Origin of the sequence: Clostridium sp. 16K-1-R1, assembly GCF_023921145.1 — a bacterium.
Taxonomy (GTDB): Bacteria; Bacillota; Clostridia; order Clostridiales; family Clostridiaceae; genus Sarcina; species Sarcina perfringens.
Genome location: NZ_CP046515.1, coordinates 1,268,769 through 1,730,141, shown reverse-complemented (window position 1 = coordinate 1,730,141; position 461,373 = coordinate 1,268,769). Strand labels below are relative to the sequence as shown.

The following is a 461,373-nucleotide window of genomic DNA, read 5'->3' as shown; positions in this document are numbered from 1 at the left end:
ATTAATTTCTAATCCAAGAAAAGAGGATGTACTTGAATTAGAAATGAGAGGAGATTCTATAAGTGAAGCTAAAAAGAGAAAGGTATGGAATTTCCAAGACTGGCAAATAACGGGACTATCTGCTAGAGCTGGAGATAAAATAACTGTATATGTGGATGTAGTAGAAGGTGATCCTACTCCAACATTATTATATAAACAATCTTTAACTCAACATGGTGGAGCAACAAGCTTCCAATTAAAGCCTGGTAAAAATGAAATAACTATACCAGAAATAAATTATGAATCTAATGGAATACCTAAGGATGTTATTCAAGGGGGAGATTTATTCTTCACTAATTACAAAAGTGATAGTCAAAAGAGAGCACCAAAGGTAAGAATAGAAGGTGCAAGCAAATATCCTGTATTTATTCTAGGAAAATCAGATGAAAATGAAGTAATGAAAGAGTTAGAAGCCTATGTTGAAAAAATTAAAGCAGAACCTAAGACTACTCCAAATATTTTTGCAGTAAGTTCTAACAAGTCATTAGAATTTGTACAAGCTACCTATGCTTTAGATTGGTATAAGAAAAACAACAAAACTCCAAAGTACACAGCGGAGCAATGGGATCAATATATAGCTGATGCTATGGGATTCTGGGGATTTGATAACTCAAAAGATGTTAATTCAGATTTTAATTTTAGAATAATGCCTATGGTTAAAAACCTTAGTGGTGGAGCATTCATGAATGCTGGAAATGGTGTTATAGGTATAAGACCTGGAAATCAGGATGCAATACTTGCAGCTAATAAAGGATGGGGTGTTGCTCATGAACTTGGACATAACTTTGATACAGGCGGAAGAACCATAGTAGAAGTAACAAATAATATGATGCCATTATTCTTTGAGTCTAAATATAAAACTAAAACAAGAATAACTGACCAAAACATATGGGAAAACAATACTTACCCTAAAGTTGGCTTAGATGATTATTCTAATAATGAGTTATATAATAAGGCTGATAGTACTCATTTAGCTCAGTTAGCGCCATTATGGCAATTATATTTATATGATAATACTTTCTATGGAAAGTTTGAAAGACAGTTTAGAGAAAGAGATTTTGGAAATAAAAATAGAGAAGATATATATAAATCTTGGGTTGTGGCAGCGTCAGATGCTATGGAGTTAGATTTAACTGAGTTCTTTGCAAGACATGGTATTCGTGTTGATGATAAGGTTAAGGAGGATTTAGCTAAGTATCCAAAGCCTGATAAAAAGATCTATTACTTAAATGATTTAGCAATGAATTATAAAGGTGATGGATTTACGGATAATGCAAAGGTATCTGTAAGTACAAGTGGTTCAAATGGTAATATAAAACTTTCATTCTCAGTAGATGATGAAAATAAAGATAATATACTTGGATATGAAATACGCAGAGATGGAAAGTATGTAGGATTTACTTCTAATGATAGCTTTGTTGATACTAAATCTAATTTAGATGAGGATGGTGTATATGTAGTAACACCATATGATAGAAAGTTAAATACCTTAAATCCAATAGAGGTAAATGCATTGCAACCAACTTTATCTGTAAACCCAGTGATTACACTAGCTTTAGGTGAGGAGTTTAATGAAGAAGAATATATTGTAGCTAAGGACATAAAAGGTAATTCTCTAAGTGAATCTGTAAAAGTTAAATCAAGTAATGTAAATACTTCTAAAGTTGGAGAATATGAAGTTTTATATAGTTTAGAAGATTCTAAAGGAAATGAATACACTAAAACTTCTAAGGTTAATGTTGTAAGTAGAAAAGAGTATATGAGTGATTTAACTCCTAAACAATCTTCAAATGGATGGGGAACTGTTAGAAAAGATAAGAGCATAAGTGGAGGAGTAATAGGTCTTACAAGAGATGGAGACTTTGTTGACTATAATAAGGGATTAGGTCTTCATTCAAATGCGGAGTATGTATATGATTTAGAAGGAAAAGATTATGACTACTTTGAATCTTATGTAGGTGTTGATAAAGCAATGTCATCTAGACCAGCCTCTTCAGTTATTTTTAAAGTTTTAGTTGACGGAGAAGAAAAGTTTAATAGTGGAGTAATGAGAAGTACAACACCTCAAAAATATGTTAAGGTGGATGTAAAAAACGCTAAGGAGCTAAAATTAATAGTAAATGATGCTGGAGATGGAGATAGTTCAGATCATGCAAGCTTTGGAGATGCTAAATTAGCTACTTTATCTTCAAAACCAATAATTAAAGGTGAAAATTTAGCTTATAATATGGATGAAAAAGTAGATTTAATGAAAGGAATAACTGCAACAGATATTGAAGATGGAAATATAACTTCTAAAATACAAATAAAATCTTCAGACTTTGTTGAAGGAAAGTCAGGAATATTTAAAGTTGTGTACTCAGTAACAGATAGTGATGGATTAACTTCTGAATGTTCAAGAACTATAGCAGTTACAGATAAAGAAACTCAATTATCTGATTTAAATTGGAAATCTGCAACTATAGGCTCAGGTTCTGTAAGAAAAGATAGAGCAGTAAGTGGAAATCAAATAAGATTATTAAATGAAGATAATTCTGTTCAAACCTTTGCTAAAGGAATAGGAACTCACTCATATTCAGAAATAGTTTATAATTCAGAAGGGTATGATATTTTTGACACTTGGGTAGGTATTGATAGACATGTTGCAGACAAAAAAGTTTCTAGTGTTAAGTTTAAAGTATATGTTGATGGAGAATTAAAGGCTGAAACAGATGTAATGAGAATTGATACTCCAAAGAAACGTTTAGTTGTAGATGTAAGAAACTCTAAAGAGATTAAATTAGTAGTAGATGTAGCTGATAATGGAAACACTTGGGATCATGCAGACTGGGCAGATGCTAAGTTTAGAAATTTAGCAGAGTATGATACAACAGAGTTAAATAAGGCACTAGAAGAGGCTAAAAAATTAGACTTAAATAATTACACAGAAGAAAGTTTTGAAGCTTTAAAAAATGCAATATCAAAGGGAGAAGAAGCCTTACTTTCTAAGGATAAAGAGACAATAAATTCTGCCCTTGAAGAGTTAAATAAGGCAATGGATTCTTTAGTAAAAGTAGATTTAAATGCTGTTATTAATATACCAGATAAATATTTGCTTAAGTCAATTCAAAATCAATTAAATAAAACTGGAGATATAACCTTAGGGGACATGTATAGTTTAACTACATTAACATTAAGCGGAGTTGAGGATTTATCAGGCTTAGAAAATGCTAAAAATTTAGAAACTTTAAATATGGATTATAATGAAGTTAAAGACTTAAGACCTTTATCAAAATTAAAGAAGCTTAATACATTAAATGCACAAGAGCAATTTATTGCAGCAGGAGAGTTAAAGCCTTCTAATGGTAAAGTTATAGGTGACTCAAAAGTATATAATAGAGAAGGAAAAAATGTAGCTAAAACTATTAGAGTTGTTGATAAAAATGGAAATACAATTCTAGAACAAGATGCTAAAGATGAATTTACAATAAACACCAAGGATTTATCATCAGGATTATATGGTGTTCATGTATTATTTGAAGATGAAGGTTTTAGTGGAGTAATGTTCTATTTATTTAACGTATAATAAATGGAAAAATATAAAGTTATTTTGCTTATGAATTAATTTTATAATATAAAAGAACTAACTTTTTAAAATAATTTTAATAAAATATATGTTTAGAGTAGAGTCTATAGAAATAGATTCTACTCTATATTTTTTGCTTATGATAAAATTTTAAGCTTAATATAAATTAAGAAGGAGTTTTTAATTTTATTTATAATTTTTAAATATTAAACTAAAAATAATAGAGTATCTAATAATAAATGTAATTTTTATAGGAGGTGATAAAAATGGGTAATAAAAATAGAAATAGTAAAAAGAAAATGGCATCTTTAGGTCTTAGAAAAGATGAAAATGGAGATTATAAGTATATTGACCCTAATGATACAACTTCAGAATTTGTTCCAGTAAGGAATCATGGAAGAAAGTCTTCTAATAACTAAATATATATTTATTAAAGAGTTTTTTATCATAAACCACACACCTTTACTTAAACTGGTGTGTGGTTATTTTATATTTAATGATTTTTAAAGGAAATATTATTATGTCTTCATTAAAATAATTTTTAATATGTTAAGTTATTTGTAATATATTGACATAAAAACATAAATATAGTAATATATTGTGGAAATAAATTATATTAAATATAAAAAGGGAAATAAGGGGGAAAAACAATGCGGAAAAAAGGTAACAAACTTATTGAATTTGTTAGTAAGATCATGGCTTTGGTTATGGCAGTGACTTTATTATCAAGCTTACCTGTACAAAATGTATTAGCTAATGACAGCAAAGAAACAAAGGGAGAAGAGTATGAAATCTATCCAATTCCTCAAAGTATAAAATATGATAATGGCACTGTAACTTTAGGGACTGATGCTAATGTTGTATTTGAAGAAGGAATTGATGAGGCAACAAAAAACAGACTATTAGAGGTTTTATCAATTAAGGGAATTAATTATGAAGAGAGCAATGAAATAAAAGAAGATAAGACAAACTTTCTAATAGGAATAAATAACTCAGAAGGAGTTGTAGACAAGTACTTTACAGATAATAATTTAGCAAATGATTCTCATTTTGAAAATCATGATGCCCATGTAGTATCAGTTAAGGGAAATGTAATAGCTGTATTAGGTAAAAATACTGATTCAGCATTTTATGGTATCACATCTTTAAAAGCAATATTTAATCAATTAGAAGGAAATGAATTAAAGGAATTATTAATTGAAGATTATTCAGATGGTCAATGGCGTGGTTTTATTGAAGGATATTATGGAATTCCTTGGAGCAATGAAAATCGTAAGGACTTAATGAAATTTGGTGGGGATTTTAAGATGAATTCATACATCTTTGCACCAAAGGATGATCAGTATCACAGTCTTAAGTGGAGAGAGCCATATCCTGCTGAGAAGTTAGCTGAAATAAAGGAAATGGTTGATGTTGGAATAGCAACAAAGAATAAATTCATATGGACAATACACCCATTCTTAAAAGATGGTATGAACTTTGGATCAGAAGAGAGTTATAAAGCTGATTTAGAAAAGATAATAGCTAAGTTTGAACAATTATATAGTGTGGGAGTACGTCAATTTGGTGTGCTTGCAGATGATGCTGAGGGAGAAGCTAATAATCAAGTAAAACTTATGGAAGACTTAGAAAAATGGCGTTTACAAAAAGGTGATGTATACGAATTTATATTTGTTCCTAAGGTTTATACAAAGGAATCAGCTGGTGGAGATGTTAATAATGAATACTTAAAAACTATTGGTACAATGCCAGAAACTATTGATATCATGTGGACTGGTGATGTAATACTTGGTTATGTAACTCAAGAGACATTTGAATTCTTTGAAGAAGCTGTAGGACGTCAAGCCTTTATGTGGTTAAACTGGCCAGTAAATGATATTAACAATAAACGTTTACTAATGGGTAAGGGTGAGATGTTAGATCCAACAGTTACAAACTTTAAGGGAATTGTAACAAATCCAATGCAAGAAGCTCAAGCTTCAAAGGTAGCTTTATTTGCTATAGCTGATTATGGATGGAATAGAGCAGATTTTGATATGGACAAGAGTTGGAAGGATTCTTTCAAATATATAGAGCCAGATGCAAGTGAAGAATTATATACCTTTGCAAAACACATGAGTGATCCAGCTCCAAACTGGCATGGATTATCTTTAGAAGAATCTGAAGAGTTAAGACCAGTAATTGAAGAGTTTACAAGAAAATTATGGGAAAAAGAATCTGTTTTAGATTACAGTAAGGTTATTTTAGATGAATACCAAGAGATTTTAGATGCAACTAATAATTTTGCAACTAAATCTAAGAATGAATTATTAAAGAGTGAAATTAAAGGATGGGTTGATTCTTTAAGAGATTTAGCAGAATCAACTATAGCATATATAAATTCAGCAGTAGCTTTTGAAAAAGGAAATTATGAGGAAGCTATGAAGTATTATGTTCTAGGAGAAGATGAGTACACTGCTTCAAGATCTCATAGAACACCTGTAATAAATGGACAATCTAGACCAGAACCAGGTACAAGACACTTAATACCATTTATTAAGGATTTATCTAAAATCATAGGAGATAATATTGACCAAGTTATAAATCCAGATACTACTAAGTTAACACTTCGTCCTTATACAAATATGTCACCTCTTTATTGGGGACATGTTCAAAATATAGCTGATGGAGATAATACTAGATATTCATGCATGTGGATTCGTAATTCAGCTAAAGAAGGAGACTATGTTGCTGTAGAATTAAATGAGGTAACTAAGGTTAATAGCATTACTTTTGAGCAAGGACAAGATGAAGGAGATGCATTTAACTATGGTAAATTCCAATATTCTATGGATGGTGAAAATTGGACTGATGTAGATGGGGTAGATTATGGACCAAAAATGCATAAGATTGTAGTTGAAGGTTTAGATATAACAGCAAAATATTTAAGATTTATTCCTACTAAAGAAATTTTAAATAACTGGATTGCTGTTAGAGAATTCTCTGTTAATAAAAAAGATGAAAATAATATGAAAGTTAATGCATATACAAATGTAGAAGCTTTAGCTAAGAATGAAGTAAGTATTTCAGAGGAAAAAGCTATACTTTTAGATTTAAATGATGTTACTTTATCAAAGGGAGAATATGTTGGAATTAAGTTAAATAAGCTTAGAGAAGTAACTAACATAGTTTCAGATTTCACAAATAATGATAATTTAACATTAGAAACATCAATTAATGGAGTTGAGTGGGTAGAAGCAAAAACTTTATCAGAAACTATAAATGCTCGCTATGTTCGTATTATAAATAATACAGATAAGGATGTAACTTTTAATTTAAATAAATTAGAAGCTGAATACTCTAATAATGATGTGAATTTTGATATTAGACCAACAGCAGAAGCAAAATTTGAGCCTAAGAATTTAATTGACGGAAAATTAAATACAGCCTTTAAACCACTAGAAAGTGCACCTAAATCTGGCCAATTAACTTATAGAATTTCTGACAAAACAGATATTAAGAAGTTTACAATAGTACAAAATCCAAATACAATTTCTAATGCAATTGTATCTGTAAGAAATGAAAATGGATGGAAAGAGATAGGAAGTTTAGGAAAGAGCTTTAATGAGTTTAATACAGAAGCTTTTGAAAATGTCTTTGAAATAAAGGTAGAGTGGGATGGATTTGCACCTACTATTTATGAAATAGGACTTTCAACAATTAAAGAAGAGGTTCAAGTAGATAAGTCTAAATTAGAAGAAGCTATTAAGGAAGTAGAAAAGCTTAAAGAGGAAGATTATACAAAGGACTCTTGGAGTAACTTAATAGAAAAGTTAAATTTAGCTAAAGAGGTATTATCTAAGGAAGATGCTACTCAAGATGAGGTAGATAATGCTATAAAAGCTTTAAATGAAGCAATTTCTGGATTAGTAAAAAAAGATGAGACTGAAGGACCAGTAGATCCAGACAAACCAGAAGGACCAGTTGATCCAGAAAAGCCAGTTGATCCTGAGAATCCAGATAATATAGAGAAACCTGAAAATCCTGAAGGTACAGATAAACCAGAAACTCCAGACAAACCAGAGGGTAATTTACCAAACACTGGAGGAGCTTCATCATCAATATTCTTACAATTAGGAGTAGTAATGATGGCTTCAGGAGCTTTTGTATTAAAAAGAAAGAAAAGATAATTTTCTTAAAAGTTAAAAGCCTTAGAAAATAGTTATATGAGAAGCTGCATAGATTTATAGGTCTATGCAGCTTTTTAGTTTAATTTTATTTATATAAATATTTTTATAGGTTTTTATATAAGTTTTATGATGAAATGTTAAATTTCAAAAAAATCAATATTATTTAATAATAAATGTAAAAAATTTGTATATGTGAAAGAATTATCATGGATTTTTTTAAGTTAAAATGGTATTATTATAAGCATGATAAAAATATTTTAATAGTAAAATACACCATGAAAATATAAAAAAAATCTAATTTTTATAGGTAGATTTAAGCAAAGTATTAATTCATTGAAACAATGAAATACTTAATTATAAGCATTTCTTCTTTATGTATTTAGAAAGTTCTAAAAACATTTTAAAAGTATAGTGATAATAAATTACTATATAAAGGTTAACTTAATTGACAGCTTTTTGTTTAGCCTGTCTTTTAAGATGAGTTTAAATATAATATGCGCAATAATTAGTTTAAATAGCATTATAACTTTTGTTTTATGTGGATATAGTATAATATTTGTGCATTTTATAGAAAATATAACAATAGAACATATCAATAGATATTTTTATCCCTTGATATGAATAAAGGAAAGGAGAGATTAGGTGTATGAAAAAGAAATTACCTAAGGAAGCTTATGGTGGTGTAAGCGGTAAAGATTATGTTCCTTATTTTACTGGTAAGTCAAAAAATGGAGTTAATCTTCCTGTACTAATAATAGGTATAGTATTAGCTATTGTTTTTGCTGCTTCTACTGCTTATTCAGGTATGAAGTCAGGATTAACTGTTGCTGCTGGTATACCTGGGGCTATTATAGGGTCAGTTTTTGTAGGAATATTTGCACGTAGTAAAGGTATTCTTGGAAAAAACATAACTCAAGGTATGGCAAGTGGAGGAGAATCTATAGCAAGTGGTATGATATTTGTATTACCAGCAATTATACTAATAGGAAGTGACTTTACTTTCTTAGAAGGTGTAGCTGCAGGTGTAGGAGGAGTTCTATTTGGTATAGGATGTCTATCATTAGTTTATAACTATCTAATAGTTGAGGAACATGGAAAACTTATGTATCCTGAGTCAATGGCAATATCTGAAACTCTTGTTGCTTCTGAAGGAAGTGAAGACTCAATTAAATTTATGGGGATTGGATTTGTTATAAGTGGTATCATAAATGTTTTAACAGGATCATTTTTAAACTTAATAAACAATACTGTTACATATTTAGGAAGCAAATTTTATAAGTGGAAGTTTTCTACTGAAGTAAACCCACTTTTACTTGGTATTGGATTTATAGTTGGATTAGAAGTATCCCTTACTATGTTTGCAGGATCTATACTTGCTAACTTTGGTATAGCTCCATTAATAGGATATTTCAGTGATATGGCAGAGAAGAGCATGCATTCATGGAATGACGCTTCAATGTTAATTCACCAAATGGACGTAAATGCAATATCAGGAAGTTACGTTAAGTACATAGGAGCAGGAATGATGCTTTGTGGAGGTATTATAGGTGCTATAAAACTTATACCAACTATAATAGTTTCAATAAAAGAAACCTTAAAAGCAAGTCCTGTTAACGAAGAAAATGCTGAGAAAAATAGCGGATCTATAATAATACTTTTAGTAGGAGCTGTATTAGCTTTTGTTATAGGATTCTTCATTTCTAATAGCATTGCAATGGCTATAACAGGAGCAGTTGTTTCAATAATCCTATCATTACTATTCGTAATAGTTGCAGGACGCTTAACTGGTACAATAGGAACATCAAACCTTCCTGTATCAGGTATGACAATAGCTTCATTAGTAATATTAACACTAGTATTCGTTATAATGGGATGGACTGGAAAAGCTGATAACAAAGCATTACTTTTATTTGCTACATTTATGGTTGTTTCAATCTCTGTAGCAGGTGGATATAGTCAATCTCAAAAGGTAACATATATAATTGGTGGAAGCAAAAAAGAAATGCAAAACTCTTTCATGATTGCAAGTATAGTTGGTGTTGTTGTTGTTACTGGAACAATATTAGTACTTTCTAGCCAATTATCAATCACTGGAGCAGATGCACCTTTTGCGTTACCACAAGCTAACTTAATGTCAACATTAACTTCAGGTATAATGGAAGGAAACTTACCTTGGCCTATGATAATTGTTGGAGTAGTTATGGCTTTATTCTTATACTTAGTAGACTTACCAATAATGACTGTTGCCATAGGATTCTATTTACCTATATCAACAACTTCTATAATTTTAGTAGGTGCATTAATACGTGTATTTATTGAAAAAATGAGCAAGAGTGATCATGAAAAAGAAGTTAAGGTTTCAAATGGAATAAGTTTATCTTCTGGTCTTGTTGCTGGAGGATCTATTGTGGGATTAATAGGAATAGTTCTACAAGTAACAGGAATAATAACACCTGGAACACCAACTGGTTTTGTAGCTAGCAATGGAATGGCAATAATAGTGCTTATTCTTTTAGTTTTAGCAACTACATTGCCTATTATGAAATCTAAGGTGAAACATTAAGGTGAAATATAATGGATAATGATGAACTTTTAAATATGCGATTTAAAATCTGTGATAATCTTCAGTATGAAGTTGATGAAAATAGAATAGTTACTATTTTAGAAAAACAAGACCATAAGATTCAAAGATTTTTTAGAAAATTGAAATTTAAGATTCCAATGTATAAAAGAACTTCTTTAGATGAATATGGTAGTGAAGTATTTTTACAAATCAATGGAACTAATACCGTTAAGGAATTTGGTGAAGCCTTAGAAGAGAGATTTGGTGAAAAAGTACATCCTCTTTATGAAAGATTATTAGTTTTTCTAAACCACATATATTTAAATTGCAAGTATATTGAAAAAGTAGAATAGATTTTATCTTGTAACCTACAAAAGTCTTTTTATAGATTTTTGTAGGTTATTTTAATTTTAGGATATATTTTAAGTGAATTGTAATTTTGAAAAGATTTAACTTAAGGGAGGTTTGAATTCTTAACTATAGTTATTATTTTTTTCTTAAATAAGGAAAGATATTTTAAGTTTATAACAAAGCATCCTTATAATCATATTTATTGTTTTTTAAGTTATGGAAGAAATATTTAATATTTTTAAAACTATGCACAGAAAATATTGACTAAGAATAAGTAGATGCTATAATAAACAAGATTTGATAATAATTATTAATAACAAATGAAATGATTATTCATCATAAGAAATATAGGACATTAGGAATAGGGACATTATTATGAAAAATCAATATGAACTAAAGAATGAAAAAATAGGGAGATTGCTTTTAAAATATTCACTACCAGCTATACTATCTATGATGGTAACTTCCTTATATAACACTGTAGATAGAGCTTTTATAGGATCTATTAAGGATATAGGAGCCCTTGCCATATCTGGCTTAGGAGTAACTATGCCCTTATTTACAATACTAGGTGCTTTCTGCGTAGCCATATCTGTAGGTGGAAGCACTAATATATCAATAAAGCTAGGGGAAGAAAAGAGGGAAGAAGCTGAAAGAATATTAGGAAATACTTTTATATTATCCATAGTTGTTGCTTTAATTATTATGATCTTTGGATTCTCCTTTTTAGAAAAAATACTATACTTTTTTGGAGCAAGTAAGGAAACTATTATATATGCAAAGGATTATATGAGGGTAATACTTATAGGGGCATGGTTTAACTTTCCTGGATTTGCTCTTAATAATGCAATAAGAGCTGAGGGAAATCCAAAGTTAGCTGGTAAAATCATGATAATAAGTTGTGTTTTAAACATAATTTTAGATCCAATATTTATATTCTTATTTCATATGGGAATTAAGGGAGCTGCCTTAGGAACTATAATTTGTCAATTCATAGTTTTTCTATGGACAATGTATTATTTTACCTTAGGAAAGTCAAACTTAAAGTTAAGGATTAAAGGAAAGATATTAAATAAGAATATTTTAAGGGCAATAATCTTAATTGCTTTAACTCCGTTTTTTATGGAGCTTGCAGCAGGATTTATACATTTAATAACAAATAGAGTGCTTAAGGATTATGGTGGAGATTTAGCTATAGGTGCAATGACTTCAATAACATCTATATATCTTTTGTTTTTGATGCCAGTCTTTGGACTGAGCCAAGGAATGCAAACCATAGTTGCATATAATTATGGAGCGAAGGAGTATAAACGTGCTAAAAAAACTCTATTAATGACTATAATAATTGCAACTTTAATTTTAACTCTAGGCCTTGTACTTATTAGAATTTATCCAAGGGAGTTTATTAATATATTTACAAAGGATAAGGAGTTAATAAATATAGCACTTAATGGGTTAAAAATATATACAATTGCCCTACCCACCTTAGGGGTTTCAATCTTAGGGGCAGTATATTTTCAGTCTATAGGAAATGTTAAAAAGTCAATTTTTTTAAGTTTATTAAGACAAGTTATACTATTTATACCTATTGTATTTATAATACCTAGAGTATATGGACTAAATGGAGTGTGGATTTCACAACCCTTAGCTGATATTTTAGCTACCCTGATAATACTTATATTTTTAATAAAAGAATTTTACATAAGAGATAAGAGTTATGCAATTTCCATAGAAGAAAGTGAATAGCTAATTAAAGAAATTTACATAAAAATACTTTAATTACTAAGTGGATAAGAAGAAAAAAGCCTGTTATAATATTTTCTAGAATCTTTAAAAAAAGGAGAAACAAATGAAGTATTATTTAGCACCAATGGAAGGGATTACTGGATTTATATATAGAAATTCTTATGAAAAGTTTTTTGGCGGAATTGATAAATACTTTGCCCCTTTTGTTGTTCCAAATAGTAGTAAAAGTCTTAAAACTAAGGAATTAAGAGATGTTTTGCCAGAGAATAATAAAGGAATAAACTTAGTTCCACAAATACTTACCAATGATTCAGAAGGGTTTATTTTAACAGCTAAAAAGCTTAAGGATTTAGGATATAATGAAATAAATTTAAACTTAGGATGTCCCTCTGGAACAGTTGTTGGTAAGAAAAGAGGGTCAGGTTTTTTAGCTCACAAGGAAGAACTTGATAAGTTTTTAGAAGAAATATTTAAAATAGATGACATAAAAATTTCAATAAAAACTAGATTAGGAATGGATAAGCCTGAGGAATTTTATGAACTTATAAAAATTTATAATAAGTATCCTATGGAGGAGCTTATTATTCATCCTAGAACAAGACAAGATTTTTATGGAAATAAACCTAATTTAGAGGTTTTTAAAGATGCAATTTCTTTAAGTAAGAATCCAGTTTGTTATAATGGAGATATTTTTACCTTAGAGGATCATAATAAATTGGTTGAAGAATTCAAAGAAGTGGATAAAATAATGTTAGGAAGAGGGGTCTTAGCTAACCCAGCCTTAATGAATGAAATTTTAAACAATGAGTTTATGGACAAAAAGGTATTAAAAGAGTTTCATGATGAAATATTTAGTAAGTACAGAGAAGTATTTAATGAAGATAGAAATGCAATGTTTAGAATGAAGGAGCTATGGGGATATATGATATATATGTTCTCAAATAATAAAAAATATGCTAAGAAAATAAAGAAAGCTCAGAAAGTAGTTGATTATAACCAAGCTGTTACAAGTCTATTTTTAGAACAGGATATACTTAAGGGAGCTGGATTATTTAGTAGTGAAGAGTAAATATAAGATATGTTTCTTTATATTTAATATATTTATTTTAAAATCTATCAGACTTTAGTTTTATTGTCTGGTAGATTTTTTATTATAGGAATAAGAATAGTATAGTAAAAAATAGTAAATTAGAAAGTGTGCTATAATTACATTTATTAGAGTAATTAGACTTTTAACTAATATAATGAAAATATGGAGAGAAATTATATGAATGAAGAAAAGATTATTAAGAAACTTTCAGGTTATGATGATTTTAAGTGTATAGCTGATAGCTGTAAATTCACTTGTTGTGAAGGATGGGATATTGATATAGATAAGGATACATATGAAAAATGGAAAAATAATAAAGAACATTCTAAATACCTTTTAAATAATGTAAAAGTGAGAGAAGTTAATGGGGAAAAATTATACTTTATAAACAAAGATACCTTTGAAGCGTGTTCTTTTTTAGATTGTAAGGGACTGTGTAATATAGTTAAGTGTAAAGGGGAAGAGTATTTATCTAAAACTTGTAGTACATTTCCAAGAATAAGTAATGAGTTTGAATATAGAAAAGAGCTTTCTTTATCATGTTCATGTCCAGAAGTTATGGAAATATTAGATAATATAGATAGTGAGATTATAATAAATCAATTGGAAAAAATAAATAAAGAAGATATACCATTAGAGCTTAAATTGAGGGATACTTTAATAAATATAATGTATGAAGAGGGATTTTCCTTAGAAGAAAAATTACTTTTAGGTTTTGAGATGTTGTTAAATATATTAGAAAATGAAAGTTATACTAGTGAAGATATTTTCTTAGATGAACTAGAAAAGTATAGTAACATAGAGTACATAAAAGAAGTGATTTATCTATATAATGAAATAAAAATAAATAAAGGTGAATCATTAGAGGAAGTAAACTCTCTGTTTTTAGATATTATAGAAAATTATAAGAGTATTTCTAATCTAAAGTGTGTACTAGAAAGAGTATCTGATTTTGCTGAAAATACTAATATAAATCTTTTAAGTGAAAAGTGGGAGAAATATAAAGAATCATTTAAAGAATTTGAAGATTTACTTAAAAAATGTATTATATCTAAGATATTTAGTAATTGTACAAGTGATGATATGGAAGATATGATAATTTCTTTCCAATTAATTATATTAGAATATTTATTAACAAGATATTCTGTATTTTTAAATTATTGTATTAATGATGAAAAAATACAAAGGGAAGAGATAAAGAATAATATTATTACTTTTTCAAGAGTTATTGAAAATAATAAAGATGCTGTTATAGAGTTCTTAAATGATGGCTTTGAGGAGATAATTTTAGAAATAGGTTATCTATGTTTTATAAGTTTGGTCTAAATTGTATTTTAAACTAAGAAGAGATTTAAAACTATGTATAAGTTTACATATATAAGTTAACAATAACTTAAAATTTTTTATTTAAATACCATATTTAAGACAATAATCATATTGAAAAATATATATGATTATTGTCTTTTTGTGTTTATATATGGATTTTATTTATTATTATAGGGATTTTCTATGGTTGTATAATATTCGTGATTTTTATTGGAATATGAATAAATTTTTAATTTGATTAATTTAAAGGTATTAAAATAATATAATTTACGAATATTATTTTATATTATATTGACAATATACGCAATAAAAAGTAGAATAAAATTAAATTATGTAGAAATTAAAAACAGTGAGTAAAGATACAGCACTTAGAGACGGAGGAAAAACATGAGGAAAATAAGCCAGTATTTATTATTTATACCCTGCATAGTATTAGTAGCATATTTTATGATAGTTCCATTAGTAGATGTAATAATTCCTACTTTCACTAATACAAATGGTGGTATGTTTAGTGCCTATAAAGAATTTTTCACAGATTCTTATATGATGTCAATATTTTGGAGAACCATTAAGATATCTTTAGTATCATCTATAATTTGCATGTTTATAGGTGTGCCAGTTTCTTATTACATATCAAGAGTTTCTAAAAAGGTGAGAGGTTTTCTTATAGCCTTAACAGTCTTTCCCATATTAACAAATTCAGTTGTTCGTTCATTTGCTTGGATGAGTATCTTAGGAAAAAATGGAATAATCAATAGTTTATTAATGAAGTTTAATTTAATACAAGAGCCATTATCACTACTATATACAGAAGGAGCTATTATAATAGGTACAATTTATATTTTCTTACCACTTATGATTATCTCCCTAGTAGGAGTTATGGAAAATATAGATAATGACTTATTAGAAGCAGCAGAAAGTTTAGGAGCTAATAGATTAAAAGCATTCTTTAAAGTTGTATTTCCACTTAGCTTACCAGGATTAATAGTTGGAACAGTTTTGGTATTTACAGGTTCCTTAACAGCTTACACAACACCTCAATTATTAGGAGGAAATAAAAATACGGTTTTAGCAACTTTAATATACCAAAAAACTATGACATTAGGTGATTGGCAAGGGGCCGCAGTTGTAGCAACAATAATGATTGTAGTCACTTTAATAGTAATAAAGGGGATTAACTTCCTAGCATCAAGATTAGATAAGAGAGGGGTTTCTTAAAGTGAAGAAGAGCAAAGTATTAACAACCTTCGTTGTTTTGGTTTATATATTTCTATTTGCACCGCTAGTAATTATTGCCATGACTAGTATAGGAACAGAAAATTATATAGCATTTCCTCCAAAAGGATTTAGTTTGCAATGGTTTATTACAGTATTTAAATCTGAGTCATTTATAAAAAGTATGGGGACAAGCTTCTTAATATCTACAGTATCTACATTATCAGCTTTGGTTATAGGAATGCCGGCGGCTTATGGATTAAGTAGATATAACTTCAAAGGAAAAGATATTCTTAAGAGTTTCTTCTTTTCGCCTTTAATAGTTCCTGGAATAGTAGTGGGATTCTCATTGTTTCAGTTTTTATTGGTAAAGATGAACTTATCAGTATATGCTAGTTTGTTTATTGGACATACTCTAATAATAATTCCTTACATCATAAGAGTTGTAGGATCAAGTTTAGAGGGGTTTGATTATTCCATAGAGGAAGCAGCTATGAGCTTAGGATGTAAAAAATCACAAACTTTCTTTAAAGTAGTTTTACCAAATATAACATCAGGGGTAATGGCAGCATTTATGTTGGCTTTTATAAATTCATTTAATAATGTTCCAGTATCTATATTTCTAACTGGACCAGGAGTAAGCACATTACCTACAACTATGATGAACTATGTTGAATATAATTATGATCCAACAGTATCAGCTTTATCAGTAATCTTAATGATATTAACTATTGGAATTATGTACATATTAGAAAAAACATTAGGATTAAATAATTTTGCAGGATAGAATTTAAGTTAAAAATTTATTTGGAGGATGAAAACATGGATTTAATAAACCTACAGAATATAAATGTTTCTTATGATAAGAAAAATAATATATTGGAAAATCTAAATTTAAAAGTTAAAAAAGGAGAATTAGTTTCTCTTTTAGGACCAAGTGGGTGTGGAAAGACAACAACATTAAGGGTTGTAGCTGGATTTATAGAACCAACAGCAGGAAAGTTTTTATTAGGAGATGAAGACTATACAAATATACCTGTTCATAATAGAAACTTTGGATTAGTCTTTCAAAGCTATGCATTGTTTCCTCACTTAACAGTAGAAGAAAATGTAGCCTTTGGATTAAAGATGAAAAAGATGAGCAAAGAAGAAATAAGAAAAAAGGTTGATGATATATTAAAAGTTGTTGATATGAGTCATTTAGCAAAGAGGTATCCAAAGGAATTATCTGGAGGACAAAGACAAAGGGTTGCCATAGCAAGAGCCTTAGTAATAGAGCCAAGTCTTTTATTACTAGATGAACCTTTAAGCAACTTAGATGCTAAATTAAGATTAAAAATGAGAGTTGAAATAAGAAAACTTCAACAAAAGCTTGGAATAACAACATTATTCGTAACTCATGACCAAGAAGAATGTTTTTCAATTTCAGATAAAGTAGCAGTTTTAAATAAAGGGGTAATAGAACAATTTGATACTCCAGAAAATATTTATTCAAATCCAGCAACAGAGTTTGTTGCAAGATTTGTAGGTTTTGAAAACTTTATAGATTTAATAAAGGTATCAGAAGATACATACAAAAATGAGAGTGGAATTAACTTAAAAGTTAACAAGGTTAAGGATAAGAATGAAGTAAAAGCAACTATAAGACCAGATGATATAAAGATTGTAAAAGAGGATTTAGAAAACACTGTAGATGGAGTTATAGAGGTTAGAACTTTCTTAGGAAAGGCATACCAATATGATATTAAAACAAAACTTGGGAATCTAATTGTAAATAGTGAAAATGACGGCATATATGAAAAGGGACAAAATATAAAACTTCAATTACCAGTGGATAAAATAGTAATTTTATAAAACTTAAATATAAAAAATATGTTTATAAAGGAGAATCTTATGAAAAAGAAAATTTTAGCAACCTTATTAACAGGATTAGTACTAGGGACATCTTTAGTTGGATGTGGAAAAACAGAAGGAGCAGAGGCAGGAAAAAAATTAGTAGTTTCAACTTGGGGATTAAATGAAGATGTATTAAAGGAGACAGTATTTGAACCATTTGCTAAAGAACATGGTGTGGAAATAGTTTTAGATATAGGTAATAACTCAGAAAGATTAACTAAGATAAAAAATAATCCTAACTCACAAATAGATATAACTTATTTAGCAGAATCTTTTGCAGAGCAAGGAGTAGAAGCAGGTATATTCGATAAATTAGATTATTCAAAGATTCCTAATGCAAGTGAGATGAATGAAAAGGCTAAATCTACAGTAGAGGCAGGATATGGACCAGCATATACATTAAATAGTATAGGAATAGTTGTAGATCCTTCAGCAGGAATTGAAATAAATTCTTGGGAAGATTTATGGAAACCAGAACTTAAAAATAAAATAGCTATACCAGATATTACAACAACTAATGGTCCAGCAATGGTAGAAATAGCAGCAGAAAAGGCAGGAGTAGATGTTAAAACTGATAATGGAGAAGCTGCATTTAAAGAATTAGAAGCTTTAAAACCAAATGTTGTTAAAACTTATAGTAAATCTTCAGATTTAGCTAATATGTTCTCAAATGGTGAAATAGTAGCTGCTGTAGCATCAGACTTTGCTTTTGGAACAATTTCAAAAGCTAAACCAGAGGTTATAAATGTAATACCTGAGTCAGGAACTTACTTAAACTTTAATACAATAAATATAAATAAAAATTCTAAAAATAAAGATTTAGCTTATGAATTTATTAACTATGCATTAAGCAAAGAAGTTCAGGAGAAAACTGCTAAAGCTTTAAATGAATCACCAGTTAATAAAGAAGTTAAATTAAATGGAGAAGAAACTAAAAACTTAACATATGGACCAGTGGTTGATAACGCTAAGGTAATTGACTTTAAGTTTGTTAATTCAGTAATGGATCAATGGGTTAATAACTGGAACAGAATAATGAACTAGTTTGCAGGTAGTGAAATGCAAGTAGAATTAATTATTAAAAATTTAAAGGTATATAATAGTTATTTTAAAAAATTCATAAAAGGTGATGTCTTAATAAATAAGGGGAAATTTCTTCATATAGGGAAAGGATATGAAGATAGATTATGGTCTGAAAATGTAATAGATGGGGAAGGAAAATATATAATTCCTGGATTAATAGATATACACATGCATATAGAGAGTTCTATGACTATTCCAAGGGAATTTTCTAAGGCTGCAATAAAACATGGGGTCACTACAGTAGTAGCTGATCCTCATGAAATTGCTAATGTTTTTGGAATAAGAGGTATAGAAGAATTTATTAAATTTAAGGGAAATCTAGATATATTTTATGGTATACCTAGCTCAGTACCTTCAACTTCAAGTTCACTAGAGACAACAGGGGAGAAAATAACTCACAATGAGGTAAAAAGATTATTAGAGTATGATAATATTATTTGTCTTGGAGAAGTAATGAACTTTAAAGACTTAATAGAAGATGATGATTCTAATATAAATAAAATAATAAATATAAGTAAAGAAAAAAATATACCTTTAGAAGGGCATTGTCCTAAAATACAAGGAGTAGATTTATCACTTTATATTTATAGAGGGGTTAATGGGGATCATACTCAGCAGTCAGTTGGATCCCTTCAAGAAAAAATTCAAAATGGTATGTTTATAGAGATGCAACATAAATCAATGACATTAGAGAATATAAAATTTTTGATTGAAAATAATTTATATGAGCATTTTGCATTAGTAACAGATGATGTAATGGCAGATAAATTAGTTAAGGGGCATCTTGATGAGATTTTAAAGGAAGCCGTAAAGCTTGGAATGTCTATAGAGAATGCAATATATGCATCTACATATACGCCAGCTAGAAGAATGAATCTTTTAGATAGAGGAACAATTGCACCTGGAAAGCTAGCAGATTTTATATTGTTAGATAGTATAGAAGATTTTAATATATATGAAGTTTATAAAAATGGGGAAATGGTTTTTAATAGAGATAAGGGGTTAAAAGAAGAGTTTTTTGAAGATAAAAGCAAATTAGATTATAGATTTTATAATAGTATAGAATTAAATAATATTACTAAAGAAAGTTTAGAGGTTAAAGTACCAAATAAGTATAAAAATAAAGTAAATTGTAGAACTATGAAAGTCTTAAAGAATACTACTTTTACAGAAGAGGGAGAAGTAACTTTAAATGTTTATAATAATATTTTACAATGGGAAAAGAGTAGCTGTGCATTAATTGCTGTTTTTGAGAGATATGGTAAAAATAATAATATATCTTTTGGATTAGTAGAAGGAGAAATTATAAAAGAGGGAGCAATAGCAACTACTTGGGCTCATGATCATCATAACCTTATGGTAATGGGAAGAAATATTAGTGATATGACTATAGCGGCTAATGAGGTTATAAATTCTAGGGGAGGATATGTAGTCTCAAAAAATAATGAAGTAATTGCTAAATTAGAGTTACCAATAGGTGGAATAATCAGTGATGAACCTATTGAAATCATAGGAGAAAAGCTAGGGGAAGTTAGGAGTGCCATGAGAGATTTAGGATATAATCATATGAATGAAATTATGTCATTTAGCACTTTATCTTTACCTGTTAGTCCTGCATTAAAGATAACAGATAAAGGGTTAATAGATGTTAAAAAAGGTAGTATTGTTTCTTTATTCAAATAAAGTCTATATTAAGTGATTATTGATTTTTATTTAGTTAGCTTTAACTTAATTACGCAAAGTAATATAAAAGGAAAGTAAGGGGATGTATCTTAGTAGATATAGCCTCTTATTTTTAGCTATATTTTAGGTGGATTTTGGAGGGGATAATATGAGTAAAATAGTAACTTTAATAAAAAATGTTACAGTTCTTACTATGAATGAACATAAAGAAATTATAGAAAATGGTTTAGTTGTTTTTGAAAAAAATAAAATAGTATATGTTGGAACTGATGTAAGGACAGAAGAAAAATTAAAAAGAAGTGGATATAAAGTTGAGGTAATAGATGGTGAAGAGGGAATATTAATGCCAGGTATGATAAACTGTCATACTCATGGGTCTATGGTTCCTTTTAGAAGTTTAGCTGACGATTGTAAGGATAGATTAAAGAGATATTTATTTCCCTTAGAACAAAGATTAGTTGATAAAGAATTGACTTATATAGGAGCAAAGTATGCTATAGCAGAAATGCTATTAGGTGGAGTAACTACCTTTTGTGATATGTATTATTTTGAAGATGAGGTAGCGAAAGCTGCTAAAGAATTAAATATGAGAGGAGTGCTTTGTGAGACAATAGTAGATTTTCCTTCGCCAGATTCAGAAAAGGCTTTTGGAGGGATAGATTATTCCATAAAATTTATAGAAAAATGGAAAAATGATGATTTGATAACTCCAGGAATAGCTCCTCATGCACCTTATACAAATACAGAGGAATCATTAAAGGAAGCATATAAAATTAGTAAAAAATATGATGTTCCTATAACTATGCATTTAGCAGAAATGGACTATGAGTTAGAGGAATATAAAAATAAATATAATCTTACTCCAGTTTCTTATTTAGATAAGCTTGGAGTTTTAGACTCTAATTTTATAGCGGCCCATGCAGTTTTAGTTAATGAAGAAGATATAGAAATTTTAAAGAAGAATAATGTTAATATATCTCATAATATAGGGGCAAATTCTAAAGGCGCTAAAGGAATAGCCCCAATATTAAAGATGAAAGAAAAAGGAATAAATATTGGACTTGGAACAGATGGTCCTATGAGTGGAAATACTTTAGATATATTAAGCCAGATGTCACAAGTGGGAAAAATTCATAAATTATTTAATAAAGATAGAACTTTACTACCATCAATAGATTTAATAGAAATGGGAACCATAGGTGGAGCTAAAGTTTTAGGAATTGATAAAGAAGTTGGATCTATAGAGGTTGGTAAAAAAGCTGATTTAACTTTAATAGAAACAAAATCAGTAAATATGCAACCTATATATGATTATTATGCAACAATAGTATATTCTGCTAATTCTAGTAATGTAGAATTAGTAGTTGTTGATGGTAAGATTGTTGTTAAGGATAAAAAATTAGTAAGTGCTAGCTTTTCTGAAGTAAGAAAAGATTTACTAGGTTTAACAGAGAAAATAAAGAAAATTTCTAAAGAACTTTAGGGTTTTATATAAGAATAAAGCTTAATTAAACTTAATAGAATAAAAACACATTGAGAAATTCAATGTGTTTTTTAGTTATAATTTTTATTATTTACTACTAAATAAATAATTTATAATGATAAATTATTTTGTAATAGTTAAAAAGTTTTTATGACTTTACCATGAATTTACTTGATGGTATTATTATACATATAAGTTAAAATAAGTAAAATAGCTTATATGTATATTTAATAAGGGGGGAAATTAATATGCAATCATTTAACAAAAGGGGGACAGCTTTAGGAGCAGCAATTGCATTTGCTTTAACCTTAGCACCTACCTTAGTAATGGCTGAAACAAGACAAATTCCTGAATCTGAAACAGTAAATGTTGGATTCATAAAAGATGGAGAGAGATCAACAATATTCAATCAAAACTGGAAGTTTTTTAAGGGAGATCCTTCTGGTGCTGAAGGGGTAGACTTTGATGATTCTTCATGGAGAGGACTAAACTTACCTCATGATTGGAGTATTGAAGGAGATTTTACTGTTGAAGGGGAAGCTGAAAGTGGATTCTTATTAGGAGGAACTGGATGGTATCGTAAAGCCTTTGTAGTTCCTGAAAAGTATAATGGTAAGGATTTTACATTAAACTTTGATGGAGTATATATGAATGCTGAAGTATATGTAAATGGTAAAAAGGTTGGTGACCATAATTATGGATACACTTCTTTTGCCTTTGATATTACTGAAGCTTTAATATGTGATGGACAAACTGAAAATATAATTGCTGTTAAGGTATCTAACCCAGTGCCAACTAGTAGATGGTATTCTGGAAGTGGAATTTATCGTGATGTAACTTTAAGTGTAACAGACTCTATTCATGTTGCCCATGCAGGAACAACAGTTACTACTCCAAAACTTGAAGAGCAAAAAGGTGGAGATGTAGATGTAACTATTGAGACTATAGTTGAAAACGAGTCCAAAGACAATTCTATGGTTACTGTAAAAAGTACAGTAGTAAATTCTAAGGGAGAAGAAGTTAGCGAGGCAGTAATAAATGAACAAAGTATAGGAGCTAATGAAAGTTATACTTTCAATCAAACTGCTATTGTAAATAATCCTGATTTATGGTCAGTTGATAATCCAAATATGTATAAGGTAAAAAGTGAAGTATTAGTAGATGGAAAGGTTATGGATACTTATTTTACTGATTTTGGATTTAGATATTATAATTTTGATAAAGATACTGGATTCTCTTTAAATGGAGAAAATATGAAATTAAAAGGTGTTTGTATGCACCATGACCAAGGAGCTTTAGGAGCAGCATCTTATTATCGTGCAGTAGAGCGTCAAATGGAGAAAATGAAGGAAATGGGAGTAAATGCAATCCGTGTTTCTCATAATCCTGCTAGTGAAATGTTATTAGAAATTTGTAATCGTTTAGGATTATTGGTTATTAATGAAGCCTTTGATACATGGACAAATCCAAAGAACGGAAATGTAAATGACTTTTCTAAGTATTTTAATGAAGTAATAGGAGAAGATAATGAAATTTTAAATGGTTCTCCAGAAATGACATGGGGAGAGTTTGAAGCTAGATCTATGGTTAAAAACTCTAAGAATAACCCATCTATAATAATGTGGTCAATAGGTAATGAGGTATTAGAAGGAATTAGTGGAAGTGCATCTAATTATACTAACGTAGCTCAAAATATAATTGATTGGATTAAGGATGAGGATGAAACAAGACATGTTACTATAGGAGATAATAGAACTAAAAATGGAGATAGAACAGCAGAGGCTATTTCAGAGGTGGTTGATGACAATGGTGGATTAGTTGGATTTAACTATGCAAATGAAGCACAGGTTGCACAGCAAAGAGCAAACCATCCAGATTGGACATTATATGCTTCTGAAACTAGTAGTGCAATACACACTAGAGGATATTATAAAACAAAGGGAATAGATTATAGTAATCATCGTATTTCAGAGTATGATAATAATCAAACAAGAGTTGGTTGGGGACATTCAGCTAGTGATGCTTGGAAGTTTGTAATCAAAAATGATTATAATGCTGGAGAATTTGTTTGGACAGGATTTGACTATATAGGAGAGCCTACTCCTTGGAATGGTACTGGTACAGGTACAGTTGGTGGAGGAAATGGAGCAGCTCCAAAATCAAGTTACTTTGGTATAGTTGATACTGCAGGATTTGAAAAAGATATTTATTATTTATATCAAAGTCAATGGAATGATGATGTAAATACATTACATGTACTTCCAACGTGGAACAGAGAAGATATAGTTATAGAAAATGGAAATGTTGAAGTAAACGTATTTACTGATGCTCACAAAGTTGAATTATATCTAAATGATGAAAAGATTGGGGAGCAAACTTCAACTGAGCATACAACTGATGCAGGATATAAATACTATACTTTTGGAAATGATTCATTGTATCCAGTATTTAATGTTCCTTATGAGGAGGGTACATTAACTGCTAAGGCATATGACAAAGAAGGAAATGAAATCACAAATACAGAGGGAAGAAATACAGTGAAAACAACTAGGGAGGCTTCAACTGTAAGATTAAGTGCAGATAGAGATACTATTGATTCAGATGGATATGATTTATCTTATATTACTGTAGATATTGTTGATGAAAATGGCAATATAGTTCAAAATGCAGATAATAGATTAAATTTTGAGTTAGAAGGAAATGGAAAAATTGTAGGTGTTGATAATGGAGATCAAACTGATACAGATTCTTATAAACCTACAAGTGATACAGAAGCTTCTAGAAAAGCATTAAGTGGTAAGGCCTTAGTAATAGTTCAATCAACTAAGGATGCTGGAAATATAAGATTAAATGTTTCAGGTGAGGGGTTACAATCTCAATCTATAGAAATTAATACTGTAAATAATGCTGGAGAAGATAAGTTCTTAGAATCTTATGAAATAGTTAAAGATTACTATGTTAATTTAAATGAAAAGCCAGAGTTACCAAGTACAGTAGAAGGAAGATATAGTGATGGAACAACTGAGACTTTTAATATTTCATGGAATGATTATGATGAATCACAATTAAATACTCCACAAGTATTTAAGATAAATGGTAAATTAGAGGGAACAGATGTGGCTGTAAATGTAAATGTCCATGTAATTGGTGATGTGGTTTCAATGGAAAATTACTCAACATTTACTTATGCTGGACAAACTCCTACACTTCCTAAAACTGTTAAAGGATATTTAGCAGATGGAAATGAAAGTGAAGAGTTTAAAGTGGATTGGAATTTAGAAGGCGTAGATTTCTCTGAGCCTAATACAACAGTTGAAGTTTTAGGAGAAGTAACCTTATTAGGTAAGACATATACTGTTACTTCAACAGTACGTGTAGTTGAGGCTTTAAAAGCTGCTGCCAACTTAGCTATAAATAATTCTTCTAACAAAGATATTCCTGCTTTAAGCCAAAGTTGCGTTTCTACAGCTGATAATTTAAATTCTATTAATAATGGAATAACTAATAATGGTACAGATACAAGAGAACGTTGGACAAACTGGAATGAAAGAGATTTAACTGTAAATGGTGAACCTAAAGGGGCATATGTTCAATTAGATTGGGAAAATAAATATAATATTGATAGATTAGATTTATGGGTATTTACTGATAATATTTATGGAAGAATTCCTAAGAAAGTAGAAATAAGTTATAAAAATGAGGCTGGTGAATATGAGGTAGTTACTCATTCAAATACAACAGAGGTATCATACCTTGCTGGAGAAACAACTTATTTCTTAGATAAAGTAATAAATACTGATAGTATTCGTGTTTATATGCAACAACCTGAAGTAGGTAAGTGTATTGGATTATCAGAGGTTGCAGTATATGAGTATGTACCACAAGTAAGTGCTAATGAAGGTAATAAATTATCTGAAATAAAATTAGATGGAGAAGTCTTAGAAGGATTTAATCCTGATACTAATGAATATACAGTTAATTTAAAAGAATTACCTAAAACTGTAGAAGCTTCAGGGGAAGAAAATATGGCTGTAACTATATTACCAGTTTATAATAATAAATCAATAATCATTGCTCGTTCAGAATCTGGTGCTAAAAACATCTATACTGTAAATTATGTATTAGAAGAATCTGAAGGGTCAGCAGATATTAATGAGGATGGTTCTATAAATGTAGGAGATTTATCAATAGTATCTAAATATCAAGGAGAGGTTATATCAGGAAATGCTTTAAGTGAAAAATCTGATATAAACAAAGATGGAGTAGTAGATAAAGCTGATATCCAAATAGTTATGGATAAGATCTTAGGAGAATAATCTTTTAAATAAAAAATAAGTTGTATAAAAGGGGCGTGTATCAAAATATAATAATAAAACTTACTTTGATACACGTCTATTTTTATTGATTTCTAAAGGGTGAAAACCTCTAAGTAGATTAACTACAAGGTTTTCATAGTTAATGAAATAAATTCTCTTGCAAAGTTATTTATGCCATTTTTCATTCTATTTGCTTCTGAGATAGTTAAATCTCTATCCTCCTTAGAAGCTGCTACTGCAGAGCCATAGGAATTTTCTCCTTTATTAGGTCTTTTTAGAGAGTAGATTAAATTTTCTATAGAATTTTTTAAGTTTGGAGCCTTTTCCATAAGATATTTGGCTTTGTTTATATCTCTTATACCTTCTTTTAATTTTTCTAATCTAGGAGTAGAGTAAAAGGTTTTATCTATACTATCCTTTTCTGCTGGATATATAAGAAAAGGGTCTCCAGGTTCCCAATATTTATAAGAAACATTTTCTAAAGGATTTTCAACCCAACCATCCCATGACCAACGTAAAAAGCCATTGGTGTTTTGGTATAAGGAGTACCACATAGTAAAAGCACCTTCAGAAGGATCACTTATGGTAAAACTACTTGGATAATCTCCAGTACAGGTGTATATTGTAGTTAATAATCCAAGTTCTTGTCTATGATTAGACATATTTTTCATATCATCAGAATTATGATTTATATGGGATAATCCAATTGATATATCATCTATTCTATCTAAGAAAGAGTAGTCATTTCCACTTTCATAGTCCATGGCAGAAGAAATTTTAAAATGCTCTTCATATTTATTTGTTATGCTTTCAATTAAATCAACAGAAGCTTTTAAATCATCCATACTTCTTTCATCCATTGAAATATAAGTTATGTTAAACCATCCTTTTTCTTCAAGATGAGACATAAATGAAGTTAAAAATTGTGTCCAAATGTTTATCCAAAGATCACTACCAGGGTTTGGATTTATGGCTTCTTCTTTATTAGTAGCTTCATTAAAGTACTGAATTCTATTATTCCAAGGGACAATACTATAACACTTTATTTGGCCAAAGCCCTTTTCAGGATCTAGAATTCCTAAGTCTATATTAAGTTGAATCCACTTATCAAAATGAGAGTAGTCAAATTCAAAGGTGCCATAGGAGTTTTTTCTCCACTTAATCATTGAAGGGTCACTATCATAAGATTGATGATTCCAAGCTTCATGAACTATAGTAGCTATAACACCACGTCCTCCCATATTTCTATACTCTTTAAGATTATCTCTTAAATATTTAAAATGCTTTTCTGTAAATAAATCTTCTTTGGATATTTTATAATACCTTGCTATGGTGTAAGGATGTTGCCAAAACTCAATTTGAGTATTTGTTTCCCTTGGAAGAGGTTGTACTAAGTTTAAAACTTCAAAGGAATAATCAAAAGTATAGGCTTTTTCTAATTCATCAGCAGTGACTTCAATAGAACCATTATAAATTCCAGGTTTTGCATTCCTAGGAATTTTTATATTAATCCAAGCAGAGGCTATTTTATTTTCTTCTATATTTAGTGAACCAGAATTATGAATAATATCTGGGAAAGGTTCAAGGGGAGCAGAAGGATTACTACGTCCTATGTTAGCTAAGGTTTCTTTAAGCCAAGAAATCTTAATATTATTTGAAGAGATTAAATCCCCATTTTCATTTATAAAGTCACTTGAAGAAAGGGTAACATTATCAATAGGAGAGGAGTTTGTCCACATAACAATTTTAGAATTAAGTTCATCTCCTATCCAAGCTACCTCAGTCAAAGTATTTAAGTTTAATTTTTTTATTTCATCATAATCCTTTTGAAGATAATGAAAGTCAGTAGAGCCAATAGAAGCACCAAGAATAGTATCTTTTTTCATAAAATAAACCTTCCTTCTTTTTCTAAAAATTAGTAATAAATACATTATAAGATAGAAGTTTTAAAAATAGAACATTTAAAAAAAGTCTATTGTTAAAAGGTTGAGTAAAGAAGAGATTTATATTACACAATTATATTATAATCTCATAATTTTCTGAATTTATCATATACATTATAAAGGTATAAATTAAAAGTAGTGTTTTAGAAAAATCTATTTTATGTAGAAACTTTAATTAGATTAATAGGGGGGAAAGAAGTGCAAGTTAATAAACTTTCAAAAAAATCATTATCTTTAACATTAGGGCTCAGTGTGGCTCTAACTAACACAGCACCATTATCAGTATTAGCAAATGGAGCCAAGGTAGAGGATGTTGTAGCTAGTAAGAGCCAAGATAAAATCACTATTGGAAACGAGTACATTTCTAGAGAGTTTTCTATTGAAAACGGGAAGGTATTAACAAGTGAAATAGAAAATAGCAGAGCAAACACTACTTTAGTTCCACAATTAGGTTCAGAAGATTTTATTATAAATACAATACAAGAAAATTCTGATTTACCAGAAGTAGAAGCTAATTCTCCAAAGGAAGTTTTAGATAGAGCTAACTGGAATGCAACCCTTACAGCTAATAGTGGAACAGCATATCCAGCTACAGATATTGAAAAATTATTCGATGGAGATAAAAATACTTATATAGATAGTTATAATATAACAGGTTATCCAATATCATTAAAAATTGATTTAGGAGAAGTTAAAACAGTATCTTCATTTTCTTACCAAAAAAGACCTGGATTTACTGATGCTAATTATGGCAAAAATGGAACTATGGGACAGTACAAGCTTTATGTAAGTGAAGATGGAGAAAATTGGACAGAAGCTGGAGAAGGTGAGTTTACTAGAGAAGACTTTAACTTGCATCAAGAAGGTAACCTTCACAATGTTGGAGATGTTGTTTATGGTAATTTTGATAAAACTTATGAAACTAGATATATAAGAATAGATCAATTATCAGATGCATTAGGTAATACACAGGAGTTTTCAGGAGCAGAAATAAATTTATATTCAGATAAATATGAAAAAACAGAGGAACCAATAGTACCTAAAACTGCGATTAAATCAAGTGATTTAACAATAGATACTTCCTCTACAAAGATAGAAGATATTGAAAATGGGAAAAAGCTTACTATTTCATATGAGCCATATGATTTTAATGGAACTGAGTATAATATAGATATGGTTACTGTTCTTGAAAATGATGACCACTATATGAGATCTTTCCTTGAAATTAAAACTAATAATGAAAATGCAAAGATAGATTATATTGATTTAGATCACTTTATATTAGAAGATGGCATAAAGGATACTTTATGGTCCCATCCAGATTTAGAAGATGTAACTTCCATATTAATAGGAAAAAATGAATTGATGCTAGGGTAGCCTATTTATGCCAATGGTATGTTCTTTGGATCAGAATTCCCAGCTACAGATACTGATGTAGTGGATGATGGAATGCAAATTAGATATTATAGTGGTAAAAGTTTTGAAGAGTTAGAAAGAGATAATCAATTAACTACAGATGGAAAGTTTGTATCATGGCAAAATGTTGTGGGAGCTGCTAAGGGAGTAGATACAGATGTTGTTCAAACTGATTTCTTTGAATATATATCAGAAATAGCTACACCAACTGATTTTAGAAAGCAATATAATTCATGGTATGATAATATGCTTACAATAACTGATGAAAGTATTTCTAAATCTTTCTATGGAACAGAAAAAGGATTAACAGAAAATGGAGTGGAACCAATCGATTCTTATGTAGTAGACGATGGATGGCATAACTATAGAGATCCAGAATTTAACCCTAATATTTCAAAAGAACAAGCTGGAAATAGTATGAATAGAACTGGATTTTGGGAGTTTAATGATAAGTTTCCTAATGAGTTATATACATCTACAGAGTTAACAAGTAAATTTCAATCAAAATTTGGATTATGGCTTGGACCTCAAGGAGGATATAATTTCTATGGTGGTTTTGCAAGATACTTAGAAAAAATGGGAACTGGATATGCTCAAACTAATAATGGGGTAAATGTTTGTGTTGGTTCAGATAGGTATATTAAGAATTTAACAAGTCTTTTCTTGGATTACCAAAAGAGATTTGATATAGACTATTGGAAACTAGATGGATTTGCTCTTAGACCTTGTACAAGTGAAAATCATGATCACATGACTGGTGGACACAACAATATGTATTATACAACAGACCTATGGGAAAAGTGGACAGATGCTTGGGAAATAATGAGAGCTAGTAGAGCAGAAGAAGGAAAGGACCTATTTATAAATGCAACTTGTTATGTAAACTTAAGTCCATGGATTCTTCAATGGGTAAATACTGTATGGATACAAAATTCACAAGATACAGGAGAAGCTGGTACAGGTTCAAGACATCAACAAAAAATAACTTATAGAGATGCTGTTTATCATGATATTTATAAATCAAACCAAATACAATTCCCTGCAAAGAATATATATAACCATGAGCCAATATATGGTGTATCTGATGGAAGTTTTGCAACTACAGAGGATTTTAGAGATTTCTTATTTGCTAATGCAGTTCGTGGAACAGCATTCTGGGAATTATATTACTCACCATCAATAATGGATGATGAAAAATGGAAAGTTAATGCAGATGTTTTAGACTTTGTGGAAAATAATTTTAATGTTTTAGAAAAGGCTAAATTATTTGGACACAGAGCTACAGAGGGTGTTTATGGATATTCTGCATGGGATGGCAATGAAGGTATAGTTTCATTTAGAAATCCAACGGGAGAAACTAAAGAGTATACTTTAGATTTAACTGATATAGTAGGAGTTCCAAAGTCAGTATCAAATCTTAAAGGAAATCAAGTATTACCATATAAAGTTGGAGATATAGGATCAGTATCTTATGGAGATAGCATAACTGTAACTTTAGAGCCTTATGAAACTAGAATACTTCAATATGGAAAGGTAGATAATAAAGCTTGTGAAATAGTTTCTGCTAAGGTGACTGGAGAAAATGAAATAACTATTAAGTACAATGAGCGTGTTGAAAATGGAGAAGGAGTTTATTCAGTTGAAGGAAATGAAATTACTGAATCTAAATTATTAGATGATTATAGAACAGTTGTTATAAGTACTTCTAATAAACTTCAAGGAGAGGCTAAATTAAATATTAATGGAGAAAGAGATGCTCTTCAAAATCCACTTACAACAAGTTTAACAATTCCTGTTTATAATAATGGAAAAATTGTTTCAGTACAAAGTGGAGAGGAATTAATAGGGGGAGAAAATATAAATAAGAAGTATAATGGAAATTCAGACACATACTTCTTAGAAATGAATAAAGCTTATGAAGTTGATACAAATGAAAGCTTTAAAGGAAAAACTGACTTTGCAGTATCTATGGCTATTAATACTACATCATCTAATGTAAACTTATTAAGCCAAGAAGAGGAAATAAAGCTATCAATTGATGAAGAAGGATATGTAAACTTTAAAGTTAAGGATTTAAATCTTACTTCAAAGTCAGAAGTAACTACTGTTACAGAAAAGGCTCATGGAACTTTTGGAACTGACGCATATGTACCAACTTCAACTGAATCAACTTTTGTTGGTAAAGTAAATGATGGAAAATTACATCATATATCTGCAGTTAGAGAGGTTAACGGAGTTCTTAAAGTTTATATTGATGGTGAATTAATGAATTCTGCATATGATAAGTCATTAATAAATCAAGAGATAAATGGTGGAACAATTATGGTTTCTGATAATAACTTTACAGGAGTTATGGGAGATATTGAATTAAGAAATAGTTCAATATACTATGATGAAGCAAAAGAACTTTATAATTCTTATGAAGGGTCTGACATAATTGAGTATAGCAGAGAAAATTGGGCTACAAGTGCTTGTTCAGAAATGAACCCACCAAGTGGCAATGATGGTCCTGATTCATATGCTATTGATGGAAATGAATCTACTTTATGGCATACAAATTATGTTGGTGGAGATAATCATAGCGGAAATCACTGGCTTTCTGTAGAGTTTGGTGAAGAATTAGACTTTGATACAGTTAATGTATTATCTCGTGGAAAAGAAATAAATGGTTCAATTAAAGGATATAAGTTAGAGGCTAATATAAATGGAGAATGGACAGTTGTTAAAGAGGGAGAATTCACAGATGGAGTTAAGGAAAAAATAGAGTTAGATGAAGCTATAAAAGCAAGTGGAATTAAATTAACAGCCCTTTCTACATTTAATGGACAAAACTTTGCAGCTGTAAGAGAAATAAGTGTTACTAAGAAGGATAGAGAATCAACGGAGGATGAAATAAATGAGTTAAAAGCTTTAGTTAAGGAAATAAATAAAGAGGATTATACTAAAGCAACAGCTAATAGATATATTAATATAGCACAAAAAGTAAATGCTTTAGATAAGATTAATTTATCACAATTAGATAGATTAAGAAGTGATTTAAATAAAGCTTATGAAGGATTAGTAGAAGCTAGAGAATTAAATAAAACTTTAGTGGAAGCTGGTAAATTAATTAAGGAAGATTATACAATTGAAAGTTGGATAGTATTTGAAGAGGCATTAAATCATGCAAAAGACTTAAACAATGATATAGAAACTACTAAGGAAGGGGTAGATGAAGCTACAGTAAGATTAAAAGAAGCTATGAATTCTCTTGAGAAGGTTAATAATGAAGGAGAAATAGTTACTGGACCTGTTAATAATTTTGAGGCTTCAGAAATAGCTAAGAAGAACGTAACTGTTACTTGGAGTGCTCCAGAATCTACAAAGGGCTTAGAAGGATATGTTCTTTATAAAGATGGAAAAAAGGTAGCTGAAATAGGTGCAGAAGAAACATCATATAACTTTAAAGGATTAAACAGACATACAATTTATAATTTCAAGATTGCTGCTAAATATTCTAATGGAGAACTTTCAAAGAAGGAAAGTATAACTTTAAGAACTGCTAGATAATAAAGAGCAAGTGGCTGTATCAAGATAAAAATATAAAACTTATAGATAGGTTTTAAGAAGTAAGCATATTCCTTCTTTTTATACTATCTATAAGTTTTCTTATTTATATAGTCATCTTTACTTATTTTAAATAAAGATTATTTTTAAGTAAGAAATATTTTAAATAGCTAATAATTAATTAGGATTAGAAAATTTAAATTTTTCTTTTGATATTAGAATAGAGCCTAATTTGTAAGTTTTAAATTTAAAGAAAAATTTCTACTGTACAATATAGTAGTAAATTATTTTTATAAGTTAAGCTAAGTCTATTATAATATTTCTAATACTTCTACAGTATAGTTTCCACCAGGAGCTTCAACTTCTACTACATCTCCAACCTTTTTACCCATTAGGGCCTTTCCTAAATCAGATTCTATGCTTATACACATGTTTTCTAAATCTAAATCCATAGTTGTAACTAAAGTAACAACATCCTCATCATCATCTTCAACAAATTTAATTCTAGCTTTGCTGTTAAGACCTAGTGTAGATTTATCATTACTTTCTTCATCAACTATTATTGCTGTTGAAATCATAGTTAAAAGGTATTGTATTCTATTATCATTTTCTCTATAGTTTCTACAAGCTTCCTTATACTCAGCGTTTTCTGATCTATCACCATGGGCTGCTGCCTCAAGTTTCTCTTTCGCAATCTTTGCTCTAACAACAGACATTCTATAGTCTAATTCTTCTCTTAACTTTCTAACGTTTTCCTCTGTCAAATAATTGTTCATAATAAAATCTCCCTTAACTCTTAATTCTTTATTTTATCATTATACAACATTTACATAAATTTTAAAGGTGTTAATTAGGAAATAGGGTAGTATTTATAGACTTTTATATTTATCTACAGGAAAAATATAGCTTTTTATGCTTTAGTGACGGAGTTGTGACGGACTTGTGACGGATTTTGAGCCAGAGTTTTCTTAGTGATACCAAGGGTTTTGACGGAATTGACGGACTTTTTTTATTCCTATATAATAGGGAAAATAAAAAAATAGTATAAAAAAAAGACATTTATTAAATACCCTATATATAGTGAGTGAAAAATAGCAAAAGTCTGACAAGATATGTCTAAAGATAGTCATACCAAGGCTTTAGAGTATGACGGACTTTTTGAAAGTCCGTCACAAACTTGTGAAAGTCATTTAAAAAAACATTGAAAGTTCAATTTAGAGGTGAATAAGAGAGTTTAATACTATTATTTAATGGCTATAATTAACAATTTTGTTATACATTAAGGGAGAAATAGATATAAAATATGAGTAAAAGGAAGAGAGGTAAGAGGTAGAAAAATTTAAAAGATAGTTTTAAATGAAATATGAAAATAAGAAATAAAAAAGAAAAGGAAGAATATCATATGAAAAAGGGAATTGGGGTAACTATTTCAATTTTAAGTTTAGGAGTTTTTTTAGCTTTATCATTTTTTATTATTGCTAAGAAGGAAATAAAGGATTATAAAAACATAGGGATTGATCTTACTTATGATGAAAGGATTAAAGAACCTATTGAAGAACTCTTAGTTAAGTTTGTTGATTTTGATTATTCTAAAGAAGAGGTTAATTGTGAGGAGATAATTTCTAATAAGGAAGTTGCAGAGACATATAATTTAACTTTTAATGCTACACTTAAGTATAATTTAGAAAGTGAATTGAAGATGTCAAAGGTTTCTATAAAAAGTATTGTAAAAGAGCCTGATAATGAATATAGGGTAAAATTTCATAGGGAATTTGAGATAAAGTTTGACAAAAATAGTGATACCATATCAGGTGGAATGGATGATTATACAGCCTATATAGTTGAAAAGAATGGAGAGTTTTATATAGATAGAATTCTTAATGATGTTGATTTTAACCAGTTTAAAAATAGTAAGAGTAAAATAGCTAAATTATTTAAATCAGAGGAAGAGCTTTTTAATGAAGCAATGAAATCTGAAATAGAAGCTAGAAAGAATTATGAGGAATACAAGAAAGAGATATAAAACTTAAAATGTCAGATGATTATATTTAATTTTTAAAATTATTTATATTTTCTTGAATTTAATTTAAACTTTATTGACTTAAAATTTTAAATATGTAAATATATATGAGAATTTATATTTTTAAGGGGGAAAAAATGAAAAGTTTATTAAAGGAGAAAATTTCTATTTTTAAAGTTCCTATTATTTTATTTATAGGATGTTTATTAATGATATCTCTTAATAAAAGTATTTATAAAGAGAATAAAGAAGACTTTAAAGAAAAATACATAAAGACTGAGAGCGATTGTAATGCTTTAGAGTTAGAAAATAACAAGGCAAAGGAAAGAAAAGAGTCTTATATGGAACTTAAAAATAAATATGATGAGTTAAGCAAGGAATACTCTGATTATGAAGAAAATACTTCAAAGGATTTAGATAAAAAGATAGAAGAGCTAAAAAGAGAGATAGGAGAATAACTTAGTATGAAAAATGATTTAAAGAAATTATTTAAGAAGCTACCAGGAGTAAATGGAAAATACAAGAAAGTTATGACTGTATACTATGGATCTCTTATTTTATTCAGTATAGTTACTTTTTTTATTAAAGAAGATGGGAGCAATTTTTTATTAAGGGAATTTTTTATATTTTTAGTTTTACCATCCATAGCAATTGGTTTTAAAAATATGAAAAGATTTAGTAGAAATGAAAAGTTAAATTATATAGTTTATCCAGGGATATTTATAATTCTTATAAATTTTATTATTAATAGTGGTTTAAATAATAATAAAAATTTTCAAAGTGATGCTTTAAAAGAATTAGGAATAAATGAAAGTGAATATAAAGAAACAATAGAGAGATATGAAAATTTAAAGGTTGAATTAAATAATAATACTATTAATGAAGATCAGTATAAGTTAGAAGAAAATAATTATAAAAAGCTTGAAAGCTCTTATGAAAACTTAAAAGCTGAAACAGCTAAAAAAGAGGAAGTTTATAATGAGCTTTTAAAGAAGAAAGCTGAAAAAGAGGAGCAAGAAAAAATAGTCAAAGCTGAAGCAGAGAGAAAAGCTAAAGAAGAGGCAGAAAAGGCAAGGTTAAAGAGAGAAGAAGCAAAAAGAGAGTCTTCAAATAGTAGTAATTCAAGTAGTAAAAATAATCAATCAAATAATAAAAATAATGGAACATTTAAACCAAATGGGGGTACGGCTAGTCATGATCATAGAACAGGATATGATAGCAAAGGTAGTGATCCTAATAAGCCACAAGCCACTTCAGACTATGGGTATGTAGCTAGTGGAAACAGCTATGTTCATAAAACTCCAGATTGTAAATTTATAGGGGGGAAGGCAACAAGTAGAGTAAGTGTAAGTGCTAGTGGAAAGCATATTTGTAATTGTTGGCGTTATTAAAATATAATTATTATAGTAAGAGATATAGAAATTTTCTATATCTCTTAATTTTTTAGATATTTAAAAGGAAAACTTATTTAAAATAGAATTTTATGTTAAAAATTTCATATGTTTTAATTACATAAAATAATAAATATTGTATAATTATAGAATGTGGAGTAAGAAATGGTAATATACACTTCTTAGTTTATTTAAGATAGTTTAAAAGAATAGATTTATAAAAACATATATTGTTTTAGTGAGTGGGGGAAGAGTTACTTTGGATAGAGTTAAATCATGGGAGTATGATGATATTTATAATAAAGTTGCCATAAAGGATTTAGATAAATCCTCATTTAAGAGGGGAAGCCATATTCCAATAAAGGTTAGAAAGGTTTTTGAATGCGAAGATATTAAATATGGAGATAAGAAGAAAATAACTCTTATATATAAAGGTGAAGCCTTTGAAGCTCAAATAGAGGGGGAAATTAAAGGTGGAATACGAATGAATTGGTCAAAGTTAATACCTAAAATGAAGGAAGTTTTTAAAAATGAAATAAATGACTTTGAAGATTCTAAAGAGCTTAGTGTAAGAGTACCTAGATTGAAATTTACAAAGGAAACAGCCATAAAATATGATGTGGAAATGAAAACTAAATATAGTTATGATGTTCTTTGTGAATTAGAAAGGCTAGAAATAGACATTGAAAACAAAACCATAGAAGAAATAAATGAAGTTGGAGAAGTCATAGAGAGGGTTGTTAAGGCTAGAAAAAATCAAAACAAGTTTAGAGAAGCGCTATTTAAAAGAGAGAGTAAGTGCAAAATTTGTGGACTAGCTCATAAGGAGCTTTTAATAGCAAGCCATATAAAACCTTGGAGCAAAAGTACACCAGAGGAAAAGCTAAATCCCTTTAATGGATTCTTACTATGCCCCAATCATGATTCCTTATTCGATAAGCATTTAATAAGCTTTCAGGATAATGGAGAAATCATAATATCTAAAAGACTCTCAGAAAAAGAGCAGGAGCTATTAAACATAAATAAAGATATTGTGATTAATATTGAAGAGGAAAATAAGAAGTTTTTAAAGGAGCATAGAGATGTCTTTTATGAAATAGAGAAGGCATATATTATATATCAAAAGTTATATGTAGAAAATAAAGGAATATTTGTATATGGTGTTGAATTAAATACATAGATAAGTATAAGAGAATTGTTTGATATGATTTTGAGATTTAAAGGAGAGAGAGATTTGAAAGTAGGATTTTTATTTGGAGCTGGAGCGGAAGTAGGATATGGGTTACCTTCAGGTGGAAAATTTGCTTTAGAGATATTTAGACAAGATACAAGTGAATGTAAAGCAAATTTTAAGAAGCAAAGAGATGAGATAGATGGTTCAACATACTATGCAGCGAATTGGCTTCCTGATGATTATAAAAATAAAAGTGTTAGTTCTTTTGGTAAAACAGTATTTGAAACTATAATAAAAGATACTATAGAGCATAATAGAGATTACATAATAAACGAACTAAATAGATTTGATGAAATAGCTAAATATGAAGAAAATTTGTTGAAATCAAGTTATGGAAAATCATATTCTCAAATTATAAATGAAAAAATAGACACCACATTAAAAAATTGTAATATGAAGCAAGAAATTTCATTTATAGAATATTTTAAGGAAGGAAATAAAATATTTGAAAGTAACTATTTTTCTTCTTTATTAAAGTTATATAAAAGTAAAACTATAGAGAGTGGTTGTATTAGACTAGAATTAAGAAAAATAATTTTAGCTATATTTCAATTACAAATTGGAGCTTTAAGTGAAAGTTTAACTAGACAAATAAATGATGGAATATTCAAAGAGAAAGATGATGAAATAGACTTATTAGATGATATAGGAGATATAATTCAATTAAATTCACAATCTACAGGTTTATCTGGATTAGAATATGTAATGGAAAATAAAAAAAATGAATTAAATAATGATGAAGATTTAATTCTTGCTTTTGCAAGAAATGTAATAGAATCAATATATGCATCAGTACTAGATTATAAATCATTAATAGATTCTAATTGGCATTATTTGTACTGTCCAAAAGATGAGTGGGCTAAATTTTGTAAAATAAATATATTTTTATGTTCAGTAAGAGAATACATATTGAAGAAATTTGAAGAATCAAAAGAAATTAAAGAGAATGGATATTATCATGATTTACGAAAATATCTTAATGAAGATAAAATAGAAGTATCTACAATAGCAACTACAAACTATAATAAATTTATTAGTGATGTATTAGAAGAAGAGATTTGCTATTTAAATGGTTCAACTACTTTGTGGTATGATCCATATATAAATAGAATTGGATCAAAAGAAGAATTAGAAAAGAAAGAAAAACATTTTTTAGTACCTTTGATTTTTACACAAAGTGGGACAAAACCTATGACTTCGATAGAAATGTCAAAGAAATATGTAAATATGTATGATGACTTTAAGAATTCTGAAAAAATATGTGTGGTTGGTTTTGGGTTTAACAAAGATGATGAACATATAAATGGAATAATAAGAACATTAGTAGATATTGATAATAAAAAACTTGTTGTTGTTGAATTAGATAATAATATACCAGAATATAAGGTTAAAGAAAATATAGCTAATAAATTAAAGGTATTTAATGAAGAAAATATAGACGTAATATTAGTTGATAAATATAGAAACTCAGATGATGAGATTTGGTTAGAAAAATTATTGGAATAGTTAAGTAAAAGAAGCATTAAACTTATGTTTAATGCTTCTTTAATTTGAAATCCTTATTTATTAATATGTTGATTGAAAAAAGTTAAAAATATTCCAATTATAAGTTTTATTAATAATGGTCTTTCAATTAAATATTTATAAAGTATTTTAACTACATAACTATTGTTATATAAAATTGCTAACACAAAAAATGATATTTTTTTATTCATAAAATCAACTTTTCTGATTTGAAAAATATTTTATTCAAATTTTAATGGAATGAATATGATATGTATTGATAGCAATTAAACAATATTAATCTTATTTACCAAAATTAATATTATATTCATGTTTATAGAAATAGACTTATTGACCAGTATAATTTACTATAATAGAATTATATTGAACTTTAAAATAAATTTAATGGACACTAATAATTTTATGATACTAAAATTTATAATTATTACTGAAATAGATATTGGAGGAATAATCATGGCAACAGCTAATATAGGATTTGAAGAAACTCTTTGGAAATCAGCGGATAAACTTAGAGGAAGTATGGATTCATCAGAGTATAAGTATGTAGTTTTAGGACTTATATTTGTTAAGTATATTTCTGATAAGTTTGAGAGTAAGTATAGAGAGCTTGTAGAAGAGGGAGAAGGTTTTGAGGAAGATAGAGATGAATATGAATCAGAGAATATCTTCTGGGTTCCTAAGGAAGCAAGATGGGAACATATAAAAAATAATGCAAAGGATGAAAAAATAGGTCAAATTATTGATGATGCTATGATTTTAATAGAACATGAAAACCCTACTTTAAGAGGTGTTTTAGAGAAGAGATATGCAAGACCAGAGATTGATAAGAGAAGACTTGGTGAGCTTATTGATTTAATATCTACTATAAAGCTTCATGAAAATGGAGAAAAGGACCTTTTAGGAAGAGTATATGAGTATTTCTTGGGACAATTTGCCAGTGCAGAGGGCAAAAATGGGGGGGAATTCTATACTCCAACTTGTATTGTTAAAACTTTAGTAGAGATGATAGAGCCTTATAAAGGAAGAATATATGATCCTGCCTGTGGATCAGGTGGAATGTTTATTCAAAGTGAAAAGTTCGTTGAGGAGCATAAGGGAAAAATAGAGAATCTTTCTATATATGGACAGGAACTTAACTCAACAACTTGGAAGTTATGTAAGATGAACATTGCTATAAGAAACCTTGAAGGAAATATAGGACCACACCATGCTGATACTTTCCATAATGATTTACACAAAACATTAAAGGCAGATTTTATACTTGCAAATCCACCATTTAATATAAGTGACTGGGGAGGAGATAAGCTTGTAGATGATGCAAGATGGAAGTTTGGAATACCACCAGAAGGAAATGCCAACTTTGCATGGGTTCAGCATATGGTATATCACTTAGCACCAAATGGAACAGCAGCCATAGTACTTGCCAATGGTTCTCTAAGTTCAAACACATCAAATGAGGGAGAAATAAGAAAGAACTTATTAAACTCACATTTAGTTGATGCCATAGTAGCATTACCAGATAAACTTTTTTACTCAACAGGAATACCAGTATGTGCTTGGATACTTAATAGAAACAAAAAAGATAATCCAAAGTTTAGAAGTAGAGAAAATGAAGTTTTATTCATAGATGCTAGAAATCTTGGAGAAATGATAGACAGAAGACATAGAGAGCTTTCAAAGGAAGATATAAAGAAAATTTCAGAAACTTATCATAAATATAGAAATCTTGGAGAAGATGAAGAAGTTAAAGATGGAAAAGTAAATGAATATGAAGATATAAAAGGATTCTGTAAAATAGCAACACTAGATGAAATAAAAGAACAAGATTTCGTTCTAACTCCAGGAAGATATGTTGGAATAGAAGATGAAGAGGATGATGGAATTCCTTTTGAAGAGAAAATGGAAACTCTAACAAGTGAATTAGGAGAATTATTCAAAAAGTCAAGAAGCCTAGAGGAGGAAATAAGAAAAAATCTAGGAGGACTTGGATATGAGATTAGATAAATTGGAATGGACAAGAAAAATGTTAGGAGAGATTTTGGTTGCTAATTATGGTAAAAGCTTACCTAAAACCAAAAGAATTGCTGGTAATATAAATGTTTATGGATCTGGAGGAATAGTAGGATCTCACAATGAATATTTAGTAAAGGGACCTGGAATAATAATTGGAAGAAAAGGTACAGTAGGAAGTATTAATTATGTTAAAGATAATTATTATCCAATAGATACTGTGTATTATATACAAGAAGGATTAGATTATGATCTGAAATTTTTATTTTATAAGTTAAAAACCATTGGTCTAGATAAAATGAATACACATAGTGCAGTTCCAGGACTAAATAGAGAACATATGTATAGTAAAGAGGTTCTTATGCCTAAAATTAATGAACAAAAAGCTATTGCTAAAATTCTTTCTGATTTAGATGAAAAGATAGAAGTTAATAATAAGATAAATAAAAACTTAGAAGAAATGGCACAGGCTATTTTTAAACAATGGTTTGTAGATTTTGAATTTCCAAATGAAGAAGGAAAACCATATAAATCAAGTGGTGGAGAAATGGTTGAAAGTGAACTTGGAATGATACCTAAAGGATGGAAAATTAGTTCACTAATTGATATTGCAGAATATTTAAATGGATTAGCGATGCAGAAATTTAAACCTAATAAAAATGAAAAGTGTCTAAAGGTATTAAAGATTAAAGAGTTAAGACAAGGATTTACAGATAAAAGTAGTGATTTATGCTCAGAAAACATAAAACAAGAATATATAATTAATAATGGAGATGTTATTTTTTCATGGTCAGGAACTTTATTGGTTGATTTATGGGGAGCAGATAAATGTGGATTAAACCAACATTTATTTAAAGTTACATCCAACAAATATTATAAGTGGTATTATTATTATTGGACTAAATTTCATTTGAATAAGTTTATAAGTATAGCAAAAGATAAAGCAACAACAATGGGACACATTAAAAGGAGCAATTTATCAGAATCACTGGTATTTGTACCAAATGATTCAACATTAAAGTTAATGAATAAAGTAATGAATCCTATAATAACCCAAGTTATAAACAATAAAGTTGAAAATAAAAGATTAGAAAAACTTAGAGATACTCTTCTTCCAAAACTTATGTCTGGAGAGATAAGAGTTCCTTTAGAAAATAATGAAGATTAATTTTTTTTAGAGTTAAGAGGGGATTCTTAACTCTTTATTTTAGATTATGTGGGGTGAGGTTAATTGAGTTTAATTAATTTTGTTGAAAGTGATCTTGAGGAGGCTTGTATTGAGGTTCTTCAAGAGTTGGGGTATGAGTATAAGTATGGGCCAGATATTAGTGTTGATGGGGAGTATCCAGAAAGAGCAAGTTATAGGGATGTTCTTTTAAAGGATAGAATTTTAGATGCTTTATTTAGAATTAATAAAGGTTTTTCAGAGGATTCTATTAAGAATGCATATAGACAAATTACTAGTTTTAGCAGTGCTATGCTTATTGAGAATAATTTAGAGTTTTTTAAGCTTTTAAAGGAAGGTATTGATGTTCCTGTAAAAAAAGGTGGAGAAATATCCTCTGAAAAGGTGTTTTTAATTGATTTTGAGAATCCTAAAAGAAATGAATTCTTAGTTGTTAATCAGTTTACCATAATTGAAAATGAGGATAGAAGACCAGATTTAGTTATCTTTGTTAATGGTATTCCTTTAGTAGTTGTGGAACTTAAATCAGCTAGTGATGAGAATGTTGGAATTGAGGAAGCTTACAATCAAATACAAACTTATAAAAATGATATTGAAAGTTTATTTAAATATAATGCCTTTTGTATTATATCTGATGGTGTTAACTCAAGATGTGGTACTATAACTTCTAACTATGAGAGGTTTATGAAGTGGAGAAGTGTTGATGGAGAGGAAATAGCTCCACTTTATGAACCACAATATGAGGTTATGTTTAAAGGAATGTTACATAAGGAAAGACTTATAGACATCTTAAAAAATTTTATCTTGTATGAAAAGTCTAAAAAAGAGGAATTTGACGAAAATGGAGTTAAAATTGGAGAGCATGAAAGTATTATAAAAATTCTTGCTGCATATCACCAATACTTTGCAGTTAATAAAGCCATAGAAAAAACTTTAATAGCAAGTAGTGAAAAGGGAGATAGAAAGGCCGGGGTTGTTTGGCATACTCAAGGATCAGGAAAGAGCTTTTCTATGCTTTTTTATACAGGAGCTATTACAAGAAAACTAAATAACCCAACTATAGTTGTTTTAACTGACAGAAATGATTTAGATGACCAACTTTTTGGAACTTTTGTTAACTCTAGATGTATTTTAAGAGAAACACCTAAGCATGCAGATGTTAGAAAACTAACAGAGGAACAGAAAAAAGCTAGTGCAAAAAAAGATTCTAAAGAAATTAATGGATTATTTGATTTACTTAATGAAAGAGAATCTGGTGGAATTATATTTACAACTATTCAAAAGTTTAAGCCAGAAGAGGGAGAAATGCCAGTTTTAACAGATAGAAAAAATGTTATTATCATGGCAGACGAAGCACATAGAAGTCAATATGGACTAGATGCTAAAACCAACAATAAAGGGGAAGTTAAGTATGGATATGCTAAATATTTAAGAGATGCACTTCCTAATGCTTCTTTCATAGGCTTTACTGGTACTCCTATAGAATTAGAAGATAAGTCAACCTTAGCTGTTTTTGGAGATTATATAGATATATATGATATGACAAGAGCAGTAGAGGACGAAGCTACTGTTAAGATTTATTATGAAAATAGAATAATAAAGTTAGATTCAAATGATGAAGAACTTTTAAATATTGATGATGAATTTGAAGAGATAACAGAAGGACAAGAGGACTATGACAAAGAAAAGTATAAAAGTAAGTGGTCTAGATTAGAAGCTGTTGTAGGTTCTCCAAATAGGGTTAAAAAGCTTGCAGAGGATATAGTTTCTCATTATGAAGAGAAGGCAAAAACAGTAGATGGTAAAGCTATGATAGTATGTATGAGTAGAGAGATATGTGTAAAACTTTATAATGAAATAATAGCTTTAAGACCAGAGTGGCATAGTGATGAACTTGAAAAGGGAAAAATAAAGGTTGTTATGACTGGATCTGCTTCTGATAAGGAATTTCTACAACCTCATATTGGAGGAAAGAAAAGAAGAGATACTTTAGCTACTAGAATAAAAGATAATAATGATGAATTAAAGCTTGTTATAGTAAGAGATATGTGGCTTACTGGTTTTGATGTTCCTTCTATGCATACTATGTATATAGATAAACCTATGAAAGGTCATAACCTTATGCAAGCTATAGCTAGGGTTAATAGAGTATTTAAGGATAAAGCAGGTGGAGTAGTAGTTGACTATATAGGTATATTAGAAAGTCTAAAAAGGGCTTTAAAACAGTACACAGAAAGTGATAAGAGAAATACTGGTATAGATACATCCCAAGCAGTTTCTATAATGCTAGAAAAGGTTGAAATCTTAAGAGATATTTTTTATGATTTTGATTACTCAAAATACTTAGAAGGTGGAAACAGAGATAGAATGGCTTCTATAACAGAGGGCATGAACTTTATTTTGGGACTTTCAGAAAAAGAACAAAAAGAATTTAAAAACTTTGTTGTGGAACTTGCAAAGGCTCATTCTCTTTGTGCAGCCACAAAGGAAGGAAGAGATTCAGCACTTGAAATAAGCTATTTTAAAGCTGTCAAATCAAGTCTTGTTAAGTTAGATTCATTAAGTAAACCTAAAAAGAAAAGTAAAAAAGAAATGGAAGCTAGGGTAAATCAAATTCTAGAGAAATCAATAATTTCAGAAGAGGTTATTGATGTCTTTGATGCTCTTGGAATGGAAAGACCAGAGGTTTCTATTCTTTCAGAAGAGTTCCTAGAAGAAGTTAGAATGATGAAACAAAAGAACTTAGCTGTAGAAATGCTTAAAAAACTTCTAGAAGGTAATTTAAAGGCTATGGAGAGAACTAACCTAGTTAAGTCTGAAAAATTTTCTGAGAAGCTTAAAAAGTCATTAAACAAATATAGAAATCAAGCCTTAACTAATGCTGAAGTTATAAGTGAGCTTATAAAACTTGCAAAAGAAATATCTAAAATGAAAAGTAGAGAAGAAGAGCTAGGACTTACAAAGGACGAAGTAGCTTTCTATGATGCTTTAACAGATGATGATGCAGTAAAAGACTTTATAGATGAAAAAGTCCTAAAACAAATGGCTCATGAACTAACGGAAACTATAAGAAGAAGTCTTACTATAGACTGGAGCATAAAAAAGAGTGCTCAAGCAGGAATGAGAAAAATAGTAAAAAGACTTTTAAGAAAATACAAATATCCACCAGAGCAAGCTAAAAAAGCTTTAGATACAGTTATTAGACAGGCTGAGCTTATGTGTGGAAATGTTAGTGTAGAAGATTTGCAAAATGATAAGTATGGATATTCTCTAGTAGCAGAAGAAAAAGAAGTAGGATATGATGCTTAAATTTATAAAAAATATAAAATGAAGAGGGTAAAAGAAAAGTATTTTTTATCCTCTTAGGAACATGAAATATAAAGAATTATAATACAAAGCAATAGTTCTATTAAACTATGTCAGAGTGTAATTTTATTTAAAAAAGTTTTTTTGTTTTTAGAGAGAAAAAGGCATATACTTAAAAAAATTTAAGTATGTGCCTTTTTAAAAAGCATATTTTATAGATTTTATTTAGGGTATTAGAAGTAAGAAAAGATCTAAATTACCCTATGATTAATTTTATAAGTTCAAATTTTTTTAAGCTATAAATTCTTTAGCACACCAACCTATGTTTCCATTATATCTAACCTTGTACCAAGAACCACTTTCTTCTAAGATTTCAACCTTATGACCATTACCCATTACAGTTAATCTAGATGAAGTAGAGGAGTCTTTAGATGAGTGTAGCCACAATCCTCCATTAGCTTTTACACGGGCTGATCTTAATGAAGCTTCATTAGTATTTGATTGAACTAGATGAACTGTTTTACTTTCTTCCACAGTATTACTTTGTGATGTTATTGGATTAGTTAGGAATTCACTTGAACACCAACCTATATTTCCATTGTGGTCAACTTTAGACCAAGAACCACTTTCTTCTAAAACTCTTACCTTTGATCCTTTGTTCATTATGCTTATTCTAGAAGAAGCATAGGAATCTTTAGAGGAGTGTAACCATAAACCTCCATTTGCTTTTATGTAAGCTGTTTTTACTTTACTAGTAACTGGCTTACTTACTTCAACAGTTTTGTTTTCATAAACTGTTTTATTTTCCTCTACAGCCTTACTTTGTGAGCTTTGAGAGATAACAGTTGGGTTACTTAAAAATTGGCTTGAGCACCAACCCATAGTTCCATTATAGTTAACCTTGTACCAAGATCCACTTTCATCTAAAATATCAACCTTTTCTCCATTACTCATTATGGTAATTCTAGAAGATGCATAGGAATCCTTAGTAGAGTGTAGCCATAAACCACCATTTGCCTTTACAGAGGCTCTTTTAATATTTGTTAAAGTAGGTTTACTTGTTTCAGCTTCCTTTTTAGGTTTATTTTCTTCCATAGTTTTAATAGGTGCAGTAGGTTTACTTTCTTCTACAGCCTTGCTAGGAGAGGTATTTTTAACTTCCTCTATTTTATTAGATTCAGATTGTTTTTCATAAGTAGTAGGTTCACTTAAGTACTTACTTGCACAGAAGCCAGTTTTACCACTATAGTTAACCTTAAACCAATCTCCACTTTCCTCTAAGATTGTAACCTTTTCACCATTATCCATAATTGCTAATCTAGAAGAGATATATGAATCCTTAGAAGAGTGTAACCATAGTCCACCATTAGCTTTTATAGAAGCAGTTTTAACAATTGTCAAAGCAGGTTTGCTTGTTTCAGATTCTTTCTTAGGTTTATTTTCTTCCATAGTTTTATTAGGTTCTGTAGCTTTATTTTCTTCTACTTTTTTATTAGTTGAGCTTTCAGAAGAAACTGGGTTAGTTACATATTTACTTGAACACCAACCTGTATTTCCATTATAGTTAACCTTAAACCAAGAGTTATCTTCCTCTAAAACATTAACCTTAGCTCCATTACTCATTAGATTTACTCTAGAAGAGTATGAAGTATCCTTGCTAGAATGTAGCCATAAACCACCATTCGCCTTTATAAAGGCAGTTTTTGTAACTGTTTCAGAAGGCTTACTTGATTCTTCTTTTTTAGTTTCTTCAACTGGCTTACTAGATTCAGAAGGCTTAGCTTGTTCAGTTTTATTTGATTCAACTTTATTAGTAGCTTTATCCTTAGATTCATCTACCTTTTTATCTTCAGTAGATTTATCTCCCTTGTTCACCTTTTCATCCTTATCTTTAAGAGAACTTTCTACTTTTTTATTATCTTCTTTAGAATCAGATTTTTTATCTGAAGTATTAGTTTTAACTACGCCAAGAGGAGTAACAGAATCAGATGACTTAGATGGAGCTTCCTTTTCTTCTAAGAAGTCAGTATATCTATGACTTATGTAAGCTTTTTGGCCATTATAAAGAACTTCATACCATCCATTTGAGGCTCTACCAGTTACAGTTAATTTATCTCCTCCATTAGCTAGTCCTACAGGCTTAATTCCTTCAGTAGTAGGGAAGGGTTTTTCATTAATATAAACATCTTGCCTAGCTGTTACAGTACCCTTTAAGGCTTCAACTGTATATTTATGATCCTTTGAGCTAACAGGTTTTGATGTTACAATATTTGTTTTTACAATGTCAGAATTACTTTTTGAAGAATTTCCTTTATATTTATAGTATCTTGTAGCTCTATACTGTCTATTCCATCCATTTTCTTTAGTAGGAGCTTGTCCATTTAAATTACGATGAGCATAGGCATCTCCATAGGTATAGGCTTCATTTCCCATTACATAGGCAATACCATTTGCTTTATCCTTCCATCCCATAAAACACATTGTGTGATATTCACCTGCAAAGATAATATCTCCCTTTTGGATGTTTGAAAAATCTCTATGCATTTCCCAGTTATTATTTTCTAGCCAATTCCAAAGGTTAGAAGTGTATCCAATATGACTTGGAACAGGTACTCCTATTGCTCTTAAACAAGCACCTTGGAAGAAAACACAAGTGTTGCTAGGGTCTCCATTATGAAGACGAATAGCTTCATTCATTGCATTAGATTGATTACTTCTAACACTTTCATATTCATATAATCTTCTATTAACATCTGAAGCAAAGTCACTTGAGTTATTAGATAAATTTTCAGAAGAATTCTTTGAATCTTTTTCAACAGGTAATTTTACTTCTTTTATAACAGGTTTTTGATTTTTTACCTCTTCTTTAATTTCATCAGAACTTTTCTTTGTGTCTTTATCCTCTTTAACTTTAGGTTCAGTTTTTACCTGAGCTTTATTTTCTTCCTTTGAGTTACCTTTATCTTGCTTTTTTTCTTCAACGTTAGGCTCGGTTTTTTTATCAGATTTTAAATTATCTTTATCCTTTGATTGTTTTTCATCTTTTATAGGGGGATTAGTTTCTTTTTTACTTTTTACCACAGCAACATTAGAATTAGACAAGTCAATATTAATCTTATCATTTGGTTGTTGTTGCTGCTGAACTATTGCTACAGCCATAAAATCATCTCCTATTTTCTTAAGTTTAAAATAGTGTATATAATACTTAAATTTTCCATGTAATTATACCATAATTAGAAATGTTAATAAATAATGGAATAATTGTAAAAGTAATTTTAATTTAAATTTATGAGTAGGATTTTATTTATGGTTTTTATGCTTTATTTTAAATGAAATACTCGTAAATGATAATTAAAATAAAAAGAAAAGCAATAAAATTCTTAAGATAATACGTAAAATTAGAAAAATAATAAGTGGATTTAAGAAATATTAGAAATAAGAAAGAAAAAAATTTATTTAAAATAGAGGAGCATGTATCAAAATAATTTTTAATACATGCCCCTACGTGCAATATTTAAGGGTATAAGGAGTTAAAACTATTATATAAATAATAATATTAATTTAATTTTTAGAGGTTACGTAATTATTTCTTAAATGAAAAGAAATGGTTACAAAAATAAAAAGTAAGTTAGTCATTTTATAAATTTTTGATTAAATTTCTTTGTAAACGTTTTGTTAAATGTTGAAAAAAGAAGAATGGGGAAGTAATTTATACAATATATATATAATGAGGACTTATTAGTTACTTTAAGGGGGAAAATAAAAATGCTTAAAAACAAAAAACTAATGGCTTTAATATTAGGAGGAATAATTGGAACATCTTCTATCTTAGCTGGATGTGGTTCAGGGGGAAATGCTTCGTCTAGTGGTGGTGAAGGAGAAGAACCAGTAAATTTAGTTTGGTATGTAATAGGTAAACCACAAACTGATGGAGAAGTAGTTGAGGAAGAAGTAAATAAATATATAAAGGATAAAATAAATGCTACTGTAGACATAAAACATATTGACTTTGGTGATTATAGTCAAAAAATGAACGTAATAGCTAATTCAGGGGAAGAATACGATTTAGCATTTACATGTTCATGGGCATTCCCATACTTAGACAATGCAAGAAAGGGAGCTTTCTTAGAGTTAAATGATCTTATAGATAGTCATGGAAAAGACTTAAAGAATGTTATTGATGAAAGACTATGGAAGGGTGCAGAGGTTGATGGAAATGTATATGCAGTTCCAAACCAAAAGGAAATAGCAGGAGCACCTATGTGGGTATTTGATAAGGAACTTGTTGAAAAATATGATATTCCATATGAAGATATTCATACAGTTGATGATTTAGAACCATGGCTTGCAGTTATAAAGGAGAAGGAACCAGATTTTGTGCCATTCTATACTCAAGGAGATGGAATTCCACTAGAAGGATTAGAGGATATAACATCAGGACTAGGTATTTTCTATGATGATGAAAGCTTAACAGTTAAAAATATGTATGAAACAGAGGAGCTAAAACATCTTTTCACTAAATTAAGAGAATTCTATGAAAAAGGATATATAAATCAAGATGCAGCAGTTAGTAATATGAAAAATGAAGTTAAGAGATTTGTATGGAAGGCTGATGGACAACCATATGCAGAAAATGGATGGGGGCAAGCTTTAGGTAGAGAGGTTGTAACTTCATCAATAGTTTCTCCATATGTTACAAATGCTTCAACTACAGGAGCTATGACTGCTATATCATCAACTTCTAAGCACCCAGAAAAGGCTATGGAGCTTATAAACTTAGTAAATACTGATTCTACATTAAGAAACCTATTAATGTTTGGAATAGAGGGAACTCACTATGAAAAGGTTAGTGATAACCAAATAAAGAGAGATCCAAATGGTCCATACAGTGTTACAAGTTGGGCTTATGGAAACTTATTTGACACTTATGTTTTAGATAGTGATCCAGTAGACAAGTGGGATGCTTTTGAAGAATTTAACCAAAAGGCTAAAACTTCAACTATATTAGGATTCAAATTTGATACAGAAAAAGTTGTAACTCAAATGTCAGCTGTAAGTAATACATTTAAAGAGTTTATAAAACCTTTATACACTGGTTCTGTAGAGACTGAAGAGACTTTAGAAAAGTTAAATAAGAAGTTATATGATTCAGGATTAGAAGATATAAAAGTTGAGTTACAAAGACAATTAGATGAATGGAAAAAAGAAAATAAATAGAATTTAGGAATAAAATTAAATAATAATAAATAAAATGTAAAGGGATTGTAGTCAAATATAATAATAAAACTTACAAACATATTCCGAGAATTACTAGATTTCGCTAAGAATTTATAATCATTACTACGAAGATATTACTAAAGCTTCGAAACTTGCTTCGCTTCGAACAGTCTCAGCTTTTTAACGTAATATCTTCTCCGTAATAATTTAAATTCTAAAGCTCATCTAGATATTCTCTTCATAATGTTTGTAAGTTTTATAAAAGATTATTTGATACATACCCTTTGTTTTTTTGTTAAGAATATATTATTTTGGGAGGAATTATTAGTATGGCAAGATTTACTTTACCAAGGGACATATATCATGGAAAAGATTCTTTAGAGGTGTTAAAGAGCTTAGAAGGTAAAAAGGCTTTTATAGTTATTGGTGGCGGATCAATGAAAAGATTTGGCTTTTTAGATAAGGTTTTAAGTTATTTAAAGGAAGCTAATATGGAAACAAAGGTTTTTGAAGGAGTAGAACCAGATCCATCAGTAGAAACTGTTATGAAGGGTGCAAAGGAAATGGAAGAATTTAATCCAGACTGGATAGTTTCCATAGGAGGAGGTTCACCTATTGATGCAGCAAAGGCTATGTGGATTTTCTACGAGTATCCTGATTTTACTTTTGAAAAGGCTATTATTCCTTTTGGATTACCTAAGCTTAGAAGAAAAGCAAAGTTTGTAGCTATTCCATCAACTTCTGGAACTGCTACAGAGGTAACAGCTTTTTCAGTAATAACTGATTATAAGGCTAAGATAAAATATCCTTTAGCAGACTTTGAAATAACTCCAGATATAGCCATTGTTGATCCTAGCTTAGCAGAAACTATGCCAGAGAAGTTAGTAGCGCATACAGGAATGGATGCCTTAACTCATGCTATTGAGGCTTATACTGCAAGTTTAAGATCAAACTTTACAGATCCTTTAGCTTTAAAGGCAATTGAAATGGTTAAGATGCACTTAGTAAATTCATATAAGGGAGATATGGAAGCTAGGGGAGAAATGCATGAGGCTCAATGTTTAGCAGGAATGGCCTTCTCTAATGCTCTTTTAGGAATAGTACATTCTATGGCTCATAAGGTAGGTGCCGTATTCCATATACCACATGGATGTGCTAATGCTATCTTCTTGCCATATGTAATTAAATATAATAGAAAAGCTTGTGAAGATAGATATGCTCAAATTGCAAGACATATTGGATTAAAGGGAGAAAGTGAAAGAGAGTTAACAGATGCCCTAATAGATTTAATAAATAAGTTTAATAAGGAATTAAATATACCTTCATCAATGAAAGAGTATGGAATAGATGAGAATGAATTTAAAGCTAACCTTAAATTTATAGCTCATAATGCTGTTTTAGATCCATGCACAGGATCAAATCCAAGGGAGATTGATGATGAGACTATGGAAAAATTATATACTTGTGCATATTACGGCAGTGATGTGGATTTTTAAAGAATAAATTTTTTCTAGTTAAAATAAGGTAAAGATAAGAGGATTGTGTTAAAACTCAAAGATAAAAGTTATAAATTTTATGAGTTCTTTGATACAATCCTATTTTTTAGGTGGGAGAATAAAATATTTTTTGGGAGAGGTTTAGTTAGATGTTTAAAATTTTAGAAAAAAGATATTTAAATGACTCTGTTTATTTAATGAAGATAGAAGCACCTAGAGTAGCTAATAAGGCTAAGCCAGGGCAATTTATAATACTTAGAGCAGATGAAGAAGGAGAAAGAATTCCTTTAACCATAGCTGATTATAATAAGGAAGATAAAAGTGTAACCATTGTTGTTCAAGGCCTTGGGGCTAGCACCTTAGAACTTGGAAAATACAATGAAGGTGACTATATACATGATTTTCTTGGCCCTTTAGGAAGAGAAAGTGACTTTATATATGAAGATTTAGAAGAGTTAAAAAAAGAAAGAATATTATTTGTAGCTGGTGGAGTTGGAGCTGCACCTGTATATCCTCAAGTAAAGTGGCTATATAACCATGGAATTTTAGCAGATGTTATAGTTGGAGCTAGAAATAAGGAATTATTAATATTTGAAAAGGAACTTAGGGAGGTTTCTAAAAATCTATATATAGCTACTGATGATGGAAGTTATGGATTTAAGGGGAGAGTAACTGAACTTTTAGAAGATTTAGTTAAGAATAAGGGCATAAATTATAATAGAGCAATTGTAATTGGACCCATGATAATGATGAAGTTTATGTGTGAACTTACAAAGAAATTAAATATTCCTACCACTGTAAGTTTAAATCCCATAATGGTTGATGGAACTGGAATGTGTGGTGCTTGTAGGGTTACAGTAGGAGGAGAAGTTAAGTTCGCTTGTGTTGATGGGCCAGAATTTAATGGTCATTTAGTAGATTTTGATGAATCTATTAGAAGACAAGCTATCTACAAAACAGAAGAGGGAAGAGCTTTCTTAAAACTTAAAGAGGGAAATACCCATAGTCATGGTGGATGTGGATGTAGAGGTGATTTGAAAAATGAGTAATTTAAAAAAGAAAAGAGTTAAATCTAGGGAGCAAGATCCAATAGAAAGAGGTAAAAACTTTAAGGAGGTTTCCCTAGGATATAAAGAAGAAGAGGCTATTGAAGAGGCAAATAGATGTTTAGGATGTAAAAACCCTAAGTGTGTAGAAGGCTGTCCTGTTTCTGTAAATATACCAAGTTTTATATCTTTCATAAAAAAAGGAGATTTTTCAGCTTCTTTTGAAGAATTATCAAAATATAATGCTTTACCTGCTGTATGTGGAAGAGTTTGCCCACAAGAATCTCAATGTGAAGGGAAGTGTGTTTTAGGAATAAAGGGAGAACCATTAGCCATTGGTCAATTAGAAAGATTCATAGCAGACTTTGCAAGAAATAATAAATTAAGCTCTTTAAAAAAGAGTGAAAAGATTTTAGAGAAGGTAGCTGTTATTGGAAGTGGCCCTGCTGGATTAACCTGTGCAGGAGAACTAGCTAAACTAGGATATAGAGTAACTATTTTTGAAGCCTTACATGAGTCTGGAGGGGTTTTAGTTTATGGAATTCCAGAGTTTAGATTACCAAAGAAGGATGTAGTTAAATATGAAATAGAGGAAATAAAAAAACTAGGAGTTAAAATAGAAAACAATGTTGTTGTAGGAAAAACTGTGGACATTGATGAATTAATAGAAAATGAAGGATTTAAGGCTGTCTTTATAGGTTCTGGAGCAGGTCTTCCAAAATTCATGGGAATTAAAGGGGAAAATGCCAATGGAGTTTTTTCAGCTAATGAAGTTTTAACTAGGGTAAATCTTATGAAGGCTTTTAAAAATGAAAGCCACACTCCTTTAAATTTAGGAAAAAAGGTTGCTGTAGTTGGTGGAGGAAATGTTGCCATGGATGCAGCTAGAACTTCCTTAAGATTAGGAGCAGAAACTCACATAATTTATAGAAGAAGTGAAAAGGAGCTGCCAGCTAGATTAGAAGAAATTCATCATGCTAAGGAAGAAGGAGTTATTTTAGATGTTTTAACTAATCCTACTGAAATTTTAACTGATGAAAAGGGTTGGGTAAAGGGTATAAAGTGCATAAGGATGAAACTTGGAGAGGAAGATTCTTCAGGAAGAAGAAGACCAATTGAAATTGAAAATTCAGAGTTTATTATGGAAGTAGATAGTGTAATAATGTCCTTAGGAACTTCTCCTAATCCACTAATATCTAATGCCACAAAGGGATTAAAGGCAAATAAGAGAGGATGTCTCCTTGTAGATGAAGAAAGCTTAAAAACCTCCTTAAAGGGAATTTATGCAGGAGGGGATGCTGTTACAGGAGCAGCTACAGTTATTCTTGCCATGGGAGCAGGAAAAAAAGCTGCAAAGTCCATTGATTCTTATTTAAGAAAAAAAGAGTAGAGAATATCTAAGCAATTCTTAAGGAAGAGTTTCATATGAAATTTAAAAAAAATAAATTAACTTTATTAATTTTTAGCCTTATAGTAATTTCAACAGCCATAATTGCCTATACATTAATACCTATGAATTTATTTAGTTTTATTTTATTTTTAATTTATGTATTTTTAGAAATATTTTTATTTAGACTTTGGATATTAAGCACCTATGGTTTTATTTGTATTAATTGTGGGAATACTTTTAACATAGGAATGTTAAAAAGAATTTTATTTTTTAAGGAAAATAAAGAATGTCCAAAATGTAAAAGTAGAAATATAGTAAAGGAGCATCTTTGGAGTCATTGTTTACACAGTTGGAATGATTTAGATGAGGATTAATATTAAATAAAGAAAGGTGATTATAATAATCTTAAAGAATTAGATACTATAAAAATTAAATTTAATCATTAAATTAATATTAATTTGCATTTTAGCCATAAATGAAACAGATTTGACATACTTTGACTTTATAATTTAAACTATAATAAATTACTTACATTTGTATAGGAGGTAGAAACATGAGAAGAGAATCAAATCCTGCATTAGCAGCCGGGTTTGAAAAGGCTGTTAGTGATGGAACAACCATGACAGTTGGAGGAACTATAGTAAAAATATTAATAATGACAGCTATTTTAGGTGTCGCTTTTGTTTATAGTTGGATAGCTTTTCAAAATCCAGATGTGAATTATAAAAGTGCTTTAGTGGTTTCACTAGGAGGATCATTAATTTTAGGACTATTAACATCATTCATACCAAAGATTGCACAGTTTACAGCAGTTTTCTATGCAGCTTTTGAAGGTGTTCTTTTAGGTTCTATATCAAGATGCTTTGAAAGTATGTTTCCTGGAATAGTATTTCCAGCTATGCTTTTAACAATCATATGCTTAGTTGCTACAGTACTTATATATAGAAGAACTCCAGATATAGCTGGAAGAATTAGCAGAGGAGTTTTCATAGCCATAATATCAATTGGAGCTATTTACTTATTAGGAATAGTACTTAGTTTCTTTGGAATAACTTTACCTATATATGGTTCAGGAATAATTGGTATAGGATTTAGCCTATTTGTTGTTGCAATTGCTACAGCAAGCTTAATAATGGACTATGATTTCATACTAAAAGCTTCACAATATGGATATCCAAAGTACATGGAATGGTATGGAGCTTTTGGATTAATGGTAACTTTAATATGGTTATACACTGAAATACTAAATCTTTTAGCTAAATTTTCAGATAACTAAGGTATAAAAACTAATAAATATAAATAAGAGGTTTAAATCAAATTTAATAGTAAAACTTACAAACAGTATGAAAAGAATATAGTAATTCTCGGAATATGTTGTAAGTTTTATTAAAAGTTGTTTTCATAAGCCTCTTATTTTTTTGCCCTATTTTAGATTAAGCACTAAAATAGGGCTATTTCTTTAATTAAATTTTATAAAGTTAGGAATACATAAATAAAAAGTAAATTATTTAAAATAGGCACATTTAAGTATTTACATATATGGTAAATAAAGTATAATTATTATAAAGAGAGCTTGAATTTTATGACTTTTAATGAAGAGATTTAGTAATAAATGAAGATTTATAGTATATAAACTCATATTAGGTAGTGGGGTAGGAGGAAGTTATGGAGAATAGGAATGAAGATAACTTAATAGATGAATTTAATGAATTAGTTTCAGAAATAAGTAAATCAGTCTTTGATAAATCTATTTATAGGGATTTAAAACTTACGGAAGAAAATTTAATAAAGACCCTTACAAGTACTTCAGAAAAAACTGCTACAATAAATAGAAATAACTTAATAAGTTTACAAAATAATTTAAAGGTAATATTAGATGAAGCTATAGCAGACTTTAATTTAGGGGTTCAGCAAGGGGAAGAAGCCTTTGAGAAAAAAGCTAATGAGTTTTTAAATAATATAGAAGATGTATCTACTAAGTCAAAAGAAAACATTTACCATTTGAAAGATAAGGCAAGGGAAACCTATGATGAAATAGAAAGGTTAAAGGAGCAAGTAGAGGGAATAAATAAAAATATAGGGGAACTATCAGAAGAAGAAGGAATTGAAAATATAGCTACTTTACAAAGAATAGGCAGGGAATTAAGTGAAAAGATAAGGACAAGCAATCGCATAGCTAAGGAGCATATAGAAAAAATTGAAGAGATGGATAAAATGCTAAAAGGTGAATGCTTAAGAGTTATGAACTGTGTCAATAAACTAGAAAATAGGTTAAAGGTTGATAAGAGTGAAATTAGAGATAATTTTTTAGGCTTTAAGGAATATATGGGGGAAGGCCTTGAAGAGATAAATTATAATGTTAAGTTAGAGTTTAATGAAATAAAGGACCTTTTAGAAGAGGGAAATACAAATATGAATAACTCTATGGAATTATTAAATAGTGCCATAGATAAGTATAATGTTGATGTAATAGATGCCACAAGAAGGCTTGGGGAGAGAGTTAATAATTTAGATAGAAAAATATCTAATATGAATAAGGGACCTGAGGAACCATTTTTCCATGAAGAGTTAAAAAGTGAATTAGATAAAAAATATTACTTTTTAGTAATTAGCATAGTAATTGTAGGCATTTTAGCAGTTTTATTTTAGGAGAAAACAATGTTAGTTAAAGAATATGAAGTAAAAGTTTCTAAAGATAAAGAGGAAAATAAGGAACTTTATAATTCACAGAGTTTAAATGAGAAGTTTTTAAAGCTATATAATCATATAAAAGAATATGAAAAGGAAAATAAACTATTAATAATGATTTTAAAGTTAAGAGAATATATAAAGGAGTTAAAAATAGAATTAGAATCCTTAGAAAAATGTGCAAGTAGCAATGGGGAGAATAATAAAATAAAATCTTTTTTAAGGAAATCAAAAAGAGAATTTAAGGAGATAGATATAAAACTTAACTCTATAAATAAAGATAATTTTAAATCTTTAGAAGAGGAATTAATAGATGAAGTTCTATTAAATTTAAAGTATAAATTATTAGAATCTATTAAAGAGTATAATGAAGAGTTAAACAGGGATTATTTATATCACAATGAGTTAAGAGTTGATTTTGGAATTCAATGTAAGGATTTAAAAGAAAAGTTCTTAGAAGAATTAAAAACTTATCTAGAAAGTTCTTCTAAAAGAATTAAAGAAAATATTAATTTAAAAAGCAAAGTAGTATTAAAGGAAATAAAATTATCTTCAAAGGAAGATATTAATTTAGACCTAGTAGATATAATAAAAAATGATATTTTAGAATTAAATTCTTTAAATGAGGAAATATTTAATATTTATAAAAAATATGAAAAAGCAATCCATGAGAGTTTTTTTGAAAGTTTAAATAAATTAGGAATAAAGAAATCAGATAACCTTGTTTCATATAAATGTGAAAAGGTTGATTATACTTCCTTAAATAAGAGATTTTTTAAGCTTATAGAATCTTTCAACAAGGGATTTTTAAAAAATAAAATTTTAATTGATATAGAGAATTTCATAGGACATGAAAATATAGAAAATAAAATGGAAATAGAACTTTTATACGCCTTAGATTTATTTAAGGAAGAGTATATTAAAAGCATAGAGGTATTAATTTTAAACTTGAAAGAAAGATTAGAGGAAAATATCTATTCTAATTTTGAAGGTGATTATGGAAAGTTATTTTCAGTAGAAGATCAAAGTGAAATCTTAAATAATATGTATTTAAATTTAAAAAATGTAGAATCAAATAATTTTAATAAAATAACCTTAGTTGATTATTTAAACAATAGCAAAAAAGAGGTATCAAAATATAGCAATAAAACTCACAAACATATTTCTAGAATTAATAGACTTTCCTAAGAATTTATAATCATTACTTAAAAGATATTACTAAAGCTTCAAAAGTTAAGTTAAAGTCAAAAGTTTTAATTTGGATTTTTAAACTTATACAATGGAGTTTTGTGAGATTATATTCTTAAGAAAAGAAAATACACCCATTTATGCATGTTAACTTTAAAATTGTAAAAAAATGTTGTATTATATAAGTAGATGTGAACATAAATAGATAGGGGGTAATTTTGTGGGGAAAAAGGTAATATTCCCTATAGTGATTATAATGATTATTCTTGGAGTTCTTGTTTCTATTTTTATTAAAGAAGATAATTCCTTTAAGATGAAGGAAAGTGAAGTAGTGGCAATGAAATACTATATGAATAAAGAAAGAAATGAAAATTACCATAATGTACCTAAGGATTTAGAGAAGAAGAGTATTGAAGAGGTAGTAAGTGTTTTAAATGAAAGTGATGTTACGGAAAAAAAGAACTTTGCACCAATAACTGATAGTGATAGGAAATTATATATATTTTTAAAAAACAATGATGTAATTGTTATAAATAATAATAGTATAGATGAGGAAAAATACATAGTTGAATATCCTAATGACTCAATTTTAGGTAGCAGTAATAAATCAAAATATATGGTAATAAACTCAGAAAGGTTAAAAAATGTCTTTTTAAATATAGAAAATTCTTTTAGTTATGTAAACGATTATAAGCAGAGAATGAGAGTATAGAGAGTTTTCATATTACAATTTTATATTAATAAAAGCGATTTAAAAATTTTTTTAAATCGCTTTTAATTTTGAATTTTATTTAAATTAATGTAAAATAATATTAATGATGTGTTAATAAATGCAAAGGAGAGAAATGAATTGAAAATTAAAGTAAATAATAAAGTTAAGCTTTTTTTAAAGATAACTTTTATAGCAGTAGTATTAGTTTTAGTGGCCTTTGGATTTAAAAATATGTTTAAAGAATTTAATATGACCTATTTTAATATGTATAGAGATAAATTGCATTTTTTTAAGCTAACTCTAATTGCCATAGCTGGTATTATTGCATATATGCCTTTATCTATTTATGATTTTATTTTGAAAAAGAATGTTGGAATAGATATTAAGAATATAAAATTATATAAATATTCTTGGATAGCAAGTTCCATTGCAAGTTTACTTGGATTTGGAGGGGCTACATCCTTAGCTTTTAAGCAATATTTTTATGGAAGTCATGTTAAGGATAAAAAGAAGCTATTAAGAGAAATTGGAAAGATCATATTTTTAAACTTAACTGGATTGTCTGTATTATGTATAATTTATATTCTCTTAGAATTTAAAGATATACAAAATTTAGGGCTTATAAAATATGTGGTATATGGAGTTTCTGCCTATGCTCCTTTGGTTATTATAAATTCACTATATAATTATAAGAAGAAAAAGGACGAAGAGGGATTCACCTTAAAGGTTGTAGGCATATCCTTTATGGAATGGACCTTAAATATGCTACTTATATATTTAATATTAGCTATTACAGGGGCTCACATAAAGCTTACAGAATATTTTTATGTTTATGTAAGAGCTACAGCAGTTGGAATAGTTAGCATGGTTCCTGGAGGTCTTGGTACCTTTGACTTAACCTTTATAGATGGCTTTAAAGCCTTAGGAGTACCTATAGAGCAAACCTTTTTAGTAATAATACTTTATAGGATAAGTTATTTCATATTGCCAGCAGCAATAGGGGTAATTCTATATATTCATGAGTTTGGAATGAATTTCAAAGCCTTAATAAAAAGTAGAAAAAATAATGAGGATTAAGTTTAAATACAAAAATAGGTTATATAAATTTTAGTCAACTTTTTTTATTTACAATAATGTTATATAATGTTAAAAGAGTTCGGATAAAAGGAGAATATTATGGATAAAAAAATTAAGAGTCTATTTATTATTTTAATAATAATAGCTTTTGCTTCAACAATTATTCCATTAGGTGGTGTAGTTGCTGGAATAATAGCTATAGTATTATTTAATTACTTAAAGAAAAATAATATTTTGAATTTAAGTAATTTAGATTTAGAAAAAGTATTGAAGAAAAATGAGGAAGAATTAAAATCTATTAAAGATACTAAAGCTTCTGAATTACAGAAAATAGAAGAATTCAAAAAACAGTATGAAATATTAAATGATATTATGAATTTAGAAGATGTCAAAGGAAAACTTCAAATAAAGATAGCTGTTTTGAATGATGAGCTTAAGGAAGTTACAAATAAAATTAATATATCTGAAGAAATATTAAATTATGAAAATTTAGAAAAAGAGCTATATACATTTCAAGTTGGAGTATTTGAGAAAAAATATGAATATGATTTATCAGAAGAGTATAATGAGCAGTTAAAATTAAATAGATTAAATCAAAAAGAATTTATAAAGTCAGGAAAATCACTTAACAATTCTGAATTATATAAAATATTTAATAGCGATTTGAAGAATTCAGAAAGAAATAAACTTGAAAATAATCTTTGCAAGTTAATATTAAGAGCATTTAATAATGAATGTGATATTATAATAAATAAATTAACAATTTCTAATATAGATAATAGTAGAAAAAGATTAGAGGCAGCCAAAGAACAAATTAATAAATTAGTTTCATCATATAATATATCTATAAATATGGATTATTTTAAATTAAAAGTTGAAGAGTTGCAATTACAATATGAGTATTTAGTTAAGATACAAGAGGAACGTGAAGAACAAAGAGAAATAAAAGAAAGAATGAGAGAAGAGGCTAAGGTACAAGCTGAAATTAACAAGCTTGAAAAAGAAGCTGAGAAAGAAGAAAAAATGTATCAAAAGGCTTTAGAAAAAGTTAGAGCAGAATTAGAAAAAGCTAATGATGAAGAAAAGGCTAAATTAGAAATACAAGTTAAAAATTTAGAAGAAAATTTAAGACAAGCTGAAGAAAAAATGAAAAGAGCAGAATCAATGGCTCAGAAAACAAAAGCTGGATATGTTTATGTAATATCAAATATAGGTTCATTTGGTGAAGATATATATAAAATAGGATTAACAAGAAGACTTGATCCTATGGAAAGAGTTAAAGAATTAAGTGATGCATCAGTGCCATTTAAATTTGATGTACATGCTATGATTTATAGTGAAGATGCTCCTGCTTTAGAAAGGGAGTTACATAATCATTTTGCAAGCAAGAGATTAAATAAGGTTAATTTAAGAAAAGAATTTTTCAATGTTAAATTGTCAGATATAGAAGAAATAGTAAATAGAAAAATGAATACGACTATAAAATTTACTAAATTAGCTGAAGCACTAGAATATAGACAAAGTAAACTTATGTAGAAAAAATACTAGGTTTTTACCTAGTATTTTTTGTTTTCTTTTCTTAAATTTATATTAAATTTTACATTAAGTTATGTTAAATGTGGTAATTGTAACCTTTTCTATATTGATTTCATTTTTATTCTAAGATAGAATTCTTACAGATTTGTAATGCAAATGAAATATTAATCAATGGATTATTAAGAAAGGTAAAGTGTATAATAAATTTGGATTTTAAACATGGGGAGGACAAAAGGTGAAGTTAAATATAAAGATAAGTGACAAATTAAAATTATTTTTTAAGATAGCATTCGTTTCCGTAGTAATACTATTTATAGTTAGGGAATTTACTTCAGTATTTAAAAATTTCAACTCAGAATATTTCTTTATGTATAGAAATAAACTAGACTTTTTAAACCTATTAATAATTGCAGCATTAGGTATAATTTCTTACATTCCTTTATCTTTCTACGATTTTATTTTAAAGAGAAAAGTTGGAATAAGATTAAAAAATAGAAAGCTATATAAGTATTCTTGGATAGCAAGTTCCATTGCAAGTTTACTTGGATTTGGTGGAGCTACATCCTTAGCTTTTAAACAGTATTTTTATGGTGACTATGTAGATGATAAAAAGAAATTATTAAAAGAAATTGGTAAAATAGTAGCCTTAAACTTAACAGGCTTATCAATAGTTTGTTGTACATATATGGGGATTAGAATATCCTCTTGGAATAACCTAGGTATAATAAAATATGCCATAGGAATAATAGCTTTATATGCACCAGGATTTATAATTTACTCAGCTTATAAATATAGTAAAACAAAGGACAAGTTAGAGTTTTTCAGTACCTTAGGTATTATATTCATATCATTTTTAGAGTGGCTTACAACAATAATTCTAATTTATGCTACTTTAAGAATAACAGGAGCATCAATAAGTGTTTTAACTTTCTTACCAATATATATTGAAGCAGCAGTTGTTGGAATGATCAGTATGATTCCAGGGGGAATTGGTACCTTTGACTTAACATTTATGACTGGATTAGAGGTCTTAGGTATTCCTATAGAACAAACCCTATTAGTTATAATACTTTATAGAATAAGTTATTACATAGTTCCAGCTCTTATAGGTGTATTACTTTTTGTACATGATTTCGGTGGGAAAATAAATAAAAAGTTTAATGGATTGCCTTATGAGATAGTATCTAAGGTGGCTTATAAGATAGTGGTTTCTTTAGTATTTATATCAGGAGCTATTATTGTTTTATCAAATATAGCACCTCAATATTTATTAAAGATAAAATTATTAAAAGAAATTTTAGGTAAACAAGTATTAGGCTTATCAATTGGAATGAGCGTAGTATTAGGATTTTTAATAATGCTTGCAGCTCTTATGCTAAAATATAGGGCTAAAAGTATTTACAAAGCAAGTATGGTTTTATTTATATTAGGAATAATATTATCCTTAACAAAGGGAATTAATCCTTATGAATTAGTATTTTTAATTATTGTAGCTTACCTTTTATATTTAAGTAAGAGAATGTTCTACAGGGATAGTTTTGTTGTAAGTTGTAAAAATACCTTAATAGATTCAGGTATATTAATTGCATCTTTTTCAATTTATTTCTTTATTTTAATTACCTTTGGAACACATCTTAAATATGTAGGAATTGTTCGTAAAATGCCTTATAAGATGGCGTATAAATTTGGATTTATAGCCTTTGCTTTAGTAACTGTAATATATGTAGCTATTTACTTTTTAAATATAAGAAGAAAAATTCCTGTTAAGACCTTTGATGAATGTAGCGAATATGTAGAAAAGATAATAGAAGAATACAAGGGTGATTCCCTAACACATTTAGTATTTTTAAAGGACAAGTATATTTATTTAAATGAAGATAAGGACCTTTTCATTCAATATGAAGTCTATGGAGATAAACTTTTTGTTTTAGGAAATCCTGTGGGAAATAATGAAAATCTATTTAGGGAAATAGAAAAGTTTTGTGAGTATGCTGATAATTATGGTTACACACCAGTTTTTTATCAGGTTAATGATGAAATGATAAGTTACCTTCATTCTAATGGATATGATTTTATGAAAATTGGAGAAGAAGCTAAGGTTGATGTAAAAGAATTTAAAGTTGTAGGAAATAAAATGAAGAGCTTAAAAACTTCAAGAAGTAAGGTGACTAAGGAAGGTTATACTTTCCACATGGTTGAACCACCTTTTTCAAGGGGATTTTTAGATTCCTTAAGAGAAATATCAGATGAATGGTTAGATGGAAGAAAAGAAAAAGGATTTTCAGTGGGATTCTTTGATGAAGATTATTTAAATAAAGCTCCTATAGCTATTTTAAAGAATCGAGAGGGAGAAATAAAAGCCTTTGCTAATATAATGTATATGTATGATGATGAAAGCTTCTCAGTGGATCTAATGAGATTTAGTAAAAATACTCCAAGGGGAGTTATGGATTTTATGTTCATAAATTTAATTGAGTATGGAAAAGAAAAGGGCTATGAAATATTCAACATGGGAATGGCTCCTTTAGCAAATGTTGGTTTATCTAAGTATGCTTTCTGGAATGAAAAATTAGCCCTTCAATTCTATGAGAATGGACAAGCACTTTACTCCTTTAAAGGGTTAAGACGCTTTAAAGAGAAGTTTAGTCATAATTGGGAGTATAAATATATTGCTTACAGAAGAAATACATCTATACTAATAACAGTAATACAAGCAGCTATAGTTTGTTCAAGAAACAGAAATGTAGATGAAAGTATAGTTGTAAGAAACTTAAAAAGCTTAATTAAATAAAAAGTTGTATTTTAATAGGGTGTATCGTGAGATTTTTATTTATACAAAATTTAATTAAGAATAAAATATATGATTTCAAAAGGACCAATTTTAGGTCCTTTTAATTTTTAAATAACTTTTGCTTTAAGTGGATTATTAGTTTAAAATAAGCTTAAATAATATACTTTATATTAAAGAGGAGCTGAGAATATGAAAAAACTTAAATGGGGAATATTGGGACCAGGAAATATAGCTAGAGATTTTGCACAGGCTTTAAATAGGGTTAATGGAGAGGTTTATGCAGTAGCTTCTAGAAATAAGGAGAGAGCAGAGAAATTTGCAAGAGAAAACAATGTTAAAAAAGCTTATGGAAGCTATGATGAGATTATAAAAGATGAAAATATAGATGTAGTGTATATAGCAACACCACACAGCAATCATTATGAGTACATTATAAAAAGTTTAAATAATAATAAACATGTTCTATGCGAAAAAGCTATAACTGTAAATGAAAAAGAGTTAGAAGAAGCCTTAAAAATAGCAAGAGAGAAAAATTTAGTTTTAGAAGAAGCAATGACCTTATTTCATATGCCTCTATATGAAAAGGTTATAAAGAAGATAAATAATGAGGATTTAGGAAAAGTGAATATGGTTCAAGTTTCCTTTGGAAGCTTCAAGGAATATGATGAAAATAACAGATTCTTTAATCTTGATTTAGCTGGAGGAGCACTTTTAGATATTGGAACTTATGCCTTATCCTTTGCAAGATATTTCTTATCTAGTATGCCAGAGGAAATCTTAAGTACAGTTAAGAAGGCTAAAACTGGTGTAGATGAAGAGTCTGGAATAATATTAAAGACAAAGGAAGATGAAATTGCAACTATATCCCTAGCCTTTAGATCTAAAATGCCTAAGAGAGGAATTGTTTCCTGTGACAATGGATTTATAACAATTGATAATTTCCCAAGAGCTAATAAGGCAACCATAAACTACTTAGATGGTGCAGTAGAAGTTATAGAGTGTGGAGAAGAGGAAAAGGCCTTAGATTATGAAGTTATCTTTATGGAGGAGAGAATAAAGGAAAATAAAGAATCTAATAGTATAGATTTAACATATGATGTTACAAAAATTATGAATAAGGTTAGAAAAGACTGGGGAATTGTTTATCCCTTTGAAAAATAATTAAAGTTTTATAAAAGATTAAGCTTTATAATAGCTTTAATATTAAAAAATAATATATGAAATTAAAAGTCACCTAAAGAGTATAATGTATTATTAATATTTCTTAGGTGATTTAATTTGGATAGTAATGCTTTAAAAAAATATAAATCTTTAAATTATACAAATTTTAATAGTGATATGGATTCCTTTGTTAATTCAAATAATCTAGAAAGTAGTACTGATTATCTTTTAGTAACTAATTTAAAAACTAAATATACCTATGTTTATAAGAAGTCTAATAATAAGTGGATAAGGATGTATAAATGGATTAGCACAGTAGGTAAACCGTCTACACCTACTAGAAAAGGAATTTTTTTTATTAATGGAAGAAAGGCAGGATTTTCTGGAGCAGATTATTCAGTAAAGTATGCTACAAGGATAGTGGATGGCTATTATTATCACTCAATATTATATGATAAGACTGGAAAGAATATAAAAGATGGTAGACTTGGTGAGGCACTTAGTCATGGCTGTATTAGGCTTAATCCAGATAATGCTAAATGGATATATGATAATATACCAGATAATACTACGGTTTTAATAGCTTAGATTACACATACTATTTTTGAACATTACTTTGAAAGGAGAAATTAGTATGGAGAAAATTCATTGTTTAGTAGATGGCTTAGGAAGTTCTACAAATAAGACTCAAGTTAAAAATGCCCTAGAAAATTTAGAAGGTGTTCAAAAGGTATGTGTAGATGTAGCTAGAGGAAGTATAGAAGTTATGTTTAATGAGCATACAAGTGAAGGTGAAATTAAAAACTGCATAGAAAACACAGGATTTTCTATAAGAAGTTAGTAAGAGTTTTTAAAAAGACTTTATTAAAATTATAATAAACCCTATAAAAATATTCCGAGTAATCACCATAAATTATAGTGTGAATTTACTCGGAATATTTATTAAAACCTTTAAAGCTCTTCTTAACTTAACAGGGTTTAAGCCTTAGTTTTTATAACTTTTGAACATTAGTAGCTATTGGGCCTTTTTCCCCTTCGCTTATATCAAAAGAAACACTTTCACCTTCATGTAAATCTTTTTCAGGTCCTTTTTCCTTTACTTGTGAGATATGTACAAATACATCATCACCTTCATCACAAGAAATAAAGCCATAGCCTTTCTCTTGATTAAACCATTTTACTATTCCAGTTCTACTACTCATAAATATATCTCCTTAAATTAAAAAAGTCTAAACACTAATAGTATTTCATATAATAGTAAATTTAAACATATTTCTTTTAGAAATTTTACTCTTATTTTAAATTGAAGTTCATATAAATTATTTCCTAAAAGGTAATTTATTATGAAAAATAGAAGGGGGCTTAGTAATTTTTTATATTTACTTTTGTAATATTATTGTATATAGTTTCTTTTAAAGTTTTGATAAAATTTTTATATTAAGAACTGGAGAAAGGAGATATATGTGAAGAGTTTAGTTATTAAGTTTATTTCAATTTTTATAGGAATAATATGTATAGTATATTACATCTTAGTTAATGCTTTAAGTGGAAAAACAACCTTTAGCTCTTTTTATTTAATATTAGGAGTAGTCATTATATTATACACCCTTTTTATAAATAAGCTTTTAAAATTACAGTGGTTTAAAAAGGTGTACAAGCCTATAAAAATTTTAGCTCTTATATGTATAAGTATATTTATAATAGTAGAGGGAGCAATAATTTTCTATCCTAAAAAATCCTTAAAACCTTGTGATTACATAGTTGTTTTAGGGGCTGGAATAAGGGGAGAAAATTTAACTGCTACATTAAGAGACAGATTAGATAAGACCATAGAATATTTAGAGAAAACTGGATTTAATGGAGAGATTGTAGTATCTGGTGGACAAGGTCCTGGAGAAAGCATAACTGAGGCTTATGCAATGGAAAAATATCTAGTGGAAAATGGAGTGCCAAAGGATAAAATTGTACTTGAAAATAAAGCAACTAGTACATATGAAAATCTAAATTATTCTAAGAAAATCATAGAGAACTTAAGTGGAAAGCCTATAAAAGACTTAGATATTTTAGTTGTTACCACAGATTTTCATGCTATGAGAAGCAATCTTTTAGCCAAAAGAAATGGATATAATAATATTGATTTATATACAAGCAAAACTCAGTGGTATTTAGTGCCTTCTATGTATGCAAGAGAATTTTTTGCTTTTTGTAAATCATATTTCCTCGATAAGAGAATTTAGCTTTTATAAATATTAAAATTTTAATTGCTTAATTTAAATTAGACATGAGTTAGGATTAAAATTTAGAATATAGAATTAAAATGAAAAGCAGATTAGAAAAAACTAATCTGCTTTTTATTTTGCATGTAGTTATATGAATAAAATGTAAAAGGAGAATCACAACACAAAGAAACAAATTACAGGTTATATAGTTTAAGAATATTCATAGAAGACACTACATGCTTGTGTAAAATAAGAAAAAGTGAGGTTAAAAATTACTAAATTATAATTTTTATTACTATATATTTATGAGCTATTTTTATGAAATATTACAAAATATAAAAAAAGAATGAAAATTTTTATTTACAAATTGTTTAAATATACTTAATATAATATATAGAAATAATATTTTGAAACTTTTATTGCATTTTGGAGGTGGTATGAATGGAAAGCGTTCCCCCTAGTAGGAACTTAAGATTAAAATTAAAAATAAGAGGAATGGTACATTTATATACCTTTAAGGAGCAAATTATCCTATAGATAGTTATTATTCCTCTTATTTAAGGAAAAGAGGAAATGATATGAATAAAAGAATAACAAAAGAAAAGCTAAAGGATATTTTAGCTAAATATCCAAGTAATAAATTTGATTCTCTAGATGATATACATCCAGCTGATATAGTTGATCTTTTAGAGGAGAATGAGGAAAATATTAAGCTTATAAAAAAACTTCCAGAAAATATGATTGCAGATATTATAGATTTTGCGAAGGATGATGACAAGGTAAATATATTAAAAAGTTTACCTGAAGAAAAGAAGAAGAAGGTTTTAAATTTAATAGCTTCAGATGAACTTACAGACCTTATGGCAAGCTTAAATCGTGAAGAAACTAGTAAATTACTTTCAAGTATGCCAGTTCAAGATGCTAAGGATTTAAGAAAATTATTAACATATGCACCAGATACAGCTGGTGGTGTTATGGCCACAGAGTTTATTTCTATAAAGGATACTATGAGTGTAAAAGAAACCTTAGAGTACCTTCAATTAGAAGCTCCAAAGGCTGAATCAGCTTATTACATATATGTTGTAGATGACTTAGGAATATTACAAGGGGTAGTTTCTTTAAGAGAACTTGTAATAAGTAAGTTTGACGAAAAAATTTCAGAGATTGTGAATAAAAACGTCATAAGTGTTCCCTTTGATATGGACCAAGAAGAGGTTGCAAATATATTTGATAAATATGGACTTTTAACAATACCAGTTGTTGATTACAAAGATATGCTTTTAGGTATAATAACAATTGATGATGTTATTGAAATTATAAAAGAAGAAACAACAGAAGATATACACCGTCTAGGTGGTGTAGATGGAGAAGAAAAAGTTGATAGTACAGTAAAAGAATCTGTAAAAAGTAGATTGCCATGGTTATTTGTTAACCTAATAACTGCGTTCTTAGCTTCTGCCACTGTTGGACTTTTTGAAGGAACTATTAGTAAGGTTGTAATTTTAGCAACATTCATGCCTATTGTTGCAGGTATGGGTGGAAATGGAGGAACTCAAACCTTAACAATTATAGTAAGAGGTATAGCCTTAGGAGAATTAACTTTTAAAAATGCAAAGAGAATTTTCTTTAAGGAAATTGGAGTTGGTATTTTAACAGGGGCTGCAACTGGATTAGTAACTGCAATAGTTGCTGTTTTATGGTCAGGAAAACCTGCAATTGGAATAGTAATAGGATTAGCTATGATATTAAATATGACTGCTGCTACCTTTGCAGGATATTTAGTACCAGTTGTTTTAAAGAAATTAAAAATAGACCCAGCCTTAGCTTCTGCCGTATTTGTTACAACAGTAACTGATGTATGTGGATTTTTCTTCTTCTTAGGTTTAGGAACTTTATTCTTACCATATTTAACTTAGATTATTATTTTTATTAAGAGGGTGGAATTAATGAAGAAGAGTTTTAGAAGTAAAAACATTTTATTAGTGGTAATTTTAGCACTTTTAGTATTTGTAGGAGGCAATATTTATTTTAGTAATCCTGACAATTTAGCAAGATTAGAGGTTGGTAACAATGCTCAAGGAATAATGAGCATACAAGAAACTAATAATTAAAAAGGTGCTGTATCAAAGTAGATTTTAATAAAATCTTTGATACAGCACTTTTTATTTTTTTATTTTTTATTTTTTTTAGATTGAATATATTCAATTACAGAAATTATAAGGCATATAAAACATGAAATAGCAACTAAAATATATACAAATCTCATTCCAGAAATAAATATATCAGGTCTATTAGGAACAGATCCTAAAACTCTAAAACCAGCTAACTTACTCATTTTTGCATATAAAATAGAAGTTGAAGCTGATACTCCAAAGGCAAGACCTAAATTTCTTATTAAGGCATTAGTACCACCTGCTATTCCAAGCTTATCCTTAGGAACAGAGGACATTATAAGGTTTGTATTTGGAGATTGGAATAGTCCATTTGAAAAACCTAATAAAGATAACATAAGGAATATGGATGTTTCACTTGAGTTACCATTTAATGATGATAATAAAATCATTGAAACTCCTGTTAAGAATAATCCTACTAAAGTAAGTATTTTACTTCCTATTTTATCAGATAATGTTCCACTAAGGGGTGCAATAACAAATAATACAATTGGATAAGCTGTCATTATAACTGAAATTTTTCCAGGACTATAGCCTAAAATGTCATTTAAGTAAAAGGGTTGAATAACATTAATTGTATTTATTGCAGTAAAGGAAATAAATGCACATATTAAGCTTACTGAGAATATTGGCTTTTTAAATAAGCTTAAATGAAGCATAGGATTTTTTATCTTGTTTTCATAGATTAAGAAGAAAGCAAGAATAATAAGTCCAATTATTAATCCTAGGATTACATATATGCTAGTAAATCCTAAATGTTGGCTAATTAATATTGATGTAAATATAAGAATTGTAGCAATGAAAAACATTGTTGCTCCAGGCTTATCCATTGACTCAGATTCCTTAGGAATTCTTATTGGTAGATATTTTTTAGCGAATATGTAGCATATTATACCTATAGGTACATTTATTAAGAAAATATAGTGCCAAGTGAAATATGTAACTATGAATCCACCTAATGCTGGACCTAATATAGAACCTAAGGCAACAAAGGAACCAGAGATACCTAAAGCTTTTCCTCTTTCCTTAGGAGGGAAAACATCTGTTATAATACCTTGGTTAGTTGACATTAACATAGCGGCACCAATAGCTTGCACAACCCTAGATAATACTAAAATAGGAAGTGATGGGGATATTCCGCAAAGGAAAGATCCAAGAACAAATATTAAAATCCCTTTTATAAATACTGAACTTTTTGAATGCATATCTCCTAATCTACCAAAGATTAAAATTGATGCAGAAATTATTATTAAATATGAACTTACAATCCATTCAGTTCCAGCCATAGTTGCACCAAGTTCTTTTTGAAGAATTGGAAGGGCTACATTAACTATGCTACTATCTAAACATGCCATGAATGGTTGCATTACTAATACTGCTAATATAAACCATCTGTTTTTATAAACTAAATCTTCCGTGTTTTTAGAGTTTTCATTAGCATTATTCACCTAATCATCTCCTTTATTAAATTTTAATGAAATTTTTGTTAAACATTAACTATACAATTATAAAACGACAAAATTTTATTGTCAAAATTGAAAAAACGCTTATTTTCCATGTATAAAGGCCTTTTATTAATTAAAAAATATTAAATTTCTAATAATTACTTCCTTTATTAAAAGTTGACTTTAATTAAAATAAGCTTACCTAAAAATATTGTTTTAATGTGGAAGAGGAAAATATTATATGTTATTATTCATATAAAAGTGTTAGAATAGATACAAAGGAAATAAGTTACATCAAGGGAGGACTTAATATGCTTAAGGTATTTTTTTCTTTTAAAAAACATTTTATAGAACATAAGCTATTGATTCTTTCAATGGTTCTTTCACTATTTATGTCTAGCATATTAAAATGGAGTTTCTTCAAATATATAGTTGGTATATTATCTTTTTGTATGATTATGCTAGACTATAAAGAGAGTTTAGATAATTTTGTTGAAAGCAAAAAATTAATATATAAAAAGTATATAAATAATATATTCTTTTTAGTTGATAGTTTAATTGTAGGATTTATAATAAATGAAGTATTTTGGATACTTACTAAAAATGAAATATTTCAATTTAAAGAAGGGGTTTTAAAGAGTACATTAATAACAACAATAAGTATAATAGCCATAGTTAATATTGTTTATGCACTTTTTCTAGAAAAATTAGATTTTGAAGACATAAAGTGGATAAGTATTGTCTTAACTTTATTTATAATGAATAGCAATGTTATTAATGGAACAATAAACAGTTTATACATAATTCAAAGTAAGGATGGATTAAATTTAATTATTACCTTAATAATTGTTTTAGGTATATTTTTTATTAGCTATTATATATTTAAAACTTTGATTTTACAAAGTATTAAATTAAAAAAATAAATATAAAAATAGGTATTGGGAAGAATAATAATAAATTATTTCAAATATGAGGAGGTAAAAAAATGAAAAATAATTTTTTAAAACACAAAAAAAGCCCATTAATGTATCCAGCTTATTGTGGATCATCTTCAACTAAAGGGGAAGGTTTTAAATTAAAACCTTTAGACTATCCTTATGATGCCTTAGAGCCATCAATAGATGAAGAAACAGTGAAAATTCACCATGACAAGCACCAACAAGCTTACGTAGATAAGTTAAATAAAGCTTTAGAAAAACATCCTGAGCTTTATGGAAAAAGCTTATATGATATCTTAAGCAATTTAGATGATATGCCAGAGGATATTATGGCTGACTTAGTAAATCAAGGTGGTGGAGTTTACAACCATGAATTCTACTGGAGTATTTTAGGAAAAGGATGTAATAGACCAGTTGCTGAAATAGCAGATGCTATAGACAGAGATTTTGGTTCTTTTGAAGAATTCAAAGAAAAGTTTAAACAATGTGGAATCTCTACCTTTGGTTCAGGTTGGGCATGGTTAGTTAGTGATAAAGATGGAAAGTTAGAAATAATGTCAACTAAGGATCAATCATCTCCTATTTCTTTAGGATTAATTCCTATATTAACAATGGATGTTTGGGAACATGCGTATTACTTAAAATATCAAAATAGACGTCCAGAGTATATAGACTATTTCTTCGATATAATAAACTGGAAAAAGTGTGAAGAATATTATAACAATAGATAATAGAAAAATATCATATAATATGTAATAAATCATAGAAAGAGCGTGTATTAAAGTGGTTTTTAAATAAAATTTACTTTAATACACGCTTTTTTAAATATTATATGGTGATATTTGTAAAAATATTGTAGTATACATATTATGTGAAGGGTAAATAAAAATTATACTTAGGGAGAAAAGCTATTAAGTTTTTTATAAAAAAAGAACTTAAGGACTGAAAGATAGGGGGAAATTATGGCGCAATATAAATTTATGAGAAAAAATCTTTCAAAATATACATCTTATTTATTAACTTCAATTTATGGATTAACTTTAGAATCATCAAAGGGAGTAAAGGATTATAGTAGTAAAGGATTAACTAAGAAAAATATTGATGGAGAAGTTATAGACATAAAGGAAAAACTAAAAAGGGGATTAGGGGTTAACAATAAGGATATTACAAATCCTAAGTTTATTCTAGAAGAAAATATAGAATTTAGAGAAATATTAAGCACTGAAATATTAAAAAGTAATGGGTTAGAAATAGTTGTTGATAGAGAATTTCCTAATATAGTTCAATATAAAATAGGAGAGAAGATCCTTAAGGGAGCAAGAAAATCAAGGGATGAATTTTTAATAAATGGAAGTAGATTTAAACCTAAAGTAACCTCAGAAAAAATTTATGACCATATTGAAGGAGAGTATTATTTATATAGATTGAATTTTAGAAAGATAAATGTAGAGATGGCAATATCTTTTAAAATAATTGATAATACAGTTAAACTTCAGTTTGAAGAAATAAATGAAAATGGGGAGTTTAAGATTTATAAAATACAAATTCCCAATCATAATCTTATAAGCATAAATGAAGAGGAAGAAAATCTAGATATTACTGCAGCAAGAGTTTATGGAATATTAAGTTCTAATGATTACTTTTATGATTTAAGAGAAAAAGAAGTTGATCAGAATCCAGTTCATCAGACTATGGCATTTTTAGATAATGGAGGATTAGTTGCATCTTTAGAGAATAATGTCCTTGATTATGAGAAACAAGTATATTATCAAACAACTTTAAATGAAGGGGTTAAAGAAGCAGGCCTTTGGAATGGCTCATGGACATATAGGGAGCAATTAAGTGACTCAGAGGGTGGAACTTTTAGTGGAGTAACTGAATTACCTTGGTCAAGAATTGTAATTTCAGGAGATAAAAATAATGATGATTTAGTTGACTAATTATTTAGATGGTTTTGGACAAATGATGCTTATTAAAGGGTATGAATCAGAGGGGCATCATAGTTCTCACCAAGACTATAGTAATAACTTTAATAAAAGAGCTATTGGAGTAGAAGAATTTAATGAAATGTCTAAGGTTGTTTAAGAAAAATATAATACCTTAGTTGGGGTTCATATAAATATGAGGGAAATATATCTAATAATGTTAACTATTTATAATAAGAAAGTTTAATAAACTATGGGAAAAACTAATTGGAGTGAAACAAGTATAGTTAGAGATATGGGATTTGATAGTTATAAATTTAAAGAAACCTTAACTTTAAGAACAAAAAGGTAATAATAAAAATTGGGAGGAAAAAATTATCCTTCCAATTTTTTTAACTATTTACAATACTTGTAAACGATATTATAATTGTAATGTAAATATTTTGAAATAGGAGGGGACTATGAAAAGAAAAATGCTTAAGAGACTTTTAACTTCAGCTTTTGCTTGTATGTTTATTGCAAATGGCTTAATAACTACTACTGTAAGAGCTGTAGGACCTAAAACTGGGGAAGAAAACCAGGTTTTAGTTCCAAATTTAAATCCAACACCAGAAAATTTAGAGGTTGTAGGAGATGGATTTAAGATAACTTCTTCTATAAATTTAGTTGGTGAGGAAGAGGCAGATGAGAATGCAGTAAATGCTTTAAGGGAATTTTTAACTGCAAACAACATAGAAATAAATAGTGAAAATGATCCAAATTCAACTACCCTTATAATAGGTGAGGTTGATGATGATATTCCTGAGTTAGATGAAGCTTTAAATGGAACTACAGCAGAAAATTTAAAAGAAGAGGGATATGCTTTAGTTTCAAATGATGGGAAAATAGCTATTGAGGGTAAAGATGGAGATGGAACTTTCTATGGAGTTCAAACATTTAAGCAATTAGTTAAGGAATCTAATATACCAGAAGTAAATATAACTGATTATCCAACAGTTAGTGCTAGAGGTATTGTAGAAGGCTTTTATGGAACTCCTTGGACACATCAAGATAGATTAGATCAAATTAAATTTTATGGTGAAAATAAATTAAACACATATATTTATGCTCCTAAAGATGATCCATATCACAGAGAAAAATGGAGAGAGCCATATCCAGAAAGTGAAATGCAAAGAATGCAAGAACTTATAAATGCTTCTGCTGAAAATAAGGTTGATTTTGTTTTCGGTATTTCTCCAGGAATAGATATAAGATTTGATGGAGATGCAGGAGAAGAAGATTTTAATCATTTAATAACAAAGGCAGAATCTTTATATGACATGGGTGTAAGAAGTTTTGCAATCTATTGGGATGATATTCAAGATAAGAGTGCAGCTAAACATGCTCAAGTTTTAAATAGATTTAATGAAGAATTTGTAAAGGCTAAGGGAGATGTAAAACCATTAATAACAGTTCCAACAGAGTATGATACTGGAGCTATGGTAAGTAATGGACAACCTAGAGCTTATACTAGAATTTTTGCAGAAACTGTTGATCCTAGTATAGAAGTTATGTGGACTGGCCCTGGAGTTGTTACAAATGAAATTCCTTTAAGTGATGCACAACTTATAAGTGGAATATACAATAGAAATATGGCAGTATGGTGGAATTATCCAGTAACAGATTATTTTAAAGGTAAACTTGCCTTAGGACCAATGCATGGATTAGATAAAGGATTAAATCAATATGTAGATTTCTTTACTGTAAACCCAATGGAGCATGCTGAGCTTTCAAAAATATCAATACACACAGCTGCTGACTATAGCTGGAATATGGATAACTATGATTATGATAAGGCTTGGAATAGAGCAATTGATATGCTTTATGGTGATTTAGCAGAAGATATGAAGGTATTTGCAAACCATTCAACAAGAATGGACAATAAAACTTGGGCTAAATCAGGAAGAGAAGACGCTCCAGAGCTTAGAGCAAAAATGGATGAGTTATGGAATAAGTTATCTTCTAAAGAAGATGCAAGTGCTCTTATAGAAGAGTTATATGGCGAGTTTGCAAGAATGGAAGAAGCTTGTAATAATCTAAAGGCAAATTTACCTGAAGTTGCTTTAGAAGAATGCTCAAGACAACTTGATGAACTTATTACTTTAGCTCAAGGGGATAAGGCTTCATTAGATATGATTGTAGCTCAATTAAATGAAGATACAGAGGCTTATGAAAGTGCTAAAGAAATTGCACAAAATAAATTAAATACAGCCTTAAGTAGCTTTGCAGTTATATCTGAAAAGGTTGCTCAATCATTTATACAAGAAGCTTTAAGTTTTGATTTAACATTAATAAATCCAAGAACAGTAAAGATAACAGCTTCATCAGAAGAGACTTCAGGGGAAAATGCACCAGCTTCCTTTGCTTCAGATGGTGATATGAATACTTTCTGGCATAGTAAATGGTCATCACCTGCTCATGAAGGTCCTCATCATTTAACTTTAGAATTAGATAATGTATATGAAATAAATAAAGTTAAATATGCTCCAAGACAAGATAGTAAAAATGGAAGAATAACAGGGTATAAAGTATCTGTTAGTTTAGATGGAGAAAACTTTACAGAAGTTAAAACTGGAACTTTAGAAGATAATGCAGCTATTAAATTTATAGAATTTGATAGTGTTGATGCTAAATATGTAAGATTAGATGTTACAGATAGCGTTTCAGATCAAGCAAATGGTAGAGGAAAATTTGCTACTGCTGCAGAGGTTAATGTTCATGGAAAGTTAAAAGAAAATGCTGAGGTAACAGGAAGTGTATCTCTTGAAGCTTTAGAGGAAGTTCAAGTTGGAGAAAACTTAGAAGTTGGAGTGGGTATAGACGAATTAGTAAATGCAGAAGCTTTTGCTTATGATTTTACACTAAATTATGATGAAAATGCCTTTGAATATGTAGAAGCAATTTCTGATGATGGAGTATTTGTAAATGCTAAGAAAATAGAAGATGGAAAGGTTAGAGTGCTTGTAAGTTCTTTAACTGGAGAACCATTGCCAGCTAAAGAAGTTTTAGCTAAGGTTGTCCTAAGAGCAGAAGCTAAAGCAGAAGGAAGTAATTTAAGTGTAACCAATTCATCAGTTGGAGATGGAGAAGGATTAGTTCATGAGATTGCAGGAACTGAAAAAACAGTTAATATAATAGAAGGAACTAGTCCAGAAATTGTTGTAAATCCAGTAAGAGATTTTAAAGCATCAGAAATAAATAAAAAGAATGTAACTGTAACTTGGACAGAACCAGAAACAACAGAAGGCTTAGAAGGATATATTCTTTATAAGGATGGTAAAAAGGTAGCTGAAATAGGCAAGGATGAAACTTCTTATACATTTAAAAAGTTAAATAGACATACAATCTATAACTTTAAGATTGCAGCTAAATATTCAAATGGGGAAGTTTCAAGTAAAGAAAGCCTAACTTTAAGAACTGCAAGATAGTAATACAAATAATAATATAAGGTGCACCTCATTTTGAGATGCACCTTATTAAATTACATAGAATATAACATGAGATTTATCTTATTAAATAGAAATAGTATAAAAGACTGAAGAAAATATATTTAGTGGGATGTTTTTTGTAGAAAGAAATATTTTTTATAAAGAGATAAATTTTAAATTAGTAAAATGTGATATAAAGCACATTTTATGAATTTAAAAAATATTAGATTTTAAAATGTTTATTGAAAAGGATTAATAGGTAAAAATATAATTTGTTTTCAATAATTTGGGGAAAAATATGAGAATTATTCTCAAATGTTGTAATAAAATAAAAAAATATTGAGTTTTTTTAGAAAAATTTTTAGAAATATATTGTTACATCGCCATTGTTTTGTTAAAATAGACGTGAGGGTAATTAAATATCCCATAGGGACGAAAAAAGTCCCAAGTTGTTAAGAGGAATAGATATAGTAAATTTTTACTATAAGTTATTTTTTAGGGAGGAGAAATGAATATGATGTATTCAAGCGAAGTTCAAGAAATGTGTGTAATTGCTAAAGGTCCAAACCACGGTCCAGCACCAATCCCTGTAGAAGGTAGATGGGTTCAATCAAGAGAAATAAAAGATGTTTCAGGTTTAACTCATGGAGTTGGCTGGTGTGCACCACAACAAGGAGCATGTAAATTAACTTTAAACGTTAAAGATGGTATCATAGAAGAAGCTTTAATAGAAACTATAGGATGTTCAGGTATGACTCACTCAGCTGCTATGGCTTCAGAAATATTACCAGGAAAAACTATATTAGAGGCTTTAAACACAGACTTAGTTTGTGATGCTATAAATACTGCAATGAGAGAATTATTCCTTCAAATAGTTTATGGTAGAAGCCAAACTGCTTTCTCAGAAGGTGGACTACCAATAGGAGCAGGTCTTGAGGACTTAGGAAAAGGATTAAGATCACAAGTAGGTACTATGTACGGAACTTTAGCTAAAGGACCAAGATACCTTGAAATGGCTGAAGGATATGTAACAAAAGTAGCTTTAGATGCAGATGATCAAATCATAGGATACAGATTCGTTCACTTAGGTAGAATGATGGAAATGGTAGCTAAAGGAATGAGCGCTAACGAAGCTATGGAAAAAGCTACTGGTCAATACGGAAGATTTGACGAAGCTGTTAGAACTATAGATCCAAGACACGAATAATCTATATATTCATTATTGAAGGAGGATAATAAAATGGCATTATTTGAAAGTTATGAAAGAAGAATTAACCAAATACAACCTGTATTAGAAAAGTACGGAATGGAAACAATAGAAGATGCTAAAGTAGTTTGCGAAAATTTAGGAATCGATCCTTATACAATCGTTAAAGAAACTCAACCAATAGCATTCGAAAATGCTGGATGGGCTTACACTTTAGGTGCTGCTATAGCAATCAAGAAAGGATGTAAAACTGCTGCTGATGCTGCTGAAGCTATCGGAGAAGGATTACAAGCTTTCTGTATTCCAGGATCTGTTGCTGATGACAGAAAAGTTGGATTAGGACACGGAAACTTAGGAGCTATGCTTTTAAGAGATGAAACTAAATGTTTCGCATTCTTAGCAGGACACGAATCATTCGCTGCTGCTGAAGGTGCTATCAAAATAGCTGAAAAAGCTAACAAAGTTAGAAAAGAGCCTTTAAGAGTTATATTAAACGGTCTTGGAAAAGATGCTGCATTCATAATTTCAAGAATCAACGGATTTACATATGTTGAAACTAAATTTGACTATGTAACTGGTAAATTAAACATCGTTAAAGAAACTCCATACTCAAACGGTCCAAGAGCTAAAGTTAAATGCTACGGTTCAGACGACGTTAGAGAAGGTGTTGCTATAATGCATCATGAGGGAGTTGACGTATCAATCACTGGTAACTCAACTAACCCAACAAGATTCCAACACCCAGTTGCTGGAACATACAAAAAAGAATGTGTTGAACAAGGTAAGAAATACTTCTCAGTAGCATCAGGTGGTGGTACAGGAAGAACTCTTCACCCAGATAACATGGCTGCAGGTCCAGCTTCATACGGTATGACTGATACTATGGGAAGAATGCACTCAGATGCACAATTCGCAGGATCATCATCAGTTCCAGCTCATGTTGAAATGATGGGTCTTATCGGTATGGGTAACAACCCAATGGTAGGAGCTACTGTTGCAGTTGCTGTTGCTGTAGAAGAAGGAATGAACAAATAATAGATATATCAACGCTTAGGAAAGATATAAGTCTATTATAAAGTTTTAATAAATGAGTACACGTTATGTAAATATTAAATTTGCATGACGTGTATTTTTTTATTACAAATATTACTTTTGTTGAAAATGTTTTAGTATAATAAAATATAGAAAAAAATAGAAAAATTATAATTTAGTAAACAAAAAAGGTGGAATTTTAAAAAGATTTGTTTTATAATTATTGGCTAATTTTGATTTAGGAAGTATAATATTATTGGAAAGATTATGAGCAATAAGTAATAATTATAAGAAATTCATTATTTTCCTTAGAATTAACATTGATTTATAATGAATTTTTTATGATTTTATATAAAATATTAATTTTTTATAAAAGGAGGGTAACATGAATAGAAATAGATTAAGCTGTCTTATAGTAGGTGCTGTAATTGGAGCTGGAGCAATAGTTTGTACAACTAATACTAAAGTACATGCGAAACCAGTGAATGAGGTTAAAAACATTAATACTTCTAAAGGAAATTCATTTGGAGAAATTATTTCATCAGAAGACCTAGGATTAAGAAAAGGTGCAGATTCTTCTCATGAAATAATAACTTCAATACCTAGGGGCGCTAGAGTTAACATAATAGACAAGGTATCTGATAACTGGTATAAAGTTGGTTATAAAGATTTTGTAGGTTATGTAGAAGCTAAGGACATAAGAGTACTAGGAGATAATTTAAATCAAGATAATGTTGGTTTAATTTCTGCTAATCAATTAAATGTTAGAACTAGCCCAAATGAAAATGGTCAAGTGATTGGAACTTTACATAAAAATGATAAGGTAAATGTATTAGATAAATCAATTGATGGTTGGTATAAAATTGATTTTAATGGTAGAAGAGCATATGTATCTAGTAAATATGTTAATTTAATTTCATATAAAAATAATGAAGTTAAGACAGAAGTAAAAAAAGAACCAATTGAAGGAACAGGTAAGGTTAATATAAATACAGCTTTAAATGTTAGACAAGCGTCTACTACAAATAGTAGGATTATTGGTAGCTTAAAAGGTGGAGAAAAAGTTAACATAATAAGTGAAAGTAATGGATTTTATAAAATAGAGTTTAATAATTCATATGGCTATGTTTATTCTAAATACATATCAAAAGATGGAGACAGTGAAAAGGTTCAAGTTGTAAAACAAGAAGAAGTTAAAAAAGAAAAAGTTGATGAATCTAAAAAAGAAGCTAAAGCTACTCCTAAAGCAGAACCTGTAGTTTTGGCTGTTAGATCTCTTAATAAGACAGGAATAGTAAATGTAAGTAGTTCACTAAATGTAAGAAGCAGCGCAAGTACAAGCAGTAAAGTTATAGGAAGCTTAAGCGGAAACACAAAGGTAACAATAGTAGGAGAAGAAGGAGCCTTCTATAAAATAGAATATAAAGGTTCTCATGGGTATGTAGCTAAGGAATACGTTAAAGATGTTACAGAAAGTAATAATAGTAACCAAGGTACACAGACTCCAGAAAAACCAAGTACTCCTGAAACTACTAAAAAGACAGGAATAGTAAATGTAAGTAGTTCTCTAAACGTAAGAGAAGGAGCAAGTACAAGTAGTAAGGTTATAGGAAGCTTAAGTGGAAACACAAAGGTAACAATAGTAGGAGAAGAAGGAGCGTTCTATAAAATAGAATACAAAGGTTCTCATGGATATGTAGCTAAGGAATACATTAAAGATGTTACAGAAAGTAATAATAGTAACCAAGGTACACAGACTCCAGAAAAACCAAGTACTCCTGAAAGTACTGAAAAAACAGGAATAGTGAATGTAAGTAGTTCACTAAATGTAAGAAGCAGCGCAAGTACAAGCAGTAAAGTCATAGGAAGCTTAAGCGGAAACACAAAAGTAACAATAGTAGGAGAAGAAGGAGCATTCTATAAAATAGAATACAAAGGTTCTCATGGATATGTAGCTAAGGAATATGTTAAAGATGTTACAGAAAGTAGTAATAGTAACCAAGGTACACAGACTCCAGAAAAACCAAGTACTCCTGAAAGTACTGAAAAAACAGGAATAGTGAATGTAAGTAGCTCTTTAAACGTAAGAGAAGGAGCAAGTACAAGCAGTAAGGTTATAGGAAGCTTAAGCGGAAACACAAATGTAACAATAGTAGGAGAAGAAGGGGCATTCTATAAAATAGAATATAAAGGTTCTCATGGATATGTGGCTAAGGAATATATCAAGGATATTAAAGACGAGGTAGTAACAGAACCAGAAAAACCAAGTAACCCTGAAAATAGTAAGAAAACTGGTGTTGTAACTGCATCTAAAGGATTAAATGTAAGGAAAGAAGCTAATACTTCATCTCAAATTATTGGAATTTTAAATAGTGGAGAAAGTGTTGAAATAATAGGAGAAGAAAATGGTTTCTATAAGATAACTTATAAAGGACAAGAAGCTTATGCATCTAAAAATTATATAAATATTTTTGATGGTAACTCAAATGTTAATCCTGGATTAGATATAGGAAATGCTTCAAAAACAAATTATGGAGTATCACTTAACGAATATATAAAATTACAACAAAGAAATAATCCTTCAAATTATTCATACTCAGAATTTGAAAAATATATAAATCCAGCTAAAGCTACTAATAAGCTACAGTTCTTAAGAATAGATAAATTTAGATCAGTTAATGTAAGTGGATTAAGTAGTAGATTAAGTAACAAAGGAGTTTTAACAGGACAAGGACAAGCTTTTGTAAATGCTGCTAAAGCCTTTAACATAGATCCTATATACTTAGTTGCTCAATGTTTACACGAAACAGGTAATGGAACAAGTAAACTTGCAAAGGGTGTAACAATTACTGAAATTGCAGATGAAAGTAAACCTATATATAATGGTAATGGTCAATTAGTAGGATATCATATGATTAAATTATCTAAGCCAGTAACAGTTTATAATTTATTTGGAATAGGGGCTAAGGATAATTCATCAGTTTTTCCAAATAGAGCTTTAATATTAGGAACAACATATGCTTATAATAGAGGTTGGACAAGTATTGAAAATGCTATAAAGGGTGCTGCAGAATTTGTTTCATTAAATTATGTTCATAGTTCAAGATATAGTCAAAATACTCTTTATAAGATGAGATATAATCAAAATGTATCAAATATATGGCATCAATATGCTACAACACCATGGTATGCATCAAGTATTGCTGATATTATGAGGAGTTATCAAGATTTATATTTAGAAAATAATTTCACATTTGATGTACCTGTTTTTGCAGGATAATAATTAAAGTGATTTACAGTTTAATTAAAATAGGAGTCTAGTTGACTCCTATTTTTTTTGCTATTACTATTTTATTCTTTATAATTATGATTAAAATCATATCTTTACAAAAAATAAGAAATTTAATAAGGATATTATTATAGAGTTTCTTTAGGAATTATAAAGTTTACTTACCTAATAAAATAATTAAAATCTTAAACAAGTAAATGAATAATTAAAACTTTTATTAAGTAAAATAATAGAGAAGTATTTTTAGGAGAATAGATTTTGGAATTTTTAGATTGGAAATTTATTTTTATAATAATAACTTTTGCTTTTATAGGCTTAATATGTATATTTAAAAGATCAAAGATTGGATTAACAGCAGCCTCAGTAGGTATTATTGGAAGTTTGATTTTATGGGGTTTTTTTAAAGTTAGTATTAAGGTTAGAAATTTCTTAGATGGAGTGGGTTTAAGTTTTAAAGATCTATTAAACTTTTTATTTGTAGTTATTACTGCAATAATAGCATTTTTAGTAATTTTTCTTTTTTTAAAGGCATTTAATAATTTTGGAAGTAAAATAAGAAAAAGATAAGACGAAAAGTCTTATCTTTTTACCATTCACCAGGATAAGCAACTATGTGTAATGTAACTTGACGTCTTCCCCAAGATATACATTCATCATGAGAGTTCATGTAAAGGTCAATAATATTTCCCTTTATAACTCCACCTGTATCTGATGCTATAGCATAACCATAACCAGGGATGTACACTTTTGATCCTAAAGGAATTACACTAGGATCAACTGCTATTGTACTTATTCCACCTGGATCTCTTACAGGTTTAAGTCCCATAGCTGTTAAGGTTCCACCACTATATGCAGTGGCTTCCATAGAAAGTGTTTTCTTATACTTGCCATCGCTACTAGGTTGGCTAGAACTATTATTACTGCTAGTAGTATTTGAAGAGTTTGCAGCATTATTTTTAGCAGCTTCCTCTGCTTTTTTAGCTTCTTCAGCTTTTAATGATTCAATTTTATTTTTAGCAGCTTGTACAGAATTGTTAGCTGCCTCTTTTACAGAATCAATGTTAAGTTGTGGTATTAATTGATTCAATGTGCTTACTGCACTTTCAAGTTCATTAATTGATGAACTTGAATTTATAACTGAAACTGAATGAGATATTAAAGACATTTCATTTTCTTTAATTACTTCTAAAACAGCCTCTTTTTGTTTATTTAATTCATCAATTTTCTTTTGTTCTTCAATTTTTTTACTATCTAAGGTTTTAAGAGATTCCTCAGTTGAAGCTTTCAATTCTTTAAGTTCAGCTTTATCTCTCTCTAACTTTTTAATATCACTATTAAGAGAATCTTTTTGCTCATCTAAACTTTGTATAAGATTTTTATCTAAAGCTGTAACCCTTGCTAAAGCGTCTATTCTTGTTATTAAATCTGATAAGTCTTCAGACTTAAGCAAGAAAACTACGGGATTCATAGAATCCTTACTTTTATACATAGCACGCATTCTTTTTCCTAAAACAGATTGTTTTTCATCTATTTCAGTTTTTAAAGTGCTTACTTTGCTTTCTGTCTCTTTTAAATTCTCTTCTGTATCTTTCATTTTAGCCTTATTATCTTCTAACTTAGCATTTAAATCTTCAATTTCATTATTAAGTTTTGACACTTGAGAGTTAAGTGAAATAACTTCATTATCTAATTGTGAATATTTTACTTTATTCTCCTGTATAGTAGATTTCTTATCATTTACTGTATCAGCAAAAACTACATGAGTAGCTGAAATACTAATTGCCATAGCAATTAATGCTGACAAAATTCTTTTTTGCATAAACTACACTCCTTTAGTTAAACTGTCCACAACTTAAGTGTATTTCATCATATATTACTGAATTATAACATAAAAGTCAAATGTAACACAAATTTAACCTTTAAAGATTTAAAATATGGTAAGAAAAAATTAACAACTTAATTATACTACAAATATAAAAAATAAGAAATTTACCCTATATTGAAATAATTAAGATTATATATTATAATTAAAAAAAATAATATTTTATATTTTTAGGTTTGATTTTAATTAAAAGGGAAAGTGGTTAAAGTCCACTACAGCCCCCGCTACTGTGATAGGATACAAGTTTCTATTTGACCACTGATTATATAAATTGGGAAGGGAGAAATGAGGATAAGCCTTAAGTCAGGATACCTGCCTAAAGATCATGAACTAAGCTTCGGAGGGAAGAGATTAGTACTTATTTGTTCATAATTTTGAGGAATAATTACTTTGATTTGTAAGCATCTGTTCTTTGTAGCACAGATGCTTTTTATTTTTAAATTTTAGAGGTGAAATATGAAAAAAGCTATATTAGTAGTAAGTTTTGGAACAAGTCATTTAGACGCATTAAATAATTCTATAAAGAAAATAGAAGATTCAATACAGGAAAACTTTAAAGAATATGATGTTTTTAGAAGTTTTACATCACATATGATAGTAAGAAAACTTAAAGAAAAACATAACATGGAAGTATTATTTCCAGAGGATGCTTTAAAGAAATTAGGAGAGGAAGGATATGAGGAAGTTATAGTTCAACCACTTCATATTATTCCAGGAGAAGAGTTTGATTATATAAAGCATATGGTAAAGGAATATGAACCATGCTTTAAAAAGATAGAAATAGGAAGACCAATATTCCATTATGAAGGTTTTGAATCAGGTCCAGATGATTATTCATATTTCGTAGATACAATGAAAGATTTAATAGAAAAGAATTCTCCATGTGTATTTGTTGGACATGGTAGTGCTCATCCATCAAATGCTGTTTATGGATGTTTACAATCTGTTTTAATAGATAAGGACTATGAAGATGTTTTTGTAGGAACTGTAGAAGGGTATCCTAATTTTTCAAATGTCTTAAAGAAAGCTAAGAAGAAAGATATAAAAGAAATAACAATAATTCCTTTAATGGTTGTAGCTGGAGATCATGCTAAAAATGATATGGCTTCAGATGAAGAAGATTCATGGAAGAGCAGATTTGAAAGTGAAGGAATAAAGGCTAATGTTATTTTAAAAGGCTTAGGAGAATACGAAGAGTTTGGAAATTTATACATAGATAGAATTAATGATGTTATTAATGGTACATATAAAGGACTTGGAGAAACTAAAAAGAAGAAACATAGAAGGGAAATGAAATAATGGATTACATGAAAAGCCCTATGGGAATTGAAAAAAGAAGTTTTGAAATTATAGGTTCTGAAATGCATGAACATAATTTTTCAGAAGAGGAATTACAAATAGTAAAAAGAGTTATACATACTACTGCGGATTTTGAATATCAAGATTTAATAGAAATAAGTGAAGGTGCTATAGAGGCAGGAGTTTCTGCATTAAAGAATGGAGCTAAAATATATACTGATACAACAATGGCTTTATCAGGAATGAACAAAAGAGCATTAAAAGAATTAAATGCATCAGTTGAATGCTATGTTGGATTAGAAGAGGTATTTAAATTAGCTAAAGAAAAAGAAATAACTAGATCAATGGCAGGAGTTGAACTTGCAGCAAAGGAAAATGTAGATATATTTGTTTTTGGAAACGCTCCAACTGCCTTATTTAAACTTAGAGAACTTATTAAGGAAGGAAAAGCTAATCCAAAGCTTATAGTAGCAGTTCCAGTTGGTTTTGTAGGGGCTAGTGAGAGTAAAGAAGATTTAGATGAACTTGGAATTCCTTATATAAGAGTTAAGGGAAGAAAAGGTGGAAGTACAGTAGCAGCAGCTATAATAAATGCATTACTTTATATGAATTATAAAAGAGATATGTAATAAAGAAGGTAATCTAAATGTTTGATATGTATATAGAAAGCGGTGGAAAGAAACTTAGATGTGGATACACTACAGGGTCTTGTGCAGCAGCTGCTGCTAAAGCCGCCACTTATATGCTTTTTAATAAAAAAGACATAAGTGTTATAGAAATAGATACTCCTAAAAATATAAAACTTAATTTAGAAATACAAGATATACAGGTCGAAAAAAATTCAATATCTTGCTCCATAGTAAAAGATGGGGGAGATGACATAGATGCTACCTCAGGTCTTGAAATCTTTGCAAAGGCAGAAGAAATTGAAGAAGGCTTTGAACTATGTGGAGGAGAAGGCGTTGGAGTAGTAACTAAAGAGGGTCTTTTTGTAGAAAAAGGACAACCTGCCATAAATCCAGTACCTAGAGAAATGATAAAAAAAGAAGTCTTAAGTGTACTTCCTAAGGATAAGGGAGTTAGAATAACAATTTTTGTTCCAAGAGGAAGAGAGATTGCTAAGAAAACATTTAACCCTAGATTAGGTATAGTTGATGGAATATCAATACTTGGTACTACAGGAATAGTTTATCCAATGTCAGAAGAGGCCTTAAAGGAATCTATAAGAATTGAAATAAGACAAAAAGCCGTAAATAATAAAGATCTTGTATTTGTATTTGGAAATATGGGAGAAAGATTCTTAAGAGAAAGAGGATACAAAAAAGACAATATAGTTGTTATATCTAATTATGTAGGTTTTTCTATAGAGTGTGCCTTAGCTCAAGGAATAAAGGATTTAACCATAGTAGGACATATAGGAAAGTTAAGCAAGATTGCCTTTGGATGTTTCAATACACATAGTAGGGTTTCAGATGTTAGATTAGAAGTTATAGCCCTAGAGCTTACCTTAATGGGATATGATTTAGAACTAGTAAAAAAAGTTTTAGATCAAAAAACAAGTGAAGGTGCCGTAAGACTTCTTGGAGAGGATTTTCCTATGTTATATGAAAGAATTGGAGAAAAGGTACTAAAGAGATTAGATATATATGCTTATGGTGAAGCAAACTTTAATATTCTTATGTACTATGGATCAAAGGAAATGAAGTTACTATATGAATCTAAAAATTCAAACTTGTTTGATTAAACTTAAATTAGAAAGGAATGAAGGCTTTTGGTTAAAATATTAGGATTAGGACCAGGCCATGAAGACTATATAATTCCTAAAGTTATTAAGGAACTAGAAAAAAGTGATTATATAGTTGGTTTTGAAAGAGCAATTTCTAGCTTAAAGTTTTTAAATAGTATAAATGATGAAAGATTTAAGAGAGTAAAAGGTTTAAAAGAAATAATAGAATTTCTAAATGAAAATAAGGAAAAGAGGATTTCAATAGTTGCCTCAGGAGATCCAACCTTTTATGGAATTACAAATTATATATGTAAAAATTATGAGGGAGAAGTTTCTATTGTTCCTGGAATAAGTTCTTTTCAATATTTAACATGTAGGGTTAATAAGACTTGGAATGATGCTTTTGTTGGAAGTATGCATGGAAGAGAAGAAAATTTTATAGAAGTTGTGAAGGAAAATAAACTTTCTATTTGGTTAACAGATAAAAAAAATACTCCTTCTGAGCTAAGTAAAAGGTTAATAGAAAATTCTATAGAATGTACTATATATGTTGGAGAAAATCTTTCTTATGAAGATGAAAATATAACAATTGGAAGCCCAAGAGAAATTTGCGAAAAGGATTATGGAGATTTATCTGTAATAATAATTGAAAGATAAATTTTCCTTTGGAGGATATATGAAGTTTATAAAAGATTCAGAGTTTATAAGAGGAAAATGTCCTATGACAAAAGAGGATATTAGAATCCTTACTATTAGTAAATTAGATTTAGATAAAGATTCTAATTTTTTAGATATAGGAAGTGGAACTGGTAGTATTACTATTCAAGCTTCTAAATTTATAGAAGAGGGATCTGTATTTTCTATAGAAAGAGATGAAGAAGCCATAAGAGTAACTAAGGAGAACTTAAAAAAGTTTAATTGTAATAATGTTACTCTTTTAGAGGGTGATGCTATAGAACATATGGAATCACTTTCAAAGGAAATTAAAGAAGAAAAAATCTCAAAATTTGATTCTATATTTATAGGAGGCTCTGGTGGAGGCCTTGAAAAAATTATAAATATATCAGATGAAATATTAAAAGAGGATGGAGTTTTAGTATTAAACTTTATAACTTTAAACAATGCATATAATGCAATAGAATTTTTAAAGAAATTAGAATATAAAACAGAAATTTCTTTAGTTAACATAAGTAAAAATAGAGAAAATACATACATGATGATTAGCAATAATCCAATTTTTATTGTTAAGGCATTTAAGGAGGAAAATTAATGGCAATATTATATGGAATAGGTGTAGGACCAGGAGATAGTGAACTATTAACAATAAAGGCAGTAAAGGCTATTGAAAATAGTCATGTTATAGTAGCACCAAGTGCAGAAGAAGGTGGAGAGAGCATAGCATTAATAGCAGCTCAGGAATACATAAAAGAAGGAACAGAAATAGCTGTTAAACATTTCCCAATGGGAAAGAAAAACAGAGAATTAAAAGTTAAAGAGGCTTATGACTTTATTTTAGAAAAACTTAAAGAAGGAAAAAATGTAAGTTTCTTAACTATAGGGGATCCTTATGTTTATAGTACTTATATACATTTATTAAATTATGTAGAAGACCATGGTTTCCATGTAAAAACTATTCCAGGAATAACATCTTTCTGTGCTGCAGCTAGCATAGTTGATAGAACATTAGTTGTAGGTAATGAACCATTACTTGTTCTTCCAGCAGGTAGAGTACATGACATAAAAGATGAAAAGTTCGTTGTAATAATGAAAGTTTATAAAAAAGAAGAAGAAGTTTTAGATGTTTTAGAAGAAAAAGGATTTGATTATGTTCTAGTTAGTAGAGCAGGTAGAGAAGGGGAAAAAGTTTTAAAAACTAGAGAAGAGATCTTAAATCATAGAGATTACATGTCTTTAATACTAGCAAGTAAATAGAGAAAAATTATAAATAAAAAATCGTATTTTATTAGGAGGCAAAGGATAAAATGTTATATTTTATAGGTGCAGGTCCAGGAGCTGTTGATTTAATAACTGTTAGAGGAAGAAATTTATTAGAAAAAGCAGATGTTGTAATATATGCAGGATCTTTAGTAAGCAAAGAACATTTAGATGTTTGTAAAGAAGGAGTTAAAATATATAACTCAGCTTCAATGACTTTAGAAGAGGTAGTTGAAGTTATAAAAGAAAATGATGGTGAAGATAAAGTAATAGTAAGACTTCACACTGGAGATCCATCAATATATGGAGCTATTAAGGAACAAATGGATGAACTAGATAAGTTCAATATACAATATGAGGTTGTACCAGGAGTAAGTTCCTTTACAGCAGCAGCTTCAGCTATAAAGAAAGAGTTTACTCTTCCATCAGTAACTCAAACTGTTATATTAACTAGAGTTGAAGGAAGAACACCAGTACCAGAGACAGAGGATTTAGAAAAGTTAGCAGGAATAGGAGCTTCTATGGCATTATTCCTTTCTATATCAATGATTGATAAGGTAGTTGAAAAATTAAAAAGAGGATATGGAAGAGAAGATGTTCCTATAGCTGTAATTTCTAGAGCAACATGGGATGATCAAGAAATAATCATAGGAACACTAGAAAATATATCAGAAAAGGTTAAGGAAGCTGGTATAAATAAATGTGCTCAAATATTAGTTGGAGATTTCATTGACTGTAATTATGAGAAGAGTCTTCTTTATGATAAGCATTTTACTCATATGTTCAGAAAAGGAATTGAATAAATATGATTGGAATAATAAGTGTTACTGAAAAGGGAGACTTTATAGGGGATAAGCTTAAGGATTTTTTTGAAGAAAATAATATTAGTTTCAAAGGAATTTATAAAAGTAAATGTGAAGATTTTTCTTTAAAAGGAGCCACACAGGAAATGTTTGAAACTTGTAAGAATATTATTTTTATAAGTTCAACAGGAATTGCAGTTAGGGCTATAACTCCTTTTATAGTAAAAAAAGATAAGGATCCAGGGATTGTTGTGGTTGATGTAAACAATAAGTTTACTATAAGTTTAGCAGGAGGACACATTGGTGGAGCCAATGAATTAACTTTAGAAGTAAGCAAAGTTTTAAATAATATTCCAGTTATAACAACTGCCACAGATAACCAAAATAAAGTTGCACCAGACATGGTTGCTAAAAGTAATAATCTTATTATAGAAGATTTAAAAAAGGCTAAAGACATGGCTTCAAGGTTAGTAAACAATAAAAAAGTTTATTTTTTAGATGATAATAATTTAATTAAATTGCCTTTAGGTTATGAAAGTACATATTTATTAAAAGACAATACTCTTTGGATAACTAATAAGGAAAAAAGTGAAGAGGAAAATCTTAAGGGAGTTTTAAGATTAATAAGAAAAAATATATTACTTGGAGTAGGTTGTAGAAAAGGAGTGCCTTCACAAGAGTTAATAGATTTTGTTAAATATTCACTTAAGGATTTAAATATTGATAAGAGAGCTGTCTTAAAAATAGGATCAATAGATTTGAAAAAAGAGGAAAAGGCTATTTTAGATTTAAGTGAATATTTAAATTGTCCTTTTGAAACATTTTCTAAGGATGAGATTAAGAGTGTTCAAGATGAATTTGAAGGCAGTGATTTTGTAGAAAAATCTGTTGGAGTAAGAGCTGTATCAGAGCCAGCAGTTCTTTTAATGAATGGAAATATTATAGTAAATAAACTAAAGAAAAATGGAATGACGTTAACTATTGGAGAGCTTAAAAGGTAAAGTAAAGGGAAGTAAGCTTTATAAAGGTAGAAAAAACTCTATTAAGATAAATGCCTTAGAAATTCTTTAAAAGTATAGTAGAAAAGTAAAAGCTTTAATAAGCTTATAACCATAATACTTTACAACTTAAGCCACATAATAAGGAGGAATAATAATGGGAAAATTATATGTAATTGGAATTGGACCAGGTGGATTAGATGAAATGACTTTAAGAGCAGTTAAAGCTATTGAAGAATCTGATATAATAGTTGGTTACACTAAATATATAGAAATGGTTAAAGACTTAATAAAAGATAAGGAAATCTTTAAAACTGGTATGCGTGGAGAAGAGGAAAGATGCAGAGAAGCCTTAGAACTTAGCAAAGATAAAAAAGTTGCTTTAATAAGTACTGGAGATTCAGGAATTTATGGTATGGCTGGACTTATCTTAGAGATGAGAAAAGATGAAAATGTTGAAATAATACCTGGTATTACAGCATCTAGTGCAGCAGGATCAGTTTTAGGTGCTCCTTTAATGCATGATAACTGTAACATAAGTTTAAGTGATTTAATGACTCCTTATGAAGATATAAAGAAAAGAGTTCGTTTTGCAGCAGAGGGAGATTTCGTAATTTCTCTTTACAATCCAAAGAGTAAGGGAAGACCACACTATTTAAGAGAGTGTGTTGATATAATTAAGGAATTTAGAGGAGAGGAAACTCCTATAGCAGTTGTTAGAAATGCTTTAAGAGAAGGAGAAAGTAAAGAAATATTTACTTTAAAAGACTTTAATGATGAAGTAGTTGATATGTTCTCAATAGTAATCATAGGAAACTCAAAAAGTTATATTAAAGATGGATATTTTGTAACTCCAAGAGGATATAAAATAAAAAAATAAAACTAATGGGGTGAGAATGTGATTGCACTTATATTAGGAACTTCAGAAGGAAGAGAGTTTTTACAAAATCTTAAGGGATTTGAAGATAAAATAGTTATATCTACAGCTACAGAATATGGTGGGGAACTTTTAAAAGAATTCCCTGTTGCATTTATGAATACAAAACCTTTAGATGAAGAAGGACTTTTAAATTTTGCTAAAGAATTTAATTTAAAAGGAATAGTTGATGCTTCTCATCCTTATGCAAAGAATGTTAGTGAAAACACAATAAAAGTATGTAAGAAATTAAACATAGAATACATAAGATATGAAAGAAATGGTGTACTAAAAGAGTTAGACAATCCTAATATTATTAGAATAAGTGGATTAGACAAGCTTAAAGAATTAGACTCTACTATTAATGGACCAATTTTAAATACCACAGGAAGTAATGGAGTAAAGCAGATATTAGAATCTTCTCTTGAAAATAGAGTTATTCATAGAGTATTACCTTCAAAAAAGGTTATGAATGATCTTATAGATTTAGGGGTTAAGATAGAAGATATAATTGCTATAAAAGGCCCTATTGGCTATGAACTTAATAAGGCTTTTATAGATGAATACAAGGCAAAGGCTCTTTTAACTAAAGATAGTGGTGAAAGAGGAGGAGCTTTAGAAAAAGCAAAGGCTACACTAGATTCAAATATTAAATTAATAATAGTTGAAAAGCCTAAGGTGGATTATGGTAGATGTTTTTCTGATATAGATGAAACAGTAAAATACATTAAAAATATTTTGAAATAACAGGGGGATAAAATGAGAAGAAAAAGAATTTTAGGTTTAGCTACTATAGGGTTAGTATTTTCCTTAGCTTTAGCAGGATGTACTGGAAGTTCAAAGGAAAGTACAGCTTCAAAAAACACTGAGGAAGGTTACCCAGTAACAATAAGTACATATGATCAAAGTGGAAAGGAATTTCAGGAAACTTTTGAAAGTAAACCTAAGAGGGTTATTAGTACAAATCAAACTACTACAGAAATAATGCTTGATTTAGATTTACAGGATTCCTTAGTTGGAACATCATTTATGGATAGTCCTATACTTCCAAGATTAGAAGATAAGTATAAAAATATAAATGTTCTATCAGAAACATATCCAAGTAAGGAAGCTGTTTTAGCTTTAAATCCAGATTTAATAATGGGATGGAAAAGTGTATTTTCAGATAAAAATCTAGGTTCTGTAGAATCATGGAATGAAAAAGGGGTTAAAACCTTTATTCAAAGAAACTCTGGTATTTCAAAAGAGCAGACTTTAGATGATGTTTATTATGATATAAATGATATAGGTAAGATATTTAATATAGAAGAAAAATCAACTAAATATGTTGATGATATGAAAGAAAGAATAAATAATATTTCTGAAAAGATAAAATCAGTTAAAGAACCTATGAAAGTTTTAGTAATAGAAGGTGAAGGAGAAAATAAATATAGAGTTTATGGACCTAAAACCTTAGTTTCAGATATGGTTTCAAAAGCTGGTGGTACTAATGTGGCAAAGGAATCAGGTAGTGTTGGAGTTGAGAATATAATAGAAATGAACCCAGATGCTATAGTTCTTATACATTACTTAAATCAAAATAAAGATAACAAAGAAGAAAAAGCATTATTAGAAAATCCAGCTTTAAAAAATGTAACTGCAATAAAAGAAAATAAAATAATATATACTCCTCTTTCAGAAACATATGCAGGTGGTGCAAGAACTGTAGAGGGAATAGAAAGAATAGCAAAGGGATTATACCCAGACTTATTAAAATAAATTAAGTAAAATATAAACTCTAAGGAACTAAGCTTAAAAATAGTTTCTTAGAGTTTAATAATATATTTTAGGGAGAGATAAATAAGGTTGTTTAATTTAAGTTGGAGAAAAGACAAAAAAGTTTTCATTGCAGTTTTGTTAATTTTACTTTTTATATCATCTATAATATTAGGAATATCTTTTGGAGCTGTTGATATTCCACCTTATGATGTTTATAGAGTGTTTTTATATAAGGTTTTTGGAATTAAGATTGGAAATTTAGATGAAATATTAAATAGTACTTTATTTGATATAATATGGGGAGTGAGAATGCCTAGGGTGCTTTTAGGAGCTTTTGCAGGTATGGCCTTAGCTATGGTTGGTGTAATTATGCAAGCTACTATACAAAACCCTTTAGGTGATCCTTACATACTAGGATTGTCATCTGGAGCATCCTTAGGTGCTACATTTTCAATATTAATAGGATTTTCAGGAGTGTTATCAAGCTTTGGAGCACCCTTAGGAGCATTTTTAGGAGCTTTAATTGCATCTATATTTGTGTACTTTTTAGCGAAAATAGGTGGGCGTATAACTCCTTTTAAGATGATATTAGCTGGTATGGTTATAAGTTCTATATGTTCATCACTTACAAGCTTAATAATATTTTTATCAAAGGATAACGAAGGCATAAGAACAGTTAACTTTTGGATGATGGGAAGTTTGGCTGGAGCGGAATGGAGTAATATAGTTCTTCCCATAGCAATATCAGTTATACCACTAATATACTTCTTTACTCAATATAGAAATTTAAACTTAATGGTATTAGGAGATGAAACATCTATTACCTTAGGGTTAAATATTGAAAAGCATAGAAAAATATATATGATACTTTCATCTTTAATAACTGGAGTTATTGTATCAGTATGTGGAACTATAGGCTTTGTTGGAATTATGATTCCACACATTGTAAGACTTATATTTGGAACGGATCATAAAACTTTACTACCTTTTAGTGCTTTAGTTGGAGCTATATTTCTTATATGGGCAGATGTAATTGCTAGATGTGCTATTACTAATATGGAACTTCCTATAGGAATAATTACCTCTGTAATAGGAGCCCCTTTCTTATTATGGCTTATGGTAAAAGGAACTAGAGAAAAGGAGTAAGGATTATGATAAGATTAGAAGAGTTAGAAGTTTCTATAAACAAGAGTGAAATTATAAAGGGAGTTTCATTTCATGTTAATAAGGGTGATTTTGTTGGGCTTATAGGGCCAAATGGAAGCGGAAAATCAACCATATTAAAAACTATATATAAGTTAATTGATAAAAAATGTGGGGCAATATACATAAATGGTAAAGAAATAGACAGTATTAGCATAAAGTCAATGGCAAGAGAATTAGCAGTAGTAAGCCAATTTAATCAATATAATTTTAGCTTTAAGGTTAAAGATATTGTTCTTATGGGAAGAAATCCATATAAAAGAACTTTTCAATTAGACAATAAAGAAGATTATGACATAGTAAGAGAGGCTTTAGAAAAGGTTAATATGCTTGAATATAAGGATAGAGATTTTCTGAATCTTTCAGGAGGAGAAAAACAAAGGGTATTATTAGCAAGAGCCTTAGCACAAAAAACAGAAATTCTTTTATTAGATGAACCTACAAATCATTTAGATATTAAGTATCAAATAGAAATAATGAATATAGTTAAAGAGTTAAATATAACGGTATTAGCTGCACTTCATGATATGAATTTAGTTTCAGCTTACTGTAATAAAGTATATATGATTGATAAAGGAAAAGTAGTTTATGGAGGAGAAACAAAAGAAGTTTTAACTCCTAAAAATATAAAAGATGTTTTTGGTGTTGAATGTGAAATAGGAGAAAATTCAAAAGGACATATAACAATAAACTTTTTATTTTAGATAATGACTCTGTTTTAAGCTTATAACTTAAGGCAGAGTTTTTATTATATAAACATGGAATTATTTAAAGTTAGTGTTGATTTTAGTTAGATATAAATAAAAATGTAAAGTTATAAAAGGTTTGAAAATCAAAATAAAATAATATAAAATTACAATATGAAAATAAGTTTTTTTATAAGGAGTATTTTATATGAAAAGTATAAGCAAAATTAAAGTAAGATATGCTGAAACAGATGCAATGCAGGTTGCACATCATGCCAATTATTATATATATTTTGAAGTTGCAAGAGAAGATTTTATAGAACAATTTGGAATTACATATAAGGAAATGGAAGACCACGGGATTATGATGCCTTTAGTAGAGACTCAATGTAAATATATAGATGCAGCAAGATATGGAGATAACTTAATAATAGAAACTGAGTATGATGAAATAACACCTATTAAGGTTTCATTAAAATACACAGTAAAAAGAGAAAATCATAATAAGCTTGTAGCTACAGGCAGAACTTTACAAACTTTTGTAGATAGTAAAACTTTTAAAATTATAAACATTAAAAAAGTTCATCCTGAAATTTGGAGCAAATTAACTAAGTATTAATTATATTAATAAAATGTAAAAAGCTAAATTATATATTGAAAAATAATATTAATTTAAATATAATCTAATAAAATAAAACTATTCTTTAAAGATAGTCCAGAGAGGCTACAAGAATTAATTATTTAGATTATAAATAAAAATTTTATTTAGTTTAAAGAATTAACTTCTTGCCTGTAATCTCTTTGGTAAGAAGTTTTATTTTTACCTTTTTAAATCAGTCCCGTGAGGCTGAAAAAAGGAGAAGCAGAGCTTTCTCCTTAAGAAAAAATAAGGAGGCTTAAATTATGGCACAACAATTAATAAGCAAAGAGCAAGGAAGTATTAAAACATTAGGAATTTTCTCTTACTTTAAAAATGGAATTTTAGGATTACAACATTTAGTTGCTATGTTTGGAGCTACAATACTAGTACCACTAGTAACAGGCTTAGATCCATCAGTAGCTTTATTCACAGCAGGGATAGGTACTTTAATATTCCACTTATGTACTAAAGGAAAAGTTCCAGTATTTTTAGGATCATCCTTTGCATTTATACCTGTAATACAAGTAATTGCATCTAAATATGGAGATTTAAGATATGCACAAGGAGGTATATTCTTTGCAGGATTAGCTTATGTATTAATTTCTTTTGGAATAAAGAAAATAGGTGTAGATAAAATAAAAAGATTTTTACCTGCAAGGGTAGTTGGCCCAATGATAATGGTTATAGGGTTAAATCTTATACCTAATGCCTTAGAAATGGCTGGGGTAAAATCTTTAATAGCTGGAGAAACAGGAGCTATGACTTCAGTTTTAATAGCTTGTACTACATTAGGATTAGCATTAATAATAAGTAAGTTTGGAAAGGGATTTTTTTCACAGTTAGCAATAATAACAGCAGTTTGTGTAGGATATACTTTAAGTTTAATTTTAGGACAAGTTGATACAAGTTTAATTCAACAAAGTACAATGGTTGCAGTACCAAACTTTACATTGCCAAAATTTGATTTTGGAGCAATAATGATAACTTTACCAGTTATTTTAGCTGTATCAATGGAGCATATAGGAGATATAACTACTAATGGACAAGTTGTAGGTAAAAACTTTATAGAAGATCCAGGACTAAATAGAACAGTATTAGGAGATGGATTGGCAACTTTAGTTGCATCTTTATTAGGGGGACCAGCTAATACTACTTACGGTGAAAATACAGGAGTTTTAGCTATAACTAAAAATTATAATCCATCAATTTTAAGATTAACAGCTGTTTTTGCCATAATACTAAGCTTTATAGCTAAGTTTGGAGCGGTTATAAGAACAATTCCACAATCAGTAATGGGAGGAATAAGCTTAATGCTATTCTCAATGATTGCTTTAGTGGGAGTTAAAACTATAAAAAATGAAGGGGTTAAATTAAATAAAACTAACCTAATATTAATGGGATCAATAATTTTTGTAGGTTTATCAGGCTTATTTATGTCAGAGCCTATAGGAATTGAAATAAGTGAAGCTGTAAGCATATCAGGCTTAAGCTTAGCAGCTTTAATAGGTGTTATTTTAAACTTAATAATCACTAAATTTGAATCAGCAAAGAGTAGAAAAGAAGTAATTGCTTAAATAAAAATAGCAAGTCATATATAAATGGCTTGCTATTTTTATTATTAAGTATGTAAAGTTTATATCTTAACTTCTTAATTCATCATTTTAATAAAATAGATTAGAAAATTTTGTTGAAATGTGGTAAAATATTAATAATATATATTAATATTTTGTTAACTTAAAGTTGATGAGAGGAAGTGTCAAAAATGAATTTAATAAGTAGCAAAATTGATGAAATGAAAGATGATTTAATTGAGTCAGTACAAAATATTATTAGAATCAAAAGTGTTGAGGATGAACCAAAAGAGGGTATGCCTTTTGGGGAAGGAGTTTCTAAATCTTTAGAATGCGCCTTAGAAATTTCAAAAAAATTAGGGTTTAAAGTAGTTAATTTAGATGGACATGTAGGGTATGCTGAATATGGTGATGGAGAAGAGTATGTAGCAGCTTTAGGACACTTAGATGTTGTTCCAGAAGGTGATGATTGGATTTACCCAGCATATGGTGCAGAAATACATGATGGAAAAATATATGGAAGAGGTACAACTGATGACAAAGGTCCAATAATGGCATCATTATATGGATTAAAAGCTATAAAAGAATTAGGATTACCTTTATCAAAGAAAATAAGAATAATATTTGGTACTAATGAAGAAACTGGAAGCAAGGATATAGAATATTATTTAGAACATGAAAAGGCTCCAGTATCAGGATTTACTCCTGACGCAGAATTCCCTATAATAAATGGAGAAAAGGGTATCACTATTTTTGACATTGTTAAAACTTTTGGAGAAAAAACAACTGATGGAGATGTATTAGTTGAGAGTATAAAGGGTGGAATAGCATCAAATGTAGTTGCTAGTCTTTGTGAAACAAAATTAAAAACTAAGGAAGCAAATAAGGTTTGTGAAGAAATATCAAAATTTGCTAAGGAAAATAATATAAAATTTGAAGTATCACATAAAAATGATGAAATAGAGTTAAAAGTATTTGGTGTTTCAGCTCATGGTAGTACTCCAGAAAAGGGTAGAAACGCTATAATGCAAACTATTAAAATTTTAGCAGAATTAAATTTAGCACAAGAAGATATAAAAGCTTTCGTTAAATTCTTAAATGATAACATAGGTGAAGATGTCTATGGAGAAAAATTTGGAATCTTATTACAAGATGAAGCATCAGGAAAATTAAGCTTTAATGTTGGAGTAATTGATTTAAATGATAAAGTAGGAAGACTTACTTTAAACTTAAGATATCCTGTAACTAAGACTTTAGATGATATGATGACTCCTTTCAATGAAAGAATAAAAGGTACTGGTATAGAAATAGAAAACTTTGAACATCAAAAACCATTATATTTCTCTCCAGATCATCCTTTAATAAAGACTTTAAAGAATGTATATAAAGAGGAAACTGGAAAAGAAGGAGAATTAATGTCTATTGGAGGAGGTACATATGCTAAGGAAATGCCTAATATAGTAGCATTTGGACCAATATTCCCTGGAGAACCAGATGTTATTCATAAACCAAATGAATACATTAAAATAGATGACTTAATTTTAATAAGCAAAATATATGCAAAAGCTTTATATGAATTAGCTAAATAATTTTATTTTTATAAAATATAGATTTTATAAAAATTAATATTTAAATATAAAAAAGAGTGGTAAATTACCACTCTTTTTTATTCATGTTTATTTTGACATTCTTCACATATTCCATAGAAATACATTTTGTTTGAAAGTATTCTATAGTTTGAATGTTTTTGGGCTTCTTCATTTAGATGAGTATAATCTAAATTCTCAAGATCATCAACTCTACCACAAGCTAAACATTGAACATGACAGTGATCATTTGAGTTACCATCATATCTAAAGTTTCCTTCACCAACATTAATTTCTTGTATTAATTCCACTTCTACAAGAGTTTTTAACGCTTTATAAACTGTAGCTAATGACATTGTAGGGTAATCTTCCTGTAAAGCCTTGTAAATAGTCTCAGCAGACGGATGTTCTTTCGTACCCTTTAAGTATTTATAAACAGCAATCCTTTGAGGAGTTAGTTTTAATTTTTTTTCTTTAAAAATAGTAGTTATATTGTCCATTTCCACCATCCCTATCATATATAAGAATTAAATATATTATATAATAATAATTATTATATGTCAAAGATTATCTTTTAATACTATTTCACATGAAATAATCTTGATTTTTATTTAATATTATTTAAGAAAATTAATAAAAAAAACTTGTAAAAATAGCCTTTTTATGATAAAATTTATTTAAAGGTTGTTAATTAATTAACAAAGTTTTTCCATGTTCATTTCATTTTCCTTTAAGAACAGTTTTTACTGTTCTTTTTTTTATATAAAAAGTATTAAAAGTTTTAATATATCTAAAAATACTTTTATTTTAATGAATTTTATTTTAAATATTTTTAAACGCTATTAACTATTTTACTTGTATAAAAAGATAATTGCAAGTAAAGAAATTAAAATTAATATTAATATGTTATAAAAATCTTATATTTTTTAAAAAATTTTTGGGGAATTCAATAAAAAAATTATTAATATAAAATTTTTACAAATAAAATCAATACATAATAAACAATAAAAGCAATATATGTAAATAAATTAAAGAAAAATAGAACCTTGTAATACTTTACTTAAAGTTAAAGGAGTGGTAAACTTTACTATATAAATAAATTACTTAGGAGGTTAATTATGTCAAAGTATAAAGTTGGAGATGAATTAATTATTGTTACAGATCCTAATCAAGAAACTAAAAAATTAAAAGATTTAAGCTTCTTAAAAAAAGATGGAGATTTTGCTTGTTTATCATGGGGTATAAAAATTGTTGATGTATTATATGAAAAACCAAATGTTACATTAACTTATAAAAATGTTATGGGAGAGACTAACAAAGTTTTTGCTGTATGTAAAAACGTTGAGAATTTTGATCACGAAAAAGTTTTAGAAAAGGCTTTACTTAAAGCTTTCCAAAATGAGCTTACAAACATTACAGTTATAAAGAATTCAGGGTTAAAGACTATATTATAATTAATTTAAGAGGGGATTGAGAGTATAATATGGCGTATTGTCCATTTTGGTCAAATGAGAGGGAGAAATTTAAGTGTTATAAGGAATGTCCAATGAATGAGAAAATCACAGGAGAAGAGTGTGTATTTTCTATGTATTTAGACAAAAGTTTTTTACTTGAGGATGACTATGAAAAATCAAATCTAGTTTTAAGTCAAGTAAATTAATAAGAGACGCTTCACATTAATGAAGCGTCTCTTATTTTTTAAAAATATAAGTGCTATTTATATATGCTAGAATATCTATGAAGTAAATTATGTTTTAAATTCCATAAACCATTTGATAAATCCACATAATAAGTATGAGGATTTTCAAATCTTAAAATTTCTGGCCAAAGTTTTTCACACTCTTTTTGAGCGTAATCTCTAATTTCCATTACTGTTGGATTTTTGTAGCATACTTTTCCATATTCAAATATTTTAACTAGTAAATCTTTAACGTAATAATTAGTTAATGTTTTTCTTTTCCAAACATGAATAGGATCAAAAATCTCTAATGGTTTAGTAGTATCTATTTCTTCATCATTTAAAAGAATTAAATCAGCTAAGGCTGTATGAGTATTATTATCAAATATTCTTATTATTCTCTTAAATCCAGGGTTTGTTATTTTTTCTTCATTTTCACTTATCTTTATTCTAGGAATTATATTACCTTCTTCGTCTTCTACTGCAACTAATTTATAAACTCCACCAAAAACAGGTTCTGATCTAGCTGTTATAAGTCTTTCTCCAACTCCAAAGGCATCTATTGAAGCTCCTTGGCTTAATACATCTCTTATTATATATTCATCTAGAGAATTTGAAACTATTATTTTACAATCTGGATATCCAGCTTCATCTAACATCTGTCTACATTTTTTAGATAGATAAGTTATATCACCACTATCTATTCTTATTCCTTTTGGCCTTTTTCCTAAAGGTTTTAAAACCTCATCAAATACCTTAATAGCATTAGGAACACCAGACTTTAAAACGTTATAAGTATCTATTAATAATGTACAGTTATCAGGATATGCCACTGCCCAGGCCTTAAAGGCTTCATATTCGTCTCCAAAAAGTTGAATCCAACTATGAGCCATAGTTCCTATAGCAGGTATATCAAACATTTGATCAGCTATTGTACATGCTGTAGAATCACAACCACCTATGGCAGCAGCTCTTGCTCCATAAATAGCTCCATCATATCCTTGAGCTCTTCTAGAACCAAATTCCATTACAGTCTTATCATTAGCTGCTCTACATATTCTATTAGCCTTAGTAGCTATAAGTGTTTGGTGATTTATAGTAAGAAGTATCATAGTTTCTACAAACTGTGCTTGTATTACAGGACCCTTAACAATAACTAAAGGTTCATTTGGGAAGACAGGATTTCCTTCTGGAATTGCCCAAACATCACAAGTAAACTTGAAATTTATTAAAAAGTCTAAGAATTCATCACAAAATAATTCCTTTGATTTTAAATAGGCTATATCATCTTCTGAAAAGTTTAGATTTGATAGGTATTCAATTAATTGCTCAACACCAGCCATTATACAATAGCCGCCACCATCAGGTACCCTTCTAAAATACATATCAAAATAGGCAATTTTATTTTCTATGCCATTTTTAAAATATCCATTTGCCATAGTAAGTTCATAGAAATCAACTAGCATTGTAAGATTTCTAGGGTTTTTTACATCAAACTTATAATCCATATAAAAATTATCTCCTTTTCATAAGTTATCAATAACTATTGTAACCAGTAGTTAGAATTATTACAATATATATGTTAATAAATATTATGGTTTACTAGAGTAATTTTAGTCAATAATTAAAATAAATTTTATTAAACATTAGGAGAATTATAATGTCTAATTTAGATAAATATCAAAATGAAGCTGTAAGAGCAAGGAGTAAAAGTGTCCTTGTTATAGCTCCACCAGGAGCAGGAAAGACCACAGTAATATTAAATAGAATTAAATATCTTTTAGAAGAAAGAAAGGTTAAAGGAATACATGTTATAGTAATAACTTTTACTAAGGCGGCAGCAGAAAATATGAAAAGTAGATTTAAAGAAATGCATAAGGAAGGCGTTGTTCCATTCTTTGGAACCTTTCATGGACTTTTTTATAAAATTTTACTTAGAAATAAGGATGAAATAAGGCTTATAGAGTCTAAGGATTCTTATAATATTATAAGGAAAGTATTATCATCTTATATAGAAGAGGTAAGTGATGAAAAAATAAAAGAAGTATTAAATAATATATCTAGAAAGAAAGTTTCTTCTAAGGATTTAGAAATATCAATGACTTATGATATTTTTGATAAATGCTATGAAGCATATGAAACTTTTAAAAATGAGAGAGGACTTTTAGATTTTGATGATTTACAAATAAAAGCAGTAACTCTTTTAAAAGAAAATCCTCATATATTAGGATATTATAGAAATTTAATAAAATATATATTAGTTGATGAGTTTCAAGATTGTGATGAAGTTCAATTAGAATTTTTAAGACTTATAAATAATGAAGTTTTTTGTGTTGGAGATGAGGACCAAAGTATATATTCCTTTAGAGGAGCAACTCCTAAATGTATGATAAACTTTGAGGAGAACTTTGAAGGTAGTGAGAAGGTTTATTTAAAATATAATTATAGAAGCTTAAAAAATATTGTGGAGGTATCTAAGGATGTTATAAAGCATAATAAAGAGAGATACCAAAAAGAAATAATAGCTTTTAATGAAAATCAAGGGAAAATAGAGCTTAAAAAGCCCTTTAATGAGTCTGAGGAAGCAAATATAATTGCTTTAAAAATAGAAGAAAGCAAAAGATTAGGTAATAAATATTCTGATACTGCTATTTTGTATAGAACAAATATGGAGAGTAGAAGTTTTATTGATGCCTTTATTAGAAAAAAGATTCCCTTTAAGCTTTTAGATAAAGAGTATAATTTCTTTAATCATTTTATATGTAGAGATTTAATTGCGTATTTGAGACTCTCAATAGATCCATTTAATAAAGAAGATTTTAATAAAATAATAAACAAACCCTTTAGATATGTTTCAAAAAGCGCTATTTATGGAGTGATGAATTCTAAGAAGAAAGAAAATGTTTTTGATATATTAATGAATGTGGAAGGCGTACATCCATTTCAAATGAGAAAGTTTGAGGAGCTAAAAAGTGACATAGCTTATTTAAATAAAATTTCCTTAAATAGTGCTATTGATTTTATATTAAGTGATTTAGAGTATAGTCAGTATATAAGAGAGTATTCCTCTAAATTTAAACAAAATCAAGAGGATTTATTAGATATCGTAGAAGAATTTAAAAGTTCAGCTATAGAATTTAAATCTATAATCACTTTTCTTTCTCACATAGAAAGTGTTGAAGAAAATTTAGAAAACTTAAATTCTAAAGGAAATATAGACTCTGTTATATTAAGCACCATGCATGGGGTAAAGGGAATGCAGTTTAATGATGTTCATATTGTAAATATAGTTGATGAAACAATACCACATAAAAATAGTATGGAAAATTTAGAAGAGGAGAGAAGACTTTTTTATGTGGGTATAACTAGAGCCATAAATAATTTATATCTTTATGCACCTAAAAGTGTAAGAGGTAAATTTAAGGATCCATCTATATTTTTAAATAATACAAATCTAGATAGCCAATGTAATATAACTGATTATGGATTAAAGGAAGGAGATGCCATAAGACATAATTATTTTGGCATAGGTGAAATTTTAAAAATAGAGAAGGATACTATTTTAATTAAATTTATTCAAGGAGAAAATAAAAAATTTTCTTTAAGAACTTTGATTGAAAATAATTTAATAGAAAAAATAATTTGTGAGGTTTAAATGTGTAGTAACAAAGGAAATTAGAGGTTTTAAAGAAAAATTTTCTTTGTTACTATAATTTTAAACAATATACACTTAAATAATATACTCGTAAATGAGTATAAAATATAATTGAAGAAAAAAACATAGTAATATATAATCAAAAATATATAAAATAAATAGTATATATAATATATTATTTATAAATGAAAAGTAGGTGTTAAAAATGAATATAAATTTAATGGATGAAGCTCAAGAAATAAAAGACTTACTTGTAGCTTTAAGAAGAGATTTTCATGAAAATCCTGAATTAGGTTTTGAAGAGTGGAGAACTTCAGGAAAAATAAAGGAATTTTTAACTAATGAAGGTATTGAATATATAGAAACTGCTAAAACAGGAGTATGTGGCATAATAAAGGGCACACTAAAGGATGACTCTAAAAAAGATAGATGCATAGCTTTAAGAGCTGATATTGATGGTCTTCCTATGGATGATAAAAAGACTTGTTCATATTCATCAAAGGTTAAAGGAAGAATGCATGCTTGTGGACATGATGCCCACACAACAATATTATTAGGTGCAGCTAAATTATTAAGTAGACATAGAGATAAGTTTAGTGGTACTGTTAAGTTACTCTTTGAACCAGCAGAGGAGACAACAGGCGGAGCTCCTATAATGATAGAAGAAGGAGTTTTAGAAAATCCTAGAGTAGAAAAAATAATAGGCCTTCATGTCGAAGAAACTTTAGATGCCGGAGAAATAATGATAAAAAAAGGAGTAGTTAATGCAGCATCTAATCCTTTCACAATAAAAATAAAAGGAAGAGGAGGACATGGAGCTTATCCTCACACGGCTATAGACCCTATAGTTATGGCTTCTCAAGTTGTTTTAGGATTACAAACAATAGTAAGTAGAGAAATAAAGCCTGTAAATCCAGCAGTTGTTACAGTAGGAAGTATAAATGGAGGAACTGCTCAGAATATAATACCAGATGAGGTTATATTAAAAGGTGTTATAAGAACAATGACCCTAGAAGATAGAGCTTACGCTAAAGAAAGACTAAGAGAAATAGCTACATCTATTTGCACAGCCATGAGAGGTGAATGTGAAATAGATATAGAAGAAAGCTATCCATGTCTTTATAATAATAGCTCCGTTGTAGATTTAGTAACTGAAGCTGCAAAAGAAATTATTGGGTCTCAAAATGTTAAGGAACAAGAAGCACCAAAGCTTGGAGTTGAAAGCTTTGCATATTTTGCCCTAGAAAGAGATTCAGCTTTTTATTTCTTAGGAGCTAGAAATGAGGAAAGAAATATTATTTATTCAGCTCATAATAGTAGATTCGATATAGACGAGAATTTATTACCAATTGGAGTTTCAATTCAATGTAAAGCAGCATTAAATTATTTGACAAGGGAGTAAATTAATATTAATCTATAGAATAGTAATTATAAAATGATTTAAATTAGGAGTGAAGCAATTTGAAAATAGAGATAGGTACGAATGAAGCGGGACAGAGATTAGATAAGTTCTTAAGAAAATATTTAAAGGATGTACCTCTAAGTGCAATATTTAAAGCCCTAAGAAAGGGTGATATAAGAGTAAATGGAAAGAAGCAAAAAGAAAAGTATTCTCTTTTAGACGGAGATGTTATAGAGATAAGATATCTTCAAAGTGTAGTAACTAAGGAGAAGAAAAAGCCTAATTTCCAAATGGTTGATTCAGGATCACTTCAAGTGGTATATGAAGATGAAAATATGCTTTTAGTTGAGAAATGGCCAGGAGTATTAGTTCATTCAGATAAAAAGAATGGAGCTCCAACCTTAACTGACTATGTATTATCATACTTATTCAGAAAAGGAGATTATGTTCCAGAAAATGAATTAACTTTTACTCCTGCATCTTGTAACAGATTAGATAGAAATACTTCAGGAATAGTATTTTTCGGTAAGAATTTTGAAGGATTAAAATTACTTAACGAGATGATAAGAGAAAGAAAAGTTAAGAAGTATTACTGTGCTTTAGTAAAAGGAAAAATACAGCCTGGAAAATATGAAGCATATATATCAAAAGATGATGAATTAAATAAGTCAACAGTTTATGATACTGAAAGACCAGATACAAAGAAAATAAAAATGGATGTTAATGTTCTACAAACTAATGGTGCCTTTTCATTATTAGAAATAGAACTTATAACTGGAAGAAGTCATCAGTTAAGAGCTCATTTAGCTCATTTAGGAAATCCTATTGTTGGAGACTTTAAATATGGTGATAATAAAATGAATTCCTTCTTTGAAAATAAGTTTGGATTAACATATCAATTCCTTTATGCTTATAAAGTTACATTTAAAGAGGTTCCTGAAAAGTTTGATTACTTAAAAAATAAAACTATAGCTCAGGGATTACCTCCAATGTTTAAAAAGATAAAGAAGGATGTATTTAAATTTAGGATTTAGTTTTTAAGATAGGAGATTTTTATGAAAGAGCAGTCTATAACTAAAGGCTTTGCAATACTTTCTATTGCAAGCATAGTTGCTAAATTATTATCTTTAATTTATGTACCTTTTCTTACTAGAATTGTAGGAAGTGTTGGTATGGGTATATATGGCAAAACCTATGATATATTTGTTTTTGTGTATGCTTTAACAAATGTAGGTTTACAAACGGCCATATCAAAATATGTTTCAGAGTTAGATGCAGTTGGCAATTACAAAGATGCCTTAAGAGCATTTAAGATTTCAAGAGCATTTTTACTTGTAGTTGGTACAATATTTACTATAGTTTTAATGTTAAGTGCTAATTTTATAGCAAGTATGAGTCAGACTCCACAAATGGTTTATCCAATAATTTTCTTAGCACCAACAATTATGATAACAACAGTCTTAGTTACTTATAAAGGATATTTCCAAGGAAGATCTCAAGCTACACCAATAGCTATAGCAACGGTTATTGAACAGGTTGCCAATGTATTTTTAAGTTTATTATGTGCATATTTCCTTATAAAGAAAAGTGTATCTTTAGGGGTTGCAGGAGGAACTGTAGGATCTTCTGCTGGAGCCTTAATGGCGGTATTATATTTAATATACATATATAATATATATGGAGTTGAAAAAGAGGCTAAGAGAAAACAAGAGCCTGGAGTTAGAAGAATTACAGGTAAAAAAATAGCAAGAACCTTATTTAAATATGGATTGCCAATAACTCTTAGTACTGGACTTCAAAACTTAGGAAATATAATAGATATGTTAACTGTAAGTAATAGACTTGTTGATGCAGCTAACTTTTCTCAAAGTGATGCTAATGCACTTTATGGATATTTTTCAACAAGATATAAGATTTTAATAAATGTTCCAATGGTATTTATAACTTCTTTAGGATACATGGCATTACCTGCAATATCAAGAGCATATGCTTTAAAAGATAAAAAAGAGATAAAAAGTAAGATTAATTTCTCTATGAGAGTTACATATCTTTTATCAATACCATCAGCCTTTGGATTAGCTTTATTAAGTGAAAATATATATAGATATATTTTTGCAGATTCAAATGGATATAAGATGATGGTAATAGGTGCCGCTATGATACCATTAACGGCAATAGTTCTTATGCAAAATGTAATACTTCAAAGTGTAAGTCAATTTTACTATGTATTATTTACCTTAGCTCTTAGTATTGTAGTGAAGTTTACATTAAATATGACTTTAGTTGCAAATCCAGATATAAATATTTATGGAGCTGTAATTTCTGGAATGGTGGCTTTCGTAATTTCTTTAGTACTTAATCACTTTAGAATGAAAAAAACATTAAAGATGAAAATATCAATGTTAAAGTATGCATTAAAACCTTTATTAGCATCAATATACATGGGTATAGGAATAATACTTAGCAAATATGTAATATCTTTATTTATAGATTTTGATAAGTTAAGTTTAATATTAGGCATAGCTATATTACTAGTAATTATAGCTATAGGTGCATTTATGTATCTTCATGCTATTATAATTCTAGGAGGAATTAAAAAGGAAGATATAGAAGAAATTTCACCTAAACTTTTAAGAGTTATGCCAAGATTTTTAAGAAAAAATATAAAATAATAAAAAGTAAGGTATCTATAGTGTGATACCTTACTTTTTTATTTTTACTTTCTAAATAATTTTAAGATTTCATTTATTGCAAATGGAATTAAGGATACAAGTATAACCACAATCCAATCATATAAAAGTAAAGGAGTAACCTTAAATATATTAGCAATAAAGCTTATTGAAATTATTATTACTTGAAGGAAGATTCCAAGTAAAATTGAATATACTAAGTATTTATTAGAAAATATTCCTAAGGAGAACGCTGATTTAATATTACTTCTTAGAGATAGTGATAAAAATAATTGAGATACACTTAGTACAACAAAGGCCATTGTTTGGGCATGAATTAAGGAATCAGCATAAAGTCTTTCACCTAATTTAAATGCAAATAGGGTTATTCCTCCTATTAAAACTCCATTTATTATAAGTTGAATTTTATCAGACTTAATAAATATACTTTCCTTAGGATTTCTAGGAGGGTTATTCATAACATCTTCCTTTGTTTTATCAACTCCTAAAGCTAGAGCTGGAAAACTATCTGTAATTAAATTAACCCAAAGAATGTGTATTGGTTGAAGAGGAGAATTCCAATTTAGTAATATAGCTGTAAATAGTGTTAGTATTTCTCCTAAATTACATGATAATAAAAATACTATAGATTTTTTTATATTTAGATAGATTTTTCTTCCTTCTTCTACAGCAGAAACTATTGTTGAAAAATTATCATCAGTAAGAATCATATCTGAGGCTCCTTTAGATACATCTGTACCTGTTATGCCCATAGCTACACCTATATCAGCTGCCTTTAAGGAAGGTGCATCATTAACTCCATCTCCAGTCATAGAAACTATATTTCCATGAGACTTAAAGGCTTTAACTATTTTTACTTTGTGTTCAGGAGACACTCTTGCAAAGACTCTGTAATTTATAATTTTTTCATTGAACTCTTCTTCTTTAAATTTATCTATTTCATGACCAGTAATGGCTTGAGAAATATCTTCTGCTATTCCTAGTTCATTTGCAATAGCAAAGGCTGTATTTTTATGGTCACCAGTTATCATAACTGGAGTTATTCCAGCACTTTTACATAGTTTAATAGAATCTTTAACCTCTAGTCTAGGTGGATCAATCATTCCAACCATGCCAATGAAAACTAAATCTTTTTCTAAAGAATCTAAAACTATATTTTCTTTAGATATATCTTTATACGCAAAGGCAAGAACTCTTAAGGCTTTGTCTGACATTATATTAGAGTTTTCTAAAACTTTAGCTTTATATTCCTTTGAGAAGTCTAGTAATTTTCCATTAACAGATATTTTATTACAAATTGAAAGTATAGAATCTAAGGCACCCTTAGTAAATACACGAGCTTTTTTGTCATCTACTAAGTTTACTGTAGTCATTAACTTTCTATCAGAATCAAAAGGAATTTCATCTATTCTTTTAAATTCTTTTTCAAGTTTTTCTTTTAGTATATTAAGTTTAAAAGGAGACTCTAAAAGTGCTATTTCAGTAGGATCGCCAGTTTGGCTTTTTTCTGAGTATGTGGCATCATTACAAAGAACCATACAATCTACTAAAAGTTTAGATTCATTATCATTTAAATTAAATTCACTCTCTTTTATATAAGAATCATTTGTGTAAACAGTGGTTACAGTCATTTTATTTTGAGTTAGTGTACCTGTCTTATCAGAACATATTATACTTACAGAACCAAGAGTTTCCACAGCAGGAAGCTTTCTTATTATTGCATTCTTTTTTACCATTCTTTGAACTCCTAGTGCTAATACTATAGCAACTATGGCAGGCAATCCCTCTGGAATAGCGGCAACAGCCAAAGAAATAGAAGTTAAGAACATTTCAAGTAAATCTCTTCCTTGAAAAAATGAAATAATAAAAATTAGAATACATATACCTACAGCTAAAAATCCTAGAATTTTTCCAAGTTCGCTTAATTTTTTTTGTAATGGAGTCTCATCATTTTCTTCTTGTTCTATCATTTTAGCTATTTTACCAATTTCAGTATTCATTCCAGTACCAACAACCACTCCAACTCCACGACCATATGTAGCTAGAGTAGACATAAAGGCCATATTATTTTGGTCTCCAATAGGAATTTCTTTATCTGGTAAAAAGGAAGCATCTTTTTCAGAAGGAACAGATTCACCTGTAAAAGCAGATTCCTCTATTTTTAAGTTTGCTGTATCAATTAATCTTAAATCACCAGGAATATATCTACCAGCATCTATTATTACAATATCCCCTGGTACAATATCTTCTGAAAGAATTTCCTTTAAAGAACCATCCCTTTTAACAAGAGCTTTAGGAGTGGAAAGTTCCTTTAAAGCATCTAAGGCTTTTTCTGCTTTAGATTCTTGAATAACTCCTATAACTGCATTTATTATTATGACTAAGAGTATTATTAAAGCATCACTTATTTCTCCTAAAAATGCAGATATTATTGCAGCTATGATTAGTATATAAATCATTACATCTTTAAGCTGAGATAAGAACTGTTTAAATAGAGTTTTCTTCTTTTTAGTTTCGAGTTTATTCTTACCATACTTTTCAAGTCTTCTTAATGCCTCAGTAGAGGAAAGACCATTTTTTTCATCTACATCTAATTCCTGTAGTATTTCATTTTTTGATTTTTTGTACCACAAAAATAATCACATCCTTTCCTATTATATTAGCTTATAGATTTTTATAAAAAAAATACTAAAATAAATAGATTTTTTTATTTTATATAAAATAGTATGATTATTAAGATAGAATTGTATAATATTTAACAATATTTTAATTTTTTATAAAATTCAGAGAAAAATAAAAGAAAATTTAGTAAAATAAATTTAACTATGTTAAATAACTTATAAAATTTATTTATGGTTTAAGGGGAGAAAAGTATTAAAAAGTGAGGGGATGAAATTGGACAAGATTACTTTAGTAATAATGGCAGCAGGAATGGGAAGTAGATATGGAGGGTTAAAGCAAATTGATAAAATAGGGCCAAAGGGAGAGACCATAATAGAATATTCCATTTATGATGCTATTAAAGCTGGTGTTACAAAGGTTGTATTTATAATAAAAAAAGATATTTTTAAGAAATTTAGAGAAACTATAGGGATTAAAATAGAAAATATAATAGAGACTGAATATGTTTTTCAAGAAGTTGATAATTTAGAAAAAGAATTTAAAGGGAAATTTAAAAGAGTTAAACCTTGGGGAACTGGACATGCAATTTTATGTTGCAAAGGTTTTATAGAGGAACCTTTCATAGTTATAAATGCTGATGATTTTTATGGAAGAGAAACTTATAAAGTACTTTGTGAAGAAATTAAAAAAAGTAAGTGTGATTCTGAATACTTTATGGTGGGGTTTAGGGTAGGAAAAACATTAACTGACTTTGGAAGTGTATCTAGAGGAATATGTGATTTGAATTCTAAGGGAGACTTAATTTCTATTAAAGAAAAAACAAAAATTATGAAAAAAGGAAATAGTATATGCTATGAAGAGAATGGAAATTATTATAATATTCCTAAAAACACCTTAGTTTCTATGAATATTTGGGGATTAAAACCTAGCATATTTACAGAACTAGAATATAGATTTTTAAATTTTTTAAAAGATAAAAGTATAGATAAATGTAAAGAGGAGTTTTATTTGCCTACAGCAATAGATGAGCTTATAAAAGAAGATAAAGTTAAAGTTAAGGTTTTAAAAACAAATGAACAATGGTATGGAGTTACTTATAAAGATGATAAAGAAAGCGTTAGGGATTCTTTAAAAAATTTATCTAAAAAAATTTATCCAGATGATTTGTGGGAGGAGTTTAAATAAAATGAACAAGACTTATGATTTTAAAAGCATAGCAGAAAATTTTAATTTAGAGGGAGAGCTAAAAACATCAGATAGCCATGTTTGTGGCCATATAAATGATACATTTATAATAAATTGTGAAGGGGAAAATGGAAAAGAAATAAAATATGTTCTTCAAAGAGTAAACTCTGACATATTCAAAAATCCAGAGCAACTAATGGAGAATATTGAAAATGTTACTTCACATATAAAAAATAAAATTATAGAAGAAAATGGAGACCCTTTAAGGGAAACTTTAAATATAGTGAAGACAAAAGAAGGTAAAAGTTTCTATAAATGCAAAGAGGGAAATTATTGGAGAATTTTTAATTTCATACATGGCGCTAGTACCTATCAAATAGTTGAAAAACCTGAGCATTTATATACAGCTGGTAAGGCTTTAGGAAAATTTCAAAAGCAATTATCAGATTTTAATGTTGATATGCTTTATGATACAATCCCTGATTTTCATAATACAGAAAAGAGATTTGAGGTATTTATGGAAGCTGTAAGGGAAGATAAAAAAGGAAGGGCAAAGGAGGTAAAAGAAGAAATAGATTTTGTAATTAACCGTGCTGAAGATACAAAAGTTTTAGTAAATATGATAAAAGAAAATAAACTTCCTTTAAGAGTTACTCATAATGATACAAAGTTTAATAATATAATGATAGATGATGAAACAGGAGAAGGAATTGCAGTTATTGATTTAGATACTGTTATGCCAGGACTATCACTATATGATTTTGGAGATTCTATTCGTTCTGGAGCTACAACTGCTTTAGAAGATGAAGTGGATTTATCTAAGGTAAACTTTGATTTAAATTTTTATGAGCATTTTGCAAAAGGGTTTTTAGAGTCAGCAGGGGATGCCTTTACAAAAGAGGAAATTGAATATTTACCTTTTGCAGCTAAACTTATGACCTTTGAATGTGGAATGAGATTTCTTATGGATTATTTAAATGGAGATGTTTACTTTAAAATACATAGGGAAAATCACAACTTAGATAGAGCTAGAAATCAATTTAAGCTTGTTTCTGATATGGAAAAAGAAATGGACAATATGAAGAAGATAGTATATTCATACATTTAAAAACCCTATTTTTATGAAAATATATTTGTCATTCTTTAAAACATTATAAATTTAGATAATCCTAATATGGAATTTAGACACTGTTTAAAATGTAGAAGTAATAAATGTTATTGTATGAATCATATAAAAAATCATGAGCATAAATAAAATTAGGGGAAAGAATGGTGAATAGTATGAGCAAAAAAGAAACAGATTTAGGAAGGGATAGTATTGGAAAGCTCCTTTTTAAACTAGCTATGCCAGCTATAATAGCTCAACTTGTTAATGTTTTATACAATATAGTAGATAGAATGTTTATAGGAAGATTGCAATCTGGTGATATGGCTATGGCTGGAGTTGGGGTAGCCTTTCCAATTATAATGATAGTCGCTGCTTTTAGTGGTTTAGTTGGTATGGGAGGAGCTCCTTTAGCAGCGATTAAAATGGGAGAAAAGAAAAAAGAAGATGCTGAAGAAATAATGACAAATAGTTTTTCTGCACTTATAGGATTAGCTTTATTTTTAACAGTATTTTTCTTTATGTTTAAGGAGCCAATTTTATGGGCCTTTGGGGCTAGTGATGCAACTATAGGATATGCTTTAGATTATTTAGGTATTTATTTAATAGGTACTATATTTGTTCAAATTGCCTTAGGAATGAATTCCTTTATAAATACTCAAGGATTTGCTAAGGTTGGAATGATAACAGTTATGGTAGGAGCTGTAATAAATATTGTATTAGATCCTATTTTAATCTTTGGATTTAATATGGGAGTTAAGGGAGCAGCTTTAGCAACTATAATTGGTCAATGCGCCTCTGCTATATGGGTATTATACTTTTTATTTGGAAAACAAAGTATTCTTAGAATAAGAAAAAAATTCTTAAAGCCAAAATTAAAAATATTATTTTCAATAATGGCTTTAGGAGTCTCTCCATTTATAATGCAAGCTACTGAAAGTTTAGTCATAATAAGTATGAATAATAATTTATTAAAGTATGGTGGAGACTTAGCCGTTGGAGCAATGACTATTATGAGTAGTGTAATGCAAATAATATTACTTCCATTAATGGGACTTTCTCAAGGGGCACAACCTATAATAAGTTATAACTATGGGGCTAATAAAGTCTATAGAGTAAAAAAAGCCTTTAAATTACTTTTAGTATCATCAATGGTATTTACCACAATTATGTGGAGTGCATTAATGATTTTACCAGATGTGTTTGTAAAGATTTTTAATAGCAATAATCCTCAATTAATGGAGATAACCTCATGGAGTATTAGAATATACTTTGCAGGTATTTTGCTTTTTGGTGCACAAGTTGCTTGTCAACAAACTTTTTTAGCTTTAGGACAAGCAAAAATATCATTAATTTTAGCCTTACTTAGAAAAATTGTGCTTTTAATACCATTTATATATGTGCTTCCAATGATTTTTGAAAACAAGCTTATGGGAGTTCTTATGGCAGAACCTTTTGCAGATATAATAGCAGCTCTATCAACAGTAACATGCTTTATTGTATTTTATAAAAAACATTTATCACAAGGTTTAGAAGAAGAGATAAAAGTAAATTCTTAATAAAAACAAAAAGTCTAGAGAAATTTAATTTTTTTAGGCTTTTTATTTTTATTAATTATGTGATAGAGTTTATATATACACAGTGAAAATGGGTGATTTAAGTGAAAAATGAATTAATAAAGATTTCTATAAGAAACTTAGTTGAATTTGTTTTAAGAAGAGGGAGTATAGATAGTCGTATAAAAGCATCTGCAAGAGCTTTAGAAGGAATAAAGGGACACAAGAAAATACAGAGTTCTTATTCTGAAAAGGATAGGGCTGAAGTTACCTTAAAAGAGGATATTGATTTTGAAGATTTTACTTTAAGGGTAGAAGGTAGAGCAGATGGAATATTAGAGGAAAATAAAAAAATAATTATTGATGAAATAAAAACTACTACAAAAAACGTAATGGATATAGATTATGACTTTAATGAATTGCATTGGGCTCAGGCTAAAGTATATGCTTATATATACAGCAAAGAGAAAAATTTAGACTCAATAATAGTACAGTTAACTTATTACAATGTTGAAGATTTTGGAACAAAGTTTTTAAGGAAAGAATATAGTTTTCATGAACTTAGAGAGTTTTTCTATGATTTAATAGAAAAATATAAAGAGTGGATACTTTTAGAGAAAAAATGGATAGACTTTAGAAATGATTCTATAGAAAGTTTTAATTTCCCTTTTAAGTCTTATAGGAAGGGGCAGAGAGAACTAGCTATTAGAGTTTATAAGGCTATTACAGAGGGGAAAAAATGTTTTGCAGAAGCACCTACTGGCACGGGGAAAACAATGTCTATATTATTTCCTGCCGTAAAAGCTTTAGGAGCTAAGGAAACTAACAAGATTTTTTATATAACGGCTAAAACTACCACAAGAGAAATTGCAAATAATACTTTGCGTATTATGAGAGAAAAAGGATTAAATCTAAGAAGTGTTAATATAACTGCAAAGGAAAAATGTTGCAAGATGGAAGAAAAAAAGTGTATTCCAGAATATTGCCCTTATGCTAATGGATACTTTGATAGGGTTAATATTGCTTTAAAGGAAGCACTAAAGCATAAGGAAGAATATGATTTAGAATATATAAACAAATTATCTGAGGAATATAATATTTGTCCCTTTGAATTTTCTCTTGAGCTAAGTAATTTTTGTGATGTAGTAATATGTGATTATAATTATATATTTGATCCTCAGGCTTCTTTAAAGGGAATATTAGAAGGAAAAGCCAAGGATTATACAATTTTAATAGATGAATCTCATAATCTTTTAGATAGGGGAAGAAGTATGTATTCTTCCAAAATATTTAAAGATGATTTTTTAAAGCTAAAAAGAGAATTTAAAAGTAAGGATAAGGGAATATATAACTCTTTAGATAGGGCTAATAAATATTTAATAGAAAAAAGAAAGGTTTTAGAAAATTTAGAAACTAAAAGTCTTGTAGAAAAGGAAGAACCAAGTGATTTATATGGAATTTTAAGAGGTTTTTTAGAAAAGGTAGATATTTATGAGAGTAAATCTAGTGAAGAGAATTCAAATCTTTTAGAGTTATATTTTAATGTGTATGAATTCTTAAATATATGTTCTTATTATGGAGAAGATTTTACTACTTTGTATAAATCAGATGGAAATAACTTGGAATTATCAATTAACTGTTTAGATCCATCTAGGATACTTAAAAGTATAATGAATAGGTTTAAATCAGTTATAATATTTTCAGCTACTCTTCTTCCTATGGAGTATTTTAAAGAACTTTATGGAGCACAGGAAGGAGATTATTCTGTTAATTTAACTTCTCCCTTTGATTATAAAAATAAGCTTACTATAGTTGGAAAGGATGTATCAACAACCTATTCTAATAGAAAGAGAACTCTTCCTAAAATAGTTAATTACATAATAGAATGTGTTAAAAGCAAGAGAGGTAACTATCTTGTATTTTTCCCTTCTTATGAATATATGTGGATGGTTCATGAGGAAATTAAAAAAAGAGAAGTTGATTTTAGTTTAGTAGCCCAAGGGGATCATATGAATGAAGAGGAAAAAGAAGAGTTTTTATCTTTATTTAAAGAAGGAGGAGAAAAAACACATCTTGGTTTAGCCGTTTTAGGGGGGCATTTTTCAGAGGGAATAGATTTAACCTTAGATAAACTTATTGGAGTTATAATTATTGGAGTTGGTATGCCTAAAATTTGCTTAGAGAGAGAAAGTATAAAAGAATATTATAACTCTATAGGTAAAAATGGTTTTGACTATGCCTATGTTTATCCTGGAATAATTAAGGTGCTTCAAGCAGCGGGAAGATGCATTAGAACAGAAAAAGATAAGGGGGTAGTACTTTTATTAGATGATAGATACTTTACAAATAAATATAAGAGGCTACTTCCAAGAGAGTGGTTTTTAAATATTTTAGTAGAAAGTGAAGAAGGAATTAAAAACACTTGCAAAAATTTTTGGAAGGAAGTTTAAAGGAACTGCAAAAAAATATAACAATAAACCTTATAAACATATTGAGAAAATAATATATTTCTCTAGAAAGTTTATTTACACTATTTATAAGGTTTACTAAAAATTATTTTGATACAGACTCTTTTTAATGTTATAATCATATGAAGATTTATTTAGAGGAGTTTTAAATAAGCTTAAGAAGAGACAAGTAGGTGAAGAAATGAGTGAAAATAAGTTTTTGCCAATTTGCAAAGATGATATGATAGAAAGAGGATGGGAACAATGTGACTTTGTACTAGTTACAGCAGATGCATACATAGACCATCATAGTTTTGGTACAGCAATTATATCTAGGGTTTTAGAGAATGCTGGATATAAGGTTGGAATAATAGCTCAACCAGATTGGAAGAGCGTTGATGATTTTAAAAAATTAGGTAGACCAAGATTAGGATTCTTAGTTAATGGTGGTAACATGGATCCTATGGTTAATCACTATACAGTAAGCAAAAAGTTAAGAAAGAAAGATCTATATACTCCTAAGGGGGAAATGGGTAAGAGACCTGATAGAGCTACAATAGTTTATTGTAATAAAATAAGAGAAGCTTATAAGGATGTTAACATAGTAATTGGTGGAATTGAAGCTAGTTTAAGAAGATTTGCTCATTATGATTACTGGGATAACAAGGTAAGAAAATCAATTTTAGTTGATAGTGGAGCTGATCTTTTAGTATATGGAATGAGTGAAAAGCAAATCGTTGAAGTGGCTGACTTCTTAAATCAAGGATTTGATGGAAAGTACATAAGACATATACCAGGAACATGTTACATAGCTGATAGTTTAGATGAAATCTATGAGGAGCATATAGTTCTGCCATCATTTAAAGAAGTTTCAAGTGATAAGAGAACTTATGCAGAATGCTTTAAAATTCAATATGATGAGCAAGATCCTGTAAGAGGAAGAACTTTAGTTCAAGAACATAATGGGAAATACGTTGTTATAAATAAACCAGAAATGCCTCTTTCAAGGGAAGAATTAGATAGAGTGTATGCTCTTCCATATCAAAAAACTTACCATCCTATTTATGAGAAAGATGGTGGTATAGCTGCTATTGAAGAGGTTAAGTTTAGTTTAGTAAGTTCAAGGGGATGCTCAGGAAACTGTTCATTCTGTGCAATAACCTTCCATCAAGGAAGAATTGTAACTAGTAGAAGTGAAGATTCTATAGTAGAAGAAGCTGAAGAAATAACTAAATATGATGATTTTAAAGGGTACATACACGATATAGGGGGACCTACAGCTAACTTTAGAAAGCCAGCATGTAAGAAGCAACTAACTTTAGGAGCTTGTAAACATAAAAGATGTATGTCACCAGGTATATGTAAGAACATGGAGGTAGATCATAGAGAATACCTTCATTTATTAAGAAGAGTAAGAAAATTACCAGGAATTAAAAAGGTATTTATACGTTCAGGATTAAGATATGATTATATAATGGCAGATAAGGATGATACTTTCTTTAAGGAATTAGTTGAGCATCATGTAAGTGGTCAATTAAAAGTTGCACCAGAGCATGTATCTCCAAATGTTTTAAAATACATGGGTAAACCAGCAGGAAAAACTTATGATGAGTTTAGAAGAAAATTCTTTAGAATTACAGAAAGATTAGGAAAGAAACAATTCATCATTCCTTATTTAATGTCAAGTCATCCAGGATGCAAGTTAGAAGATGCAATTATGCTTGCTGAATATTTAAGAGATATAAATTATCAACCAGAGCAGGTACAAGATTTCTATCCAACACCAGGAACATTATCAACTACAATGTTCTATACTGGATTAGATCCTTTAACAATGGAAGAAGTTTATATTCCTAGAAGTAAAGAAGAAAAGGCAATGCAAAGAGCTTTATTACAATTTAAAAATCCAAAGAATTATAACATAGTTTATGATGCTTTAGTTAAGGCAGGTAGGGAAGATTTAATTGGTAATGGTCCAAAATGCTTAATTAGAGATAAAAATAGCTTTGGGAAAGGAAATAATCATAGTAATCACAAAAGTGGTGGAAGAAAAAATAGAAATGAGAATAGCGGAAGAAGAGAGTCAGAAGATAAGAAAAGAAGTTCTCATAGTAAAAAACAAAGAGGAAACAAATCAAGAGGATTTGATCAAAAGAGCCAAAGAAGCTCAAAGGGCAAGAAAAGAAGATAATTAAATATAAGGAAGGTGGTTATTGAGTTTTTTGCTTAATAACCACTTTTTATGCATATATTTACAGTTAATAAGTAATCTTTATTTTAATGAGAATATGGAGTAATTTTTAAAAGTAAATTTAAATTTTGCTTGTTATTAAAACTTTTAATTAGGTGATATAATTAAATAATTATGATATAGTTAATAAAGAGTTAACGAAAAATGAATTATTTCTTCAAAATTTATTCATATTTTTGCATGATAATTAATAGAAATATATCAATTATTAATAAAGAGGTGACATTAACTTTGTATTACAAAATAGGTATTGATGCAGGGTCTACAACCTTAAAGTGTATAGTCTTAAATGAAGAGGACAAGATACTTTACTCAAATTATGAAAGACATTACTCTAAGGTAAGAGAAAAGCTAATCGAAGAACTAGAAAATATAAAAGGGATAATTGAGAATAAAAAATTTAAGATAGCTATAACTGGATCTGCTGGTTATGGAATTTCAAAAGAGTATAATTTACCTTTTGTTCAAGAAGTATTTGCTACAACTTTAGCTATAAAAAGATATTATGATGATGTGGATGTGGCAATAGAGCTTGGAGGAGAAGATGCCAAGATAATTTTTTTAACTGGTGGTTTTGAGGAGAGAATGAACTCAAGTTGTGCAGGGGGAACAGGAGCTTTCATAGATCAAATGGCTCACCTTATGGGGCTTACTGTAGATGAAATGGACAACTTAAGTCTTAAACATGAGAATATATATGAGATTGCTTCAAGATGTGGGGTTTTTGCTAAAACTGATATACAACCCCTATTAAATCAAGGAGCAAGAAAAGAGGATATTTCAGCTAGTGTATTCCAATCTGTTGTAAATCAAACAATAGGTGGACTAGCACAAGGAAGAAGTATTGAGGGAAAAATAATGTTTTTAGGAGGACCTTTATATTTCTGTAAGGGACTAAGAGAGAGATTCATAAAAACATTAAAATTAAAGGATAATGATGTTGTTTCTCCTGAAAATGCACAGGTTTTTGTGGCTATTGGAAGTGCTATATATTCAAAGGAAAATAATAAAAAATATGAATATGAGGAATTATTAAATATAATAAAAGAAAATCATAATGAAATATCAACTATGAATATAATAGATCCATTATTTAATTCTGAAGGAGAATATAATGAGTTTAAGGAAAGACACAAAAAAGCTAAGGTTAAAGTTAGTGATATAAATAATTATGCTGGAGAGGCATATGTAGGCATAGATGCTGGAAGTACTACAACAAAGGTTGTTTTAATAGATAAAGAGGATAATATTTTATATGAATATTATGGATCTAATAAAGGAAATCCTATTGAAGTTGTAAAAAAAGAATTAAAGCATATTTATAATATATGTGGAGAAAAAATTAAGATAATGGGTAGTGCAGTTACTGGCTATGGAGAAGAGCTAATAAAAAAAGCCTTTTCAATTGATTTTGGAATAGTAGAAACTGTAGCTCATTATATTGCAGCAAGTCATTTTAATCCTAAGGTAGATTTTATTTTAGATATAGGTGGACAAGATATTAAATGCTTTAAAATAAAGGATGGCATTGTAGCCAATATAATGCTAAATGAAGCATGTTCATCTGGATGTGGTTCATTTATAGAAAGTTTTGCTAATCAAATGGGATATGATGTAGAAACTTTTTCAAAACTTGGTTTATTTGCGAAGCATGGTGCAGATTTAGGATCAAGATGTACAGTTTTTATGAACTCATCAGTAAAACAAGCACAAAAGGAAGGGGCTACAGTAGAAGATCTTTCAGCTGGACTTTCCGTAAGTGTTGTTAAAAATGCTCTTTATAAAGTAATAAGAGCAAAAAGTCTTGATGAATTAGGAAAAAATATAATTGTTCAAGGGGGAACCATGTATAATGATGCCATCCTTAGAGCCTTTGAAAAAGAGCTTGGTATGAATGTTATAAGACCTAGTATATCAGGACTTATGGGGGCTTATGGATGTGCTCTTTATGCAAAAAGAAAAAATTTAAAGGAAAGTAAGATAATTTCTAAAGAGGATTTAGAGAGTTTTACGCATAAATCAAAAATAGCTAAATGTGGATTATGTACTAATAGATGTAATTTAACAATAAACATCTTTAATGATGGAGAAAAATATATTTCAGGAAATAGATGTGAAAAACCAACTGGTAATAAAAAATCTGAAAGTATTCCTAATATGTATCAGTATAAATATAAAAAATTAAGAGAATATGAATCATTAGATGAAGGAAAAAGAGGAACTATAGGATTACCAATGGTATTAAATATGTATGAAAATATTCCTCTATGGGCTACATTCTTTAAAGAGTTAGGCTTTAAGGTGGTTTTATCTGATGAATCAAATAAGAAGATGTATTTAAAAGGGCAACATACAATTCCATCAGATACTGTGTGTTATCCAGCAAAATTAGCTCATGGCCATATAGAAAACTTAATAAGTAAAAATATAGAGCATATATTCTATCCATGTATGAGTTATAATTTTGACGAAGGTATATCAGATAATTGTTTTAATTGTCCTGTTGTAGCTTATTATCCAGAACTTTTAAAGACAAATGTAAAAGAGTTAGATAGTAATAACTTTATGATGGAATATTTAAGCTTAAACAATAAAAAATTATTAAGCAAACAACTTTATGAGATTTTAAATAAAACTTTTGGAGATATAAAACAAAAGGAAGTTAAAAATGCTTTAGAAAAGGCTTATATAGAGTATGATAAATATACTAAGCATATAAAAGAAAAAGGTGAAGAATTTATAGAGTATGCTAAAAATAACAATAAGAAGGTTATAGTAGTAGCAGGAAGACCTTATCACATAGATCCAGAAATAAATCATGGAATAGACAAGGTTTTAAGTAGCTTAGGAATTGTTGTTTTAACAGAAGATTCTATTGAAGTAAGTCATGAAAAGCCAAAGGTTAATATATTAAATCAATGGACATATCAAGCTAGATTATATAATGCTGCTTATTATGTTGCTAAAAATAAAGATATGGAACTTATACAATTAGTTTCCTTTGGATGTGGAACAGATGCCATAACTTCTGATGAAGTTAAAGACATACTAGAGAGAAATAACAAAATATATACTCAATTAAAAATAGATGAAACTAATAATTTAGGCGCAGCTAAAATAAGGATAAGAAGCTTGCTAGAGGCTATAGCACAGGAATAGGTGATAGAATGGAAATGGAAAATAATAAAAATTTTGCAGTATTTACTAAAGAGATGAGAAAGACTCATACTATTTTAGCTCCTACAATGTTGCCAATACACTTTAAACTTTTATCTGGAATAATGAAAAAGTACGGTTATAAATTAGAATTTTTTGATGGTGATACAAATAGCGCTATTGAAGAAGGATTAAAAAGTGTTCATAATGATATATGCTATCCAGCTATGATTGTAATTGGACAACTTATGGAAGCTTTAAAAAGTGGAAAATATGACCCAGACAAAACGGCTTTAATAATGAGCCAAACTGGGGGAGGATGTCGTGCATCTAACTATATACATTTATTAAGAAAGGCACTAAAAGAAAATAACTTAGAGCAAGTTCCAGTAATTTCTTTAAACGCAAGTGGATTAGAAAAGCATGAAGGGTTTAAAATGTATCCAGGCTTATTAATAAAATGCATATATGCTCTTTATTATGGAGATCTGCTTATGTATATGTATAATCAGTGTAAATCTTATGAGATTAATAAGGGTGAAACAGATAGGGTTTTAGATAAGTGGATTGAGATTTTAAAAGAGAAGTTTGAAAGCTTAAAATATTTAAAGGTAAGAGAACTATATAAAAATATAATTTTAGATTTTTCTAAGATAGAACTAGAAGAAACTGAAAAAGTAAAGGTTGGTATAGTGGGAGAAATTTATTTAAAGTATTCTCCTTTAGGAAATAATAATTTAGAGGAATTTTTAAGAGAAGATAATGCTGAAGTTGTTATGTCTGGTGTTACAGATTTCTTTATGTATTGTCTATCTAATTCAGAAATAGATTATAAATTATATGGAATGAAAAAAGTCTCAAGTAAATTTACTAAAATTGGATGTTCATATTTAGAGCATTTACAAAATGTTATGATAGATTCAATAAAAAAATATAGTAAGTTTAGAGCACCTGCTCCATTTAAGGAATTAAAAACTTCTGTTGAAGAGTACATAGGAAGAGGAGTTAAAATGGGTGAAGGGTGGCTTATGACTGCTGAAATGTTAGAACTTATAAATAGTGGTGTAAATAATATAGTTTGTGCTCAACCCTTTGGATGTCTTCCTAATCACATAGTTGGAAAAGGTATGATTAGAGGAATTATGGAGAAACATCCAGAAGCTAATATAGTTGTTGTAGATTATGATCCATCTTCAACTAAGGTAAATCAAGAAAATAGAATAAAATTAATGTTAGCTAATGCTAAATTAAGTGAATATATATTAAATAACTAATAAATATAAGGTCTCAAATAAGGAATTGTTTTTTATTTGAGACCTTAATCTTTAATATTTTAATTTTGCAAAGAATTTTTATTAGTTTTATCTAAAAACTTGATTCTAATTTGTATAAAGAAGCAGAATATTATCATAAGTTAAAGATTAAGCTTAAAAATATCTTAAATAATATAATTTTAAGTTTAGTAAATCTAGAGTTTAATATTATAATGTATTTAAGGAATTACTATATAGGAGGGGAATATGAATATTTTAATAGCTGAGGATGAACAAGATATAAGAAATCTTTTAGAATTGCATTTATTAAAGGAAGGATACACTGTATTTAAGGCTGTAAATGGATTAGAAGCCTTAGATATCTTAAAAAAAGAACACATACATTTAGCCTTATTAGATGTTATGATGGATGGAATAGATGGCTTTAATCTATTAAAGATGTTAAGGGAATGGAGTCAGATTCCAGTTATATTTTTAACTGCTAAAATTGAGGATGATGATAAAATATTAGGTTTAGGCTTAGGGGCTGATGATTATGTTATAAAACCTTTTAAACCTGTAGAACTTATGGCTAGGATTAAATCAAATTTAAGAAGATGCTATAAATATTCTGGAGAAAATGAACTTATAAAAATAGGAAATTTAGAACTTAGCAAAGAAGGATGTACAGTTAAAAAAGATGGAGAAATAGTAACTTTAAACGCAAAGGAATTTAAAATTTTAGAAATGCTTATGAGCAACATTGGAAGAGTGTTTACTAAAAAACAAATATATGAAAATGTATGGCAAGAGGAGTATTTAGGTGATGACAATACTATAATGGTTCATATAAGCCACTTAAGAGATAAGATAGAGGAAGATCCTAAAAATCCTTGCAAGATAAAAACTATAAGAGGGATAGGATATAGGTTTGAAAAAATTTAATCTAGGAAAAAACAGATATAAGGTATCAAATATATTACTTAGGAATTATCTTAAGGTATTTTTACTTATTACTATTATAACAGCTACTATATTTCTAATTTCTTTTATTATAGGGGTTAGTATATATTTAAAAAGTGAGCCAATAGAAAATGAATCTTCTAAAATACTTGTAGGAGAAATAGAAAATAAAGATTATAACAGCATAGGTAATCAAGATTATGTAACAGAGCATGGTGGATGGATTGAAATTATAGATAAGGATTTAAATGTAATAGAAACAATTGGGGATCAAAAGGTGAAAAGAGATAATTATTCCAGTGAAGAATTCAGTAAAATTTTGGTGGATGAAATGCATGGAGTTAATATAGATGAGGATTACTTATCTTATACTGGTTATAGCAAGGAAGGGAGATTCTTTGTAATTACTAGAATACCTGAAGAAAACTTCGGAAAAATGTTTACTAGAAATCCTAAAATTGGATTTAAGATATTTGTATATATTATGATTTCTTTATATATCTTTATTTTTACAATGAGTCTAATCCTTTATTCAAAATTAACTTCTAAGACATTTACTAAACCTTTAGATAAGCTTATGAATGGAGTTAGGAAATTATCCTTAGGAGATTATTCTACTAGAATTAACATAGAAAAAAACAATGAGTTTGAGGAGCTTGGAGAGGCTTTTAATAATATGGCATCTAAAATAGAAGAAGAAAAGAAATTAAAAGAGAAATCAGAAAAGCTAAGGAAAGAATTTGTTAGAAATATAGCCCATGACCTAAAGACTCCCTTATCAAGTATAATAGGATATTCCAATATTATAAAAAACAATCCAGATATTGAAAAAGAGTCTTTACATAAATACATAAGTATAATTGAGAACAATGGGGAAAGAGCAAATGAAATGATAATGGAACTATTTGAATTTTACACACTTCAAAGTTCTGAATTTATTTTACATAAAAAATATCAAGATTTAAGCGAATTTTTAAGAAATTTAATAGCTGATTACATATATCTCCTAGAAGAAAAAGACTTTGATTTTGATTTTGAAATAAGTGAAGATGATCTTTATTTAGAATTTGATAATAAAAGACTTGAAAGAGCTATAGGCAATTTAATAATAAATAGTGTTAAATATAATAAAAAAGGAACTAAGTTTTTAGTAAGTCTAAAAAAAGAAGATGATAAGGTTAAAATAATAGTTAGTGATGATGGTATAGGTTTAAGTGAAGAAATAAAAAAACATATTTTTAATCCTTTTGTTAGGGAAGAAAAATCAAGAAATTCTAAAAAGGGTGGTTCTGGATTAGGATTAACCATAAGTAAAGAAATTGTAGAAAAACATGGAGGAACAATCTATTTAAGTGATGGTCCTTTAAAAGGATGCAATTTTGTTATAGAATTACCAATAAAATAAAAAGGCTTAGCTATTAAAGCTAAGCCTTTTTTATTATGCAGCCCTTCTTGAAGGTCTTTTACTTCTACTATATTTCTTACTTGATTTTCTCTTTTTATATGAGAATTTTCTTTTAAAATAACTATATATCATATCAGTTATGGTATGAAGACCAGAACCTAAAAATAAGGCTAAAGCCATATTACCAAATAAAACTTTATTCTTTGACATAAAATTAAAAACTAACTTTAACATTTCTGGTGTAGATATATTAATTATGGAAAAAGAATATAACAATGAAGAAATTGTTATAGGGATAATAGATACATAAAGTATTCTTATTATAGGTCCTAATATAAATCCGTGTGTAAAAACACTTCTATGTTCAAATAGTTTTTGGTATGGAATCCAAATAAACTTTAAATACCCCCATCTTCTAAATTCTCTACTTTTAATATCTAAATCTCCAGAAAACATATACCCACCAAACATATATACAGATACGCCTAATATTGTAAAGGCAAGGCTACTTCCTAAGTCTTCTAAGAAGATCATATTTATAAATAAAAAGAAAGAAGCTATAAAAGGGGTCATAATAACCGTAATTTTGTCATGTGTTTTTCCTGCTGCCAAAATATCACCCCACAAAAAAATATTTATAATAATAATATAACATATTTTGTACTAATATCACATAATTTATTACATTAACAAATTAAAACTTTTATTTTGAATTATTTTATCATAATTTATATAATAACTTAATTAATAAAAAAACTTTTAATTTTCTGATAATATTATAATAATAATAAATTATTAACTAAATATTAATAAAATATTTTTATTTAGTTCAAAAATTATTTAAAATGTTTAAATTTTATGATAAGATGGTATATTATATGTATAAAAATTTTATAACTTAATAATTTAACCAAGGAGGAAAAATATGAGCTCAGAACATAAAAGTAAATTGTCTTTAACAGCGCTTATATTAATGATTTTCACATCAGTATATGGTTTTGCTAACATGCCAAAGGCCTTTTATTTAATGGGATATAGTGCTATTCCATGGTACATAATATCAGCATTAGCTTTCTCAATTCCATATGCTTTTATGATGGCAGAATATGGAGCAGCATTTAGAAAGGAAAGAGGAGGAATATACTCATGGATGGCTAAATCTGTAGGAAATAAATATGCCTTCATAGTTACATTCATGTGGTATTCATCAAATTTAATATGGTTAGTTAGTAACTCATCATCAATATGGATTCCTTTCTCAAATGTTATATATGGAAAAGATACTACAGGAACATGGTCTTTACTTGGATTAAGTGTTCCACAGACAATGGCTGTATTAGGATCAATACTTATAATAGTTATAACTTATGCATCATCTAAAGGATTAAAGAGTATAACAAAGGTTACTTCAATTGGAGGAACTGTTGTTGCATTATCAAACATAGTACTTATTTTAGGAGCAATTATTGTTTTTGTAAGCAATGGATTTAAACCTGCTGAGGTAATAAATGGGTCTGCCTTTGTTCATGCACAAAATCCATCTTACCAATCACCAATAGGTGTATTAGGATTTTTAGTTTTTGCAGTTTTTGCTTATGGTGGACTAGAAGCTGTAAGTGGATTAGTTGATGAAACTAAGGATGCTAAAAAGAATTTTCCAAAGGGATTAATGATTGCATCTATAATAATAGCCGTTGGATATGCTGTTGGAATACTTTGTGTTGGATTATTTACAAATTGGCAAGAAGTATTATCAGGGGATAATGTTAACTTAGCAAATGTAGCATATATAGTAATTCAAAACTTAGGTGTAAAATTAGGTCAAGCTTTTGGCATGAGTACTAATGCTTCACTTCAATTAGGAGCTTGGTTTGCAAGATACATAGGTCTTTCAATGATGTTAGCCTTAATGGGAGCTTTCTTTACATTAAGTTATGCACCTATTAAACAATTAATAGAAGGAACACCTAAAGAAATCTGGCCAAAAAAATGGACTGTGTTAAATGAAAATAACATGCCAGTTAATGCAATGTGGGTTCAATGTATAGTTGTTGTTATATTTATATTAGTAGCTTCTTTTGGTGGAGAATCTGCAAATAAATTCTTTAGTTATTTAATATTAATGGGTAATGTGGCCATGACAATACCATATATGTTCTTATCTGGAGCTTTCCCAGCATTTAAAAAGAAAAAACATATAGAAAAACCATTTGTTATGTATAAGTCATATAAATTATCATTAATTTGGTCAATAATAGTAACATTTACAATTGGATTTGCAAATTTATTTACAATAATAAAACCTGTTATTCAGGATAAAGATTATACAGCTATGGCATTCCAAATAACTGGTCCAATAGTTTTTTCTATAATTGCTTTTATACTTTATCATAATTATGAAAAGAAAATGAAAAATAAATAATTTAAAACAACATCTTTTTAAGATGTTGTTTTTCTTATATTTTCTTAATATGGATTCTTATAGAATTTATGTAGTATAATTATTTTAACAATAATAAAATGGAGAGTGTAGCATATGAAGAAAAAAACATTAATTATTCTAGGTGTTATATTGATAGTATTAATAGGAGTAGGATTTTATTTTTTTAGTAACCAATCTACATATAAAGTCATTATTAATAATAAGACTAATAAAGAAATAAGTGGTTTACAAATAAGTTATAGCAATAATAGTAAAAATATTAGTGTACCAAGTATAAAAGCAGGTGGTTCAGAGGAAGTAAAGGTAAAAGCAGAGGGAAATGGTTCTTTAGTTATGTATTATACAGATATTTTAGGAGATTCTCATAAAGAAATATTAGCAGGTTATTTTCAAAAAGGATCCGAGGGAAAAGTAGTAGTAAATATTACAGCAGTAAATGACTTAGGCATATATGGCATGGAAATAGCTTCTCCTGAAGCAGAGAATATACTAAATAATCAGTAAACTATGAAAGGAAGTGAGTTAAAAAGAGAGGAATTCTCTTTTTATAGTTATGGAAAACATTATATATAATATTTTGTATATAATAATATATAGCTTTTTAGGATGGTGCTGTGAAGTTATATATTGTTATATAATAGATCACAAGTTTACAAATAGAGGCTTTTTAAATGGGCCATTATGCCCTGTATACGGATTTGGAGCTTTTTTTGTTTTAACATTTTTAGATATGTATAAAAGTAATATAATATTAGTATTTATATTAGGAATAATAATTACATCAGTTTTAGAGTATATTACCTCTTTTTTATTAGAAGCAATATTCCATACTAAGTGGTGGGATTATTCAAAACACAAGTTTAATATTCATGGAAGAGTGTGCTTACTTAATTCCACACTATTTGGTATATTATCAGTTATATTAGTTGAGTTTATAAATCCTATTATAGTTGATTTTGTTAGTAAATTTCCAGAAAAGATAGTTTTTATTGTAACAATAATTTTAGCAGCTCTAATTGTTATTGATTTTGTAGTAACAGTACAAGCTATGATTAAGTTAAATTCAAAATTACACAATCTTCAAGATTTATCTAAGGAGTTTGAGGAGTTTGGAATTTCCTTTATAGATAAGACCGAGAAAGAATTAGAACTTACTATGAACAAATTTAAGCGTGAGGCTAATTTAAAAGAAGAAATGTTAAATAGAGCTAAATCTCTAAGAAGAAATAATATTCTTCAAAGAAGACTTTTAAAAGCATTCCCTAATATGAAACATAAGAGATACAATGAATTACTACAAAAATTAAGAAAAGAAGATAAGCTTAAATAGAATATAAATTAAAATAAAGGAAGCCAATTAATTGGCTTCCTTTATTTTAATTGTATTTGTCCTTTGATAACACTTCTTTTTTTACTAATACTCCATTTTCATAAGTTTCCTTATAAGTTGTTGATGATTTAGGTCCATGTTGATCTACAGATATAACTATTTCTTTTCCTGGGTCTTCTTTTATACCCCAAATGTTAGACTTAACTTGTCCAGAAGAAGTTATATAAGTTTGAACAATAACTGGATTATTCATATTATTTTGAAACTTAAAGTCAATAACTCCACTTGCCATAGTAGCATCTCTACCTATAGGAGCATAAGTTACTGGAAGGCTATGAGGAGCTCTCTCAACTATTTTTAAGTCAGCATATAATACTGAGTTATAAAGAGTTGTAACTCCTTGACATATTCCACCGGCTAATATATCTACTACTTTGTTTCCAATATAACCAGGGGCATAAGTATAACCATTACTTTCAGTTCTATCTTCTCCTTCTTTATCAGCAGAAAAAATATCTCCTGGCATTAATATAGTACCATTAAGCTTACTTAAATAATTGCTAATATTTTTAGTACGTCCACCTGTTAAACTAGGAAGTTTAGTAGTATATGAGCCTAAAATAACCATGTTATTAACAGTTTCTTGAGTTAATTTAGGTTTTATTTCTTCCACAGGTATATTAATAGTACAATTTAGACTATCATGACTATTATTTAAATCATTAACTATTTCAGAAGTAAGCTTTTCTAAGTCAAGCTTGTACCCAATTTGTTCTTTAGTTGCTGATATAGAATCATTTGAAAAAGAAATAGTTGGTTCAACCTTTTCTTTATTGATTTTATTACTTATTTCAGAAAGTTTTTCACTTAAAACCTCTGAATTTGATTCAGGTTTAAACTGAAAATATTTAGGATTAGATTTTAACTTTAATCTTTCTATTGTATTAGAAAATATATTGCTATTTTTTCCGAAAGAAAAAACCTGATTAGATAAATCATTAATATCAAAGAAAAATCCTAAATCTTTTGCTGAAAAAGTTTCATTAAAATTGTCTTTATAATTAAATGTTATTTTAAAATTATTTAATAAATCAGAGTAGTGCTCATTTAATTTTTCCTTTAAATCTTTCTCATTTAAATTTGACACATTAATGTTTTCAACATAAATTCCTTCATAAGTAACATTTTTACTAGAATAAGTTTTAAATAAAACTACAGAAATTAAAATTAAGAATAAAGCTATAAGTACTAGTGAAATTTGTAGTGCTACCTTTTTTGAATTTAATTTTTTTATTCTCTTACTTCTCACCTTTATTACCTCAACTATTATTAATTAATATTATAAAACTATACGAGTATAACTTAACAAATAAATATAAATAAAATGTGTAGATTTTACATAATTTGCTTTATTCAAATAGTTTTAATTATGTAGTAAAAAAATTTTATGTTTAGTAGATTTTATATTAACCTTCTTTAATTATAATATAAAATATTGAAAAAATATACAACTCTGAGGGATTTTTCATATTATATTTAATAAGCTATAAATTTAAAGAGGAGTTATGTTTAAAAAAATTACTTTAAAAGATAAATCTCTTTACTACCAATATATAGATAAAAACAAATTCCTAAGCTGTGAATATTCTTTTGCTACACTTTTTATGTGGAAAGACTTTAATGATATAGAATATGATATAGTAAATAATATTTTTATTATTAAAAAATATGATAAAAATAATGGTAAATTTTTTATGGAGCCTTTAGGGGATATAGATGATAATTCTTTAATAAATATTATTGACTATTTAGAATCCATAAGAAAAAAAGAAAAGAGTAAATGGTTATTTGGAGATGTAAGCATAAATTTTCTTAATAGGTTAGAAGATATATATAAAGAAAATTTAATTTTTGAGGAAGAAATAAATAACTTTGATTATGTATATAACTTTGATGATTTAAGAAATTTATCAGGAAGAAAATTTAGAAAGAAAAGAAATAAATATAATCAGTTTATTAAAAACTATAATTATAAAACAGCATTTTTTAAAAGTTTTTTAGATAATAAAGAAAGGGAAGAATGCTTAGAATTTTTAGATAAATGGTATTTAGAAAATAAAGAAATGGATGAGGAGTTTTTAGCTGAAATAGATGGAACAAGAAATTTAATAAATTATTTAGGCCAATTAGACTTAGATTTAATAAAACTTTATGTGGACAATAAATTAATAGGAATTTCTATAGGGGAGAGATTTAATGATAGCACATATATAGTTCATGTGGAGAAGTGTTTAAAAGAATTCAAAGGAGCCTATGCTTTTATAAATAATGAACTATTAAAAAATTATTTTTTAGATTTAAAATATGTTAATAGAGAAGAGGATTTAGGGATATTAGGATTAAAAAAATCAAAAATGTCTTATAATCCAAAGTTTTTTGAAAGAAAATATTTAGTTAAAATAAAGTGAGGCAGTTTTACCTCACTTTATTTATATTTTATGTTTAGTTATATAGTTAAAATTTATTTTATTCTTTAAATCCATAGAATGAAGTTTTTGTCATATCTACAGATTTATTTATATTATTTAATGTATTTTGAATAAGTTGTTTGTTTTCATTCTTTTCAACTGTATTTAAAGCTAAATTTATATATTCTTGAGCATGAAGAGCATTTTTAACTGCCAAATTAAGTTCTCTTTTTATATTTTTATTTGAGTCTCCCATAACTAACACTCCTTAATATTAATCTTCATAATTATTATAATTATTTTGAGCATGTTCTATAGCACTAGCAACTGTTTTTAAGGCTGCATGTACTTCTGTTTTATTTTCTTCTTCCTTTAAGTTCATATATGCATTATTTAAGTGATTTTGGCAAGAACAAAGTTCATCAATAGCAAGTCTAAAATTATCCTTTGCATTATGTTTCATAAATAACACCACCTTTAAAATTTTTTCAATTATAGCTTGTGTATATTTAGTAAAATAATAAGTGGAAATAAGATTAATTAGTTCCTTACAATTCCTTTTACAAATTAAATAGTATATATATTTTTTACATATAAAGTATTATCTTAAATAATATACTCGTAAATGATTATTAAAATAAAAAAAATAAAAATAAAAAATAGAAAAAACAGAGAAAAATCTCTGTTTTTAAAAAATTACTTATTTTCATTATTTAATCTATCTATCATAACATTCTTAGCTTTAATTTCAAAGGTATCATCTAAAGGTGATAATGAAATATCATCATATTTATTACTAAGAGCTAATGTTAAAATTCTATCTGCAAGCTCTGGATTCTTAGATAAAAGTGATCCGTGGAAGTATGTACAGAAAGTATTTTTATAAATACATCCCTCATAACCACTTTCCCCATTATTTCCATAACCATGAATGCATTTTCCAAGAGGTTTTAAATCTCCAATAAATGTTCTACCAGAGTGATTCTCAAAGCCAACATAAGTTTCATCAAATTCTTCGTTATGAATTACTGTGTTACCTATGAATCTAGTGTCTCCACCTTCAGTATATATATCTAAAATTCCTAAGCCATCTATTTTTTCTCCTGTAGGGGCAGTGTAATAATTACCTAAAAGTTGATATCCACCACAGATAGCTAAAAGAACTTTTCCTTCTTCAACATATTCTTTTAAAACATCTTTTTTTAGGTTTATTAAGTCATCAGATACTATTGATTGCTCAAAGTCTTGACCGCCACCAAAGAATACTATATCGTAATTATCTTTATCAAATTTATCACCCATAGAAACATTTATTACATTTACTTTGATTCCACGCAATTTTGCTCTATGCTTTAATATTAAAATATTTCCTACATCTCCATAAACATTAAGTAGATCAGGATATAAGTGACATATATTTAATTCCATATGAATCTCTCCTTTAACTACCAAAGCTTATCAATATAACCTTTGGAATGTAAGTATTTTCTATAGTTAATCATAGCAGTATAAGTTGCAAGGATATAAACCTTGTTTTCCTTAGAATTTTTGATTGCCTCTGTTAAGCCTTCAAAATCTTCCTTTATTAAAAACTTTTCAACTGGTAGATTAGCAATTTTCAATCTTACAGCCATATCATAAGCTCTCATTCCAGAGATAAATATTTCATTTAAGTCCATTGAATTTAATTTTTCAAAATCAACATCCCAGATCCAAGAAACATCCTTACCATCTGCATAATTATCATTTAATAAGAATGCTGCAGCAAAGCTTTCTGAATTTAGAAGAAGAGTATCTAAGGCTTGATTATATCCAGCTGGATTTTTAACCAAGATAATTCTAGCTTCCTTATCTCCAATTTTTATTGTTTCCTGTCTTCCAAAGGATGAACTTTGATTAGAAAATGATTTTTGAATAACTTCATCATTAATATGTAATTCTTTTGCAACAGAATAAGCACATAATCCGTTGTATATATTATAAGTACCAGGTTGAGTTATTGTAAATAAACCACCATTTATAACAACCTTAGAACTTTCAGGGGTAAGTTCTACTATTTCCTCTACTTTATATTTTAAATCTTCTCTTTTGAATCCACAGTTAGGACAGTAGAAACTTCCAAGATGATTGTATGTTATAAAGTTATAAGAATAAGGCTCTTTACAGAACTTACAGAACTTAGCATCAGCATTAATTTCTATATTCTTGTTTTTATTTAGAGAAACTTCGAATCCATAATAAACTTTAGGGTTTTTAACATCAAGTCTTCCTAATAAAGATTCATCTCCATTTAAAAGAAGAGTAGTACTTGGTACTTTAACAACTCCTTCTAATATTTTATTTAGAGTAGTATAAACCTCTCCATATCTATCTAACTGATCTCTAAAGAGATTAGTTACAGTTATTATTTCTGGAGTTATATACTCTGTTATAAATTTTAAGTTAGCTTCATCAACTTCAATTACTGCATATCTTTCTTTATTTGAAGAAAATTTGTAATTAGCTACGAAGGTACTAACTATTCCTGGATAAAGATTTGCTCCAGTAGCATTAGTTATAACATCTAATCCATTACCTTTAAGGACATTATATATCATTGAAGTAGTAGTAGTCTTTCCATTAGTTCCAGTAACTAAAATAACTTTATAATTTTTAGAAACTACTTTTAAAATGTTTCTATCGATTTTTAAAGCTACTTTACCTGGAAAGTTAGTTCCACCTTTAAAAACTTTCTTTGAAATAAATTGTGTCATTTTAGATAAGATTATGCTTAGATAAGATTTAATAGCTATTTTAAACACCACCTTACAATTACTTTTTAGTCAATCTTCTTAAACTATTATAGTATAGCACAAAGTATTTAATTTACCAATATAGTAATTTATTAATAATAAGTAGGGATTTTTTATTATTAAATAATTAAATGTATTTATTCTATACTTACTAGAAATTTTACAATGCAATATATGTAGAAATATTGTATTATATATAGGAAGGATATAATTAAGTAGCATTAATTATACAAATAAACTAGACTAGGGGGAATACTAAATGTATCCAATAAGATTTGAAAACTTATACTATGATAAAGTTTGGGGTGGAAGAGATTTCGAACTTTTCAGAGACAATATGCCAGAGGGAATGATAGGAGAAACTTGGGATGTTGCTTGTCATCAAAATGGAATGAGTATAGTTGAAAATGGTGAATATAAAGGGTTAAGATTCGATGAGTTAATAGATAAATTAGGAAGTGACTTAGTAGGTACTGAAATATCAAAAGAGAAATTTCCTCTACTTATAAAATTAATAAACGCTAAGGATAAATTATCAGTTCAAGTTCATCCAAATGATGAATATGGTATGAGAGTTGAAGGAGAGCTTGGAAAAACTGAAATTTGGTATGTTGTTGAAGCTTTTGAAGGAGCTAATTTAATAGTAGGAACAAAGGATTGTACTAAAGAACAATTTGTTAAAGCTATAGAAACTGGTGAATTTGATCAGTATTTAAATAGAGTAGAAGTTAAAAAAGGGGATACTTTCTTTGTAAGAAGTGGACTAGTTCATGCTATATGCGAAGGTGTTATAATAGCTGAAATCCAACAAAATAGTGATACAACTTATAGAGTATATGACTATAACAGAGGAAGAGAAATCCATGTTGAAAAAGCTTTAGATTGTATCGATTTCTCATTAAAAGGAGAAAAAGCTAAGGGATTAAAAGTTTCATATGATCAATATGATAAAACTTATCTTTCACTATGTGAATATTTCTCATTAGAAAAATATGATATACATGGAGTATGTGAAGAAGAGAGTGATAAAGAAAGATTCTTCATATTTACATGTGTTGAAGGAGAAGGAATCATAACTTCAGAAGAAGGCGAATTAGCAATTAAAAAAGGAGATAGTATATTCATACCTGCATCCTTAGGAAAATACTCTTTAAAAGGAAACATGACATTATTAAAGAGTTATGTTCCAAAAGAAGGTGCTGTTGAAGAGGAAATACTTTCAGTAGTAAAAGCTTAATAAGATTTATTAAGAAAATCAATAATATATTTAATTGTATAATTTAAAGAAAGAGTATATGAAAACTAATTTAAAATAATAAATGATTATGAATTACTTTTAGAATAAAAAGCATAAAGTAATAATAATTTATAATAATTATTAATAAAATTAGTTTTAGATATACTCTTTTATTTATATTTATGTAAAAGTGGACAAATTTAACTAATGAAATTATAATAAAAAAGTAAAACTTAATTATTAGAAAGCGAGTGTAGTTATGGGAATTGATTTTTTATTCATACTTAAGGCCTTAATAATCGCAATTGTTGAAGGTCTTACAGAGTTTGTTCCTGTTTCCTCAACAGGACACATGATTCTAGTTGGTGACCTTATTCACTTCAATACGCAATCAGGTGGATTTCCTGAAATGTATGAAGTTGTTATTCAATTAGGTGCCATACTAGCAGTTGTAGTATTATATTGGAGAAAGATAAGTAGCTCAGTAGTTGAGTTTTTATGTTACATATTTTCATTTATCGGATTAAAAACATCAGGCGATAAAAGAAAATATGAAAAAAGACTTGCAGAATCAGAAACAGGTTTTAGATTTGGTATAAATGTTATTATAGGAACAATACCAGCAGCTATTTTAGGTCTTTTATTCCATGATGAAATAAAAGAATATTTATTTTCAACAAAAACTGTAGCTATAGGATTTATAGTAGGTGGTATATTACTTATAGTTATAGAAAATAACTTTAGAAAAAGAGCTAAAAGAAGTAAGATTGTAAAAGATATTGATAAAATGACATATGGACAATCATTACTAGTTGGATGCTTCCAATGTTTATCTTTATGGCCTGGAATGTCAAGAAGTGCATCAACAATAATGGGAGGATGGATTTCTGGATTAAGTACAACTGTTGCTACAGAATTTACATTTTTCTTAGCAATACCAGCTATGGTTGGAGCTTCTGGCTTAGATCTATTTAAATTTGATTATTCTCAAATGAATGCAACAAATTGGATCTCATTAATCTTAGGATTTATAGTTGCATTTATAGTTTCATTAGTTGTTATAGATAAGTTTATAAATTACTTAAAGAAAAAACCTATGAGAGTTTTTGCTATATACAGAGTATTTGCTGGTATAGTATTAGCTATTTTAATATTTACTAAAGTAATTAGTTAACAAAAAAGACAAGGATAAAATTCCTTGTCTTTTTTTATCGAAGGAAATAACAAATTTTACATAGATATCATTGAAATTATTATAATTTTCTAAATTTTTAAAATAATTTTACTTTCAAAAAAAAGCTTTATATGATATCATTTACTTAGAAGGTAATTGTAAAAAACTTACAGACTATGGTTTAAAATTGTTTAGGAGGAGGATTTTATATGATGCAACCAATTAAGAAAATAGCTATACTAACAGGAGGAGGAGATTGTCCTGGATTAAATGCAGTAATAAGAGCTGTAACTAGAACTGCAATCTTAAAATATGGATATGAAGTTATAGGTTATAAATTTGGATATAGAGGTCTATATAATAATGACTTTGTAAAATTGGATCTTGATTCTGTTTCTGGAATACTTCATAGAGGAGGAACAATACTTCATAGTTCAAATAAGGACAACCTATTTGATTATCAAGTTGAAGATGAGAATGGTAAAATAGTTAAAAAAGATGTTTCTGATGTTGGTGTTGAAAACTTAAAGAAAGAAGAGGTAGATGCTCTAGTTGTTATTGGAGGAGATGGAACCTTAACCTCTGCAAGAGATTTCGCAAGAAAAGGTGTTAATGTAATAGGTGTTCCTAAAACAATAGATAACGATTTATTAGCCACAGATGTAACCTTTGGATTTAATACTGCCACAGAAATAGCTACAGAAGCTTTAGATAGACTTCATACTACAGCTGAGTCACATCATAGAATAATGCTTTTAGAAGTTATGGGAAGAAACGCTGGTTGGATTGCTTTAGAATCAGGAATAGCTGGTTCTGCTGATGTAATATTATTACCTGAAATACCTTACGATATAAACAAGATAGTTGAAAAAGTAAAAGAAAGAGAAGAAGCCGGAAAACAGTTTACAATTATTGTAGTTGCAGAAGGAGCAAAACCTAAAGATGGAGAAGTAGTTGTTTCTAAAATAGTTGATGATAGTCCAGACCCAATAAGATTAGGGGGAATAGCTAACAAATTAGCTATTGACTTAGAAGGATTAATAAAAAATCATGAAATAAGAAGCACTGTTCTTGGACATATACAAAGAGGGGGAAATACCTCTACTTATGATAGAATACTTTCCACTAAATATGGAGTTAAAGCTGTTGAACTTATAAATAGTAATTTATTTGGAAACATGGTTGCATTAAAAGGAAATAAAGTATCCTATGAAAGCTTAGAAAATGTAATTGGACATACTAAAAATGTAGATCCAGAAGGTGAATTAGTAAACACTGCTAAAAGTATAGGAATTAGTTTCGCTGATTAATAATATAAAAACACTCATCATACTTAATTTGATGAGTGTTTTCTTTTCTGTTTAGTAAAATTTCACTTATAACTTAGTAAATCATAAGGATAAAGATGTATCTTAAAGCGAAAAATTAAACGTTAACAAGAAAAAATTTACAATTAATACTTCAAAATTTTCTGAAAATATGGTACACTTTAAACAAGGCAACAATAAAAGCAACATTAAAAGAAAGCTGGTGGGTATTTATGAAAGAAGTTCAAAAATATTTAGAGAGCAGAATTGGTTCGTATAGCTTTTTCTTTGAGGATTTAAAGAGTGGTTATACTTATGGTTATAATGAAAACGTTAAAATGATTTCAGCAGGTTGTATGAAATTACCTATAGCTATAGCTCTTATAAAAGAAGTAGAGGAAGGCAAAATAGACTTTTTGGATAAAGTTAAAATAGAAAGTTCAGATAAGGTCTATGGAACTGGTATAATACATGAGTTTGGAGAGAGGGATTATACTGTATTTGAACTTATGGTAGCAATGCTAATTCAAAGTGATAATACAGCAGCAAATAAAATAATTGATTTAGTCGGTATGGATAAAATAAATGAAACTATTAAGGAATTTGGTATGAAAAATACTGAGCTTAATAGAAAAACTGCCGATGAAAGAAATTTCAAATCAGATGTAGAAAATTATACAACAGCTTATGATTTAACTTTAGCCTGGAAAAAACTTAGTGAGGGTTCTTTCTTAAGTAAAGAAAACTCCCAAATGCTTATAGATATACTTACAAGACAACAGATTAAAAACAAACTAGCTTTATATATACCAGACAACCTTAAGTTTGATATATCAAGCAAAACAGGAGACAAAAAGGGAGTTGAGAATGATACGGCCTTAATTCATACTCAAAAAGGGAACTTTGCTTGTACAGTAATGTCTAGTGGAATTCCTAACTCAGTCTACGGGACTGTGACTTTGGCAAAATCTGGTAAAATGACCTGGGACGCCATCATGAACAATTGGCACTAATATTTAATGTATTTTATAAAACTTTAATAATAAAACTTACAAATAATGTGGAGAGAATATATAATTATTCTAAGATTTAAATTCTCAAAATGTGTTTGTAAGTTTTATTTTTAACTTAAAATATAAAATAATTATTAAAAACATTATTGACATAAAATTTCTAATATGGTATTATAAGCACAATAAAAGCAGTCCAGAGAGGCTGAATAAAATAACCTTTAAATTTGATCCAGAGAGGTCAATAAGGAAGTTATATAGTTGAATTATAATCGTAAAAGATTTATTTATACGTGAAAAGTCTTCCTTATCTTAGGAAGACTTTTTTTAATAAAATTATATAGCTTTTCTTCTTTAAATTAACACAGAGAGGTTAAAAAGGAGTGAAATTTTATGTTAAAAAACAAACACTTATTAGATCCATCAGATTTCACAATAGAGGAATTTGATGAAATTTTCAAATTAGCACATCAAATTATGGCAAATCCAAAAGAATATCAAAACATATGCAATGGTAAAATTCTAGCAACACTTTTCTATGAGCCAAGCACTAGAACAAGATTGTCTTTTGAATCAGCAATGCTTAGACTAGGTGGACAAGTTATAGGTTTCTCAGAACCAAATTCTTCATCAGTTTCTAAAGGAGAATCTTTAAGAGATACTATTAAAACAGTAAACTGCTATGCAGATCTTATAGCAATGAGACATCCTTTAGAAGGAGCAGCAAAAGTTGCTTCAATGTATTCAGATATCCCAGTTATAAATGCAGGAGATGGAGGTCATCAACATCCAACTCAAACATTAACAGATCTTCTTACAATAAAAGAATATAAAGGAAACCTAGAAGGAAATACAATTGCATTATGTGGAGACTTAAAATTCGGTAGAACAGTGCATTCTCTTATAAAAGCACTTTCAAGATATAAAAATAATAAATTCATCTTAATATCTCCAATAGAACTAAGAATTCCCAATTATATTAGAGAGCAAATTTTAGAAAAAAATAATATAGAATACAAAGAAATTACTAGTTTAGAAGAAGGAATTAAGGAAGCTGATATTTTATACATGACAAGAATACAAAGAGAAAGATTTGTAGATCAAAGTGAGTATGAAAGATTAAAAGATGTATATGTATTAGATGAAGCAAAAATGAAGGGTGCCAAAGAAGATATGATGGTTCTTCATCCTCTTCCAAGAGTAAATGAAATAGCCTATGAAGTAGATGAAGATTCAAGAGCATTTTACTTTAAGCAAGCCAAATGCGGAATGTATGTAAGAATGGCCTTAATGGCAAAACTTTTAGGGGAGGCGTAATAGGATGAAAAATAGAGAATTACAAAATCATAAATGTAAAAACACAAAATGTATAACTCAAGTGGAAAAATATGTTCCTCAAAGCTTTACTTTAATAGACAAAAAGAATAATACATACAATTGTGATTATTGTAACGCAGAAAACACTTTTCAAAAGCATTAAATTTAGGAGGACATAATTAAGATGAATTTGCTAATTAAAAATGTAAATTTAATAGATGAAAGCAACAACTTTTTTGGTGATATATATATAGAAAAAGGGGTAATAAAAGAACTTGGAACTGAACTAAATAAAGAATGTGAAACCCTAGATGGAAAAGGCTTAGTACTTATGCCTGCATTTATAGATACTCATGCACACTTTAGAGATCCAGGTTTTGAATATAAAGAAGATATTGAAAGTGGATCTAAGGCTGCAGTGAGAGGTGGATACACAACAGTAACCTTAATGCCAAACACAAAACCAGTTTGTAGTTCAAAAGAAATTTTAGATTACGTGGTTAATAAGGGTAAAGAGGTAGGCTTAGTAGATTTATATCAAACAGTTTCTATAACAAAGAATTTATCAGGTGAAGAAATAAATCATCTTAGAGAATTTGAGGGCAATCCTAATGTTAAGGCAATAACAGATGACGGTAAAGGGGTGTCAGATTCTAAGATTATGATGGAGGCTATGAAAATAGCTAAGGAAAATAACTGGATAGTAATGTCTCATGCTGAAAGCCCAGAGTTTTCAAAGGTTGATATGAGATTAGCTGAAAATATGATGACATGGAGAGATATTACACTAGCAAAGTTTGTAGATTGTAGACTTCACATGTCTCATGTAAGTACTAAGGAAGCTATGAAATATATAATAGAAGGAAAAAATGATGGAGTTAAAGTAACTTGCGAAATAACTCCACACCACTTAGCTTTAAATAATAAGATTAGTAATTATAGAGTTAATCCTCCTATAAGAGAAGAAGAAGATGTAAATTTCTTAATAAAGGCAATAAAAATGAACTATGTTTATTGTATAGGAACAGATCATGCTCCTCATTCAAAGGAAGATAAGGAAAAAGGAGCACCTGGCATGATTGGAATTGAACAAGCTTTCTCAATATGTTATACGAAGCTAGTTAAAGAAAATCACATAAGCTTAAATAAGCTAAGCCAATTAATGAGTGGAAATGCTGCTAAGTTATTAAACATAAATAAAGGAAAACTTCAACCAGGTTTTCTTGGTGATTTAGTTCTTATAGATTTAAACAAGAAAAGAATATTCAAAGAAGAAGATATAGTATCTAGAAGTAAAAACACACCATTTAATGGAATGGAGTTTTATGGAGATGTAGTAGTAACAATAAAGAATGGAAAAATAGTTTATAAGGGTGAATTTTAGGAGGTATATATGATAGCTGATAAATTATTTGAAAAAGTAGAAAAAAACGGAGTAGTTTGTGTTGGACTAGATACAAGCTTAGATTATATACCAGAGGAATTTAAAAGTAAGTTTTCAAATGAAAGCGATATGTTATTTGCCTTCAATAAAGAAATAATAGATGCAACACTAGATGTATCTGCATGTTTTAAAGTTCAAATAGCTTATTATGAAGCCCTAGGTCTTAAGGGATTAGAGTCTTACAAAAATACTTTAAGTTATTTAAGAGAAAAGAATGCTTTAATCATAGCTGATATAAAAAGAGGGGATATAGCTGCAACGGCTAAAATGTATGCAAAGGCTCACTTTGAAGGGGATTTTGAAAGTGATTTTATAACTCTAAATCCATATATGGGAATGGATAGCATAGATCCATACTTACCTTATATAGAAAAAAATGAAAAAGGAGTATTTGTACTAGTAAGAACTTCAAATAAAGGAGCTGAAGATATAGAGTATCTAGAGGCTGGACATGGAAAGAAAGTTTATGATGTAGTTGGAGAAAAGTTAAATACTCTAGGAAAAAACTATTTAGGAAAACATGGTTATAGTTCAATAGGTGGAGTTGTAGGTTGTACTCATCAAGAAGAAGCAAAAGAAATGAGAGATAAATTAGATACAATGCCATTTTTAATACCTGGATATGGTGCACAGGGAGGAACTGCTAAAGATGTAGCAGCTTATCTTAAAAATGGAAATGGTGGAATTGTAAACTCTTCAAGAAAGATACTATTAGCCTATAAAGCTATGGAAGATAGTAAAAACTTTGCAGAATGTGCTAGAAAAGAAGCCATTTCAATGAGAGACAGTATAAGAGAAGCAATTTTAAAATAGATAAAACACTTTGGAGGACAGATTATGGCTATGGAATATTTCAAAGGTAAAGTAAAGGAAAATATTGAATTAGTAGAGGGAATATACTCACTAGTAGTAGAGCATGAAGCTAAAATAAATGCAGGACAATTTTATATGATAAAAACTCCAAACACTTTCTTAGGAAGACCAATAAGTGTTTGTGAAGTAAATGGGAATGATGTACGTTTTGTGTATGCTACTGTTGGGGCCGGAACAAATGAAATGAAAAAAATGATTTCTGGAGATGAAATAGAAATAATAGGTCCTTTAGGAAATGGTTTCGATATAAATAAAGATTACGGAAAAGTTGCCTTAGTAAGTGGAGGTATAGGAACAGCTCCAATGCTAGAACTTGCAAAAAGCCTTAGAAAAAATAATAAAGATATTAAAATGGGTTTCTATGGTGGATTCAGAGATGACATATACTTAGTAGATGAAATATCAGAATATGTAGACGAGGTTAAAATTTCAACAAATACAGGAAAACATGGACATAAAGGATTTGTAACAGAAATTCTTCCTCTTCAAAATTATGATACAGTGCTATGCTGTGGACCGGAAATCATGATGAAGAAGGTAGTTGAAATGTGCAGGGAAGCTAAGGTTAATGTGTATATTTCCATGGAAAAACACATGGCTTGTGGAGTAGGTGCTTGCTTAGTATGTACATGTAAAACAAAGTCAGGAAATAAGAGAACTTGTAAAGATGGTCCAATATTTAATGGATTAGAAGTTGAATTCTAATTTAGGAGGGGTTAAAAGTATGTTAAAAACAGTTATAAATGGAGTAGATTTTAAAAACCCTGTTATAGCAGCATCAGGTACTTTCGGCTTTGGAGCTGAGTATAATAGCTTCTATGATGTGGGAGAATTAGGAGGAATAAGTTCAAAAGGACTAACTCTTAATAGTAGAGAAGGTAATGAAGGAATAAGAATATATGAAACTCCTCAAGGAATAATGAATTCAGTAGGACTTCAAAATCCAGGAATAGAGAAATTTATAGAAGTAGAACTTCCTAAAATGTTAGAACTAGGAACAAATATAATAGCAAATGTAGGGGGAGCTACTATAGAAGATTATGAAAAAGCAGTATCTCTTTTAAATAAAGAAAAGATAGACATGATAGAGTTAAATATATCTTGTCCTAATGTAAAATCTGGTGGAATGGCCTTTGGAATACAATCAGATGTAGCATATGAAGTGGTTTCTAAGGTTAGAAAAATATGTGATAAACCTTTAATGGTAAAATTATCACCAAATGCTGAAAATATATGCAATATGGCATATAGATGTGCAGAGGCAGGAGCAGATTCAATCTCTTTAATAAATACATTAAAAGGAATGGCAATAGATATAAAAAATAGAAAGCCAGTATTTAACAATGTGTATGCAGGACTTTCTGGCCCCGCTGTAAAACCTATAGCCCTTAGAATGGTTCATGAAGTTGCTAAAACTGTAGATATTCCAGTAATAGGATTAGGAGGAATTTCTACAGCAGAGGATGCCATAGAATTTATGATGGCAGGAGCATCAGCTATACAAATAGGTACAATAAACTTTGTAAATCCTAAAGCAGGTATAGAAATAATAAAAGGATTAGAAGACTTTTGCAAAAAAGAAGGATTAAAAAATATTAATGAAATTGTAGGATGCATAAAGTAATAAAAGATTAAATAGCTAAAAGATTATAAATAAATTTTAAAGATTATTAAATCACAAAATTTATCTTCATATTAATATAGTGATTTTTATAAAAAGTAATTTTGAAGATATTAAGAAAATAAATAAGAAAGTTTTGGAGGAATTAAATATGAAAAATACAGACGCTATGGTTATAGATACATTAAAAGAGGTTGGAGCATTATTAGAAGGACATTTCTTATTATCATCAGGAAGACACTCAAATAGATATTGCCAATGTGCTCAATTATTAAAATACCCAGAAAAAGCTGAGAAAGTATTAAATGTTGTAGCTGATCAGTTAAAAGATATAGACTTTGACTTAGTTGTAGGACCAGCTATGGGAGGAGTTATAGTAGCTTACGAATTAGGAAGACAGTTAGGTAAGCCTGCAATCTTTACTGAAAGAGAAAATGGCGAAATGACTCTAAGAAGAGGATTTACTATAGAAAAAGGACAAAAGGTAGTAATAACAGAGGATGTTGTAACTACAGGTAAGAGTTTTAAGGAAGCTGCAAAGGTGATTGAAGAACAAGGTGGAGAAGTTGTTGCAGTAGTTTGTATAGTAGATAGAACTCCAGGCAATGTAACAGATTTCCCAATGTATAGTTCAATAAAACTTGATATAGAAAGCTTTGAGGCAGAAAATTGCCCACTATGTAAAGAAGGAGTGCCTTACATAAAACCAGGAAGCAGAAATATAAAATAATCCGATAAATTTTAAAAAAACTCTAGTTATAAAGCTAGAGTTTTTTATTTTAGAAAATATATTCTAAAAACTTATTTAAATCAATTGATTCTCATCACTTTATTACTTATAATAGAATAAAATACATTTAATTACAATAAAGAAGGGATATTATAAGTTGAGTATATTTTTATTTATGCTTCAAGAGGAAAAAGTAGAATATGATTTTCAGGTGAATGGTATTTCGGATTTAACTCATAATGTATCTAAAATATTTAAAGTTTATATAGATTAACATTGAATATAATAAATAAAAAAATATTATTTTGGTTAAAGAGGGATTATGAATTTAGAAAAAGTGATTTTTAAAAAAGATTTGATTAAGGATATAAAAAGTATTTCTTACTTATATGAAAGTGCAGGATGGTTTGACTATACTGAAGATTTAGAAAAATTAGAAGAGGCATTTAAAAATTCATTAAAGATAATTTCAGCATGGCATGAAGAAAAATTAATAGGTCTTATTAGGGTTATTGGAGATGGACTAACTATAATATATATACAGGATATAGTAGTTCTTCCTGAATATCAGGGAAATGGTATTGGTAGAGGTTTGATTAATTCTGTATTAGATGAATATAAACACGTTAGGCAAAAGATTCTAATAAGTGAGGATAAAGATTCCTCAATTGAATTTTATAAAAATATAGGTTTTAAATCAATTGATACTTATAATGGAGTAGCTTTTGTAAATTATATAGAGTAAATTTAAATCAACAAAGAACATCATTTAAATATTGATGCTCTTTGTTGATTTATTTCATTTCATAAATACTTTAATATTTTTTATTAAATATATCCTTTTCTTAATTTATAACATATGTAATTATAAATTTTTTCTAAAGAATACTTCCCCAACGTTATTTTCATTTATTGAAGTAATAAATCCACACTCTTCAAATCCTCTTCTGATATGCCATTTTTGAGCTTTTGTAGCATCAGTCATTGAAGAACTTAATAAAAACTCAGAATTTTTTTCTTTCTTTAAATACCCCTCTAAAAAGTTTAAAAGGCTTTCACCTATTCCAGAACCTCTAAGTCCATCCTTAACCACTATATAGCTTATAAAAGGTATATGAGTCCATATATACTCTTATTCATTTAATTTAGCCCCCTTGTTATTTCTTTTAAATAATTATATTACAATTATTTAAAATTAAATAATGATTTATTTAATTTTTTTTATTACAATATATTATATACAATTGAATTTAGAAATAAATCAGTTGTTATATTTTAAAACTTAATTATATTTTTTATTGATTAAGTATAGGAGGAAATTTAAATGAAATTAATATCATGGAATGTTAATGGCTTAAGAGCTTGTGTTAAAAAAGGCTTTTTAGATTACTTTAAATCTGAAGATGCTGATATATTCTGTCTACAGGAGACTAAACTTCAGGAAGGACAAATAGATTTAGATCTAGAGGGATATTTTCAATACTGGAACTATGCTGAGAAAAAGGGGTATTCAGGAACTGCAATATTCACTAAAAAAGAACCTCTAAATGTTTATTATGGAATAAATATAGAGCACCATGATAAGGAAGGAAGAGTTATAACTTTAGAATTTGAAGACTTGTTTATGGTAACTGTTTATACTCCAAATTCACAAAGTGAACTTGCTAGATTAGAGTATAGAATGGAATGGGAAGATGATTTTAGAAATTATCTTTTAGAGCTTTCATCTAAAAAAGGTGTAGTTGTATGTGGAGATTTAAATGTAGCTCATAAGGAGATAGATTTAAAGAATCCTAAGACAAATAGAAAGAATGCTGGCTTTACAGATGAGGAAAGAGATAAATTTTCTACATTATTATCAAGTGGGTTTATAGATACTTTCCGTTATTTCAACCCAGACTTAGAGGGAGTTTATTCTTGGTGGTCATATAGATTTAATGCAAGAAAAAATAATGCTGGATGGAGAATTGACTATTTCTTAGTTTCAAATAATTTAGAAGATAGAATAAAAGAAGCTTCTATAGACACTGAAATACTAGGGTCTGATCATTGCCCTGTTAAATTAATAATGGAATAGTTTTATCTTTTTATATTTAAAAGAAAGCCTTTAATTAAAGGCTTTCTTTTCTTGCTTATATAATACTTTTGAAAGAGGTAAGGCTATAACTATACCAACCCCAACTTGAAGTATATTACCTATTATATCCTTTGCTGAATATGCTAAAGCTCCTATTATGGTATTAGAACTTCCTGTAAATAAAAATGCTATTATTGCACCAGAGAAGAAATAAGCTACAACCATAAATATACCAGAGATTAAAAATGGTACTAAATAACTTTTTCTATGATTATACTCTAAAATAGCTCCAGCTATATATGCCATTGAAGCTTTTATTATAAATGTAAAAGGTGCCCAAATTATATATCCACTATATAAATCCACAAGAGCCATTCCTATACCACTAGCTAAAGCTCCACGCTTTTTCCCTAGTAAGGCTGCTGCTAAAAGAACCATACAATCTCCAAGATGAACAAAGCCTCCTACAGTAGGAATTCTTATTAAATTTGCTGATATAAATATTATTGCAATCATTAGTGCTGTAAAAACTGTCTTATGAAATTTACTGTTAGTGTTAACATTCATATTTTTCTACCTCCAGAACCAAAATATATTTATATATTAAAATATTATTAGTGTATTATCAAATGTATGGGTACAATTATATATTGTATAATCCCTTTAAAATTTATTTATTTATGATATACTGTTAAATAATACATAAATAGAAAGTTTACAGAAGAGGAGTGAAAAAAATGAAAGAAAAAAACATAGCAGCATTTTTTGATATTGATGGAACAATATATAGAGAAGGATTAATAACAGAAGTATTTAAAAAAATAATAAAATACGAATTAGTTGATGAAACTAAGTGGTATAAGGATGTACGTCCATCATTCATAAAATGGGATAAAAGACAAGGTGGTTATGATGAATATTTACTAAAAATGGTTGATATATATACTGAAGCAATAAGAGGAATAAGCAATCATCATATAGAGTATATAGCTAAGAAAGTAATAGAACAAAAAGGGGATAGGGTTTATACATTTACTAGAGAAAGAATTAAATGGCATAAAGAACAAGGTCATATTGTCATAGCTATTTCTGGATCTCCTTATGAGCTTGTAAAAGAAATGTCAGAAAAATATAATATGAATGATTTTAAAGGAACTATATATAAGCTTGATCATAACAATACATATAACGGAGATATAATTCCAATGTGGGATTCTGAAAGCAAAGAAAAAGCTATCTTAGAATTAAAAGAAAAACATAATATAGACTTAGAAAATAGTTATGCTTATGGAGATACCTCTGGAGATTTTACAATGTTTAAAAATGTTGGAATACCATATGCAATTAATCCAACAAGAGAGCTTATCACTAAAGTTCTTCAATGTGATGAAATTAAGGAGAAAATTAAAGTAATAGTTGAAAGAAAAGATGTTACTTATGATTTAGATATAAATAACTTAAAACTTCTTTAGATTATAAAAGGAGTATATATTTTTTATCAAGCAATCTTATAATTCGTCTTTTTATCAAAAATTACGGGGTTGTATTTTTCTACTAACAATAAATATACGTTATATTATGAATTTATTGCTTTAACTTTAGTTTTTTATTCGTTAAATATTACTATTAAAGTATGTATTGAAAATTAAAAACTAATAAAATAATATGTTAAAATATAAAAAACTTGGATAGTTTAAAATCAATTAACTATTAAACAACATTGAAAACTTTATTTGAATTTATATTAAAATAGAGGAATAATATATAATAATTTGCTATAATATGTATATAAAAAGCGAAATGTGTAAAAGGGGAGACGTATATGAGTAATATTAAATTTTGTTCTATTATTATAAAGGATGACTTTAATAATATTTTAATTTCAAAAAGAAAAGGAAAAAAAGCAGATGAGCACCTATGGTATGTTTTTGAAAGAAAAATAAAAGGAAGAGAAACTCCAGAAAAATGCGCAAATAGAGCAATAAAGGAAGATTTAAAAACCATAGTTTTTGATTTAAATCAATTATGTGATTTAAATGTTAATGAAGAAGAAACTTTAAGAGTTTTTACAGGTTCCTTAAAAGAAAAAATTACTTGTGGCGCTAATATAACTACATATAAATGGATAAATAAAGATGATTTAGATGATTATACTTTTGCAAATGGAGAATTAGAAAAGATAAACGCTTTTTTTGATACAATATAAAAACATGCCAATATTGGCATGTTTTTCTTTTATTGTTATAATAAAACGGTGAGGTGATTATTATGACATTATTAAGAAAGAAAATTTTAGGAGAAGATTTTCATGTTACTATAAAACCTATATATAACAGAGAAGATACATTGGCATTTACCTTTTCGCCGGATCAGAAAAGAGTAGAAATTGGTGAAGAAATTACAATTACAGTGAAACATCCTACAGAAAAATATGATGCTTTCTGTGATGAATTAGTAGAACTTATAGCTAGATATCAAGAAATATAAAAAAACAGTCCATATGGACTGTTTTTCTATTATTAAGCAGCATTTTTGCCTATAAATTTATGTACAATTTTTTCACATGGCGGCATAAAAAATTGTATAGCTGGACCTGTGAAAAGTACTGCTATTATTGTTCCAAGACCTACAACACCAGCTAGTAAATAACCAACTACTAGGAAGCTTAAATCTAAACCGATACGTATCCAACGGTATTGGAAGTTAGTTTTATCTCTTATTATAAGAGGAACTAAATCGTTTGGTGCAACTCCTAATTCAGTACTAACTAAGAATGAGAATCCTATAGCTATTATAATACAGCTTACAGCTACAATTACGCATTTTGTAAATAAGTTAAAGTTACTAAGTGAAGTATCTAAACCAAATCTATGTAATATTCCCATGATTGCATCTATAGTAGGGCCTACAACTAAAACAAGTACAAAAGTTCCAACTTTAAGTTGTTTTCTATCTGCAATGAAGATTGCAATAACTAAAGTAACAAGTATTATCATGTTAGCAGTTCCAGTTGAAACGCTTAGAGCTTTTGAAAGTCCTTGAGTAAATACAGTAAAGGGGTCTGATCCAGCTCCGCTTAATAAGAATATTACAACACCTAATTGTATGATTGCCATTCCTAATAAGAAAAATATAAGCTTAGGAATAAGTTTTTCTTTTTTCATTTTTAATACACTCCTTGTTTTTGAGTTTTGTGAATCGTATTTTTGAATGTGAATTTAAATATTTAATGTGTATTTAAAAACTTAAAAGAAAACCAAACAAAATGATTATAACCATTGTTAATCTATATGTCAAATAAATTGAATATTTTAATAAAAAAATTCATAACTAAGTAAAATTTCCCTGTTAAAACTTACTATATTAGAATAAATAAGAAAATTGAAATGTACTTAATTTTATTTTATAATTATTACGTTAGATGGAAGAGGTGGAAAATATGAAGGATACTAAGACTAAAGAACATATTGCTAGAATAGCAAAAGCTTCAACATATTTTATTTTTAGAAATGGACCTGTAAATAAGCTTCATAAAGAAAATAAGGTTTCTGATGAAGAACTTAAAGAAATGCAAGAGTATATGCAAAATCACTTAGCATATCTTTATGAAGTTTTACTTGAAGAGGGTAATTTAAAAAAATATGAACTTGTAATGAATACTATGAATCAATTTTATGTAAATGATGATACAGAGGTAGTATTAGCTGATGAGGGCTTTGATTCTTTATATGATCAATTATTCCCTAAAAGTAGCAATATAATTCTTAAATAAAAAATGACTATGAGAATTTCTCATAGTCATTTTTTTAATTACAACTAACCTTTGGAATAAAGTCTTCTTCAGCCTCTTCAATTTTAATGTTAGTATTATTTCTTTTCTTTAAGATTGATTCTACTATTATAGCTATAGCCCCATCTCCAGTTACATTAGTTGCTGTTCCAAAACTATCTTGAGCAGCATGAAGTGCTATCATTAAGGATTTTTCAACATTACCAAATCCAAGCATACCTTCAAGTAATCCTAAAGCAGCCATAACTCCGCCACCTGGTACCCCTGGTGCTGCTACCATAGTTACTCCTAACATAACTATAAATGGAACCATAACAGAGAAAGTTGGAACTTGTCCTTTCATATACATTACAGCCATTGATGCAAGAACTAAAGTAATAGTATCACCTGCTAAATTTATTGTTGCTCCTAAAGGAATAACAAAATCTGCTACATCTTGATCAACTTTATTTTCCTTAGTACAGTTTAAAGTAACTGGGATTGTAGCTGCTGATGATTGAGTTCCCAAAGCTGTCATATATGCAGGAATCATATTTTTAAGTAATTTTAATGGATTTTCTTTCTTTAAAGTTCCAGCTAAAGCATATTGAACCACTAAATAAGATCCTTGTATTGAAAATAAAACTAAGTACACAAGTCCAAAAGACTTTAAAGTAGTAAAAATCTCACCATTATAACTTAACTTTGAAAATATTGAAAGTATGTAAATAGGTACTAAAGGTATTAACACATTTTTTATAGTTAATGAAATAACGTGATTAAATTCTTCTGATACTTTTAATAAGTAACTATTTTTTATTCTTGATATTCCTATTCCTAATAAAAATGCAAAAACTAAAGCTGACATAACACCAAACATTGGAGGAATATCAATTGTAAAATAAGGATCAACATTTACTGATCCAGTGCTTAGAGAAGCACTTACTATAAATTTAGGAAGTACTGCGCGTCCTATAAAGAAAGTAAGTATTCCTATTAAAAATGTTGAAGCATATGAAATTAAAGTAGTTATGAAAAGTCCCTTTCCTGATTTATTTCCTAAGGATGCTATACCAGGAACTATAAACCCAACTATTATAAGTGGGATTAAGAAACTTAGTAAATTCCCAAATATGCTATTAAAGGTCATTAATATTCTAATAGGTATATCTAAATTAATATAGGAACATCCTAGCCCAATAAGTATTCCTAAAATAATTGCAACAAATATTCTTTTTATTAAGGATAAATTTTTCATAATAGCCCCCTTTTGTATTCTTATTGAATACACATGTTTTTTGTATGAGTACATATTACTATAGTTAGGATTTAAAGTCAACAATAAAATCTAAATTATTTTATAAATTGTTCAGTAATTTTTATTTATAATTTTTATTTATAATTTTTATTTATCAATAAAAAAATATTGACATTTTGCAAATTTAATCTCATAATTGTTAATATAAAGTGAATAACTGAGATAGAGGCGCGATGATTAATAGTATCTTTGCAGAGGTAAGCACGTTGAAGCAAAGTGAAAGGATGAATCGCCGAAACCATTAGAAGAGGCTTTAATTCTATTAGGTTGGGGTTGCATAAAATATATGTAACACTGTCACAAATTATTTTGTGGTGTGCTATCATGAAAGAAGAGTATTGTATATAACTTTACGAACCCTTAAGCATGAAACACGCTTAAGGGTTTCTTTTGTTAGCGAAAACTTAGTTATCACTTATGGCTTAATTATTAAAACCATAAGGAGGACTAAAAAAATGAGTCAAGAACAAAATACTAATCTAAAAAGAGGCTTGAAATCAAGACATCTTAGTATGATTGCCATGGGTGGTGCCATAGGAACTGGTATTTTCTTAGCCATGGGAGATACACTTCATCAAGCCGGTGTAGGAGGAGCTTTTGTAGCTTACGGAATTATAGGAGTAATGGTATATTTCTTGTGTACAAGCTTAGGGGAGATGGCAACATATATGCCAGAAACAGGTTCCTTTGGAGCTTATGCAACAAAATTTGTTGATCCTGCTTTAGGATTTGCTTTAGGATGGAATTACTGGTATAACTGGGCTATAACAATAGCAGCAGAAATGGTTGCAGGTTCTTTATTAATGAAGTTTTGGTTTCCTAATGTTCCAGCAATAGTTTGGAGCGCATTATTCTTAGTAATTATATTAACTCTTAATTTATTATCTGCCAAAGCTTATGGAGAATCAGAGTTTTGGTTTGCAGCTGTAAAAGTTGCTACTGTTATAATATTCTTAATCGTAGGAGTTCTTATGATTTTTGGAATATTAGGTGGAGATAATGTAGGATTCAAAAACTTCTATGAAAATGGAGGCCCGTTTATTGGAGGAGCAAAATCAATTTTCATGATTTTCTTAATAGCTGGTTTCTCATTCCAAGGAACTGAATTAGTAGGGGTTGCTGCTGGAGAAAGTGAAGATCCTGAAAAAAATGTACCTAAGGCTGTTAATACAATATTTTGGAGAATATTATTGTTTTATTTAGGAACAATTTTAGTAATAGGTGCTTTAGTGCCAAATGCTCAAGCTGGAGTAGAAACAAGTGCCTTTACAATAGTATTTGAGAAATTAGGATTAGCTGGAGCCGCTTCCATTATGAATGCCATAATACTTACATCTGTTTTATCAGCTGGTAATTCTGGTATGTATGCATCAAGTAGAATGCTTTATGCCATGGCTAAAAGTGGAATGGCACCTAAGATTTTTGAAAAAACTAATTCTAGGGGAGTACCAGTTAATGCTATTATAATAACAACAATAATTGCAAGTTTATGTTTCTTAACAGGTATTTATGCTGAAAATACAGTTTATGTATGGCTTGTAGCAGCATCAGGATTATCAGGATTTATAGCTTGGCTTGGAATCGCAATATGTCATTATAGATTCAGAAAAGCTTATGTAGCTCAAGGTAAAGATATGAATAGATTAGTTTATAAAGCTAAATTATTCCCACTAGGGCCTATAATAGCTTTAATATTATGTGGAATAATAGTTTTAGGTCAAGGATATGCATACTTAGATGTTAGAAATGGAGTAGACTGGGGTGGATTAATTTCATCTTATATTGGATTACCTCTATTCTTTGGATTATTTGCATATTATAAAATTAAATATAAAACTAAAATAATAGACTTAAAAGATGTTGACTTAAGTGTAGAGCATATAGATACTGATGAGAGTATAGAAGATGAAGTATTTTCTTACTAAAAAAAGAGGTGATTTTTTCACCTCTTTTTTTATTTTAAAATTAGTAAATTTGTTTTATTACATAGTTTTGATCTGTTAAAGCTTTTTTAATTTCATCTATATGAGAGTGGCCATTGGTCTCTAAGGTTACTTCTATAACCATGTTCTTAAGAGCATCTGTTGCTTTAAAATGATCATGTTCAAGTTTTACTATATTAGCATTAGTATCAGCAAGAACTTTAGCAATTTTTAATATTTGGCCTGGTTTATGAGGAACTTCTAGACTAAAACCAAAAAGTCTTCCCTTAGCTACTAATGCACTATTTATTAATGCGGTTATAGTAACCATATCTATATTACCACCACTTATTATTGATACTACATTTTTACCTTTAAAATTTAATTTAGAAGAGGCTGCTAATGATACAGCTCCTGAAGCTTCTGCTAGAAGTTTATGTTTTTCACTTAAAGTAAAGAATGCTTCAACAATTTCATGGTCTGATACAGTTATTATATCGTCAACATATTCTTTTATAAATTTAAATGTTAAATCACCAGGTCTTTTTACTGCAATTCCGTCAGCAATGGTATCAACAGAGTCTAAAGCAATTATTTCTCCTGCCTTAAAACTTTTAACCATTGCATTTGCCCCTTCTGCTTGTACTCCAATTACTTTAACATTAGGGTTTAAAGCCTTAGCAGCTAAGGTAACTCCACTTATTAAGCCACCGCCACCTATAGGGCAGAGAATAACATCTACATCCTTTAAATCTTCAAATATTTCTAAGGCTACTGTGCCTTGTCCACAAATTACATCAATATCATTAAATGGGTGTATAAATAAGGCTCCTTGTTCCTGTTCAATTCTTTTAGCCTCATTAAAAGCATCATCATAAACATAACCTGATAAAACAACATTTCCTCCTAAATCCTTTGTTGATTGGATTTTTAGTAGAGGAGTAGTCTTTGGCATTACTATAGTTGATTTAACATTAGCTTGTGATGCTGCAAAAGCTACGCCTTGAGCATGATTTCCAGCAGAAGAGCAAACAACCCCTTTTGCTTTGTCTTCATCTGATAAGGATCTTATTTTATTTAAGGCACCTCTTATTTTGTAAGCACCTGTTAATTGTAAATTTTCACATTTCATATACACTTGGTTTCCAGATTTCCTTGAAAAAACCTCGCTGTATATTAAAGGTGTTTTTATAACTACATCTTCTATATTTTTTTTTGCTTTAATAATTTTTTCTAAATACAAAATAATCACCCCTCATTTCTCATTATGTAAACCTTTTATAATTTAATTATAACAAATAAAAATGGTTTTTTACAGGGAATATTTTTTAAAAAAGTATGCAAAATAATAGTAAAGGAAGGTGATAATCATGTCAAATTCTATAGTTAAAGTAAAAAAGAATAGTAATGGAGAAATTACAGATTACGTTTTAAGTAGTGGAAAGACTGTTTCTAAAGCTGAAGGTGTAAAGCTTGCAGAAGAGGGAATGATTGATGGAGTAATAATTTCTCATTCAAAGAAAGGGGAAGCTTATTTAAGAAGTATTCCTGATGGAAAAGAAAGTAACAACTTAGACGAATTATCATAATTAAAAAATTGCGATATGCTTATATTATAAGGAAACACAATAAAATGAAGATAGCTAAATTTAAGTTATCTTCATTATTTTTGCGTTCTAATATCTAAATACGATATTAGAATAGAGTCTTTAATTTATATAGGTAATTAAATTAGCAAATATACTATATTATTTTATTTATAATGTATATTTACTATGGTTTTGGTTATATTTAAGATATATTGATATTTATTATTCTGTATAAAACGTATTACTTTTATATGTAATACTAATTGTATTACAGTTAGTTAGAATAAATACTTTATAATTTTTCATCAAAAGATATTTTTAATAAAATAAGATGTTTCAAGGTTAAACAAAGTTAAAAAACAATCTTAAATCAGATTGTTTGAAATACACATATGAATTTCTAAAATACCCCCAATTTATAACTTCGCTAAATGTATATTTAGCGAAGTTGTTGTGTTTTTTGATAAAATATGCTACAATATAGTCATATCAAGGTTTTGAAAGGATTTTAGACTATGAATAATGAAGGAAATCAATTCGAAAATTTTAAATACTCACAAGAAATCAAAGAATTACTGAATATAAATTTAAGTAATGATGACTTAAACAATCTTGATCACATATATAACTATTACGATTCTCAAAACATCCAGCGTGACTATGAAGATTTAATTGAAGATATTTATATTTTTATTTTCAAGAGAAATCTAAGTATTACACAACTGGCAGAGATCTATAAAGTTAATCAAAGAATAATTAAACGATGGTTAAAAGAACTTGGAATGGACAAGCTTTTGGAAGTAGAAAAAGGTGGCGATTCTGTTGAAAAATCAAATTTTAAAAACAGCAAACAAGATGAATTACTCAAAAAGAATAAATTAAAATTTGATTTTTTAGAGAAATCGAAGCATCCAAAAAGAGTTATTGAATTCTTAAACTACTTAGAAAATGTAAAAGGAAAATCCCTAAACACTATAAAAGGATATTCAGTTGATTTAGGATTATTTTTTAAATTTTTGAAAGTTTATAAAGGTCTAGAAAATAATATTGAATTAGAAAAAATTGAAGAAGTTGAAATTTCTGATTTAGGTGATAATTTCATAAAGGATATAACCTTATCTGATATCTATGCCTTTCTAGCATTTTTAGAAAAAGTTAGAAACAATAGTGCTTATGCCAGAGCTAGAAAAGTTGCTACTTTAAAATCTTTCTTTAAGTTTTTAAATTCTAAAATAAAACTAATAGATGAAAACCCTACAGTAGAATTAGAATCTCCAAAGATAAATAAAAGACACCCAGTTTATTTAACCTTAGATCAAAGTATAACTGTTTTAAACTCTATGGATAAAGAAAATAAAAATTATTATAGAGATTATTGTATACTAACTTTATTTTTAAACTGCGGAATGAGATTATCTGAACTTTGTAATATTGAAATAGAAAAAATCAAAGGAGATACCTTAACTATTATAGGTAAAGGAAATAAAGAAAGAACTGTTTATTTAAATGAAGCTTCAATTGCAGCTATAGAAAACTATTTGAAAAATAGAAATGATTTAAAAGCTAATGAAGAAGCTAAAAAATACTTATTTTTATCAAGTAAATATAGGCCTATAAACAAAAGAAGTGTTGAAATTTTAGTGAAAAAACATATAGAAAATGCAGGGTTTAAAGATCAAAAATATACACCACACAAACTTAGACATACAGCTGCTACACTTATGTATAAGTATGGTAATGTAGATATAAGAAGCTTACAAAATATATTAGGCCACGAAAATATTTCAACAACTCAAATATATACCCATGTAGATGATGAAACTTTAAGAGAAGCAGTTAAAACTAATCCTTTAGCAAATATAAAATAGCATCACTTCTTGATTTTATGAAAAAAATACGATGATAGAACATATGTTCTATCATCGTATTTTTAGCACTTTTATATAAGAAACACTCTTCTACTTTTCTTTTATTTTAAGTTTTCTAACCCCTGGAAATACTTCTTCTGTCATTTCTTCCATAGTTAAATCATCATTTAAATCTATATCTTCAAGATATTCAATATGATCAAAAGCATCCTCATATTCATCTTGCTTAGCTAAATACTCTTCCCAAGTTTCTGTTGTAAGCTCTTCTTCTAAATCATCTTCCATTTCTTCTTGTTCTTCTTCAGCAAGTTTTTTAAGAGTTTCTTCTATTTTCTTGTTTTCTTCAACTTCTTTTGCTATGTCAGCTATTCTTATGGCTTTTGTATCTATCCCTTGCATCTCTAGACAATCACCGCAATTATCGCAAATCTTTCCATTATATACATCACAATAATCATCATTGTTAAATACTTTTTTATCCATAAAGTCACCTCTTACTTAAAAATCATCTTTTCATTATAACAAATATACTCTTTTTTATCAAATAAAAATTATTTTCCCATAAAAAATAATACAAAAATCAACTTATTTTAAGTGTTTTTATGAAAGTTACGGTATGAGAACATAAGTTTGCTATACTCTCCTTACTGTGGTATAATATTACCAAAGAATCGTGAGGTGCAATTACTATGATTATTAAGGAAAATTCAGATAAACAAACTCAAATATATAACTTTTTAATTGAATTTACAAAATCAAAGGGGTATCCACCTTCAGTTAGAGAGATATGTCAAGCAGTTAGCTTGAAATCAACCTCAACTGTTCATGGACATTTAAAGAGATTAGAGAAAAAAGGATTAATATATAGAGATCCAACTAAGCCAAGAGCTTTAGAAATAGTAGAATTATCTAATGAAGAAAAGGAATTAATAGATATTCCTATAGTAGGTAAAGTCACTGCTGGTATGCCTATTTTAGCTACAGAGAACATAGAAGATATGTTTCAAATACCTATAAACTACGTTAAGCACAATAATGATTTATTTATTTTAAAAGTTACTGGAGACAGTATGATAGAAGCTGGAATCTTAGATGGAGATTTAGCAATAATAGAACAGAAAAATGTAGCAACAAATGGTGATATTGTAGTAGCTCTAATAGAAAATGAAGCTACAATAAAAAGATTTTTTAAGGAAAATGGATTCATAAGACTACAACCAGAAAACAAAAACTATGAACCTATAATAGTTGAAGATTGCTCTATTTTAGGTAAATTAGTAGGAATTTATAGAGCTTATTAAGAAAAAATGCTAGGGAATTTTATGCATTACAAATTTCCTAGTATTTTTTCTTATTTTAAAATTTTACTAAATATTCAACTATATAATCTATACAGAATATTAAATTACACAAATTATCTGACGCCAATTAATAACTCAATTTACAAATCAACATATATTATGAATTTAACTTACTTTCTAAAACTTCTTTTTCATATTTTAAAGTTTTTATATCTAATTCTAAGGTTCTTTTCTCTAATTCTAACCTACTTTCAAAATCCTTTCTAAGCTTCTCAGACTCTTTTTCTGCCATTTTAGAGTATTTAGTCTCTAATAACTCTAACTCCTTCTTATGATCCTTTCTCATAGCTTCTACAAGCTTTTTATATGATTCTACCTCTTCCTTATAAGACTTCTCTTTTTCTTCATAGAAATTTAGCTTTTCTTTAAGAGCTTCTTTTTCTAATGCTAGAGATTTTATATGAGATTCTCTTTCTTTTAAAGAAGCTCTATCCTCTTCTCCCTTATTTCGTAACTCTTCATTTTCCTCCTTTAAAGATTCTAAAGATTTTAAAGAGGCTATTTCTTCTTTATTTTTTTCTATTAAATCATAGTTTCTAGATACTAATTGAGATAATGTGCTTTTATCTTTTTCTAAAGTTTTTATATTTTCTTTAAGCTCTTCTATCTCCTTTGTTTTAGCTTTATTATCCTCTTTTAAAGCCTTATCTCTTTCTATAAGTTCTTCTTCTCTTCTTTGCAGCCTCTCTATGGTCACATCCTTTATAGAAAGCTTCTTAACAAATTCCTCTTCTGCTCTTTTTCCTGCATCCTCACTCATTTGAAGAGAAGTTAAGAAAAGTTGGTTTATCTTGTTTAAATAATCCTGAAAAGACTCTATTTCTAACTTTCTTTCTATCAATGTTGATTTAGAATTCTCTAATTCATACAGTGATATTAATGCATCTAAACATTGTCCTTGATTTCCAAACTCATCAGATGCTATTTTCTTAAATTTATCGAAAGTTTCTTCAGTTACCCTAAAGCTTTTTACTTTTAATTCTTTGTTTCTGCTCTCTTCCAAAATATCCTTCCACCTTTCTTTGTAATACAATATGTAATATATAAAATGTAATACGTAATATTAAATTAATTAACTATTTTAATTATATCTTATAAAAAAAGATTTATTCCATAAAAAGAATATAAAAAATAGGCCTTTATCAAAATAAATTTCAATAAGATTTAAAGTAAATAATTTTGAAGAAATATCTTTGTAAATCTTATTATTTTTTGATAAAAGCCTATGTTAATTTTTGTATTTACTAATTTAAATTAGCATATTATTTAAAAATGTTATTTAAAGCTATTAATACACCTATTTTAGCATGGTCAAAAGTTAATCCACCTTGTAAATAAGCTATATATGGCTCTCTTATAGGTGCATCTGCTGAAAGTTCTATAGAAGAACCTTGAATGAAGGCACCAGCTGCCATAATAACCTCATCTGAATACCCTGGCATAGCCCATGGTTCACATTCAACGAAAGAATCTATTGGCGAAGCATATTGAACACCCTTACAGAATTTTATAAGTTTTTCTTTATCATTGAATTTTATAGCCTGAATTATGTCACTTCTCTTGTCATTATATTTAGGAAGAACTTCAAATCCAGCAAGTTCCATTATTCTAGCACAGAATATTGCTCCTTTTAATGCTTCTATAGCAACATGAGGAGCTAAGAATAATCCTTGGTAGAAATCTTTCATCACTCCAAATGTACATCCACACTCAGCTCCTATACCAGGTACAGTAAGTCTATAAGATGCTTGCTCTACATATTTTTCTTTTCCTACTATGTATCCACCAGTTGGAGCTATTCCTCCACCTATGTTTTTAATTAATGATCCTGCTATTAAATCAGCACCAACATCTGTAGGTTCTATTATGTCTATAAACTCTCCATAACAATTATCAACAAATACTATTAAGTCTTCTCTTAATTCTTTTATAGCTTTTATTGCTTCTCCTAATTCTTTAACTTGGAAGGCATTTCTAAAGCCGTATCCAGTTGATCTTTGCATATGTATTAACTTTATTGATTCATCATCTTTAATCATTTCTAAAGCTTTTTTTATGTTAATCTTTCCATCTACAAGATCTACTTGCTTATAATTAACACCGTACTCTTTTAAAGAGCCTATATTTTCTTCTCCGCTTATACCAATTACACTGTGTAAAGTATCATAAGGGCTACCAGTAACAGCTAATATAGTATCTCCAGGTCTTAAGTTTCCAAATAAAGCTGTTCCTAAAGCATGAGTTCCATTAACAAAATGTGGTCTAACTAAAGCTTTTTCAGCATTAAAGATTCTAGCATAAACTAAATCTAAAGTGTCTCTTCCAATATCACCATAACCATATCCTGTTGAATTAGTAAAATGATTATCTGAAATTCTTTCCTCTTGGAAAGCCTTAAGAACTTTTAATTGATTATATTCTCTTATTTCATCATATATTTTAAATTCATTTTCTACATCAATTATAGCTTGATTATAAAGCTTTATAGTTTCATCTGTGAAACCATATTGTTTTTTTAGTAATTCTATAGTTGCATTAAGCATTATTATACCCCCGCATTATTAAAATATCGTACATTTATAAATCTTATCATATAGAAAAAAAATAGGCAAACCATCTAGGGTTTACCTATTTTTCTTTTCTATATTTAATTATCAAAAACTTGCGCGTTATTAAATAAAATAGGTTTAGCTGGTGATACTGTGCTTATAGCATGTTTATAAACTAATTGTTGCTTTCCATCACTATCTAAAACTACTGTAAAGCTATCGAACCCTTTAACGATACCCTTTAATTGAACCCCATTTACTAAAAATATTGTTACAGGAATTCTTTCCTTTCTTGCATTGTTTAAGAATATATCTTGTAGGTTATTGATTGACTTATTCATTCTATTGCCCTCCATAAATTTTTAATATAATTTAATTATAAACCTAAGAATTTATTATGTCATTAATAATTTTGGAAGAAATATCTTCTTCAGAGGCGAAAGTATCTTTATCTATAAATATAGCTCTAGGATCCTTTCTAAACCAAGTAAGCTGACGTTTAGCATAGTTTCTGCTACCTTGCTTAATCATCTCTATGCATTGTTCTAAAGAGATTTTACCATAAAGATAATATAAAACTTCTTTGTATCCTATACCTTTCATAGACTGCATATCATCAGTTAATCCCATGGCTTTAAGATTCTTAACCTCTTCTAAAAGACCTTTTTCAAACATTATATCAACTCTTTTGTTTATTCTGTCATAAAGCTTTGCTCTATCCATATTAAGTACATAATAATATATATTATATGGAGTTTCATAAATACTATTCTTAGCTTTAAAAGATGAAAATGGTTTTCCAGTTAACTTATAAGTTTCTAATGCCCTAATTACTCTTTTTCTATTATTAAAATGTATTGAATTATAGCTTTCTAAATCAATATCTTTTAGCATCTCATGTAAATATTCATTTCCATGCTCATTAGCTATTTTTTCAAGCTCTTCTCTATACTCTTCATCCTTATCACTTTCTGCAAAATTCATATTGCATATGATTGAATTTATATATAGTCCAGTTCCTCCTACTAATATAGGAAGTTTTCCTCTACTTTGTATATCTTTAATTTTTTCTGTAGCTAAGTCTTTAAATTCAGCTACACTAAACTCCTTACTAGGATCAACAAAATCTATTAAATAGTGAGGGACGCCTCCCATTTCTTCCTTAGAAATTTTAGCTGAACCTATATCCATGTATTTATATATTTGCATAGAGTCAACAGATATTATTTCACCATTTAGCTTCTTTGCTAGATCTACTGAAAGGTCACTTTTCCCTACGGCTGTTGGCCCAGCAATAATAAGTAAATTATTATTCATTTAAACTGTCTCTCTCCTTAAGTTATTCTTTTAAACTTCTTATCTAATTCATAACTGGTAAATTTAATTATAGTTGGACGTCCATGTGGACAGTGGAAAGGATCATTTATGTATCTTAAATCCTCTATTAAGTTTTCCATTTCTAATATGCTTAAAACATCATTAGCCTTAACTGCCGCCCTACAGGACATAGATGCTATTTTATTATATTTAACCTCTACAGTTTCTCCAGTACCCATTTTCTTCAAGTTATTTATCATAGATGTTATTAGCTCTGTTGGATTTAATTTATCTAAAAAGTATGGTACCTCTTCAATTCTTATAGAATTATCACCAAAATCGCTTATTTTAAATCCTGCCTTTTCAAAAATCTCTTTATTTTCATCATAATAAAGATAATCCTCTGTAGGTAAGGTTACTACTAGTGGAATCATTAGAGGCTGAATTTCAACCCTCTTTTTAGCTATATCTGAAGAATACTTCTCAAATAAAATCTTCTCATGAGCTGCATGTTGGTCTATTAAATATAAAGTAGAATCATACTCAGCTAATATATAGGTTTTATTAAATTGACCAATAACTCTTAGCTTAGGGAATTTTGCTTCTCTATAAATTATTTCCTCTATGGAATTTCCATATTCATTCTTATTACATTTATAGTCACTTCTTTCAAGTGATTCAGAAGTACTTTCACTTACTTTATCTTTAAGTTCATTTTTTATAAGTATAGGATCATATGAAATCTCTCTTTTAGCTGAACCTTCTTTAAAATTATTATTTTCTAAAGAGTTATTAATACTAAAAGATTCCTCCTGATTTTCTTTTGATAAGAAATCTACTGGAATATTAACCTCTGTTTTAGCTTCATAATCCTTAGAGGGATTATAAGAATAAATCTCTTCCTTCTTTCTATCCTCACTTACCTTATAATTTATATTTTCTTTTAACTTTTCTAAGGTACTTATTTCCTCATCTAAGCTTTCCTGAATAACTTCTTCTTTTAAAGCTTCAAATTTTTTCTCCTCTTCTTCTGGAAGAGTAAAGGTATCTTTTACATATTCCCTCATAGCTGAATGAACAGCATCAAAGACTACCTTGAATATAAAACGTTCATCTTTAAATTTAATTTCAGATTTTGTTGGATGTATGTTAACATCTATAAGCTCTGGATAAGTATCTATAAATAATACGAAGAATGGAAACTTACCTGTAACATTAAAGGATCTAAAGGCATTTTCCACAGCTACAGTTAAGCTTCTATTTTTTACATATCTCTTATTTACAAAAAGACTTTGATTATTTCTAGAGGCTCTTGCTAAGGTATCATTTCCTATAAATCCATAAACAGAAGCTGTGTCCTTATGCTCTTCAAAATATATTAAATTTTCAGCAGTGGACTTACCATAAATAGTTCTTATAACATCTATTAATTTTCCATTGCCATAAGTATTTAAAATCTTTTTATTGTTATTAAATAATTTAAATGATACATCTGGGTTAGCTAGTGAAATTCTGTTTACTAAGTCATTTATTAAGGCACTTTCTCTAGCCGTTGTCTTTAAAAACTTCTTTCTAGCAGGTACATTAAAGAATAAATCCCTAACTTCTATTTGAGTTCCTCTATTCATAGAACAATCCGTTAAAGATTCTTTTTCTCCCCCGCTAATTACTAATTCCTTACCCATGTCAAAGTCTGATACTTTACTCTTAAAATCAACCCTTGCTATAGAAGCTATACTAGGCAAAGCTTCTCCTCTAAATCCAAGGGTATTTATACTAAAAATATCATAAGTATCTTTTATTTTACTTGTAGCATGAGGATTAAAAGCTTTTTCAACATCCTCTGGATGAACCCCTGAGCCATCATCTATTATTTTTATAAGAGATTCTCCACCATTTTGAATCTCTATAGTTATATTTTTAGCCCCTGCATCTAATGAATTTTCTACAAGTTCTTTAACCACAGAAGAGGGTCTTTCAACAACCTCTCCTGCTGCTATTTTATTTGCTGTATCTGCATTTAAAATATTTATTCTATTCAAAATTTATAACAGCTCCTTCCCATAAGCTAAATTAAATTTTTAGCTTCTTTAACTAGAGCATATAATCTATTCATAGCCTCCATAGGATTTAAAGATAAAATATCAACTTCTGAAAGTTCTTTTATCAAATTATCTTTTCCTATGGCAGAAAAATCTAATTGTATTTGATCATCTTCTTTTTTATGTGTTTTAGCCTCTGAAGCTTTTGAAATAACTTCTTCTTTAATTTCAATTTTATCCTCTTCTACTAGGGTTTCTTTAACTTCATAAGAGGTTGTAATAGAGGCTTCTTCTATGTCTTCTTTTGAAGCATTTACTTCTTTAAGAGCTAAATCTAAGTTATCCTTTGAAGATTCCATTTCAAGAGTTTCTAAGATTTCCTTAGCTCTATTTATTACCTCATCTGGAATACCAGCAAGTTTAGCAACCTCAATACCATAAGATTGATCTGCTCCACCTTCTATTATTTTTCTTAAGAAGATAATATTGTTATCAACTTCCTTCACAGCTACTGAATAATTTCTAACTCCGTGAATTTCTCCTTCTAATTTAGTTAACTCATGATAATGAGTAGCAAAAAGAGTTTTACATCTTAAATTTTTATTTTTACATATATACTCTATAACAGACCAAGCTATACTTAATCCATCATATGTACTCGTTCCTCTTCCAACTTCATCTAAAAGAACCAAGCTATTTTCTGTAGCATTTTTTAAAATGTTAGAAACTTCCCACATTTCAACCATAAATGTACTTTTACCACCTGCTAAATCATCAGAAGCTCCTATTCTAGTAAAGATTTTATCTACTACACTTATATTAGCCTTACTAGCTGGCACAAAGGAACCTATTTGACACATTAAAGTAATAATAGCTACCTGTCTCATATATGTTGATTTACCAGCCATATTAGGCCCTGTTATTATAAGAAGTTGATTATCATCTTTATTTATAATAGTGTCATTAGGAATAAACTCTCCCTTAGGAATTACCTTTTCAACAACAGGGTGTCTTCCATTTTCTATTTTAGTTTCCCCATCTTCATTAATTTCAGGTTTTATAAAATCATTTTCTAAAGCTACAAAGGCTAAATTGCTTATACAATCTAACTCAGCAATTATCTTAGCAGTAGTTTTTAGTCTATCTATATGATTTTCAACTTCATTTCTTATATCTAGGAAAATATCATATTCTAAAGAGCAAAGTTTTTCACTAGCTCCTAAAAGTTTTTCTTCTATTTCCTTAAGTTCTGGAGTAATAAATCTCTCTGCATTAGCTAAAGTTTGCTTTCTTATATATCTTCCTTCAGGAATAGAACTATAATTAGCCTTAGATATTTCTATATAATAACCAAAGACCTTATTAAATCCTACCTTTAAAGATTTTATGCCAGTAAACTCTCTTTCTCTATTTTCTAAGCTAGATATCCAATCCTTACCGTTAGTCTTAGCAAGTCTTAATTCATCTATTTCACCATTAAATCCATCTTTTATTAAATCACCATCTTTTAATGTTAGGGATGGATCTTCTTTTATAGATTTTTCTAAAAGATCATAAATATCTCTTAAGTCATCTAAATTATGGTGATAATTCTTTAGAAGACTTGAAGTGCAATTTTCTATAATTCCTTTTACATTAGGAATTTTACCTATAGATGTTTTTAATGCTATTAAATCCTTAGCATTAGCATTTTTATTTGAAATTTTCCCTAATATTCTCTCTATATCATAAATATCATGTAAAGCTTCCTTAAGAGAGTCATTTAAAGAAAGATCATTAAATAATTCTTCTACAGCATTTAATCTTAAAGTTATCTTTTCCTTATTAACAAGAGGTTCTTCAATCCATCTTCTAAGCATTCTACTTCCCATAGAAGTTTCTGTCTTATCTAATACCCAAAGAAGAGAACCCTTCTTACTTTTTTCTCTTAGATTCTCTGTAAGCTCTAAATTTCTTCTAGAACTTAAATCTATAGTCATAAAGTCAACCAAACTATATACTTCTATATCATTTATATTGGTTAAGCTTATTTTTTGAGTGTCTAGTATGTATTTAACTAAAGCATTACTTGATTTCTTAACCATTAAACTTAGAGAGTTTGATTTTTCTCCAAATTGATTATTTAATACTTCCTCAAAGTTTTCCTCAAAATATTCTATAGGCTTTCTACTTATTAAAGCTGGAGTAGTTAATGTTATATCTTTTATAAGCTCTTGATCTAAAGAATCTAAAAGTATTATTTCTTTAGGATTAAACTTAGATATTTCATCTAAAATAACTCCCTTTTCTAATTCTCCCTCTGTAGCTAAGAAATCTCCAGTAGAAATATCTGTTATAGCTAGTGAACATCTATTTCTCTCTAAGTCTGCATAAATAGTCATTATATAATTATTTTTTGTTTCCTCAACAAAAGAAGAATCTGTATATGTTCCAGGAGTTATAACCTTTATAACATCTCTTTTAACAATTCCTTTAGCAAATTTAGGATCTTCAACTTGTTCACAAATAGCAACCTTATACCCCTTAGCTACTAATCTTCCTATATATGAATTAGATGCATGAAACGGAATTCCACACATAGGTGCTCTTTTTTCTAAGCCACAATCTCTTCCAGTAAGAACTAATTCTAATTCCCTTGCAGCTGTTTCTGCATCCTCAAAGAACATCTCATAGAAGTCTCCAAGTCTAAAAAATAGAATACAATCCTTATAATTTTCCTTTATCTCAAAATATTGCCTCATCATCGGAGTCAGCTTCATTTTAGTACCTCCATCATTTCTATATGCTAAAACCTTATAACATTTTCTAAAATATCATAATCAATAACTATTATAACTTTTAAATATAAATTCTTTTTATTTAATTACTAAAGCCTAAAAACTTTTCTTTAAAAAGTTAATAAAATATACTTTGATTTTTTTAAAATGTTAATTATGTCATACTAATTATTCTAACATATTTTTTATGTAAGAAAAAACTAAAGCCTAAAATTAGACTTTAGTTTTTATCTAAATAATTATATTAATTAAATATTTCTTTTTCAAGTTCTTTTAACCACTTTTTATCTAAAGGTGGAACTCCCTCTAATCTATATGGAATATTAAGCCCTTCATATTTATTTACACCTAAAACATGATAAGGTAAAAGTTCAACCTTTTCTATATTATTAAGACCATCTACAAAATTCTTAATTCTCATTAAATCTTCTTTATTATCTGTATATCCAGGAACTACAACATGTCTTATCCACATTTTTTTATTCATGGACTGAGCTACCTTTAGAAACTCTAAGGATTTATCTATTGGAACTCTTACTAAATTTTTATATTTTTCAGGATCAGTTTCCTTTACATCAAATAATATAAGGTCAACATATTCAAGAATTTCTTCGTAATTTCCTAATCCCACACCTGCAGTATCTAATGTGGTATGTATTCCTTCCTTCTTACATAATTTTAAACATTCTAATAAAAATTCTGGTTGAAGAAGAGGCTCTCCACCTGAGAAAGTAACACCACCACCTGATGCATTAAAATATGTTTTAAATCTTTTTATCTTATTTACAAGCTCCTCTGGAGTATATTCAGTCCCCTTATCTTTACACCAAGTATCTGGATTATGACAAAAAGCACATCTTATTCCACAGCCTTGCATAAAAACTACAAATCTTATACCAGGTCCATCTACTAAGCCCATAGTTTCTAATGAATGAATTCTTCCTTTAACCATAATGCTGTCCCTCCTTACGGTAAACATTTCAAAAAAGAGTGTATAAAGCCTTCACCTTATACACTCTTATTATATAAGATTATAGAGAATCGTGGAATGTTCTGCTTATAACCTCTAATTGTTGATTTCTAGTTAATCTATTGAAATTAACAGCATAACCTGATACTCTGATTGTTAATGTTGGATACTTTTCAGGATGCTCCATAGCGTCCATTAAAGTTTCTCTGTTAAATACATTAACATTTAGATGGTGAGCTCCTTGTTTGAAGTAACCATCCATAATAGCAACTAAGTTATCTATTCTAGAATCTTCTTCTTTTCCTAAAGCATCTGGAACAATTGAGAATGTGTTTGATACACCATCTTCACAAACTTCACAGTATGGAATTTTAGCAACTGAGTTTAAGCTAGCTAAAGCTCCACTGTTATCTCTTCCATGCATTGGGTTAGCTCCTGGAGCAAATGCTTCACCAGCTTTTCTTCCATCTGGAGTTGAACCTGTTTTCTTACCATAAACTACGTTTGAAGTAATAGTTAGGATTGATAATGTGTGCTTAGCACCTCTATATAATGGATGTTTCTTAAGCTCACTTGAGAACTTTCTAACTATTTCTACAGCTAAATCGTCAACTCTATCATCATCATTTCCGTATTTAGGGAAGTCACCTTCTATTTCAAAGTCTACAGCTATTCCATTTTCTCTTACAGGCTTAACTTTAGCGAATTTAACTGCGCTTAATGAGTCAGCTACAACTGATAAACCAGCTATACCAAATGCCATTAATCTTCCTACATGAGTATCATGTAAAGCCATTTGTCCAGCTTCATAAGCATATTTATCATGCATGTAGTGGATAACATTCATTGTATCTACATAAAGCTTAGCAACGTACTCTAAAACTTTATCATAGTTAGCTCTTAATTTATCATAATCTAAAACTTCGTCTGTTATTGGCTCTAAACCTTTAATAACAACTTTACCTGATTTTTCATCAATACCACCATTTATAGTGTAAAGTAAAGCTTTAGCTAAGTTAGTTCTAGCTCCGAAGAATTGCATTTGCTTACCAATTTGCATTGCTGATACACAACAAGCTATTGAGTAATCATCTCCGTATATAGGTCTCATTAACTCATCATTTTCATATTGAATTGAGTCAGTTTTAATTGATACCTCAGCACAGAATTTTTTGAATCCTTCGGGTAATCTATCTGACCATAAAACAGTCATATTTGGTTCTGGAGCAGGTCCTAAGTTTATTAAAGTTTGAAGATATCTAAATGAGTTTTTAGTTACTAATGGTTTACCATTTACACCCATACCACCAATACCTTCTGTTACCCAAGTTGGGTCTCCAGCAAATAAATCATTATACTCAGGAGTTCTTAAGTGTCTAACTAATCTTAATTTTATTATAAATTGATCTATTAATTCTTGAGCTTCTAACTCAGTTAAAGTTCCTGCCTTAAGATCTCTTTCTATGAAAATATCTAAGAAAGTAGAAGTTCTTCCTAAAGACATTGCTGCCCCATTATTTTCTTTAACTGCAGCTAAGTATCCAAAGTATAAGAATTGAACTGCTTCCTTAGCGTTTGCAGCTGGTTTAGATATATCAAAGCCATATCTTGCAGCCATTGACTTTATTGCTTCTAAAGCTCTTATTTGCTCTGAAACATTCTCTCTTAATTGAATATATTCTTCTACTGAGCCTTCGCTTTCAAATGATATATTAGCATAATCTTTTTTCTTTTCTTCTATTAGATAATCTATACCGTAAAGGACAATTCTTCTATAGTCACCTATAATTCTTCCTCTACCATAAGCATCTGGAAGACCAGTTAAAAGACCCGCAGATCTTGCAGCTCTTGTTTCAGCTGAGTATGCATCGAATACACCTTGGTTATGAGTTTTTCTATAAGCATTGAAATGTTCTCTTATACTGCTATCTAATTCATAGCCGTATTCTTTTAAAGAACTTTCAACCATTCTCATTCCACCGAAAGGATTAACTATTCTTTTAAGTGGTGCATCTGTTTGGAAACCAACGATAACTTCGTTATCTTTATCTAAATATCCAGGCTCATAATTGTCTATTCCAGATACTCTATCTGTAGCAACATCTATAATACCTTTTTCTATTTCTTCTATAATTAACTTTTGAGCTTTTTCTAAAACTGCATCAGTTCTTTTTGTTGTTCCTTCTAAGAAACTCTTGTCTCCCTCATATGCAGTATAGTTCTTTTGTATGAAGTTTCTAACATCTATTCCATTTTGCCATACTCCTTCTTTAAAGCCTTCCCATTGTTTAAACATATGGTCTACCCCCTCTTTCTTAATTGAAAATCTTTATCAATCTAAATTTAACACATTTTCATCACATTGTAAAGTTTTTGAGAATCAATTTCAACACCTTACAGGTAAATTTTTGTTAATTTGTTAATATTTAAATTGAATTATAGAATAATCACTTAAATTATAAGGTATTTTTAAAAAAATATAAATAATAAATATTTAAAATTTTCACATACTTAATAATTTATAAATAAAAAAATCACAATTATTTCCAAATAAATCTTTACTTTTAATTTGAATCATAATTTTAAAATCAAAGAGATTCTATTTCTTAAGTTGAATAAAATCTCTTTTTCAAAATTGCCCCTTTTTACTAAAGTTAATTTTTTATGAATCTGATACAAGTATATTTTCCTTTTCACTATCAATTCTAAATCTACATATTCCATGTCTCATTAAAGTAATTTCTTCAAGGCTAAAGCCATCACTATATAATGAGGAATAATATTTCAATACTAAAAAATCTTTCTCTGGATTTTCTATGAAGTTTTTAAATTTTAAAAGCATATGATCTTCTAAATAAAAATCCTCATCTTCTCCATCCATAAAAAATATATTAACATTTGTCACAGATTTAATATCATTATCTAAGTTATTTTCTTTTAAATAGGAATCAATAGAAGTATAACCTTTTCTTTCTTTATTTTTACTAAATAACCCCATTACCTCTTACCCCCGTATACTGTTTACATAGAAATATTATAACATTTAATATTACTCTTTTTAAATATAAAAAAGAGTATCTACTCTTGGATACTCTTTAAATTACTATATAATTAAAGTTCTTCTAACTGTTCTTTTATAAAGTCTACTAAGGATTTTGCTTTTATTTTTCTATAATTTTCTTTATCTTCTATAACAAAATAAAAGATATCTCCTTCTAGTTTCATAAGTTCAAAATCAGTGTCCTCATAAACTTTTTTAACCTTCATTAATTCTTTTAATTCTTTATTCCAATTCTCTCTACCTTGAATTTTATATCCTCTATCTAAATGCTCATAACCAAAATCTTCTTTAATAGCCCAATTTAACTTGCATAAATTAAAGTCTGTATCCAACCAAAATCTGTACTCTTTACCCTGTATTTTAAGATAATTGTTACAAACCTCAATTCTTATTTTTCCTACTTCTTCATTTTCTAATCTGTAATCAACAAAATTTTCTTTAATATCTTTTACAAATCCTAATTCTTCAGTTAAAAATTCATCAATCTTTCTATTTTCATTTGCAATTACTTTGTTTTGTGTATTATAAAACTTTTCTTTAATAGATAGTAACTCTCTAACTGTTCTATCTATTTCCTTTTTACATTCTTCTACTTCCATCTCTCTTATATTATTTTGCTTTAATTTGTTTAAATCCATTACTCAACACATCTTTTAAATTTAGTATTTTGATGATTTCTATTGCATTAATCCTTTAATTCATCAATTACCATATCTCGCAGTCTTGAATAATCTAAGCCTATACTTTTTAAATTTTGCATAGAGCTTTCTTATTAATAATACTCAATAAATAATACTTAAGAAATTTAGTTTTAAATTAGCACTTTTTTAAAGTTTTAATTTAGCCTTAACTTTCAAGTCTTTTTATAAAAAATTAAACTTTTACCATTTGTTGTTATTGACAGAAATTTTTTATTCATAAATAATCCCTCCCATAATACTTTATAATTTAATATTAACAAATTATGTATATTATGTAAACTATTTTTATGGAAATCAACTGGTTTTTAACTGTTTCTTGTAATTAAAATAATATATTTTCTTTATTTAAAGTTAATAACACTGAAACTTTTATTATAAAGTAGTATTAAAAATTTTTCCTAGTCAAAAGTTCTTTATATCCTAATTTATTTAAAAGCTTTGCAAAATTAGATAAATCTTTTTTAAATGCTATTATAATTGGTTTCTTTTTACCTTTTAAATATATCTTAACAATATTATTTTTATAATCTAAATTAAAATAATCTATGTCAGACTTTTTTATTAATTTAAAATTTCTATAAATATAATCGTTATTTATAGAGATAGATAAATTAAAAGCATATATTAAAAAATATAAAGCTGCTATATTAAAAAAATTAATTTTGTTTGTATAAAAAAATAATATTAATTGTAAAGTTGCAACTACTGTTAACTGTATAATTACAGATAAAAATTTAAATAATGTAAGCTTTTGTATATCTTTTTTTGTGCTTGGATTAATATAATAGGATTCATTAGAAAATAATCTTTTATAAATAAACCAATTCTTTATAAAAATACATGAAAAAGATATAAAAAGCACAAAGTTAAATAAGTTAATAGCGTTTGTTTTCATTTAATTCTCCCCGTTATATTAAAATCTCAATTTAATATTAACAAGTTATGTATATTATGTAAAGTTTATAACGATATACATGTTTTTAACAATGCATATTGTTTATTATTTTGTTTATTTGCTAAAACTTTAACATCATAAAATATAGCTACAACATGTGTTATATATAGTTCAATACTATTGTACTTATATGAAAGCTTAATTATGATTTCCGAAGTATCTAGTTTTATTACAATGAACTTATTTTTAGGCATAAGAAAAGAGCATACCCATAGATATACTCTCCATTATTTAAATTACATAAGTATGTTTATTAATAATATCTTTAAAATGTTTATCTATATTGCGTTTTAATAATTTTACATCTATATATTTATAAACCGTTGCAATATCAAGCTCAAGCCATTTTGCTATAATTTCTATTGGTAAATTCTTTTTGTACATATCATTTATAAAATAACTTTGAAATATATTTCTATTAATATCTTTATCATTTTGGAAAATCCCCTTTACAGCTCTTCTTATAGTTTCTTCAGTTATCTTTTTATACTTTCCTCCATATCTATTATTTAATAAATAATTACTTTTAATCTTTTTCTTTTTTAAATATTCTAAATGTTTTTTTATAGCATCATTTATATAGTTTGGTAATTTAATTTTTCTACCATTATATTTTATAAATCCGTCAGAATAATCATCTCTTTTCAAATTAATTATTAATTCATAATTTAATGTATATAAAAACAATAATGTTATTACTTCATTTTTACTATCTATTCCCACATAATAATTTTTCATTTTATTTATAACATAACTATCTACTTTTATATTACTTTTTAAGTCTTTATTTTCTACCTTTTCTATTATCTTTTTCAATCCATATAAATCAAATCTATTTTTTTCAATATATTTTTCTCTTTCTAAATAATCAAGAAATGACCTTATATATCTATATTTGTTTTTTATAGTTTCTTTAGACCAATTATTTTTTAATACCATATTTTCAAAATTATTTAAACTTAATTCAAGTGTGCTATATTCTTTATTAGCAATGTTACTGAAAAATATATAGCAAGCACTTCTATACTGACTTTCTATTATTGATTTTCTATCAATAAATTTATTTACAGCATAACTTTTGTAAAGTTCAAAATATTGCGTTGTTTTTAAATCAAAAATATATTTATAACTAAAAAAATTAAATAAAGTTAAATTCATTTTACAGTTATTATCTAAACTTACTTCTAAGAAATATTTATCTATATTTCTAGTTACTTTAATTGTATTGTCTACTAGTAAAAATTGATTTCCATTGGTTAATATTCCTAATCTAGAATCTTTATTAGTTAAATAATTTAGAAGCTGCCCTTTAGACTCATCATTTAATATAGATTTTTTAGATTTCACTTCAACAATAATTTTTTCCCCTTTAGGTAAATTAATTAATATATCAGTTACACCTTTACGATCCTTTTCTCTAGCTTCAAACTTCATCCATTCTTTTTTGTACCCTAAAATTTGCAGCATATCTACTATTACGTGAATCTTAACATCTTCTTCCGTACTATCATCTGGAAGATTTTCATATATCTTTTGTATTTTTTTTAATTCCATTTTAAACACTCCTTTCTAATTAATATTTTTCTTTAAAATACAAAAAATATACCTACTATTAAAATTATTTTAACCTAGTTTATAAGCATTTATTTTTTTTCACAATAAAAGAGCATATCTATGTGACATACTCCCTATTGCTTATTATTTATTATTTTTTTCTATACTTTTGTTGATTACTACTTGTTTTATCTAGCATTTCTATTCCTAATTCTGGTCTTTGTAATACTTCGTTTTTAAATAGTATTCCTAAATTTAATCTAGCTGTTCTATCTATTCTATTCCATTCATAACCTCTAAATAGATCCTTAACTAGAAATACTTCTTCAGAGTTTAAATTTTGTATTTGTTGTAAGCATTCTTTTAATAGTGGATTCATAATATATTTCCTCCTTGTTATAAATAATATTTATAAAATTTATCCGTAATAAAAGTACCTAAAATATATAGACTCTATTATTGCTTTATTTAATTTTCAAAATTCACTTTAGATACCGTAACATTAAAACCTTTTGTCCCATCAGGAAAAGTTACATATGTTTGTTTTAGTCTTCTAGTATCAACAGGTATATTTAATTCATTAGTCCACTCATTAGATATAATGTTATTGTTACCATCATAAAAATTAACTAATAACTCTATATATCCTATATTCTTATGGGTTTGATTGTTTATTTTAAATTCAATTTCATTTGAATTAGGTATTTGTCTAGCATCTTCTATTGTTATATTACTAATAGAATTTATTTTTGATTCATCTTCTTTTTCTTTAAATTCTGCTAAAGCTTTTTTCGTAGCCTGAATTTCGTCTGCAAAAACAATATTATATACTTCATCGTTATTCTTACTATTAATATCGAACATTCTATCTAATAGTTGATGAGTTTCTTCTGCTGTATGATTTTTTTTATAACTTAAAAGATAACTAACTTTCAACTTATATCCTAAAGATGTATTAAATATTATAATTCCGCCTACTATCAATATTATAGTTAATATACTAATTATAATTGTTAACTTTTTCTTATTCTTCGTACTTCTCTCCATACTTACCACACTCCATAACCTGTTAAAAGTTCACTTTTAATATTAACAAATTATGTATATTTTGTAAAGTTAATTGAAGTTATACTTTCTTTTCTATAATATCTAAATTAAGGTGATAAATATGAAAATAGGTACTAATTTACAAAGAATAAGAAAAGCTAAAGATCCTAAAATAACTCAACAAGATTTAGCTAAAGCTACTGGACTAAGTAGAAGCTATTTATCTGATATAGAACATAATAAATATAATCCTAGCTTAGATACTACTATAGCCTTATCTAATGCTTTAGGGGTTACTCTTAATGAATTAGATAATATTATTAATACTATTACTAATTCTGATTTAGATGCTAAACAATTAGAGTTATTAGAATTATATTTAACTGATCTTATTAGGGATTAAATTCTCTTTAATAGTTTTTATTTTCTCACTACCAAAAAATATCATTAAAAACTTTTCTTGTTCTTACTGTGGCATTCTAGCCCATATCTTATAGCTTACCGTAGCCTCCATTGATCCATTTTCAACTATTTGCTGAAGTTCAGGAATAAGATTTAAAAGTTTTTTTTAATCTTGAAGTTGTTGTCTAGTGATTCCTAATTCCTCAGCCATGTCTGATTGATTATATTTCTTATTTTGATTTTTTGTATATTGATTTCCTCTAAATTCTCCTTGTCTAATACCTTTAATTCTTTCAAGTTCAGTAATACATTTTGCCATTTTCATAGGATTAACATTTCCCACTCCTCTTTGCATTATGTTTGTACTAATTAAATCTTCAAGTATCATATCATCTATAAGTCGCATTCTAATATCAAAAAATTGGCTATATTTTAATATTGAGTCACTTTGTTACAATTTATCGCCTCAACTATTTTTAAACTCTTATTTTGCATTTATATGTAAGTTTATTTAGTGAATTTACATAAAATAAAAAAACTACATAAACATGTAGCTCTTTACTGTGAAAATATAAAAATTATTATTAGAAGTTAGATATCTATATCAACTAATTTATAGATAATATATACATTAAACAACAACTATGTGGTATTAAATATGGTATATAATCTAATTTAAGTATAGCCTTTCCTTCTAAATTTATATAATTATTTTTAAAATTAATCCCATAAGTTAGTATTTTTAATTAAATTGTTAAGTTGTTTTCTATTAACTCTATTCCTTCTACTTTAACTTAAATTCTTGTTTTTATTTAAAACTTCTTTTATCTTCTATAAATATTGAATTGTTTTTTATAAAAATATTAGCATATTTATTATCAGCAACAATTTCTAATATAGTTTTAAAATCCTCTAAATGTTTTGTGGTTAAATTTTTATTTTCAACAATTTTATCTAATCCAGCTAATAATACGATTTGTTCGCCTAATCCATAAGTATATATATCGCTTGGAATTAATTGAGTTATATTAAATAATATTTTCCCATCAAATAATAATGATTTTTGATATAAATCTAAAATTTCTTGATAAAAAATCCATTGTTTACTTTTTATATTTTCGCCTTGTATAGGATTATACCCTTTAAATACTGTTGCTATATTATTAACCTTTTGAATATAATTCATGTAAAATACAGCTAATATTAAACATTGTCTATAAGTTAATTTTTCAAATACTTTTAACAAAAAATTAAACTCGTCGGCATCCAAATAATCAACAAATCCAATATTAGCCAACATATTTCCATAAAAAATTTGTTTCATTTCTTGTGATTCTCTCTGACTAGCCACTACTATCGATTCAAAAACTTCCTCAGCATCTGTTTTCCCATTAGGTTTCTCTTTAAAGAAATCATCTTTTCTTAATTCATCTCCATTATTTATACGTTCAGCTATTCTTTCTATAGAACTAACCATACAATTTTCAACCCTTTTCTTTTCCCATTCAGTTAATTGACAAGGATCTATTTTATCTGCTAATGCTTGTATACTTTTACCATAAACGGTTTTAGCTACTGTACCAGATATACCTGTTGGATCTGATAGTACCATATTAACAGTAAAAGCAATTCCCTCGCCTATATATTCTTGAGTATTATCTATTGTTTTTTTAATGTTTTTCTTAATTTTTCTACTATTCATATTTAACTCCTGTTATTTATCTAAACTATCTACATTATAATCTAAAAATACTATCTCACCATCATTATAAGCTTCAGAACTTATTGCTACTCTTGGATCATAATTATTACCATCTGTTAAAACTTGACATTCAACTTTAGCTGAGTCAAAATCTAAATCATTTTGTTTCATTCCTTCTTTTATAAGTTTAATCACTTTATTTGAATATTCATCATCAATAATATTTTCTAAAAAATTATTTAAGAACTTATCTAATTCCACCTTATATCACTCTTTCTTTACTATTATACCATTATTACCCACTTTAATTAAATCGAATATTTTATTAGCGATACACTTGACTTTTAAATGCCAAAGTCTTATACATCTTTAGGGAAGCTGAGTGAAGGCAGAGTTATTCCCTATGAACAACATAAAAAAATTAAAATTATGAAGTCATAAGGAACTCTCAACTTATTATCTTCTTTTTCGCATCGTTTCAGTTGCCCTTATTAGTTAAGTATCATCAAACGTTATAAAGATTGTCCTATAACTTCTGATACAGTTTCCCCACTCTTTAGAGTGCCAAACTATCACCGTGCCTTTTGTTTTTGGATATTGGTAGACACACACCCAAGCGTATATTATAACCATGGCTCTAGCTATATCAATAAGTGTAAAATATAGCTAGTATAATATACTATTGATTTTATTGCAGCGGCTCAACTGACCACTCTTTTTTTTATAGTCCTCGTAGTGCAAGAAAGACTTAACCTATACTTAATTTTGGGTATAGGAAATAAAGCCTTGCAAATACTAACTTTTTTTGAAATAATACTAATTAAGTGATTGGTATATCCTAATATGAGGATATGCAAAGTTTTATTTAACAATATTAAGTTGTAATAAGAGTCAGGTGAGAGTGACTCTTATTTTTTTACCAATGTTACTTCTTGCTTGGGATTTCTACTAAATTTAATCCTTTTTATTTTGTTAGTGGGATTTTGTTTTAAATATTTATTATCCAAACACCACTTAAAAAACCTCTTTATAGTACCTACATAACTATCTAAAGTGCATAAAGAAATTGGTTGTCCAAAATCTCCCATGTTTTGTGGAGAATTTGAATTTAGAATATTATCATTAGATACGTAGCTATATTTACCACGTTCTTTGGTAAACTTTATATAGTTTCTTATATGTTCCTCTTTTACATCTTCCACGTAAATTATGTTATAGTCATCTTCAAGGAACTTAAATAGTAACTTTAAGCTTCTTTCATATAGTCTTATACTCGCTCTTCTAAGATCTCTATATTTACAATCTGTCAAAAAAATATCTAATATATCTAATAACTCTTTTTTATTCTTTGTAAGAATTCTTGCCATAACAAAAAAACACCTCCTGTTAATTTAATTACAATTAACAAAAGATGTTTTTGTATCTTTTTCAAACATATTTATTGGTCTAAATTTATGTTTATAGATCTTTTTTTCTAAGTAAATAAGGAACAATTACCATATATCTAATTTATACCAAATATATTTTAGCCTATACTTCCTCTTACTTTACCCATTCTTACTATCCACTCATTTAGGATTTTAAGTTCTTCTGTGCTGTTACGCATTACATTTTCCTCAAGTCCCATTAAGTGCATTATTATTGGTTTTGTAGTTTTAAGTAAAGTATGATAGAATTCATTTTCGTTTAAGAAGTCATAATCTAATCCAAGGTTAAGAATTTCATTTACATATTTCATGTCTTCTTTATATTCTTGTCTAGCCTCTTCATCTATTATCTTCTTAGAAACTCCCCCATTTGCAAATCTAGCGGCAAATGCTAAGTCTTTTCTTAAGATTGGGTATATTTCTAAAAGTTTATCTATACCTTCTTGACCATACTTAGTTTTTATTTCATTTAATGCTCTACCCATTCCCATAAGTTCAGGTGGCATTCCTAATGTGTACATAGCTCCAGTAAATGATATAGCTCTTGGAACTGCATATTCTTTTGAGTTATCTATGCTAAGAATTTCTTGTTTTAATACTTCATCCTTAACTAAATCCGCTACGTTGTCTAAGTTTGCTACTTCTCTATTATATTCTAATCCAGTTTTAGCTTTTGTTAATCTATCTCTATTTTTAGGAATAAAGTCAGATACAAATGAAACTGTATCTATTACCTTTAAGAATGTTTGAAGATAATGTTTTGAACAGATTCCTATGAATTCTTTCATTAAATCTTTATCTTCTTCACTAAAGTTTCTAGGTTTTGATTGTGCAATTTTTTCTTTCAATTCTCTAACTGCATGTTTAGTTGCTTCTTCACCATGATCATATCTTAAAGCAGATTGAAATGTGAAAGTTTTAATTCCACTATATGTAGCAAGGATTTCATCTATGTTTTCTTCTGAGAAATGTCCTCTAAATGGAAGTGATCCACAACCTAAGATTGGGCTTATAGTTACTCCATGTTTTTCTCCCCATTTATAAGCTCCATCAACTGCCATAAGAACTGATAAAACTCCTGAAATTAATCCATAAGACATAGCAGTATCAGATCTTGCTATCATTATTCTAAGATCTTTTAAAATATGTCCTTTACTCTTTTCTATTTCGTAATGTTCATCTAATATTCTATCTATGTTTGCTAGTGCAGGTACATCCTCAACTAGAGGTATTATTCTAACACTATTTAAATCTAATTTAGTTTTGTAGTTTTTATTCCCCATATCAACTACTGAGTTAACTCTATCTTGAAACTCTGAAATTTCTTTACCAGTTTCAATCATAGGAACAACAACCTCTGAGATTGCTGGAGTTCCAGTTAATTCTTTTGATTGAACATTTGTTTCAATTATAGACATTATACTCATAAGTTGTCTAAATACTGATTCTTTATTTGCATTAGGTATTCTAGGAGTTACTCTAACGTCTTTTCCTGGAATTATACCATTTGAAATTAATCCTAATGCTATTTGTGATGTTTGATGGTAAGGTGTTAACTTTCCTTCAAAATCTATCATAACTTCTTCTATTCCTAAACCACCTTTATCTTGTGGTGTTAATCCTTTTATCGCTTCTGCTGGTTCTTGTTGTATTGAAATATAAGTTTCTACATTATCCGGATGTTGAGTCATCATGGAACAAGGTATCTTCATAATAAGTCCCCCTTTTCGTTTTAAAAAAATGAAATTTATAAGTTAATTATATTGCAACAATTTATTAAAATCAAGTGTTTCTAAAATAAAAATGCAATTTTTTTAAAAAACTACTTGCATTTTAAAGTTGCAAGAAAAGTTTCACAGAAAAATTCAACAGAAAAACAATTTCACAGTAACGAACTTTAATTAAACAAATTATAAATATAATTCGCAATAAAGAATAATTTCACTATTTCAAACTATATTATCCCCAAATAAGTTATATTAATTTATTAAAAGCTAGATTTTTATGAGAAAATATTGCCTAGGAAACCTTTTTTAAATTTAAAAAAGATATTACTAGATAAGATAAAATAAAAATACACCCTAATTAAATAAGAAAGATTACTTGCAAATTTATAAAAATTAAGTGGGATGTATCAAAAATCCTATTGATACATCCCACTTTTAAATTATTCTACTATTTCACCAATTAATGAGAATGGTTGTGCTCTAACTATTTTTAAGTTAACTAATTCACCTACTAGTTTTTCATCACCAGCAAAGTTAACTAATTTACCATTTCTAGTTCTTCCAGTTAATTTAGTTTCATCATTCTTACTTGGTCCTTCAACAAGAACTTCAACTACCTTACCTTCATATTCTTTATTTTTTATTACAACCTTTTTGTTTATAGCTTCAACTAATCTATTAAATCTATCATGCTTTATGTCATCTGGAATTTGATTTTCCATTTTGTCAGCAGGAGTATGATTTCTTCTTGAATAGATAAATGTAAATGCTGAATCATATCCAACTTCTTCACAAAGACTTAATGTATCTAAGAAATCCTCTTCAGTTTCTCCTGGGAACCCAATGATTATATCAGTTGTTAAAGTAACATCTGGTATTTCTGATTTTATTTTCTTAACTAAATCTAAGTAGTACTCTCTGTCATAATGTCTATTCATCTCTTTTAATATTCTTGATGATCCACTTTGAACTGGTAAGTGAACTTGCTCACAAAGCTTATCACATTCTTTTATAGCCATGATAACATCATCACTTAAATCCTTAGGATGAGAAGTCATAAATCTAACTCTCTCTAACCCTTTAACTTCATTAACTTTTCTTAAAAGACCAGCAAAATCTATATCTTCTTCTAATCCTTTTCCGTATGAGTTTACGTTTTGTCCTAATAAAGTTATTTCTTTATATCCTTGAGATACTAATTCTTCTATTTCTTTTATGATATCCTCAGATTTTCTACTTCTTTCTCTTCCTCTAACGTAAGGAACTATACAGTATGTACAGAAATTGTTACATCCATACATGATAGTAACGAATGCTTTAACATCACTCTTTCTATCTATAGGTAATCCTTCAACGATTCCCTCTTCTTTGTTTAATATTTCCTTAACTTGAACACCTTCTTGAAGTACTCTATGTAGGTATTCAGGGAATTTATGGGCATTATGTGTTCCAAATATTATGTCAACATAAGGGAAAGTTTTTAAGACTTTGTCTGCCATACCTACTTGTTGCATCATACATCCACAAATTGCTATTACTAAGTTAGGATTTTTCTTTTTTAATTGCTTAAGTTGTCCAAGATTACCGAAAACCTTATTTTCAGCATTTTCTCTTACACAACATGTATTAAAGATTATAATAGAAGCCTCTTCTTTATTTTCAGTTCTTTCATATCCTTGAGATTTTAACATCCCTGATAATTTTTCTGAATCTTCTTCATTCATTTGGCATCCGTATGTAGAAATACAGAAGAGTTTTTTATCCATGTTATTTTCTAATGTCATGTCATTTCCTCCAATTTAAATTGTTATCTGTTGTATTATAGCATAAAATTTATTTTTATTAAAAGATAGATTTTTTAAATCTTGTTATATAAATCAAAAAGATTAAATTACTTCTAACAATAAACTGAATTTAAAATAAAAAAAGTCTTATTTCTAAGACTTTTTATTGCTATGTAAAAATTATTTATTAAACTGAATAAGTTACTAATTCATCTTCTTTAACATTTTCTAAAGAGAATTCCATTGTATCTATATGATTGAAAACACGTAAATATAACTTACCTAAGTTTTGATCATATGCACACATATAACTTGAAAAATCTGAGTCTTTTTTATCTTCACAAAAACGTTCAACATCCTTTGGAACCCAAACAGAATTTAAAATACTAAATAAACGTGCTGGAGCTTCTTCGTCAGTAATGTCTCCTATAAGATTTCTTAAATATGCTACACGTACAAACCTTGATGGTGAAGTATAATCTCCAGGTAATCCAAGCATACCTGTACCATTTGAAATTGGTGTAATAACTGTTTTACTATTTAAATTATTTTGTTGCTTATTAAATCCTTGAACTTGAATATAATTTGCCAAATTAGTCATGTGCCAATCAAATGTTGGATCATTAGCCATTACCCCTACAGTATTATCAAAAACACGAAAATGTCCATGGTTTGTTGGTTCTAATACAACTGATTCTCCCATTTTATCTGTGAAAGTATAATGTGCGGTAATAGGGTTTCCTTTTCCAAGCTCTCCTAATGATGGTATATCATCAGATGTTACTACAACTTTTGATATGTTATTTTTTATATCACTAACACTTTCAAAATTGCTTAAAATCCAAGTAACTATTTCTCCACTATTAATGGCTATAAGTCCTTGCTTTTCTATATTTTCTTTCTTATCCCATGTACATGCCTTTAAAAATAAAAGACCTCCAGCAAGCCCCTTTTCATTAACTCCATCAAAAAACAGAGTAGATCCACATAAATTTATACCTAAAAAGGCGTATTTAGTTTTCCAAGGTTTACTTTGAGTTTCTAAAGTAAAGTTTCTAGGAACGATTGTTATTTTAGAACCAACCTCAAATGGATTAAATGATGTATCTAAAGTTCTTCCCCAATAAAGATTATTGTTAACACTAGAAATATGTATGTGAGTGCACACCTAAATCATCTCCTCAAAAATTTTTTAAATTATGTTTTTAGAGTATACCTACAAACATTTATTGTCAATTTGAGCTTAATGCATATATGTATGCTAAAAAGGAGATTTACTTTGATTTTTTTATTATATATACATTAATAAATAAAATTTTTTATTAAACATATAGTATTTTTTTATTTTTATCAATTTAAAGTAACTTAAATAAATACTTATAATTTTATTGCTTAGTAGCTATATAACTTAAAATATGTTTATCTAATAAGCCCTTTTTTCATATAATTAATACCTTCTTATTATTAGCTGTTTTTAAATTTTTTATAAACTTTATGATATAATTAAAACAAAGGAGGGAAACTATTATGTATTTTCAAGAATTATACGATTCAAGCAATATGAGCATTTTAATTGCATTTATATTCTACTTAATAAGAATCTACCCAAGTTATGTTATGGCTAAGAAAGCTAACTTAAAACATTCGTGGATGATGTTATTTCCTGTACTTGGAGAATTTCAGATGTTACATTTAGCAGGATTATCATACTTATATTTTATAATTTATTTAATACCAGTTGCTAGATTTATACTTTTTGTAATTGTATTTTATAGAATACTTAGAAATTTTGGATTTGGACTATTTATGACTATATTAGGAATCATATTTTCTTTTATAGCATTCTTAACATTCTGGTATATTGTCCTAACTGATAGAGAATTTATAGGAGATATTCCACGTGAGTATCAAGAATTTTAAAAGGCTCTGTTTTAAGTTTATATTTATTTTCATAAATTACTTAAAACAAAGTAAGCAAAAAAAACTAGAGTAGAAATTTATCTTCTCTAGTTTTTTTATATTCCCTATTTTTACATCTGTATACTTGAAATATGAAAATATATGAAATATAATGAAAATATAGGAATTGAGAGGTGTATGAATATGAATAACTTTGAAAAACTTTATACTATTGAAGACATAGCAAATATGACTAGACTTACTTCACGTACCATTAGAAACTATCTTAAAGATGGAATATTAGAAGGCAAGAAAATTGGTGGGCAATGGAGATTTACTATGAAGGATATTGAAAACTTTTTTGATAACAGTAAATCTAAAGAAGAGGTAAGAGCTACCCAAAATAATGAAGTACTTGATTTTTTAGAATGGAAAAATGTAGATTCACAAAAAGAAGTACAAATCTGTACTATAATAGACCTTCATTGTAAAAATATATTAGAAGGAAAAGAATTATCTAAAAAATTAATTACAATAATAAATGAAGATGAAGAGGCTGTTAAAAATGGTGCTAAATTTTCTTATCAATATATAAAAGAATCTTCTAAAGCACGTTTTACTCTATTTGGAAATCCTGAATTCATAATAAAAACATTAAAAACCCTTGAAAAATAAACATTCTCCTTAAGTATATTATATAGTAATATACTTAAGGCGTTATTAAACTTCTATATATTCATCTCTTATGTACTTTTGATTTAAGTAATATAATTCCATAATATTTTTATATAGATGATATGATGCCTGTATAGGATATAATAATAAAATAAGATAATAACCGTAAATTGATTTTATTGTTATTTTAAATGAATATGCAACTATAAAAATAAGAAGTAATGCTAATAATAAAAAAACAAATGCCTTAATTAAATGTTTTAATATATACTTATCGTTAAGCTTTAAATTCCCTCTATAGACTACTGATAGATATGAGGAGTTTACTAAAATAAAGTATAAAAATTCATCTAAATATTTATGAAATATTAAACCTAAAAATAAAGCTAAAAAATTCAAAAATAAAGCTATTAGAAAATATCTTTTAAAATACTTACTATAAAATTTATTTTTTAAAAATATGTTTATTGGTATACATATAATAGAGAATATAACTACATATAAAATCATAATAAATTCCTCTTATAAAACTTTCTAAAATAATAATTCATACATAATCCTCCATCTTTTATTTAAATAATTTTATCATTTTATATACAAATTGTAAAATTATGTTCAAATAAAAAATAACCTTTGGAATACCAAAGGTTATTTTATTATATCAAATATATATTTTTTGAAATCTTCAAAAGACATCTTTTCTATTGAAGCTCCCTTATTAACTTTTCCAGTAGCAAAATCATATGATGCTGATCCATAGTTAAAAGCTGGGCTACCAACTATAAAGTTACTTCCTGGAGTTCTGTATGTAACCTTACATCTTAAGATATCTTCACAAAAGTTTAAAACTTCCAAATAATCTTCTAAATGTTTTTCAGAAATCATCTTAACTATAAATGAGAATAATTGATATCCTCCTAATAATTGTTGCATTCTCCCACCATGCATATTAAAGATTTTATCTGTACTGTAGAAATATTTCATATCCTTATAAGTTAATGTTTTAAATTCACTATTTATCTCTAAATCTTTTAAATCAATTCCTTTTAAATCCTCTTCAATACTTTCCCACTTAATTGATTTTGGTGTAGCGTTATTATGCACTGTTTGAGTAAATTTCTCTATTGCATTATCCATATATTTATTAACTGAAACTACTTCATCATTTATGTAGACAGTAAACTCTCCATTTTCATATACTAAGCTAATTTTATTTTCCATAAAAAAGCACTCCATTCTTTAATTAATAATAATTATTATATAATAATAAGCTAAATTTGTCCATATTAAAATATTTTCTAACTCTAAATAAGATTTTCTAAAGTTGTCAATACTATTAAAGAGGAGGTGAATATTATGTATGATTTAAAAGAATTAGAAAAAAATCAATCAAATCAAGAAGGAGCTAACTTAGAAATAAGCGATCGTTCTTATTATAGTAACCATTTAACAGATAGTGTATTCAAAACTAAGATATCCTATGTACCAACAGATTCTCTTTTATAAACTCAATAATAAAACTTACAAATCCTATTAAGAAAAAGTTCTAATTTTTCTCAGAATAGATTTGTAAGTTTTATTAAAGATTTATTTTCATACATATAATTTATCCTAACAATTCATATATACTTATTTCAGAAGCTTCTTTAAAGCCAGTCTTTTTATATAAATTTACAGCATTTATGTTATCAGACTTAACCTTTATATATACTTCCTCTAATCCTTTTATCTTAGCCTGATTTAATATGTGTATAAGTAAAGCTTCACCATATCCTTTACCTCTAAACTCCTCTATTATTCCAAAGTTAGCAATAGTGTATTTATCCTTTAAAAGCAATATTTGACCATAACCAATTATTATATCATCTTTTAATTCAAAAAATGCTAAATCTTCTAAAAAAGCTTTTCTATTACATTCATAAACAATATCTTTTGTTTTTAGTGGAATTCTGTTTTCTTCATAAAAGATCTCATTTTGTACCTTACAACGAATACTTTCATCTCTCCCTTTTACAAAATGGGTGAAAGTGAAATTTTCATTATTCTTTTTATTAAAATTAGAAATATCTATCTTTAACATTATATTAGAAGCCCTCTTTTCAAACCCATAAATTTTTAAATCAATTCCCTCATCTTCTTTTGCAGTTTCATATATATATTTACTTATATTAAACTCTGAAAAAACACCACTTTCTTCAGGAATACTTCTCATGCTACCTATCTTAGTAATTTTTTTTATATATGCATCAAAGTTTGCTACATAATCTATTTCCCAAAGCATATAAACCTCATTTTTATAAGTTACTTTGACAAAATAATTAGTACATAGCCTTTTTAGTGATAAATTTAAAATTCTTGCATATTTAAAATAATCCCACAAATTAAATCTAACTATATTCATACTACTACTCCTAAAACTTCGTCATATATTTATAGTATAAAACAATTCCCAGTTTAATACCAGTAGTACAAAATAATTATGAATTAAATTGCAGGATTACATTTAAAAATTATAATTCTTTAATCTTAGAAATCACTTCATTTATTATCCAATCTGGAGTTGAAGCCCCAGCAGTGATTCCTATAGTTTTAACACTTTCATCTTCTAATAGGCTTTCATCTAATTCTTTAACATTTTCTATATGATAGCTCTTAGGACATTCCTTTTTGCATATTTCATATAGTTTTGTTGTATTAGAACTATTCTTTCCACCTATAACAAAAACTAAATCAGCCTCTTTTGAAAGCTCTTGTACACTTTTTTGTCTAACATCAGTAGCTGAACAAATAGTATTAAAAGCAACTATTTCTTTACTTGCTCTTACTATTTCATTTAAAACCTTGTTCCAAGTTTCTTTTTTCTCAGTAGTTTGTGAAACTACACAAACCTTTGCTGGAATATTTTCAAGTTCTGTTTTCCCATTTGTTATTATGGCAGAATCATTACACCAGCCATTAATTCCAATAACTTCTGGGTGATTTTCATCCCCAACAATTATTATCTTATATCCTTGTTCATAACATTTTTTAACTTTTAGTTGAATATTAGTTACATATGGACAAGTTGCATTTTTAACAATTAAACCCTTGTCTGTTAAATCTTTTATTACACTTTCTTTAACCCCGTGGGATCTTATAAGTACAACATCCCCCTTCTTTAAAGAATCAGCATCTGAAAGTTCAATTGCAAATATATCATTATCCTCTAAATAATTAACAACATCATTGTTATGAATAAGTGGTCCTAAAGTATATATTTTCTTTCCAAATTCTTTTTGATATTTTATAGCTTCATCAACTGCTCTTTTTACTCCAAAGCAAAAGCCAGCATTCTTAGCTAAAATTACGTTTCTTTCCATATTATTTCTCCATGTAGCTAGATATTTTTTCAACTACTCCCATTATACCTATGCCAGTAGTATCAATTTCAATAGCATCCTCAGCTTTTCTTAGAGGATCTACTTCTCTATTAGAATCTAGGTAATCTCTTTTTATTATATCTTGTAATATTTCATCATAATTAACTTCTACACCTTTTCCCATAAGCTCTTTGTATCTTCTATCAGCTCTTTCTTCTGGGCTAGCAGTTAAGAAAAATTTGAAATTAGCATCTTTTAATACAACTGTTCCAATGTCTCTTCCATCCATTATTACGCTATATTTTAAGGCCATTTTTCTCATAAGATTAACTAATCTTTCCCTTACTTCTCTTATTGAAGCATAAGCTGAAACATTTTTACTTATGTTAGGCATAGTTATTAATGAGTTTATATTTTCTCCATTTAATATAAGCTCATCATTTTCAAAATGCATATCCATTCCATCTATCATAACTAATAATTTATCAACTTCTTCAGCTGAAATATTATTTTCTAAGGCTTTTAAAGTAACAGCTCTATACATAGATCCTGTGTTTATATACATTAAATTAAATTTTTCTCCTATTATCTTAGCAATAGTACTTTTTCCAGCTCCTGCCGGTCCATCAATAGCAACTGTAATTAGTTTATTCATAATTCTTAAGTCCTTTCTCATAAAAACATTGTAAAATTTATACTCTCTTTAAGTTTACTATAAAGTTTCTACTAAACTAACTAAAATTTTTATTAACTTTATAGCAACTATAATTTTAAAATTAAATTGATTTTCCTGCTAAATATCCTGTTGATAAAGCTATTTGAACATTATATCCCCCTGTAAAGGCATCTACATCTATAACTTCCCCTGCAAAGTAAAGATTATCTACAATCTTTGATTGCATTGTTGAAGGGTCTATTTCTTTAGTTGAAACCCCTCCAGCAGTAACAATAGCTTCTGATATATCTCTTAAGCCTTTTACTGTAAAAGTTAAATTCTTTAATAGATTTAATAATGTTCTTCTCTCTTCCTTTGTTATAGAGTTAACCTTTTTATTTTCATCTATTTTAGATAACTCTATAATAACAGGTATAAGTTTTTTTGGAAGAAGTTCATCTAAAGAATTTTTAAAATCCTTATTTAAATTCTTTTTAAAATCCTTTTGAATCCTTAAATCTAACTGTTTTTCCTCTAAGGCAGGCTTTAAATCTAGAGAAATTTCAAATCTCTCACCATCTTTTATGAATCTACTACCACTTAAAACAAGAGGTCCTGATATTCCAAAATGAGTAAATAGCATCTCTCCCTGCCCACTATAAACTACTTTAGAATTCTTTTTATTCTTTATTTTAAGCTCTATATTTCTAAGAGATAGGCCCTGTAATTCACGAACCCATGACTCTTCTATTTCTATAGGTACTAAGGATGGTTTTGGTTCTACTATAGTGTGACCCATCTTTTTAGCTAAATCAAATCCTATTCCAGTTGATCCAGTAAGAGGATATGACTTACCCCCAGTTGTTATTATAAAATAGTCACCTTTAACCTTTGAACCATTTTCTAAAATAATAGCTTCTATTTTATTGTTATTAAAAATAACATTTTTAACTTTACTATGTAATCTTAAGTCTACTCCAGCTTCATTTAATCCCCTTGATAATCCACTTATTATATCTGAAGATTTATCTGAATTTGGAAAAACTCTTGATCCTCTTTCTACCTTTAATTTAACTCCAGCATTTTCAAAAAAGTTCATTACATCAATATTAGTATAAGTGTATAATGCACTATACAAGAAATGTGGATTTCCTGGTATAAAATCAAAAAATTCACTTATATCCTTTGCATTTGTTACATTACATCTACCTTTACCAGTAATAAATAGCTTTTTTCCTATTCTTTCATTACCTTCTAAAAGAATAACTTCATGATTTTCTGCTGCAGATATTGCTGCCATCATCCCTGCTGGACCGGCGCCTATAACTATTACTTTAGCCAATTTATCAGCTCCTTAATTTAATTGAATCAAACTAATAATAAACTTTATTAAATACATTTGTCAACAAATGCATTTCTTTAATATTCTATGTAATTTCGAAAAATGAAGCTATATAAAGATATAATTTATGAAACTTATAAATTATATAATAGAATAAAATTTATGCTCTATCTTAAAATAATTTATATGTTCTTTATACCTTTATACAGCTTTTTATTAAGGTTCTATATTATTTTTATTATATGAATAAACATTATAGTCTTTCCATATCTTTTCTAACTCACTAAATGTTGATGTTATCTTCTCTTTTTCTCTTATACCAACAGCTATGATTAATGCATTTATTACACTTAAAGGTGCAACTAATGAATCTACAAATGAAGCCATATTACTTTGAGCTATAAGTGTATGATCAGATTGAGATGCTAAAGGAGAAATTAAGCTATCTGTAATAGAAACTATTTTAGCATTTCTAGTTTTAGCAAATTCTAAAGCATCTATTGTTTTTAATGCATATCTTGGGAAACCTATCCCTATAACTAAGTCGCCTTCCCCTAAGTTAAGCATTTGTTCAAAAGTATCGCTTATTCCATTTGAAATTACTCTTACATTATCTAATATTAAATTTAAGTAAAATCCTAAAAATTCTGCAAGAGCAGTAGAACTTCTAAGTCCTATTATATATATTCTTTTAGCTTTAAATATTTCGTTTACCACTTCATCAAAAGTTTTATGATTTATCTTTTCTAATGTTGCTCTTATATTTTCTATATCCGCTTTTAAAACACCTTTTAGAGCATTTTCTTCACTTATAAAGTCATTAGATAACTCTAATCTTTGAACAGATGTTAACTTATTCTTTATTAATTCTTGAAGTGCTTTCTGTAACTTTGGATATCCTGAGAAACCAAGTTCTGTAGCAAATCTAACCACTGTAGATTCACTTACTCCAACATTATTTCCTAATTTAGCAGCAGTCATAAATGCAGCCTTATCATAATTCTTTAATATATATTCAGCTATAAGCTTTTGTCCTTTACTAAGCTTTGGAAACTTAACTTGAATTAATCTCATTAAATCTTGACTTTCCATTTTAAAAATCCTCTCTATACTTACTTAAATCTTATTTAAACTTCTTTTCAATAATAACTAAAGAAGGTGCACTCTTAGCTCTGTTTGTAAATTCCGTATGTAAAACACCATATTTATTTTTAGGTAATTTACTTGTAAACTGAAGTACGGCATCTTTCTCTATTTTACCTTCCTCATGTCCACTATAAAGGGCTATTATCATTAACCCATTATCACCTAATAAATCTAATCCTATTTCTATACTTTTTAAAGTACTATGTGCAACCGTAGTTACTTCCTTATTATTACCTGGAAGATATCCTAAGTTATAAACTATACAATCAACATTTTCTTCTTTTATATAGGTTTCAAAGTTTTCATGTGAATCTAAAATAACTTCAACATTTTCTTTATTCTTTGATTTATATGAATTTACTGCCTCTTCTTGTATATCAAAGGCATATACCTTTTTAAATAATTCACTTAAAAAATCGCAATCATGACCATTTCCTAAGGTAGCATCTATTGCTATATTCTTATGTTCTATGAAAGAAGTTATTATATTATGATATATATTACTTACATCAGATACATATTTAAACATAATTACTATAGAGATTTTATATAATTCTCTTCTGAACTACTTAAATATCTCCATTCTCCTTTCTTTAAATTCTTTAAGGTCAAGCTTCCAATAGCTTCTCTCTTTAAAGAAACAACTTCATGATTAAAGGCAGCACACATTCTTCTTATCTGTCTATTTTTGCCTTCATGAATTATTATTTTAACTTTACAGCTATTTGTGTATTTTTCTAGTAACTCTATTTCACACTCTGCTGTTTTATAATCTCCTATATCTACGCCTTTTCTAAATTTATTCATTTCTTCCTCTGTAAAAATTCCTTTTACTAAGGCGATATATTCTTTATTTAAATTAACTCTTGGATGTATTATCTTATTGTATACATCTCCATCATTAGTTAATAAAAGTAAACCTGAACTGTCATAATCAAGACGGCCTATAGGATATATTCTCTCATTCACCTTTACTATATCTAATATGGTCTTTCTATTTTTTTCATCTTTATTTGTTGTAACATATCCTTCAGGCTTATTTAACATTATATATACTTTATTTTCCTCAGGACGTATTACTTTATTATTAACGCTAACAACATCTACTGATGGATCAACCTTAGTCCCAAGGGAGTCAACAACAATGTCATTAACCTTTACTTTTCCACTGCAAATTATTTCTTCACATTTTCTTCTTGATGCTACTCCACACCTTGCCATGTATTTTTGCAATCTTTCTTCCATTTTTCACACTCCATATGATAGTTTCTATTAATAATTTTAAATAACTATAGTGTAAAATGCAATATTTATTTCGAATAATTGCATTTTTTCTGAAAAAAACTTAAAAAATTATGTATAAATTAATAAATTTGATAGATTATAATTCATATTAAATAATAATTCCTTTCTATTGAAGAATTCCTAGTGTTTTGCTATACTTTAGTAAGAGGTGATAACATGGAAAAACTTTTATTTGGAATTTCAGGTTTACCAATAGGTGAAGAGGGCCAGAAATTCAATTATGCAACAGGAATTGAATACTTAAAAAAAATAGGACTAGAAGCTATGGAGCTTCCTTTTGTTAGATCCGTTAATGTTACAGATAAAAACAGAGATAAAATAATAGAAGCTAAAGAAAAAAATGATTTTTATCTTTCAGCTCATGGTTCTTATTTTATAAATTTAAATGCTGAAGAAGAGGAAAAGAAAGAAAAATCTATTGAAAGAATACTTAAAGGTGCCGAAGCATTAAAAAGTGTTGGAGGTAGAAGCTTAGTATTCCATCCAGGATTTTATTTAAAAGCCTCAAAAGAAGAAGCTTTAGAGGAAATAAAGAAAAACTTAAAGAAACTACCTTATGAAGGTGTAGATTATAGATTAGAAACTACAGGTAAGGGAACTCAATTCGGAAACCTACAAGAATTAGTTGATATATGTAAAGAAGTGCCATCTTGCAAATTATGTATTGATTTTTCTCATATACATGCTAGAGGAATTGGTGGTTTAAAAGAATATAAAGATTTTGCAGAAATTTTAGAATATATAAAAGATAATTTAGGAAATGAAGCCTTAGAAGATTTACATATTCATATGTCTGGAATACACTATACAGATAAAGGTGAGAGAAACCACTTACCTTTTTTAGAAAGTGATTTTAACTTTATTGAATGCTTAAGGGCACTTAAGGATTATAAAGTAAAGGGATGTATAATATGTGAAAGTCCTCTTTTAGAAAAAGATGCCTTATTACTAAAAGAAACTTATGAAAAATTATAAGATAGGAGAAAACCTCCTATCTTATACAACTAATCTATATTTAAAATTAGATATTAATTAAAACCAGTTTCCGCCACAGTTTCCAAAACCGCCACAGCCTAATAGAAGAAGCCAAAGTAAAGGAAATCCTCCACAAGCTCCAAATCCACAATTACCAAATCCTCCGCAATTGTTGAATCCACCACAATTTCCAAAACCGCCGCAATTATTGAATCCACAGCAATTATTTCCACATCTGCATCCACAGGAATTTCTTCTACAAGAATTGCATGAGCAACAACATTTTCTTGACATAATATTCCACCTCACTTCTTTTGTATAGTATAGTATATTCAAGAAATCACAAATTGTTAATTACTTTTTGGAATAAATTGAGTTATACTTATAATATAAAATGTAAAATTGGAGGTGAAGTTTTTTTGGATAGAAGAACTCGTATGGTCGCACCAAGAAATATTATAAATGCAAAACAATTATATTCTTTTTATGTACTAAAAGAACTTTCAAAGGGACATGAGGTTTTTGGTAATAAAGTTTTAGAAGCTTTTAGAGATGAATTTTCTAGTGCTCCTCTTCCATTCCCAGTATCATCTAGTACAATTTATGATACACTTTATGACTTAGAGCAAAAAGGCTTAGTTACAAGTTATTGGATAGGGGATGACTTTATAAATAAAAGAACAAAAAAGATGTATAGAATAACAGATGAAGGTAAAGAGTATTATAAACTTCACGTAGCTGATTATGTAGATGCTTTAAGGAAAAACAAGTCAATAATAGATATACTAATAAAAATGCTTACAAACTAAATTTTAATTCTCTCTTTAAGTAAATATTAATTTAAAGATGAATTAATTTTAATAAAAAACACATGAGTTTTTTAGCTCATGTGTTTTATTTTATATGATTATAGATTATTTTCTATATTTCTATATTTATTGTATCTTTCATTTAATAAGGTATCTAAATCAGTACCCTTCATTTCACCTAAGGCTTCTAAAATTGTCTTTTTAATGTTTTGAGCCATTTTAATTGGATTTTTATGTGCTCCTCCCCTAGGTTCTTTTATTATTTTATCTATTATATTAAAGCTTTTTAAATCCTGAGCAGTTATTTTCATTACACTAGCAGCTTCCTCAGCTCTAGAAGAATCTTTCCACAATATAGATGCAAAGCCCTCTGGAGATAATACAGAATAAATAGAGTGTTCTAGCATAAATACTTTATCTGCAACAGCTAAGGCTAAAGCACCTCCACTTCCACCTTCTCCAATAACTATTGATATTACAGGAACCTTTAATCCCATAAGTTCAACTAAGTTTTGAGCTATAGCTTGCCCTTGTCCTCTCTCTTCTGCACCTATGCCACAAAAAGCTCCTGGAGTATCTACAAAGCAAATAACAGGCCTTTTAAATTTTTCTGCTTGTTTCATAAGTCTTAATGCTTTTCTATATCCTTCTGGGTGAGGCATACCAAAGTTTCTTTTTATATTTTCCTTTGTATTTTCACCCTTGCATATGCCTATAACAGTAAAACTTAGATTATTTAAAAGAGCTATTCCTCCAATTATTGCTTTATCATCTCCAAAGTTTCTATCCCCATGTAATTCTATAAATTCATCAAATATTTCATTTATATAAAATTTTGCATTAGGACGATTAGGATCTCTAGCTATTTTTACTTTATTCCATGCATCTGCTGTTCTTATTAGTTCTCTACTCATAATCCACCTCATGCATTCTTAAAAGAGAAGTTATTACTTGTTTTAAATCTTTTCTTTGTACTATCTTATCTATAAATCCTTTTTCCAATAAAAATTCTGCAGTTTGGAAATCATCAGGTAACTTTTCATTAATAGTTCCTTCTATTACTCTTCTACCTGCAAAACCAACTAAACATCCTGGCTCGCTTAATATGATATCGCCTTCCATGGCAAAGCTAGCAGTTACCCCACCAGTAGTAGGATTTGTTAATACTGTAATATATAATAAGTTCTCTCTACCATGTCTATAAATTGCCCCACTAACCTTTGCCATTTGCATAAGAGAATATATTCCCTCTTGCATTCTTGCTCCACCAGAGCAAGTAAATATTATTAAAGGAAGTCTATTTTTAGTTGCATATTCAATGGCTCTAGTAATCTTTTCACCAACAGCCGTTCCCATACTTCCCATCATAAAATTAGAATCCATTACACAAAGAACTACTTTTCTCTGAGCAATATAAGCTTCTCCTGTTACAACCCCTTCAATAACATGACTTTTCTTTTGATATCCTTTAATCTTCTCTTCATATCCATTAAAATCTAAGGGATTTCTTCCAACCATTTTTTTGTCAAACTCAACAAAAGTATTTTCATCTGTTAAATATTTAATTCTTTCATATGCTCCTAATTTAAAATGATGACCACAATTAGGACACACATTAAAATTTTCTCTTAAATCTTCAGTATATAAGATTTTTGCACACTTTTCACACTTGCTCCACATACCAGAGGGTATATTTGGTTTTTCATCTTCATTTAATTCAGTATCATTTAATTCAACTGAACTAACAGTTATATACTTTCTTTTATTTAATAAATTCTTAATCATACTTATTCACCAACTTTTCAGATAAAAATGAAGTATTATAAGTACCATTTTTAAAATCTTCATGATCCAATATTAAAAAGTGATAGTCTATGTTAGTTGTTATACCATCAATAGCAAATTCATCTAAAGCCCTTTTCATTTTAGAAATTGCCTCTTCTCTATCTTTACCATGAACTATTAGCTTACCAATCATTGAATCATAACAATGGGGTATCTTATATCCAGAATAAATTGCTGTATCTAAACGAACTCCAAATCCTCCTGGGAAATTAATTTCCTTTATTAAACCAGGGCATGGCATAAAGTTTTTGCTTGGATCTTCAGCATTTATTCTGCATTCTATGGAATGACCATTTATCTTTAAATCATCTTGAGTTATTTCTAACTCCTTACCAAATGCAACTTTTATTTGTTCCTTAACAAGATCAACACCTGTTATCATTTCAGTTATAGGATGTTCAACTTGTATTCTTGTGTTCATTTCCATAAAATAAAATTCACCATTTTTATCTAATAAAAATTCAATTGTTCCAACATTGCTATAGTTTACAGCTTTAGCTGCTTTAACTGCAATCTTACCAAGTTTATCCCTTTGTTCATCACTTAAAATTGATGAAGGAGCTTCTTCTAAAACTTTTTGATTTTTTCTTTGAGCTGAACAATCTCGCTCAAAAAGGTGAAGGGCATTTCCATGCTTATCGCATAATAATTGTACTTCTATATGTTTAGGATTTTCAACAAATCTCTCAATGTAAATTTTATCATCACCAAAATTTGCTTGAGCCTCTGATTTAGCTGTGTTGTAATTTGAAATAAAATCTTCTTCTTTATAAACTATTCTTATTCCTTTTCCACCGCCACCTGAGGATGCCTTTACTATTACAGGGAATCCTATTTTTTTAGCTATCTTTAAAGCAAACTCTGGACTTTCAATTTCACCTTCATATCCAGGTACAACAGGAACATCAGCCTTTTTCATTATTTCTCTTGCCATAGCTTTGTTTCCCATAAGTTCTATAGCTCTCCAATTAGGGCCAATAAACTCAATATTACACTCTTCACACATCTTAGCAAATCTTGGATTCTCAGATAAAAAACCAAATCCAGGATGAATAGCTTCAGCCCCAGTTAGAACACAAGCACTTAATATATTTTGAATATTTAAGTAACTTTCTTTAGAATTCCATGGACCTATACAAACTGCTTCATCAGCTAACTGCACATGTAATGCATCTTTGTCTATTTCAGAATAAACAGCTACAGTAAGAATTCCTAATTCTCTACAAGCACGTATTATTCTAACAGCTATTTCACCTCTATTTGCTATTAATATCTTTTTAAACATAATTAAATCACCTAACCTATTGCAAACATAATTTCTCCAGAACAAGCGATTTTTCCATCTACAGTAGCCGTAGCTTTACCAAATCCAATGCTTCCTCTAAGTTTTATTATTTCAACTTCAAGTCTTAGAGTATCACCTGGTAAAACTTGTTTTTTAAATCTGACTTTATCTATTCCTGCAAAGAAAGGAGTTTTTCCTTTAAACTCTTCTTTATTTAATAGTGCTATAGCACCTGCCTGAGCTAAGGCCTCTACTATTAAAACCCCTGGCATTACTGGATAATCAGGAAAATGTCCTTGAAAAAAAGGTTCGTTTATTGTTACATTCTTATATGCTACAACTTTACTTTCAGTTATCTCTTCTACTTTATCAACAAGTAAAAAAGGATATCTATGAGGAAGTATTTCTTTAATCTCATTTATATTCATCATAATTATGCTCTCCTAACTTTAAATAAGGGTTGACCATATTCAACCATATTTCCATTTTGAACTAATATATCAACAATTTCTCCAGATACTTCACTTTCAATTTCATTCATAAGTTTCATTGCTTCAACTATACATAAAACATCTCCTGAAGAAATTTTGCTTCCTATAGAAACATAACTCTTTTCTCCAACTCCAGGTGATTCATAGAATGTACCTACCATAGGTGAAGTAACTAAGTATAAGTCTTCATCTTGAATTATCTCTTCTTTAGGCTGTGATTTGACTTCCTCAACCTTTGAAATTGATTCATTTTTTTCTTCTGATATATCAGTTTTTTCTGTTTCTTCTAGATTTGAAGCTTTCTTTTCTTCTAATAAATTTCTAGTTAGAGATTTATCCATCTTTATATATGAATTATCTACTTTAACCTCAAAATAAGCAATATTAGAAGAATCGATTTTATCTATAAGCTCTTTAATCTCATTAAGATTCATAATTTCAACTCCTAATCCCACTTTTTAAATAATAATGATGCGTTATGACCACCAAAACCTAATGCGTTATTGATTACATAATTTAATTCTAATTCTCTACCTTCATTTACAACATAATCTAAATCACAATCTTCATCAGGAACTTTATATCCTATTGTTGGTGGAATAAATCCTTCTTCTAAAGCTTTAACACATATTACTGATTCTATAGCTCCAGCTGCTCCTAATAAATGACCAGTCATTGATTTTGTTGATGAAACTGGTATATCATAAGCTTTTTCACCAAAGCATCCTTTAATAGCTAAAGTTTCGAATTTATCATTTAAAGGAGTACTTGTTCCATGTGCATTTATATATGAAATTTCATCCTTATTTATTTTTCCTTCTTCTATAGCTGCTTCTATAGCTCTCTTAGCTCCATCACCTTCTGGATCAGGTGAAGTTATATGATATGCATCACAAGTGGCACCATATCCTATAATTTCTCCATAGATTCTAGCACCTCTTTTTTGAGCACTCTCTAAACTTTCTAATATTAATATTCCAGCGCCTTCTCCCATAACGAATCCAGATCTTTCTTTATCGAAAGGTATTGAAGCTCTTTTAGGATCATTATTAGTATTTAATGCCTTAAGATTAGTAAATCCTGCAATGGCAGCTCTAGTTATAGAAGCTTCTGATCCACCTGATATAACTATATCTGAATATCCATGTTTTATACTTCTATAAGCTGCCCCTATAGAGCTTACCCCTGTAGCGCAGGCAGTAACTAGTGATTCACATACTCCTTTTGCCCCATACTTAATAGCAATATTTCCAGCAACTAAGTTTATTATTCCTGATGGAATTGCAAAAGGTGAAACTCTATTTGGTCCTTTAGTTAATAAAACATCAAATTGTGCTTCTAAGGTACCATATCCACCTATTCCTGAACCAACTATAACACCTACTCTATTTGGATCTACATTTTCATCCTTTAAGTCTAATTTAGCATCCTTCATTGCCTCTTCTGTAGCTGCAAGAGCAAAATGAGTAAATCTATCTAAACGCTTAGCTTCCTTTTTATCTATAAAATCCTCTGCTTTAAAGTTTTTAACTTCTCCTGCAATTTTAACTTTATAATCACTAGCATCAAATAAAGTTATTTCATCAATTCCACAAACACCTTTTTTAGCATTGGTCCAAAACTCCTTTACATTGTTTCCAATTGGTGTAATTGCTCCCAATCCCGTTATAACAACTCTGTTTTCCATAATAATTACTCCTCCTACATTACCATTCCGCCATCTACATTTATGACTTGACCTGTTATATAATTTGCTGCATCTGATGCTAAGAATCCTACTAAGTTAGCAACGTCTTCAGGGTCTCCTAATCTTTTTAAAGGAATATTTTTAGAAGCTTCCTCTTTAACTTTTTCAGATAAAGAAGCTGTCATATCAGTATTTATAAATCCAGGTGCTACAGCATTTACAGTTATTCCTCTACTTCCTAATTCTTTAGCTAAAGATTTAGTTAATCCTATAACACCAGCCTTTGATGCTGCATAATTTACTTGACCAGCATTCCCAGCTATACCTACAACAGAAGTCATGTTTATAATTTTACCAAACCTTTGTTTCAACATTATGGCAGAAGCATGCTTTGCACAATTAAATGTACCTTTTAAGTTTACATCTATTACATTATCAAAGTCTTCTTCCTTCATTCTCATAATTAAAGTATCCTTTGTTATGCCTGCATTATTTACAAGTATATCTATTTTCCCAAATACTTCCTTACATTTATCCATAAGATTTTTAGAATCTTCAAAATTACTTATATCACATTTTACAGTAAGAACTTTTACCCCTTTTCCTTCTAAAATGGCTTTTAATTCTTCTGCCTCTTTATCAGAATTTCTATAATTTATAACAATATTAGCTCCATGATCTGCTAATTTTAAAGCGATTGCTCTTCCAATTCCTCTTGTTCCACCAGTTACTATTGCTACTTTATCTTTTAACATAGGTTAAAGTACCTCCATCTCTCTTAATTTTGATAATGTTTTTTCTAAAGATTTTAAATCCTCTACATTAAGCACTGTAACATTTTTATTTATTTTTTTAACAAATCCACTTAAAGCTTTACCAGGACCTATTTCAATAAAAGTATCTACACCACTTTCAATCATTTTTTCTATATCATTTATAAATAAAACAGGCTTTTTAACTTGAGAAGTTAAAAGGTCTATTATATTATCATCTTCTAAATAGGCTTCTCCCTTAACATTAGACATAACAATTCCATTTAATTTATTTATTGAAATTTTATTTAACTCATCCTCTAATTTCTCAGCTGCTGGCTGTAACATTGAACAGTGAAATGGAGCTGATACAGGTAATTTTATAGCTCTTCCACCAACTTCTTTTATAAATTCCATAGCTTTTTCTAAAGCTACTAATTCTCCAGAAATAACAATTTGGCCAGGTGAATTATAATTTGCACCCTCAACTATTCCATATGGAGAACTTTTTTCTATTATTTCATCAACTTGTTCTGGAGTCATTCTTAAAACTGCAACCATTCCACCAATACCTTCTGCCACAGCTTCTTGCATGAATTTACCTCTTTTTTTAACTAGTTTAACTCCATCTTCAAAATTAATGGCACCACTATGAATAAGTGCAGAATATTCTCCTAAGCTTAATCCACAACTTATATGAGATTTAACTCCTAATTTATCTAGTGCTGTAAGTATAGCCATGTTTGTAGTTATTATTGCAGGCTGAGTAAATTCAGTTTTATTTAATAATCCCTCAGGATCATTAAAACAAAGTTCTTCCATATCTATGCCTAAGGCTTCACTACTTCTTTTAAATACTTCTTTACTTTCTTCAAAGTTATCAAAGAATTCTTTGCCCATTCCTACATATTGGGCTCCTTGCCCTGCAAATAAAAATCCTAGTTTAGCCATTAAAATACCTCCCAAAATTTAACGGATTAAAAATAAATATATCTATAATTATATTCTCATTTAGTATTATTTTCTAGATTTTTGTTTTTTCAAGAATTATAACTTAATTAAAGCAGCTCCCCAAGTAAGGCCTCCACCAAAGCCAACCATTATTATGTTGTCTCCTTTTTTCAAATTTCCTTCATCAATTGATTCACAAAGGGCTATTGGAATGCTTGCCCCTGATGTATTTCCATAATTCTGTAAATTTGTTATGAACTTTTCTCTTGGTATTCCTAATCTTTTAACTACGTAATCTATAATTCTTAAATTTGCTTGATGAGGAATTATAGCATCTATATCTTCTATTTTTATGTTTTCTTTTTCTAAAATCTCTACTATACTTTCTTCCATTACTTTTGTTGCAAACTTAAATATCTCTCTTCCATTCATGTTTATGTAATTTTCAGAAACTTCTCTTCCATCTTTAAATGGACTATTTAGAGGTAACCCCTGAATAACAAGGGAATCTCCCTTAGAACCATCAGATTTTACATTTACACATTTTATTCCACAATCTTCTTCTGTGCTTGTAAGAACAGTAGCCCCTGCCCCATCTCCAAAAAGAACACAACTTCCTCTATCTTTCCAGTTAAGTGCTTTTGATAAAGTTTCTGCACCTATTATTAAGGCATTATTAGCTTCACCTGATCTTATTAAAGATCTTCCTAATTTAAGTGCATATATAAATCCAGTACAAGCTGCATTTATATCAAAGGCCCATGCATTTTTAGCTCCTAACTTATCTTGAACAATACAAGCTGTAGATGGAGTAAAATTATCTGGAGTTACAGTAGCTACTATTATTAAATCTATTTCTTCAGCACTTAATCTTGCTTGACTTAAGGCTTTTTTACTAGCTTCTACTGCCAAATCTGAAGTATTTTCATCTAATGAAATATATCTTCTTTCTATTCCAGTTCTAGTTCTAATCCATTCATCGCTAGTCTCTAAAAATTCTTGTAATCTTTCATTTTCTACTAAATTTTTAGGTGTATATAAGCCAAAGCCTATCATTTTAGCATTTTTCATATTAATTCTCCTTTGATTTCATAAGTTCTAGTTTCTTTTGAAAGAACTTATCTAACTTATCTAAAGAACTTATTAAAACCTCCTCTTCACTAACGCCTAGTTCCTCTAAAACATGATCTATCATTTCTTCATGAAATTTTTCATGTACTTTATAAGCTAGAGTTCCTTTCTCTGTAAGTTCTATCATAACAACTCTTCTATCTTCTTCTATTCTTCTTCTATTTACATATCCTTTTTTTATTAATTTGTTTATAGCAGTTGTTAAAGTACCTACTGTTATTTTTAAATCCAATGCCACCTCTGACATTGTTCTTGCTTTCTCTATCCCTATGGCCTCTATAGTATGCATTTCTGTTATAGATAAATCATTAAAGGGTGCACTTTTTAATGCAAACTCCTCTATCCTCAAAATATTATTGAATAATTTCACTAAAATATTATTTAATACTAATTCACTTTCCTTCATCCTAAAATCGCTCCCTTACTTCAAAATCATTAGATATAAAATTCAAATATTTTGAATATCAAACCAAATATTTTGATATTCAAAATATACTATACTAAATAAAAATTGTCAACTATTATAAATTTATCTTAAAATAAACCCCATAGATAATACTATGGGGTTTATTTATTTTAAACATCCTCTGGATTAAATGATATTAATAAACTTTCTCTCTTGCTTCCTAAATATCTATATTTTACATTTGCTTTATCAAACATAAATTTAGAGGCCTTAACAATGTCAGTATCCTTATATTTATCTGAAAGGTATATTACTTCAGTTATCCCAGCTTGAATTATTGCTTTTGCACATTCATTACAAGGGAACAAAGTAGCATATACTCTACAGTTTTTAACATTCTTACCTGTACTATTTAAAATAGCATTAAGTTCAGCATGACATGCATATGGATATTTTGTTTCTAAAAAATCTCCCTTATTTCCCCAAGGCAGATCATCATCTGAACATCCTTTAGGAAAACCATTGTATCCAATACCTACTATTTTATTATCATTATCAACTATACAAGCTCCAACTTGAGTGTTTGGATCTTTACTTCTTTTAGCACTAATTAATGCAACTCCCATAAAATATTCATCCCATGAAATATAATCTTCTCTTTTGCTAATCATATTAACCTCCTAAATAGAAACTTAACACTTATTTTAAAGTTTTTTTATTTTTTTTCAAGGGTTTTAAAAAATTTCATTGTTATTTTCTCTTAAATTTATTGCTTTTTTAGGACATTTAGATACACATATCCCACAAGATGTACATTTTTCATAATCAATTATTGCAAGGTTATTTTCAACCCTTATGGCTTCGCTTGGACAATTCTTTTCACATAGCTTACATCCTATGCAACCTACGGAGCAATTTTGATTTACAATTTTTCCACTATCATTAGAATTGCAACTAACAATTACCTTTTGATTTTCCTTTATTATATCTATAAGATTTTGTGGACATGCACTTACACAAGCTTTACATGCTACGCATTTTGAAGAATCAACTTTTGCTATACCATCTATAATACTTATTGCTCCAAATTTACATGCTTCTTTACAACTTCCTAATCCAAAGCATCCAAAGCTACATCCTTCACTTTTATTATTTTTTAAAAATTCTTTAGCCTCTATGCAATTTTTATTTTCTGGAATATTTAATTGAATCTTTTTATTTTTACAATCCCCCATACATTTTACAAAAGCAACTTTCTTTTCAACAGTTTTAACCTTTGCTCCTAATATTTCACCAATCTGCTTAGCTACATTTTGGCCACCTACTCCGCATAGACTCATATCAGCTCCTTCATAAACTAAAGCATTAGCATAAGCATCACACCCTGGATAGCCACATCCTCCACAGTTAGCTCCTGGCAAAATATCTCTTATTTTAGTAACTCTCCCATCTACTTTCACTTCAAACTTTTTAGATGCAAATCCTAAAAGAATCCCAAATAAAAAACCTAATACACCTAAAACTAAAATAGAATAAAATATACTTGAAAAGTCCATTTAATCGCCTCCTTATCTATATAAGTCCTTGGAATCCTAAAAAGGCAATAGACATAAGTGCTGCTGTAAAAAGAGTTATTGGTAATCCTCTAAAATATGGATGTATTTCTTCATTGTCATCTATTTTTTCTCTTAAAAATGACATTAATACTATAGCAAGCATAAATCCTCCAGCAGCCCCTAAAGCATGTACTATTGATTGAATAAGATTATATCCTTCTTCCACATTAGTAACAGCCATTCCTAAAACAGCGCAGTTTGTAGTTATTAAGGGTAAAAATATACCTAAGGCTTTATATAAACTAGGACTATATTTTTTAACAACCATCTCCACAAATTGAACTAAGGAAGCTATAGCAAGAACAAAAACTATTGTTTTTAAATAAGTTATATTAAATTTATCTAAAACAAGATTATAAACAAGCCAAGAAATTATACTAGCTAATACCATTACAAAGGTAACTGCAAGTCCCATTCCTACTGCAGCATCCTTCTTTTTTGAAACTCCTATAAATGAACATATTCCTAAAAATTGTGATAAAACAAAGTTATTAACAAGCATAGCTCCAATAAAAATCAGAAATAATTCCATAAACTTCACCTCTAATCCCTATATTTTATTAAGAATTTTTACCGCATCCAGAACACGTGCTACAATTATGTTCTAAACATTTAGCCTTTGTCCCTTCCTTTTCAGCTTTCTTTATATTTCTATAATTTAAGAAAGTCATTAATGCTCCTAAGGTTAAAAATGCACCTGGAGCTAATATCATAATAGTAGCTGGCTTAAATCCCTCTGGCATAATGCTCTTTCCTAAAAATGTTCCAGCACCTAATATTTCTCTAAAAGTTCCTATAGAAAATAACGCTATAGTAAATCCAATTCCCATTCCAATGGCATCAAAAATAGATGGTAGAATTTTGTTATTTGAAGCATAAGCCTCAGCTCTCCCTAATATAACGCAGTTAACCACTATAAGAGGTATAAAAATTCCTAAGGATTTATATAATGATTGAACATAAGCATTCATTAACATATCAACCACAGTAACAAAGGATGCAATTATAACTATATATGCAGGAATTCTTATTTTATTTGGTATAAACTTTCTTAAGGCTGAAATTATCATATTAGAAAAAATTAAAACCACTGTAGAAGCTATTCCCATGCCCACGGCATTTTCAACACTTGAAGTAACTGCTAGGGTTGGACACATAGCTAATACTTGAACAAATATAGGATTTTCAGTAACTATACCATTTTTTAATCTTTCAAATAAAACTTTCAAAAATATCCCTCCCTAATTTAACTAAGATTATTATTATAGAAATTAATCACATTAGTAATTCCTTTTATAATAGCCATTGAGCTCTTAGTTGCTCCACTTATTGAATCAACATTAACAACTTCACCATAAACACTTAAATCAATTTCATTTGTGTTTTCTTTAACTGAAAGTTTATCTAGGGAAGATACTCCTATAAAAGAATTTAAAAAGTTTTCATCTTCTATTAAATCTCCTAGTCCAGCAGTTTCTTTATGATCTATTATTTGTACCCCTGTAATTATTCCACCTGTTGAAATTCCAAGGGCAAATTTAATCGGTTTCTCTTCATACATACCAACTTCACTAGCTTCTATGGCATAACCAATCTCTTTTTCTCCATTAGATACTATAGAAACCTTATCTATTCCCTCTTCTAATTCAATAGTTAATTCCGTTATATCTCCTTCTAGATTAATCTTTGATAAATTTAAGATCTTTTCCTTTGATAGATCTTCACCTAAAACATTTTCTTTATAAAAACTAATTGCATCATTTATTCCACTTGAAACGGCATTTGATGATATAGTTGCTCCTGTTATTCCTTGAATTTCCCCCTGAGAACTTGGTGAGGTTTTAACTATTTTTATATTATCTTCAATGGTTAAACCTTTAAACTTTTCAGAAAAAGAACTCTCTTCAACCTTAGCTCCTAAACCTGGAGTCTCTGCTTGGGATAATACTTTAACTCCACTAATTTCTCTATTCTTATCAATAGCTACTACCATATCTATTGGCCCATTAAATCCCTTTGGAGAAACCTTTATAATATATCCTTCATTTTCAGAACCATTTTTAGCTTGGAACACTTCTGATATAGTTGAATCTTCATTCTTTTCAAAAGCAAAATCTTCTAATTTATTTGCTTTAGGCAATATTTCCTTTAAATCATCTGCACTTAACTTTGCATTTTGAGCAATAACTTCTTTTGTAAATTCATTTGCAAAACCTAAGAATACTCCTGCAAAAGAGGTTATTAAACAAAGTATAATGCCTAATTTTAGATTTTCTTTCATGATATTTTCCCTCCCATAAATAAATAATTTAAAAATCTAAAATCCTTAGTACACTACTTTAAAATTACTAGTTAATTGTGATTTTAATAAATCAATATTTCATTAGCATTATTCTTTTTAGGCTATATTAAAAGGTAGTGTTTTAACTCTTAAAATATTACAAAAAATAAAAAAAACATAAGACTAGATTTGTTTAGCCTTATGTTTCTTAAAAATATAAATTTTTGCTTCTAATAAATATATCTTTTTTCTATGCTTGAATCTGATATTATAGGTGAAATATCAACTTTTAAAACTGAATCTTTAGAGCAGTTTTCCATAGAAATAATAGTTATATTCATATTTACTTTTCCTAATATTTTTACAGGTACATTGTTATTAAATATTACACTTCTCTCTTTAAATCTTCTATAAATCATTCTAAATATATCATAGAAAACATTATTTTTAATTTCTCTGCTTATGCCTAAGCCATGAACATTACCACATTCAATTATTCCTATTTCCATATCCTTATCTGCCTTAAAAAGACAACCATATCCTACAGTTTGTCCCTTTGAAACTTTATAGGTATTTACTGGTTTTGCATAGTATTCATAAGTCTTTTTAATTCCTTTATTAAAGCCTATATATCCATAAAGCACATTACCGGCTCTTGCCCCTGTAGTAAAATCACATGCTTTTCTTAATTGATCATTTACAATAGCACTTGACGCCATGCAGTGTATTATTCTTACTTTATCTTTATACTTTTCAACTGTAGATTTAAATAATTCTATTTGTTTTAAAGTATAATTAACATCCTTAGCATTATGTAAATGAGTATAGATACCATCTATTTCAAGGTTAGGAAATTCATTTTTAACTCTTTCTATAAATGAATCTAACTTGTTAGGCTTTATGCCCATTCTGTTCATACCTGTATCTACATATATATGTACTCTTTTCTTTGTTTCCTTATCTAATTCATTTAATATTTCCTCATTATCTAAAGTTAATATTAAATTATCTCTTTCATCTTTAAAATCATCTTTTGTACATAAAGGTGATAAGATAAGTATATCCTTATTAATATTATCTAAGCATAAGCTTTCATCAATATTACCTACTGCTATTATGTCAGCCTTATCTTCTATAAATTCAGCAATTTTTTTACTGCCTAATCCATATGCATCTCCCTTTATAACTGCAATTAGCTTTTTATTTTGTATTAAATCTCTTATTACATTTATATTATTCTCTATATTTTTTAAATTTACATCGCACCAAAAATAATTACTCATTTTAAAATCCTCTTTCTACATTGAAATTACATTTTATATGATAACATTTTTTTATGAATATATAAATTACTAATTTATACCTAAATAAAAAAATCCCTTTACTCTTTAAAGCAAAGGGAAAAATTAATGCCTACGTAAGCCTTTTTAAAGACTCAAAAATAGTATATTCCTAATAATAATTATTTATTCTCTTTATTTTCTTTTAAAATATCAGCAATAGCTGCTATACTTCCTAAAGAGGAAACTGCTTCATTAGGTAAAATAAGCTTATTAGCTGGATTTGCTGCCATTTCTTTTAATGCTTCAACTTGTTTTAAAGCAATTACTACTTCGTTAGTTCCAGATTCAATTATTGAAGTATTTATTCTTTCAATAGCTGCAGCTTCTGCCTTTGAAACCTCTTCAATAGCTCTAGCCTTACCTTCAGCTTCAAGTAATTGAGATTCTTTTAAACCTTCAGCATGTCTTATATTAGCTTCTTTTTCAGCCTCAGCTCTTAAAATTTTAGCTTGCTTTTCAGCTTCTGCTCTTGCTATTTCACTTTGTTTTAAACCTTCAGCTTGTAATATAGTAGCTCTCTTATCTCTTTCTGCCTTCATTTGTTTTTCCATGGCATCTTGAATTTCAGCTGGAGGAATTATATTTTTAATTTCTACAGAAAGTATCTTTATACCATAAGCATCTGTTATAGAATCTATTATTGTTAAAAGCTCTAAGTTTATTTTATCTCTACCTGATAAAACTTCATCTAAAGACATATTACCTACTATGTTTCTCATGTTTGTTATTGTTGAGTAAACTATACCTGATTTAAAATCTTCTATATTATAAACAGCATCTTTAGCATTTAATACTTTATAGAATATAACATTATCAATTTCAATTTTTACGTTATCCTTTGTTATTACATATTGTGGAGGTATATCTAGAATTTGTTGCTTTGTTGAAATTTTCTTTCTTACAAAGTCAGCGAAAGGAATAACTAAATGCCAACCTGGCTCTAAAATTTTACTAAATTGTCCAAAACGTTCTAACACATAAACATATCCTGTATTTACAACCTTGATTGATGAAATTGCTGCAAATACCACTATTAATAATAAGATTATAATAATTACAGTAGCTACCATGAGTAACCCCTCCTAGTTTTTATTTTTTTATTAGAATTTTATTTCCTTCTATTCCTATGATCTCGACTTCTGTACCTTTCTTTAATGGTCCACTAACACTTTTAAATGTCCAATAAATCCCCTCAAATTTAATCAATGATGAATCTTCTACATTTTCATCTAATATAATTTTTCTTCCTATATAGGATTGTTCCATGGTTTTTGTTCCTATATTATCTACTTTTATCTTTCTTTTAATTTTAGGATAAACATAGAAGAAAAATAAAATTGTTATTATGGAGAATAGTATGAATTGTAATATTACATTCACATCTAGAAATGCTAATACTAAACCACCTAAAGCCCCAAAGGAAAATCCAACAAATAGAACATCAGAACTTAAATAGTCTATTATTATTCCAGCTAGAATAACTACTACCCAAAGCCATAACATAGTTTGCCCCCTCCTTTTTTTTATTAATTTTAACTTTTTATTAATATTTACTTTATTATACAGTTTATACATTATTATTTCAAGTACTATTTTAAACTTTTTTAAATAATATTTTTAAACTCAATAAGAGTTAATTAATACTGTTTATCTCCAGTTGATTTTCTTATAAATTCACATTAATATTTAATATATAGTTTTGTTTAGTAAAAGTTACTACTATAAGAAAATATTATTTAAAAATCTAGTTTTACTTAAAGGATAAACTTTTATTACTATAGAAATACTAAAAATAAAAATATACTGGAGATGATGCTATGGATTTCATAAAAATAGGTGCAGCTTCACCTAAATTAAAAATAAGCGATACAAAATATAATATTAAAGAAATAGAAACTATGATTTTAAATGCTATAGAAGAAGAAGTTAAGGTTTTAGTTTTTCCTGAGCTAAGTATATCAGCATACTCTTGTGGTGATTTATTTACCAACGAAAAGTTAATTGAAAATTGTAATTTAGCAATAAAAAATCTAGTTGAATTTTCTAAAGGCAAAGATATTTTAATGGCTGTTGGTGCTCCTTTTTTATATAGATATTCCTTATATAATTGCGCATATGTAATATTAAATGGAAAAGTTTTAGGTATAGTGCCAAAAAGCTATATACCAAACTACTCTGAGTTTTATGAAAAAAGATGGTTTACAGAAGGTTTTAATATAAAAGGATTAAATGTTGATTTAGATTTTCAAAAGGAAGTACCTTTTGGAACTGATTTAATATTCTCATTTAAAAATTTAAAAGTAGGTTTTGAAATTTGTGAAGATCTTTGGGTTACTATACCACCTAGCTCTAATTTAGCTTTAATGGGTGCTAACCTTATTTGTAATCTTTCAGCTTCTAATGAACTTGTATCAAAAAGTTCTTATAGAAAATCATTAGTTCAAAACCAAAGTGCTAGAACAATGTGTTCTTATATTTATTCTTCAGCAGGAGTTCATGAATCAACTACAGATTTATTATTTAGTGGTCACATGATAATAGCTGAAAATGGAACTATTATAAAAGAAAATAATAGATTCAAAAGAGAAAATGATTTATTAACTGGTATAGTTGATTTATTTAAATTAGACGCAGAAAGAATAAAAAATATAAGTTTTAGAAATTCAACTTTTAATGAAAATAATGAACCTAGATTTATTCCTTTTAATTTAGAAAATACAGAGATTAAAAACTTTGATAGAGAAATAGATAAACATCCTTTCTTACCAAAATCTCAGTATGCTATGGAAGCACGTTGTGAAGAAATATTAAACATACAAGCTGCTGCCCTTGCTAAAAGATTAGAGCATACAAACCTTAAGAAAGCAGTAATTGGTATTTCAGGAGGATTGGATTCTACTCTTGCCCTATTAGTTGTGGTAAAAACCTTTGATATGCTAAATATACCAAGAGAAAATATAATAACTATAACTATGCCTGGTTTTGGAACTACAGATAGAACATATAACAATGCAGTAACTTTATGCAAAGAACTTCACTGTGATTTTAGAGAAATAAATATAGTAAATGCTGCTCTTCAACATTTTGAAGATATAGGCCATGATAAAGATATTCATGATGTAACATATGAAAATGTTCAAGCGAGAGAAAGAACTCAAATACTTATGGATTTAGCTAATAAGGAAGGTGGATTATTAATAGGTACTGGAGATCTTTCTGAACTAGCTTTAGGATGGTGTACTTATAATGGAGATCATATGTCAATGTACTCAGTAAACTGCTCTATTCCTAAAACTTTAGTTAGATTCTTAGTTAATTATTTTGCTAATCATGAAATTTCAAATGATGCTAAGGAAGCTTTATTAGATATTTTAGATACTCCTGTAAGTCCAGAATTATTACCAAAGGATAAAGAAGGTAAAATAGCTCAGAAAACAGAAGACATTGTTGGCCCTTATGAACTTCATGATTTCTTCTTATATCATTTTATAAAGCATGGATCAAGTCCTGAAAGAATACTATTCTTAGCTAAGGAAGCATTTAAAAATGATTATAATGAAGAAACTCTAAAAAAATGGCTAGATAAGTTTATAAGAAGATTCTTTACTCAACAATTTAAGCGTTCTGCTCTTCCAGATGGACCAAAGGTTGGTTCTATATCACTTTCTCCTAGAGGTGATTGGAGAATGCCTTCAGATGCTGTATATAATGACTTTTTAATTTAGTAATATTAAAAAGCTTAAAATATGAACTATAAACATTTTCTTCACATTATTTTTAATTAATAAAAAATAATTTTAGACTCTGTTTATAGTTCTTTTTTGCTTATTTATAACTATCATTTAAAATTTAATTTTTAAATAAGGGTAAAACTCCTAAATAGATTAATTTTACTATTTTTGATTCTTTTTTATATAATAAAATCTTATTTTGTAAAAAAAATAAGAACATTGACATAGTTTTGCCAAAAATATATTGTAAAATTTTATATATATAATGTATAATTAGAATTTAGACAGATACTTATTTATTTTATCGAAATATGTTTGATAAAAATTATTGAAAAAGGAGGAGCTATAAAGCTATGAGTAAATATGATAAAAAACTTAAAAAAGCGTTAGCTCAATATGAAAATGGGAATTATGAAGAAGCATTAGATATATGTGAAAAAGTTCTTGATAAGGACTACAATAATGAGGAAGCTCTTACACTAGAAAGTAGAGCACTTGAAAAGCTTAACAGAATAAGCGATGCTATTGTTTCTTGGAAAATAAATGCTGAGTATAATAACAATGAGGAAGCTAGAACAAAACTTGATAAATTTAATAATTTAGATGAAAAAAAACTAGCAATGAGTACTATATTCAGTGAAACTATGAAGGATGAAATTAAGGCTAGACTTCAAGAAGAAGCTCAAAAAGAATATGCTAAGCAATTAGAAAAGAGAGATTCTGAAATTAAGCCATTACCTAAAGACACTGAAAAAGAGAAAGAAAACAAAAAGGTTGAACAAGCTCCAGTTATTAAGATAAATAAAGAAAAACCTAGAGAAGATGTTAAGATTGATGATATAAAACCATTAGATCATAAAGCTAAAGAAACTTCAAAGACTGAAAGTAATCATCTTGATAATGTGACAAAGGTAGATTTCCATAAAAAAGATGAAATTAAAAAATCTAAAGATAAACCTAAGGATGATAATGAACCTAAAGTTATTAGTACTCCTAATTTTAAAAACGAGAAATCTAACGCTAAAAAATCTAACAAAAAGAAACCAGTTAAGTATATAGCTGTAGCTGTTTCAGGTGCTATAGTTTTATTACTTGCTTATGGAGTAACAAAAAATATAAAAACTACAGATGCTAGTAAAAATCAAATAACAGCAAGTGAAGAAGCTAATAATAATGCTAACAAGACTGAAAATTCAACTGACAATAAGACAAATGAAGATTCAAAAAAAGAAACAGAAACTAAGACTATTACTGCTGATGAATTAAATAAAGCTATTAGTAATAATGATATAAATTCTCTTTATACACTATTAACTTCTACTCCTAAGGATAAAGTACCTCAAGATGCCTTAGATGCTTATAATAAAGCAGAAAATTTAATGAAAACTGATGGGGTTAAGGATTTATACTTAAAAGGATCAGATTTATTTAAAGAGAAAAAATATGAAGATGCCCTTAAGGACTTTGAAAAAGCATATGCCTTTTCATCTGATTCTTACTTGAGACCTCACTTAATTTATTTCATGGGAACTTCTTATGAAAACTTAGATAAAAATACAGAGGCAATCAAGTATTTCCAAGAATATTTAAAGGATTATAAGGCAAAGCCAGATGCTGAAGATTTTATGTACACACCTCAATGTTTATATAACTTAGCTATTTTATATAATAAAGAAGGTAACAGTGCTGAATCTAAAAAATACGCGCAAGAAATTGAAAATGATTATCCAAACACAATGTTCTACAATGATGTTACTAAAAAAATTATATACGGTAATTAATAAAAAAGCACAAGGAATAATTCCTTGTGCTTTTTTATTATCTATAAATTAAAACTTTATAGATAATTATTTTAAAATCTCTTCTCATACAAATTTTTCAATAAATTTATATAAGTTATAGTGTCTTATATTGCTTCTGAATCTGGGAAAATCATATTTGCAACCTTCTCAAACTCTACTCCAACATATTTTGAACTATGAGAATCAGATCCTAATACCATAGGTATATTATACTTTAAGCATAAATCTAAAAATATTCCTTGAGGATGAACCTCTCCACATTTCGCTCTTCTAAGGCCTGAAGTATTTAAATCAATTTCATAATTTCCTTTTTTCATTTCTTTTAGAATACTCTCTAAAAGCTTAATATTATATTTTTCATTAGGAAAATCTGCTTTATACTTCCTAACTAAAGTTGGATGTCCTATTCTTTTAGGTTTAAAGGCTCCTAGATCGCATTTAATTGACTTTAACATAGTTTCATAGTATAGATCATAAAGCTTGTCCATTCCGCCAATTTTCTCTACTAATTCACCAATCATATCTGATCCATTACCTATTTGATAATACTCTCCTTGAAACTTTACTATATGAACTGAAAGAATTGCATCATCTAAATATTTTCCATACTTATTTAATATAGCTTTAGTCTCTTCTTCATACCCTTCCACATAATCAACCTCTAAGCCTACATTAACTTTAATTTTATCCTTAACCTTTTCTTTTAGCTCAGTTATTCCTTTTATGTACTCCTCTAATCTTTCCATAGGTAAAGCACTGTTTTTTCTTGGTGAAGGGTCTTCCATAGGTAGTGGCATGTGTTCTGTAAAAGTTATTTCTGTAATCCCATTTTTTAATGCAGTATCAATGTACATATCTAGACTATCATTACTACCATGTGGGCAATAAGTACTATGAACATGTCCATCTCTTTTTGTGTTTAAAATCATTTTATCCTCCGTATTATGCTGCTATAAATTTTGTCAAAATCTAAAATCTTAATAAAAAGATTCATTTAGATTTAAAAAATTAAAAACTCTAAGAATAAACTTTATTATAATTTACAATTAGTTTTTAATCCATTTATATTATACCTTATTAAATTAATAAGACAACATACTACCAATATACTGCTATTTTAATTCTAATTCACATATTACTGGATAATGATCCGAAGGATATCCCCTATTTATTTTTCTATCATCAATATTTAAACTTTTTATTTCATATTCCTTTGAGTATAGTATATAATCTATTATTCTCCCATCATATCCCCCTTTAAAATAATGAAAAGTTCCAAGTATGTTATTTTTTATATTATCATAACATACATTAAAGCATGTATTGTTTGTTTCTTCTTCCCTGATTATATTAAAAAGATTATCCTCTAAATAACAATTGAAATCACCCATTATTATATATGGAGTTTTATAAATTTTATAATTTTTCTTCACTTCTTTTAATATTATTTTTATGCCCTCTTCCCTTGCAAGCTCACTTTCATGATCTAAATGAGTGTTATATATATCTATCTTTAATCCGCTTATTTTATCCTTTAACTTAAGCTTAGTACATATTCTAGGAAGACTACTATTAAAATCTTTACTTCCCTTAATATTAGGAGTTTTAGATAACCAAAACTGATTCCACTCTAGTACTTCAAACTTATTTTTTAAAAAGAAAATTGCATTAAATTCATCTTTTCCATTTCCTTCTCGATCTTCTCCAACCCATGAATACTCATCTAATAAATCATCCATATCATCTAACATATGAATAAGTCCCTCTTGAGTACCTATTATATCTGGCAAATGGTCTTTTATTAGCTTTGTAATTCTTAAACATCTTTGACTCCATTCATTATTGTCTTGTGCTTTAAAATCATATTTTAAATTAAATGTCATAACCTTTAAATTTCTCATAATTATTAGCTTAATTAATAAATTAATTAAACCTATCCCCCTTTATCTAAATCTTTTTAAAATAAGCTCTGTTTTAAAAGTTAGGGTTTACTTAAAACAGAGCCTAAAACAATTATAATATTTATATAGATATGTTTTATAGTGACAAATTCTAATTTATATGTACTTATTTTAAATTAAATATAAATTATTAAAATTTCAAATTAGACACTTGCTTAAACATATTTATTTCCTTTTCAGATTCTACAGAATCTAAAGTTTCATTCCAATCTTTATCAAAATTAATCTTAAATAGTTCCACATGAGTCTTATCATTTTTAGGTGCCATTGCTACATATTCTGCACCACAAATTAATTTTTGTTCTAAAACCAGATATTCAATCTTTTTTCCATTTTCATCTCTAAAAGATACTACTTGATTATCATTCATTTTTATTTCCTCCTTTAAATTTTTCTTTCTTATTTATTATTTTATATATTTTTTTATTTATTCTTTTTTAATTTAATATTCATTTACGAGTATATTATATACGATATTAAATGAGTATTATTAATAATTGTTTTAAACTTCATAAAATAAGTAAATAATTATATGTTCTTTTATAAAATAAATTTCTAAAATTTAAAGCTAATAATTATTTATTTAAATTCCTATTTAAAATTAATAATTATTAAAATCTAGACAAAATAAAAACAAACCACCTTAATTAAATACTAAGATGATTTGTTTTTTGTTATTTATATTTTATAGCTATAATTACATTCCATAAAATCTGAATTACTAAAACTATAATTCCTATGATTATAAAATAATAATAAGCTAAAAGATTTTGAAAAAATGTTAGCTTTATAACAAGAATTAATATAATAGCCATAATGCTTGTTATTATAGTTTGAATTTTATAAAAACCACTCTTTTTAGCTTTTATAGAATAAATAAACCATATAAAAAATACTAAAGATATAATTAAAGCTATAATTGATAAAATATTTAAATTTTCAATACTTATGCTATTTGAATATTGATATTTCCTAAAATAAACATGGTGCATTACACCAGCTTTTTTATTAGTTAAATATTGAATAGCAATTACCCCAATCCATAATATGGTTTGAATTATTACTATTATTGGATATAGTATTTTTTTTATTTTATCCATGAACTATTTTGTAGGCTCTCCAGTAATTGATGGATTTCCACCATTACTCCAACCAATCCATCCATCACTGTATATAGATGTATTTTTTAGTCCCATTACATTAGCATAAGTGTAAACCTCAGCTGCACGCCATCCACTACCACACATAAATGCAAGATGATTTTTTAAGTTTATTCCTTGATCTTCCCACATTTTTTCTATTTCATATCCATTTCTCATTGTATTATCTACATTTCTATAATACTCTAAAGATGTTGGACCATTTACTCCTGCGTATCCAAAAACAGCACCTTCTATACGGCCTTTTTTATCATGATAGCTATATCCTGATATTTTACCTATATATTCATCCCAAGTACGGTTATCAACTAAAGTAAAGTCAGATTTTTTAAGGTCTTCTTTAAGATCTGGTATAGTAGTAATTACTTCAGGATCTGCTGGTATAGTAGCACCAAAATCTACTCCTGGAGTTTTAGGATTAACCTTAGTTTCTAATTCATATCCAGCACTAGTCCAAGCTCCATCGCCTCCATTTAATACTCTTACATCTTTAACACCCATGTATTTTAAAACACTAGCTAAACGATAAGCTGCCATTTGCTCAGCACCTGTAAGTATTATTGTATCATCTTTATTAATTCCATAGTCTGAAGCAAATTGAGTTAATGTCTTATCATCTGCAAGCATCCAAGTTGGAGGTGGTTCTATAGTGTCTGTATTTATATGTACACTTGTAGGAACGTGTCCCTTTCCATATGTTTGATTTTCATCTCCCCAGCTTGCCTCAAGTACTTTTATGTTTTTAGCATTTTCAAAAGTTTCTGGTTTATTTCCATCAATAACTTCCTTTAATATTTTAGCAGGAACTATTAAACTATAGTCTTCATATTTCTCTAAAGGAAGATCTTTATCACTAGCCCACTCTTTAATATCATATGAATAAAGATTTTTATATCCTTTTTTTGAAAGATAGTCAGCAACTACCTTTGAATCTTCTCCATTAGCATCATATAATATTATGTTCTTATCTGTAGTTATCCCTTTAGTTTTTAAGGCTTCATCTAATTTATTTTCTTTATCCTTAGCATCAACCTTTATCCAGTTTGCAGAAAAGTCCTCTGCATTTGGAATGTGTCCTCCCCTAGCTTCATCATATAATATCCACCCATTATATGAATCACTTAAACGTGTATCAACAGCTATCCAAGAATTATCTTTTAAATTTTCTTGTACTTCTTTTGTGCTTAAAGATTTAATAGAAGTATTTGTTTCATTACTTTTATTTCCAGAACAGGCCATAAAAGTTACAGTTGTAGATACTGCCATTAAACCTAAAGTTAATTTTTTTAATAAACTCATCTTTTCCTCCTTAGTTTTATTAATTTTCTATTAATTTTAGTACCATTAAAAATAATATCAAATTTATATTATTTAGTAAATAACTATTAAAAATTATTAAATTCACACCAATTTACTAATTTTATTGAATTTATTATTATTTTTTCCATAAAATATATTTATTTTATTATTTTCTCTTTTTTATTAAATATTTTTATGAGTATTTTTAAGTATTTTTTGATTAATTTATTAGATTCAGTAAATTTAAGGAATTAAAGTGCATTTTTCGAAAGATTTTTTAACAAATATGGAGTATCATAAAAATATAAATATTAAATGAGGTGATTTTTTTTATGGAAATTAACAAAAATATAGTCAAATCAATAGCTGAACATCTTTCAGATAGACCTTTTGACTTAGAATATTGGGATGGTGAAATAATTAAGTATGGTGAAGGAGAACCTGAATTCAAGCTTATTATAAAAAATTTCCCAAGTAAAAAAGAACTTTTATCAGATCCTAGTGTAGCTTTAGGTGAAGCCTACATGAAAGGTGATATTGATATAGAAGGAGATCTTCAAAAATTCTTTGAAAGTATTATTCGTAACAAAGATAGCTTTATGAACAAAAATACAGTATTTAGACTTGCTTCTAAAATAAAAGCTCCATCTTTAATAAAATCAAAAAAAGATATAGCACATCACTATGATATAGGTAATGATTTTTATAGTTTATGGTTAGATAAAACAATGAGTTATTCATGTGGATATTTTAAAAATCCAACAGATACACTTTATGATGCCCAGATGAATAAAATACATCACATATTAAAGAAACTTAATTTAAAAGAAGGTCAACATTTATTAGATATAGGTTGTGGTTGGGGTTACTTAATAATAGAAGCTGCTAAACTTTATAAGGTAAAAGCTTTAGGTATAACTCTTAGTGAAGAACAATTTAAGAAAGCTAAAGAAAGAATAAAACAAGAAGGACTTGAAGATTTAGTTGATGTTCAATTAATGGATTATAGAAACTTAGAAAAATCCAACTTAGAGTTTGATAGAATTGTTAGTGTTGGTATGGCAGAACATGTTGGTCACGCTAACTTACCTTTATTCTTCAAAAATGTTGATTCTGTATTAAAAGAAAGTGGATTATTCCTATTACATAACATAACTAACCTTGTAGAGACAGAAGGAAACAAATGGATCACAACATACATATTCCCAGGTGGATACCTTCCAACATTAAGAGAAGAGCTTAATATTGCAGCAGATATTAACTTCCGTACATTAGATGTAGAAAGTTTAAGACTTCATTATATGAAAACATTAGAAGAATGGTGTAAAAACTTCATGAATCATTTAGATGAAGAAAGAGATATGTTTGATGATGAATTCTTAAGAATGTGGCATTTATATCTTGCTACTTGTGCAGCTGCATTCCACTATTGGGATATTGACATACATCAAATTCTATTCTCAAAAGGAATAAACAACACTCTTCCTATGACAAGAAAATATTTATATGAAGACTAATTAATATTAAAGTCTTTTATAAATTAAGTCTTATTATAAGGTTTTAATACAAGACCTTATATATTGTAACATATTAACTTTTTTAGCTATGTTCTCAAAGAATATCTTCTAAAATTATAGGAACAATATATATTGAATTTCTTTTTAGGAGGTATTTAAAATGAATAATAATAAATCAGCCCATGACATAGCTAAACAAATGATTATTGATGGTGAATCCTTCGATAAAATAAAAGAGGTTACTAACTTAAGATTAAAAGAGATAAAAAGAATTCAAAGAGATGAAATAAATCCAAAGTTTTAATTTCAATAATAAAAAATCCAACTTAAATTTAAGTTGGATTTTTTATTACATATTTTCAAACATTGATTTTAGTATTGATGTTGAATTTTTAACTCCCACAGGTATAAATTCTTTATAATCCATGTGAGCCCCATTATTAGCATTATCTGATATTGAACGTATTATTACAAATGGAATTTTATTAAGATATGCAACTTGAGCTATAGCTGCACTTTCCATTTCAACTGCCTTAGCATTAAACTCTTTATCTAATACTTTAACTTTATTACTATCTGCAATAAATTGGTCTCCAGATACTATTCTTCCTACATAAGTTTTAACCTCTGGAACATTTTTTGCAGCCTCTTTTGCTAAGTTTAATAATTTCTCATCAGCTTTAAAATCATAAACATCCATTCTAGGTATTTGTCCGATTTTATCTCCAAAAACAGATGCATCTACATCGTGTTGTACATATGTATCACCTATAACTATATCTCCTGGATATATATCTTTAGATACTCCTCCAGCAACCCCTATATTTATTAAAGATTTAACATTAAATTCACTTGCTAATATTTGAGTACATGAAGCTGCATTAACTTTTCCTACTCCTGATACAACAGCTACAACATGTTGCCCCCATAAGTCTCCATCATAAAAAGTTAAATCATTTCTTTTTACTTCCTTTTGATTTTTCATATCCTTAAGAAGTACTTCTAGTTCTTCATTCATAGCACCTATGATTCCTATAGTATTTTCTTCCTTAGATGCTTCTACATTTTTCTTGCTTTCACATGCAATTAAGCTAAAACTTGTAATTAATATAGCTAATAATACACTTGTTGTCTTTTTTAATATATTCAATTTGCCCCTCCTAAAAGTGTTTATTCGAACTATATATTATCTTTAAATTAAATAGTTCGTTATTCCACAAATAATTATACATAATATTTTTATAATTACAAGTATTTTTTTATATTTTTTAATAAAATCAAATATTAATTAATAGTAAACCAAAAATAGAGAGGAAAGTAATTTAAAAACTCTCCTCTCTGTTTTAAAAACTTATTAACTTTAAAGCTATTACGAATTTTATAATTTTCTTAAAATATTAATTAAATAAAAAACTTACTTAAATTAAAGGTTTTATTAATTATATTAAGTTATCATCTTTTAAAAGCTTATATAATGTTGGGCTTAAATTAAACTCATCCATAAGATTATTAACCTCATTTAAAGACTTTTCTTTCTTAGCCTTAGAAACATTTCCTTTAGTTGCTCTTATTAATATATTTTTAGGTGAATGTGCTATATCTATAAATTCTAAAAGCTGAGTTTTATATCCTGCACACTCTAAAAGATTAGCTCTAACTGAATCAGTCATAAGTGCTGATATTCTTTCTTTAATTATTCCATAGTTAGTAAGTATAGAAAACTTTTCACTTTCTATTTGACTATTAAATTCATGTTGACAACATGGAACTGAGAATATCATTTTACTATTCCACTTTATTGCATTATATAAAGCATAATCTGTTGCTGTATCACAAGCATGTAATGTTATTACCATATCTACTTTATTATTATATTTAAATCCATTTATATCTCCAAGCTCAAAATGTAAATTTTCATAATTATATTTTTTAGCTATTTCATTACATTTTTTTATAACATCAGCCTTTAAATCTAATCCTATCATATTAACTTTTATCTTTTTGATTTCAACAAAATAATAATATAATATAAATGTTAAATATGATTTACCACATCCAAAATCTAATATTGTAAGCTCTTTTTGATCTATCTTTTTTATTTCATCATCTATTATTTCTATAAATCTATTTATTTGCTTGTATTTATCATATTTAGAGTTTATAACCTTTCCTTCTTTAGTAAAAACTCCTAAGTCTATAAGAGGCTCTATAATCATTCCCTCTTCTAATATGTAGTTTTTCTTTCTATTATGTTCCTTCTTTAAAACTTTTAAAACCTCATTATTTTTCTTAATTCCTAAAAATACCTTTCCCTTTTTAGAAACCTTAAGATCGAAAGAACTTTCCTTAGAAAAAGCATTTAATTGCTTGTATTTAGAAATAAATAATTCTTCTACCTTCTCTTTAAGTTCTTTTTTTTCTATATTTTCATGAAAAACTTGTTTTTCAGTATATTTCTCTATTTGATAAAAATCCTTTTTATTTTTTTCTTTAAGCTGAAATACTATTTTTTTATATTCAGTATCCTTATTTAATTTATTACTAATTACTAGTTTTATGATTTCCTCTTCTGTAATCTTATCAATTGCTTTTATTAAATCATCCATTAAAACTCACCTTACAATCTATTATTAAAGTTAAACTTAACATTTTTCTAAAATAAACTCTTATCTCTGATTTTTATTAGTGTCTTTAAGTAAATTTTCTCCTTAAAAATTGACCCATTATAAATATCCATCATAGATTAAAGTTAAAGTAATATTAAACTTAACTTGCTATATAATATAATACATAAGATTTAAATATATATCAAATATGAGCTTATAATTTACATTAGAATATCTTTTATATTTAGAACTCTATTTTCTCCTAATAACTCTTTAGCAATATAACTTAAATTAAAATCCTCTGTAACCAAAGAAAATTCACATTTTTCTTTCAAAGCTACTATAAGTAACAAGTCATTTTTGCTTATCTTTTTTCCATTATAATAATAAAATTCACCTTTTATATGATCAAAATTTATCTCTTTAATAAAATTTTCTGCCATTATATTATCTAATTCAATTCTATAAGGAATTAACTTCATAAAACGCTCTGACATTATTAATTCACCATTAAATAACATTCTTTCTTTTTTTGCTAGTTCCTTAAGTATTTCATCTATAATTATAATTTCATTTTCCTGTAAAATATCATTAAATTCTTCTTTATTCCAAAGTTTTATAATAACATTAGTGTCTAGTATATAATTCCCCAAAATCATCACCTCTAAAAAAAAGCTTAAAGATATTATATAAAAAATATATAGCTAACAAATAAACTTTAATATTAATTTAATGAAAATATTATATTTAAAATAAATGTTTATTTCTAGATATAAAAGCTATTTAAGTCTAAATATATATAAAAATTTAAAATATGACTAATAAAAAGGTTTATAAAAGATTTTATCTCTTATAAACCTAATTAATAATTTCACCATAATTTATTTAGCATCAAGCTTATTTTTTATAACCCATTGATCTAACTCTTCTTCACTTTTTACTTCAAAAATTTCATCAATTATTTTTCCATTTTTCACATAATACATTGAAGGGGTAGAATCAAATTCTGGAAAAACCTTATTTATTTTCTTTCTATTATTTTGAATTTCCTCTTTAGATGTTCCTTCATTATCCAAAACAACTTCATGAATACTTACTTTGTGATTTTCTAAATAAGGAATTAATATCTTCTTTAAATTTATACAATCTTTACAAGTTGACTGAGTAAAAAGTATAATAGATTCTTCTTTTTCAGCAATTGTAATAGCATTATCTAATTTAATCTCTACTATACTCCCTTTAGAAGTATCTCTAAGATAATTTCCTTCTATACAACCAACTAAATTGAGTAATAGTATAAATATAAATACTATCTTTGTTATTTTTCTCATAATTTAACCCTCTCCCTAAAATGTATATCATTATATTCAAGGAGTAATAAAATTATACTTATCCTCCTTGAATAATTATTACTTGATAATATCTACCTTGCTGTTCTAATAGTTATTGATGACTTTTCTGAAATTTTTCCATTTGAATACTTAGCTGCAATCTTAAAATTATAAATTGTATGTCTGTTTAATTTATTAAACATATATGAAGTTTCATCCGCTTCTAACTTAGCTACTTTCTTTCCATCTCTATAGAGTATATATCCTTCTAATCCAGTAGTTGATTCTGGAGTAGTCCATGTTACAGTTACATCTTTTTTATTAACCTGAGAAGCTTTAAAGTCTCTTACTGGACTAACTATTATTTCCTCAGAAACGCTATCTTCTACTATAACCTTGGAAGTAGCAGATTTTCCATTAGGTATTGTAGCAGTGATTAAGGCTTCTCCTTTGCCTATTCCAGTAACTACTCCATTTTCATCTACTTTAGCAATGCTCTCATCACTTGAAGTCCAAGTAATAGTATCATTACTTTCTATAGGATTTAATACAGCTTTTAGTTGCTCTGATTCATTAACATTTAATTTTAACTCTGTCTTTTCTAATGTAATAGATTCAGCACTTACTTTCCCCTCTTTTCCGTAGAATACTAATTCAGCTGCACTTGCATACTTATTATTTGTATCTCCTAAAGTTTTAAGGGCTGTAAATCTTAAATATTGAGCATTAATAGTATTAAATCTTATAGGATTATATCCTCTATTAGCCAAAGCATTACCAGCTTCATTAACTTCTAGGTTCCCTGTTCTTACCTCAGTCCAATTTTCATTATCTAAACTTGTTTCAATCTTATACTCAGTAACATGACCATTTCTACTGTTTTGTCTTGGTAAATAGTCTATTTGATTAAGATCATAAGCTTTATCTAACTTAATTGTTATAGATACTGGTAGTTTATCTGCAGCTTGATAAGCTGAATGCCAAATGGTATTTTCATCTCCATCTACAGCATTCTCTTTATAATCTCTATCTGCTTCACTAGTTGCATAAATAGCTTCTAACTTGCTAGAATCTATCTTATCCTCCTCTACAGTTTCACGTTCTTCTAACTTTGAAATTTTGCTTCTTAAATTTATTATTGCATCTCCAATTTCTTTTTCACTTGAACTATTTTCTAATACATCTTCAGCATGTTTAATAGCTTCAAGTAAAGCTTCATAAGATTCAATAGTATATATCTCACTTAAAGATTCATAGGATTTAGCTTCTTCTATGGCTTTAGTTAATAAAGTTTTATCAATTCCATCTAAAACAACTATTTCTTTTTCAACTTTATGATTTCCCTCAGCAGTAGTTGCAACTAATTTTGCTACTCCAGGATTTAATCCACGTAAATAATAAGTTGCTTTATCCTCTCTATCTACACGTAAAATTTGCAAAATATCAGGGTTTTCTGAGGCTAATCTATAGTTTAAGTTATTTGCATTATCAGGTGTAACTTCTGCAAAAATAGGAGTAATTCTATTTAAATATACTGATTCTGGAGTATTTTCTGCGAAACTTATTCCTGTTGTTTCCACTTCACTCTTCTCATAAAATTCAATTTCATTTATAGCTAAAGTATTCTTATCTTTATGAGAATCTAAAGCAGTAATTACAATCTTATCAAATTCTTTTCCACCTAATTCATAAACAGTTGTAGCCGATGTAATATTAGCTTTTTCTCCTAAATCAAATTCTTCTCCATTTAAATATCCAACAGCCTTAACCTTTTTCATGGCTGCAATATTTATGGTTCCATTTGAATTCATTCTATTGTATATAGTAAAATTTTCTAAAGTTTTTGGTTCATTAAATTCAAAGGTCATTTCAAAAGGAAGAGTTCCCTTATCTTGTTGATCAGAAGTAAATATCCATTTTAAATCCATACGCGAACTATCATCACTACTTGTTGTTCCATCTATTAATTTATCTAATCCCATTCCTGATTGTAATTGACTTGAGTCACCACTTACAGTAATGTTTTCTTTTGAAACCTTACTACTATTTGGTCTTCCAGATGGTAATTCACTTTCTAAATCAATAATTTTAGCAATAGCTGACTTAGAATTTAACTTGCTATCTACTAATAAAGCATTGCTAATCTCCATATCCCAGGTAATATTTTGTTTAGCTTTTAATGTTATTCTAGCAATTGTATCTGTTCCATTTACTTTTACATTATCTCCTATATTAGTAAAGTTCACATAAACATGTTGAGTATTATCTGTATGAACCCTTGCCTTTGAAAGATTTTTCATTCCAGAAGTGGAAACAGTTCCTTCAGTCTTAATATACTCATACTTAGTAGAATCTAAAGGAATTTCTGCACTAAATGCATTAATATCTGAAAGACCTGTTCCTACTAAATCAATAGTAAATGTTTCACCAGATTTAATTTCAGATTTACTTGGTACAAGCATCATATCTCCTTGAAGTTCTAATCCTTCTGAAGGTTTTACTCCACCTTCCAATTTACTAGAAACATAAGATATATCGTAAGCATCAATCAAACCATTGTTATTTAAATCTGCCATTGATACATAGCCCCAATCAGAGTCAGCAGTAGTTAATCCAGCATAGTTTTCTAGGAATACTAAATCTCCCTCTTCTATTGAACCACTATTATTCCAATCTCCTACAATCTGTCCATTAGTTCCATCAACCTTATAAGGTCTAAACTCTCTCATAGCCAAGAAGTTTCCTATAGATTCCTTAGTTACAATCTTAAAGTAACGAACCTTTATTGGCTTATTAAAGTTTATAGTTTTAACTTCTCCATCAGTAGCCCATGGTGCTATATCTGAACCTTCAGCATTACTAAATACTTTTTCATAAGTTACTCCATCTAAGCTACTATATATTTCTGCTCTCTTAACAGAACCATTACCATTTTTTCTAAATAATAATTCTAATTTCTCTATTGTATATGCCTTTTGCATATCAATTATAAATGGTTTATCTATAGCACTATCTTGTGAGTGGAATTGTGATGAATCGTCTCCATCAACAGCCTTACTTGGTTCATCACTGCTATATTGTCCCCATTTCCACTCTGTTTTCATATCCTTAGGCACATTTCTGTATGGATCTAAATCAGTTTTTACCTTTATCAATTCACTCCAATTAGAATGTCCATCCTTATTTACACTTCTTACACGATAACTATATTCAGTATCATAATTCAATCCTGTATCTAAATACTCAGTATTTTTGATATTTTTAAATATAGTTCCATCAATTTCAACATCATAAGTTGTAGCACCTTCAACTTCATCCCAAGTTAATTTTATAGATTCAGGAGTTATATCTTCTTCTGATGCCCTAAAATTACCTGGAACTCCCAAACTTTCATTCACTTCATTTTTATCAATATCTTGAGTATTATTAAATCCATCAATGGTTAATTTAACTTCATTTTCTTTTACATTTGTTTTATCAACTTTTACACGAAGCTTAGGTGTTGAAGTAATTTCAACCTTTGCAAATTCTGAACCTTCAGTAGCATATTTATTAAGATTTGGAGTTTCATCATAGAAATACATATTGCTTCCCTTTTCAAATTCTTCTAAACTTTGCGCTTCTGTTAGCTGAACATCATTACCACCTAAAGTAACACCTAAATTGCTTGGTTTTTCACTTACATTAACTATAAACTCTGTTGATCTATCTAAAACTATTCCATTATAGTCTCCTTCTAATAATCCTACATTAATAACAGCAGTTCCTTTTCCAGTCTTTGGAGCACTAGAAGTTACCATAGTTTTAGCTGATTTTCCTTCCTTATAATCAGTTGTTAAACCATCATCCTCATAAACCTCAAAACTTGTATCTCCACTTGGATATACTTCATAAATACGATGGGAATCATCTCTTTCTTCTGGATTATTATTTTCACTAGTCATTGGAATTATTGCTCCATTCTTAACAAAGATAGGCAATTTCCATAAAGGAGCTTCAAAATTATTTAATACTCCACCACCCCTATATTGCTTTCCAGTAAAATAATCAATCCAAATTTGCTCTTCATCTGGAAGATAAATATTATTTCTTATATCATTACCTTCTGAATCACCATCTGTATTTTGATATATAGGAGCAACTAACATATTAGGTCCCCACATATATTGATACTGTGTATCAGTTCCATAAGTATATTCTTCTGGATATTCAAGCATCATAGCTCTTATCATAGGAACTCCATTATTAGTAGCTTCATTAGCTATACTATAATTATATGGCATCATTTCTGCTTTTAATTTTAAATACATTCTATTTATTGAAGTATAAGGCTCTCCAAATACATATGGATATTTAGCATTTGCTCCCCATCCATCCATATCTATTTGTACTGGAGTAAATGTCTTCCATTGAAAATCTCTAGTTTGTACTAATTTACTTCCTCCAAATATGCCATCCATATCAGATCCTACATTAGGTTGACCTGAAAGACCAGCCCCTATATATGTTGGTATATGAAATCTTATATATTCCCATTCTCCACCATATTGATCTCCTGACCAAATACTTGCATAACGCTGAGTTCCAGCCCATCCATCTAAACTTACTATAAATGGCCTTGCCTTATCTTTTGAATTATTTATTATTCCTTCAGCAGCTTGTCTAACTGAGTTAAGTGCAAATGAATATCCTGCTCCAACCCATGCCACATCTGTTTTAACTCCATTTGTGCCAGCAACCCCAACTTCCTTATCTATATCACGCTCAAGATAAGCCTCTTGATTTCCTGTAGGTTTTAAAGAACTCTGTGTCCAAAGTCCTGTTTGAATTCCAAAGCCTCTTGCATAATCAACAAATTCTTTTAAATTAGCTATGTTTCCATCTATACTTTCTTCGCGTCCATATCCACAACCATAACCATCATTAGGTAAAAACCATCCAAGTGGTGTATCATTAGAAACATGGTCATCAACTACTTTTTTAGCATCAACCATTAAACTCTCTTGTCTATCAAAACCAGGCTTTTGTGTTTGAGACTCTTGTCCTGTTTCATCATTTATCCAGTCACGAGAATAACAGTTTGCATGTCCTAAATAAAATCCATACTCAGGTAACAAAACTGGTTCTCCTGTTAGTTCTGTGAACTTATCTATTATATTTGTTGGTTTTTCATCAATAAAATAATAAGCATCAAAACGATTCTCTTCATGTTTTGTTGTAACTTTACCTGATGCAGAAACTTCAAAATCATACTCACCAGGTTTAAATGTATGTCTCATAACTCCATACCCATTAGTTGAAAAATAAAATGGATTTGGACTTGCAACACCACCATCTACCCAATTATTTTCATTCTTAATATTTATCTTTTTACCCTTATGAGAGAACCTACCATTTTGCATTCCTCCACCATAGAAATATTCATCTTCATTTGACTCAAGAGTCTGAATAGTACCGTCTACTCTATGCTTTAAAGGTTCAGCTTCCTTCCATACAGTTTTATTATTTAATTTATTAAAAAGCTCCATTTTTCCAGTTGATTTTTCTATTCTTAACTGAACAGCACTTGTAGATATTTTTATTATTTCTCCATCTTCCACTATTGGAGTAGGATTTTCATATTCTTCCTCAGTCTTATTAATTATTTTAGTAATATGGTCCTTACTATTTGGAGTTGGCTCCTCTTGAAATTCTCCTGTAGGATCCATATAAATTCTTAAAACATCCTCTTTCAAGAATGATATTCTAATCTTTTCTCCTGTACTTAAATCCAATAATACATCGTTTTCATTTTGAGTAAAATTTTCTACTCCTCCAATTTGAGAATAATTACTTTCCTTTATTTCTTTTTTCTCCTCTTTTTCGATATTATGATTTATCCCTTCTGTTGGAAAAGCATAAATTAATGTTGAAGGTAAAAGAATATTAGATGTAAAAATAGTACCTAAAGTTAAAACACTTAATTTTTTAATAATCATCTTTCTTTTCATATTTTTCCCCCTAAATTTCTATATTATTTAATTCCAAAAGGAAAATAAATATCTACTTAAAGAATAATAAAGATTAATAAATTCATTATTGGTTTATTCAATTATTAACTCATATTTCAATATTTAATTATATTCACTGAAAATCAAATTAATACAAAATTAAAAATTCATGGATACTTAGTCATGCATTTTTATCTAATGTTCTATATAAAATAAATACTACTTTAAAATAAAAACAGTGTATTAAATAATAAAAATTAATACACTGTTTAAAATTAAGATCTAATTAGATTCTCAACATATGCCATGTCTATATTCTCTTCTAAAAGTTCACAAAGCTTATCATATTGACTCATTTTATAATCTTTATAATTAACTTCATTACTTTCTTCTATGTTTAATTCTTTCTTTAACTTATTTATAAGCTTTTCTCCAAAGTCTCCCTCATCAAAGATTCCATGAATATAAGTACCAAAAACATTTTGTTCTTTGTTATTCATTCCAAGAACATTACCATTTTTCTCTTTTATCCATATATTCTCTTTAGCTGTAGGAACACTTTCCCCATTATGAATTTCATATCCACTTACTTCATTTCCTTCTAAATCAAAGGCCACAACCTGTTTAGTAGTTTTTTCTTTATTAAATGATGTTACTATATTTAAAAGTCCTAAGCCTTCTTCTTCTCTTATGTCACCTTCAACACCAAGAGAATCAATTATTTTTTCTCCTAATATTTGATAACCTCCACATATACCAAATATTAATTTTCCATTAGAACTTTCATTAATTAGCGCCTCTTTAAAACCACTTTCTTTTAAATAAATTAAATCATCTATGGTATTTTTACTTCCTGGAATTATTATCATATTTGCATTTTCTAAATCCTTAGGATTCTCAGCATACCTTATACCTACATCTTTTATTCTTCCTAAGGAATTAAAATCAGTAAAGTTTGACATATGAGGTAATCTAACTATTGCTATATCTATCCCTTTACCATTACCTTTTCTTAATTTAATAGAAGCACTATCTTCCTCTTCTATATCTAAATCAAAGTAAGGCATAACTCCTAAAACAGGGATTTTTATTATTTCTTCTATTTGTCTCATTGCAGGTTCAAAAAACTCTCTTTTTCCCCTAAATTTATTTATTATAACCCCTTTAACCCTTTTTCTCTCTTCTTCAGTTAAAAGCATTATAGTACCAACAATAGAAGCAAAAACTCCTCCTCTGTTTATATCAGCAACTAAAATAACATCAGCGTCTGCTATTTTAGCAGTATGCATATTTGCTATATCAGTTTCTCTTAAGTTTATTTCAGCACAGCTTCCTGATCCTTCTAAAACTATTAAATCATAATCATTTGAAATGTCATCATAAGCTTCTTTTGCTTTTTCCTTAAGATATTTATTTAATTCCTTATATTTATAAGCATCCATAGTGCAATGAACCTTACCTCTAACTATTACCTGAGTTTTAAATCCTGCACTAGGTTTCATCAATATAGGATTCATATATTCCTTAGGATCAATTTCACAGGCTTCAGCTTGTACCACTTGAGCTCGTCCTATTTCATCCCCCTCCTTTGTTACAAAGGAATTTAATGATATATTCAAAGCTTTATAAGGAGCAACCCTATATCCTTTTTTCTTAAAATATCTACAAAAGGCTGCTGCAACAGTACTTTTTCCTACGGAAGATGCTGTACCAAGAAGCATTATACTTTTATACTTCATAAAACACACCTACTTAATATCTAAGAATCCATGAGTTTCTGTTAATATATTATCTCCAGTTTCAAAGTTTATTCTTTCTTTAAATAAAGGTCCATCAAAAACAAATGTATGATATTCTCCATTTTCTCCACAAGCATCTGAACCAGCTGCTTTTAATCTTTCAACTACATCCTTAGTTAAAACTTCACCTAAGAATTCTTCCCCTAAAATGCTTAATTTTACATTTTTAATTACAGTTTTGAAGCCACTATCTATAAACTCGTAAGTTAGAGCCTCTCTATCTTCTTCCCAAAGTGGGAAAATAGCTTCAAGTCCTGCTTTTTCACATTTATCTTCACACCAAGTTCTATGAGCCATTAAATCAATATCTCCAAATACACAAGCTTCTGCACCCATTTCCTCTTTAATCTTCTTTAAAGCTTCAACAAATGTTTCACCATAGTTTTCTTTTCCGTTACTTGCAACTAAAACTAGAGGTATATCTAGAGATTTTGATACGTCTTTTAATAATTTATCTGGTATACCATGGAACCAACTTCTTAAAACTTTTTTATCAACAGTAACTAATAAAGCTACTGGAGTATGTCCAGCCTTTATCATTCTATATAATGATAATGTACTATCCTTTCCACAACTATATGATACAACAAACTTTTTTTTCATATTGTCCACCTACTTCCATCTTTCTAATGCTTCTAGCATGAATTTTCTTATGTCTATTTTATATACATCTGTAATTTTAGAACTATTTAATAATTCTCTTGCTTTTCCACTACTATAAATTTTACCTTCTTTTATTAAAATTGCATCTTCACTAAACATCTGAACTAAATTTAAATCATGTAAAACTCCTATAACAGTTTTGTTATTTTCCTTTGTCCATTTATTTATATAATCTAAAATTTCAATTTGACATTTTAAGTCTAAATGATTTGTTGGTTCATCTAAAAGTAATATTTCAGGATCTTGAGCAAAGGCTCTTGCTAAATAAACTCTCTGAAGTTGTCCTCCTGATAATTCATTTATTAACCTATCCTTTTCATTTAATAATCCTACGCTTTCAATACACTTTAAGACTATATCCCTATCTTTCTTTGTAAGGCTTGAAAAAATACCATCCATATGAGCATATCTGCCTAGTGAAACTGTTTCAAAAACAGTATAAGAAAAATACACTTCAGAATTTTGACTCATCAATGCAACTTTTTTAGCTAAATCTTTTCTTTTTATATTTCTAATTTCTACCCCATCTAGCTTTATTTCACCTTTGTATTCTATTAAATTAGCTAAGGCTTTTAAGACTGTAGATTTACCACACCCATTTGGTCCTATTATAGATATGTTTTCTCCTCTGTTTATGTTAAAAGATAAATTATGTATAACCTCATTACCATCATATCCACAACATAAATTTTTAACTTCTAGCAAAATATCACCTACTTCTTTTTCCAAAGTATAGATATGCAAAAAATGGTGCTCCAATTAATGCCGTAATTGCTCCAACTGGTAATTCTGATGGGGCAATTAATGTCCTTGAAACTAAATCTGTTAATACCATTAAAGTTCCTCCAAGTATAATACACATTGGAATTACTATCTTATGACTAGCTCCAAATATTTTTCTAACTATATGAGGAGTAATAAGATCAATAAATCCTATAACACCACTTAAAGCTACGGCACTTCCAGTTAAAATTGCCACTGAAACAAGTAGTGTCTTTTTCACCTTTTTAGTTTCAACTCCTATTGCCTTTGCTCCATCTTCTCCAAAGCTTAAGATGTCCATTTCCCTTGTATATCTTACAGCCATAAAAATTCCAATTATTAAAAATGGAATTCCAGCCAAAACATATGACCAACTCTTCATAGCAAATGATCCCATTTGCCACATTGTAATAGCCTTTAAATCTTCACTGCATATAGATGTTACAGTTGTTAACATTGCACTAGTAAAAAGTGATAACACCATACCAGCTAATATTACTGTATTATTTGAAAGCCCTCTATCAACTTTATTAGAAAAGATAATAACAGCAAAAACAGTTAAAACTCCACATAAAAATCCTATAATAGGCATAGCTAAATTTCCTATTACAGGAATTGAAATTCCAAGAACTATGTATATTCCAACTCCTAGGGAAGCTCCTGATGAAACTCCTAGAGTATATGGTGATGCTAATGGATTCTTTAATATAGATTGAATTATGGCTCCACTAACTGCAAGAGAAGCTCCAACTCCAAAAGCTAATAATACCCTTGGTAATCTAATTACCCAAATAATTGCTACGTCCTCTGGTTTTATACCAGTTCTAAGAGGAATATTAAAAATTTTATTCCCAACTATAGAAATAGTATCCCATATATTAATATTGGAACTTCCTATGGAAGTTCCAATACAGAGTACTAATATTACTAATGGAATAGCTAGTAATATTAGTAGTTTTCTTTTTTTAGATTCCTGCATATTGTTCTGGATAAATATCCTTTGCCATTTGTTTTAATACATTTACCACGTATTGACTTCCACGTGATGATGCATTATTGTCTACTAAGAATATTTTATTATCCTTAACAGCAGTTATTGTATTCCAACCTGGACGTTTAGCAATTAAATCTGTAGCATTTTCAATATAACTTTCATTTGTTAAAATTACATCTGGGTTTGCTTTTATAACAGCTTCTTCACTTGGAGAAATCCAACCCTTTTCATTACCAAATATGTTTTCTGCTCCAATTATAGTTAATAAGTTATTTAAGAAAGTATCACTTCCAAAGCTATAAAGTTTTGAACCTGATCCAATTTCAAAGTAAACAGTTTTCTTATCTTTTATAGTTTCACCTATAGCTTTTATTTTATCTACTTCACTTTTCATTGAATCAACCATTTTCTTTCCTTCAGCTTCTGTTCCAGTTAACTTAGCTAAGAAATTGATATCTTCATATATTCCATCTATACTATCACTAGTTGGAATATAAACTACAGGTATTCCTGCATCCTTTAAAGCCTTAAATGGATCTTCTTTTCCTGTTCTATTATGCCCTGAAGCTATTATCACATCTGGCTTAAGAGCTACTATAGTCTCTGCATCTGGATTTCTAAAGTCTATTTTAGGAATATCAGGATTTAATCCTTTTACATCTGCCGAATATTTATCAACACCAACTATTTTATCACCTAGTCCTAAACCTACTAATATCTCTGTATTAGATGGAGCTGTTGATATTATTCTTTCAATCTTTTTAGGTACTGTAAATTCAGTTCCTTCCATATCTTTCATTGTTACTGTTTTACTTCCACATCCAGTAAACATAAGTAATGCCATCATGGTTATCATTACTAAAGAAATTACTTTTTTAAAGTTTCTCATATTCTTCCTCCACTTTCACCTTTATAAATTCTTAAGTTATATGAAGGATTCCTATTTGATTTTATTTAATGATTTTAATATGTATTTTTTTAATATTGCTAAGCATCCCTTACAATCTATAAAAGCAAATCTGAACTTTCCTAAATTAAGCTTAAATCATCATAAATCAAATTTCTCTTTCATAAAACTTAACAATTAAAATATTTGAGGCTTAAATTAATACGTATAAAATAAAAAAACATACCATTTTAAGAAGGTATGTTAAGCATATTTAAATCATACGCACCCTATTATCCTACCCTCAGAAGATAATAGTACTTAAATAAAAGGCAGGTATCCCGACTTTGCTTCTTCCTCCATCTCGTCTTCCCACACAAAAAATGCAGTGACATATTGAGATTTTGTCTGCTTCACGGTTACTGAGGTAGTTGAAGACTTTAACTTCATTCCCTATTAAGCGAAAATCACACCAATTATTAGTTAATCAACTTGATTATATTATTATATTTTATCATTGTCAAACTTCTTAATTTAATATAAAACCTATTAATAATAAAAGTAATAGTATAAGGCTTATTTTAAAACCTTTGAAAGTTCTTCTAAAAGCTTTTTGTTTTCTTCCCTTGTTCTAACTGCCACCCTATAGAAGCTATGGTCTAAGCCAATATAATTACTACAACTTCTTATTATAATACCTCTTCTAATTAATTCTTCTCTTAAATTTATATTTTTATTCAATTTAAAAAATATAAAATTTACTGCACCTTTAAAAGTAGTAATATCTTTAAAATTTTCTAGGCCATTATATAAAAATTCATTTTCTTTTTTTATGTAAGCTACGCTGTTTTTAATATACTTAACATCTTTTAATGCTTCTCTTCCTGCATAGTCTGCTACGGTATTTACACTCCAAGGAGTTCCTACTGAATTTATTTTTTCTATAAAATTATTATTAGAACTTAATCCATAACCTAATCTTATTCCAGGAAAGGCAAATAATTTAGTTAAAGATTTTACTATAATTAAATTTTGGAAATTATCAAGTTCTTTAATAAGAGAGTATCTATAATTATCTTCAACAAAGTCTAAGAAAGATTCATCAAAAACAACTGTAATATTCATTTTTTTTGCTTTTTCCAATACTTTTAATGAAAAATCTTTTTCTATTAAAGCACCTGTAGGATTATTGGGATTGCATAAAAATATAATATCTAATTCTTCCTTGATTTCTTCTAAAAATCCATTATCTACTGAATAATTATCTTTTAATATATAATGGTTAACTTCACACTCAACAGAATTTAAAGCATCCTCATACTCTGAAAAGGTTGGTGCTACTATAAGGGCCTTTTTAGGTTTTATTCCTCTTACTATATTAAAAATAACCTCTGCTGCACCATTTCCTAGAACTATATTTTCTAAAGCTACCTTTTCAAAGTTTGAAATTTCTTTTTTAAGCTCATAATAAGTTATATCTGGATATCTCTCTATAGAATTTATTCCTCTTACCATAGCCTCTTTTACTCTTTCAGAGATTCCTAGGGGGTTTATATTAGCTGAAAAATCAATAATTTTATTTTCTTTTAAGCCATAAATCCTCTTAATTTCTTCTACATTACCACCATGTCCTAAATTCATATAATCACCTCTAAAATACATCTAATAATAAGTGCTACTACCATTCCTAAAAAAGAAACCATTCCTAATATATTATTAGTCTTATAAACATCTGAAATTTCTATTTTCTTTTTAGCATCTCCTATGGTTGGTTTTTCTACAAGCTTTCCAAAATAGTAATTTGCTCCTCCAAGTCTTATTCCTAAAGCCCCTGCAACAGCTGCTTCTGGATGAGCACTGTTAGGACTTGAATGATTATATCTATCTCTTTTGTATATTTTAAAACTGTCTTTGCAATTAAGTCTTAAAATAAAAGAAGAGATTACTATAAGATAAGCTGTTAATCTAGCTGGAATATAATTAAACACATCATCAAGCTTAGCTGAGAAAAATCCAAAATCCTTATATTTATCATTTTTATATCCAAACATTGAATCACATGTATTTACTGCTTTATATAAGAAAGCTAAAGGTGCTCCCCCAATTCCTGCAAAAAGTAAAGGTGCTATAATACCATCTGACATATTTTCTGCTACAGTTTCCACTACAGCTCTAACTATAGCTTCTTCATCTAGATTTTCAGTATCTCTTCCTACAATATAAGATAATTGTTTTCTAGCCTTAACAATATCTCCTTCTTTTAAAATCTTAATTACTTTAAGTCCTTCAACTTTAAGTCCCTTAGCAGAAATACAAAAATAAATAAGTATTCCAGATACTATGGTTCCTAAAATAGGATTAATCTTATTAGCAATATGTACAATTCCTAAAGTTACTCCAAAGGTTATGAAAACTATAAAAAGCCAAGCAAAGAAGCCTGCAATCTTAAGATTTTTCTTGAAAACCTTTCTCCAAAGCTTTTCCATATTAGATGCTAGTTTTCCTATATATCTAATAGGGTGATATGGATTATTAGGATCTCCTATTATTAGGTCTAAAACATATCCTATTATAATTTTTATCATTTCTAAAACCTTTCTATTATTTCTAGTCTTAAATTATCTGTTATGTCTTTTTCAAACTCTAGACTTGAAAAATCTCCTTTTAAGTTATTGATATCCTGTTCAACTTTTAACTTATATCCTCCTCCACACTTAGGTTGATAAGTATAGAAGTCTAATTTATCCTTTTCAAAGAGTTCTAAAATACAAGCTATACTTCCTCCATGACATACTATTAAAGCTTCCTCTTCTCCCTCTTTCTTAAGGGTTAGAAGTAATTTTAAAAATGCTTTTTTCATTCTCTTTTCAAAATCCCTTCTTGATTCACCATTAGGACATGAAACTTCCTTGCTTTCATCTAAGATCCAGTCTAAATATTCCTTGTCTTCCTTTAGCATTTCATAAGACTTTAGTTCAAAATCTCCAAAATTATACTCACCAAATTCCTTTATGACTTCATACTTCTTATTTGGATATAAAATATTAAATGTTTCATTAGCTCTTTTTGCTCCACTTGTAAAATTTCTCTTACATATTGGCAAACTCACACTCTTTCTTTTTTCCTCTAACTCTTTTTTTCCTTCCTCACTTAAAGGCACATCACTTATTCCACAATAAAGTTTATTCTCATTGCAATAAGTCTTCCCATGTCTAATTAAATAAATTATCATCTTATTATTCACCCTTTAATCTTGTTCCTATTCCAAAAAATATTCTATAAACTTCTTCACTTTCCTTTGATAAAAACTGAAGAACTTTTCCAGTCTCTTCTCTCCATAATCTTTCCTCTTTCTTTAAAGGAACTATTCCTGAAGATATTTCATCACAAATTAAAATTTTATCTTTTAATAATTCTTTTTTTTCCTTAAAAAAGCTTAAAGACTCTTTTCCTTGTAAGGCATTAAAATAAATTAATCTATCTATTCCACTAATAACCTTTTTAGAAAAGTCTATAGAATCTTCTTTGCAATAAAATATTTCCTCTTCATTTATGCCTAACTTTTCTCTTACATACCTTAGTTTTCCATTATAGGCACCGCCAAATAAAAGTTTCAAAAGCTTCTCCTCCTTAAATAATTCCTAAAAGTAAAATTCCTGTAAACTCCATAAGAACAAGAATGTATCCTGCAACATCTCCATTTATTCCTCCTAATTCTTTTTTTACTTTTAAAAGTAAAATAAAAGAAATAAGTCCCATTGCTAAAATAGCTATTAAATAATTTATTCCTAAGGTGAAAAACGTTATTAATGCAACTAATACATATATTCCTAGTAAAATTATTTCATCTACTTTTCCAGTTCCTTCTTTAAAAAATTTTGCTAGAGAACTTTGTCCAAGCATCTCTTGACTTACAATAAAGTATCCATTTATTGCCCTTGATGCTATTGGTATAAATATTAATATTCTCATATCTAAATTTTTATTTAAAACAGTAAACATTCCAGCAAATTCTACTAATAGTAATAAAACTACAGAAATAACTGAAAAAGCTCCAACTGTAGAATCCTTTAAAATTCTAAGCTTTGTCTCCTTATCTCTTCTAGAAAGAAGTGCGTCAGAAACATCCATAAAACCATCTAAGTGTAAGAATCCAGTTAAAATATATGGCACCGTTAAAATAAGAGCTGCCATAAGCATAATTGGTACATTTAGCTTACTTAATACAAAAAAACTTAAATACCAAAGTGCTCCTATAATTAACCCTATGAAAGGATAAAGCTTCATTATATGTTTTGCAGCCCTGTCATCCCATTCATATTTAGGCAATGGAATAACTGTAAACATGCTTAAGGTCATATTTATAGCCTTATAAAAAATTTTCATCTTCTAAAACCTCCTCTCCTTTATGAAATATTAAGTTTCCAAAGGAAGCTTCTATAACCACATCTGAGAAGGAAGCTAATTCACAATTTATTTTGCCTAATTCTCTTTTAAAAGACTCAGTATAAGAATCATATTTAATTCCATCACTAAAAACATAATCTGAAACTATTACTAAATTAGAAACCTTAGTTCCTAGTCTCTTTATGTCCTTTAAAATATTACTATGTACACTTTCATTAAATTCTTTTCCTACAAACATCTCATTAGTAACTAAAGAGGTTAAACTGTCTAGTAAAACAGTATCTTCCTTAGAAAATTTATAAAATATCTCATTTAAATTTCTATGTTTTTCAATGGTTTTAAAATCATATTTTTCTCTATTCTTCAAATGATTTTCTATTCTCTTTAAATCCTCTGAATCATAAGGGTTCATAGTAGCTAAGTAATAAAGCTTCCCTTTTCCTTTTTTTGAAAGATTACTACTATAAAATTCAGCATAAGAAGATTTGCTACTCTTAGCGCCTCCAATAATTAAAACTATCATAACTAATTAAATTAACTCCTATAATATTTTTAAAGTTTTAAAGAACAATATAACATTCTTCATCCTTTACATCTTCTAAATAGCTGTTATCTATATTTCCTTCTTCAAAGGTTGCCATATTATTCATCATGGCTGTTGCAAAATCAATTACTGAGAAAGCTATTGGGCATCCACTTCCTTCTCCTAATCTCATATTTAAATCTAACATAGGATCTAAACCTAACTCTTTTATAGCTAACTCATATCCTATTTCCTGTGATTTATGAGAAGTAAAACAAAATTCTTTAACTAAAGGATTTAATCTATTAGCTAAAAGAGCTGCCACAACGGATATAAATCCATCTATCACTACAGGGATTCTATAGAAAGCTGCTCCTAAAAATACACCTGTCATTGCTCCAATATCATATCCTCCAACCTTTGAAATAATATCAATAGGATCATCAAAATTAATATTATGTTTTTTAACCACTTCTTCTACAATTCTTTTTTTCTTTTCAAAAGAAGCATTATTTATTCCGCCACCTTTTCCTACTACTTGAGAAGTTTCACACCCAATAAGAGCTTTTAATACTGCTGCTGAAGTAGTGGTATTTCCTATTCCCATTTCACCTACTCCAAGTATTTTATATCCCTTTTCCTTAGCTATTTTTACAGCTTCTATTCCGATTTCTAAGGATTTTTTAGCTTCTTCATAAGTCATAGCTGGTTCCTTATAAATATTTTTAGTTCCCTTTGATATCTTTCTATTTATAACTCCTTCTACAACTTCATCTGAATTAATTCCCACATCAAAAACCATTAAATCTGTTCCATTAGATTTTGCCAATGTAGCTACTCCCGTAGTACCTTTTATAAAGTTTTTTGTTTGAAGTAAGGTTACACATTGAGGTGCTGAGGCTACTCCTTCTTCTTCAACTCCATTGTCAGAAGACATTATAATCACACACTTTTTATCAATATTATTAAACATATTCCCAGTTATTCCAGATAACCTTATGGCTATATCTTCTAACTTCCCTAAACTTCCTAAAGGTTTAGCTAAAGAATCTACTCTATTTTTAGCTTTTAAAATCATGTCATTATCTAAACCTTCTATTCCTTTTAACACCTCATTTAACATTATCCTTTTCCATCCCTTCTTATTTTTTGATATAATATTTTCATTAGAATATAAGGAGATTAAGATGACTAACAAAATGAAAAATCATAAGATAACCAAACTAGGCGGTCTTAATAACTCAAATTATTTATTAGAGTGTGAAAATAATAAATATGTTTTAAGAATACCTAGTAAAGATAATAAAAATAATTTTTCAGAGGAAAATTTTGTTTTAATATTTGCTAATTTGAACAAGCTATCCCCCCCTATTATATATCATAATAAGGATAATGGAATACTAATAAGCAAATTTTTAGAAGATTCAAAGGTAAATATGAGTACATTTACATCTTTAGAATTCCTTGAAAAACTCTCAATTAATTTAAAAAAACTACATATTCTTAAGTGTGAACATATTTTTAACCCTTTTGAACATATAAGAAAAAATTTTCATATTTTAAAATCTAAAAACTTTAATTTTCATGAAGGCATTGATTTAGTCTTAAATAAATTAAATATTCTTGAAGAAAAATTAAGCAAAAATATGACTCTTGGCCTTTGTCATAACGATTTAAATTCTTCAAATGTACTATATCATAATAAAAATGTTCTTTTTATTGATTTTGAATTTTCTGCTATGTGTGATATATTTTTTGATTTAGCTACTGTATCTTGGATGCTTGATGAAAAAAAGAGATATTTTTTAATAAAAAGTTATTTTGGCTACTACTCTTATGAATTAATGGAAAAATTAGAAAATTACCTTTTTGTAGTTAAGCTTTGGAATGCTTCTTGGAGCTTCTTAAAGTCTTTAAATACTAATTCTACATATGATTATAAATTAGGTGGAAATATGATCATAGATGATTTATTATCCACTCTATAAAAGGGCTTTATCAAAATATAACAATAAAACTTACAAACAGTATGAAGAGAATATCTAGATAAGCTTTAGAATTTAAATTATTACGTAGAAAATATCACGTTAAAAAGCTGAGACTGTTAATTTCTTAGGAATACAATCTCACAAAGTTCAATTGCATAAGTTCAAGAATCCAAATTAAAAATTTGGACTTTCACTTAAAATCTAGTAATTCTCGGAATATGTTTGTAAGTTTTATAAAAAGTTATTTTGATATAATCCCATATATACATAGAATAATTATTAAATATAATTCATCTTTTAAAAATTTTATTATTTTTTATTGCAAAGATTCATTACTACTCTTAAATATAAATTTATTGCTGGAAACAGATCTTCTTCATTAAAATCAAACCTAATAGAATGATGTTCATCCTTTAACTCACTTCCAAACATTATATAAGATGCTTTTCCTCCATTTTTCTGTACTCTTTTCATCATATAACATATATCTTCACTAGCACCAAAGTCTTCTTCATCTATTACATTGTTATATCCCTTTATATTTTTTGCCTCCCATTTAATAATATCAATTAACTCTCTATCACTACTACCACTTATGGATCTTCCTAAACAGGATATTTTCACATGATTATCATGCATATCTGCAGAAGCTTTTAGAATTCTAGTTGCATAACTTTCCATATATTCATTTAATTCTGTAGTTTCTCCTCTAGTCTCTACTTCCATAAAAGCTTTTCCAGGAATTACATTTCTACCACTCCCTGCAATTAACTTTCCTACATTTATTCTTGTTATGCCTTCACCATTTCTTGGTATAGCATCTAAGTTTAATACTGCTGTAGATGCAGAAAGCAAAGCATTATGCCCTTTTTCAGGTGCAACTGCGGCATGGGAAGACTTCCCTGTAAATTCAGCATTAATTTTAGATGTTGCTAAAAATCCCTTTGTTCCACAGATTATTTCTCCTGATTTCCTTGCCTTTATTCCTATGTGACCACTTAATAAATAATCTACATCATCTAAGATTCCTGATTGAGCCATTGGATTTCCACCGCAGACGCTTTCTTCTCCAGGTTGAAAAATAAGCTTTATTGTTCCATTAAAATATTCCTTAAATCTAATAATCCCTTCTGCAACTCCAAGACCAATAGCTATATGACCATCATGTCCACAAGCATGCATAATACCTCTATTTAAAGAAGAAAAACCATTTTTAAAAGGAAAATGCTCATTATTTTCACATTCAAGTACTTTTACTCCATCTATATCAAATCTTAAAGCAATAGTTGGACCCTCTCCATTTTGTAAAATCCCAACTACTCCAGTGTATCCCCCAATCATATAATCACTTAATTCTTTATAGGCACCTTGATTTAAGGATTTTTCATAACTTTTCTTTAAATCAAGTTCGTTTGGTACATCTAACCTATGCTCTTCACTTATTATTTCTTTTCCTATTTTTATTTCATAACCCATTTCTCTTAAATATTTTCCAATTAAAGAAGATGTTCTAAATTCTTTCCATGCAATTTCAGGATATTTATGAAAATCCCTTCTATAATTAATTATTTTTTCTCTAATCTCCCTTAAAAACTTCTCAATATCCAATTTTAATCCTCCACATTAAATAATTTTTAAAAATACATATACTTAATAATACTTACCTTCTCTGTATAATAAACCTTTTAAAAAATTATTAATGTTTAAATTAATTTTTTTAAATAAAAAAGGTACTACATCTTTAAAATGTAATACCTTTTTAGTATTTTTCTTATAAATATTTTATTCTAAATAATAAAAAGAACTCGCTTTTTCTTTATTAATGACTGCATCCATCATGATTACATGTATGTGTGCTTGAGAACTCTTTTAATTCACCTTTTTTTAATGCTTCTAAATTAGCTTCTATATCTCCTTCAATAGCTTTGTAAACTTTAATTCCCATAGAATTTAATTTACTTATAGCACCAGCACCAATTCCACCAACAACTACAGCATCTACAACTTCACCTGATAAAGCTTTTATTGGTTGACATTTTCCATGTTCATGACCTAAATCACCATTGCCTACAGTAGTTACTTCATCTTTTTCTAAATCACATATTACGAAAGTTGGAGCAGTACCAAAATGACCATATGGTACACTTTTAACTCCTTCATTATTTTTAACTGGGAAACAAATTCTCATTATATTTTCCTCCTTCAAATTTTTATTATTTATGCATTTAGCATGTTTACATATCTTATTACATTTTTCATAGATATTTTCTTTTGTTTTTATATTATTATCATTATTTACGATATAATTAATTAAGATATTAATGCTTTCTAACTGCTCTATATTTAAATCATAAACAATGTGATAACCTATTTTATATCCAATTACGAGATTTGCATCTTTTAATATTTTTATTTGTTGAGAAACAGCAGATTCTGAAATGCTAAGTTCTCTAGCTATTCCCTTTGCACACATAGATCTTTTATTTATGAGATGTAGTATATTTATTCTAGTTTCATCTCCTAGTGCTTTAAATATTTTTATTTTATCTTCCATAAGCCACCTCTTATTTTTAATTAAGCATTTCCTTAATTAAATTCTACTCCTATTTTTCTAGAAATTCAATATCTAATTAAGTATTTTCTTAATTAAATTTATTTTTTAATATTTTACTCTCTTCTAAAATGATATTAACTCTTATTAAAACAGATTGAATTTATTAAAAAAAATAAAAAAGAGTGGCTTAAAACCACTCTTTTTATATTTAAAATTTATTATTTATTAGAAGCTTTCCATTCATCTAATTGTTTTTGCATTTCAGCTTTTATGTCATCTAATCCAGATGCAGCTAACTTTTTATTTAAGTCATCTAATCCTTTTACTGGATCTACTGAACCTGAGTATAAAGTTCTTTCAAACTCTTGTAATACGTTATTAACTGCTGATATTTGAGTTGTAACTGGCTCTGTATTGAACTTAAATCCTAAGATTGGTGAAGTCTTAGCACCTTGGTTAAATTCTTCAAAAGCATCCCATTTATCTGCTGGGTCACTATCTAAAACGTAAGTATCAAATAAGTTTCCGTAAGCCCAACTTGTAACACTATATGGTCCATTTGGATCTCTCTTTATTTGATTGTCACTAACTTTTTCATAGTGAGTTCCCTCTATTCCAAACATTAATAGGTTTCTTAATGTAGAGTCAGTATTTACTAAGTTTATAAGCTCCATAGCTTTTTCAGGATGCTTAGATGTTGCTGATATAGCAGTCATAGCTCCAGTTGTTGAGTTATTTGTAACATATGGAGGGATTATTGATGATGTTACAACTTCTCTACCTAAAGCTTGTCCCCATCCATTTTCTGCATATGGTTGTCCATCAGCTTTCCACATAAATCTCTTAACTTCATTTTTCATATTATTAACTGCTGCATCTTGATTTATATATCCTTTTTCATAGTATTCTCTTAATTTAGTCATCATAGACTTCATTTCTTCTGTCTCATACATATTTTGTACTGTTAAAGTATCATCATTGTAGAATATTCCTAATGGTCTCATTATTTCATCAAACTCTAATGGAATTGAATCCCCTTGAGTATAGAATGGTACAAAATCTGGTTCCTTTTCTTTTATTATTTGTAACCATGGTTCTAAATCTTCTACTGAGTGTAAATCTTGATATGGAATATCATATTTTTCAACAAGCTCCTTATCAAATACCCACATAGGTGCTCCTGCTATTTCTTTTTGGTTTGGAACTCCATATATTTTTCCATCAACCTCAGCACCTTTCCAAAGTCTTTCATCTATAACCCCTTTAAGGTCTGCTCCCTCTTTATCTAATAAGTCATTTAATTCAAGGAAAGCACCTTTTCTAGCATTTTCTAAATATGGGAAAGCCCATGAACATGTAAATGCTAAATCATATTCTTCTCCTGAGTTAGCTATTACATTCATTTTTTGGCTGTAATCACCAAAGTCAATATGTTTTATGTCTACAGTAGCATTTATTTTATCTTTTATATATTTATTTACTTCCTCTTCTACTAATTCTCCATCTGTTTGAGGTTTACCTATTACATACCATACTAAGTTAACTGGCTCCTCACTTGCTGCTCCTCCCTCTGCTTTTTTGTCACTTGATCCACATCCTGTAAGCATTACAGATGTAGTCATTACTCCTCCTAAAATTAATGCTAATAATTTTTTGTGTCTAAGCATTTTTTTTCCCCCTCATATTACTATTTTTATACCATTTAGATCCCTTAATCTCAAAGACTAAACAAACGTTTACAATAATCATATACTTTATCAAATTTAATTAAAATTAATATGATAATCATATATTTTTTTTAGTATTTTGTTTGAGAAGCTTTAAGTAAATTAAAGTTTCTATAGTTAATTTATAACATAACAGTAAAAAAGTCAACATTACAAAAAAGTCCTGTATTAATGTGTCAAACAGGCTATTTTACTACATTTCAAGGGTTTTTAACATTAAAAGATTTATATATATATTCTGTTAACTTTTTAAATATTTTAAAAAGTTTGAAATTTTTGTAATATAACTATTACATTTTGAATATTTTTATTCTTTCTCTAATCATATATGATTAAAATGTATGATATATTTTTAATTAGACTTATTATTCTGTAGAATTATACTTTTACTTTTTATTCAAAATTTGTTAACATTATAAAAAAGTATATTTATAATAATATTTAAGGAGATAATTAAAATGCAAAAACTTTTACTTGCTTTAATAGTAGGACTGGGTGGATTTTTAGGTGCATCCTTGAGATATCTTATTTCAATTTTTGCAGCCAAAAATTTTGGAGGAAACTTTCCATATGGTACTCTAATTGCAAATATTTTAGGTGCTCTTTTAATAGGTTTCATTATGGAATTCAGTATGGATAGTGCATTAATCTCATCTAATATGAAACTTTTTTTAACTACTGGTATTATGGGAGGACTTACTACATTCTCTACTTTTTCCTATGAAACAATTAGTATGTTAACTAATGGCAATATAACTTTAGGAATAGAAAATATAATCTTAAACTTAGGTTGTAGTTTATTATTTGTTGTAATAGGACAAAAACTTGCTAGGATATTATTTTAATTTTTAGGAGGAATCTTTTATGAGAAATGAATTTAAAGGTAGCTTTTTAAAAATATTTATTGATGAATCTGATAAGTATAATGGTGAGCCACTTTACTTAGAGATATTAAAAGTACTAAAAAAAGAAAATATCTTGGGGGCAACTGTAATAAGAGGAATTGAAGGCTTAGATAGCCATCATAAAATACATTCTGATTTTATTGAAATACTTGCTAGAAACTTACCTATAGTCATAGAAGTTATTGAAAGTAAGGAAAAAATAAATGAATTAATAGAAATCATTGAGCCTATGATAGAAACTGGAACCATTACAGTTATAGATAATATTCAGGTAATATCTTTAAATAAAAAAACAGACTAAAAAGTCTGCTTTTTTATTTTCCAATCATTTAATTGTCTTTCTAATTCTTCCTTAACTTTATCTATTCCAGCACTTTCAAGCTTATTAATAAGCTTTGAAACATATTCATCTGTATCTACTAATCCAGTATATAAACTTCTTGTAAACTCTTCAAGAACAGTATTTACATACTTTAGTTCAATACTTACCTTACTAGGGTCAAACTTAAATCCTAAGGCTTGAGATACATTAGACTTATTATTAACCTCTTTAAATTCATCCCATTTATTTTCTGGTTCATCTTCTAATACATATGTTATAAATAAATTTCCTAAAGTGTAGTAATCAACCATATAATTTTTAGATTCCTCTAAAAGCCTGATTTTATTATTTGAAATCTTTTCATAGTGAACTCCTTCAATTCCATAATTAATAAGATTTCTTAAATACTTATCTGTATTTAAAAGATTTAAAAACTCCATAGCTTTTTCAGGATTTTTTGAATTTTTTGATATAGCGATCATAGAACCATTTACTGATCCATTTGTAATATAACTTTCTAAAATTGGTGTAGCAACAACCTCTCCTCCACTTTTAATAGACCATATTTTTTCAGCATAAGGCTGCCCATCAGCTTTAGTTACAAATCTTTTAGTGGAAAAATCACCAGCATTCCCAATTTTAGTATTGGTATATCCAAGCTCCTTATATCTTCTCATAGTCTTTAAATTATTAATCATCTCTTCAGTTTTAAATATATTTACTACCTTAAAGTTATTACTTTCTAAATTTATTCCTAAAGCAGGGGCTAATTGATCCCAAAACATAGGAACTGAATAACTATCATCAACGTAAAAAGGAATTACCCCTTCTTCATTTTCTTTAATTAACTTTAACCAAGGTTCTAAATCTTCTAAAGTTTTTATATCCTTATAAGGAATATTATATTTTTCTACATATTCTTTAGAAAACACCCACATAGGCATACTAGAAATCTCCTTTTGGTTTGGAATAGCATATATACAACCATCTATTGCTGCTCCCTCCCAAAATTTTTTATCAAGAGCTTTATAAACATCCTTTCCATACTCTTTAATCAGGTTATTTAAATTAAGAAAGTCTCCTTCCTTTGCATTAGGATAATAATCATTAGCCCAGGAAGATGTAAATACCAGGTCAAAAATTTCTCCTTCATCAGTTTTATTATTCATTACCTTTGTAAAATCTGCATAATCTACAAATCTAATATCAATAGTTGCATTTATCTTTTTAGTTAAATAGTTATTTACTTCCCTTTCAACTCTATCCATATCGTCAGGTTCTATTCCAATGGTGTACCAAACCAGCTCTATATTTTTATTATTTAAACGTTTAATATAGTTTCCATTTTTAATTATATTAAATATTATTAGAAATATCATAAGTATTGCACTTATAATAATTAAAAGAGATTTTTCTAATTTTCTCAATATTAGACCTCCTTTTATTTATTACATCTACATTATATTTTGTTTCTCTAATTCTTTAAATGAATATTTTTTATATAATATTACTTTTTTTTATAAACTTATTTACATACTTATAGTAGACTTCTTAAAAATTTAGTAATAAAATATATTTATTAATTTTAGGAGGCAATAAGATGCATTTTATTCAAAATATAGATATAAATATACTTTACTTTATACAAAATAATATACAAAATAAGTTTCTTAATCCAATAATGATTTTCTTAACTTCATTAGGTAATTTAGGCTTTATATGGATTGCCATAAGCATCTTACTTATAATTTCAAAAAAATATAGAAAAATAGGATTATTGACTTTAGCTGTTTTAATTGTTAACACCCTGCTTGGTGAAGGACTTCTTAAACATATTATAGAAAGATCTAGACCCTTTGCAACATATGAAAGCTTACATATAATGATACCTAAACCAAGTAGTTACTCTATGCCCTCTGGTCATACCTCTGCATCCTTTGCAGCAGCATTTATGTTAGCTTATTATTTTAAAAATATAAGAGTATATATCTATTCCTTAGCTTCTTTAATAGCTTTTTCTAGATTATACTTGCTTGTTCACTATCCAAGTGATGTATTAACAGGTGCTTTACTAGGATATTTAAGCTTCTTAATAGTTATAAAATCCTATGAACTTATACAAAAATCTAAAATAAAAGATCAAAGAAAGTCTTTTTAGACTCTCTTTGATCTCTTTTTTATTTTTGATAATAACTTTTCGTAATATTTTATACTATTTTTTAAGGTTGTAACAACATACTCTTCATTTTCCCCAGTACTAGTTTCTCCAGTAAGCATAAACCCTGTTGCGCCACACCTAATAAAATGATATATATCGCTTAATTCATTTATTGTAGGCTTATTTTGTTTATTTCTAATAGATGAAAGTACATTTGTGGCTACTATTATTGATTTATTCTCATTTTTTAAAGCATATAATATTTTTTCTTGCACTATAGGAACATTTAATATTCCAATTTCTGCTGTTAAATCTCCCCTTGCTATAACTATTCCATCTAATTCTTTAGCAACTTCTTTAATATTATTTATTCCTTCATTAGTTTCAATTTTCCCCCAAAGCTTAGGAATAAATTGATTTGACTTTAAATTTTTAAAAACAATATTTTTAAACTCTCTACATTCTTCCATATAAGAACAATAAGAATAATCTATAATATCTACTTTATTATCTAAGGCAAATCTAATATCTTCTAAATCCTTTTCGCTTACCCCCCAATTTTTCCTATCTAAATTAGGAAGATTACATCCCTTTTCTTTTCTAACTACTCCACCTAATTTAACCTTAGTCTTTATTAACCCATTGTTATTGCTTATTACTATAAATTCCATAGTGGCATCTTTCATATATATCTTTTTAAAAGTATTATTGTATATAAACTTATTTTTTATATTTAAAGGTATAAGTTTATTTCTATCAATATTTTTAAGATAAACATCATAAGTTTCCTCTGAACAAAAATAAACTAAATCACCAGAATTAACTTTAAATGTTCCATATATATTATTAGCTACCCTAATCTTATTTCCCTGTAAGTCTAAAAGAATTTTTACATTCTTATGATTGCTTCTTATGTAATCTATACAGCATTCTACATCTCTATGCTTGCCATGGGATAGATTCATCCTAATTATATTGCCTCCACCTTTTACTATGTTATCTATTTTATTGAAGATTTCATTTTTGCTCTGTTCACTTTTGCTTAAAAATCTGGTGTTTATACTGCCTATAATATCCATAATTTCCCCCATAAATATTGCTACTTATTGATTTATATGCATAATAAGCTTTAAATATTATTTATATATCTTATCAATTAAAAAACACTTAACATAATAATATTTATTACTACTAAGTTTATTCCTAAAAATACTTAGTATAATATTACTTAGTATAATCATAAAAAGTTTCTTAAGAAAACTATAATTAAAGAAGTTCTGTCAATAAACTGTAAACTCTCTGTTTAAGTCTTGATAAAACTTCTTTAAAGCAAGGCTATATTTAAACTACTGTTAATTTTAAGTATATATCTTAAAATTAATATTAACTCAAAATAAAGCTTAAAGCAAAATATGGATAACTAAACCTATTAATTAAAGAAATAAGATTAGCTTACTTCCTTAATTATTTTATATAGTGCATCTGCTAATTTTTCTTTATTTATACTATCTATTTCAGTATCACTTATATTTATAATTAAGCATAAAGAGTCTAAATTCTTTACTAAATATAATCCTTTTCCACTTTTGATACTTATCTGTGAAAGGCCTATATAATCAACCATATCTTCTAAGTTTAAGGATACAACACGCCTAAGAATTTGATCATCTCCTAAAATTTCTATTCTCTTATCTTCTCCTATGCTCTTAGTTATTCTTATAAATATATCTGCCTTTGTATTATTAGATAATAAAACTTTCTTAAAAAAACTTTCTCCTAAGCAACACTCTTCATTAAAACAATCTATAGTAAGATCTCCTTCTTCCTTTAATTTTTTTATTAATACTTTTCTTAAATAGGAGTCATTTATATCTAATGCATATTTCACTATAAATCACCACCTTAATTCTAAGGACAATTGTAATATATATTATTCATTTTCTTAAAAAAAGTTCTACTAAAAACATAAGTTTCATAAATTAAACTGAAGGAGGTGATAAATTTGATGAAAAAAATTACTAAAATATTTTTAATAACCCTATGTTTTTCTCTTCTTTTAATTTCATGTTCTAAAATTAATATTCCTTCTAAGGAAAAACCTTCTTTAAACTATCACACTAAAAATTTAAGTGAACTAGTTTCTAAGAATAATATAAAAATCAGATTATTAGATATGAATATTTATAGTGAAGTAATTGTTGATAATGAAGATGTAAGAATTATTGATGACTTATTAAAAAGCTTAAAAGATTCTAACTTTATAAATGAGGAAGCTTTACCTAATAAACCCTTATATAAAATTTTTATAGATTTAAATAGTGAAAAGTATGTAATAGATATTTACGGAGATGATTTAATAACCCTTTATCCTTGGGATAGTGATGTAAGGAAGGATTACTTAAGTTTAAAAGATATTCCTAATTCCTTTAAATTAGAACCATTTTGCCAGTATGTGTTTAATAAAAAACAATAAAAAAAGATATAGGATTTAGTATAAATCATTACTAAATTCTATATCTTTATTAAGAATAAATTATTTATATTTATTTATTTTTATTTAATTCTTCTAAAAGTTCAAATACACGCTTTCTATATAAGGGATGAATCTTATATGGAGCAATTTCATTTAATGGCTCTAAAACAAAACTTCTTTCATGCATTCTTGGATGTGGAAGTATGATCTCTTCATCTTCACTTATTAAATCATTAAAAAATATTACATCTAAGTCTATAGTTCTAGGACCCCACTTAATCTTTCTCTCTCTTTTAAGCTTTTGTTCTACACTTAATAAAAACTTTATTAATTCCTTAGGGTTTAAAAGAGTTTTTATTTTGCAAGCACCATTTAAAAATTCATCCTGCTCAGTATATCCCCAAGGTTCTGTCTCAATTAAATTAGATTTTTTTATAATTTCAGTATGATAAGCCTTATTTATTTCATTTAAAGCTTCTTCTATATAATATTTTTTATCTCCTATATTAGACCCATATGAAAGGTATGCCTCATTCCATCCTCTCTCTATTTCTATAGATACAGTATCTAAACTTCTTAATATAGGTGCCCATGGCTTCTTTAAGGAAACCTTCACTTTTTTTACAAGAGGATATTCTAATAATATAAACTCACATAATTTTTCTGCTGCAGTTTCTATTAAATCATAGCTTTGCTTTTTAAACTCTTCCTCAACCTTATGTGCAAGTTCTCCATAATGAACAGATTTACTTAAATCTCCAGTAACTCCAGCCTCTCTAGTATCTAAGAAAAGTTCTATGCTTAAAACAAATTTTTGTCCAAGTCTTTTTTCCTCTTCAAAGACTCCATGATTACCAAAAACCTCAAAATCTTTAATAATAATTTTATCCATGAAAATTAACTCCTATCTTCTTACCATAGCATCAGTCATAAGGGCAGTTCTCTTATTTTCTAAAACATCATGAACTCTTACAAATTCGCATCCTTTAATTATTCCAAGAGTAGTTGTAGCTAAAGTACCTTCTAATCGTTCATCTGTTGGAAGATTTAAAGTATTACCTATTACTGATTTTCTTGATGTTCCTAATAAAACTGGATAGTCCATATTGCAAAACTCATCTAATCTATTTAATACTTCTAAGTTTTGATCATAATCCTTTGCAAAACCTATACCTGGGTCTAAAATTATATTTTCTTTCTTAACTCCAGCATCTAGGGCTATCTTTATACATTCTTCCATATCAGATTTCATAGTTTCTATGATGTCATCACCATATTCATTATCATTTCTATTGTGCATTATGCAACAAGGTACTCCATATTTAGCAGCCACAGTAGCCATATATTTATCCCTTTTAAAACCCCATACATCATTTATTAAATCTGCACCTGCTTTTATAGCTTCCTCTGCCACTTTACCCTTATATGTATCAACTGATATAGGTATATCAAATTTTTCTCTTAAGGCTTTTATTACAGGTACTACTCTATTTAATTCCTCTTCCTCACCAACAGGTGTATGAGTTGGTCTTGTTGACTCTCCTCCAATATCTATTATGTCAACACCATCATTAATCATCTTCTCAGCTCTCTTTAATGCTAACTCAATATCATTATATTTTCCACCATCTGAAAATGAATCTGGAGTTACATTTAAAATTCCCATTATGTATGTTCTTTTTCCTATTTCAAACTCTTTATTTCCTATTTTCACAAAAGTTCCCCCTTAAATAATTATGTCTAAATTCTTTTTTTCTTTGCTCCACTTACAAAGTTTTTCAGCATTACATAAAAAACAGCTTCTTGATTTTTTATCAGCTAAGTAAATAATTTTATCTAATCCTTCTGCTTCACTATTTCTGTGATTTAAAATTCCACTTAAAATAATCTCTATTTCCTCTTTATTAAAATCACATTCCTTTAAAATATCCAAACTCAATTTATAAGAAGCTTTATTATGTTTTTCTCCACCTTCATATTCTACCCATCGTCCTATATCATGGAGAAGTCCTATTGCATATATAATTTCCTTAGATACATTCATATTTTCCTCTAAGAGCATTATGTAGGCAATTCTTGATACATCTAAAAAATGCTCTAAGTTATGTTTACAAAAAATCCTATCCTTTTCACAGAAAGAATTCTTATTTAAATAGTCTTTATACTTACTATTATTAAGTATCTTATTTATTCTCTCCATAATAAACACCTCAAAGAATTAAGATCTACATAGAAATCATTCTAAAAACATCATTTTTTAAGCTTTCATCTTCTAAGAACTTTCCTCTATAAGTTGTTGTTACTGTTTTTGCACCTGGTTTTCTAACACCTCTCATGGTCATACACATATGTTCACCTTCTACAACTACCATTACACCTTGTGCATCTAAGTATTCCATTATAGAATCAGCTATTTCCGTTGTAAGCCTTTCTTGAAGTTGTGGTTTTTTTGAATAAACCTCAACACATCTAGCAAGTTTAGATAAACCTACAACCCTTCCATTTGGTATATATGCTATATGAACTTTCCCATAGAAAGGAACTAAATGATGCTCACACATAGAATAGAAAGTTATATCCTTCTCTAAAACAAGATCATTGCTATGAACTTCAAAAGTTTTACTTAAATGCTCCTTTGCATTCATTCCTATTCCTGAAAATATTTCTTCATACATTCTTGCAATTCTATCTGGAGTTTCTATTAAGCCCTCTCTATTAATATCTTCTCCTATTGCTTCAAGTATTAGTTTCATTCCTTCTCTTATCTTATCTTTATCGATCATTTTGCCCTCCATATTTAAAAGCTTATAATAGAACTTTCATATTTACTTTTTATTTCTTCTATTAAATCTTTTTCCCCAAAAAATTCTTCTTCAAATTGACTTACTCTCATTATTCCAAGAAGAGAATTGCTTATAAAAATCCCTTCACTATTTCTTAAGTCTTCTATATTATAACATCCTTCTTCAACTTGAAAGTTATTCTTTATCCATCCTCTAATTATTCCATCTAAAAGACCACAGCTAACCTTTGGAGTACATATCTTATTATTCTTAATAAAATATATATTACTAGTAGCCCCTTCTGTTAGCTCTTCTCTTTCATTTAAAAATATCACTTCATCAAAGCCTTCATCTTTAGCCTTTTCCTTTTCCATAATATTTTCAATATAGCAAGTGCTCTTTAAATAAGTTAATTTAGAGGTTCTATTTCTTCTTACTTCACTAAGTTTTAGAGAAAATCCTCTATTGTAATCTTCTATGCCATAAGGAATATCTCTAGTTGAATAAATTATATTTTTTTCAGTAAGAGTTATTTTTAAAGCCTTATTTCTTATTTTTTCATTTTTAATAAACTCTCTTAATTCCTCTTCATTAATATTAAAAGGAATATTTAAATTTAAACATCCATCTTTTAGTCTTTCTAGATGTTCCTTTAAAAACACTCCATTATTTAATACAAGTATAGTTTCAAAAATTCCCCGTCCAAAAAAAACAGAAGAATCTATGGTAAGTGAACATTTTTCAACCATACTATAACCTTTTTTATTTTCTCCTATATAAATCACTTTATATCACAACCTAATTATAATACTCTCATTAAAGCCTTTGCCTTATCTAAAGTTTCCTCATATTCCATCTCTTCTTCTGATTCAATAGTTATGCCTCCACCTACTCCAAAATAGGCCTTATTATCTTTTGTTAATATAGTTCTTATTACTATATTAAAATCACAATTTCCTCTTAAATCAAAATAACCTATGGCCCCAGTATAAATCCCTCTTCTAAGGCCTTCTAGTTCCTCTATTATCTCCATACTTCTTATTTTAGGAGCGCCTGTTATAGAACCTCCTGGAAAACATTCTCTTATACATTTTACAGAACTAACATCTTCCTTTAGTTCTCCTATAACTGTAGAAACTAAGTGAAATACTGTAGCATATTCCTCTAATTTAAATAATTCTGTAACCTTAACAGAAAAAGGTTTGCATACCTTACTTAAGTCATTTCTCTCTAAATCAACAATCATTAAAAGCTCTGACTTATCCTTTTCACTATTTAAAAGTTCTTTTTTATTCTTTTCATCTTCTAATTTATCTTTTCCTCTTGGTCTTGTGCCTTTAATTGGTCTTGTTTCAACCTTATTATTAAACACCTTTAAAAACCTTTCAGGAGAAGAACTTATAATTTGAAAACCTTCTAAATTTAAATAACAGGAAAAAGGGGCTTTATTTATACTTCTTAAACTTATATATGTATCAAAAGGATCAGAATTAAAATCACAGGAAAATCTCTGTGTTAGGTTTGCAATATATGTATGCCCTTCTTTTATGTACTCTTTAACCTTTTTTACTGAATTTATATATTCTTCTCTTGAAAAATTTGAAGTAAACTCAGTATTTTTATCTAAGCTGATATTTAAATTTATATACTTATCTTTTATTCTTTCATAAATCTTAGATATACTTTTTTCTGACTCTTCCTTAATTCCTAGGGCTGTTATATATGTTTTTTGATTTCTCAAATCAAATATTATTACATTATCATAAAATAAAAAATAACTATCTGGAATACACACATCATCTTTAGCACTTTTAGGCATATCTTCAATAACTCTTCCTATATCATAAGAAAAATAGCCCATAGCACCTCCTAAAAAAGGTATCTCACTATTATAATTTATTTTATATTCTAAAATAAGCTCTTCTAATTTTTTAAAAGGATCTCCTAAGACTAGTTTTTCATCTATAAAAATCTCATTTCCCTTAGAGCTAAACTTTTTAAAAGGATTTAATCCTATAAATGAATATAAAGAAAATTCGCTATCTTCCTTTGAACTATCTAAAAATATACTGTTTATTTCATCTTTAAATAAAGAATATACTTCATGTGGCTTAAGCTTATTTTCTATTTCCTTAATTTCAAAATTCAAATTACTCACCTTTCTATAATATTAAATTTCCTAGCATTATCAATAAAATTTTTAAGCATTTCATAGCCATATTCAGTTAAAACAGCCTCTGGATGAAACTGTACTCCTTCTATATTGTACCTTTTATGCCTTATTCCCATAACTACCCCATCATCACTTAAGGCAGTTATCTCTAAATCTTCTCCTAAAAAATTTCTATCAACTACTAAAGAATGATATCTAGTTACATTTATATTATTTTTTATTCCCTTAAAAATCCCTTTTCCGTCATGAGTTATTTTGCTCACTTTTCCGTGGACTGGGAAATCCCCTTTTTTTATTTTACTTCCAAAGGAATATCCAATACATTGGTGACCAAGACATACACCTAAAATAGGAATCTTTCCCTTAAATTCCTCTATAATATTTAAACATTCTTTCATGTCCTTAGGTGCTTTAGGTCCTGGAGATATTATTATTCCCTTTGGATTCAATCTTTTTATTTCTTCTATAGTTATTTTATCATTCCTCTTTATCTTTATATCCTCATTTAATTCCTTAAAATACCTAAGCAAATTAAACACGAAGGAATCATAGTTATCTATCATTAAAAACATTAATTCACCTCTAAAATATTTAGTTTAAAATCATTATATCAAAAACACCTAAAAAAAAATATGAATTTTATACCATTTATATATTTGAATCTTCTAATTAATAATCTTAAGTATTGTTATTACTTAATTTAAAGTTAAAAATTAATTTATTTTATTCTCATTTATGTGTTAAAATATTTATACTACAAATTTTTTAAAATTAACAATATTATTCAAATAATTATTATACATACATTGATTTTTTCAGTTTTAAAGGAGGGTTTACTATTAATATTAATGCAGAATTTCATTGTCACTCATTAGCTTCTGACGGAACACTATCTCCAAAAGAGGTAATTGCTGAAGCTAAAAAAGCAGGTATATCCTTAATAGCTTTAACAGATCACGATATAACTTCTGGTCTTGATGAAGCAAAGAAAGCCGCAAAAGAACTAGATATTCAATTTATTCCTGGAATAGAACTTAGTTGTGAGCATAAGGGGTCTACAGTTCATGTACTAGGATATTTTAGAGATGATTCTTATAAATCCGAAGATTTTCAAAAGTTCTTAAATGAATTAAAGGATTCTAGAATAGGTAGAGCAAAAAAAATCGTAGCTAATTTAGAAAAATATTTTAATATTAAACTTGATTATAAAGATGTCTTAGCAAAGGGAAAAGGTGTTGTTGCTAGACCTCATATAGCTCAATGCATAATAGAAGCTGGTTATCCTTATGATTGGGAATATATATTTGATAACTTCATAGGAAATGATAGCCCAGCTTATGTTCCTAACAAAAAAATTTCTGTAGAAGAAGGAATAAATATATTAAAAGCTAATAATGCTATAACAGTGCTTGCTCATCCAAAGCTTATAAAAAGAGTTCCTGTACAAGAAGTTATGGAATTTCCTTTTGATGGTATAGAAGCTATTTACTATCAAAATACTAAAAAAGATACTGACTTCTTTATTTCATATGCTGTTCATCATGATCTTCTTATAACATGTGGTTCAGATTTTCATGGAGATCATGAAGGAGATGAAAGACATGGTCATGTTGGATGCATGAGTATGCCAGAAGAATATCTTGAAAAATTTCTAAAAAAATATAATTGTAATAAAAAATAATATTAATGATTAAAATAATGGTAATATGGTTTAACTGCCAAATTACCATTATTTTTTTATAATCTCAAATAATTTAATATTTTATTAAAAAAAGTATTTACATTTCAATGAAAAAGAATATAATTTAATTGTAGGTATTAATTAATAATTAATATTAGTTGATTTTGATTGTTATAATTTTAACATATATTAGGTGGTGTTTTTATGAATTATTTAGAAGTAAAAAAAGATATTTATTGGGTTGGATCTTTAGATCCTGAATTAAGAGTTTTTGATATTATTATGTACACTCCTTATGGAACTACTTATAACTCATATGTCGTTAAAGGTAGTGAAAAAATAGCTGTATTTGAAACAGTAAAAGAAAAATGTTTTGATGATTACTTATCAAAACTTAATAGCTTAGGTATTGATCCTAAATCAATAGATTACATAGTTGTTGATCATACAGAGCCTGATCATGCTGGATCTGTTGAAAAATTACTTGAATTATCTCCTAAAGCTAAAGTTATAGGTTCAATGCAAGCTATAGAATTCTTAAAAGATATAGTTAATAAAGATTTTGAATATATAGTTGTTGGAGACAATGACACAATTTCATTAGGAAACAAAACATTACAATTTATCTCTGCACCATTTTTACATTGGCCAGATTCAATGTACACTTATATTCCAGAAGATAAAGCTTTAATAACTTGTGACTCTTTTGGAAGCCACTATTCTTGTGAAGAAATATTTAATGACTTAGTTCCTAATGAAGAAGAATATTTAGATGCCTTAAGATACTACTATGATTGTATCTTTGGACCATACAAACCATATGTTTTAAAAGCTATAGATAAGATTAAAGATTTAGATATAGAACTTGTATGCCCAGGTCACGGACCTATCCTTAGACAAGATCCTTGGAAGATAATAAATACTTATAAGGAATGGAGTACTCCAGTAAAACCTAAAATAAATGGAGATAAGAAAGTTACTATTCCTTACGTATCAGCTTATGGTTATACTAAAGAATTAGCTGAAGAAATAGCTAAAGGAATACAATCTGAGCACAATGTTGAAGTTAAATTATATGATTTAACTTATAGCAAGCAAGAAGATGTATTAGCTGACATAGGAGAATCAGATGGTATACTATTTGGATCACCAACAATAGTTGGAGAATTATTACCTCCTATTAGAATTCTTTTAGCTAACTTAAACCCTATTATTCATGGTGGAAAATATGCTGCAGCCTTTGGTTCATTTGGTTGGAGTGGTGAAGCTGTTCCAAGAATAGAAGCTAGATTAAAAGAATTAAAAATGAATATATTTGGACCTGGTTTAAGAATTAAGTTTAAACCATCAACAACTGAATTAAAAGAAGCTTTTGAATTTGGTAGAGATTTCTCAAGAACTATGTTTGGAGAAAAGGAACTTGATTATGCTCCAAATAATGCTACAGAAACTAAAGAAGTATTAACTGGAAATGGTAAAACAAGATATTGGAAATGCTTAGTTTGTGGTGAAATATTCGAAAGTCCAGTATGTCCTGAAGTTTGCCCTGTTTGTGGAGCTGGAAAAGAACAATTTATAGAAGTAGAAATGGCTACTTTTGAAAAGAATGATACTGATGATAACTTCGTTATTATAGGTAATGGAGCTGCTGGATTCTATGCTGCTAAAACAATAAGAGAAATAAACAGTACAGCTTCTGTTAAATTACTTTCAAGTGAAGAAGTATCTTCTTACTCAAGACCAAATCTTTCAGATCTTTTAAATGAAGAAATGAATTTAGATACTTTCTACTTAGCTAAATCTTCTTGGTACAAAGAAAATAATATAGAAGAATTACTAGGAGTTACTGTTACTTCTATAGATAAAGATGCTAAAAAAGTAATCTTAAAAGATGGTACTGAAATACCATATACTAAACTTATATTAGCTAATGGTAGCCATAACTTTATTCCACCATTTAAAGTTAAAAATAATAATGAAGAAGTTACTTTAAATTGTGAAAATATTCATGAGTTTAAAGGTATCTACTCTATTAAAGATTTAAAAGATACTTTTGATGTTAAAGAAGAAATGAAAGAAGCTAAGAAGGCTGTTGTTATAGGTGCTGGTCCTCTTGGATTAGAAGCAGCTTGGGAAATGAAACTTGCTGGATTAGATGTTACAGTAGTTGAATTCTTACCAAATCTTATGAATAACCAATTAGATCAAGAAGGTGCTGATATCTTTAGAAATCAAGTTTCTGATTGCGGAATAACATTCATAACATCAGAGGAATGTGCTGAAATAATAGCTAAAGATGGAAAATTAACTTCTTTAAACTTAAAGAGCGGAAAAACTTTAGATGCTGATATTCTTCTAGTTTCAACAGGTATTAGAAGTAATATAGAATTAGCTAAAGAAACTGGAATTGAATGCAACAGAGGTGTTATTGTTAACGAAAGAATGGAAACAAGTATTAAAGACATATATGCTTGTGGAGATGTAGCTGAATTTAATGGTCTTGTTTACGGAAACTGGCCTGCTGCTATAGAAATGGGTAAAACTGCTGGTGCAAATGTAACAGGAGTAGAAAAAGTATTTGAAAACTTTACACCATCTATAATATTAGATGCTTTAAATACTCATGTATTCTCAGCTGGTTTAATAAGATTTAACGATTCTTCTTATGAAAAAATAAGTTCTAAAGATGAATCAAAAGGTCAATATACTAAACTATTCTTCAAAGATAACATCTTAGTTGGAGGAATTATAGTTGGTGATATTTCTAAGGCAGGACAAATAATAATAGCAATAGATAATAAGCTATCTAAAGCAGCTGCTTTATCAAATGACTTACTATAAATAAAATAAAAAGTGACTATATAAATTTTATATAGTCACTTTTTTTATTTAAAGAAATATATTAAACTTAAGCAAAAATTACTTAAACTATATGCTCTTTGTGCTTGTTATAAGCTTTTTTTATATTCTTCTAAAGCTTTTGCAAGTTGATCTGGACAAGATGTTCCTTTTCCTCTGCAATCTATTCCTTTTAATTTAGAAATAGCTTCATCAACCTCCATTCCTTCAACAAGCTTAGAAACTCCCATTAAGTTTCCTGGACATCCATTTACAAAGCTAACACTTTTTATTTTGTTATCTTCGATTTCAAAATTAATCTCCTTAGCACAAACTCCTGTAGTCTTATAATTCATAAGTAAAATCTCCCCTATCTTGCTAATTATGAAGATATAGAAACTATTTTAAAGTAGCTATAACTTCAATCTCTATTTTAGCATCTTTAGGTAATTTAGCAACCTCTACAGCACTTCTTGCTGGTTGATTTTCTGTAAAATAAGTAGCATATACTTCATTCATTCTTACGAAATCATTCATATCACTTAAGAATACTGTGGTTTTTATTACTTTATCCATAGAAGTTCCCGCAGCTTCTAAGATAGCCTTTACATTTTCTAAAGATTGAGCTGTTTGTTCTTCAATTGATCCTGCCATTACTCCAGTTTCAGGATTTAGTGGAATTTGTCCTGAAGTATAAACAAAATCTCCTATTTTTATTCCTTGTGAATAAGGTCCAATTGCACCTGGTGCTTTGTTTGTTTTTATTATTTCTTTTGCCATATAAAACATCTCCTATTCTTCAACACATTACTTCTGATACTTTAATTTTAATACAGCAAAAATTTAAATTCAATGGATTATTACTATTTCTTCTCTTCTTCTCCCTCTGAACTAGTTATTTTTTTGTGCAATTTTCTGATCCCTTATTCTCTTTCAATTCTACCTTATCAGGATTAGGATTATTTAATATTCCTCCCATAACTAATATTGATAAAAATAAAGTTACTATTTCATTATAATTTGACGGCAAAATGCTCAAATTGAACCCTTCAAGTATTAAAGGTATTAAAGCAAAGATAGCTAACCATAATCTATAGTTCTTTAACATACTCCAATCATGCATATAATCGCTTCCTTTTATAATATTCTACAATTTATTATATTCTTAGCATGATTTTATGGTTATTATCTAAAAAAATAAGAAAAATCTTTTTCTAACAAAAAAATCACCTTAATTTTATATTAATATAATCCCATGATCAAACATGTAATCATGATGTTAGATTAATAAAAATTAGGTGATTTAGCTTTATTTTTACTAAATATCAGCCATTATAAGCTTAGCACTTTCTGTATTTGTAGCTAGTGGAACCTTGTAAACATCACAAAGTCTAAGTAATGCACTAATATCTGGTTCATGAGGTTGAGCTGTTAATGGATCCCTTAAGAAAATTACCATATCAACATCGTGATTTGCTACCATTGCTCCTATTTCTTGATCTCCCCCTAGTGGGCCACTTTTACATCTTTTAACGTCTAAAGATGTATTTTGCATAACTTTAAGTCCTGTAGTACCTGTTGCAACAAGTATATGTTTACTTAACTTATCTTCAAAATCTTTTGCAAGCTCTATCATTTCTTCTTTTTTCTTATCATGTGCTATTAATGCTATTTTCATTTGACTCTCCCCTTTTTTTCCCTAAACAAACAAAGTAACTATATTTATTTTCGTAAAATTTCCTTTCTTTTTTAAACATTTACACAATTAATTATATCCTAAATAAGAACATATTGAAATAATAACTTAAATTAAACAATAAATTAACTTTTATAAATTTAAATAATCCTATATTGACACACTTATACCTAAATTATTTACATATTCTAAGAATTCTTTTTCATTTAATGCTTTTGAAAAATAAAAACCCTGAATAACATCAAAATCTAATAACTTAAAAAAATCATAGTATTCTTTGCTTTCAACACCTTCAATAACAAGTTCAGCTCCTAAAGTCTTAGCAAAATTTGAAATTGAATTTATTATGGCTATATATTTACTATTAGGTATATCTGATATAAAGTCCTTTGGTATTTTTATTTGATCAAAAGGTATCTTTAATACTCTATTTATAGATGAATATCCCTTTCCAAAATCATCTATAGATATTTTAAATCCATATTTTTTAAGATTAATAATTTCATTTATAGCATTTCCGCTAACCTCTAAATCAGAATTCTCTAAAATCTCTAAGGTAATATTTTCTGGTTTAAGGTTATAATTTTTACTTATCTTATAAAGATTAGATCCTACCCCTCTATGTTTTAAGGTGTTTATTGATATGTTAACTGAACATTGTAACTCAATATTATTTTGAATTAACCTACTTTGAAATTCACAGGTTGATTCAAAAACATATAAATCTAAATCCTTAATAGCATCTATTTCTTCTAAGGTTTTAACTATATCACTAGCTGATATAGAGCCTAGAGTTTCATGATTCCATCGTATAAGAGTCTCATAACCTTTTATTTTATCATCTAAGGATGATATTTGAGGTTGATAAACAGTATATAACTTTTTATTTATCAATGAATCCTTAATATCTCTTATTATTAAATTATTCTTTTTTCTTATACTCCTTAGTTCTTCCGTATATTCTATAACATATATAAAATCTTCTTTTTTAGCTCTTTCCTTAGCAAAAAACACTTCTTCAATTATTTCCTCAAAACTCTTATTTCCTAAATTTATAGAATATCCTATATTAAATTCCATTTTAATTTCTTTATTAAGGCTATTTAATCTTATTTTTTTCAAATTATCTAGCTTATTTAAAACTTCTATTATATCTTCTTTATTTCTACTATTAATTGCAACTAAAAATTCTTCTCCTCCATATACTCCATATAAATTTTTAGAAGCTAAGCTTTTTGATATATTATTTAATCCCTTACCAAACTCCCTTAAAACTTCATCTCCTTTATCTCTGCCTAAAGCATCATTTATCAAACTAAATTTTCTTAAATCAATTAGGAAAAGTGTATATTCTCCTTTCCACATTTTAATATTATTTTTAAATTCAAATCTAGTAAATACATTGCTTAGAGGGTCTAATTTCTCCTCTAACAAAACTTTATTAATAAATTTATTTTTATTCTTGTGTTCTCTACTAAAAATACTCCTATTTTTTATAGCTTGACCTAAGTTTATGTATTTAAGAAATTCCCTTGTTATAAATATTATTTCAAGATAAAAAATCAAACTTAAAATTAAAAGAATATTTTCACCATTATATCTTTCTATAAAAATTAATGTTACTAACAATATAAAACTTAAAAAAATTAAATTCCCCTTTAATACTTTATTCATATATAAATCCTTATCAAACAAATTATTTTAATATAAAAAGGACTGTACCATAAATATATCTAATATACTCTAAATCATATATATTAGATTAGATATTTTGATACAGCCTTTCTTAACTGATTAATTATGCTTCTTCAAAAAATGCCTTATAACATTTTTTAGTTTCATATAAATCTGCTTTAGATGCTACTTCTAAAGGCGCATGCATATTTTGTAATGCTACTCCACAATCTATAACTTCCATATTGTATTGAGCTAATATATAAGCGATTGTACCACCCCCACCTTGGTCTACTTTTCCAAGCTCTCCAGTTTGCCATACAACACCATTCTTATCCATTATATTTCTTAAATGAGCTATATATTCTGCATTAGCATCATTGCAACCTGCTTTCCCTCTAGCTCCTGTATATTTGCTAAATACTACTCCATGTCCAAAATAAGCTGTGTTTTTCTTTTCACATACAGAAGGATAGTTTGGATCAAAAGCTGCAGTAACATCAGCTGATAACATCATTGAATTTTGAAGACATCTTCTAAGTTTTAATTCAGAATATTCTCCTTTTCTATCCATAAGTTCTGCAATTATATTTTCAAAGAATCTTGATTGCATTCCTGTAGCTCCCACACTACCTATCTCTTCTTTATCAACTAATAATGCTACACATGTTTTATCAACATTTTCTAAATCCATTAAAGCCTCTGCTGAAGTATATGCACATATTTTATCATCGTGACCATATGCTAAAATCATACTTCTATCTAATCCATAATCTCTTGCCTTACCAGCAGGAACTACTTCTAACTCAGCTGATACAAAATCTTCCTCAGTTATGCCATATTTTTCATTTAATAAAACTAATATATTAGCTTTAACAGCCTCTTTTTCCTCAGTTCCTTTTAATGGCATACTTCCAACTAAAATATTTAGGTCTTCTCCTTCTACTACTTTAGCTCCTTTTTTATCTAATTGATCTGCTGATAAATGGATTAAAAGATCTGAAATTCCTAAAACAGGATCATTTTCATCTTCTCCTATTTTAATATCTACCTTAGTTCCATCTTTTTTTACAACAACTCCATGTATTGCAAGAGGTATAGTTACCCATTGATATTTTTTTACTCCTCCGTAATAATGAGTATCTAATAATGCTAATCCGGAATCTTCATATAATGGATTTTGTTTAACATCCATTCTTGGAGAATCTATGTGAGCTCCTATTATTCTTAATCCCTTTTCTAATGGTTCTGAACCTACTTTTATTAAAGTTATTGTTTTATCCATGTTTATAGAATAAAGTTTATCCCCAGCTGTCACTTTTTCTCCATTTTTAATAACTTCATAAAAATTTTTAAACCCTTTACTTTCTGCCATATGAGCTAAAACCTTAACGCATTCTCTTTCAGTTTTAGCAACTGACATGAACTCCCTATATCTATCACTTAATGAAAATACCTGTTTTAAATCTGCCTCTTCATATTTAGTCCAAGCATTTTCATATTCTTTTTTTAAAACTTTTACATCTTTCATAATATAGCCCTCCAATCTATTTTATCTTCTAATTCAATTCTATATTTTTGGTAATATTTTGTCAAACTATAGAAATTTTCTTATTTTAAATATTAGTAGCAAGATTATAGCCATTAAACTTAATATAAAAACTAAAATATAAAATCCATAAGGGCATGTTTTAAAGGGCATAGATTCAAAGCTCATAGAAAATATAGCCGTTATTAATTCTAAAGGTAAAAAAACTGCTGTTATTATTGTAAATACCTTCATTAATTCATTTGTCTTGTTGGCTAGTTCTGATTCATAGGCTTCTCTTACAATTGCTAACTCTTGTGATAAGGTATCTAAAGATGTAATTAACTTTTCTATTTTACTATTTATATTTTTAAAATAAACTTTATTCCCTTCTCCTATTACTTCATTTTCATCTATAACAAGGGTATCTCCAATATACCTAATTGGCTTTATAAGTTTTCTAAGTTTATAAGCTTCTCTTCTTATAAATAATAGGGAATTTAAATGCTTGCTTTCAGGATCTTTAAGGATTTCTAACTCAATCTTATCTCCTTCAGTCTCTAAATCAGATATTATATTATAGTTATTTATTATAATCCTATCTAAAATGTAATAAAGAATAATAGATGGACTCTTATCTACTTTAAATAACTGACAGTTCTTTTCTTCCTTTATGTCTTCAATTAAATCATATAGAAGTGAGATATTACTCTTATAAACAGTAACTATAAAACTTTTTCCTAAGAATATATCAAGTTCTTTAGAGATAATTTGCTTTTCAACTTGCTCTATTATATTAATTAAAATAAATGTATAATCCTTGAAACAGTCTATTCTTTGTTCCTGTTTATAGTCAATGCATTCATTTATACACTCATAAGAAAACATTTTTTCTAAAAGATTGACTTCATCTTCTTCCATTAAAATCCATGCTGGAAACTCATCCTTTTTCCATTCTTCAACTACTTTAAAATTTTCCTCAATATTAAATATAACCATATCATCACCTTTAATTCTGATATGGTTATAGTTTATACTTTTTATTAAATTTTACTCTCTTTTTCAATACTTTCAAGCATTCTTTTTTCAATTATATCAACTGGTGAAATGTCTGACATACGTTGATATCTATAATTAGCTGCGGCAGCTTCTATTATTACTGCTATGTTTCTTCCAGGTCTTATTGGAACCCTTAATTTTTTAACTTTAACACCTAATATATCTTGATATTCGTCGTTTACACCTAATCTATCATAATCTCCATCATCTTTCCAATGCTCAAAATGAATTATTATTTTTATTTGCTTAGAATTTAAAATTGAACTTAATCCATATAGTGCTGATACATCGATTATTCCCATACCTCTAACTTCAAGCATTCCAAAAGTTATCTCTGGCGATCTACCTATTAAATCTCCATCTATTTCTTTTATATCAACAGCATCATCTGTTACTAATCTATGTCCTCTTTTAATAAGTTCTAGGGCAGTTTCACTTTTACCTATACCACTTTCCCCTGTGATTAACATTCCTATACCATATACATCAACAAGAACCCCATGTAATCTTGTTTCAGGAGCCATTTTATCTGATAAATACATAGTGATTTTACTTATAAACTTAGTAGTTACCATGTCACTTCTAAGAATCCATAAGTTTCTCTTTCTAGCTGCTTTTAAAAGTTCCTCATGTATCTCTAAACCTCTAGTTATTATAAGACAAGATATATCAAAGGAAAAAAATTTATTTAATCTTTTCTTCCTAAGATCTGGAGACATATCTTCTAAAAAGCTCCATTCTGCTTTCCCTATAACTTGAATTCTTTCTGGAGCAAAATAGTTATAAAAGCCAGCTAATTGTAATCCTGGTCTATTTACATCACTAACATTTATAGGGACATTCTCTTCGCCAGTTTGAATTACCTCTAAACTAAAATCCTTTATTAACTTCTCTATTGTAACACCCACATAAATCACCCTTAATTTTTCTTATTTTTCGGCTCAATTCCTTTTAACTGTTCTCTTAAGTTGCTTTTGAATCTATTTATATATTCTTTTCTAAGTTCTTCTCTTTCTTTGTGTTCATCCTCTGATAAACCCTCTTCTTTATGCTTCTTGTGTAATTCATTTATTCTTTTTGTTAATTCATCTATATTCATGTTTATTCTCCTTTTTAGTATAACTTTAATTTGATTTAATTTATTTCTAATATTATTTTACATTTGTATCTATTTTTTAGCAACAATCTTTCTTACTAAATTCTTCATTAAATGAGAATTAAATTATAATATATATAAAAATTATATATATTATGTAAAAATCTTTGAAATTTTTCCCTATTTTAATTGTAATATATTTCAAATTCTTCGTTTTTATTTTATAATATTTTTAGAAACTTTTGTAATATGGCAAAGCTCACATTACTATTGACATAATTTATATTTGTATTAAGGGTGAGAAATTATGAGTAACAAAAAAATAAGCTTTAAAAATATGAACAATTCAGATAAGGTTAAATTAATAAATAACTCTTTAGTTCTAGATGGAATTTCTCTTAAAGAGCTTTCAAAAAAAATAGATATACAAAAGAAAGATATAATAAAATTTATGAATGAAGAAGGTTTTTTCTTTGATAGTACAGATGGTTATTTTAAAAAGGATAAAGAAGAATCTACTTCAATAGATATAAAGCCTTCAGTTGAAACAAGTAAATCCTCCCTTCCTAAAACACCAGAACGTGAGGATGTTCAATCTATAATAGATTCTATAAATGAAAAATTAAACGTAAAAGATATTGAAACTACTAATATATTATTACCTGAAATTAAAACATCTGAAAAAGTTAGTGTTACTAAGGAAGATAATTCAAAGGATAATACTAAAACTTCTCAAAGTATGACTTTAGAAATTCCTAGAGTATCTAGAACAGCTAGAAGAAAAAAGAAGAAAAAGAAAACTCTAATTAAAAGGATGATTTCATATTTTAAAAATAGTTTTTCTAAAATATTTTTAATTAAAAAGAAAGAAAATAAACCTTCTTCTAAGATAGAACATACTGATAATTTTAATAAGAAAGAAATCAACATAAAAGCTACAAATAGTACTATATTAGAAGAAGTTGCTATAGAAAAACTTCCTGTTAATGATGAAATAGAAACAACTTCTCATGGTCTTAACAGTGAAAGCAAGTTACCTTTTGAAATAAAAATACCTAAAAACTTTAAAGGTAGAAGAAGAATTCCTAAAGTAGATTTTGACTTAAATGAAATAAACTTTTTAAATTCAAATGAATATTCCTTAGAAGACTTAAAAAAAGACTTTAGAGATTTAAAACTTAATTCAGATTTTATAAAAAATATAAACTCTGATTCCCTAGAAAGTAATAGGGATAAATCTTTAGAAGAACGTGTATGTAACCTTGAAAAGAAAATAAATGAACTTGAAGAATTTTTCTTAGAAATTTTTCAAGCAATGTCAAATAAATAATCACTAAAAAGTGGCTGTATCAAATATACTAATAAAACTTATTTTGATACATGCCCTTTTTTATTTTATTATTATAGAAATTCCTCTTTATACCTATACTATGACTAAGCACAATTTTAGGAGGAATTACAATGACAAATAAAAATCTACAATTAGAAGAACTAAAAAAAATATATGGAAAAATAAGTCCCTTTGAATTTAAAAATAAATTAATAGATTTAGCTAAGGACAAAAAAAGTGCCCATATTCTTTTAGATGCTGGACGTGGAAATCCTAACTGGACAGCATCTACGCCACGTGATGCCTTTTTTACCTTTGGTCATTTTGCTGTATCTGAAACAAAAAGAACCTTTGAATCTTGTGATTTAGCTGGAATTCCTCATAAAGAAGGAATATATAATAGATTCTTAAATTTTCTAGAAGAAAACAAAAATTTTCCAGCCATTGAATTATTAGAACAAATAATTGATTATGGCATAAATGAAAAAGGATTTAATCCTGATGATTTCCTCTATGAATTATGTGATGCAATCATTGGAGATAATTATCCCTATCCAGATAGAATGCTTCCTCATATAGAATCTATAGTTCATGATTATATTTTAAAAGAACTTTGCTATCTTCCACCTTCAAAAAAATTCAAACTTTTTGCTGTTGAAGGTGCTACTGCCGCTATGTGCTATATTTTTGATTCCTTAATAGCAAATGAGTTACTTCAAAGAAAAGATAAAATAGCTATAATGACACCTATTTTTACTCCTTATTTAGAAATTCCTCAACTCCCTAGATATGATTTAGAAAGTATATATATTCATGCTAGTGAAATAAATGAAGAAGGAAGCTATACTTGGCAGTATCCAGAGGAGGAATTAAACAAATTAAAAGATCCATCAATAAAGGCTTTATTTTTAGTTAACCCAAGCAATCCTCCTTCTATGGCCATTCATGATAAAAGTAAGGAGCTTTTAAAGGATATAGTTACTAACTATAATCCAAATTTAATGATAATTTCTGATGATGTTTATGGAACCTTCGTTAATAAGTTTCAATCATTAGTGGCTGATCTTCCTAATAACTCCATAGGTGTTTATTCATATTCTAAATACTTTGGAGTAACTGGTTGGAGACTTGGTACCTTGGCCCTTTATGAAGATAATATATTTGATAAACTAATAAGTGAACTGCCTAGTGAGAAAAAGGAAATGGTAAATAAAAGATATGAGTCTCTATCAACAGACCCAGAAAAAATTCCATTTATTGATAGAATAGTTGCTGATAGCCGCCAAGTAGCACTAAATCACACTGCTGGGCTTTCAACCCCTCAACAAGTACAAATGGCCTTCTTTTCTGCATTCTCTTTAGTTGATAAAGAAAATACATATAAAAATCAAACTATTGATATATGCCACAGACGTCAAAAATTATTATTTGAAGGACTAGACTTACCGATTAAAGAAAATCCATATGATGCATCATATTATGCTGAGTTTGATTTATTGCAATGGGCTCTTAAAAATTATGGTCCTGAATTTGCAAATTATTTAGAATCAAATTATAAACCTGTAGATGTTTTATATAAATTAGCTGAGGAATCATCTATTGTCTTATTAAGCGGTGGTGGATTCCAAGGGCCTGAATGGTCAGTAAGAATATCTTTAGCTAATTTAGATGATGATGCTTATTCAGAAATAGGAACTGTACTTAGAAAAATCCTTGAGGATTTTGTTCATTATTGGAAATCTTCAACTAAATAAAAAATAAAATATTATTGTAACCTAACTTTATTTATTACACCTAACATTAAACTTTAATTAATAAAAGCTAAAATAGTAGTTATTCTAAACTACTATTTTAGCTTTTCCATCCTATATCCAATTTCTTTATTTGCTAAATCATATCCTTCTTCTATCATTTCTTCTTCACTCTTTTCATTTCCTATAAGTGAATCTATGGTAATCTGCCCTCTATCCTTAAAATATTTATCTAAAAGCATATTTTCTATTTCTCTTTGATCACATATTGAATAATCATGAAGTATATGATTAACCTTAAATCCATATCTTTCTAATTCTCTTCCAACTAATATACTTCTATGACATCTTACAGGTTCCTGCATAGCACCTAATAAAGCTATTCTATATCCTTTACTTATTCCTAATTTAAGTCTCTCTATTCCATTTTTAAAAGATTCTTCATTAATAACCTTATGAAAATCAGCATAGCCTTCTTTATTGTAAGATATTTTGCTATCTCTCTTTGCAGCAAATTCCTTTGCCATATAGATATATGTAAATCCTAAGTCATTTAAAGTTTTTTGAATTGCTTCCTTATTGTATTGCACATTATATTTAGAATAAGGTATTCCCCTTATATCAACTACACAATTTATATTATATTTATTTAACATGTCAACAAGTCTACTTAAATCATAATTAGAATGTCCTATAGTATATATCTCCATATAAAACACCTCCAAAATTTAATTATAATACTAAACTAAAATCAATATTGATTTTAACTCTTTTAGAAAAATGGTTTATTTTAAAGTTTCTAACCCTCTTTAATAACAATATAGATTTTTCACTATATATTAAAAATTATACATACTTTCAATTTAAGAAGAATTTTTTATTATAAAAATAAAAAAGGTTGTAAGACTAATCTTACAACCTTATAATAAACAAATTATTATCTATTGTTTCTTTGAGCTTTTCTTGCTCTTCTGCAATCTAAGCATCTTACTGGATCATTTTCAAATCCTTTTTCTTTGTAGAAAGCTTGCTCTCCCTCAGTGAATATGAAATCTGCTCCACAGTCTTTACATTTTAATGTTCTATCTGCCATTTTGACATCCTCCTTAAATTTAAAGATTTAAATGGATTAATAAAAATTTTCTTTAAGTTTAAGGAAAATTTTATTCATCTTTTAAAGCTTTTTCTGTTATGTTCTAATTATACCACTAAAAAATTAACATTGCAAGCTTTTTATTAGCATTGTGTTAAAACCTCTTAAAATCAAATTATAGAGATAAGAATTTTTTAAATCTTTCTCTTACAGCTTCTTCTCCCATAATTTGCATTATTGTATAAAGATCTGGAGTATTAGCTCTGTGAGTTAAAGCTGCTCTTACAGCTCCTGCAACATCAGAAACCATTCCTTTATATTCTTCTGAGTTCTTTTTATATTTCTTTCTATCAGTAGCATATCCTAATTCTACAGCAACTTCTTTTAAATCTGAGAACCAAGTATCCTTATCTGTATTAAAGTTATATGCTTTTTCATAAGCTTCTATTATTCTCTTAGCTTCTTCTAATTCTAAAGTTTTTGGTAATTCAACATCATTAGCTGTTTCCTTATCAAATAACTCATCAAAGAAGTAGAATATTTTTTCTCTAACTTCATCCCATTTAGCAAAGTCTTTTCTTGGCTTTGGACCTTCTTTATCTATATTGAATACTTCTTTCATCATAGCTTCTTTAGAAGTAACTAAATCATACATTTCTTTATCATATTCTTTAGCCCAGTTTGTATATAAATCATAAACAACTTCTGGTTTCATTTTACAGATAACATCTTTACTTACATCATTTAATTTAACTAAATCAAATAAAGCTCCACTCTTACTCATTTTATCTAGTTCAACTTTGTAATCATGATAATCTGCATCTGGATTTTCTGCTCTCCACTCTTCGAAAGCTGAGTTTATTATATTTAAAAGATATTCAATAACTGATTGAGATGGATATCCTTTTTCACTGTAATAACTTACTGCACTTTCTGGATCTTTTCTCTTTGATAATTTTCTTTTTGAACTTCCATCCATTTTCATTATTGTTGGAATATGAGCATATTTAGGTGCTTCTACTCCTAAAACTTCAAACATTTGAAGATGTATTGGAAGTGATGATAACCATTCTTCTCCTCTTATAACATGAGTAGTTCTCATTAATGTATCATCTATTGCATGAGCAAAGTGATAAGTTGGAAGGCCATCACCTTTTATTATTACTACATCTTGAAGATTTTCTGGGAATGAAACCTCTCCTTTTATCATATCATGAGCAACAACTCTCTTTTCAGGATTTCCAGGTGACTTCATTCTTATAACATAGCTTTCACCAGCTTCAATTCTCTTTATAGCCTCTTCTGGTGATAAATCTCTATATTTAGCAAACTCTCCATAACATCCTGGAGTTAATTTTTCTGCAATTTGTTTTTCTCTTAAAGCTTCTAATTCTTCAGAAGTCATAAAACATGGATAAGCTAATCCTTTTCTTAAAAGATCTTTAACAAAAGCTCTGTATATATCAGCTCTTTGACTTTGTTTATATGGTGCATAAGCTCCCTTTTCTGAGTTTTCACCAGTTATTCCTTCATCAAAATCCATTCCGAAGTTATGCATAGTTTTTATAGTATCATCTATAGCACCTTCAACTTCTCTCTTTTGATCAGTATCTTCTATTCTTAAGTAGAATATTCCACCACTTTGGTGAGCTAATCTTTCATTTATTAATGAAGCAAAAACTCCTCCTATATGTTGAAATCCAGTTGGACTTGGTGCATATCTTAATACTTTAGCCCCTTCTTTTAAATCTCTCTTTGGATATTTTTCAAAATAATATTCCGGTGTTTTGTCTATGTTTGGGAATATTAAATTAGCTAAATTTTCATAACTCATTCTTTTCACTTTCCTTTCTAAATTTATGTAATAAAAAAAGTCCCTCGTCCTAAAAATTAGGACGAAAGACTTAACTTCCGCGTTACCACCTAAATTAGTTAGCTAAGCTAACTCACTCATAATCAATTAAGGGAATTACCCCTAGACCTACTCCTTAAAATTTAAGATTTTCAGTCTAAGCTCCGAAGCTTCTTTCTATAAGATTATTTTTTAGGCTCTCACCCTCCCTAAATCGCTTTAAAATAATTACTTATGTACTCTTCTTCATCATAGCAATAAAATATTTCATTTTAAATAACAAACTCTATTATATCAGATTCTTTAAAGTTGTAAACAAAAATATTACCACTCTTAAATATAATTATTTCATAAATTATTATATCATAAATAACATAATACTATTATTTAGTATATTTCACTTCTTATAAAATACCCTTATTAAAATTATTGATATTTAACTTTTATCTTTATATATTTTTATATTTAGACATAATGAATAGACTTATAATGTATTTATTATAAAGTTAATATAATAATATTAACTTTACTAAAGGCTCATTTATATTATTTTGTTAGCTTTATATATTATGTTGATTTATTAAATATTTTATATTATAACTAAAAAAATCATATTATAACCTTCATAAAATTAATAGATGCCTTATCTTATATATTCACCTTATTTTTTATGGATTGCTGTACAAATCCCTTCCAAATTCTAAGATTCTCTTTATCCTTTAAAAGTTTATATCTAATATTTTCATCTTGAGAAGAAACACTACATATATTACTTCTAATAATCCAAGCCTTTAATAAAAAGCTTAATTCCTTAGAATAATCCTCAATTTCCTTTGTTAAATAAGAATTATAAATATTAATATTTCTAAGGCTTATGATTTCCTCAATATTTTTGTTATATTCCCTAAGATCATCTTTAATATAATTTTCTTCTTCTCCTAAAAACCATGTCCACAAAATATACTCATATTCCTGTAAGTTACAAATAACCTCTTTATCATCTAAATGTTCTTTTAAGTCCCATAGAGGAATTATAATATTTTCAAATAAATATTTAGATGCAAAGCTATCACACCTAAAACCTAACAGATTATAAAAAAGATTTTGCATAGAAAAACTTTTGTCTTTGTTATTAATTAAATATTCTATTATTTCATGTTTATTACCACATGAATTCTTTAAAGTTTCTATAAAATATACTAATAAGGGAGCCTTTGTATAATGTAAAAACTCTATTTTACCATGACTTTTTATGCTTCCTTCTTCCATAGGAATTATTCTAAATCTGCTTGGCTCTTTTAAAGTCATATATAAATATCTTGTATATAAATTTGCCATTTCCTTTTTAAACTTTATATCTAGGCTTTCTTTTAATCCATCTTCTATGGATTCTAAAGCTAAGTTTTCATAATAAGTAGCTAATCCCTCTGTTAACCAAAGATTTGGAGGAAGATGATAAACTCTTGATTTTAAAAGATCATCCATAAAGGCATGAAAAATTCTATGGGATAATAATTGCCAATCTCTCTTTTTATTCATATCAAAAGTAGCACTTATAATATTTTTCCCACTTCCGCCTAATATATAAGAGTTCTCCTTTTTGCTCTTTCTAAGTAAAACTATATTCAAATCTTTCTTATTTAGAGAATCTATTTTAAATAAATCATAATAATAATCACAAATAGACTTTATATTTCTTACAAGCTCTTCATTACTACTGTCATTTAAAAATGTATTTTCAATACTACTATATAAATGTACTTCTCCATATTCTTTCTTTAAAACAACTTCTTCAAAAAAGCCAAAGGTATATGAAGACTTCATTATTTCATATAGGTCACTCCAAGTACCCCCTACACACTTTGACTTAAAATCATTTTCTTTAAAAGGTATTATACTTTTATAATCCTTTTCACTATAGACTTCACTCTTTATATCTTCTATAAGATTGGTAAAATCTATTTCTAGGATGCAATTTAATTTTAGGTCATCATTCATTGTAAGCATTTCAACTGGTAACATAAGTATTTGTTCACCCATAAAGCTTATTAAATCCTCTTCTATTTCTCCACCTTTTCCATGCTTTCCTAAGTTACCTATTAAAACCTCATATTCTAAAATCAAATCCCTGCTTTTATTATTAATATATATAAAGTTTGAATCGCAATAAAACTCCTCTTTACACTTTATATTGTTTATTTTTGTTTTACCCCTATAAAGCTGAATTTCTCTTAAATTAACATCTTTAATCTTAAGACTTATATTTAGTCCCTCTTCTGTATTTAAACTTTTCCTAACTAAAAATTTAATATCTCCATATTCCATTTATACCCTCCTAATCTAAGTCTCTGTATTTCTAATAACTTCTCCAGATTTATTTATATATAATTTTTCTAAAGGTTCAAAGATTCCTTCTTTTTTCAAAGTATTAGAGTATATATTAACTCCATAATAAATCTCATTATTAATTTCTTTTTCTCCCCATATGTCTACATCTAAATCTTTATTATTTAATTTTGCTTCATAATTTCTTGCAATATTCTCTAACTCCATAATCTCATTGTTGCTTATATTCAAATTTGTTATGAGACCCTCTATTCCACTTAAAGGTTCCCCATTTTCACCCTTTAAAACATTTCCCTTTTTATTTATAAGAATTCTATCTACTACTCCCGTTAAATCATTACCTTTTACACTTTTAGAATATAAGGTTATTTGATAGTATCTTTCCTTTCCTATTTCTTTAAATCCATCTATATTAGCGCCTAAATCTAAGAAAGTAGCCCTTTCCCTATATTTTAAAGCATAATTCTCTATTATCTTTTTTTCTTCATTAGTTAAAGGGGCTTTTTCCCCAGTATAATACAAGTCTTTATAGGATTCTTTGTCTAATGAAATATTGGTAGCATTATTTAAATCAACTTCTTTTTCTAAAAAAGTACTTCCATAAATTAATCCTTCACTTAAGAATAAAGTAGAAACTAAAATACTTACTATTAAAAACTCTTTCATTCTCTACACTCCAATTAACTTTATCTTAAGTATATTATTTACAAAAGTTTTATTTATTAATCACCTTATAATGTAGTTTCATTTAATCCTAATATTATCTAAGGAAAATTCAAAGTTAAATTCAAATTAACTATTTTAGTTTTATTAATTTTAATATTAGCTAACCCTTAATTCAAGTAAAAAAATTATTAATTATGTAGTTCATATCTTATATTTTTAAGTGAAATATATAAATAGTTATATAATAATCTAAAAAAAGTCACCTAAAAGTATTTTTCACTTTTAGATGACTCAAATTTGTTAATTATTTTTCTTATTTTACCTTGTTAAATATAAATATATTAGTTTTATGGTGTTTTCTAAAGCATCATAGTGAGTTCTCTCCATACCATGTGAAGCGTGAACTCCAGGGCCTATAAGGCCACCTTTTATATTATTTCCACCTCGTAAGGCAGCTCCAACATCTGAGCCGTATCTAGGGTATATATCTACTGCATAGCTTAAATTATTATTTTTAGCTAATTCTATAAGATCTGATGTAATTTTATAGTCATAAGGTCCCCCTGAATCCTTAGCACAAATAGAAACATCATACTCTGTGCAACTTAAGTCATCACCAATGCATCCCATATCTACTGCTATAAATTCAGTTATATCCTCTGGTAAATATGATGCTCCATGTCCTACCTCTTCATATACAGATATAAAGATTTTTGTTTTATATTTAGGCTTTATATTTTCTCTTTTTAATAGCTCTAATAATCCTATTAAAGCTGATACACTTCCCTTATCATCTATAAATCTTGATTTTATAAATCCACTTTCAGTTATTGTTGTTTTTGGGTCTATAAAAATAAAATCTCCATTATTTATTCCTAAGGCCTTTACATCCTCTTTATTTAAAACTCTTTCATCAATTCTGATTTCCATATTCTTAGGATCTCTAGGCTTGCTTGATGCATCATCAAATACATGTATTGATGGGCTTGTGCTTAAGAAAGTTCCAGTATACTCTTTACCTTCCCTTGTTCTTATTATGCAGTATTCTGAATCTAAAGTTGGTACTATTGGACCTCCTACTAAATCAAACTTTAAAGTTCCCTTTGGTGTTATAGATCTAACCATAGCCCCTAAAGTATCTACATGAGCAGCTAATCCAATAACCTTTTCATCACTTTCTCCAGGAATGGTTATTACTCCACATCCCTTGTTAGTCAATTCTAGATCATATCCTAGATTATTAACTATTCTTTCTACCTTTTCCATAATCTCAAAACAAAATCCACTTGGACTATGGAAGCTTAAAATTTCTTTTGCTACATCTAAAATAAAATCTTTGTTTATACTTACCATATATTTCGCCCCCTCTATTTATATATTAATTATAACATATAGGCCATATAATGCCATAAATTACTATTTCTATTTTTAAGAATCTTGTTACTTAATCTCTTAAAATATATAATTAATATTGAATATAGATTAGAGGTGTTTTAATGGAAAATAAAGAACTATTAGAAGAATGTACTCTTTGCACTAGAAACTGCAAAGTTAATAGATTTAAATCTCTTGGTGTGTGCAAGGCTAGTGAAAAAGTTAAGGTAGCTAGAGCAGAACTTCATCCTTGGGAAGAACCTCCTATTTCTTTTAAGAATGGATCTGGAACAGTATTTTTTTCTCATTGTAATTTAAAATGTGTTTTTTGCCAAAACCATGAAATAAGTCAAGATTTTAAAGGACTTGAAATATCAATTGAAAGGTTAGCAGAAATCTTTTTAGAACTTCAAGAAAAGGGAGCTGAAAATATAAACTTAGTTACTCCAACACATTATGCAGTTCAAATAATAGAGGCTTTAAAAATAGCAAAAGAAAAAGGCTTAAGTATTCCTATTCTCTATAATACTAATGGATATGATAGTTTAGAAACAATAAAGTTATTAGATGGTTACATAGATGTGTATCTTCCTGATTTTAAATATTTTAAGGATGATTATGCACTTAAATATTCAAAGATAAAAAATTATAAGGACAATTTAATTCCAGTATTAGATGAAATGTTTAGACAGGTAGGTTCTCCAAAATTTTCAGAGGAAGGTAAACTTTTAAAAGGCATGATAATTAGGCATTTAATGCTTCCAGGTCTTTTATTTGATTCAAAGAAAGTTATCGACACTATATTTTCTAAATTTGGAGATGATGTTTATATAAGCATTATGAATCAATATACTCCTATGAATAAGTCTTGTGATTATCCTGAAATAAATAAGCCTTTAAACCCTAAACATTATGAATCTCTTATAGATTATGCAGCATCTTTAGGAGTTAAAAATGCATTTATACAAGAAAGTGGAACTAACTCAAAAGCCTATGTTCCCTCATTTAAATATGAAGGAGTTATGAAAAAATAAACTTTTAAATAGAATTTTTTCTAAAAATAAAATAATTTCATAGGAATAAGTGTTTCCTATGAAATTATTTTATTTAATCTTTCTATGTCTTTTATTATTAGAGATTTATTTCCTCTAATTTCTATTAATCCTTCGTGCTCAAATATAGAGAGTTTTCTACTCATTGTTTCTCTAGTTATACCACAATAATTAGCCATATCTTCTCTATTAATTGGTAAATCAATAAATATTTCCCCATTTTCTATTTTGCCATATTTTCTCTTAAACTCTTTTAACATATATGCTATTCTAACTCTAACATCATTAGTTACTAATTTATGAGCAAATTCTTCAGTATCCTTTAAACGATTAGTTAAGGATTTCAAAACAACTATAGCTATTCTTGGATTTTCTTCTAAGACACTATCAACTTTATCCTTATCTACAGCACAAACTATAACATCATTTAAAGCAATAGCATTAAATAAAATTCCTCCCTCATTATTAAAGAGGCTTGTCTCTCCAAAATAGTCCCCTATAGAGAATATGTGCATTATTTGCTCTTTTCCTCCTTTTGTCAACTTTGATGTCTTTACACTTCCCTTACTTATTATAAATAGCTTCGAAAGCTTTTCACCTTCATAACATATATATTCCCCTTTATTAAAATGAAAACATGTCATTCCAGTAGCTAATTTATTAAATTCTTCCTCTGTTAAATCCTTAAATATAGTAAGCTCCTTGTTGCATAAACAACTTTTATAGCCCTTGCAATCACATTTTTTCATAGCTCTCTCCTAACTTCTTATTTATAATCCTATATCTTTAGTATTAATTATAATATATTTATTCATATTTTTTTACTATTAATTAATTTATTTTAATACTTGTTTATTTCCTAACTTATCCTTATAATATATTTATATTCAAATATTTTAATAGTCAAAATATTTGTTTTTCTAATTTTTTGACAGAAAGGATAGTTTCTATGAATATAAAACCACTTACAATTGGAAATTTAACAGCTAGATTACCTATTATACAAGGAGGAATGGGAATTGGAGTGTCCCTTTCAAATTTAGCTAGTGCTGTAACAAAAGCTGGAGGAATAGGAATTATATCCGGTGCTCAACCTGGATACTTAGAAGAAGACTTTAAGAATAATCCTTTAGAAGCTAATTTAAGAGCTTTAAAAAAACATATAAGAATAGCTAAAGAAAAATCACAAAATGGAATTATAGGCGTTAATTTAATGGTAGCTATGAATAACTACGCAGAGCATGTAAAGGCTGCTATAGACGCTGGAGTTGACTTAATAATTTCAGGAGCTGGCCTTCCCTCTCATCTTCCTAAATTTACGAAAGGTAGCAATGTAAAAATAGCTCCTATAGTTTCTTCCCTTAAAGCTGCCAAAGTAATTTTAAAACTTTGGGATAGGCATCATAAAGTATCTCCAGATATGATTGTAATTGAAGGACCAAAAGCTGGAGGACATTTAGGATTTACTAAAGAATCACTTGAAGATGAAAGTAAAAAGTTTGATTCAACAATACTAGATATAATAAAAGAAACTTCTATTTATGAAGATAAATATGAAAAGAAAATTCCAATAATAGTTGCAGGTGGAGTTTTTGATGGAAAGGATATTGCAAAATATTTAAAACTAGATGCAAGTGGAGTTCAAATGGCAACTCGTTTTGTGGCAACTTATGAATGTGATGCAAATATAAAGTTTAAAGAAGCATATATAAATTGTAATAAAGAAAGTATATCCATAGTAAAAAGTCCTGTTGGAATGCCAGGAAGAGCTATTAGGAACTCCTTTGTTCAATTTACAGAAACAGAAAAATCTAAGGTTTCTCATTGTTATAATTGCCTAATCCCTTGTAATCCTGCTGATACTCCTTATTGCATAAGTCAAGCACTTATAAATGCCGTAAAAGGCGATATAGATAATGGACTTATTTTTTGTGGTGAAAATGCCTCAAAAATAGATAAAATAGTATCTGTAGAGACACTTATGAATGAATTAGAAAAAGATTTATTAGAAGCATAAAATAATCTGTATAAAAGAGTATAAATACTAATTAATAGTTTAACTACTCTTTTATACAGATTTTATTTAATAATTTAATTCTAAAAGACAAAGTCCATGAGCTGGTGCTTTCTCTGAAGCTTTTGCTCTTTCCTTCGCTTCAAGTATATCATTTATATATTTTGGTTCAATTTTTCCAAGTCCTACATCTACTAAAGTTCCTACTATTATTCTAACCATATTTAATAAGAAGCCATTTCCATTTATCTTTATACTTAATATATTATTATTTTCATGAAATCCAATGCTATTTATGGTTCTTAAAGTTGATTTGTTCTTTGATTTTAAACTTGTAAAACTCTTAAAGTCATGAGTGCCTAATAAATATTTTGCTCCTTCTTCCATAGCTTCTAGGTCTAACTTTTCTTCAACATGCCATGCATATTTTCTTAAAAATACATCTTTGAACTTATTGTTATCAATAGTATATTCATAAGTTTTAGACTTAACATTAAATCTAGCATGAAATCTTTCACTTGCTTCTCTTATTTCCTTTACCCTTATATCTTCAGGTAAATATTCATTTATGTATTCAATAATTTGTTCTAGAGTCATAAGAGAATTTGTCTTAAAATTTGCTACATAATTTTTTGCATGTACACCACTATCAGTTCTTCCACAACCAATTAGTTGAATCTCTTCACTAGTCATTTTAGTTAGTACTTTTTCTAATTTATCTTGAACTGTGGAAACATTACTTCCCTTTTGGTTTTGCTTTTGCCATCCCTTGTACTTACTCCCATCATAATCTAAAGTAATTTTTATATTTCTCATTTTAATTTCCTTTCAAAAAAAATTTAAATATATAAATTTAAATTTTTAATTTTAATACTTAATCTAAGTTTTAATGTAACATGTTTAAATTGGAATATCAATTTAAATATCTGACAACAAATTTAATTTTATTCTAAAATTTTCACTCTTTTAATTTTCACCTTTTTATTATAAGATAATTAAATAAAGATTAAGAGGTGATTTTTATGAAAACCATGCAAAAATTATTAAGTAAAACTAGACAAGCTATAAAAGAATATAACCTTATTGAAGATGGTGATAAAATAGCCGTAGGACTTTCTGGTGGAAAGGATAGTCTAACACTTTTACATATATTAAAAAACTATCAAAGATTTTCTCCTGAAAAATTTGAATTAATAGCTATAACTTTAAATCCTGGAGGAGTTGATAACAGTCCATTACATGAGCTTTGTAAAAATATAGATGTTCCTTTTTATGAAATTCAAACAGATATAAAGGAAATAGTTTTTGATATAAAGAAAGAAAAAAATCCATGCTCCTTATGTGCAAATCTCAGAAGGGGTGCATTAAATGATAATGCTGAAAAGCTTGGTTGCAACAAAGTTGCCTTAGGACACCATAAAGATGATGCCTTAGAAACCCTTATGCTCTCCATAAGCTATGAAGGAAGAATAAACTGCTTCTCTCCTAAAAGCTTTATGCATAAAAATAATTTAACTCTTATAAGACCTATGGTGTTTATTGAGGAAAGTCAAATAAGAAAGGCAGTAGCAGAATATAATTTCCCAGTAATAAAAAATCCTTGTCCTGCAGATGGTAAAACTAAAAGAGAAGATATGAAAAATCTTATTAGAAGTTTAGACAAAACTATGCCTGGTTTTAAGAAAAATTTATTTAAATCTTTAACTAATACTGATCAAATGTTTGTATGGGATAAAGAAATAGTAAAGAAAATGTAAAAAGTGTACAAGTTAATACTTGTACACTTTTTTTGTAAATACATAATATAAATTTATATTATTAAAATTACTTATCGAATACTTTTTTCTTCAACATAAGCCCTGTTTTTGTAATAGCTACTCCTCCAAGTGCTGTTTCTCTTAAGGTCTCTGGAAGAGCCTTTCCAACTTGAGCCATAGCACTTACTGTATCATCAAAAGGTATTTTTGATTCTATTCCAGCCATTACAAGATCTGCTGCACATATAGCATTTACGGCACCTGAAGCATTTCTTTTAGCACAAGGAATTTCAACAAGACCTGCAACAGGATCACAAACAAGACCTAATATATTCTTTATTACTATTGCAGCGGCATTTAATGACATTTCTGGTGTCCCTCCCATAAGTTCTACAAGGGCACCAGCTGCCATGGCAGATGCTGAGCCACATTCTGCTTGACATCCACCTTCTGCTCCTGAAAATGTAGCATTTTTCCCAATTATAAGTCCAATAGCTGATGCTGCTAAAAGTCCATATAATAAATCTTCATCTTGAAGATTTAATCTTTCCTTAGCTGTTAACATTACCGCAGGAAGAATTCCACAAGAACCTGCTGTTGGACAAGCAATTATTTTTCCCATAGAAGCATTTACTTCAGATGAAGAAATAGCCATAGCTAATATAGCTCCATTACCTGTGAAAGATTTTCCAGATTCTAAATACTTTTGAAGTTTAAAAGCATCTCCTCCTATTAATCCACTAAGTGAATATACTTCTTCTTCTCTTCCTTTTGATGATGATTTTTTCATAACCTCTAAAGTTTTTGAAAGTTTCTCTAAAACTTCTTCTTTAGAAAGATTTTTACTTTTCATTTCACATCTTAAGGCATATTCACTAAGCTTAATCCCTTCTTCTTTACATATAGCTAAAAGTTCTTCTCCAGTTTTTGCAACTCTCATATGTTATTTCTCCTCTTCTTCTAAATTTATAAGTATAACTTTTTTTATTCCATCTATTTCTTCCATTCTCTTTATAACAGATTCATCAATCTTATTATCTATTTCTAAAGTCATAGTAGCGTCCATTCCCTTCTGAGTTCTTGAAACGTTCATAAAAGCAATATTAATTTCATGTTCAAGAAGAAGTTTTGTTACTTTATTTACAGTACCAAATTTATCATCATGACATGTAATAAGTGTTGGATATGCTCCACTAAAATTAGCTTCATTTCCATTTACCTCAACTATTTCTATGCTTCCTCCACCTACTGATGACCCTAATACCTCGCAAACTTTTCCAGATTCACACTCCATAACAAATTTAACTGTATTTGGATGGTAATCTCCTAAATCTCTTTCTATAAATTCAAAGTTTAATCCTTCCTCTTTAGCAATAGCTAATGAACTTCTAAGCCTTTCATCATCTGGCTTCATTCCTAATATACCTGCAAGTAAAGCCTTATCAGTTCCATGACCTTTATATGTTTTAGCAAAAGATCCATGAAGCAAAAATTTAACATCTATAATTTTTTCTCCAGCAACTGCTCTAGCTACCTTTCCTAGTCTAGCTGCTCCCGCTGTATGAGATGATGATGGTCCAACCATTACTGGACCTAATATATCAAAAACACAAAGATTATTCATAACTATCCCTTCCTCTATTTATCCATCATTATTAAACTACTAAAACTTCTTCATCTTCAACATTTAAATTATTTTCAGAATCTTTATTATTTCTAATTTCATCTGCTTTCATTATTTTATAATTTCTAAATATTAAATATCCTATCATACCAGCAATAACATTAAGAACTATTATTATTGCCGCAGTAATTAAAACTTTAATAGCTGGGTTATATGCAAACATTACAGCAAAACCAGCTATTGGCGTAGCAGTTCCTGGTGTATTATTTGTAAGACCCATTAATGCAACAACTATTCCTGATAGAGCTCCCCCTATAAAATTAGTTACATACACTGGTATTGGATTTGCAGAAATTATGTCTGCTTGTGTAAGAGGCTCTATAGCAACTGCAATAGTATCTTTTTTACTTCCAAATTTCATTTTTCCAAAGAATACAAAATTCATAAATGATGAACCAAATACTGCTAATGCTCCAATTGCCATTGGAAGTCCAGTTAATCCTAACATAGCTGTTAAAGCCATTGAGCTTAAAGGTGCAGTTGCAACCACTGTTACTATTCCTCCAAGTATAATTCCCATCATTATAGGACTAGCTGTTGATGTAGCTGTTATAACTCCTCCAATATTTTGTAGAGTTGTTTCTACAAGTGGATTTGAGATTGCTGCTATTCCCCTTACAAGTGGAGCTCCAAGAACAATAATAACTATTAAATCAAGACCAGCTGGTATTTTTTTCTCTAAAAACTTTATAACAAATGAACCAAGATAACCTGCTATAAATCCTGGTAATATTCCAAATCCTGAACATGCAAGACCTGTTAATACTGCATATACAGGAGAAACTCCAAGTGCTAAAGGTACTAAAATTGCAGCTGCAACTCCTCCAAGACTTCCATTAGATGCACCTACTTGTGCTAAAAAAGGTATTTGAAATACATCTCCAAAAAATGCTAAATGAAAGGCTTCAACTAAAAAACTTGCACAGGCAGCATTTGCTAATCCACCCATAGCCTTCATTCCATGTGGTGCCTTATAACTAAATAATGTAAAGCCTCCTAATACTAATAATAATAATAATGTTCCAAATAAGATTTGCATAATAAAATCCCCCTATGTATTTTTTAAATTTAATAATAAAATCATTTTATTAGTAAAATCATTTTACAACAGCATTTCACCCTAGAAAAGGTTTTCATGGTATAATTTACAATTTATTTTACTTATTAAAAATTTGTATAATAAATAACATAAATGTTCAAATTTAAACTTTTAATAGTATAATAAAAAATAAAAAGCTGTATCAATTGATACAGCTTTTCTTCTAAAGGCTATAAATATCTGATAATTCCACTTTGTAAAGTTCTTCTCTATTTTCTCTTTCACAGGATGTTAAGGCTATCTCATCTAAAACTTCACTTTCAATCTTTTTAATTGGAAGTTTTATTATAAACTCTGTTCCTTCTCCTAGTTCACTATTAACTCTCATCTCACCCCCATTAATTTTTACAAGCTCCTTAGCTATAAAAAGTCCTATTCCACTTCCCTCATTAACCTTGGTTAATCTATTATTTATTTTTTTAAATCTATGAAAAAGCAAGTCTATTTTATCCTTTTGTATGCCTATACCCGTGTCTTTAATACTTATATTTGCATACCTTTCATCAAAACTCATATAGACATCTATATTACCATTTTCCCGATTAAATTTTATAGCATTGGATAAAATATTTAATAGTATCCTTTCTAAATGATTCAAATCAAAAGCAATTATTTTTTCTTCCTCTTCTGTATCAAAAGTTATGGAAATTTTATTTTTTTCAGCAAAACCACATATAGACATTGTTATATCCTCAACACAACTTACTATATCATGATTTTTAATATTAACATTAAAAAAGCCTGCTTCTAGCTTAGTACTATCTATTAAATTATTTATTAACTTTAATAATCTAAAAACATTCTGCTTAGCCATTTTAATATAATTAATATAACTCTCTTCATTCCTATCTATATTATTTTTCAACTTTAATTCTAAAAGCTGAAGTGCACTGTATATTAAATTTACAGGTGTCTTAAATTCATGAGATATATTAGCAAAGAACTCCACTCTAAGCTTTTCCATCTCATTACTTTTTTCTATAGTATCTGTAATATCATTTATAACTATGATTCTCCTTATAGATTCTCCATTTTCATTTTTTATGGAGTTTGCTCTAAACAAAACATTTCTAACTTCATTGTCTGCTCTAACAATTCTAGCCTTCTCCATAAAAAAATTCCCAAAATCAATATTGCTAAACTTATATCTATCCTCTGGATGAATTCTATCTAATTTCACAATCATACTTTTTTCTTTATATAACTCTTTACAATTTAATCCATATAATTTTTCAAAGGCATGGTTTACATAAATAGTTTTTTCTCCTTCTTTTATAATTACAACATCATCTAAGTAATTAAAAACTTCAAAAAACATTTTATCATTTTTCTTAAGCCTATATTCTATAGCTTTTTTATAGGAAATGTCCCTTGTTAGTCCAATTATACCTTTAACTTCATTGTTTTCATCAAAATATGGGGATTTTACAGTCTCTTCTAAATACCCATCTTCACATTCAAATCCCCATTCTTCACCATAAACTTTCTTTTCTCTTGAATTAATAACCTCTCTATCTGTTTTAATAAATGTTTCTACCTTACTTGGATCATCAAAAAATATATCTTTATCAGTTTTTCCAATTATATATTTTTTCTCAATTCCAACTTTATTTTCAAAAGCCTTATTACAATTTATATATCTTCCATCAATGTCCTTAAAAAATACGTAATCTGTTAAAGAATCTAAAAATAAATCTAACATGTCTTTTTCTTTTTTTAGATTAATTTCTAGTTTATTATATTTCTCCAATAAATATTGACTAAACCAAATAATTACATAATCATTATTAAGAAGCTTTAAACTAAAGTTTTCATTTAAGTCTTTATAATACCCTTCTCCATGAATATTACTTTTACTAAATATAGTTTTAAAATCTATATCACTACCTAGTACTTCACTTAACAATTTGCTATTAAATTCTTTTATGCTAGACTTAAGTACAAATAAATCACTAGAATCTTTATTCTTTAGCTTCCCATAAATATAATCCATAGGACATGACTCTAATATTTCTTCAAAATTAAAATCCTTCATAATAGTATAACTCCCCTTTAAGTTATGAAAATCAATTATTTTCAAGTTAAAACATTCTTTCCCTTATTTTATTTTTATTATATTCATTTTGGAACTTTAAAACAATATATTAAGTTTATTTTAATTATGTAAAAATATGATAAAATAATATATTAAATATATTTTCTACATTAAATTTTATATTAAGTCAAGTTCAAATTATTTCATTTAAAGTTAATTAATAGTATATATATCTTTATTTAATCAATAATTCATTATTTTAATAATTTTTTCTAATTTTACCCCTAAATTACAAAAGAGTATAATTAATATAATACAAGTATTTAATTAATAAAATTTATTTATTAATATTATTAATTGTAAACTTTAACAATATAAAAAACTTAAGAGGAGGTAAAAAAATGAGTAAAAAGAAAAAAATTTCGTTCCCTACAGCCTTTACTGTATTATTTATTGTTTTAATTTTATCAGCTGTTTTAACTTATGTGATTCCAGCAGGATCATATTCAAAGTTGTCTTATAATGAAGCTGAAAATACCTTTATTGTTACAAATCCTCAAGGGGAAAGCACTAAGGAAGCTGCAACCCAAAATACCTTAGATAAACTTGGTATAAAAATAGACTTAAGTAAATTTACTGATGGAAGTATAAATAAGCCAATAGCTATACCAAATACTTATGAAAAGGTTGCTCAAAATCCTCAAGGTATTGCTCAAATAATAGAAGCTCCTATTCAAGGAACTTATGACACTATAGATATAATTATGTTCGTTTTAATAATTGGTGGAGTAATAGGAGTTTTAAATACAACTGGAGCATTTAATGCTGGAATTGCTAGCCTTTCTAAAATAACTAAGGGAAAAGAATATATACTTATAATATTATTATCAATACTTATTTCTCTTGGTGGTACTACTTTTGGATTGGCAGAAGAAACCATTGCCCTTTATCCAATTCTGCTCCCAATCTTCCTAGCTTCTGGCTATGATGCTATAGTTTGTATAGCCACAATATACATGGGTTCATCTATAGGAACAATGTTCTCAACTGTAAACCCATTCTCTTCAGTAATAGCTTCAACAGCTGCTGGAATAAGCTTTAAAGAAGGCCTTGATTTTAGGATGATAGGATTAGTTTTAGCTACACTTATAACAATAATTTATATACTTAGATATGCTAAAAAAGTTAAAAACGATCCTTCTAAATCCCTTGTATATGATCAAAAAGATGAAATAGATTCTAAATTCCTTCATGAATCTAGTAATGATGTGCCAGTATTTACTTGGAGACTTAAACTTATGCTTTTAATCTTCGCTGGTTCATTTATAATTTTAGTTTATGGAGTTTCAGCTAAAGGATGGGGATTTATACAAATGACTGCTCTATTCCTTGTAGTTGGAATAATTTTAGGATTCCTTTCAGGACTTGGAGAAAAGAAATTTGTTAATACCTTTATAGCTGGTGCTGCTGATTTAGTAGGAGTTGCCTTAGTTATAGGTGTTGCAAGATCTATAAACTTAATACTTGAAAATGGTAAAATATCAGATACTTTACTTTATGTATCCTCAAATGGAATTCAAGGTATGGATAAAAATATATTTATAATATTAATGCTTGTTATATTCATAATCTTAGGATTCTTTATTCCATCTTCATCTGGTCTTGCTGTTTTATCAATTCCAATAATGGCACCACTTGCAGATACAGTTGGTTTACCAAGGGATGTTATAGTTAGTGCTTACCAATTTGGTCAAGGATTAATCTCCTTTATAACTCCAACAGGATTAATTTTAGCTACCCTTGCTATGGTTGATGTAACCTATAATAAATGGCTGAAATTTATTATGCCTTTAATGGGAATTATAGCAGCCTTTGCAGCCTTACTATTATTAGTACAGGTACACTTTTAAAACATTTAAAATATTAGTGTATTAAAATCACTTTTTTATAAAACTTACAAACAATATGAAAATTATATAGATAAGCTTTGGAATTTAAATTCTTAGGAAAATCTATTAATTTTCTAAATATGTTTGTAAGTTTTTTTATTATAAGAATACTAAACTATAAAATTATTATAGGAATATTATTTATTCTCCTTTGAAATAATAAGTTTATATTATTTACTAAGGAGGAATTTTTTTGGACTTAACATCAAATTTTGATAAAAATATAAATACTTTATCTAAAGCTTTAAGGGTTGGAAAAAGTTTTGATATAATTGAGCGTTCAATAATAATTGGGGATAAAAAAGCCACAATGTATTATATTGATGGATTTGTAAAAGATGACGTAATGGAATTAATCATGAGTGACTTCTTTTCCTTAAGCAAAACTGAAATGAACTTAATAAAATCACCTAAGGATTTTATGAGAAGACAAATCCCTTATGTAGAAGTAGCTGAAGAAGTATCCATAGATAAAATAGTATCTCAAGTTCTCTGTGGACAGACAGCATTAATTTTAGAAGGATTCTCCAGTGCAATAATGATAGATTTAAGAACCTATCCAGTTAGAGGGCCTCAAGAACCAGAAACTGAAAAAGTATTAAGGGGTTCTAGGGATGGCTTTGTAGAGACCATTGTATTTAATACTGCATTAATTAGAAGAAGAATAAGAGATCCTAGACTTACCTTTGAAATGATGTCTATAGGAAATGTATCAAAAACAGATGTGGTTATATCATTTTTAGACGAGGTAGTTGATAAAAAAACTCTTAATCTAATAAAAAAGAAATTTGAAAACTTAGATATACAAGCATTAACCATGAGCGAACAAAGCCTTGTTGAATCTCTTTCAAATGCCTCATGGTATAATCCATTCCCTAAGGTTAGATATACAGAAAGGCCTGATGTTGCAGCTGCCCATATAACTGAGGGAAAGATAGTTGTTATTATAGATAACTCTCCTTCAGTTATAATTTTACCAACTACTATCTTTGATTTTATACAGGATGTTGATGATTATTATCTTCCTGTAATAACAGGTAATTTTATTCGTTTAATAAGAAATTTTATACTAATTTCTACTATTTTTATAACCCCACTTTATTTGCTTTTAATCCAAAATGCCTATAGAATACCTGATTACTTAAAATTTTTATTACCTGTTGATGGCTATAAAGTTCCATTGATAGTACAATTTTTACTTCTTGAAGTTGCAGTAGATGGATTAAAACTTGCCTCTTTAAATACGCCAAATGCCCTTGGTATGTCCTTATCTGTTATTGGAGGATTAATACTTGGTCAATTTGCTGTAGATACTGGGTGGTTTTTACCACAAACCATATTATATATGGCCATAGTTACACTAGGAAGCTTTTCTCAACCTAGTTTAGAACTTAGCTATGCCTTAAAATTTTGGAGAACTCTCCTACTCATATTAACAAGCCTATTTAATGTAATAGGATTTTTTGTAGGATTAATAATAGGAATAGTTTTAATTGCAAGTAATAAAACTTTAACTGGTGATTCCTATCTTTATCCTCTTATTCCCCTTGACTGGAAAGCACTTAAAGCACTTATCTTTAGAGTAAGATTAGTACCTAAGCAAAAAGAAGAATAATCAAAATTTAATTACATTATATTAAATTTCTTAATTTTTCATTTAATAAATAAGAATATTTAATAAAAAAAGAAGGATTTTGTTAAATATTGTAGTAATTAATACTCTATAGGAGTAAGGAGGACAATAAATGAAAAATTTAAGAAAGATTTTAAGTATAATGTTAATACTATTATTTTTAATTCCATCCACAACAGTTCTTTGTCGTGCCGGCGGTGGTGGCGGAGGCGGAGGTGGTGGAGGTGGCGGAGGTGGTAGAGGAGGATCTTCTTCACATAGCTCTCATGGAAGCAGCTCAAGCTCCCCTTATGGAAATATGATTAACTTCTTAATATTCAGTTCATTCATAGGAATAAATTTCTTGTTTGTGAAAAACGGAAGTGTATCTAGATATAAAGTTTATTCTAAAAAAAGAGAAGCTATGTCTACTCTAAAAGACTTTGAGATTGAAAATCCAGCATGGAATTTCTATGAAATAGAAACTCAGATTGAAGAATCCTTTCCTCTAATTCAAGAGGCTTGGATGAATAGGGATTATTCACCTGTAAAACATTTAATGACAGATAACTTTTTTGATACTCATACTGTAAAAATGAATTGGATGCTTTTAAAGAAGGAAAAGAATATTTTATCTGATGTAGAATTAAAGAAGGTAACTCCTATATTAGCAGTAGAAAATGATGAAAATGGAGAGGATTTTATTTGGGTTTTATTAAAGGCTAAAATGATTGATTACACTATAAATGAAGAAAATAATTGCATAATTGATGGAGACTATTCAACAGCAAATTCATTTGAAGAATTTTGGAAATTTATAAGAAAAGAGGATAAATGGTTAGCTGATACAATACTTCAAGTAGATGATATTGAATCTCTTGACTACTTTGATAAATTGAAGCCTTAATAAAATTAAACTTCACTAAAATAATTTATAAATAATAATTATAAAAACATTATGGAGATTTCTAAACTGCAAACTAAAAAACCAAGCTAAAGCTTGGTTTTTAATTTTTATAATTAATTTTTAATTCTCATCCTTTAATTCATTCATAAATTCTTGAGCTTTTATTTTTAGTGGGCTATCATCCTTAAGCTTTTGTAATCCAATACTTAACCCTTCTTTATCTATTACTAAGCCATCAGTAGGAATATACCATTTTACCCTTCTACAGTGCTGCATAGGCAATTCATCTAGTCCTACTTTGTTAAATACAGGTTCAAATCTATATGGACTTGTTACTTTACCAGCTGCTACAATAGTAAAGCTTCCATCCCTTGAATTTATCTGTTTTAAAATAAGTACATCTCCTACCTTAACTTCTTCAGCAAATCTCTTTATAACTATTCCCTCTTTACCTAAGATATCGTACTCTTCTTTATTGTCAAAATAATCTCCTTTGTCTCCAGGGCCAACAATTGCTACTCCTAAATCAAAGAATATATCTATTAAATTTGTGTTACCTATCTCTGCTGATATTTGCCAATAATTCATAATTATTACCTTCTTTCATTCTATTAGTATAAAAATAAAGTTATCAACAAAGTAAATATTACTTTATAATTTATTATACTCTTTAATTTTATATTTGTTTAGCCTTTAAAAATCCTCTTAACCCCTTAAATATGAGCACATATATACTATAACTTCTCTTATTCTATTAAGCTCGCTTTCTTTATTATATTTTCTCCATATTGATGTGTAATCATAAAACCAAAGCTCTAAATCCTTAGCTAAGTCTTTTTTATCTATATCTAATAAACTTTTTTTATTAAACTCTCTTTCAAGTAATACCATAAAAAATTTATCTATAAGCTCCCATCCCTTTGAAGACACAACAAAGCTTTGAATAGCTTCTTTATCCTCTGTATTTTTAAGTAATTTAATAAACTCTCTTCTTACCTCTGAAGCAACCTTATATCCTTCAAAAACTTTTAAAGTATCTATATTCTTAATTTCTTCCTTGGTTTCTTCTCTTTCATTAAACTTTTCTTTCCATCTAACAAGCTCTCCCCAACCTGCAACTTGATTTTTAGAAAGCTTATCCATTAAATATACCACCTTCATAGATTCATCACCAAATTCCATAAGGGATATAGACTTAAAGATTTCATTAAACTCCTCTTCCTTTGGATTCCATGAAATTCCTGCTCCATAAATCATAGATGGTATTGAATTAGCTAATAGATTTATATTTCCATAATCTCCCCAGTTTGTATTTAAAACACCTATAGCTCCATATTTCATTCCGTGGTTAACCATTCTTCTTATATTGCTAAAAGAGCCTTCTATAAGATTCATCATCATATTCCATCCACCTACACCAGGGCAAACATATTGTACTTTATTATGCTCTGCTATAATTTTTGTAGCTACATCATTAGCCTGTGGATGATAGTTCCAAGTTAAACAAGTTAAATCCTCTGGTATATCACTTAAAAGTTCTGGATATCCAACTATTATATCTCCCCAGAACATAACATTTTTATTAAAACTTTTTACAATGTTATATACCTTATTTAAAAACTCTGTATATATTTTACCTACTCCTAATTTTTCAGCCTTCTCTCTACTCTTTCCTTTTCCTAAATCAAAGGTTTCATCACAGCAAATATTAAACTTATCTGAACTGAATAAAGGAATAAATTCTAAAAGCATTGATTCAACAAAGCCTAAACTTTTAGGGTTAGTAACATCTAAAGTATGATGTGCCATTCTATCTACAAAAGAATATTCTTCATCTCCTATTTCTAATTCACAAAGTTCTCTAAAGGATTTACTTCTTAAAGCTTCATATAGATGACCAAAAGTTGATAATGATGGTACAAGTTCCACATGTCTCTCTTTGCAATACTTGTCTAAAATCAATATTTCCTCCGCTGTTAAAGGATCCTTATCCATCCAAACTTCGCTCATTCCCTTAAAAGCAAAGGTATGCTCTATATATAGTTGCAACTGATTTATTTTATAAAAAGCTGCCTTATCAACTAAGCTTTTTAATGTATCTAAGGTTGGTACCATTCCCCTCGTTACATCGTGATAAAATCCACGATATTTAAAATATGGAGAATCTTCTATTGTTAGATTTGGAATACATGCTCCAAACTCTCTTACAAGTTGTCTAAAACTCTGACATCCATAAAATAATCCAGCACCAGACCCTTCTATTATTGCCTTATTCTCATTTATTTCTATTTTATATTCCTCTTCATTTTCAAATTTGCATTCTCTTAAAATTATTGAGTTACTATATTTCTTATCCATAAAAAGTTTATTTATGTTAAGTTTAAAATCTAATACTCTTTCTATTTCCTCTTGAATCATAATTGCCAAATTTAAATCTTCAAAAGATAATTCACTACTTAATATAATTTCAGTATCTCTTTCTATAAAAAATTCACCTTCATGGTTAACTACATTTTTTGGTCTTGGTATTAAATGCATTTCTCTTCCCCCTAATAATACTTTACTTTCTACAAAAATTTGCTCATAATGGTAATAAACAATTTAAATGTTTACTATTATTATATAAAATTATTTTATTTATTTAAGTAAGTATTTTGCTGTTATTTAACACAATATTGCTTTTTATATAGGAGGAATTATGAGTAATTACATATATGAAAATCACTTTCATAGGGATCCTAATTTCCCAGTAATATTTCATTGTGATATTTTAAATAAAAATAAACCTAGTTTTTTGATGCATTATCATGAAAACATAGAACTTCTCTACTTCTTAGATGGACATGCTAAGGTGGTTTGTGATAATAAAATACTCCAAGCTAAAGCTGATGATATTATAATAATTAATTCAAAGGAGCTGCATTCTATAGAAAAAATATCTGATTACTGTAAATATTACTGTCTTATTATAGATAAAGATTTACTTAATGATAATTTAAATAATTTTGATAATTTTAGATTTAAAAACTTAATTAAGGATTCATTTTTAAAGATGAAAATTGAAGAAATAAATAGGGAATTAAGTAATAAAAATGATTATTTTAAAGAATTTATAAAATCGGATATACTTCAAATTTTAATTCATATTAAGAGAAACCATATTGAGCAAAACTCATCATTAATAAAAATAAAAGATAATAATAAAATACTAATGGTAAAAGAAATAATAAATTATTTAAAAGAAAACTATAAAGAACAAATTTCAATTGATCATATATGTAACCATGTTGCTTTTAGTAAATATTATACCTGTCGTACCTTTAAAGAGGTAACAGGGCAAACTATTCTAGATTATATTAATCATATTAGATGTATTAATGCTAGAAATTTAATCCTCTACAATGGATATACTATATCTGAAAGTGCTTATAAAAGTGGCTTTAATAACTTATCTTATTTTTCAAAAACATATAAAAAGTATATAGGATTACTTCCATCTGAAGAAAAAATTACATAATTTAAGCATTATAAAGTAATCTCAAGATACTCCTATCTATTATTAATAGAATAATAATTTCTGTTAATAATTTTTATAAATTAGTTTGCTTAATTTTCTTTTTAAGACTACAATTATTTTATAGAAATAATAAAAAGAGGTGTACATATATGTTAAGTGAAAATTTATTACAAAAACTTAATGAACAAGTTAATTTTGAATTTTATTCATCATATACTTATTTAGCTATGGCTGCTTATGCTGAATCTGTTGACTTAAGTGGTTTTGCTAATTTTTTTAGAGTTCAAGCTCAAGAAGAATTATTCCATGCAATGAAATTTTACGATTATATATTCCAAAAAAATGGCGTTGTTGAATTAGAACAAATAGATAAGCCTAAATTTAATTTTTCAAATATAATTGAAGCCTTTGAAAAAGGTTATGAACATGAACAATTAGTAACTCGTAAAATATATGACCTTGCAGATGTTGCTTTTGAAGAAAAAGAACACGCAACTATGAGTTTACTTAAATGGTTTATAGATGAACAAGTTGAAGAAGAAAACAACTTCCACTCATTATTAAAAAAAGTTAGAAGATCTGAAGGTAATCCTGCTGCTTTATATATGATGGATGATGAATTAGCTGCAAGAGTATTCACTCCTCCAACAACTACAAAATAGATTTAATTTAAAGTTATCAATAAAAAGGGCGTGTATCAAAATAACTTTTGATAAAGCTTACAAACATATTTCGAGAATTACTAGATTTCACTAAGAATTTATAATCATTACTTCGAAGATATCACTAAAGCTTCGAAACTTGCTTCGCTTCGAACAGTCTCAGCTTTATAACGTGATATCTTCTACGTAATAATTTAAATTCTAAAGTTCATCTAGATATTCTCTTCATACTGTTTGTAATCTTTATTATATTTTGATACAGCCTTTTTTATTTTACTAGATTACTTTAATACTCATCAGGAATTCATTATAATTTTTTCAAAAAACTTATATATTTTTTAATAAACTTTTCAATGTAAAAGTTTTAATAAAATAGAACTAATTTCTTTTTAATTTATAACTTTACATCATTTCATAATGGTGCTAGTATAAATTTTATTAGATTTTAATTTTATGTGTACACATTAATAATTTATTAATATTTTTCAACTTAATAATTAACTTATGATAATAAAGGAAGAATAGATATGAGTACTAATAAAAGTTCTATTGAAAAAATTACTTTAGGAAGCTTTTTAATAGCCTTAGGAGTTGTTTATGGAGATATTGGAACTTCTCCTCTTTATGTTATGAAATCAATAATAAATGGCAATGGAGGTTTAGAAAGCATTACTCCTGATTTTATCCTTGGAGTATTATCTCTTATTTTTTGGACTATGACTTTATTAACAACAATAAAGTATGTTCTTATAACATTAAAGGCTGATAATAAGGGAGAAGGAGGTATATTTTCTCTTTATACCTTAGTTCGTCGTCGTGCTAAGTGGCTTATTATCCCTGCCATGGTAGGAGGTTCTGCTCTGCTAGCTGATGGAATGCTAACCCCAGCAGTAACTGTTACTTCATCCATTGAAGGTTTAAAAATCTTGCCTAGTTTTAATGATATATTTGGAAATAATCAAGATATAATTATAATCATTGTACTAGTAATACTAAGTTTTTTATTCTTTATTCAACATTTTGGTACAGAAATAATAGGTAAAATCTTTGGACCAGTTATGTTTATTTGGTTTGCATTTTTAGCCATATTAGGAATTGTAAATTTATCAGGAAATTTGTATCTTTTAAAAGCACTTTCTCCTCATTATGCAATAAAAATTTTATTTAGTCCAAATAATCATTTAGGTTTTTTTATTCTTGGAGGAGTATTTTTATCAACAACTGGAGCTGAAGCTTTGTACTCTGATCTTGGTCATGTTGGTAGAAAGAATATCTATCTTACTTGGCCTTTAGTTAAAATATGCTTACTATTAAATTATTTTGGTCAAGCTGCTTGGATATTATCACAAAAAAATAATACTAAATTATATGGAATTGAAAGCTTAAATCCATTTTTTCAAATGATGCCTAGTTGGCTTTTACTATTTGGAGTTTTAATTTCTACATTAGCAGCTATTATAGCATCTCAAGCTTTAATTTCAGGTTCATATACCTTAGTTTCAGAAGCTATTAAATTGAATTTATTCCCTAGATTACAATGTCTTTACCCTTCTAATTCTAAGGGACAAATTTACATGCCAGCTATAAACAGAATACTTTGGATAGCTTGTATAGCTATAGTTTTATATTTTAGAAGTTCAGATAATATGGAAGCAGCTTATGGATTATCAATAACTGTAACAATGCTTATGACATCCATACTTTTATTCAATTATCTATTAAAAATAAAAACTCCATTACCAATTGCACTAATTATACTAGTCTTCTTTGGCTCTTTAGAATTTTCATTCTTAATTTCAAGTGCAGTTAAATTCGAAAAAGGTGGTTTTGTTTCAGTATTAATAGCTTTATGTATTTTAAGCATAATGTATATATGGATAAAAGGTCATTATATAAAAATGAGTCTATTAGACTATATTCCTATTGAAAATTATAAAAATCAATTAAAAGAATTAAAGAATGATGTAGATAGACCTAAATATGCAACAAATCTTGTTTATTTAACAAGTTCAGAAAAATCCAAAAGAATAGAAAGAAAAATAATGTATTCTATATTAGATAAAAGGCCTAAAAGAGCAGATGTATATTGGTTTGTAAATGTAATTGTAACTGATGAACCCTATACAGCTGAATATACTGTAAATACATTTGGCACTGATTATATGGTTAAGGTGCAACTTAAACTTGGTTTTAGGGTTAACCAAAAACTAAATGTATTTTTACGTCAAATAGTATGTGAACTTATAAATAATGGTGATATTAAGGTTCAAAATAGAAAGTATACTACACTTCCTAACAGAAATGTAGGAGATTTCAGATTTATTCTTATAAATGAATGTTTATCATCAGAAAGCAAGCTTAAATCATGGAATTCAATGATAATTAAAGCTAAGCTTTTCATAAAAAAATTCACAGTTTCTCCAGCTAAATGGTTCGGCCTTGAATCTAGTGAAATTGAAATTGAAAATGTTCCTTTAATATTAGGATCTACTGAACACACTACTTTAAAACGTGTTTATAAATAAAGGACTTTCATCAAAATAACTTTTCATAAAACTTACAAACAGTATTTTTTCATATTGTTTGTAAGTTTTATTATTATTTTTTGATAAAAGCCCTCTCTTTATTCTAAAAAGATTTTAACATCTCATCTCTTCTTCTTTTGTTAACATAATTTGCAAATCTCATTTTAAATCTTTCAAATTCTTTAAGCTTATAAAAGTTATTTAAATCAAAGGTAAGGAATAATGTATCAACAATTAAATATTTTAAATCCTTTAAATTATCTTTATTTTCTTCCTCAACCTGAAGATCATCAGCCTTTAGTTTTAAATCTCCAATGGAATTTTGAAAATTTTCTAGATTGCCCATTACAAAATCTTCGCTAAATCCTTCAAAATTTTTATTTACTAGTTCCTCTATAAAATCTACATAATTTTTATTTACTTCTCTATATTCATCATAAATATTTACTAATTCCATTTCTTCACCTCATAGAAAATTAATTCATCTTAAATAGTTTAAACTTTCTCTATAAATTATAACTAAGCTATATATTTTTGTCTAATCAATATAATTTAGTTAAATTTTAATTTCATAAATTTCTTTAAAGTTTATACAAAGCCATATTAAAAACAAAAATTTCTCTAAACTAAACAATGCATATGTTCTTTTGCCTCTTCTCCTTTAACTAAATAAGCTTGACCCTTTGAACAAAATATAGAAGTAGAAGTATAATCAATGTCTGCATTTCTATCATATGCCCTCTTTTCAATAATCTCTTCTTCATTATGACATAAATCATACCCATGAAACTTAAGAGAAAGTCCTCCCTTTCCCTTAGTAAATGACTGAAACTCCATACCATAATTTGTAAATGTAGAAACAGGCCCCTTTCCTTCTATGGTTGCTCTCTCTCCATCTATAATAGGATCCTTAAACTCTCCATTCATCCTTTGTATATCATTCATTACTCTTCCTATTAGGTTAAGATCCACATCTATTTTAAACTTATAATAGGGCTCCAAAAGTTTATTTTCCCCACTTTCTAATCCCTGTCTTAAAGCTCTCTTGGTAGCTTCTCTAAAATCTCCACCACTTGTATGTTTATTGTGAGCTCTTCCTGTTAATAAGGTTATTTTAAGATCCGTAATAGGCGAACCTGTTAATATTCCCTTATGCTCACATTCAAATATATGAGTCCTTATTAAATTTTGATTTCCTGGTGTAAGATCATCTGCATGGCACTTATTTTCAAATACTACTCCTGAATTTCTTTCCCCAGGCTCAATTTTTAAGTGAACCTCACTATAATGTCCTAAAGGCTCAAAATGGCCATATCCTATCACTTCTTCATTTAATGTTTCCTTATATAATATCTCTGGAGTTCCAAATTCTATTTCTTCATTAAATCTATTTTTCATAACTTCTTTAAGAACTTCCAATTGAACTTTTCCCATAATATTAACGTGAATTTCTTTTAATCTTTCATCCCAAGATACACTTAAAGTACTCTCTTCACTTTCTAAAATTTTAAACCATGAAAGTACTTCCTTTGGATTTAACCCTTCTCTATAAACCACCTTAGACTTCAAAGTAGGAATCATATCATATGAATCAATATTTTCTATAGCAATCCCATCACCTGATTCTAGTCCTTTAACTCCTACCACCGCAAATATATCTCCTGCCCTGACTTCATTTACAAGTTCATATTTACTTCCATTATATATTCTAACTTCATTTACTTTCTCTAAAGACTCTTTTCCTTCTTTTAAATATGTCAATTCTTCCTTAGTTCTTAAAGTTCCACTTAGAGCTTTTATAAAAGTTAATCTATTTCCCTTTTCATCATGTCTTACTTTAAAAACTCTTCCTCTAAAAGAATCTTCTCTTTCCTCATAGTTAGTAAATGATAAGTTGTGAAACCACCTTATAAAATCTTCTATGCCCTCATCTAGTAAAGCAGAACCACATAAGCAAGGAAAAATTTTAAGTTCCTTTATCATGCTTGGTATTTTATTTAATAATTCTTCTTCACTTAAATTTCCTTCTAAATATAAGTTTAGTAAGTCCTCATCGCTTTCAACTACTTCTTCTATAGTCCCCTCCTCTAGTTTACTTGAAAAGAAAATAATATCTTCACTAAGTTTGTGTTTCATTTCATTTATAGCTTTATTTACTTCTGCTCCTTCTCTATCAATCTTATTTATGAAAATAAAAGTAGGAACCTTATACTTATTTAATAATTCCCATATTGTTTCACTATGTCCCTGAACCCCTTCTACTGCACTTATAATCAAAATAGCATAATCTAAAACACTAATAGCTCTTTCCATTTCTGGTGAAAAATCTATATGCCCTGGAGTATCTATAAGATAATATTCTTGATTTTCTATAGAAAATTTCCCCACCTCAGAATATATAGTTATCCCCCTATCCCTCTCTATTTCATTATTATCTAAATAAGAATTTTTATGATCAACTCTTCCTCTATTTCTTATACTCTTTGTATGATATAAAAGTTGCTCAGAAAAAGTGGTTTTTCCTCCATCAACATGAGCTAATATACCAATAGTCTTCTTCATCTTTGTCCTCCATTAAAAAAATCTAAACGTTAAAAATTATATATGTTTTTTATTTTATATTCTTTACTATTTTTGTTTTATATGGTATAACAAATAATATTTAATCTTTAATATTATTTATAAAAATTGTTAATATATCTTATATCATACAAATAAAACGTAAAATTAACAATATACTCAAGTCAGAGGGGGCTTTAAAAATGAACAAATCTATTGCATATATAGGTACTTACACAAATGGGGCTAGTGAAGGTATCTATAGATTATGTCTAGATACTGATAAAGGAAATATTGAAGATTTATCCTTAGTAGCTAGATTTGGTAATCCTACTTATTTGTGCATACATAACAATAAACTATATACAGTTGGGAACCCATTTTCTCTAGATACCCTAGGTGGTGTTGCTTCTTATAATATAGAAGAGGATTATTCATTAAAATTAACAGGTGCTAGTTTACTTCAAGGTAAAAAACCTTGTCATATTAATATAATTGCAGATAAATCCTTAATAGTTTCAAGTAATTATCATGAAAAATCAATTAATACTTATTCATTAAATGAGAATTTTGATATAGATACTTCACTAAGTGCATTTTCTCATAAAGATGATTCAAAAATGCATTTTGCATCAATAACTCCAGATAATAAATTTATATGTGCTGTAAATTTAGGTATGGATAGAATAGAACTTTTTAAAATTAATTCTAATAATACCTTAAGTTACATTGAAAATCTAAGTTTTTATTGTGCTAAAGGATGCGGTCCAAGGCATATAGAATTTTCAAAGAATGGAAAGTTTGCATATGTTATATGTGAAAATAGTTCTGAAATCATTATATTAAAATATTTAGGAGAAGAAGGATTTAAATTAGTTCAGTATATTCATGTACTTCCTAATGGCTTTGGAGGACAAAATTTTGGTTCTGCAATAAAAATAAGTCCTTGTAATAAATTCCTATACGTTTCTAACAGAGGCTTTAATGGAATATCAGCCTTTAGAATAAATGAAGAAACTGGTTCTTTATCACTTATAAATCACTATAGTTCACATGGTGATTTCCCTAGGGATTTTGAAATCAGTCCATGTAATAAGTTCTTAATCATTGCAAATGAAAAATCAGATAACCTAACAATTTATCTTAAAAATCCAGATGGAACACTAAAACTTTTAAAAAATGATATATTTATTCCATCTCCTACATGTATAAAGTTTAAATAGCAAAATAATGGGCTGTATGAAAATATAAAAATAAAACTTACAAGTATTATGAATATAATGTCTATGAAAATATATTTGTAAGTTTTATTAAAAATTATTTTAATACATGCCTTTTTTATTATTACCAAAAAACGTATATAATTCACCCTTTTGCCTGTTATATGAAATATATAAATGGATAAGCTATTATCAAGATTTAAAATCTTAAACCTATATTGATTTTTAAACCATAATTAAGTTCTGCTTTAATGGTATTTTAATTTAAAAGTCAATATTAAATAAAAATATAGCTAAATATTAAGGAGGTAATAAAAGGTGGATAATAATAAAAACAGATTAAAAGATAGACCTAAATCAAATGCTGAGAAAAGAAAAATGTATTCAGAAGCTGGTTCTGAAATAGGAATTGAAAATGGTCATAAAAAAGGTTCCCATTCAAGTGGTAAAAAATATACTAAAAGATCAAAACTTTCTCACAATAAATAGGAGGCCAAATCATGAGTAAAAACTGTAAGAAACATAAAACTGATTCCATCTCACCATGTTCAAATAATTATAATGAAAAAGTTAAAAATAAAGCTAATGAAAACACTCCATATGAATCCAATGAGCCATCAAGTAAAACAACATATAAATAAAAAATAGGAGCTTAACTAAGCTCCTATTTTTTTATTTATTAAATTCTAATCTATCTATAATAGTTAAATCATGTTCTTTAGCAAAGTTTAACCCCATATCTAAATCATGCATTTCTTCTGGATTATGAGCATCAATTCCAACTATTCTTTTAACATTGTATTCCTTAGATAATTCCCAAAACTCTTTTATTGGATATTGATATCTTTCTCCATTATTATAAGAAAGTTTATTTCTTCTCATTCCATTTATATTTATTTCTATAGGCATATCCATTTCTTCTGCAGCTTTTAAAATTCTTTTTGAGGCCTCTTCTGCATGTTTATCCCAATTTCTATATGTCATTCCAAATAAATCTGGATGAGCTAAATATGAAAAATATCCACTCTTAATTGCTTCCACTACAAAATCAGCATAAATCATTAGGATTTCTGGCGTTAATTCTATTGTTCCAACATACACCCATTCTCCTTTATAAGGGAAAAAATGTACTCCTAAAGCTAAATAATCTGCCTTATATTTCTCCTTTAGCTCTTCATAAAGCCATCCGAAGTCTGGGAAATACTCGCATTCTATGGATCTTTTTATTGATATTTTATCTCCATACTTTTCTATAGCTTCTTCTATCTTTCCAAAGTAATCCTCTAAATCTTCATAAGCCATTCTGTGATAATTATCTATATTCTTACCTGGATGTGGTAAGTGATCAGAAATTCCAATTTCATCTATATTAGCTTTTATAGCTTCTTTAACATAATCTTCAATAGTTCCTGTGGCATGATTACATCTATATGTATGTGTATGATAATTGCTTCTCATTAAAACTCCTCCTATGTATTTAAACATTCATTTACTATTGTATCTAATTATAAAAATTTGACCAACATTAAATTTCCATTCTATAAATCTATTATCTCTTCTTTAGTTTAATTTACATAAAGTATTTTCAATTAACTAAGAATTCCTCACCCTAAATTTTACCTTGCCCTATTTAAGGTAAAATACTATACTGATAATTGTAAATTTAAATACTAAATTTTTATGAAAGAGGAGAAAATGAAAGAACAATATTTTGAAAAATTACTAAACATAAAAACTTCTGGAGAACAAAAAATATTTAATGAATCTCTACATTACAATAGATATGAACCTACATCTTATGATGTATTAGAAGCTATGTGTTCTCAATATGAATTTTCTAAAGAAGATTCCTTAATCGATTTTGGCTGTGGTAAAGGAAGACTTAATTTCTATTTAAATTACTTTTTAAATATTAAAGTTACAGGAATAGAGATGAATAACTTTTTTTTTAATGAATGCTTAGGAAATAAAAAATCTTATTTATCACAAAATAAAGTTAAGGAAGATAAATTAAATTTTATAAATTGTTTTGCTGAAAGGTATCCTATAGATTCAAAGGATAATAAATTTTACTTTTTTAATCCCTTTTCAGAGCAAATATTTATAAAAGTTGTTGGAAATATTCTTGATTCTGTATCTAATCATGAGAGACCAGTAGATATTATACTTTATTATCCCTCTGATGATTACATATACTATTTAGAAAACTACACTCCATTTTCTTTAAAGAAGGAAATAAAGATTCCTAATAAGTATGAATATGACTCAAGAGAAAAAATCCTTATATATGAACTTAGTTATTTAAATTTAATATAAAATACTAAAGAAAAGAGAGGATTTATTTATGAATGAAACTATAAATTATGATTCATTGTTAATCTTATCTGTAGTAGCCTTTTTTACTCCATTTTTAGTTTCAAGGCTAAAAAGAGTAAATATCCCTTATCAAGTAGGGGAAATATTTATAGGTATATTATTGGGTAAAAGTTTTTTAAACATAATTAAACCAGATATTTGGATTTTATTTTTATCAAACTTAGGATTAGCTTATTTAATGTTTTTAAGCGGTCTTGCTATAGATTTTGATGAGCTTAAACCTAAGGAGGGAGAACTTTTAAAGGATTCTAAGTTATTCACTAGTATAAAGATGTTTATTGTATCTATAATAACAGCTATAATTTTATCATTTACATTAAAATTTGCAGGTATTTCAGAAGGGTATATATTCTTTGCATTGCTATTTACAGCTGCTGCTCCTGGATTACTTGTACCTATTTTAAAAACAAAACACATAATAAATAGTAGTTATGGTCAAACTTTACTTGTTTTTGGAATAATAACTCAATTAGTAAGTTTAATAGGTGTTACTTTTGTGGCCTCTGTTGCAGTAAATGGTATTACCTTAAAGAGTTTTACTTTCTTAATAATATTTGCAGTGGCTATAGTAGTATATTTCTTATCAAAGATTATATTTAAAGTTCATGATTTTTCTACTATTGCCTTTAAAAACCTTCACCTTAGCGTAAGAGGTGCCTTTGTTCTTGTTTTGGTACTTGTTGCTGTTGCTGAAAAAGTAGACTCTGAGATAATTCTAGGCTCATTCTTAGCTGGTATGGTATTTTCATTAATAGTTGGGAAAGCCAAAGAAGAAATTTCTCACCAATTAGATGTGGTTGGGTATGGTTTTTTAATTCCTATATTTTTTATAATGGTAGGAGTTAATGTTGATTTAAAGGCAGTTGTTGAAAATCCTCAATCAATTGCTAAAATACCTTTGTTTATACTAATTTTCTTCTTAGTAAAATTCATTCCATCACTTTTACTTAAAAAGAAATATGGAAAGAGAAATTCCTTAGCAGCATCTATGTTATTAACAGCCCAGCTTAGTTTAGTTATAGTTGGTTCTCAAATGGCATTGAATTTAGGATACATAACTGCTGCAGACTACTCTGCTTTCGTAGTTACCACAGTAATAACTTGTATCTTCTTCCCGATACTATTTGAAAAATTAATTACACTTAATGGAGATACTAATGATACTGTAGAAGAAGATGAAAAAATAATAATCCGTGAAGTACTTGTTAGTAGCCAATGGTATATAGGTAAAGCCTTAAAGGATTGTAAGTTACCTACAGGATGTAGGATTTTCTCAATGGTAAGAGATGACCATGAGTTTATGCCTAATGCTAATACAATTCTAGAGGAAAATGACCTAGTAATCCTTGCTGGAGTTAAGCATGATGTAAATGAAACCCTTAATATGCTTTCAACCTGCGATTTAACTTTGCCAGAAGAATAAAAAAGGCTGTATCAGAATAACTTTTTATAAAACTTACAAACAGTATGAAGAGAATATCTAGATGAGCTTTAGAATTTAAATTATTATGGAGAAGATATTACGTAAAAAAACTGAGACTGTTCGAAACGAAGCAAGTTTCGAAGTTTTAGTAATATCTTCGGAGTAATAATTATAAATTCTTAGCGAAATCTAGTAATTCTCGGAATATGTTTGTAAGTTTTATATTATATTTTGATATATGCCATTTTTATTCTTTACATATTAAATCACTTAACTTTCTCATCTCTTTTATCACATAGAAAAGCTTATAAAGCAATACAAGTATTAATCTCTCTTCTTCTGTTTTTGCCTTCTCTAAATCTTCTATTGCTAAATCTTCAAAGTCTTTTTTCTTAGTATAATTTTTAAAGTCTTCAAAGCTCTTTTTAAATAAGCTTTTATTATTATGTATCATAGGGCTTTTTATTAAGAAGTTTACATCTGATACAAAATCATTTTGCAATATCAATAACTCTTGAATTTGCTCTGATTTCATCTCTTTATTGTTATAATTTATCTTCTTCCATATTCTATAACTTTCAAAAAAAGATAATATTAATTTTTCCTTATCTGAATTTTCTTCTATTAAACCATCTAGTATTCTCTCATTTAAATAAACATATAATTTTATTGCTTTATTAGTTTCATCCTTCATTTTATAAGGGAAAATATAATTCATTACTATAGCAACAATTATAGATGCTATTAAGATAAAAAATACCCTATATTCACTTAGCACATAATAAGGAGTATGTGATGGGTCCATTACCCCAGCCATTAATAATGCATTTAATGTTATAAATATACATCTAATTTTATAAGAAACAACAGACATACTTAAGTATATACAAACAACTATAAAAGCAAATATCAGTATTACATTTGACTGAATAAAATAAAAAATTACATTAAATAAAATTGCTCCTATTATAGTTCCTAAAACCCTTGCCTTTGCCTTCTTATTACTTTGTTCCGCATAGGGAATTAATAATAAGGAAATAGTGAATAATGCCCACTTACCTTGAAAAATTTCAAAGTAATTTACTATAAATACTGAAAAAGCCAATGTTATGGCTGCTTTTACTGCCAAATTAAATCTTAGAGATCTTATGTTTAGGCTTTTTCTAAAATTATTTGAATTAGATTTTAAAGCTTTTAAAAAATTTGCAATATAATTTGAATAGCTTTCAATCTGATTTTCTTTCACATTAAGTCCTTGTAAAAACTCCTTTACACTTAATTTAGCATTGTAATAGCTATACCTATCTAAATCATCTCTTAACTTAAAAGAATCTAAATAATTATAATATTCATTTAGTATATTTTTTAACTTTTCCTTATTTCCATCCTCTATAAAGTCTTGCACATTTTTAAGTAATTCAATGGTCTTTTTAATAAGTTCCTTATTAACCTCTCTCTTCATAGCTTCAGATGAAAGACTTGATACTCTCTTTAGAAAAACTACTATTAAATCTTTTGAATATATAGAATAAACTTGATTTTTATCTAATTCCAATCTTTCATGAACCTTTATCTCAAGTTCTTTAATCATTAAAGCTACCTTTTCACTATTATCTTTTTCTATACAACCAGTATTTATCAATTCATTTAAGTTTTCAATTAATGAATTAATACACCCTTTTATTGATTTGTTAAATATATTATTAAAATTATATCTAGCTAAAGTATAGTAAAGTGTCATTATAACTATACCACCAAAAATTAAAGCAAATACTCTTTTTGGTAATTCACTAGTTGTAACTGGTTCATATAATAAAAATAAATATAACTGTATAAATCCTAAGGCTTTAGTAGGCTTTGTATCATAAGTAAAAGAAAAGTATATAAAGAATGATACAATTAAAGTCATTATGGCCCCTAAAATAGGATTTAATCCTGCAAAATATGCTCCTAAACCTACAAAAAGTTCAACTCCAGTAAAGTATAATGTATGATGTATTGGATTTATTGTATAATCCTCTCCAAACATTGTAGTAACTGTAATAACAGCGGCTAATCCAATAAAAAGATTTTCTTTTCCAAATAATAAAACAAATATTAGTATAGAAATTACCACTATCAAAAACATTTTAAGATACATAATTTGTTTCTTCCACATGTTTTATCACCTCTTGTCAAAAACTTATACTATTTTTATAGTAAATTCTAGAATAATACTATAATTAAGTTTTATATTTATATTATAAGCTAAAAATATACTTATAAAAAAATAAACAATAATAAATTAATTATTATTGTTTATTAGAGTAAACACTTTATTTATTTTTCTTTATCTTTTCTAAATAATCCCTTTCGCTAACTATATTCTTTTCAAAGCTCTTAACTGCTCCCTTTGTATAATTTCCTAGTGCAAATTTATTCTTTACATTAGTCACTTTTATCACTACTCCTTATCTTTCACAATTTAAAATAATTCTTTCATAGAATTTCCTAATCAAAGAATTATTAATTGTATTATTAGCTGATAAAAATGAGCTTATACTTTCATCCTTTCTCCATGACATGATAGAATTATGATATTTATTTTCTCTTAAATTTATTAACTCCTCTAATTCTTCTAAAAGAACTAAAAATTCATTTTTTAAGCAATTAAAAATCTTGTTATTAATATCATTCTTTCCTTCATTGATGTTTAAAAGTATTCTAAATAATTCATTTCTTATGGAATTTATTTTAGCTAATATTTTTTTATTACTCTTTATTATGTCTAAAAAATCCCTATCAAAATATTGATAAACATCAGTTCCTATCATAATAAATCTATCTATGCTATTTAATATATCTAGAAGAATGTATATATACTCCTCATTTAATATATTGGAATTATTAGAAATATTGATAAACAACCTTTTTTTAAGTTCCTTTAAAATGTATTCTATTTGCTCCCTTTGATTATTACTCCTGTAATTTATTATTTCTTTATTTATAAAATCAAAGATTTCTGATTCCCATAATTTATAATTACAATCTTTGTCATTCATTATTTCATAGGAATTTACATTGTTTGCTATACCATTATTATTTAAACTTCCTGAAGATATATAACAAATTTTATCCGTTAAGATAAAATTAGAATCATTTACTGAATTTAATATAATTGCTATATTATTTTCAGGGAAATTTTTCATAAATTTAATTTCATTAACTATCTCTCTTTGATTTCTAAACCTATAGTTAAAGGTAAGTATTAAAATCTTAGGACAATTAGCATTGTTTAAAGCTTTCAAAATTCTTTCTGTAAAAGGAATTTCACTACACCCTAAAATAATATATTCTGGATTACAATTTATTATATTAACTATACTTTTCTCTAAATTTTCATCTAAACTTTTTATTCCTAAAGCAGCAACTGTACGATTATTTATTTTATTAACTCTACTTCGCATAAATACTTATCAACCTATTTAAAGCTGATAATTACCTCCTTTCATAAATATAAAACTAGTATAAAATATTCATATTAATCTTCATGTTTTAAAGTTAAATTCTATAAATAATTATAAAAATATACACTTATTTATAAATTCTCTTACTATTTATTTTAGTCAAATCTTGTATTTTTGTGAATTTAAACACATTATTTATTAGTTTTTAAAATTACACAAATTATATATCTATTGATTTAAAGTGATTATTTTTACCCCCTTAATTTCATGTATAATCCCTATTATTTAATTAAAAATAAAAAGGCGTACTATAAAAGTACACCTTTTTGTATTATAAGTTCTTTTTCTTTGCTATACCTGTCAGCATAAGAGCTATTGCTCCATCACCAGTTACATTACATGCTGTTCCAAAACTATCTTGAAGAGCAAATATTGTTAACATAAGAGCTGTCCCAGCCTCATCAAAGGCTAATACACTAATTATTAAACCTAATGATGCCATTACTGTTCCCCCAGGGACTCCTGGTGCCCCGATTGCAAACACCCCTAATAATACTATAAATAATATCATAGTTGGTAAACTCGGAATCTTACCATATAAAATTTGAGATACTGTCATTACAAAGAATACTTCTGTAAGAACTGAACCACATAAATGTATGTTTGAACATAATGGTATTGCAAAATCCACTATATCTTCTCTTAAAGCCTTTGATTTCTTTGCAGACTCTAAAGCTACTGGTAATGTTGCTGCACTTGACATTGTACCTACTGCAGTAAGATATGCTGGTCCATAATACTTTACAACTTCCCATGGATTTTCTTTTGATATTGCTCCACCTATTAAATATAAAATTGTTAACCATATAAAATGACCAAATAATACAATTAATATAACTTTAAAGAATACAGGAAGTTGATTACTTAATCCTCCTTCATAAGCTAAAGCTGCAAAGTTAGTTGCTATGAAAAATGGTAATATTGGTATTATTATTTTATTTACAATACTAAGTACTATAGCTTGAAATTGATCTAAAAGCTTTTCTACTAAATCAGCCTTTGTCCATCCAACAGCTAATCCTAAAAGTAATGCTAAAGCTAACGCACTCATTACACTCATAACTGGTGGTATATCTAATTTAAATATAAGTTCTGGTAATTCCTTTAATGATGCTATATTAGATACTATAGATAATTTAGGTATTAATGCATATCCTGCAATCATTGAAAGAATAGCAGCAAAAACTGAAGATAAATAAGCTATTAAAACAGCATATCCTAATAGTTTGCTTGCGTTATCTTTTAATTTAGCAATAGATGGAGCTATAAATCCTAAAATAATAAGTGGAACAGAGAAAAATATAATTTGTCCCAATACATACTTAATTGTCACAATTGTTGACATAAGCCCCTCTGAAGAGTATGTGCCTATTATTATTCCTAATATAACACCTAAAACAAGTTTAAAAATAAGATTATTAAATAATTTCTTCACAATTTATCCCCCCTTTTTATTTAATACTTTCATGTAAAGAATTATTTATAAATAAAAAAACTTCTACCCCCTATACAGAGGCAGAAGTAAAATTCCACGGTTCCACTCTGATTTTAAGTAGTAAGCTAAATTAAACTACAAAATCTCTTTAGGTACAAATATACCACTCTGCTATAACGGGCATACCCGCATTCCCCTACTCTAACCTAAGATTATTTCTGGAAACAAGCTCATAGATGCACTCATGAAAAAATTCTTTAAAGTCTTTTTCAGCCTAGAAGACTCTCTCTGAATAAAGAAATTAATTCTACTTTTCTAATCACAGCTTTTCATATTATGAAAGTTAATTCTTAGTATTCTTATATGAATTAACTTTATTATATTTTAAACTCTGCACTTAGTCAACATAATTTTTAAAAAAATGTAAATAAAAAGGTAATATATTAATAAATATTACCTTTTTAAATGCTAAATATTTTGTTGTATTTTAAATATAATCTATTAGTATAAATTTTGCTGTATATAAATGTCGAATATTATAGTTTAACTGTTGCTACATCTTTTTTAAATATATTTGGAACATAATTTAACTTTAAATCCTTAGCTCCTATAGGTTCTTGAACTACTATAGTTCCTGTAACCTCTTCTCCTGGTGCTAGTGTTCCCTTATCTAAAGCTTCCTTACCATCAATCGCAGTAAATGTTCTATCTTTTATTTCGCCTTTGGCATTTTCAATTTGGAAACTATATGGATTATAATTTAATTCTGAATCTCCATTATTTTTAAGAGTTAAATTTAAAATAAGAAACTCATTTCCCTCTTTTGGTTTATCATTTCCTTCAACCATACTTGTTTTAACACTATTTACTACTAAACTTTGATCCTTAATTTTTACTGTATCACCTATATTATAAGCATATTCACTGCTATGTTTACTTAAGAATATTTTGCTTAATCCTCCAACTACTAATAATGCTAATAATATGGTAAATATCACTTTTACTTTTTTCGACATTTTATCACCTTACCTATATATTTTTTCTCAATGACGTATTTGATTATATAAACCTGAATATACTAAGTCAATTAGCTTAATTCCCAATTATCCTAAGATAAAAACATTTTCATCTTTAGTATCCATTAATTTCATTTAAAATATACCATAATTTAAATTCTAAAATTTTCCTTTAATTTCATTATTAAACTTAAATTTTTATATAAATTATCAAAAAAATATTATCAAAATACAAAAAAGTTAACCATTCATCAATTTTATTTTAGTAACTTTAATGTTAACTTTTTATCACTTTTATGACTTTTTATTAATTTAGATTATATAAAAAAGCCTTTCTAAAATTTAGAAAGGCTTATTAAAAACTAAAATTTTAATTATTTATTTTTTCTTCTTAATAGTTTTACTCCTGCTAAAGATGAAATAATTCCAATAATAGCAAAGTTAATAACACTTTGTCCTGTATTTGGTAATCCCTCAGAATCTTCTGGCTTATTATTTTCATCTAAGTCATTATCATTTGGTTTTTCTACATCTCCAGGCTTCTCATCATCTTCTGTAGAATTTCCATTTAATTCAAAGTTTATTTTATAAGTTTTCATAGTGCTTGCCTCTGAAATAACCTTAATATAAAAGCTTTTAAGGAAGTATCTTTATTTGCCTCAGCTTTTATAAATTTAGCATCAGCCCAATTTCCATGATCATACTTAATATTATTGTCATAGTCATCAATATATAATGCTAATTTTTCAGCACCTTTTAAATCTACTTCAACATTATGACAATTAGAAGTACTATATATTTTCTCACTATTGAATACCTCCTTGCCATCAACCTCAACTCTAGCTACTATAGAAGATCCATATCCACTTACTCCTCTATCCATGCCAACATAAGCTTCAAATTTTTCATAACCTTTTCCTTTTAAATCAACTACTATTTCTGAGTTTGAGTTTACTCCCACACCTTTATCAAAAGTTTTTATTTCTCCATCAATTTTTAACACTAATGGATTATTAACTACAGACCTATCTTTTACAGGTTCATACATGCCAGAAGTTGCGCTTTTCCAACTTATATCTGAAAGATATTCCACATTATGTGTTCCAAAATTTATAACATATTCTTTAGTATAAATTTTATTTAAAAGCTCATCCTTATGATTAACCTTAATGGTTGCTTTTCCTGGTATTGTATATACATTTTCTACCTCTACATCTATATTATCATTAGCTTTTACAACTTCTATTACTGGAGGTTTTTCCAATGTTTTCTCTAAGTAATCTATGTTATACTCTGTAATATTTTCATTAAAGCCCCTTAAACTAACACCATCAATTTTAATATCCTTAATTAAATCTTCCTTTAAATTCTTTTTACTTATTTCCATTGGAGAAGAACTTTTGTCGATACCTTTAATTTTAAAAGAATAATTATATATTTTACCAGATTCATTCATAAATTCTCTATGTGGAGTTGCTCCCCAGCTGTTATCTCCTCCAACACCCATTTGTCTATGATTAATTCTTAAAACTATACTATCTTCTTTTGCTAACTCATGTGGATGACGTTTACCGGATGAAAGTTCTTCTGGAGTATACTGTAATGCATTAAATTCTATACTAGGTATTCCAGATGCCATTAATCCTACTCCATTATTATTAGTTAATGTTACCCATCTTGTATCTGTTCTATTTCCTGTTTCGGATGGTTCTAAGTATGGGAAGAAGAAATCTTTAACATTCTTGTTATAAACACCAATATCATACCCAGTATTTCTATCTATATAATTTTCTTCTGGTCCTCTTCCATACCAAGTAATACTATCAAATTCTTTAGGAAGTTTAAGCATCATTCCTATTTCTGGTATTTCTGAAAGACCTTTAGAAGCATTAAGTGTATTATTTACAGAAACTTCTCCATTTCCATAAACAATATATTCAACATTAAGTTTAGATTCTATATTAGTTGGTAATATAAAGTCTACATTTACTTTTACAGCCTTATCTCCTACTTCTATAACTTCTAGATTTTCTACTTTAGCATTTGCACCTGCATATCTCCAAGTATCAAATCTTTCTTCAGCACCAAATCCTTTGTCATTATCATTAGGTGCTCTCCAATAATTAGGTCTTATAGGTTCTTCTATAAGCTCAATTTCATTCCCTTCTTTATCTATTTTATATGATTCTAAAGCACCAAGTTTCTTATCAAAAGAAACCTTAAATCCATCACCTATAATTTGCACATTATTTTCATCATTTTTAAGTTCTATTGAATTCATTGAATTTAAATCAATTCCTTTTTCCATTTCATTATCAAAAGGAAGTTTAAATTGTTCTTTTGATATTACATATCCTTTTTCAGCCCAAGGCTCATCATCCTTTAATTCAAAACTTATATTTAACCAATACTCAACCCCTGGACTAAGTTCTGGCTTTTTAAATGGAATCGTAAATTCCTTGCTACTTAATGGATCAACAGAAATATCTAACTCCCCATTTTGTAATATATTATCATCGGCTCTTAACTCCCATTTTCCTTTGTATTTATTTAAATTAGTAAATAAATGTTCATTTACTATCTTTACTTTACCATTTAAAATATCAATATCCTCTATCTCTATTTCTTGATAAACCTTTTTTACTTCTTGAAGTTCAGGTTGAACTGTTCTATCAGCTGAAACTAAGCCATTAGCACAGAAATTCCCATCCGTAAATTCACTATCTCCCCAATCGCCACCATAACTTAGAAATTCTTCACCTGTGTTTTTATCTTTCATTCTTATAGCTTGATCAGCCCAATCCCATATAAATCCACCTTGCATTATATCGTATTTATCAAAGACATCCCAATATTTTTGTAAATTACCTATACTATTTCCCATTCCATGAGCATATTCACATTGTATATATGGCTTTTTATTATCAGGATCATTTGCATAGGCTTCCATTTCTTCTATAGTTCTATACATTCTACTATATACGTCTCCTACAGTCCTCTCCGCTTCATAATGAACTAATCTAGTAGGATCATTTTCCTTTATCCACTTTGCAGCTATTTCAAAATTTTCCCCTCCACTTGACTCATTTCCTAATGACCACATTATTATACTTGTTTCATTTTTTGATCTCTCTAACATCGATCTCTGTCTATCTATAACCGCCTCGGTCCATTCTGGTCTACTCTGAGGAATATCATCTAATCTTCCATGAGTTTCCAAATTAGCTTCATCCATAACATATAGTCCATACTCATTACATAAATCGTACCATCTTGGATCATTAGGATAATGAGATGACCTTACTGCATTTATATTATTTTTTTTCATAAGCTTTATATCTTCTATCATACTTTCTTCCGTAAGTGTTCTACCAGTATCAGGTAAAAATTCATGCCTATTCACTCCTTTAAATGATATAGGCTGTCCATTTATACATACTTGATTATTTTTAATTTCTATTTTTCTAAATCCAAACTTGTTACTTATAGTTTCTACCACTTCACCATTTTCATTTTCTAAAGCAATTACATAAGTATATAAATTAGGAGTTTCCGCTGTCCATTTTTTAGGATTTTCAACTCTAGTATTAATAGAAACTAATACATTTTCTTCATCATTTAATTCAAATTCACTAATATCTTCATTTACTATTTTTTTATTTTCATCATATAAAATACCTTTTATTTTATATTTTCCAGCTTTAATACCATAATTAGAAATATCAATTTCAACATTCAAATTAGAATCTCTATATTTATCATCTAAATCTGTAACTAAAGTATAATCTCTTATATGAGCTTTAGGTGTAGAATATAAGAACACATCTCTAAATATCCCACTAAGCTTTATCATATCTTGTGATTCTAACCAACTTCCATCACTCCATCTGTGAACTTTTACAGATATTTCATTTTCTCCCTCTTTTAAAAACTTTCCTATATTAAAATCGTGTCCAGTAAATGAATCCTCACTATAACCCACATATTCTCCATTTATATATAAGTAATATGCAGATTCAACTCCTTGAAATGATACAAAAACTTCTTTATTATCCCATCCTTCAGGAATAGTAAATTTTTTCTTATAATATCCAATTGGATTATAGTCTGTTGGTACATCAGGCGGTTCTGGTATATTATCTTGATATTCCCAAGGATAAGCTGTATCATTATACCTTGGCTGATCATATCCATGCAATTGCCAACTAGATGGAACAGGTATAGTATTCCATGAACTAGAATCAAAATCGGTTTTATAAAAATCTTTTATATCTTTATCATAAGTTTCTACTAAATTAAATTTCCATTCTCCATTTAAAGACATATAATTCTCTGAATTAGAATAATCAGAGTAGTTAGGATTATTTAATGCTTCTTCAATACTATTAAAAGGCATTAAAGTAGCATGTGCTTTTTCCCGATTGTCTTCAAATTTTTCAGGATTATTTGCCCAAAAAACACCATCTTCAATTTTTACTTTTTTTACATTTGCTAAAACTTCGTTAATGCTAAAATTATTAATTACAATATTTGAAAATAAAGCAATACTTAATATATTAGCAATAGTCTTTTTGCTAAACATAAAATTCCCCCCTTAGCTTAACTCCTTCATTATTTTACCATTTATTGGTAATAATGTAAACAATATCAAAAGTGAGTTTAATGTTTTTATATTTAATGATTTATTCATCTTATATACATTTATTTAATATTTATGGTATACTTTTTTTTGTTATATGTTAATGAAAAACATAAATTCTAACTTTTACGAAATTTAGGAGCATTTATGAAAAATAGAAAAAAGAAATATTTTTTAATTTTATTAATTTTTTTAATAGTTATTAATTTATTTATATTTTCTTTTTATAAATTTAAAGTAAATAAAAAAAATGAAAAATATATAAAAAAAACTAATGTAATTTTATATGAATCTAAATTAGAGATGAAAAAAAGAAATTTTAAAGATTCTGAAAATAAACTTTATTCAATTATAGATAATAAAGATATGTTTTATAGTTTACCTGATAATTTAAAGTTCGAAATTTATAATTATTTAGCTATAATAAATCTTCAACAAGAAAAATTTTTAAATGCTTTATCTTATTATGAAGAAGCCTTTAAATATGCTGATAAAGAGTCAAAGATAATTATTAAACTAAACATGACATCTGCTTATAGATATATGGGGGCCTATGTTACTGCTACTAATATTTTAGATAAAATGCTAGATTCATCATTATTATTTAGGAATGAAGATTCTTACCTTAAAGAATATACTTTATTAAACTTAGCTGAAACTTATTTTGCTGTAAATGATATGACTGATTTTAACTCTACAATAGCAAAGGCATCTAACTCTTATTATTATGGCCCTGAAAATGATTTAGAAGACTTAAAAATCCTTTTAGATTCCTATTTAATAATAAAAGCAATATCAGAAAATAATCTTGATTTAGTACCAAACTATATTTCTGAAATAGAAGAATTAGAGATTAAAAATAAAGATGTTATATATTCTGAATTAGAAATGATTAAAACTCGTTCTTATGGTATGTACTATAAAAGTATTGGAGATTTTGATCTAGCATTAGACTACTTTTCAAAACTAGAAAAATTAGCTGATAATGAAGGTGCTTCTTATGTTTCACTTTTTTCTATCAGCGAAAGAATATCAATTTATAGAAAACTAAATGATAATAAGCAGGTAGATTCTTTAATAAATAAATATTATGAAAAACAAACTTCAATAAATGATATAAATAACTATGAATTTAAATATTATATAGATAATAAAATTATAAACAATCACGAATTACCATTTTTAAAAGAGACCATTATTATTTTGATAATTCTATTTTTAACCTCTATTCTATTAGTGCTTTTTTACTTAAAAAAAGCTAGGGATTCAAAATTAGATTCTTTAAAAGATGGGCTTTGCAATATTTATAACAGGCGTTTTTTAGACTCTTACATAAATAATTTAAAAGAAAAAGATTTGCCTATTTCTTTTCTAATGATAGATGTAGATTATTTTAAACTTTATAATGATAATTATGGTCATCAAGCTGGTGATTTTATACTAAAAAGTATAGCCTCTGTACTTGAAAAAAACTCTCGTAAAGAAGATATAGTTGCACGTTATGGAGGGGAAGAATTTTGTGTTTTACTAAAAGGTGCTTCTAAGTATTCTTCTATTAACTACGCTAAAAGAATCAAAGAAAATTTAGATAATTTAAATATAAAACATAAATATTCAAAGACTTCAGACCATGTAACCTTTAGTATTGGAATATATACTACATATACTAAAAATGATCTGAAAAATGCAATTAAATTTTCTGATAAAGCACTATATATATCTAAAACAAGAGGAAGAAATACCTATACTTATCTAGAAGATAACTCTTCTGATTCTTCTAATTAACTTTAATATAAGGAAAGGTAACTTACTATAAGTTACCTTTTCTTATATGATTAAGGATTACTATTAATTTTTTTGGAGAGAACTCTTAGTCTACTTAAAAGTTTTTGGAGTGAATTCATCTCCCTTTGCTTTTGGTTCTCCAAAAACAGCTTTTACACTTTCACTTTGAGGATTATGATTTATGTGTTTTTTGTTGTTATTTTTTTTACTCATTAATATCACCTCAAAAATAGTTTGTGTACTTCCCTTCTCTTTATTCCTAGCATATATTAACTATTTATGAAATTATATTTTCTAATAAGATAGTTTACTCTAAAAAATACCTATGTATCTTTTAAATTTTTCTTCACCTTAAAAACAGTAATACCTAATAGAAAAGAATTTATTATGCTAAGCCACCCCAAATATGAACCTTCTATAAGAAAAACTATAGTTACTATAAAAAATATACTACTCCTAAAATCCATAAATATCTTTGATTTTTTAATGACATTAAATCACCTAAAAATTACATATATATAAATTATATGATTACAAATCTTAAATTGTCAGTTTATTATAATTAAATCTCAAATTTCTATTTATTTAAAATAATTTTTATATATTATTTAATATCTATTACATTAACCCCTACTTTAATAGTAAATAATATAAATTAAACTCAAAATTATACACTTTAATTAATTTTATAAATTTTGGTAAATTTATTACTTTTATATGAAAACCATTTAAAATTTACTTATTTTATAAAAATATATTCTTTTACAGATATTTTCTCCTTCTTTTTATTAACAAACCATTAATTTATTAACATACTTTACTTTAATTTAATGTGTATTATTTGTATACTTAAGAAAAATAAGGCTTTAAAAGTATATATGAGAGGTGATTTTATATGGAATCAAAAGAAAAAAGTAAATTAACCCTAACAGCCTTAATCCTTATGATCTTTACATCTGTTTATGGCTTTACTAATATGCCAAGAACCTTTTATTTAATGGCTTATAGCGGAATCATATGGTATATAATGTCAGCTATTTTATTTTTTATTCCTTATGCTTTTATGATGGCTGAATATGGTGCTGCCTTTAGAAAAGAAAAGGGAGGAATATATTCTTGGATGGCTAAATCAGTAAACCCTAAGTTTGCTTTTATAGTAACCTTTATGTGGTTTTCTTCAAATCTAATATGGATGGTATCTGTATCATCATCTATATGGATTCCTTTATCTAATGTATTTTTTGGTAAAGATACAACTTCCACTTGGAATATATTTGGTTTAACAGGCCCTCGTGCAATGGCTGTGCTAGCTATAATATTACTAATAACAATAACATTTATTTCTTCTAAAGGATTAAATAAAATTTCAAAAATTACATCCATAGGAGGAACAGTTGTTGCCTTAGCTAATGTAGTTTTAATTCTTGGTGGTTTTTTCGTACTAGCAAGCAATGGTTTTGAATCAGCTCAAGGTTTTAATATTGAACAGTTCATACATTCTCCAAACCCTGCATATCAATCCCCTTTAGGCGTACTTGGCTTCGTTGTATTTGCAATATTTGCTTATGGTGGAATAGAAGTAGTTGGTGGATTAGTTGACCAAACTGAAAATCCTAAAAAGAATTTCCCTAAAGGAATAAAAATTTCTGCTTTTGTAATTGTTATTGGTTATGCAATAGGAATTTTATGTATTGGTTTCTTTGTTAATTGGAATAGAGACTTAACTGGTCCTGATGTAAATATGGCAAATATAGCATATATTGTAGTAAATTATCTTGGTTATTACATAGGAGAAGCAATTGGCTTAAGTGCTAATGCTTGTACAATGTTAGGTAACTTCTTTGCTAGATTTATAGGACTTTCAATGTTTTTAGCACTTATAGGTGCCTTCTTCGCTTTAAGCTACTCTCCTTTAAAACAATTAATAGAAGGTACTCCTAAGGATATTTGGCCTGAAAAATGGACAAGATTAAACAAAGAAAATATGCCAGCTACAGCTATGTGGATTCAATGTATAACAGTAATTATATTTGTTTTATGTTGCTCAATGGGTGGCGAAGATTCATCTAAATTCTTTAACTATTTAATACTTATGGGGAATGTAGCCATGACATTACCTTATATGTTTTTATCCTTTGCTTTTTCATTCTTCAAGAAGAAAAAAGAAATTGTAAAACCTTTTGAAGTATATAAAAATTATAAGAGCGCTTTAGTTTGGTCTATCATAGTAACATTAACAGTTGGTTTTGCTAATATATTTACAATAATACAACCTCTTACTTCAGAAAATAAAGATTATGTTGCTGTAATCTTCCAAATTTCTGGTCCTATTATATTTGGATTCTTAGCATGGTTAATATATAGAAGATATGAAAACAATGTACTAAAAAAACAAATTTCAAATATTGATAATAAAATTGATACAGAACTTGAAAAAATAGAAAAAGCTGAAGAAGAAGTTACAAGTGAAACAATAGGAGTAATAGATATAGAAGTTCATGATGATGATTCTAAATAAGCTAGAAGGACTATAATTTAAAGTTAACTATAATAAAAATCCCTAAAAAAATAATTGGTCATAAATTTCTATGACCAATTATTTTTTCAATAAATTTATTTTAATTCTTAAAAGTGTCAACAATACATTTTTCTTCTCTAAAAAAAATCATAGCAATAGTTATAAATATAAAGCATCCTATAGCAATTTGAAATGGATAAAACATTACTTGTTTACTAGTTAATAGCATTGGCAAAACAGCAATTGCTGCAACTGGTGGAAAGTACATATTAAATATTTCAAGACATATAAATAAACTAATTAATAGAAAAATAGTACAAAGCCATAAAGGCATTCCTAAATATTCGTTAAATCCAATTCTAAATATAAATCCTAAAATAGCTACAACAATAAACAATAATAATAAACTTTTTGAACGCTTCCTAAATTTACAATGTTCATTTGTAAGTTCTATAAAAGCAACTATTAAAGGTGGTGCTATTAATAAAGTAATATTAAATTTAACAGAGAAATATGTTAATATACCTACAGTAATAAATATCTTCAATAATCTAATAAATTCTTTTTTTCTAAGTGAAGTATTTCTTTCAAGTTTAGTAATTTCTTCTTTAAATTCTTCTCTTACCTCTTCACTTACTCCATAATCTTCTATAAAATACTTAATTGAAACTATAAGTATAGTAAGTATAAATACTGATATTGGATAAACCCAAGTCTCAGTTCTAAGTACAATAGGTAAAATACAAGCTGAAATAATTGGCACAAGAGTTGTTTTTGATAGCTTTAATATAAGCCCAGTAAAAACTAATCCTATTAAAACTTCAATAGTTAACCCTAAGTTAACATATCTTACAATAAATACCCCTACTATAGAACATAGTGTCATAAGACCTACTAATCCTAATTTGCTAACCTTCCAAGGTTGCTTTTCTAAAACCCAAGATCCAACAACTAAAGCAGCCACCTCTGGAAATATTATCTCTCTTTCCCCTGTAATTTCTGCAATACTTACCATAGCTAAAATAAGTACAAGTGATATAAAATATCTTTTATATTTCATATTACGACATCCTTTGTTTAAAAATTTCAGATTAATTTTATCATACCAAAAGTATTTTGTTAAAAATAAAACAACTATCTCTATACTATTTTTAAACATTTTCATTTTTTAATCTATCAATAAATATGCTATATAAAAATTATTATAATACTTAAAATTAGTTTTATTAACAAACTTCCAATAATTAATCTCCTATATATTAAATAACTAATTTAATATATAGGAGATCTCTCTTAACTCATTTATCCCAAATCAAATTTTGATATACCACTATTATAAAAAACAGTTCTCTTTAAATTGTTATCTGCAGGTAAATAACAAGGTTCAAAGGCTAATGCTGCCCTATAATATCTTTGTGCTAACAAAACATTTCCTCTTTTTTCTTCAATTACTCCAAGTAAGTTTTCTATTTCTGCTGAACTACTATTAATTATTAAAGCATTTTTTAATAATAATTCAGCCTTATCATATTCCCTAGAGCAAATATACTTTCTTGCTTTCTTTAGAGATTCTTTTATATAGGTACTCTCTTTTAATCCCTCTACCTTTTTCATTATAAACTCAATTTGTTCTATTAAATCATCTATTAAACACTTTGAAATTATAATACTCATATTAAAGTTCACTATCCTTATCTTGAATTCTAAGCAGTCTATATCCAACACCTATATGGGTTTGTATATAATTTGTATCCACAGCCTTTTTGCTTAACTTTTTTCTTAAAGTTGCCATAAAAACTCGTAATGAAGGAATATCACTTTCACAAGTGCTAGACCAAATTTCTTTTAATATATAATTGTGGGTAAGAACTCTTCCAACATTTTTAGAAAGTAAACATAGTAATTTATATTCAATTGGAGTTAAATGTATCTCTTCTTCATTTAAAAATACACATCCTGAAGTATAATCAATTTTTAAGTCTCCATTTACAAACTCTTGTATTTCCTGTGTATTATTTCTATCATAGTTCATTTTTCTTATAGCAACTCTTATTCTAGCCATTAACTCATCTACACTAAATGGTTTAGTCAAATAATCATCAGCCCCTAAATCTAAGGCTTCAATTTTATCTCTATCTTCACTTCTTGCACTAACTACAATTATTGGACAATTTGACCATTCTCTTACTTTTTTAATTATTTCTATGCCATCCATATCAGGTAGTCCCAAATCTAGTATTATAATATCTGGTCTTTTTGATATTGCTAAAATCATTCCTTGTGAACCATTAAAAGCCGTATGACACTTATATGAATTTATTTCTAATGTAGCTGTTACAAAATTTCTTATGGCTTTTTCATCTTCAATAACTAAAATTGCTGGTTTCATTATTATTCACCTCAAATCTCTGCAAACTAAAGCCAATTATAGTTCCCCTAGGTTTATTATCTCTAACATATATTTCTCCTTCATGTACATTTATAATTGATTTGCACAATGCTAACCCTAACCCTAATCCTCTTCTACTATCACTAATATTTTTCTTAGATGTAAAAAACATATCAAATATATGTTCCTTATCTTCTTTACTAATTCCTACACCATTATCTGCTATCTCAATTATTACATTATCTCCTTTTGAAAAGGCACTTATTTTTATATTTGATCTTTTTTCTGTATACTTTATTGCATTATCAACAATATTTATTATTACTTGTATTATAAGTCTTACATCAGCATTAACCATTAACAATTCATCTTTCAAATCAATTTCTATATTATAGTCACAGGCATTTCTATTAACATGTTGCAAAGCCTCTAAAATAATTTCTTCTACTAATTGAGCTTCTCTATTTAAATTTATATTTCCATTATCTATTCTTGAAACAGAAAGTAAATTTTCAACTAAGTTTATTAACCAAATTGAATCATCATATATATCTAATGTTAACTTTCTTTTAGTTTCTTCGTCAAAATTATTATTTAAAAGCAAACTTGCACTTCCAGATATACTTGTTAAGGGTGTTCTTAAATCATGAGAAACAGCCCTTAATAAATTTGCTTTAAATTTTTCATTCTCAGCTTGCATTAAAGCCTGCTTCTTTGCTTCTTCTAAAATATAATTATCTATGACAAAAGATACTTGATTTATCATTGCAATTAGTAAGGATTTTTCTCCTTCCTCTAATTCCTCTCCTTCTTCTAAAATTATCCCTATTACTATGCCTATATCCTCTTGTCCTAATACAGGAATATACATAGCTTTAGCTCCAGGCAATGTTTCTGTACCCTTTCCAGCATATTTTCTATTATTGATAACCCAAAGTACTACTCCCTGTTCGTCTAAGTTAATATATTTATCACTTAATTCACTTCCATCTTTGAATTTATAATTATATATATTTTCAATTTGACTATTCTTCGCCTTATAAACTACTACAGGTTTTTTTACTAATCTACTAACTTGCTCTTGAGACTTTAAAATAATTTCTTCTAAATCTGAACATCTTCCAAGCTCACTACTAGATTCTAATAAAATATTTGTTCTATATGCTGTTATTGCTGATTTATTAGCCTGTACTTTAACTTTATTTGTAAGAGTACTAGTTATTAAAGCTGATACAAGCATTATAAAAAACGTAAATATATAGCTTGAATCATAAGCATTAAAAGTAAATTTAGGTTCTGTGAAGAAAAAGTTGAAAAGTAAAACACTAAATAAGGAAGATATAACTCCATATATTCTTCCATAAGTCTCCTTTGCTATAATTAAAACACCTAAAATAAATACTATTATTATATTAGCTTCACTAAAACCTAAATTTTCAAAGAATAAGCTTATAATAATTGTAATAATTAAAATCCCCAAAGTTTTTAAAGAATCTTTAATTGTTATTTTTTCTTTATTTAAGCAAATTTTATTTATATCTTCTACATTTTCTTCTTCATCTGGTATTATATAAACGTCTAGCTCTGGAGCTAATTCTATTAATCTGTCTACAATACCAAATCTTGACCATAGATGTCTTTTCTTCTTTGTTCTCCCTATTATAACTTTTGAAACTGAACTAATCTTAGAAAACTCTGAAACTTGATATGCAACATCATCTCCATAAACTGTTTCTATTTTAGCCCCTAAATCTTTTGCTAATTTAACATGTTCTCTTAACCTTTCAATATTTCCTTCTTTTAATTCTCTTGATGAAGTTGTTTCAACAAATAAAGCAGTAAACTTTCCATGAAAGGCTTCTGCCATTCTTGCTGATGTTCTAATTACTTTACTATTTGAAGGGGAAGAACTTAAACATACCAATATATGCTCATTAGTATGATAAAAATTTTCATTTTTATTTATCATAACCTCTTTATTTACACTATTAGCAGTCTCTCTTAAGGCTAACTCTCTCAAAGCAACTAAGTTTTCTCTTATAAAAAAGTTTTTTAATGCCTTTTTTGCTTGATTTTTAACATATATTTTTCCACTATTTAATCTTTCAATCAAGACAGATGGATCTACATCTATTAATTCAATTTGAAAAGCATTTTTAAATATTCTATCAGGTATTCTCTCTTTAACAACTATATTAGTTATAGATGCCACTACATCATTTAAACTCTCTATGTGTTGAACATTAAGAGTAGTATAAACATCTATGCCAGCATCTAATAATTCCTCTATATCACTATATCTCTTTTCATGTCTAAGTCCCTTAACATTGGTATGAGCTAACTCGTCCACAATGATTAAATCTGGTTTTCTACTTAAAGCTAAATCTAAATTAAATTCCCTTAATACCAATCCTCTATATGCTACTTCTAAATTAGGTAATAATTCTAATCCTTCTAAAAGTGCTAGGGTTTCTGGTCTTGTATGAGGCTCAATATATCCAACTACAACATCTAGTCCCATAGCAATTGCTGAATGTGCCGCTTCTAACATTGCATATGTTTTCCCAACCCCAGCAGCATATCCAAAGAAAATTTTAAGTTTTCCTCTTTTACTATCTTTTTCATTCTTATTTATTTCTTTTAATATTTCCTGTGGATTAGGACGAGTTTCCCTCATTTATAATCCTCCTATTCTCGTAATATACCATCTAAAGCAAGATTAACTTTTAAAACATTAACTGTTTTTTCTCCAAAAATACCTAAAAATCTTCCCGTAGTATATTTATCTATTATTTCATTAACATAATCTACACTTAAATTTCTCTCCTTAGCAATTCTATCTACTTGATATTTTGCTGCTGCAACAGATATATGTGGATCTAATCCACTACCTGATGAAGTTACCAAATCTACAGGAATAGGTTCTTCTTCCTTACCTTTATTGTAACTTCTTATTCTCTCTACCCTCTCTTTTACTAACTTTTCATATTCTTCACTTGCTGGACTTAAATTTGATGGAGATGAATACATTAATGGTTTTCCATTGCTATCCTTAAACATTTCTACATTTATATTCATAATCCTTCCCCACAAATATTTATTATCTGTAAATTGTTGACCTAATAACTCACTTCCATATTTTTTACCATCTACTTCTATAATGCTTCCATTTGCCTCTTCTTTAAATAAAACTTGTGCTAACACAGTCGTTGATACTGGATAAATTATTCCACATAATATTGTAAAAACCAAAACAGCTAAAATAGACTTCCTGATAATTTTCATATTAATCTTCCTCTCTAAACTATTCCTAACATTGTTATTAAAATATCTATACCTTTTATAGCTATAAATGGAGCTATAATACCTCCTAATCCATATACAAATAAGTTTCTTGATAATAACTTATTTGCTGAGACCTCTCTGTATTTAACGCCCTTAAGAGCTAAAGGAATTAAAAATATTATTATAAAGGCATTATATATAACTGCAGATAATATTGCACTTTCTGGACTTTGAAGATTCATTATATTTAACCTTGATAATTCAGGAAATAACCCTATAAAAAGTGGAGGAATTATGGCAAAATATTTTGCTATATCATTAGCTATGCTAAAAGTTGTAAGTGCACCTCTAGTCATAAGAAGTTGTTTCCCTATTTTTACTATCTCTATTAATTTAGTTGGCGATGAATCTAAATCTACCATATTTCCAGCCTCTTTAGCCGCTTGTGTTCCTGTGTTCATTGCTACAGCTACGTCTGCCTGTGCTAGGGCTGGCGCATCATTAGTTCCATCTCCAGTCATGGCTACTAAATGCCCCTTCTTTTGAAAGTCTTTTATCATGTTTAATTTACCTTCTGGAGTTGCTTCCGCTAAAAAGTCATCAACCCCAGCCTCTGCTGCAATTGCTGCTGCAGTAAGTGGATTATCTCCAGTTATCATTATTGTCTTTATTCCCATTTTTCTTAAATCAGAAAATTTTTCTTTAACACCTCTTTTTACTATATCTTTTAAATATATTATTCCTAAAACTTTATAATTTTTAGCTACTACTAAGGGAGTTCCTCCTTTCCTAGCAATTTCTTCAACTTTTTTCTCACATTCATCAGAAAAATCCCCACCATGTTCAGTTATATATTTTTTAATAGATTCTGCTGATCCTTTTCTTATTTCATCTCCATTAAAATCAACACCACTCATTCTTGTTTTAGCAGTAAATTCAATAAACTTAGCATTTGAAGAACTTAAATCTCTTCCTCTAATTCCAAACTGTTCTTTTGCTAAAATAACTATACTTCTTCCTTCTGGAGTTTCATCTGCTAAAGATGATAATTGGGCGGCATCTGCAAGTTCTTCTATATTAGCCCCATCAACAGGTAAAAATTCACTAGCCTGTCTATTTCCTAAGGTAATTGTTCCAGTTTTGTCTAACATTAAAATATCAACATCTCCTGCAGCTTCTATGGCTCTTCCACTCATAGCTAGAACATTAGCTTGGTTTAATCTACTCATTCCTGCTATACCAATGGCAGATAATAAGGCTCCTATTGTTGTAGGTGCAAGACAAACTAATAAAGCTAATAATGATGTCACTGAAGTGCTATTTATAACTCCATTCTGATTAGAAGCAAATTCTGAATAAGCATATAATGAGGCTGTAACAACTAAAAATATTATTGTAAGAGAAACTAATAGTATTTGAAGAGCTATTTCATTTGGAGTTTTCTTTCTAGAGGCTCCTTCTACCATAGCTATCATTTTATCCATAAAACTTTCTCCAGGGTTATTACTTACCTTAACTACTATATAGTCTGATATAACTTGAGTTCCTCCAGTTACGGCACTTCTATCCCCTCCACTTTCTCTTATAACAGGAGCTGATTCTCCTGTTATTGCACTCTCATCTACTGATGCAGCTCCATAGACCACATCACCATCAGCAGGTATTTGTTCACCGGCCTTAACTATTATTAAATCTCCTTTTCTTAGCTCTGTTGAATTAACCTTACTAACCTTTTCCTTTGTCTCTATGGACTCTATTCTGTTAGCCAAAATATCTTTCTTAGCAGAGCGCAAAGCATCAGCTTGTGCTTTTCCTCTACCTTCTGCAATAGCTTCAGCAAAATTAGCAAATAAAACAGTAAACCAAAGTAAAATTGAAATAAATAATATAAAAGATGGTGAGTTATCTTTTATTCCAAATAGTGAAAAAACATATAAAACTGTGGTTAATATAGAAGCTATATATACTATAAACATTACTGGATTCTGTAATTGAATCTTTGGATTCAATTTTATAAAAGAATCTTTCATAGCTCTTTTAATCATTTTACTATTAAATAAAGAATTTTCTTTCTCCTTCATACTTTTCTCCTCCTTAAGCAATCATCTGTAAAAACTCAGCGATAGGACCTAAAGCAAGTGCTGGGAAAAAGCTTAAAGCACCTACTAATAAAACTACAAAAATTAGTAATCCTATGAATAATAAATTATGTGTTGGCAATGTTCCTACACTAGTTGCAACTTTTTTCTTTTTCACTAAGGAACCTGCAATGGCAAGTGTTGCAATCATAGGTACAAATCTAACAAATAACATGATTAATCCTATACTTACATTTATGAATACAGTATTAGCTCCTAAGCCTGCAAAGGCTGATCCATTATTTCCTCCTGCTGAAGAATAAGCATATAAAATTTCTGAAAAGCCATGGGCTCCTGAATTAGTTAAACTATTTAGTATTTCTGGATTAATAGATGCTAAAGCGCTTCCTATAAGAATAGAAATAGGAGTTGCTAAACATATAAGCATTGCCATTTTCATCTCATAAGGCTCTATTTTTTTACCTAAATATTCTGGAGTTCTTCCAACCATAAGCCCTGCTATGAACACAGTTATTATTGCAAATGCTATCATTCCGTAAAGACCACACCCAACACCTCCAAACACAACTTCTCCAAGCTGCATTAAAAGCATTGTAACCATTCCACCTATTGGAGTAAAACTATCATGCATAGAGTTTACAGAACCATTTGATGCTGCTGTAGTAAAAGCTGCCCAGGTACTAGAACCAACTACTCCAAATCTACTTTCCTTACCTTCCATATTTCCACCACTCTGATCTATATATCCTAAGTTTACATCTCCATTTTGAGCTAATTGTGGTGTTCCATTAGCTTCACTTACTCCGATTATGCATAATGCAATAATAAGCAAAGTAAACATAGCTATAAATATAGCTCTCCCTTGTTTTTTATCCTTTATATTTCTACCAAAGGTAAAACAAAGAGCCGCTGGAATCAAAAGTATAGATAACATTTCTAATAAATTTGAAAAAGCTGTTGGATTTTCTAAAGGATGAGCTGAGTTTACCCCGAAGAAACCTCCTCCATTAGTTCCTAATTGTTTTATAGCTACCTGGCTTGCTGCTGGTCCTTGAGGTACTATTTGACTAGTAACTCTATTTCCATCATCTAAAACAATTTCCTCTAGTAAAGCTACCTCTTCATAAGGTTTAAAATTTTGTACTGTTCCCTGCGAAACTAATAGTATTGAAAGAACTATTGAAAGAGGAACTAATAAATAAAGAACAATCCTTGTTAAATCCCTCCAAAAGTTTCCTAATCCACTTTTGTTTACCCTTGTAAATCCTCTTATTAAAGCAAACAAAACAGCAATACCAACTCCTGCTGATAAAAAGTTTTGAACTGTTAATCCAAGCATCTGAGTTAAATAACTTAATTGACTTTCACCAGAATAAGCCTGCCAATTTGTATTTGTAATAAAACTTGCTGTTGTATTAAAACTCAAATCCCATGAACTTCCACTTATTCCTTCAGGATTCAATGGTAATACTCCTTGTAACAAATTCAAAGCAAATAAAAATATAAATCCTACAGCACTAAATGCTAAAACTGAAAATGAATATTTTTTCCAATCCATATCCTCTTCATTGATTCCTAGAACCTTATATATAAAATTTTCACAAGGTAATATTAATTTTGATAAAAATACCTTTTCTTCATTCATAACTTTTCCGATATATTTTCCTAACGGAATTGCTAATAGAACTAAAATTATTAAGTATAAAGAATACTGTAAAATTGCATTACTCATTTCTCTCCCCCCTAAGCAATATATACCAAAGGTAAATAAATAGTATTAAAAATGTTAATCCAGTGATGATTAAAATTAAATCCATATTTCTCTCCCCTTTCTTAAATTATTATATTTAAAAGCGTATTAAGATGGCGTTAGAGTTTTATTTGTTAGTATTAAGATTGTATAAAGATTTTCTTCTTAAAATTTTATAAAAAAAGTCTTTAAGAATTAATCTTAAAGACTTTATGTATACTTCTATTTATTTTTTGCTCTTGTCTTAACTAAAAAATAAAATTTACTATATAACACGTAAATTTATCCATATTTAATATAAAAAAAGCATATATATATGCTTATATACATGCTTTTTATTTTAATATTTCTAGTAATGAGTCTAAATTTTTCTTAAGTTCTAATATTTGCTCTTTTTCTATTCCTAAAGAACAAAAAGCCTTTCTTGGCACATCTATCATATCATCTTTTAAATTTCTTCCCTCATCTGTTAATTCAACTATTACAACTCTGTCATCCTCTTTTGATCTATATTTTGTTACAAGATTCATCTTTTCTAACTTTTTTATAAGAGGTGTTAAAGTTCCAGAATCAAGATGCAATTTTTCACCAATCCCTTTAACTGTTATTCTTTCATTTTCCCACAAAACAAGCATTGTTAAATATTGTGTATAAGTTAAATTATATTGATCTAAAATAGGTTTATATTTCTTTATAACTTCTCTTGAAGAAGCATATAATCTAAAACAAAGTTGGTTTTCTAACTTTAAAATATTATATTTATCCATAATAGCTCCCTTTAATCCTTTAAATATGCTACATTAAATTTTATACAATTAATTATAAAATTAAGATATTACTTTTTTATTATATTGTCAATATAAATTCGATTTATAATATCAGTTTTTAGTAATGATTTAATGATATAAGTATATAGGCAAATACTCTCCGATAAAGGTAAGTAGATAATTACATTTTATCTGTCTAGCTCTATCTATTTTATTATTATATCTAAAAATTTACTTAATTCTAAAGCTTGATAAGCTGTAAAAATTCCACCTTTTAAGTTTTCCATGTTTAAATCTATATCTTCTATATTACAAGTTCTAAAATCAATATCCTTAATATTTGTTCCTCTAAATATAGACTCTTTTAAATTCACATTTTGAAAATTCACTTTTTTTAAGTTAGCTTCTTGAATAACAGCTCCTGTTAAATCACAATCTTTAAATTCCACCTCTTTTAAATTACTAAAAGATAAATTAATATATTTTCCTAAACAATCTTTAAAAGAAATATTGTTTAATGATGATTCATCAAATCTACTTCCTATGATTTTACAGCCTTTAAACTCTACTCTATAAAACCCACCATCAAAAAATTCGCAATTAGATAAATCACACTTTTCAAATTTTACATCTGTCATATCTATTCTATTAAAATTGCAGTTTATAAATATAACATTTTTAAATATACATGAATCAAGCTTTATTGAACTCTCTTCTAAATTTTCTATAATTACATTTTCTATTATAACTTCCTCTAGTTTTTCTTCTTTCAAAATTTCTTCTGCTACATCATCTACATTATTTAATTCTAAAGGAATTTTAGGTAACTCTATTTCCCAAACTTTCATACTTGTATCTCCTAAAACAAAAATTATATTTAATATGAATTATATCATACAAATATGGCTCTAATTTACAATATAATTTTTAAAATTTTTTACATACTAATAATATAAACATATAGGGAGTTGATTTTATGAAAAGTAAAAACAAAAAAGAATATTCTAAAGAAAATTACTTAGCTAATGGCCATAAAACTCAAAATCAATGGGCTAAAAATCATATTAACACAAGTATAGAAGAGCCAGGAATAAATGAAAGTGGAATAGAAGCAAAAAAACGCGGCTTCTAAATATCTTCTTTCTTATTTAACTAAAATCTAAAAGCCATAATATTTAAATTTTTAATTTTGAACTTAAATATTATGGCTTTTAATATAATAAAATTTAATCAAATTTAGGCTTAAAGCTTGGGTTATTATATGCTTCAAAACACATCTGTATTTGTTCTTTTGTATTTCTAGTCAAAGATAACTTTGGAAGATTATTTAGTTCAAAAAATCCACATGTCTCAGTCTCAATATTATCATTAAAATTAACATCTAAAAGATCACAAAGAATAAAAATTTTATAAATACTTTGAACCATTAAAGGTTTATTATGTTTATTTCTATCTAAAATTGCAATTATACTTTTAGGTTTAACCTTTGCCCCCGCTTCCTCATATGCTTCTTTTTTTATGTTTTCAGATACTGATAAGTTTATATCAGCCCATCCTCCTGGCAAACTCCAAGTGCCATCTAATTTTTCTTTTACCAATAAAATTTTATTTTCTTTTATTATAGCAGCCCTTACATCAACCTTAGGGGTTAAATATCCTCTTTCTTCAAATAAAACTTCCTTAACTTTATGTAATTCTAAATTAGTACTTTCACTAATAATATCAGCTGCAATATTCTTTAATTGATTAAATCTATCTATATCATACACATCTTTAGAGTAAGTTAATCCTGCTTGAGCAATAGAATCTATCTCAGTAGCCCATTTTAATAATTTATTCACAATAAAACCTCCAATTCAAATTAAAATTCTCGCAAGTTAATTATAATAAATTTTTCAAAATTAAAGATTACATTTTACATACTTTGCCCACTTTTACCTGTTTTTTGACCAGTTACGCACAAACTATTCCATCATCTTTAAATTATTGTTAGAATACACTTGTAATATTTCTTAAGTAAATATTTATTTTTATTAAGCAAGGGGTGATTTTTTTGAAACATACAAAAAGGATTTTAACAAGTGCAATTTTAATTACATTAATAACTCTTTTTTCTCCCTTAATACTTAAAAATAGCATAGCTTTATATATTGAACAAAGAGTATCTTATTTTACATCTTTAGAAGTTGTTTCAAGTATTATAAGTCCCATACTTGCTTTAATATCAATATTTTCAATTGCATATTCCATAATTGTAATTAAAAATAAATAATTACTTATTAATGATTTTACTTTAATTTAGTAAAAAACCTTACATAAAATTACCACCATAACTATTGATCCTAGAAATAGAACTGTCCACTCTATTTTTAGGATTTTTATTTTTTTCTTCTTTATGTAAAATGAATATTATGATAATATTTTTAATATAAACTAATGATAATTATTTTTAAAGGAGATTTTATGACAAAAGAAACTCATTCAACTGGAGGCGTATGCATTTCTTTAATAATGCTAAATACAATTTTAAGCCTGTTCTTATTTCCATATGATATAGCTTATAAAATTTTATTAATAGCATTATTTTTTCATTTTTCTTATATAGGATCTCTATTTCCTGATATAGATCAAAGAAAATCTTCAATTAGTCAAATGTATCCTTTTCTTTCAAAGCATATAGGTAGTAAATGTAGACATCGTGGCTTTACTCATAGTTTACTATGTCTATCTTTAATAGTATTAACCTTATATATTATTTTAAATGTTAGTAACTTCAACATAATATTATTAATAATTTCAATAGGATTTATAGCTGGATATATATCCCACTTAACTTTAGATTTTTTAACTTCAGAAGGAATAGAACTTTTCTATCCTTGGAAAACTAACTTTAAAATAGCCAAAATTAAAACTGGATCAAAAACTGAAAAGATAATAAATAAAATACTAAAAATATTTAATTTCCTTCTCATTATATATAACATAGTCTTAATTTTATCTGATATTTTAGGAATAAATATATTAAGTTTTATAAGTAAAAGCACTCTATTTTGAGTGCTTTTACTTTTTATATAAAATATTTTGGAACAACATAATAAAAATTTCATAAACTGATATTATAAAATTGATTTTAATAGTATACAAGGAGTTTTGTTATGATAAGAAAAATTTATAATCCTAATAGATATTATGATGATTACAATAGATATAATTGTTACGATAGATATAATTGCTATGATGATGAGTATTGTCAAGATGATTATTATTGCAAGGAAGACTGTTATTGTAAAGATGATTGCTATTTAGAGATAAATTGCAATTGTTGCGATTGTTGTAAACCTGGACCAAGGGGTCCAAGAGGACCTCAAGGTCCTAGGGGTCCTCAAGGACCAAGAGGTCCTATGGGATGTCAAGGTGAGCGTGGTCCAATAGGTCCTATGGGCCCTATGGGACCTATTGGACCTCAAGGTCCACAAGGTGAACAAGGTCTTACTGGCCCTCAAGGCCCTGCTGGTCCTCAAGGCGAACAAGGTCCACAAGGTGATCAAGGTCCTGTTGGTCCTATAGGCCCTCAAGGTCCTCAGGGTGAGCAAGGTCTTACTGGTCCTCAAGGTCCTGCTGGTTCTCAAGGCCCTGAAGGTCCTACCGGTCCTCAAGGTGCTACTGGCCCTCAAGGTCCTGAAGGTCCTACTGGTGCTCAAGGAGATCAAGGTCCTGTTGGTCCTCAAGGAGCTCAAGGTCCACAAGGCCCTCAAGGTCCTCAAGGTGCTACCGGTCCTACTGGCCCACAGGGTCCTCAAGGTAATCAAGGTCCTGCTGGTCCTCAAGGCCCTGTTGGTCCTCAAGGTCCTCAAGGTGAACCTGGAGTGGATTTTGATGATACCTTATTAGTTAGTTATTCCTCATTAACTTCTCAAAATGTTAATGCTAATGGTATATTCACTTATAATATCCAAAATCCTAATGGCTCAACTTTTACAGCAATAACTGCCAATATAGCAAACGGAACATTTACAATAAATGAACCTGGAAGATATTTATTTATGTGGTCATTTAATTTAGATAACACAAATAATACCACAGCTAGCGCTATAGTATCTTTATTTAGAAATGGTTCTAGAGTATTTTTATCTGGAACTCCTAGAGTAGCTCCTGGTGAAATAGGCGTAGTAAATGGAAGTATTGCCGTAAATGCTAATGCTGGTGATGTATTTGCTTTAGTTAATAATTCTACAAGAAACGTTTTATCACAAATAATATCTTCACCAATTTCTGTAACTCCAGCTATCTTAGGAGAATCTACAGGAATAAATTCAGGAATAGGATCTTGGGTTCAAATAGTTAGAGTATCTGATTAATAAAAAATTGACTAAATAATTAGTTAACTTTAAATTATAAACCGCACATCAAAATATTAAAGATGTGCGGTTATTTTATAAAAAATTATTTTCTTTATCTTATTGCAGTTATTACATCAGTTTTAGCCGCCTTTCTAGCAGGAAATATCCCTGCAATAAAACCTATAACTAAACAAAAAACAAGAATTCCTAAAATCAATGAAAAACTCGGAACTGATATTTTCTCTATAGGTTGTCCCATCATATTTTCAGTAATTGATTTTGCAACAGAATTTATTCCTAAAGTTGCTAGTACTCCAAGTATTATTGAAATAAATCCACCTGTAATAGAAATTGCACAAGCTTCACCAACAAATATTTTTATGACATCCCTTACACTTCCACCAATTACTTTAATTACTCCAATCTCCCTATTTCTCTCATAAATAGCCATATCCATAGTATTAGTTATTCCTAAAGCAGCTACTAAAAGTGAAATTCCTGCTAAGGAACCAAGGATTATATTGACACCTAGTAACATTGACCTTGTTTGTTTTTCAAACTCTTTAAAAGAACTTGTTTGGTATCCCATATTTCTTAATGTTCCCTCATAAGATTCTAACATTTCTTTATCATCTACCCTAACATCTATTCCTTCATATGTAGTAAGTTGTTCTTTTAAAAACTCTTCATCTACTAATGGCGCTCCCTTTATTATATCTTCAACAAGTTTACGCGAACCTTGTATTTCATAATTTTTCTGACCATTTCCACTTGATAAAATCCCAACAATATTACAAGTTATTTGTTTGCTTTTAAGAGGATTTCCTTTGTCATCAGAACCAAAATCTTCTCCTCCTAACTTTACTCTTTTTCCAATAAGTTTTTGAAATTCAGAATCATCTTTAACCTTATCTTCCCAAGAGTATCCTAAAAGTTCCTTAGCTACATCATAACCAAGTAATAATTCTTTGCTTCTATTTTTAGGTACTTTTCCAGCTAAAAGAGAACTTTCAGAAATTAAATTAGCCTTATCATTAGCTAATATTCTTGCATAAGTCTGATTTTTCCCATATTTTATTTGAGTATGAGCATACCTCTTAGGAATAACTTCTGAGAAATATCCTAATTTATTCAACTCTTCAACATTTTTATCTGTTAACTTAGTTTTGGTGGTACTATCTTTATTATCTTCAGTTTCTGATTTCCAATTAGGATAAATACTTATTACTGAAGTATCCATTAAACTTTCCATTTCATAGGTTAAGTATCTTTCAAAACCATTTGTTATTGAAATTATTATAAAAATTGCAAGACACCCAATTATTACTCCCATCATAGTAAAAATTGTTCTTGTTTTTCTTTTCCACATATTTCTCCATATTATGGATAACAAATCATTAAACTTCATAAATTCTCACCTAAAATCCGAATAAACTCTTTATTAATGATATTAACCCTAATTTATTCTTTTTTGGTACTGTCTCTTCCACAGGCATCATAGCTGGTATAATACATGAACTTGTTGAATTATATTTCTTACCTGTAGCATCTTCATAAGTAACTTCAATGGAAGCATTTCTTTCTTCTTCAGAAGGAGTTATTGCTACATCCATATATTCCTCCCCTTCTACATCAATAGTTCCTATATTTTGTTCCATGACCTCAGTGCCTATAGTAACCTTAGCATTTACATTTTTTATTTTTGTTTTACTATCATTCCTTAAGGCAGCACTAATAGTACTTTCAGTTGGAGTAACTCCACTTATACTTAAACTTGGAGTGTTCTGAATCATTACCCCTATAACTTTTGTTATTTCTTCTTGCTCTTTTCCTTTTTCATTAAACATAAGGCTAGTAACAAAATTGTGTACACCAGCTTTTATATTAGGATCACTTGCTAAAGTCACGCTAACATATTTAATATCATTACGTGCAATGCTTCCTACATATATTTCATTTGTTGTCCCAACTGGCATGAATCCATCTAGTGTTCCTTTTCCCTCAACATTTACAATTTTAAGAGAAACTCCATATAGACTACTTCCACTTATATTTTCAACTTTAAAGGTTAATGTAAATGGTATTCCTGGCTCTATAACTTCTTCATCTATTGATACTGAACTTATTATTAAATCCTTTGATTGAATATTGCTTATTTGAGTATTTAATTGCTCTCCCCCACTTGAATTATTATTTTCACTGTTATCACTTTGATTTTGAATTTCAGATAGTGCATTAGAAACCTTATCTGTAAAACCTAATGCTTTTTGTGGAACTGATACAGTCGTCAATATTGTAGTTAAAGCTAAAACTAAACCCAAATTTCTTTTTTTCATAATTTCTCCCCCTAAATTCACCTAATTTATATAAATATTAATTTTAATTATTTTAGACCATCTTCCATTTTTATAACTCTATCTGCGTATTCATAAACCACTTGTGAATGAGTTACCACAACAAAAGTTGTATTAAAATTTTTATTTAAATCCTTTAATAAATCTAAAATTTCTATGGTAGTCTTACTATCTAAATTCCCCGTAGGCTCATCAGCTAGTATTACACTTGGATTATTTATTAAAGCTCTTGCTATAGATACTCTTTGTTGTTGTCCCCCTGATAATTCTGATGGTTTATGATTCATCCTATCAGCTAATCCAACCTTTTCTAGCATTAATTTTGCTCTTTCTATTCTTTCCTTTTTAGAAACTCCTGAAAAAATTAGTGGCATCTCTACATTTTCTAAAGCTGTAAGTTGAGGCATTAAATTATAACTTTGAAATATAAACCCCATATTTTTTCTTCTAAATAAAGCTAATTCATTTTCATTTAAGCCTTCAATATGATGTTCATTTATTACTATTTCTCCTTCATCACAAGGCATTATACCTCCTAAAATATTTAAAAATGTAGATTTTCCTGATCCTGACTCTCCTATAACTGCAGTAAATTCCCCCTTATTAATTTCTAAACTTATTCCCTTTAGAATTTCAACAGAAGTATCTCCAACCTTAAATGTTTTCTTTATATCTTTGCATTGAATTATCATTCTTCCCCCTACTTTAACATTTCATATTTACTTTTCTACTATGAAATTTTACAAATTATCACAATTAAGTATATCTTTATTAGAATTCGACTTAATAACAAATTAATTACTCTATGATGAATATTAAGTTAATAAATATTAAATAAAATATTAAAAGGCTTATGATTAGTATTAACAATCTAATCATAAGCCTATTTCTTAAAAAATATATTATTCTTCTAATAATTCTTCTATTAATTCATCTAACTTTTCAGGTTCAAATGTAGGTGCAAATCTAGCAACAACTTCACCATTTTTATCTATTAAAAACTTAGTGAAATTCCACTTTATTTCTTCTCCTTCTGTAGTAAATCCTAAGCCTTTTAATTTATCATAAAATCCTAAAGATGTTTCATCTTCCTTTGCCATTGGAGCTTCTTTCTTTAAAAATTTGTATAATTCACAAGCATTCTCTCCATTAACCTCTACTTTTGCAAAGGTCTTAAATGTAGTTCCATAATTTAACTTACAAAATCCAACTATTTCTTCATTACTTCCTGGTGCTTGCTCAAAGAACTGGTTACATGGAAAATCTAATATTTCAAACCCTTTATCATGGTATTTTTTATAAAGCACTTCTAATCCTTCATATTGAGGAGTAAATCCACATCCTGTTGCAGTATTAACTATTAAAAGAACCTTTCCTTTATACTCCCCTAAAGAAACCTCATTTCCTTCAATATCCTTAACTTTAAAATCATATAGCATAATTAAATCTCTCCTTTTAATGTATTTTAATACCTTTTTAATTTATCCTATAAAAATTTTTTTAATACAAAAATACTGAAAATTTTTTAAAATTATATAAAAATTAACTAATTCCACCTTTAAAATATAAAAAACTTACAAAGAGATTTTGAGAATTAGTAGATGAATCCTCATATCCTTTGTAAGTTTTTACTTTGACAATTTTAATTAAAGAATTTAAAAATCACTTCCTGCTAAGTATCCTGTTGAAAATGCCATTTGAAGATTATATCCACCAGTTTCTGCATCTATATCTATAACTTCTCCTGCAAAATAAAGATTTTTTATAATCTTTGATTCCATAGTAGAGGCATTTATTTCTTTAACCTTAACGCCACCAGAAGTTACCTGAGCTGCCTTTATAGTTAAAGTTTCTCTTACAGTAAGTTTCATCTCTTTAATATATGAAATTATTTTATTTTCATCTTCTTTTTTCAAATCACTAGCCTTAATCTCTGTTAATCCTAGCATTTCAAATATCTGTTTTAAAAAGTTTTGTGGTAATGTTCCTTTTAAATTATTTAATACAGTTTTATTAGGATTGCTTCTTATTATCTGTGATAATTCCTCCTTGGATTTATCACTTAAAAAGTCTAAGCTTAGCTCAACCTCTCCTTGATCTAAAGCCTTAGTTATATAAGAAGATAATTTTAGTATTGCAGGACCAGATACTCCAAAGTGAGTAAATATCATATCTCCAAATTTCTCATACTTTTTCTTTTTTATTTTAGCTGAAACAACCACATCTTTCATAGCTACTCCTTGAAGATTTTTAACGAAGTCTTCTTTAGTAACAAGAGGAATTAAGGCTGCATGAATAGGAGTTATTGTATGTCCATATTTCTCTAATATACCGTACATTTCTCCATCTGACCCTGTATTAGGAAAACTCTTTCCACCTGTAGTTATTATTATTTTATCACCTAAAATCTTTTTACCTTGCTCTGTTATTATTCCTTTTATTTCATCTTCCTCAACTATAAAATCACATACCTTAGTATTGTATAAAACTTTTACTCTACAATCATTTAATTCATTTTTAAATATGCTTATTACTTCTTCTGCTGTATCGCTTTTAGTATATACTTTTTGATCTAATTCAACCTTATACTCTAAGCCCTTTTTACTTAAAAAGTCTAAAAGTTGATAGTTTGAAAATGTATATAATGCACTATACATAAACTTGTTATTTGTAACTATCTTATCAAAAAACTCTTCTATTTCTCTATTGTTAGTTATATTACATCTTCCGCCACCAGTAAGTCTAAGCTTTTTACCGATCTCATTATTTCTCTCTATAAGCACAACCTCATTATTAGCTGATGCTGTTAAAGATGCCATTATTCCTGCTGGGCCTCCCCCAACTACTATTACCTTTTTATTACTCATTTGTTGCCTCCAAATTTTATTTTGAAAATATCTCCAAAAATTTATATCTTATTCTTTATGATTAACTGAAATTAAATTCTACTTTTAATAATTTAATTTTAAAAAATATATAAGTATTATACACTAAAAAAGGTGAGCAAAACTACATAATAATTTAACTCACCTTAATATTTTTTACTTAAGGTCAATTGCTTTATAATCTTTTATTTAACTTAAAATCACTTCTAAAGTTCTTAATAAAAAATTTTAAGCATATATTATACTTAGTAGTTTAATTTACGTTTTAAGGAGGTTTTCTTATGAATTCAATATTACCACAAGCAGTTAATCTATTAAGTTATATAAATTCTGGAGAAACATTCATAATAAAAGATCTTTTTCCTAAAATAATTTGGGATAAGCTATCATATACAGAAAAGAGAACCTTAGAATCCGCATTTTTAAAGCATATAAATAAAAAAGTTGATCTAAGAATTAAAGCACTTAATGAAATAAGAGAAGGACTAAAAGTTTACGAAAAACTTTAGAATTATATTTATTAAAATAAAAAAATAAGCAATTTAATTTCAAATTGCTTATTTTATACTTCTAAAAATTAATTTTTCTATTCTTTCAAAAGTCTAAATCCTTTTAACTTTCTAAACTCCATATTATATTTATAACAAGCCTATTTCCAACCTTTTTAGCCTCTATCTTTTGTCCTTGCTTTTCTACTAATAGTTTAACTATGGCTAGCCCTAAGCCAGTATTTTGCCCTGTTCTCATTCTATCCTTAGTAAAGAACTTTTCAAAGATTCTATTTACATCCTTAGGTTCTAATTCTTCTGCTTTATTAGAAAACTCCATTACTATGTATTTATTTTTCTTCTTTAAGGATATTTTTACTTCCCCTTCACCATGCTTTATGATATTTTCAATTAAATTAGTAAATATTCTATTTAAAGCCTGTTTATCACCTAATACAGGTCCTAAGCCCTCTTCAATATTAATTTCTGGTTCTCCAAATTTATAATCTAAGGTTTCATAAAAAGCCGCAATAATTTCACCCAAGACTAATTCTAAATTAACAGGTTCAAGTTTAATTTCATACTGATCTGCTTGTATTCTAGATAGTCCATAAAAATTAGTTATTAAATCATTTAAAACTAAAGATCTTTTTTCTATTATTTTTAAATATTCTTTTCTTTCCTCTTTATCTAATTTATCATCATTTAATAAATAAACATATCCCATTATAGAAGTTAAAGGAGTTCTTAAATCATGAGACATATTTGCAATGGCTTCTCTTAACTCCATATCCTTTTCCTTATAAATATTCTCCATTTTTCTTTTATCATCTATTAATGTATTTATCTCTACTATTAAATTTTCAATATTTTTATTTGGAAGTGATAATCTTAATTTTTCTATTTTCCCCTCACTATTTAACTTTTTTAACTCCAAGGTTAATCTATTTATTTCTTTAGTTTTTAAAATAAATATTATTAAAAGCACAATAAGGATTGTCAAAGACAATCCTATTATAAATCCTTCCAATATACCTCCTCCTTTATTTAACTTCTTGTTTTCTTATTACTAAAATTCCTAAAATTAAAAATACTACTGTATTTATTATTCCTACTATAATATTAGTTCCTATTATTTTTGTAGTTAAAACTTCACTGACTAAACTCTTTAAAGGATTAAATAATAAATAAGGATAAATTAAAGTGAAAATTCCTTCATATATACTTGATAATATAGAAAATATCATTGGTACTCCAGAAACAATACCTAAGATAACTACAACTGCTAACCCTTCCTTTTTAGTTATTATGGTAATAAAATCATATATAGCTAATGCACTAATATATATTGGGAAAGCTATTAGTAATCTTAATATTACTTCCATAAAATCTGAAAATCCATTAGGACCAACTAATCCTAAGGCATAAGAAGTTCCTATCATAGTTAATACTGCTGTTATTTCAATAACTAAAAATATAATTACCTGAACTCTATATTTACTTAAATACACTTTTTCCCTTGATATACTTGAAGAAATTAAATTTTTAAGAGTATTTTCTTTATATTCTTCTAAAACTATATCTATAAACATAAGCATTATCCATGGAATAGCTCCCATAAAGTTAATTGTTATAAAAACTAATGCTGAGAAATCAGGTATTCTAGAATTTTCTAAGAAAGCATAATGCATAGCTATTCCGGCTAAAATTATAAGTAAATTAAATATTATACAAATTGTAATATATAAAGGTCTTCTTGCTATCTTATAAAGTTCTGCTTTTATTAAATTAAGCATTATATTCACCTCCAATTAAATCTACAAAGTAATCTTCTAAATTAACTCCTACTCTTTCTAAAGAATAAACTTCAACTCCACTTTCTACTAACGCTCTGTTTATTAATTGAGGTTCATCTAACTTATTATAAATCTTAATAAATCTATCAGGTAAAACTTCATATGAGTTATTATCTAAAACCTTTTCCAATATTACTGCAGCCTTTTTACAATCGTCAACTTTAATAAGCAAATGATTCCTACATTTCTCATTAAGTTCCTCTGATGAAATCTCTTCTATTATTTTCCCATCCTTTAAAAAGCCATAACAATTTGCAAGTTGTGATAACTCTCCTAAAATATGACTTGATACTAATATTGTAACTCCATTTTTCTTATTTAAATTAATTAATACTTCTCTTACTTCTTTAATTCCCATAGGATCCATTCCATTAGTAGGCTCATCTAAAATAAGTAATTCTGGTTCTCCTAAAAGTGCCAAGGCTAATCCTAATCTTTGCTTCATACCTAGTGAAAACTTTTTGAACTTTTTATTTCCCACATCTCCAAGTCCAACCATTTCTAAGATTTCATCAATAGATTTTTCTCCTACTATTCCTCTTTGAATTCTATAATATTCAAGATTTTGCTTTGCTGTAAGAAAAGAATAAAATGATGGAGTTTCTATTATATTGCCTATTTTCTTATGCTCATAAAGCTTTTTCTTTTCATCAATTTCACCAAAAAGTTCTATTTCTCCTGAGTCATAGTTAGCTAAGGATAAAATAATTCTTATTAAAGTTGTTTTACCAGCACCATTTTTCCCAACTAAACCATATATATCGCCTTTTTTTAGATTCATACTTAAATTATCAATAATATTTTTCTTACCATAATTTTTGTTTAAATTTCTTATAGAAATTATATTTCCCAAAATATTTACCTCCTAACAAGTTTTCTCTTTATCTTTCTCTATGTTTATATAATAAACCTTAAGTCTCAAAATACCTTAAAGAAAACCTTAAGAAAGTCTTAATTTTTCTATTAACTCTTAATTAAATGTATATTTAAAATATAAACTCCTCTATATTTTGATATTTATTCAAATCAACTTATTAAGGAAATTATGAATCATCAATGTAGCTAATCCATTTTAAAGCCTACTCCCCAAATAGTTTTTATATAATCATTTTCATTATCTAAAAGATTTATCTTATTTCTAAGATTGCTTATGTGAACATTTATAGTATTATCATCACCTAAAAACTCCTCTTCCCATACTGTTTCAAATAAGTTTGCCTTAGTAAAAACTTTCTTTGGATTACAAACTAAAAGTTCTAATATTTTAAACTCTTTAGAAGTAAGTTGTATTTCCTCTCCCTTAACCTTAACTTCTCTACTTCTAGGTTCTAATATAAGGTTCTTATATTTTATTGTCTCTACACCTTCACTTGAATTTGTTATTTTACTTCTTCTTAAAAGCGCTTCAACCCTAGCTAAAACTTCATTAACATCAAAAGGTTTACTTATAAAATCATCAGCACCTAATTTTAAAACATTTATCTTATCCTCCATTGCAGTTTTTGCTGATATAACTATTATTGGAGTGTTCTTTATCTTTCTAATCTCCTCTATAAATATTTCACCAGTTATACCTGGTAGCATAAGATCTAAAAGTACCATATCAAAATCAAAAAATTCTAAACACATCTTACCTTCAGATCCTGAAAATGCTTGTCTAACTTTAAACCCTTCCTTCTCTAAAATTTTACTCAATAAATTATTTATATCTATATCATCTTCAACTATTAAAATACTTTCTGAATTAATCATAATTTTAACTCCCCTAAAAATTAATTTATAATTGTATTTTTAAAACTTTCTATACCAAAATAATACCATAATACTATAGTTAGATTTATTTAAAATAATCTTAAATTTAATTTAACCCTTAATATAAAAATAAAATTTATATATTAATATCAAATTAAAGATTGGAAAGAATGTATTCCATATAAAAAACAATAAATTTTCTATACACTTATATCAAATAAAACTTAAAGGAGCTGAACAAAACTTTAGTTTAAAACTTATTAATAAACAAGCTTTATTAAGTCTTTAATTCAACTCCTTATATTAGATATTTATGTATTATATTTTAAAATAAATTTTTAATTTTATGCTCTTTGTACTGATTCTTCAACTTTATATTCTTTTCTTTTTTCTGTTTGATCAACTATTAATGCAGCAACTGAGGCCCCTGTTACATTTGTAGCAGTTCTTATCATATCAATTATAGAATCCACTGCAATCACCATTGCTAGTGCTTCTATTGGTAACCCTAAGGCTGCTAACATTACAGTTGTTGACATTGTTGCTGATCCAGGTACCCCTGCTATTCCTATAGAAGATATTATAGCAGTTAAAACTATAAGTATATATGAATAAATAGTAAGTTCTACATTAAAAACATTGGCTGCAAATATTGCAACTATTGCTGGATAAAAACCTCCACATCCATTTAATCCAATTGTTGATCCAAGTGGTGCTACAAAGCTTGCTATATTTTCTGATACTCCTACACCTTCTACTAAAGATTTTATTGTAACAGGTAAAGTACCATAACTACTTTGGCTTGTAAAAGCTACAACCTGCGCTGGGAAAATTCCTTTAAAGAATTTTAATGGATTCATCCTTGCAACAAAGATTATTAATGGAGTATATACAAATAAAAATTGAAGAAAGGCAGCTATATAAACAGCTAGTATAACCCATATTAATGACATCAAAGTATCCATTCCATTTTTAGCTGCTGCTGTAGCTATTAAGGCAAATACTCCATATGGTATTATTCTTAATACCATTTTAGTTATTCTTAAAACTATATCATAAGCTGATAAAATAAAGTCTTTAAATGGCTTTGCTTTTTCCTTATTGATATTATCTTCAATAACTAACGCAATTGCTATAAACATTGAAAAAATAACTATTGGTATTATTTTATTCTCTACAATAGCTGCTAAAGGATTTGATGGTAGCATATCTATAAGCACCTTAGAAAACCCTGGTATTTCTCTTGCCTTAAAATTTTCAGCCCCTATAAAGCTTAAACCTTGTCCAAGATTTAAAGAACTAGCTACAATAATTCCTATAAAGGCTGCAGCTCCTGTAGTTCCTAATAAAACAGTAAATGTTTTTAATCCTATTGATTTTAATGTATCTAAATTTTCTAATCTAACAATACTAGTTATTAAGGATGTTACTACTAAAGGAACTACTATCATCTTAATTAAAGACATATAAGCCTTTCCTACTGTATCTAAAAATAGTATATTCTCCTTAAATATAATTCCAAGTACTACCCCTAAAGTTAATGCTGTCAGCGTAGCAAATGAAAATTTATTTGTAATTTTTCTTATTTTATATATAGCATATGTTGCTAATATTGAAAGTACAATTGCTAATATTAATTTAATATTAATCATAAAAAATTTCCTCCTATAAAATTACTTTTAATTTAATATTGCTAAGCTTTTATATTAAAAGCCAAGCTTACAAAGTATAATTTTATTGTTATATGCTGGCCAGCAAAATATAATAAAAAAAGCCCTCTGCCTCTGTAAATTACAGAGGCAGAAGACTATACTTCCACGGTTCCACTCTGATTAGATATATAATATCCATCTCTATTTAGGTACATTCATACCCTAACTCTATAATGGGAGTTCCCATAAACACCTACTTAATTCGGCACTTAAGCTCCAAGGGGCACTTCAATAATACTCATTACAGGTTATCTCAGCAAACTAACCTCTCTCTGTAGTAACTTATAATATTTACTTTCCCTCTTCAACGCATTTAAATAAATATTTTTCTTGTTTTAAATAATATATTATTTATTTTTTAAAGTCAACATATTTTTTTAACTTAAATTATTTCTTGACAGTTTCATATTTTAAATGGTATTATTATTAAGCAGTTGGTACGTATAGTGCTAATTCTTTTGTAGAGCTTGGTTTAGTCCTTCGCCGGATGCCAAGCTCTACTTTTTTATCCAAAATTTAATTTAAAGATTTTAATTGTGAATAATTATTATAAATATTAATTCTTAAAGGAAGTTCCTATATAAACACATTAGAATTCCTATGCATATACTATAGCGATGTCTACATTACTATAGAAGGGAGGCCTACTCAATAGGTGAATATTATCTAATGATTTTATACTCTTATTGAAGATTTTATGGAAAAAGATCTGTTTAATAATGAAGCCTTAGATGATATTATTTTTAGGTTATCAAAAAGTACTCTTTCAGATTTTTTCTATGAAAAAATTGGTGAACGAAACATGATAATGGGCGGGCTAAATTCTGATTTTTCTGGAGTAGCTTCTACAACCTTAACTGGCTGCTCTTTTCAACTTCAACAATTAACTCTTTTTAAAAGATTACTAAATGAAGGAGAATTAATTTTAGAATTTTTGCTTGAAAATAAAGATGAATTTAGAAATTGGTTTAATAACAATCCTTATGCTTATTTTAAACACTGTTCTATATTCAAAAACTCAACATTAGAAAAAGATTACTATAAAGATTTTAAATCTTCATACAATGAGCTAACTTCTAAGTATAATTTAAACTTGCTTAATTTTATATCATCTCTTATTTTTCTTTCTTCTTATAATTGCTGCATAAAGAAAAAAGCAAACTATGAAGAAGCCTTTGTTAAAGCAATTTTAGAAAACCATATAGATAAAGTCTATGAAAAATCTATTGATATAAAAAATTTTCTTGAAAAATTAAAATTAAAACCTCTAGAGTTTAAAGATGAAATAAGAAATTTATTAGTATTAATTTCATCTGAATCCTTATATTTTGAAGATATCCCATTAAGATTATTAGATTATGCAAATGCAACTGATATACTTACCGTTATAATCTTAATTGTAAACGTAAAAGAATACATTTCAGAAAGTAAGGTTATTCCTCTTAATCTATCTAAAAACTCCTTTATGAGTACAGAGGAATATAAAAAATTTATGAATTCTATAAGTGAATCCTATATTAGAATATATGATTTTGATGAAGAGGTTAGAAAAAAAATAGAAGAAGATCTTAAACTTTAAGTAAAAAGGCAACTAAAATTTTATTTAAGTTGCCTTTTTATAAGAATATTTATATTAAAAGCTTATAATCTCTTCTCTAAGAGTAATATTATGTGATAGAATAAAAAAATATGACTTTTAAATTAGTAATTATATAATTTATCTTTATAAAGTTATTTTAAATAAATTAAAGGTATTTTTATTTAGAAAGGTGGTGGATACGTTACTATATTAGTTAAGTTTATAATATATAACTAAGACTTAGTAACGATTATTATGACACAAACTCAAAAAAACACTCAAATTTTCAAATACAATAAGGCAGAAAAAAGAAATAAAAATTTTATGTATATGGATTTTAGAAGAGGAAACTGCTATAACTGTGATTTCTCTTGTTCTAATTTTAGTTATGCAAGCTTTAGAGGTGCACATTTTAAATCTTGTGATTTCTTTGAATGCAAATTTGACTCTACAGAATTTATAGGTAGTAACCTTAAGAAAAGTAAATTTAAAAAATCTAAATTTAAAAATGTAATCTTTGAAGGGGTTAACTTAGATGGAGTTGATTTTTCAGGTGCTACCTTTGAAAATGTAATATTTATAAATAGTGATATAAGTAAAACATCTGGCATGAAGTTTAAAGAAGATGAAGTTAAAATTTATGAAGATATGCCATCTTTTGAAATTAGCTATTCTCTTAAGGAAGCTGCTTTAAAGGCTTTAGAAAATAAATACATAAAAAAATCTAGGGTTTTAGATACAAAAGAAGGTGAATTAAATACCTTAAGTTTAATTAGACTTCTTGAGAATCATAAAGAAAATATGCTTATAGAAGGTCTTAAACTTTCTGCTGAAAAAATAGATAGAGATTTCTGTACTTTAAGCTACATAGATAAAGCTATTACTAAGCTTAAAAATGAAGGTTTATTATAGGAATTTATGAATAGTTAGGATGTTATCAGAGAGACATAAACTCTCTCTGATAATATACAATTATACCTTATTTTAAATTTTCAAACTTAATCTTCATATAGATAAAAATTTAAATATCTTATCTAAATAATCATAAAGAATTTCATCTTTTTCAAAAAACCCCTCATGTTTACTTCCCTTAACTTCAATAAGTTCACAATCCTTAGCTATCTTTTTAAACTCATCATGAAATTTTGTGTCAACATAGGAATCAAACTCACTTTTAAATAATAAAATAGGTGTGTCAATTCTCTCTATATTTCTCTTTTTCATTAAATAATCAGTTGCCCTTGCAGCTTCTTTATACCAATGAATAGAGCCTCCACCTCTTCTCAAAATAGGATTTTCTAGGAGAAATTTATGGTATAAGCCATGTCTAAGTTTATCTGATGTTCCTGATGCCTCTAAATTCTCCTCTTCCTCAAAGGGTTTTTGTCCAAAAATAAAACTCTCTCCTTTTCCCATAAGAATTAAAAATTTAGCTATTAATTTGCATTTTATATGAGAGTATTCTCTTGTATTTATTCTAAACATTGGAGAATTTAAAATTACCTTCTTAAAATATCCATGATTATTTTCTAAAAATATAGTACCTATAGCTCCTCCCATAGAATGTGCAAATAAATATAAATTATTATTAAACCTCTTATCTTTTAATACAACCTCATTTAAAAATGTCTTTAGATCTTTAACATAGTAATCAAAGGATTCTACTTCCACCTGTGTATTACAAGATTTACTTAAACACCCTGATCTCCCATGACCTCTATGTTCCATTATATAAACTGAAAAACCTTCATTTAGAAAATAGTATATTATTTCATGATACTTCTCTATACATTCCGAAAACCCATGACATATAACTATTGCTTTATCCGATTCTTCCACTATGTATTTTTCATAATATATATTAGCAAAATTCTCTCCTTTAAAAGTTCCACTATTTCTCATCCTATTTAGCATATTTTCAACTATTTCTACATCCTCTTTTTTCTCCCCATATTTATAAATATATTTTCTATTTAAAGTTTTACACATAAAGTTCCCCCTTTTTTATATGTTCATAGATTATATATTTTCCCTAAGATAATTATACTACTTATTAAAAATAAATATTTATAAAAGGTTAAAATCAATTAAAGGCTTTATGCTATACTATCTATATAAAATTGAATAAAAAAATAATTTTTCTACAATCTAAATATAAGGGGTGAATTTAATATGTTTAGACATATCTTAGAAGGTGCTATATGGATAATAAATGCAGTATCAATAATGGTTCTTTTATGGGGAGTTCTCTTAACTGTAAAGAATTTTGTTATATCTGAAATAAAATCTAAAGATAGAATTGAAGCTGTAAAAAAGATTACTATTGTCAAAAATTGCTTAGGAACTTATATATTACTTGGATTAGAAATTCTAATATGTGCTGATATAATTGAATCTATATTAAATCCTACTTTCCACGATATTATAGTTTTAGCATCCATAGTAGTAATAAGAACTGTAATTTCTTACTTTCTTAATAAAGAAATAGAATCTAATAAGGAGCACCTTGAAAATTAAATTCTAGATTATTATGAAGGAAGTGATTTCTTTGGTACACAAAACTTTAGAATGGTTGATTCTTATTTTGCAAGGAATATCTGTTACAGTAATTATTTATGGCGTTCTACTAACTATATTTAAATTCTTCAAAATTGAATTTTCAAAGGAAAATAGAATATTAAAGGTTAAGGCATTAAATAATGCTAAAAACTTTCTTGGTAGTTATATATTATTAGGTTTAGAAATATTAGTATGTTCAGGTATTATATTATCCATTTTAAAACCTACATTATATGATATTTTACTTTTAGGATCAACAGTTGCACTAAGAACTGTAATCTCTTACTTTCTAAAAAAAGAACTTAAGTCAAGCAATGCAAATTCTAACTCTAAAAAAGAAAACTCTTAAAGGGTTTTCTTTTTTATTTAATAGACTTATATTAAAATTTATTCATAATTATACTATTTCTTAAAAAGTAACAATATGTATTAAATAAGCAATTATTGAGGTTAAATTAAATGAATTTAAAGTATGTTTTTTCCATATTTATTTTGTATTGCAAAGACTTATTATCAATAAAATTTACCAAAGTATTATTTAGCTTTTTGTACTGTCAAATTATTCTTTTAATAACTACTCCAAATAAGCATACTACTAAACACAAAAATAAAATTAATATAAAAAATTTCTCAAATATATATAATTCATCAAAAATAAAAAATAAAGATAATACCCCTCCTAATAAACTAAAGGTATCAATTATTCACCTAAAAAACTCTACTTATCTACAAAATATAAATAACAATATTTTTGAAAATAAATCTGATTTTAAAATATTAAAAGATAAACTTCAAGAATATAAGCTACCTATTTACTTAAGTCACTTCTCCATAATTGATGTATTTAAGGGAGATATAGAATTTCCTAAACATATTACCTATATAAATCCAATAAAAAACACTTTAAACTTATGTTCAAGTTCCTTAATTTTAGATGCATCTAGTAGAAAGTCTGGATTTTTATATTTAGATGGGTACTTAGAAATAGATTTAACATATTCAACACCAGAAAACAACAAAATTCCTCTTATATCTAAGCTAAATAACTATGTAATTAGAATTCCTTTTAATAGTTCTATTCATATTAATTTTATTTATCCATTAATGGGGAACAAGGTGTATTTTAATGAAACTAACATATCCTTAAAAGAAACAAGATTTACTACTGACATAAAATCTAGCAACATAAAAGTTATAGAAGACTGTATTCAATTGCATAAAATCTTTAAATTCTCCATAATAGCTAATTATTCTATTGAACTCTACGATTTTTTATAAAATTTTTAAAGTTTCAACAATAAAAACAGAACCTTTTAGGATAAAATAGAATACTATATAACATAAGGTCATTAATAAAAATTTTATATTATGAGGTGAAATTAAATGAGTTCATGTTGCGAAAGAAGATTTCCTGTTTGTGCTGATGATATAGATGTAAATGTTGATAATTTTGATACAACACTAGGTACAGCTCCTGTAACTGTTGGAAATGCTAAAGCTCTAGTTAGGGTTGCTGCTGTAAATATAAATCATCCTTTAACCGATTCAATTGTAATTCCTGAAGGATTTTATAGTATAAAAGGAATATCTAGAAGATTAGTTTTAACTCAATGTTATATCGTTCCAATTTCAGCAACTCCAGTAACAAGTGGTCAACTTTTTGTTGAAGGATATATTTTAAAAAATGTTCAATACGCTACTCCAAGCGCTGATCAAAATGCTGCTGACCCATGTGAAGATTGCGTTGTTATGAGAAATGACTATAGAGATTTAACAGCAAAAATTAACTTTAATTTTTCAGTTCCAATAACTTTAACTAATGCTAATGTAGTTACTCCTGTAACTGAAACAGAAAGAGCATTATTAAAAGACTGTATGAAACCATGTGATAAGGGTACTATGAGCGAATCTGATTGTGAAAGATTATTCTCTCAAGCAGTTGTATTACAAGAACCATTCTCTTGTGAATTAGATAGATATACTATTAATGAAGCTGTTATAAGCAAAACAAATTGTTCACTTACTAATGAAGATTTATTTGATACAGTAGTAGAAAAATTAAATCTTAACTTAGTAATTTCTATATTCCAACTTAGACCTGTTACAGTAACAGTTCCTGGTATTCCTGCTGCTTTAGCTGATGAAGTTGAATAGACTCTAAAATTTAATTAATTTATAAAACAAAAGTACTGGCATAAAAATTCCAGTACTTTTATTTTATCTAAAAAGACTTCAACACTTTTTCAAAAGCTATTCTTTCACTTCCATCCTCTAAATATATTATTCCACATTTTTGAAAATCATTTTTTACTACTGCTCTTTGCATAGAAATATTATCTCTATGAGTATCTATTTTTATGCTAGAAATTCCCTTATTTAAAGCTAAACTCTCTGCCTCTTTTATTAATTCTTTAAAAATTCCTTTTCCCTTATATTTATCATGAACAGCAACCCTATGCATAACAATATATTCTTCATTAGTAATCCATTCCCCATTAAATATTGAATTATAGGTACTTTCACCATCTAAGGATATTACAGTGGTAGCAACAATTTCATCTTTATTAGTTAATACATAACTATTTCCACTTTCTATATCTCTTCTTAAATCTTCCTTTGCTGGATATCCATCTTGCCATTGATCAACCTTAGTTTCTTTAAGATATTTTTTCGATAATTCTATTATTTCCACAATCTGATCTAAATCAGATATATTTGCTTGTCTAAATTCCAAATTTACTCCCCCTAATTTCTAAAGTTTAAATGAAATTTTATATTAAAACTCCTATTTTGTCTACCTTAAAATAAAATTTATCTTAATTATAAAAAATCAACTATTAAATCTCAAAAATTAAATTAATCTTAATAATATATAATTATAAAAAAAAACTCTTAAATATTAAAAATCAAACTTAATCTTAAGAATGTAAAAATTAACTCTTACTATAATATAAAAATAACTTATTTTTGTCTCTTATACTATTTTATCTTTTAACTTCATAATAAAATACTCCCTTTATAGTAAAAATTTAATTATTACTACAAAGGGAGTTTGTAAGAATACTAACTTTTATATTATTTAATAGCTTTTTTATTATTACATATTCTTAAAATAAAATATCCTAAGAATATAACTGTATATATTATTACAGCATTTAAATTAAAAACTTTCTTATTAAATAAGATTAATATTATATGTACATACACTAGAAAATAAAAAGGATATGCCCATCTTTGAACCATTTTCCATTTACTTGGTGACATAGTAACTCTTACTTTCTTAAATGATGTTATAAATAGAGGTATCATTATTATAAATGCTATTAATCCTACTATTATAAAAGATATGTATAAAATACTTAATGGCTTTCCACTAAATAATCTTACTAAGAACTTATAAGTATAGATTATAAAATGAGGTAATATAAGTATAGATGCTAAAATTGCCATTTCTGCTCTAACTCTTAAAAGTTTTTTAGTAATTCCCCATTTTTTACTTAAAGCTCCTGCAAACATTACTAAAATAAATAATGCTGTTGATACAAAGCCTTTCATAAAGCTTCTTTCTAAAACAAATATAATTCCTTCTAATTTAAAGCCTGTCCATATTTTAAAAATCTCATATGATGTAACTACTACTGATATTAAAGTAGCCAACATATAAAAATATTTAGATTGCTTTTTAAAAATGTTGTTTAGACCTACTGTTAAAATTATTACTGCTATTAATGAATAAATTAGATATTCCATTGATTTCTCCTTCCATATGTTACTGACAATCATTTTCATTTAGAATAATACTATACAATTCATTAAAAGTCAATTAAAAATTTAGAAATATTATTAATAAATATTTATTATTTTTAATTTAATTATCATAAAATATAAAAAAAGATGGATAAGTTCTTTAATCCACCTTTTTTCTACATAAATAAAATTACCATATTTAATTTTTAAAAAACTATTTCTTAATCTAAGCTATGAAGTTATATGAAAATATCACACACTCTACCTTATTTTTTTAAAACTATTGTTTAATCTATTCACATATACTCTCTTCAACAATTTCAACTTCAATATCCTCTTTGCCTAAACTCTTATTTTTATATGACTTTTCAGATAAAGCTCTTAAAACAAGACCTAAAGCCATAAGAATAACAGGTCCTCCATAAGTTTTTATTATTAAAATGGTTGCCTCTTTCCCTGAGCTTCCAACAATGTCTTGAAGGCCAGCACCAAAGAATCCAGCACAGGAAAGCACTAAAGCTATTCCCGCAACTGTATATGCTAAGGCATCACTTTTAAAAAATTTAAAGTCTAAATCTTTATTGTGTTTTCTAAAGGATATAAATGCACATATTAATACTACATATGGAACCACAACTGCTAGAGATGATAAATCTGTTAATAATTTAAAGAAATCATTAATTGATCCTATTCCTAATAAAGGTATTGATATTAATACTACTAAAATTGCACATTGTGTCCATAAAGCATTTACTAAAGTTCCATCTTTTCTCTTCTTAGTTAAGAAACTTGGAAATGTTCCCTTTGGAACTTCTCCAAACATGGCTCTTATTGGTGATTCCATCCAAATTATATAGGCTGCTATTGATGTTATTAAATTAATAGCTGCATATACTTGTACTATAACCTTACCATTTATTCCAAAATTATTAGCTAATATATAATATACAACGTAACCGGCATCTTGAATTCCTGCCTTTTGTAAAACTTCTGGTGATGCTATAAACTGTATAGCTACAGAACCTAAAATGTATGAGAATGCTATTAAAGCTGTTGCAATTATCATAGCCTTTGGAAATGTCTTTTTAGGATTTTCAGTTTGCATTATATAAGTACCTGCAACTTCTGATCCTGACACTGCAAATAATAACCATGAGAATGTAGAAAAATAACTCACATTAAAATCAGGAATTACATTTTGAACTGTAAATTCTGTAGCAGAAGGTGTTCCCATGAAATATCCCACTATTGCCATTAATATAAAGATAACAGTTGCCCCTAAAGTAAATTGTCCTCCAAAGTCAGCAAGTTTTGAAAACTTACTTACCCCTATAGTGGCTATATATGTCATTGCTATACATATTACAATTGATAAAATAGGTAATAAATATGAATTAGAATCAGTAAATACATTTCTTCCAAGTATTGCCCATGATGCAGCTACTGGTATTCTTGAAAAAACCATTTGTAAGTAAAATAATATTCCTATGAAATAAGTCCAAGTCCCTACAAAAGCCCATTTCTCTCCTAAAGATTTATTTATCCATGAATATATTCCACCCTCTTTATCTCTATTTGCTGAAGCCATTTCTGCTATTATTCCACATAAAGGTAAGAAATAAAGAATAGATACTATTACCCACGATGGAATAGCTGCTGGCCCTAAATACACAGCATTACTTGCTATATTACCAAATCCAAATGTTGGTACAAAAATAAGCATTACCAATGCCCATAACTTTATTTTTTTATCCTTTCCCATTTTAAACTCTCCTTAGCTTACATTTTTAAATTCAATTTAATATTTGTTAATTTATTATTCATATTTAATATGTTAAAATTATACTACTAACATAATAAATATACAATATATTTTTTGAATAAAAATGCATAAACTATGCATATTTATTTATGAAATCGTTATTTTAGATTCGAATACTTAGTATATTAAGGATTTTCATATATAATAGATTTTCTTAATGCACAACTTATACAAAATACTGCATAATTTTAAAGTGGAAAATAATAATAAATATATTTAAAAGACTCTTTCAATATTGAAAGAGTCTTTTAAATATATTATGAAAAATTCCTTTTTAAAATAATTTAATTGGGTATATAAAAAATTATTTTAAACTAATCTTTTAATTTAAGTTATTGGGTATTTATAACTTAATTATTTCATTTATCCGATTTACATATATTAATTTTTACTGTTGTTTGTTTATTAAGTTTATATAAAAAGTCTATTGTATTTATGCCTTTTATTATTTGCTAGCTCTAATTATTAGAGCTAGCACTTATTATATTTTTAATTATTTTTTTACTATAAAGCTAATCTTTTATTAGAATGCAGCTTTGAATATTTCAACGATGTCTCTTTCGTTACCTTTTCTTGGGTTACTGAATGCATTACCATCTTTAAGAGCCATTTCAGCCATGTATCCGAAGTCTTCTTCTTTTACTCCCATGTCTCTTAATTTTGCTGGTATTCCGATATCAGTTGATAATCTGAACATTGCATCTATAGCTTTTTGAGCAGCGTCCATTACTGATAATCCTTCTATGTTTTCTCCCATGAATTCAGCTATATCAGCGAATTTTTGTGGGTTAGATATTAAGTTGTATTTACATACGTGTGGTAATAACATAGCGTTAGCTACTCCGTGAGGCATGTCATATAATCCACCTAATTGGTGAGCCATAGCATGTACATATCCTAAGTTAGCATTGTTGAATGCCATACCAGCTAATAATGAACCGTAAGCCATGTTTTCTCTAGCTACTAAGTTTTCTCCTAAAGCAACAGCTTGTCTTAAGTTGCTTGATATTAATTTTATAGCTTGTATTGCAGCAGCATCTGTTACAGGGTTAGCATCTTTTGATACGTATGCTTCTACAGCATGAGTTAAAGCGTCCATTCCTGTTGCAGCTGTTAATCCTGCTGGTTTTCCAACCATTAACATTGGGTCATTGATTGAAACTAAAGGTAAGTTTCTCCAGCTTACTATAACGAATTTAACTTTAGTTTTAGTGTTTGTTATAACACAGTGTCTAGTTACTTCACTTGCAGTTCCAGCTGTAGTGTTTACTGCTACTATTGGAGGAAGTGGATTTGTTAAAGTTTCTATTCCAGCATAGTCATAAAGATCTCCTTCGTGAGTTGCAGCTATACCTATTCCTTTACCACAGTCATGTGAGCTTCCTCCACCAACTGTAACGATCATATCACAGTTTTCGTCTTGGAATATTTTTAAACCATCTTTAACGTTTGTATCTTTTGGGTTTGGTTCAACTCCATCATAATAAGCAACTTCGATTCCTGCTTCTTTTAGGTATTTTTCAGTTAATTCAACTGCTCCACCTTTTAATCCTCTTAAGAATTTATCTGTAACTATTAAAGCTTTCTTTCCACCTAATATTTTACATCTTTCACCAACTACTGATATTGAGTTAGCTCCCATAAAGTTTACACTTGGTACTAAATAATCGTACATTCTCATTTCATTTTCCTCCATTTTCAAACATTTTATATCTATTAAAATATATTTTAAATATTTAATCTATTATATAGGTTAAATACTATTAGCTTTTTATTACTTATTGTTAAAACAATCTACTGCTGCTTGTGCTATAGCCATGTCTTCTTCAACTGTTCCACCACTTACACCAACAGCTCCTACAACTTTTCCATCAACTATAATTGGGAATCCACCACCAAATGGCACTATTCTACAATTGTTTGTTAATTGAAGACCATAAAGGCTTTGTCCTGGTTGAACACATTCTGCAATTTCATGACTTCCTTGCTTTAAACATGCAGCTGTATAAGCTTTGTTTATAGCTATATCAATACTTGTTAAAAATGCATCTTCCATTCTGTGCATAAGCATTAAATTAGCACCAGCATCAACTGCTGCAAATATAACTGGAACATTCATTTCACAAGCTTTAGCTTCTGCAGCTTTAGCCATTTCTTTAACTATTTCTAAGCTTAATTCTTTTACATCATTTAATTTTTTCATATTTTTCTCCTCCTTTAGGTTAATTATTTTTCTTCATAATATCTTGCTAATGCAAATAAAGTATCTGATAATCTATTTATATATTTTTTAATTTCTTCTCTTAATGGCTGTACTTCGTTTAAAGCAGTCATTATTCTTTCTCCTCTTCTAGCTACAGTTCTAGCTACATGAAGAGTTGCTGAAGGTTTATTTTTACCTGGTATAACAAAGGCAGTTAAAGGCCCTGCTATTCCCATGTATTTATCTATTAATTTTTCTAAATACTCTATATGCTCTAATTGGATTTTATCTTTTAAAAGCTCAAGTCCTTTTTCATCACTAGCAAGCTCGGCTCCTAACATGAACAATTCCTTTTGTATTTTATTAAGTATTTCCTTCTCTTCTTCATCAGTTAATTCAGCATAAGCAAGACCTATGAAAGATATTAATTCATCTATTGTTCCATAAGCATCTACTCTTAAATCACATTTATCTACTCTACTTCCTCCGAAAAGAGAAGTTGTTCCTTTATCACCAGTTTTAGTGTAAATATTCATGTTAAACACCTCTTCAATTTAAATATTTTTTAAAGGCATCCCTTTAACTAATCTTGCTCCATTAGCTCCTAAACTTCTTAAACAGGTATTTCCTTTTTCTAAGTTTATAAAGAATAAAGGCGCTTCTTCCTTTAACTTATTAATAGTTAAACTTACATCACCTTTACTATTAACTCCTATTCCAACTGAAAGTTTGGAATCATTAGCAGCTAAATTAGCAAGTTCCTTAGCATCATTTAAATCTTTATTTTTTAATATGAAAGGGATTCCTTCTTCTTCTATTCCCCATAGAATTTCTTCTATATCCACTTCATTTATTCCTAAAGAACAATATACAAATATGCTTGGATGATTATAATCCTTAATCATTTTCCTTGACACCCTTTCTGTCAAAGGCTAATACTAATCCAGTTGCAACTGCATTTCTTGGACCTTCACATCCTCTTATATTTCCTCTTCCTGCAACTACTCCATAATGAGATAAAGCATCTGTTACTAATTCAGGAACCTCAAAGTCTAATGATGATCCTCCAACTAAAACAACGAATTCTATATCTCTTATATTTCCTGTAGGTGAAACACTTTTTAATGCTCTTAAACAGTTAATTACAAAAACTCTTTCCTTAGCAGTTTTTCTAACATTTTTAATCTTTTCTAAAGAATTCTGTCCATCTACCGGAATAAGCATTCCCTCTTTAATAATTACAATCTTAGCAAAAACTGAAGAATCTAAAGGTTTTTCAAAGAACTCTACAGTTCCATCTTCATGTCTTATATGGAATAAACTCTCAACCTTAGCTAAAGGATATTTCTTTATATCCTCTGCAAGTCCAAAGTCTTCTATACCTAATTCTGATTTAATAAGCATAGTTACCATGTTTCCTGCACCAGCTAAATGTATTGATGTTATTTTACCTTCTTTATTTATAATAGAAGCATCTGTAGATCCAGCTCCCATATCTAAAATAGCTAAAGGAGTATTTGTACCTGGAGTTGTTAAGGCTCCTCTTATTGCCATGTCAGCTTCTACTCCACCAACTTCTACTGGAACACCTAACTTTTCTTCAAGTTTATTAGCTATTATTTGCATTTGAAGTTTATGAGCTTTAACCATTGCTGCTATTCCAACAGCATTCTCCATTGAAAACTCTTTTGCAAGTCCACCCTTAACCTTTTGAGGGATAAAAGTATCTACTGCTAATAAATCCTGAATCTTTATATCTGAAATGCTTTGATTAGTTAAATCAGCCATAACTTGTCTAACTTTTTCAAGCATTCCTCCAACATTAGAACCAGCATCTCCTCTTAAATCTTCTATTGGAGAACAAAGGCTAACAGCCTCCATTATTTTATCTGCTCCCTCTTCAACATCCACAGACTCTTTTCTTCTCATTCCTGTTATATTAATCTTACCAGCTGGTATTTTCTTTTCCTTAACATCCCCTTGAGGAGTTTTTATTACAACAGCTGATCTATTTCCTATTAAGGCTCTTGATACAGGAACAATCATTTTTGTCTCTTCTGGACTTAAGTCAAAAACAGTAGCTATTCCATATGGATTTGATAGCTGTCTTATTACTGAACCTTGTGGTGCTACTTCAACAGCTGCTTTCATATCTACAGGAACCTTTTCTAAAAGAGAAACTTCATCAACTATAGGTATTTTTTTATCTAATCTGTTATTGATTAATACTCCATCATCCTTTTGAACAATGGCAGCAGTTATATTAATACCTCTTCTAGTTGCTTGATTTATTCTAAATACAGCCTCTAAAAAACTTATATTTCCTAAAACCAATGGAATAAAAGCATTATCTTCCTCTTTGATTTCATTAATATTTAAAGTTTCTAAAGTTTCTAATCTTATAGTTTTACCTATTCCTACACCTAATCCTCCTGGAGTAGACGGGTTATGTCCTATCATTGTTGATTCAGTTATTATTGTTTCAGTTATTGTTTCCATAGCAACATCCCCTATAACAGGTGCTGCTTCGTTAATTCTAACTAAATCTAAATCTTCTAAAGTTAAGTTAGCTTTCTTTAAAGCTTGGTTTAAAGAAGCTATTACCCCACTTATATTTTCTTCCGTTCCTTTGATTCCTGTAGTGGGAATTATCCCACTAGACAGAAATTCAACATTATTTTCATAAACCTTACCTAAAGCAGTTTCTGTAGAAGAGTTTCCTATATCAATTCCTGCTATGATTTTCATCTTTTCACCTCTGATTTTACTCTTCTATTCTTAATTTATTTCTAGTTTCATATACTTCAGCTGCTTCTCTAACAAAATCAGCATTAACTTTAGCATCATATTTTGTTTCAAGTTCATCAGCTATTTTGAATAAATCTTCTTTTGTTGAACGATATGGTCTTAAAGCATTGTACATCTCTAATATTCTATCGTCTGGAACTCTTATAAGCTCCGCAGCTCTTCTAAAGTTTCTAGCTATAGCATCTCTGTTCATGCTTTCAGCTATTTGAGCTTGCATTTCTAAAGTTTCTGGTGAAATTCTTATATCATCTGCATTGATTTCTCCACTTAAAACTTTTTCTAAAGTTATATCTTCTAAAGCTTTTCCTGTAGGAGTTTTTATATCTCCTTTTCTCTTAGAAGTTAAAGGATAATCTGCAGCAGTCATTCTCTTATTTTCCATGATTTCAATCCTTTCTAAATTAAAACTTAACTTCTAATTGAACTGGCTTTTTACCTGGTTCAACGTGTTTAGTTTCTTTTATGTGTAGTAAAGCTGCCTTTGCCATGAATTTAGGTCTAACCATTTGGTCATTTTTTACTGGTACTGGTGTTGGTGACTCACCTTTAGCATATTTAGCAGCATTTTTTCCGATTAATCTATATGTTTCTGGAGTTAAAAGCGGAGCTTGTGAGAATAATTCTAAGTTATTTAATGGTAATAAATCTTTTTGATGTATTACTGTAGTACCTTTTGATTGTATTCCTATACCTATTCCTGATCCACTTAAACAAGCTGCATCATGAGCTATAAAAGATACATCAGATGTTCTTAAAATTCTAACTACTCTTGCATGTAATCCTTCTTCTTCGATACCTGCTATGATTTCAAGTAAAGTTTCAGTATGAGGAACATCTACTATTGTTTTATTTTGATATTTTAAAAATGCAGGTGCTAATCCTATAACAACTTCATCTGATCTTAAACCAACCTTAGCTTCTCCAACTTCTTCAACTGTTATTTCTGGTATAAAAGTTCTTTCTTCCATTGTCATTCTCCCCCTACTCTATATCCTCTGGTCTCATTACTGTAGGAACTTTTTTGATTTCTTCCCATCTTTGACCATCTAGTCTATATCCTGTTCCAGGTCCCATATAGTCATTTACATCATTAACAGCACTTATAACATTGAAATCTTTATCTAAAATTGCTGAAGTTTGAAGATAATCTCCAGTAACTCTTTGCTTAAGCATGTTTAATAAGTTGTTTGCTATATCTTCCATACCATTTTTGCTTAAAGCTTTTATTATATCTAATCCTGTTATTCTTCTTTCTAACATTTCTTCTGCAGCTTTTAAGTCTTCAACTACATTTCTGTTTGGCATTTCCTTACTTCCATGACAGTAAGTTGCAGCTTCTACTTCTTCATCAGTAACTTCTGGGAATCCTAATTCTCTAAAGATTATTTGTATGCATTTAGCTGCTTTATTTCTAACCTTTATAGTTTCTTCTTCTGTAACTGGTCTTAATCCACCGTCAACTTTTAAGTCTCTTTGAAGTATGTTGTAATCATCAAAGTCTTCTGCATCAAAGTTTGATCCAGCAAACATGTTATCGTAGTTTGGAACTGCACTATATCCTGAGAATATGAAGTCTGTTCCTGGAAGCATTTGCATTAACATTCTTGCTGTTCTTCTTATGTCTGAATGTGAGAATGTTTGGTCATTTGCTGATGCAACCTCTATATCAAGCATTGCAGCTATTAAGTTTTCTCCAAGAACTGCTCTTATTCCTGATGGAACTGCTCCTGTCATACCTATACAACTAACTGCACCATTTTGTAAGCCTTGAACTCCAGCTCCCTTAGTTATATATATACATCTTGATTCTAAGTAAAGCATTGATCTACCTTCTGAGTATCCCATTAATGCTTCTGAACCTGAACCTGATGTAAATCTCATCTTAAGTCCTCTTGAAGCATAAGCTGATGCTAAGAATGCTTTTGACCATGGAGTATCATCTCCATCTGTAAATACTGATTCTGTTCCATAAACTGAAACTGTTTCTGCATAACTTGTAAGTCCTCTCATTCCTAGGTCAAGTTCAGTAGCTTCCTCAACTGCACATTGAGTTAAAACTCCTCCTCTACCTACTTGTGAACCTACTAAGATAGCTAATGCATTAAAAGGTGCATATCTAACTATACCTACTGTAGTTTCTTGCTCTGCAAATCCTCTTAAAGCAGCCTCTGCAGCATCTGCTGCTATTTGAACTGGGTTGTCTTTTACGTTAGTAACGTGACATTGGTTAGCAGGTGTTCTTCTTGCTCTCATTTTTTGAAGAGCCATCATCATTTCAACAACGTTCATTTCTTGAATAACTTCTACAGCCTTCATTGGTGTTATTGAAGTAGTGATTTTTACTATTTCATCTCTACTAACATTTATATCAACTAATCTTCTTGCTATTTCTTTAGATGAAAGTTTCATAGATGCTTCTGCGTCTTCTATATTTATAGCGTACTCTGCTATAAATTTATCTATCATATCAAACTCATCTCTTGATCTGCCGTCTAATTCAGTAATTATTCCATTTTCTATTTTTATTGATGATTTTGGATCATTTGGACTATCTAAAGCTATTAAGCCTTCATCAGCCCACTCTCCTATAAGTCCATCTTGGTTTACAGGACGTTCTGATAATACTTGGAATCTTTTAGATTTCACTTTAACGTCTCCTCACTTTCAAATTCAAATTCGTTTGTTAATTTTTTGTCTATGTCTAGATTTTAATATAATTTTAATCAAATTCCATTGGAAAATCTTCATGTGTTATGTTAAATTTTTGTCGTATTTTAAATAAAAAAATAGGATTATTTTAACTCTACCTGCGTAAAAATTAAAATAATCCTATTTGTATGTCATTTTTTTAATATATTTATTGATTTATAACTATATTTTCCTATAAAAGTTGCTTTATTTATAACAATATATTATCTTATATTATTTTTTTCTTCTGTAACATTTCTCACAAAAATCTTATGTTTGTTAATTTAATAATTAATTATTCTTCTCTAAAGGCCTTAGGAGTTAAGCCTGTTATCTTTTTGAATACCCTTATAAAATACCCACAATCATCAAAGCCTAAGTCTAAGGATATATTGATTATAGGGTCTTTACTTTCTTTTAAAAGTTTCTTTGCTCTTTCTACCTTTTTCTCATTTATATATGTTATTACAGTTTTGCCAGTTTCCTTTTTAAAAACCCTACTAAAATACCCTGGGCTTAAATTACAGATTGAAGCTAATTCTTCTAACTTCAGCATTTTATCCATATTATCATCAATATACTTAGAAACCTTATCTACTATTTTCTCTTCATTTGTTAAGTTTCTATCTAGAGTCTTTTCATCACTATGATTTTTTACTCCTAATTCTATATTCTTATTTTCAATCTTATCCATAATATTATCAACAATTTCCATTAATTTATCTGGTTTTATTGGTTTTATTATGTAGTCTGATCCTCCTAACACTAAAACTTTGTGTATAAACTCAAAATCATCATATGCTGTAAGCATTATTATTTCCTTATTAGGATTTTCATTTTTTATAAGCTCCAAGGCTTTAATGCCATTTATTCCTGGCATCTTTATATCCATTATTATTATATCTGGATTAAATTCTCTATTTAATTCTAAAGCTTCTTTTCCATTTTTTGCTTCAATAATTTCTTTAACTCTTACATTCTTTTTTAATATAGAGGTTAAAACTCTTCTTTCTAATTGTTCATCATCAGCAACCATTATGCTAAACACAAAAATACACTTCCTTTATTTAAAGTTTTCTAGGTATTATAATTTCTACTTTAGTACCTTTTTTAACTTTACTATCTATATTTATACTATATTCTTCACCATAATAATGAAACATTCTCTTATTTACATTATTTATTCCAACTTTATCTAAGTCTAGTTTATCTCTACTTTTTATTTCATTTCTAATTTCACAGAGTTTTTCAACTGATATTCCAACACCATCATCAGAAATAGTAATAATCATGTCCTCTCCTCTACTCTTAATTGATAGGTTTATGACTCCTCCCTGTTCTTTTTCCTCAATCCCATGCAAAACTGCATTCTCAACAAAAACTTGAAGTGCCATAAATGGAATTTGTACATTTGAATCCTCTTCATCAAAATCTATATTATATTGTATTCTTTCACCAAAACGAACCTTTTGAATTTCTAAATATGCCTTAACATGATTTATTTCTTCACTAAGTCTTACAATTTTATTAGCTTTCTTTAAAGTGTACCTTAAAATATACGACAAATTATAAATTACTTCTTGAGTTTTAGGGGCATCCTCTATAATTGCTAAAGATGCTATGCTATTTAATACATTAAATAAAAAATGTGGGTTTATTTGAGATTGAAGAGCTTTTAGCTGGCAAGCTTTGTATTCCTCTTCAAGTTCTAACTTACTTCTCTCTGCTCTTGCAATTTCTATATTTTTTGTATAAATCTCATTTTGAGTTCTTTTAAGTAAGGCTTCCTCAACAATGTAATTGCTTACATGAGACATCATCTCTGAAACAGCTTTTATTTTATCAAAACTAAGAACTGGTATTTTTTCATATGCATCAATAATTTTATCTTTTATTTCTGAATCATATTCTAATTCCTTAGTCAAAACAGCTTCTAATTCATGATCATCTGCATCCATCAATAAAACTTGTCCTACCATAACTGCCCCTAGATATTGTCCATCAATTATTATTGGAACAGCCACATCCACAAGACCTCTATGACATTTATATATGTAAAAACTTCCCTCTCTAGCAGCTTCTAATCCACCTCTTGAATCACATTTTTCACATAATTTCGAGAACTCTTTTTGTTCTCTTATTAATCTACAAAACTCACTACATCTACTATGCTTAGTAACTGGTATTCCTTTGTAATCTACTGTAATCATAGCAAACTCAGTTGCTTTAGCTATATCATCTTGTATTTTTTGAAAGGAATTAACATCTAAAATCTCTCTAATATCTAATAAATTTGCCATATTTCCTCCTCTTAAGAGCTTTAATAATATAAACACTATATTTTACTATAAAAAAATAATACTTAAAAACATAATATTAAATAACGTATTTTTAAAGTTATAAGAAATTTATCATTTATAATTAAAAAAAATTATTATCTATATTGATCTATAGATAATAATTTTAAACTTATTTACCTTGGTTTATTAAAATATATTTACATAAACTAAGGCTCCACATATTGCTCCTATTATTGGTGCAACTATAGGAATCCAAGCATATTCCCATTTAGAACTTCCTTTTCTAGGAATCGGAAGTAAGAAGTGTGCTAATCTTGGACCAAAATCTCTAGCTGGATTTATTGCATATCCTGTTGGACCACCTAAGCTTAATCCTATAGCCCATATTAAGCATCCTATTATAATTACTTTAACACCATAATCTATATTTTGTGCTCCTATTCCTAATACAGCAAAAGTTAAAACAAAAGTTCCTATAAACTCTGTTAAGAAGTTTATTTTATGATCTTCTATTTCTGGAATAGTACAAAATACTCCTAATTTTGAATTTTGATCTTCTGTTTCTTCAAAATGATTATAGTAAGTTATATAAACAACAACTGCTCCTAAAAAAGCTCCTAAAAGTTGTGCAATTATATAAGGAATAACTTGAGACCATGTAAATTGGCCAACTATAGCTAATGCTATTGTTAATGCTGGATTAAATAATGCTCCACTTACACTAGTAAAAATAGCTGCTGGTATAGCAACTGCTAAAGCCCATCCAGTAGTTATAACTATCCATCCTGAGCTATTTCCCTTTGTTTTCTTTAAAACTACGTTTGCAACAACACCATCACCAAGTATGATAAGTAGCATTGTTCCTATTAATTCTGCTAATAATGATGCCATAAATTATACTCCCTCTATATTTATGACACAAATACAATTCTTTTTAATAAACATTTAATATTCTTTTAACAACAATTATACTATAATACACATGTTAAAAAATAGTCAAGCTTATAATTGAAAATTTCTTTTATTTTTAATAAATTCGTTAATTTGACTAAAAAACACTTTCTATTACAAGAAAATTTATCCATGTAAATATTTTAAATTAGTTAAATTTTCAACATTTTAATGTTCTTTTTCTTTTAAACTTTCTGAAATCTCATTTAACTTATTTTCTATTCTTTCTAATCTATTAAATGACTTTATTATATGTCTTACTATTTTAACTACTACATATGCAATTAAAATTATTAAAGATAGGTTTAATAAAGTAGCAAGTATTCTAAAAAAATCTAATTCCATTTTACTCCTCCAATTTACTCTTTATTTATATTAATATTCTAATTAATTTTTATGATTTTTTCAAATTTATAAAATTTGTACCATTATAAGAAAATTTATATAATAAATAGACAAGGGATTATATCAAATACTTATATTAAAATTTATAAGTTATTTTGATACAATCCCTTGTATTTTATATATTTAAAACTTGTCCAGTAGAAATATATTCTATTTTATCTTGTAACTTTTCCTCTAGCATTTTAAATGCTCTCATTCCTGTGCAGTGACAAGTATAAAACTTAGTATTTCTTTTATTTAAGTTATCTCCTAAAGTATTTATAAATAAATCACTTTCACTTATTCCTGTGCTAGGATTAAAAATATGGAAACCACTTATAACGTAGTCTAAGTCTTTTCCTATTATAACCTCTGCCTTATCAATTATATTTCTTATGTCATTATGAGCACAACCACCCATTAGTACATTCTTATTATCTTCTGTTATTATAAGACTTTGTTCATGTACAAAATCATCTTCTAAGTACATACCATCTACTCTTTTATAAAGGACCTTATTAAATTTAGATACTTTATGTCTATTTTCTACTACTGAAAATAAATATAACTCATCATCTATTTTCATATCTCCCTCTGTCAATATTATTCTTGGATTTTTCTTTAATTCTTTATCTAATCCTATATACTTTTTGAAAATTCCTGCCATACTATAATACTCGTTGAAAGCATCCTTGTGTATATAAACCTTAGCTTTATTATTTATTTTTAAAAATTCTTCTAACCCACCACCATGATCATTATGACCATGAGATATTACTACAATATCAACTTCTTCTAAGTTTATATTTAACTTCTTTGCATTTGTCAAAAATGTATTTTTAGGCCCTAAATCAAAAAGTATATTATGTTTTTCTGTTTCTATATGAAATGATAAGCCATGCTTATTTTCATATTCATCTGATATTTTTGTATTTTCTACTAATGTAGTTATTCTCAATTTACTCACTCCTCTTGCATCTCAAACTGCCTTTATACTAAAAACAACTAAAATAAACTATAAAAATATTAAAAACATTATAATGGTAATAAGCTTATATTCTTAGAAAATTCCTTTTCCTCTTCACTTAAATTTCTTGATACATATTGATAACAATTTAAAATTAAATCTGAATATGCATTAAAAGCTTCTTGGTTTGCAAATCCTTTTCCTTCAAACATCCTATCCATCATCTGCATAATATTATTTATATATAAATATGGATTTACAAAGGTTATTAAATCTCTAAATCCATTTCCTTCTGACTCTTTAATCTCATCTTGTAAAATCTGATCGCATTTTCCCTTGCAACAAGGAATAACCCTTACTATTTCATCATTCTCATCAGTTATTATTTGTACCATAGACATTTTTATATCTTCCATTAAATCTTTGCCACATACGGTACATCTTATTATTTCATCATTGGAAAATACATTTGACTTTTCCATAATATTTACATCTCCTTTGTTTATAATCAATTCATATCAGCTAACAATTTATTTATTTTATAAATTGTATTTTCTTCATTGATGTTATCTTCATAACAAGTTACATAAATACTTCTTCCTGATTCTAAATGTAAAACCCAATTATCTAACAAGTTTAAATAAATATATTTAATATACAAGTCGCTAAATTCTCTTCCAACAAATCCATTTCCGCTATTATAAACTTCATTGCTAACAGCATAGTTAGAATGATATATTATATCTTCTGGATTGCTTTGTATTAACTTCAAATTGCCTTCAAAGTCTATTATTAAGGAATTATTATATCTATCATCGCCCTCGTTTAAAACTTTCCTTACGTCTTTTTCAGTAAAAATATTAGGCTTTGTTTTTCTATGTACTACTATTTCAATATTAAAGTTCTCAACACCATAGCAATTTAACTGAAATTCTGAAGTATTGACCTTTTCATCATTTATAAAAAGAATATTATTATCAGCAAGCCATTTTTCAGCTTCTTCATGTGTGTTAAATATCATATCATTTTCAAAATCAATAGTTAAAAAGTGCTCTTGTGGCTCCCAATTATTATTTTTCTTCAGTCTATAAACTGACTCTAAAGGTATTTTATAAGCATTAATTGTAAAAACCATATCCTCACCCCTAGTCATTAAATATAAAAACAAAACCAAATAATTACATTTTAATTATATCATTCTATTAACCTTTTGTACACATTTACATACCATATAAAAACATCTAATTTCTTAAAATTGTAAAGTAGCTCTTTATTTTCAAATTTAAAAATCTAGTAATAAAATTAATAATACAAGCTCACTTAAATGCTATTATGTTTCAATCAAAATTAAAGATTAAATGAATTATCTTTTTAAAAAAGCAAACTAGCTTCTTATTTGCTAGTTTGCTCTTTACTTATTTATATTTATTAAAAGAATAAATTTCATCAATATTCTTTCTTATTTTTCTTCTTGCAACTTTTTCATCATAGTATCCTAATGAAATTACTAAATGGATTTCTTTATTTGTAGGAATATCAATAAGCTTTTTAATATTTTTTTCTTTAAACCATCCCATCATACAGGTTCCAAGTCCTAGCTCGGTGGCTGCCAAACATAAATGTTCTGATGCTATTCCTATATCCATAGAAGTATAATCCTTCTTCTTTATAAGCTCTCCCATTTTAGATGTTAAATTTCTCTTTTCTCCAACCACAACTATAAATGCTGGTGAGGTAATAGCAAATTTATTAATTCCTATCATGGGATCATATAAATTCTCTGCAATTTTTCTAACTAAATTTTTATCATTAACAACAACAAATTTCCAAGGTTGTGCATTGCAAGCTGATGGTGCTACCCTTGCTGCTTCTATTATTTTTATTATCTTTTCTTTTTCAACTTCTTTATCTAAATACCCTCTTACACTTTCTCTTTTATTAACTAAATCAAAAAAATTCATTGTTCCACTCCCATTAATTATAAATTTCATATTTATCTTTAAACAATATTACAAAATTATAAGATATATTTAAATTCTTTTTAACTCTAAAAATTCCTCTACAATCATAGGATCAAATTGAGTACCAGAATTCTTTTTAAGCTCCTTTTTAGCTTCTTCAGCACTAAGGCTTCCTTTATAGACCCTTTTATTTGTCATAGCATCATAAGAATCTACTACATTTATAATTCTAGCAAGTAGTGGAATATCATTACCTTTTAGTCCTAATGGATATCCAGTACCATCATATCTTTCATGGTGAGCTAATATGCATGGTGCTATTTTTTTAAACTCTGGATTAAACATAGCAATTCTATATCCTTTTTCAGCATGAGTTTTTATTATTTCATACTCTTCTTTTGTTAACTCACCTGGCTTAGATAGTATTTCCTCAGGAATTCCTACTTTGCCTATATCATGAAGTTTAGCTAGCATTTTTAATTTTTTTAATTCCTTTTCTGATAAGTTCATCTTCTTACCTAGTTCAACAGCATACTTTTTAACTCTATTTATATGATCTTTAATATCATCATGTCTTAAAAAAAGCTCTTTATTTAATGAGTCTATTATATTCTTTTTTATACGTTTTTCATTCACCAATTTTTCTCTATAAACTTTATCTTCAGCTTCTACTAAAACTTCATCTATTGGTTTTTTAGCCTCTTTTTTACTAGATACTCCAAGTGCTATACTTAAAGGAATTATAGTTTTATGATTGAGCTTGCAATTTTTCCTTATTCTATTACATATAGCCTCTGCTTCTTCCTCTGTTGTCTTAGGCAAAAGAATACAAAACTCATCTCCACCCCATCTAAATATAAGATCATCTTTTCTACAAGAATTTTTTATTACCCCTGAAATTTCTTTTAAAATTTTATCTCCCTCTAAATGTCCAATAGCATCATTTATAACCTTAAGTCCATTTAAATCTCCCATTACAAAGCTTAAAGGGAAAAACTCTTCATTATTTAATTCTTCTAGCTTTTCATCAAAATAAGCTCTATTATAAAGTCCTGTAAGTTTATCTCTGTAACTCATTTTTTTTAATTTATTTTCTAAAACAACATTCTCAGTTACATCTCTCACTACACCTACAATACCTGTTACACTGCCATTGTTATCTATAACAGGCACTTTAATAGATTCTATATACTTTACTTTTCTATTAAGCTTTACTCGTATTTTTTCCTTGACTTTCTTTTTTGTATTTATAACTTCTTTATCTTGAGCTATAAAATCATCTAGTATTTTTTCTCCCTTAAAAAGGCTATTTCTATTAGAAGATTTTTTAGAAATACGCTTTATGTCTTTCCCAATTATTTCTTCTCTATTTTTTTTATAATATTCATTAACTAAAGTATCATTACATTTTAAATATTTTCCATTCTTATCTTTATGATAAATCCCATCTGGAATAGATTCCACAATAGTATTTAAAAGTTCCTTTTGATTTATGAGCTCTTCTTCATACTTTTTTCTTTCACTTTGATCTTGAAGAATTCCTAAAAAACACTTTATCTCTCCATTTTCTTTTATAGGTGCTAAATAACATTCTAGAAAAGCTCCATTTGGATATCCTAATCCATTTTCATATCCTGAAAAAAGTTTTGGCTTTCCTTCTTCTATTACTAACTTATAATTTCCAATATATTCATCTGCCACTTCTTTAGTATAAATTTCACTTAAACTCTTTCCAATTATCTCTTCTTTACTCAACTTTAAAGCATTTGAGTAATATTTATTTACAAAAATAAATCTACTATCTATTCCTATTAACCATACTGAATAAGGTATGTTATCTAATAATACCTCTAATAAATTTGAATTCATAAACTTCATCCTTCTTTACTTATATACTATTAGAATTTAATTTTATCATAAAAAACAAGTGTATGATTAAATTAAAATTATTATCTATATTAAATACATAAATTTATAAAAACAATATTTATATATATGTACAAATTTAATTATATAAAATATAAAATATAAAAAATAACTATATCTAATTAAATTCTAACACTTAGATATAGTTATTTTTTATACTCAAACTATTTAATTAATTTTTTTAGCTTCTTTCTTAATTCCTTTAATTTTTCTACAGATGGATATGAAAATTCTTCCTCTAATGCATCATCAATTACAGCTATAGCCTTTCTATACTCTCTCCTTTTTTCATAAGCTAAGGCTAAATAATAAGAATATATCCTCTTATTACCATAACTCTCTATAAGATTTTTATAATAATCTACTACTTTTCCATAATATTCTTTATCAAATTTATTAGTTTTCTTTAATCCATTTTCTTTAATAGAGTAAATCTCTATTTTGTAAGCTTCCTCTATTTCATTTATCCAAATAATAAGTTCAGCTTCCTTATCCTTATTTAAATTTTCCAAAAATACCTTACTATAATAGTACTCATTTTCATTAAAAGCCTTAACAAACTTTCCATCTTTTACTTTCAAAATATGAAGTTTGTTTAGTTTAGTGTCTACTTGAAAACCTATGAATACCAATACTTCTTTTCCTAAATTCAAAACAAATAAATCCTTTATAGTAAAACCCTCACCCCTAAAATTATGTTTTAGCATATAAGATTCATAATTTTTATTTAATAAGGCTAAATATGGAGTTTTATCTAATAAATAAGGTATTAAGATACTTTCTTTTTCTTCATCTACTATTCTAAGAAGATTACTATGCTCTAAATTCTCTAAGGTTAAAAATTCAGTTTCAATTGGGAACTTATTTGCTATATTAAGTGGAATATTATTCTTTTTTTCATTTCTACTAAAGGAACTTGCCTTTCTACTTTCAATAAGATTAGAATTTTTTATTAAATTATCTTCTTTATTTAATAAAAGATCCTCTTCTTCATAAGTTTTATAAAAATCTATAAATGAAGAATTCATGGTTTTTATACACCTTAATCCACTTAACTCTATAGGAGATTTTTCTTTTAATTCCTCATCTCTATCCTCTTTTGATATAACATTTCCTAATTTAGAATCTAAAATTATTTTATCATTTGAATTAATCATGTAAATTCTTCCTTAATATTATTAATTACACTATATTCTATTTTAAAACAGATAAAAAGTTTATATAATATTTAAATCATATTTCTATTTCTTTGTTCTTATTATTTTATACCAAAGTTTATTGCTTTTAGGAAACTCTTTCTTTTGTAAATATTTCAAAGTTCTCTTTAAGTCCTTTTCATGAAGATTTAAAAACACTTCCCTATTAAACCCATTTTCACTTACATTGAATAACCCCTTATCTATTTTTTCTATTTCAACTTCTCTATCTTTTTTAAATGTTTTAAAATTAACTTTATCATTTATTTCTATTCTTTTTACTGTATATAAAGCAACATCTACAAAATCTGCTATACTTACCAATTTATATATCTCCTTTTATATTTTCTTTACATCCTTTAATTTTGAAACTAATTTTGTGAATTCATTTTTTATAATTATATTTGAAATAAAAAATATAATTATCTCTTCTTTATAGAAAATATATGCAACCCTACAGTCCAATCCAGCTTCTAAGGGAATCTTATATTCATATATGGTTTTACCCTTATACTTATATCCTCTTACCTTCTTAATCTTATGAGGATTATTATTTATTAAATCTAATGTACACTTATATATTCTATTTCTTATATAATCTTCATGTTTTCTATTGTGTTCAAAAAACTTTTCTAAATAACTGTTCTCTTCAATGACTATTTTCTTATCAATCAAGCATATCATCTCTTTTCAAAATACTTATAGCAATATTTAAGCATTAAATCTTTTTATTATATTTTTTTCAAATTCTTCTTCTCCAATTTTTTCAATAATCTCTGCTAACCTTTCTTTTTCATCTGCAAGCTCATTATAATAATCTATAGTGCATTCTAGAAGTTTTAATAATTCTTCTTCCTTAAATATTCTCTTCATCGGCTCTGCCTTCCTAGCTTTTCTCCCAGCTCTTCCACCTATAAAAACTAAAAACTCTACTTCCTTACTTTCTGAATTCACAATTGGTACAATACCAAAATCATTGCTTTGAGCTTTACCATAACTATTTATACATCCGAAAACTCCTATTTTAAATTTTGATGGAACCTTTCTTCCTAAAAACTTCTCCTCAAATAATTCTCCAATTTTTCTTGTATCAATAAGTCCATGCTTACAAACAGTTCCCTTACATGTAACTATAGCCCTAACAGTTTTTCCTGCTCCTCCAATTCTAAGACCTTTTTTTCTTGATATTTCTACTACTTTATCTATATTTTCTTCCTTTATATAAGGTATTTCCACAGTTAATCTACTAGTTAAACTTAATTCTCCATTTCCATATTCTTTAGCAATCTCAGATAAAGCAATCATCTCTTCTGCCTTAAAATATCCAACTTTACTTAAAAACCTTATAGCATAGAATTCTTCTTGCTTTTGGTTTAATATACCCTTAGCTTTTAATATTTGCTTTTCTTCTACTGTTAATTTCTCCATTTATATTCTCCTCTTAAATCATGTAAAATCATGAACAACTATTCTATATATTTATTATAATATTTAAACATTAATAACTAATATACTTTTTATTTAGAATATTAATAAGAAATAACTTATATAAATATCTAAATATTAGTAGAATCAAACCAATTACTGGATTCAATTAACATTTTATTCAAAAAATTAATGAATAATATTTAAATTAGTAATATAATAAAAAATAGATTTATTCATTTTAGTTAGGAGATTTTTTATGAACTTAATAAGCAATTTTTTTGATTTAATATTACATTTAGATAAATATCTAGGTGTTTTTATCAATAATTATGGAACCTTGACTTACTTGGTTTTATTTTTAATAATCCTTGCGGAAACAGGATTAGTAGTAACTCCTTTTCTTCCTGGAGATTCAGTAATATTTGCATCAGCTACTTTCTGCGCTTTAGGTATGATTAATATTTATATATTAGTACCATTACTATTAATTGCAGCCATACTTGGAGATACTTTAAACTATAGTATTGGTAAATTTTTAGGTAGCAAATTACTTGCTAATTCTAAACTTATAAAAAAAGAGTATATTGAGAAAACTAATACTTATTATGATAAATATGGTGGAAAAACCTTAATAATAGCTAGATTTATTCCTATAATTCGTACCTTTGCACCCTTTGTTGCAGGTATAGGAACAATGAAATATAAAAACTTTTTAACTTACAATGCAGTTGGTGGATTTATTTGGGTTATACTTGTATCAAGTTTAGGATATTTCTTTGGTAATATAAAAATTGTTGCTGAAAATTTCTCAATAGTTATTATAGGTATAATAGTTGTTTCTATTTTACCTGCTATAGTAGGAATACTTAAAGCTAAATTTTCACCTAAAGCTGCTATGTAATAAAAATTTAAAACCATATATTTAAGATAAAAAAACAAACAGTAATAAAATATTACTGTTTGTTTTTTTAGATATTATTTAATCTGATCTATTAAATTTTTCAAAGCTTTTTTGCTTGTATTATTTATTCTATCTTTACTTATAGTTTATTTTATCCCTTAAAACTAACTAACATATTTATTTAAGAAACCATCTATTGTTTCCCAATAAAGTTTAGGATTAACCTTACTTGCCTTAGCATGTCCAGCTCCTTTTACTATTAATTTTTCCTTTTCAGCAGAAGAGGCATTAAAAAGTTCTTCTACCATAAAGGAAGGAACAAAAGTGTCTTCATCTCCTTGAATAAATAGTGTTGGTGTTTTTGATTTTGCAGTTTGATCAATAGGTGACGATTCATTTATCCAATAGCCAGCTCTAATTTTTGTTATTAAATTTGCTATATGCATCATAGGGAAAGCTGGAAGACCAAAAAGTTTATTTAACTGATAAGCAAATTCATCCCATGCACTAGTATATCCACAGTCTGCTACAACGGCCTTAACATTCTCTGGAAGTTCTTCTCCTGATGTATTAAGAACTGTAGCTGCCCCCATTGATATACCATATAAAACTATCTCTGCCTCTTTATCTTCTTTTATTATATAATTAATTAAATCTATTATATCTAAACGCTCGTCCCATCCCATTCCTATATAATCACCTTCACTAGTGCCATGACCTCTTAAATCAGGGATTATAACATTATATCCCATGTCAGAAAAGTTTTTTGCATAGTATGATGTTAATTTTCCTTGAGATGTATAGCCATGTACTGTAATAACCCACTTATTAGAGTTTGGTTTTTTTATAAGATAATTGTGTAATTTTAGCCCATCTCTTGAAGTCATATATAAATCTTCGTAACCACTTTCCTTTAAAAGCCATTCTTCACTTGAAATACTTACTGGTCCACTTGTACTATTTATTGTAACCACATCTTTACTACTTTCAGTTGATTCAAAGACTATATCTTTTGGTGTATCTGGATTTATAGCTAAATTATATAAATAGTTTCCTCCAAATCCTAAAGCTAAAATAATACATATTATTATTCCTACTAATATTCCACAAATCCATTTTTTAAGCTTACTCGATCTTTTCTTAGTTTTATTTTCTTGTTTTATATGTGTTGTATTCATATACTCTCCTTCATAAAAGAATTTTGTAAGTCATTATTATATCATGAATTATTTTGATTATCAAATATTTATTATAGCAAATAATTTTATTTATAAAACATTAAAAATCAAAGGTACTTGATGTAATAAAAAACAGTCAAGCATCAAAGCTTAACTGTTTTTTATATCTTGTTTATATTAAATAAATTCTTTAATTAAATACAATACTAAATCATCATCATTTCTGCACTGAGCATTCTGCTCTAAAAGCATATTATTATACCAAACTCCACTACCATCAGGAATGTACCCTCTTTTTATATACATTCTCTGAGCAGAACCATATCCTGGATGAAGCCCAACCCCTAAACAAATGCTTTTAGAATATTCTTTAACAGTATCTTCAATTTCATCAAGTAAAGCTGTACCTATACCTTTATTCTGATATTTCTCAAGAACATTAAAATCACGAAGAGTAGGAATTTGCTTATTTGCAAAAGGTCCATTTTCATCATTTGGAATTAGCGTTGCATATCCAAGAACTTGCTTATCATTACATGCTACAAAAACCCTTCTAATTCCATTTTCTTGCTCTTCATAATACTTTTCAAATAATGAAATAGGTTTTTCCCACCCTTGTAATTTAAACTCTTTATTAAAGTTAATAATATCTGATTTTATAATATTTCTAATTTGAATATTCAAAACTATTCCCCCTGTCATATAAATCAAAAGAATTTATTTATAAAAATTTCCAACTAACTAAATAATAACATTATTTTAATCATGAACCCCTAAAAAAACTATACTTTTTCATTAATTTTACAAATGAAAATTTAATATATTAATTTATTTCTTTGCTAATTTTACTTTCTAAAAAAATTACTAACTATTTATAAAACTAAGTGATAAAATATTAAGGCAGTATAATTTTACACGAAAGATGGTGTTGTTTTGAAAACAAATTTTTTTATTCCAAAATATATGAAGACATTTAAATGCATAGGTCCTAATTGCACTGATACTTGTTGTGCTGGTTGGGACATTAACATAGATGAAAATACCTTTAAAAAGTATGAAAATGATAAAGGAAATCTAAAAGAATTAACAACTGGAAAATACATAAAAAGCCCTGAATCAGATGATTCATTTAATTATGGATTTATGAAAATAACAGAAGATAATAAATGCCCCTTTTTAAATGAAAACTTACTTTGTGAAATTCACGGTAAATGTGGCGAAGAAAGCTTATCTATAACCTGTAGAAGATATCCTAGAGTTTTTAATATTATAGATGATATATATGAGAAAAGCGGACTTCCTTCCTGTGAAGAAATTTGTTCTAAAGCTTTTTTAAATAAAGAAAAAATGGAATTTATAGAAATAGAAGAAGAACTTCCTGAAGATTTCCTAGAAATACGCAGAGTAATAGATACTGAAGCTTTTATAGGTTCAGATAATTTAATTCAATATTTTTGGGATATAAGAATTATATCAATAAATATTATGCAAAACAGAAATTTCTCTATTGAGGAGAGACTAAGTCTATTAAAAGCCTTTTATAAAAGTCTAGAAGATCTAAAAACTGAAGAAAACTTTTATGAAATTGAAGATTTACTTGAAAAAATAACTGAATATCCATCAAATATAACTGAATTTATTGATTCTAAGAAAATTATTCCACTTAGTATTACCAATAACTTTTTTAAGATTATCTTAGATGAAAAACTTTTAAGAAAAGTCATTGGTACTAGGCTAAAGAATTTGTTATCAGATTTAAATAAGGATCAAAATTTATTTAACAATATACATAAATATGACTTAAAATCCTTTGATACTTACTTTAAGAAGTACTCATACATATTTGAAAATTACTTAGTAAATCAAATTTTTAAGGATATAATTCCCTTTAATACAGGTGGTGATTTAAATGAAAGTATTCATAAGCTTATAAATACTTATAAACTAATAAAAAGCTATTTAATACTTTGGAACATCTCATCACAAAATGAAATTTCAGAAAAAAATATAATATATGTAATTCAAGCTTTAAGTAAGGATCTAGAACATAATAAAGTATTTAAAGATATTCTAAATTATAATATTTAAAATATAATTACTTCATATAATAATAAATAAAGTGTATTAAAAAGAAAAGTACAATTAAATACAATTTATTTTTTAATACACTTTAATTATTTTATAAAATTTTTTCTTAAATAAGGTACCGTATTATCTAAAATTAGAAAAGTTATCCAAATGATATAAATTCATTCAGCAACTATAGTTTATTTCCTTTACTCTACTTATATTTTCATTAGCTATAAGCCCACTTATAATCTCATTTATTGTTACAAACTGTGATGCTTCTATTTTATATTGATAAACCTCTTCACTAATTGACTCAATATTACTTATTTTTATTTGATATTCCTCAAAAAAATCATTTATTTCATTTAATGCTTTAAGATCTTTACACCTTATTTCTATACTTAAGTTTCTAGTGTTTATTATAAATCTATCTTCAAATTTCTTTAGAGAAATTAAAACTATTAATATACTAACACCACTTAAAATGCTTATAACATAGAATCCCATTCCTATAGCAATACCAACCCCTGCTACTGCCCACATAGAGGCAGCTGTTGTTAAACCCTTTACAGTACCTTTAGTTTGAATTATAGCTCCTGCTCCTAAAAATCCTACCCCTGATATAACTTGGCATATAACTCTTCCTACATCAACATGTAATATACTTGACATAGCTTGATTCTTGGCTATTTCTTCAAGTACAAAATAACCAACTTGTACCTGAATTAAGGCTGCAATAGTGGCTCCTAAACATACTAACATATGAGTTCTAAATCCCGCTGGCCTATTTTTATACTCTCTATTATATCCAACAAGACCTCCTATAATTATAGATAATATTATCCTTATTATTACTTGACTTATGTTCATTTCCTCCCCAACTTCCTTTGTTAAAAATATAATTATAAATAAAATAATGTTTATTATGTAAAAACTTGTAATATATATTTTAAGTTTATACCTAGCAGCTAAATAAATCAAATTTTACCATATTATACTTTAAATATAAAAAATTAAGGATACTTATTTTAAATTAAGTATCCTTAACATATAATTTACAAATAATTCAATTGATTTTACTGCCATGAAATATTTATTACTTAAGATTTAAATCTATATACTTTGTGTGTTAAATTTAAAATATTAAAGTACTACAGAACCATCTACAGATAATATTTCTCCACTTATATAACTTGCCATATCAGAGGCTAGGAATAAGAAAGCATTTGCTATGTCTTCTGGCTCTCCAACTCTTCCTAAAGGTACATTTTGAGCTATTTGATCTACTAATTTCTTATCTAAAGCGGCAACCATATCTGTAGCAATAATTCCAGGGGCTACAGCATTTACTCTTATTCCATCCCTTCCAAGTTCCCTTGCTAAAGACTTTGTTAACCCATTTACTGCAAACTTAGATGTAGGATATCCTACTCCTGTTTTTTGTCCATATAAACTTACAACAGAACTAGTATTTAAAATTACTCCATATTTTTTATTTTTCATTATTTCTGAAACAGCTTTTGTGCAATTAAAAATAGCCTTCACATTAATATCAATTATCTTTGAAAAATCCTCATCACTTTGGGTATATATTGACTTATTATCACTAACTCCTGAATTATTTATAAGTATATCTATAGTTCCCCATTTTTCTAAAACCTTATCTACCATTTCTTTTACTTCATTACTATCTAATAAGTTAGGATAAAATCCAATTGCATCATAATTAGGATTAATATGATTTAATTCTTCTAATGCTTTATCCACAGTTTCCTTTCTTGAACCACATAAAGCAACCTTAGCACCATGGTCTAGAAATTTTTTCACAGTAGCAAATCCTATTCCTCTAGTACCACCTGTTACTATAACCACCTTATTTTTTATGCTTTTTGATAAAATATCCATTCTCATCACCTCTTATACATACTATAAATTTAATAATTCTCTTATTTATATAATAATACAATGTATATAACTATTATTCTAAATAAGTAGATAAATTTATATACATTTTTTATAGTAACTCTCCATAATGTTTTCTAAATACACTCTTCATTATTGTTGCAAGAACCATATAGCATACTACTATTCCTAACAACCAAGGGAAATAAGTATATGGCAATCTACTCATGCCTAATGAATTTCCTAAAAAAGTGTAAGGAATAATTGTTCCAATAATTATTGATAAGGTTGTAATTGCTAATACTGGTAATGATGCAATACTTTCTATAAATGGAAGTTTAGGAGTACGAATCATGTGTATAACAAGGGTTTGAGACCATAAACTCTCAACAAACCATCCTGTATTAAATACTGAAATAAATAATAAATTATCTACGCCATGTGCACCATAATGTCCTCCTGCAACGCTTGGACAAATTATGAAAAACATAATAATATAAGTTAATATATCAAAAACTGAACTTGTAGGACCTATCCATATCATAAACTTACCTATTGAGGAAGCATCCCATTTTCTAGGCTTTCTTAAATAATCCTCGTCCATATTATCCCATGGAATTGAAATACAAGAAATATCATAGATTAAATTTAATGCTAGTATTTGAATAGGTAACATTGGCAAGAATGGTAAGAATACACTTGCTATAACTACAGATAACATATTTCCAAAGTTAGAACTTGCAGTCATTTTAATGTATTTAATTATATTTCCAAAGGTTCTTCTTCCTTCAATAACCCCTTGTTCTAATACCATAAGATCCTTTTGTAAAAGTATTATATCTGCTGATTCTTTAGCAATATCAACCGCTGTATCTACTGAAATTCCTACATCTGCTTCACACATTGCTGCTGCATCATTAATTCCATCTCCCATGAAACCAACAGTATGTCCATTTTCACGAAGTATTCTAACTATTCTAGACTTTTGACTTGGACTAAGCTTTGCAAAAACATTAATTTTTTCAACTTTTTTCTTTAATTCCTCATCATCCATTTCACTTATTTGTGATCCTAAAAGAATATTTTCTACTTCTATTCCAACTTGTTTGCAAATGCATTTTGTAACCCCATCATTATCTCCTGTTAAAACTTTTACTGATACTCCATTTTCATTAAGAGCTTTAATTGCAGATAATGTAGATTCCTTTGGTGGATCTAAAAAAGCAAGATATCCCATTAAAACCATATTAGATTCATCAGCTACTGAAAAAACACCCTCTACAGAAGGATTAGTTTTTTGTGAAACTGCAATGACACGCATACCTTGACTATTTAATCTCTCAACTATTTCTAATATCTCTTTTTTTATTTCCTCTGTTAAACTTTCAACTTTTCCTCTATATTCTACCTTTGAAGAAATTTTTAGCATTTCTTCAACTGCCCCTTTAGTAATTAGTTGAGTTTTACCTTTCTTATCTTTTATTACAACGCTCATTCTTCTTCTATTAAAATCAAAAGGTATTTCATCAACCTTAGTATATTTTTCTTTTAAATAACTAAGATTTAATTTGTTAGCTTCATCTATTATTGCTAAGTCCATAAGATTTTTTAATCCTGTTTGGAAAAAGCTATTTAAAAAAGCATGTCTAAGAACTCTTTCATTTTCATTTCCTTGAACATCAAGATGATATTGTAAGACAATTTTATCCTCAGTTAATGTTCCTGTTTTATCAGTACAAAGCACATCCATAGCTCCAAAATTTTGCATTGAATTTAAACTCTTTACAACAGTTTTTTTCTTTGCCATTTTAACAGCACCCTTTGCAAGGTTTGTTGTAACTATCATAGGTAACATTTCTGGAGTCAAACCTACTGCAACTGATAATGCAAATAAAAATGATTCACCCCAATCTCCCTTAGTTAATCCATTTGCAAAAAATACAACTGGTACCATGCACATCATGAATTTAATTAATAACCAAGAAACTGAATTTACTCCTTTTTCAAAACTAGTGACAACTTTGTCATTAGTAATTGTATTTGCCATAGAACCAAAGTAAGTATAATCTCCAGTTGAAATTACAATACAAATAGCAGAGCCACTTATTACATTACTTCCCATAAAGCCTAAATTTGTACTTTCTAAAGGACTATTTATATTAGAATTTATTTCTTTACTAAACTTTTCAACTGGTTCACTTTCACCTGTTAATGAAGCTTGACTAACAAATAAATCCTTAGAAGATATTATTCTTACATCTGCTGGAATCATATCTCCTGCAGATAAATAAACTATATCTCCTGGTACAATTTGTGAAAGCTCAATTTCTTTTTTACCTCTTCTTTCAACTGTAGCTGTTGTTTTTATCATATCCTTTAATTTTTCAGCTGAATTATTAGATTTGCTTTCTTGAACAAACTTTAATATTCCACTAATAGTAACCATTGTGATTATTATTACTACTGTGCTATAGGACCTATCCTTTGGAGCTTGTAAAATAATATCTGTAAATGCTGATATTATTGCAAGAATAAAAAGTACAACTGTAAATGGATTAACAAAGGATTCAATAAGTCTTTTTAAAACTGAATCACCCTTTTCATGTGAAATTACATTTTTGCCATATTTACGAATTCTTCTTTCAACTTCTTCTTTGCTATATCCATTTAAAGTATTTTTCATTTCCTTTAATAAATTTTCTTTGATCATCTTGCTTGATTTTATTAATCTTTCATTGATTAAAACTTCACTTATAACTTTTTGTTCTGTTCTCTTTTTCATCCTTCTTACCTCCTAATTTTCTAAATAATTTTTAGGAAGTAAAGACATTGTACAGGACAAAAGTATACTTTTACCTTATTTAATTATATTAAGCTAAGTAAAAAATGGCAGTAAGAATATGAAATAAAATATTCTTAAAGCATTTTTTATAAAAAGTACTTCGCCTGTGACTTTTATGCCTCTACTACTCCCCGTATCCATTACTACCACCTCAACTTTCTTAAAATAATTTCAAATAATTTTTGATTTAAATATAAAAATCCTCACCTAAAATTAGGTAAGGATTAAATTCAAACAAAATAAAACTATAAGCAAAAAATTTGCTTAAGTATAATATCGTTCAAGTTTTAGCTTCACTGGGCAATGAAATTGCATTAGATTATGCCTTGTTTCTCGACATAGCCTGCTAACCTTCTCATAGTGTCTCCACTATTTTGCGGCAGCAATCCGTATCCCGGTGGTAACCTCACCTACCGATTAATATTCTATTGTTAATTTCATTCTATGCAATTAATTTCAAAGTGTCAACCCTACAAACTATTTTAATAAATATAATTTTCTAGTTTATTTTGAGCTTTTCATTGTTTTGTTTAAACTTTATGAAACTTCTTATTACTTTTAATAAAACTATAAGCAATAATAATATAAACTAATAAAAACATAAATGTACCTAATGCACCTATAAAGTCAAACTGTTCCATGGCATACTTCCCTAATATTATTTGATAATAAATCCATGAAAATGAAAATATTACTCCAGGAATAAGAAAAATTAAATTTAAAAATGGATTTTTCTTTTTCATAATCCACTTTACTTTACCATCTTCTCCACAAGTAGCCTTCATACAAACAGATAATAAAGCAAATATTAAAATTTGAACTGTTAGTAGCATGTAATTAATTCTATTTAAAAGATATTTTTTATCATTTATAATTAAAAGATTATAATCCTTAGAAGAATATTTAACTTTCACTTCATCTCCAACAAAGTCAACTAAGTCTTTATCAATTTTATTTAACTTTGCAGGAACATCAATCTCTTGTCCGTAAACCTTTATCCTTACAACGGGAGTATATGATTTTGACTTAAACTTTCCCGAATTAATCTTTTCATTAAAAGTTATTAACTTTCCTGTTGTTTCTACTCCTTTAAATTCAAGATAAGCTATTTTATACAAATCAGATGCAATTGTATAAATAATTAGTACAGACACTAAACTTACAACTAACTTTAAAAACCACACTTTAACCTTATTATTTTCCATTGTTATCCCCTTAATTATTTTATAAGTTTTTTTAAAATCTCAATTTCTTCCCTATTTATATATCTCCACTTTCCATATTCTATGTCTTCAAGAGTTATATTAAGAATTCTAATTCTCTCTAACTTAACTACATTAAAGCCAAAAACCTTACTCATTCTTCTTATTTGTCTATTTAACCCTTGAGTTAATATTATTGAATAGGTATTTTCATTTATTCTCTTTAGTTTACAAGGTTTTGTTACTTGTCCTAATATTTCAACACCACGCTCCATCTTTTCAATAAAATCATCATAAAAAGGTTGATCTAAGGTTACTATATATTCCTTTTCATGGTTATTTTCTGCTGCTAAAACTTCATTTGCTAAATCTCCATCATTAGTTAAAATTATTAATCCTTGAGAGTCCTTATCTAGTCTTCCTATTGGAAAAACATAATCATCTATCCCTAAGTAATCTATTATATTATCCTTAACTTCTTCTGCAGCAGTACATACAACTCCTACAGGCTTATTAAGTGCTATATAAATCTTTTCCTTTGGAACTAAGGGTTTTCCATCTAAAAGTATTTCATCACTTAATTCAACCCATTGCCCCTCAATACATGGCTTGCCATTAACAATAACCCTTCCCTCTCTAATAATTTTATTAGTTTCTTTTCTAGAGCATATCCCAAAATTGCTAAAAAGCTTGTTTATTCTCATTAGTAATTATAAACATTCCTTCCTAAAGTTAAATTCTTATTTATATTAGTTCTAAATTCATCTGCTTAATTATAACAGAATTACTGAATAACTTTCAAAACTAATATACCAGAAAAAAATATGTAAAAATTAAAGGAACTAACATAATTTATTAGTTCCTAAAATCAAGTTAGTTAACATTAATTTTAAATTAACTATTCAAAGAATTTATAATAAAATCTAACCCCAATAATTATTTTTTATTTTAAGAAAATTAACTATTCCCAATAGATATACCCCTATTATCAACAAAGATAATATTAAGGTTCCCGAAGTAAAACCTAGCCCATTATATTTTAATGTAATAAAGCCATAGTAAAAACTGAGAAATGTCCCTATAACTCCTGGCAATCCTGAAATCAAAAATATTATTTTATTCTTTGTAGGAACATTAAAGGTTAATTCTCTTCCTCTATATGTTTCTACAGACATTTGACTTAGCATAACCATTAATAAAAAAGAGCCAACAACTACTAAAGAATTAGATATCTCATATAACCAAAATAGTTTATCATCTATTATTACCTTAGATGGAGTATTTTTCAAGTAACTAACCTTAACATCTAATCCTATTATATCTAATTCTTCATTTAAGGAATTCATTGTTACAGGAACCTGTACAATTTCCTTTCCATCAAAAAATTCAATTATAGGGATATACTTATAAGAACTCCCTCGTCCACTTCTGCTACTTCTTTGAATAAAATCATATGCAACTATTTTTGCCTCTGCAATTTCTCCCTTAGCTTTAATATACAGTAACTCCATTACTGGATTTAAGGCGTTTAAAACAAAAACAACTCCAAATATAAGAAATATTATCCCACTATTTTTTCTTTCTAATTTCATAAATTTCCCCTTTTCATATTCAACTATAATTTTAATAGTACTATTTCCCTCTTACTACTATTAAAATTCTGTTATCTATAAATCCCTTAGAATTCCCTAAATAATAGTTTCTTTCTAAGATAAAATTATCCTTTTTTTCTTTAGTAAAAATATTTATTTTAACCAAATTTTAAAAATTAGTTTATATATTGCAAATAGTAGTTTATAATGTAATTATAGTATATTTAAATTTTAATAACATACTTTAGGAACGTATGGTTATACTATAAACTTTTCGGATTTTCTGTTAGCCTGTTTTTTATATTGTATTTTTAGAGTAAACAACCTTCTTTGCTTTAAAAATAACTTGGATGATTTTTATGTATAAATAAGATTAATTTTAGTCTTATTTCTTTAAACTCTCTAACTTGGTTTGCCACCAACTACAGATAATGGTAAGATTAGAAAAAAAGCTAAGATGTTTAAATATCTTAGCTTTTTTTCTTTTATTAAATTCTTACTCAAATAATTTACTAATTTCTTCTTCCGTAAGGCGTTTTAATCCCTTACCATCCATAGTTTTTCCATCCATTAAACTTTGAATAAGTTCTCTTTTATCCTCCTGCATTAATACTATTTTTTCCTCAATAGTATCCTTTGCAACTAACTTTATAACTTCAACTTTATTTTCTTGTCCAAATCTATGTGCTCTATCTGTAGCTTGGTCTTCTACGGCTGGATTCCACCAAGGATCAAAATGTATAACCACACTGGCAGAGGTTAAATTTAGTCCAACTCCCCCAGCCTTTAGAGATATTAAAAACACTTTAATATTACTATCCTCATTGAATTTTTTAACTCTCTCTACTCTATCCTTAGCAGAAGTTCCTCCATCTAAGTATAAATAAGAAATATCCTCTTTTTTAAAGTCCTCTTCTATTTTTTGTAGTACTGAAGTAAATTGAGAAAATAGTAAAATCTTCTTTCCTGATTCACTAGCATCTTTTACAATTTCTTTTACCACAGTAAGCTTACTACTTTCTCCAGTATAATCTGGTACAACTAGTGAAGGATCTAAACAAATTTCTCTTAATTTTGTCAAATAGGCAAATAGATTAATTTTATCTCTTCCACTCTTTTCAGAACTTTTATTTTCATTTAATTGATTCTTTATTGCCTTTACATAGAAACTATATAACTGTTTTTGTTTTCCTTTCATTTCTACTAAGTATTTTTTCTCAAGTTTTTCTGGAAGTTCACTTAAAACATCTTCCTTAAGTCTTCTTAAAATAAAAGGAGTTATTAAAGATTTTAATTCACTTAAATTGCTTTCATCTAAAATAAATCTTTCTCTAAATCTCTCCTTAGTAAATAAATATCCAGGCATAACAAAATCAAATATTGACCAAAGCTCCATTAAATTATTCTCTATAGGAGTTCCTGTTAAGGCAATATTGCATCTTGATTTAATATTTTTAACAGATAAAGTTGCTTGTGCTGATGGATTCTTTATGTTCTGAGCCTCATCTATTATGCAATAATCAAAACTTAAGTTTTCATAAGCTTTTTCATCATTCTTTAAGGTTCCATAGGTAGTTAATAAAACATCATATTTTTCATAGGATTTTTCTTTTAAATTCTCCTCTTCTATCTTAATACCAAGTCCTCTTTTAAAATCTCTTAAAACCTTATCCCTCTTAGATTTACTACCGTGAACTAATCCAACCCTTATACTTGGAGCAAACTTTTCAAACTCATCCATCCAGTTATATATAACAGAGGTTGGAACAACTACTATGCTTTTGCTTTTTTTCTGAGATAATAAAAAAGCTATTATTTGAAGGGTTTTACCAAGTCCCATATCATCTGCTAAAACTCCACCAAAACCTAAATCAGTAATTTCATTAATCCATTTAAACCCCTCTTTTTGATAAGGTCTAAGCTCTGCATTTAAAGCCTTTGGAAGAAGCTTTCTCTTAAATTCTTTATTTAGAAGCTTTCCTACTATTTCTTGAAGAACATTTCCCCCTTTTATAAAAGAGAGATTTCTATCCTTTAATTTTTCTTGGATATATAAAACCTTACTCTTATCTATATAGACTTCATTATCTTTTATATTTTCTAATCCTAAATCCTCTAAAAGATTTAAAAAGTTTACTATACCAGGGTCTTCTAAATCTAAATAAACCTTCTTAGTTCTATAAAAGCGGTCTCCCCTTTTCATAGCCTCTACGCTTTCCCTAAGTTCTCTTAATTCAAAATCTCCAAAGTCAAACTTAAGCTTATAGAAATTACTAAGCTCTTTAAGTTCTGATGAAATAAGGGATGAATCTAAAACCTTAAACTCCTTAAGTTCTTCTGATAATAAAACTTCTCCAAGTTCTCTAAGCCTTTTAATTCCCTTAGAGAAAAGCTCATACATTTCCTCTTTATTTCCTATAAAACAAAAATCTTCTTCTCTCTTTATGAACTTAAATCTTTCAAGTTGAAATTCTATATACTTCTCACTTTTTAAATCTCTTAAAAAGCTATTATCTTTTTCATCTCTTATTAAATCAATTATGTATCCACAATAATCAATCTTTACATTACAATAAATTTTTCCCTCAGTTTTATATAAATTAAAGGTTGTTTTCATAAGCTTTTCTTTGAAAACTCTAACATTTTCATCTAGAACTATATTCTTGCTTATGTTTTTAAGTTCTTCTAATAGACTTCTTAAATTCTCTAAGCTCTTCTTATATGTGATTGTATTATTTTTTAGAAACAACTTATGAATTGGAATGTAGTATTCTAACTGTCTCTTCCTTGGAAGATATAAATTTCTATCAAAAAACATCACATCTCCTAAGTTATTTAAAAGAACAGGGAATTTCTTATGGTGACTTAATACAAATCCCTCTTTGCCTTCCTTTAAAGTCAGGGCTACTGGAACATTTTCCTTTTTCACCTTAACCTCATAATTAATTGAGTTAAAATTAAAATTTATTTTTTTCTTTTCATCTATTAATTTTAGAAAATCCTTTAGATTATTTTGTTTAAGCCTTAAATATCTTCCACTTATCATATCCTTATGGCTTGCTACAAATTGAAGAACTCTTTTATCTTCATCTAAAAATTCATCTTTTAATGGATTATAAGTAAATCCATCATTAAATTTTAAAGGCTTTTTTAAGCTATTTTTATATAAGAAATCTTTTAAATCCAGTATTAAATTTAAATTTCCTACACCAATTCTAAACTCACAGTTAAATAAAGTAATTCCCTCTTTTACCATGTGCTTAATATTTATATCTAAAGATAAAAATCGCTTTTCTTTTCCTTTATGCTCCTCATTTTTCTCTTTAACTAATTTAGGCTTATTATTACTTTTTAATTTATTCTTTTGCATCTTCTTCTTTGCTAAGGAATAAAAAACATCATTAGTTGCTGAAATGTGTTTACACACATAATTTTTTATATGTTTACTATTCTCTTTAAAGGTTTCACAACTACAATTAGTACCCATAATATCACTATTTTTCATATTTATTTTTATGTGTGTATTATAATCCCAGTTTTTATCATCATTTAATACACTTCCATAAATATGATAAATTCCATCTATGCTCTTACCCTTAACATCTTTAACATATGCTTCCTGAATTAACTTTTTACCTTGTTCTCTAGTAAAACTGGAAGTTCGCCTTACTAAGTTCTTCATAAAAATATCTAAGTTCAAAGGCATATCCCTCCTTATTTTCAATAAAATTATTCTAAACTACTTATACCTACTATTACTCTACTTTTAAATCTATATTATAAAATAATTCAACTAAAAAGTTAATTACTATTTTACCTAAACCTTATTATAAAAAATTTAAAGATAGAGATAAATACATAAAATTACCCCTATCTTCTTAAACTTTTTAATACATTAAACTTATATTTAATTATACTGTTAAAATATATTTTAATTTATACTCTTTGGAAAACCATTAAACATTTCAAAGGTTTTTCTACTTCGTTCTATAATAGGTTTAAATTCATCTTTATATTGAACTGGAAACTTATAAGAAAATCCTTTTAATCTATCTCCATCTAAAACTTTTAAACTATATATAATCTCACCATTTTTTTTAGTATATGAGTAAAACCAATCATCACCACACATAGATTCTAATACCTCTCCATAGCTAGTTTCTTTTTTATAAAGAAACTTACTGTCATCATCATTATAATTTTTAAGGTTAATTAAAGAAAACTCTATTAGTCCATCCTTACTTTTAAAAGAAAGTGCTGATTTATCATCTAATTGATAGTTTTCATCTAAAACAACTATATTAGGATATTCAACCATTACCCCTTTTATTATTACCGTTTCAAAGTAATAACCACTATCTAAACCACCTAGACTAATTGGTTCTTCTCCAACTAAATAACCATAAGTATTTTCAATCTCTCTAGTATCATCATAATCATTGACAGCTACCTCTAATTTAACTCCACCATTTTCATAATTACCTTTAGTAAAAATTCTTAAGCTCTTATTTTTTTCTCCAAATTTTATGTAACCATCTTCAATATAAGCACCATATCCATCTCTAATAACAGAGTCCTTTAAATGATTTTCTCTATTAAATCTATTAGTCTCTGAATATGAATTATCTTCTTCCACATTTGAACGATTATCTATTAAGTCTTGCTCAATATTATGGCTAAATACTTTATTAGATTTATCTAATAAACTTTCAAAATTTCTTTCTAAAATAAATTTTTCTAAACTAGCAAAATTATATATTTCTAATTCATTTAATTTATCTTCTGAATAGTTCATTAGTTTATTATCTTTGCCAATAATTGTATTAACTGCACTACTAATCAATATAGTTATGCTTAATATAATATCGATTATTCTCAAATAAGTTCCCCCTTAATAATATATATTTCTTTCCAAATAGTCTTTTATTAAGTTAATTGTACCATATGATTACAAATAAATGATTATTTTCATAATTAATGAATACTAAAAAAGGATTTTGTAATACTAAAATTATATTAAAATTTGGAAAGGTAGTGATTTATTTATTATGAATCCATTTTTAGAAAAAAGCTCAAAAATCCAAGACTATTTTACAGACTGGAGAAATATTTACGCAAAACCTTATAATAAAAACGAAGTTGATCCTTATACAAAAACTAGAATAATTTTAATGAATGGAGCTGAATTTGAAGCAAACTGGTTTTCTCATCAATTCTCTAGAAATTGTAATAACAATGAACTTAGAAGAGAACTTGCCCTTGCTAGAAGATTAGATAAACAGCAACAAATGCTAATTAGTTCACTAAGACCTGCTAATGAAAGTATTTTAGAGACTACTATAAGTTATGAACAACTAGCTGTAGATTTAACTGCTAGACTTGCAAAGCGTGAACCTAATGAACATGTTAAAAAAGCTTTAGATTTTGCATTACTTGAAGATTTTGACCATTTATATAGATATTCAGATTTATTATTTATGGAAGAAGGAACAAAAGCAGAAAATCTAGTTGGACATTATACAGAAATAATGCCAGGTAGACCAACCATATCTGAACATAGATGCCCCGCTGACAACATAAGAAACTTTGTTGATTTTAAAACAGCAGATCTTATTACTAAACTAGATATATCAATAATAACTGCGGCAGAACAACAAACTATGAATTATTACATGAATATAGCAGGTTTCTATACTAGTGATATTGGAAGAAATCTTTATCAAGAAATAGGCTTAATAGAAGAACAACACGTTTCTCACTATGGAAGTCTTTTAGATCCTAATTGTACATGGCTTGAAAATCTACTTATGCATAAATACACTGAAGCATATTTATATTATTCTTGCTATAACTCTGAAGTTGATCCATATATTAAAGGACTATGGGAACAATGCTTCGTTCAGGAAGTTGCTCAATTACATAAAGCTTGTGATCTTCTTAAAAAATATGAAAATAAAGAATGGCAAGAAGTTATTCCAAATGGTGAATTCCCAGAACTTCTAACACTTGGAGAAAATATATCTTATGTTAGAGATATATTAGATAATACTGTTAATAATACAACTATAAAAGATGATTATGTTGATGTAAGTAAATTAGGTCCTGATTCATCGTTCCATGAATTCCAAAATAAAGTTAATAAAAATGTTGAAGATGTTCCAAGTCATAAGGTCATAGTTGATTTTATTTCAAAAAATAATGAAGATTATAGATTTGAAACAAAAGAAAATCCAATTGTTGCTTTAAGAGATAGAAAATCTGATAATACTTCTATAGGAAGAACATCTTTAAGTTAGTATGAACTTATAAAAAATTAAAAGTGGATTCCTTAAGAATCCACTTTTTTAATATCATAATATAAAATTATAATTTTTAACTAAATTAATGAGAATAAATCATTTAAAGCCTCACTCATAGTTGGATGAGTAAATATATTATCTCTTAAGAAAGTGTAATCCTCATCAGCTTTCATGGCTAAGGTAACTATATTTATTATTTCAGCTGATTCTGCACATAAAAGTGTGCAACCTAATATCTTATTTGTCTTTACATCTACTATAGCTTTCATAATTCCTTCAGTTTCTCCAATAACCTTTGCCCTTGGAATAGTATTAACATCTAATTTAGCAGTTTTTATTTCAAAGCCCTTTTCTAAAGCTTCTTTTTCACTTAATCCAACTCTAGATAAGTTTGGTTCAATAAATACTGAATATGGAATAAATTTTCTATCATCAGTACTTCTCTTTCCTTCTCCAAATAAATTGTCTTTTATAATTCTAAAATCATCTAAAGATATATATGTAAATTGAGGACCACCATTAACATCTCCAATAGCCCAGATATTAGGGACATTTGTTTTTAGTTTATTATTAACTTCTACAGCTCCCCTCTCTGTTACTTTAACACCTGCAGCCTCTAAATTTAATTCTTCAGTATTTGGTTTTCTACCTATAGCTATTAAAACTGCATCTCCTTTAATTTTATTTAACTTACCTAAGCTATTTTCATAAGAAACTTCAACTTCTCCATGTATTTCTTCAAAAGATTTAACTTTTGATCCTAATAAGAATTCAATTCCTTTTTTCTCTAGAATCTCTTTTATACTTTTAGAAATATCCTCATCTTCTCTACCAGCAATTCTATCAAAGGCCTCTATTACTGTTACTTTTGAGCCAAAACTTGCATAAATTGATGCAAATTCTAATCCAATATATCCACCACCTACTATAACTAAATGTTTTGGTAATTCTTTTAATTCCATTATGGTAGTACTGTTATATATTTTACTGCTACTTTTTATTCCTTGTATATTAGGAATTATAGTAGTAGCCCCTGTATTTATAAAGATTTTTTCTCCCTCTAAAATTATATTTTCTTTTTCACCATTAATAAGTATTTCTGTATTTGATATAAATGAAGCTGTTCCGTTAAATACATCTACATTTTCATTATTATTTAGCATATTATAATTTTTATATCTTAAAGCTTCTATTAAAGCATTTTTTTCTTCTATAGATTTTCTATACTCTCTTGCTTTTTCTTCAAAGGTATTTAACCCTTTATATAAGGACACTTTTGCTTTATGTACTAAAGTTTTTGTAGGAATACATCCAACATTTATACATGTTCCACCATACATCTTATCTGATTTTTCTATTATAGCAACCTTTTTACCTAGTTTTCCTAAGTAACCAGCAAGTGTTTTCCCACCTTTTCCAAATCCTATTATAATATATTCATATTTATTCATTCTTCTCACTCCAAACTTTTAATATTAATTTTTATATAAATTCATCCTAAAATCTCTTTATAAAATACATTATTCTCTCTTAAGTTAATTTAATTTTAGCAACTTGTATTAGTTTAAACAATTAGGCACTTTTTAGTTACCACATATTAAATAAATATAAAAAATAAGGATAGTTTATCTATCCTTATTAAAATTACTTTATAAATATAAATCTTAAAGTTATATTAAAGGTTCAACATGAACAGTAACACCTTTAATAAATTTCATTTTTTTTAATATTAGATTCTCTAAATCACTAGCAATCCTATGTCCCTCAAAAACTGAAATATCTTTATCAACACATATTACTAAATCTACATAAGCCATAGCCCCATACTTTCTTGTTCTAATATCTCTTAAAGACTTAATTCCTTCAATTTCATCTACTATAGTTTTTATTTCCTTTTCCTTCTCCTCATCAATAGAAATATCCATAAGCTCATTTGCTGAACCTATTAAAATTTCAATTCCTACCTTTGCTATAAAAAGAGCAACAACTATTGATGCTATGGAATCTAGTGATTTAAACCCTAAAATAGCTCCACCTATTCCTATAAAAGCTGCAACTGAGGATAAAGCATCTGACCTATGGTGCCATGCATCAGCCCTAAGTGCCGGTGAATTTGTTTTCTTAGCTACCTTAATAGTAATTCTATACTGATATTCCTTTATAATAATAGATATAACTGATACAACTAAAGGAAAGGCAGTTGGAATTTGAACTTCATTTAAATGAAAAAGTGAATAAACACCATTATACCCAATCTTTATAGATAAAATTACTAGTAGGATAGCTAATAAAAAAGATACTAAAGTTTCAGCTTTTTCATGTCCATAATTATGTCCCTTATCCTTTGGTATGCTTGCTATTTTATTTCCAATTAATACTCCTACAGAGCTTATAATGTCTGATGCTGAATGTGCACCATCTGCTATCATAGCATTAGACTTTCCTATTATACCTGCTAATATTTTGATTATAGCTAAAACTATATTCCATAATATAGATATAATTGTTACTTTATTTGCTTCACAATATCTTGACTCCATATTTATCCCCCTAATATTATCAATTAATATATTAAAACTTAAATAAAATATATAAAATCAAGGCATATATATAATTTATATTATCAATTGATAATTAATTATTATAAAAATACTTTAGTTATATAATATGTAATTTTATTTTTATATGTTCCTAAAAGAAAAAGCTACACATTTATGTGTAGCTTTTTAATATACTTAGTATCTTTTTCTTTTATACTTTGTTACAAAAACTAGGGAAATTAATAGTGTTAAAAGAACCACTCCAAATATTACATAATATGTTTTATTAAAGGTTTCTCTAACTTCTCCTCTTTCTCCTTGTTTAGGAATATTATTAAACATATTTATATTTTCTTCACTTATTCCTAAATCATTTAATTGTTTCTTTTCCTCTTCGCTTAAGCTTGAATAATCCCTGTTATTCAATATCTTCATAGCCTCTTGTATATTTTCTTGTGTAGGCATGTTTCCCATATTAGGTATTTTATTATCCATATTACCATTAGGATTATTAATATTATTAGGAGCTTCTCCCATGTTTCCTCCATTAAAAGGTCTTCCACCTTCTGGAATAGCTTGTCCATTATTATTTTCTTCATTATTATTCGCTAAATTTTCTTCATTCATCTTATCATTAGGCATTTTTCCACCCATATTTTGTTCACCTAAGGCTTTTAAATTTAATGAAGTTTCAATGTTTCCATATTCCGTTGATGTTTGCTCTCCATTTAACTGAGCTTCTACACTCTTTGTTCTATCCTCTCCAAAAACTAATAACTCTTTAATGGCATTTTTGTATTCATCATAAGTATAGAATGCTGTAGGATCAACCTTTACGTAATCTCCTATTAACTTATCATTATTGGTAACTGTAGTATTGAAAATACCACTTTTAAAATATTCATTTACTATCTTTTCTAAATACTCATGATACTTCTCTTTATATTCATCATTTTCTAAAAGTTTTCCTATAAGAGGGAAATTTTCTAAATTACCTGTAACAGGAGAATCAATAGGGAAATTTACAGCTCTGCTTCCACTATTTGTGGCAAATCCTCCAAAGGATAAATTTAAGTCCCATGGAAGTATCTCACAAACTCCATTATTTTCGTAAAGATAATAATTATGATACATTCCACCTGAATAACTATCTAGGTTAACTAAGAAAGTGTTTACTGCAAAGTACTTAAGAACTTCATCAACATTTAAATATTTCTCTATATCCCTACCATTTTCTAAACTTTTCATCATTTCAATTACATTTTCAAAATCTTCATCCGTTGTACTCTTAAATACTGCACTATCTCTTAAAGTAGAATAACTGCTAATATTATCATCTATATATTTAAAATCAGCACCTTCATTATTTGTTCCTCCCATCATAGGAGACATTTGTCCCATTCCTGCATTTTCTTTATTCATATTGCCAGCCATATTTTGATTTTCATTAGGAATATTCATAGGTTTATTACCCTCTTTATTATTTCCTTCATTGTTAGGCATATTAGGTGGATTCATCATTCCCCCTTCTTTTCCTTGATTATTTTTCATATCAGGCATGGCGTCTTTATTTCCTTCATCTTTTTTAGCCCCTACTCCCATAGTTTCAGGTTTATATAAATTACCTTCTAATTCACCATAATTTTTTTCAACAAATCTCTCCTCAATTACTTCTAATGCTAAATATAATCCCCACTGTTCTCCATTAATCTTTATGTTTGAATAAGAATACTCTGGAGTAGGAATCCCAAGAAAATTATATATGTCATAAGATATTGCTTCCTTCATATAAGTGGCATCAGATATATTATTATTTAAAGCTAGTTTTCTTATTCCATGATAGGTCTGTCCGTCAACATATTGTCCAAAATCTATTTTTAAACTATATCTATCTGTTGTATCATCATTTGCAACAGAGGATAAACTTGAATTTCCTTTAGGTCTAACCCCAACATTATAAAAAGTTTCTCCATTTATAGTTATATCTGCACTTCTATATTCCTCATCTGTAGCATTTTCAATTAACCATTCCCAATCACTTTCTTTTATCTTTATATCTATATCAGTTACAATATTTTTATTTAAAACCGTATCAATAGTAGAAGATTGTCCACTAGTACTAAGTGCTTCTGTAGAATTAAATGACTTTAAAGCAAATACGGATACAAAAACAAATATGACAGCTAAGGAAATACTTATTAAAGAAATATATTTACTTGCCTTTTCATTTATCACTTAAACTCACCCTCCTTACAAAAATTCAATTTATTTAAAATAGGAGAGAATAAATTTACCCTCTCCTACTTGTATTTATCTATATAAACTAAAGCTTAAGCCATGTAATCTCCGTTATAGCTAACTAAAACAGCATTTGAAACTCCCTCTATTTTTGATACTTCATTAACAAAGGATGTAGTTATATTCTTTAACTTAACTTCTATTGTCATTTCAATTCCATTTGAAGGAGAAATAGTTTTTGATTTAACACAATATTTGTTTACATTTTTAGATAGTATGTTAAGTACACTATTTTCACTAATATCATTTTTACAATTAACCACTAATATATATGGATTATCTGTTGTTTTCTTATTAGCAAATAGAACCATTACTATTCCTATAAAAACGGCACCTAAAATAGCTAAAGGAATAAGGCCAGCACCTAAAACTATACCTTCACTTATTGACCAAAATAAGAATGCAATATCCATAGGTTCTTTTATAGCACTTCTAAAACGAACTATAGAAAGTGCACCAACCATACCAAGTGAAAGAACTACGTTAGAAGTAACTCCAAGTATAATTAATGTAGTTATTAAAGTAAGTGCCAGTAAAGACATTGCAAAAGTTGATGAATACATAACTCCCTTAAATGTTTTTTTGTAAACCTGCATTATAAATAATCCTACTGCAAAAGAAAGGATCATTGCTATAAACATGTCTAAAAATGAAATAGATGTCATTTTATCAACAAAACTTGATTTAAATATGTCACTAAAATTAACTGCTTGATTGCTCATTTATTTATCCTCCTAATTTAATCCTATATTTTAAACTAATGTATTTTTGCATGTTTTTCTGATTTATCTTAATTTAAACAAACCTTATAAAAAGCTTATCCATATATTCTTGAAGCTGCATACTTAGAAATAGCTGATGCTCTACGCTCATTAGTTTGAATAATATCTTGTATTAATTCTGGTAAAAACTCATCATACTTTACTTCTAACACAACTATATTATTATCTATGGCTTCTATTGTAGGTACTTCACTATCAAATATATTAGTGCTGTATATTCCTGTTCTTATTTTTTTATCAAAGGTTATACGCACATTTCCTAATCTGTATATATAAGCTTCTCTTACATAATCAACTATGCTCTTAGGCTTTAATAAATCCCCCTTAATTTTTGAATAAAATTCAATAAATAAAGGTTTATTACTATATCTTAAAAATTCTATATCTCCCTTAAGAATTTTTTCACATTCCTCTTTACTTATTAACTCACTATCCTTTGAGCATAATCCATTTATCTTAGATTTCTTTTCTAGTTTAATAAAAGAGTGATTATCATTATAAAATCTTATACGAAATTTTTCTCTATAATTTACTCCATTAATCTTTTCCATAAGAACCTTGTCATTTAAATTATCAAAGTAAAGACTTCGTATTTTATATTCATTATTTTCACTAGCATTTGCATCAATTTTCATAATATGCATTAATCTATTTTTAATTGCTCTATAATCTGAGTAATTTATATAATGCTTAATCTCATGTCTAAACTTTTTCTCCTTCACTAAATTCACCTCCAATCTCTCATCAAAATCTATTTTAAATAGCTAACCTTAATAGTTCCTTAACGCTTATAAAAAATTTTTCTAAAAGCAAAAAAACTTATAAATATAATCAGAAAAGAGCTAATCTAAATAATTGATCAAAAACTAACTTAGCTATCATCTTCATAATATTTATAAGTTTTTATTTTCTTAGTTTTAATAAAACTACTATTTTTAAATTTAATTTACCTAATTATTTTGTTAAGTATTAATTTAATATTTTAGGTATTGTAATTTCAAATTTTGTTCCTATACCATATTTTGAATATAACTTTATATCTGTTCCTAAGGTCTTGCCAATAGATTTTAATAAACTTAATCCAATTCCACTACCCTTAATATTCTTTCCTCTAACATCTGCGCTTCTAAAAAATCTATCAAAAATACGTCCTATATCCTCTTCTTTAATTCCTATACCATTATCACAAACTATTATCTTTATATTTTTATTTACTTCCTCAAAAGATAGGCTTATCTTACCACCCTCTTCTGTATATTTAAATGCATTTTCAAGAAGTATTATAAGCATTCTTTTTACCTTACTATAATCCCACTTTACTATTACAGGAGTAAGAGGTCTATTTACAATAAAATTCTTTTCCTGTACTTCTGCTAAATCAACATAAAACTCACTTAAATCTTCTATAAATTCCTCTAGCTCAAAGGATAATATATTTACGCTATTATCTATATCTTCCTTTGATAATAATAATAAGTCACTATTTAGCTTTTCAAGATCTCTAACTTCACTCATCATTTTAGAAATATGTTCAAAATGATCTTCTATTTTATCGTCCCAAGAATTTGCTAAAAGCTCTAATTTGCCTTTTATAACAGCTAAAGGTGTTTTCATCTCATGGGATGCATCTTGAACGAAAAATACTTGTTTATCATAAGCTTTCTTTATAGGCTTTATTACCTTTGAAGAAAGAATATATGATAAAACTAATGCAATTCCTATTAATATTACTAAAGCCATTATTATGGTTTTTATTAATTGGTTTATTGATTGAACTTCAGAATCAATATTCATAAGTAATTGTACTCTTATATCTCTACTTGATATGGTAACTCCTCTAAACTTATAACCTTTAAAGGTTATTTGTTCTACCTTACTCTTAGATTCTTCTCCTAAATCTGGTAAATTATCTTCATCAAAATAAGGATTAGGATTCATTGATAAAACCCTATCTCCTCTATATAAAATAGATATAATATTAGGAGGAGTAGGAGGTAAAATATTTTTACCAATTTCAAAAAATTGTCTATCCTGCGGATTAGGAATTAATACTTTTTGAACCTTTTCTTTCTCTTGGATTAAGCTATTATCAACATTTACAAATACTCTAGATGTATATAATGTTGTGGTTATAATTGCAAATATTAAAAGGCAGAAAAAAACTATTCCTGCACTAATTAAAGTTACACTTCTCTTTGTTTTAAAGAATATATCTTTTCTCTTCATTTTCTAATCCTCTATGCTCTCATCTATTAAATATCCCATTCCTCTTTTAGTAACTATATATTTATCATATCCAAAGGGACTTAATTGTTTTCTGAGTCTACTCATATAAACTTCTATAATTTCTGTAGATGCATCACTATTATATCCACATATATTATCAAAAAGTTGCTCTTTAAAAAGTACAACTCCCTTATTTATTACTAAATATTCTAATAGATTAAATAATTTCTCATTTAATTCTAATTCTTTATGATTTATAAAAACCTTCTTTGTCTTCATATTTATTTCCATACTCTTAAACTGAAGTATGTTTGAATCTTTTATCTTTCCTAAGCTTTTAAGTATAACATTTACCCTTGCTTTTAATTCTTCCATAAAAAAAGGTTTAGTTAAATAATCATTAGCTCCTAAATTAAAGGCTCTAAGCTTATCGCCAAGCTCTTCTTTTGCAGTTAGAACTATAACCCCTGTATTTAGCCTCTTCTTTGAAATAAAGTTTAATACCTCCATACCTCCAGCGCCTGGCAGCATCAAATCTAATATGACTATATCAAAATAATATGTATTTAAATATTCTATAGCATCTAATCCATCATAAACGCATTCTATCTCCACATCATTTTTAAAATACTCAACTATATTTTCACTAATCTCTATATTATCTTCAACAAGTAGTACTTTTATCATAATATTCTCCTTATTTTACATTTTTAAAATTTAATTTTTATGTAAATACATTAAATATTTTAGCATTCCAATTATTTTAATACCACTTCCTTTACACAAGCTTAACGATTTTAAATTAATTAAAATCCTGTTAGTTTAGTTTTCACCTTAAAATTTAAAATTAATAAAAAAAATGCATAACTAATAGTTACACACTTTTTTAACCCATATATTTTATATACATATATTATCTTATCTCTAATTTAAAACATTACTTAAAACCAATATATTATTTAAATTTTAATCATCATATAAAACTTCTTCTAAAAATTCTACTAAATATACTGCTCCCTTTTCTTTAGTAAATTCTATTATTCTTTCCTTTTGAGTAGAGTCTAAATTATAATGATTTTTTAAGTGAAGTAAATTTTTCTTAGCTGAACTATTATATAAATATTTTAGATCAATATTATCTCTATGCATCTTTTTAATCATTAGCTCACTATTTATTTCTTTTATTATTGCCTCTATAACACATTCTAAAGAGCAATATGGTTCATCTACTATGAAGTATCCTCCATCATTTACACTAAAACCTTTTTCACAATTAAAACAAAAAGCATCTGCACTTTGATTTTTTTCTTCAACTTGCTTTAATTCATCATTACTTTCCTTATAATTGCATCTTAACTTTAACTCCATCTCTACTGCTACTCAAAATATGGTCAAACATATCCATATTGAGAATTTTCCTTCTTCATAGAACCTCGCCTTGCATTAAGCTACTACGATTTGGTATGGCTCTCCAAAGGCTTAAATTCCGAAGTTAGCCCTCCGTACATATATAAGTGCTTTTGATTTTAAGCTATCTTATATTCTTCAGCATTTTTAAGATTAATACTTGCGTTTAAATCTCTATCAATAGTAAATCCACAATCACATATATAAATTCTGTCTGATAGTTTTAAATCTTTCTTAATCTTTCCACAATTACTACAAGTCTTTGATGATGGATAAAATCTATCAACTATTCTAAGTTCTATATTATTTTGTTTGCATTTAGACATTAGTTTAGTTTTAAATTCAAAAAACTTCTGACTTACAATAGCTTTAGATAAATGCCTATTTTTCATCATTCCTTTAACATTTAAATATTCAATAGTTACATAGCTTGGTTTTTGATTAACTATTGAAAATACTGTTTTATTTATATAATCAGTTCTTATATTTGTTAATCTCTGATGAAGTTTTTGTACTTTGACTATTTGTTTTTGAATATTTTGACCAGTAGCTCTCCCTTCTTTTATATTTTTATTTCTTATTTTTAAGCTTTCATATTTCCTTGAAAGTTTTCTTTGCTCTCTTTTTAGTTTCTTTTCGATTTTCTTAACTGTTGAAGTTTTATTTATGTTTTTAAACTTACTTCCATCACTACATACAGCAAATTCTTTTACTCCTAAATCTATACCTAAACCTTCATTAGTAGATTTATATACTTTTTTATCATCTTCTTCAACAAGTATAGATACATAATATCTATCTGCTTTTTGACTAACTGTACCACTTTTAACTACTGAATTTATAGGAATATATCCAAACTCTTTTAATCTTACCCATCCAAGTGTTGGTATTTTTACTCTATGTCTTTCTAAAGTCCAATCGGTCTTATTATTCTTAGGAAAATAAGCTTTTACATCTTGGTTTTTCTTTTTCTTAAATTTTGGAAAACCTTTAGCTTTTTTAAAGAAATCTCTAAAAGCTTTATCTCCATTCATAATAGCTTGTTTAGTAGCTTTTGAAGATACTTCTTTAATCCATTTTACCTCTTGATTATTAGGGATATATTCATTATTTAACCATTTTGAAAAATCCATCCCACTAATAAACTTTCCTTTTCTTTCGTAAATTTCTTTATTACGAGCAATATAAAAATTATACACAAATCTTGATACGCCAATAGTTCGGTGTATTTTAGACTTTTGTTCATCAGTAGGATTAATCTCCATCTTATATGCTCTTTTCAACTTCTTCATCCTCTCTAATCTTTTATTAAAGCCTCAATAACTTCATCTAATATTATTCCTTTATCATTATAATATTATCTAAGAAATTCAATTTAATTTTTTAAATCACCTTTTAGGTCAGAAGTTAAAACTCGTGTATAAATAATAATTCCGCAAACTCTTTTGGTATATAGTGTTTACTAATATAATGACATACTTTTGTGATTATATTATACAATATTAGAATATATTTGATTGCATTTTTAGTAACTAAAGAGCATCTCCTCCTTTAAGTCTTACCTAAAGATAAAATTTAAGCAACTATTATTTATATATGCATATAAATGATTAAATATGTTAAGTTAAGTAAAAAGTTAATTTTATTTTTAAAATAAAGGATTTTTTAAATTGAATATTAAAATTATTATCTTAATTTATTATTGTTTTCTTTAATGCATTTAAATTCTTTTCAAGGTTATAAACCCTGTCTACACACTTAATTAAACAATAATTCTTATAATTATCCTCATGGTCTATTAATTGAATGTTTTTACAAAAGCTTCCTATGTAATTAGGATTATAAAAAAATTCTTCCTTAAAACTCCTTAATTTTTCTTCAATCAAACTTATACCCTCATTTATGTACTCATAATCTAAGGCTCCTTTATTTGAATTACTCAAAACAACTGCATAGTTTATAATTGAAGTTGTAAATTCACTATTTGAAAGCATAAACTTTTTAATTTCTTTATCTTCTTTTTCATCACTAGGATTTGTATGCATTTGTATTCTCCCACTAATTAAATATGAAGAATAAATAATTCTTCTTAATTCCATTTCATCAAAATCTTTTTCTAGTGCTTCTCTTACTTTAGTGATCATAACCTTATCTAAATCAATTAACCTTTTCACCATATTTATAAGTTCAACATGATTTTTATTAGGAAGAATAAATTTATTAGCAAATAATACTACTATAGCAGCGATTCCTGTATATAATAGTCTTAATATAACCGCTTCCCCATCACTCATAGATATGGTAGTTATGGCCAAAGCATAACAAGTTACATATATACTCATTGTTGCATAATCTTTAAAAGCATACATAAAAAATGTTGTAACTAAAATTATAACAAAATGCATCTCTTGTCCTTTAAAAACAGAAAATAGTAAAAATGCTACTATAACTCCTAAAATAGTTCCTCTAAATCTAGCGTAAACCCTTGCTTTACTATCTTCATAAAAAGGAAGAGCTAAAATAAAGACTGTCATTGGTAACCAATATCCCTTTGGTAAGGAAAATCTTCTAATTACGAAAAAAGCTAAAGTTACTATAACTGACATTCTTATGGCAAATCTAAGTTTAAATTCATTAAGTTTAAAGTTATATTTACTATAAACTTGAAAATAATCCTTATTATTTTTAAAGTTTAAAAACTTCCTTAAGTTAAATCTATGATAATTTAAATGTTCTATAGATTCTGATAAATATCTTAAAACTAAACTTGTGTAAAAAGTGAGATTTTTATTGTGAAATTTAAATTCTTTTTTAAATCCCTCTAACTTTTCATCACATAATTTATAATCATTAAAATTATTTTCAAGATATTTAAATAACTTATAAAACCTTTTAAATTCCTTTTTATTTTCCTCAATTATTTCCTTTGAACTTTTTAAGTCATGTATAATATTATTTATATGTTGAAAAGCAATCATAATTTGATAGTACTTTCTTCTTCCACCTGAGTACACAAATCTATTAAGCTCCCTACAAATATCAAAAAGCTCTATCTGTTCGCTTTTAACTTTATCTATATCATCATAATAAAGATTTTTAAATTGAGAATGAATATTTTCAAATCCACTTTTTATTAGTTCTTGAATTTTATTATCTTCTCCCTTAGGTGATACAATCATTAAAGCTAAATAAACTATTATGTATGATACAAAAATTCCTAAAAGCCTATTAGAAATTTGATCAAATTTTACTGGAAACATTTGAAGAAGAACGAAGGCCATTAAGTAAGGGAAATAACTATCCGGATTATACTCATCTGTAAGTAAATAAACCAATATTATTATTCCAAAAAAGTTTATTAATACTTCTAAAAGTCCTCCCATACTTGCAACAGAGGCTAATACCCCTATGGCTAATTGTATAAATAAGGGCTTAAAAATATTATTTTCAATTATTAGATATGTCCTCATTCTTATAAATGTTAAAGTCATATAAGTTGCAATAATTATATTACTTAATCCAAAAAACTTTAAATTTACTAAAAGTAAAACCATAGATAAAATAGTTGGTGGTAATGCCTTTTTTAAAGTTTTTCTTATACTATTTACTTCCAAGGCTTTCTCCTTCTTTCAAACTCTTATTTGCTTATTTTAAATATACTTCTATAAAAATTGTACCACATTTAGTTACAATTTGTTCATATTTTATTTCCTATTCAAATTATATTTCATAAGTAAATTTTAAAGATTGAAAATTAAATAAAAAAAATAAGAAGTTTTAATATTCCTACCTAATATAAATATTAAAACTCCTCTTTTAAACTTTAATTTAAAACTGTATTTTAAGTAAATTTTGATTTTTTATATTTTTTATTCTAATGTCTTTTTACCGAAATCCTCTAAAAGCCTTATTATAGGACATAGACTTCTCCCTAAGTCAGTTAAAGAATATTCAACATGGGGAGGCACCTCATTAAATTGAGTTCTTATAACAAGTTTGTTATCTATAAGATCCTTTAAAACTCTTGTTAGCATAAGACTAGATATTCCATCCACGTTTTTCTGTAGCTGATTAAACCTTATACTGTCATAACTAGAAACTTCCCATAAAACTTTTAATCTCCATTTACCACTTAAAACCTTTAAAGCGTGTTCTATATGCTTTTCATTAATCTTCCTTTTATTATGTTTTTTCATATAACACCGGTCCTAAAATTTATTTTACTGCTTAATGATATCACATAATAATATTTCTTAATAGTCTATTTTGCTTCTTCTTAAATAAAGCATTTATACAAATAACTTCCACTTTTCTAAAGTCTTATTTACTTTAAATCCATTATAAATTATATAATATTAAATTAAATAAAATTAACTTCAATACTTAACTTTTTGTAAGTAACTAAATAAATATTGCGTACTTGTCTTAAAATTTCATAATTACTATAATCTTATTTGGATATATAATTATTAGATAGGTAGGTTGATTTATTATGATGAATGTGGATACTAGTAAATGTATAGGCTGTACCCTTTGTATGCAAGATTGTATAGTTAGTGACATAGAAATGTTAGATGGTAAGGCTCATATAAAAAATGAAAGCTGTATGGAATGTGGGCACTGTATTGCTATTTGTCCTAAGGAGGCTGTTTCAGATTCAGATTACGATATGAGTAAAATTGAAGAATATAAGAAAGGAAGTTTTGATATTGATTCAGATAGACTTTTAAATTTTATTAAGTTCAGAAGAAGTACAAGACTTTTCCAAAACAGAGATGTTGAAGATGAAAAACTTGAAAAAATAATAGAAGCAGGAAGATTTACTCAAACAGGTAGTAATATGCAAAATGTTTCTTATGTTGTTGTAAAAGATAAGATTCAAGAACTTAGAAAAATAGTCCTAGAAACCTTAAAATCTCTAGGAGAAAACTTATTAAATAAAGAAACTACTCCTGAAAATATAAAGAGATATTGCCATATGTGGATTAAAATGTATAATGATTTCTTAGAAGATCCAAATGGTGAAGATAAACTATTCTTTAAAGCTCCTGCACTTATAATTGTTAAATCAGAATCTACTGTAAATGCTTCTCTTGCAGCATCTAATATGGAGCTTATGACTAATGCTTTAGGACTTGGAACATATTTTAGTGGATTTTTACAAAGAGCCTCTGAAGTAAACCCTAAAATCAATGAATTCTTAGGCTTAAAAGAGAATGAATCCTTAGTAAACTGTATGGTTATTGGTTATCCTAAAGTTAAATATAAAAGAACTGTACCAAGAAAAGAAGCTAAAATAACTTGGATGTAATTATACAAATAAAGGAATCTATATTAAAGTGTTTATTATAGATTCCTTTATCTTACTTATGCTATCCATAATTTTAATAATATAATTACTATACTTCTATTTCAAAAACTAAATCAAAGGTTTTTATACTTCCATAGCTACTAAAACTAGTTGGTATTGCAGTGATAAATCTAAATCCTCTCTCAGCATATTCATCAATAATTTCTCTATGATTAGCACTATTAAAGAAACCTTCTGCTTGTGCTTCTACATATTCATATCTATACATTTTCTCCCTCCTTATTAAATCAAAATCCCAATTATTCCATCAGTTAATTATACCATTTATTGCTAAATATTTTATAGTTTTTGTTCTAAAATTTATTTTAAAAGAAAAAGAGCGTGTATCAAAATAATTTCATATTTTGATACAGCCCTTAATCACAAATACAAACTTCCATTCCATTTTTGTTAAAAATACTTTTTACTTTATAAATTAATTATATAATAAATTTTAAGCTAATTATTCTGTAACGGTTATATCAACTTCTTCAATGGTAACACTACCAGATGAAGCAATTGCAAATACAGCCTCTAAGGATTTATCTGAAGATTTCTTTATAATCTTTAGCTTAGAATCATCCTTTAAATTATCCAAATATTCCTTAACCACTAAAATTAAAGCCATAATATTTCTAGCTTTTTCATCCACAGTAACTGATCTAAATCCTTCATTTTCTTTTAAAGTCTCTGAAACATCTAAAACATTTTTACTTAACTTATTGTAATCATCAGTTACAAAGGCTGCTATTCCTAGTATTGGAAGATAAGATTTCTTAAACTCAACCTTATTTTCTTTTAAATTGGTTGCTAAATCTCTTACTTGTGCACATTTTATATCAACAGGCATATTTATTATTGATAACACATTGCTTAATAATTCTAAATCATTATTTTTTGAAAAACCACAATCTGTTAAAATATCATAACACTCATTGATTTCATCGAAGGTTTCTTCAAGATTTTCTGAAGTCATAGCAATCATTGCTGCTGAGCAAAGATCTTCTCTCTTAGTCTCAAATCTATGATTTTTCTTCATATACTTGTAAGCACTCTTTGTATTCATTATCACTTCTTCAACATTAATAAAATTTCTTGAGAAGAATATTTCTTCTGCTGCTAACATTAAATATCTACTTTGTGAAAATTCACTTTTAAGATTAATATAAATGTTTTCTATTTCACTTAAAGCTTTGTCCATATCCTCTTCTAAGGATATATTTACAGCTAAGTTCAATAAATTTCTTCTTCTATATTCTGAAAAAGCTGAAGTATTTTCTTTTATAAGTTTTATTGCTTTTTCTATTCTATCTATGTTAGCAATTTCATTTCTTAATGTTAGGTTTAAGGCACTATATTTTCTATCAATATTTCTCTCAGAAGTCCCTTCAATCTCATCTAAAATCTCACCGTTATTAATTAATAAATCTACCCTTTCGCTAATCATAATAATCATCCTTTCTTTTTCAAAAAAATAATTATAAATAAGTGCAAATTAACTACTGTAATACAACTAATATTTAGTATGAATTTATGTACTATATTACAGAAATTAACTTACATAACTTTATTAATAAAATTATACTCTTATTTTTAAAAGGCATTATTTAATAGCCTATTATACCCCTTAAAAAAACACCATAAATTTTACATAATTATCAAAATAAAACACATTAAAATGACTTTCTTATAAATAAAACTATTAAATATCTAAATACTTATATATTTAACACTTAACTTCCATACATAACCTATTATTCTATATTTTGTTGTATAATGAAAGTATAAAAGGGGATTAAAGGGGTGTTGTTTTATGAGAAATTCTACTTATAAACAAAACAAAATTTTTATTTTAGCTTATGTTATATTTGGATTGTTCATGGGTCTATTTTTTGACTTATTGTTATCAACTCACATATACACATTAAGTCTTTTAAGTATATTTTTTGGCTTTTTTATACTAGGAGTAATCTTTAAGATTATCCTTTCATGCCAAAATAAAAAACATATTTAGAAACTAAATATTAAAATCTTATATTATTTAATATAAGTTAAAAGAGATTTTATGATTTAACTCTAATCATAAAATCTCTTTTTTAAACCTTTAAAGATTGTCTATTAAAAATAATCTAATATCTTAATAAAAGATTATTTAATCTTCTAATATTAACTTAAGATAATTTCATTTCTCCATCTACAAGAATAATTTGCGATTGTTGAACCCTATTAATTCTCTTTATGGATATTTTATTTCTTTCAAGTTCTTTTAATATAGGATATTGTCTTGCTAAAACATTAAATGCATCTATTTCATCTAATCCTAGTACCATAGCAGATTTAAAAGGAATTATTTTGCTATCATTAAAGTTTAAAACTATGTTAAATAACTCTTTAGGAGTTGAAATTATTCTTTTATGCTCTGAAAGCAATCTACTTACTCCTGAAAAATCATTAGCTTGTATAAGCTCATTTAACTTAATTTTTTGTTCATCTGAAAGAGTAACAACATAGTCTAACATATTTTCACCTTGCTTAACTGGTGTAGGTATTGGATTTAAAAGTTCTCCTTGTTCATCTACTTCATTATTTTTTTCATCTTTTTTATCATCTTCTAATTCTGCTTCTAAATCAACACCATATGCCACAGCTTCGCTTTTGTCAAAAGTAACATTTTCTACATTACCCTCTTCATTTACAGCAACTTCTACAGCACTTTTCTCTTCTACAGCACTATTTTCTTCTTCATTTTTATTAAAAAAATTCATGGTGAATTCCTCCTAATTCTAATTTTTATCCATTGAGTAAAATAAAACTTTAACTTATTATATCATTTTTTTTATTATTTTTTCTTTAAAAAATAATAAAAAGCAAGTAAAATTACTTGCTTTTTATATTAAATTTTTTCTTAATTATATATGCCTAAACTTATTATATATACATTTAATTTATTTTTCTTTAAAAAACCAATAAGAATTTAACCCAGAAATTTGAACCATAGCATCTTTAGGAACTTGTTTTATGGTATTATAAATATTCATAAAATCTCCAGATCCTATGGTTAAACTTATAAAACCAAAAGTAAATAAAATTCCTGATATAAAACTCATATCACTAGGTATAAAAATCCATATTATAAGTGGTAAAAACCCAAATACTATGTTTGGAAAAATACTTAAAAATATAAATCTTTTCTTTGTTATGGCTGTATTAGATGTAACTAAAGCCAACCTTTGCTTAATAGAATACCACATTTCAACCTCTGCATCTTTTGGAAAAAATATAGCATGCAAATATTCATGTGGTAATATACTAAAAGGTATTAAGATAATTCCAAAAATATTTAGTACATCACTCACTCCAAAAAATCCATTAGTTTTTATTCTAAGAAAAATAACTATAAGCAAAAATATTACAACGGGTATTAAAAATCTTCTAGTTTCTTTAGCTAGCTCCTCAGCTGATTCCGGTTCTTCAAACCTTACAGCGTTTTCAGGCAATTCATCTATTGGAAGATCCTCTACACCGTTAAACTTCCCTTTCCAAATTAACTTCAAAAATTTAGCCACTAATATAATAAAATCTTTAAATAAGATTGTAATTTAATTAAAATTCACTACAACTTATCCTAGTATGTCTTAAAATACATTAAATATAAAGTATTCTAAATACTTACTTTATAATACTAGTGACATTCACCTCCCCATTTGTTTTAAATTATAGATAAAATTCAAATATAATACCAAATAACAACTCACTATACTTCTCATTAATAACTTTTTAATGAAATTCTAGGCACATAAATATAAACCTTATATAGAAATATAAGGTTTATGAAATAACTTTCCCCTATTCCCTTATTATACCATAAAACCTCCATTTTTCGTCATGGTAAATCACACCAATTGAAAATTATTTAATTTAATCCATATATTAATATATCCTTATATAAAATCATATATATAAATATATAATTTAAAACTCATACTTATTAAGGGTTCTCATTTTAAAATCTCCTTCTATATTTAAGAGAACCCTACTTTTTACTTAATTTATTTTACTTAATGTATAGGTTTATAATTTTGAAAGGAGGATTTTGATAAAGTTTATATTTAAATATAAACTTTACATATTTAATTATGAGTATTAAAATTTATGAAATTGAAAGCTTTAAAGATTTAAATCTATTTTGGAATATGTTCCATGATTATATAAACTATATTTTTGAAACAAGTCCACTCTCTAAAGAAACCTTTGAATATTTTTTATCTAAAGAATATAAAGATTCTGTTTTAGAACTTTCTGAAAGAGATTTTAACCCTCTAAAAATAATATTTTTTAAGGAGAAAGATAAAATAATAGGTTTTGCAACTTACATTATATACATTGATGAAAGTGGGAAATCTATAATATTAGAGTATTGTATAAACAAAGAATTTAGAAATAAAGGCTTAGGTAAAATTGCATATAGTAAACTTCAAGAAAAAATGATAAAAGAAGGTGCTAAAACTATAGAACTTACCCCTACTAACAAAAGAAATGAACTTTTTTGGAAATACAATGGCTTTTCTAACACTAGAATCTTTTTGCAAGATGGTAGAACCTTATTAATAAAAAAACTAAGGTAATAATAATCCTTTTTAAATTTTAAAATTATTTTATGTAAATTGTATAGAAATCTAAAACTATGTCTATAATCCTTAATGAAGATATAAAAGTTATATATTATAAAGATTAAACCTAAATAGTTTATATTTTTATTAATAGACAATTTTCAAAATAGTGTTGATTTTATATAGACATGTAAAATAACACAACTAAAAATATAGTTAATTAAATGTGTAGCTATGTTAATGCTCTCCTCTAATTCTTTTTTGCTAATTAGCTACGCATTTATTTTACAAGCTCAATTATGGATTTAATCCATTTTACATAATTACATAAAGTTTATGATAGAATAAACTATTTAAATAATAAGAAACCAAAGAACTTTATATTTAAGTAATCTTATTTATCCAGTACCTAAGAATTGCTTAAAAGAAATTAACCAAAGTATAAACATAATAAACTAAAGACTCCTATAATAATATTACCCTAAAATCTCCTTTAAACTAATCTAAATCTTAATCAAAATAAAAAGTATAAACCTATAGACTTAGGTCTTGCTTTTTAAAATCACTCTTAATAAGAGAAAGAATTAACTTTCTCTTATTTTTTAATGTTATAATTTAAATAAAACTCATTTCTTCCTTTTTGATATGACTTCTTAATATTTTATTATAAATTTTGTCTTAAACAACTTTTAAGATCTTCATCTGGAGTGCTTATTGGTTTAAGGTCAAAATTATCAACTAAATATTGAAGTACATTTGGTGATAAAAAAGCTGGTAATGATGGTCCTAAATATATTCCTCTTATTCCAAGAGCTAATAGTGCTAATAAATCAGCCACGGCTTTTTGTTCATACCATGAAAGTATTATGCTAAGAGGCAATGAATTTACATTGGTATCAAAAGCATCAGCTAAGCTTGTTGCTATTTTAACTGCTGAATACAAATCATTACATTGTCCTATGTCTAATAATCTTGGTAACCCTGCAACCTCTCCAAACTCTAATTTATTAAATCTATATTTTCCACAAGCCAAAGTTAAAATTATACAATCCTTAGGTACTAATTTTGCAAAGTCTGTATAATAATTTCTTCCAGGTCTTGCTCCATCACATCCTCCTATTACAAAGAAATGTTTTATATTTCCATCATTAACTGCAGAGACTATTTTTTCTGCATTACTTAAAGTCGTTTTGTGTCCAAAACCAACTAAAATTTCTTTATATTCTTCATCCTCATCATAACCACCAAGTTCAAGAGCCTTGTTTATAATCTCTGAAAAATCTTTATATCCATCTTCATCAGCTTTTATATGTTTTATTCCTTCCCAACCAACTACACTGGTACTATATATTCTATCCTTGTAGCTTTCCCTAGGTTGCATTAAACAATTTGTTGTCATTAAAATACATCCTGGAATGTCATCAAACTCCTTCTGTTGGTTTTGCCATGCAGATCCAAAATTCCCAACTAAATGCTTATATTTTTTTAATCCATCATAACCATGAGCTGGTAACATCTCACCATGTGTATATATATTTATTCCTTTTCCTTCACTTTGCTCTAAAAGCATTTCTAAATCTCTCAAATCATGTCCTGATACTATTATAAAAGGTCCTTTTTTTAAAGTTATATTTACCTTATGAGGAGTCGGATTCTTATATTTACTTGTATTAGCATCATCTAATAACTTCATTACTGCAATAGCTATATTTCCAGTTTTCATAGTTAATTCTATTAAATCTTCTGAACTTAGTTTATTATTAGTAGTGGCTTCTAAGGCTTTAAAATAAAAATTATCTACTTCCTTATCTATAAAGTTAATAAACCTAGCTTGATGTCCATATGCTGCTATTCCCTTCAATCCATATAAAATTGTTGATCTTAAAGATCTTATATCTTGATCTAAGCTATCATCATACATTATTCCAGCTTTAATAGCATCTTTTAACATCTCATCTTTACTATCACTTAAATTATATATAGCGTGCTCTGGATATTCTCCTTTTGGAGCAATCTTTCTAAGTTTTTCTTTTATTTTTTGAGATTTTTTCAGAAGATTGATATGAACTTCTGGATCAAAGTTTACATTGGTTAAGGTTGTAAATAGCCCATTTTCTACAAACTTTACCACCTCTTGATCAATATTTCCTCCTTTATCAAGGATTTCTTTTGCATAACATGATATTCCCTTCAATTGGTAAATTAATAAATCCTGAAGATTTGCTATTTCTGGCGTCTTACCACACACCCCTCTTTTAGTACATCCCTTTCCTCCAACTGTTTGCTCACATTGATAACAAAACATTAATGAATTTTCCAACTTAATTCCTCCTTTAAACTTTATTTATTATAATTAACATAAAATCAAATTGTTAGATTTAAAATTAAATCCTTCTATAAAGATTATTGCTTAATATAATTAAATCTATAAATTATAAATATTATTTGTTATTATGCGAAATAATGTTAAACTTAATTCAAAATTTTAAATATAATAGTATATTTAAAATTATTCACCAAAACCTAGAAATTACATATAAATAATCATATAGGTTTATACATAAACACCTCCTTACTTTTGTACAGTATGGTTTTACCTAAAAACTTTTTTACTATCCACATCTCCTTTATTTAAATTCCATACAAATTTACTTACACAGCAAATTCACTTTAATAAAATTATGTATAAACCTTATATTGCTATTTTAGTAACCTCATTTCAAAACTTATTTTTAAATTAATTTATTTTACTATTATGTGAGAATATATTTCTCACTTTTTTTATTTTCACTTCAAATAAAATTTATTTAAATAGTTTCACTCATAAACTAATATCTTTTATTTTATATCATACCTAAATAACTTAATTTCCTACTTATTTTATTCCTTTAAAATAAAAATCTAAGTTAATACCAGTATTTACTAGGATATCTATTTCTAAAGGAGTTATTTTACTCTAATAGAAATATTCTATAGCAAAACTCAATTGAAAACAATTATCAAATTCCTTATAATAGCAATTGAGATTAATTATCATTTGTTTCTTAGATATGTAAAGAGGTGATATAATGTTAAAAGCTATCTTAAAAATAATGAAAATTTCAAATGAATTCTCATCCTCTACTATTGCTAAAGAGCTTAATATAAGTGAAACAATGGTTGAGATTTACAAAGAACAACTAGAACAAAAGGGATATATAAAGAAAATCTCTTTATCTGGCTGCTCTCAAGACCAATGCTCATCATGTGGATGTGGTTGTGGGAGTTCTAAAAGTTTAAATTCTATTTCAGGCTGGGAAATAACTGAAAAAGGGTTACTAGTTTTACAAAAATAATTTTAATTAGATAAAATTAAGTTTTTTATAATTAGGAGGGATATGCAAAATGGATACTTTAGAAAAAAAACAAGTAGGTGAAAAACTTATTGTTAAAGGAATTCAAAAAGACAGTATTGTAAAAAGAAGATTATTAGATATGGGAATTACCCCTGGCGTTACTTTAGAAATCACAGGTAAGGCTCCTCTTGGTGATCCTATTGAAGTTATTGTAAGAGGATATAAGTTAACTCTAAGAAAAAACGAGGCTAAAAGCATTTTAGTTTAGTACTTAATATCTTAAAAGGAGGAACTTTTTATGATACCTATGTCTTTGACTAAAGAAGGCAGTTCTATTCAGATAGAAAGAATGCTTATTAATGATTCCCTAGGAAAAAGACTTATGGAAATAGGAATTTCAAAGGGAAATATTATAGATGTAATTAAAAATGATACTACAGGACTAATAATTAGTATAAGCGGATCACGTCTTGCTTTAGATAAAACTTTAGCAAATAAAATCTTTGTTAAAGAAATCTAAGCTATATATTTTTGTTTTTAATTGATAATGAATATTATTATATTTTAAATGGTGTATTGAGATATTTTATGTATTAATAAGAAACATACTTTAATATAATAATTTATTTTTTAATTAATATATAAATGGTTTATCTAAAAGACTAAATAAAAATCTTTTAGAGTTGGTATTGGGTATTTTACTAAATTTAAAACTTTATTAAGGGGGAAAATTAATGTTAACTATTGCGTTAGCTGGTAATCCTAACTGTGGTAAGACAAGCCTTTTTAACTTGCTTACTAAATCAAGACAACATATAGGAAACTGGCCCGGTGTTACTGTGGAAAAAAAAGAAGGTACTTTAAAGTTTAAAGGTGAAAGCTACAAGGTAATTGATTTACCAGGAACTTATAGCTTAGGAGCATACTCAGAAGATGAGATTGTTGCTAGAAATTACATATTAAAGGATAAACCTGATGTGGTTATAAACGTTGTGGATGCAACTAATTTAGAAAGAAATCTTTATCTTACTACTCAGCTTATAGAAATGGGAGCAAATGTGGTTATTGCTCTTAATATGATTGACCAAGCTGAGGCTTTAAATATAGAAATTGATACAAATAAACTTTCTAAAAGATTAGGTGTTCCTATTATAAAAACATCAGCTTTAAAAAATAGAGGAATAGAAGAATTAATAGAAACTTCTATACATTCAAAAAAGAATGAAAAACTTATTAATATAAATTATGGTGAAGATATTGAAAATGAAATAAAAAACCTTTCTTCTTTACTAGAAACATATAAAAACAAATTGGAGTTCCCTGTTAATTGGACAGCTTTAAAACTTTTAGAAAATGATGAATATATAAAAGATAAAGTAAAACAATTAAATTCTCCAAGTATATTTACTAAGCTTGAAGAAAGTAATAAGACCATAGAAAAAAATATAGGCTTTGAAGCTGATATGTCTATTGTTGATAAAAGATATTCTTTTATATCATCAATTACTGAAGATGTAATAAAGAAACCTAGTGAAAAGCAAGTAACAACTACTGAAAAAATAGATAAAATAGTTACAAACAAATATTTAGGAATCCCTATTTTCGCACTTATTATGTACTGTTTATATGAATTAACCTTTATTATTGGTGCTGGAATTCAAGAATGGTTTGGAGATCTTATAGCTAAAGCAGGTGTAATTGTATCTGAATGGTTTTCTAATATGGGTGCTCCCGAATTACTAGTAGGATTTATAAATGATGGACTATTTGGTGGTGTAGGTGCTGTTCTTTCTTTCTTACCATTAATTATGGTTATGTACTTCTTATTAGGACTTTTAGAAGACAGTGGGTACATGGCAAGAGCTGCTTACGTTATGGATAGACTTATGAGGGGTTTGGGATTACATGGAAAAACCTTCGTCTCTATGATAGTTTCCGTTGGATGTAATGTTCCTGGAATAATGTCTACTAGAACCTTAGAAAACAAAAAGGATAGAATGATAGCTATACTTATTAATCCATTTATATCCTGTGGTGCTAGAATGCCTATATATGCTGTATTTGTTGAAGCATTCTTCCCTACTCATCAAGGTTTAGTCTTTTTTAGTTTATATGTGCTAGGTATTATAGTTGCCTTAATAAGCGGAAAAATATTTAGCAAAACTTTATTTAAAGGTGAATCTTCATATTTTGTAATGGAGCTTCCTGCTTATAGAATGCCATCTATAAAGAATGTATTCTTATTAATGTGGGAAAAAGCAGGTGCTTTCTTCAAGAAAGCTGGAATGATTATATTCCCAATGATGATAGTTCTTTGGGCTTTATCTGTATTACCACTAGGAGTTGAACCAAATAGTGAACACTCTATTTTAGGTATGATTGGTAGCTTTGTTGCTCCATTATTTGTACTAGCTGGATATGGAACATGGCAAGCTGGTGTATCATTAATAACTGGTATATTAGCTAAAGAATCAGTAGTTGCAACAATGGGTATGGTTTATGCTGGAGTTGAAGAAGGGGAAGCCTTAATAAATGTAATTCAACAGGTATTTACTCCACTTTCAGCAATTTCATTCTTAGTTATGACTCTTTTATATACTCCTTGCTTAGCAGCCTTAGGGGCAATAAAAAGGGAAACTAATTCTATGAAATGGACTATATTCTCTGCTGTATATACATTTGTAATTGCCTTAGTTTTATCAACACTTGTATATCAAGTTGGATTATTGCTAGGTTTTCAATAAATTAAATATGCCTTCTAATTATAATTATTTATTTTAGTTATAATTATTATAAGAACCAAGAGATCTCCTTCCAATAGTCTCTTGGTTCTTTCAATTTAAAATATTATATACAAACTTAGAAAATATTATTTTTTAACCCCCTCTATTTGCTTATATGCTACTAACTTTATATGAAATTAACTAAATAAAAAATCAAAAAGATTAAGAGATTTAAAAATAATTCTCTTAATCTTTTTAATTTATATATAAATATAAAATTTTACTCATCTACTGGAATTAAAATTGCATTTTGAATACATTTTGCACCTTCAGGTGTTAAATTTTGATCTCTTAAATAATATTTTTTGTCATCAACTATTAAATGATAAAAATCTATTACTTTACAGTCCCTATCATTTTTCATTAAGTATCTAACAACAGCTCTCATAAAATCGACTCTACTTAAAAAATGTTCATTAAAAGTTATTTTTATTTTTTCATTGCCTTTGTGTAACATATTACAACACCCCTTTTAATAATCATAAATTCCTTATAAAATGAATCATATTAGTATGTAAAGTCCTAAAAACACATAAATTTTCATTAAAGCTATATCTTATGAAAAGAGAATTAGATCACTGTTAATTAAAAAGCAAAATTCAAAATCCAGGACTCTATAAACGTTTATAAGTTTTAAAATAATCCATTTTAGGTTTATATTCTAAAATTTTTAAACCTTATTTTGTAGTAATACCTCTTTCTCTTTACACTTTTATTATACTACTTCACCCTATTAATGTAAACATTTTCTATTGAATAAATATGGTATTTTTTCCTTATTTAAAAAGCATCATTTTTATAAAAAATATATACTTAAAATTGCAAAAAGAAATTTATTATTACACTAAAATAAAGTCTAAAGTTATTAATATAATCGATTTTTTATAAGATAATCATCTTTATTAGTAAGAAAATAAAGAGCCTTCCTAAGTATAAACAAATTTCTTTGTTTACCCTATAAGAAAACTCTTTATCTACTTTATATTTTTAAATAATCCCCTTAAAATATCATAAATTATTAATTTATTTTAAATACTTTCTATTAACTATTCTTCCTTGTTTTTATTTTTTCTTTTTAAGAAAACAGCTCCAACTGAAGCCATTATAGCTCCTAATAAAGATAGCATAGATCCTCCAAGAACTTGTCCTGTTGTTGGCAATGTTCCTTCTTTCTTAAGAAGTTTTTCATCTTTAACTGAGTTCTCTTCATTACTTTTATTTTCTTCACTAACTTTATTCTCTTCTCTAAGCTTATTAGCATTTAATTCCTCCTTTGAATCAGTTTTAGCTTCAGGCTTTTGTACTATTTCCTCATCAATAGGTTCATTATATTTCTTATTGTTATTTGGATCATCCTTTTCTGAATTTTTTAAGGAACTTCTGTCTATAGCAAAGTTAATAACTTTTTCTGATGGGTTTCCTGCTTTATCTAAAGCTTCAACCTTTAAGATATACTTACCATCTTCATCTATTCTTGATTTTCCGTCATATTCTTTTCCATTTAAAGTATATTTTAAAGTTGCATCCTTATCATCAATCTCAATTATTGGAGTAACAGGTTCATTATAAACTTTACCCTCTTCAACTCCAGTTACAAATATATTAGCAGGTGTTCTATCTATAGAAAACTTAACTTCTTTATTTGATACATTTCCAGCTTTATCTGTTGCTTGTACATTTAAAACATAGTCACCATCTTCTTTTATACTAGATTTACCATCATATTCTTTTCCGTTTAAAGTATATTTAAAAGTAGCTTCTTCATTACTAGCTATTTCAGGAATAATTTCTTCATTATATACTTTTCCCTCTTCAATATTATTAACAGAAATATTTGCTGGTGTTTTATCTATAGTAAAGTTAGTTTTTACTTCTGTTTTATTTCCAGCTTTATCTTTAGCCCTTACAATTAGCTCATAGTTTCCATCCTCTGAAATAGGAGTTTTTCCATCATAATCTTTTCCATTTAATAAGTAACTAATTTCTGCATCTTCATTAGAAACTACCTTTGGAGTTACATCACTATTGTATATTCCTTGATCTGATACCCCTCCAATTGTCACTTCTGGAGCATTTTTATCAACCTTAACAGTAAGCTTTCTAAGAGTTTCATGACCTAATACATCAACGGCCTTTAATACTATAACATCTCCATCTTTTACAGGAACTTCATATGAAAACTCTCTTCTTGTACTATCATTTCCTGGCTTAGCTCTCTCTTCAACTTCTAATTGAATAGTGTCATTTTTATAGAATTTATATCCCCATGTGTTATCCTCAACAGTACCTTTTATATTTATTTTATCTTCATTAGTTATAACTATACCATCTGATTCTACCTTTGGAGATGATAAGTTTATTATAGGAGCTTTAGTATCACATAATATATTACTAGCATAATTATATAACACATTTCCATTTTCATCTTTCGCATAAATATTAACTTTATTCATACCTTCTTTTAAAGAAACTTTATGTATAAAAGTTCCATCTTCATTTACCTTAACATCTTCATTATTTAACTTAAATTCTTTTACTGGACCTAAAACTACTCCCTTTACTAGATATTCTAAAGAATTATCAACACTTAAAGTAGCAGTTCCAAAGTTACCTTCAAATTTTATTAATGGATCTGAAGATTCAACCTTTATATTCTTAGATACTTCACCTAAGTTAAATGCTGTATCATTCATAGCTATCTTAACTTCGTTTAAAGCATTATTTTTTAACTTTATGTCACAACTATAAGTGCCATTATTTTCACTTATATTAGCTCTTACGCTTTTACCATTTACATATACTGTAGCTATATCTGGTATAATAGAAACATTGTCCTTAGCAGTCCATTCTAATTTATAATCTACTTCATTATCATCCTTATTACCTAATACTTTGTCTCCTGAAGTTATTTCAATATTAGGTTCAGTAAGGTCAACTTGTACTGGAACAACTACCTCTTGATCTTTAGCATTATCATAATCAACTTTTGATTTTATATTTAAATAATATTGTCCTTCTGGTACAACTTCCTTTTCTCCTGTACTTTGGTTATATAGCTTTCCATCCCAAGTTAAGTTCTCAAATAAGTTTGGAGCTTTTCCACTTCCACTTGGTTCACTATATTCCTCTTTTCTTATATAGTCTTCATGTCCTATAACGCCTAAGGATTTTTTATCTTTATCTAATAACTCTAATTCAGTTACCTTAGCATTTCTTAAATAATATAAATATGGAGCTATGATATCACCATTTCCATTTCCATCTGGAGATATTGCTATTTTACTAGGATCTACTTTAAGGTTTCCCTTTTCATCCTTTGCTCCTAAACCTAGCTTGTACCCAATTGCTCCATTTAAATTTGTTAATACTTCTGATGGAACTATGAACTTTTGATTTTTACTATCCCAATTCATAGCTTCTATTATTTGATCTTTTCCCCAGTCTCCATAATATCCTATGAAAGGAACTGATAATGATGGAACATCTTTTCCTGTAAGTTTAATAAATCCTTCAACAAATCTATCCTCTGAAACGGCTTTAGGTATTGTTAATTTCACTTTTAAAGTTTCTGTACCCTTAGCTGGAACAATAACTTTATTTTTATCAAACTTAAGATTTGCCCCCTCAATTCTTACATCATGAGACATAGTCTTTAAAGTATCACTAGTTTCTGTTAAAACTCCACCTAAATTTTCAACATCATACTCAGCCTCTTTATCTCCATAATTTTTTAATGTTAATGTAAATTCTTTCTCATTTCCTATTTGCTTTAATGCTACAGTAGAATTATTATTTTCATCTAATACTACAACCTTATTTTTAAGAGCTTCTTCTATTTGCATAAGACCAGCTCCTTGTCTTCTAGGTGAATAAGGTATCTTAGGATTATTTTTATCCATCTCTATCTTAGAAGTACTTATTGCTGTATTTTTTGCTAATTCTACTAAATCTCTTCCCTTAAGATTTGGATTTTCCTTTTTAAGCCCTTCAACTATTAATGTTTCTCCTCCAGCAACATGTGGCGCTGCCATTGATGTACCAGTCTTAATACCATATTTATTATCATTTATAGTTGAATATATATTTCCACCTGGTGCAGATATTTGTGGTTTAAAGTCTAAGCTTGGAGTAGGTCCCCATGATGATGATTCAACAAAATCACCAGCATCACTACTTGCAACTAATATTTTATTGTTTGTAAACTTTATTTTTAAACTTTTATTAATAGCATTTTTAAATTTTTCCCCGTCTGAGTTTTTAACAAATACTGATGGAATTTTAACCTTTGGATCTGTTGCCATATTTATAAATGACTCATCACCATCTCCATTGTATATTATTACCCCTTCAGCACCAGCTACCTGTGCATTTAAATTTTTATCTATAAAAGTAATTTCCCCTCTTTTTATTAAGGCAACTTTTCCCTTTAAATCTTTTCCTTTAAAATCTTGTACCTTTCCAAGTCCACAATCTACTAAATCAAAGTCTTTATCTAAATTAAGACTATTTTCTTCTCCTGATAACATAAATGGTATATTAACTGCTTCACCATTATCTTCAAAGCTTATTGTTGGTAATAACATCTTACTATTATGATAGTTTGCTACTGTAAGTGCATCCTTTGCAGTTCCAGGAGCTCCTACTAAACCAGTATCCTTTATATCTGGAACCTTGTATGGAGCCGTTGAATATTGTGAATTTCCAGCAGCCACAACAACGACTACCCCAGCATCCACAGCCTTTTTAACGGCTATTTGTTCTGGATCATCTTCTTTTTGGAATCCAGCAGAAGATCCTAAACTCATATTTATTATGTCTGCTCCTTGATTAACAGACTCTTCAATGGCAGCTACTATATCATCCTCAGCTGCCCCTTGTCTATTAGGATTATTTGAAAAAACTTTCATAGCTAGTAATTGTGCTTCTGGTGCTACTCCTTTTATTGCCTCATTTTTAGCAACCTCTTCATCACTTCCATTGGCAGCAACTATTCCTGCTACATGCATTCCATGCATATTTACTTTTGGATGTGTATCTATAATATTTTCATTTTCATCAGCAAAATTATATCCATATGGAATTTTTTCTGTAAAATATTTTCCTGGTCCATCTTTTAAATTTTCTTTTTTAAGCTTAGCTTTTGATGAATCTGTTATTTTCATATCTTTATGATTTGGATCTATTCCTGAATCTATAATAGAAACAACCATTCCTTCACCTTTTAAGCCTAACTCTTTCCAAGTTTCTACTGCCTGTGTTAAATCTTTAGCAGAATTCATAGCTGGATAATAAGTCTTTACAACTTTTACGCTTTTTACACCATCGATTTTCTTTAATTCCTCTATATCTTTTACTTTTGTATCGATACTGAATCCATTTATTAAGGTTCCAAAGCTTTTATTTATCTTTTCTCCTGTAATTTCTTCTGCTTCATCCTTAGCATCTTTTTGTTCTTCTTTTACTTCTTGAATTTTTGCTTCAGATGGTTTTTTCTCACCTTCAGCCTTAGCTTCCTCTATAGCTGCTGGCTTTTCAAGTTCAACTATAACTCTTACTACTTCATTTGGATTTTGATACTTAAAATAAAGTTCATCCCTAGCAATATTCTCTAAATTTCTTACTGTATGGCTTGTCCCATTTTGAATTTCCTCTGCCATTACATTAGTTCCTACACTACTAGGCATTATAAGAGCCAATACCACCAAACCATTGAGCGTTGAGGATAAAAACCTCTTCATCTGTTTTTTCTGTTCCTTCATTAAATTTGTCCCCCTTTTTATTATGTTATTTATAAAAATTTTTATAATAAATACTTAGTTGCCCCTACCAAATATTTATATTATAAAAAAATTTTAAGCTTTATATAGAAACTAATGAATTTTAATTATTACATTAATTCCTTAATCTTTTAATTTCTCTTAACACTTTATTTATATTTTAATAGATTATACATTATTAGTTAATTTTTCGAAAGTGTTCTTTTTATTAACTTTTTGTAAATAAATTCTATTAAATCCCTTTAAAAGGCAGTATTACTTTGATTCCCCCACCTACTTATATATTAATTTTTTTAAAAAATATCAATTTTGCTGTTTCATAAATTATAATTAACATTATTAATAGTTTATTAATAAATCATTGATAACGTTAATTATAGTAATAAAAATAAACTCATTAGGTATAATATTTCATTACACCTAATGAGCTTATTTTAAACTTATCTCTCTTTATAATTTTTAAAATCCCTTACGAAATGGAGGGAATACATAATCATCTTTTTTTCTAAGTGAAATTAATACTTCTTCTCCACAGATATCTTTGCATACCACTGTACCTCTAAAAACCTTAAGATTATCACAAGCTCCCATTTTTAAGAACTCCATAATAGCCTCTACCTTTGTATCATAATAAGCTTCTGGAACTTCTTTACCATTAGGAGTAACTTCTGCTAATATATATTTCTCTGAAATATATTTACACCAAGCATTTTCTTTATCCCAGTCAGCACCAAATTTTTCTGACATCATATCATACCAATTTTCAGCTAGTTTTTGCTTTTCAGACTTATTCTTTCTTCCAACTAATTCTTCCTTAAGTTTCATAACTGCATATCTAAGATAAAAAACCTTATCTACTTCATCTTCAAATTCATATAAATTAAGATCAAATCCATAAGTTTTATAAACCTCAGTAACTTTTTCATTTAGTTTTTTAGAATCAATTATAAAATTTCCATTCTTTGTCTTATATGTAGTAACTCCCATTATTGCTCTCCTTCATCTAGAAATACTATTTCTTTAAATATATTTAATCTTTAGTAATATTAAGTTTTATAGTTTATTAATCAAAATTTTTATTTCACTATATAATATTATTATCCATAACCAAATTTTCCTATTATATAAACTAATACTTATCCTTAATAAAAGCTTAAAACACAATAATAAAATGACTTTTGTTAACATTTTGTTATTATATTTTATATAATAACACAAACAGTAAAACTTTACCAGTTAACTGAAATCACTACATAATTTTTATTTATGAAAAACATCAAAATTTTGGTTTAACATCTCCATTTATTAAATCAATAAAATCTTTAATATGCTTATTATTCTCTAAATTCATGGATATATCATATATAAGCCATCCAAAATCATTATTAGACAATAACAACTCTATTCTTTCACGCTCCACTTTCCAATAATACTCTAAATTACAAAAAGCTCTTAACAGGGTTATTTCATTATCAGTGTAACCCCCTCTTCCATCCCAAAGGCCAACAATCTCCTTACAGGCTTTCATGTTAGCATAAACATCCTCATTCCTTTCTTCTCCACTAGAATTTAAGGTTGCATATGCAAATTTACTAATATTGTACTTAAGTTGTTCCTCTAATCTTTTTTCATATAAATATACCTTTGTACTTTTATAAATACCAAAGAACATACTTGCTATTAATAATACTGATAAAACAACTACTTTATTTTTCTTTAAATACTCCCTTAATTTTTTAATAGTCATTGACTCTCCCCCTTATTTCATATATACATTTAATTATATATATTGATATTTTTCCCACAATATTTTTTATATCTTTTATTAAAAAAATTACAATTGAAGTAAAAATAAAAAAGATGTATTGTTTTTATATAGGTTAATTTAACCCTATAATTTTAAACTTTAAATTTAAAAGGAGCAATTAAATTGAAAAGAAGTAATTTACAAAACAATACAGATATTGAAATAAAAGAAATCTGCGAAATCTGTGGAGAAGAGATGGATGAAAATCCTTTTGCATATGACTATGATTCAGAAAATAAACTTGTCTTTAAATGTCCAGCATGTGGCCACAGAAAAGTTAGAAACTTATAAAAATTAAATATTCTTATTTTTAACATTAAATACTTATAAAGAGATTATAAAATAACAAAAGAGAGAGCTTTACTTAAAATAAAACTCCCTCTTTTGATTCATATATAGGTCAAACTTAATTTTTTAATAAAACACTTTTAAAATTTTATTTTTATTCTACAGGAATAAGTTGCCATTTACTTGTCCAATAAGTATTTGGAACATTTCCATACTGTAAAACGCCTTCATAACTTTCTGTATGTATTGACATATTAGGCTTCCATCTGTTAACAAACCTTGTATATCCATCTACTGGTACTTCACTCCATTGAGCGCTCCACCAAGTTTTTGGAACCTTACCATGTTCTATATATCCAGTTTGATTTTCTATATTTAAATATTCTCCTGTTTCATTATTCTTTAATAAAGTGTATCCATCTCTATATTCTTTACTCCATTTTGCATTTTTTTCATTTTTTAAAGTTATGTCCCCATAAGACACTTTATCATTATTTTCTTCAATATAAAGGAATTTTCCTGTTTGTCTATTTCTTATTAAGTAATTATTTAAACTTTCACTCTCTTTATATCCATCTACTGGTTTCCAAACTCTCATATAATCAATTGCCCATTCCTTAGGCCAAACATCATTATGAGCACCTGAACCTGCATCTGTGTATATATTTAAAATTGTCCCCATTTCATAGTCTGGTGAACCATATATAACCTTAAATAATTCATTATCATAATAGAATTTCAAAGCAGTAGGAGTCCATTCCATTGCATAAATATGATATTCAGAAGTTGGATCTCCTGATGGAACTTTATCTTCTGAAATAGTCCAAGATGTTTGGAAGTTTGGATCATTCCATCCATATGCAGCGATTCTCCATGTATCTTTTTTACTAAAGAAAGTTTCTAATATATCAATTTCTCCTGTTTGTTTTGAATTGAACCAATCATTAGTATCATCCTGCATACCAACCATCCACCAAGCTTGATGACCTCCACCACCTGTGTTAGATAGCTTAGCACGAATTTCAAAGTATCCATATTTAGTTGTATAACCTCTCCACTCATTTCTTTCATGGTTATCAGTTGTTCCACTAAAATTATGTATCCAACTTTTATCAAAAGACATTATGGCAGATGATCTAACAGTTCCATCATGCTCTGGGCACCATGGTTTCTGATCTTCAGTTATATATTCAACAAGTGATCCATTTTCAAAACGATAATTAGCCTTAGCACTTTCAGGATCCTTGCACCAATGTGGTAAATAATAATCAGTCCATTTTTCTCTATCTAATGTAGGACCATTAAATTCATCAGAAAAGTCTAATTTATATCCAGCTTTTTCAATTGGATTTGCTGGAAAATCCTTTGCTTTTGAAATAGTAAACGGTAGCAGCAATAGTAACATAAAGACAAACATGAATCTTAATACACCTTTTCTATTCAAAAATACCCCTCCAATTTAAAAGTTTGACCTATAAAATATATTTATAAAAAAATTATAAATATCAAAACTTTATAAATTTTCTTGTGAACTTAAAAATTCCAAGAATCTTTCAACGCCCCCTGAAAAAATTATTACTTCTTCTGGTCTTTTTCCTTTTAAATTAGAAACATCAAAGAAATCTCCACTTTTTGAGGAATCAGTAATCATAAAACTATCACTACCATATAACCCCTCATCAATTCCTATGTATTCATCTCCCCAAAAGCTACATTCTTCTGGTAATATTCCAAATTCATCTTTAAAATAATTTAAAATTGTATTTACATTATCACTTTTGCTAGAAACTCCAACTTCTAAGTATTTAGCATCTGTTGTTACCAGTAAATCTAAGCCGTATTTCTCTCCTATTTCCTCAGAAATTTTAATAAGTTCTAAAATCCCCTCATTAAATCCATGTCTAGTTAAATTTTCTTTTAATATATCAACTTCATTTTCTTGAAGAAATAGTTGCTCTCCTCTATTATTATCAACCATAAGATCTATTTTACAGTAATTAGGTCTGCTAAAAACTATATCCGTCTTATAATCATAGTCTTCTAAAAGCTTCATATGGATATCAAAACAAGCCCTATGAACATCTAAAAGAACTGATTTTTCTGGTATCATATTATTGAATAACTCTAAATTTTTATTTTTATTAAATTTATAATTATATGCCCCTCTGCCTAAGCCTAAAAATAAATTTTCTAATTCTTTTTCAGTAAAGTAATCTTGTAATCTTCCACCAGCAATATTTTCAATAGTAGTTCCACTAATTATTGCTAGTTTTATTCCCTTATTAAGTAAACCCTTCATTCTCGAAACTATTTCATCTACTGGTGCCTTCCTAGAAGTTACAGCAGTACCATCCCAATCAAAAAAGATAGCTCTATACCCCTTATTCATAAAACACTCTCCCTTTTTTCTTATTAATAATAAATTTAAACAAAGCAGATTAAAAGTTTTATTTTTAAATAGCTAAACTATTATTTAGTTGGTATTTTTATTATTTCACTTAAATTTTCAATATAAACTTTTTCTCCATATACATATAATTCTAAATTCTCGCCCTCTAATAGTCTTATTTCAATTTCATCTTTAGAAATTTTTATTTCTAATAGATTCTTCTTATAGAAAATTTTAAAACTATATGCATTCCACTCCTTAGGTATTGTAGGATTTAATTCTAAAATTCCTTTATTAGTTCTAAGTCCTGCAAAACCATTTACAATGCCTTGCCAGGTTCCTGCCATATTTGCAGCATGAATTCCTGCATAAAAGTTATTGTGATAATCATCTAAGTCCATTCTTGCTGACTGTGAAAAATACTTGTAAGCCTCCTCATCATATCCAATTTGACTAGCTAAAATACCAAATATACAAGTTGATAAGGAGGAATGATGCAATGTTACTTCTTGATAAAAATCATAGTTTCTTCTTAATTCATTTATACTAAAAAGATTACTATGAAGATACATTGCTAAAATTGCATCAGCTTGCTTTGACATCCTTTGTCTAAATATAAATAGAGGATGATAATTTTCATAAAGAAGATGTCTCTTTTCTTTAGGTATTTTTGAATCATCCCAAGGCTTCCTCTTCATAAAGCCATCATCTAAAGGATACACCCCTCTTTTCTCATCATAAGGGAAATACATATTCTCAATTATTTTTTTCCAATATTCTATTTCTTCATCTTTTAAATCAATCTTTTTAACCAAACTATCATAAGATAATTTATCCTTTTCTTTAATCTTATTTAATGCCCATATTGCATCTCTAAGGTTTTCACGGGCCATAAGATTAGTGTAAAAATTATTATCAACTATAGCATTGTACTCATCTGGCCCAGTTACAGCACAAATACAATATTTATTTCCTACATACTCAGAAAATGATCCTACATCAGCCCAAACCCTTGCAGTTTCACATAAAACCTCAGCTACTTTATCCTTTAAATAGTGAAAATCATCATTAACATCTACGTAAAGCTTAAAGGCATATGCTATGTCTGCATTTATATGATATTGAGCCGTTCCTAAAGGAAAATATGTTGATGCTTCCTCTCCATTAATTGTTCTCCATGGATATAAGGCTCCTTTATCATGTCCTAATACCCTTGCTCTCTCTCTAGCTTTATCTAAAGTAAAATACCTATAATCTAGTAATTTCTTAGCTAAATCTGGCTTAGTATATACAAATACAGGAAGTACATACATTTCTGTATCCCAAAAATAATGTCCCTCATATCCTTCTCCACTTAACCCTTTAGCTCCCATTCCGGTTTTACCATCTCTCCCAGCTGATTGCATAAGGTGAAAAAGATTAAATCTTATTCCCTGTTGAAGTGCATCATCTCCCTCAATAATTACATCAGCTGTTCTCCAAAATTCTTCAACATATTCCTTTTGCTCTCTCTCAGCTTCTATATATCCTTTTTTCTTGGCATCACTTAAAATAGTTTTTATAAAGCCATGTAACTTTTTACAATTCATATCTAAAGATGTGCTATATGCAATAAACTTATCTAATATAATTTCTTTATTTTCCTTAGCATAAAATTCATAAGATACCCCAAAAAGCTCATAATTTTTAAAATTCTTTCTTATAAAGTTTTCTGCTGATATTTTATTTACTGCTCCACAAGCTATTGAAATTTCACTATTTAATGTTGTTCCTTCATAATAAAGTTCATCTTTTATGGAATCTATATAATCATTTGCAAGCCTTTTACCAAAAGGACCATAATCAACTAAAGGATTAGTTTTTCTTGTATGATTTTCTACATTTGCATCAATAGCAGAGATAAATTTTAAATTTCCACTAAAGTTTAAAGGAGTAACTTTATAACGTATTTCCATTAAATTTTTATTATTAAAACTAACAAATCTACTTATGCTAATTTTTATTTTTTTACCCTTAGGTGATACCCATATAAGATCTCGAGTTATCCTTCCCTCTTTCATATGCAAAACTCTCTTATAATCTTCTATTTCACCTGTAAGCATACTGAATTCTTCATCTTCTATAAATAGCTTTATTATTTTAGCATTTGGAAGATTTAAAAGTGATTGACTTTCTGTAGGGAAACCAAAATTCCATTCCCCATATCTTATATGCTCACTTTCATAAAAGCCATTTACAAAGTTTCCTTCTAATCCTGTTTCAACATCAAAATCATATTCCTCTTCAAAGGTGCCTCTAGTACCTATATATCCATTAGCCAATGAAAATGTTGTTTCATTTCTATAATTATTTTTTAAAAGAAATTCTTCTTCTGTTATATTCCAAGGCTCTATTTTATAAATAGGCTCTCTATAATCTTCCATATTACTCTCTCCTTACCACTTTATTTTCCAAAAAACTTCATTCTTTTTCACAAAGGAATATAAAAACTCAATGGCATCTGGTTTCAATGCTGTCCTATGTTTTGAAATTGCTTCTCTCTTTAAATTTTCTTTTAAATTATTACATTGCATTTCTTTAGGTACAATAAAACTTAATGCTTCACTCCATTTTAAGTTTGAAGTTTCTTCTAGAAGTTTTGGACATGTAAATTCACTAACTTCTTCAGTAATAATAGGCCAATTTTCATCCCCATCACAAGAATGTACTATGCCACTATATAAATTAGGTTCATAGTTATTTTTTTCTCTAAGTTCTTTTAGTATTTCAACTACAAAACAATATAATCCGCTATGATCTCCGTGGGTATCAAACTCAGAGGTTGTAAAAATATTTTTTGGCATATATTTTTCTATTACTCCTAATAAATCATCATGAAAATTCTTTCTAGTATATTTACTATGTTCATTAAAATTTTTAAAGTGATATTCTTTATGATTCTCTAAAGAATAAGTTTCCTTTGAACAGCTAGACTCTAAAATTTTATTTTCATCCTTCTCTTCATAAAGATTCCATATAAAACTTTCTTCTTTAGGCATTCCAGTGTCCGCATATCCAAGGACTATTAAATTTTCACTTTGTAACCCTAAAAGTTCTAAGCCTTCTATACTTTCGCTAATTCTTGCCCTTCCCACAGAAAAATCTTTACAATCATAATCTCCATTAGTAGCCATTACTACCTTCACATCAACTCCACTTTCTATGGCATTTTTTATTATTCCTCCTGTCATAAGTAATTCATCATCCTCATGGGGAACAATTATCATAATACTTCCAAAATCTTTGTCTATATTAATATTTCTCATAAAATTATCACCTCGCCATTTAACCTTTAACAGCTCCAGTTGTAACTCCACCTATTATGTATTTTTGCATAAATATATAGAATACCATAAGAGGTGCAACTCCTAGCATTAACATTGGGAAAAGTGCTGTCCAGTCAGTTGAGAATTGACCTATATTTCTAGATACTTCTTGTAAAATAACTCCATTTTCTCTACTTTGTAAGAATAATAAAGGTGTTAAGAATTCATTCCATACATTTAAAGTTACTATTATAACTACAGTTGAAATAACTGGTTTTAAAAGTGGTAATATAACTCTAAAAAACTTTTTTAATACTCCGCATCCATCAATATCTGCAGCTTCCTCTAACTCCATTGGAATAGTAGCTTCTATAAATTCTTTAAATAAAAATATTGCTTGAGGTGTGTTTATGGCTACGTTTACTAATATTACAGCAAAGGCACTATTCATAAGATGTAAACTCTTTACGATTTTATATAAACTTACTATATTCATTTGGAATGGAACTATTAATCCTGCAAGGAAAAGCAAAAACATACGATTTCCAAGTTTAGTTTTTGTTCTAGCTAAAGCATATCCAGCCATAGATCCAAAAACAACAATCAATATAACCGCTGTGGCAGTTATAAACACTGTATTTCCAAAAGCTCTTGGAAAACTCATCTGTTTCCACGCATTAGAATAATTTTCAAAAATCCAAGTCTTAGGAATTCCTAATGGACTAGCGGTTGCTTCTTGAGGAGATTTAAAAGTTGTTACTATAAGATAATAAATTGGTATAAACCATATAGCAGCTAATAGAATCATTGCTAATTCTAATCCCCATAGTTTTTTGTCTTTTTTCTTAATTCCACTACTCTTCACTTTATTCATCATGATATAGACTCACTCCATTTCCCCATTAATTTCGTTGTTATTCCACTTATTACAAGAACTATAATAAAGAATAATACTCCAAAGGCTGCCCCTGTACTATAGAATCCATCTGAAATACCTTTTTTCATCATAACAGTCATAACTGTTTCAGTAGCATTTCCTGGTCCTCCTGAAGTCATTGAATATATGATATCGAAAACCTTCATACCACCTATAAGTCCTGTAACAACTATTATTTTTACTGATGGACACATTAATGGAAGTGTTACATGAAAGAATTGTTTTAAACTTCCAGCTCCATCAATACTTGCAGCTTCATATAATTCTTTAGGTATTGATTGTAAATTTGCTAAGAATATAACCATTGCCCATCCTGTCCATTGCCAAGCTTGAGTAAAAATTACAGAAAATAAAGCTTTATTTGTTGTGAAGAAATTTATTGTGTCTAATCCTAAAGAATGTAATATATTATTTACTAAACCATAATCTGATGATGAAAGTATAAAATTCCATAAGTAACCTATTATTAATGAACTGAATACTGCTGGAAAGAAAAATACAGCTCTTAATAAATTACGGCTTTTTAATTTTTTATCTAATAATACTGCTAAAGGTAATGCCAAAACTGTTTGTAACCCTGTAAGAGCTATAGCATATATTACTGAGTTCTTAATACCAGTCATCATTACTGGTGTTGAAAATACCTTAGCGTAATTTTCAAATCCAACAAAACTTAAATTAATAGGATTTATATCTGTATAATTAGTAAAACTATAAAATATTGTGTATAAAAATGGTACAATACTAAATATTAAGTAAATTGCTAAAGCTGGTAATACAAAAACATAAAAGTATTTTCCCAAAGTTCCCGGTGTTCTTCTTTTCTTTTTAACTAATTCCATGTAGTCTCCTCCTTTAAATGCTAGATAAGTTTTTTAAAATTGCTCATAACTCTAAACAAATTAGAATTATGAGCAAAAGATTTAATTTTATTTATTTATAAGTTCACTTGCAGCAGAATCTACATTTGATAAAGTTGTTTTTAGATCTTGGTTTCCAAGTAAATAATTTTGCATTTGTTTACCGTAATCTACATGTGCTGATCCTGCATCTCCCCATTCATTCCAAGGACAATAAATATGACCTGCATTTATAGCTTTTTCAGCTCCCTTAAAGGCTTCTGGAAGAGTGAATGAGGTTCCAGTTAAGTAAGAAGATCCTCCTTGATTGTTTTCCCATAAAGCTTTTTGTCCCTCTTCTGTAGATATAGCTTTTAATACTTCCATTGCTGCATCTTTATTTTTAGATTTTGAATTTACTGCAAATCCACATCCAGGTCCACCTATTAACCATCCATCGCTAGGTTTTGTTCCGTAAAATGGCATCATATTAAGTTTTAAATCAGGATTTTTTGACATAATTGCTTCTAAATCCCATGGTCCTGAACAATACATTGCAGCTTTTCCAGTAGCAAATTCCTCTAAAGCTTGATCATGGTCTATTCCAGTCATATCTTTAGTGTATATTCCATCCTTTATCATTTCTGACCATTTATCTAAATACATATTCCATGTACCATCTAACTTAACTTTTCCTTCTCTATACTCTTGTCCAAAGTTTTTACCAGCATCTGTTGATAAATACTCTGCTGTTACAAAGGCCATAGAATTCTTTAATAAAGGTTCCCATGATTTTAATCCTGCTGCTAAAGGTTTTATTCCTAAGCTTTGGAATTTCTTACAAACCTCAATATATTCATCAAAAGTCTTAGGTATTTGAATATTATTTTCTTCAAATAATTTTTCGTTATAATATATTCCTTCAAACCAACTTATTCCTGGTAAAGCATATACATTATTATCGTACTTATAAACATTAGTACCTGAATCTGAATACTTCTTAGCCAAATCGTTTACATTTTCTAGATATCCTAATTTAGCATGTTTTAAGGCTGATGCTGGAGATTCACAAATTATATCTGGACCCTCTTCAGCTGATAATTGAGTATCTACTATTGTGTTATAGTTTGAGTTATCAATAAATTGATACTCTATTTCCACATTTGGTAGTTTTTCAGATAAATACTTTAACATATCTTTCATTGTATCTTCATTATTCCAGTTAGTCATACGAAGCTTTACTTTACCACCATCTTTTGCTTGAGTAGAATCAGTTTTGTCACCACATCCTACCATTGCAGTTGCTCCAATCATCATACATAGAATTGCACTTAGAATTTTTTTTCTCATATCTCTTCCCCCTTTAATTTATCCATCCCTTTAATGATGTCATAGCTTATAAATTATTAAGTTCCTCTTATGATTAAATTATAAAATCATTTAATTTATTAATAAATAATACATTTTTTCGAAACATTGTACAATTTTACGTTATTTTTTATTAATAAAAAAATGCTGTATCAAAATAACTTTTAATAAAACTTAAAGCCTTATAAAGAGAATTTTAGTAATTTTCTCAGTATGCTTCTATGTTTTATCTCTTAACTTTGATACAGCACCTTAGTTTATTTTTAATTTAATTTATCATTTATTTTAGGAAGCCTTAGTGCAATGCATATATAATTATTTTCAACTAAAGAACACTCTAAATTACACTCTATACCATAATATAGTTCTATTCTTTCTTTTACATTATATATACCATATCCTTTTCCTGGCTTATTTAACATCTCCTCTATGCCCTTAATATCATTATTATTACTACTATTATAAATTTTAAAGATTAAAGAATCTTCATCCTCCTGAAACTCAACTATAATCTTTCCTCTTTCTTTTCCTTCATTACAATCAATTCCATGCTTAATAGCATTTTCAACTATAGGTTGTAGAATAAAATTTAACATATTATTTTTTAATCCCTTTTCATCTATTCTATATTCCACATCAAAACTATGTGAATGTGCTATTTTTTGAATTTCAATATAGGATTTTATATTATCAATTTCACTTTTAACATCTGTTATATCTTGTCCATTATTTAAACTAGTTCTATAAAATTTAGCTAGATACCCTGTTATATCACTTATATCATCATTTCCTTCTCTAATGGCTTTCCACTTTATAGTAGATAAACTGTTATATAAGAAATGTGGGTTTATCATAGCTTGTAATGCTTTAAGCTCAGTTGCTTTCTTCTCAAGCTCAATTTTATAAACTTTATTTATCATATCGTTTAAGTCCCTTGTCATATGTCCAAAGCTATTTGTCACAATTCCTATTTCATCAGTATCCTCTGTAAAAATAGGATTATTGAAATTCCCCTTTGAAACATCTTTAGCCTTATCCTTAAGCAATAATATTCTTCTACTTAAGACTTTAGATAATATATTTATTAATATAACTACTGCAATTAAACAAAAAATTACTATTAATAAAGTTGAACCTATTATAGGGATTAATTCCTCTGTTATTTTCTTTTTATCTAAATAATAAAATACCTTCCAATTTGAAGCATCAATATTATTTTCACATATTAAATACTCCTTTTCTTTCAAATTAGCTCCAGATTTTATATTTAATATATTTTCTAAAACCAATTCATTTATTTTACTATTTTTCATCAGCTTTTTAAAAACTATATTTCCACTATTATCTTTAATAATAATTCCATTATCTAAGAAATCCATATTTTCTAAAGGCTCTGTTATAATACTCATAAACAATTCAATTCTAAGTACACCTATAACTTTACTATTAGTTGCAGTGTCTAATATGCTTCTAGTTATAAATAATTTTCCATCCTCATAACTCCAAAAGGGCTTAAAACTCTTTTCACTTTTTTTATACCATTTCTCACCCTCTACAAAATTACTTGGCTTTAAAAATGATCCTATCTCTCCACTTACATTGGGAGTATATATATTTATTTCCTTTATGTAATCATCGCTGGTTATAAAATACCAAAATATAGGCTCTACAGTATCATTTAAGGTTTGTGCTATTGATATATTATCATTAGGCTTATTTTCTATAACCTTCCTAAAATTCAAGTTATAAGCAAGATATTTTGCATACCCTTCTTCCTTTTTTAATTTAAAGTCTATCTCATCAGCAATTCTAAGACTATTATTTTCCATTGTCTTCTCAGTTTGTATTAATAAATTTTTTCTTGATTCACTAAAACTATAAACTCCTAAAACTATTATTGGTATAGATACAGATATGCTAAAACTAATAATTAACTTTTTCCTTATAGATGCTTTTCCTAAAAACCATTTTATTAATTTTTCAATCATACATAACCTCACTTATCTTAACTATTATTACGTTTAAATTGGTTTGGAGTTACTCCAAAATAATTCTTAAATATACGGTTAAAGTATGATTGATTTTCATATCCACAGGCCTTACCAACTTGTACAATTTTCATATTACCTTCTTCTAAAAACTCCTTAGCCTTATTCATTCTAAAATCAGTTATATATTTAACTATATTTGATCCTGTTTCTTTCTTAAAAACATAGCTTAAATAGGTTGGCGTAAAATTAACCTTATCTGCAATATAATCTAAACTAAGTTCACTGCTATATTCATTTTTTATTATCTTTATCACTTTGTTAGCTATGCTTTTTTCGTCTAAAATATCATTATCACATTCCTTTGCAATATCCTTTATAATAGATTCAAAAGCTGCTTTTAAGGTTTCACTTGAGTTACATTTTAATATCTTTTCTATAAATCTCTTTTTCACTTCACCATTATATATATCAAAGGCTTTACAAAGTTTTTCTATTAAATCATAAAAAAGGTGATGTATGTATATAGTACTAAGTGAACCTGATTCTAACATGTATTCTATAAGCTTATTTATGTAAAATTCAATATCATTTAAATTTCTTTCATTTATAGAGTTTTTAAGATTTTCCTTTACATTCTCTATTTCAAGTGTGTATAAATCATTAGTTTTATCCTTATTAACCCTAATAATCCTTGATTCAAAATCATAAATATTTTCCTTTATATTATTTAATCCCTTTACCTCATCATAGATTTTTTCAATTCCACAAAATACATTGCTAATAAAAAAAGAAGAGTTTTCATTAGCTAATAATTTAATTTCTTTAGCTAATTTAGAACAAACTTCATCTAAAAAGTCCTCTTTTATTTTTAAATTACTATAAAGTAATAAATATGATTCATTAGGATAAAAATTTATATATTCATATGGAATTTTTAAATATGTATTTAAGAGGTTAAAGAAAATCTCCTCCCTCTCCTCAAAGAAATTATCCCTTGTTTCTATGTTTATAAGTACTAAATATTTATCTTCTAGCTCTATATTGTATACGTTTAACTTTTCATTAATATCATTTTGATTGTTGTGATTAGCTAATAGCTTATAAAGTAAAATCTTCTTACTTGATTCCATAAGTAATTCTTTTTCTTTCTCTTCTTCCTTTCTTTTTATGCAGCTTTTTATTACCTCTTCCATAACTCTTTTAAATTCATCCACCTCAATAGGTTTAAGTAAATAATCAACCACTTTTGCTTCTAAGGCTTTTTTAGCATAGTCAAATTCACTATATGCACTAAAAATTATTATTCTAATTTTAGGATCATACTTAAAGGTTTCCTTTGCTAATTCTAGTCCATCCATGAAAGGCATCTTTACATCTGTAAAAAGAATATCTATATGATTTTTCTTTATGTATTCTAAAGCTTCTTTTCCATTTACAGCTTTAGCTATATTTAAAGGAAATTCATATCTTTTTATAAGAAATTCAATTCCTTCACGTTCTGTAGCCTCATCATCTACTAATAGTATTTTTAACATATCTTCTCCCCCTTTTATGCTTAAAAACTTCTTTAACTTTACATAATTATTAATATATAAAATTAATTACTAATTCTACTTTAATATAATGTATAATAAAAATTCAATAATAGTTAAAAATTTTTCTTTATAATAGATTTGTTAATACCTAAATTTAACATAATTATTAATAATAATTTTAATGCATAGTTATTTTATATAATTTTATTATAAAAATAATACTTTTTATCATACTAAGAACAATATAGTAAAGATATTCAAACTTATTTAAGGAAGTGAATTACTTGAAAACACAAAATAGGAATTACTTAATTGATAATAGTAAAGGCCTTTTAATATTTTTAGTGGTCTTAGGACACAGTTTAGAATTTATTAGAAAAGATTATGAAGTGGCAAGACTTTTATATGTATTCATATATGAATTTCATATGCCTGTATTTGTTTTTATTTCAGGATATCTTTCAAAAAATGTAGAAAAAGGACGTAGAAATGCCGTAAGAAATTTTCTCACTCCCTTTTTACTATTCAATATAATATGGAATTTAATCACATTAGTAGGTCCCTTATTTTTAAGAGGTGAATTTACTGAACTTCCTAGTGAACAAGCATTTTCCTTCTTCACTCCTGGTTGGGCACTATGGTATATATTTGCAATGTTTTTATGGAAAATCCTTTTACCTGATCTTTTAAAGTTCAAAAATATTTTTATACTTAGTATTATTGCTGGTATTTTTGTAAAACTCTCTGGTGAGTTTGGCTCTTATATGGCACTTTCTAGAACTATTACCTTTGCTCCATTTTTCTTAGCTGGTTATTATTCTAGTGAGGAAAAATTAAAAAGATTTAGGAAGTTTACAAGATTTAATATTCTAAACAAAGTTCCTTCAATATTAATTCTAATTATTGGAGTTTTAATAGCCTTAATTTTTGTTAACTATTCAAATATTGCAGATGAATTTTTCTGGGCAGATAGGTCCTATAGTAATTTTAATATAGAAATATTCACTGGAATCTTACTTTATATTGCAGTTTATATAATTGGATTTGCTTTTGTATATGTCTTTATAAACTTAATGCCAGAAAATCAAACATTTCTATCAAAAATAGGTAAAAATACTCTTTCAGTTTATTTTTTACATACTTATTTTATAGGTAGTATTTTAGGATTAACAAGCTTAATGTCAAGTAATTTAGGAAAATTACTTGCACTAATAGTAGGCTCCTTAATAGTAACATTTATTCTCTCTAGGGATTGTGTAGCTAGATTTTTCAATAAATTTTTAGATAAATTTAACAGACTATTATTTATAAAAGAATAGAATATGTATAAAAATAAACAAATAAAACTTACAAACATATGCCGAGAATTACTAGATTTCTCTTCATAATGTTTGTAAGTTTTATAAAAAGTTATTTCGATACCAATACCTTATAATCCTTATTAAAAAACTTAACTAGATTTAGGTTTTAGTCCAAAAATCTATAATTTAATCTATTTCCATTTGTATAATCATATGAAATACTCTTTTTTCCAATATATCCTTCTACAAATAACTCTCATTTCTTAGTACTTTCTATAGATAATACTGAAATCAATTTCAATTTTATTTGTTCAAGTTTCTCCTTTTGTTCCTTTGTTCTTACCCTTCCATCTAAACTCTTTGTAAGCAATACTGCATCTGAATAGTTTTTATTATCTATAAACTTTTCTAGTTTCTCCATATCACTTTTTATATCTTTATCATATTCAGATTTTTCATCTATATTCTTATTTAATGCATCTACACATTTCTTAAAATTTGGAAACTCATTAGACTTCTCTCCAACATTTTGAATTTTAACTTCAGCTTTTCTTATCTTTCCCTCATCTAAAGCCTTACTTGCCTCTAAATAATTTTCAATCATATCTTTTAGTTCTTTAGCCTCTTTATTTTTAGGATTTTCGTCTAAAGCTAACTCTAAAGATACAACTGCTTTCTCATATTGCCCTTCATTAATAAGTTCTTTCCCCTTATCTAGTGCTTTATTAGAACTACTACATGCAATAAGATTTAATGATAAAATTGTAATTAATACTACTAAAATTAAAGCCTTAATACTTCTTTTCACCTAATTACCTCCTGTCACCTAATCTATATTATTTTAATTTAGCTTAGCAAAATAATTTAAGCAAAATTATAACCCTATAAAAAATCCTATATTTCTATAATTTTTTCAATTTCCTTTTTATCCCAAATAAATAGTATCATATTTTGAACAATAAGTAAATATTCTTAACTAACAAAAATAATAATGAATAATTAGTAAAATTTTTAAATACAAAAACCAAATGTAATTGAAACCTAGCAAAATCAAAGGGAGTAATTTAATATGATCAAATTACTCCCTAAATATGTAACATTACTCTCTTTTATTTTTGTAATATCCTACAAATACTATATTAACTTTATGTAAGAATTTAATTTTGACATTTGGATTTCATTTTTAATTTTGTAAACTCCATACTTCCTTTCAACCATCTTCCCTCCAAGCTTTCTAACATGCCATTGTATGTTCATCCTATCTTCTAAACCTTCTAATTCTTCATATTCATCACTTTTTATTTTAAGATAACATTCTCTAATAACCTTACAAAACTCTCTTGGTATTTTTACATCTCTCATAGCTCTAACTATCCCTTCTTTTCCTTCAATCAAAAGGATCTCAAAGGTATAATCTAAATCTTCTGATAAATAAAAATCATCGGAAGCAAAATTTAAATCCACTGGAAAAGCACTACATTCCAAAATCCCATCTATAGTTAGAGTAAACCCTATAAAATCTCTTGAAAGTCCAAACTCCTTTTTTGGATAAATCTGAAATCCAAGTTCTAATTTTCCGTAGTTAATAGCAAAATGATCCTCTTTATTTGAATTATCCCATCTTAATAATAGGTTAAATTCATCTTTATTTTGAAGAACCATTGCACTATCTCCCTTAATATCCATATAGGTCTTATCCCCTATACCAACAATAACCCCCTCATCTTCATAACATGCCTCTTCTTCGCTCTTTTTAAGCTCATCTCTAGCATTATTAATAGTACTTAAGAAAAGTTCATCTTCGAATTCATCTGTTTTAATAAGTTCTCTGACGAAATCTCTAACATCACTAAGCTTCTCATTCATCATAAAAACCTCCCCATTTATTACATGTCATCCCAAATCCATTATATACCAAAATCTTTTTTTGGTACAGACAATGAAAAAGACTATATCCAAACATTTATTTAATCATAAACCTTTCACAACATATAAGTATTTATAATTAAATCACTTTTGATATAGTCTAATATAATTATAGTTTTAATCTTTAATGTATTTATCTAAATTAGATTCTTCTGGTTCATCTGTAAACTTATATAGGCTAAAACTTTCTTCTACCTGCTTTGATGTTATTCCATCAAAAAGTATAGCATCAAGGTTTTCTAAGTCTTCTAGAGCAACTTCTCTATTATAATCTTCCCTTGTAATTTTTAAATAATACTCCCTAATAATCTTACAAAGCTCCCTTGGGAATCTAATATGTCTCATAGCTCTTACTATATGCTTTTCATCTATAGCAATTATATTTAAAGCGTAATTCATTTTCTCAGAAAATTCAAAACCTTCAGTAGTAAAATTAAAGTCTAGCCTCATATCACTATAATCAACAGCATCCTTTATTGATAAGGTAAATCCAACAAAATCATAATTAATATCAAAGTCTTCTCTCTTAAAAAGTTGAAATCCAAAATCAACCTTTCCTTTACTTACGCCTCTAAAACTCTTCTTAGCTTCACTTGGAAACCTTAAAATAACTAGGAGACTATCCTTATCCGTCAAAAGGCTAACCATGTCTTCCGAAAGATCTATAGAAAGCTTGCTGCCAACCTCTAAATAACACTCTCCATCTTCATCATTAGATTCTAGTTCCTGAAGGTTGTCCTTTCCTAAAACCTGATACAAATAGTTTTTAAATTCAATATCAAATTCATTTTCCATTCCTTAAGTCGTCTCCTTTATTTTTAAATAACCTTCAACTATTATATATCAACAACATTATAGTTACAAACCATATTTTAACCATTTTTAATTCTAAAAAGACTTTAAAAATAGCAGAGACACCATATACCATAATAATTAATTAAGTTCTTCTAAATAACTAAGTATTACTTTATCTTATCCCTAAGCTTTAAAAGTACTTCTCTTATTTCCTTAACCTCTTCATGAGTAAAGTTTTCAAATACACTATCAAAGCTATTATTTATATCACACCTAAAAGTTTTTGCAAAGTCTACTCCTTTTTTAGAGAAAACTATATATGTATTTCTCTTATCCTTTTCATCCTTAAACTTCTCTACATACCCCATATTTTCAAGTCTTGACACTATTCCTGACACAGTTCCCTTAGCTAAGGACATTTCATCACAAAGTTCCTTAACTCTAACCTTCCCCTTATGAGCTATAAGTTTAATCACTGTTATTTGTTGGTGAGTAAGTCCACTTTCTTTAAGTCCTTCACTTACTTTTCCCATGGTACTTGAATAAATTTCTTTTATCAGCATAGCTATTTCAAATGAATCATAATTCATATAAGTCCCTCTTTTCTAAAAAAATAAATTTCAAATTATATTTCTCCAGGATCTAAGTCCTATGAAAAATATATAAAAGATTCTACATATAAAATTAATGGTACATAAAGTCTTCTAAACTTTATGCACCATTTAATATCTTTATACTAAATTAGCTAATTTTATATTTTACTTTTAAATTATCAAAGGTGAAGAATCCCACAAAGAAATATACGCCAGCCATAAATAGTGCTGCTCCTAATCCCATATAAAAATCTCCTAAATAAACTGGATTAAATATTCCTAAGTTTCTAACTGAAATTCCAAAGAAAATCATAAATCCCATTATAAGATAACTCTTAAAATCAAAGAAGGAAAATACACAATGTTTATCAAGTTTACTATTTACTATTCTTATTGTATGTTTCTTAAACATTTTACTAAATATAAATTTAAAAAACACAAAAAATATAACTGCTGCAAAAATGATTGTTATGATTAAGTTTCCGTTATGTGACATAACATCTCCAAACCCTAAAGTAAATACTCTAAATCCTGCAAATCCCCATACTAATCCTGCTATAAAAAGTAAAATTCTCTTACTAACTCTTGGAGTAAATTTTTTAATTCCGTCCATAATTTTCATCTCCTACAAAATAATTTTATTTTATTAGATGCAACCCATCTTAAAATGGTTCGCATGAAAACTCTTTGTTCCTATGCAAACTATTTTACTCCTAATAATAATTATTGTCAAATAAAAATTTTTATTTATTTCATTCTTTATTTATGCAGATCAATCACTGAAATTAAGGTTACTAAAATTTTATTACTTAAATTATAATCTCTTTCATAAGACTCTTATTAACCCCCAAATTATCCTTTCAAATATTTAGTATAAAAGATTTTTTTAAGGGAAACATAAGGGTGTATCCTTATAGAAGTTAAGACTTCATTTTTGTGATTGATGTTCATCACCTCCTAAAAGTCTTAATTTCTCAAATTTTCTATATGCCTTTTTAAATTAAAGATGGCTATACCTTATATTTCCCCCTTCTAAGAAACTTCAGGTATAGCCATCTACTTTTATTTAATATTATTTCTTATAATTTTAAAAGATGTAAAAGCAAAAATCACAAAGCCTACAAAGGATAAAATAGAACTTAATAAAAGAATTATATCTCCTATTATAGTTAATCCAATAAAGCTAAAAATTTCTACAGCTCTTTGAAACATCTCTGTTTGAAGTAACACAAGCATAAATGATCCTAATGCTACTAAAATCAACTTAATATTTTTATTTTCCATTTAATAATCCTTCCCTATATTTCACCTTACTTACTTTTTCCCTATTTTCCACTTAAAATATTTATTTACAAAAATCAAAAATATAACTAATAAGATACTCATTATAAAAGGCTCTAACCCTTCATACAACCTAATAAAGGTATTCAACTAAAAAACTCCTCCTTAAATTTATAAAGCCTAAATAGCCCTATTTTTAAAGAATATTATTTCTAATAAGATTAATAATTTTTTTCATATCATAATATCCCCAATTTAATTATTTTATCCATTGCTTATACTTCTGAGTTTTGTATCATAGAAACTTATTACCAACTTAAAATATTTTGTGTTGCTATTTTTTGGTATTCATTGCAACATATAAGCTTACAATCATCTCCCCCAAAATGTTCAGAAAAATAAAGTCTTTCCTCTTCTAGCTCTTCTATTTTATCAATATTTCCTTTAAGATATGCTTTTATTCTATACATAGTTGAATCACATCTCGCCATAACTCCACCAAGTCTAATATCTATAACTTCAAAACCTTGTCCTTTACATTCTTTATACCATAGCTCCCTAAAACTTTTATGAAAACTCTTTAACTTTTCTTGTATTTCTGGAATAAAGTTATATGCTATAAGCCTTAAAGCATCCTTATCATTTTCTAAATAAGCTTTTCTTATTTCTAGTCCTATCTCACTTTTAACTGAAAGGTAAGCAGCAAGTTTAGAATACATAGTAAACATTAATTTAAACCTCTCACTTTTCTCTCCTATTTCCTCATATTTTTTAGAAAGATTAATATAATGTTCTTCTAAATCTAAACCCTCTAAATGCTTATCAAAGGCTCCTAAAAGCAAATCTTGGTAAGCTATATATTTTGAAGGATTGCAAACCTCCATATTAGGAATTTTAACTGATGGAACAAGATCTAATTCTTCTAAAGAAGTAAAATCCTCCATGCTAAGCCCTGTTAAAGCCTTACATCTTTCATCTATCCATTCTTTATCTACCTTATGATAATAGCCATGCTCTCCAAATAATATAAGACCTACTATTATTGAATATATTGGCGTTTCTGCTCCATCATCTCCCCAAGCAGTAGCAAAGACTTCCTTTATTCCTTTAGCCTTACATTGATTTAAGGCAGCATTTGTTGTTTCAAAGGTCTTTGAATAGTTTGGAGCAAATCCACTCCACCTCCAGCATCCTCCTGCAAATATAATATTATTATTAAAGTTATCTCTAATATCTAAAAGCTTCTTATATTTTTCTTCATCACAATTATAATAATCCCAATAAACTAAAGAAACTTCCTCTGGAATATTATTTGCTATTTCAGGAGTTATAACTATATCTAAATCGTAATATCCACCATCTGGAGCTCCACATCTTAAAAACATATCATCCCAAATCATTGGCTTAAAATAATATTTTTTTGCTATTTTATTAACCTTATTTAAATGCTCTACCATAAGTTTTTGATGAGGAACATGTCCATGTTTAGTTAAATAATGTCCTCTTCCTAAATCAAAGGCTTCATCCATACCTATATGAATATTTTTACTTCTAAAACACTCTCTTAAAGAAGAAATCATTGCCTCTATAAACTTATAAGTCTTTTCCTCTCCTACTAAAAGTACATCTTGGGTGTCTTTTATACCTTCCCCATATGACCATCTTAAAGTTTGTTTTAAGTGAGCTAAAGTTTGAATACAAGGTACAACCTCTATACCTAAAAAGTATCCATAATCATCAATTTCCCTTAACTCCTCTTTGCTATATCTTCCTCTCATATAACCAAAGTATGGATAACCATCAATCTCATAAGTATCTTCAGTATAAAGCATACACCTATTATGTCCCATTAAGGCCATATATCCTAATATCTTTTTAACCTCAGAAACTCTATAGACAGCATTTCTTGAGGCATCTATCATTGCTCCTACTGAATCAATATAAGTTTTTTCGCTTCTTGAAAAACTCTCCTCTCCCTTTTTAAGAAATTGAAGATATAAACTAAACGCTCTAAAAAAGTGATGTTTTTTCTTATATCTTATTTCATTATTTTTTCCTCTAAGGACTTCTATTACATTTTCTGATTCTTCAGGAAGCTTAGAAACATTTATAATTTCTAAATTTTCATTCTCACTTCCCTTCTCATTATAAAGCTGAAAATCAATTAGTTCTTCTAATCCCTTGACAGCTTCTAACATTTCCTCATTTAATCCAACTAATTTAACTCTCATCTTTATTCCCCTCTCATACTAAAAATAGGTGTTTCCTATATAATTCCACATTTAAATCAAATATCCTACTAAAAAGATTATTTTATGATAAATAAAAATAAATTGTTATAAAAATGAACTTTTTGTTGACTAAATTACAACTTGCATATATAATCTAATTGAAATCGATTATCAATAACAGAAAGGAAGACATAATAATGCTACTTATAATTTCATTATTAATAACAACATTCTTGAGTATTGTTTTTTATAAAGAAATAAAAAAATATTCTTCAATACTCTACATAATAGCTACTTTAATAGCTATATTTTTCATAGTATTTATGAAAACCGATCTACATAACTATATTCCTAAACACATAAGTAAATACACCATAGGAGTATTCTCTAAAAGTACTTTTTCCTTAGCTTTATTTACTATAGTAATGTACACTGGAGCTTTAAGTAATTCATTTAAATATAAGAAAAACCTAATGGCTATAAGAGGCGAACTTTCAATAATCGCTTGTATCTTAACCTTAGGTCATAATATTTTATATGGAATATATTATTTCCCTACATTCTTTACTAACCCACATTCTTTAACTTATTATAAGTTTTTTGCAACTTTATTAAGTTTAATCATGATATGCTTAATGATTCCTTTAATGATCACTTCATTCCAATGTGTAAGAAAAAAAATGAACTATAAAACATGGAAAAAGATTCAAAGGTCAGCATATTTATTTTATGGTTTAATGTACATACATATAATGCTTTTATACATACCAAAATTTGATAAGAAACTTTTTGAAATAATATTATATAGTATTATATTCTTTGCATACTACTTATTACGTATAAGAAAGTATTTTAAAGATAAATCTAAAACTTGTTTTAGCAAATAAAAATTACTCTAAAAATGGACTAGCTCTTTTTACCATTAAGAGCCTCTAATAGTTTTTAAAATAAATAAAATAACCTATACATAAATAACTACACATATAAATAAAACTTATAAATAGATAAAGAGCTTATATTTTTTAAACTCTAAATCTATTTATAAGTTTTTTAATATATCTAACCCATAATATTTAAGCTTATTAAATTTATAATAAATTTTCTTTATATATCCTAATAATAATTATATTTTTATTTTCTATTTAAATTCCTCTGGATGTCTTCTCTTAAGTTCTGGAATTGCCCATCCTCTTCCTGTTTGCTCTAATCTTTTACAGTACTCTTTTAAATGACCTTTAGCATGATATGGTCCTCCCTCTCTTATTACAGTCCAAAGGGGATCAACATCACTTTCACTACTCATCATCATTTCATCATGCCACTGTTGAAGAAGATACGCTCCTTCCATGCATAGTTCTTTTCTTATCTCTGCTAAATTTCTTATTTCGTGAGGATCATCCTCTACATTAAAAAGCATTTCCTTTGGAAATAAGTGATATCCATCATGATAAGTTCTAATATAAATATAATCTTTAAATCTTACAGCTCTTTGACACACATGAACACATTGCCCTAAAACCAAATAATCTCTTCCTGTATCTTCTCCATTTAAAATACTTTGTGCATAGCTTCTACCATCCCAGTACTCTTTCTTTTCCTTATTAAATAACTCAGCTAAAGTTGGTGCTAAATCTAAATTATAATGAAATCCATCATCTCTATAATTTTTCATAGCCCCAGGCCACTTTATTATCATTGGTATTTTAGTAGTTGCATAATCAGCAGTTCCGTGCTCTGCATACATACCAAATTCACCTATTGCCTCCCCATGATCTGATGTTATTATAATAGCAAGGTCTTCGTATAATCCCTTATCTTTTAATAACCTAAGTATTTGTCCAATATGAGAATCCATATAATTTATTCCTGAATCATATTGATCAAAGAATTTTATAAGATCATCATAATTTTTAATTTCTCCCATATGTTTTGGAAATCTTGGTGATGTATCACTATTATACATTCCTATTTCTCTAGCTCCATGTGGTCCAATTTTATTGTTACGATGTTCATTAAATCTTTCCTCACTTATCCATCTCTTTAAACCATCTCCTTCAAATGGATTTTCATAAGTATCTGGAGTTCTATAAGGAGTATGTGCATCCCAATAGTTTACATGAAGGAACCAGTTATCTTTATCACAATTATCTTCTATCCATTTTAATACAGTTGGAGTTACTTCTTCTGCTGACTCTGCTCCACATCCACCTACATTATGAAGCTCATTAAACCCAGCATTAAACCACCACGCACTATGCCTCTCAGCAAAAGTACTTATAGAAGCTGTATAAAACCCTTCACTTCTTAAAAACATAGGAAGGCTATTAAATGCAATTCTATCATTAAAGCCTCTATTATCCCCATCTATTCTAAAATCAGCACAAACTCCTCCATGATTTACAACACCAGTATGTATTCCAAATCTTCCTGACATAAGTGCAGCCCTTGAAGGAAGACATGGTGCATCTGAACAATAATAATTATCAAAAGTTATACCCTCCCTTGAAACACTATCTATATTAGGAGATGTATTTCTTTCATATCCATAGCAACCTAAATGATCTGCTCTTAAAGTGTCTAAATCTAACATTAATATTCTCATTTTCTCAACTCCTTTAATAAAACGAAAATTTAATTTCTTTAATATATAATTCAACACAACTTCAAAAATTCCTATAAAAACTCCTTATTATAATTAAATTCTATAATTATCTCCTTAAATTAATATTTTCTCATACTTAATTTAAAGTTATAAAAAAAGGAATGTATCAAAATATAATAAAAGTTATTTTGATACATTCCCTTTTGAAAAAATTAATAGTTATATATTTATTATAAAACTAAATTTCTTTAGTTTTATTGAATCTTCTTATATGAATTTCAGTACAAATTATAGGACTAACTAAAATTAATATACCCACCAAGATATACCCTATATCAGAAATTTCTAAATTAAAAAATCTAATTATCAAAGTGAATATTATTGAGAATATAAATACAAAAACACATGGCTTTAAAATATAATTATTAGCCTCTTCCCATGTTTCTTCATTTCTCATTGCATACTTTAGTTTATACCCTACAAAAAGATTGGGATATTCCTCATAGTCATCATGAAGCTTTTTACAAATAAGCCCACTAATAAACATAACTATTCCCATAAAAATTATAACCAAAAATATTTTCCCCCTTCTTGTTTAAACACCAATACTAAAAAATATAAAATTGCAATCGCCTTTATATAATACCACTATTTACCACAATTTTCATTTAATAAATTCTTTTAAATTCATTCATTATCCTTTAAATCCATTCATTACCATTGCTTTTTTTTATATTTCTCATGTTTTGGATAATTTGGATAATAAGATACAAATTTAAATAAATTAATTGCATATTTGAATATAAATTTAAATTAAGCAAATAATAATTCATGAAGAAGGAATGAAATACTCCTTCTTCATAACTACTTACTTTTTTAAGCTTATAGGTTTAAGATTTAATAGCCTATCTCTTACGATTATTAAAAGTGTAATTAATTAGTCAATCAACTTTAACTCTCTCAAAATTATTGTCACTTCATTTAATTAAGGAGAATACCTCTCTTTCAAAGAGATTCTTAAACCTATAAGCTATTTGTTTTGAAAAAAAGAAAAGCTATTCCTCCCACTGAATAGCTTTTCATTTACTCACTCAACAATATATACAATATAAATTAATACTTTATTTTACTTATAAATGTTACCACTCCCTCTTTAATTTAACAATGTTCTAAAATTAACAAATTGTTACGTATATTACAGTAACAAATTATTTTTTGACATTATTCTCTTCTAACTTTTAATTTCGTTAAAATATTCATTTTATTTATGCACTCTATTATCCAATTCGATTTCGACAATTGAAATTGGTCATACCACCTTTCAAATAGCCATTTTCTATATGTTCTTATTTTTTAAATTTACAAGAAAAAGCTTCTTACTCTATAAATATTTCAATATAAAAAATATTTAAAAATTTTCCTTTTTATTTCTCTATTTCATTGTTTCTTTGAACAAAAATACTATATATTAAATATTGCAACTTTTTAAAATACAGGTTATAAATTTATCAATTAATAATAAATCTAAACTTTTCTTATAAATAAACTTGAAATTAAACTTAAAAATTAAATTTCTTACTTTTTTACACAATGTTTAAAATTTGATACTATGTACAAAGGAAATTATAATTAAATTGTTAATACTTAAAATAAAATATAGATTTAGGAGAGTGAGATATATGTTAGGTAACATAGTGATTTATCTTAATTATGTTATATTAGTAGCGATTATTGTAGGTGGTATAGCTTTAGTAGTTGCAAGCTCAAAAAAACATGAACATAAGTAAACATTTAAGTTTTGACGGAATCTCACATATAAAAATAATCTATGCATTTAAGTTTTGGCAGAAAAAAAATCTCTAGCTTATAGCTAGAGATTTTTATTTTTTAAAAGTATTATTTCTATAGATAATAAATCATGTCTATTTTTAAAATTTATATAAAAAAGAATTCTTAATAATTTATATTAAAAGAAATTATAAATCATCTTTTAAATACTTTAAAAGTACAATAAAAAAGAGTTATATGATTTTAATTAAAAGTCTTTTTAAGCAAAAGTTAATTTAACTTTTAATTCCTCTATCATATAACTCTTAAATATTTTTAAGTTGTTTACTTTAGAGTATCTTACTCTATTTACTAACCTCTTTGTTAGTAAGACTTTTTATTTATATTAGCCTTTAAAACAACTTAATTTAATTTTTGATTCCTCTTTGAACCTTGGTACTTCTAAAAGCACCTTACTCACCATTGAGATTTTTACCTGTTTTGGATTTGCTTTCTGATGTTATTTTTGAGCAATCCTAGCTTAAATTACCCAAAAATAAAAGATAGATACTCACTTTGAATACCTATCTAGGAAAATCTCTACAAGTTAATTGATGAATCTCTATATTTTAATCATACTAATTCAAGCCACCTCATTGTAGCTTACCATAATTAACTTAAATCTTACTTTAAACAAACTAACTCATAAATAGTCAGAACTTTATTAATATGGCTCTATTCCTCTTCAGTATGATAAAATTTCAATCACTTGTCTCTTTCCCCAGAAAGATAAACTATTCGCTTTGAATTAGGCAGGTCTCCTGGCTCATAACTATATCTTCTTAACACCTTCCCATGATCAATCACAGTGGTATATCGTTAAGTCGAAGTCATTTACAGTTGCTGGGGGCAGCTTTAGTTTTACACTAAATTCCCTATTAAGCATCACTGCACCTATTTCAAAAGTAGATTTTAAATCTCTACTTAATTACATTATATAAATAAATCCTTCAATTATCAACACTTTTTCTTAATAGTTAAATTTATTAAACAAAAATTTACTAATTATAAATTATAATACAAATTTTTCATGTTATATTATTATTAAAATTCATAATATAGGAGGATTTTATGAAAGAAAGAATTAACTTTAAAATTCTTAACCAAGCTGCTTGGATAAGCTTACTTTTAACCTTTATAACCCCCTATGAATTAAGCTCTTCTGGCTTTAAAACTTGGGGGTATCCAGTAAAATATTTTACAACATATGAATTTCCACAAGATAGTACCACTCTCTTATTTTCTACTTCAACTAATTTATTAGGATTAATATCAAACATACTAGTTATATATATTATGATTAACACATTTATTCTTTTAAAAGAACGCTTAAAAAAATATAAAAGTTAACACCCTATAAAAACATTTTTCTAAAACTTTTTTTATTAATATATTTTTTAATCCCTATTTAGAAATGAACATAATTTAACATAATATAATTTATCTATGCTAACAAACACAGAGTATATAAGATAAAAAGCTATAGTATATACTAGCTAATAATAAGCTAGACTATACTATAGCTTTTTATTTTCCAATATTTGTAATTTATTAGAATTTAAGTTATAATTAATATGTAAACTAAAAAGGATTGGAGGTGCTTATTATCCTGTATTTATCTTTCTTTATAATAATTACAATAAGTATTTTCTTAGGTAGAGGAAAAAGCTTAGTAAAACAAAAATTATTTTTAACTTTATCCTCTTTCTTAATATTAATTGGAATAATTACTTCATTTCTAATAAAAAGTATATTTTTAAATAACTTAAGAATCCATAATGAAATTTATGATTATGTAAATCTTGAGTTTATAAATTGGGTCATTAATAAATTTAATTCTTACTTTAAATGGTCTTATTTATATGTTCTTATAGTCTTAGGAGTTCTCTTATATAATCTATATACAGATCATAATATAAGAAATAAAGAAAACTTAAAACACTTTAACTATACTTGTGTAACATCTATGGGGGTTATATTAACTGGAGCAATAATCTATTCCTTTAGCTCCATAAATAAAGTCTTTGACATACCATTATATTTAGAGGTAACAGCTTTTTCTCAAATATTTATACTTTATATTCCACTAGTAGCAATGAGACTTTATATAGGAAATCCAGGGGTTGAAAATACGGTATTTGAAGTATAATAACATTCTTATATTTTTCGTGCATCTAATAAGAGTATATTATTTATATATTTAAGCTTAATAATTATATAACTCTTTATTTATGAAGCATATTTATAAGTATCTATAATCTTCATATTTTCAAAAACAAAAAGTCTGTAACAATATATTCTTGCTACAGACTTTTTTTACTTTAATGCTTCCTTATCTCTTTAATATTTATACTAATTTAAAACATCCCTATTCTTTTCATTTTTTAATAAGTTAATTATTAAAAGTATTGAAATTATAATAAATACCACATAAGCAATTAAAGGAATATATTTAGGATAATTTATTGTAGTCATATGATTTAGTCCTATATTATCTAAAAACATTATTAAAGCTCCTAAAATAGGTACTTGTACTCCTATTAATGCCACATAACTTTTAACTTTACTACTTACAAATAATGATACGCTAGTTACCACAAAAGTTATTATATATATAACTAGAATAGTTAACATTATATATTGTCCAAAAGTTAAATCAAACCAAGAAACCATATAATTAAATTTAGAATTTATGCTACAATTCCAAAATTGCAATGTATTATTGGGAATATACATTAAAAATAGACCTATTAGCTCCAAAGTACTTATTCCAAAAGCAGTTATCATAGCTGAAATAACTTTTTTACTTCCAATCTTTCTTCCAGTTTTTGATGAATACTGAAGAAAGTTTACTTTATTTTTTTCATCCCTTAAAAATATTGGTGATATTATAAAAGCTAAGGTCACCACAACAAGTATTGAAAAATTAGTTATTAAGGAATCATAATTTAAAAAAGTAACATAACTTAAAACAGATTTTAGCTGATCACCTTTTTCAAGTTCTTCTAACCTTTTATATTTATTGGGTTTGCTACTATATAATTCAGCTTTTCTATTTAAAGGATTTTCATATGACGCTATTAAAGACTCTCTAGATTGCATTTCCCAAAACAGATATACATTATCCTTAAAATATATTTTTGAATGAAGAGCCTCAACCTTTTCATCAGTTTTTCTCTTATCTAAACTTTCTCTTAGCTCTCTATATGATTTTATTCCAAGTTCTTGTGCCTCTTTATCTCCCTTTAAATATTCGTCTGCCTCTTTTTCTCTTAAAGCTGACTTTTCCTTAAAATCTTCAAATTCCTTTTCATCCATTGTTGTTCCATAATCTTTAAGCATTTGTACGCTTAAATTAAAAGTTGGTGTGTTTGAACCATTTGGAAAAACTTCTATCCAAAAACTTATAAATATTTTCCATATTATAAAAACTATTAATCCAAGAATCAATATAATTTTTAAATTGAAAAGTTTCTTTATTTCATTAATTATTATTCTCATATTTTACCTCTTCACTTAAATTAATATTTTTCCCTTATAATATATCTACATTCTTAAATCTTTTTATTAAAATTAAGGAAATTATAGTTACAATAATTCCATTACTTATTAGTGTTTCTTCTATATAATATTTTGAAGTTAATAGTGCTCCAGCCTCTGCAAACCATTTTTGTGGATTTAATGTTAAAACAAATATGTTAAAATATGACCATATAACTAGTTTTGAACTCATACTAAATAATCCTGGCAGCATAAATAATCCTCCAAAAAGTATAAAAAAGGCAAAAAAAGCTTTATAACTACTCTTTAGAAAAAGACATAAGGATAAACTTATTCCCCCTGAAATAAGTGATATTATTAAAACAACTCCTATGGAAAGAAGTAAGTTTTGTAAAACTGTAATGTTATACCAAGATATATGAGGACCTACTTCCCAATTTAAAGCACTACTAATTGGAACATTCCAAATCTTACTATAATCAAACACACTAAAATATACAATTAGAGTAATTCCTAAGATGATTATTGCAACTAATATTGAATACATAAGTCCAACTATAGCCTTATCCTTAATAAGATTACGCCCTCTTTTTGTAGCAGAAACTAATCCTAGAGTTTTATTTTCTCTCTCATAATTTATTAAAAAACATACTCCTAATACTACAAGTATCATAATTTCGATTAAGCAAGCTCCAATTACTTTTTTATATAATAAATTTTGAGTTCTATAACTTTCTCCAAAGAAAAATAAATTTTTATGTTCTCCATTACTTTTTAACTCTTGAAGTCTTTTCCCTAAATCTTCATAATTTTTTCTAACTAAATTAGCGGCTTCTCCTTTAAACCCATACTTATTTATGTTACTTTCAGCCATTTTTTCAGAATCTAAGCTTTCTATTCTATGAATAAACTCTGGAGTTATATTTTTATATAAATTAATTGCACTTAACTGATTTATTAAATCCATATCCTCCTTTGAAAATACTTTTTCCTCATAAGTCCAATTATGAAAACCCTTATTAGCTAAAAATTCATCCATAGATTCAAAGGTTTTATGAAGTTTTCTTTCTGTAAGCTCATTTAAATCCTTCATCTTCTCATCATACATATTTTCTAACTTTTTAAGCATATTCTCGTCTACTTTATATCCAACCTGACTTATTAGCTTATTAGTTTCCTCTAACCCCTCTTTTATATAGGAATTATCCTTAATTAAAATAAAATTGTATATTAAGAAAATACCTGCAAGAACTATTAACACTGGATTTCTAAAAAGTTTTTCCCATTCACCCTTTTTAATACTCATAAGATTATCCTTCTAACTCCTCATCTCTATATTGATAAAGGAATACATCCTCTATATTAGGATTAACCCTAACCCATTTTTCATCATTATTACCCTGGCTTATGAATCTAGCTTTCATTATTCCACCATCTTGCTTTTCTGATAATAAAATATATTTCTTTCTAAACTCTTTACTTTTCTCAAAGGTCATTGAGGTTTCATAAACCATCCCCTCTAAAGTGCTACATATATTTTCTATGGAATCCTTATATAAAATCTTATGATCCTTAATCATAATTACCTCATTAGAAATAAACTCAATATCTGAAACTATATGAGTTGAGATTATTACTATTCTATCTCTTGATAAATCACTTAGTAAATTTCTAAATCTAACTCTTTCCTTAGG

400 protein-coding genes, 1 pseudogene, 5 riboswitches and 2 other annotated features (2 of these 408 running past the window's edge) are annotated in these 461,373 nt (G+C 27.7%); of the genes and pseudogenes, 167 read left to right on the top strand and 234 right to left on the bottom strand.

Annotated elements, in window-relative coordinates; all coding sequences use genetic code 11:
• The 15 genes from GOM42_RS07530 to GOM42_RS07460 all read left to right on the top strand — a co-directional run.
• On the top strand, nt 1–3,604 hold the 3' portion of the coding sequence (locus GOM42_RS07530; RefSeq protein WP_110077131.1) for an NPCBM/NEW2 domain-containing protein. It extends 1,460 nt beyond the left edge of the window; the window shows 3,604 of its 5,064 coding nt (coding positions 1,461–5,064); its start codon lies off the left edge, out of view; the stop codon is at nt 3,602–3,604.
• A gap of 266 nt (nt 3,605–3,870) precedes the next feature.
• Nucleotides 3,871–4,023, top strand: a complete 153-nt coding sequence (locus GOM42_RS07525; RefSeq protein ID WP_003465828.1) for a hypothetical protein — start codon at nt 3,871–3,873, stop codon at nt 4,021–4,023.
• Between the two features lie 231 nt (nt 4,024–4,254).
• On the top strand, nt 4,255–7,773 hold the full coding sequence (gene nagK / locus GOM42_RS07520) for a hyaluronidase NagK (protein ID WP_110071345.1): 3,519 nt from the start codon (nt 4,255–4,257) through the stop codon (nt 7,771–7,773).
• A gap of 646 nt (nt 7,774–8,419) precedes the next feature.
• Nucleotides 8,420–10,336 (top strand): oligopeptide transporter, OPT family, encoded by a 1,917-nt coding sequence (locus GOM42_RS07515; protein ID WP_003477897.1) that lies wholly within the window; start codon nt 8,420–8,422, stop codon nt 10,334–10,336.
• 11 nt (nt 10,337–10,347) lie between these two features.
• Nucleotides 10,348–10,689 carry a PqqD family peptide modification chaperone gene (locus GOM42_RS07510; protein WP_252597637.1) on the top strand — a complete coding sequence of 114 codons (342 nt, stop codon included), beginning with the start codon at nt 10,348–10,350 and terminating at the stop codon, nt 10,687–10,689.
• A gap of 373 nt (nt 10,690–11,062) precedes the next feature.
• A complete protein-coding gene (locus GOM42_RS07505) occupies nt 11,063–12,433 on the top strand; it encodes an MATE family efflux transporter (RefSeq protein ID WP_110026202.1) in 1,371 nt (456 codons plus the stop codon).
• A 103-nt stretch (nt 12,434–12,536) separates the two neighbouring features.
• Nucleotides 12,537–13,502 (top strand): tRNA-dihydrouridine synthase family protein, encoded by a 966-nt coding sequence (locus tag GOM42_RS07500; RefSeq protein ID WP_003467304.1) that lies wholly within the window; start codon nt 12,537–12,539, stop codon nt 13,500–13,502.
• Nucleotides 13,503–13,700: 198 nt separating this feature from the next.
• Nucleotides 13,701–14,849 (top strand): flagellin lysine-N-methylase, encoded by a 1,149-nt coding sequence (fliB, locus tag GOM42_RS07495; protein WP_003467170.1) that lies wholly within the window; start codon nt 13,701–13,703, stop codon nt 14,847–14,849.
• A gap of 387 nt (nt 14,850–15,236) precedes the next feature.
• Entirely contained in the window at nt 15,237–16,067 is an 831-nt protein-coding gene (locus GOM42_RS07490) for an ABC transporter permease (protein ID WP_003462513.1), read from the top strand.
• A gap of 1 nt (nt 16,068) precedes the next feature.
• A complete protein-coding gene (locus GOM42_RS07485; RefSeq protein ID WP_003467290.1) occupies nt 16,069–16,851 on the top strand; it encodes an ABC transporter permease in 783 nt (260 codons plus the stop codon).
• Between the two features lie 35 nt (nt 16,852–16,886).
• Nucleotides 16,887–17,918, top strand: coding sequence for an ABC transporter ATP-binding protein (locus tag GOM42_RS07480; protein WP_078233793.1), 1,032 nt, complete (start codon nt 16,887–16,889; stop codon nt 17,916–17,918).
• Between the two features lie 39 nt (nt 17,919–17,957).
• Nucleotides 17,958–19,004 (top strand): ABC transporter substrate-binding protein, encoded by a 1,047-nt coding sequence (locus GOM42_RS07475; RefSeq protein WP_110077128.1) that lies wholly within the window; start codon nt 17,958–17,960, stop codon nt 19,002–19,004.
• Nucleotides 19,005–19,019: 15 nt separating this feature from the next.
• The gene (locus tag GOM42_RS07470) at nt 19,020–20,726 is read left to right on the top strand and encodes an adenine deaminase C-terminal domain-containing protein (RefSeq protein ID WP_110077127.1); all 1,707 of its coding nucleotides are present in this window, start codon (nt 19,020–19,022) and stop codon (nt 20,724–20,726) included.
• 148 nt (nt 20,727–20,874) lie between these two features.
• Entirely contained in the window at nt 20,875–22,209 is a 1,335-nt protein-coding gene (locus GOM42_RS07465) for an amidohydrolase (RefSeq protein ID WP_110077126.1), read from the top strand.
• Between the two features lie 248 nt (nt 22,210–22,457).
• Nucleotides 22,458–26,525, top strand: coding sequence for a glycoside hydrolase family 2 TIM barrel-domain containing protein (locus tag GOM42_RS07460; RefSeq protein WP_252597636.1), 4,068 nt, complete (start codon nt 22,458–22,460; stop codon nt 26,523–26,525).
• Between the two features lie 122 nt (nt 26,526–26,647).
• Here GOM42_RS07460 and GOM42_RS07455 read toward each other — a convergent pair whose 3' ends face one another.
• Complete coding sequence (locus GOM42_RS07455) at nt 26,648–28,411, bottom strand: DUF4091 domain-containing protein (protein WP_110077124.1); 1,764 nt, start codon at nt 28,409–28,411, stop codon at nt 26,648–26,650.
• Between the two features lie 255 nt (nt 28,412–28,666).
• On the opposite strand from GOM42_RS07455, the pseudogene GOM42_RS07445 reads away from it, so the two are divergent.
• Nucleotides 28,667–33,433, top strand: a pseudogene (locus tag GOM42_RS07445) (discoidin domain-containing protein).
• A gap of 308 nt (nt 33,434–33,741) precedes the next feature.
• Here GOM42_RS07445 and greA read toward each other — a convergent pair.
• Entirely contained in the window at nt 33,742–34,206 is a 465-nt protein-coding gene (greA, locus tag GOM42_RS07440) for a transcription elongation factor GreA (RefSeq protein ID WP_003452135.1), read from the bottom strand.
• Between the two features lie 587 nt (nt 34,207–34,793).
• Between greA and GOM42_RS07435 the strand changes: the two genes are divergently transcribed.
• The 8 genes from GOM42_RS07435 to GOM42_RS07400 all read left to right on the top strand — a co-directional run bounded on the left by GOM42_RS07435 (nt 34,794) and on the right by GOM42_RS07400 (nt 46,104).
• Entirely contained in the window at nt 34,794–35,453 is a 660-nt protein-coding gene (locus tag GOM42_RS07435) for a hypothetical protein (protein WP_110077122.1), read from the top strand.
• A 134-nt stretch (nt 35,454–35,587) separates the two neighbouring features.
• Nucleotides 35,588–35,908 (top strand): hypothetical protein, encoded by a 321-nt coding sequence (locus tag GOM42_RS07430; RefSeq protein ID WP_110077121.1) that lies wholly within the window; start codon nt 35,588–35,590, stop codon nt 35,906–35,908.
• A gap of 6 nt (nt 35,909–35,914) precedes the next feature.
• Nucleotides 35,915–36,841, top strand: coding sequence for a cell envelope integrity protein TolA (locus tag GOM42_RS07425; protein ID WP_110077120.1), 927 nt, complete (start codon nt 35,915–35,917; stop codon nt 36,839–36,841).
• Nucleotides 36,842–37,100: 259 nt separating this feature from the next.
• Nucleotides 37,101–38,021: an HNH endonuclease gene (locus GOM42_RS07420; RefSeq protein WP_110077119.1), complete on the top strand. Its 921-nt coding sequence runs from the start codon at nt 37,101–37,103 to the stop codon at nt 38,019–38,021.
• A gap of 54 nt (nt 38,022–38,075) precedes the next feature.
• Nucleotides 38,076–39,581 carry a hypothetical protein gene (locus tag GOM42_RS07415; protein WP_243157110.1) on the top strand — a complete coding sequence of 502 codons (1,506 nt, stop codon included), beginning with the start codon at nt 38,076–38,078 and terminating at the stop codon, nt 39,579–39,581.
• 471 nt (nt 39,582–40,052) lie between these two features.
• Nucleotides 40,053–41,603 carry a class I SAM-dependent DNA methyltransferase gene (locus tag GOM42_RS07410; protein ID WP_252597632.1) on the top strand — a complete coding sequence of 517 codons (1,551 nt, stop codon included), beginning with the start codon at nt 40,053–40,055 and terminating at the stop codon, nt 41,601–41,603.
• Entirely contained in the window at nt 41,590–42,777 is a 1,188-nt protein-coding gene (locus GOM42_RS07405; protein ID WP_199408003.1) for a restriction endonuclease subunit S, read from the top strand. The genes GOM42_RS07410 and GOM42_RS07405 overlap by 14 nt, the downstream gene beginning before the upstream one ends.
• Before the next feature lie 63 nt (nt 42,778–42,840).
• Complete coding sequence (locus tag GOM42_RS07400) at nt 42,841–46,104, top strand: type I restriction endonuclease subunit R (protein ID WP_110077457.1); 3,264 nt, start codon at nt 42,841–42,843, stop codon at nt 46,102–46,104.
• 288 nt (nt 46,105–46,392) lie between these two features.
• On the opposite strand, the gene GOM42_RS07395 is transcribed toward GOM42_RS07400, so the two are convergent.
• On the bottom strand, nt 46,393–49,260 hold the full coding sequence (locus GOM42_RS07395; protein WP_110077456.1) for an SH3 domain-containing protein: 2,868 nt from the start codon (nt 49,258–49,260) through the stop codon (nt 46,393–46,395).
• Nucleotides 49,261–49,866: 606 nt separating this feature from the next.
• On the opposite strand from GOM42_RS07395, the gene GOM42_RS07390 reads away from it, so the two are divergent.
• From GOM42_RS07390 to GOM42_RS07320, 15 genes are all read left to right on the top strand, one after another.
• Complete coding sequence (locus GOM42_RS07390) at nt 49,867–51,318, top strand: ABC transporter substrate-binding protein (protein WP_057257662.1); 1,452 nt, start codon at nt 49,867–49,869, stop codon at nt 51,316–51,318.
• Nucleotides 51,319–51,647: 329 nt separating this feature from the next.
• Nucleotides 51,648–52,814, top strand: a complete 1,167-nt coding sequence (locus tag GOM42_RS07385) for an iron-containing alcohol dehydrogenase (RefSeq protein WP_025648747.1) — start codon at nt 51,648–51,650, stop codon at nt 52,812–52,814.
• Between the two features lie 149 nt (nt 52,815–52,963).
• Entirely contained in the window at nt 52,964–53,863 is a 900-nt protein-coding gene (locus GOM42_RS07380) for a sulfide/dihydroorotate dehydrogenase-like FAD/NAD-binding protein (protein ID WP_110077455.1), read from the top strand.
• The gene (gene gltA, locus GOM42_RS07375) at nt 53,856–55,250 is read left to right on the top strand and encodes an NADPH-dependent glutamate synthase (protein WP_025648749.1); all 1,395 of its coding nucleotides are present in this window, start codon (nt 53,856–53,858) and stop codon (nt 55,248–55,250) included. The genes GOM42_RS07380 and gltA overlap by 8 nt, the downstream gene beginning before the upstream one ends.
• Before the next feature lie 35 nt (nt 55,251–55,285).
• Complete coding sequence (locus tag GOM42_RS07370) at nt 55,286–55,624, top strand: hypothetical protein (RefSeq protein WP_025648750.1); 339 nt, start codon at nt 55,286–55,288, stop codon at nt 55,622–55,624.
• Nucleotides 55,625–55,803: 179 nt separating this feature from the next.
• Entirely contained in the window at nt 55,804–56,526 is a 723-nt protein-coding gene (locus tag GOM42_RS07365; RefSeq protein WP_025648751.1) for a Bax inhibitor-1/YccA family protein, read from the top strand.
• Nucleotides 56,527–56,915: 389 nt separating this feature from the next.
• A complete protein-coding gene (locus tag GOM42_RS07360) occupies nt 56,916–57,899 on the top strand; it encodes a hypothetical protein (protein WP_025648752.1) in 984 nt (327 codons plus the stop codon).
• Between the two features lie 9 nt (nt 57,900–57,908).
• Nucleotides 57,909–59,126: a hypothetical protein gene (locus tag GOM42_RS07355; RefSeq protein ID WP_025648753.1), complete on the top strand. Its 1,218-nt coding sequence runs from the start codon at nt 57,909–57,911 to the stop codon at nt 59,124–59,126.
• 220 nt (nt 59,127–59,346) lie between these two features.
• A complete protein-coding gene (locus GOM42_RS07350; RefSeq protein WP_025648754.1) occupies nt 59,347–59,838 on the top strand; it encodes a hypothetical protein in 492 nt (163 codons plus the stop codon).
• A gap of 138 nt (nt 59,839–59,976) precedes the next feature.
• Nucleotides 59,977–60,915: a flippase-like domain-containing protein gene (locus GOM42_RS07345; protein WP_025648755.1), complete on the top strand. Its 939-nt coding sequence runs from the start codon at nt 59,977–59,979 to the stop codon at nt 60,913–60,915.
• Nucleotides 60,916–61,014: 99 nt separating this feature from the next.
• Complete coding sequence (locus GOM42_RS07340; RefSeq protein ID WP_003456581.1) at nt 61,015–62,451, top strand: DUF4041 domain-containing protein; 1,437 nt, start codon at nt 61,015–61,017, stop codon at nt 62,449–62,451.
• A gap of 235 nt (nt 62,452–62,686) precedes the next feature.
• Nucleotides 62,687–65,242, top strand: a complete 2,556-nt coding sequence (gene mprF, locus GOM42_RS07335; protein ID WP_110077454.1) for a bifunctional lysylphosphatidylglycerol flippase/synthetase MprF — start codon at nt 62,687–62,689, stop codon at nt 65,240–65,242.
• A gap of 189 nt (nt 65,243–65,431) precedes the next feature.
• Complete coding sequence (locus GOM42_RS07330; protein WP_003456530.1) at nt 65,432–66,403, top strand: Gfo/Idh/MocA family oxidoreductase; 972 nt, start codon at nt 65,432–65,434, stop codon at nt 66,401–66,403.
• Nucleotides 66,404–66,520: 117 nt separating this feature from the next.
• On the top strand, nt 66,521–66,991 hold the full coding sequence (locus GOM42_RS07325) for a L,D-transpeptidase (RefSeq protein ID WP_003456429.1): 471 nt from the start codon (nt 66,521–66,523) through the stop codon (nt 66,989–66,991).
• A 46-nt stretch (nt 66,992–67,037) separates the two neighbouring features.
• Complete coding sequence (locus GOM42_RS07320) at nt 67,038–67,244, top strand: heavy metal-associated domain-containing protein (protein WP_003452114.1); 207 nt, start codon at nt 67,038–67,040, stop codon at nt 67,242–67,244.
• A gap of 151 nt (nt 67,245–67,395) precedes the next feature.
• On the opposite strand, the gene GOM42_RS07315 is transcribed toward GOM42_RS07320, so the two are convergent.
• Nucleotides 67,396–67,605, bottom strand: coding sequence for a cold-shock protein (locus tag GOM42_RS07315; RefSeq protein ID WP_025648757.1), 210 nt, complete (start codon nt 67,603–67,605; stop codon nt 67,396–67,398).
• 261 nt (nt 67,606–67,866) lie between these two features.
• Here GOM42_RS07315 and GOM42_RS07310 point away from each other — a divergent pair, with 261 nt between their 5' ends.
• The 3 genes from GOM42_RS07310 (at nt 67,867) to GOM42_RS07300 (ending at nt 70,733) form a co-directional block, all read left to right on the top strand.
• Nucleotides 67,867–68,640, top strand: a complete 774-nt coding sequence (locus tag GOM42_RS07310) for a YdcF family protein (RefSeq protein WP_110077453.1) — start codon at nt 67,867–67,869, stop codon at nt 68,638–68,640.
• 560 nt (nt 68,641–69,200) lie between these two features.
• Nucleotides 69,201–70,538, top strand: coding sequence for a magnesium transporter (mgtE, locus tag GOM42_RS07305; protein ID WP_003452139.1), 1,338 nt, complete (start codon nt 69,201–69,203; stop codon nt 70,536–70,538).
• A gap of 30 nt (nt 70,539–70,568) precedes the next feature.
• On the top strand, nt 70,569–70,733 hold the full coding sequence (locus GOM42_RS07300; protein WP_164792098.1) for a hypothetical protein: 165 nt from the start codon (nt 70,569–70,571) through the stop codon (nt 70,731–70,733).
• Nucleotides 70,734–70,792: 59 nt separating this feature from the next.
• Here GOM42_RS07300 and GOM42_RS07295 read toward each other — a convergent pair whose 3' ends face one another.
• The gene (locus tag GOM42_RS07295) at nt 70,793–72,241 is read right to left on the bottom strand and encodes an MFS transporter (protein ID WP_057257674.1); all 1,449 of its coding nucleotides are present in this window, start codon (nt 72,239–72,241) and stop codon (nt 70,793–70,795) included.
• Between the two features lie 308 nt (nt 72,242–72,549).
• Here GOM42_RS07295 and GOM42_RS07290 point away from each other — a divergent pair, with 308 nt between their 5' ends.
• From GOM42_RS07290 to GOM42_RS07250, 9 genes are all read left to right on the top strand, one after another.
• On the top strand, nt 72,550–73,161 hold the full coding sequence (locus tag GOM42_RS07290; RefSeq protein ID WP_096071542.1) for a hypothetical protein: 612 nt from the start codon (nt 72,550–72,552) through the stop codon (nt 73,159–73,161).
• Between the two features lie 62 nt (nt 73,162–73,223).
• Nucleotides 73,224–73,907 (top strand): superoxide dismutase, encoded by a 684-nt coding sequence (locus tag GOM42_RS07285; RefSeq protein ID WP_003452125.1) that lies wholly within the window; start codon nt 73,224–73,226, stop codon nt 73,905–73,907.
• 231 nt (nt 73,908–74,138) lie between these two features.
• Nucleotides 74,139–75,116, top strand: a complete 978-nt coding sequence (locus tag GOM42_RS07280; protein WP_003477850.1) for a hypothetical protein — start codon at nt 74,139–74,141, stop codon at nt 75,114–75,116.
• Nucleotides 75,109–75,261: an endo-alpha-N-acetylgalactosaminidase family protein gene (locus GOM42_RS07275; RefSeq protein ID WP_080503684.1), complete on the top strand. Its 153-nt coding sequence runs from the start codon at nt 75,109–75,111 to the stop codon at nt 75,259–75,261. The genes GOM42_RS07280 and GOM42_RS07275 overlap by 8 nt, the downstream gene beginning before the upstream one ends.
• A gap of 301 nt (nt 75,262–75,562) precedes the next feature.
• The gene (gene nagJ / locus GOM42_RS07270) at nt 75,563–78,568 is read left to right on the top strand and encodes an O-GlcNAc hydrolase NagJ (RefSeq protein WP_003456570.1); all 3,006 of its coding nucleotides are present in this window, start codon (nt 75,563–75,565) and stop codon (nt 78,566–78,568) included.
• A 514-nt stretch (nt 78,569–79,082) separates the two neighbouring features.
• Entirely contained in the window at nt 79,083–79,775 is a 693-nt protein-coding gene (locus GOM42_RS07265; RefSeq protein WP_003477845.1) for an iron-sulfur cluster assembly scaffold protein, read from the top strand.
• Nucleotides 79,776–79,808: 33 nt separating this feature from the next.
• Nucleotides 79,809–80,810 (top strand): GGGtGRT protein, encoded by a 1,002-nt coding sequence (locus GOM42_RS07260; RefSeq protein ID WP_003452142.1) that lies wholly within the window; start codon nt 79,809–79,811, stop codon nt 80,808–80,810.
• Nucleotides 80,811–81,192: 382 nt separating this feature from the next.
• Nucleotides 81,193–84,087 carry an SH3 domain-containing protein gene (locus tag GOM42_RS07255; RefSeq protein ID WP_110077452.1) on the top strand — a complete coding sequence of 965 codons (2,895 nt, stop codon included), beginning with the start codon at nt 81,193–81,195 and terminating at the stop codon, nt 84,085–84,087.
• A gap of 267 nt (nt 84,088–84,354) precedes the next feature.
• Nucleotides 84,355–84,663: a hypothetical protein gene (locus GOM42_RS07250; protein ID WP_003456488.1), complete on the top strand. Its 309-nt coding sequence runs from the start codon at nt 84,355–84,357 to the stop codon at nt 84,661–84,663.
• Nucleotides 84,664–84,682: 19 nt separating this feature from the next.
• Here the strand turns inward: GOM42_RS07250 and GOM42_RS07245 are convergent, their stop codons facing one another.
• Nucleotides 84,683–85,915, bottom strand: coding sequence for a 3D domain-containing protein (locus GOM42_RS07245; protein ID WP_003456592.1), 1,233 nt, complete (start codon nt 85,913–85,915; stop codon nt 84,683–84,685).
• Nucleotides 85,916–86,133: 218 nt separating this feature from the next.
• Nucleotides 86,134–86,313: riboswitch (cobalamin riboswitch) on the top strand.
• Nucleotides 86,314–86,434: 121 nt separating this feature from the next.
• Between GOM42_RS07245 and GOM42_RS07240 the strand changes: the two genes are divergently transcribed.
• The 16 genes from GOM42_RS07240 (at nt 86,435) to pepV (ending at nt 101,102) form a co-directional block, all read left to right on the top strand.
• On the top strand, nt 86,435–87,277 hold the full coding sequence (locus tag GOM42_RS07240) for a sirohydrochlorin cobaltochelatase (RefSeq protein WP_003452057.1): 843 nt from the start codon (nt 86,435–86,437) through the stop codon (nt 87,275–87,277).
• A complete protein-coding gene (locus GOM42_RS07235; protein WP_003452122.1) occupies nt 87,277–87,906 on the top strand; it encodes a precorrin-8X methylmutase in 630 nt (209 codons plus the stop codon). The genes GOM42_RS07240 and GOM42_RS07235 overlap by 1 nt, the downstream gene beginning before the upstream one ends.
• 17 nt (nt 87,907–87,923) lie before the next feature.
• Nucleotides 87,924–89,021: a cobalt-precorrin-5B (C(1))-methyltransferase CbiD gene (gene cbiD / locus GOM42_RS07230; protein ID WP_003456440.1), complete on the top strand. Its 1,098-nt coding sequence runs from the start codon at nt 87,924–87,926 to the stop codon at nt 89,019–89,021.
• A gap of 27 nt (nt 89,022–89,048) precedes the next feature.
• Nucleotides 89,049–89,660 (top strand): precorrin-6y C5,15-methyltransferase (decarboxylating) subunit CbiE, encoded by a 612-nt coding sequence (gene cbiE / locus GOM42_RS07225; protein WP_003456587.1) that lies wholly within the window; start codon nt 89,049–89,051, stop codon nt 89,658–89,660.
• A gap of 19 nt (nt 89,661–89,679) precedes the next feature.
• The gene (cbiT, locus tag GOM42_RS07220) at nt 89,680–90,273 is read left to right on the top strand and encodes a precorrin-6Y C5,15-methyltransferase (decarboxylating) subunit CbiT (RefSeq protein ID WP_003452120.1); all 594 of its coding nucleotides are present in this window, start codon (nt 89,680–89,682) and stop codon (nt 90,271–90,273) included.
• The gene (locus GOM42_RS07215) at nt 90,273–90,935 is read left to right on the top strand and encodes a cobalt-factor II C(20)-methyltransferase (RefSeq protein WP_003456602.1); all 663 of its coding nucleotides are present in this window, start codon (nt 90,273–90,275) and stop codon (nt 90,933–90,935) included. The genes cbiT and GOM42_RS07215 overlap by 1 nt, the downstream gene beginning before the upstream one ends.
• Nucleotides 90,936–90,985: 50 nt before the next feature.
• Nucleotides 90,986–91,741, top strand: a complete 756-nt coding sequence (cobM, locus tag GOM42_RS07210; RefSeq protein WP_003452074.1) for a precorrin-4 C(11)-methyltransferase — start codon at nt 90,986–90,988, stop codon at nt 91,739–91,741.
• A gap of 2 nt (nt 91,742–91,743) precedes the next feature.
• Nucleotides 91,744–92,742: a cobalt-precorrin 5A hydrolase gene (gene cbiG / locus GOM42_RS07205; RefSeq protein WP_003456627.1), complete on the top strand. Its 999-nt coding sequence runs from the start codon at nt 91,744–91,746 to the stop codon at nt 92,740–92,742.
• A gap of 154 nt (nt 92,743–92,896) precedes the next feature.
• Nucleotides 92,897–93,619: a precorrin-3B C(17)-methyltransferase gene (gene cobJ / locus GOM42_RS07200; protein WP_003477836.1), complete on the top strand. Its 723-nt coding sequence runs from the start codon at nt 92,897–92,899 to the stop codon at nt 93,617–93,619.
• An 18-nt stretch (nt 93,620–93,637) separates the two neighbouring features.
• Nucleotides 93,638–94,402 (top strand): cobalt-precorrin-6A reductase, encoded by a 765-nt coding sequence (locus GOM42_RS07195; RefSeq protein WP_003456657.1) that lies wholly within the window; start codon nt 93,638–93,640, stop codon nt 94,400–94,402.
• A 12-nt stretch (nt 94,403–94,414) separates the two neighbouring features.
• The gene (locus tag GOM42_RS07190; protein ID WP_003456650.1) at nt 94,415–95,413 is read left to right on the top strand and encodes an ABC transporter substrate-binding protein; all 999 of its coding nucleotides are present in this window, start codon (nt 94,415–94,417) and stop codon (nt 95,411–95,413) included.
• 87 nt (nt 95,414–95,500) lie between these two features.
• Nucleotides 95,501–96,559: an iron ABC transporter permease gene (locus GOM42_RS07185; protein ID WP_003456533.1), complete on the top strand. Its 1,059-nt coding sequence runs from the start codon at nt 95,501–95,503 to the stop codon at nt 96,557–96,559.
• A gap of 5 nt (nt 96,560–96,564) precedes the next feature.
• Nucleotides 96,565–97,320, top strand: a complete 756-nt coding sequence (locus tag GOM42_RS07180; RefSeq protein ID WP_003456463.1) for an ABC transporter ATP-binding protein — start codon at nt 96,565–96,567, stop codon at nt 97,318–97,320.
• A gap of 190 nt (nt 97,321–97,510) precedes the next feature.
• A complete protein-coding gene (locus GOM42_RS07175; RefSeq protein ID WP_110077450.1) occupies nt 97,511–97,921 on the top strand; it encodes a thioesterase family protein in 411 nt (136 codons plus the stop codon).
• Nucleotides 97,922–98,205: 284 nt separating this feature from the next.
• The gene (locus GOM42_RS07170; protein WP_003477835.1) at nt 98,206–99,516 is read left to right on the top strand and encodes a uracil-xanthine permease family protein; all 1,311 of its coding nucleotides are present in this window, start codon (nt 98,206–98,208) and stop codon (nt 99,514–99,516) included.
• Nucleotides 99,517–99,704: 188 nt separating this feature from the next.
• A complete protein-coding gene (gene pepV, locus GOM42_RS07165) occupies nt 99,705–101,102 on the top strand; it encodes a dipeptidase PepV (protein WP_003456485.1) in 1,398 nt (465 codons plus the stop codon).
• Between the two features lie 77 nt (nt 101,103–101,179).
• On the opposite strand, the gene GOM42_RS07160 is transcribed toward pepV, so the two are convergent.
• Nucleotides 101,180–101,599 carry a Fur family transcriptional regulator gene (locus GOM42_RS07160; protein ID WP_003456471.1) on the bottom strand — a complete coding sequence of 140 codons (420 nt, stop codon included), beginning with the start codon at nt 101,597–101,599 and terminating at the stop codon, nt 101,180–101,182.
• A gap of 618 nt (nt 101,600–102,217) precedes the next feature.
• Between GOM42_RS07160 and GOM42_RS07155 the strand changes: the two genes are divergently transcribed.
• Nucleotides 102,218–102,553: a hypothetical protein gene (locus GOM42_RS07155; protein WP_003452838.1), complete on the top strand. Its 336-nt coding sequence runs from the start codon at nt 102,218–102,220 to the stop codon at nt 102,551–102,553.
• A gap of 29 nt (nt 102,554–102,582) precedes the next feature.
• Nucleotides 102,583–102,759, top strand: coding sequence for a hypothetical protein (locus GOM42_RS07150; protein WP_003477834.1), 177 nt, complete (start codon nt 102,583–102,585; stop codon nt 102,757–102,759).
• A gap of 53 nt (nt 102,760–102,812) precedes the next feature.
• Here the strand turns inward: GOM42_RS07150 and GOM42_RS07145 are convergent, their stop codons facing one another.
• Nucleotides 102,813–104,285 (bottom strand): nicotinate phosphoribosyltransferase, encoded by a 1,473-nt coding sequence (locus GOM42_RS07145; protein ID WP_003456574.1) that lies wholly within the window; start codon nt 104,283–104,285, stop codon nt 102,813–102,815.
• Between the two features lie 152 nt (nt 104,286–104,437).
• Here GOM42_RS07145 and GOM42_RS07140 point away from each other — a divergent pair, with 152 nt between their 5' ends.
• From GOM42_RS07140 to GOM42_RS07125, 4 genes are all read left to right on the top strand, one after another.
• The gene (locus tag GOM42_RS07140; protein WP_096071546.1) at nt 104,438–106,432 is read left to right on the top strand and encodes an ATP-dependent helicase; all 1,995 of its coding nucleotides are present in this window, start codon (nt 104,438–104,440) and stop codon (nt 106,430–106,432) included.
• 205 nt (nt 106,433–106,637) lie between these two features.
• Nucleotides 106,638–107,834 (top strand): M20 family metallopeptidase, encoded by a 1,197-nt coding sequence (locus GOM42_RS07135; RefSeq protein ID WP_057231438.1) that lies wholly within the window; start codon nt 106,638–106,640, stop codon nt 107,832–107,834.
• 59 nt (nt 107,835–107,893) lie between these two features.
• Nucleotides 107,894–108,868 (top strand): RluA family pseudouridine synthase, encoded by a 975-nt coding sequence (locus GOM42_RS07130; protein WP_049039428.1) that lies wholly within the window; start codon nt 107,894–107,896, stop codon nt 108,866–108,868.
• A 21-nt stretch (nt 108,869–108,889) separates the two neighbouring features.
• A complete protein-coding gene (locus GOM42_RS07125) occupies nt 108,890–110,506 on the top strand; it encodes a polysaccharide biosynthesis protein (protein WP_003456652.1) in 1,617 nt (538 codons plus the stop codon).
• 44 nt (nt 110,507–110,550) lie between these two features.
• On the opposite strand, the gene GOM42_RS07120 is transcribed toward GOM42_RS07125, so the two are convergent.
• A complete protein-coding gene (locus GOM42_RS07120) occupies nt 110,551–113,157 on the bottom strand; it encodes a calcium-transporting P-type ATPase, PMR1-type (protein WP_003456470.1) in 2,607 nt (868 codons plus the stop codon).
• A 262-nt stretch (nt 113,158–113,419) separates the two neighbouring features.
• Here GOM42_RS07120 and GOM42_RS07115 point away from each other — a divergent pair, with 262 nt between their 5' ends.
• From GOM42_RS07115 to GOM42_RS07075, 9 genes are all read left to right on the top strand, one after another.
• Nucleotides 113,420–114,331 carry a sugar phosphate nucleotidyltransferase gene (locus tag GOM42_RS07115; RefSeq protein ID WP_003456596.1) on the top strand — a complete coding sequence of 304 codons (912 nt, stop codon included), beginning with the start codon at nt 113,420–113,422 and terminating at the stop codon, nt 114,329–114,331.
• Nucleotide 114,332: 1 nt separating this feature from the next.
• The gene (locus tag GOM42_RS07110) at nt 114,333–115,439 is read left to right on the top strand and encodes an aminoglycoside phosphotransferase family protein (RefSeq protein WP_003456622.1); all 1,107 of its coding nucleotides are present in this window, start codon (nt 114,333–114,335) and stop codon (nt 115,437–115,439) included.
• 161 nt (nt 115,440–115,600) lie between these two features.
• The gene (locus GOM42_RS07105; protein ID WP_003456644.1) at nt 115,601–116,995 is read left to right on the top strand and encodes an MATE family efflux transporter; all 1,395 of its coding nucleotides are present in this window, start codon (nt 115,601–115,603) and stop codon (nt 116,993–116,995) included.
• A gap of 101 nt (nt 116,996–117,096) precedes the next feature.
• A complete protein-coding gene (locus GOM42_RS07100; protein WP_110077449.1) occupies nt 117,097–119,442 on the top strand; it encodes an ATP-dependent DNA helicase in 2,346 nt (781 codons plus the stop codon).
• 199 nt (nt 119,443–119,641) lie between these two features.
• A complete protein-coding gene (locus GOM42_RS07095; protein ID WP_003456641.1) occupies nt 119,642–121,630 on the top strand; it encodes a YgiQ family radical SAM protein in 1,989 nt (662 codons plus the stop codon).
• A 291-nt stretch (nt 121,631–121,921) separates the two neighbouring features.
• Nucleotides 121,922–124,849 (top strand): acyl-CoA dehydratase activase-related protein, encoded by a 2,928-nt coding sequence (locus GOM42_RS07090; RefSeq protein ID WP_075809868.1) that lies wholly within the window; start codon nt 121,922–121,924, stop codon nt 124,847–124,849.
• An 8-nt stretch (nt 124,850–124,857) separates the two neighbouring features.
• Complete coding sequence (locus GOM42_RS07085) at nt 124,858–126,120, top strand: 2-hydroxyacyl-CoA dehydratase (protein ID WP_003453604.1); 1,263 nt, start codon at nt 124,858–124,860, stop codon at nt 126,118–126,120.
• A 246-nt stretch (nt 126,121–126,366) separates the two neighbouring features.
• Nucleotides 126,367–127,044, top strand: coding sequence for a response regulator transcription factor (locus GOM42_RS07080; protein ID WP_003453585.1), 678 nt, complete (start codon nt 126,367–126,369; stop codon nt 127,042–127,044).
• A complete protein-coding gene (locus GOM42_RS07075; RefSeq protein ID WP_049039431.1) occupies nt 127,031–128,467 on the top strand; it encodes a HAMP domain-containing sensor histidine kinase in 1,437 nt (478 codons plus the stop codon). The genes GOM42_RS07080 and GOM42_RS07075 overlap by 14 nt, the downstream gene beginning before the upstream one ends.
• Nucleotides 128,468–128,500: 33 nt before the next feature.
• Here the strand turns inward: GOM42_RS07075 and GOM42_RS07070 are convergent, their stop codons facing one another.
• A complete protein-coding gene (locus tag GOM42_RS07070; protein WP_049039432.1) occupies nt 128,501–129,079 on the bottom strand; it encodes a metal-binding protein in 579 nt (192 codons plus the stop codon).
• 313 nt (nt 129,080–129,392) lie between these two features.
• On the opposite strand from GOM42_RS07070, the gene yjeM (GOM42_RS07065) reads away from it, so the two are divergent.
• The 3 genes from yjeM (GOM42_RS07065) to GOM42_RS07055 all read left to right on the top strand — a co-directional run bounded on the left by yjeM (GOM42_RS07065) (nt 129,393) and on the right by GOM42_RS07055 (nt 132,240).
• The gene (gene yjeM, locus GOM42_RS07065; RefSeq protein ID WP_061415564.1) at nt 129,393–130,889 is read left to right on the top strand and encodes a glutamate/gamma-aminobutyrate family transporter YjeM; all 1,497 of its coding nucleotides are present in this window, start codon (nt 129,393–129,395) and stop codon (nt 130,887–130,889) included.
• 114 nt (nt 130,890–131,003) lie between these two features.
• Complete coding sequence (locus GOM42_RS07060; RefSeq protein WP_003453591.1) at nt 131,004–131,414, top strand: hypothetical protein; 411 nt, start codon at nt 131,004–131,006, stop codon at nt 131,412–131,414.
• 49 nt (nt 131,415–131,463) lie between these two features.
• A complete protein-coding gene (locus GOM42_RS07055; protein ID WP_011590693.1) occupies nt 131,464–132,240 on the top strand; it encodes a putative ABC transporter permease in 777 nt (258 codons plus the stop codon).
• 46 nt (nt 132,241–132,286) lie between these two features.
• Here GOM42_RS07055 and GOM42_RS07050 read toward each other — a convergent pair whose 3' ends face one another.
• On the bottom strand, nt 132,287–133,549 hold the full coding sequence (locus tag GOM42_RS07050) for a VanW family protein (protein ID WP_003467177.1): 1,263 nt from the start codon (nt 133,547–133,549) through the stop codon (nt 132,287–132,289).
• 256 nt (nt 133,550–133,805) lie between these two features.
• Between GOM42_RS07050 and GOM42_RS07045 the strand changes: the two genes are divergently transcribed.
• The gene (locus GOM42_RS07045) at nt 133,806–134,708 is read left to right on the top strand and encodes a phosphatidylglycerol lysyltransferase domain-containing protein (protein WP_011590692.1); all 903 of its coding nucleotides are present in this window, start codon (nt 133,806–133,808) and stop codon (nt 134,706–134,708) included.
• 58 nt (nt 134,709–134,766) lie between these two features.
• Here the strand turns inward: GOM42_RS07045 and GOM42_RS07040 are convergent, their stop codons facing one another.
• The 4 genes from GOM42_RS07040 to GOM42_RS07025 all read right to left on the bottom strand — a co-directional run bounded on the left by GOM42_RS07040 (nt 134,767) and on the right by GOM42_RS07025 (nt 137,509).
• Nucleotides 134,767–134,964, bottom strand: a complete 198-nt coding sequence (locus GOM42_RS07040; RefSeq protein WP_003456426.1) for a hypothetical protein — start codon at nt 134,962–134,964, stop codon at nt 134,767–134,769.
• Nucleotides 134,965–134,982: 18 nt separating this feature from the next.
• Nucleotides 134,983–135,171, bottom strand: a complete 189-nt coding sequence (locus GOM42_RS07035; RefSeq protein WP_003481264.1) for a VWA domain-containing protein — start codon at nt 135,169–135,171, stop codon at nt 134,983–134,985.
• Nucleotides 135,172–135,404: 233 nt separating this feature from the next.
• A complete protein-coding gene (locus GOM42_RS07030; RefSeq protein WP_003453555.1) occupies nt 135,405–136,136 on the bottom strand; it encodes a type 1 glutamine amidotransferase in 732 nt (243 codons plus the stop codon).
• Between the two features lie 17 nt (nt 136,137–136,153).
• Nucleotides 136,154–137,509: a Mur ligase family protein gene (locus tag GOM42_RS07025; protein ID WP_011590691.1), complete on the bottom strand. Its 1,356-nt coding sequence runs from the start codon at nt 137,507–137,509 to the stop codon at nt 136,154–136,156.
• Between the two features lie 250 nt (nt 137,510–137,759).
• Here GOM42_RS07025 and manA point away from each other — a divergent pair, with 250 nt between their 5' ends.
• From manA to GOM42_RS06965, 12 genes are all read left to right on the top strand, one after another.
• Nucleotides 137,760–138,737 carry a mannose-6-phosphate isomerase, class I gene (gene manA, locus GOM42_RS07020; RefSeq protein ID WP_003462511.1) on the top strand — a complete coding sequence of 326 codons (978 nt, stop codon included), beginning with the start codon at nt 137,760–137,762 and terminating at the stop codon, nt 138,735–138,737.
• A 259-nt stretch (nt 138,738–138,996) separates the two neighbouring features.
• Complete coding sequence (locus GOM42_RS07015; RefSeq protein WP_011590690.1) at nt 138,997–139,911, top strand: undecaprenyl-diphosphate phosphatase; 915 nt, start codon at nt 138,997–138,999, stop codon at nt 139,909–139,911.
• A 209-nt stretch (nt 139,912–140,120) separates the two neighbouring features.
• Nucleotides 140,121–141,221 (top strand): 6-phosphofructokinase, encoded by a 1,101-nt coding sequence (locus GOM42_RS07010; protein ID WP_025647569.1) that lies wholly within the window; start codon nt 140,121–140,123, stop codon nt 141,219–141,221.
• A gap of 230 nt (nt 141,222–141,451) precedes the next feature.
• Nucleotides 141,452–142,231 (top strand): serine hydrolase, encoded by a 780-nt coding sequence (locus GOM42_RS07005; protein ID WP_003456515.1) that lies wholly within the window; start codon nt 141,452–141,454, stop codon nt 142,229–142,231.
• Nucleotides 142,232–142,621: 390 nt separating this feature from the next.
• Nucleotides 142,622–143,545: an aspartate carbamoyltransferase gene (gene pyrB / locus GOM42_RS07000; protein WP_003453538.1), complete on the top strand. Its 924-nt coding sequence runs from the start codon at nt 142,622–142,624 to the stop codon at nt 143,543–143,545.
• Between the two features lie 4 nt (nt 143,546–143,549).
• On the top strand, nt 143,550–143,708 hold the full coding sequence (locus GOM42_RS06995) for an aspartate carbamoyltransferase (RefSeq protein WP_041702664.1): 159 nt from the start codon (nt 143,550–143,552) through the stop codon (nt 143,706–143,708).
• Nucleotides 143,709–143,729: 21 nt separating this feature from the next.
• On the top strand, nt 143,730–144,929 hold the full coding sequence (locus tag GOM42_RS06990; RefSeq protein WP_011590688.1) for a dihydroorotase: 1,200 nt from the start codon (nt 143,730–143,732) through the stop codon (nt 144,927–144,929).
• Nucleotides 144,930–144,938: 9 nt separating this feature from the next.
• A complete protein-coding gene (pyrF, locus tag GOM42_RS06985) occupies nt 144,939–145,802 on the top strand; it encodes an orotidine-5'-phosphate decarboxylase (RefSeq protein WP_011590687.1) in 864 nt (287 codons plus the stop codon).
• Nucleotides 145,803–145,826: 24 nt separating this feature from the next.
• Complete coding sequence (locus GOM42_RS06980) at nt 145,827–146,567, top strand: dihydroorotate dehydrogenase electron transfer subunit (RefSeq protein WP_011590686.1); 741 nt, start codon at nt 145,827–145,829, stop codon at nt 146,565–146,567.
• A gap of 19 nt (nt 146,568–146,586) precedes the next feature.
• Nucleotides 146,587–147,486 carry a dihydroorotate dehydrogenase gene (locus GOM42_RS06975; protein ID WP_011590685.1) on the top strand — a complete coding sequence of 300 codons (900 nt, stop codon included), beginning with the start codon at nt 146,587–146,589 and terminating at the stop codon, nt 147,484–147,486.
• A 148-nt stretch (nt 147,487–147,634) separates the two neighbouring features.
• Complete coding sequence (gene pyrE / locus GOM42_RS06970) at nt 147,635–148,213, top strand: orotate phosphoribosyltransferase (protein ID WP_110077448.1); 579 nt, start codon at nt 147,635–147,637, stop codon at nt 148,211–148,213.
• Nucleotides 148,214–148,535: 322 nt separating this feature from the next.
• Entirely contained in the window at nt 148,536–148,958 is a 423-nt protein-coding gene (locus GOM42_RS06965) for a GNAT family N-acetyltransferase (RefSeq protein WP_011590684.1), read from the top strand.
• A 120-nt stretch (nt 148,959–149,078) separates the two neighbouring features.
• Here GOM42_RS06965 and GOM42_RS06960 read toward each other — a convergent pair whose 3' ends face one another.
• Nucleotides 149,079–149,318 carry a hypothetical protein gene (locus tag GOM42_RS06960; RefSeq protein WP_333494079.1) on the bottom strand — a complete coding sequence of 80 codons (240 nt, stop codon included), beginning with the start codon at nt 149,316–149,318 and terminating at the stop codon, nt 149,079–149,081.
• Nucleotides 149,319–149,537: 219 nt separating this feature from the next.
• Between GOM42_RS06960 and xth the strand changes: the two genes are divergently transcribed.
• On the top strand, nt 149,538–150,290 hold the full coding sequence (gene xth, locus GOM42_RS06955; protein ID WP_110077447.1) for an exodeoxyribonuclease III: 753 nt from the start codon (nt 149,538–149,540) through the stop codon (nt 150,288–150,290).
• A 30-nt stretch (nt 150,291–150,320) separates the two neighbouring features.
• On the opposite strand, the gene GOM42_RS06950 is transcribed toward xth, so the two are convergent.
• On the bottom strand, nt 150,321–150,857 hold the full coding sequence (locus tag GOM42_RS06950) for an ECF transporter S component (protein WP_110077446.1): 537 nt from the start codon (nt 150,855–150,857) through the stop codon (nt 150,321–150,323).
• Between the two features lie 170 nt (nt 150,858–151,027).
• Here GOM42_RS06950 and GOM42_RS06945 point away from each other — a divergent pair, with 170 nt between their 5' ends.
• The 3 genes from GOM42_RS06945 (at nt 151,028) to GOM42_RS06935 (ending at nt 152,777) form a co-directional block, all read left to right on the top strand.
• A complete protein-coding gene (locus tag GOM42_RS06945; protein ID WP_003453545.1) occupies nt 151,028–151,762 on the top strand; it encodes an HAD-IB family hydrolase in 735 nt (244 codons plus the stop codon).
• A gap of 350 nt (nt 151,763–152,112) precedes the next feature.
• Nucleotides 152,113–152,496, top strand: coding sequence for an NUDIX domain-containing protein (locus GOM42_RS06940; protein WP_003456607.1), 384 nt, complete (start codon nt 152,113–152,115; stop codon nt 152,494–152,496).
• A 62-nt stretch (nt 152,497–152,558) separates the two neighbouring features.
• Nucleotides 152,559–152,777 (top strand): hypothetical protein, encoded by a 219-nt coding sequence (locus GOM42_RS06935; protein ID WP_003453540.1) that lies wholly within the window; start codon nt 152,559–152,561, stop codon nt 152,775–152,777.
• 32 nt (nt 152,778–152,809) lie between these two features.
• On the opposite strand, the gene GOM42_RS06930 is transcribed toward GOM42_RS06935, so the two are convergent.
• Nucleotides 152,810–153,454 carry a membrane protein gene (locus tag GOM42_RS06930; RefSeq protein ID WP_003456593.1) on the bottom strand — a complete coding sequence of 215 codons (645 nt, stop codon included), beginning with the start codon at nt 153,452–153,454 and terminating at the stop codon, nt 152,810–152,812.
• Nucleotides 153,455–153,729: 275 nt separating this feature from the next.
• Between GOM42_RS06930 and GOM42_RS06925 the strand changes: the two genes are divergently transcribed.
• On the top strand, nt 153,730–154,062 hold the full coding sequence (locus GOM42_RS06925) for a hypothetical protein (protein ID WP_003456465.1): 333 nt from the start codon (nt 153,730–153,732) through the stop codon (nt 154,060–154,062).
• Nucleotides 154,063–154,096: 34 nt separating this feature from the next.
• Here the strand turns inward: GOM42_RS06925 and GOM42_RS06920 are convergent, their stop codons facing one another.
• The gene (locus GOM42_RS06920) at nt 154,097–155,317 is read right to left on the bottom strand and encodes a dicarboxylate/amino acid:cation symporter (RefSeq protein WP_011590681.1); all 1,221 of its coding nucleotides are present in this window, start codon (nt 155,315–155,317) and stop codon (nt 154,097–154,099) included.
• Nucleotides 155,318–155,532: 215 nt separating this feature from the next.
• Nucleotides 155,533–155,707, top strand: a riboswitch (Lysine riboswitch).
• A gap of 125 nt (nt 155,708–155,832) precedes the next feature.
• Here GOM42_RS06920 and GOM42_RS06915 point away from each other — a divergent pair.
• Nucleotides 155,833–157,302, top strand: coding sequence for an amino acid permease (locus GOM42_RS06915; protein WP_003460660.1), 1,470 nt, complete (start codon nt 155,833–155,835; stop codon nt 157,300–157,302).
• A gap of 40 nt (nt 157,303–157,342) precedes the next feature.
• On the opposite strand, the gene ilvA is transcribed toward GOM42_RS06915, so the two are convergent.
• Nucleotides 157,343–158,542: a threonine ammonia-lyase gene (gene ilvA / locus GOM42_RS06910; protein WP_003460673.1), complete on the bottom strand. Its 1,200-nt coding sequence runs from the start codon at nt 158,540–158,542 to the stop codon at nt 157,343–157,345.
• 127 nt (nt 158,543–158,669) lie between these two features.
• On the opposite strand from ilvA, the gene GOM42_RS06905 reads away from it, so the two are divergent.
• Together GOM42_RS06905 and GOM42_RS06900 are read left to right on the top strand one after the other, a co-directional pair.
• Nucleotides 158,670–158,888, top strand: coding sequence for a DUF3892 domain-containing protein (locus tag GOM42_RS06905; protein WP_011590679.1), 219 nt, complete (start codon nt 158,670–158,672; stop codon nt 158,886–158,888).
• 923 nt (nt 158,889–159,811) lie between these two features.
• Nucleotides 159,812–160,756, top strand: a complete 945-nt coding sequence (locus GOM42_RS06900) for a tyrosine recombinase XerC (RefSeq protein ID WP_163235987.1) — start codon at nt 159,812–159,814, stop codon at nt 160,754–160,756.
• 90 nt (nt 160,757–160,846) lie between these two features.
• On the opposite strand, the gene GOM42_RS06895 is transcribed toward GOM42_RS06900, so the two are convergent.
• Nucleotides 160,847–161,239, bottom strand: a complete 393-nt coding sequence (locus GOM42_RS06895; RefSeq protein ID WP_003477798.1) for a hypothetical protein — start codon at nt 161,237–161,239, stop codon at nt 160,847–160,849.
• A 206-nt stretch (nt 161,240–161,445) separates the two neighbouring features.
• Here GOM42_RS06895 and lexA point away from each other — a divergent pair, with 206 nt between their 5' ends.
• The gene (lexA, locus tag GOM42_RS06890; protein ID WP_003452542.1) at nt 161,446–162,057 is read left to right on the top strand and encodes a transcriptional repressor LexA; all 612 of its coding nucleotides are present in this window, start codon (nt 161,446–161,448) and stop codon (nt 162,055–162,057) included.
• Between the two features lie 157 nt (nt 162,058–162,214).
• Here lexA and GOM42_RS06885 read toward each other — a convergent pair whose 3' ends face one another.
• The 14 genes from GOM42_RS06885 to GOM42_RS06820 form a co-directional block, all read right to left on the bottom strand.
• Nucleotides 162,215–163,120: a hypothetical protein gene (locus GOM42_RS06885; protein WP_003469966.1), complete on the bottom strand. Its 906-nt coding sequence runs from the start codon at nt 163,118–163,120 to the stop codon at nt 162,215–162,217.
• A gap of 259 nt (nt 163,121–163,379) precedes the next feature.
• Nucleotides 163,380–164,660 carry a methionine gamma-lyase family protein gene (locus GOM42_RS06880; RefSeq protein ID WP_003469951.1) on the bottom strand — a complete coding sequence of 427 codons (1,281 nt, stop codon included), beginning with the start codon at nt 164,658–164,660 and terminating at the stop codon, nt 163,380–163,382.
• A 104-nt stretch (nt 164,661–164,764) separates the two neighbouring features.
• On the bottom strand, nt 164,765–165,007 hold the full coding sequence (hfq, locus tag GOM42_RS06875; RefSeq protein ID WP_003460455.1) for an RNA chaperone Hfq: 243 nt from the start codon (nt 165,005–165,007) through the stop codon (nt 164,765–164,767).
• 43 nt (nt 165,008–165,050) lie between these two features.
• The gene (gene miaA / locus GOM42_RS06870; RefSeq protein ID WP_110077445.1) at nt 165,051–165,983 is read right to left on the bottom strand and encodes a tRNA (adenosine(37)-N6)-dimethylallyltransferase MiaA; all 933 of its coding nucleotides are present in this window, start codon (nt 165,981–165,983) and stop codon (nt 165,051–165,053) included.
• A gap of 17 nt (nt 165,984–166,000) precedes the next feature.
• The gene (mutL, locus tag GOM42_RS06865) at nt 166,001–168,025 is read right to left on the bottom strand and encodes a DNA mismatch repair endonuclease MutL (protein ID WP_011590677.1); all 2,025 of its coding nucleotides are present in this window, start codon (nt 168,023–168,025) and stop codon (nt 166,001–166,003) included.
• 26 nt (nt 168,026–168,051) lie between these two features.
• On the bottom strand, nt 168,052–170,784 hold the full coding sequence (gene mutS / locus GOM42_RS06860; protein WP_011590676.1) for a DNA mismatch repair protein MutS: 2,733 nt from the start codon (nt 170,782–170,784) through the stop codon (nt 168,052–168,054).
• A 262-nt stretch (nt 170,785–171,046) separates the two neighbouring features.
• Entirely contained in the window at nt 171,047–171,754 is a 708-nt protein-coding gene (gene pflA / locus GOM42_RS06855) for a pyruvate formate-lyase-activating protein (protein ID WP_003477793.1), read from the bottom strand.
• 79 nt (nt 171,755–171,833) lie between these two features.
• On the bottom strand, nt 171,834–174,068 hold the full coding sequence (gene pflB, locus GOM42_RS06850) for a formate C-acetyltransferase (protein WP_110034744.1): 2,235 nt from the start codon (nt 174,066–174,068) through the stop codon (nt 171,834–171,836).
• Nucleotides 174,069–174,434: 366 nt separating this feature from the next.
• Entirely contained in the window at nt 174,435–174,770 is a 336-nt protein-coding gene (locus GOM42_RS06845) for a hypothetical protein (protein WP_110034743.1), read from the bottom strand.
• 113 nt (nt 174,771–174,883) lie between these two features.
• Complete coding sequence (locus GOM42_RS06840; protein WP_003465692.1) at nt 174,884–175,471, bottom strand: hypothetical protein; 588 nt, start codon at nt 175,469–175,471, stop codon at nt 174,884–174,886.
• A gap of 448 nt (nt 175,472–175,919) precedes the next feature.
• A complete protein-coding gene (locus GOM42_RS06835; RefSeq protein ID WP_003465684.1) occupies nt 175,920–176,429 on the bottom strand; it encodes a hypothetical protein in 510 nt (169 codons plus the stop codon).
• A 291-nt stretch (nt 176,430–176,720) separates the two neighbouring features.
• Nucleotides 176,721–178,043 carry a type I restriction enzyme HsdR N-terminal domain-containing protein gene (locus GOM42_RS06830; RefSeq protein WP_003465706.1) on the bottom strand — a complete coding sequence of 441 codons (1,323 nt, stop codon included), beginning with the start codon at nt 178,041–178,043 and terminating at the stop codon, nt 176,721–176,723.
• A 151-nt stretch (nt 178,044–178,194) separates the two neighbouring features.
• Complete coding sequence (locus GOM42_RS06825) at nt 178,195–178,422, bottom strand: single-stranded DNA-binding protein (RefSeq protein ID WP_003465713.1); 228 nt, start codon at nt 178,420–178,422, stop codon at nt 178,195–178,197.
• A gap of 89 nt (nt 178,423–178,511) precedes the next feature.
• Nucleotides 178,512–179,090, bottom strand: coding sequence for a hypothetical protein (locus GOM42_RS06820; RefSeq protein ID WP_003465690.1), 579 nt, complete (start codon nt 179,088–179,090; stop codon nt 178,512–178,514).
• Between the two features lie 121 nt (nt 179,091–179,211).
• Between GOM42_RS06820 and GOM42_RS06815 the strand changes: the two genes are divergently transcribed.
• Nucleotides 179,212–179,493 carry a helix-turn-helix transcriptional regulator gene (locus GOM42_RS06815; protein ID WP_110034742.1) on the top strand — a complete coding sequence of 94 codons (282 nt, stop codon included), beginning with the start codon at nt 179,212–179,214 and terminating at the stop codon, nt 179,491–179,493.
• A gap of 165 nt (nt 179,494–179,658) precedes the next feature.
• On the opposite strand, the gene GOM42_RS06810 is transcribed toward GOM42_RS06815, so the two are convergent.
• The 7 genes from GOM42_RS06810 to GOM42_RS06780 form a co-directional block, all read right to left on the bottom strand.
• Complete coding sequence (locus GOM42_RS06810; protein ID WP_223932447.1) at nt 179,659–179,898, bottom strand: hypothetical protein; 240 nt, start codon at nt 179,896–179,898, stop codon at nt 179,659–179,661.
• A 402-nt stretch (nt 179,899–180,300) separates the two neighbouring features.
• The gene (locus GOM42_RS06805; RefSeq protein ID WP_057257709.1) at nt 180,301–181,194 is read right to left on the bottom strand and encodes a hypothetical protein; all 894 of its coding nucleotides are present in this window, start codon (nt 181,192–181,194) and stop codon (nt 180,301–180,303) included.
• 12 nt (nt 181,195–181,206) lie between these two features.
• The gene (locus tag GOM42_RS06800; RefSeq protein WP_003465680.1) at nt 181,207–181,455 is read right to left on the bottom strand and encodes a hypothetical protein; all 249 of its coding nucleotides are present in this window, start codon (nt 181,453–181,455) and stop codon (nt 181,207–181,209) included.
• Nucleotides 181,456–182,102: 647 nt separating this feature from the next.
• A complete protein-coding gene (locus GOM42_RS06795) occupies nt 182,103–182,561 on the bottom strand; it encodes a phage integrase SAM-like domain-containing protein (RefSeq protein ID WP_110077444.1) in 459 nt (152 codons plus the stop codon).
• Between the two features lie 158 nt (nt 182,562–182,719).
• Nucleotides 182,720–184,333: a phosphoenolpyruvate carboxylase gene (gene ppcA, locus GOM42_RS06790; RefSeq protein ID WP_011010232.1), complete on the bottom strand. Its 1,614-nt coding sequence runs from the start codon at nt 184,331–184,333 to the stop codon at nt 182,720–182,722.
• Between the two features lie 455 nt (nt 184,334–184,788).
• The gene (miaB, locus tag GOM42_RS06785) at nt 184,789–186,132 is read right to left on the bottom strand and encodes a tRNA (N6-isopentenyl adenosine(37)-C2)-methylthiotransferase MiaB (RefSeq protein WP_003449335.1); all 1,344 of its coding nucleotides are present in this window, start codon (nt 186,130–186,132) and stop codon (nt 184,789–184,791) included.
• A 187-nt stretch (nt 186,133–186,319) separates the two neighbouring features.
• Complete coding sequence (locus GOM42_RS06780) at nt 186,320–187,300, bottom strand: linear amide C-N hydrolase (RefSeq protein WP_096071564.1); 981 nt, start codon at nt 187,298–187,300, stop codon at nt 186,320–186,322.
• Between the two features lie 359 nt (nt 187,301–187,659).
• Here GOM42_RS06780 and GOM42_RS06775 point away from each other — a divergent pair, with 359 nt between their 5' ends.
• Together GOM42_RS06775 and GOM42_RS06770 are read left to right on the top strand one after the other, a co-directional pair.
• Nucleotides 187,660–188,052, top strand: coding sequence for a hypothetical protein (locus GOM42_RS06775; protein WP_003469947.1), 393 nt, complete (start codon nt 187,660–187,662; stop codon nt 188,050–188,052).
• Nucleotides 188,053–188,235: 183 nt separating this feature from the next.
• Nucleotides 188,236–188,706 (top strand): helix-turn-helix domain-containing protein, encoded by a 471-nt coding sequence (locus tag GOM42_RS06770; protein ID WP_110077443.1) that lies wholly within the window; start codon nt 188,236–188,238, stop codon nt 188,704–188,706.
• Between the two features lie 45 nt (nt 188,707–188,751).
• On the opposite strand, the gene GOM42_RS06765 is transcribed toward GOM42_RS06770, so the two are convergent.
• Together GOM42_RS06765 and GOM42_RS06760 are read right to left on the bottom strand one after the other, a co-directional pair.
• Entirely contained in the window at nt 188,752–189,216 is a 465-nt protein-coding gene (locus tag GOM42_RS06765) for a hypothetical protein (RefSeq protein ID WP_110077442.1), read from the bottom strand.
• Nucleotides 189,217–189,354: 138 nt separating this feature from the next.
• A complete protein-coding gene (locus GOM42_RS06760; RefSeq protein ID WP_003469971.1) occupies nt 189,355–189,927 on the bottom strand; it encodes a hypothetical protein in 573 nt (190 codons plus the stop codon).
• Nucleotides 189,928–190,062: 135 nt separating this feature from the next.
• Here GOM42_RS06760 and GOM42_RS06755 point away from each other — a divergent pair, with 135 nt between their 5' ends.
• Complete coding sequence (locus GOM42_RS06755) at nt 190,063–190,212, top strand: hypothetical protein (RefSeq protein WP_003469952.1); 150 nt, start codon at nt 190,063–190,065, stop codon at nt 190,210–190,212.
• Between the two features lie 100 nt (nt 190,213–190,312).
• On the opposite strand, the gene GOM42_RS06750 is transcribed toward GOM42_RS06755, so the two are convergent.
• The 7 genes from GOM42_RS06750 to GOM42_RS06720 form a co-directional block, all read right to left on the bottom strand.
• Nucleotides 190,313–191,107, bottom strand: coding sequence for a GNAT family N-acetyltransferase (locus GOM42_RS06750; protein WP_110077441.1), 795 nt, complete (start codon nt 191,105–191,107; stop codon nt 190,313–190,315).
• A gap of 109 nt (nt 191,108–191,216) precedes the next feature.
• Entirely contained in the window at nt 191,217–192,065 is an 849-nt protein-coding gene (locus tag GOM42_RS06745) for a 4-hydroxy-3-methylbut-2-enyl diphosphate reductase (protein WP_003460702.1), read from the bottom strand.
• 1 nt (nt 192,066) lies between these two features.
• Nucleotides 192,067–192,720 carry a (d)CMP kinase gene (cmk, locus tag GOM42_RS06740; protein WP_003460731.1) on the bottom strand — a complete coding sequence of 218 codons (654 nt, stop codon included), beginning with the start codon at nt 192,718–192,720 and terminating at the stop codon, nt 192,067–192,069.
• 121 nt (nt 192,721–192,841) lie between these two features.
• Nucleotides 192,842–194,062, bottom strand: a complete 1,221-nt coding sequence (locus GOM42_RS06735; RefSeq protein WP_110077440.1) for an NAD(P)/FAD-dependent oxidoreductase — start codon at nt 194,060–194,062, stop codon at nt 192,842–192,844.
• Nucleotides 194,063–194,278: 216 nt separating this feature from the next.
• Nucleotides 194,279–195,154, bottom strand: a complete 876-nt coding sequence (locus GOM42_RS06730) for a MurR/RpiR family transcriptional regulator (RefSeq protein ID WP_003449332.1) — start codon at nt 195,152–195,154, stop codon at nt 194,279–194,281.
• Between the two features lie 31 nt (nt 195,155–195,185).
• Nucleotides 195,186–195,737, bottom strand: a complete 552-nt coding sequence (locus tag GOM42_RS06725) for a class I SAM-dependent methyltransferase (RefSeq protein ID WP_110077439.1) — start codon at nt 195,735–195,737, stop codon at nt 195,186–195,188.
• A 5-nt stretch (nt 195,738–195,742) separates the two neighbouring features.
• Nucleotides 195,743–196,453 carry a pseudouridine synthase gene (locus tag GOM42_RS06720; RefSeq protein WP_003449361.1) on the bottom strand — a complete coding sequence of 237 codons (711 nt, stop codon included), beginning with the start codon at nt 196,451–196,453 and terminating at the stop codon, nt 195,743–195,745.
• Nucleotides 196,454–196,669: 216 nt separating this feature from the next.
• On the opposite strand from GOM42_RS06720, the gene GOM42_RS06715 reads away from it, so the two are divergent.
• On the top strand, nt 196,670–197,488 hold the full coding sequence (locus tag GOM42_RS06715) for a TIM barrel protein (protein ID WP_110077438.1): 819 nt from the start codon (nt 196,670–196,672) through the stop codon (nt 197,486–197,488).
• Between the two features lie 57 nt (nt 197,489–197,545).
• On the opposite strand, the gene GOM42_RS06710 is transcribed toward GOM42_RS06715, so the two are convergent.
• Nucleotides 197,546–197,782, bottom strand: coding sequence for a hypothetical protein (locus tag GOM42_RS06710; protein ID WP_003481196.1), 237 nt, complete (start codon nt 197,780–197,782; stop codon nt 197,546–197,548).
• Between the two features lie 125 nt (nt 197,783–197,907).
• Between GOM42_RS06710 and GOM42_RS06705 the strand changes: the two genes are divergently transcribed.
• A complete protein-coding gene (locus GOM42_RS06705) occupies nt 197,908–198,297 on the top strand; it encodes a PadR family transcriptional regulator (RefSeq protein WP_003470407.1) in 390 nt (129 codons plus the stop codon).
• Nucleotides 198,298–198,395: 98 nt separating this feature from the next.
• Here the strand turns inward: GOM42_RS06705 and GOM42_RS06700 are convergent, their stop codons facing one another.
• From GOM42_RS06700 to GOM42_RS06615, 18 genes are all read right to left on the bottom strand, one after another.
• Nucleotides 198,396–199,211 (bottom strand): acetyl-CoA carboxylase carboxyltransferase subunit alpha, encoded by an 816-nt coding sequence (locus GOM42_RS06700; protein WP_003458527.1) that lies wholly within the window; start codon nt 199,209–199,211, stop codon nt 198,396–198,398.
• Nucleotides 199,204–200,082, bottom strand: a complete 879-nt coding sequence (gene accD, locus GOM42_RS06695) for an acetyl-CoA carboxylase, carboxyltransferase subunit beta (protein ID WP_003458574.1) — start codon at nt 200,080–200,082, stop codon at nt 199,204–199,206. The genes GOM42_RS06700 and accD overlap by 8 nt, the downstream gene beginning before the upstream one ends.
• Entirely contained in the window at nt 200,075–201,427 is a 1,353-nt protein-coding gene (locus GOM42_RS06690; RefSeq protein WP_003472202.1) for an acetyl-CoA carboxylase biotin carboxylase subunit, read from the bottom strand. Before GOM42_RS06690 ends, accD begins: the two co-directional genes overlap by 8 nt.
• A gap of 11 nt (nt 201,428–201,438) precedes the next feature.
• Complete coding sequence (gene fabZ, locus GOM42_RS06685) at nt 201,439–201,858, bottom strand: 3-hydroxyacyl-ACP dehydratase FabZ (RefSeq protein WP_003448879.1); 420 nt, start codon at nt 201,856–201,858, stop codon at nt 201,439–201,441.
• Between the two features lie 2 nt (nt 201,859–201,860).
• Complete coding sequence (accB, locus tag GOM42_RS06680; RefSeq protein ID WP_003458640.1) at nt 201,861–202,352, bottom strand: acetyl-CoA carboxylase biotin carboxyl carrier protein; 492 nt, start codon at nt 202,350–202,352, stop codon at nt 201,861–201,863.
• Between the two features lie 11 nt (nt 202,353–202,363).
• Complete coding sequence (gene fabF / locus GOM42_RS06675; RefSeq protein WP_003470415.1) at nt 202,364–203,605, bottom strand: beta-ketoacyl-ACP synthase II; 1,242 nt, start codon at nt 203,603–203,605, stop codon at nt 202,364–202,366.
• A 14-nt stretch (nt 203,606–203,619) separates the two neighbouring features.
• Nucleotides 203,620–204,360, bottom strand: coding sequence for a 3-oxoacyl-[acyl-carrier-protein] reductase (gene fabG / locus GOM42_RS06670; RefSeq protein WP_003458601.1), 741 nt, complete (start codon nt 204,358–204,360; stop codon nt 203,620–203,622).
• A gap of 3 nt (nt 204,361–204,363) precedes the next feature.
• Complete coding sequence (fabD, locus tag GOM42_RS06665; RefSeq protein WP_096071569.1) at nt 204,364–205,308, bottom strand: ACP S-malonyltransferase; 945 nt, start codon at nt 205,306–205,308, stop codon at nt 204,364–204,366.
• Between the two features lie 96 nt (nt 205,309–205,404).
• Entirely contained in the window at nt 205,405–206,379 is a 975-nt protein-coding gene (locus GOM42_RS06660; protein WP_110034737.1) for a beta-ketoacyl-ACP synthase III, read from the bottom strand.
• Between the two features lies 1 nt (nt 206,380).
• Nucleotides 206,381–206,845: a MarR family transcriptional regulator gene (locus GOM42_RS06655; protein WP_003448891.1), complete on the bottom strand. Its 465-nt coding sequence runs from the start codon at nt 206,843–206,845 to the stop codon at nt 206,381–206,383.
• 170 nt (nt 206,846–207,015) lie between these two features.
• The gene (locus GOM42_RS06650; protein WP_003448844.1) at nt 207,016–207,516 is read right to left on the bottom strand and encodes a dCMP deaminase family protein; all 501 of its coding nucleotides are present in this window, start codon (nt 207,514–207,516) and stop codon (nt 207,016–207,018) included.
• Between the two features lie 63 nt (nt 207,517–207,579).
• Nucleotides 207,580–208,401 carry an RnfABCDGE type electron transport complex subunit B gene (locus tag GOM42_RS06645; RefSeq protein WP_110077437.1) on the bottom strand — a complete coding sequence of 274 codons (822 nt, stop codon included), beginning with the start codon at nt 208,399–208,401 and terminating at the stop codon, nt 207,580–207,582.
• A 16-nt stretch (nt 208,402–208,417) separates the two neighbouring features.
• Nucleotides 208,418–208,993: an electron transport complex protein RnfA gene (locus GOM42_RS06640; RefSeq protein ID WP_110034735.1), complete on the bottom strand. Its 576-nt coding sequence runs from the start codon at nt 208,991–208,993 to the stop codon at nt 208,418–208,420.
• Between the two features lie 28 nt (nt 208,994–209,021).
• Nucleotides 209,022–209,690 (bottom strand): electron transport complex subunit E, encoded by a 669-nt coding sequence (locus GOM42_RS06635; RefSeq protein WP_003466556.1) that lies wholly within the window; start codon nt 209,688–209,690, stop codon nt 209,022–209,024.
• Between the two features lie 17 nt (nt 209,691–209,707).
• Complete coding sequence (locus GOM42_RS06630; protein WP_025647764.1) at nt 209,708–210,742, bottom strand: RnfABCDGE type electron transport complex subunit G; 1,035 nt, start codon at nt 210,740–210,742, stop codon at nt 209,708–209,710.
• 230 nt (nt 210,743–210,972) lie between these two features.
• A complete protein-coding gene (locus GOM42_RS06625) occupies nt 210,973–212,025 on the bottom strand; it encodes an alanine racemase (protein WP_110034734.1) in 1,053 nt (350 codons plus the stop codon).
• Nucleotides 212,026–212,204: 179 nt separating this feature from the next.
• Entirely contained in the window at nt 212,205–213,155 is a 951-nt protein-coding gene (locus tag GOM42_RS06620) for an SPFH domain-containing protein (protein WP_003448807.1), read from the bottom strand.
• Nucleotides 213,156–213,174: 19 nt separating this feature from the next.
• Nucleotides 213,175–213,588 (bottom strand): NfeD family protein, encoded by a 414-nt coding sequence (locus GOM42_RS06615; protein ID WP_003448822.1) that lies wholly within the window; start codon nt 213,586–213,588, stop codon nt 213,175–213,177.
• A 314-nt stretch (nt 213,589–213,902) separates the two neighbouring features.
• Here GOM42_RS06615 and GOM42_RS06610 point away from each other — a divergent pair, with 314 nt between their 5' ends.
• Nucleotides 213,903–215,810 (top strand): NAD(+) synthase, encoded by a 1,908-nt coding sequence (locus tag GOM42_RS06610; protein WP_110077435.1) that lies wholly within the window; start codon nt 213,903–213,905, stop codon nt 215,808–215,810.
• Between the two features lie 359 nt (nt 215,811–216,169).
• The gene (locus tag GOM42_RS06605; RefSeq protein WP_110034732.1) at nt 216,170–217,597 is read left to right on the top strand and encodes a tetratricopeptide repeat protein; all 1,428 of its coding nucleotides are present in this window, start codon (nt 216,170–216,172) and stop codon (nt 217,595–217,597) included.
• A gap of 125 nt (nt 217,598–217,722) precedes the next feature.
• Here GOM42_RS06605 and hisJ read toward each other — a convergent pair whose 3' ends face one another.
• From hisJ to GOM42_RS06580, 5 genes are all read right to left on the bottom strand, one after another.
• Complete coding sequence (gene hisJ, locus GOM42_RS06600) at nt 217,723–218,547, bottom strand: histidinol-phosphatase HisJ (protein ID WP_011590663.1); 825 nt, start codon at nt 218,545–218,547, stop codon at nt 217,723–217,725.
• Between the two features lie 183 nt (nt 218,548–218,730).
• Nucleotides 218,731–219,519, bottom strand: a complete 789-nt coding sequence (locus tag GOM42_RS06595) for an endonuclease/exonuclease/phosphatase family protein (RefSeq protein ID WP_003466891.1) — start codon at nt 219,517–219,519, stop codon at nt 218,731–218,733.
• Nucleotides 219,520–219,709: 190 nt separating this feature from the next.
• Nucleotides 219,710–219,949: a DUF1292 domain-containing protein gene (locus GOM42_RS06590; RefSeq protein WP_003448834.1), complete on the bottom strand. Its 240-nt coding sequence runs from the start codon at nt 219,947–219,949 to the stop codon at nt 219,710–219,712.
• A 304-nt stretch (nt 219,950–220,253) separates the two neighbouring features.
• Nucleotides 220,254–220,679 carry a hypothetical protein gene (locus GOM42_RS06585; RefSeq protein ID WP_025647771.1) on the bottom strand — a complete coding sequence of 142 codons (426 nt, stop codon included), beginning with the start codon at nt 220,677–220,679 and terminating at the stop codon, nt 220,254–220,256.
• Nucleotides 220,680–220,682: 3 nt separating this feature from the next.
• Nucleotides 220,683–222,038 carry a rhodanese-like domain-containing protein gene (locus GOM42_RS06580; RefSeq protein WP_110034730.1) on the bottom strand — a complete coding sequence of 452 codons (1,356 nt, stop codon included), beginning with the start codon at nt 222,036–222,038 and terminating at the stop codon, nt 220,683–220,685.
• Between the two features lie 332 nt (nt 222,039–222,370).
• On the opposite strand from GOM42_RS06580, the gene GOM42_RS06575 reads away from it, so the two are divergent.
• Nucleotides 222,371–223,555 (top strand): cyclopropane-fatty-acyl-phospholipid synthase family protein, encoded by a 1,185-nt coding sequence (locus GOM42_RS06575; RefSeq protein WP_003448915.1) that lies wholly within the window; start codon nt 222,371–222,373, stop codon nt 223,553–223,555.
• Nucleotides 223,556–223,715: 160 nt separating this feature from the next.
• Nucleotides 223,716–223,859, top strand: coding sequence for a hypothetical protein (locus tag GOM42_RS06570; RefSeq protein WP_003458600.1), 144 nt, complete (start codon nt 223,716–223,718; stop codon nt 223,857–223,859).
• Nucleotides 223,860–223,904: 45 nt separating this feature from the next.
• Here the strand turns inward: GOM42_RS06570 and GOM42_RS06565 are convergent, their stop codons facing one another.
• The 17 genes from GOM42_RS06565 to cobT form a co-directional block, all read right to left on the bottom strand.
• Nucleotides 223,905–224,705 (bottom strand): 5'-methylthioadenosine/adenosylhomocysteine nucleosidase, encoded by an 801-nt coding sequence (locus tag GOM42_RS06565; RefSeq protein ID WP_110034729.1) that lies wholly within the window; start codon nt 224,703–224,705, stop codon nt 223,905–223,907.
• 289 nt (nt 224,706–224,994) lie between these two features.
• Nucleotides 224,995–226,161, bottom strand: coding sequence for an SAM-dependent methyltransferase (locus tag GOM42_RS06560; RefSeq protein ID WP_110034728.1), 1,167 nt, complete (start codon nt 226,159–226,161; stop codon nt 224,995–224,997).
• A 221-nt stretch (nt 226,162–226,382) separates the two neighbouring features.
• Entirely contained in the window at nt 226,383–226,814 is a 432-nt protein-coding gene (locus tag GOM42_RS06555) for a hypothetical protein (RefSeq protein ID WP_057231393.1), read from the bottom strand.
• A gap of 228 nt (nt 226,815–227,042) precedes the next feature.
• The gene (locus GOM42_RS06550; protein WP_011590659.1) at nt 227,043–227,492 is read right to left on the bottom strand and encodes a glutaredoxin domain-containing protein; all 450 of its coding nucleotides are present in this window, start codon (nt 227,490–227,492) and stop codon (nt 227,043–227,045) included.
• 92 nt (nt 227,493–227,584) lie between these two features.
• Nucleotides 227,585–233,482: a discoidin domain-containing protein gene (locus GOM42_RS06540; protein ID WP_110077434.1), complete on the bottom strand. Its 5,898-nt coding sequence runs from the start codon at nt 233,480–233,482 to the stop codon at nt 227,585–227,587.
• A 275-nt stretch (nt 233,483–233,757) separates the two neighbouring features.
• Nucleotides 233,758–235,221 (bottom strand): cobyric acid synthase, encoded by a 1,464-nt coding sequence (locus tag GOM42_RS06535; RefSeq protein ID WP_011010197.1) that lies wholly within the window; start codon nt 235,219–235,221, stop codon nt 233,758–233,760.
• Between the two features lie 9 nt (nt 235,222–235,230).
• Nucleotides 235,231–235,884, bottom strand: a complete 654-nt coding sequence (locus tag GOM42_RS06530) for a diphthine--ammonia ligase (protein ID WP_003458530.1) — start codon at nt 235,882–235,884, stop codon at nt 235,231–235,233.
• A 9-nt stretch (nt 235,885–235,893) separates the two neighbouring features.
• Entirely contained in the window at nt 235,894–236,649 is a 756-nt protein-coding gene (locus GOM42_RS06525; protein ID WP_003472318.1) for an ABC transporter ATP-binding protein, read from the bottom strand.
• Nucleotides 236,650–236,653: 4 nt separating this feature from the next.
• Nucleotides 236,654–237,685, bottom strand: a complete 1,032-nt coding sequence (locus GOM42_RS06520) for an iron ABC transporter permease (protein WP_003458539.1) — start codon at nt 237,683–237,685, stop codon at nt 236,654–236,656.
• Entirely contained in the window at nt 237,672–238,589 is a 918-nt protein-coding gene (locus GOM42_RS06515) for an ABC transporter substrate-binding protein (RefSeq protein WP_003464144.1), read from the bottom strand. The genes GOM42_RS06520 and GOM42_RS06515 overlap by 14 nt, the downstream gene beginning before the upstream one ends.
• A gap of 310 nt (nt 238,590–238,899) precedes the next feature.
• A riboswitch (cobalamin riboswitch) is annotated at nt 238,900–239,078 on the bottom strand.
• Nucleotides 239,079–239,162: 84 nt separating this feature from the next.
• Nucleotides 239,163–240,227: a threonine-phosphate decarboxylase CobD gene (gene cobD / locus GOM42_RS06510; protein WP_011590657.1), complete on the bottom strand. Its 1,065-nt coding sequence runs from the start codon at nt 240,225–240,227 to the stop codon at nt 239,163–239,165.
• Nucleotides 240,224–241,171, bottom strand: a complete 948-nt coding sequence (cbiB, locus tag GOM42_RS06505; protein WP_011590656.1) for an adenosylcobinamide-phosphate synthase CbiB — start codon at nt 241,169–241,171, stop codon at nt 240,224–240,226. Before cbiB ends, cobD begins: the two co-directional genes overlap by 4 nt.
• Nucleotides 241,172–241,173: 2 nt before the next feature.
• Nucleotides 241,174–241,818 (bottom strand): histidine phosphatase family protein, encoded by a 645-nt coding sequence (locus GOM42_RS06500; RefSeq protein WP_011590655.1) that lies wholly within the window; start codon nt 241,816–241,818, stop codon nt 241,174–241,176.
• 4 nt (nt 241,819–241,822) lie between these two features.
• Nucleotides 241,823–242,203: a bifunctional adenosylcobinamide kinase/adenosylcobinamide-phosphate guanylyltransferase gene (locus tag GOM42_RS06495; protein ID WP_003448817.1), complete on the bottom strand. Its 381-nt coding sequence runs from the start codon at nt 242,201–242,203 to the stop codon at nt 241,823–241,825.
• Between the two features lie 13 nt (nt 242,204–242,216).
• Complete coding sequence (locus GOM42_RS06490) at nt 242,217–242,972, bottom strand: adenosylcobinamide-GDP ribazoletransferase (protein ID WP_003481152.1); 756 nt, start codon at nt 242,970–242,972, stop codon at nt 242,217–242,219.
• Complete coding sequence (locus tag GOM42_RS06485) at nt 242,956–243,516, bottom strand: bifunctional adenosylcobinamide kinase/adenosylcobinamide-phosphate guanylyltransferase (protein ID WP_011590653.1); 561 nt, start codon at nt 243,514–243,516, stop codon at nt 242,956–242,958. The genes GOM42_RS06490 and GOM42_RS06485 overlap by 17 nt, the downstream gene beginning before the upstream one ends.
• A gap of 37 nt (nt 243,517–243,553) precedes the next feature.
• On the bottom strand, nt 243,554–244,639 hold the full coding sequence (cobT, locus tag GOM42_RS06480) for a nicotinate-nucleotide--dimethylbenzimidazole phosphoribosyltransferase (protein ID WP_011590652.1): 1,086 nt from the start codon (nt 244,637–244,639) through the stop codon (nt 243,554–243,556).
• A 64-nt stretch (nt 244,640–244,703) separates the two neighbouring features.
• On the opposite strand from cobT, the gene GOM42_RS06475 reads away from it, so the two are divergent.
• The gene (locus tag GOM42_RS06475) at nt 244,704–245,504 is read left to right on the top strand and encodes a choline/ethanolamine kinase family protein (protein ID WP_011010189.1); all 801 of its coding nucleotides are present in this window, start codon (nt 244,704–244,706) and stop codon (nt 245,502–245,504) included.
• Between the two features lie 309 nt (nt 245,505–245,813).
• Here GOM42_RS06475 and GOM42_RS06470 read toward each other — a convergent pair whose 3' ends face one another.
• The 3 genes from GOM42_RS06470 to GOM42_RS06455 form a co-directional block, all read right to left on the bottom strand.
• On the bottom strand, nt 245,814–247,112 hold the full coding sequence (locus tag GOM42_RS06470) for a M20 family metallo-hydrolase (protein WP_011590651.1): 1,299 nt from the start codon (nt 247,110–247,112) through the stop codon (nt 245,814–245,816).
• A 211-nt stretch (nt 247,113–247,323) separates the two neighbouring features.
• Nucleotides 247,324–248,058 (bottom strand): metalloregulator ArsR/SmtB family transcription factor, encoded by a 735-nt coding sequence (locus tag GOM42_RS15715; protein WP_011590650.1) that lies wholly within the window; start codon nt 248,056–248,058, stop codon nt 247,324–247,326.
• Between the two features lie 218 nt (nt 248,059–248,276).
• Entirely contained in the window at nt 248,277–249,725 is a 1,449-nt protein-coding gene (locus GOM42_RS06455; protein ID WP_003458586.1) for an ABC transporter substrate-binding protein, read from the bottom strand.
• A gap of 518 nt (nt 249,726–250,243) precedes the next feature.
• Here GOM42_RS06455 and crcB point away from each other — a divergent pair.
• Together crcB and GOM42_RS06445 are read left to right on the top strand one after the other, a co-directional pair.
• Nucleotides 250,244–250,630, top strand: coding sequence for a fluoride efflux transporter CrcB (gene crcB, locus GOM42_RS06450; protein WP_003458613.1), 387 nt, complete (start codon nt 250,244–250,246; stop codon nt 250,628–250,630).
• A 19-nt stretch (nt 250,631–250,649) separates the two neighbouring features.
• Nucleotides 250,650–250,991: a DUF190 domain-containing protein gene (locus tag GOM42_RS06445; RefSeq protein WP_003476035.1), complete on the top strand. Its 342-nt coding sequence runs from the start codon at nt 250,650–250,652 to the stop codon at nt 250,989–250,991.
• Here the strand turns inward: GOM42_RS06445 and GOM42_RS06440 are convergent.
• Nucleotides 250,988–252,439, bottom strand: a complete 1,452-nt coding sequence (locus GOM42_RS06440) for an ABC transporter substrate-binding protein (RefSeq protein WP_041702658.1) — start codon at nt 252,437–252,439, stop codon at nt 250,988–250,990. The genes GOM42_RS06445 and GOM42_RS06440 overlap by 4 nt on opposite strands.
• Nucleotides 252,440–252,612: 173 nt before the next feature.
• Here GOM42_RS06440 and GOM42_RS06435 point away from each other — a divergent pair, with 173 nt between their 5' ends.
• On the top strand, nt 252,613–253,170 hold the full coding sequence (locus GOM42_RS06435) for a phosphatase PAP2 family protein (protein WP_003448881.1): 558 nt from the start codon (nt 252,613–252,615) through the stop codon (nt 253,168–253,170).
• On the opposite strand, the gene GOM42_RS06430 is transcribed toward GOM42_RS06435, so the two are convergent.
• Both GOM42_RS06430 and GOM42_RS06425 read right to left on the bottom strand, forming a co-directional pair.
• Complete coding sequence (locus GOM42_RS06430; protein ID WP_011590647.1) at nt 253,167–254,249, bottom strand: pyruvate kinase; 1,083 nt, start codon at nt 254,247–254,249, stop codon at nt 253,167–253,169. The two genes, GOM42_RS06435 and GOM42_RS06430, sit on opposite strands and share 4 nt — an antisense overlap.
• Before the next feature lie 368 nt (nt 254,250–254,617).
• Complete coding sequence (locus GOM42_RS06425; protein WP_003477720.1) at nt 254,618–255,058, bottom strand: hypothetical protein; 441 nt, start codon at nt 255,056–255,058, stop codon at nt 254,618–254,620.
• 114 nt (nt 255,059–255,172) lie between these two features.
• On the opposite strand from GOM42_RS06425, the gene GOM42_RS06420 reads away from it, so the two are divergent.
• On the top strand, nt 255,173–255,643 hold the full coding sequence (locus GOM42_RS06420) for a DUF4883 family protein (RefSeq protein WP_025647813.1): 471 nt from the start codon (nt 255,173–255,175) through the stop codon (nt 255,641–255,643).
• Between the two features lie 70 nt (nt 255,644–255,713).
• On the opposite strand, the gene folK is transcribed toward GOM42_RS06420, so the two are convergent.
• From folK to GOM42_RS06385, 7 genes are read right to left on the bottom strand one after another with little or no spacing between them, the layout of a single operon-like run.
• A complete protein-coding gene (folK, locus tag GOM42_RS06415; protein ID WP_011590646.1) occupies nt 255,714–256,535 on the bottom strand; it encodes a 2-amino-4-hydroxy-6-hydroxymethyldihydropteridine diphosphokinase in 822 nt (273 codons plus the stop codon).
• Nucleotides 256,536–256,547: 12 nt separating this feature from the next.
• Nucleotides 256,548–257,357 carry a dihydropteroate synthase gene (gene folP / locus GOM42_RS06410; protein WP_011590645.1) on the bottom strand — a complete coding sequence of 270 codons (810 nt, stop codon included), beginning with the start codon at nt 257,355–257,357 and terminating at the stop codon, nt 256,548–256,550.
• Between the two features lie 12 nt (nt 257,358–257,369).
• Nucleotides 257,370–257,843: an HD domain-containing protein gene (locus tag GOM42_RS06405; RefSeq protein ID WP_110077432.1), complete on the bottom strand. Its 474-nt coding sequence runs from the start codon at nt 257,841–257,843 to the stop codon at nt 257,370–257,372.
• A 25-nt stretch (nt 257,844–257,868) separates the two neighbouring features.
• On the bottom strand, nt 257,869–258,426 hold the full coding sequence (gene folE, locus GOM42_RS06400) for a GTP cyclohydrolase I FolE (protein WP_011590644.1): 558 nt from the start codon (nt 258,424–258,426) through the stop codon (nt 257,869–257,871).
• 14 nt (nt 258,427–258,440) lie between these two features.
• Entirely contained in the window at nt 258,441–259,211 is a 771-nt protein-coding gene (locus tag GOM42_RS06395; protein ID WP_041702656.1) for an aminotransferase class IV, read from the bottom strand.
• Between the two features lie 17 nt (nt 259,212–259,228).
• A complete protein-coding gene (gene pabB / locus GOM42_RS06390) occupies nt 259,229–260,575 on the bottom strand; it encodes an aminodeoxychorismate synthase component I (RefSeq protein WP_011590642.1) in 1,347 nt (448 codons plus the stop codon).
• A gap of 5 nt (nt 260,576–260,580) precedes the next feature.
• Nucleotides 260,581–261,171 carry an aminodeoxychorismate/anthranilate synthase component II gene (locus GOM42_RS06385; protein WP_110077431.1) on the bottom strand — a complete coding sequence of 197 codons (591 nt, stop codon included), beginning with the start codon at nt 261,169–261,171 and terminating at the stop codon, nt 260,581–260,583.
• A 266-nt stretch (nt 261,172–261,437) separates the two neighbouring features.
• On the opposite strand from GOM42_RS06385, the gene GOM42_RS06380 reads away from it, so the two are divergent.
• Nucleotides 261,438–262,280: a PHP domain-containing protein gene (locus GOM42_RS06380; protein ID WP_011590641.1), complete on the top strand. Its 843-nt coding sequence runs from the start codon at nt 261,438–261,440 to the stop codon at nt 262,278–262,280.
• A 204-nt stretch (nt 262,281–262,484) separates the two neighbouring features.
• A complete protein-coding gene (locus tag GOM42_RS06375; protein WP_110077430.1) occupies nt 262,485–265,121 on the top strand; it encodes an FAD-dependent oxidoreductase in 2,637 nt (878 codons plus the stop codon).
• A gap of 107 nt (nt 265,122–265,228) precedes the next feature.
• On the opposite strand, the gene GOM42_RS06370 is transcribed toward GOM42_RS06375, so the two are convergent.
• From GOM42_RS06370 to GOM42_RS06330, 9 genes are all read right to left on the bottom strand, one after another.
• Nucleotides 265,229–265,474, bottom strand: a complete 246-nt coding sequence (locus tag GOM42_RS06370; RefSeq protein WP_049039178.1) for a TIGR03905 family TSCPD domain-containing protein — start codon at nt 265,472–265,474, stop codon at nt 265,229–265,231.
• Between the two features lie 43 nt (nt 265,475–265,517).
• Nucleotides 265,518–265,898, bottom strand: a complete 381-nt coding sequence (locus GOM42_RS06365) for a RidA family protein (protein WP_003458553.1) — start codon at nt 265,896–265,898, stop codon at nt 265,518–265,520.
• A gap of 115 nt (nt 265,899–266,013) precedes the next feature.
• A complete protein-coding gene (locus tag GOM42_RS06360) occupies nt 266,014–266,241 on the bottom strand; it encodes a hypothetical protein (RefSeq protein ID WP_049039177.1) in 228 nt (75 codons plus the stop codon).
• Nucleotides 266,242–266,436: 195 nt separating this feature from the next.
• Nucleotides 266,437–266,796, bottom strand: a complete 360-nt coding sequence (locus tag GOM42_RS06355; RefSeq protein WP_003476019.1) for a methylglyoxal synthase — start codon at nt 266,794–266,796, stop codon at nt 266,437–266,439.
• A gap of 168 nt (nt 266,797–266,964) precedes the next feature.
• The gene (locus GOM42_RS06350) at nt 266,965–268,488 is read right to left on the bottom strand and encodes a GGDEF domain-containing phosphodiesterase (protein ID WP_110077429.1); all 1,524 of its coding nucleotides are present in this window, start codon (nt 268,486–268,488) and stop codon (nt 266,965–266,967) included.
• 124 nt (nt 268,489–268,612) lie between these two features.
• Nucleotides 268,613–270,019: an aminopeptidase gene (locus GOM42_RS06345; RefSeq protein WP_003472255.1), complete on the bottom strand. Its 1,407-nt coding sequence runs from the start codon at nt 270,017–270,019 to the stop codon at nt 268,613–268,615.
• A 66-nt stretch (nt 270,020–270,085) separates the two neighbouring features.
• Entirely contained in the window at nt 270,086–271,015 is a 930-nt protein-coding gene (locus tag GOM42_RS06340; protein WP_011590638.1) for a magnesium transporter CorA family protein, read from the bottom strand.
• 44 nt (nt 271,016–271,059) lie between these two features.
• Nucleotides 271,060–271,983 (bottom strand): HPr(Ser) kinase/phosphatase, encoded by a 924-nt coding sequence (hprK, locus tag GOM42_RS06335; protein WP_110077428.1) that lies wholly within the window; start codon nt 271,981–271,983, stop codon nt 271,060–271,062.
• An 11-nt stretch (nt 271,984–271,994) separates the two neighbouring features.
• Nucleotides 271,995–272,174 carry a DUF896 domain-containing protein gene (locus tag GOM42_RS06330; protein ID WP_003448677.1) on the bottom strand — a complete coding sequence of 60 codons (180 nt, stop codon included), beginning with the start codon at nt 272,172–272,174 and terminating at the stop codon, nt 271,995–271,997.
• Nucleotides 272,175–272,478: 304 nt separating this feature from the next.
• On the opposite strand from GOM42_RS06330, the gene GOM42_RS06325 reads away from it, so the two are divergent.
• Together GOM42_RS06325 and aspD are read left to right on the top strand one after the other, a co-directional pair.
• Nucleotides 272,479–273,501 (top strand): hypothetical protein, encoded by a 1,023-nt coding sequence (locus GOM42_RS06325; RefSeq protein ID WP_110077427.1) that lies wholly within the window; start codon nt 272,479–272,481, stop codon nt 273,499–273,501.
• A 131-nt stretch (nt 273,502–273,632) separates the two neighbouring features.
• Nucleotides 273,633–275,255, top strand: a complete 1,623-nt coding sequence (aspD, locus tag GOM42_RS06320) for an aspartate 4-decarboxylase (RefSeq protein ID WP_057231374.1) — start codon at nt 273,633–273,635, stop codon at nt 275,253–275,255.
• Between the two features lie 92 nt (nt 275,256–275,347).
• Here the strand turns inward: aspD and GOM42_RS06315 are convergent, their stop codons facing one another.
• The 6 genes from GOM42_RS06315 to GOM42_RS06290 all read right to left on the bottom strand — a co-directional run bounded on the left by GOM42_RS06315 (nt 275,348) and on the right by GOM42_RS06290 (nt 282,562).
• Nucleotides 275,348–275,962: a DUF488 domain-containing protein gene (locus GOM42_RS06315; RefSeq protein ID WP_003472308.1), complete on the bottom strand. Its 615-nt coding sequence runs from the start codon at nt 275,960–275,962 to the stop codon at nt 275,348–275,350.
• Nucleotides 275,963–276,189: 227 nt separating this feature from the next.
• Entirely contained in the window at nt 276,190–276,345 is a 156-nt protein-coding gene (locus tag GOM42_RS06310) for a zinc-ribbon domain-containing protein (RefSeq protein WP_003481131.1), read from the bottom strand.
• Between the two features lie 175 nt (nt 276,346–276,520).
• Nucleotides 276,521–278,179: a glutamate--tRNA ligase gene (gene gltX, locus GOM42_RS06305; protein ID WP_110077426.1), complete on the bottom strand. Its 1,659-nt coding sequence runs from the start codon at nt 278,177–278,179 to the stop codon at nt 276,521–276,523.
• Between the two features lie 54 nt (nt 278,180–278,233).
• Nucleotides 278,234–278,459, bottom strand: a binding site (T-box leader).
• A 386-nt stretch (nt 278,460–278,845) separates the two neighbouring features.
• Nucleotides 278,846–280,522, bottom strand: coding sequence for a hypothetical protein (locus GOM42_RS06300; protein WP_011590634.1), 1,677 nt, complete (start codon nt 280,520–280,522; stop codon nt 278,846–278,848).
• 15 nt (nt 280,523–280,537) lie between these two features.
• Nucleotides 280,538–281,209, bottom strand: a complete 672-nt coding sequence (locus GOM42_RS06295; protein WP_011590633.1) for a hypothetical protein — start codon at nt 281,207–281,209, stop codon at nt 280,538–280,540.
• Between the two features lie 318 nt (nt 281,210–281,527).
• Nucleotides 281,528–282,562: a M42 family metallopeptidase gene (locus GOM42_RS06290; RefSeq protein WP_003477685.1), complete on the bottom strand. Its 1,035-nt coding sequence runs from the start codon at nt 282,560–282,562 to the stop codon at nt 281,528–281,530.
• A 143-nt stretch (nt 282,563–282,705) separates the two neighbouring features.
• Between GOM42_RS06290 and GOM42_RS06285 the strand changes: the two genes are divergently transcribed.
• A complete protein-coding gene (locus tag GOM42_RS06285) occupies nt 282,706–283,617 on the top strand; it encodes a radical SAM protein (RefSeq protein WP_003481127.1) in 912 nt (303 codons plus the stop codon).
• A gap of 56 nt (nt 283,618–283,673) precedes the next feature.
• Here GOM42_RS06285 and GOM42_RS06280 read toward each other — a convergent pair whose 3' ends face one another.
• Nucleotides 283,674–284,384, bottom strand: coding sequence for a Crp/Fnr family transcriptional regulator (locus GOM42_RS06280; RefSeq protein WP_011590632.1), 711 nt, complete (start codon nt 284,382–284,384; stop codon nt 283,674–283,676).
• 200 nt (nt 284,385–284,584) lie between these two features.
• Between GOM42_RS06280 and GOM42_RS06275 the strand changes: the two genes are divergently transcribed.
• The gene (locus GOM42_RS06275; RefSeq protein ID WP_011590631.1) at nt 284,585–285,652 is read left to right on the top strand and encodes a nitronate monooxygenase family protein; all 1,068 of its coding nucleotides are present in this window, start codon (nt 284,585–284,587) and stop codon (nt 285,650–285,652) included.
• A gap of 66 nt (nt 285,653–285,718) precedes the next feature.
• Here the strand turns inward: GOM42_RS06275 and truA are convergent, their stop codons facing one another.
• Nucleotides 285,719–286,465: a tRNA pseudouridine(38-40) synthase TruA gene (gene truA / locus GOM42_RS06270; RefSeq protein ID WP_110034720.1), complete on the bottom strand. Its 747-nt coding sequence runs from the start codon at nt 286,463–286,465 to the stop codon at nt 285,719–285,721.
• A gap of 215 nt (nt 286,466–286,680) precedes the next feature.
• Between truA and GOM42_RS06265 the strand changes: the two genes are divergently transcribed.
• Nucleotides 286,681–287,406, top strand: coding sequence for an ATP-binding protein (locus GOM42_RS06265; protein ID WP_041702749.1), 726 nt, complete (start codon nt 286,681–286,683; stop codon nt 287,404–287,406).
• A 67-nt stretch (nt 287,407–287,473) separates the two neighbouring features.
• Here the strand turns inward: GOM42_RS06265 and sdaAA are convergent, their stop codons facing one another.
• From sdaAA to GOM42_RS06245, 4 genes are all read right to left on the bottom strand, one after another.
• The gene (gene sdaAA / locus GOM42_RS06260; RefSeq protein ID WP_252597726.1) at nt 287,474–288,346 is read right to left on the bottom strand and encodes an L-serine ammonia-lyase, iron-sulfur-dependent, subunit alpha; all 873 of its coding nucleotides are present in this window, start codon (nt 288,344–288,346) and stop codon (nt 287,474–287,476) included.
• A 3-nt stretch (nt 288,347–288,349) separates the two neighbouring features.
• Nucleotides 288,350–289,030, bottom strand: coding sequence for an L-serine ammonia-lyase, iron-sulfur-dependent subunit beta (sdaAB, locus tag GOM42_RS06255; RefSeq protein ID WP_011590628.1), 681 nt, complete (start codon nt 289,028–289,030; stop codon nt 288,350–288,352).
• Nucleotides 289,031–289,061: 31 nt separating this feature from the next.
• On the bottom strand, nt 289,062–290,129 hold the full coding sequence (locus tag GOM42_RS06250) for a PTS sugar transporter subunit IIC (RefSeq protein ID WP_003460396.1): 1,068 nt from the start codon (nt 290,127–290,129) through the stop codon (nt 289,062–289,064).
• A 223-nt stretch (nt 290,130–290,352) separates the two neighbouring features.
• On the bottom strand, nt 290,353–292,224 hold the full coding sequence (locus GOM42_RS06245) for a PAS domain-containing sensor histidine kinase (protein ID WP_011590627.1): 1,872 nt from the start codon (nt 292,222–292,224) through the stop codon (nt 290,353–290,355).
• A 401-nt stretch (nt 292,225–292,625) separates the two neighbouring features.
• On the opposite strand from GOM42_RS06245, the gene GOM42_RS06240 reads away from it, so the two are divergent.
• The 3 genes from GOM42_RS06240 (at nt 292,626) to GOM42_RS06230 (ending at nt 296,692) form a co-directional block, all read left to right on the top strand.
• Entirely contained in the window at nt 292,626–294,134 is a 1,509-nt protein-coding gene (locus tag GOM42_RS06240; protein ID WP_003448442.1) for a YfcC family protein, read from the top strand.
• Nucleotides 294,135–294,366: 232 nt separating this feature from the next.
• A complete protein-coding gene (locus GOM42_RS06235; RefSeq protein ID WP_057231370.1) occupies nt 294,367–295,788 on the top strand; it encodes a spore germination protein in 1,422 nt (473 codons plus the stop codon).
• Nucleotides 295,789–295,918: 130 nt separating this feature from the next.
• A complete protein-coding gene (locus tag GOM42_RS06230; RefSeq protein ID WP_110077425.1) occupies nt 295,919–296,692 on the top strand; it encodes a Tim44-like domain-containing protein in 774 nt (257 codons plus the stop codon).
• A gap of 120 nt (nt 296,693–296,812) precedes the next feature.
• On the opposite strand, the gene GOM42_RS06225 is transcribed toward GOM42_RS06230, so the two are convergent.
• Together GOM42_RS06225 and GOM42_RS06220 are read right to left on the bottom strand one after the other, a co-directional pair.
• Complete coding sequence (locus GOM42_RS06225; RefSeq protein WP_003448417.1) at nt 296,813–297,280, bottom strand: hypothetical protein; 468 nt, start codon at nt 297,278–297,280, stop codon at nt 296,813–296,815.
• Between the two features lie 117 nt (nt 297,281–297,397).
• A complete protein-coding gene (locus GOM42_RS06220; protein WP_110077424.1) occupies nt 297,398–299,230 on the bottom strand; it encodes a family 20 glycosylhydrolase in 1,833 nt (610 codons plus the stop codon).
• Nucleotides 299,231–299,390: 160 nt separating this feature from the next.
• Here GOM42_RS06220 and GOM42_RS06215 point away from each other — a divergent pair, with 160 nt between their 5' ends.
• The 3 genes from GOM42_RS06215 (at nt 299,391) to GOM42_RS06205 (ending at nt 303,396) form a co-directional block, all read left to right on the top strand.
• Nucleotides 299,391–300,209 carry an AraC family transcriptional regulator gene (locus tag GOM42_RS06215; RefSeq protein WP_011590622.1) on the top strand — a complete coding sequence of 273 codons (819 nt, stop codon included), beginning with the start codon at nt 299,391–299,393 and terminating at the stop codon, nt 300,207–300,209.
• A gap of 149 nt (nt 300,210–300,358) precedes the next feature.
• Nucleotides 300,359–300,871, top strand: coding sequence for a ferritin (locus tag GOM42_RS06210; protein ID WP_011590621.1), 513 nt, complete (start codon nt 300,359–300,361; stop codon nt 300,869–300,871).
• Nucleotides 300,872–301,398: 527 nt separating this feature from the next.
• The gene (locus GOM42_RS06205; RefSeq protein ID WP_011590620.1) at nt 301,399–303,396 is read left to right on the top strand and encodes a KUP/HAK/KT family potassium transporter; all 1,998 of its coding nucleotides are present in this window, start codon (nt 301,399–301,401) and stop codon (nt 303,394–303,396) included.
• Between the two features lie 103 nt (nt 303,397–303,499).
• On the opposite strand, the gene GOM42_RS06200 is transcribed toward GOM42_RS06205, so the two are convergent.
• Together GOM42_RS06200 and GOM42_RS06195 are read right to left on the bottom strand one after the other, a co-directional pair.
• Nucleotides 303,500–303,853, bottom strand: a complete 354-nt coding sequence (locus tag GOM42_RS06200) for a hypothetical protein (RefSeq protein ID WP_060795459.1) — start codon at nt 303,851–303,853, stop codon at nt 303,500–303,502.
• A 164-nt stretch (nt 303,854–304,017) separates the two neighbouring features.
• Entirely contained in the window at nt 304,018–305,958 is a 1,941-nt protein-coding gene (locus GOM42_RS06195) for a TetM/TetW/TetO/TetS family tetracycline resistance ribosomal protection protein (RefSeq protein ID WP_011590618.1), read from the bottom strand.
• A gap of 200 nt (nt 305,959–306,158) precedes the next feature.
• On the opposite strand from GOM42_RS06195, the gene GOM42_RS06190 reads away from it, so the two are divergent.
• The 3 genes from GOM42_RS06190 to GOM42_RS06180 all read left to right on the top strand — a co-directional run bounded on the left by GOM42_RS06190 (nt 306,159) and on the right by GOM42_RS06180 (nt 307,816).
• Nucleotides 306,159–307,178: a lactonase family protein gene (locus GOM42_RS06190; RefSeq protein ID WP_011590617.1), complete on the top strand. Its 1,020-nt coding sequence runs from the start codon at nt 306,159–306,161 to the stop codon at nt 307,176–307,178.
• 315 nt (nt 307,179–307,493) lie between these two features.
• Nucleotides 307,494–307,664, top strand: coding sequence for a hypothetical protein (locus tag GOM42_RS06185; RefSeq protein WP_011590616.1), 171 nt, complete (start codon nt 307,494–307,496; stop codon nt 307,662–307,664).
• An 11-nt stretch (nt 307,665–307,675) separates the two neighbouring features.
• Nucleotides 307,676–307,816, top strand: a complete 141-nt coding sequence (locus GOM42_RS06180) for a hypothetical protein (protein ID WP_003456369.1) — start codon at nt 307,676–307,678, stop codon at nt 307,814–307,816.
• A 31-nt stretch (nt 307,817–307,847) separates the two neighbouring features.
• Here GOM42_RS06180 and GOM42_RS06175 read toward each other — a convergent pair whose 3' ends face one another.
• Complete coding sequence (locus GOM42_RS06175; protein ID WP_011590615.1) at nt 307,848–308,633, bottom strand: histidinol-phosphatase; 786 nt, start codon at nt 308,631–308,633, stop codon at nt 307,848–307,850.
• A 237-nt stretch (nt 308,634–308,870) separates the two neighbouring features.
• Between GOM42_RS06175 and GOM42_RS06170 the strand changes: the two genes are divergently transcribed.
• Nucleotides 308,871–309,491, top strand: a complete 621-nt coding sequence (locus tag GOM42_RS06170) for a methyltransferase (protein ID WP_003474694.1) — start codon at nt 308,871–308,873, stop codon at nt 309,489–309,491.
• 28 nt (nt 309,492–309,519) lie between these two features.
• Nucleotides 309,520–310,974 (top strand): cation:proton antiporter, encoded by a 1,455-nt coding sequence (locus GOM42_RS06165; RefSeq protein ID WP_011590614.1) that lies wholly within the window; start codon nt 309,520–309,522, stop codon nt 310,972–310,974.
• A 247-nt stretch (nt 310,975–311,221) separates the two neighbouring features.
• Here GOM42_RS06165 and GOM42_RS06160 read toward each other — a convergent pair whose 3' ends face one another.
• The 6 genes from GOM42_RS06160 to GOM42_RS06135 all read right to left on the bottom strand — a co-directional run bounded on the left by GOM42_RS06160 (nt 311,222) and on the right by GOM42_RS06135 (nt 321,513).
• Nucleotides 311,222–313,132, bottom strand: a complete 1,911-nt coding sequence (locus GOM42_RS06160) for an FUSC family protein (protein ID WP_110077423.1) — start codon at nt 313,130–313,132, stop codon at nt 311,222–311,224.
• A gap of 292 nt (nt 313,133–313,424) precedes the next feature.
• Nucleotides 313,425–314,420 (bottom strand): hypothetical protein, encoded by a 996-nt coding sequence (locus tag GOM42_RS06155; protein ID WP_110077422.1) that lies wholly within the window; start codon nt 314,418–314,420, stop codon nt 313,425–313,427.
• Between the two features lie 331 nt (nt 314,421–314,751).
• Nucleotides 314,752–315,915, bottom strand: coding sequence for a dicarboxylate/amino acid:cation symporter (locus GOM42_RS06150; RefSeq protein ID WP_003464716.1), 1,164 nt, complete (start codon nt 315,913–315,915; stop codon nt 314,752–314,754).
• 536 nt (nt 315,916–316,451) lie between these two features.
• The gene (locus GOM42_RS06145; protein ID WP_110077421.1) at nt 316,452–316,931 is read right to left on the bottom strand and encodes a DUF4352 domain-containing protein; all 480 of its coding nucleotides are present in this window, start codon (nt 316,929–316,931) and stop codon (nt 316,452–316,454) included.
• Between the two features lie 374 nt (nt 316,932–317,305).
• Nucleotides 317,306–317,530 (bottom strand): LPXTG cell wall anchor domain-containing protein, encoded by a 225-nt coding sequence (locus GOM42_RS06140; protein WP_243447927.1) that lies wholly within the window; start codon nt 317,528–317,530, stop codon nt 317,306–317,308.
• Nucleotides 317,527–321,513: a glycoside hydrolase family 2 TIM barrel-domain containing protein gene (locus GOM42_RS06135; protein ID WP_252597725.1), complete on the bottom strand. Its 3,987-nt coding sequence runs from the start codon at nt 321,511–321,513 to the stop codon at nt 317,527–317,529. Before GOM42_RS06135 ends, GOM42_RS06140 begins: the two co-directional genes overlap by 4 nt.
• Before the next feature lie 204 nt (nt 321,514–321,717).
• Here GOM42_RS06135 and GOM42_RS06130 point away from each other — a divergent pair, with 204 nt between their 5' ends.
• Nucleotides 321,718–323,355, top strand: coding sequence for a GGDEF domain-containing protein (locus GOM42_RS06130; RefSeq protein WP_011590611.1), 1,638 nt, complete (start codon nt 321,718–321,720; stop codon nt 323,353–323,355).
• 90 nt (nt 323,356–323,445) lie between these two features.
• Here GOM42_RS06130 and GOM42_RS06125 read toward each other — a convergent pair whose 3' ends face one another.
• A complete protein-coding gene (locus tag GOM42_RS06125; RefSeq protein ID WP_003456254.1) occupies nt 323,446–323,568 on the bottom strand; it encodes a CPC_1213 family protein in 123 nt (40 codons plus the stop codon).
• Nucleotides 323,569–324,250: 682 nt separating this feature from the next.
• On the opposite strand from GOM42_RS06125, the gene yjeM (GOM42_RS06120) reads away from it, so the two are divergent.
• On the top strand, nt 324,251–325,873 hold the full coding sequence (gene yjeM / locus GOM42_RS06120; RefSeq protein WP_252597724.1) for a glutamate/gamma-aminobutyrate family transporter YjeM: 1,623 nt from the start codon (nt 324,251–324,253) through the stop codon (nt 325,871–325,873).
• A 100-nt stretch (nt 325,874–325,973) separates the two neighbouring features.
• On the opposite strand, the gene GOM42_RS06115 is transcribed toward yjeM (GOM42_RS06120), so the two are convergent.
• From GOM42_RS06115 to GOM42_RS06075, 9 genes are all read right to left on the bottom strand, one after another.
• On the bottom strand, nt 325,974–326,933 hold the full coding sequence (locus GOM42_RS06115) for a hypothetical protein (protein ID WP_110077420.1): 960 nt from the start codon (nt 326,931–326,933) through the stop codon (nt 325,974–325,976).
• A 242-nt stretch (nt 326,934–327,175) separates the two neighbouring features.
• Nucleotides 327,176–327,547, bottom strand: a complete 372-nt coding sequence (locus GOM42_RS06110) for a hypothetical protein (protein ID WP_003456405.1) — start codon at nt 327,545–327,547, stop codon at nt 327,176–327,178.
• Nucleotide 327,548: 1 nt separating this feature from the next.
• Nucleotides 327,549–328,262, bottom strand: coding sequence for a response regulator transcription factor (locus tag GOM42_RS06105; protein ID WP_003477659.1), 714 nt, complete (start codon nt 328,260–328,262; stop codon nt 327,549–327,551).
• Nucleotides 328,237–330,939, bottom strand: a complete 2,703-nt coding sequence (locus GOM42_RS06100; protein ID WP_110077419.1) for a sensor histidine kinase KdpD — start codon at nt 330,937–330,939, stop codon at nt 328,237–328,239. The genes GOM42_RS06105 and GOM42_RS06100 overlap by 26 nt, the downstream gene beginning before the upstream one ends.
• Before the next feature lie 11 nt (nt 330,940–330,950).
• Nucleotides 330,951–331,547 (bottom strand): potassium-transporting ATPase subunit KdpC, encoded by a 597-nt coding sequence (gene kdpC, locus GOM42_RS06095; protein WP_003456358.1) that lies wholly within the window; start codon nt 331,545–331,547, stop codon nt 330,951–330,953.
• A gap of 14 nt (nt 331,548–331,561) precedes the next feature.
• Nucleotides 331,562–333,628, bottom strand: coding sequence for a potassium-transporting ATPase subunit KdpB (gene kdpB / locus GOM42_RS06090; protein WP_003456252.1), 2,067 nt, complete (start codon nt 333,626–333,628; stop codon nt 331,562–331,564).
• Between the two features lie 13 nt (nt 333,629–333,641).
• Nucleotides 333,642–335,378: a potassium-transporting ATPase subunit KdpA gene (gene kdpA / locus GOM42_RS06085; protein WP_110077418.1), complete on the bottom strand. Its 1,737-nt coding sequence runs from the start codon at nt 335,376–335,378 to the stop codon at nt 333,642–333,644.
• Between the two features lie 353 nt (nt 335,379–335,731).
• The gene (locus tag GOM42_RS06080; RefSeq protein ID WP_003456274.1) at nt 335,732–336,163 is read right to left on the bottom strand and encodes a MarR family transcriptional regulator; all 432 of its coding nucleotides are present in this window, start codon (nt 336,161–336,163) and stop codon (nt 335,732–335,734) included.
• A 206-nt stretch (nt 336,164–336,369) separates the two neighbouring features.
• Nucleotides 336,370–337,011 (bottom strand): pentapeptide repeat-containing protein, encoded by a 642-nt coding sequence (locus GOM42_RS06075; protein ID WP_003456145.1) that lies wholly within the window; start codon nt 337,009–337,011, stop codon nt 336,370–336,372.
• Between the two features lie 128 nt (nt 337,012–337,139).
• Here GOM42_RS06075 and GOM42_RS06070 point away from each other — a divergent pair, with 128 nt between their 5' ends.
• The gene (locus GOM42_RS06070) at nt 337,140–337,295 is read left to right on the top strand and encodes a hypothetical protein (protein WP_003456266.1); all 156 of its coding nucleotides are present in this window, start codon (nt 337,140–337,142) and stop codon (nt 337,293–337,295) included.
• A 94-nt stretch (nt 337,296–337,389) separates the two neighbouring features.
• On the opposite strand, the gene GOM42_RS06065 is transcribed toward GOM42_RS06070, so the two are convergent.
• Nucleotides 337,390–338,004, bottom strand: a complete 615-nt coding sequence (locus tag GOM42_RS06065) for an NUDIX hydrolase (protein ID WP_003456298.1) — start codon at nt 338,002–338,004, stop codon at nt 337,390–337,392.
• Between the two features lie 212 nt (nt 338,005–338,216).
• Between GOM42_RS06065 and GOM42_RS06060 the strand changes: the two genes are divergently transcribed.
• The 3 genes from GOM42_RS06060 to GOM42_RS06050 all read left to right on the top strand — a co-directional run bounded on the left by GOM42_RS06060 (nt 338,217) and on the right by GOM42_RS06050 (nt 340,521).
• Nucleotides 338,217–338,435, top strand: a complete 219-nt coding sequence (locus GOM42_RS06060; protein ID WP_003456139.1) for a hypothetical protein — start codon at nt 338,217–338,219, stop codon at nt 338,433–338,435.
• A gap of 191 nt (nt 338,436–338,626) precedes the next feature.
• Nucleotides 338,627–339,217 carry a metal-dependent hydrolase gene (locus GOM42_RS06055; protein WP_003456331.1) on the top strand — a complete coding sequence of 197 codons (591 nt, stop codon included), beginning with the start codon at nt 338,627–338,629 and terminating at the stop codon, nt 339,215–339,217.
• A 101-nt stretch (nt 339,218–339,318) separates the two neighbouring features.
• Complete coding sequence (locus GOM42_RS06050; RefSeq protein WP_003477639.1) at nt 339,319–340,521, top strand: collagen-like protein; 1,203 nt, start codon at nt 339,319–339,321, stop codon at nt 340,519–340,521.
• Between the two features lie 94 nt (nt 340,522–340,615).
• Here GOM42_RS06050 and GOM42_RS06045 read toward each other — a convergent pair whose 3' ends face one another.
• The 5 genes from GOM42_RS06045 to GOM42_RS06025 all read right to left on the bottom strand — a co-directional run bounded on the left by GOM42_RS06045 (nt 340,616) and on the right by GOM42_RS06025 (nt 345,724).
• Nucleotides 340,616–341,911: an FtsX-like permease family protein gene (locus GOM42_RS06045; protein WP_003468551.1), complete on the bottom strand. Its 1,296-nt coding sequence runs from the start codon at nt 341,909–341,911 to the stop codon at nt 340,616–340,618.
• Between the two features lie 10 nt (nt 341,912–341,921).
• Nucleotides 341,922–342,839 carry a hypothetical protein gene (locus GOM42_RS06040; RefSeq protein ID WP_003456383.1) on the bottom strand — a complete coding sequence of 306 codons (918 nt, stop codon included), beginning with the start codon at nt 342,837–342,839 and terminating at the stop codon, nt 341,922–341,924.
• 47 nt (nt 342,840–342,886) lie between these two features.
• Nucleotides 342,887–343,549: an ABC transporter ATP-binding protein gene (locus GOM42_RS06035; RefSeq protein ID WP_252597723.1), complete on the bottom strand. Its 663-nt coding sequence runs from the start codon at nt 343,547–343,549 to the stop codon at nt 342,887–342,889.
• Between the two features lie 210 nt (nt 343,550–343,759).
• Nucleotides 343,760–344,296, bottom strand: coding sequence for a glutathione peroxidase (locus tag GOM42_RS06030; RefSeq protein ID WP_003456157.1), 537 nt, complete (start codon nt 344,294–344,296; stop codon nt 343,760–343,762).
• 216 nt (nt 344,297–344,512) lie between these two features.
• Entirely contained in the window at nt 344,513–345,724 is a 1,212-nt protein-coding gene (locus GOM42_RS06025) for an NAD(P)/FAD-dependent oxidoreductase (protein WP_003456357.1), read from the bottom strand.
• Nucleotides 345,725–346,023: 299 nt separating this feature from the next.
• On the opposite strand from GOM42_RS06025, the gene GOM42_RS06020 reads away from it, so the two are divergent.
• Nucleotides 346,024–346,251, top strand: a complete 228-nt coding sequence (locus GOM42_RS06020; RefSeq protein ID WP_003450420.1) for a single-stranded DNA-binding protein — start codon at nt 346,024–346,026, stop codon at nt 346,249–346,251.
• Nucleotides 346,252–346,354: 103 nt separating this feature from the next.
• Here GOM42_RS06020 and GOM42_RS06015 read toward each other — a convergent pair whose 3' ends face one another.
• The 5 genes from GOM42_RS06015 to GOM42_RS05995 all read right to left on the bottom strand — a co-directional run bounded on the left by GOM42_RS06015 (nt 346,355) and on the right by GOM42_RS05995 (nt 351,490).
• The gene (locus tag GOM42_RS06015; protein ID WP_003456262.1) at nt 346,355–347,260 is read right to left on the bottom strand and encodes a HAMP domain-containing sensor histidine kinase; all 906 of its coding nucleotides are present in this window, start codon (nt 347,258–347,260) and stop codon (nt 346,355–346,357) included.
• 13 nt (nt 347,261–347,273) lie between these two features.
• The gene (locus tag GOM42_RS06010) at nt 347,274–348,026 is read right to left on the bottom strand and encodes an ABC transporter permease (RefSeq protein ID WP_110077414.1); all 753 of its coding nucleotides are present in this window, start codon (nt 348,024–348,026) and stop codon (nt 347,274–347,276) included.
• A complete protein-coding gene (locus GOM42_RS06005; protein WP_003456219.1) occupies nt 348,019–348,939 on the bottom strand; it encodes an ABC transporter ATP-binding protein in 921 nt (306 codons plus the stop codon). The genes GOM42_RS06010 and GOM42_RS06005 overlap by 8 nt, the downstream gene beginning before the upstream one ends.
• Before the next feature lie 209 nt (nt 348,940–349,148).
• Nucleotides 349,149–349,838: a response regulator transcription factor gene (locus GOM42_RS06000; protein WP_003456183.1), complete on the bottom strand. Its 690-nt coding sequence runs from the start codon at nt 349,836–349,838 to the stop codon at nt 349,149–349,151.
• Between the two features lie 344 nt (nt 349,839–350,182).
• Nucleotides 350,183–351,490, bottom strand: coding sequence for a dicarboxylate/amino acid:cation symporter (locus tag GOM42_RS05995; protein WP_003480989.1), 1,308 nt, complete (start codon nt 351,488–351,490; stop codon nt 350,183–350,185).
• 140 nt (nt 351,491–351,630) lie between these two features.
• Nucleotides 351,631–351,867: a binding site (T-box leader), on the bottom strand.
• Between the two features lie 380 nt (nt 351,868–352,247).
• Here GOM42_RS05995 and GOM42_RS05990 point away from each other — a divergent pair.
• Both GOM42_RS05990 and GOM42_RS05985 read left to right on the top strand, forming a co-directional pair.
• Nucleotides 352,248–353,129, top strand: coding sequence for a hypothetical protein (locus GOM42_RS05990; protein WP_003480987.1), 882 nt, complete (start codon nt 352,248–352,250; stop codon nt 353,127–353,129).
• A gap of 255 nt (nt 353,130–353,384) precedes the next feature.
• The gene (locus tag GOM42_RS05985; RefSeq protein ID WP_003480985.1) at nt 353,385–354,041 is read left to right on the top strand and encodes a pentapeptide repeat-containing protein; all 657 of its coding nucleotides are present in this window, start codon (nt 353,385–353,387) and stop codon (nt 354,039–354,041) included.
• A 93-nt stretch (nt 354,042–354,134) separates the two neighbouring features.
• On the opposite strand, the gene GOM42_RS05980 is transcribed toward GOM42_RS05985, so the two are convergent.
• Nucleotides 354,135–355,118, bottom strand: coding sequence for an alpha/beta hydrolase (locus GOM42_RS05980; protein ID WP_003468535.1), 984 nt, complete (start codon nt 355,116–355,118; stop codon nt 354,135–354,137).
• 183 nt (nt 355,119–355,301) lie between these two features.
• Here GOM42_RS05980 and GOM42_RS05975 point away from each other — a divergent pair, with 183 nt between their 5' ends.
• From GOM42_RS05975 to GOM42_RS05960, 4 genes are all read left to right on the top strand, one after another.
• Entirely contained in the window at nt 355,302–355,646 is a 345-nt protein-coding gene (locus GOM42_RS05975; RefSeq protein WP_003450441.1) for a DUF1622 domain-containing protein, read from the top strand.
• A 31-nt stretch (nt 355,647–355,677) separates the two neighbouring features.
• Complete coding sequence (locus tag GOM42_RS05970) at nt 355,678–356,037, top strand: DUF1622 domain-containing protein (protein WP_003450422.1); 360 nt, start codon at nt 355,678–355,680, stop codon at nt 356,035–356,037.
• Between the two features lie 110 nt (nt 356,038–356,147).
• On the top strand, nt 356,148–356,966 hold the full coding sequence (locus GOM42_RS05965; protein WP_003468549.1) for a hypothetical protein: 819 nt from the start codon (nt 356,148–356,150) through the stop codon (nt 356,964–356,966).
• Between the two features lie 105 nt (nt 356,967–357,071).
• Nucleotides 357,072–357,842, top strand: a complete 771-nt coding sequence (locus tag GOM42_RS05960) for a hypothetical protein (RefSeq protein ID WP_003464711.1) — start codon at nt 357,072–357,074, stop codon at nt 357,840–357,842.
• 67 nt (nt 357,843–357,909) lie between these two features.
• On the opposite strand, the gene GOM42_RS05955 is transcribed toward GOM42_RS05960, so the two are convergent.
• The 24 genes from GOM42_RS05955 to GOM42_RS05840 all read right to left on the bottom strand — a co-directional run bounded on the left by GOM42_RS05955 (nt 357,910) and on the right by GOM42_RS05840 (nt 380,069).
• Nucleotides 357,910–358,422 (bottom strand): GNAT family N-acetyltransferase, encoded by a 513-nt coding sequence (locus GOM42_RS05955; protein WP_003468556.1) that lies wholly within the window; start codon nt 358,420–358,422, stop codon nt 357,910–357,912.
• Between the two features lie 341 nt (nt 358,423–358,763).
• Nucleotides 358,764–359,438 (bottom strand): ferric reductase-like transmembrane domain-containing protein, encoded by a 675-nt coding sequence (locus tag GOM42_RS05950; protein ID WP_003456389.1) that lies wholly within the window; start codon nt 359,436–359,438, stop codon nt 358,764–358,766.
• A gap of 289 nt (nt 359,439–359,727) precedes the next feature.
• Nucleotides 359,728–361,197, bottom strand: coding sequence for an amino acid permease (locus GOM42_RS05945; RefSeq protein ID WP_110077413.1), 1,470 nt, complete (start codon nt 361,195–361,197; stop codon nt 359,728–359,730).
• A 583-nt stretch (nt 361,198–361,780) separates the two neighbouring features.
• Nucleotides 361,781–362,938 (bottom strand): 1,3-propanediol dehydrogenase, encoded by a 1,158-nt coding sequence (dhaT, locus tag GOM42_RS05940; protein WP_003451991.1) that lies wholly within the window; start codon nt 362,936–362,938, stop codon nt 361,781–361,783.
• 93 nt (nt 362,939–363,031) lie between these two features.
• Nucleotides 363,032–363,460, bottom strand: a complete 429-nt coding sequence (locus GOM42_RS05935; RefSeq protein WP_003451873.1) for a heme-binding protein — start codon at nt 363,458–363,460, stop codon at nt 363,032–363,034.
• Between the two features lie 23 nt (nt 363,461–363,483).
• Complete coding sequence (locus tag GOM42_RS05930) at nt 363,484–363,996, bottom strand: cob(I)yrinic acid a,c-diamide adenosyltransferase (protein ID WP_003451906.1); 513 nt, start codon at nt 363,994–363,996, stop codon at nt 363,484–363,486.
• An 18-nt stretch (nt 363,997–364,014) separates the two neighbouring features.
• The gene (locus tag GOM42_RS05925) at nt 364,015–364,365 is read right to left on the bottom strand and encodes a glycerol dehydratase reactivase beta/small subunit family protein (RefSeq protein ID WP_003463680.1); all 351 of its coding nucleotides are present in this window, start codon (nt 364,363–364,365) and stop codon (nt 364,015–364,017) included.
• Nucleotides 364,358–366,208 carry a diol dehydratase reactivase subunit alpha gene (locus tag GOM42_RS05920; RefSeq protein WP_003456360.1) on the bottom strand — a complete coding sequence of 617 codons (1,851 nt, stop codon included), beginning with the start codon at nt 366,206–366,208 and terminating at the stop codon, nt 364,358–364,360. The genes GOM42_RS05925 and GOM42_RS05920 overlap by 8 nt, the downstream gene beginning before the upstream one ends.
• A 16-nt stretch (nt 366,209–366,224) precedes the next feature.
• Nucleotides 366,225–366,650: a diol dehydratase small subunit gene (locus GOM42_RS05915; protein WP_003451918.1), complete on the bottom strand. Its 426-nt coding sequence runs from the start codon at nt 366,648–366,650 to the stop codon at nt 366,225–366,227.
• A 19-nt stretch (nt 366,651–366,669) separates the two neighbouring features.
• Nucleotides 366,670–367,236, bottom strand: coding sequence for a propanediol/glycerol family dehydratase medium subunit (locus tag GOM42_RS05910; RefSeq protein WP_003451972.1), 567 nt, complete (start codon nt 367,234–367,236; stop codon nt 366,670–366,672).
• A gap of 13 nt (nt 367,237–367,249) precedes the next feature.
• The gene (locus tag GOM42_RS05905) at nt 367,250–368,914 is read right to left on the bottom strand and encodes a propanediol/glycerol family dehydratase large subunit (RefSeq protein WP_003451947.1); all 1,665 of its coding nucleotides are present in this window, start codon (nt 368,912–368,914) and stop codon (nt 367,250–367,252) included.
• 337 nt (nt 368,915–369,251) lie between these two features.
• Nucleotides 369,252–370,004, bottom strand: coding sequence for a response regulator (locus GOM42_RS05900; protein ID WP_003474517.1), 753 nt, complete (start codon nt 370,002–370,004; stop codon nt 369,252–369,254).
• A 19-nt stretch (nt 370,005–370,023) separates the two neighbouring features.
• Complete coding sequence (locus GOM42_RS05895) at nt 370,024–371,256, bottom strand: PocR ligand-binding domain-containing protein (RefSeq protein WP_003471149.1); 1,233 nt, start codon at nt 371,254–371,256, stop codon at nt 370,024–370,026.
• Between the two features lie 186 nt (nt 371,257–371,442).
• Nucleotides 371,443–372,147 (bottom strand): MIP/aquaporin family protein, encoded by a 705-nt coding sequence (locus GOM42_RS05890; RefSeq protein ID WP_003463638.1) that lies wholly within the window; start codon nt 372,145–372,147, stop codon nt 371,443–371,445.
• Between the two features lie 228 nt (nt 372,148–372,375).
• Complete coding sequence (locus GOM42_RS05885; protein WP_003451860.1) at nt 372,376–372,552, bottom strand: hypothetical protein; 177 nt, start codon at nt 372,550–372,552, stop codon at nt 372,376–372,378.
• Nucleotides 372,553–372,727: 175 nt separating this feature from the next.
• Complete coding sequence (locus GOM42_RS05880) at nt 372,728–373,549, bottom strand: MBL fold metallo-hydrolase (RefSeq protein ID WP_003451816.1); 822 nt, start codon at nt 373,547–373,549, stop codon at nt 372,728–372,730.
• Between the two features lie 77 nt (nt 373,550–373,626).
• Nucleotides 373,627–374,040: a hypothetical protein gene (locus GOM42_RS05875; protein WP_003451990.1), complete on the bottom strand. Its 414-nt coding sequence runs from the start codon at nt 374,038–374,040 to the stop codon at nt 373,627–373,629.
• 26 nt (nt 374,041–374,066) lie between these two features.
• On the bottom strand, nt 374,067–374,693 hold the full coding sequence (locus GOM42_RS05870; protein WP_003451994.1) for a hypothetical protein: 627 nt from the start codon (nt 374,691–374,693) through the stop codon (nt 374,067–374,069).
• Nucleotides 374,694–374,973: 280 nt separating this feature from the next.
• Complete coding sequence (locus tag GOM42_RS05865; protein WP_003456285.1) at nt 374,974–375,519, bottom strand: nitroreductase family protein; 546 nt, start codon at nt 375,517–375,519, stop codon at nt 374,974–374,976.
• 69 nt (nt 375,520–375,588) lie between these two features.
• A complete protein-coding gene (locus GOM42_RS05860; protein WP_011590600.1) occupies nt 375,589–377,388 on the bottom strand; it encodes an HD domain-containing phosphohydrolase in 1,800 nt (599 codons plus the stop codon).
• Nucleotides 377,389–377,609: 221 nt separating this feature from the next.
• Nucleotides 377,610–378,602 (bottom strand): hypothetical protein, encoded by a 993-nt coding sequence (locus GOM42_RS05855; protein WP_003480974.1) that lies wholly within the window; start codon nt 378,600–378,602, stop codon nt 377,610–377,612.
• Nucleotides 378,603–378,686: 84 nt separating this feature from the next.
• Nucleotides 378,687–378,965 (bottom strand): hypothetical protein, encoded by a 279-nt coding sequence (locus tag GOM42_RS05850; RefSeq protein ID WP_003456354.1) that lies wholly within the window; start codon nt 378,963–378,965, stop codon nt 378,687–378,689.
• Nucleotides 378,966–378,980: 15 nt separating this feature from the next.
• On the bottom strand, nt 378,981–379,316 hold the full coding sequence (locus tag GOM42_RS05845) for a hypothetical protein (RefSeq protein ID WP_003456142.1): 336 nt from the start codon (nt 379,314–379,316) through the stop codon (nt 378,981–378,983).
• 36 nt (nt 379,317–379,352) lie between these two features.
• Nucleotides 379,353–380,069, bottom strand: a complete 717-nt coding sequence (locus GOM42_RS05840) for a nitrite reductase (RefSeq protein ID WP_110077411.1) — start codon at nt 380,067–380,069, stop codon at nt 379,353–379,355.
• 256 nt (nt 380,070–380,325) lie between these two features.
• On the opposite strand from GOM42_RS05840, the gene GOM42_RS05835 reads away from it, so the two are divergent.
• Nucleotides 380,326–380,970 (top strand): DedA family protein, encoded by a 645-nt coding sequence (locus GOM42_RS05835; protein WP_003456352.1) that lies wholly within the window; start codon nt 380,326–380,328, stop codon nt 380,968–380,970.
• A gap of 164 nt (nt 380,971–381,134) precedes the next feature.
• Here the strand turns inward: GOM42_RS05835 and GOM42_RS05830 are convergent, their stop codons facing one another.
• Nucleotides 381,135–382,148: an alpha/beta hydrolase gene (locus GOM42_RS05830; protein WP_003456239.1), complete on the bottom strand. Its 1,014-nt coding sequence runs from the start codon at nt 382,146–382,148 to the stop codon at nt 381,135–381,137.
• A gap of 177 nt (nt 382,149–382,325) precedes the next feature.
• A complete protein-coding gene (locus GOM42_RS05825) occupies nt 382,326–382,832 on the bottom strand; it encodes a GNAT family N-acetyltransferase (RefSeq protein WP_003456321.1) in 507 nt (168 codons plus the stop codon).
• Between the two features lie 249 nt (nt 382,833–383,081).
• On the opposite strand from GOM42_RS05825, the gene fliB (GOM42_RS05820) reads away from it, so the two are divergent.
• Nucleotides 383,082–384,236 (top strand): flagellin lysine-N-methylase, encoded by a 1,155-nt coding sequence (fliB, locus tag GOM42_RS05820; protein WP_042266020.1) that lies wholly within the window; start codon nt 383,082–383,084, stop codon nt 384,234–384,236.
• A 165-nt stretch (nt 384,237–384,401) separates the two neighbouring features.
• Here fliB (GOM42_RS05820) and GOM42_RS05815 read toward each other — a convergent pair whose 3' ends face one another.
• The 8 genes from GOM42_RS05815 to GOM42_RS05780 all read right to left on the bottom strand — a co-directional run bounded on the left by GOM42_RS05815 (nt 384,402) and on the right by GOM42_RS05780 (nt 396,635).
• Nucleotides 384,402–385,088, bottom strand: a complete 687-nt coding sequence (locus GOM42_RS05815) for an MgtC/SapB family protein (RefSeq protein WP_110077466.1) — start codon at nt 385,086–385,088, stop codon at nt 384,402–384,404.
• 273 nt (nt 385,089–385,361) lie between these two features.
• A complete protein-coding gene (locus GOM42_RS05810; protein WP_110077409.1) occupies nt 385,362–386,123 on the bottom strand; it encodes a glucose 1-dehydrogenase in 762 nt (253 codons plus the stop codon).
• Between the two features lie 109 nt (nt 386,124–386,232).
• Nucleotides 386,233–388,902: a magnesium-translocating P-type ATPase gene (mgtA, locus tag GOM42_RS05805; RefSeq protein ID WP_110077408.1), complete on the bottom strand. Its 2,670-nt coding sequence runs from the start codon at nt 388,900–388,902 to the stop codon at nt 386,233–386,235.
• A gap of 326 nt (nt 388,903–389,228) precedes the next feature.
• A riboswitch (M-box (ykoK) riboswitch) is annotated at nt 389,229–389,387 on the bottom strand.
• Nucleotides 389,388–389,492: 105 nt separating this feature from the next.
• Nucleotides 389,493–390,167: a hypothetical protein gene (locus GOM42_RS05800; protein WP_003456279.1), complete on the bottom strand. Its 675-nt coding sequence runs from the start codon at nt 390,165–390,167 to the stop codon at nt 389,493–389,495.
• A gap of 14 nt (nt 390,168–390,181) precedes the next feature.
• Nucleotides 390,182–390,868, bottom strand: coding sequence for a pseudouridine synthase (locus GOM42_RS05795; RefSeq protein WP_003456143.1), 687 nt, complete (start codon nt 390,866–390,868; stop codon nt 390,182–390,184).
• A gap of 219 nt (nt 390,869–391,087) precedes the next feature.
• Nucleotides 391,088–391,756 carry a DUF3592 domain-containing protein gene (locus GOM42_RS05790; protein ID WP_004457147.1) on the bottom strand — a complete coding sequence of 223 codons (669 nt, stop codon included), beginning with the start codon at nt 391,754–391,756 and terminating at the stop codon, nt 391,088–391,090.
• Nucleotides 391,757–392,252: 496 nt separating this feature from the next.
• Nucleotides 392,253–395,456: a DEAD/DEAH box helicase gene (locus tag GOM42_RS05785; protein WP_003456371.1), complete on the bottom strand. Its 3,204-nt coding sequence runs from the start codon at nt 395,454–395,456 to the stop codon at nt 392,253–392,255.
• A 231-nt stretch (nt 395,457–395,687) separates the two neighbouring features.
• Nucleotides 395,688–396,635 (bottom strand): hypothetical protein, encoded by a 948-nt coding sequence (locus GOM42_RS05780; protein ID WP_003456153.1) that lies wholly within the window; start codon nt 396,633–396,635, stop codon nt 395,688–395,690.
• A 169-nt stretch (nt 396,636–396,804) separates the two neighbouring features.
• Here GOM42_RS05780 and GOM42_RS05775 point away from each other — a divergent pair, with 169 nt between their 5' ends.
• The gene (locus tag GOM42_RS05775) at nt 396,805–398,052 is read left to right on the top strand and encodes a hypothetical protein (protein WP_110077407.1); all 1,248 of its coding nucleotides are present in this window, start codon (nt 396,805–396,807) and stop codon (nt 398,050–398,052) included.
• 80 nt (nt 398,053–398,132) lie between these two features.
• Here GOM42_RS05775 and GOM42_RS05770 read toward each other — a convergent pair whose 3' ends face one another.
• From GOM42_RS05770 to GOM42_RS05720, 11 genes are all read right to left on the bottom strand, one after another.
• On the bottom strand, nt 398,133–399,506 hold the full coding sequence (locus GOM42_RS05770; protein WP_110077406.1) for an FAD-dependent oxidoreductase: 1,374 nt from the start codon (nt 399,504–399,506) through the stop codon (nt 398,133–398,135).
• Between the two features lie 219 nt (nt 399,507–399,725).
• The gene (locus GOM42_RS05765) at nt 399,726–400,595 is read right to left on the bottom strand and encodes a cation diffusion facilitator family transporter (protein WP_025648854.1); all 870 of its coding nucleotides are present in this window, start codon (nt 400,593–400,595) and stop codon (nt 399,726–399,728) included.
• 195 nt (nt 400,596–400,790) lie between these two features.
• Nucleotides 400,791–402,830, bottom strand: coding sequence for a CotH kinase family protein (locus GOM42_RS05760; protein WP_057231311.1), 2,040 nt, complete (start codon nt 402,828–402,830; stop codon nt 400,791–400,793).
• A gap of 95 nt (nt 402,831–402,925) precedes the next feature.
• The gene (locus tag GOM42_RS05755; protein ID WP_003456146.1) at nt 402,926–403,615 is read right to left on the bottom strand and encodes a DUF4956 domain-containing protein; all 690 of its coding nucleotides are present in this window, start codon (nt 403,613–403,615) and stop codon (nt 402,926–402,928) included.
• Between the two features lie 95 nt (nt 403,616–403,710).
• On the bottom strand, nt 403,711–404,397 hold the full coding sequence (locus tag GOM42_RS05750) for a polyphosphate polymerase domain-containing protein (protein WP_003456340.1): 687 nt from the start codon (nt 404,395–404,397) through the stop codon (nt 403,711–403,713).
• Between the two features lie 247 nt (nt 404,398–404,644).
• Nucleotides 404,645–405,901: a HAMP domain-containing sensor histidine kinase gene (locus GOM42_RS05745; protein ID WP_049039701.1), complete on the bottom strand. Its 1,257-nt coding sequence runs from the start codon at nt 405,899–405,901 to the stop codon at nt 404,645–404,647.
• A gap of 3 nt (nt 405,902–405,904) precedes the next feature.
• Nucleotides 405,905–406,588, bottom strand: a complete 684-nt coding sequence (locus GOM42_RS05740; RefSeq protein WP_003456343.1) for a response regulator transcription factor — start codon at nt 406,586–406,588, stop codon at nt 405,905–405,907.
• Between the two features lie 279 nt (nt 406,589–406,867).
• The gene (locus GOM42_RS05735; RefSeq protein WP_049039700.1) at nt 406,868–407,269 is read right to left on the bottom strand and encodes a hypothetical protein; all 402 of its coding nucleotides are present in this window, start codon (nt 407,267–407,269) and stop codon (nt 406,868–406,870) included.
• Nucleotides 407,270–407,427: 158 nt separating this feature from the next.
• Nucleotides 407,428–408,591, bottom strand: a complete 1,164-nt coding sequence (locus GOM42_RS05730; RefSeq protein ID WP_334203882.1) for a transposase — start codon at nt 408,589–408,591, stop codon at nt 407,428–407,430.
• A gap of 408 nt (nt 408,592–408,999) precedes the next feature.
• Nucleotides 409,000–410,922, bottom strand: coding sequence for an FUSC family protein (locus tag GOM42_RS05725; RefSeq protein ID WP_110077405.1), 1,923 nt, complete (start codon nt 410,920–410,922; stop codon nt 409,000–409,002).
• Between the two features lie 255 nt (nt 410,923–411,177).
• Complete coding sequence (locus GOM42_RS05720) at nt 411,178–411,504, bottom strand: helix-turn-helix domain-containing protein (RefSeq protein WP_057257802.1); 327 nt, start codon at nt 411,502–411,504, stop codon at nt 411,178–411,180.
• Nucleotides 411,505–411,800: 296 nt separating this feature from the next.
• Between GOM42_RS05720 and GOM42_RS05715 the strand changes: the two genes are divergently transcribed.
• Nucleotides 411,801–412,619, top strand: a complete 819-nt coding sequence (locus GOM42_RS05715) for a nitroreductase family protein (protein ID WP_110077404.1) — start codon at nt 411,801–411,803, stop codon at nt 412,617–412,619.
• Between the two features lie 88 nt (nt 412,620–412,707).
• Here the strand turns inward: GOM42_RS05715 and GOM42_RS05710 are convergent, their stop codons facing one another.
• The 4 genes from GOM42_RS05710 to GOM42_RS05695 form a co-directional block, all read right to left on the bottom strand.
• Complete coding sequence (locus GOM42_RS05710) at nt 412,708–412,887, bottom strand: DUF4177 domain-containing protein (protein WP_003480946.1); 180 nt, start codon at nt 412,885–412,887, stop codon at nt 412,708–412,710.
• 234 nt (nt 412,888–413,121) lie between these two features.
• Nucleotides 413,122–414,105 carry a DUF4003 family protein gene (locus tag GOM42_RS05705; protein WP_049039320.1) on the bottom strand — a complete coding sequence of 328 codons (984 nt, stop codon included), beginning with the start codon at nt 414,103–414,105 and terminating at the stop codon, nt 413,122–413,124.
• A 724-nt stretch (nt 414,106–414,829) separates the two neighbouring features.
• Nucleotides 414,830–415,423, bottom strand: a complete 594-nt coding sequence (locus tag GOM42_RS05700; protein ID WP_003463644.1) for a hypothetical protein — start codon at nt 415,421–415,423, stop codon at nt 414,830–414,832.
• 180 nt (nt 415,424–415,603) lie between these two features.
• A complete protein-coding gene (locus GOM42_RS05695) occupies nt 415,604–416,212 on the bottom strand; it encodes a DUF3267 domain-containing protein (RefSeq protein WP_003463642.1) in 609 nt (202 codons plus the stop codon).
• A gap of 582 nt (nt 416,213–416,794) precedes the next feature.
• Between GOM42_RS05695 and GOM42_RS05690 the strand changes: the two genes are divergently transcribed.
• Nucleotides 416,795–417,283: a GNAT family N-acetyltransferase gene (locus tag GOM42_RS05690; RefSeq protein ID WP_004457193.1), complete on the top strand. Its 489-nt coding sequence runs from the start codon at nt 416,795–416,797 to the stop codon at nt 417,281–417,283.
• Nucleotides 417,284–417,932: 649 nt separating this feature from the next.
• On the opposite strand, the gene hcp is transcribed toward GOM42_RS05690, so the two are convergent.
• Nucleotides 417,933–419,588, bottom strand: coding sequence for a hydroxylamine reductase (gene hcp / locus GOM42_RS05685; RefSeq protein ID WP_004457143.1), 1,656 nt, complete (start codon nt 419,586–419,588; stop codon nt 417,933–417,935).
• A gap of 748 nt (nt 419,589–420,336) precedes the next feature.
• Between hcp and GOM42_RS05680 the strand changes: the two genes are divergently transcribed.
• The 4 genes from GOM42_RS05680 (at nt 420,337) to feoB (ending at nt 423,347) form a co-directional block, all read left to right on the top strand.
• Nucleotides 420,337–420,603 carry a FeoC-like transcriptional regulator gene (locus GOM42_RS05680; protein WP_004457350.1) on the top strand — a complete coding sequence of 89 codons (267 nt, stop codon included), beginning with the start codon at nt 420,337–420,339 and terminating at the stop codon, nt 420,601–420,603.
• Nucleotides 420,604–420,652: 49 nt separating this feature from the next.
• On the top strand, nt 420,653–420,871 hold the full coding sequence (locus tag GOM42_RS05675; protein ID WP_003463636.1) for a ferrous iron transport protein A: 219 nt from the start codon (nt 420,653–420,655) through the stop codon (nt 420,869–420,871).
• 30 nt (nt 420,872–420,901) lie between these two features.
• Nucleotides 420,902–421,123, top strand: coding sequence for a ferrous iron transport protein A (locus GOM42_RS05670; RefSeq protein ID WP_003456171.1), 222 nt, complete (start codon nt 420,902–420,904; stop codon nt 421,121–421,123).
• A gap of 214 nt (nt 421,124–421,337) precedes the next feature.
• On the top strand, nt 421,338–423,347 hold the full coding sequence (gene feoB, locus GOM42_RS05665; RefSeq protein ID WP_110077403.1) for a ferrous iron transport protein B: 2,010 nt from the start codon (nt 421,338–421,340) through the stop codon (nt 423,345–423,347).
• A 259-nt stretch (nt 423,348–423,606) separates the two neighbouring features.
• On the opposite strand, the gene GOM42_RS05660 is transcribed toward feoB, so the two are convergent.
• From GOM42_RS05660 to GOM42_RS05640, 4 genes are all read right to left on the bottom strand, one after another.
• A complete protein-coding gene (locus GOM42_RS05660) occupies nt 423,607–423,843 on the bottom strand; it encodes a hypothetical protein (protein WP_003451889.1) in 237 nt (78 codons plus the stop codon).
• Between the two features lie 589 nt (nt 423,844–424,432).
• Nucleotides 424,433–429,145, bottom strand: a complete 4,713-nt coding sequence (locus GOM42_RS15680; protein ID WP_110077402.1) for a S8 family serine peptidase — start codon at nt 429,143–429,145, stop codon at nt 424,433–424,435.
• A gap of 477 nt (nt 429,146–429,622) precedes the next feature.
• Nucleotides 429,623–430,150, bottom strand: coding sequence for a hypothetical protein (locus tag GOM42_RS05645; protein WP_003477565.1), 528 nt, complete (start codon nt 430,148–430,150; stop codon nt 429,623–429,625).
• Between the two features lie 289 nt (nt 430,151–430,439).
• Nucleotides 430,440–430,910 carry a hypothetical protein gene (locus GOM42_RS05640; RefSeq protein WP_004457144.1) on the bottom strand — a complete coding sequence of 157 codons (471 nt, stop codon included), beginning with the start codon at nt 430,908–430,910 and terminating at the stop codon, nt 430,440–430,442.
• 183 nt (nt 430,911–431,093) lie between these two features.
• Here GOM42_RS05640 and GOM42_RS05635 point away from each other — a divergent pair, with 183 nt between their 5' ends.
• A complete protein-coding gene (locus GOM42_RS05635; protein WP_004457094.1) occupies nt 431,094–431,261 on the top strand; it encodes a hypothetical protein in 168 nt (55 codons plus the stop codon).
• A 151-nt stretch (nt 431,262–431,412) separates the two neighbouring features.
• Here GOM42_RS05635 and GOM42_RS05630 read toward each other — a convergent pair whose 3' ends face one another.
• The 9 genes from GOM42_RS05630 to GOM42_RS05590 form a co-directional block, all read right to left on the bottom strand.
• A complete protein-coding gene (locus tag GOM42_RS05630) occupies nt 431,413–432,702 on the bottom strand; it encodes a glycoside hydrolase family 16 protein (protein ID WP_004457246.1) in 1,290 nt (429 codons plus the stop codon).
• 69 nt (nt 432,703–432,771) lie between these two features.
• The gene (locus GOM42_RS05625) at nt 432,772–433,647 is read right to left on the bottom strand and encodes a hypothetical protein (RefSeq protein ID WP_004457317.1); all 876 of its coding nucleotides are present in this window, start codon (nt 433,645–433,647) and stop codon (nt 432,772–432,774) included.
• A gap of 80 nt (nt 433,648–433,727) precedes the next feature.
• On the bottom strand, nt 433,728–436,070 hold the full coding sequence (locus tag GOM42_RS05620; protein ID WP_252597722.1) for a glycosyl hydrolase family 65 protein: 2,343 nt from the start codon (nt 436,068–436,070) through the stop codon (nt 433,728–433,730).
• Nucleotides 436,071–436,082: 12 nt separating this feature from the next.
• On the bottom strand, nt 436,083–436,952 hold the full coding sequence (locus GOM42_RS05615; RefSeq protein WP_011590576.1) for a PIG-L family deacetylase: 870 nt from the start codon (nt 436,950–436,952) through the stop codon (nt 436,083–436,085).
• Nucleotides 436,953–436,971: 19 nt separating this feature from the next.
• The gene (locus GOM42_RS05610; protein WP_003451790.1) at nt 436,972–437,829 is read right to left on the bottom strand and encodes a carbohydrate ABC transporter permease; all 858 of its coding nucleotides are present in this window, start codon (nt 437,827–437,829) and stop codon (nt 436,972–436,974) included.
• On the bottom strand, nt 437,826–438,731 hold the full coding sequence (locus tag GOM42_RS05605; RefSeq protein ID WP_003451894.1) for a sugar ABC transporter permease: 906 nt from the start codon (nt 438,729–438,731) through the stop codon (nt 437,826–437,828). Before GOM42_RS05605 ends, GOM42_RS05610 begins: the two co-directional genes overlap by 4 nt.
• A gap of 87 nt (nt 438,732–438,818) precedes the next feature.
• On the bottom strand, nt 438,819–440,078 hold the full coding sequence (locus tag GOM42_RS05600) for an extracellular solute-binding protein (protein ID WP_003456161.1): 1,260 nt from the start codon (nt 440,076–440,078) through the stop codon (nt 438,819–438,821).
• A 281-nt stretch (nt 440,079–440,359) separates the two neighbouring features.
• Nucleotides 440,360–442,084 carry a histidine kinase gene (locus GOM42_RS05595; protein ID WP_061415479.1) on the bottom strand — a complete coding sequence of 575 codons (1,725 nt, stop codon included), beginning with the start codon at nt 442,082–442,084 and terminating at the stop codon, nt 440,360–440,362.
• A gap of 17 nt (nt 442,085–442,101) precedes the next feature.
• Nucleotides 442,102–443,622, bottom strand: a complete 1,521-nt coding sequence (locus tag GOM42_RS05590; RefSeq protein ID WP_110034864.1) for a response regulator — start codon at nt 443,620–443,622, stop codon at nt 442,102–442,104.
• Between the two features lie 284 nt (nt 443,623–443,906).
• Here GOM42_RS05590 and GOM42_RS05585 point away from each other — a divergent pair, with 284 nt between their 5' ends.
• Nucleotides 443,907–444,941, top strand: coding sequence for an acyltransferase family protein (locus GOM42_RS05585; protein WP_025648837.1), 1,035 nt, complete (start codon nt 443,907–443,909; stop codon nt 444,939–444,941).
• Nucleotides 444,942–445,179: 238 nt separating this feature from the next.
• Here the strand turns inward: GOM42_RS05585 and GOM42_RS05580 are convergent, their stop codons facing one another.
• From GOM42_RS05580 to GOM42_RS05550, 7 genes are all read right to left on the bottom strand, one after another.
• The gene (locus GOM42_RS05580) at nt 445,180–445,731 is read right to left on the bottom strand and encodes a hypothetical protein (protein ID WP_003451892.1); all 552 of its coding nucleotides are present in this window, start codon (nt 445,729–445,731) and stop codon (nt 445,180–445,182) included.
• Between the two features lie 326 nt (nt 445,732–446,057).
• Nucleotides 446,058–446,789 carry a hypothetical protein gene (locus GOM42_RS05575; protein WP_110077399.1) on the bottom strand — a complete coding sequence of 244 codons (732 nt, stop codon included), beginning with the start codon at nt 446,787–446,789 and terminating at the stop codon, nt 446,058–446,060.
• 177 nt (nt 446,790–446,966) lie between these two features.
• Nucleotides 446,967–447,644 carry a hypothetical protein gene (locus GOM42_RS05570; protein WP_110077398.1) on the bottom strand — a complete coding sequence of 226 codons (678 nt, stop codon included), beginning with the start codon at nt 447,642–447,644 and terminating at the stop codon, nt 446,967–446,969.
• Between the two features lie 167 nt (nt 447,645–447,811).
• The gene (locus GOM42_RS05565) at nt 447,812–448,234 is read right to left on the bottom strand and encodes a MarR family winged helix-turn-helix transcriptional regulator (RefSeq protein WP_110077397.1); all 423 of its coding nucleotides are present in this window, start codon (nt 448,232–448,234) and stop codon (nt 447,812–447,814) included.
• Between the two features lie 151 nt (nt 448,235–448,385).
• Entirely contained in the window at nt 448,386–448,850 is a 465-nt protein-coding gene (locus tag GOM42_RS05560) for a hypothetical protein (RefSeq protein ID WP_110077396.1), read from the bottom strand.
• 449 nt (nt 448,851–449,299) lie between these two features.
• A complete protein-coding gene (locus tag GOM42_RS05555; RefSeq protein WP_025648833.1) occupies nt 449,300–449,521 on the bottom strand; it encodes a hypothetical protein in 222 nt (73 codons plus the stop codon).
• Between the two features lie 305 nt (nt 449,522–449,826).
• Entirely contained in the window at nt 449,827–451,749 is a 1,923-nt protein-coding gene (locus GOM42_RS05550) for a beta-N-acetylhexosaminidase (RefSeq protein ID WP_110077395.1), read from the bottom strand.
• Nucleotides 451,750–451,946: 197 nt separating this feature from the next.
• Between GOM42_RS05550 and GOM42_RS05545 the strand changes: the two genes are divergently transcribed.
• Entirely contained in the window at nt 451,947–452,636 is a 690-nt protein-coding gene (locus GOM42_RS05545; RefSeq protein WP_003456246.1) for a ferric reductase-like transmembrane domain-containing protein, read from the top strand.
• Between the two features lie 251 nt (nt 452,637–452,887).
• On the opposite strand, the gene GOM42_RS05540 is transcribed toward GOM42_RS05545, so the two are convergent.
• Both GOM42_RS05540 and GOM42_RS05535 read right to left on the bottom strand, forming a co-directional pair.
• Nucleotides 452,888–454,351 carry a sulfatase gene (locus GOM42_RS05540; protein WP_110077394.1) on the bottom strand — a complete coding sequence of 488 codons (1,464 nt, stop codon included), beginning with the start codon at nt 454,349–454,351 and terminating at the stop codon, nt 452,888–452,890.
• 238 nt (nt 454,352–454,589) lie between these two features.
• Nucleotides 454,590–454,925 carry an SdpI family protein gene (locus GOM42_RS05535; RefSeq protein WP_003451843.1) on the bottom strand — a complete coding sequence of 112 codons (336 nt, stop codon included), beginning with the start codon at nt 454,923–454,925 and terminating at the stop codon, nt 454,590–454,592.
• 1,986 nt (nt 454,926–456,911) lie between these two features.
• Nucleotides 456,912–457,091: riboswitch (cobalamin riboswitch) on the bottom strand.
• A gap of 158 nt (nt 457,092–457,249) precedes the next feature.
• Here GOM42_RS05535 and GOM42_RS05530 point away from each other — a divergent pair.
• Together GOM42_RS05530 and GOM42_RS05525 are read left to right on the top strand one after the other, a co-directional pair.
• Nucleotides 457,250–457,528 (top strand): hypothetical protein, encoded by a 279-nt coding sequence (locus GOM42_RS05530; RefSeq protein ID WP_163235975.1) that lies wholly within the window; start codon nt 457,250–457,252, stop codon nt 457,526–457,528.
• Between the two features lie 247 nt (nt 457,529–457,775).
• Nucleotides 457,776–458,327, top strand: coding sequence for a hypothetical protein (locus GOM42_RS05525; RefSeq protein ID WP_110077393.1), 552 nt, complete (start codon nt 457,776–457,778; stop codon nt 458,325–458,327).
• 203 nt (nt 458,328–458,530) lie between these two features.
• Here the strand turns inward: GOM42_RS05525 and GOM42_RS05520 are convergent, their stop codons facing one another.
• The 3 genes in view from GOM42_RS05520 to GOM42_RS05510 are tightly spaced (at most 34 nt apart) and all read right to left on the bottom strand, a layout consistent with a single transcriptional unit that may run on beyond the window.
• Nucleotides 458,531–459,679, bottom strand: a complete 1,149-nt coding sequence (locus tag GOM42_RS05520) for a hypothetical protein (RefSeq protein ID WP_110077392.1) — start codon at nt 459,677–459,679, stop codon at nt 458,531–458,533.
• Nucleotides 459,680–459,713: 34 nt separating this feature from the next.
• On the bottom strand, nt 459,714–460,985 hold the full coding sequence (locus tag GOM42_RS05515) for a hypothetical protein (protein WP_110077391.1): 1,272 nt from the start codon (nt 460,983–460,985) through the stop codon (nt 459,714–459,716).
• Nucleotides 460,986–460,989: 4 nt separating this feature from the next.
• Nucleotides 460,990–461,373, bottom strand: the 3' end of a protein-coding gene (locus GOM42_RS05510) for an ATP-binding cassette domain-containing protein (protein ID WP_110077390.1). The gene runs 489 nt beyond the window's last position; only the last 384 of its 873 coding nucleotides appear in the window; its start codon lies off the right edge, out of view — the gene reads right to left on this strand; it ends in the stop codon at nt 460,990–460,992.

What these genes read in the sequence shown, in the direction of transcription:
- GOM42_RS06055 (WP_003456331.1), top strand. Translation starts at nt 338,627, where the DNA reads ATGACAAAAGAAACTCATTCAACTGGAGGCGTATGCATTTCTTTAATA.
- gltX (WP_110077426.1), bottom strand. Translation starts at nt 278,179, where the DNA reads ATGAGTTATGAAAATTTAGCTAATTTAATATTCCCAAACATAGACAAA.
- GOM42_RS05840 (WP_110077411.1), bottom strand. Translation starts at nt 380,069, where the DNA reads ATGGAGAAATTAACAGTAGAAGAAAAGCAAATATTAAAAGCTAAGGGT.
- GOM42_RS05835 (WP_003456352.1), top strand. Translation starts at nt 380,326, where the DNA reads ATGAACTTAATAAGCAATTTTTTTGATTTAATATTACATTTAGATAAA.
- GOM42_RS06535 (WP_011010197.1), bottom strand. Translation starts at nt 235,221, where the DNA reads ATGAAGTATAAAAGTATAATGCTTCTTGGTACAGCATCTTCCGTAGGA.
- pyrE (WP_110077448.1), top strand. Translation starts at nt 147,635, where the DNA reads ATGAAAAATACAGACGCTATGGTTATAGATACATTAAAAGAGGTTGGA.
- hfq (WP_003460455.1), bottom strand. Translation starts at nt 165,007, where the DNA reads ATGAATAAGTCAATCAATAACCTACAAGATATATTCTTAAACAATGCA.
- GOM42_RS06615 (WP_003448822.1), bottom strand. Translation starts at nt 213,588, where the DNA reads ATGTTATGGCTTTGGGTAGTAGTTATTCTAGCTGGAATAATAATAGAC.
- GOM42_RS06980 (WP_011590686.1), top strand. Translation starts at nt 145,827, where the DNA reads ATGGCTATGGAATATTTCAAAGGTAAAGTAAAGGAAAATATTGAATTA.
- manA (WP_003462511.1), top strand. Translation starts at nt 137,760, where the DNA reads ATGTATCCAATAAGATTTGAAAACTTATACTATGATAAAGTTTGGGGT.
- nagK (WP_110071345.1), top strand. Translation starts at nt 4,255, where the DNA reads ATGCGGAAAAAAGGTAACAAACTTATTGAATTTGTTAGTAAGATCATG.
- GOM42_RS06315 (WP_003472308.1), bottom strand. Translation starts at nt 275,962, where the DNA reads ATGGAGATATATACTATAGGACATTCTAATTATGATTTAAGTAGACTT.
- GOM42_RS06965 (WP_011590684.1), top strand. Translation starts at nt 148,536, where the DNA reads ATGAATTTAGAAAAAGTGATTTTTAAAAAAGATTTGATTAAGGATATA.
- GOM42_RS06205 (WP_011590620.1), top strand. Translation starts at nt 301,399, where the DNA reads ATGAGTACTAATAAAAGTTCTATTGAAAAAATTACTTTAGGAAGCTTT.
- GOM42_RS05590 (WP_110034864.1), bottom strand. Translation starts at nt 443,622, where the DNA reads ATGTTAAAAATACTATTAGTAGATGATGAGGCTACAGAACGTGAAGGA.
- GOM42_RS07465 (WP_110077126.1), top strand. Translation starts at nt 20,875, where the DNA reads ATGAGTAAAATAGTAACTTTAATAAAAAATGTTACAGTTCTTACTATG.
- GOM42_RS06365 (WP_003458553.1), bottom strand. Translation starts at nt 265,898, where the DNA reads ATGGCAAAAGAAATAATAAAAACAAACAAAGCACCAGGTGCAATTGGA.
- dhaT (WP_003451991.1), bottom strand. Translation starts at nt 362,938, where the DNA reads ATGAGAATGTACGATTATTTAGTACCAAGTGTAAACTTTATGGGAGCT.
- GOM42_RS07215 (WP_003456602.1), top strand. Translation starts at nt 90,273, where the DNA reads ATGGCAATATTATATGGAATAGGTGTAGGACCAGGAGATAGTGAACTA.
- GOM42_RS06300 (WP_011590634.1), bottom strand. Translation starts at nt 280,522, where the DNA reads ATGGAATATGGAGATATTAAATTTTTAGTTAGGAAAAGTTTAAATACA.
- GOM42_RS06475 (WP_011010189.1), top strand. Translation starts at nt 244,704, where the DNA reads ATGACTAACAAAATGAAAAATCATAAGATAACCAAACTAGGCGGTCTT.
- hisJ (WP_011590663.1), bottom strand. Translation starts at nt 218,547, where the DNA reads ATGATTTTAAACACAAAAAGAGATGGACATGTTCATAGTACTTATTGC.
- GOM42_RS06280 (WP_011590632.1), bottom strand. Translation starts at nt 284,384, where the DNA reads ATGAAAAAATGTGATTGCAAGGGCTATAAAAGTTGTTTATGCAACAAG.
- GOM42_RS06250 (WP_003460396.1), bottom strand. Translation starts at nt 290,129, where the DNA reads ATGCAAATCTTATTTGGAACATTATTATTATTATTAGTATTAGGAGGC.
- GOM42_RS05530 (WP_163235975.1), top strand. Translation starts at nt 457,250, where the DNA reads ATGAAAGAAAGAATTAACTTTAAAATTCTTAACCAAGCTGCTTGGATA.
- GOM42_RS05610 (WP_003451790.1), bottom strand. Translation starts at nt 437,829, where the DNA reads ATGATGAATAAAGTGAAGAGTAGTGGAATTAAGAAAAAAGACAAAAAA.
- GOM42_RS06070 (WP_003456266.1), top strand. Translation starts at nt 337,140, where the DNA reads ATGAAAAGTAAAAACAAAAAAGAATATTCTAAAGAAAATTACTTAGCT.
- GOM42_RS05810 (WP_110077409.1), bottom strand. Translation starts at nt 386,123, where the DNA reads ATGGATATTTTATCAAAAAGCATAAAAAATAAGGTGGTTATAGTAACA.
- GOM42_RS06530 (WP_003458530.1), bottom strand. Translation starts at nt 235,884, where the DNA reads ATGAAAAAAAAGTTTGTTGTATCATATAGTTGTGGAAAGGATAGTACA.
- mgtE (WP_003452139.1), top strand. Translation starts at nt 69,201, where the DNA reads ATGAATAAAAGAATAACAAAAGAAAAGCTAAAGGATATTTTAGCTAAA.
- GOM42_RS05855 (WP_003480974.1), bottom strand. Translation starts at nt 378,602, where the DNA reads ATGATTAATTCAAATGATAAAATAATTTTAGATTCTAAATTAGGAAAT.
- GOM42_RS06165 (WP_011590614.1), top strand. Translation starts at nt 309,520, where the DNA reads ATGAATGAAACTATAAATTATGATTCATTGTTAATCTTATCTGTAGTA.
- GOM42_RS07385 (WP_025648747.1), top strand. Translation starts at nt 51,648, where the DNA reads ATGGCAAGATTTACTTTACCAAGGGACATATATCATGGAAAAGATTCT.
- GOM42_RS05965 (WP_003468549.1), top strand. Translation starts at nt 356,148, where the DNA reads ATGAATTTAAAGTATGTTTTTTCCATATTTATTTTGTATTGCAAAGAC.
- GOM42_RS05600 (WP_003456161.1), bottom strand. Translation starts at nt 440,078, where the DNA reads ATGAGAAAAAAAATTCTAAGTGCAATTCTATGTATGATGATTGGAGCA.
- GOM42_RS06765 (WP_110077442.1), bottom strand. Translation starts at nt 189,216, where the DNA reads ATGATTTTATATGTAGTTATATTCTCTATTATATGTATACCAATAAAC.
- GOM42_RS05990 (WP_003480987.1), top strand. Translation starts at nt 352,248, where the DNA reads ATGGAAAAAGATCTGTTTAATAATGAAGCCTTAGATGATATTATTTTT.
- GOM42_RS06455 (WP_003458586.1), bottom strand. Translation starts at nt 249,725, where the DNA reads ATGCTTAGACACAAAAAATTATTAGCATTAATTTTAGGAGGAGTAATG.
- GOM42_RS07175 (WP_110077450.1), top strand. Translation starts at nt 97,511, where the DNA reads ATGAAAAGTATAAGCAAAATTAAAGTAAGATATGCTGAAACAGATGCA.
- cobM (WP_003452074.1), top strand. Translation starts at nt 90,986, where the DNA reads ATGTTATATTTTATAGGTGCAGGTCCAGGAGCTGTTGATTTAATAACT.
- GOM42_RS06950 (WP_110077446.1), bottom strand. Translation starts at nt 150,857, where the DNA reads ATGAATGTTAACACTAACAGTAAATTTCATAAGACAGTTTTTACAGCA.
- GOM42_RS05895 (WP_003471149.1), bottom strand. Translation starts at nt 371,256, where the DNA reads ATGGCAAATTTATTAGATATTAGAGAGATTTTAGATGTTAATTCCTTT.
- GOM42_RS07395 (WP_110077456.1), bottom strand. Translation starts at nt 49,260, where the DNA reads ATGGCTGTAGCAATAGTTCAGCAGCAACAACAACCAAATGATAAGATT.
- GOM42_RS07460 (WP_252597636.1), top strand. Translation starts at nt 22,458, where the DNA reads ATGCAATCATTTAACAAAAGGGGGACAGCTTTAGGAGCAGCAATTGCA.
- greA (WP_003452135.1), bottom strand. Translation starts at nt 34,206, where the DNA reads ATGAACAATTATTTGACAGAGGAAAACGTTAGAAAGTTAAGAGAAGAA.
- GOM42_RS06310 (WP_003481131.1), bottom strand. Translation starts at nt 276,345, where the DNA reads ATGGCAGATAGAACATTAAAATGTAAAGACTGTGGAGCAGATTTCATA.
- GOM42_RS06110 (WP_003456405.1), bottom strand. Translation starts at nt 327,547, where the DNA reads ATGAGTATTATAATTTCAAAGTGTTTAATAGATGATTTAATAGAACAA.
- GOM42_RS06220 (WP_110077424.1), bottom strand. Translation starts at nt 299,230, where the DNA reads ATGCATTTAATACCAAGACCAAAAAATGTAGTTAACCATGAAGGTGAA.
- cobJ (WP_003477836.1), top strand. Translation starts at nt 92,897, where the DNA reads ATGGGAAAATTATATGTAATTGGAATTGGACCAGGTGGATTAGATGAA.
- GOM42_RS05975 (WP_003450441.1), top strand. Translation starts at nt 355,302, where the DNA reads ATGTTTAGACATATCTTAGAAGGTGCTATATGGATAATAAATGCAGTA.
- GOM42_RS06225 (WP_003448417.1), bottom strand. Translation starts at nt 297,280, where the DNA reads ATGAATTATTGGCAAATATCAGCAGAGATAGGTAACACAAATTTAATA.
- GOM42_RS05680 (WP_004457350.1), top strand. Translation starts at nt 420,337, where the DNA reads ATGTTAAAAGCTATCTTAAAAATAATGAAAATTTCAAATGAATTCTCA.
- GOM42_RS07405 (WP_199408003.1), top strand. Translation starts at nt 41,590, where the DNA reads ATGAGATTAGATAAATTGGAATGGACAAGAAAAATGTTAGGAGAGATT.
- GOM42_RS05700 (WP_003463644.1), bottom strand. Translation starts at nt 415,423, where the DNA reads ATGAATTTTTTTAATAAAAATGAAGAAGAAAATAGTGCTGTAGAAGAG.
- GOM42_RS06815 (WP_110034742.1), top strand. Translation starts at nt 179,212, where the DNA reads ATGAAAATAGGTACTAATTTACAAAGAATAAGAAAAGCTAAAGATCCT.
- feoB (WP_110077403.1), top strand. Translation starts at nt 421,338, where the DNA reads ATGTTAACTATTGCGTTAGCTGGTAATCCTAACTGTGGTAAGACAAGC.
- ppcA (WP_011010232.1), bottom strand. Translation starts at nt 184,333, where the DNA reads ATGAAGATACCTTGTTCCATGATGACTCAACATCCGGATAATGTAGAA.
- GOM42_RS07525 (WP_003465828.1), top strand. Translation starts at nt 3,871, where the DNA reads ATGGGTAATAAAAATAGAAATAGTAAAAAGAAAATGGCATCTTTAGGT.
- GOM42_RS06605 (WP_110034732.1), top strand. Translation starts at nt 216,170, where the DNA reads ATGAGTAAATATGATAAAAAACTTAAAAAAGCGTTAGCTCAATATGAA.
- GOM42_RS05605 (WP_003451894.1), bottom strand. Translation starts at nt 438,731, where the DNA reads ATGGAATTAGTTAAAAAGAAAAGAAGAACACCGGGAACTTTGGGAAAA.
- GOM42_RS06825 (WP_003465713.1), bottom strand. Translation starts at nt 178,422, where the DNA reads ATGAATCCACTATTAAAAGAATGCTTACAACAAATACAAAATTTAAAC.
- GOM42_RS06075 (WP_003456145.1), bottom strand. Translation starts at nt 337,011, where the DNA reads ATGAAAGTTTGGGAAATAGAGTTACCTAAAATTCCTTTAGAATTAAAT.
- GOM42_RS06020 (WP_003450420.1), top strand. Translation starts at nt 346,024, where the DNA reads ATGAATTCAATATTACCACAAGCAGTTAATCTATTAAGTTATATAAAT.
- GOM42_RS07255 (WP_110077452.1), top strand. Translation starts at nt 81,193, where the DNA reads ATGAATAGAAATAGATTAAGCTGTCTTATAGTAGGTGCTGTAATTGGA.
- crcB (WP_003458613.1), top strand. Translation starts at nt 250,244, where the DNA reads ATGCAAAAACTTTTACTTGCTTTAATAGTAGGACTGGGTGGATTTTTA.
- GOM42_RS07510 (WP_252597637.1), top strand. Translation starts at nt 10,348, where the DNA reads ATGGATAATGATGAACTTTTAAATATGCGATTTAAAATCTGTGATAAT.
- GOM42_RS07190 (WP_003456650.1), top strand. Translation starts at nt 94,415, where the DNA reads ATGAGAAGAAAAAGAATTTTAGGTTTAGCTACTATAGGGTTAGTATTT.
- pepV (WP_003456485.1), top strand. Translation starts at nt 99,705, where the DNA reads ATGAATTTAATAAGTAGCAAAATTGATGAAATGAAAGATGATTTAATT.
- GOM42_RS06700 (WP_003458527.1), bottom strand. Translation starts at nt 199,211, where the DNA reads ATGAGTAGAGAACTAATAAGAACAGCAGATGCATGGAATAAAGTAAAA.
- GOM42_RS07475 (WP_110077128.1), top strand. Translation starts at nt 17,958, where the DNA reads ATGAAAAAGAAAATTTTAGCAACCTTATTAACAGGATTAGTACTAGGG.
- GOM42_RS05860 (WP_011590600.1), bottom strand. Translation starts at nt 377,388, where the DNA reads ATGAATTCAAATTTATTAGAGGTATTATTAGATAACATACCTTATTCA.
- GOM42_RS06995 (WP_041702664.1), top strand. Translation starts at nt 143,550, where the DNA reads ATGAAAAATAGAGAATTACAAAATCATAAATGTAAAAACACAAAATGT.
- GOM42_RS06515 (WP_003464144.1), bottom strand. Translation starts at nt 238,589, where the DNA reads ATGAGAAACTTTAAAAAAGTAATTTCTTTAGTAATGATAACCATGATG.
- GOM42_RS06575 (WP_003448915.1), top strand. Translation starts at nt 222,371, where the DNA reads ATGGAAATTAACAAAAATATAGTCAAATCAATAGCTGAACATCTTTCA.
- cbiT (WP_003452120.1), top strand. Translation starts at nt 89,680, where the DNA reads ATGAAGTTTATAAAAGATTCAGAGTTTATAAGAGGAAAATGTCCTATG.
- GOM42_RS07430 (WP_110077121.1), top strand. Translation starts at nt 35,588, where the DNA reads ATGAAAAGTTTATTAAAGGAGAAAATTTCTATTTTTAAAGTTCCTATT.
- GOM42_RS07080 (WP_003453585.1), top strand. Translation starts at nt 126,367, where the DNA reads ATGAATATTTTAATAGCTGAGGATGAACAAGATATAAGAAATCTTTTA.
- GOM42_RS07285 (WP_003452125.1), top strand. Translation starts at nt 73,224, where the DNA reads ATGAAAAATAATTTTTTAAAACACAAAAAAAGCCCATTAATGTATCCA.
- GOM42_RS07425 (WP_110077120.1), top strand. Translation starts at nt 35,915, where the DNA reads ATGAAAAATGATTTAAAGAAATTATTTAAGAAGCTACCAGGAGTAAAT.
- GOM42_RS06655 (WP_003448891.1), bottom strand. Translation starts at nt 206,845, where the DNA reads ATGAAGGAAAGTGAATTAGTATTAAATAATATTTTAGTGAAATTATTC.
- GOM42_RS07125 (WP_003456652.1), top strand. Translation starts at nt 108,890, where the DNA reads ATGAAAGAGCAGTCTATAACTAAAGGCTTTGCAATACTTTCTATTGCA.
- GOM42_RS06405 (WP_110077432.1), bottom strand. Translation starts at nt 257,843, where the DNA reads ATGGAGAGAATAAATAAGATACTTAATAATAGTAAGTATAAAGACTAT.
- GOM42_RS05720 (WP_057257802.1), bottom strand. Translation starts at nt 411,504, where the DNA reads ATGAAAAAACATAATAAAAGGAAGATTAATGAAAAGCATATAGAACAC.
- GOM42_RS06080 (WP_003456274.1), bottom strand. Translation starts at nt 336,163, where the DNA reads ATGGATAAATATAATATTTTAAAGTTAGAAAACCAACTTTGTTTTAGA.
- GOM42_RS06580 (WP_110034730.1), bottom strand. Translation starts at nt 222,038, where the DNA reads ATGAGTTTATTAAAAAAATTAACTTTAGGTTTAATGGCAGTATCTACA.
- GOM42_RS06340 (WP_011590638.1), bottom strand. Translation starts at nt 271,015, where the DNA reads ATGGTTATATTTAATATTGAGGAAAATTTTAAAGTAGTTGAAGAATGG.
- GOM42_RS05740 (WP_003456343.1), bottom strand. Translation starts at nt 406,588, where the DNA reads ATGATAAAAGTACTACTTGTTGAAGATAATATAGAGATTAGTGAAAAT.
- kdpA (WP_110077418.1), bottom strand. Translation starts at nt 335,378, where the DNA reads ATGAGTAATGCAATTTTACAGTATTCTTTATACTTAATAATTTTAGTT.
- GOM42_RS05890 (WP_003463638.1), bottom strand. Translation starts at nt 372,147, where the DNA reads ATGGCATCATTATTAGCAGAATTAATAGGAACAATGCTACTTATCATA.
- miaB (WP_003449335.1), bottom strand. Translation starts at nt 186,132, where the DNA reads ATGACATTAGAAAATAACATGGATAAAAAACTCTTCTGTATTTCTACA.
- folK (WP_011590646.1), bottom strand. Translation starts at nt 256,535, where the DNA reads ATGGATAAAATTATTATTAAAGATTTTGAGGTTTTTGGTAATCATGGA.
- GOM42_RS06935 (WP_003453540.1), top strand. Translation starts at nt 152,559, where the DNA reads ATGACATTATTAAGAAAGAAAATTTTAGGAGAAGATTTTCATGTTACT.
- GOM42_RS06610 (WP_110077435.1), top strand. Translation starts at nt 213,903, where the DNA reads ATGGATTTCATAAAAATAGGTGCAGCTTCACCTAAATTAAAAATAAGC.
- GOM42_RS05980 (WP_003468535.1), bottom strand. Translation starts at nt 355,118, where the DNA reads ATGTGTAAAACTTTAAATAGAAAATATATTTATAAATATGGGGAGAAA.
- kdpB (WP_003456252.1), bottom strand. Translation starts at nt 333,628, where the DNA reads ATGAAGGAGAAAGAAAATTCTTTATTTAATAGTAAAATGATTAAAAGA.
- GOM42_RS06810 (WP_223932447.1), bottom strand. Translation starts at nt 179,898, where the DNA reads ATGCGACTTATAGATGATATGATACTTGAAGATTTAATTAGTACAAAC.
- GOM42_RS05615 (WP_011590576.1), bottom strand. Translation starts at nt 436,952, where the DNA reads ATGAGAAATATTAATATAGACAAAGATTTTGGAAGTATTATGATAATT.
- GOM42_RS06025 (WP_003456357.1), bottom strand. Translation starts at nt 345,724, where the DNA reads ATGAGTAATAAAAAGGTAATAGTAGTTGGGGGAGGCCCAGCAGGAATA.
- GOM42_RS05645 (WP_003477565.1), bottom strand. Translation starts at nt 430,150, where the DNA reads ATGGGAGTTACTACATATAAGACAAAGAATGGAAATTTTATAATTGAT.
- GOM42_RS07470 (WP_110077127.1), top strand. Translation starts at nt 19,020, where the DNA reads ATGCAAGTAGAATTAATTATTAAAAATTTAAAGGTATATAATAGTTAT.
- GOM42_RS05540 (WP_110077394.1), bottom strand. Translation starts at nt 454,351, where the DNA reads ATGAGAATATTAATGTTAGATTTAGACACTTTAAGAGCAGATCATTTA.
- GOM42_RS05865 (WP_003456285.1), bottom strand. Translation starts at nt 375,519, where the DNA reads ATGAATTTTTTTGATTTAGTTAATAAAAGAGAAAGTGTAAGAGGGTAT.
- GOM42_RS07155 (WP_003452838.1), top strand. Translation starts at nt 102,218, where the DNA reads ATGTCAAAGTATAAAGTTGGAGATGAATTAATTATTGTTACAGATCCT.
- GOM42_RS07315 (WP_025648757.1), bottom strand. Translation starts at nt 67,605, where the DNA reads ATGAGTAGTAGAACTGGAATAGTAAAATGGTTTAATCAAGAGAAAGGC.
- GOM42_RS06010 (WP_110077414.1), bottom strand. Translation starts at nt 348,026, where the DNA reads ATGCTTAATTTAATAAAAGCAGAACTTTATAAGATAGCAAGAAGACCT.
- GOM42_RS07160 (WP_003456471.1), bottom strand. Translation starts at nt 101,599, where the DNA reads ATGGACAATATAACTACTATTTTTAAAGAAAAAAAATTAAAACTAACT.
- GOM42_RS06925 (WP_003456465.1), top strand. Translation starts at nt 153,730, where the DNA reads ATGAAGGATACTAAGACTAAAGAACATATTGCTAGAATAGCAAAAGCT.
- GOM42_RS06895 (WP_003477798.1), bottom strand. Translation starts at nt 161,239, where the DNA reads ATGGATAAAAAAGTATTTAACAATGATGATTATTGTGATGTATATAAT.
- GOM42_RS05960 (WP_003464711.1), top strand. Translation starts at nt 357,072, where the DNA reads ATGAGTTCATGTTGCGAAAGAAGATTTCCTGTTTGTGCTGATGATATA.
- GOM42_RS06595 (WP_003466891.1), bottom strand. Translation starts at nt 219,519, where the DNA reads ATGAGAAATTTAAAGGTTATGACATTTAATTTAAAATATGATTTTAAA.
- GOM42_RS06210 (WP_011590621.1), top strand. Translation starts at nt 300,359, where the DNA reads ATGTTAAGTGAAAATTTATTACAAAAACTTAATGAACAAGTTAATTTT.
- GOM42_RS05625 (WP_004457317.1), bottom strand. Translation starts at nt 433,647, where the DNA reads ATGAATAAGGGGTATAGAGCTATCTTTTTTGATTGGGATGGTACTGCT.
- GOM42_RS06295 (WP_011590633.1), bottom strand. Translation starts at nt 281,209, where the DNA reads ATGAAAGAGTTTTTAATAGTAAGTATTTTAGTTTCTACTTTATTCTTA.
- GOM42_RS05915 (WP_003451918.1), bottom strand. Translation starts at nt 366,650, where the DNA reads ATGGAAAATAAGAGAATGACTGCTGCAGATTATCCTTTAACTTCTAAG.
- GOM42_RS06105 (WP_003477659.1), bottom strand. Translation starts at nt 328,262, where the DNA reads ATGAAACCAGCAATTTTAGTTATTGAAGATGAAAAAGCCATAAGAAAT.
- GOM42_RS07060 (WP_003453591.1), top strand. Translation starts at nt 131,004, where the DNA reads ATGAAGAAAAAAACATTAATTATTCTAGGTGTTATATTGATAGTATTA.
- GOM42_RS05735 (WP_049039700.1), bottom strand. Translation starts at nt 407,269, where the DNA reads ATGGAGTTAAAGTTAAGATGCAATTATAAGGAAAGTAATGATGAATTA.
- GOM42_RS06990 (WP_011590688.1), top strand. Translation starts at nt 143,730, where the DNA reads ATGAATTTGCTAATTAAAAATGTAAATTTAATAGATGAAAGCAACAAC.
- GOM42_RS06795 (WP_110077444.1), bottom strand. Translation starts at nt 182,561, where the DNA reads ATGGCAAGAATTCTTACAAAGAATAAAAAAGAGTTATTAGATATATTA.
- GOM42_RS07320 (WP_003452114.1), top strand. Translation starts at nt 67,038, where the DNA reads ATGGAGAAAATTCATTGTTTAGTAGATGGCTTAGGAAGTTCTACAAAT.
- cmk (WP_003460731.1), bottom strand. Translation starts at nt 192,720, where the DNA reads ATGAATAAACTAATTACAGTTGCTATTGATGGACCGGCAGGAGCTGGA.
- GOM42_RS05935 (WP_003451873.1), bottom strand. Translation starts at nt 363,460, where the DNA reads ATGAAAAAATTAAATGATGTAAAAGAATTAAGCTTAGAAATAGTTAAA.
- GOM42_RS06030 (WP_003456157.1), bottom strand. Translation starts at nt 344,296, where the DNA reads ATGCTATATGATTTTAAAGTTAAGGATATTGAAGGAAATGAGGTTTCT.
- GOM42_RS05885 (WP_003451860.1), bottom strand. Translation starts at nt 372,552, where the DNA reads ATGGAATTAGATTTTTTTAGAATACTTGCTACTTTATTAAACCTATCT.
- GOM42_RS06550 (WP_011590659.1), bottom strand. Translation starts at nt 227,492, where the DNA reads ATGAGAAAAATAACAAAGATAGTATTTATATTTATACTATTACTCAAT.
- GOM42_RS05775 (WP_110077407.1), top strand. Translation starts at nt 396,805, where the DNA reads ATGAATCCATTTTTAGAAAAAAGCTCAAAAATCCAAGACTATTTTACA.
- GOM42_RS06625 (WP_110034734.1), bottom strand. Translation starts at nt 212,025, where the DNA reads ATGAGTAATTATTTTTGGTGCGATGTAAATTTAAAAAATATAGAGAAT.
- GOM42_RS05795 (WP_003456143.1), bottom strand. Translation starts at nt 390,868, where the DNA reads ATGAGAATAAACAAGCTTTTTAGCAATTTTGGGATATGCTCTAGAAAA.
- GOM42_RS06835 (WP_003465684.1), bottom strand. Translation starts at nt 176,429, where the DNA reads ATGAAAACAAACGCTATTAACTTATTTAACTTTGTGCTTTTTATATCT.
- GOM42_RS06590 (WP_003448834.1), bottom strand. Translation starts at nt 219,949, where the DNA reads ATGAATGATAATCAAGTAGTATCTTTTAGAGATGAAAATGGAAAAAAG.
- GOM42_RS06135 (WP_252597725.1), bottom strand. Translation starts at nt 321,513, where the DNA reads ATGTTTAGCAAAAAGACTATTGCTAATATATTAAGTATTGCTTTATTT.
- GOM42_RS05705 (WP_049039320.1), bottom strand. Translation starts at nt 414,105, where the DNA reads ATGATTAGCGAAAGGGTAGATTTATTAATTAATAACGGTGAGATTTTA.
- GOM42_RS06690 (WP_003472202.1), bottom strand. Translation starts at nt 201,427, where the DNA reads ATGTTTAAAAAGATATTAATAGCAAATAGAGGTGAAATAGCTGTTAGA.
- GOM42_RS07085 (WP_003453604.1), top strand. Translation starts at nt 124,858, where the DNA reads ATGGAAATGGAAAATAATAAAAATTTTGCAGTATTTACTAAAGAGATG.
- GOM42_RS06660 (WP_110034737.1), bottom strand. Translation starts at nt 206,379, where the DNA reads ATGAAAAATGCTAAAATGATAGGCTTTGGCTTATATACACCTAAAAAT.
- GOM42_RS06645 (WP_110077437.1), bottom strand. Translation starts at nt 208,401, where the DNA reads ATGGACTTTTCAAGTATATTTTATTCTATTTTAGTTTTAGGTGTATTA.
- GOM42_RS07180 (WP_003456463.1), top strand. Translation starts at nt 96,565, where the DNA reads ATGATAAGATTAGAAGAGTTAGAAGTTTCTATAAACAAGAGTGAAATT.
- miaA (WP_110077445.1), bottom strand. Translation starts at nt 165,983, where the DNA reads ATGAATAATAATTTACTTATTATTGCTGGGCCAACAGCCGTAGGGAAA.
- GOM42_RS07380 (WP_110077455.1), top strand. Translation starts at nt 52,964, where the DNA reads ATGTTTAAAATTTTAGAAAAAAGATATTTAAATGACTCTGTTTATTTA.
- GOM42_RS07260 (WP_003452142.1), top strand. Translation starts at nt 79,809, where the DNA reads ATGGCATTATTTGAAAGTTATGAAAGAAGAATTAACCAAATACAACCT.
- GOM42_RS06385 (WP_110077431.1), bottom strand. Translation starts at nt 261,171, where the DNA reads ATGTTTTTAATGATAGATAACTATGATTCCTTCGTGTTTAATTTGCTT.
- GOM42_RS05690 (WP_004457193.1), top strand. Translation starts at nt 416,795, where the DNA reads ATGAGTATTAAAATTTATGAAATTGAAAGCTTTAAAGATTTAAATCTA.
- GOM42_RS06730 (WP_003449332.1), bottom strand. Translation starts at nt 195,154, where the DNA reads ATGGAAAGTCAAGATTTAATGAGATTAATTCAAGTTAAGTTTCCAAAG.
- GOM42_RS07010 (WP_025647569.1), top strand. Translation starts at nt 140,121, where the DNA reads ATGATGCAACCAATTAAGAAAATAGCTATACTAACAGGAGGAGGAGAT.
- GOM42_RS06140 (WP_243447927.1), bottom strand. Translation starts at nt 317,530, where the DNA reads ATGAAAACTTATAAAATAAACTTTGAATTAAATGGAAATTCTACAGAA.
- GOM42_RS07035 (WP_003481264.1), bottom strand. Translation starts at nt 135,171, where the DNA reads ATGAAACATAATGCAAAGGATAATTTTAGACTTGCTATTGATGAACTT.
- fabG (WP_003458601.1), bottom strand. Translation starts at nt 204,360, where the DNA reads ATGTTAAAAGATAAAGTAGCAATAGTAACTGGTGGAACAAGAGGAATT.
- GOM42_RS07505 (WP_110026202.1), top strand. Translation starts at nt 11,063, where the DNA reads ATGAAAAATCAATATGAACTAAAGAATGAAAAAATAGGGAGATTGCTT.
- gltA (WP_025648749.1), top strand. Translation starts at nt 53,856, where the DNA reads ATGAGTAATTTAAAAAAGAAAAGAGTTAAATCTAGGGAGCAAGATCCA.
- GOM42_RS06325 (WP_110077427.1), top strand. Translation starts at nt 272,479, where the DNA reads ATGAGTAACAAAAAAATAAGCTTTAAAAATATGAACAATTCAGATAAG.
- GOM42_RS06180 (WP_003456369.1), top strand. Translation starts at nt 307,676, where the DNA reads ATGAGTAAAAACTGTAAGAAACATAAAACTGATTCCATCTCACCATGT.
- GOM42_RS05560 (WP_110077396.1), bottom strand. Translation starts at nt 448,850, where the DNA reads ATGGACGGAATTAAAAAATTTACTCCAAGAGTTAGTAAGAGAATTTTA.
- GOM42_RS05565 (WP_110077397.1), bottom strand. Translation starts at nt 448,234, where the DNA reads ATGAATTATGATTCATTTGAAATAGCTATGCTGATAAAAGAAATTTAT.
- GOM42_RS06540 (WP_110077434.1), bottom strand. Translation starts at nt 233,482, where the DNA reads ATGAAAAGAAAGATGATTATTAAAAAATTAAGTGTTTTAACTTTAGGT.
- GOM42_RS05870 (WP_003451994.1), bottom strand. Translation starts at nt 374,693, where the DNA reads ATGGTTTTTACAATTAATGCTTATAAAATACCTTTAGAGTCAGTTTAT.
- sdaAB (WP_011590628.1), bottom strand. Translation starts at nt 289,030, where the DNA reads ATGAATAATCTTTGTGTTTTTGATATATTAGGTCCAGTAATGGTTGGA.
- GOM42_RS06905 (WP_011590679.1), top strand. Translation starts at nt 158,670, where the DNA reads ATGTCAAATTCTATAGTTAAAGTAAAAAAGAATAGTAATGGAGAAATT.
- GOM42_RS06370 (WP_049039178.1), bottom strand. Translation starts at nt 265,474, where the DNA reads ATGAATTATAAGACTACAGGAGTTTGTGCTAAGGAGATTAATTTTGAA.
- GOM42_RS06755 (WP_003469952.1), top strand. Translation starts at nt 190,063, where the DNA reads ATGTATGATTTAAAAGAATTAGAAAAAAATCAATCAAATCAAGAAGGA.
- GOM42_RS06200 (WP_060795459.1), bottom strand. Translation starts at nt 303,853, where the DNA reads ATGGAATTAGTAAATATTTATGATGAATATAGAGAAGTAAATAAAAAT.
- GOM42_RS06490 (WP_003481152.1), bottom strand. Translation starts at nt 242,972, where the DNA reads ATGAAAATTTTTTATAAGGCTATAAATATGACCTTAAGCATGTTTACA.
- GOM42_RS06840 (WP_003465692.1), bottom strand. Translation starts at nt 175,471, where the DNA reads ATGGATTTAAACAAATTAAAGCAAAATAATATAAGAGAGATGGAAGTA.
- GOM42_RS06920 (WP_011590681.1), bottom strand. Translation starts at nt 155,317, where the DNA reads ATGAAAAATTTATCCTTAATAAAAAGAATATTTGTTGCAATTATTTTA.
- GOM42_RS06650 (WP_003448844.1), bottom strand. Translation starts at nt 207,516, where the DNA reads ATGATTAGCAAAAGAGAAGATTATATTTCATGGGATGAATATTTTATG.
- GOM42_RS06195 (WP_011590618.1), bottom strand. Translation starts at nt 305,958, where the DNA reads ATGAAGAAGACTATTGGTATATTAGCTCATGTTGATGGAGGAAAAACC.
- fliB (WP_003467170.1), top strand. Translation starts at nt 13,701, where the DNA reads ATGAATGAAGAAAAGATTATTAAGAAACTTTCAGGTTATGATGATTTT.
- GOM42_RS05515 (WP_110077391.1), bottom strand. Translation starts at nt 460,985, where the DNA reads ATGAGTATTAAAAAGGGTGAATGGGAAAAACTTTTTAGAAATCCAGTG.
- GOM42_RS07030 (WP_003453555.1), bottom strand. Translation starts at nt 136,136, where the DNA reads ATGGAATTAAATATATGTCACTTATATCCTGATCTACTTAATGTTTAT.
- GOM42_RS05710 (WP_003480946.1), bottom strand. Translation starts at nt 412,887, where the DNA reads ATGTATAGATATGAATATGTAGAAGCACAAGCAGAAGGTTTCTTTAAT.
- GOM42_RS07170 (WP_003477835.1), top strand. Translation starts at nt 98,206, where the DNA reads ATGGCACAACAATTAATAAGCAAAGAGCAAGGAAGTATTAAAACATTA.
- GOM42_RS05830 (WP_003456239.1), bottom strand. Translation starts at nt 382,148, where the DNA reads ATGAATACAACACATATAAAACAAGAAAATAAAACTAAGAAAAGATCG.
- folE (WP_011590644.1), bottom strand. Translation starts at nt 258,426, where the DNA reads ATGATCGATAAAGATAAGATAAGAGAAGGAATGAAACTAATACTTGAA.
- GOM42_RS07330 (WP_003456530.1), top strand. Translation starts at nt 65,432, where the DNA reads ATGAAAAAACTTAAATGGGGAATATTGGGACCAGGAAATATAGCTAGA.
- GOM42_RS07490 (WP_003462513.1), top strand. Translation starts at nt 15,237, where the DNA reads ATGAGGAAAATAAGCCAGTATTTATTATTTATACCCTGCATAGTATTA.
- GOM42_RS07515 (WP_003477897.1), top strand. Translation starts at nt 8,420, where the DNA reads ATGAAAAAGAAATTACCTAAGGAAGCTTATGGTGGTGTAAGCGGTAAA.
- GOM42_RS06520 (WP_003458539.1), bottom strand. Translation starts at nt 237,685, where the DNA reads ATGCAGGAATCTAAAAAAAGAAAACTACTAATATTACTAGCTATTCCA.
- accB (WP_003458640.1), bottom strand. Translation starts at nt 202,352, where the DNA reads ATGAATCTTAATGAGATTAAAGAGCTTATAGATAAAATCGATTCTTCT.
- GOM42_RS06240 (WP_003448442.1), top strand. Translation starts at nt 292,626, where the DNA reads ATGAGTAAAAAGAAAAAAATTTCGTTCCCTACAGCCTTTACTGTATTA.
- cbiB (WP_011590656.1), bottom strand. Translation starts at nt 241,171, where the DNA reads ATGATAAAAATTATAATAGGATATGTTTTAGACCTAATAATAGGAGAT.
- GOM42_RS05755 (WP_003456146.1), bottom strand. Translation starts at nt 403,615, where the DNA reads ATGAGCAATCAAGCAGTTAATTTTAGTGACATATTTAAATCAAGTTTT.
- GOM42_RS06725 (WP_110077439.1), bottom strand. Translation starts at nt 195,737, where the DNA reads ATGTTTAAATATGTATCTGATGTAAGTAATATATATCATAATATAATA.
- GOM42_RS06945 (WP_003453545.1), top strand. Translation starts at nt 151,028, where the DNA reads ATGAAAGAAAAAAACATAGCAGCATTTTTTGATATTGATGGAACAATA.
- GOM42_RS06355 (WP_003476019.1), bottom strand. Translation starts at nt 266,796, where the DNA reads ATGAAAATAGCATTAATAGCACATGATAAGAAAAAAGAAGAAATGATA.
- GOM42_RS05950 (WP_003456389.1), bottom strand. Translation starts at nt 359,438, where the DNA reads ATGGAATATCTAATTTATTCATTAATAGCAGTAATAATTTTAACAGTA.
- GOM42_RS06170 (WP_003474694.1), top strand. Translation starts at nt 308,871, where the DNA reads ATGAAAGAACAATATTTTGAAAAATTACTAAACATAAAAACTTCTGGA.
- GOM42_RS07435 (WP_110077122.1), top strand. Translation starts at nt 34,794, where the DNA reads ATGAAAATAAGAAATAAAAAAGAAAAGGAAGAATATCATATGAAAAAG.
- GOM42_RS05770 (WP_110077406.1), bottom strand. Translation starts at nt 399,506, where the DNA reads ATGAATAAATATGAATATATTATAATAGGATTTGGAAAAGGTGGGAAA.
- GOM42_RS05925 (WP_003463680.1), bottom strand. Translation starts at nt 364,365, where the DNA reads ATGATTAAGGATTATAATCATCCAAGCATATTTGTATATTGTTCTTTA.
- GOM42_RS06285 (WP_003481127.1), top strand. Translation starts at nt 282,706, where the DNA reads ATGGAAAATAAAGAACTATTAGAAGAATGTACTCTTTGCACTAGAAAC.
- GOM42_RS06830 (WP_003465706.1), bottom strand. Translation starts at nt 178,043, where the DNA reads ATGGAATTAAAAAAAATACAAAAGATATATGAAAATCTTCCAGATGAT.
- GOM42_RS06445 (WP_003476035.1), top strand. Translation starts at nt 250,650, where the DNA reads ATGAGAAATGAATTTAAAGGTAGCTTTTTAAAAATATTTATTGATGAA.
- GOM42_RS06620 (WP_003448807.1), bottom strand. Translation starts at nt 213,155, where the DNA reads ATGGTAGCTACTGTAATTATTATAATCTTATTATTAATAGTGGTATTT.
- GOM42_RS05745 (WP_049039701.1), bottom strand. Translation starts at nt 405,901, where the DNA reads ATGAAGAGAAAAGATATATTCTTTAAAACAAAGAGAAGTGTAACTTTA.
- GOM42_RS06350 (WP_110077429.1), bottom strand. Translation starts at nt 268,488, where the DNA reads ATGAATAAAGTATTAAAGGGGAATTTAATTTTTTTAAGTTTTATATTG.
- GOM42_RS06585 (WP_025647771.1), bottom strand. Translation starts at nt 220,679, where the DNA reads ATGGATAAAATAAAAAAAATACTATATCCAATAATAGTAATAATTCAA.
- GOM42_RS06560 (WP_110034728.1), bottom strand. Translation starts at nt 226,161, where the DNA reads ATGGATGATTTAATAAAAGCAATTGATAAGATTACAGAAGAGGAAATC.
- pflB (WP_110034744.1), bottom strand. Translation starts at nt 174,068, where the DNA reads ATGTTTAAACAATGGGAAGGCTTTAAAGAAGGAGTATGGCAAAATGGA.
- GOM42_RS06805 (WP_057257709.1), bottom strand. Translation starts at nt 181,194, where the DNA reads ATGAATAGTAGAAAAATTAAGAAAAACATTAAAAAAACAATAGATAAT.
- GOM42_RS06040 (WP_003456383.1), bottom strand. Translation starts at nt 342,839, where the DNA reads ATGAAAAAAAGAAATTTGGGTTTAGTTTTAGCTTTAACTACAATATTG.
- GOM42_RS05875 (WP_003451990.1), bottom strand. Translation starts at nt 374,040, where the DNA reads ATGGAAAAGTCAAATGTATTTTCCAATGATGAAATAATAAGATGTACC.
- lexA (WP_003452542.1), top strand. Translation starts at nt 161,446, where the DNA reads ATGATTATTAAGGAAAATTCAGATAAACAAACTCAAATATATAACTTT.
- GOM42_RS06155 (WP_110077422.1), bottom strand. Translation starts at nt 314,420, where the DNA reads ATGCGAAGTAGAGTTAATAAAATAAATAATCGTACAGTTGCTGCTTTA.
- GOM42_RS07500 (WP_003467304.1), top strand. Translation starts at nt 12,537, where the DNA reads ATGAAGTATTATTTAGCACCAATGGAAGGGATTACTGGATTTATATAT.
- GOM42_RS06750 (WP_110077441.1), bottom strand. Translation starts at nt 191,107, where the DNA reads ATGAATATAGTTAGATTTAATTTGTGGGATTATTTTAAATATGCAAGA.
- GOM42_RS05920 (WP_003456360.1), bottom strand. Translation starts at nt 366,208, where the DNA reads ATGAAAATCATAGCAGGAATTGATATAGGAAACTCTTCTACAGAAACT.
- GOM42_RS05675 (WP_003463636.1), top strand. Translation starts at nt 420,653, where the DNA reads ATGGATACTTTAGAAAAAAAACAAGTAGGTGAAAAACTTATTGTTAAA.
- GOM42_RS06130 (WP_011590611.1), top strand. Translation starts at nt 321,718, where the DNA reads ATGAAAAATAGAAAAAAGAAATATTTTTTAATTTTATTAATTTTTTTA.
- GOM42_RS06290 (WP_003477685.1), bottom strand. Translation starts at nt 282,562, where the DNA reads ATGGTAAGTATAAACAAAGATTTTATTTTAGATGTAGCAAAAGAAATT.
- yjeM (WP_252597724.1), top strand. Translation starts at nt 324,251, where the DNA reads ATGGAATCAAAAGAAAAAAGTAAATTAACCCTAACAGCCTTAATCCTT.
- GOM42_RS06265 (WP_041702749.1), top strand. Translation starts at nt 286,681, where the DNA reads ATGCAAAAATTATTAAGTAAAACTAGACAAGCTATAAAAGAATATAAC.
- GOM42_RS05620 (WP_252597722.1), bottom strand. Translation starts at nt 436,070, where the DNA reads ATGGAAGATTATAGAGAGCCTATTTATAAAATAGAGCCTTGGAATATA.
- fabZ (WP_003448879.1), bottom strand. Translation starts at nt 201,858, where the DNA reads ATGATGAATATAAATGAGATTAAAGAAATACTTCCTCATAGATATCCT.
- GOM42_RS06125 (WP_003456254.1), bottom strand. Translation starts at nt 323,568, where the DNA reads ATGAGTAAAAAAAATAACAACAAAAAACACATAAATCATAATCCTCAA.
- GOM42_RS07105 (WP_003456644.1), top strand. Translation starts at nt 115,601, where the DNA reads ATGGTGAATAGTATGAGCAAAAAAGAAACAGATTTAGGAAGGGATAGT.
- GOM42_RS06760 (WP_003469971.1), bottom strand. Translation starts at nt 189,927, where the DNA reads ATGGAAAATAAAATTAGCTTAGTATATGAAAATGGAGAGTTTACTGTC.
- GOM42_RS06485 (WP_011590653.1), bottom strand. Translation starts at nt 243,516, where the DNA reads ATGATAGTTTTAATTATTGGAGGCGCTAAGAGTAGCAAATCTTCTTAT.
- GOM42_RS06845 (WP_110034743.1), bottom strand. Translation starts at nt 174,770, where the DNA reads ATGGGGTTATTTAGTAAAAATAAAGAAAGAAAAGGTTATACTTCTATT.
- GOM42_RS06720 (WP_003449361.1), bottom strand. Translation starts at nt 196,453, where the DNA reads ATGGAAGAAAGATTGCAAAAATACATGGCAAGGTGTGGAGTAGCATCA.
- GOM42_RS06360 (WP_049039177.1), bottom strand. Translation starts at nt 266,241, where the DNA reads ATGCATGATTGGAGTATGTTAAAGAACTATAGATTATGGTTAGCTATC.
- GOM42_RS07045 (WP_011590692.1), top strand. Translation starts at nt 133,806, where the DNA reads ATGTTTAAAAAAATTACTTTAAAAGATAAATCTCTTTACTACCAATAT.
- pyrF (WP_011590687.1), top strand. Translation starts at nt 144,939, where the DNA reads ATGATAGCTGATAAATTATTTGAAAAAGTAGAAAAAAACGGAGTAGTT.
- GOM42_RS07280 (WP_003477850.1), top strand. Translation starts at nt 74,139, where the DNA reads ATGGCGCAATATAAATTTATGAGAAAAAATCTTTCAAAATATACATCT.
- GOM42_RS05550 (WP_110077395.1), bottom strand. Translation starts at nt 451,749, where the DNA reads ATGAGAGTTAAATTAGTTGGATTAAATGAGGAAATGTTAGAAGCTGTC.
- GOM42_RS15680 (WP_110077402.1), bottom strand. Translation starts at nt 429,145, where the DNA reads ATGAAGGAACAGAAAAAACAGATGAAGAGGTTTTTATCCTCAACGCTC.
- GOM42_RS07480 (WP_078233793.1), top strand. Translation starts at nt 16,887, where the DNA reads ATGGATTTAATAAACCTACAGAATATAAATGTTTCTTATGATAAGAAA.
- GOM42_RS06640 (WP_110034735.1), bottom strand. Translation starts at nt 208,993, where the DNA reads ATGGAATTATTTCTGATTTTTATTGGAGCTATGCTTGTTAATAACTTT.
- xth (WP_110077447.1), top strand. Translation starts at nt 149,538, where the DNA reads ATGAAATTAATATCATGGAATGTTAATGGCTTAAGAGCTTGTGTTAAA.
- GOM42_RS07110 (WP_003456622.1), top strand. Translation starts at nt 114,333, where the DNA reads ATGAACAAGACTTATGATTTTAAAAGCATAGCAGAAAATTTTAATTTA.
- GOM42_RS06190 (WP_011590617.1), top strand. Translation starts at nt 306,159, where the DNA reads ATGAACAAATCTATTGCATATATAGGTACTTACACAAATGGGGCTAGT.
- nagJ (WP_003456570.1), top strand. Translation starts at nt 75,563, where the DNA reads ATGAAAAGAAAAATGCTTAAGAGACTTTTAACTTCAGCTTTTGCTTGT.
- GOM42_RS06045 (WP_003468551.1), bottom strand. Translation starts at nt 341,911, where the DNA reads ATGAAGTTTAATGATTTGTTATCCATAATATGGAGAAATATGTGGAAA.
- GOM42_RS06000 (WP_003456183.1), bottom strand. Translation starts at nt 349,838, where the DNA reads ATGATTAATTCAGAAAGTATTTTAATAGTTGAAGATGATATAGATATA.
- GOM42_RS05520 (WP_110077392.1), bottom strand. Translation starts at nt 459,679, where the DNA reads ATGAGAATAATAATTAATGAAATAAAGAAACTTTTCAATTTAAAAATT.
- GOM42_RS06775 (WP_003469947.1), top strand. Translation starts at nt 187,660, where the DNA reads ATGTATTTTCAAGAATTATACGATTCAAGCAATATGAGCATTTTAATT.
- GOM42_RS05995 (WP_003480989.1), bottom strand. Translation starts at nt 351,490, where the DNA reads ATGATTAATATTAAATTAATATTAGCAATTGTACTTTCAATATTAGCA.
- GOM42_RS05815 (WP_110077466.1), bottom strand. Translation starts at nt 385,088, where the DNA reads ATGAACATAAGTCAAGTAATAATAAGGATAATATTATCTATAATTATA.
- cobD (WP_011590657.1), bottom strand. Translation starts at nt 240,227, where the DNA reads ATGAATTTAGGACATGGTGGTAATGTAGAAGAAATTAAGAGGATTTAT.
- GOM42_RS07235 (WP_003452122.1), top strand. Translation starts at nt 87,277, where the DNA reads ATGGATTACATGAAAAGCCCTATGGGAATTGAAAAAAGAAGTTTTGAA.
- truA (WP_110034720.1), bottom strand. Translation starts at nt 286,465, where the DNA reads ATGAGAAATATAAAAATTACTTTAGATTATGATGGGAGTAAGTACAAG.
- GOM42_RS06820 (WP_003465690.1), bottom strand. Translation starts at nt 179,090, where the DNA reads ATGGAGAGAAGTACGAAGAATAAGAAAAAGTTAACAATTATAATTAGT.
- GOM42_RS07015 (WP_011590690.1), top strand. Translation starts at nt 138,997, where the DNA reads ATGGGAATTGATTTTTTATTCATACTTAAGGCCTTAATAATCGCAATT.
- fabD (WP_096071569.1), bottom strand. Translation starts at nt 205,308, where the DNA reads ATGGCTAAACTAGGATTTTTATTTGCAGGGCAAGGAGCCCAATATGTA.
- GOM42_RS06175 (WP_011590615.1), bottom strand. Translation starts at nt 308,633, where the DNA reads ATGAGAAGCAATTATCATACACATACATATAGATGTAATCATGCCACA.
- GOM42_RS07360 (WP_025648752.1), top strand. Translation starts at nt 56,916, where the DNA reads ATGGAGAATAGGAATGAAGATAACTTAATAGATGAATTTAATGAATTA.
- GOM42_RS06630 (WP_025647764.1), bottom strand. Translation starts at nt 210,742, where the DNA reads ATGAAAGAAAATCTAAAATTAGGCATTATACTTTGTTTAATAACCTCT.
- GOM42_RS05570 (WP_110077398.1), bottom strand. Translation starts at nt 447,644, where the DNA reads ATGGAAAATGAATTTGATATTGAATTTAAAAACTATTTGTATCAGGTT.
- GOM42_RS05545 (WP_003456246.1), top strand. Translation starts at nt 451,947, where the DNA reads ATGCTACTTATAATTTCATTATTAATAACAACATTCTTGAGTATTGTT.
- GOM42_RS05910 (WP_003451972.1), bottom strand. Translation starts at nt 367,236, where the DNA reads ATGGAAGAAAGAACTTTTATACCAGAAATAACAGTTGAAGAAGTTGGA.
- GOM42_RS07150 (WP_003477834.1), top strand. Translation starts at nt 102,583, where the DNA reads ATGGCGTATTGTCCATTTTGGTCAAATGAGAGGGAGAAATTTAAGTGT.
- GOM42_RS05595 (WP_061415479.1), bottom strand. Translation starts at nt 442,084, where the DNA reads ATGATTGAAAAATTAATAAAATGGTTTTTAGGAAAAGCATCTATAAGG.
- GOM42_RS07055 (WP_011590693.1), top strand. Translation starts at nt 131,464, where the DNA reads ATGGAAAACATTATATATAATATTTTGTATATAATAATATATAGCTTT.
- GOM42_RS06975 (WP_011590685.1), top strand. Translation starts at nt 146,587, where the DNA reads ATGTTAAAAACAGTTATAAATGGAGTAGATTTTAAAAACCCTGTTATA.
- GOM42_RS05575 (WP_110077399.1), bottom strand. Translation starts at nt 446,789, where the DNA reads ATGAATGAGAAGCTTAGTGATGTTAGAGATTTCGTCAGAGAACTTATT.
- kdpC (WP_003456358.1), bottom strand. Translation starts at nt 331,547, where the DNA reads ATGAAAATTATCAGGAAGTCTATTTTAGCTGTTTTGGTTTTTACAATA.
- GOM42_RS06035 (WP_252597723.1), bottom strand. Translation starts at nt 343,549, where the DNA reads ATGATAATTCAATGCAAAGATATAAAGAAAACATTTAAGGTTGGAGAT.
- GOM42_RS07300 (WP_164792098.1), top strand. Translation starts at nt 70,569, where the DNA reads ATGAAGAAGAGTTTTAGAAGTAAAAACATTTTATTAGTGGTAATTTTA.
- sdaAA (WP_252597726.1), bottom strand. Translation starts at nt 288,346, where the DNA reads ATGAGAGTTGCAAAAACTGGAGAAGAACTTTTAGCTATATGTAAAGAA.
- GOM42_RS07365 (WP_025648751.1), top strand. Translation starts at nt 55,804, where the DNA reads ATGAGAAGAGAATCAAATCCTGCATTAGCAGCCGGGTTTGAAAAGGCT.
- GOM42_RS06050 (WP_003477639.1), top strand. Translation starts at nt 339,319, where the DNA reads ATGATAAGAAAAATTTATAATCCTAATAGATATTATGATGATTACAAT.
- GOM42_RS05800 (WP_003456279.1), bottom strand. Translation starts at nt 390,167, where the DNA reads ATGGAAAATAATAAGGTTAAAGTGTGGTTTTTAAAGTTAGTTGTAAGT.
- GOM42_RS06160 (WP_110077423.1), bottom strand. Translation starts at nt 313,132, where the DNA reads ATGTGGAAGAAACAAATTATGTATCTTAAAATGTTTTTGATAGTGGTA.
- GOM42_RS06710 (WP_003481196.1), bottom strand. Translation starts at nt 197,782, where the DNA reads ATGTCAAGAAAATGTTGTTGCTCATGCAATTCTTGTAGAAGAAATTCC.
- GOM42_RS07095 (WP_003456641.1), top strand. Translation starts at nt 119,642, where the DNA reads ATGAGTGAAAATAAGTTTTTGCCAATTTGCAAAGATGATATGATAGAA.
- GOM42_RS07410 (WP_252597632.1), top strand. Translation starts at nt 40,053, where the DNA reads ATGGCAACAGCTAATATAGGATTTGAAGAAACTCTTTGGAAATCAGCG.
- GOM42_RS06100 (WP_110077419.1), bottom strand. Translation starts at nt 330,939, where the DNA reads ATGAGGGAAACTCGTCCTAATCCACAGGAAATATTAAAAGAAATAAAT.
- fabF (WP_003470415.1), bottom strand. Translation starts at nt 203,605, where the DNA reads ATGGAAAACAGAGTTGTTATAACGGGATTGGGAGCAATTACACCAATT.
- GOM42_RS06275 (WP_011590631.1), top strand. Translation starts at nt 284,585, where the DNA reads ATGAATATAAAACCACTTACAATTGGAAATTTAACAGCTAGATTACCT.
- mgtA (WP_110077408.1), bottom strand. Translation starts at nt 388,902, where the DNA reads ATGAAAAAGAGAACAGAACAAAAAGTTATAAGTGAAGTTTTAATCAAT.
- GOM42_RS05640 (WP_004457144.1), bottom strand. Translation starts at nt 430,910, where the DNA reads ATGACTATTAAAAAATTAAGGGAGTATTTAAAGAAAAATAAAGTAGTT.
- GOM42_RS06145 (WP_110077421.1), bottom strand. Translation starts at nt 316,931, where the DNA reads ATGTCGAAAAAAGTAAAAGTGATATTTACCATATTATTAGCATTATTA.
- GOM42_RS07290 (WP_096071542.1), top strand. Translation starts at nt 72,550, where the DNA reads ATGCTTAAGGTATTTTTTTCTTTTAAAAAACATTTTATAGAACATAAG.
- GOM42_RS06715 (WP_110077438.1), top strand. Translation starts at nt 196,670, where the DNA reads ATGGAAAAACTTTTATTTGGAATTTCAGGTTTACCAATAGGTGAAGAG.
- GOM42_RS07135 (WP_057231438.1), top strand. Translation starts at nt 106,638, where the DNA reads ATGAATATAAATTTAATGGATGAAGCTCAAGAAATAAAAGACTTACTT.
- GOM42_RS06215 (WP_011590622.1), top strand. Translation starts at nt 299,391, where the DNA reads ATGAGTAATTACATATATGAAAATCACTTTCATAGGGATCCTAATTTC.
- GOM42_RS07140 (WP_096071546.1), top strand. Translation starts at nt 104,438, where the DNA reads ATGTCTAATTTAGATAAATATCAAAATGAAGCTGTAAGAGCAAGGAGT.
- GOM42_RS06330 (WP_003448677.1), bottom strand. Translation starts at nt 272,174, where the DNA reads ATGAATATAGATGAATTAACAAAAAGAATAAATGAATTACACAAGAAG.
- GOM42_RS07040 (WP_003456426.1), bottom strand. Translation starts at nt 134,964, where the DNA reads ATGGGAGACTCAAATAAAAATATAAAAAGAGAACTTAATTTGGCAGTT.
- GOM42_RS06770 (WP_110077443.1), top strand. Translation starts at nt 188,236, where the DNA reads ATGAATAACTTTGAAAAACTTTATACTATTGAAGACATAGCAAATATG.
- GOM42_RS07265 (WP_003477845.1), top strand. Translation starts at nt 79,083, where the DNA reads ATGATGTATTCAAGCGAAGTTCAAGAAATGTGTGTAATTGCTAAAGGT.
- GOM42_RS06245 (WP_011590627.1), bottom strand. Translation starts at nt 292,224, where the DNA reads ATGAAGGATTTTAATTTTGAAGAAATATTAGAGTCATGTCCTATGGAT.
- GOM42_RS05715 (WP_110077404.1), top strand. Translation starts at nt 411,801, where the DNA reads ATGATGAATGTGGATACTAGTAAATGTATAGGCTGTACCCTTTGTATG.
- cbiD (WP_003456440.1), top strand. Translation starts at nt 87,924, where the DNA reads ATGTTTGATATGTATATAGAAAGCGGTGGAAAGAAACTTAGATGTGGA.
- GOM42_RS05660 (WP_003451889.1), bottom strand. Translation starts at nt 423,843, where the DNA reads ATGTTACACAAAGGCAATGAAAAAATAAAAATAACTTTTAATGAACAT.
- GOM42_RS05985 (WP_003480985.1), top strand. Translation starts at nt 353,385, where the DNA reads ATGACACAAACTCAAAAAAACACTCAAATTTTCAAATACAATAAGGCA.
- GOM42_RS07145 (WP_003456574.1), bottom strand. Translation starts at nt 104,285, where the DNA reads ATGGATTATAAGTTTGATGTAAAAAACCCTAGAAATCTTACAATGCTA.
- GOM42_RS06930 (WP_003456593.1), bottom strand. Translation starts at nt 153,454, where the DNA reads ATGAAAAAAGAAAAACTTATTCCTAAGCTTATATTTTTCTTATTAGGA.
- GOM42_RS05930 (WP_003451906.1), bottom strand. Translation starts at nt 363,996, where the DNA reads ATGAATATTTACACTAAAACTGGTGATAAAGGAACAACTTCTCTTTTC.
- GOM42_RS06940 (WP_003456607.1), top strand. Translation starts at nt 152,113, where the DNA reads ATGAGTAATATTAAATTTTGTTCTATTATTATAAAGGATGACTTTAAT.
- GOM42_RS06230 (WP_110077425.1), top strand. Translation starts at nt 295,919, where the DNA reads ATGAAAAATTTAAGAAAGATTTTAAGTATAATGTTAATACTATTATTT.
- mutS (WP_011590676.1), bottom strand. Translation starts at nt 170,784, where the DNA reads ATGAAGCTGACTCCGATGATGAGGCAATATTTTGAGATAAAGGAAAAT.
- GOM42_RS07245 (WP_003456592.1), bottom strand. Translation starts at nt 85,915, where the DNA reads ATGCAAAAAAGAATTTTGTCAGCATTAATTGCTATGGCAATTAGTATT.
- GOM42_RS06435 (WP_003448881.1), top strand. Translation starts at nt 252,613, where the DNA reads ATGCATTTTATTCAAAATATAGATATAAATATACTTTACTTTATACAA.
- GOM42_RS07455 (WP_110077124.1), bottom strand. Translation starts at nt 28,411, where the DNA reads ATGAAAAAAGATACTATTCTTGGTGCTTCTATTGGCTCTACTGACTTT.
- GOM42_RS07355 (WP_025648753.1), top strand. Translation starts at nt 57,909, where the DNA reads ATGTTAGTTAAAGAATATGAAGTAAAAGTTTCTAAAGATAAAGAGGAA.
- GOM42_RS05555 (WP_025648833.1), bottom strand. Translation starts at nt 449,521, where the DNA reads ATGGAAAATAAAAATATTAAGTTGATTTTAGTAGCATTAGGATCATTT.
- GOM42_RS06345 (WP_003472255.1), bottom strand. Translation starts at nt 270,019, where the DNA reads ATGAAAGATGTAAAAGTTTTAAAAAAAGAATATGAAAATGCTTGGACT.
- GOM42_RS06375 (WP_110077430.1), top strand. Translation starts at nt 262,485, where the DNA reads ATGAATTATTTAGAAGTAAAAAAAGATATTTATTGGGTTGGATCTTTA.
- GOM42_RS07005 (WP_003456515.1), top strand. Translation starts at nt 141,452, where the DNA reads ATGAAAGAAGTTCAAAAATATTTAGAGAGCAGAATTGGTTCGTATAGC.
- accD (WP_003458574.1), bottom strand. Translation starts at nt 200,082, where the DNA reads ATGATTAAGAATTTATTAAATAAAAGAAAGTATATAACTGTTAGTTCA.
- GOM42_RS05670 (WP_003456171.1), top strand. Translation starts at nt 420,902, where the DNA reads ATGATACCTATGTCTTTGACTAAAGAAGGCAGTTCTATTCAGATAGAA.
- GOM42_RS07240 (WP_003452057.1), top strand. Translation starts at nt 86,435, where the DNA reads ATGAAAAAAGCTATATTAGTAGTAAGTTTTGGAACAAGTCATTTAGAC.
- GOM42_RS05765 (WP_025648854.1), bottom strand. Translation starts at nt 400,595, where the DNA reads ATGGAGTCAAGATATTGTGAAGCAAATAAAGTAACAATTATATCTATA.
- pyrB (WP_003453538.1), top strand. Translation starts at nt 142,622, where the DNA reads ATGTTAAAAAACAAACACTTATTAGATCCATCAGATTTCACAATAGAG.
- GOM42_RS07390 (WP_057257662.1), top strand. Translation starts at nt 49,867, where the DNA reads ATGCTTAAAAACAAAAAACTAATGGCTTTAATATTAGGAGGAATAATT.
- GOM42_RS15715 (WP_011590650.1), bottom strand. Translation starts at nt 248,058, where the DNA reads ATGGAAGATAAAATAAAAATATTTAAAGCACTAGGAGATGAAACTAGA.
- aspD (WP_057231374.1), top strand. Translation starts at nt 273,633, where the DNA reads ATGACAAATAAAAATCTACAATTAGAAGAACTAAAAAAAATATATGGA.
- GOM42_RS05790 (WP_004457147.1), bottom strand. Translation starts at nt 391,756, where the DNA reads ATGAAATTAGAAAGAAAAAATAGTGGGATAATATTTCTTATATTTGGA.
- yjeM (WP_061415564.1), top strand. Translation starts at nt 129,393, where the DNA reads ATGAGCTCAGAACATAAAAGTAAATTGTCTTTAACAGCGCTTATATTA.
- GOM42_RS06430 (WP_011590647.1), bottom strand. Translation starts at nt 254,249, where the DNA reads ATGGATATTATAGGCAGTATAAACACCAGATTTTTAAGCAAAAGTGAA.
- GOM42_RS06500 (WP_011590655.1), bottom strand. Translation starts at nt 241,818, where the DNA reads ATGATAATTTATTTAATTAGACATGGGAAGACTTATTGCAATGAGAAT.
- pflA (WP_003477793.1), bottom strand. Translation starts at nt 171,754, where the DNA reads ATGGTTAAAGGAAGAATTCATTCATTAGAAACTATGGGCTTAGTAGAT.
- cobT (WP_011590652.1), bottom strand. Translation starts at nt 244,639, where the DNA reads ATGTTAAATGAGGTGTTAAAAGGAATAGAAGGTTTAGATAATGACATG.
- GOM42_RS07340 (WP_003456581.1), top strand. Translation starts at nt 61,015, where the DNA reads ATGGATAAAAAAATTAAGAGTCTATTTATTATTTTAATAATAATAGCT.
- GOM42_RS06115 (WP_110077420.1), bottom strand. Translation starts at nt 326,933, where the DNA reads ATGAAATATAAAAGATATTTTATATCACTTGTACTTATTTTAGCTATG.
- GOM42_RS06915 (WP_003460660.1), top strand. Translation starts at nt 155,833, where the DNA reads ATGAGTCAAGAACAAAATACTAATCTAAAAAGAGGCTTGAAATCAAGA.
- GOM42_RS06880 (WP_003469951.1), bottom strand. Translation starts at nt 164,660, where the DNA reads ATGCTTAATGCAACTATAGAATTACTAAAAAAACAATATGGTTTCACA.
- GOM42_RS06570 (WP_003458600.1), top strand. Translation starts at nt 223,716, where the DNA reads ATGAATAATAATAAATCAGCCCATGACATAGCTAAACAAATGATTATT.
- GOM42_RS07370 (WP_025648750.1), top strand. Translation starts at nt 55,286, where the DNA reads ATGAAATTTAAAAAAAATAAATTAACTTTATTAATTTTTAGCCTTATA.
- cbiG (WP_003456627.1), top strand. Translation starts at nt 91,744, where the DNA reads ATGATTGGAATAATAAGTGTTACTGAAAAGGGAGACTTTATAGGGGAT.
- GOM42_RS06745 (WP_003460702.1), bottom strand. Translation starts at nt 192,065, where the DNA reads ATGGAAAGAAACGTAATTTTAGCTAAGAATGCTGGCTTTTGCTTTGGA.
- GOM42_RS05945 (WP_110077413.1), bottom strand. Translation starts at nt 361,197, where the DNA reads ATGGGAAAGGATAAAAAAATAAAGTTATGGGCATTGGTAATGCTTATT.